335 protein-coding genes, 1 rRNA gene, 7 pseudogenes and 2 riboswitches (1 of these 345 cut by a window edge) are annotated in these 359,040 nt (G+C 73.2%); of the genes and pseudogenes, 172 read left to right on the forward strand and 171 right to left on the reverse strand.

Annotated features, from left to right (window positions below; all coding sequences use genetic code 11):
* Positions 1–909 carry the 5' portion of an L-cysteine desulfhydrase Cds1 gene (cds1, locus tag ACZ64A_RS16610; RefSeq protein WP_469811010.1) on the reverse strand. 216 nt of this gene lie to the left of the window's left edge, so only the first 909 of its 1,125 coding nucleotides appear in the window; its start codon is at positions 907–909; the stop codon falls past the left edge of the window.
* Positions 910–1,680: 771 nt separating this feature from the next.
* Between cds1 and ACZ64A_RS16615 the strand changes: the two genes are divergently transcribed.
* Positions 1,681–2,265, forward strand: a complete 585-nt coding sequence (locus tag ACZ64A_RS16615; protein WP_469811011.1) for an ATP-binding protein — start codon at positions 1,681–1,683, stop codon at positions 2,263–2,265.
* A 371-nt stretch (positions 2,266–2,636) separates the two neighbouring features.
* Here the strand turns inward: ACZ64A_RS16615 and ACZ64A_RS16620 are convergent, their stop codons facing one another.
* From ACZ64A_RS16620 to ACZ64A_RS16635, 4 genes are all read right to left on the reverse strand, one after another.
* Complete coding sequence (locus ACZ64A_RS16620; protein ID WP_469811012.1) at positions 2,637–5,198, reverse strand: ABC transporter permease; 2,562 nt, start codon at positions 5,196–5,198, stop codon at positions 2,637–2,639.
* Positions 5,195–5,944: an ABC transporter ATP-binding protein gene (locus tag ACZ64A_RS16625; RefSeq protein WP_469811013.1), complete on the reverse strand. Its 750-nt coding sequence runs from the start codon at positions 5,942–5,944 to the stop codon at positions 5,195–5,197. The genes ACZ64A_RS16620 and ACZ64A_RS16625 overlap by 4 nt, the downstream gene beginning before the upstream one ends.
* On the reverse strand, positions 5,941–6,222 hold the full coding sequence (locus ACZ64A_RS16630; protein ID WP_469811014.1) for an SHOCT domain-containing protein: 282 nt from the start codon (positions 6,220–6,222) through the stop codon (positions 5,941–5,943). Before ACZ64A_RS16630 ends, ACZ64A_RS16625 begins: the two co-directional genes overlap by 4 nt.
* Before the next feature lie 126 nt (positions 6,223–6,348).
* On the reverse strand, positions 6,349–6,825 hold the full coding sequence (locus ACZ64A_RS16635; RefSeq protein ID WP_469811015.1) for a hypothetical protein: 477 nt from the start codon (positions 6,823–6,825) through the stop codon (positions 6,349–6,351).
* 124 nt (positions 6,826–6,949) lie between these two features.
* On the opposite strand from ACZ64A_RS16635, the gene ACZ64A_RS16640 reads away from it, so the two are divergent.
* The 4 genes from ACZ64A_RS16640 to ACZ64A_RS16655 all read left to right on the forward strand — a co-directional run bounded on the left by ACZ64A_RS16640 (position 6,950) and on the right by ACZ64A_RS16655 (position 9,312).
* Positions 6,950–7,504 carry a TetR/AcrR family transcriptional regulator gene (locus ACZ64A_RS16640; protein WP_469811016.1) on the forward strand — a complete coding sequence of 185 codons (555 nt, stop codon included), beginning with the start codon at positions 6,950–6,952 and terminating at the stop codon, positions 7,502–7,504.
* A gap of 28 nt (positions 7,505–7,532) precedes the next feature.
* Positions 7,533–8,117, forward strand: a complete 585-nt coding sequence (locus tag ACZ64A_RS16645; RefSeq protein ID WP_469811017.1) for a DUF4865 family protein — start codon at positions 7,533–7,535, stop codon at positions 8,115–8,117.
* Positions 8,114–9,022, forward strand: a complete 909-nt coding sequence (locus tag ACZ64A_RS16650) for a phosphotriesterase family protein (RefSeq protein WP_469811018.1) — start codon at positions 8,114–8,116, stop codon at positions 9,020–9,022. Before ACZ64A_RS16645 ends, ACZ64A_RS16650 begins: the two co-directional genes overlap by 4 nt.
* Before the next feature lie 110 nt (positions 9,023–9,132).
* Positions 9,133–9,312 carry a DUF1272 domain-containing protein gene (locus tag ACZ64A_RS16655; protein WP_469811375.1) on the forward strand — a complete coding sequence of 60 codons (180 nt, stop codon included), beginning with the start codon at positions 9,133–9,135 and terminating at the stop codon, positions 9,310–9,312.
* Positions 9,313–9,319: 7 nt separating this feature from the next.
* On the opposite strand, the gene ACZ64A_RS16660 is transcribed toward ACZ64A_RS16655, so the two are convergent.
* A complete protein-coding gene (locus tag ACZ64A_RS16660; RefSeq protein ID WP_469811019.1) occupies positions 9,320–9,739 on the reverse strand; it encodes a PPOX class F420-dependent oxidoreductase in 420 nt (139 codons plus the stop codon).
* A gap of 87 nt (positions 9,740–9,826) precedes the next feature.
* Positions 9,827–10,717, reverse strand: a complete 891-nt coding sequence (locus tag ACZ64A_RS16665) for an NAD(P)-dependent oxidoreductase (RefSeq protein WP_469811020.1) — start codon at positions 10,715–10,717, stop codon at positions 9,827–9,829.
* 206 nt (positions 10,718–10,923) lie between these two features.
* Between ACZ64A_RS16665 and ACZ64A_RS16670 the strand changes: the two genes are divergently transcribed.
* The gene (locus tag ACZ64A_RS16670; protein WP_469811021.1) at positions 10,924–11,508 is read left to right on the forward strand and encodes a TetR/AcrR family transcriptional regulator; all 585 of its coding nucleotides are present in this window, start codon (positions 10,924–10,926) and stop codon (positions 11,506–11,508) included.
* 117 nt (positions 11,509–11,625) lie between these two features.
* A complete protein-coding gene (locus tag ACZ64A_RS16675; RefSeq protein WP_469811022.1) occupies positions 11,626–12,390 on the forward strand; it encodes an SDR family NAD(P)-dependent oxidoreductase in 765 nt (254 codons plus the stop codon).
* 20 nt (positions 12,391–12,410) lie between these two features.
* Here the strand turns inward: ACZ64A_RS16675 and ACZ64A_RS16680 are convergent, their stop codons facing one another.
* Positions 12,411–13,658 (reverse strand): ROK family protein, encoded by a 1,248-nt coding sequence (locus ACZ64A_RS16680; protein ID WP_469811376.1) that lies wholly within the window; start codon positions 13,656–13,658, stop codon positions 12,411–12,413.
* Positions 13,659–13,686: 28 nt separating this feature from the next.
* Entirely contained in the window at positions 13,687–14,352 is a 666-nt protein-coding gene (locus ACZ64A_RS16685; RefSeq protein ID WP_469811023.1) for an alpha-ketoglutarate-dependent dioxygenase AlkB family protein, read from the reverse strand.
* A 67-nt stretch (positions 14,353–14,419) separates the two neighbouring features.
* Between ACZ64A_RS16685 and ACZ64A_RS16690 the strand changes: the two genes are divergently transcribed.
* The gene (locus tag ACZ64A_RS16690; RefSeq protein ID WP_469811377.1) at positions 14,420–15,553 is read left to right on the forward strand and encodes a methyltransferase; all 1,134 of its coding nucleotides are present in this window, start codon (positions 14,420–14,422) and stop codon (positions 15,551–15,553) included.
* 463 nt (positions 15,554–16,016) lie between these two features.
* On the opposite strand, the gene ACZ64A_RS16695 is transcribed toward ACZ64A_RS16690, so the two are convergent.
* Together ACZ64A_RS16695 and ACZ64A_RS16700 are read right to left on the reverse strand one after the other, a co-directional pair.
* The gene (locus ACZ64A_RS16695) at positions 16,017–16,865 is read right to left on the reverse strand and encodes a class II fructose-bisphosphate aldolase (protein WP_469811024.1); all 849 of its coding nucleotides are present in this window, start codon (positions 16,863–16,865) and stop codon (positions 16,017–16,019) included.
* Positions 16,866–16,894: 29 nt separating this feature from the next.
* A complete protein-coding gene (locus tag ACZ64A_RS16700) occupies positions 16,895–17,776 on the reverse strand; it encodes an SIS domain-containing protein (RefSeq protein ID WP_469811025.1) in 882 nt (293 codons plus the stop codon).
* A gap of 132 nt (positions 17,777–17,908) precedes the next feature.
* Between ACZ64A_RS16700 and ACZ64A_RS16705 the strand changes: the two genes are divergently transcribed.
* The 5 genes from ACZ64A_RS16705 to ACZ64A_RS16725 all read left to right on the forward strand — a co-directional run bounded on the left by ACZ64A_RS16705 (position 17,909) and on the right by ACZ64A_RS16725 (position 22,724).
* Positions 17,909–18,688, forward strand: coding sequence for a DeoR/GlpR family DNA-binding transcription regulator (locus tag ACZ64A_RS16705; protein WP_361633171.1), 780 nt, complete (start codon positions 17,909–17,911; stop codon positions 18,686–18,688).
* A 132-nt stretch (positions 18,689–18,820) separates the two neighbouring features.
* Positions 18,821–20,653 (forward strand): glycoside hydrolase family 15 protein, encoded by a 1,833-nt coding sequence (locus ACZ64A_RS16710; protein WP_469811026.1) that lies wholly within the window; start codon positions 18,821–18,823, stop codon positions 20,651–20,653.
* Between the two features lie 17 nt (positions 20,654–20,670).
* Positions 20,671–21,240, forward strand: coding sequence for a class I SAM-dependent methyltransferase (locus tag ACZ64A_RS16715; RefSeq protein WP_469811027.1), 570 nt, complete (start codon positions 20,671–20,673; stop codon positions 21,238–21,240).
* An 89-nt stretch (positions 21,241–21,329) separates the two neighbouring features.
* Complete coding sequence (prcB, locus tag ACZ64A_RS16720) at positions 21,330–22,175, forward strand: proteasome subunit beta (RefSeq protein WP_469811028.1); 846 nt, start codon at positions 21,330–21,332, stop codon at positions 22,173–22,175.
* Positions 22,176–22,265: 90 nt separating this feature from the next.
* On the forward strand, positions 22,266–22,724 hold the full coding sequence (locus ACZ64A_RS16725) for an archease (RefSeq protein ID WP_469811029.1): 459 nt from the start codon (positions 22,266–22,268) through the stop codon (positions 22,722–22,724).
* A 36-nt stretch (positions 22,725–22,760) separates the two neighbouring features.
* Here the strand turns inward: ACZ64A_RS16725 and ACZ64A_RS16730 are convergent, their stop codons facing one another.
* The 4 genes from ACZ64A_RS16730 to polX all read right to left on the reverse strand — a co-directional run bounded on the left by ACZ64A_RS16730 (position 22,761) and on the right by polX (position 26,537).
* On the reverse strand, positions 22,761–23,204 hold the full coding sequence (locus ACZ64A_RS16730; protein WP_469811030.1) for a TIGR03668 family PPOX class F420-dependent oxidoreductase: 444 nt from the start codon (positions 23,202–23,204) through the stop codon (positions 22,761–22,763).
* A gap of 1 nt (position 23,205) precedes the next feature.
* The gene (locus tag ACZ64A_RS16735; RefSeq protein ID WP_469811032.1) at positions 23,206–24,075 is read right to left on the reverse strand and encodes a universal stress protein; all 870 of its coding nucleotides are present in this window, start codon (positions 24,073–24,075) and stop codon (positions 23,206–23,208) included.
* 2 nt (positions 24,076–24,077) lie between these two features.
* Positions 24,078–24,719 (reverse strand): phosphoribosyltransferase, encoded by a 642-nt coding sequence (locus ACZ64A_RS16740; protein WP_469811033.1) that lies wholly within the window; start codon positions 24,717–24,719, stop codon positions 24,078–24,080.
* A gap of 78 nt (positions 24,720–24,797) precedes the next feature.
* Complete coding sequence (polX, locus tag ACZ64A_RS16745; RefSeq protein ID WP_469811034.1) at positions 24,798–26,537, reverse strand: DNA polymerase/3'-5' exonuclease PolX; 1,740 nt, start codon at positions 26,535–26,537, stop codon at positions 24,798–24,800.
* A 90-nt stretch (positions 26,538–26,627) separates the two neighbouring features.
* On the opposite strand from polX, the gene ACZ64A_RS16750 reads away from it, so the two are divergent.
* Positions 26,628–26,927, forward strand: coding sequence for a hypothetical protein (locus tag ACZ64A_RS16750; protein ID WP_469811035.1), 300 nt, complete (start codon positions 26,628–26,630; stop codon positions 26,925–26,927).
* A 192-nt stretch (positions 26,928–27,119) separates the two neighbouring features.
* Here ACZ64A_RS16750 and ACZ64A_RS16755 read toward each other — a convergent pair whose 3' ends face one another.
* The 4 genes from ACZ64A_RS16755 to htpG all read right to left on the reverse strand — a co-directional run bounded on the left by ACZ64A_RS16755 (position 27,120) and on the right by htpG (position 32,505).
* The gene (locus tag ACZ64A_RS16755; RefSeq protein WP_469811036.1) at positions 27,120–28,322 is read right to left on the reverse strand and encodes a cytochrome P450; all 1,203 of its coding nucleotides are present in this window, start codon (positions 28,320–28,322) and stop codon (positions 27,120–27,122) included.
* A complete protein-coding gene (locus ACZ64A_RS16760; RefSeq protein ID WP_469811037.1) occupies positions 28,319–29,065 on the reverse strand; it encodes a cyclodityrosine synthase in 747 nt (248 codons plus the stop codon). The genes ACZ64A_RS16755 and ACZ64A_RS16760 overlap by 4 nt, the downstream gene beginning before the upstream one ends.
* A 414-nt stretch (positions 29,066–29,479) precedes the next feature.
* Positions 29,480–30,463: a S1C family serine protease gene (locus tag ACZ64A_RS16765; RefSeq protein ID WP_469811039.1), complete on the reverse strand. Its 984-nt coding sequence runs from the start codon at positions 30,461–30,463 to the stop codon at positions 29,480–29,482.
* A gap of 140 nt (positions 30,464–30,603) precedes the next feature.
* Positions 30,604–32,505 (reverse strand): molecular chaperone HtpG, encoded by a 1,902-nt coding sequence (gene htpG, locus ACZ64A_RS16770; RefSeq protein WP_469811041.1) that lies wholly within the window; start codon positions 32,503–32,505, stop codon positions 30,604–30,606.
* A 326-nt stretch (positions 32,506–32,831) separates the two neighbouring features.
* Here htpG and ACZ64A_RS16775 point away from each other — a divergent pair, with 326 nt between their 5' ends.
* Together ACZ64A_RS16775 and ACZ64A_RS16780 are read left to right on the forward strand one after the other, a co-directional pair.
* Positions 32,832–34,124, forward strand: coding sequence for a chloride channel protein (locus tag ACZ64A_RS16775; protein ID WP_469811378.1), 1,293 nt, complete (start codon positions 32,832–32,834; stop codon positions 34,122–34,124).
* Positions 34,121–34,672 carry a potassium channel family protein gene (locus tag ACZ64A_RS16780; RefSeq protein ID WP_469811042.1) on the forward strand — a complete coding sequence of 184 codons (552 nt, stop codon included), beginning with the start codon at positions 34,121–34,123 and terminating at the stop codon, positions 34,670–34,672. Before ACZ64A_RS16775 ends, ACZ64A_RS16780 begins: the two co-directional genes overlap by 4 nt.
* 101 nt (positions 34,673–34,773) lie before the next feature.
* Here ACZ64A_RS16780 and ACZ64A_RS16785 read toward each other — a convergent pair whose 3' ends face one another.
* The 3 genes from ACZ64A_RS16785 to ACZ64A_RS16795 all read right to left on the reverse strand — a co-directional run bounded on the left by ACZ64A_RS16785 (position 34,774) and on the right by ACZ64A_RS16795 (position 36,770).
* Entirely contained in the window at positions 34,774–35,415 is a 642-nt protein-coding gene (locus tag ACZ64A_RS16785; RefSeq protein WP_469811044.1) for a carbonic anhydrase, read from the reverse strand.
* Positions 35,416–35,452: 37 nt separating this feature from the next.
* Positions 35,453–36,127: a class F sortase gene (locus tag ACZ64A_RS16790; RefSeq protein WP_469811045.1), complete on the reverse strand. Its 675-nt coding sequence runs from the start codon at positions 36,125–36,127 to the stop codon at positions 35,453–35,455.
* A 124-nt stretch (positions 36,128–36,251) separates the two neighbouring features.
* The gene (locus ACZ64A_RS16795) at positions 36,252–36,770 is read right to left on the reverse strand and encodes a hypothetical protein (protein ID WP_469811046.1); all 519 of its coding nucleotides are present in this window, start codon (positions 36,768–36,770) and stop codon (positions 36,252–36,254) included.
* Between the two features lie 514 nt (positions 36,771–37,284).
* On the opposite strand from ACZ64A_RS16795, the gene ACZ64A_RS16800 reads away from it, so the two are divergent.
* From ACZ64A_RS16800 to ACZ64A_RS16815, 4 genes are all read left to right on the forward strand, one after another.
* The gene (locus ACZ64A_RS16800; RefSeq protein ID WP_469811048.1) at positions 37,285–38,262 is read left to right on the forward strand and encodes an ATP-grasp domain-containing protein; all 978 of its coding nucleotides are present in this window, start codon (positions 37,285–37,287) and stop codon (positions 38,260–38,262) included.
* Positions 38,263–38,393: 131 nt separating this feature from the next.
* Positions 38,394–39,254: a ribonuclease BN gene (locus tag ACZ64A_RS16805; RefSeq protein WP_469811049.1), complete on the forward strand. Its 861-nt coding sequence runs from the start codon at positions 38,394–38,396 to the stop codon at positions 39,252–39,254.
* Positions 39,255–39,390: 136 nt separating this feature from the next.
* On the forward strand, positions 39,391–39,768 hold the full coding sequence (locus tag ACZ64A_RS16810) for a hypothetical protein (RefSeq protein WP_469811050.1): 378 nt from the start codon (positions 39,391–39,393) through the stop codon (positions 39,766–39,768).
* A gap of 74 nt (positions 39,769–39,842) precedes the next feature.
* Positions 39,843–40,832, forward strand: coding sequence for an NAD-dependent epimerase/dehydratase family protein (locus tag ACZ64A_RS16815; protein ID WP_469811051.1), 990 nt, complete (start codon positions 39,843–39,845; stop codon positions 40,830–40,832).
* Between the two features lie 121 nt (positions 40,833–40,953).
* Here the strand turns inward: ACZ64A_RS16815 and ACZ64A_RS16820 are convergent, their stop codons facing one another.
* Positions 40,954–42,066, reverse strand: coding sequence for a sensor histidine kinase (locus ACZ64A_RS16820; RefSeq protein ID WP_469811053.1), 1,113 nt, complete (start codon positions 42,064–42,066; stop codon positions 40,954–40,956).
* A gap of 1 nt (position 42,067) precedes the next feature.
* The gene (locus ACZ64A_RS16825; RefSeq protein ID WP_469811054.1) at positions 42,068–42,811 is read right to left on the reverse strand and encodes a response regulator transcription factor; all 744 of its coding nucleotides are present in this window, start codon (positions 42,809–42,811) and stop codon (positions 42,068–42,070) included.
* A 114-nt stretch (positions 42,812–42,925) separates the two neighbouring features.
* Between ACZ64A_RS16825 and ACZ64A_RS16830 the strand changes: the two genes are divergently transcribed.
* From ACZ64A_RS16830 to ACZ64A_RS16840, 3 genes and pseudogenes are all read left to right on the forward strand, one after another.
* Positions 42,926–43,630, forward strand: a complete 705-nt coding sequence (locus tag ACZ64A_RS16830) for a glycosyltransferase family 2 protein (protein WP_469811055.1) — start codon at positions 42,926–42,928, stop codon at positions 43,628–43,630.
* Entirely contained in the window at positions 43,627–44,244 is a 618-nt protein-coding gene (locus ACZ64A_RS16835; protein ID WP_469811056.1) for a TIGR04282 family arsenosugar biosynthesis glycosyltransferase, read from the forward strand. Before ACZ64A_RS16830 ends, ACZ64A_RS16835 begins: the two co-directional genes overlap by 4 nt.
* A 71-nt stretch (positions 44,245–44,315) precedes the next feature.
* A pseudogene (locus ACZ64A_RS16840) lies at positions 44,316–44,645 on the forward strand (class I SAM-dependent methyltransferase); the annotation flags it as partial.
* Positions 44,646–45,271: 626 nt separating this feature from the next.
* On the opposite strand, the gene ACZ64A_RS16845 reads toward ACZ64A_RS16840, so the two are convergent.
* Entirely contained in the window at positions 45,272–45,730 is a 459-nt protein-coding gene (locus ACZ64A_RS16845; RefSeq protein ID WP_469811057.1) for a hypothetical protein, read from the reverse strand.
* On the reverse strand, positions 45,730–46,974 hold the full coding sequence (locus ACZ64A_RS16850; protein ID WP_469811059.1) for a molybdopterin-dependent oxidoreductase: 1,245 nt from the start codon (positions 46,972–46,974) through the stop codon (positions 45,730–45,732). Before ACZ64A_RS16850 ends, ACZ64A_RS16845 begins: the two co-directional genes overlap by 1 nt.
* 113 nt (positions 46,975–47,087) lie before the next feature.
* On the opposite strand from ACZ64A_RS16850, the gene ACZ64A_RS16855 reads away from it, so the two are divergent.
* Complete coding sequence (locus ACZ64A_RS16855) at positions 47,088–48,467, forward strand: hypothetical protein (RefSeq protein WP_469811060.1); 1,380 nt, start codon at positions 47,088–47,090, stop codon at positions 48,465–48,467.
* 175 nt (positions 48,468–48,642) lie between these two features.
* Complete coding sequence (locus tag ACZ64A_RS16860; protein ID WP_469811061.1) at positions 48,643–50,229, forward strand: adenosine deaminase family protein; 1,587 nt, start codon at positions 48,643–48,645, stop codon at positions 50,227–50,229.
* 120 nt (positions 50,230–50,349) lie between these two features.
* On the opposite strand, the gene ACZ64A_RS16865 is transcribed toward ACZ64A_RS16860, so the two are convergent.
* Positions 50,350–51,405 carry a LacI family DNA-binding transcriptional regulator gene (locus tag ACZ64A_RS16865; protein ID WP_469811062.1) on the reverse strand — a complete coding sequence of 352 codons (1,056 nt, stop codon included), beginning with the start codon at positions 51,403–51,405 and terminating at the stop codon, positions 50,350–50,352.
* A 197-nt stretch (positions 51,406–51,602) separates the two neighbouring features.
* On the opposite strand from ACZ64A_RS16865, the gene ACZ64A_RS16870 reads away from it, so the two are divergent.
* Genes ACZ64A_RS16870 through ACZ64A_RS16880 form a run of 3 tightly spaced genes read left to right on the forward strand, consistent with a single transcriptional unit; the run spans position 51,603 to position 56,409 of the window.
* Entirely contained in the window at positions 51,603–53,396 is a 1,794-nt protein-coding gene (locus tag ACZ64A_RS16870) for a glycoside hydrolase family 35 protein (RefSeq protein WP_469811379.1), read from the forward strand.
* 32 nt (positions 53,397–53,428) lie between these two features.
* Positions 53,429–54,241 carry a class II fructose-bisphosphate aldolase gene (locus ACZ64A_RS16875; protein WP_469811063.1) on the forward strand — a complete coding sequence of 271 codons (813 nt, stop codon included), beginning with the start codon at positions 53,429–53,431 and terminating at the stop codon, positions 54,239–54,241.
* Positions 54,184–56,409: an RICIN domain-containing protein gene (locus ACZ64A_RS16880; protein WP_469811064.1), complete on the forward strand. Its 2,226-nt coding sequence runs from the start codon at positions 54,184–54,186 to the stop codon at positions 56,407–56,409. Before ACZ64A_RS16875 ends, ACZ64A_RS16880 begins: the two co-directional genes overlap by 58 nt.
* A gap of 126 nt (positions 56,410–56,535) precedes the next feature.
* Here the strand turns inward: ACZ64A_RS16880 and nadE are convergent, their stop codons facing one another.
* A complete protein-coding gene (gene nadE / locus ACZ64A_RS16885; RefSeq protein WP_469811065.1) occupies positions 56,536–57,366 on the reverse strand; it encodes an ammonia-dependent NAD(+) synthetase in 831 nt (276 codons plus the stop codon).
* 303 nt (positions 57,367–57,669) lie between these two features.
* Here nadE and ACZ64A_RS16890 point away from each other — a divergent pair, with 303 nt between their 5' ends.
* Positions 57,670–58,872 carry an MFS transporter gene (locus tag ACZ64A_RS16890; RefSeq protein ID WP_469811380.1) on the forward strand — a complete coding sequence of 401 codons (1,203 nt, stop codon included), beginning with the start codon at positions 57,670–57,672 and terminating at the stop codon, positions 58,870–58,872.
* Positions 58,873–59,222: 350 nt separating this feature from the next.
* Here the strand turns inward: ACZ64A_RS16890 and ACZ64A_RS16895 are convergent, their stop codons facing one another.
* Entirely contained in the window at positions 59,223–59,807 is a 585-nt protein-coding gene (locus ACZ64A_RS16895; protein ID WP_469811066.1) for a TetR family transcriptional regulator, read from the reverse strand.
* 137 nt (positions 59,808–59,944) lie between these two features.
* Between ACZ64A_RS16895 and ACZ64A_RS16900 the strand changes: the two genes are divergently transcribed.
* The 5 genes from ACZ64A_RS16900 (at position 59,945) to ACZ64A_RS16920 (ending at position 63,729) form a co-directional block, all read left to right on the forward strand.
* Complete coding sequence (locus tag ACZ64A_RS16900; RefSeq protein WP_469811067.1) at positions 59,945–60,796, forward strand: class I SAM-dependent methyltransferase; 852 nt, start codon at positions 59,945–59,947, stop codon at positions 60,794–60,796.
* Positions 60,797–60,980: 184 nt separating this feature from the next.
* The gene (locus tag ACZ64A_RS16905) at positions 60,981–61,484 is read left to right on the forward strand and encodes a DUF4232 domain-containing protein (protein WP_469811069.1); all 504 of its coding nucleotides are present in this window, start codon (positions 60,981–60,983) and stop codon (positions 61,482–61,484) included.
* A 46-nt stretch (positions 61,485–61,530) separates the two neighbouring features.
* Entirely contained in the window at positions 61,531–62,430 is a 900-nt protein-coding gene (locus ACZ64A_RS16910) for an AraC family transcriptional regulator (protein WP_469811070.1), read from the forward strand.
* 45 nt (positions 62,431–62,475) lie between these two features.
* Entirely contained in the window at positions 62,476–62,931 is a 456-nt protein-coding gene (locus ACZ64A_RS16915) for a VOC family protein (protein ID WP_469811072.1), read from the forward strand.
* Between the two features lie 57 nt (positions 62,932–62,988).
* Positions 62,989–63,729 (forward strand): maleylpyruvate isomerase family mycothiol-dependent enzyme, encoded by a 741-nt coding sequence (locus tag ACZ64A_RS16920; protein WP_469811073.1) that lies wholly within the window; start codon positions 62,989–62,991, stop codon positions 63,727–63,729.
* A 60-nt stretch (positions 63,730–63,789) separates the two neighbouring features.
* On the opposite strand, the gene ACZ64A_RS16925 is transcribed toward ACZ64A_RS16920, so the two are convergent.
* The gene (locus ACZ64A_RS16925; RefSeq protein ID WP_469811075.1) at positions 63,790–64,185 is read right to left on the reverse strand and encodes a MarR family winged helix-turn-helix transcriptional regulator; all 396 of its coding nucleotides are present in this window, start codon (positions 64,183–64,185) and stop codon (positions 63,790–63,792) included.
* A gap of 87 nt (positions 64,186–64,272) precedes the next feature.
* Here ACZ64A_RS16925 and ACZ64A_RS16930 point away from each other — a divergent pair, with 87 nt between their 5' ends.
* Both ACZ64A_RS16930 and ACZ64A_RS16935 read left to right on the forward strand, forming a co-directional pair.
* A complete protein-coding gene (locus tag ACZ64A_RS16930) occupies positions 64,273–65,763 on the forward strand; it encodes an MFS transporter (protein ID WP_469811076.1) in 1,491 nt (496 codons plus the stop codon).
* 69 nt (positions 65,764–65,832) lie between these two features.
* Positions 65,833–66,120, forward strand: coding sequence for a DUF6332 family protein (locus ACZ64A_RS16935; protein ID WP_469811077.1), 288 nt, complete (start codon positions 65,833–65,835; stop codon positions 66,118–66,120).
* Here ACZ64A_RS16935 and ACZ64A_RS16940 read toward each other — a convergent pair.
* Together ACZ64A_RS16940 and ACZ64A_RS16945 are read right to left on the reverse strand one after the other, a co-directional pair.
* Positions 66,081–66,746, reverse strand: a complete 666-nt coding sequence (locus tag ACZ64A_RS16940; RefSeq protein WP_469811079.1) for a response regulator — start codon at positions 66,744–66,746, stop codon at positions 66,081–66,083. The genes ACZ64A_RS16935 and ACZ64A_RS16940 overlap by 40 nt on opposite strands.
* A complete protein-coding gene (locus tag ACZ64A_RS16945; RefSeq protein WP_469811080.1) occupies positions 66,743–67,966 on the reverse strand; it encodes a sensor histidine kinase in 1,224 nt (407 codons plus the stop codon). Before ACZ64A_RS16945 ends, ACZ64A_RS16940 begins: the two co-directional genes overlap by 4 nt.
* Positions 67,967–68,118: 152 nt before the next feature.
* Here ACZ64A_RS16945 and ACZ64A_RS16950 point away from each other — a divergent pair, with 152 nt between their 5' ends.
* Complete coding sequence (locus ACZ64A_RS16950; RefSeq protein ID WP_469811081.1) at positions 68,119–68,577, forward strand: SRPBCC family protein; 459 nt, start codon at positions 68,119–68,121, stop codon at positions 68,575–68,577.
* Positions 68,577–68,906: a TfoX/Sxy family protein gene (locus ACZ64A_RS16955; protein ID WP_469811082.1), complete on the forward strand. Its 330-nt coding sequence runs from the start codon at positions 68,577–68,579 to the stop codon at positions 68,904–68,906. The genes ACZ64A_RS16950 and ACZ64A_RS16955 overlap by 1 nt, the downstream gene beginning before the upstream one ends.
* Before the next feature lie 157 nt (positions 68,907–69,063).
* On the opposite strand, the gene ACZ64A_RS16960 is transcribed toward ACZ64A_RS16955, so the two are convergent.
* Together ACZ64A_RS16960 and ACZ64A_RS16965 are read right to left on the reverse strand one after the other, a co-directional pair.
* Positions 69,064–69,411 (reverse strand): DUF1330 domain-containing protein, encoded by a 348-nt coding sequence (locus ACZ64A_RS16960; protein ID WP_469811084.1) that lies wholly within the window; start codon positions 69,409–69,411, stop codon positions 69,064–69,066.
* A gap of 73 nt (positions 69,412–69,484) precedes the next feature.
* Positions 69,485–70,183, reverse strand: a complete 699-nt coding sequence (locus ACZ64A_RS16965) for a TetR/AcrR family transcriptional regulator (RefSeq protein WP_469811085.1) — start codon at positions 70,181–70,183, stop codon at positions 69,485–69,487.
* A 131-nt stretch (positions 70,184–70,314) separates the two neighbouring features.
* Here ACZ64A_RS16965 and ACZ64A_RS16970 point away from each other — a divergent pair, with 131 nt between their 5' ends.
* On the forward strand, positions 70,315–70,764 hold the full coding sequence (locus tag ACZ64A_RS16970; protein ID WP_469811086.1) for a nitroreductase family deazaflavin-dependent oxidoreductase: 450 nt from the start codon (positions 70,315–70,317) through the stop codon (positions 70,762–70,764).
* Between the two features lie 158 nt (positions 70,765–70,922).
* Here ACZ64A_RS16970 and ACZ64A_RS16975 read toward each other — a convergent pair whose 3' ends face one another.
* Positions 70,923–72,182, reverse strand: a complete 1,260-nt coding sequence (locus tag ACZ64A_RS16975; RefSeq protein ID WP_469811087.1) for a geranylgeranyl reductase family protein — start codon at positions 72,180–72,182, stop codon at positions 70,923–70,925.
* A gap of 134 nt (positions 72,183–72,316) precedes the next feature.
* Here ACZ64A_RS16975 and ACZ64A_RS16980 point away from each other — a divergent pair, with 134 nt between their 5' ends.
* Positions 72,317–73,672 carry a M20/M25/M40 family metallo-hydrolase gene (locus ACZ64A_RS16980; protein ID WP_469811088.1) on the forward strand — a complete coding sequence of 452 codons (1,356 nt, stop codon included), beginning with the start codon at positions 72,317–72,319 and terminating at the stop codon, positions 73,670–73,672.
* 60 nt (positions 73,673–73,732) lie between these two features.
* Positions 73,733–74,437 carry an MBL fold metallo-hydrolase gene (locus tag ACZ64A_RS16985; RefSeq protein WP_469811089.1) on the forward strand — a complete coding sequence of 235 codons (705 nt, stop codon included), beginning with the start codon at positions 73,733–73,735 and terminating at the stop codon, positions 74,435–74,437.
* 10 nt (positions 74,438–74,447) lie between these two features.
* Here the strand turns inward: ACZ64A_RS16985 and ACZ64A_RS16990 are convergent, their stop codons facing one another.
* Both ACZ64A_RS16990 and ACZ64A_RS16995 read right to left on the reverse strand, forming a co-directional pair.
* Positions 74,448–75,491 (reverse strand): NUDIX hydrolase, encoded by a 1,044-nt coding sequence (locus ACZ64A_RS16990; protein WP_469811090.1) that lies wholly within the window; start codon positions 75,489–75,491, stop codon positions 74,448–74,450.
* A gap of 151 nt (positions 75,492–75,642) precedes the next feature.
* Complete coding sequence (locus ACZ64A_RS16995) at positions 75,643–75,837, reverse strand: hypothetical protein (RefSeq protein ID WP_469811091.1); 195 nt, start codon at positions 75,835–75,837, stop codon at positions 75,643–75,645.
* A gap of 223 nt (positions 75,838–76,060) precedes the next feature.
* Here ACZ64A_RS16995 and ACZ64A_RS17000 point away from each other — a divergent pair, with 223 nt between their 5' ends.
* Positions 76,061–78,082: an NPCBM/NEW2 domain-containing protein gene (locus ACZ64A_RS17000; protein WP_469811093.1), complete on the forward strand. Its 2,022-nt coding sequence runs from the start codon at positions 76,061–76,063 to the stop codon at positions 78,080–78,082.
* Positions 78,083–78,161: 79 nt separating this feature from the next.
* Here the strand turns inward: ACZ64A_RS17000 and ACZ64A_RS17005 are convergent, their stop codons facing one another.
* Positions 78,162–79,115, reverse strand: coding sequence for an ROK family protein (locus tag ACZ64A_RS17005; RefSeq protein WP_469811095.1), 954 nt, complete (start codon positions 79,113–79,115; stop codon positions 78,162–78,164).
* A 227-nt stretch (positions 79,116–79,342) separates the two neighbouring features.
* On the opposite strand from ACZ64A_RS17005, the gene ACZ64A_RS17010 reads away from it, so the two are divergent.
* Both ACZ64A_RS17010 and ACZ64A_RS17015 read left to right on the forward strand, forming a co-directional pair.
* Positions 79,343–80,431 (forward strand): LacI family DNA-binding transcriptional regulator, encoded by a 1,089-nt coding sequence (locus tag ACZ64A_RS17010; RefSeq protein WP_469811096.1) that lies wholly within the window; start codon positions 79,343–79,345, stop codon positions 80,429–80,431.
* An 81-nt stretch (positions 80,432–80,512) separates the two neighbouring features.
* A complete protein-coding gene (locus ACZ64A_RS17015; RefSeq protein WP_469811097.1) occupies positions 80,513–81,250 on the forward strand; it encodes a hypothetical protein in 738 nt (245 codons plus the stop codon).
* A gap of 298 nt (positions 81,251–81,548) precedes the next feature.
* Here the strand turns inward: ACZ64A_RS17015 and ACZ64A_RS17020 are convergent, their stop codons facing one another.
* From ACZ64A_RS17020 to ACZ64A_RS17040, 5 genes are all read right to left on the reverse strand, one after another.
* Positions 81,549–82,844: a DUF6986 family protein gene (locus ACZ64A_RS17020; protein ID WP_469811098.1), complete on the reverse strand. Its 1,296-nt coding sequence runs from the start codon at positions 82,842–82,844 to the stop codon at positions 81,549–81,551.
* 170 nt (positions 82,845–83,014) lie between these two features.
* Positions 83,015–83,977 (reverse strand): electron transfer flavoprotein subunit alpha/FixB family protein, encoded by a 963-nt coding sequence (locus ACZ64A_RS17025; RefSeq protein WP_469811100.1) that lies wholly within the window; start codon positions 83,975–83,977, stop codon positions 83,015–83,017.
* Positions 83,978–84,058: 81 nt separating this feature from the next.
* Positions 84,059–84,847, reverse strand: a complete 789-nt coding sequence (locus ACZ64A_RS17030) for an electron transfer flavoprotein subunit beta/FixA family protein (protein ID WP_361625980.1) — start codon at positions 84,845–84,847, stop codon at positions 84,059–84,061.
* A 220-nt stretch (positions 84,848–85,067) separates the two neighbouring features.
* Positions 85,068–85,577, reverse strand: a complete 510-nt coding sequence (locus tag ACZ64A_RS17035; protein ID WP_469811101.1) for a flavin reductase family protein — start codon at positions 85,575–85,577, stop codon at positions 85,068–85,070.
* Between the two features lie 205 nt (positions 85,578–85,782).
* On the reverse strand, positions 85,783–86,196 hold the full coding sequence (locus tag ACZ64A_RS17040) for a TlpA family protein disulfide reductase (RefSeq protein WP_469811381.1): 414 nt from the start codon (positions 86,194–86,196) through the stop codon (positions 85,783–85,785).
* 76 nt (positions 86,197–86,272) lie between these two features.
* On the opposite strand from ACZ64A_RS17040, the gene ACZ64A_RS17045 reads away from it, so the two are divergent.
* Both ACZ64A_RS17045 and ACZ64A_RS17050 read left to right on the forward strand, forming a co-directional pair.
* Complete coding sequence (locus ACZ64A_RS17045; protein WP_469811102.1) at positions 86,273–86,689, forward strand: DUF4395 domain-containing protein; 417 nt, start codon at positions 86,273–86,275, stop codon at positions 86,687–86,689.
* Between the two features lie 206 nt (positions 86,690–86,895).
* Positions 86,896–87,624: a lysophospholipid acyltransferase family protein gene (locus tag ACZ64A_RS17050; protein WP_469811104.1), complete on the forward strand. Its 729-nt coding sequence runs from the start codon at positions 86,896–86,898 to the stop codon at positions 87,622–87,624.
* Between the two features lie 18 nt (positions 87,625–87,642).
* On the opposite strand, the gene ACZ64A_RS17055 is transcribed toward ACZ64A_RS17050, so the two are convergent.
* The 4 genes from ACZ64A_RS17055 to ACZ64A_RS17070 form a co-directional block, all read right to left on the reverse strand.
* Positions 87,643–88,215 carry a transglutaminase-like domain-containing protein gene (locus ACZ64A_RS17055; protein ID WP_469811105.1) on the reverse strand — a complete coding sequence of 191 codons (573 nt, stop codon included), beginning with the start codon at positions 88,213–88,215 and terminating at the stop codon, positions 87,643–87,645.
* A gap of 78 nt (positions 88,216–88,293) precedes the next feature.
* Positions 88,294–89,364 (reverse strand): threonine aldolase family protein, encoded by a 1,071-nt coding sequence (locus ACZ64A_RS17060; protein ID WP_469811106.1) that lies wholly within the window; start codon positions 89,362–89,364, stop codon positions 88,294–88,296.
* Positions 89,361–90,116, reverse strand: a complete 756-nt coding sequence (locus ACZ64A_RS17065; RefSeq protein ID WP_469811382.1) for an SDR family NAD(P)-dependent oxidoreductase — start codon at positions 90,114–90,116, stop codon at positions 89,361–89,363. The genes ACZ64A_RS17060 and ACZ64A_RS17065 overlap by 4 nt, the downstream gene beginning before the upstream one ends.
* Positions 90,117–90,154: 38 nt before the next feature.
* Complete coding sequence (locus ACZ64A_RS17070; RefSeq protein WP_469811108.1) at positions 90,155–91,552, reverse strand: DUF6421 family protein; 1,398 nt, start codon at positions 91,550–91,552, stop codon at positions 90,155–90,157.
* A 197-nt stretch (positions 91,553–91,749) separates the two neighbouring features.
* On the opposite strand from ACZ64A_RS17070, the gene ACZ64A_RS17075 reads away from it, so the two are divergent.
* Positions 91,750–92,433, forward strand: a complete 684-nt coding sequence (locus tag ACZ64A_RS17075; RefSeq protein WP_469811109.1) for a glycerophosphodiester phosphodiesterase — start codon at positions 91,750–91,752, stop codon at positions 92,431–92,433.
* A 16-nt stretch (positions 92,434–92,449) separates the two neighbouring features.
* Here ACZ64A_RS17075 and ACZ64A_RS17080 read toward each other — a convergent pair whose 3' ends face one another.
* On the reverse strand, positions 92,450–92,989 hold the full coding sequence (locus tag ACZ64A_RS17080; protein ID WP_469811110.1) for a GNAT family N-acetyltransferase: 540 nt from the start codon (positions 92,987–92,989) through the stop codon (positions 92,450–92,452).
* An 81-nt stretch (positions 92,990–93,070) separates the two neighbouring features.
* Between ACZ64A_RS17080 and ACZ64A_RS17085 the strand changes: the two genes are divergently transcribed.
* Positions 93,071–93,463 (forward strand): VOC family protein, encoded by a 393-nt coding sequence (locus ACZ64A_RS17085; RefSeq protein ID WP_469811111.1) that lies wholly within the window; start codon positions 93,071–93,073, stop codon positions 93,461–93,463.
* A 57-nt stretch (positions 93,464–93,520) separates the two neighbouring features.
* Here the strand turns inward: ACZ64A_RS17085 and ACZ64A_RS17090 are convergent, their stop codons facing one another.
* The gene (locus ACZ64A_RS17090; protein ID WP_469811112.1) at positions 93,521–93,976 is read right to left on the reverse strand and encodes a MarR family transcriptional regulator; all 456 of its coding nucleotides are present in this window, start codon (positions 93,974–93,976) and stop codon (positions 93,521–93,523) included.
* Positions 93,977–94,114: 138 nt separating this feature from the next.
* Here ACZ64A_RS17090 and ACZ64A_RS17095 point away from each other — a divergent pair, with 138 nt between their 5' ends.
* The gene (locus ACZ64A_RS17095) at positions 94,115–94,879 is read left to right on the forward strand and encodes a VOC family protein (protein WP_469811113.1); all 765 of its coding nucleotides are present in this window, start codon (positions 94,115–94,117) and stop codon (positions 94,877–94,879) included.
* A gap of 173 nt (positions 94,880–95,052) precedes the next feature.
* Positions 95,053–98,145 (forward strand): NPCBM/NEW2 domain-containing protein, encoded by a 3,093-nt coding sequence (locus ACZ64A_RS17100; protein WP_469811114.1) that lies wholly within the window; start codon positions 95,053–95,055, stop codon positions 98,143–98,145.
* Between the two features lie 481 nt (positions 98,146–98,626).
* On the opposite strand, the gene ACZ64A_RS17105 is transcribed toward ACZ64A_RS17100, so the two are convergent.
* The gene (locus ACZ64A_RS17105; RefSeq protein ID WP_469811115.1) at positions 98,627–99,151 is read right to left on the reverse strand and encodes a MarR family winged helix-turn-helix transcriptional regulator; all 525 of its coding nucleotides are present in this window, start codon (positions 99,149–99,151) and stop codon (positions 98,627–98,629) included.
* On the reverse strand, positions 99,148–100,764 hold the full coding sequence (locus ACZ64A_RS17110; protein ID WP_469811116.1) for an FUSC family protein: 1,617 nt from the start codon (positions 100,762–100,764) through the stop codon (positions 99,148–99,150). The genes ACZ64A_RS17105 and ACZ64A_RS17110 overlap by 4 nt, the downstream gene beginning before the upstream one ends.
* 149 nt (positions 100,765–100,913) lie before the next feature.
* Between ACZ64A_RS17110 and ACZ64A_RS17115 the strand changes: the two genes are divergently transcribed.
* The 4 genes from ACZ64A_RS17115 to ACZ64A_RS17130 all read left to right on the forward strand — a co-directional run bounded on the left by ACZ64A_RS17115 (position 100,914) and on the right by ACZ64A_RS17130 (position 103,909).
* Positions 100,914–101,456: a DUF5134 domain-containing protein gene (locus ACZ64A_RS17115; protein WP_469811117.1), complete on the forward strand. Its 543-nt coding sequence runs from the start codon at positions 100,914–100,916 to the stop codon at positions 101,454–101,456.
* A gap of 71 nt (positions 101,457–101,527) precedes the next feature.
* Complete coding sequence (locus tag ACZ64A_RS17120) at positions 101,528–102,466, forward strand: M56 family metallopeptidase (RefSeq protein ID WP_469811118.1); 939 nt, start codon at positions 101,528–101,530, stop codon at positions 102,464–102,466.
* A 49-nt stretch (positions 102,467–102,515) separates the two neighbouring features.
* Positions 102,516–103,223, forward strand: a complete 708-nt coding sequence (locus ACZ64A_RS17125; RefSeq protein WP_469811119.1) for a phosphatase PAP2 family protein — start codon at positions 102,516–102,518, stop codon at positions 103,221–103,223.
* Positions 103,220–103,909, forward strand: coding sequence for an HAD family hydrolase (locus ACZ64A_RS17130; protein ID WP_469811120.1), 690 nt, complete (start codon positions 103,220–103,222; stop codon positions 103,907–103,909). The genes ACZ64A_RS17125 and ACZ64A_RS17130 overlap by 4 nt, the downstream gene beginning before the upstream one ends.
* A 15-nt stretch (positions 103,910–103,924) precedes the next feature.
* On the opposite strand, the gene ACZ64A_RS17135 is transcribed toward ACZ64A_RS17130, so the two are convergent.
* Positions 103,925–104,173: a DUF2630 family protein gene (locus ACZ64A_RS17135; protein WP_469811121.1), complete on the reverse strand. Its 249-nt coding sequence runs from the start codon at positions 104,171–104,173 to the stop codon at positions 103,925–103,927.
* Between the two features lie 250 nt (positions 104,174–104,423).
* On the opposite strand from ACZ64A_RS17135, the gene ACZ64A_RS17140 reads away from it, so the two are divergent.
* Positions 104,424–105,098: a TetR/AcrR family transcriptional regulator gene (locus ACZ64A_RS17140; protein WP_469811122.1), complete on the forward strand. Its 675-nt coding sequence runs from the start codon at positions 104,424–104,426 to the stop codon at positions 105,096–105,098.
* Here the strand turns inward: ACZ64A_RS17140 and ACZ64A_RS17145 are convergent.
* Positions 105,086–106,585, reverse strand: a complete 1,500-nt coding sequence (locus ACZ64A_RS17145; protein WP_469811123.1) for an LVIVD repeat-containing protein — start codon at positions 106,583–106,585, stop codon at positions 105,086–105,088. The two genes, ACZ64A_RS17140 and ACZ64A_RS17145, sit on opposite strands and share 13 nt — an antisense overlap.
* Positions 106,586–106,705: 120 nt before the next feature.
* Here ACZ64A_RS17145 and ACZ64A_RS17150 point away from each other — a divergent pair, with 120 nt between their 5' ends.
* Positions 106,706–107,359 carry a DUF305 domain-containing protein gene (locus ACZ64A_RS17150; protein WP_469811125.1) on the forward strand — a complete coding sequence of 218 codons (654 nt, stop codon included), beginning with the start codon at positions 106,706–106,708 and terminating at the stop codon, positions 107,357–107,359.
* A gap of 101 nt (positions 107,360–107,460) precedes the next feature.
* On the opposite strand, the gene ACZ64A_RS17155 is transcribed toward ACZ64A_RS17150, so the two are convergent.
* Both ACZ64A_RS17155 and ACZ64A_RS17160 read right to left on the reverse strand, forming a co-directional pair.
* Positions 107,461–107,949, reverse strand: a complete 489-nt coding sequence (locus tag ACZ64A_RS17155) for a DUF6214 family protein (RefSeq protein WP_469811126.1) — start codon at positions 107,947–107,949, stop codon at positions 107,461–107,463.
* A gap of 229 nt (positions 107,950–108,178) precedes the next feature.
* On the reverse strand, positions 108,179–108,535 hold the full coding sequence (locus ACZ64A_RS17160; RefSeq protein WP_469811127.1) for an ArsR/SmtB family transcription factor: 357 nt from the start codon (positions 108,533–108,535) through the stop codon (positions 108,179–108,181).
* Between the two features lie 121 nt (positions 108,536–108,656).
* Between ACZ64A_RS17160 and ACZ64A_RS17165 the strand changes: the two genes are divergently transcribed.
* Complete coding sequence (locus ACZ64A_RS17165; RefSeq protein ID WP_469811129.1) at positions 108,657–109,736, forward strand: NADH:flavin oxidoreductase/NADH oxidase; 1,080 nt, start codon at positions 108,657–108,659, stop codon at positions 109,734–109,736.
* Positions 109,737–109,840: 104 nt separating this feature from the next.
* Here the strand turns inward: ACZ64A_RS17165 and ACZ64A_RS17170 are convergent, their stop codons facing one another.
* Together ACZ64A_RS17170 and ACZ64A_RS17175 are read right to left on the reverse strand one after the other, a co-directional pair.
* The gene (locus tag ACZ64A_RS17170; RefSeq protein WP_469811130.1) at positions 109,841–114,142 is read right to left on the reverse strand and encodes an HAD-IC family P-type ATPase; all 4,302 of its coding nucleotides are present in this window, start codon (positions 114,140–114,142) and stop codon (positions 109,841–109,843) included.
* Positions 114,143–114,149: 7 nt separating this feature from the next.
* Positions 114,150–114,959 (reverse strand): hypothetical protein, encoded by an 810-nt coding sequence (locus ACZ64A_RS17175; RefSeq protein ID WP_469811131.1) that lies wholly within the window; start codon positions 114,957–114,959, stop codon positions 114,150–114,152.
* Between the two features lie 152 nt (positions 114,960–115,111).
* Here ACZ64A_RS17175 and ACZ64A_RS17180 point away from each other — a divergent pair.
* Positions 115,112–115,348: pseudogene (locus ACZ64A_RS17180) on the forward strand (pectate lyase); the annotation flags it as partial.
* A gap of 31 nt (positions 115,349–115,379) precedes the next feature.
* Here ACZ64A_RS17180 and ACZ64A_RS17185 read toward each other — a convergent pair.
* Positions 115,380–116,174, reverse strand: a complete 795-nt coding sequence (locus ACZ64A_RS17185; protein WP_469811132.1) for a PaaX family transcriptional regulator C-terminal domain-containing protein — start codon at positions 116,172–116,174, stop codon at positions 115,380–115,382.
* 73 nt (positions 116,175–116,247) lie between these two features.
* Between ACZ64A_RS17185 and ACZ64A_RS17190 the strand changes: the two genes are divergently transcribed.
* The gene (locus ACZ64A_RS17190) at positions 116,248–117,912 is read left to right on the forward strand and encodes an acyl-CoA dehydrogenase family protein (protein WP_469811133.1); all 1,665 of its coding nucleotides are present in this window, start codon (positions 116,248–116,250) and stop codon (positions 117,910–117,912) included.
* Positions 117,913–118,105: 193 nt separating this feature from the next.
* On the opposite strand, the gene ACZ64A_RS17195 is transcribed toward ACZ64A_RS17190, so the two are convergent.
* Together ACZ64A_RS17195 and ACZ64A_RS17200 are read right to left on the reverse strand one after the other, a co-directional pair.
* Positions 118,106–119,578, reverse strand: a complete 1,473-nt coding sequence (locus tag ACZ64A_RS17195) for a TerD family protein (RefSeq protein ID WP_469811134.1) — start codon at positions 119,576–119,578, stop codon at positions 118,106–118,108.
* A gap of 122 nt (positions 119,579–119,700) precedes the next feature.
* The gene (locus ACZ64A_RS17200) at positions 119,701–120,270 is read right to left on the reverse strand and encodes an Rv1733c family protein (RefSeq protein ID WP_469811136.1); all 570 of its coding nucleotides are present in this window, start codon (positions 120,268–120,270) and stop codon (positions 119,701–119,703) included.
* A 269-nt stretch (positions 120,271–120,539) separates the two neighbouring features.
* Between ACZ64A_RS17200 and ACZ64A_RS17205 the strand changes: the two genes are divergently transcribed.
* From ACZ64A_RS17205 to ACZ64A_RS17220, 4 genes are all read left to right on the forward strand, one after another.
* Positions 120,540–121,625 carry a WD40/YVTN/BNR-like repeat-containing protein gene (locus ACZ64A_RS17205; RefSeq protein ID WP_469811137.1) on the forward strand — a complete coding sequence of 362 codons (1,086 nt, stop codon included), beginning with the start codon at positions 120,540–120,542 and terminating at the stop codon, positions 121,623–121,625.
* A 112-nt stretch (positions 121,626–121,737) separates the two neighbouring features.
* A complete protein-coding gene (locus ACZ64A_RS17210) occupies positions 121,738–122,415 on the forward strand; it encodes a uracil-DNA glycosylase (protein WP_469811138.1) in 678 nt (225 codons plus the stop codon).
* 113 nt (positions 122,416–122,528) lie between these two features.
* Entirely contained in the window at positions 122,529–123,494 is a 966-nt protein-coding gene (locus tag ACZ64A_RS17215; protein ID WP_469811383.1) for an N-acetylglucosamine kinase, read from the forward strand.
* Between the two features lie 152 nt (positions 123,495–123,646).
* A complete protein-coding gene (locus tag ACZ64A_RS17220; protein WP_469811139.1) occupies positions 123,647–124,570 on the forward strand; it encodes a sirohydrochlorin chelatase in 924 nt (307 codons plus the stop codon).
* 153 nt (positions 124,571–124,723) lie between these two features.
* Here the strand turns inward: ACZ64A_RS17220 and ACZ64A_RS17225 are convergent, their stop codons facing one another.
* Positions 124,724–125,752 carry a lactonase family protein gene (locus ACZ64A_RS17225; RefSeq protein ID WP_469811141.1) on the reverse strand — a complete coding sequence of 343 codons (1,029 nt, stop codon included), beginning with the start codon at positions 125,750–125,752 and terminating at the stop codon, positions 124,724–124,726.
* A gap of 157 nt (positions 125,753–125,909) precedes the next feature.
* Positions 125,910–127,406 (reverse strand): FUSC family protein, encoded by a 1,497-nt coding sequence (locus tag ACZ64A_RS17230; RefSeq protein ID WP_469811143.1) that lies wholly within the window; start codon positions 127,404–127,406, stop codon positions 125,910–125,912.
* A 263-nt stretch (positions 127,407–127,669) separates the two neighbouring features.
* Here ACZ64A_RS17230 and ACZ64A_RS17235 point away from each other — a divergent pair, with 263 nt between their 5' ends.
* Positions 127,670–128,146 carry an Lrp/AsnC family transcriptional regulator gene (locus tag ACZ64A_RS17235; protein WP_469811144.1) on the forward strand — a complete coding sequence of 159 codons (477 nt, stop codon included), beginning with the start codon at positions 127,670–127,672 and terminating at the stop codon, positions 128,144–128,146.
* A 101-nt stretch (positions 128,147–128,247) separates the two neighbouring features.
* Here the strand turns inward: ACZ64A_RS17235 and ACZ64A_RS17240 are convergent, their stop codons facing one another.
* Positions 128,248–129,036: a LysR family substrate-binding domain-containing protein gene (locus ACZ64A_RS17240; RefSeq protein WP_469811145.1), complete on the reverse strand. Its 789-nt coding sequence runs from the start codon at positions 129,034–129,036 to the stop codon at positions 128,248–128,250.
* Between the two features lie 59 nt (positions 129,037–129,095).
* On the opposite strand from ACZ64A_RS17240, the gene ACZ64A_RS17245 reads away from it, so the two are divergent.
* On the forward strand, positions 129,096–129,482 hold the full coding sequence (locus ACZ64A_RS17245) for a DUF5997 family protein (RefSeq protein ID WP_469811146.1): 387 nt from the start codon (positions 129,096–129,098) through the stop codon (positions 129,480–129,482).
* A 102-nt stretch (positions 129,483–129,584) separates the two neighbouring features.
* Here ACZ64A_RS17245 and ACZ64A_RS17250 read toward each other — a convergent pair whose 3' ends face one another.
* The 9 genes from ACZ64A_RS17250 to ACZ64A_RS17290 form a co-directional block, all read right to left on the reverse strand.
* A complete protein-coding gene (locus tag ACZ64A_RS17250; RefSeq protein WP_469811147.1) occupies positions 129,585–132,959 on the reverse strand; it encodes a pyruvate carboxylase in 3,375 nt (1,124 codons plus the stop codon).
* 159 nt (positions 132,960–133,118) lie between these two features.
* Positions 133,119–134,672, reverse strand: coding sequence for an MFS transporter (locus tag ACZ64A_RS17255; protein ID WP_469811148.1), 1,554 nt, complete (start codon positions 134,670–134,672; stop codon positions 133,119–133,121).
* Positions 134,673–134,753: 81 nt separating this feature from the next.
* Positions 134,754–136,253 (reverse strand): alpha-amylase, encoded by a 1,500-nt coding sequence (locus ACZ64A_RS17260; protein WP_469811150.1) that lies wholly within the window; start codon positions 136,251–136,253, stop codon positions 134,754–134,756.
* Positions 136,250–138,949 carry an MGH1-like glycoside hydrolase domain-containing protein gene (locus ACZ64A_RS17265; RefSeq protein ID WP_469811151.1) on the reverse strand — a complete coding sequence of 900 codons (2,700 nt, stop codon included), beginning with the start codon at positions 138,947–138,949 and terminating at the stop codon, positions 136,250–136,252. The genes ACZ64A_RS17260 and ACZ64A_RS17265 overlap by 4 nt, the downstream gene beginning before the upstream one ends.
* A 139-nt stretch (positions 138,950–139,088) precedes the next feature.
* A complete protein-coding gene (locus ACZ64A_RS17270; protein ID WP_469811152.1) occupies positions 139,089–139,739 on the reverse strand; it encodes a GntR family transcriptional regulator in 651 nt (216 codons plus the stop codon).
* Between the two features lie 116 nt (positions 139,740–139,855).
* On the reverse strand, positions 139,856–140,581 hold the full coding sequence (locus ACZ64A_RS17275) for an aspartate/glutamate racemase family protein (protein ID WP_469811153.1): 726 nt from the start codon (positions 140,579–140,581) through the stop codon (positions 139,856–139,858).
* 44 nt (positions 140,582–140,625) lie between these two features.
* Positions 140,626–142,107: an NCS1 family nucleobase:cation symporter-1 gene (locus tag ACZ64A_RS17280; RefSeq protein WP_469811154.1), complete on the reverse strand. Its 1,482-nt coding sequence runs from the start codon at positions 142,105–142,107 to the stop codon at positions 140,626–140,628.
* Between the two features lie 224 nt (positions 142,108–142,331).
* Complete coding sequence (locus ACZ64A_RS17285; protein ID WP_469811155.1) at positions 142,332–143,612, reverse strand: amidohydrolase family protein; 1,281 nt, start codon at positions 143,610–143,612, stop codon at positions 142,332–142,334.
* A gap of 147 nt (positions 143,613–143,759) precedes the next feature.
* Positions 143,760–144,530, reverse strand: a complete 771-nt coding sequence (locus ACZ64A_RS17290; protein WP_469811156.1) for a GntR family transcriptional regulator — start codon at positions 144,528–144,530, stop codon at positions 143,760–143,762.
* A 316-nt stretch (positions 144,531–144,846) separates the two neighbouring features.
* Between ACZ64A_RS17290 and ACZ64A_RS17295 the strand changes: the two genes are divergently transcribed.
* The 4 genes from ACZ64A_RS17295 (at position 144,847) to ACZ64A_RS17310 (ending at position 149,531) form a co-directional block, all read left to right on the forward strand.
* Complete coding sequence (locus tag ACZ64A_RS17295) at positions 144,847–146,121, forward strand: extracellular solute-binding protein (protein WP_469811157.1); 1,275 nt, start codon at positions 144,847–144,849, stop codon at positions 146,119–146,121.
* Between the two features lie 81 nt (positions 146,122–146,202).
* Positions 146,203–147,204: a carbohydrate ABC transporter permease gene (locus ACZ64A_RS17300; protein ID WP_469811158.1), complete on the forward strand. Its 1,002-nt coding sequence runs from the start codon at positions 146,203–146,205 to the stop codon at positions 147,202–147,204.
* Positions 147,201–148,031, forward strand: coding sequence for a carbohydrate ABC transporter permease (locus ACZ64A_RS17305; protein WP_361626121.1), 831 nt, complete (start codon positions 147,201–147,203; stop codon positions 148,029–148,031). The genes ACZ64A_RS17300 and ACZ64A_RS17305 overlap by 4 nt, the downstream gene beginning before the upstream one ends.
* Before the next feature lie 6 nt (positions 148,032–148,037).
* The gene (locus ACZ64A_RS17310) at positions 148,038–149,531 is read left to right on the forward strand and encodes a glycoside hydrolase family 3 protein (RefSeq protein ID WP_469811159.1); all 1,494 of its coding nucleotides are present in this window, start codon (positions 148,038–148,040) and stop codon (positions 149,529–149,531) included.
* 85 nt (positions 149,532–149,616) lie between these two features.
* On the opposite strand, the gene ACZ64A_RS17315 is transcribed toward ACZ64A_RS17310, so the two are convergent.
* Genes ACZ64A_RS17315 through ACZ64A_RS17330 form a run of 4 tightly spaced genes read right to left on the reverse strand, consistent with a single transcriptional unit; the run spans position 149,617 to position 154,454 of the window.
* Complete coding sequence (locus tag ACZ64A_RS17315; protein ID WP_469811160.1) at positions 149,617–150,789, reverse strand: XdhC family protein; 1,173 nt, start codon at positions 150,787–150,789, stop codon at positions 149,617–149,619.
* Positions 150,782–152,902 (reverse strand): xanthine dehydrogenase family protein molybdopterin-binding subunit, encoded by a 2,121-nt coding sequence (locus ACZ64A_RS17320; RefSeq protein WP_469811161.1) that lies wholly within the window; start codon positions 152,900–152,902, stop codon positions 150,782–150,784. The genes ACZ64A_RS17315 and ACZ64A_RS17320 overlap by 8 nt, the downstream gene beginning before the upstream one ends.
* Entirely contained in the window at positions 152,899–153,891 is a 993-nt protein-coding gene (locus ACZ64A_RS17325; RefSeq protein WP_469811162.1) for an FAD binding domain-containing protein, read from the reverse strand. Before ACZ64A_RS17325 ends, ACZ64A_RS17320 begins: the two co-directional genes overlap by 4 nt.
* A complete protein-coding gene (locus ACZ64A_RS17330) occupies positions 153,888–154,454 on the reverse strand; it encodes a (2Fe-2S)-binding protein (RefSeq protein WP_469811164.1) in 567 nt (188 codons plus the stop codon). Before ACZ64A_RS17330 ends, ACZ64A_RS17325 begins: the two co-directional genes overlap by 4 nt.
* Positions 154,455–154,805: 351 nt before the next feature.
* On the opposite strand from ACZ64A_RS17330, the gene ACZ64A_RS17335 reads away from it, so the two are divergent.
* The 3 genes from ACZ64A_RS17335 (at position 154,806) to ACZ64A_RS17345 (ending at position 156,648) form a co-directional block, all read left to right on the forward strand.
* Positions 154,806–155,405, forward strand: a complete 600-nt coding sequence (locus ACZ64A_RS17335; protein ID WP_469811165.1) for a TetR/AcrR family transcriptional regulator — start codon at positions 154,806–154,808, stop codon at positions 155,403–155,405.
* A 179-nt stretch (positions 155,406–155,584) separates the two neighbouring features.
* Positions 155,585–155,788 carry a cold-shock protein gene (locus ACZ64A_RS17340; protein ID WP_361626142.1) on the forward strand — a complete coding sequence of 68 codons (204 nt, stop codon included), beginning with the start codon at positions 155,585–155,587 and terminating at the stop codon, positions 155,786–155,788.
* A 170-nt stretch (positions 155,789–155,958) separates the two neighbouring features.
* Positions 155,959–156,648, forward strand: coding sequence for an esterase/lipase family protein (locus tag ACZ64A_RS17345; RefSeq protein WP_469811166.1), 690 nt, complete (start codon positions 155,959–155,961; stop codon positions 156,646–156,648).
* A gap of 60 nt (positions 156,649–156,708) precedes the next feature.
* Here the strand turns inward: ACZ64A_RS17345 and ACZ64A_RS17350 are convergent, their stop codons facing one another.
* Positions 156,709–158,034 (reverse strand): glycoside hydrolase family 3 N-terminal domain-containing protein, encoded by a 1,326-nt coding sequence (locus ACZ64A_RS17350; protein ID WP_469811167.1) that lies wholly within the window; start codon positions 158,032–158,034, stop codon positions 156,709–156,711.
* 159 nt (positions 158,035–158,193) lie between these two features.
* Positions 158,194–158,616 carry a secondary thiamine-phosphate synthase enzyme YjbQ gene (locus tag ACZ64A_RS17355; protein ID WP_469811169.1) on the reverse strand — a complete coding sequence of 141 codons (423 nt, stop codon included), beginning with the start codon at positions 158,614–158,616 and terminating at the stop codon, positions 158,194–158,196.
* 317 nt (positions 158,617–158,933) lie between these two features.
* Here ACZ64A_RS17355 and ACZ64A_RS17360 point away from each other — a divergent pair, with 317 nt between their 5' ends.
* The 4 genes from ACZ64A_RS17360 to ACZ64A_RS17375 all read left to right on the forward strand — a co-directional run bounded on the left by ACZ64A_RS17360 (position 158,934) and on the right by ACZ64A_RS17375 (position 162,810).
* The gene (locus tag ACZ64A_RS17360; RefSeq protein WP_469811170.1) at positions 158,934–159,809 is read left to right on the forward strand and encodes an ABC transporter permease; all 876 of its coding nucleotides are present in this window, start codon (positions 158,934–158,936) and stop codon (positions 159,807–159,809) included.
* Complete coding sequence (locus ACZ64A_RS17365) at positions 159,782–160,522, forward strand: ABC transporter ATP-binding protein (RefSeq protein WP_469811171.1); 741 nt, start codon at positions 159,782–159,784, stop codon at positions 160,520–160,522. Before ACZ64A_RS17360 ends, ACZ64A_RS17365 begins: the two co-directional genes overlap by 28 nt.
* 65 nt (positions 160,523–160,587) lie before the next feature.
* The gene (locus ACZ64A_RS17370) at positions 160,588–161,616 is read left to right on the forward strand and encodes an ABC transporter substrate-binding protein (protein WP_469811172.1); all 1,029 of its coding nucleotides are present in this window, start codon (positions 160,588–160,590) and stop codon (positions 161,614–161,616) included.
* A 108-nt stretch (positions 161,617–161,724) separates the two neighbouring features.
* Positions 161,725–162,810 (forward strand): NAD(P)-binding domain-containing protein, encoded by a 1,086-nt coding sequence (locus tag ACZ64A_RS17375; protein WP_469811173.1) that lies wholly within the window; start codon positions 161,725–161,727, stop codon positions 162,808–162,810.
* A 27-nt stretch (positions 162,811–162,837) separates the two neighbouring features.
* On the opposite strand, the gene mltG is transcribed toward ACZ64A_RS17375, so the two are convergent.
* Both mltG and ACZ64A_RS17385 read right to left on the reverse strand, forming a co-directional pair.
* A complete protein-coding gene (gene mltG / locus ACZ64A_RS17380) occupies positions 162,838–163,776 on the reverse strand; it encodes an endolytic transglycosylase MltG (RefSeq protein WP_469811174.1) in 939 nt (312 codons plus the stop codon).
* Positions 163,777–163,828: 52 nt separating this feature from the next.
* Positions 163,829–165,640, reverse strand: a complete 1,812-nt coding sequence (locus ACZ64A_RS17385) for an ABC transporter ATP-binding protein (RefSeq protein ID WP_469811175.1) — start codon at positions 165,638–165,640, stop codon at positions 163,829–163,831.
* Positions 165,641–165,798: 158 nt separating this feature from the next.
* Between ACZ64A_RS17385 and ACZ64A_RS17390 the strand changes: the two genes are divergently transcribed.
* Positions 165,799–166,248, forward strand: coding sequence for a MarR family winged helix-turn-helix transcriptional regulator (locus tag ACZ64A_RS17390; protein ID WP_469811176.1), 450 nt, complete (start codon positions 165,799–165,801; stop codon positions 166,246–166,248).
* 16 nt (positions 166,249–166,264) lie between these two features.
* On the opposite strand, the gene ACZ64A_RS17395 is transcribed toward ACZ64A_RS17390, so the two are convergent.
* Both ACZ64A_RS17395 and ACZ64A_RS17400 read right to left on the reverse strand, forming a co-directional pair.
* Positions 166,265–167,911, reverse strand: a complete 1,647-nt coding sequence (locus tag ACZ64A_RS17395) for a peptide-N4-asparagine amidase (protein ID WP_469811177.1) — start codon at positions 167,909–167,911, stop codon at positions 166,265–166,267.
* 168 nt (positions 167,912–168,079) lie between these two features.
* Positions 168,080–168,820 carry a L,D-transpeptidase family protein gene (locus ACZ64A_RS17400; RefSeq protein ID WP_469811179.1) on the reverse strand — a complete coding sequence of 247 codons (741 nt, stop codon included), beginning with the start codon at positions 168,818–168,820 and terminating at the stop codon, positions 168,080–168,082.
* 204 nt (positions 168,821–169,024) lie between these two features.
* On the opposite strand from ACZ64A_RS17400, the gene ACZ64A_RS17405 reads away from it, so the two are divergent.
* The 4 genes from ACZ64A_RS17405 (at position 169,025) to ACZ64A_RS17420 (ending at position 174,145) form a co-directional block, all read left to right on the forward strand.
* Positions 169,025–170,941: an ABC transporter ATP-binding protein gene (locus ACZ64A_RS17405; protein ID WP_469811180.1), complete on the forward strand. Its 1,917-nt coding sequence runs from the start codon at positions 169,025–169,027 to the stop codon at positions 170,939–170,941.
* Positions 170,938–172,719: an ABC transporter ATP-binding protein gene (locus ACZ64A_RS17410; protein ID WP_469811181.1), complete on the forward strand. Its 1,782-nt coding sequence runs from the start codon at positions 170,938–170,940 to the stop codon at positions 172,717–172,719. The genes ACZ64A_RS17405 and ACZ64A_RS17410 overlap by 4 nt, the downstream gene beginning before the upstream one ends.
* A gap of 623 nt (positions 172,720–173,342) precedes the next feature.
* Positions 173,343–173,813: a DUF5709 domain-containing protein gene (locus ACZ64A_RS17415; RefSeq protein ID WP_469811183.1), complete on the forward strand. Its 471-nt coding sequence runs from the start codon at positions 173,343–173,345 to the stop codon at positions 173,811–173,813.
* 77 nt (positions 173,814–173,890) lie between these two features.
* Positions 173,891–174,145: a type B 50S ribosomal protein L31 gene (locus ACZ64A_RS17420; protein ID WP_469811184.1), complete on the forward strand. Its 255-nt coding sequence runs from the start codon at positions 173,891–173,893 to the stop codon at positions 174,143–174,145.
* Positions 174,146–174,262: 117 nt separating this feature from the next.
* Here ACZ64A_RS17420 and ACZ64A_RS17425 read toward each other — a convergent pair whose 3' ends face one another.
* The gene (locus ACZ64A_RS17425; protein ID WP_469811186.1) at positions 174,263–175,057 is read right to left on the reverse strand and encodes a metal-dependent hydrolase; all 795 of its coding nucleotides are present in this window, start codon (positions 175,055–175,057) and stop codon (positions 174,263–174,265) included.
* A 145-nt stretch (positions 175,058–175,202) separates the two neighbouring features.
* Between ACZ64A_RS17425 and ACZ64A_RS17430 the strand changes: the two genes are divergently transcribed.
* Together ACZ64A_RS17430 and ACZ64A_RS17435 are read left to right on the forward strand one after the other, a co-directional pair.
* Entirely contained in the window at positions 175,203–177,716 is a 2,514-nt protein-coding gene (locus tag ACZ64A_RS17430) for a DEAD/DEAH box helicase (RefSeq protein ID WP_469811188.1), read from the forward strand.
* A gap of 19 nt (positions 177,717–177,735) precedes the next feature.
* On the forward strand, positions 177,736–178,602 hold the full coding sequence (locus ACZ64A_RS17435) for an acyl-CoA thioesterase (RefSeq protein WP_469811189.1): 867 nt from the start codon (positions 177,736–177,738) through the stop codon (positions 178,600–178,602).
* Between the two features lie 298 nt (positions 178,603–178,900).
* Here ACZ64A_RS17435 and ACZ64A_RS17440 read toward each other — a convergent pair.
* A pseudogene (locus ACZ64A_RS17440) lies at positions 178,901–179,767 on the reverse strand (DUF6397 family protein); the annotation flags it as partial.
* Between the two features lie 127 nt (positions 179,768–179,894).
* A complete protein-coding gene (locus tag ACZ64A_RS17445; RefSeq protein ID WP_469811190.1) occupies positions 179,895–180,308 on the reverse strand; it encodes a roadblock/LC7 domain-containing protein in 414 nt (137 codons plus the stop codon).
* Positions 180,309–180,401: 93 nt separating this feature from the next.
* On the opposite strand from ACZ64A_RS17445, the gene ACZ64A_RS17450 reads away from it, so the two are divergent.
* Positions 180,402–180,830, forward strand: coding sequence for a PPOX class F420-dependent oxidoreductase (locus tag ACZ64A_RS17450; protein WP_469811191.1), 429 nt, complete (start codon positions 180,402–180,404; stop codon positions 180,828–180,830).
* A 90-nt stretch (positions 180,831–180,920) separates the two neighbouring features.
* Here ACZ64A_RS17450 and ACZ64A_RS17455 read toward each other — a convergent pair whose 3' ends face one another.
* From ACZ64A_RS17455 to ACZ64A_RS17475, 5 genes are all read right to left on the reverse strand, one after another.
* Positions 180,921–181,520, reverse strand: coding sequence for a GTP-binding protein (locus ACZ64A_RS17455; protein WP_469811192.1), 600 nt, complete (start codon positions 181,518–181,520; stop codon positions 180,921–180,923).
* 61 nt (positions 181,521–181,581) lie between these two features.
* Complete coding sequence (locus ACZ64A_RS17460; protein WP_469811193.1) at positions 181,582–181,992, reverse strand: DUF742 domain-containing protein; 411 nt, start codon at positions 181,990–181,992, stop codon at positions 181,582–181,584.
* 22 nt (positions 181,993–182,014) lie between these two features.
* On the reverse strand, positions 182,015–182,452 hold the full coding sequence (locus ACZ64A_RS17465) for a roadblock/LC7 domain-containing protein (protein ID WP_469811194.1): 438 nt from the start codon (positions 182,450–182,452) through the stop codon (positions 182,015–182,017).
* A complete protein-coding gene (locus ACZ64A_RS17470; protein ID WP_469811195.1) occupies positions 182,449–185,013 on the reverse strand; it encodes a sensor histidine kinase in 2,565 nt (854 codons plus the stop codon). The genes ACZ64A_RS17465 and ACZ64A_RS17470 overlap by 4 nt, the downstream gene beginning before the upstream one ends.
* A 94-nt stretch (positions 185,014–185,107) precedes the next feature.
* The gene (locus ACZ64A_RS17475; protein WP_469811197.1) at positions 185,108–185,881 is read right to left on the reverse strand and encodes an MHYT domain-containing protein; all 774 of its coding nucleotides are present in this window, start codon (positions 185,879–185,881) and stop codon (positions 185,108–185,110) included.
* A gap of 160 nt (positions 185,882–186,041) precedes the next feature.
* On the opposite strand from ACZ64A_RS17475, the gene ACZ64A_RS17480 reads away from it, so the two are divergent.
* Positions 186,042–186,641: a class I SAM-dependent methyltransferase gene (locus ACZ64A_RS17480; protein ID WP_469811198.1), complete on the forward strand. Its 600-nt coding sequence runs from the start codon at positions 186,042–186,044 to the stop codon at positions 186,639–186,641.
* A 4-nt stretch (positions 186,642–186,645) separates the two neighbouring features.
* Here ACZ64A_RS17480 and ACZ64A_RS17485 read toward each other — a convergent pair whose 3' ends face one another.
* A complete protein-coding gene (locus tag ACZ64A_RS17485; RefSeq protein WP_469811200.1) occupies positions 186,646–187,401 on the reverse strand; it encodes an alpha/beta fold hydrolase in 756 nt (251 codons plus the stop codon).
* 135 nt (positions 187,402–187,536) lie between these two features.
* Here ACZ64A_RS17485 and ACZ64A_RS17490 point away from each other — a divergent pair, with 135 nt between their 5' ends.
* Positions 187,537–188,061, forward strand: coding sequence for a PadR family transcriptional regulator (locus tag ACZ64A_RS17490; RefSeq protein ID WP_469811384.1), 525 nt, complete (start codon positions 187,537–187,539; stop codon positions 188,059–188,061).
* 31 nt (positions 188,062–188,092) lie between these two features.
* Here ACZ64A_RS17490 and ACZ64A_RS17495 read toward each other — a convergent pair whose 3' ends face one another.
* Positions 188,093–188,989, reverse strand: a complete 897-nt coding sequence (locus ACZ64A_RS17495) for an oxygenase MpaB family protein (RefSeq protein WP_469811201.1) — start codon at positions 188,987–188,989, stop codon at positions 188,093–188,095.
* 116 nt (positions 188,990–189,105) lie between these two features.
* On the opposite strand from ACZ64A_RS17495, the gene ACZ64A_RS17500 reads away from it, so the two are divergent.
* From ACZ64A_RS17500 to ACZ64A_RS17510, 3 genes are all read left to right on the forward strand, one after another.
* Positions 189,106–189,402, forward strand: coding sequence for a hypothetical protein (locus ACZ64A_RS17500; RefSeq protein WP_469811202.1), 297 nt, complete (start codon positions 189,106–189,108; stop codon positions 189,400–189,402).
* Positions 189,403–189,549: 147 nt separating this feature from the next.
* Positions 189,550–190,488: a hypothetical protein gene (locus tag ACZ64A_RS17505; RefSeq protein ID WP_469811203.1), complete on the forward strand. Its 939-nt coding sequence runs from the start codon at positions 189,550–189,552 to the stop codon at positions 190,486–190,488.
* 194 nt (positions 190,489–190,682) lie between these two features.
* The gene (locus tag ACZ64A_RS17510) at positions 190,683–192,068 is read left to right on the forward strand and encodes a tannase/feruloyl esterase family alpha/beta hydrolase (RefSeq protein ID WP_469811204.1); all 1,386 of its coding nucleotides are present in this window, start codon (positions 190,683–190,685) and stop codon (positions 192,066–192,068) included.
* 4 nt (positions 192,069–192,072) lie between these two features.
* On the opposite strand, the gene ACZ64A_RS17515 is transcribed toward ACZ64A_RS17510, so the two are convergent.
* Positions 192,073–192,255: a hypothetical protein gene (locus tag ACZ64A_RS17515; protein ID WP_469811206.1), complete on the reverse strand. Its 183-nt coding sequence runs from the start codon at positions 192,253–192,255 to the stop codon at positions 192,073–192,075.
* Between the two features lie 236 nt (positions 192,256–192,491).
* On the opposite strand from ACZ64A_RS17515, the gene ACZ64A_RS17520 reads away from it, so the two are divergent.
* Both ACZ64A_RS17520 and ACZ64A_RS17525 read left to right on the forward strand, forming a co-directional pair.
* On the forward strand, positions 192,492–195,482 hold the full coding sequence (locus ACZ64A_RS17520) for a DEAD/DEAH box helicase (RefSeq protein WP_469811207.1): 2,991 nt from the start codon (positions 192,492–192,494) through the stop codon (positions 195,480–195,482).
* Positions 195,479–196,698: pseudogene (locus tag ACZ64A_RS17525) on the forward strand (SWIM zinc finger family protein). The gene ACZ64A_RS17520 and the pseudogene ACZ64A_RS17525 overlap by 4 nt, the downstream one beginning before the upstream one ends.
* Before the next feature lie 130 nt (positions 196,699–196,828).
* Here the strand turns inward: ACZ64A_RS17525 and xylA are convergent.
* Complete coding sequence (gene xylA, locus ACZ64A_RS17530; protein WP_469811208.1) at positions 196,829–197,995, reverse strand: xylose isomerase; 1,167 nt, start codon at positions 197,993–197,995, stop codon at positions 196,829–196,831.
* A 188-nt stretch (positions 197,996–198,183) separates the two neighbouring features.
* On the opposite strand from xylA, the gene xylB reads away from it, so the two are divergent.
* From xylB to ACZ64A_RS17545, 3 genes are all read left to right on the forward strand, one after another.
* Positions 198,184–199,623: a xylulokinase gene (gene xylB / locus ACZ64A_RS17535; RefSeq protein WP_469811209.1), complete on the forward strand. Its 1,440-nt coding sequence runs from the start codon at positions 198,184–198,186 to the stop codon at positions 199,621–199,623.
* 28 nt (positions 199,624–199,651) lie between these two features.
* A complete protein-coding gene (locus ACZ64A_RS17540; RefSeq protein WP_469811211.1) occupies positions 199,652–200,860 on the forward strand; it encodes an ROK family protein in 1,209 nt (402 codons plus the stop codon).
* Between the two features lie 311 nt (positions 200,861–201,171).
* The gene (locus ACZ64A_RS17545) at positions 201,172–201,771 is read left to right on the forward strand and encodes an N-acetylmuramoyl-L-alanine amidase (protein WP_469811212.1); all 600 of its coding nucleotides are present in this window, start codon (positions 201,172–201,174) and stop codon (positions 201,769–201,771) included.
* A 54-nt stretch (positions 201,772–201,825) separates the two neighbouring features.
* Here ACZ64A_RS17545 and ACZ64A_RS17550 read toward each other — a convergent pair whose 3' ends face one another.
* Complete coding sequence (locus ACZ64A_RS17550) at positions 201,826–202,251, reverse strand: MarR family winged helix-turn-helix transcriptional regulator (RefSeq protein ID WP_469811214.1); 426 nt, start codon at positions 202,249–202,251, stop codon at positions 201,826–201,828.
* Positions 202,252–202,320: 69 nt separating this feature from the next.
* Here ACZ64A_RS17550 and ACZ64A_RS17555 point away from each other — a divergent pair, with 69 nt between their 5' ends.
* Together ACZ64A_RS17555 and ACZ64A_RS17560 are read left to right on the forward strand one after the other, a co-directional pair.
* The gene (locus tag ACZ64A_RS17555; protein WP_469811215.1) at positions 202,321–202,743 is read left to right on the forward strand and encodes a PaaI family thioesterase; all 423 of its coding nucleotides are present in this window, start codon (positions 202,321–202,323) and stop codon (positions 202,741–202,743) included.
* Positions 202,744–202,996: 253 nt separating this feature from the next.
* Positions 202,997–204,196 (forward strand): phosphodiester glycosidase family protein, encoded by a 1,200-nt coding sequence (locus ACZ64A_RS17560; RefSeq protein WP_469811216.1) that lies wholly within the window; start codon positions 202,997–202,999, stop codon positions 204,194–204,196.
* A gap of 12 nt (positions 204,197–204,208) precedes the next feature.
* Here the strand turns inward: ACZ64A_RS17560 and ACZ64A_RS17565 are convergent, their stop codons facing one another.
* The 5 genes from ACZ64A_RS17565 to ACZ64A_RS17585 form a co-directional block, all read right to left on the reverse strand.
* Positions 204,209–204,403 carry a hypothetical protein gene (locus ACZ64A_RS17565; protein WP_361626277.1) on the reverse strand — a complete coding sequence of 65 codons (195 nt, stop codon included), beginning with the start codon at positions 204,401–204,403 and terminating at the stop codon, positions 204,209–204,211.
* A gap of 261 nt (positions 204,404–204,664) precedes the next feature.
* Complete coding sequence (locus ACZ64A_RS17570) at positions 204,665–205,747, reverse strand: acyl-CoA dehydrogenase family protein (protein ID WP_469811218.1); 1,083 nt, start codon at positions 205,745–205,747, stop codon at positions 204,665–204,667.
* Positions 205,744–206,925 (reverse strand): acyl-CoA dehydrogenase family protein, encoded by a 1,182-nt coding sequence (locus ACZ64A_RS17575; protein WP_469811219.1) that lies wholly within the window; start codon positions 206,923–206,925, stop codon positions 205,744–205,746. The genes ACZ64A_RS17570 and ACZ64A_RS17575 overlap by 4 nt, the downstream gene beginning before the upstream one ends.
* The gene (locus tag ACZ64A_RS17580) at positions 206,922–207,887 is read right to left on the reverse strand and encodes an NADPH:quinone oxidoreductase family protein (protein WP_469811220.1); all 966 of its coding nucleotides are present in this window, start codon (positions 207,885–207,887) and stop codon (positions 206,922–206,924) included. The genes ACZ64A_RS17575 and ACZ64A_RS17580 overlap by 4 nt, the downstream gene beginning before the upstream one ends.
* 84 nt (positions 207,888–207,971) lie before the next feature.
* Positions 207,972–208,544, reverse strand: a complete 573-nt coding sequence (locus ACZ64A_RS17585; RefSeq protein ID WP_469811221.1) for a helix-turn-helix domain-containing protein — start codon at positions 208,542–208,544, stop codon at positions 207,972–207,974.
* Between the two features lie 85 nt (positions 208,545–208,629).
* Between ACZ64A_RS17585 and ACZ64A_RS17590 the strand changes: the two genes are divergently transcribed.
* The 5 genes from ACZ64A_RS17590 to ACZ64A_RS17610 all read left to right on the forward strand — a co-directional run bounded on the left by ACZ64A_RS17590 (position 208,630) and on the right by ACZ64A_RS17610 (position 213,715).
* The gene (locus ACZ64A_RS17590; RefSeq protein ID WP_469811222.1) at positions 208,630–209,589 is read left to right on the forward strand and encodes an NAD(P)/FAD-dependent oxidoreductase; all 960 of its coding nucleotides are present in this window, start codon (positions 208,630–208,632) and stop codon (positions 209,587–209,589) included.
* 406 nt (positions 209,590–209,995) lie between these two features.
* Complete coding sequence (locus tag ACZ64A_RS17595; RefSeq protein ID WP_469811223.1) at positions 209,996–211,534, forward strand: ATP-dependent DNA ligase; 1,539 nt, start codon at positions 209,996–209,998, stop codon at positions 211,532–211,534.
* On the forward strand, positions 211,531–211,995 hold the full coding sequence (locus ACZ64A_RS17600; RefSeq protein ID WP_469811224.1) for an NUDIX hydrolase: 465 nt from the start codon (positions 211,531–211,533) through the stop codon (positions 211,993–211,995). Before ACZ64A_RS17595 ends, ACZ64A_RS17600 begins: the two co-directional genes overlap by 4 nt.
* A 75-nt stretch (positions 211,996–212,070) precedes the next feature.
* The gene (locus tag ACZ64A_RS17605) at positions 212,071–213,465 is read left to right on the forward strand and encodes an NADP-dependent succinic semialdehyde dehydrogenase (RefSeq protein WP_469811225.1); all 1,395 of its coding nucleotides are present in this window, start codon (positions 212,071–212,073) and stop codon (positions 213,463–213,465) included.
* 16 nt (positions 213,466–213,481) lie between these two features.
* A complete protein-coding gene (locus ACZ64A_RS17610) occupies positions 213,482–213,715 on the forward strand; it encodes a DUF6213 family protein (RefSeq protein WP_361626307.1) in 234 nt (77 codons plus the stop codon).
* Positions 213,716–213,722: 7 nt separating this feature from the next.
* Here ACZ64A_RS17610 and ACZ64A_RS17615 read toward each other — a convergent pair whose 3' ends face one another.
* The 3 genes from ACZ64A_RS17615 to ACZ64A_RS17625 all read right to left on the reverse strand — a co-directional run bounded on the left by ACZ64A_RS17615 (position 213,723) and on the right by ACZ64A_RS17625 (position 216,913).
* Positions 213,723–214,385 carry a thiaminase II/PqqC family protein gene (locus tag ACZ64A_RS17615; protein WP_469811226.1) on the reverse strand — a complete coding sequence of 221 codons (663 nt, stop codon included), beginning with the start codon at positions 214,383–214,385 and terminating at the stop codon, positions 213,723–213,725.
* Positions 214,386–214,420: 35 nt separating this feature from the next.
* Entirely contained in the window at positions 214,421–215,524 is a 1,104-nt protein-coding gene (locus ACZ64A_RS17620; protein ID WP_469811227.1) for a glycoside hydrolase family protein, read from the reverse strand.
* 162 nt (positions 215,525–215,686) lie between these two features.
* Positions 215,687–216,913: an acyl-CoA dehydrogenase family protein gene (locus ACZ64A_RS17625; RefSeq protein ID WP_469811228.1), complete on the reverse strand. Its 1,227-nt coding sequence runs from the start codon at positions 216,911–216,913 to the stop codon at positions 215,687–215,689.
* Between the two features lie 172 nt (positions 216,914–217,085).
* Between ACZ64A_RS17625 and ACZ64A_RS17630 the strand changes: the two genes are divergently transcribed.
* Positions 217,086–217,733 carry a TetR/AcrR family transcriptional regulator gene (locus ACZ64A_RS17630; protein WP_469811229.1) on the forward strand — a complete coding sequence of 216 codons (648 nt, stop codon included), beginning with the start codon at positions 217,086–217,088 and terminating at the stop codon, positions 217,731–217,733.
* A gap of 22 nt (positions 217,734–217,755) precedes the next feature.
* Here the strand turns inward: ACZ64A_RS17630 and def are convergent, their stop codons facing one another.
* Positions 217,756–218,295: a peptide deformylase gene (gene def, locus ACZ64A_RS17635; RefSeq protein WP_469811230.1), complete on the reverse strand. Its 540-nt coding sequence runs from the start codon at positions 218,293–218,295 to the stop codon at positions 217,756–217,758.
* A gap of 162 nt (positions 218,296–218,457) precedes the next feature.
* Here def and ACZ64A_RS17640 point away from each other — a divergent pair, with 162 nt between their 5' ends.
* The 10 genes from ACZ64A_RS17640 (at position 218,458) to ACZ64A_RS17685 (ending at position 229,703) form a co-directional block, all read left to right on the forward strand.
* Positions 218,458–219,696, forward strand: a complete 1,239-nt coding sequence (locus ACZ64A_RS17640) for a MurT ligase domain-containing protein (RefSeq protein ID WP_361626325.1) — start codon at positions 218,458–218,460, stop codon at positions 219,694–219,696.
* Positions 219,697–219,713: 17 nt separating this feature from the next.
* Entirely contained in the window at positions 219,714–220,442 is a 729-nt protein-coding gene (locus ACZ64A_RS17645) for a type 1 glutamine amidotransferase (protein ID WP_469811231.1), read from the forward strand.
* 189 nt (positions 220,443–220,631) lie between these two features.
* Positions 220,632–221,657, forward strand: a complete 1,026-nt coding sequence (locus ACZ64A_RS17650; RefSeq protein ID WP_469811232.1) for a 6-phosphofructokinase — start codon at positions 220,632–220,634, stop codon at positions 221,655–221,657.
* 102 nt (positions 221,658–221,759) lie between these two features.
* Positions 221,760–222,710, forward strand: coding sequence for a cytochrome c oxidase assembly protein (locus ACZ64A_RS17655; protein WP_469811233.1), 951 nt, complete (start codon positions 221,760–221,762; stop codon positions 222,708–222,710).
* A gap of 104 nt (positions 222,711–222,814) precedes the next feature.
* Positions 222,815–222,997, forward strand: a complete 183-nt coding sequence (locus ACZ64A_RS17660) for a hypothetical protein (protein ID WP_361626337.1) — start codon at positions 222,815–222,817, stop codon at positions 222,995–222,997.
* Positions 222,998–223,052: 55 nt separating this feature from the next.
* A complete protein-coding gene (locus ACZ64A_RS17665; RefSeq protein ID WP_361626340.1) occupies positions 223,053–223,556 on the forward strand; it encodes an Lrp/AsnC family transcriptional regulator in 504 nt (167 codons plus the stop codon).
* 123 nt (positions 223,557–223,679) lie between these two features.
* On the forward strand, positions 223,680–224,501 hold the full coding sequence (ddaH, locus tag ACZ64A_RS17670) for a dimethylargininase (RefSeq protein ID WP_469811235.1): 822 nt from the start codon (positions 223,680–223,682) through the stop codon (positions 224,499–224,501).
* A complete protein-coding gene (gene rocD, locus ACZ64A_RS17675; RefSeq protein WP_469811236.1) occupies positions 224,498–225,718 on the forward strand; it encodes an ornithine--oxo-acid transaminase in 1,221 nt (406 codons plus the stop codon). Before ddaH ends, rocD begins: the two co-directional genes overlap by 4 nt.
* 315 nt (positions 225,719–226,033) lie before the next feature.
* Positions 226,034–228,481 (forward strand): SpoIIE family protein phosphatase, encoded by a 2,448-nt coding sequence (locus ACZ64A_RS17680; RefSeq protein WP_469811237.1) that lies wholly within the window; start codon positions 226,034–226,036, stop codon positions 228,479–228,481.
* Positions 228,482–228,503: 22 nt separating this feature from the next.
* Positions 228,504–229,703 carry a PP2C family protein-serine/threonine phosphatase gene (locus tag ACZ64A_RS17685; protein ID WP_469811385.1) on the forward strand — a complete coding sequence of 400 codons (1,200 nt, stop codon included), beginning with the start codon at positions 228,504–228,506 and terminating at the stop codon, positions 229,701–229,703.
* Between the two features lie 48 nt (positions 229,704–229,751).
* On the opposite strand, the pseudogene ACZ64A_RS17690 reads toward ACZ64A_RS17685, so the two are convergent.
* The 3 genes and pseudogenes from ACZ64A_RS17690 to ACZ64A_RS17700 all read right to left on the reverse strand — a co-directional run.
* Positions 229,752–229,883 (reverse strand): annotated as a pseudogene (locus tag ACZ64A_RS17690) (anti-anti-sigma factor); the annotation flags it as partial.
* Positions 229,883–229,978 (reverse strand): annotated as a pseudogene (locus tag ACZ64A_RS17695) (alpha/beta fold hydrolase); the annotation flags it as partial. The pseudogenes ACZ64A_RS17690 and ACZ64A_RS17695, both read right to left, overlap by 1 nt.
* A gap of 124 nt (positions 229,979–230,102) precedes the next feature.
* On the reverse strand, positions 230,103–231,002 hold the full coding sequence (locus ACZ64A_RS17700) for a YihY/virulence factor BrkB family protein (RefSeq protein ID WP_469811239.1): 900 nt from the start codon (positions 231,000–231,002) through the stop codon (positions 230,103–230,105).
* A 316-nt stretch (positions 231,003–231,318) separates the two neighbouring features.
* Here ACZ64A_RS17700 and ACZ64A_RS17705 point away from each other — a divergent pair, with 316 nt between their 5' ends.
* Together ACZ64A_RS17705 and ACZ64A_RS17710 are read left to right on the forward strand one after the other, a co-directional pair.
* Positions 231,319–232,035 (forward strand): lysophospholipid acyltransferase family protein, encoded by a 717-nt coding sequence (locus ACZ64A_RS17705; RefSeq protein WP_469811240.1) that lies wholly within the window; start codon positions 231,319–231,321, stop codon positions 232,033–232,035.
* 58 nt (positions 232,036–232,093) lie between these two features.
* Positions 232,094–233,122 carry an NAD-dependent epimerase/dehydratase family protein gene (locus ACZ64A_RS17710; RefSeq protein ID WP_469811241.1) on the forward strand — a complete coding sequence of 343 codons (1,029 nt, stop codon included), beginning with the start codon at positions 232,094–232,096 and terminating at the stop codon, positions 233,120–233,122.
* A gap of 53 nt (positions 233,123–233,175) precedes the next feature.
* On the opposite strand, the gene ACZ64A_RS17715 is transcribed toward ACZ64A_RS17710, so the two are convergent.
* From ACZ64A_RS17715 to ACZ64A_RS17745, 7 genes are all read right to left on the reverse strand, one after another.
* Complete coding sequence (locus ACZ64A_RS17715) at positions 233,176–234,771, reverse strand: alpha/beta hydrolase (RefSeq protein WP_469811242.1); 1,596 nt, start codon at positions 234,769–234,771, stop codon at positions 233,176–233,178.
* Between the two features lie 130 nt (positions 234,772–234,901).
* A complete protein-coding gene (locus ACZ64A_RS17720) occupies positions 234,902–235,717 on the reverse strand; it encodes an urease accessory protein UreD (RefSeq protein ID WP_469811386.1) in 816 nt (271 codons plus the stop codon).
* A 146-nt stretch (positions 235,718–235,863) separates the two neighbouring features.
* The gene (gene ureG, locus ACZ64A_RS17725; RefSeq protein ID WP_469811243.1) at positions 235,864–236,541 is read right to left on the reverse strand and encodes an urease accessory protein UreG; all 678 of its coding nucleotides are present in this window, start codon (positions 236,539–236,541) and stop codon (positions 235,864–235,866) included.
* Positions 236,542–236,676: 135 nt separating this feature from the next.
* The gene (locus ACZ64A_RS17730; protein ID WP_469811244.1) at positions 236,677–237,351 is read right to left on the reverse strand and encodes an urease accessory protein UreF; all 675 of its coding nucleotides are present in this window, start codon (positions 237,349–237,351) and stop codon (positions 236,677–236,679) included.
* A 10-nt stretch (positions 237,352–237,361) separates the two neighbouring features.
* Complete coding sequence (locus ACZ64A_RS17735; protein ID WP_469811245.1) at positions 237,362–239,083, reverse strand: urease subunit alpha; 1,722 nt, start codon at positions 239,081–239,083, stop codon at positions 237,362–237,364.
* On the reverse strand, positions 239,076–239,387 hold the full coding sequence (locus tag ACZ64A_RS17740) for an urease subunit beta (protein ID WP_469811246.1): 312 nt from the start codon (positions 239,385–239,387) through the stop codon (positions 239,076–239,078). The genes ACZ64A_RS17735 and ACZ64A_RS17740 overlap by 8 nt, the downstream gene beginning before the upstream one ends.
* Before the next feature lie 13 nt (positions 239,388–239,400).
* On the reverse strand, positions 239,401–239,703 hold the full coding sequence (locus ACZ64A_RS17745) for an urease subunit gamma (RefSeq protein ID WP_469811247.1): 303 nt from the start codon (positions 239,701–239,703) through the stop codon (positions 239,401–239,403).
* A 258-nt stretch (positions 239,704–239,961) separates the two neighbouring features.
* On the opposite strand from ACZ64A_RS17745, the gene ACZ64A_RS17750 reads away from it, so the two are divergent.
* Positions 239,962–240,111: a hypothetical protein gene (locus ACZ64A_RS17750; RefSeq protein ID WP_469811248.1), complete on the forward strand. Its 150-nt coding sequence runs from the start codon at positions 239,962–239,964 to the stop codon at positions 240,109–240,111.
* Between the two features lie 586 nt (positions 240,112–240,697).
* Positions 240,698–240,831: riboswitch (cyclic di-AMP (ydaO/yuaA leader) on the forward strand.
* 3 nt (positions 240,832–240,834) lie between these two features.
* Positions 240,835–241,308, forward strand: a complete 474-nt coding sequence (locus ACZ64A_RS17755; RefSeq protein ID WP_469811250.1) for a C40 family peptidase — start codon at positions 240,835–240,837, stop codon at positions 241,306–241,308.
* Positions 241,309–241,638: 330 nt separating this feature from the next.
* Here ACZ64A_RS17755 and ACZ64A_RS17760 read toward each other — a convergent pair whose 3' ends face one another.
* Entirely contained in the window at positions 241,639–242,112 is a 474-nt protein-coding gene (locus tag ACZ64A_RS17760) for an ATP-binding protein (RefSeq protein WP_469811251.1), read from the reverse strand.
* Between the two features lie 212 nt (positions 242,113–242,324).
* Here ACZ64A_RS17760 and ACZ64A_RS17765 point away from each other — a divergent pair, with 212 nt between their 5' ends.
* Positions 242,325–243,182, forward strand: coding sequence for a helix-turn-helix domain-containing protein (locus tag ACZ64A_RS17765; RefSeq protein ID WP_469811252.1), 858 nt, complete (start codon positions 242,325–242,327; stop codon positions 243,180–243,182).
* Between the two features lie 9 nt (positions 243,183–243,191).
* The gene (locus ACZ64A_RS17770) at positions 243,192–243,422 is read left to right on the forward strand and encodes a DUF397 domain-containing protein (RefSeq protein ID WP_469811254.1); all 231 of its coding nucleotides are present in this window, start codon (positions 243,192–243,194) and stop codon (positions 243,420–243,422) included.
* A 42-nt stretch (positions 243,423–243,464) separates the two neighbouring features.
* Here the strand turns inward: ACZ64A_RS17770 and ACZ64A_RS17775 are convergent, their stop codons facing one another.
* A complete protein-coding gene (locus ACZ64A_RS17775) occupies positions 243,465–244,592 on the reverse strand; it encodes an 8-amino-7-oxononanoate synthase (RefSeq protein ID WP_469811256.1) in 1,128 nt (375 codons plus the stop codon).
* Between the two features lie 147 nt (positions 244,593–244,739).
* On the opposite strand from ACZ64A_RS17775, the gene bioB reads away from it, so the two are divergent.
* The 4 genes from bioB to ACZ64A_RS17795 all read left to right on the forward strand — a co-directional run bounded on the left by bioB (position 244,740) and on the right by ACZ64A_RS17795 (position 249,036).
* Positions 244,740–246,002: a biotin synthase BioB gene (bioB, locus tag ACZ64A_RS17780; protein ID WP_469811258.1), complete on the forward strand. Its 1,263-nt coding sequence runs from the start codon at positions 244,740–244,742 to the stop codon at positions 246,000–246,002.
* Positions 245,995–247,275: an adenosylmethionine--8-amino-7-oxononanoate transaminase gene (locus ACZ64A_RS17785; protein WP_469811259.1), complete on the forward strand. Its 1,281-nt coding sequence runs from the start codon at positions 245,995–245,997 to the stop codon at positions 247,273–247,275. Before bioB ends, ACZ64A_RS17785 begins: the two co-directional genes overlap by 8 nt.
* A gap of 1 nt (position 247,276) precedes the next feature.
* The gene (bioD, locus tag ACZ64A_RS17790; RefSeq protein WP_469811260.1) at positions 247,277–247,993 is read left to right on the forward strand and encodes a dethiobiotin synthase; all 717 of its coding nucleotides are present in this window, start codon (positions 247,277–247,279) and stop codon (positions 247,991–247,993) included.
* 362 nt (positions 247,994–248,355) lie between these two features.
* Positions 248,356–249,036 (forward strand): class I SAM-dependent methyltransferase, encoded by a 681-nt coding sequence (locus ACZ64A_RS17795; RefSeq protein WP_469811261.1) that lies wholly within the window; start codon positions 248,356–248,358, stop codon positions 249,034–249,036.
* Between the two features lie 31 nt (positions 249,037–249,067).
* Here ACZ64A_RS17795 and ACZ64A_RS17800 read toward each other — a convergent pair.
* Positions 249,068–249,259, reverse strand: a pseudogene (locus tag ACZ64A_RS17800) (antitoxin); the annotation flags it as partial.
* A 147-nt stretch (positions 249,260–249,406) separates the two neighbouring features.
* On the opposite strand from ACZ64A_RS17800, the gene ACZ64A_RS17805 reads away from it, so the two are divergent.
* The 8 genes from ACZ64A_RS17805 to mug all read left to right on the forward strand — a co-directional run bounded on the left by ACZ64A_RS17805 (position 249,407) and on the right by mug (position 259,109).
* A complete protein-coding gene (locus ACZ64A_RS17805) occupies positions 249,407–250,291 on the forward strand; it encodes an ABC transporter ATP-binding protein (RefSeq protein WP_469811262.1) in 885 nt (294 codons plus the stop codon).
* Positions 250,292–250,294: 3 nt separating this feature from the next.
* A complete protein-coding gene (locus tag ACZ64A_RS17810; protein WP_469811263.1) occupies positions 250,295–252,862 on the forward strand; it encodes an ABC transporter permease in 2,568 nt (855 codons plus the stop codon).
* 86 nt (positions 252,863–252,948) lie between these two features.
* Positions 252,949–253,374: a GNAT family N-acetyltransferase gene (locus ACZ64A_RS17815; RefSeq protein ID WP_469811264.1), complete on the forward strand. Its 426-nt coding sequence runs from the start codon at positions 252,949–252,951 to the stop codon at positions 253,372–253,374.
* 143 nt (positions 253,375–253,517) lie between these two features.
* On the forward strand, positions 253,518–254,861 hold the full coding sequence (locus tag ACZ64A_RS17820) for a hemolysin family protein (protein ID WP_469811265.1): 1,344 nt from the start codon (positions 253,518–253,520) through the stop codon (positions 254,859–254,861).
* A complete protein-coding gene (locus tag ACZ64A_RS17825) occupies positions 254,858–255,871 on the forward strand; it encodes a hemolysin family protein (protein WP_469811266.1) in 1,014 nt (337 codons plus the stop codon). Before ACZ64A_RS17820 ends, ACZ64A_RS17825 begins: the two co-directional genes overlap by 4 nt.
* A 170-nt stretch (positions 255,872–256,041) precedes the next feature.
* The gene (locus tag ACZ64A_RS17830; RefSeq protein ID WP_469811268.1) at positions 256,042–256,824 is read left to right on the forward strand and encodes an SGNH/GDSL hydrolase family protein; all 783 of its coding nucleotides are present in this window, start codon (positions 256,042–256,044) and stop codon (positions 256,822–256,824) included.
* A 283-nt stretch (positions 256,825–257,107) separates the two neighbouring features.
* Complete coding sequence (gene purB, locus ACZ64A_RS17835) at positions 257,108–258,550, forward strand: adenylosuccinate lyase (protein ID WP_469811270.1); 1,443 nt, start codon at positions 257,108–257,110, stop codon at positions 258,548–258,550.
* 13 nt (positions 258,551–258,563) lie between these two features.
* Positions 258,564–259,109: a G/U mismatch-specific DNA glycosylase gene (gene mug / locus ACZ64A_RS17840; protein WP_469811271.1), complete on the forward strand. Its 546-nt coding sequence runs from the start codon at positions 258,564–258,566 to the stop codon at positions 259,107–259,109.
* Positions 259,110–259,289: 180 nt separating this feature from the next.
* On the opposite strand, the gene ACZ64A_RS17845 is transcribed toward mug, so the two are convergent.
* Genes ACZ64A_RS17845 through ACZ64A_RS17855 form a run of 3 tightly spaced genes read right to left on the reverse strand, consistent with a single transcriptional unit; the run spans position 259,290 to position 261,452 of the window.
* Positions 259,290–259,733: a hypothetical protein gene (locus tag ACZ64A_RS17845; RefSeq protein ID WP_469811272.1), complete on the reverse strand. Its 444-nt coding sequence runs from the start codon at positions 259,731–259,733 to the stop codon at positions 259,290–259,292.
* A gap of 58 nt (positions 259,734–259,791) precedes the next feature.
* Entirely contained in the window at positions 259,792–260,514 is a 723-nt protein-coding gene (locus ACZ64A_RS17850; RefSeq protein ID WP_469811273.1) for an ABC-2 transporter permease, read from the reverse strand.
* A 2-nt stretch (positions 260,515–260,516) separates the two neighbouring features.
* Positions 260,517–261,452: an ATP-binding cassette domain-containing protein gene (locus ACZ64A_RS17855; RefSeq protein WP_469811274.1), complete on the reverse strand. Its 936-nt coding sequence runs from the start codon at positions 261,450–261,452 to the stop codon at positions 260,517–260,519.
* A gap of 109 nt (positions 261,453–261,561) precedes the next feature.
* Between ACZ64A_RS17855 and ACZ64A_RS17860 the strand changes: the two genes are divergently transcribed.
* The 4 genes from ACZ64A_RS17860 (at position 261,562) to ACZ64A_RS17875 (ending at position 265,483) form a co-directional block, all read left to right on the forward strand.
* On the forward strand, positions 261,562–262,731 hold the full coding sequence (locus ACZ64A_RS17860) for a sensor histidine kinase (RefSeq protein ID WP_469811275.1): 1,170 nt from the start codon (positions 261,562–261,564) through the stop codon (positions 262,729–262,731).
* A 14-nt stretch (positions 262,732–262,745) separates the two neighbouring features.
* Positions 262,746–263,408: a response regulator transcription factor gene (locus ACZ64A_RS17865; RefSeq protein ID WP_469811276.1), complete on the forward strand. Its 663-nt coding sequence runs from the start codon at positions 262,746–262,748 to the stop codon at positions 263,406–263,408.
* 107 nt (positions 263,409–263,515) lie between these two features.
* Entirely contained in the window at positions 263,516–264,673 is a 1,158-nt protein-coding gene (locus ACZ64A_RS17870; RefSeq protein WP_469811277.1) for an ROK family transcriptional regulator, read from the forward strand.
* Between the two features lie 63 nt (positions 264,674–264,736).
* On the forward strand, positions 264,737–265,483 hold the full coding sequence (locus tag ACZ64A_RS17875) for an endonuclease/exonuclease/phosphatase family protein (RefSeq protein ID WP_469811278.1): 747 nt from the start codon (positions 264,737–264,739) through the stop codon (positions 265,481–265,483).
* A 369-nt stretch (positions 265,484–265,852) separates the two neighbouring features.
* Here ACZ64A_RS17875 and ACZ64A_RS17880 read toward each other — a convergent pair whose 3' ends face one another.
* On the reverse strand, positions 265,853–266,614 hold the full coding sequence (locus ACZ64A_RS17880) for a GntR family transcriptional regulator (RefSeq protein ID WP_469811279.1): 762 nt from the start codon (positions 266,612–266,614) through the stop codon (positions 265,853–265,855).
* Between the two features lie 231 nt (positions 266,615–266,845).
* On the opposite strand from ACZ64A_RS17880, the gene ACZ64A_RS17885 reads away from it, so the two are divergent.
* The 3 genes from ACZ64A_RS17885 (at position 266,846) to ACZ64A_RS17895 (ending at position 271,158) form a co-directional block, all read left to right on the forward strand.
* Complete coding sequence (locus tag ACZ64A_RS17885; protein ID WP_469811280.1) at positions 266,846–267,679, forward strand: alpha/beta fold hydrolase; 834 nt, start codon at positions 266,846–266,848, stop codon at positions 267,677–267,679.
* Between the two features lie 211 nt (positions 267,680–267,890).
* Positions 267,891–269,474 (forward strand): alkaline phosphatase D family protein, encoded by a 1,584-nt coding sequence (locus tag ACZ64A_RS17890; protein WP_469811281.1) that lies wholly within the window; start codon positions 267,891–267,893, stop codon positions 269,472–269,474.
* A 214-nt stretch (positions 269,475–269,688) separates the two neighbouring features.
* Complete coding sequence (locus ACZ64A_RS17895) at positions 269,689–271,158, forward strand: GNAT family N-acetyltransferase (RefSeq protein WP_469811283.1); 1,470 nt, start codon at positions 269,689–269,691, stop codon at positions 271,156–271,158.
* Positions 271,159–271,389: 231 nt separating this feature from the next.
* Here the strand turns inward: ACZ64A_RS17895 and ACZ64A_RS17900 are convergent, their stop codons facing one another.
* Positions 271,390–272,598, reverse strand: a complete 1,209-nt coding sequence (locus ACZ64A_RS17900; RefSeq protein ID WP_469811284.1) for a trans-sulfuration enzyme family protein — start codon at positions 272,596–272,598, stop codon at positions 271,390–271,392.
* 123 nt (positions 272,599–272,721) lie between these two features.
* On the opposite strand from ACZ64A_RS17900, the gene ACZ64A_RS17905 reads away from it, so the two are divergent.
* Positions 272,722–273,210, forward strand: coding sequence for an Lrp/AsnC family transcriptional regulator (locus ACZ64A_RS17905; protein ID WP_361626484.1), 489 nt, complete (start codon positions 272,722–272,724; stop codon positions 273,208–273,210).
* A gap of 116 nt (positions 273,211–273,326) precedes the next feature.
* On the forward strand, positions 273,327–275,015 hold the full coding sequence (locus ACZ64A_RS17910; RefSeq protein WP_469811285.1) for a DUF885 domain-containing protein: 1,689 nt from the start codon (positions 273,327–273,329) through the stop codon (positions 275,013–275,015).
* A 52-nt stretch (positions 275,016–275,067) separates the two neighbouring features.
* On the opposite strand, the gene ACZ64A_RS17915 is transcribed toward ACZ64A_RS17910, so the two are convergent.
* The gene (locus ACZ64A_RS17915; RefSeq protein ID WP_469811286.1) at positions 275,068–275,547 is read right to left on the reverse strand and encodes a rhodanese-like domain-containing protein; all 480 of its coding nucleotides are present in this window, start codon (positions 275,545–275,547) and stop codon (positions 275,068–275,070) included.
* Between the two features lie 205 nt (positions 275,548–275,752).
* Here ACZ64A_RS17915 and ACZ64A_RS17920 point away from each other — a divergent pair, with 205 nt between their 5' ends.
* A complete protein-coding gene (locus tag ACZ64A_RS17920) occupies positions 275,753–276,199 on the forward strand; it encodes an Lrp/AsnC family transcriptional regulator (protein WP_469811287.1) in 447 nt (148 codons plus the stop codon).
* 22 nt (positions 276,200–276,221) lie between these two features.
* On the opposite strand, the gene ACZ64A_RS17925 is transcribed toward ACZ64A_RS17920, so the two are convergent.
* The 5 genes from ACZ64A_RS17925 to ACZ64A_RS17945 form a co-directional block, all read right to left on the reverse strand.
* Positions 276,222–279,203, reverse strand: a complete 2,982-nt coding sequence (locus ACZ64A_RS17925) for an AAA family ATPase (protein WP_469811289.1) — start codon at positions 279,201–279,203, stop codon at positions 276,222–276,224.
* A gap of 145 nt (positions 279,204–279,348) precedes the next feature.
* Positions 279,349–280,515 (reverse strand): exonuclease SbcCD subunit D, encoded by a 1,167-nt coding sequence (locus ACZ64A_RS17930; protein WP_469811290.1) that lies wholly within the window; start codon positions 280,513–280,515, stop codon positions 279,349–279,351.
* A gap of 107 nt (positions 280,516–280,622) precedes the next feature.
* Positions 280,623–281,249, reverse strand: a complete 627-nt coding sequence (locus ACZ64A_RS17935) for a YigZ family protein (RefSeq protein ID WP_469811292.1) — start codon at positions 281,247–281,249, stop codon at positions 280,623–280,625.
* Between the two features lie 40 nt (positions 281,250–281,289).
* The gene (locus ACZ64A_RS17940) at positions 281,290–281,835 is read right to left on the reverse strand and encodes a SixA phosphatase family protein (protein ID WP_469811293.1); all 546 of its coding nucleotides are present in this window, start codon (positions 281,833–281,835) and stop codon (positions 281,290–281,292) included.
* 16 nt (positions 281,836–281,851) lie between these two features.
* Positions 281,852–282,589: a hypothetical protein gene (locus tag ACZ64A_RS17945; RefSeq protein WP_469811294.1), complete on the reverse strand. Its 738-nt coding sequence runs from the start codon at positions 282,587–282,589 to the stop codon at positions 281,852–281,854.
* Between the two features lie 115 nt (positions 282,590–282,704).
* Between ACZ64A_RS17945 and ACZ64A_RS17950 the strand changes: the two genes are divergently transcribed.
* Complete coding sequence (locus ACZ64A_RS17950; RefSeq protein WP_469811295.1) at positions 282,705–283,112, forward strand: CoA-binding protein; 408 nt, start codon at positions 282,705–282,707, stop codon at positions 283,110–283,112.
* A 28-nt stretch (positions 283,113–283,140) separates the two neighbouring features.
* The gene (locus ACZ64A_RS17955; RefSeq protein WP_469811296.1) at positions 283,141–284,349 is read left to right on the forward strand and encodes a 4-hydroxybenzoate 3-monooxygenase; all 1,209 of its coding nucleotides are present in this window, start codon (positions 283,141–283,143) and stop codon (positions 284,347–284,349) included.
* A gap of 9 nt (positions 284,350–284,358) precedes the next feature.
* Here ACZ64A_RS17955 and ACZ64A_RS17960 read toward each other — a convergent pair whose 3' ends face one another.
* Positions 284,359–284,718 (reverse strand): ArsR/SmtB family transcription factor, encoded by a 360-nt coding sequence (locus ACZ64A_RS17960; RefSeq protein WP_469811297.1) that lies wholly within the window; start codon positions 284,716–284,718, stop codon positions 284,359–284,361.
* Positions 284,719–284,779: 61 nt separating this feature from the next.
* On the opposite strand from ACZ64A_RS17960, the gene ACZ64A_RS17965 reads away from it, so the two are divergent.
* On the forward strand, positions 284,780–285,949 hold the full coding sequence (locus ACZ64A_RS17965) for a cation diffusion facilitator family transporter (RefSeq protein ID WP_469811298.1): 1,170 nt from the start codon (positions 284,780–284,782) through the stop codon (positions 285,947–285,949).
* 19 nt (positions 285,950–285,968) lie between these two features.
* Here the strand turns inward: ACZ64A_RS17965 and ACZ64A_RS17970 are convergent, their stop codons facing one another.
* Together ACZ64A_RS17970 and ACZ64A_RS17975 are read right to left on the reverse strand one after the other, a co-directional pair.
* Positions 285,969–286,526, reverse strand: a complete 558-nt coding sequence (locus tag ACZ64A_RS17970; RefSeq protein WP_469811299.1) for a YbaK/EbsC family protein — start codon at positions 286,524–286,526, stop codon at positions 285,969–285,971.
* Positions 286,527–286,570: 44 nt separating this feature from the next.
* Positions 286,571–287,143, reverse strand: a complete 573-nt coding sequence (locus ACZ64A_RS17975) for a helix-turn-helix domain-containing protein (RefSeq protein ID WP_469811301.1) — start codon at positions 287,141–287,143, stop codon at positions 286,571–286,573.
* A 109-nt stretch (positions 287,144–287,252) separates the two neighbouring features.
* On the opposite strand from ACZ64A_RS17975, the gene ACZ64A_RS17980 reads away from it, so the two are divergent.
* Positions 287,253–288,110, forward strand: a complete 858-nt coding sequence (locus ACZ64A_RS17980) for an EamA family transporter (protein WP_469811302.1) — start codon at positions 287,253–287,255, stop codon at positions 288,108–288,110.
* 323 nt (positions 288,111–288,433) lie between these two features.
* Here ACZ64A_RS17980 and ACZ64A_RS17985 read toward each other — a convergent pair whose 3' ends face one another.
* Positions 288,434–289,225: an acyltransferase gene (locus ACZ64A_RS17985; RefSeq protein WP_469811387.1), complete on the reverse strand. Its 792-nt coding sequence runs from the start codon at positions 289,223–289,225 to the stop codon at positions 288,434–288,436.
* A gap of 113 nt (positions 289,226–289,338) precedes the next feature.
* On the opposite strand from ACZ64A_RS17985, the gene ACZ64A_RS17990 reads away from it, so the two are divergent.
* Positions 289,339–289,866 (forward strand): gamma carbonic anhydrase family protein, encoded by a 528-nt coding sequence (locus ACZ64A_RS17990; RefSeq protein WP_469811303.1) that lies wholly within the window; start codon positions 289,339–289,341, stop codon positions 289,864–289,866.
* Between the two features lie 106 nt (positions 289,867–289,972).
* On the opposite strand, the gene ACZ64A_RS17995 is transcribed toward ACZ64A_RS17990, so the two are convergent.
* The 4 genes from ACZ64A_RS17995 to ACZ64A_RS18010 all read right to left on the reverse strand — a co-directional run bounded on the left by ACZ64A_RS17995 (position 289,973) and on the right by ACZ64A_RS18010 (position 296,145).
* On the reverse strand, positions 289,973–290,617 hold the full coding sequence (locus ACZ64A_RS17995; protein ID WP_469811304.1) for a DedA family protein: 645 nt from the start codon (positions 290,615–290,617) through the stop codon (positions 289,973–289,975).
* 115 nt (positions 290,618–290,732) lie between these two features.
* Complete coding sequence (locus ACZ64A_RS18000; RefSeq protein ID WP_469811305.1) at positions 290,733–293,249, reverse strand: beta-glucosidase; 2,517 nt, start codon at positions 293,247–293,249, stop codon at positions 290,733–290,735.
* A 222-nt stretch (positions 293,250–293,471) separates the two neighbouring features.
* On the reverse strand, positions 293,472–295,334 hold the full coding sequence (locus ACZ64A_RS18005) for a ricin-type beta-trefoil lectin domain protein (RefSeq protein ID WP_469811306.1): 1,863 nt from the start codon (positions 295,332–295,334) through the stop codon (positions 293,472–293,474).
* A 358-nt stretch (positions 295,335–295,692) separates the two neighbouring features.
* On the reverse strand, positions 295,693–296,145 hold the full coding sequence (locus ACZ64A_RS18010) for a DUF4442 domain-containing protein (protein ID WP_469811308.1): 453 nt from the start codon (positions 296,143–296,145) through the stop codon (positions 295,693–295,695).
* A 152-nt stretch (positions 296,146–296,297) separates the two neighbouring features.
* On the opposite strand from ACZ64A_RS18010, the gene ACZ64A_RS18015 reads away from it, so the two are divergent.
* A complete protein-coding gene (locus tag ACZ64A_RS18015; RefSeq protein WP_469811309.1) occupies positions 296,298–297,365 on the forward strand; it encodes a DUF8017 domain-containing protein in 1,068 nt (355 codons plus the stop codon).
* 125 nt (positions 297,366–297,490) lie between these two features.
* Positions 297,491–298,786, forward strand: coding sequence for an MFS transporter (locus tag ACZ64A_RS18020; RefSeq protein ID WP_469811310.1), 1,296 nt, complete (start codon positions 297,491–297,493; stop codon positions 298,784–298,786).
* On the opposite strand, the gene ACZ64A_RS18025 is transcribed toward ACZ64A_RS18020, so the two are convergent.
* From ACZ64A_RS18025 to ACZ64A_RS18035, 3 genes are all read right to left on the reverse strand, one after another.
* Complete coding sequence (locus ACZ64A_RS18025) at positions 298,748–299,593, reverse strand: spermidine synthase (RefSeq protein ID WP_469811311.1); 846 nt, start codon at positions 299,591–299,593, stop codon at positions 298,748–298,750. The genes ACZ64A_RS18020 and ACZ64A_RS18025 overlap by 39 nt on opposite strands.
* A 15-nt stretch (positions 299,594–299,608) precedes the next feature.
* Complete coding sequence (gene tuf / locus ACZ64A_RS18030) at positions 299,609–300,778, reverse strand: elongation factor Tu (RefSeq protein WP_469811312.1); 1,170 nt, start codon at positions 300,776–300,778, stop codon at positions 299,609–299,611.
* 280 nt (positions 300,779–301,058) lie between these two features.
* Positions 301,059–301,781 (reverse strand): DNA alkylation repair protein, encoded by a 723-nt coding sequence (locus tag ACZ64A_RS18035; RefSeq protein WP_469811313.1) that lies wholly within the window; start codon positions 301,779–301,781, stop codon positions 301,059–301,061.
* Positions 301,782–301,830: 49 nt separating this feature from the next.
* Between ACZ64A_RS18035 and ACZ64A_RS18040 the strand changes: the two genes are divergently transcribed.
* The 4 genes from ACZ64A_RS18040 (at position 301,831) to ACZ64A_RS18055 (ending at position 304,460) form a co-directional block, all read left to right on the forward strand.
* A complete protein-coding gene (locus tag ACZ64A_RS18040; RefSeq protein WP_469811315.1) occupies positions 301,831–302,610 on the forward strand; it encodes a TVP38/TMEM64 family protein in 780 nt (259 codons plus the stop codon).
* A 139-nt stretch (positions 302,611–302,749) separates the two neighbouring features.
* Positions 302,750–303,625, forward strand: a complete 876-nt coding sequence (locus ACZ64A_RS18045) for an undecaprenyl-diphosphate phosphatase (protein ID WP_469811316.1) — start codon at positions 302,750–302,752, stop codon at positions 303,623–303,625.
* Between the two features lie 34 nt (positions 303,626–303,659).
* A complete protein-coding gene (locus ACZ64A_RS18050; RefSeq protein WP_469811317.1) occupies positions 303,660–304,178 on the forward strand; it encodes a DUF1877 domain-containing protein in 519 nt (172 codons plus the stop codon).
* A 102-nt stretch (positions 304,179–304,280) separates the two neighbouring features.
* A complete protein-coding gene (locus tag ACZ64A_RS18055; protein ID WP_469811318.1) occupies positions 304,281–304,460 on the forward strand; it encodes a hypothetical protein in 180 nt (59 codons plus the stop codon).
* Between the two features lie 39 nt (positions 304,461–304,499).
* Here the strand turns inward: ACZ64A_RS18055 and ACZ64A_RS18060 are convergent, their stop codons facing one another.
* The gene (locus ACZ64A_RS18060; RefSeq protein WP_469811319.1) at positions 304,500–305,234 is read right to left on the reverse strand and encodes an SDR family oxidoreductase; all 735 of its coding nucleotides are present in this window, start codon (positions 305,232–305,234) and stop codon (positions 304,500–304,502) included.
* A 40-nt stretch (positions 305,235–305,274) separates the two neighbouring features.
* A complete protein-coding gene (locus ACZ64A_RS18065) occupies positions 305,275–305,886 on the reverse strand; it encodes a DUF4291 domain-containing protein (RefSeq protein ID WP_469811320.1) in 612 nt (203 codons plus the stop codon).
* A gap of 155 nt (positions 305,887–306,041) precedes the next feature.
* Here ACZ64A_RS18065 and ACZ64A_RS18070 point away from each other — a divergent pair, with 155 nt between their 5' ends.
* Both ACZ64A_RS18070 and lnt read left to right on the forward strand, forming a co-directional pair.
* Entirely contained in the window at positions 306,042–306,503 is a 462-nt protein-coding gene (locus tag ACZ64A_RS18070) for a nuclear transport factor 2 family protein (RefSeq protein WP_469811321.1), read from the forward strand.
* Between the two features lie 71 nt (positions 306,504–306,574).
* Entirely contained in the window at positions 306,575–308,149 is a 1,575-nt protein-coding gene (gene lnt, locus ACZ64A_RS18075) for an apolipoprotein N-acyltransferase (RefSeq protein ID WP_469811322.1), read from the forward strand.
* Here lnt and ACZ64A_RS18080 read toward each other — a convergent pair.
* A complete protein-coding gene (locus tag ACZ64A_RS18080; RefSeq protein WP_469811323.1) occupies positions 308,067–308,978 on the reverse strand; it encodes a Gfo/Idh/MocA family protein in 912 nt (303 codons plus the stop codon). The genes lnt and ACZ64A_RS18080 overlap by 83 nt on opposite strands.
* Positions 308,979–308,989: 11 nt before the next feature.
* Positions 308,990–310,174 carry an FAD-dependent monooxygenase gene (locus ACZ64A_RS18085; RefSeq protein ID WP_469811324.1) on the reverse strand — a complete coding sequence of 395 codons (1,185 nt, stop codon included), beginning with the start codon at positions 310,172–310,174 and terminating at the stop codon, positions 308,990–308,992.
* A 91-nt stretch (positions 310,175–310,265) separates the two neighbouring features.
* On the opposite strand from ACZ64A_RS18085, the gene ACZ64A_RS18090 reads away from it, so the two are divergent.
* From ACZ64A_RS18090 to ACZ64A_RS18100, 3 genes are all read left to right on the forward strand, one after another.
* Positions 310,266–310,850, forward strand: a complete 585-nt coding sequence (locus ACZ64A_RS18090) for a TetR/AcrR family transcriptional regulator (RefSeq protein ID WP_469811325.1) — start codon at positions 310,266–310,268, stop codon at positions 310,848–310,850.
* Positions 310,851–310,935: 85 nt separating this feature from the next.
* A complete protein-coding gene (locus ACZ64A_RS18095; protein WP_469811326.1) occupies positions 310,936–311,451 on the forward strand; it encodes a DinB family protein in 516 nt (171 codons plus the stop codon).
* A 112-nt stretch (positions 311,452–311,563) separates the two neighbouring features.
* Positions 311,564–312,049, forward strand: coding sequence for a hypothetical protein (locus ACZ64A_RS18100; RefSeq protein WP_469811327.1), 486 nt, complete (start codon positions 311,564–311,566; stop codon positions 312,047–312,049).
* A 15-nt stretch (positions 312,050–312,064) separates the two neighbouring features.
* Here ACZ64A_RS18100 and ACZ64A_RS18105 read toward each other — a convergent pair whose 3' ends face one another.
* From ACZ64A_RS18105 to fabG, 5 genes are all read right to left on the reverse strand, one after another.
* The gene (locus tag ACZ64A_RS18105; protein ID WP_469811328.1) at positions 312,065–312,538 is read right to left on the reverse strand and encodes a hypothetical protein; all 474 of its coding nucleotides are present in this window, start codon (positions 312,536–312,538) and stop codon (positions 312,065–312,067) included.
* Between the two features lie 188 nt (positions 312,539–312,726).
* Positions 312,727–313,410: a uracil-DNA glycosylase gene (gene ung / locus ACZ64A_RS18110; protein ID WP_469811329.1), complete on the reverse strand. Its 684-nt coding sequence runs from the start codon at positions 313,408–313,410 to the stop codon at positions 312,727–312,729.
* 81 nt (positions 313,411–313,491) lie between these two features.
* On the reverse strand, positions 313,492–315,075 hold the full coding sequence (locus ACZ64A_RS18115; RefSeq protein ID WP_469811331.1) for an ABC transporter substrate-binding protein: 1,584 nt from the start codon (positions 315,073–315,075) through the stop codon (positions 313,492–313,494).
* Between the two features lie 214 nt (positions 315,076–315,289).
* Positions 315,290–316,048 (reverse strand): SDR family oxidoreductase, encoded by a 759-nt coding sequence (locus ACZ64A_RS18120; RefSeq protein ID WP_469811332.1) that lies wholly within the window; start codon positions 316,046–316,048, stop codon positions 315,290–315,292.
* A gap of 12 nt (positions 316,049–316,060) precedes the next feature.
* The gene (gene fabG / locus ACZ64A_RS18125) at positions 316,061–316,819 is read right to left on the reverse strand and encodes a 3-oxoacyl-ACP reductase FabG (RefSeq protein ID WP_469811333.1); all 759 of its coding nucleotides are present in this window, start codon (positions 316,817–316,819) and stop codon (positions 316,061–316,063) included.
* A 288-nt stretch (positions 316,820–317,107) separates the two neighbouring features.
* Between fabG and ACZ64A_RS18130 the strand changes: the two genes are divergently transcribed.
* Complete coding sequence (locus ACZ64A_RS18130) at positions 317,108–317,542, forward strand: excalibur calcium-binding domain-containing protein (protein WP_469811334.1); 435 nt, start codon at positions 317,108–317,110, stop codon at positions 317,540–317,542.
* A gap of 112 nt (positions 317,543–317,654) precedes the next feature.
* Here ACZ64A_RS18130 and ACZ64A_RS18135 read toward each other — a convergent pair whose 3' ends face one another.
* Both ACZ64A_RS18135 and ACZ64A_RS18140 read right to left on the reverse strand, forming a co-directional pair.
* Positions 317,655–318,104, reverse strand: a complete 450-nt coding sequence (locus ACZ64A_RS18135; protein WP_469811335.1) for a DUF3037 domain-containing protein — start codon at positions 318,102–318,104, stop codon at positions 317,655–317,657.
* A 34-nt stretch (positions 318,105–318,138) separates the two neighbouring features.
* Complete coding sequence (locus ACZ64A_RS18140; protein WP_469811336.1) at positions 318,139–318,921, reverse strand: HipA family kinase; 783 nt, start codon at positions 318,919–318,921, stop codon at positions 318,139–318,141.
* Between the two features lie 95 nt (positions 318,922–319,016).
* Between ACZ64A_RS18140 and ACZ64A_RS18145 the strand changes: the two genes are divergently transcribed.
* Together ACZ64A_RS18145 and ACZ64A_RS18150 are read left to right on the forward strand one after the other, a co-directional pair.
* Entirely contained in the window at positions 319,017–319,442 is a 426-nt protein-coding gene (locus ACZ64A_RS18145) for a Rieske (2Fe-2S) protein (RefSeq protein ID WP_469811337.1), read from the forward strand.
* Positions 319,443–319,531: 89 nt separating this feature from the next.
* On the forward strand, positions 319,532–319,996 hold the full coding sequence (locus ACZ64A_RS18150) for a pyridoxamine 5'-phosphate oxidase family protein (RefSeq protein ID WP_469811338.1): 465 nt from the start codon (positions 319,532–319,534) through the stop codon (positions 319,994–319,996).
* Here the strand turns inward: ACZ64A_RS18150 and ACZ64A_RS18155 are convergent.
* Positions 319,986–320,912: a LysR family transcriptional regulator gene (locus tag ACZ64A_RS18155; RefSeq protein WP_469811339.1), complete on the reverse strand. Its 927-nt coding sequence runs from the start codon at positions 320,910–320,912 to the stop codon at positions 319,986–319,988. The two genes, ACZ64A_RS18150 and ACZ64A_RS18155, sit on opposite strands and share 11 nt — an antisense overlap.
* Before the next feature lie 104 nt (positions 320,913–321,016).
* Between ACZ64A_RS18155 and ACZ64A_RS18160 the strand changes: the two genes are divergently transcribed.
* On the forward strand, positions 321,017–321,955 hold the full coding sequence (locus tag ACZ64A_RS18160; RefSeq protein WP_469811340.1) for a DMT family transporter: 939 nt from the start codon (positions 321,017–321,019) through the stop codon (positions 321,953–321,955).
* A gap of 212 nt (positions 321,956–322,167) precedes the next feature.
* On the opposite strand, the gene ACZ64A_RS18165 is transcribed toward ACZ64A_RS18160, so the two are convergent.
* On the reverse strand, positions 322,168–323,499 hold the full coding sequence (locus ACZ64A_RS18165) for an aminotransferase class I/II-fold pyridoxal phosphate-dependent enzyme (RefSeq protein ID WP_469811341.1): 1,332 nt from the start codon (positions 323,497–323,499) through the stop codon (positions 322,168–322,170).
* 66 nt (positions 323,500–323,565) lie between these two features.
* Here ACZ64A_RS18165 and ACZ64A_RS18170 point away from each other — a divergent pair, with 66 nt between their 5' ends.
* Both ACZ64A_RS18170 and ACZ64A_RS18175 read left to right on the forward strand, forming a co-directional pair.
* The gene (locus ACZ64A_RS18170) at positions 323,566–324,243 is read left to right on the forward strand and encodes a pyridoxamine 5'-phosphate oxidase family protein (RefSeq protein ID WP_469811342.1); all 678 of its coding nucleotides are present in this window, start codon (positions 323,566–323,568) and stop codon (positions 324,241–324,243) included.
* Positions 324,243–324,875 carry an FMN-binding negative transcriptional regulator gene (locus tag ACZ64A_RS18175; protein WP_469811343.1) on the forward strand — a complete coding sequence of 211 codons (633 nt, stop codon included), beginning with the start codon at positions 324,243–324,245 and terminating at the stop codon, positions 324,873–324,875. The genes ACZ64A_RS18170 and ACZ64A_RS18175 overlap by 1 nt, the downstream gene beginning before the upstream one ends.
* Positions 324,876–325,017: 142 nt before the next feature.
* Here the strand turns inward: ACZ64A_RS18175 and ACZ64A_RS18180 are convergent, their stop codons facing one another.
* The 5 genes from ACZ64A_RS18180 to ACZ64A_RS18200 form a co-directional block, all read right to left on the reverse strand.
* Positions 325,018–325,950, reverse strand: coding sequence for a DMT family transporter (locus tag ACZ64A_RS18180; RefSeq protein ID WP_469811344.1), 933 nt, complete (start codon positions 325,948–325,950; stop codon positions 325,018–325,020).
* Positions 325,951–326,131: 181 nt separating this feature from the next.
* A complete protein-coding gene (locus tag ACZ64A_RS18185) occupies positions 326,132–327,130 on the reverse strand; it encodes an EamA family transporter (RefSeq protein ID WP_469811345.1) in 999 nt (332 codons plus the stop codon).
* 52 nt (positions 327,131–327,182) lie between these two features.
* The gene (locus tag ACZ64A_RS18190; RefSeq protein WP_469811346.1) at positions 327,183–327,722 is read right to left on the reverse strand and encodes a hypothetical protein; all 540 of its coding nucleotides are present in this window, start codon (positions 327,720–327,722) and stop codon (positions 327,183–327,185) included.
* Between the two features lie 212 nt (positions 327,723–327,934).
* On the reverse strand, positions 327,935–328,588 hold the full coding sequence (locus tag ACZ64A_RS18195; RefSeq protein ID WP_469811347.1) for a PadR family transcriptional regulator: 654 nt from the start codon (positions 328,586–328,588) through the stop codon (positions 327,935–327,937).
* A gap of 184 nt (positions 328,589–328,772) precedes the next feature.
* Positions 328,773–332,777, reverse strand: a complete 4,005-nt coding sequence (locus ACZ64A_RS18200) for a hypothetical protein (protein WP_469811348.1) — start codon at positions 332,775–332,777, stop codon at positions 328,773–328,775.
* Between the two features lie 190 nt (positions 332,778–332,967).
* Between ACZ64A_RS18200 and ACZ64A_RS18205 the strand changes: the two genes are divergently transcribed.
* Entirely contained in the window at positions 332,968–333,783 is an 816-nt protein-coding gene (locus tag ACZ64A_RS18205) for a PhzF family phenazine biosynthesis protein (protein WP_469811349.1), read from the forward strand.
* A 15-nt stretch (positions 333,784–333,798) separates the two neighbouring features.
* Here ACZ64A_RS18205 and ACZ64A_RS18210 read toward each other — a convergent pair whose 3' ends face one another.
* A complete protein-coding gene (locus tag ACZ64A_RS18210) occupies positions 333,799–334,599 on the reverse strand; it encodes a CPBP family intramembrane glutamic endopeptidase (protein WP_469811388.1) in 801 nt (266 codons plus the stop codon).
* Between the two features lie 290 nt (positions 334,600–334,889).
* Positions 334,890–336,407, reverse strand: coding sequence for a glutamate-cysteine ligase family protein (locus tag ACZ64A_RS18215; protein ID WP_469811350.1), 1,518 nt, complete (start codon positions 336,405–336,407; stop codon positions 334,890–334,892).
* 581 nt (positions 336,408–336,988) lie between these two features.
* Between ACZ64A_RS18215 and ACZ64A_RS18220 the strand changes: the two genes are divergently transcribed.
* The 8 genes from ACZ64A_RS18220 (at position 336,989) to ACZ64A_RS18255 (ending at position 344,568) form a co-directional block, all read left to right on the forward strand.
* Positions 336,989–337,573, forward strand: a complete 585-nt coding sequence (locus ACZ64A_RS18220; protein ID WP_469811351.1) for a hypothetical protein — start codon at positions 336,989–336,991, stop codon at positions 337,571–337,573.
* A gap of 360 nt (positions 337,574–337,933) precedes the next feature.
* Positions 337,934–338,140 carry a DUF5999 family protein gene (locus tag ACZ64A_RS18225; RefSeq protein ID WP_469811389.1) on the forward strand — a complete coding sequence of 69 codons (207 nt, stop codon included), beginning with the start codon at positions 337,934–337,936 and terminating at the stop codon, positions 338,138–338,140.
* A gap of 582 nt (positions 338,141–338,722) precedes the next feature.
* A complete protein-coding gene (locus ACZ64A_RS18230; RefSeq protein ID WP_469811352.1) occupies positions 338,723–340,678 on the forward strand; it encodes an APC family permease in 1,956 nt (651 codons plus the stop codon).
* Positions 340,679–340,733: 55 nt separating this feature from the next.
* A complete protein-coding gene (locus ACZ64A_RS18235) occupies positions 340,734–341,129 on the forward strand; it encodes a TOBE domain-containing protein (protein WP_469811353.1) in 396 nt (131 codons plus the stop codon).
* Between the two features lie 185 nt (positions 341,130–341,314).
* Positions 341,315–342,145 (forward strand): molybdate ABC transporter substrate-binding protein, encoded by an 831-nt coding sequence (modA, locus tag ACZ64A_RS18240; protein ID WP_469811354.1) that lies wholly within the window; start codon positions 341,315–341,317, stop codon positions 342,143–342,145.
* Entirely contained in the window at positions 342,142–342,987 is an 846-nt protein-coding gene (gene modB, locus ACZ64A_RS18245; protein WP_469811355.1) for a molybdate ABC transporter permease subunit, read from the forward strand. The genes modA and modB overlap by 4 nt, the downstream gene beginning before the upstream one ends.
* 47 nt (positions 342,988–343,034) lie before the next feature.
* Positions 343,035–344,120, forward strand: a complete 1,086-nt coding sequence (locus ACZ64A_RS18250) for an ABC transporter ATP-binding protein (RefSeq protein WP_469811356.1) — start codon at positions 343,035–343,037, stop codon at positions 344,118–344,120.
* A 28-nt stretch (positions 344,121–344,148) separates the two neighbouring features.
* Positions 344,149–344,568 (forward strand): TOBE domain-containing protein, encoded by a 420-nt coding sequence (locus tag ACZ64A_RS18255; RefSeq protein WP_469811357.1) that lies wholly within the window; start codon positions 344,149–344,151, stop codon positions 344,566–344,568.
* Between the two features lie 81 nt (positions 344,569–344,649).
* Here the strand turns inward: ACZ64A_RS18255 and gcvP are convergent, their stop codons facing one another.
* The gene (gcvP, locus tag ACZ64A_RS18260; protein ID WP_469811358.1) at positions 344,650–347,535 is read right to left on the reverse strand and encodes an aminomethyl-transferring glycine dehydrogenase; all 2,886 of its coding nucleotides are present in this window, start codon (positions 347,533–347,535) and stop codon (positions 344,650–344,652) included.
* A gap of 176 nt (positions 347,536–347,711) precedes the next feature.
* Positions 347,712–347,807: riboswitch (glycine riboswitch) on the reverse strand.
* Between the two features lie 114 nt (positions 347,808–347,921).
* Here gcvP and ACZ64A_RS18265 point away from each other — a divergent pair.
* Positions 347,922–348,293, forward strand: a complete 372-nt coding sequence (locus tag ACZ64A_RS18265) for a PRC-barrel domain-containing protein (RefSeq protein ID WP_469811359.1) — start codon at positions 347,922–347,924, stop codon at positions 348,291–348,293.
* Positions 348,294–348,414: 121 nt separating this feature from the next.
* Here ACZ64A_RS18265 and ACZ64A_RS18270 read toward each other — a convergent pair whose 3' ends face one another.
* From ACZ64A_RS18270 to rrf, 11 genes are all read right to left on the reverse strand, one after another.
* On the reverse strand, positions 348,415–349,914 hold the full coding sequence (locus tag ACZ64A_RS18270) for a DNA polymerase IV (RefSeq protein ID WP_469811360.1): 1,500 nt from the start codon (positions 349,912–349,914) through the stop codon (positions 348,415–348,417).
* A gap of 137 nt (positions 349,915–350,051) precedes the next feature.
* Positions 350,052–350,735 carry a MerR family transcriptional regulator gene (locus tag ACZ64A_RS18275; RefSeq protein ID WP_469811362.1) on the reverse strand — a complete coding sequence of 228 codons (684 nt, stop codon included), beginning with the start codon at positions 350,733–350,735 and terminating at the stop codon, positions 350,052–350,054.
* Between the two features lie 271 nt (positions 350,736–351,006).
* Positions 351,007–351,480, reverse strand: a complete 474-nt coding sequence (locus ACZ64A_RS18280) for a bifunctional nuclease family protein (protein ID WP_053666762.1) — start codon at positions 351,478–351,480, stop codon at positions 351,007–351,009.
* 85 nt (positions 351,481–351,565) lie between these two features.
* Entirely contained in the window at positions 351,566–352,303 is a 738-nt protein-coding gene (gene ftsR / locus ACZ64A_RS18285; RefSeq protein ID WP_469811363.1) for a transcriptional regulator FtsR, read from the reverse strand.
* Positions 352,304–352,346: 43 nt separating this feature from the next.
* Positions 352,347–353,180, reverse strand: a complete 834-nt coding sequence (locus ACZ64A_RS18290) for an FHA domain-containing protein (protein WP_469811364.1) — start codon at positions 353,178–353,180, stop codon at positions 352,347–352,349.
* A gap of 190 nt (positions 353,181–353,370) precedes the next feature.
* The gene (locus tag ACZ64A_RS18295) at positions 353,371–354,267 is read right to left on the reverse strand and encodes a DUF881 domain-containing protein (RefSeq protein ID WP_469811365.1); all 897 of its coding nucleotides are present in this window, start codon (positions 354,265–354,267) and stop codon (positions 353,371–353,373) included.
* A gap of 5 nt (positions 354,268–354,272) precedes the next feature.
* Positions 354,273–354,605 (reverse strand): small basic family protein, encoded by a 333-nt coding sequence (locus tag ACZ64A_RS18300; protein ID WP_003988855.1) that lies wholly within the window; start codon positions 354,603–354,605, stop codon positions 354,273–354,275.
* On the reverse strand, positions 354,602–355,447 hold the full coding sequence (locus ACZ64A_RS18305; protein ID WP_469811366.1) for a DUF881 domain-containing protein: 846 nt from the start codon (positions 355,445–355,447) through the stop codon (positions 354,602–354,604). Before ACZ64A_RS18305 ends, ACZ64A_RS18300 begins: the two co-directional genes overlap by 4 nt.
* 168 nt (positions 355,448–355,615) lie before the next feature.
* Positions 355,616–358,111, reverse strand: a complete 2,496-nt coding sequence (locus ACZ64A_RS18310; RefSeq protein ID WP_469811367.1) for a sugar phosphate nucleotidyltransferase — start codon at positions 358,109–358,111, stop codon at positions 355,616–355,618.
* Positions 358,112–358,229: 118 nt separating this feature from the next.
* A complete protein-coding gene (locus ACZ64A_RS18315) occupies positions 358,230–358,838 on the reverse strand; it encodes a CDP-alcohol phosphatidyltransferase family protein (protein WP_361626716.1) in 609 nt (202 codons plus the stop codon).
* A 107-nt stretch (positions 358,839–358,945) separates the two neighbouring features.
* Positions 358,946–359,040 (reverse strand): 5S ribosomal RNA (gene rrf / locus ACZ64A_RS18320); the annotation flags it as partial.

Consider the following 359,040-nt stretch of genomic DNA (forward strand, 5'->3'; position numbering starts at 1 on the left):
GCCGCCCGCCTTGCGGCCGATGACCCGCTCCAGGGCGCGGACGGCGGCGACGGAGGCCGCGTCGGGGACCTTCATCATGCGGTCGACGGCGCCCGGCACGAAGCTCGGCTCCATGCGCGGCCGGCCGATGCCCTCGATCCGCGAGCCGCAGTCGCAGGTGACGTCCGGATCGCCGGTGGTCCAGCCCTCGAAGAAGCAGGAGTTCTCCGGGTCGGCGACACAGATCCGGGTGTCGTGCTGCATGTAGTGGACGTAGCGCGCCAGGGTCGCGGACGTGCCGCCCGTGCCGGCGGTGGCGACGATCCACGCCGGCTCCGGGAACCGCTCCAACTCCAGCTGCCGGAAGATGGATTCGGCGATGTTGTTGTTGCCGCGCCAGTCCGTGGCCCGTTCGGCGTAGGTGAACTGGTCCATGTAGTGGCCGCCGGTCTCCGCCGCGAGGCGGGCCGACTCCTCGTACATCGTGCGCGGGTCGTCCACGAAGTGGCAGCGGCCGCCGTGGAATTCGATCAGGCGAATCTTCTCGGCGCTCGTCGTACGCGGCATCACCGCGACGAACGGCACGCCGATGAGCTTGGCGAAGTACGCCTCGGACACGGCGGTGGAACCGCTGGACGCCTCGATCACCGGGCGGTCCGGGCGGATCCAGCCGTTGCACAGGCCGTAGAGGAAGAGGGAGCGGGCGAGGCGGTGCTTCAGGCTGCCGGTGGGGTGCGTCGACTCGTCCTTCAGGTAGAGGTCGATGCCCCAGTGCTCGGGCAGCGGGAAGCGCAGCAGATGGGTGTCGGCCGAGCGGTTGTTGTCGGCCTGGACCTTGCGAACGGCTTCTTTCAGCCAGTCGCGATAGGCGGTGTCGCTGCGGTCGACGTCCAGGGTCGCGCCGGCCGGGGTGTGCTCGATGGTGCTCACGACAGTGCTCCTCACACTTCGCGCCGACGGCGCGTCGCGCGGCCGACACCCCGATGATAAGCACCCCTCGCACCACTTCTCACCTGCATAAACGCCCCTTTGAGCGACTCAAAGCAGCACGGGGGCACGCGTGTGCGAGGCGGCCGGGGCACGGCTGTGCGGGCACGGTGTGACGTGGGGGGCGCATTCGGCCAGTGCGCCGGGACGCGCTGTCGCGCCCTGGTGCTCGGCGCGGCGCGCGGGCAGACTGCCGGACGTGACGAGGCCCACAGTCCCGGGTCGTACGGGACCGGGGCCCCGTGTGCCCGGCGGGGCGCGCCCGGATCACCACACGCGCGAGGGGGGCAGGTCGGCATGGCGGAGCCGGAGTTCACGGCCACGGACGTGCGGATCGGCAGGAGACGGCTTTCGCTCACCGGGGCCCGGTGGGCCCGGATCGGCGACGTCGGGCCGACATCGACCGCCCGTCGGGGCGGGGCGGCCGCCGGTCCCCCGGTGCGCGCGGCCGGGCCCGTGCGCACGGCACGCGTCCCCGTGTCGGCCCTCCCAGCCGTGCGCGGAGGGTGAGCACGTGGCGCAGTCGAACGGTCGCCGCGAGTTGCGGGACCCCACCCCTTGGGTCACGCTGTTCTCACGTCACTTAGGGTTTACCGGCGATAACGCTGCGAACCAGCCCGCCGGCCACGACAGCAGGCGGCAGTGTCACGCAGGCGTCCTGCTGAAGATCCGTACTCCGTGTTCTTCCGGACCTCACGTCGGGGAGTCGCAGCCGTGATCAGTTACCCGAGCAGGCACTGCACGGTGGAGCTCCAGGCCCTGCCGTCGCGGATCGGCCAAGTCCGCAGAATCGTATCTGCGCAGTTGCGCTACTGGCATCTGGACTCACTCATAGACCGGGCGACGCTCGGTGTGACGGAGTTGCTCACCAACGTCCACCAGCACGCCGAGCCCGACAAGACATGCACCGTGGAGATGGAGCTGCTGCTGGACCGGCTCGTCGTCTCCGTCCGCGACCGCGATCCGCGTCTCCCGGTCGTGGACGCCGCCCATTCGGCGGACACGGACGCCACCTGCGGGCGGGGTCTTTCCATGGTCGCCGCCGTCAGCGAGGACTGGGGGGCCCGCCCCGAGGGCGAGGACGGCAAGGTCGTATGGTTCACGCTGCCCGCGCCCGCCCCGGCCCGCAGCCGGCCGGAGCGTACCCCGCAGCCGACGGCCGCGACCGCGCCCCGGTTCGTCGAGGTCGCCGTCGAACCCGTGGGACCCGCGGCTCCCGTGGCGCCGGTCGCGCCCGTGGTCGACGAGCCCGCGCCGACGCACGCGCACGCTCCCGCCCGGTCGGCCGTTGTCGGCTGACCGGGCGGTGAGGGGCGCGGCGCCGCGCGGACCCGGGTTCCGCATGGCGCCTCCGTATCGCTCGACGGCGCCCCCGCGCCACCCGCGGCCACCGCGGCCTCCCCGGCGCCCCTTCCACGCCTCCCACTGAAGCCGCCACGACCTCACGGGCAGCGCTCGCGCGTCGCCCGCTGAAGCCGCCGCCACCTCACGTGCCTGCGCGTTGCCGCTGACGCTGGCACCACCTGACGGACAGCGCTCGCGCGTTGCCGCTGACGCCGCCACCTCACGGGCAGGGCCTGCACGTTCCCGCTGACGGCGCCAACACCTCTCCGGCCGCGCTCGCGCGGCGCCGGGGTGGTGTCGTCACGCCGGTCGCTCGCGCCCGCGGCTCACTCGGTGGCGATCGCGCGCAGGACGTCCAGGCGGGCCGCTCGGCGGGCCGGCCTGAGTCCCGCCAGGGCTCCGGCCGCGAGGCCGACCAGCGCGACCACGGCGAGCCGGGCCGGCGGCAGGGCGAAGGCGAACGCGCTGTCCGACGCGCCGTCGGAGGCCCGGACCAGCACCCAGCCGAGGAAGGCGCCGAGGCCGAGCCCACCGGCCGTGCCGAAGGCGGCGACCAGCACCGACTCCCAGCGCACCATGGCCCGCAGCTGACCGCGGGTCTGGCCGACGGCCCGCAGCAGCCCCAGTTCGCGGGTGCGCTCGTGGATCGCGAGCGTCAGCGTGTTGGCGATGCCGAGCAGGGCGATCAGCACCGCGAGCGCCAGCAGCGCGTAGACCAGGGTCAGCATCATGTCTATGCCACCCGCCGAGGACTGCGCGTACTCGTCGCGGGTCTGGACCTCCGGGTCGCCGTAGTGGGCGGCGACCTGTCGCACGGCGGCCTTGCCGGCGTCCGTGCTCACGCCGTCCCTGAAGGAGACGGCGATGACACGGTCGGAGTCCTGGGTGCGGTGCGGGGCCCAGGCGGCGCGGGTGATGACGTAGTCGCCGGCGAGTTCGGACCGCCCGTAGACCGCGCGGACGGTGAAGGGCTGGGTGCGGCCGTCGGTGAAGGCGAGTTCGGCGGTGTCACCCGGCTTCAGTCCCTGCCGGTCCGCCTCGGCGCGGGTGACGGCGATGCCGTCGCGGCCCAGGTGGCGCAGGTCGCCGCGCACGGTGCCGAGGTCGAAGGTACGGGCGAGGGCGGCCGGGTCGGCCACGGTCAGCGCGCGTCCCTCGCCGTCGACCCGTGCCACTCCCCTGCCGAGCCCGACGGCCGTGTCCACCTCGGGCAGCCGGGCGATCGCGGGTGCCAGCTCCGGGCTCAGCCCACTGCCGCCCGCCCCGAACGACGGGGTGCTCACGGCGACGTCACCGGCGAAGGAGCGGGAGACGGTCTGGTCCATGGTGGCCTTCAGGGAGGCCCCGAAGACGGTGAACAGGGACACCACGGCCACGCCGATCATCAGCGCCCCCGCGGTGGCGGCGGTCCGCTTCGGGCTGCGCAGGGCGTTGCGCCGGGCGAGGGCGCCGGTCACCCCGCGCAGCCGGTCGAGGGGGCTGCCGAGGAGGCGTACGGCGAAGCCGGCGGCGACCGGTCCGAGGACGACGAAGGCGGCCAGGGCCAGTACGGCGCCCACGCCCGCCAGCCATACCGACGGCGCGAGCAGGACGCCGGTGAGCGTCGCGGCGGCCGCGAGGACGATCAGTGCCGTGCCCGCGGCGGCGCGCGTCCGGGAGGCGCCGGAGGTGTCGACGGCCGTCTCCCGCAGGGCGGCCAGCGGCGCGGTGCGCCCCGAACGCAGGGCCGGCAGCAGCGCGGAGCCCAGGCAGACCAGGACGCCGGCCGTCAGCGGCAGCGTCATCGACAGTGCGCCGATCACCAGGCCGCCGTCCGGGAAGGGGAACCCGATGGCCGGGAACAGCGCCTGGAGCCCGGCGGCGATCCCGACACCGCCCGCGAGACCGGCGAGCGAGGCGGTCACGGCGACGGCGCTCGCCTCCGCCAGTGTGCCGGCGGTGACCTGGCGGCGGGACGCCCCGAGCGCCCGCAGCAGGGCGTTCTCGCGGGTGCGCTGGGCGACGACGATCGCGAAGGTGTTGTGGATGGAGAAGGTCGCGACGAGCAGGGCGACACCGGAGAAGACGAGCAGGAAGGTGGTGAACAGGGTCAGGAACTGACTGGAGATCATGTCCGTGTTCTCCTGCGCCGACTCCTGCCCGGTGATGGCCTCCACGCCGTGCGGCAGCACGGGGGCGAGCCGCTCGACGAGCCGGCGCTGGCTCACACCGGACTCGGCGCGCACCTGGATGGTCGCCGCCTCGCCGGGCCGCGCGGTGAGGTACTTCTCCGCGTCGGCCTGCGTCATTCCGGTGAACGTCACCTGCGCCATGCCGTCCGCGCCGCCGAAGGTCGCCAGACCCACGATCCGCACCCGGACGGGGTCAGGGGTGCGCAGCACGGTCGTGTCGCCGAGGCGCAGTCCGCCCTTCTTCGCGGCGCCCCGGTTGAGGACGACCTCGCCGGACTTCCGGGGGACACGGCCCTCGGCGAGCCGGTAGGGGTTGAGCCGCGGGTCGGCGATCCAGTTGCCGGCCAGGGTGGGCGGTCCCTGGCCGCCGACGGGCTTGCCGTCGCTGCCGACGAGCTGGCCGGCGCCCTGGATGTTCGGTGCCGCCGCGGCGACCCCGGGCACGTCCTCGATCGTCTTCACCAGGTCGGTGCGCACGGGCTGCCGTACGCCCTGGCTCTCGCCGGGCGTGGTGATGGCGTCGGCGCTGCGGACCACGGCGTCGGTGCCGGCGGTGGCGCTGCCGAACATGGAGTCGAAGCTCGCGCGCAGCGTGTCGCCCATGATCAGGGTGCCGGCGAGGAAGGCCACACCGAGGAAGACGGCGAGGAAGGTCCCGGCGAAGCGGCGCTTGTGGGTGCGCAACGAGGACACGCTCAGGCGGAGGGCGGCGCTCATGACGGGACCTCGAAGGCTTTCATGCGGTCCAGCACGCGGTCGGCGGTGGGCTCCTGCATCCGGTCGACCAGGCGGCCGTCGGCGAGGAAGACGACCTCGTCGGCGTGGGCGGCGGCGACCGGGTCGTGGGTGACCATCACGACGGTGCGGCCCGTCTCGCGTACCGCCCGGCGCAGCAGGCCGAGCACCTCGCCGCCGGAGCGGGAGTCGAGGTTGCCGGTCGGCTCGTCGGCGAAGACGACGTCGGGCCGGCCGGCGAACGCCCGTGCCACGGCGACGCGTTGCTGCTGGCCGCCGGACAGCTCGGCCGGGCGGTGGTGGAGCCGGTCGCGCAGCCCGACGACGCCGATCAGCGTGTCGATCCACTCCGGGTCGCCGCGGGTGCCGGCGAGGTCCAGCGGCAGGGTGATGTTCTCGGCGACGGTGAGGGTCGGCACCAGGTTGAACGCCTGGAAGACGAACCCGACCCGGTCGCGGCGCAGCCGGGTCAGCCTGCGGTCGTCGAGGCCCGCGAGGTCGGTGTCGCCGATGTGGGCGGAGCCCGAGGTGAGGGTGTCGAGTCCGGCCGCGCAGTGCATCAGGGTGGACTTGCCGGAGCCGGAGGGCCCCATGATCGCGGTGAAGCGTCCGGCCGGGAAGGCCACGCTCACCCCGTCCAGGGCCCTGACGGTGGTGTCGCCGCTGCCGTACACCTTGACGGCGTCGACGACCCGGGCGGCCGTCCGCACGGCGGTGGTGGTGGTCATGCCGCACCGCCCTTGCGGCCGAACTGCTCGTCCAGGACGGACAGCCGGCGCCAGTACTCGTCCTCGTCGATCTCGCCGGCGGCGAAGCGGCGGCCGAGCAGGGTCAGCGGTGAGTTGTCCTCGGCGGCCGGCGGCCGCCAGGGGCCGCGCCGGCCGCCGCGCCAGGCGGCGCGGCGCAGCAGCGCGATGCCGCCGCCGATGACCAGGGCCCAGATCACCGGGAAGAGCAGGATCCACGGGCCGGGCCCGCCGTCGCCGAAGTGCGCCAGGGTCTGCATGGTCGGTCAACTCCTCGGAAGTGCGTGTCCTTGCGGTTCGCTTCCGAGACTCGCCCCGGCAGGGGTCCTGGGTCGTCGTACGGCCAGCGGCACTGCGCGTACCTCTTGGGGAGTACGCGGCGCGGGTCAGCGGGCGGTGATGTCCCCGTGACGGATGACGTAGGAGTACGTCCCGGACCAGCCGATGGACGGGGTGATCAGCAGGCGGACCTTGACCGGGGCCGGTTCGGTGCTCGCGGTGGAGAAGGTCCCCACGGCGTGGCTGCCGGTCAGCGGGTACCAGAACCAGCTGTTCGCCTTGCCCACCTGGACGCGGTCGGACTCCTTCCAGGCGCCGCCCTTGTGCACGAAGACCTGCAGGCGCACGGAGGCGGCGTACGGGTCGGTGCCCGAGCGCAGGGCGGTGAGGGTGACCTTGTAGTCCGAGCCGAGTACGCAGGACGCGATCTCCTGGGTGCGGGACGACTGCGCGGCGTGCCCGGCGGGCGAGGCGGTGGCGGCCGTGGCGGTGGCCAGGACGCCGAGGGTGAGCGCGGCGGCGGACAGGACGGCGGTCCGGCGGCGCGGCGGGCGGGATGCGGTGGGTGCGGTGGGTGCGGTCATGGCGGGCTCCCTTGCCGAGAGAGACACAGCGGCCTCCCTTGCCGAAGGAGACATGCCGGAAGCCCGGTCGGTTGCGGGCCCGTACTCCCTGGATTCTGTAACTACCAGTATGTACAGTGAGCTCATGAGCACGTCGGAGCGACTGATCGAGTCCACCCGCGAGCTGCTGTGGGAGCGCGGCTACGTGGGCACCAGCCCGAAGGCGATCCTGGAGCGCGCGGGCGCCGGCCAGGGCAGCATGTACCACCACTTCAAGGGCAAGCCGGACCTCGCGCTGGCCGCCATCCGGCGCACGGCCGAGGAGATGCGGGCGGCCGCCGGCCGGGTTCTCGACGGCCCGGGCACCCCGTACGAGCGCATCGCCGCGTATCTCACGCGGGAGCGTGACGTGCTGCGCGGCTGCCCCGTGGGCCGGCTGACCATGGACCCGGACGTCGTCGCGAGCCCGGAGCTGCGCGCCCCCGTCGACGAGACGATCGCCTGGCTGCGGGCCCGGCTCGCCGCGCTCGTCGACGAGGGCAAGGAACAGGGCCAGTTCGGGCAGGGCCTCGACAGCGAGGAGATCGCCTCGGCGATCGTCGCGACCGTGCAGGGCGGTTACGTCCTGGCCCGCGCCTCCGGCTCGCCGGCCGCCTTCGACGCCGGGGTGCGGGGGCTGCTCGCCCTGCTCGCGCCCTGATTCCCGTCCGTCCCAGGAAGGACCGCCCATGCATGCCATGCAGTACGCCATGACGCTCCCCGCCGACTACGACATGGACGTCATCCGCACGCGCGTGTCCCGGCTCGGGCACACGCTGGACGCATGGGAGGGGCTCGGCCTCAAGGCCTACCTCATCCGCGAGCGCGGCGTGGACGGCTCGCCGGTGAACCAGTACGCCCCGTTCTACCTGTGGCACTCCATGGGGGGCATGAACCGCTTCCTGTGGGGCGGTCCGTTCCAGGGGCCCGTCGACGACTTCGGCCGGCCGGCCGTGCGCCAGTGGACGGGACTGGCGTACGAGGAAGGCGTGGCCGCCGGCTCCCCTGCGGCGGTCGCCGTGCGCCGCCGGGAGGCCGTACCGGACGGCGTCGCGCTGTCGGAGGTGATGGCGGACGCGGCGGCCGAGGCGGCACGGCTCGCGGGCGAGGACGGGGCCGTGCTCGCGGCGGCCGTGGTCGACTCCAGCCGCTGGGAGGTCGTCCACTTCTCGCTGTGGTCGGGCGGGACGCCGAAGGCCGAGGGCGACGTCTTCCAGGTGCTGCATCTGTCCGCACCGGGTCGCGCGCTGCTGCCGCGGGGCCGGCAGTGGTGAGCACCGTCCGGACGGTCCTCGGGGACGTCGAGCCGGAGCGGCTGGGTGTGTGCGACGCGCACGACCACCTGTTCTTCGCCAGCCCCCGGCTGCCGGGCCAGGAGCTGAACAGTGCGAGCGCCGCCCGGGCGGAGCTGGCGGCGTTCCGGGAGCAGGGCGGCGGCTGTGTGGTGCAGTGGACGCCGTACGGGCTGGGGCGGCGGGCCGCCGATCTGCCGGCGCTGTCCCGGGACACCGGGGTGCACGTGGTCGCCGCGACCGGACTGCACCAGGACGTCCACTACGACGAGCGTCTGCTGAAGGAGGTGCGCGGGCGGCTCGCCGAGGTGTTCGTCGCCGAACTCACCGACGGTATCGGCGCCTCGGGGGTGCGGGCCGGGCTGATCAAGGTGGCGGGCGGCTTCCACGCGCTGGACGGGCACGCCCGCCGGACGATGACCGCGGCGGCCGAGGCGCACCACGCGACCGGCGCGCCGATCGCCGTCCATCTGGAGCTGGGCACGGGCGCGCAGGACGTGCTCGACCTGCTCTGCGCGGAACTGGACGTGCCGCCGCACCGGGTGATCCTCGGTCATCTCAACCGCTTCCCCGACCCGGTGGTGCACCTCCAGGCCGCGCGGTCCGGCTGCTGGCTGGCCTTCGACGGCCCGTCCCGCGCCCACCACGCGACCGACTGGCGCATGCCGGACGCCGTGGCGGCCCTCGTGGAGGCCGGGTTCGGCGACCGGCTGCTGCTCGGCGGCGACACGACGACCGCCGCGGCCCGCTCCGTCGACGGCGGGCCGGGGATGCCGTACCTGCTGCGCCGGGTGCGGCCGCGGCTCGCCGCCGTCCTCGGCGAGGAACCGGTCGCACGGATGCTGACCGAGAACCCCGCACGGGCCTTCGCCGTCGACTGGCGGTGAGCCGCCCTGGCCCGATCATGTCGGAATCCGGCCCGGCCCGGCAGTGCGCTGCGGCCGGCCGACCCCGCACGATGACCTGCGAGGATCCGACGGACGAGAGCGAGACGACGATGGCCCTGGAGATGCGCGACCGGTGCGAACGCTGTGCGACGGCGGTACTGCCGCACGACGCGCCGGCCCGGATCTGCTCCTACGAGTGCACGTTCTGCGTGCCGTGCGCCGAGGACATGCGCGAGGTGTGTCCCAACTGCGGCGGCGAGCTGGTCCCCCGGCCTCGGCGCGCCGTCTGAGGGCCGCTCACCCCGGCTGGTCGGTGTCCTTCATCGCGCCCCAGCCGTGCCAGCGCTCGACCTCGATCCAGGCGCTGAACCGGGACCGCTCCCGGCGCGGGTAGGGGCCGCCCATGTAGTGCGTGGCGAGGCGGTCGATGTCGGTCAGGCCCTTGTCCTCGTACAGCTCCGCGACCCGGCCGATGAGGGTGACGTGGGTGTACCAGTCGTCCGAGGACAGGACGGTCAGGGTGACGCGCGGGTCGCGGCGCAGGTGCTGCAGGCGCACGCGGCCCTCGTCGAGGTTGATCAGGACCCGGCCGTCCTCCCACAGGTACCAGGTGGGGGTGGACACGGGTGTCCCGTCGGAGCGCAGGGTGGCCATCACGCACGGGTTGGGACGGCGCAGCAGTTCGACGGCCTCGGGCGGCAGCGGCGGCTTGGACACGGGACTCCTCCTACGGATGCTCGGCGTTGCGGACGCGGTCGTACCGCTGCCCGGCGTTCAGGACGGTGCCGTACGGATGTTGGGCGTTCAGGACGTGGGCGCTTCGGGGAAGCTGGCGAAGTACGCGGCCACCATGTCGTCGTCGGCGTGGCCCTGCGCGGCAGCCCTGGCCAGCCGCTCGGCGCTCGCGGCGGCCACGTCGAGGCGGACGCCGTGCCGCTCGCCGGCGGACACGATCAGGCGGGCGTCCTTCTCCGCGGTCGCCACCGCGAACTGGGGCGGCGTCAGCTTGTCCTCCAGGATCAGGGCCGACTTGGTGTGCAGATAGCCCATGTCGAGGGGGCCGCCGGCGATGATGTCGAAGAAACCGGCCGGGTCGACGCCGAGCGCCTGGGCGAGGGCCAGCGACTCCCCCGCCGCCGTGGAGGCCGCGATCACCCAGCTGTTGGCGACCAGCTTGAGCCGGGTGGCGGCGGCCTCCGAGCCGTCCTCGCCGGTCCAGACCGTGCGGGCGCCGACGGCGTCGAAGACGGGCGTCACCTTCTCCCTGCCCTCGGTGGGGCCGGCCGCCAGTACGGTCAGCTGCCCGGCCTCGGCGGGCTGCCGGGTGCCGAGCACGGGGGCGTCGTAGAAGACCAGGCCGTGCTCGCGGGCGAAGGCCGCCAGCTCGGGTACGGCGTCGAGGCCGGCGGTGGTGGACTGGACCCACGCCGCGCCCCGGCGCAGGGCGGGAGCGGCCTCGCGCATCGCGTCCCGGGCGGCGGCGCCGTCGTAGAGCATGGTCAGGACCACGTCGGCGTCGCGCACCGCTTCTGCCGGGTCGTCGGCGACCCGCACTCCGTCGGCGGTGAGGGGTTCGGCCTTGGCGCGGGTGCGGTTCCAGGCGTGGACGGTGTGACCGGCGCGGGCGAGGTTGCGGGCCATCGCGGCGCCCATGATGCCGGTGCCGAGGACGCTGACGGTGAGCTGGTCGGTCATGACGCGGGGGTTTCCTCTTCGTGGCGGGCGGTGCGGACCTCAGGCTCCAGCCTTCCCGAAGACGGCTCCGGCAAGCGCGCCGCGCCCCGGCCCGCTCCCCCGCGTTCGGGTGACCGCCGCTCGGGCCACACGGAGACTCAGATGCCGGTGCCCGCCGGGAGCCGAATAGTTGACCGATCGTTCTGGAATGGACTAGCGTCACCGCCATGGCCAGGACCAAGGAATTCGATCCGGACGCCGCTCTGCGGTCCGCCCTCGACCTCTTCTGGCGCAAGGGGTACGAGGCGACGTCGATGGCCGACCTGGTCGAGCACCTCGGGATCGGGCGCGCGAGCATCTACGCCACCTTCGGCAACAAGCACGACCTGTACCTCAAGGCCCTGGACAGTTACGGCGAGGCGCACAACCCGCGGCTCGCCCTTGAGCTGTCCCAGCCGGGGCCGGCGCTGCCCGCCGTACGGGCGGTGGTGCGCCGGTTCGCCGCCGAGGCCGCGGACGACGCCCACCGCGAGCGCGGCTGTCTCGTCACCAACACGGCGGCCGAACTGGCCCCGCACGACGACGATGCCGCCCGCCGGGTGGAGCGCGACTGGGGCCACCTCGAGACCCTGCTGCACTCGGCGCTGCTGCGCGCCCGGGGGCAGGGCGAGCTGCCCGAGGGGCGCGACCCGCGCGCGCTGGCCCGCATGCTGCTGGTGCTGATGCAGGGCTTCCGCGTGGTCGGCAAGGCGTCCACGGATCCGGCCCGGGTGCTCGACGCTGCGGAACAGGCGCTCACCCTGCTGGACTGACGCCCGCCCCCCGTGCACACGTCCGCCGGGGCGGCGCATTGCGCTGCCCACATATTTGACCGAACGGTCCAGAAATTGGGGCCGTCACTCCGTGTGTCCTCTTCGAAGGGAACTCCCATGCCCAGCAACCGTTTCTCCGGACGTACCGCCCTGGTCACCGGCGCCGGTACGGGGATCGGCCGGGCCGTCGCGCTCGCCCTGGCCGCCGAGGGCGCCCGGGTCGTCGTGGCCGGCCGCTCCAGGGCGCCGCTGGACGAGACCGTGGCGCTGGTCGAGGGGGCCGGCGGCACCGCCGTCGCCGAGGTCGCCGACGTCGGCCGGGCCGCCGACGTGGGGGCGCTGGTGCAGGCGGCCGTCGACCGGTTCGGCACGCTCGACGTCGCCGTGAACAACGCGGGCGTCTTCCGTGGCGCGCCGCTCGCCGACCTCCCCGAGGACGACTGGCACACCCTGCTCGACATCAACGTCACCGGTGTCTTCCTCGCCCTGCAGGCGGAGATCCGGCAGATGCGCGCCCAGCCGCGCGGCGGTGTGATCGTCAACGTCGCCTCCAACCTGGGCCGGCACAAGCAGGTGCCGCACGCCGTCGCCTACGCCGCGAGCAAGGCCGCCGTCGCCTCCCTGACCCGCGGCGCCGCGCTGGAGTACATCGCGGTCGGGGTGCGGATCAACGCCGTCAGCCCCGGCGCCTGCGACACGACGATGTCACTGCGGCCCGGGGAGACGGAGGCGGAGCGCGCCCTGCGGATGAAGGACCAGTCGCCGCTCGGCCGGGTGTCCTCCACGGAGGAGGTCGCCGAGGCCGTGCTGTACCTGGCCTCCGACGCGGCCGCGGCGCTGGTCGGCACGGACCTGGTGGTCGACGGGGGCGCCGCGCTGTAGCGGGCCTCCCGACGGGGCTGTCAGCGGCCCGTCAGCGCCCCGAGCGGGTCGTCCAGCACCGGCTGCCAGGCCAACTCGGCCGCGCCGACGAGGCTGTTGTGGTCCAGGGAGCAGGCGAGGATGGGTACGCCGCCGCTGCGGCCCCACAGGCTGCGGTCGGCGACGACCGCGCGCAGCCGCTCGGGGTCGGCGTCCAGCAGCGTGCGGTGCAGCCCGCCGAGGATGATCCGGTCGGGGTTGAGGATGTTCACCAGGCCGGCCAGGCCCAGGCCGAGCCGGTCGACGAGCGCCTCGACGGCACGCCGGACGTCCGGGTCGTCGTACTCGTTCCGGATCAGGTCGTTGGCCTGCTGGAGCAGGGACACCTCGGGGCCGGGGTCGCGGCCCGCGGCGGTGAGCAGGGCGAGCGGGTCCGCCTCGACGTCGAGGCAGCCGCGGCTGCCGCAGTGGCAGGGGCGGCCGCCCTCGGGGTTGACGGTGAGGTGGCCGACCTCGAGGGCGAGGCCCGAACTGCCCGTGTGGAGCCGCCCGTCGAGCACCAGCGCGCCGCCCACGCCGCGGTGCCCGGTCGCCACGCACAGCAGGTCGCGCGAGCCCCGGCCCGCGCCGTGCCGGTGCTCGGCGAGCGCGGCGAGGTTGACGTCGTTGGCGGCGAAGGCCGGCCCGCTGATTCCGGCGTCGCGCACACACGCGGCGAAGATCTCCCGCACCGGCGCGCCCACGGGCCAGGCCAGGTGCAGCGGGTTGAGCGCGAGGCCCTCCGGTTCGGCGACCGCGGAGGGCACGGCGAGCCCGGCGCCGACGCAGCGCCGGCCCGTCTCGTGCAGCAGCCGGGCGCCCGCCTCGACCACGGACCCGAGCACCTTCGCCGGATCGGCGTCGACGGTCTCGCAGCCGGGCGCGGTCGCGACGATCCGTCCGCCGAGTCCGACCAGGGCGGCACGGAAGCCGTCCGCGTGGACCTGCGCGGCCAGCGCGACGGGGCCGTCCTCGGCGAGGTTCAGCCGGTGCGAGGGGCGGCCCTGGGCGCCGGCCGGGGCGCTGGGCCGGGCGTCGACGCGGATCAGGCCGAGCGCCTCCAGCTCGGCGGCCACCGCGCCGGCGGTCGCCCGGGTGACGCCGAGTTCGGCTGTGAGCACGGCCCGGGTCGGCGCCCGCCCGGTGTGCACGAGCTCCAACGCGGGCCCGAGCGCACCGCGCCCCCGGTCCAGCCGCGTCCTCGAGGTGGTCCCTTCCCCCGCCTGCCGGGGGTCCGCCTTGCCGCTCATGAGGGATGAGTCTGTCATGATCCGCTGCTCAGGTGGCGTCCGCCCGCAGACCGCTGACGCGCAGCGTGATGTTCAGCCGCCCGGCCAGGCCGAGCCACGGCGGTGCGCTGCCCGGCAGCACGCGCGGCACCCCGTGGTAGGCGAACCGGGACGGCCCGCCGAAGACGAACAGGTCACCGCTGCGCAGTTCGACGTCCGTGTAGGGCCGGGTGCGGGTCTCGGTGTTGCCGAAGCGGAAGACGCACGTGTCACCGAGGCTGAACGACACCACCGGCGCGTCGGCCTTCTCGTCGGCGTCGCGGTGCATGCCCATGCGGGCGTCGGCGTCGTAGAAGTTGATCAGCGCGATGTCGTACGGCGCCGACGGCTCCGCCCGCGGGCCCAGCGCCGCGGTGACGGCCTGGCGGGCCAGTTCGCCGAGCCAGGGCGGGAAAGGCTTGACGGGGGCGCCGTCGCCGTCGGCGACCGTGCGGGCGTAGGCGTACGGGTACCAGTGCCAGCCGAGGCAGACCTGGCGGGCGGTCATGGTGCCGCCGCCGGGGGTGTGCACGGTGCGCAGGCCCGCCGGGGGCCGGGCCCAGGCGCGGCACGCGTCGAGCAGTGTGCGCTGCTGCTTCGTGTCCAGCCAGTCCGGTATGTGCACCGCGCCGGGTGCCACCTCGGTCCGTTCGCGCGGGAACAGCTCGGCGTCCATGGCACCATCCTGCCCCACCCGGCCTGAGCTGCGGCTCCGCTAGCCTGGACGCACCATGAACGACCGTATGACGACGCCCTGGGGCGAGCTCGCGCTGACCCGTTTCCCCGAGGACCCGCGCGACAGGCTGCGCGCCTGGGACGCCTCCGACGCGTATCTGCTGCGGCACCTGGCCGAGGAACGGGTCGACCTGTCCGGCACGGTCGTGGTCGTCGGTGACCGCTGGGGTGCGCTGGTCACGGCGCTCTCGGCGCACGCCCCGACGCAGATCACCGACTCGTATCTGGCGCAGGAGGCGACCCGGGCGAACCTCGCGCGCAACGGGGTGGGTCCGGGGGTGGTGCCCCTGCTGACCACGCAGGACGCCCCGCCTGAGCGGATCGACGTGCTGCTGGTGCGGGTACCGAAGAGCCTCGCGCTGCTGGAGGACCAGCTGCTGCGGCTGGCTCCCTCGCTGCACGCGGGATCGGTCGTGGTCGGCACGGGCATGGTCAAGGAGATCCACACCTCGACGCTCGCCCTGTTCGAGAGGATCCTCGGCCCGACGCGTACCTCTCTGGCGCAGCAGAAGGCGCGGCTGATCTTCTGCACGCCGGATCCGGCGCTGGAGCGGCCCGTCAATCCGTGGCCGTACACCTACCGGCTGGAGGACGGGATCGGGTCGGTCTCCGGGCGGCCCGTCGTGAACCACGCCGGGGTGTTCTGCGCGGACCGGCTGGACATCGGCACGCGGTTCTTCCTCCGGCACCTGCCGGCGACCCACGGTCCGCGCCGCATCGTCGACCTGGGCTGCGGCAACGGTGTCGTCGGCACGGCGGTGGGGCTGGCGAATCCCGAGGCCGAGGTGCTGTTCGTGGACGAGTCGTTCCAGGCCGTGGCCTCGGCGGAGGCGACGTACAAGGCCAACGGGGTGCCGGGGCACGGGGAGTTCCGGGTGGGGGACGGTCTTGCCGGGGTGGCGTCCGGGAGTGTCGACCTGGTGCTGAACAACCCGCCGTTCCACTCCCACCAGGCCACGACGGACGCGACGGCGCTCCGGATGTTCTCGGGTGCGCGGCGGGTGCTGCGGCCGGGGGGTGAGCTGTGGGTGATCGGCAACCGGCATCTGGGGTATCACGTCAGGTTGCGGCGGGTGTTCGGCGACTGTGCGGTGGTGGCCAGCGATCCGAAGTTCGTGGTGTTGCGGGCGGTGCGGCGGTAAGGGGGTGCCGGGTGCCTGCGGCGCCTGGACGTGATTCGGCTGCGGGTTCGTTGTGGCTGGTCGCGGGGCCTGCGGCGCCTGGACGTGATTCGGCTGCGGGTTTCGTTGTCGCTGGTCGCGGGTGCCTGCGGCGCCTGGTCGTGTTTTCGGCTGCGGGTTCGTTGTGGCTGGTTGCGGGTGCCTGCGGCGCCGGGTGCGTTGTCGGCTGCGGGTGCGTGGGGGCTGGTCGCGCCGTTCCCCGCGCCCCTTTTTTGCCTGCGGCGGCCCGTTGCGGTCTCGTCGTGGCGTGCCTAGCGCCTGCGGCCGGTGGTCAAGGCGGGGCCGCGGTGGGGGGTGTCCGTCCTCGGTCCGGCCGGCCGTTTCCGACGGGGTGCCGTGTCACGGTGCCGGACGCTGCGGGCGGACACCCCCCACCCCGTCCCCTTCCCGCCGTGCGCGGCTGTGCCTTCGTCGGGGCGCGTGCCTAGCCGAGGACGGAGATGATGCGTGTCACCTCCTGGGTCATCGCTTCGCGGCCCACGCTGAGGTACTTGCGGGAGTCGACCGCTTCGGGGTGGGCGGCCAGGAAGTCACGGATCGCTGCGGTCATCGCCTGGTTGAGGGCGGTGCCCACGTTGACCTTGGTGATGCCGCCGGTGACCGCCGTGCGCAGTTCGTCGTCGGGGACTCCGGAGGAGCCGTGCAGGACGAGCGGGAGTTCCAGGGTCTGGGCGAGGCGTTTGAGGAGGTCGTGGTCGAGGACGGCGGTGCGGGTGGTCATGGCGTGCACGCTGCCGATGGCGACGGCGAGCGCGTCGACGCCGGAGTCGGCGACGAAGCCGTGTGCCTCGGTGGGATCGGTGCGGGCGCCGGGGGCGTGCGCGTCCAGCGGGCGGCGGCCGTTCTTGCCGCCGACCTGGCCCAGCTCGGCCTCGATCCAGAGGCCCTGGGCGTGCGCCCAGTCGGCGGCGGCGCGGGTGGCGGCGAGGTTCTCGGCGTACGGCAGCGCGGAGGCGTCGTACATCACCGAGCTGAAACCCGCCGCCGGCGCCTGCCGCAGCAGGGCGTCGCTCTGCACATGGTCCAGGTGCAGGGCGATGGGCACGCTGGCGGCTTCCGCGGCGGCGACCGCGGCGCGGGCGAGCGGCAGGAGGCGGCCGTAGCGGAACTTCACGGCGTTCTCGCTGACCTGGAGGACGACGGGTGCGCCGGCCTGTTCGGCGCCGGCGATGACGGCCTCGACGTGCTCCAGCGTGATGATGTTGAAGGCGGCGACGGCTGAGCGGTCGGCAGCGGCGCGGGTGACGAGTTCGCCGGTGGTCGCGAGGGGCACGGCCTGTCCTTTCCGGGGTGTCGGGCGGTTCAGGGGGCGAGGATCACCGAGCGGGTGAGGTGGCGCGGCCGGTCGGGGTCGAGGCCGCGGGCGGCGGCTACGGCGACCGCGAGGCGCTGGGCGCGGACCAGTTCGGCGAGCGGGTCGAGGCCGCCGTCCACCCAGAGGCCGCCGGTGGCCCGGACCTGGTCGGCGAGTCCCTCGGGGGCGTCGCCGAACATCCAGGTGGCGGTGCCGTCGGTGGTGATGCTGATCGGGCCGTGCCGGTACTCCATCGCCGGATAGGCCTCGGTCCAGGACAGGGACGCCTCGCGCATCTTCAGGCCGGCCTCGTTGGCCAGGCCGACCGTCCAGCCGCGGCCGAGGAACGTGAACTGGCGGCAGGCGACGAGCTGTTCGGGAAGGTCGGCGGCGAGCGCGGTGCGGGCGTCGGCGACCGCGGCATCGGGGTGCAGGCCGAGGTGGGCGCGCAGCAGGGTGAGCGCGGTGGTGGCGAAGCGGGTCTGCACGACGGAACGTTCGTCGGCGTAGGCGAGCACCACGACGTCGTCGGCGGCCGCCATGACCGGGGTGTCGGGGTCCGCGGTGATGGCGGTGGTGCGGGTGCGGCCCTTCAGCCGGGTGAGGAGTTCCAGCACCTCGGTGGTGGTGCCGGAGCGGGTGAGCGCGACGACCCGGTCGTAGGAGCGGCCGTGGGGGAATTCGGAGGCGGCGAAGGCGTCGGTCTCGCCCTGGCCCGCGGTCTCGCGCAGGCCGGCGACCGCCTGGGCCATGAAGTAGGAGGTGCCGCAGCCGACGACCGCGATCCGTTCTCCCGGTGCGGGCAGTGCCGCGGCGTGCGCGTCGGCCTCCGCCGCGGCGCGGGTCCAGCACTCCGGCTGGCTGTTCAGCTCGTCCTCGACATGCGTCATACGGCCGCCCCTCCCAGGGTGTGTTTGTTCATGCAAGATATAGCGAGTTTTCGAGCAACTTCAAGCATTTGACCCCATGGGGGGTGCGCTAGGGTCACCGGGGAGCCGAGACAAGGGACGACGGAGGTGCGGATGTCGCGCGACGCCCGCTGGAAGGCGCTGCTGGAGCTGCTCGTCGAGCGCGGCCGGCTGGACGTCGAGGAGGCCGCCGCCGAGCTGGAGGTGTCGGCCGCGACGATCCGCCGTGACTTCGACCAGCTGGCCGAGCAGCAGATGCTGGTGCGCACCCGGGGCGGCGCGGTCGTGCACGGGGTGTCGTACGAACTGCCGCTGCGCTACAAGACGGCCCGGCGGGCCTCGGAGAAGCAGCGCATCGCCCGGGCGGTGGCCGAGCTGATCGCGCCCGGCGAGGCCGTCGGGCTGACCGGCGGCACGACCACCACCGAGGTGGCCCGCGCGCTCGCCGTGCGCAGCGACCTCGCCTCCGGCTCCCCCGCGCTCACCGTCGTCACCAACGCCCTCAACATCGCCAACGAGCTGGCCGTGCGGCCGCAGTTCAAGATCGTGGTGACGGGCGGGGTGGCCCGGGCGCAGTCGTACGAGCTGATCGGACCGCTCGCGGACGGGGTGCTCGGCCAGATCACCCTCGATGTCGCGGTGCTGGGCGTCGTCTCCTTCGACGTGGTGCACGGGGCCGCCGCGCACGACGAGGCGGAGGCGGCGATCAACCGGCTGCTGTGCGAGCGTGCCGAGCGCGTGATCGTCGCCGCCGACTCCAGCAAGCTGGGCCGCCGTGCCTTCGCCCGCATCTGCGCCGCGGAGACGGTGAACACCCTGGTGACGGACTCGGCGGCGGACCCGCAGGAGGTGCGGCGGCTGGAGGAGGCCGGGATCGACGTGGTGACGGTCTGAGGGGCGGGGACTTCGGCCGGGGCCGTGCCGTTCGGGGTGCTGCGGGCGGGGCCCTTCCGTTCGGGGCGCCGCCCCCGGGTCCGGCCTCTAAGCTGGAAGCCGTCCCGCGGGCACAGGTCCAGGGAGGCTGTGATGGCCCAGGCAGCGGACACGGGAGCGAGCCGGGGCGGCGGCTGTCTGCCCGTCGCCGACCACGGGCTGATCGGTGATCTGCGGACCGTCGCACTGGTGGGCACGGACGGCACCATCGACTGGTACTGCTGTCCCGCGTTCGACGCGCCGAGTGTCTTCGCCGCGATCCTGGACGCCGAGCGCGGCGGCTGCTTCGAGCTCGCGGCGAGCGGGGCGGCCCGGACCAAACAGTTCTACTTCCCCGACACCAACGTCCTGATCACCCGCTTCTTCACCGAGGACGGGGTGGGCGAGGTACAGGACTTCATGCCGCTGGGCGGCAACGGTGCGCAGGGCTCGCGGCACCGGCTGATCCGGCGTGTGCTGTGCGTGCGCGGCACCGTGCCCTTCCGAGCCCGGGTCGCCCCGCGCTTCGACTACGCCTCCCGCGCCCACACCCTGCGCCTGGCCGGTGACACCGCCGTCTTCGCCACCGGCCCGCTGTCCCTGGCCCTGACCTCGACCGTCCCGCTGGCGCCCGACGGGCAGGATGTGCGGGCCGAGTTCAAGCTCGCCGAGGGCGAGTCGGCGGTGTTCGCGCTGGACGAGGTCGACGGTGAGGTGACGCCCCGGCGGTGCGCGGGCCGGGAGGCCGAGGAGCAGTTCGCGGCCACCGTGACGTACTGGCGCCGCTGGCTGTCCGCCTCCCGCTACCGCGGCCGCTGGCGGGAGATGGTGCACCGCTCGGCCCTCACCCTGAAGCTCCTCACCTACGCGCCGACCGGTGCGATCGTCGCCGCGCCGACCACCAGCCTGCCCGAGCAGCTCGGCGGCGAACGCAACTGGGACTACCGGTACGTGTGGGTGCGTGACGCCGCGTTCTGCGTGTACGCGCTGCTGCGGCTCGGCTTCAGCGAGGAGGCCGAGGCGTTCATGGACTTCGTCACCCGGCACATCAGCCCGGGCGACTGCCACGGGGCCGGGCCCCTGCAGATCATGTACGGCATCGACGGCCGCACCGATCTCGCGGAACGCGAACTGCCCGATCTCGCGGGCCACTTCGGCTCGGCTCCGGTACGCGTCGGCAACGCGGCCGCCGACCAGCTCCAGCTCGACATCTACGGCGCGCTCGTCGACTCGATCTACCTCTACGACAAGTGGGCGAAGCCGATCTCCAGCGATCAGTGGGACGACGTGTGCGCGCTGGTCGACTGGGTGTGCGCGCACTGGGACCAGCCCGACGAGGGCATCTGGGAGACGCGGGGCGGCCGCAAGAACTTCCTCTACTCACGGCTGATGTGCTGGGTGGCGATCGAGCGGGCCATCCGCATGGCCAACCGGCGCGGACTGCCCGCCGACCTCGTCCGCTGGCGGACCTGCCGCGACACGATCTACCGCCGGATCATGGACCGCGGCTGGTCGGCCCGGCGCGGGGCGTTCGTGCAGCACGAGGACGGCGACGTGCTGGACGCGGCGGTGCTGATGATGCCGCTGAGCAAGTTCATCGCACCGACCGACCCCAAGTGGCTCTCCACGCTGGACGCCCTCACCCGAGAGCTGGTCTCCGACTCCCTGGTCTACCGTTACGACCCGCTGACCAGCCCCGACGGGGTACGCGGCGAGGAAGGCACCTTCTCGATCTGCTCCTTCTGGTACGTGGAGGCCCTGGTGCACGCCGGCCGGCTGGACGAGGCGCGTCTGGCCTTCGAGAAGATGCTGACCTACGCCAACCACCTGGGCCTGTACGCGGAGGAGATCGGCCACACGGGCGAGCAGCAGGGCAACTTCCCGCAGGCGTTCACCCATCTCGCCCTGATCAGCGCGGCGTTCAACCTCGACCGGGCACTCGGCTAGCGAAGGGGCACCCTCATATGACCGACGGGAGCGGGTCGACGGCGGCGGAGTACTGGGAGCCCGTGTGGCGGTCGGGGCGCCGCTACCGCACCATCGACGACCGGGAGGCCGAGGTGCTGGCGCGGCAGGTCGGCCCGGGCGCGGGACGGACCGCGCTGGACATCGGCTGCGGCCTGGGCGAACTGGCGGCCCGCGTGCACCGGCTGGGCTACCGGGTCACCGCCGTCGACTGCGCGCCGACGGCGGTCGCCGGGGCCCGTCTGCGCCACCCCGAACTGGACGTGCGCCAGGCCGACTTCACCACCGCCGACCTGGACGGCCTGCTGCCGCACCCCGCCTACGCGCTGATCACCTGCCGTCTGGTCTTCCGCTGGATTCCCGACAAGGGCGCCTTCCTGTCCCGGGTCCGCGCCCTCCTCGTCCCGGGCGGCGTCTTCTGGGTCGGCACGTCCCTCCACGACCCGTCGCGCGGCGAGGCCCACCCGTGGGAACTCACTCCCGGCGACGCCGAACTCCTCACCGCCGACTGGTCCCGCGTCGACGCCGAGGATCTGGACGGCTACCACTGTCTCGCGCTGCGCCCCTGAGCGGCGGAGCCGCATGCGCGCGCCGCGCCGCGGGTAGGGTGCGTCGCACACGGGGACGCCCCACGGCGCCCGCGACAGGAAGGAACGCCATGAGCGCCCATCCGAGCACCGACGGTGGTCTGCCGCCCTCCTTCATGGCCGCCGAGACGTCGTCCTTCGTGGACTTCCTCGCCGCGCAGGCGCCCGACCTGCTGCCGGGCCACCGCGAACTGCCCTCCCCCGCGCCGGGGTTCGAGGCCCCGCACGGCACGACGATCGTCGCGGCGACCTACGCCGACGGGGTGCTGGTCGCGGGCGACCGGCGGGTGACGATGGGCAACGTCATCGCCCACCGCGAGTACGACAAGGTGTTCCCGGCGGACGGGCACTCCGCCGTCGCCATCGCCGGCACGGTCGGGATCGCGGTGGAGCTGGTCCGGTTGTTCCAGCTGGAGCTGGAGCACTACGAGAAGATCGAGGGCACCGCGCTCTCCCTGGACGGCAAGGCCAACCGGCTGACCACGATGGTGCGCGGCAACCTCCAGATGGCCATGCAGGGCCTCGCGGTGGTGCCCCTCTTCGCGGGCTACGACCTGGACCGGGGCGAGGGCCGGATCTTCGGCTACGACGTGACCGGCGGCCGTACCGAGGAGCGGGGCTTCACCGCGACCGGCTCGGGGTCGGTGTACGCGCGCGGCGCGCTGAAGAAGCTGTACCGCGAGGGGCTGCCGGAGACGGAGATCGTCACGGCGGCGGTGCAGGCCCTGTACGACGCCGCCGACGACGACTCGGCGACCGGCGGCCCGGACCTGACCCGGCGGCTGTTCCCGCTGGTCGCGCTCGTCACCGAGGACGGCTTCCGGTGGCTGCCGCAGGAGGAGGTCGCCGAGGTCGCGCGGGAGGTCGTCCGGCGCCGCGGCGAGAGCCCCGACGGCCCCCGGGCGCCCGTCCTCTGACGCCTTGCCGGTGGAGGGTCCCGCACCCGGAACCCCGGGCGGGTACCTCCTGCTCCGTGTGCCCCGCGGGCGAGCGGGCACCCGTGGGACATGGTCAACGGTGACTCGGGTGACGACAGTCTGGCGCGCGGACCGGGCGGAAGCGGTCACCGCGCGGTGCCGCACAGCGCCGATGTCCGGATCGACGCGTGGGGAGCGAGCCGGGAGGACTGTCTGGCGGAGGCGGTTCTCGGACTCGTGGAGTGCTTCGCGGATGTGTCCCGGGTGCGGCCGACGGCGGTGGAGCGGCTGCGGGTGGCCGGCACCGGTGACGACGACCTGCTGGCGGCGCTGCTGGAGGAGGTCGTCTTCCGGCTGGAGGTGTGCGGCACGGTGCCGGTGGACGTGGAGGCGGACGCGGAGGACGACGAGCTGGACGTGCGCCTCGCGGTGGCCGACATGGCGGACGTGGAGATCACCGGCGTGCTCCCGCGTGGGGTGTCCTGGCACGAGCTGCACCTGGGGCAGGGCCCGTACGGCTGGTCGTGCTCGCTGACCCTGGACGCCTGACGGGTCGCTGCGGCCGCCCGGTCGCCCGGCGTGGCGTCAGCCCGTGGCGCACCATCCGGTCCAGCGGGTGACGGTGACGACGACGACCGGGCCGTCCGGCGGACGGGTGGCGTACTGGGGGTACTTGTGCCGCAGCAGTGCGATGGCCCCGGCGTGCTGCTCGCGTGCCGTGGGGTCGGCGGTGCCGGGCGGGACGGCGCGGGCGTCGCCGTCGGCCCGGGCCCACCACAGATGGTCCCAGTCCTCGTCGTAGGCGTCGGCGAGCAGGCTCACCGCCGGGTGGGCGGCGATGTTGCCCAGCCGCTTGAGCCGCCGGGTGGTCTTCGGTTTGCGGTCGACGGCCGTGACGATCCGGTCGCCGTCGGCGGCGAACACCACGGGCACCAGGTGCGGCCGGCCGGCGGCGTCGACGGTGGCGAGCCGGGCGACGCGGGCGCCGGTGAACCGCAGGCGGGCCTCCTGCTCGTCCATCGCGGGCACCTCAGGTCTCCTCCGCCGCCCGCGTGGTGGGGACGACGGCGACCGGGCACTCGGCGTGGTGGAGCACCGCGTGCACCACGCTGCCCAGGCGCAGCGCGAACCGGCCGGCGGGCGGGTGCCGGGAGACCACGACCAGGCCGGCCCGCGCGGAGGCGTCCACCAGAGCCGCCGCCGGGGTGCCGATGACGAGGTCGGTGTCGGCCCGGACCTGCGGGAACTCGGCGATCGGCCGGCCCGCGTGGTGCAGCACGCGGGTGTGGATGTGCTGTTCCTCGTCCACCTGGCTCACCTGGGGCACCCGCCCGGGCCGCCCGTGCGGCGTCCACGCGTGCAGCACCCGCACCGCGACCCCGCGCAGCTGCGCCTCGCGGAGCGCGAACCGTACGGCGTCCGCGTCCCGTTCGTCGCGTACGCCGACGACGACGCTGCCGTACGCGGCCTTCTCGGTGTGCCCGCGGGCGACGACGACCGGCCGGTCCGCGTGCGCGGCGGTGCGCAGGCCGACCGAGCCCAGCAGCAGTCCGGAGAAGCCGCCGCGGCCGCGGGTGCCGACGACGATCAGCTCGGCGTCCTGCGCCGCGTCGATGAGGGCCTCGGCGGGCTTCTGGTGGGCGAGCGCGGTGTCCAGGGCCACTCCGGGGTGGCCGGCGGCGATGCGGGCCACGGCGTCGTCGAGGACGGAGGCGGCCGCGTCCAGGACGCGTGCGTCGGCGCCCTCGCCGGCCGGGCTGCCGGGCCCGACGGCGTGCAGGACGCGCAGGGTGGTGCCACGCAGGTCGGCCTCGGTGGCGGCCCAGTCGGCGGCGAGCCAGGCGTCGGAGGTGTCGTCGACGCCGACGAGCACGGCTCGGGGCGCCGGTTCGAACGCCATGCTCATCCTTCCCGCAGCGCGTCGAGCACGTCGGCGTCGCTGAGCTGCTCGAAGTCGTCGTACCAGAGGCCGACGGCGCGGAAGTCGGCCGGCCGGTGCAGGCACACCACCTCGTCGGCCTCGCGGGAGAGCAGGTCGGCGGACTCGGGGGCGGCCACGGGCACGGCCAGGACGACGCGTTCGGGCCCCTGGCGGCGGGCCCAGCGGACGGCGGCGCGCGCGGTGGCCCCGGTGGCGAGCCCGTCGTCGACGAGGATCACGGTGCGTCCGGCGAGGTCCAGCGGCGGGCGGTCGCCGCGGTAGAGGCGTTCACGGCGGTGCAGTTCGTCGCGCTCGCGCTCCACCGTGGCCGCCAGCGCCTCGTGGGTGAGGCCGAGCCGGTTCAGCGCCCACTCGTCGAACAGCGGCGGGTCGTCCCCGGCGAGCGCCCCGACGCCCAGCTCCTCCTGGTGGGGCATGCCGATCTTGCGGGCGACGAGCACGTCGAGGGGGGCGCCGAGGGCATGGGCGACCTCGCGGGCCACGGGCACGCCGCCGCGGGGCAGCGCGAGGACCAGGGGGTGCGGGAGGGCGCCCTTGTCGTGCCGGATGCGCAGCTGCTCGGCCAGTTCCCGACCGGCCTGGGTGCGGTCACGAAACTCCATGCGCCTCGCGTCTCCTTCCGACGCCGGCCGCCGTACTGCCGCGGGCCGGGTACCCGGCGACCGGCCGCCGCACACCCCCTAGGGGGTGGGGCGGCCCTGCCGCAGGAAGCGGCGCAGTCGCGTGAGCGGCCAGGTGTTGATCACGTCGTCCCGGGTGAGCCAGCCGCGCTGGGCGGTGCCGATGCCGTAGCGCATGTTGGCCAGGTGGAGGGTGGAGTGGGCGTCGCTGTTCACGGCGAAGCGCACGCCGTGCCGCTTGGCCCGCAGGATGTCCTCGTCGCGCAGGTCCAGCCGGTCGGGGTGCGCGTTGATCTCCAGCGCGGTGCCGGTGCGGGCGCAGGCGGCGAAGACCGCGTCGAGGTCGGCGTCGATCCCGGGCCGCCTGCCGATGAGGCGGGTGGTGGGGTGGCCGATGATGTCGACGTACGGGTTCTCGCAGGCGCGCACGAGCCGCCGGGTCATCGTGGCGCGGTCCTGGGTGAAGTGGGAGTGCACGGAGGCCACGCACAGGTCGAACCCGGCCAGGAACCGCGCCGGCCAGTCCACGTCCCCGTCGGGGCCGATGTTGAGTTCGGCGCCGTGCAGCAGGCGCATGCCCCGGCCCTTGCCGTACGTGCCGTCGAGGGCGCGGACGCGTTCGCGCTGGGTGAGCATCCGCTCGTCGGTCATGCGCTGCATGGCCATGTCGGGGCCGTGGTCGGTGATCGCGTAGTAGGCGTAGCCGCGTTCGGCGGCCGCGGCGGCCATCTCCTCCAGTGGGGCGAGCCCGTCGGTGAGGTCGGTGTGGGTGTGCAGGTCGCCGCGCAGGTCCGCTTCGGTGACCAGGTCGGGCAGTTCGCCGCGCAGCCCGGCCTCGATCTCGCCGCGGTCCTCGCGCAGGGTGGGCGGGATCCAGGGCAGGCCGAGCCGGGCGTACACGTCCTCCTCGGTGGCGGAGACGATCTTCTCGCCGGTCTCGGCGTCGAACAGGCCGTATTCGGACAGCTTCAGCTTGTGGTGCACGGCGCGTTCACGGGTGCGGATGTTGTGCGCCTTGGAGCCGGTGAAGTACTGCAGGGCCGCCCCCCAGGAGTCGGGCGGCACGACCCGCAGGTCGACGGCGAGTCCCCTGGTGGTGCGCACCGAGGTCTTGGTGGTGCCGTGCGCGATGACCTCGCTGACGTACGGCAGCTCGGTGAACGCCTTCATCAGCGGGCCGGAGTCGTCGGCCGCGGCGAGGACGTCGAGGTCGCCGATGGTCTCCTTCACGCGACGCAGGGAGCCGGCGTAGGCGCAGCGGGAGCAGCCGGTCACGCCGGACAGGGCGGCGACCACGTCGTCGGCGAGACCGAGGGCGACGTCGAGCAGGACGCGGTCGCCGGCGGACCGCAGCAGTTCGATGCCGTGCAGGATGTTCTGCTCGGTCTTCGGGCCGAAGCCCTTCAGGTCGCGCAGCCGTTCGCCGTGGATGGCGTCGGTCAGCTCCTCGACGGAGGAGACGCCGAGCTCCTGGTACAGCACCAGGGCCTTTTTCGGGCCGAGGGTGGGGATGGCGGTCAGCGCGCGGACGCCGGCCGGGATGCGGGCGCGCAGTTCCTCCACGGCCAGGACGGACCCGGTGCGGAAGTACTCGGTGATCTTCTCGGCGATCGACCTGCCGACGTTGGGAATCTCCTGGAGCCCCTTGGCGTCGAGGCCGGCCACGTCGGCGTGGTGGCCGCCGATCGCACGGGCGGCCTTCTCGTAGACACGTGCCCGGAACGCGTCTCCCCCGGTGATCGAAATCAGGTCCGCGTACTCCTGGAACAGGGCGGCGACCTCGTCGTTGGATCGAGCCACCCCTCCAGGGTAGGTGCGGTACGCGGCGACGGCAGGGGGTACCCGCGAGGGCGATACCCCCCTTCCGGGCTCTTCGGGGAGATGACTCGCATGCTGTTGCTCGGATTCCTCCTCCTCGCGGCCACCGTCGCCTTCATCGTCCTCGCGATCGCCGGCAACCTGGGCGGCGGACCCCACTACTCGGTGTCCGTTCTCGGCCATCAGATCGCCACGATGAACGGGCTGGCCCTGTTCTGCTCGGGCCTGGCCCTGGCGCTGATCGCCTGTCTGGGGCTGGCGATGATGCGCGGCGGTGCGCTCCACCATCGTCGTCGCGAGCCGCGCGTCGTCGAGACGGAGGAGAGGACGACGCTGCACGACATGATGCGCAGGCCGCACCGGCACGCCTGATCGGGCGACGGCCTGCCCGGCGCGGGCGGCCTGCGGGGCGCACCGCCCGGGCGGGCCGGCACCCAGCGGCCGGCAGGAGGCCGGGCCTGGCCGGCAGCGGTCGCCGCCGGCCGGGCGGCCGGCGCCGGGCGGCTCCGGGGCGCGGCACCCGGTGACCGGCAGCAGCGGGCACCAGGTGACCGGCAGCCGCACTTACCAGGTGACCGGCAGCCGCTCCGGGATGCGCTTCATGAACCCGGTACGCCACACCAGCTGCTCCACCGGCACGGCGAGCGCGAGCTGCGGCAGGCGTTCGGTGAGTACCTCCAGCGCGACCTCGGCGTGCCGGCGGCCGAGCCCCGTCGCGGGGCAGTAGTGCGAGCCGCCGCCGAAGGAGAGATGGTCGGCGGCGTTGGGACGCTCGATGTCGAAGCGGTGCGGGTCGGGGAAGCGCTCCTCGTCGAAGTTGGCGCCCTCGACCAGCACCAGCACCAGTTCGCCCGCACGCACCCGCACGTCGCCCAGGGTGACGTCCTCCAGCGCGATCCGGGGCAGCGCGTCACCGATGGAGAGGTTGACCCGCAGGAGTTCCTCCACGGCGGCGCCGGTCACCTCGGGCCGCTCCCGCACCAGCTCCCACAGCTCGGGGTGGGTGAGCAGATGGACGAGGGCCATGCTGAGGAAGCCGGACGTGGAGATCACGCCGGCGCCGAACAGGGTGACGCCGACGGTGGCGAGCATCTCGTCCGAGAGGTGGGCGTAGTCCGGGTCGTCGCGCAGGGCGGCCAGCTCGCCCATGAGTCCGCCGGTCGCCGGGTCGTTGAGCAGACCGGTCATCCGGGCGATGTCCCGGTCCCAGTTGATCTTCGCGCCGGTGATCGGGCACGGGGAGTTCATGAAGGCGATGTCGAGGCTGCGCAGGAACGCGGGTGCCTCGCTGGTGGGGATGCCGAGGATGTGGCAGTGCATCCCGGCGGAGTACGGCTCGGCGAACGCGCCGCGCAGATCGGCGGTCGGCCCCTCGGCGACGAGCGTGTCGACCAGGCGGTGCGCCTCGCCCCGTATCCACTCCTCCAGCCCCTCGGCCTTCGGGTTGAGCGCCCTCATCACCGCGCGGCGCAGACCGGCGCCGGTGATGTTGCCCATGTTGTTCACGACCTCGGGCGGGATCGTCAGGGCGTACTGGCGGGGCATGCCGGGGGCGGAGGTGTCCTTGAGCGAGAACCGGCCGTCGGTGAGGACCTGCCGGCACAGCCGGTACGACGACACCAGCCACGCCTCGTCTCCGGCGATGGTCCGCACGCGGGTCACCGGAGCCGCCTCCCGCAGTGCGGCCACCTCGTCGGGCACCCGGGAGCCGTCCCAGGAGAAGGGGAAGTCGAGCAGGGGCGGCACAGGGACGGTGCTGGTGGTCATGCGGCGGCTCCTTGGACAGCGGTGGGGGCGGGGAGGCATCCGGCCGGGTCGGCGTCGGCCGGGGTCACGATGGCGTGGCCCTGGTTGCGGGAGGCGCGCAGTCCGGCGCCACGCGCGTACAGCAGCTCCGCCATGGGCAGCAGCTGGTGGTAGCAGTTGAGCGAGGACGGCACGCCGAGGATGGCCGGGGTGTCGAGGAAGAGCGGGGCCTCCGCGCAGACATACTCCAGGCACACGGCGCGCTGCCGTTCGCTCGCCGGTTCTCCCCGGGCGGTCAGGAAGCGGCTGACGAGCGCCGTGCACACGGCGCGGAAGTCGTCGTCGGTGCCGAGCCGGCGGGTGAGGTGCTGGTGCAGGTCGCGGTAGGCGTCGTTGGTCTGGAAGGCCGACATCGGCTGCCAGCGCAGCCGCGTGCCGTCCGGGTCGGCCGCCATGACCGCGTCCCGTACCTTGGCGCGTACGCCCCTGAGGTTCTTGACGGCCTTGCGGCGGGCGTCGTCGGGGGTGTAGCCGGACGCCTCGTACATCTCGGCGACGTAGAGGTCGGTGTAGACGAAGTCGACGCGTTCGAACCGGTTCAGCCCCCAGCGGGCGAGGTCGTGCAGCCGCCCGGCTGAGAAGTAGCTGTTGCCGGGGGACACACCGATGACGGCGTGTGCGCCCTCGTCGTGGATGACCCGGCAGTGCGAGGTGTAGGGCTGGACCTGGAAGACGTCGGCCATCAGCACGGATGCTGTGGTCAAGGGGTGATCCTCCGCCGCGCGCAAGTCCCGGCAGGGCCCTGTGCCCTGGGTGTAGCGACGCGGCGCCCACACACTATGTGCGTCGGACCGAACACGGGGCGTCACACGTCACTTTGGCCGAAAACACTTGTAGCAAGACCTCAAATCCCAGGCGGGGACGTCGACTTCAAGCCAGACGGTCCATCCCGCAGGCATCTTCACCACTGCGGTCACGGCGCGAAAGCGCCCCTCGGGCGATCCGGTCCGGGCCGGGTCAGGGTGCGGCAACGAGCCGTTTTCCTTGCTCTCGTGCGGTGTTCACTCATTGTTCATTCGATGTCATCGGATCGGCCCGTTCACCGGGGGCGAGAGTGACACCACGGCAGCCCCTCCAGCTGGGCGGTGACCCAGCACCGCGCCGCGCACGAACCAGGCCTACTCCTCCGCCACCAGTTCGCTGGGGGTGGCGATCACGTCGACCAGGGCGTCGCCGCGCAGTGCGGTCAGGGCGAGGGGGCGGCCGATGGCGTCCTCCAGCATGCGCCGTTGCAGGGCCTGGGCGCTGTCGACCGGCTCCCCGTCGGCGGTGAGCAGCAGGTCGCCCGTGCGCAGTCCGGCGCGGGCGGCCGGGGAGGCGGGGACGACCTCGGCGATGCGCAGTCCGGTGCGCCGCCCGGTCCGCTCGCGCACCGGCGGTGGCAGCGGTGCCGGTGTGCCGGCGATGCCCAGGTAGGCGCGGCGCACGCGCCCCACCGACAGCAGGGCGGCGATGATCTGCCGGCTGGTGCCGTTGACCGGCACGGCGAGGCCGAGGCCGACGTCGGCGATCGCGGTGTTGATGCCGACGACCGCTCCGTCCGCCGTGGCCAGCGCGCCGCCGGAGCTGCCGGGATGGAGGGTGGCGTCGGTCTGGACGACGTCGTCGACGACCCGGGTGGCGACGCCCGCGCTGGTCGGCAGGGACCTGCCGAGGCCGCTGACCACGCCCGCGGTGACGCTGCCGGCCAGTCCGAGCGGATTGCCGACGGCGACGACGAGCTGCCCGACCCGCAGGGTGTCCGCCTCGCCGAGCCGCACCGGCGGCGGGGTCGGCCCGTCGGCCCTGACCACGGCGAGGTCGGACAGCGGGTCGGCGCCGATGACGTGGAACGGCACGGTCGTGCCGTCGGCAAAGGAGGCCGTACCGGCGTCGGAGCGGCCCACGACGTGGGCGTTGGTCAGCAGGAACCCGTCGTCGGTGAAGACCACGGCGGAGCCGGTGCCCCGCACGAACCGGCCGCGGGTCCACCGGTGCGCGACGGTCACCGCCGCCACCTTCGGCGTCAGCTCGGCGGCCACCGAGGTGACGATCCGTGAATACGCGTCGAGCGCGGCCTGCTCCTTGCCGGAACGGTCGGGCTCGAAGAGAGTCTCGGCCACGGGGCGCCCCTTCCGCTCGCCCGGCGTTGATTACATGATTACACCGGGCAGCCGGAAGGGGAACAGGGGGAACGCCCCACAGCCGCGGAGCGCTCCACGGCAGGAGAGCGCCTCCGCGGCCGGGGAGCGCCCCACGTTCGCTACAGCGACCGCTCCAGCCGCTCCGCCACCAGCTTCACGAAGCGGGCCGGGTCCTTGGGCTGGCCGCCCTCGGCCAGGACCGCGAGGGTGTGCAGCAGCTCGGTGGTCTCGGTGAGCGGCGTGCGGTCCTCCGGCTCCTCCCGGAAGGCCCGGTTCAGGCCCTGGACCAGCGGGTGCCCGGGGTTGAGTTCCAGGATCCGCTTGGTGCGGGGCACCTCCTGGCCCATCGCCCGGTACATGTTCTCCAGCGCCGGGGTCAGGTCGTCGGCGTCGGAGACCACGCAGGCCGGGGAGACGGTGAGCCGGGACGACAGACGGACGTCCTTGATGTCCTCGGCCAGCTGCTCCGTCATCCAGCCGAGCAGACCGGCGTAGTCCTCGGCCTGCTTCTCCTTCTCCTCACCGGTCCGCTGCTCGTCCTCGCCGTCGAGGTCGATCTCGCCCTTGGCGACCGAGCGCAGCCGCTTGCCCTGGAAGGTGCCCACGGTGTCGGCCCACACCTCGTCCACCGGGTCGGTGAGCAGCAGCACCTCGACACCCTTGGCGCGGAAGGCCTCCATGTGCGGGGAGTTCTCCACGGCCTGCCGGCTCTCGCCGGTGACGTACCAGATGTCCTCCTGGCCGTCCTTCATCCGCTCCACGTACGCCGCGAGGGTGGTCGGCTCCTCGGCGCTGTGCGTGGAGGCGAACGAGGCGACGGCGAGGATCGCGTCGCGGTTCTCGGCGTCGGTGACCAGACCTTCCTTCAGCACGGCACCGAACTCCCGCCAGAAGTCGGCGTAGCGCTCGGCGTTCTTCTCGCGCAGCTCCTTGACGGTGGCGAGGACCTTCTTCGTCAGCCGGTTGCGCATGGCGCGGATGTGCCGGTCCTGCTGGAGGATCTCGCGGGAGACGTTGAGGGAGAGGTCCGCCGCGTCGACGACGCCCTTGACGAAGCGCAGGTAGGGCGGCAGCAGCTCCTCGCAGTCGTCCATGATGAACACGCGCTTGACGTACAGCTGCAGGCCGCGCCGGTGGTTCTGGGTGAACAGGTCGTGCGGCGCGTGGGCGGGGACGAACAGCAGGGCCTGGTACTCGAAGGTGCCCTCGGCCTGGAGCCGGATCGTCTCCAGCGGGTCGCGCCAGTCGTGGCTGATGTGCTTGTACAGCTCGTGGTACTCGTCGTCGGACACCTCCTCGCGTGAACGCGCCCACAGCGCCTTCATCGAGTTCAGCGTCTCGGGCCCGGGCGTGTCGTCGCCCTCTCCCTTCGGCTGGACGAGCTTGACGGGCCAGGTGATGAAGTCCGAGTAACGCTTGACGATCTCCCGGATCTTCCATTCGGACGTGTAGTCGTGGAGCTGGTTCTCGGGGTCGGCGGGCTTCAGGTGCAGCGTGACGGCGGTGCCCTGCGGGGCGTCGTCGACGCGCTCCAGGGTGTACGTGCCCTCGCCGCGGGACGACCAGCGGGTGCCGTGGCTCTCGCCGGCCCGCCGGGTGAGCAGCGTCATCTCGTCCGCCACCATGAAGCCGGAGTAGAAGCCGACGCCGAACTGGCCGATGAGGCCCTCCGCGCCGCCCTCCTCCTCGGCCTCCTTCAGCTCCTTGAGGAACTGGGCGGTGCCGGAGTTGGCGATCGTGCCGATGAGCCGCCCGACCTCGTCGTAGGACATGCCGATGCCGTTGTCGCGCACGGTGAGCGTGCGGGTGTCCTTGTCCACCTCGATCTCGATGTGCGGGTCGGACACGTCCGCGTCGAGCGTGTCGTCCCGCAGCTTGGCGAGGCGCAGCTTGTCCAGCGCGTCGGAGGCGTTGGAGACGAGCTCCCGCAGGAAGACGTCCTTGTTCGAGTAGACCGAGTGGATCATCAGCTGGAGCAGCTGACGGGCCTCGACTTGGAACTCAAACGTTTCGGTCGCCATGGTTCGCGTCTACCTCACTGATGGCTCGGGCTTCGGTCACCTTCGGTGGCCGTGCATGGTTGTTCTCACTTTAAAACACCTGGTCAGGCCGGGAGGGTGACTTTCGGACGCGGCCGGCTCAGCCGCCGCCGTCCCGGGGTGCGCGCGGCCCGGGGCGATCGTCTACTGAAGCCCACCCGACGCGTCGCAGCCCGTCCGTACGACGCGTCGCAGCCGGCCGACCCGACGGAGGCACCCGCGTGCCCACCCGATGGACTCCCCCTGTCCGCCCGCCCGAGGACGGCGCCCGGCCTCCGGCAAAGGACGGCGGCGCGCCGCCGCGTCCCGTGCTGCTCAGCCGTCCCTATCTACGGCTTCTGCTGCTGTCGGTGCTGCTCGGCGTGCCCATCGCGCTCGCCGCGTTCTTCTTCAGCAGCCTGCAGCACTGGCTGCAGCGGCAGGTGTGGGAGGAACTCCCCCGCTCCCTCGGCCATCCGCAGGCTCCCTGGTGGTGGCCGCTGCCCGCCCTCACGCTCGCCGGGCTGATCCTCGCCCCGATCGTGACCCGGCTCCCCGGCGCCGGCGGGCACCACCCCGCACGGGGGGTGAGCGGCTCGCCGACGCACCCGCGCGAACTGCCGGGGGTGGTGCTCGCCGCGCTGCTCACCCTTCCGCTCGGCGTGGTCCTCGGCCCCGAGGCGCCGCTGATGGCGGTGGGTTCCGCGCTCGCCCTGCTCGCCCTGCGCGCCGTACGCCCCAACGCGGACCGGCGGGCGGCGACGGTGGTCGCCACCGCCGGTTCCACGGCGGCCATCTCCACCATCCTCGGCGGGCCGCTCGCCGCCGCCGTGATGGTCGTCGAGGCCGCCGGGCTCACCACGCCCCGGCTCGCCGTCCTGCTGCTGCCCTGCCTCGCCGCGAGCGCCGCAGGCGCCCTGGTGTTCACCGGATTCGGCCAGTGGACGGGCCTGTCCGTCGGCGGGCTGTCGCTGCCCACGGTGCCGCCGGACGTCCGCCCGGACGCCGGGGACTTCCTGTGGGGGCTGCCGGCGGCCGTGCTCGTGGCCGTGGTCGTCGCCTGCGCGCACCGGCTGGGCGAGCGCACCGAGCGGTGGACGCAGGGGCGTGCGACCGCGTGGCGGACGGTGGTGTGCGCTGTCTTGGCGGGCGCCTTCCTCACCGCGTACGCCCTGATCACGGGCCGTTCCCCCGAGGAAGCGGCGCTCTCCGGGGAGGCCACGCTCGCGCATCTCGCCGCCCAGCCGCACGCCTGGTCCGTCGGCGCGCTGGCCGCCCTCGTGCTGTGCAAGGGACTCGCCTACGGTCTCGCCCTCGGCGGCATGCGGGGCGGCCCGATCTTCCCGGCCGTGCTGCTCGGCGCCGCGACGGGCGTGGCCTGCTCGGGGCTGCCGGGTCTCGGTGTGACGCCCGCCCTGTCGCTCGGCGTCGTCGCCGCCACGACCGCCGTGACCGGGCTGCCCCTGACCAGTTCCGTGCTGAGCGTGCTGCTGCTCGGCAAGGACGCCCACGACCAGATGCCGCTCATCGTGATCTGTGCCGTCGTCTCCTTCGTCACCGGCCGGTTCCTCGAGCGGCGCGGGAAGGTCCGCGAGGGTGCGGACGCGGATTCCGGCCGATGAGCGGTGAGCAGCCGGCTCACGAGTCCCCGACGGCGCGCCTGTGGCTCGGCGCCGGGGCCTGTGAGATCGCCATGGTGGTGGGGTACTTCCTGCTGCCGCTGCATCGCCTCGGCCCGGACCGCACCGCCCTTGCCCTGGTGCTGCTGATCGTCGCGCTGGGGGTGCTCGCCCTGCTGCTGCTCCGCCAGATCCACGCCGTGCTGCTGGAGCGGCCCGGCGCCCACCCGGGCGTCGTCATCCCGCTGCTGATCTGTCTGTCGGTGCTGGTCTTCTCGGCGGCCTACTTCGTCCTGGCGCACTACCCGGGCGAGTTCAGCGGTCTGGCCACCCGCGTGGACGCCCTGTACTTCACGATGGTCACCCTCGCCACCGTCGGCTACGGGGACGTCACGCCGATCGGGCAGGCGGCACGGGTGGTGACCATGCTGCAGATCCTCTACAACTTCGTGTTCCTCACGGCGGCGGCGACGGCCCTCACCCGGCGCATCCGCAGCATGATCGGCACGCGTGACCTTCCACGCCCCCGACGCGGCCGCCGGCACCGCTGAGGGGCCGTCCCGGGACGGCTGCCGGGCGACTCACCGGCGACCGGCTCACGCACGAAGGCCGGCCCCGCTCCAGCGGGACCGGCCGGGTCGTACCCCTGCTTTCAGGAGCTGACGGGCTCCGTGACGTCGATGCCGCGCGAGGCGACGATCCGGGCGCTGCCGTCGACCAGCCGGTAGCACAGGCCCACCACGGCGGCCTGGCCCGCCTCGACGCGCTCGGCGAGGTCGCGGGACCGCTCCAGCAGCAGGTCCACCGTGCGCCTTATGTGCTCGTCCAGCGCCGCCTCCACGCTGGTGTCCCCGGCCGCACGGGCGGCGAACACGCTGGGGGTGACACGCTCGACGACGTCCCGGACGAAGCCGCCCGGCGTCTTGCCGTTCTCCAGCGCGGAGCAGGCCGCGGTGACGGCGCCGCAGGAGTCGTGGCCGAGGACGACGACCAGCGGGGCGTCGAGGACGCTCACGCCGAACTCGATGGAGCCCAGCACCTCGGAGCCCACCACGTGGCCCGCCGTGCGGACCACGAACAGGTCTCCCAGTCCCCGGTCGAAGATGATCTCGGCGGCCAGCCGGGAGTCCGAGCAGCCGAAGAGCACGGCGAAGGGCTTCTGGGACGGCGCGATCTCGGCGCGGCGGGCGGCGTCCTGGTTGGGGTGCCGGGGGGCACCGGAGACGAATCGCTGGTTGCCCTCGAGGAGCAGATCGAACGCCTCGCGGGCGGAGAGGGTCGGCGCATCAGTCATGGCCACAGGTTACTGGGTGGTCGTGAGCCACGCCGGGTCAGGCCAGGTGGCCGAAGACGACGAGGTTCTGGGTGTAGTCCTTGGCGGACCGGTCGTAGCTGCCGGCGCAGGTGATGAGGCGGACCTCGGCCTGCGGGGTGTCGGCGTAGACGCGATCGCTCGGGAAGTCGTCCTTGTCGAAGGTCTGCGCGCTGTCCACGACGAAGGCGGCGCGGCGTCCGTCGGCCCGGTCGACGTAGATCAGGTCGCCCTTCTGGAGTTCATACAGACGGGCGAAGACGGCCGCGGAGGTCTTGGTGTCGACGTGCCCGGCGATGACCGACGTGCCCGCCTCACCGGGCGAGGGCCCCTTGGCGTACCACCCGACGAGGTTGGTGTTGTCGGCCGGGGGCGGCTGGAGCCGTCCGCTCGCGTCGATGGCGAGGTCGGTGAAGGGCGCGTCGACGGCGATCGCGGGGATCAGCAGCCGGGTCGGCCGGGAGCGCGGCAGCCGGCGTTCGGTGCCGGCCGGGGCGGACGACGACGTGGCGGCGACGGCCGGCGCGGCGTGCGGCCGGGGCCCGGCGCCGGGGGCGGAGGTGTCGTGGTGGCCGGCGAGACCGACGACGGCGACGAGGGCCACGGCGGCCCAGAAGAGTGTCGCGAGGGTGCGCGGTCCGCGTCTGGGCGACTGCGGATCCGGCTCGGAGGAGGACGGGGAGGTTGCTGCCATCGGTACACCACCTCATTCGGGCACGGCAGCGGCGAGGACCGGGGGATGGAGCGGCGGGGCCGCCGCCGGCTGGATGCGCGTGCGGCGGCCCGTGGGGCTATGTCGGCTATGTCGTCGGGCATGGTCAGGCCACGCTTCCGGCGACCTTCTTGCGGCGCAGCACGTACAGTCCGGTGCCGGCCACCGCGACCGCGGCGAGTCCGCCGGCCGTGACGCCCTGCGTGGCGAGCGCGCCGCCACCGGTGTGCATGCCGCCGTGCGGCTTCTCGTGGTCACCGCCGCTCCAGGAGCCGCCGTCCTGGCCGCCGCCCCAGCTGTCGTTGCCGGGGGTCTTGCCGCCCCAGTCGGAGCCGCCGTTGTCCTTCTTGTACGTCTCCGGGTCCTGCTTGGGGTCGCGGGGGCTGCTGCCCCAGTCGTCGTTGGAGAGCAGGGTCAGCGCTCCGCCACCCGTGTGCATTCCGCCGTGCGGCTTGCCGTGGCTGCTGTCCTTGTCGTGCTCCTTGCCGTAGGAATTGTCGTGCTCCTTGCTGTAGGAGGAGTCGTCGTGGTCCCAGCCACCGGACCCCTCTGCATAGGCGGGTGCGGCGATGGCGAGAGCCGCGGTGGCCGTCGCGGTGGCGAGCAGGATGCGGGCAGAACGCATTCGAGAGTCCTTCCGTCGCGGCCGGGGCAGCCGACGCCTTGTCAGCTGGAGAGACCCGGCCCTGGCGTGATCCACCGTCAGCCAAGACCGGCCCGGGCACCATTCAGGGCGCTCACACGGGTTACGACCCCACTCCTACGGCGGCATCCGGCCCCTCCCGGACGCCCTGCGCGCGCCGGTCCGGGCGCCTGGGCAGGGCGGGGGCGGAGGCGGAGCGGCTGTCAAGGAGAGTGCCGGGCGGACGGCGGCGCGGCCGGTGCGGAAAGGGGCAGCGCTGCCGCCGGGTGTGCGCCCTGGCAGGAGCCGCGACGAGGCCCCTACAGTGTGACGCCCCAGGTCACCGGCTCCCGCCCCGGCCGCCGTCCGCATCCGCCCCGCGCACGGGGGCGGACGGGGCGCGAGGGGCGCCGGCGATCGCCCATGTGAACGGCACACCATCCCGTAGCCCGCCCCGGGCCCCGCCGCCGTACGGGCACGGCCGCCCCGGGCGCGTCGTATGCCGCTGGAGGCCGCTGTGTCCCGACCCTGTGTCGCCCTGATCGCCGATCCCACCTCGCCCGAGGGCTGCCGGGAGTACCTCGCCCGGGCCGTCGAGCTGCTCACCGGCGCTCCCCCGCTGCGCCTGGACTCCCGGTACTTCACGGTCGGCGGCGCCGGCCGCGCCGTACCGCAGGACGGGCGGTTACGGCTGCGGGTGCCGGACGAGGGCGTGGACGTGCTTCCCGACGTGGTCGTGCTGTACGAGATCCCGCCCCAGCGGCGGGGTGAACTGGCCGTGTTCCAGCGCGTGTTGGCGCGATCCGGGGTGGCGCCGCTGGTGGGCACGCCTCAGGCGTGGCGGGCGGCGACGCAGAAGGACCGCACGCTCGCGTGTTTCGCGCGCGACGGGGTGGCCCACATGGAGACCGCGGTGCTCTCCCGGCCGTCCCGCGAGGAGGCCAGGGCCGCCTTCGACAAGCTGGGGCGGGACGCGTGGGCCCGTCCGGTGGTCGGCACGGGCGGCAACGACACCTTCCACGTCACCGACGTCGCGCGGCTGGAGCGGGCGGCGGACTTCTACGCCGAGCGGGGCACGGACTGGCTGCTGTCCCGGGACGCGGGGAACTTCACGGCCGACGGGCGGCGCCATCAGTTCCGGGTCTTCGTGCTGCACGGCCGGGTCGTGCACGCCCGCGAGCATCTCCAGCCGGCGCTCGACAGTCCGTGCAACACCTGCCAGGGCGCGACACCGGTGCCGATCGCGCCGGCGGACCTGGCGCCCCGGCTGGCGGAGCTGGCCGTCGCGGCGACCGCGTCGACGGGGCTGCCGTTCGCCGGGGTGGACCTGGCCGAGGAGCAGGGCGGGGTCGTCTTCGAGGTCAACGTCCAGCCGGCCTTCGTGGACGGGGAGCTGCCGGCGGTGGCGGTGCCGTACGTGCGGGCGCATCTGGAGGCCGTCCTCGGGCCGCGTCAAGGCGGCCGGGAACCGGCGGGGGCGGCGTCCGAGGGGTGAGGCGGGACGCGGACGCGCGGGGCGCGGCGATCATCCGATCGGCCTTTTGCCGGTGACTGGCCCGGGCGGGCAGGGCAAGTACGCTGAGATGAACGCTGTGTGTGCGTCGCGAGCCGACGGAAGAGCACCCCGTGAACAGAAGTCTGCGCGTGCTCCACCAGGGAGTGAGCTGGGTCAAGGACCACCACCTCCTGCGGCGCGGCAGGGAGCTGGAGCTGATGCACCGGGCCATGGGGTTCGCCACCCTGGCCCTCGTGACGCTGGCTCCGTTGCTGATCGTGGTGGCCGCGGCCGATCCGCTGGAGCGTGGCGGCTTCTCCGCGTGGCTCGCCGACGGCATGGGGATGTCGGGCCGCTCGGCGAAGATCCTCACGGACATCAGCAGCCCGCCGAGCAACGTGGTCAACGCGACCAGTGTGTGGGGCGGTGTCGCGCTGGCCGTGTTCGGTGTGTCCTTCGCGGGCAGCGTGCAGAACGGCTACGAGCGGATCTGGAACCTGCCGCCGGGCCCGTGGCACAAGATCTGGCGGCAGGCGGCGTGGCTGGCGGCCCTCACCGTGTACCTCTACCAGGAGGTGCAGACCCGCGCGGCCCTCAGCGGGCCGGAGCGGATCGCCCTGTCGTCGGCGACGGGCATCGTGTTCTTCTGGTGGGGGCAGTACTTCCTGCTCGGCGGTCAGGTGCGCTGGCTGCACCTGCTGCCGGGTTCGGTCGCCACGATGGTGGGCCTGGTCGGCCTGAGAGGCTTCTCCTACCTCGTCTTCACCCCGCTGATCGTCGACAACGCGGTCAGCTACGGCACGGTGGGCATCGTCCTCGTCGTGGAGTCCTGGCTGATCGGCGTGGGCTTCGTCGTCTACGGCGGCTCGATGTTCGGCCACTGGCTGTACGAACACCATCTGTGGGACCGCACGCCGGACACGAGCCGGACGCCCCGTCCCCCGGCCCCTCAGCCGCCGGGGCCGGACCCGGGACCGCCCCGCCGGGGCTGAGGTGCCGCCCGGCCCGGCGGGTGGCACCGTGACCGGCCCCGGCGGGCGGCACCGTGACCGGCTGGGCCGAGGGGCCGTGGCCCAAGAAGGCAGGGGCTGCGGCGGGGTGCCGGGCGGCTTGGATAGAGTCGGGCCCATGTCACACCCTGACAAACTGCTGGTCGACATCGCCACACACGTGGAATCCGGGCACAGCAACCAGATGTCATTGACCGTGGTCGTGGACGGAGCCGTGATCACCGGGCGGCTCGCGCCGGAGACGGTCTGGCGCCAACGGGTCGCCGAAGTGCTGCGGGACTCCGAGCGGCTCAGCCGGTTCGCCGGGATCTTCACCGCGGGCCACGAGGCGCCGGACCCCTCCGATCCCCCCAGGCAGCCCACGCACCTGCACTTCCATCTGGCGCGGATCATCCAGGGCACCGTCGGCATCCCCGAGAGCGGCGGCATGTACCGCGTCGCCATCGGGGACGTGACCGCCTGGACCATCGGGGACGTCCGCTACTCCGACGGCTGAGACTCCTCTTACGAAACCCTGACGTGCGGGGCCGTGCACCCCCGGGCCGCCCGCCGCGGACCTAACCTGCGGCCATGCGTGTACTGGTCACCGGCGGTGCCGGCTTCATCGGGTCCCATGTCGTCGAGGCGCTGGGCGAGCGCGGACACGAAGCGGTGGTGTTCGACGTGCGCGCGGACCCGGCCGCGGACGTGCGCGACGCGGAGGCGGTGGGCCGGGCGCTGGCCGGGGTCGACGCCGTGTGCCATCAGGCCGCGATGGTCGGTCTCGGCACCGGCTTCGCGGACGCCCCTGACTACGCCTCCCACAACGACCTGGGCACCGCCGTCCTGCTCGCGGCGATGGCCCGGGCCGGGGTGCGTCACCTGGTGCTGGCCGGGTCGATGGTGGTCTACGGAGAGGGCCGCTACACCTGTCCCGCGCACGGTGATCTCCGGCCGGGGCCGCGCGCCGAGGCGGACCTGGCGGCGGGACGGTTCGAGCCGCGGTGCCCGCTGTGCGGCGGGGACCTGGAGCCCGGCCTGGTCGGCGAGGACGCGCCGGCCGACCCGCGCAACGTGTACGCGACGACGAAGCTCGCCCAGGAGCACCTGGCAGCCGCCTGGGCACGGTCCACGGGCGGGGTGGCGGTGTCGCTGCGCTACCACAACGTGTACGGGCCGCGGATGCCCCGCGACACCCCGTACGCCGGAGTGGCGTCGTTCTTCCGCTCCGCGCTCGCCCGGGGCGAAGCACCCCGTGTGTTCGAGGACGGGCGCCAGCGGCGGGACTTCGTGCACGTACGGGACGTGGCAGCGGCCAATGTCGCGGCGCTTCGGGCCGGTTCGCCCCCGGGCACGTTGACGGCGTACAACACCGGCAGCGGCGAGCCGCGCACGGTGGGCGACCTGGCCCACGCCCTCGCTGCGGCGCACGGCGGGCCGCGGCCGGTGGTGACCGGCGAGTTCCGGCTGGGCGACGTCCGGCACGTCACGGCGGACTCCTCACGGCTGCGGACCGAACTGGGCTGGCGGCCCAGGGTGGCGTTCGAGGAGGGGATGCGGGAGTTCGCGGCCGGAGGGTGAACGCCGGGCTCCGGCCGGCCGGGGGGCCAGGAGGCTGGAGAACGCAGGTGGGTGGGGCTTCGGCCGCCTGGCGAAGGCGGGAGCCGGGGGGCGTGGTCAGGCTGTCCGCCGGCCGGAGCCGTCAGGCGTCGGCCGTCGGCAGGACCACCTCGAAGCGGCAGCCGCCCATGACGTTGCGGACGGCGGCCCGGCCCTGGTGCGCCTCGACGATGCCGCGGACGATGGCCAGGCCCAGGCCCGCGCCGGCCGGCGGGGTGCGGGCGTCCGAGCCGCGCCAGCCGGTGTCGAACACCCTCGGCAGGTCCTCCTCGGGGATGCCTCCGCACCCGTCGGTCACCGACAGCACCACGCCGTCCGCGGCGCGTTCGGCGGCCACCGCGACCGTGCCGTCGGCCGGGGTACGGCGGATCGCGTTGACGAGCAGGTTGCCCAGCACCCGGCTCATCTCCCTGCCGTCGACCTCGACCGGCACCCGCTCGACGTGATCCCCGACCAGCCGTACGCCGTGCTCGCGGGCCAGTGGACCGGCCCCGGCCAGGGCGTCGCCGACGAGGTCGTACAGGGAGATGCGGGAGCGGGTCAGGGCGAGGGTGCCGGCGTGGATGCGGGACAGCTCGAAGAGGTCGCCCACCATGTCGTTGAGCCGTTCCACCTCGGTGCGGATCTGCCGCAGATAGCGGTCGGGGTCGGCGGCCACCCCGTCCTCCAGCGCCTCCGCCATCGCCCGCAGGCCGGCCAGCGGGGTGCGCAGGTCGTGCGAGATCCACGCGACGAGCTCACGGCGGGAGGACTCCAGGGCGCGCTCGCGCTCCCGGGACTCGGCGAGCCGGGCGCTGGTGGCCGCCAGTTCCCTGCTCAGTTCGTCCAGTTCGGCCGTGGTCGGGCCGTCGGGCGCGGCGAAGGAGCCGGCGTCGCCGAAGGAGCGGGCGGCCAGGGCGAGTTCCCGGCTGCGGGCCACCACCCAGCGGCCCAGCAGCGACGCGGTCGCCAGGGAGACGACGGCCGCCATCGCCACGACGGTGGTGACGACGCTCAGGTCGTGTCCGGACAGGAACATCGCCTGCGCCACCGCCAGGGTGCCGGCCAGCATCGCGCCCACGGCGACCGCCGCGACCACGGTCAGCGAGGCGATCAGCGAACGCCTGCGGATCAGCCGCAGGACTCCCGCGCCGACCAGGCCGGTGGCGGCGGCGCCGCAGAAGGCGTACAGGGCGATCAGCGCGGTGTCGGACACGTCAGCCCTCCTGGTCCGCCGAGGGGTCGAAGCGGTAGCCGACCCCCCACACGGTCTGGATCAGGCGCGGCCGGGCCGGATCGTCCTCGATCTTGGCGCGCAGCCGCCGCACATGGACGGTGACGGTGGACAGGTCGCCGAAGTCCCACCCCCACACCTCACGCATGAGGTCCTCGCGGCTGCAGGCGCGGCCGGGATGCCGGAGGAAGAAGGCGAGCAGGTCGAACTCGCGCAGTGTGAGGGCCAGTTCGGCACCGTCCCGGGTGGCGCGGCGGGCGGCCGGGTCGACGGTGATTCCGGCCGCGGCGAGCGGCGCGGCCGCCGGCTGCGGCCGGGTGCGGCGCAGCACGGACTGCACCCGCAGCACCAGTTCACGGGGGCTGAACGGCTTGGTCACGTAGTCGTCGGCGCCGACCTCCAGGCCGAGCACGCGGTCGTCCTCGTCGCCCCGGGCGGTGAGCATGATTACCGGAACGGGTCCTCGCTCCCGGATCCGGCGGCACACCTCCAGGCCGTCCATTCCGGGCAGCATCAGGTCGAGGACGACCAGGTCGGGGCGGTTGCGGGCGGCCTGCTCCAGCGCGCCGGGACCGTCCGCGGCGCGGTCCACGGCGCAGCCGGCGCGGACCAGATAGCCGGCGACGACCTCGGCGACGGTGGGGTCGTCGTCGACGACCAGGACCCGGGCGCGGAGCGCCGCCGGGCCGTCGGCCGCGGGGTGCGCGAAGGGGTACGGCTGCTGCATGGGTCCAGCCTCGCACCGCGTCCGGCCCGCTGCGGCGCACGGGGGGCCGGGCCCGTCCGACGTCCGTGTTTCGTAAGGAGCGACAGCCCGGAACGACCGTTTTGCGTCCGTAGGGTGAGTGCCGTGACGACCTACCCCGCCCCCTGCGGCGTCGATGTGATCCTGCCCTGCCTCGACGAGGCCGAGGCGCTTCCCTGGGTGCTGGCCCGCATCCCGCGCGGCTGGCGGGCCCTCGTCGTGGACAACGGCTCGGGCGACGGTTCGGCCGAGCTGGCCCGCGACCTCGGCGCCACCGTCGTGAGCGAGCCGCGGCGCGGGTTCGGGGCCGCCTGCCACGCCGGGCTGACGGCGGCGAGCGCCGACATCGTCTGCTTCTGCGACTGCGACGGCTCGCTCGACCCGTCGCTGCTGGAGCCCTTCGTCGACGAGGTCCGCTCCGGCGCGGCCGATCTGGTCCTCGGCCGGCGGCGGCCGCGCGGCCGCGGCGCCTGGCCGGTGCACGCCCGCGCCGGGAACGTGGCCCTGGCCCGCCTGGTACGCCGCCGCACCGGGCTGCGGCTGCGCGATGTCGGCCCGCTGCGGGCCGCCCGCCGCGAGCCGCTGCTCGCCCTCGGTCTGACGGACCGGCGCAGTGGCTATCCGCTGCAGATGGTCGTGCGGGCCGCCGACGCCGGCTGGCGCGTCACCGAGCACGACGTGCCGTACGTGCCGCGCACCGGGGCCTCGAAGGTGACCGGCACCTGGCGCGGCACCTGGCAGGCGGTACGGGACATGAGCCGTGCCCTGGCCGAGCCGGCCGCGGACGGGGGTTCCCGGTGACCACACTGATCGTCATCGCCAAGGAGCCCCGGCCCGGCCGGGTGAAGACACGGCTCACGCCGCCGTACACGCCGAGTCAGGCGGCCGCGCTCGCCGAAGCCGCGCTCACCGACACCCTGACCGCGGTCGCGGCGACACCCGCGGCCCGGCGCGTCCTCGTCCTGGACGGCAGGCCGGGGCCGTGGCTGCCGCCCGGCTTCGACGTCGTACCGCAGTGCGGCGGCGGGCTGGACGAGCGGCTCGCCGGCGCCTTCGCCGGCTGCGACGGACCGGCGCTGCTCATCGGCATGGACACCCCGCAGGTGACACCGCAGCTCCTCGCCGTGGATTTCGGCGACTGCGACGCCTGGTTCGGGCCGGCCGAGGACGGCGGCTTCTGGGCCCTCGGCCTGGCCGCACCCGATCCCCGGCTGGTCCGGGACGTGCCCATGTCGACGCCCTCGACCGGGGCGGTGCAGCGGCGGCGGCTGGTCGCGGCCGGGCTGCGCGTGCGCGACCTGCCCCGGCTGCGCGACGTCGACACGGCTCGCGACGCGGCGGCGGTCGCCGCCCAGGCGCCCCACGGCAGCTTCGCCGCGCAACTGTCCCGCCTCGGTACGGCCGCTGACCGGTGAGCGCCACGCACGAGGTGCCGCCGCCGGCAGCCCGGCACCGACCTGCCACCGGCGAGCGCACCGCGCACGGCGTGCCCGCCTGGTCCGGGGACGAGCCCTACGCCGGAGCGCTGCGGGCGGGCCGCGGGCCGCTGTTCCTGCGGCGGGCCGACGGGTGGCTGCTGCCGCTGGAGGTGGAGCGGTGGTGTGCCGACGCCGACGCGGTGGACCTGGGCGTCCTGGACCGCTGCGAGGGTGCCGTCCTCGACGTCGGGTGCGGACCGGGCCGGCTGGTCGCCGCGCTCGCGGAACGAGGACGGCCGGTGCTGGGCCTCGACGTCAGCGAGGCAGCCGTCGCCCACACCCGGCGACGCCTGCGCCGGGCCCCCCTCGACGACACCGGTACGCCGGTCGGCGGGGAACCCTGCGCGCCGCCGCACACCAGGGCCTGCGCGTCACCGGACGGCTGGGCGTGCGCGTCGCCGCACACCAGTGCGTGCGCGTCGCCGGACAGCCGGGCCTGCGCACTGCCGCCCGGCGAGCCCTGCGCACCACGGCCCGACGCACTCTGCGCACCCCAGCACCCCGGACCCTGCGCATCCCCGCCCGCCGGACGGTGCGGGCAGCCGTACGCCGGGGCTCGCGTCGAGGCTCCCGGCGGCGTCCGGGTCTGTACGTCGCCGTCCTGCGGGTGCAGGGCGGTGTCACCGGCCGTCGAGGCGCGGACGTCACCGCGGGCGGGCGTCTGCGTCCTGTGCCGGTCCGTTTTCGCGCCGCTGCCCGGCGAGGGCCTCTGGGGCACCGCGCTGCTGCTGGACGGCAACATCGGCATCGGCGGGGACCCCTCGGCGCTGCTCGGCCGGCTGGCCCGGGTGCTCGCCCCGGGCGGCCTGGCGCTCGTCGAGACCGCGACGGCCGACGTCGACGAGCGGGTCACGGTCCGTCTCACCGGCGTCGGCGAAGGGGCCGGCAACCCGTTTCCGTGGGCCCGCATCGGAACGCCCGCGCTGCTGCGTCGCGCCCGGCGCGCGGGCTGGCGCACCGCCGGTCAGTGGGCGGCGGGCGGCCGGTGCTTCGTCGCCCTGCGCAGCCGCCACACCAGCGCCACCGCCGAGCCGCCGAAGAGGGCGGCGCTGATCAGCAGCCAGCGGGTCAGGAAGCCGTCCGCCGACAGCCCGGCGACCCGCTCGTAGCGGTCGGCGACCCGTCCGCCGATCAGCGGGAACCACACGAGGAGCAACAGGCCGGACAGCGCGGCGGGCACCCGGACGTAAGGCGCCCACCCGCGGCCGCCGACCGCGCCGCACGTCCGCAGCAGGGCCCGGTCCAAGGCGGCGTACAGCGGCAGCAGCACCAGGTCGTGCAGCAGTGCCGCGCCGACGAACCACAGCGCGACGGCGAACCAGTCCCCTGCGAGCAGCCGCACCCCGGCGTACCCGGCGAGGGCGAACGAGCAAGCGAGGAGCAGCAGTCGCAGCGGGCTGCCGAGGCTGATCCGGTGGCGCATCACAGGGCTCCGAAGGTCAGACGGGCCACCCACTTGGTGTTCAGCACACCGGGTGCCGCGGGGACGATCACCCGGGCCGGATACCCGTGGTCCAGGGTGAGGGGTTCGCCGTTGACGGACAGCGCGAGCAGACTGCGGCCGTCGGCGACCTGGCCGGCGCTGAGCGCGGCCCGGCGGAAGGCGCCGTGCCGCTGGAGCGACTCCACGAGCACGTCGGCCGGGTCGTCGTGGCCGACCAGCGCGGCGAGGTCGCGCAGCCGTACACCGCGCCACCACTGATCGGAGGTCGACCAGCCCTCCACGCACGCGATCGGCAGCGCGGCGCTGTGCTGCCCCAGCCGCAGCAGGTCACCGCGGGTCAGGCGGACGGTGCCGGTACGACCGGTCACGGCCAGCCGCCACGCCTCCTCGCCGGTGTCCACGGCGCGGATACCGGCGTACGCGGCGGTCTTGTTGATCTGGAAGCCGCCCGGCCCGCCCCCCGGATCCGCCCAGCCGTGCGGGGCGAGCAGCGCGGTCCGCCGCAGCGGCCCGTCGAAGCTGCGGCCGGCGCTGGTGGCGAACAGCAGCAGCGAGCCGCCACCGACCAGCCACAGCGCACCGCGGCGGGACACGCTCGGCGGATCGGGGCGCGGTGCGACGAGGTCGGCGCCCGGTGCGTCCAGCGCCCGGTCCGACGCCCGTCCGCGTACGGTGCGCACCGCCGCGGGCGCCCGCAGCGCCGCGTGCACCACGAACGCGGCGAAGAACACCCAGGCCCCGTAGAAGTGCAGGGGGTAGAAGGAGCCGGGGAAGACGTAGTCGAGCTGGACGTTGAGCACACCCGTGGTGAACTCGAACAACGCTCCCCCGACCAGCAGCAGCAGCGAGACGCGTTCCGCGGCGTGCGCCAGGGACCGGGCGGGCGGCAGGGCGAACAGCTTGGGCACCACCGACCACAGCTTGGCCAGCAGCACCGGGATCAGCGTGATGCCGAGTGTGACGTGCACGCCCTGGGTGAGGCGGTACAGCCAGACCGGGTTCGTCGGCCAGGCGAAGAGGTAGAAGCCCAGGACGCCCTTGCCGGGCGTCTTGTCGTTCACCGGGGACAGCCCGGGGTTGTAGGCGGCGTAGGACACCAGTCCGGTCACGAACAGCACGGTGACGCCGACGAGCAGCACCAGTCCGAGCACCGAGGTGAACCACGGTCCGCGCAGCGGGCTGCGCCAGAAGCCGGGTGAGGTGGGAAGCCGTTGAGCGCGCATGTGCCGACCGTAGGCCGCGAGGGGCGCGGCGGCGGGGTCGTGACCCATGACGAAACGCTGACGTCGTGCGGTCGGGGCACCGGCGGGAGCGCCGCTCGCCCTAGCGTGCCGGTGTGAACCGAGCCCTTCTGCGCGATGTGTACGCCGTCGCCGGCGCCGCCCTGCTCGTGGCGACCGCGGTCCTCGTCGGCCGCCGGATCCCGGACTTCCCGCGCAAGCTGTTCGTCGGCTGGCCGCCGCTCGTGGGGACCTGGGGCCCGCACGCCGGCCCCGGCACCCCGGCCGCCCTGGCGGTGGCGGTCCTGGTCGTGGCGTACGGCCCGGTGACGGCGGCCCGGCTGCCCTGGCGGCCCCTGCTCGTCGCCGTCTGGGGCTCGGCGCTGGCCTGGATCTGGTCGCTCGCCCTGGTCGACGGCTGGCGCCGCGGCGTCGTCGGCCGGCTCACCACGCGCTACGAGTACCTCCAGGCCGTCGGCCGTTTCCACGACATCCCGGCCGCCCTGCGGGACTTCACCCACCACATCCTGCTCCACTCCCCCGGCAACTGGCCCGCGCATGTGGCCGGGCATCCGCCGGCCGCGACGCTCACCTTCGTGCTGCTGGACCGGGCCGGTCTGCGCGGCGGCGGCTGGGCCGGAGCCTGGTGCATCACGCTCGGCGCCACGGCCGGCGTGGCGGTGCTGGTGGCGGTGCGCCTGCTGACCGGGGAGGAGCAGGCCCGGCGTGCGGCGCCGTTCGTGGTGCTCGCACCGGCCGCCGTGTGGATGGGCACCTCCCCCGACGCGTACTTCGCCGCCGTCGCCGCCTGGTCGGTGGCGCTGCTCGCGGTGGCCGTGGTCCGGCGGTCCCGGGCGGCGGCCTTCGGGGCGGGACTGCTGTTCGGACTGACCTGCTACCTGTCGTACGGGCTCACCCTGATGGCGCTGGTCGGCGCGGCGGCGGTGCTGATCGCGCGGCCCACGGCCCGCGTGCTGCTGCGCGGGGCTCCCTTCCTGCTCGCCGGCTGCGCGGTGGTGCCGGTGCTGTTCACCGCCGCCGGCTTCGACTGGTGGGAGGCGTACCGGCTGCTGGTCGAGCGCTATTACCAGGGCGCCGGGGGTGTGCGTCCGTACGGCTACTGGGTGTGGGCGAACCTGGCGTGCACCGCCTTGGTGGTCGGCGCGGCGACCGTGGCGGGGCTGCGGCGGGCGGGTGCCGTGGGTGGCGAGGTGCTGCTGCGGCGGGTGCCGGCCGGTGAGCGCGGGACACCGCGTCGCGGGCGCGTCGCCGACTCGCCCCGGCTGCGCCTGACGGTGCTCGTGTACGCGGCCCTGGTCGCCCTCCTCGTCGCCGATCTGTCCGGCATGAGCAAGGCCGAGACCGAGCGCATCTGGCTGCCGTTCGCGGTGTGGCTGTTGCCGGCAGGCGCGCTCCTGACCCGGCCGCGGGCGTGGCTCGGCGCACAGGCACTGCTCGCGCTCCTGCTCAACCACCTGCTGTGGACGGGATGGTGACGGCTCGGCCGACCTCGTCACCACCCGCGTTGCGTCGAACCCGGGCGCCCGGGCGGCGCACGGCCGTCGGATGCTCGCGCGGGCGCGTCAGCGACGGTTGACCCCTGTCGCCCCCGCGAGTGATCGTCCGGTGCGCTGCCGGGGCAACGGGCCCGCATCTGATGATCATGGTGCGGTGACGTACAACTCCCCACTCCCCCGCCGTCGCGGCGTGCTGGTCACCGCCGCGCTGGGCGTACTCGGTCTGCTGCTGCCCGTGCCGGCCGCGCATGCCGCCGCGTCCGCGCCCCGGCCGGCCACGCCCTCCGAGCGCACCACCGACGCCTATCTGCACGCCGTACGCGACGACCCACGACTGCTGCACCGCTTCTTCGCGGCCATGCCCAAGGGCGGCGACCTGCACAACCACCTCTCGGGTGCGGTGACGACCGAGTACCTGATCGAGCTGGCCGCCGAGGACGGCCTGTGCGTCGCCACGGCGACGATGACCGCGGTGGCCCCGCCGTGCGGTCCCGGCACCCGGCCGGCCGCCGACGCGCGCACCGACCGCGCCTTCCACGACGCGCTCGTGCGGGAGTGGTCCATGCAGGACTTCCCACCGGACGGCAACGGCCACGACCACTTCTTCGACACCTTCGGCAAGTTCGGCGAGGTGACCTGGCGGCACCGGGGCAAGCTGCTGTCCGAGGTCGCCGACACCGCCGTACGCAACAACCAGTTCTATCTGGAGACCATGGTCTCGCCCGCGTCCGACGGCGCGAAGAAGCTCGCGGGCCAGGTCGGCTGGGACGCCGATCTCGCCCGGCTGCACGGCAAGTTGACGGCCGGCGGGAAGCTCGACGCCTTGGTGACCGAGGCCCGCAAGGAGGCCGACGACTCCGACGCCGAGTTCCGGGCCACGTCGCACTGCGGCACCCGGCAGGCCCGGCCGGGGTGCGGACTTCAGGTGCGGTGGATCTCGCAGGTGTCGCGGGGCAGCGCACCGGAGCGGGTGTTCACGCAGCTGGCCCTCGGCATGCGGCTGGCGGAGCGGGACCCGCGGTTCGTCGCGGTCAACCTGGTGCAGCCCGAGGACTGGGACAGCTCGCTACGCGACTACAGCCTGCAGATGCGGATGGTGCAGTACCTGCGGGGCGTCTATCCGAAGGCTCATGTCACGCTGCACGCCGGGGAGTTGTGGCCCGGGCTGGTCAAGCCGGCCGACCTGAAGTTCCACATCGCCCAGGCGGTGGACGTCGCGCGGGCCGAGCGGATCGGGCACGGGGTCGACCTGGTCCACGAGGACGACTGGCAGCGTACGGCGCGGACCATGGCGGACCGGGAGATCGCCGTCGAGGTGCCGTTCAGCAGCAACGCGCAGATCCTCGGCGTGCGGGGGGACGAACATCCGTTCGCCACGTACCGGGCGTTCGGCGTGCCGGTGGTGCTGGCCACCGACGATCCCGGGGTGAGCCGGATCGACATCACGCACGAGTACCAGTACGCCGCGGAGACGTACGGGCTGTCGTACCCCGAGGTGAAGGACCTGGCCCGGGCGTCGCTCGAGTACGCGTTCCTGCCCGGGGAGAGCCTGTGGCGGGGCAACCCGACGCGGAGCGGGTATGTGCCGGCGGCCGCCTGCCGTGGGGTCGCCGTCGGGCGGGAGGTGCCGGGAGGTGCGTGCCGTCGGCTGCTCGAGTCGAGCCCGAAGGCTGCCGTGGAGTGGCGGCAGGAGGGCGCGTTCCGGGCGTTCGAGCGGTCGGTGGGCCTGACGGCTCGCTGACCCTTGGCCGAGGAGCCGTCGTGGGGTGCGGTGAGGCTGCTCCCACGGCGGCTCCTTCACGTGCGGTGGAGGGGACGGCACCTTCAGGTGCGGTGCAGGCTCCTTCACGTGCGCTGTGGCTCAGGTCGTGTCTGGGGGCCGCGTCGAGTCGGTGCCGCGGCTGCGGGTCGTGCTGGCGCGGACCATCAGGCGGGGTTCGACCAGGGCCGGTTCCGCGCGTGCCTCGGGGTCCTCGATATGGCGCAGCAGGTGGGCCACCGCCAGCGTGCCCATCTGGGTGAACGGCTGGGCCACCGTGGTCAGGGAGGGCGAGCAGTACTCGGCGAGTTCGATGTCGTCGACGCCGACCACGGAGATGTCCTCGGGCACCCGGCGGCCCAGTTCGTGCAGGGCCCGGATCACGCCGAAGGCCATCTCGTCGCTGGCGACGAAGACCGCCGTGGCGTCGGGGATGCGCCCGAGGATCAGTCCGTTGCGGTAGCCGGACGCGGGCGACCAGTCGCCCTCCAGCGGGGGCGGTACCGGCCGGCCGGCCTCCTCCAGGGTCGCGCGCCAGCCGTCCCGGCGGGCCGCCGCCTCCAGCCACTCCTCGGGGCCGGCGATGTGCCAGACCGTGTCGTGGCCGAGGTCGAGGAGGTGACGGGTGGCGAGGCGGGCGGCGAGGGTCTGGTCGACGGCGACCACCTCGGTGGCGGCGGTGCGGGAGCCGTCGATGGTGATGGTGGGGATCGAACGGGTGAGCTGTTCGATCCGCGGGCTGGTGTGGGTGAGCGGTACGGAGAGGATCACGCCCTCGACGTCCTGGTCGGCCAGGCGGGACAGCGCGTCCTCGATGGCCGCGGTGTCGAGGGAGGCGGTCGTCGCCGTGCTGACCGTGTAGCCGGCCTCGCGGGCGGCGTTCTCGATGCCGGAGGTGACGGCGGCACGGGAGTAGAAGGTGGTCTGGAGGGTCACCACGCCGATCGTGCGACTGCGCCCGGAGGAGAGCGCGCGGGCGGCGCTGTTGCGGCGGTAGCCGAGCTGTTCGACGGCGGCCAGGACCTTGGTGCGGGTCTTCTCCTGGACGTTCGGGTGCCCGGAGAGCACACGGGAGACGGTCTGTGCCGAGACCCCCGCGAGCCGTGCCACATCCGTCATCGCGGGCGGCCGTTCCGCTTCGGCAGTCCGATGCGCCATGTGCCCCTTCCCCGGTTCGGTGGGCTCGATGATATCGCCCACATGGCGGCGGTGGTGCGGCTGCGGACGGGACGCGGTAACGCCTGTTGGCATCGATAACATTCTCTGCCATAGTGGCGGCCGTCGGCGGATGGATGGGGAGACGTATGGAGCGGTCCGGTGCGGGTGAAGGGGCCTCGTCCGGTGACGGGATATCGATAACATGGGGCGGTTCTCCTCTGCTGACGTGGAGCGACGGCACCCTGCTGCGGGCGGGGCGGCCGCACCGTGTGCTCGCGGGCTCTCTGCACTACTTCCGGGTGCACCCCGGGCAGTGGGCCGACCGGCTGGACCGGCTCGCCGCGCTCGGGCTGAACACCGTGGACACCTATGTGCCGTGGAACTTCCACGAGCCCACGCCGGGCGACGTCCGCTTCGACGGCTGGCGGGACGTGGCCCGCTTCCTGCGGCTCGCCCAGGAGCGGGGGCTCGACGCGATCGTGCGGCCCGGGCCGTACATCTGCGCCGAGTGGGACAACGGCGGTCTGCCCGCCTGGCTAACCGGCACGCCCGGCGTGCGGCTGCGGACCTCCGAGGCGTCGTTCCTGGAGGCGGTGGGCCACTGGTTCGATCACGTCGTGCCGCGCGTCGCCGAGGCGCAGGCCGCCCGTGGCGGGCCCGTCGTCGCGGTGCAGATCGAGAACGAGTACGGCAGTTACGGCGACGACGCGGCCTATGTGCGCTGGGTGCGCGACGCCCTCGTGGAGCGGGGGATCACCGAGCTGCTCTACACCGCCGACGGCCCGACCGCGCTGATGCAGGACGGGGGCAGTGTGCCCGGTCAGCTGGCGGCGGCGACGTTCGGTTCGCGGCCCGGGGAGGCGGCGGCGCTGCTGCGGGCTCGTCGGCCCGGCGAGCCGTTCCTGTGCGCGGAGTTCTGGAACGGCTGGTTCGACCACTGGGGCGAGAAGCACCACGTGCGCTCACCCGGCAGCGCCGCCGAGGACGTCGGCGGCATCCTCGACGCGGGCGGCTCGCTCAGCCTGTACATGGCGCACGGCGGCACCAACTTCGGGCTGTGGGCGGGCGCCAACCACGACGGCGAGCGCTTGCAGCCGACCGTCACGAGTTACGACTCGGACGCCCCGATCGCCGAACACGGGGCGCTCACCGAGAAGTTCTTCGCGCTGCGGGAACGGCTGGCCGCCGTGCGCGGTACCGACCTGCCGCCGGTGCCCGCCGATCCGCCGGTGCTGGGGGCCCGCTCGCTCCCGGTGACGCACGGCGCCGCCCTGCTGGACGCGTTGCGCGCGACGGGAGAGCCGGTGCGTGCCCCGGCACCGCTCAGCTTCGAGCAGCTCGGTCAGTCCGCCGGTCTGGTGCTCTACGAGGCCGCACCCCTCCTGCCCGAGGGCCGCCACGAGGTGACGGTGACCGGACTGCACGACCGGGCCCAGGTCTTCGTCGACGGCGCCCCCGTGGCCGTGCTCGACACGGAGACCGCCTCGTTCACGGTGGACGGGGCCGGGAAGCGGGTCCGGCTCGGGCTGCTCGTGGAGAACCAGGGGCGCATCAACTACGGGCCGCTGCTCGGCCAGGGCAAGGGCATCCTGGGCGGGGTGCGGGTGGAGCGCCGGCTGGTGCACGGCTGGACCATGTACCGGCTGCCGCTCGACCGGTGGACGCAGCGGGACCTGGCGGCCGCCACCGCGGCGGCGCCGGCGGACGGCCGGGCCGGCTTCGCCACCGCGACCCTCGACGTCGGCGGGCCCGCCGACACCTTCCTGCGGCTGCCCGGCTTCGGCAAGGGGTTCGTCTGGGTCAACGACACCCTGCTCGGGCGGTACTGGGACGTCGGTCCGCAGACCACCTACTACGTCCCGGGACCGATGCTGCGGCCCGGCGAGAACACCCTGACGGTCCTGGAACTCGAACACCTCGGTGCGCACCTCGCGCTGGAGGACCGGCCGGACCTCGGTCCGACCGAGGAGTACATCGAGACCTTCGACTGAACACCCTCTCGTTCCGCGTCCCGGAGGACCCCATGCCCCTGGCAGCCGCCGGTGCGCTGCTCACCGAAGCCGCCGCCCGGCACCGTGTCGTCGCCGCGTTCCCGGTGCTCACCCTGGACCAGGCGCAGGCCGTCGTGGAGGGGGCCGAGGCCGTCCGCTCACCGGTGATCGTGCAGTTCGGCCCGGACGCCGTACGGCATCACGCGGGCCGGCTGCTGCCGCTGGCCCGGGCGGTCGCCGAACTCGCCGAACTCGCCACCGTGCCGGTGGCGCTCCACCTGGACCGGGTGCGCAGCACCGCGCTGCTCGCCCAGGTCGCGCACGGCCGGTTCAGCTCGGTGCTGTACGACGCGGCGCTGCTGCCCTGGGCGCGGAACGTGGCCACCACCCGCGAGGTCGTCCGCTGGGCGCACGAGCAGGGGCTGTGGGCGGAGGGCGAATGGGCCGGGCCGGCCGATCCCGAGGCGGTCCGGGCCTACGCGTCGGCCACCGGGGTCGACGCCCTCGTCGTCACCGACCCCGTACTCCTCACCACGGCCCTGGACATCCCGTTGGTGCTGCGCGCCTCCCACCGGCCTCCGACCACCGCCGGCCTGACCAAGCTGGTGCTGGGCCCGGACCTCGACGCGGCCCTCACCCGAGCCCTGCACGACCGGCTCGCCCGCGACGCGCACGCGGACCCCCGGACGTATCTCGCCGCAGGCCGGCGTGCGATGGCCGATACCGTCGCCCGCTCCCTCACCGCTCTCGACGCTCAGCTCACTCCCCCACCGAGTAAGGAGCATCTGTGTCCACTCCTCGAAGAAGAGGCATCGGCACGGCCTTCGCCGCGGCCCTCGGCCTGACCTGCGCCGGACTGACCTGCGCCCTGACGACCGGCACCGCCGAGGCGTCGGACGCCTACACGGTGACCGTCGGTGCGAAGGGCTCCTGGACCCACCCGGACGACACCCCGGCAGCGCCGTACCTCGACAAGGACGGCACCTTCTACTTCCAGCAGGCGCACTCCCTGTACAGCGCGACCGACAGCCGGCAGTGGACCTTCTTCACCGGCACCAACCTCGACACCGCCGCCCGGTCGAGCGCCCTGAGCGACGCCGTGACCCCGGCCGACCCGAACGACCGCAACAACGACACCACTTCACGCTGCAACAAAAGCCCCACCGGCAAGGAAGCCACCTACGCCCCGGCCGGGTCGGGCTACGCCCAGCGCAACTACTGCGATCTGGCGGGCGTGTGGGTCGATCCGGACACGGGCGACTGGTACGGCCTGGTGCACAACGAGTTCACCCCGCAGCCCTTCGCCGACGGCGTCCACTACGACGCCATCGACTACGCCGTCTCCACCGACCAGGGCCACACCTGGACCGTCAAGGACCACGTGATCACCTCGCCGTACAGCACGAAGCGCGGTGACACGGCCGCCTTCCCGCAGCAGACGTACCACTACGGCGACGGCGACCCGCGCCTGTACGTCGACACCGCATCGGGTTACTTCTACGTCTTCTACGGCTCCCGGATCGTGGAGAAGGGCGGCGGCTGGAAGGCGTTCCACGCGCACGTGGCCCGTGCACCGATCGCCGGGAAGATGGCGCCGGGCAGCTGGCGCAAGTGGTACGACGGCACCTGGTCCGAGCCCGGCACCGGCGGCCGCGAGAGCAACATGGTCCCGGTCGACGCCGCCCACCCCACCGGCTACACCCCGGCCTCCGGCGAGTACGACCCGGCGCACGGCGGCACGGTGAGCGAGCAGGTCGCCGCGGGGGCGATGCCGCCCACTTCGCCCTTGTTCGTCATGGACATCACCTACGACGCGTATCTGGGTCTCTACCTCGGCGAACCGCAGGCCGTCGACCAGAGCGGCAAGGCGCCGCAGCAGTTCTACGCCACCGACGACCTCGCCTCGCAGAAGTGGCGGCTGATCGGCGACACCGGCAGCCACACCAACGCCTCCTGGTACCGCTGGTTCCTCGATCCGGCGAACCGCACCAGCAGCCAGATCGTCGGCAAGTCCTTCCGCTCCTACTGCTCCTTCGGGTGTTCCGGTGGCGCCTCGGGCGAGTACGTCGACGTCACGATCGGCAGCTCGGCGCCGGCCGCGCCGGTCGACCCGGCGACGGCGTACCGGATCACCGGCGGTGGCGGCCGGGTCCTCGCCCAGGTCTCCGGCAGCTCCGCCACCACCTCGGTGGCCGCCGCGACCGGCTCCGACCTGGAGGCGTGGACCTTCACCCCGAACGGCGACGGTTCGTACCGGATCGCCAACGCGGCCACGGGCCGGCTGCTCGGCGTCGACTCCTCTGTCACGGCCCGGCGGGCCTGGGGGACGCGTCCGACGGTCACCGCCTCCGGCGCGGGCGGCCCGGCCGTCGGGCAGCAGTGGTTCGTCGTCCCGGGCCGCACGGCCGCAGGGACGGCCACCGGGACCTACCGGCTCGTCAACCGCTACAGCGGTCTGGTGATCGGGCTGTCCGGCGTCTCGGGCCGGCTCGCCGAGACCACGCCGGTGCGCTCCTGGACCGACACCGCGGGAGGTGCCGTCGGCGGGGCACGAGCCGCGTCCGAGCAGACCCTGACGCTGACGCCCGTGGGCCCGGCGCCGTCGCTCGACGGCACGCACACGCTCGCCACGGGTGGCAAGGCGCTGGACGACCCCGGGCACAGCACCACCGCAGGCACGCAGCTCATCACCTACGCCGCGAACGGGGGCGCCAACCAGAGCTGGACGTTCACCCGGCTGACGGACGGCTCGTACACGCTGGTCAACGCCGAGTCGGGGCTGTGCGCCGACGTGGAGGGCGGCTCGCTCACCGCGGGCGCCAAGGTGATCCAGTGGCCGTGCACCGGGGGCGCCAACCAGCACTGGACCGTGCGGCGCCTGACGTCCGGGGCGTACACGGTGGCGTCGGTGAAGAGCGGGCTGCTGCTGACGACGGCGTCGACGGCCGACGCCGCACCGGTGACGCAGCAGGCCGACACCGGCTCTCCACTCCAGCAGTGGACGATCGGCTGACGCCGGAGGCCGGCGCGGTCCGGCTCACGCCGCAAGGCGGGCACGAGGTCCCGGGCAGGGGGTGGTCGGCCTCCCTGCCCGGGGCCTGCGCGGACGACGTTCGGACGGCGTCCGGGCCCGGCCGGCTCACGGGGCGATCGGCAGGCGGCGCTTGTGCTCGGTGATCCGGTAGCGGTGGACGATGGCCTCGAAGACTTCCTCGCTGACGGGCTTGCCCTCGAGGAAGTCGTCGATGTCGTCGTAGGTGACGCCGAGGGCCTCCTCGTCGGGGCGGCCCGGGGTCAGCGTTTCCAGGTCCGCCGTCGGCGTCTTCCACACCAGCTCGGCGGGTGCGCCGAGGGCGTCGGCCAGCGCCCGCACGCGCCGCTTGGTGAGACCGGTGAGCGGAACCACGTCGGCCGCGCCGTCGCCGTACTTGGTGAAGAAGCCGGAGACCGCCTCCGCGGCGTGGTCCGTGCCGACGACAAGGCCCTCGTGCGCCCCGGCCACCGCGTACTGGGCGATCATGCGCTGCCGGGCCTTGACGTTGCCGTGCACGAAGTCCTGGTGGTGTTCGTCGCGGAAGACGGTGTCGCCGGCGAGCAGGGCCTGCAGGGCCGCGTCGCTCGCGGGCCGGATGTCGACGGTCAGCACACGGTCGGGGCGGATGAACTCCAGCGCCCGCTGCGCGTCGTGCTCGTCGGCCTGGACGCCGTACGGCAGCCGCATCGCGAAGAACGTCGCGTCGTGCCCGGCGTCGCGGGCCCGCTCCACGGCGAGCTGGCACAGCCGGCCGGCGGTCGAGGAGTCGACGCCGCCGCTGATGCCGAGCACCAGGGCGCGCAGGCCGGTGGAGGTCAGCCGGTCGGCGAGGAACGCCACCCTGCGCTCGATCTCCCGCTGCGCGTCGAAGTCGGCGCTCACCTCCAGCTCACGGGCGATCTCCTGCTGCAGGGCCATGGACGCCGGGTCGGTCACGGTTGCTCCTTCGGTACGGGACTGCAGGGTCTTCAGGGACGGGTACCCGGCAGCGGCGGAGTACCCGTGACGGACATGACCAGGGGGTACAGGGCACCGTCACCTTCGCCGTGCTTCCGGTTGCCGCTCCGACGATACGACACGGCGTGCACCCGGTGACGCGCCGGGCCGCGCCGCTCCACCGCTGGTCAGGAGCAGGTGGCCGCACGGAAAGGCCCCTTCCCACCTCCCCTTGCCCAGGTGCGTACGGCCTTCTAGCCTGACTTTGTGCCGCAAATAAACAAAACCCGTTCGCACAACGCCGTGCCGGGTCACCGGTCCCACCTCACCCGACTCCGTATCGTCCTCACCGCCTTCTTCGCCCTCGACGGCTTCGTCTTCGCCGGCTGGGTCGTGCGCATCCCCGCCATCAAGCACCAGACCGGCGCCTCCGCGAGCGGTCTCGGCCTCGCGTTGCTCGGCGTCTCCGCCGGCGCCGTGATCACGATGACGCTGACGGGCCGGCTGTGCCGCCGTTACGGCAGCCACCGCGTGACGGTCGTCTGCGCCGTTCTGCTCTCCCTCAGCGTGGCGCTGCCTCCGCTCACGCACTCGGCGCTGACGCTGGGCGCGGTGCTCCTCGTCTTCGGCGCGGCGTACGGCGGTATCAACGTCGCCTTCAACAGCGCGGCGGTCGATCTGATCGCCGTGCTGCGCAGGCCGATCATGCCGAGCTTCCATGCGGCCTTCAGCCTGGGCGGCATGCTCGGCGCCGGGCTGGGCGGCCTGGTGGCGGGACACTTCACACCGGCACAGCACCTGCTCGGCCTCACGGTCGTCGGGCTGGCCGTGACGGGGGTGGCGGGCCGGCCGCTGCTGCGGTATGGCGGGCTGGTGCCGCCGGCGGTGAGGGAAGGGGAGGCCGTAGCCCGCCCCGGCGAGAGCGCGGGCGAGGCGGCGGAGAGGCGGCCCGACCGGCGCACGCGGGGGCTGCTGGTCGTCGTGTTCGGGCTGATCGCGCTGTGCACCGCCTACGGCGAGGGTGCCATGGCGGACTGGGGCGCTCTGCATCTCGAGCAGGATCTCGGCGCCTCTGCGGGGCTGGCCGCGGCCGGTTACTCGTGCTTCGCGCTGGCGATGACCCTCGGCCGGCTCACCGGGACGACTCTGCTGGAACGGCTCGGCCGCACCCGGACCGTCGTCGCGGGCGGCACCGTCGCCTCCGCCGGGATGTTCCTCGGCTCGCTCGCGCCGTCCGTCTGGGCGGCCCTGCTGGGCTTCGCCGTGACGGGACTCGGCCTCGCCAACCTCTTCCCGGTCGCGGTCGAACGGGCGGGCGCGCTCACCGGCCCGAGCGGCGTCGCCCTCGCCTCCACCCTCGGCTACGGAGGCATGCTCCTGGGCCCACCCGCCATCGGCTTCATGGCCGACTGGCTCACCCTGCCCACAGCACTGACCAGCGTGGCAGTACTGGCAGCCGTGGCAGCAACGATCGGCCTCACGACACGCGAGACGGCGAACGGCTGAACGGGGAGGGGAGCGACGGGGGAGGCCGCCAGGCCGCAGGCCGCAGGCCGCAGGCCGCAGGCCGCCAGGCCGCCAGGCCGCAGGCCGCAGGCCGCAGGCCGCAGGCCGCAGGCCGCAGGCCGCAGGCCGCAGGCCGCCAGGCCGCAGGCCGCAGGCCGCAGGCCGCAGGCCGCAGGCCGCCAGGCCGCAGGCCGCAGGCCGCAGGCCGCCAGGCCGCAGGCCGCAGGCCGCAGGCCGCAGGCCGCCAGGCCGCAGGCCGCAGGCCGCCAGGCCGCAGGCCGCAGGCCGCAGGCCGCCAGGCCGCAGGCCGCAGGCCGCCGCAGCGGCGCGGCCTCGCCCCGGCCGTCCCTCTAGGCCTCCAGCAAGGCCCTCACCAGGCGTTTCAGGGTGGGGCGGGGGTCCGGGGTGCCTGGCCAGGTGGTCATCAGCAGGTGGTGGGCCGTGCCGACGACGGCGAGGGCCGCCGTGGCCGGGTCGACGGTGGCCGGCACTCGGCCCAGCCGCTGCTCCGCCGCCAGGTAGCCGGTGACGGCCTGCTCGATCGCCGTGAAGCCGGGCGCCCCGCCCTCCAGCGCCTCGCGGATGCGCAGCGCGGCGGCGGGGCGGGTCAGGGCGACGCCGGAGATGGCCGGGCCGCCGGACTCGAACAGGGCGAGGGCGACGGCGGCGACGTTCTCCACCACCGCCCCCTGCCCGACGCGCCCGGACAGGGCCTCCGCCCGCGCCGCCGTACGCGCGAACCGGTCCAGGCACAGCTCGGCCACGAACTCGTCCAGCCCCGCGAAGTGCGTGTGCAGCAGCCCCTTGGCGCAGCCCGCCTCGGTGGTGACGGCCCTGCTGGTGAGCGCGCCCGGCCCCTCCCTCTCCACGACGCGCTCGGCCGCCGCGAACAGCCGCTCGCGCACGTCCGGCGTCGCCACTCCACGCGGTGACATGAACCCCTCTTCCCTCGCGCCGCTGCGCCCGCCGGCCTCGGCAATTCCTCGGATCGTAACCGGCATTGCCAGTTTGGGCGTATGCCCATACTGTTTGGGCGTACGCCCATTCTCCGTCCACGACCCCAGGAGGCACCGTGCCGGACGTCGTCAACACCGAGCAGGCACAGGCGTGGAACGGCCCGGAGGGCGAGCACTGGGCCCGCCACCAGGACCGCTGGAACGCCGTGAACCACGGCTTCGACGAGCCACTCCTCGACGCCGCAGGGATCCGCGGTGACCATCGGGTCCTCGACCTCGGCTGCGGCTCCGGGCAGACCACCCGGCTCGCCGCCCTGCGGGCACCGCGCGGGCACGCGACGGGCCTCGACCTGTCCGGACCGATGCTGGCCGCAGCGCGGGACCGGGCCGAGAAGGAGGGCGTTCGCAACGTCTCCTTCGTCCAGGGCGACACCCAGGTGCACCCCTTCGAGCCGGGCGCGTTCGACGCGGCGATCAGCCGCTACGGAGTCATGTTCTTCGCCGACCCCGCGGCCGCCTTCGGCAACGTCGGCCGTGCGCTGCGCCCCGGCGGGCGGCTGGCGTTCGTCTGTCCGGCCGACGCCTCCCTCAACGACTGGGTGACGGCGGTGGCGTCGCTGCGCGGCCTCCTGCCCGTCGGGGACTTCGGGGCGCCGGGGCTGCCGGGCATGTTCTCGCTGGCCGCCCCGGACCGCATCCGCGCCGTCCTGACCACGGCCGGTTTCACCGACGTCGACGTCCAGCAGGTGCAGGCCCAGGGAGTGTGGGGAACCGGCGCCGAGGACGCGGCGGACTTCCTGCTGGGCACCGGCCCCGGCCGCCACCTGCTGGAGCAGGCCGAGGCGACCGCCCGGGCCCGCGCCCACAGCACCCTGACCGCCCATCTGCGTCGGCACGAGTCGGCGGACGGCACGGTCCTGCTGCGCAGCACGTGCTGGCTGGTCACGGCGGACCGCCCGGCCGGCTGAGCAGGCCCGGCCACAGGGGGCGGGAGCGGTTCGTCGCGGGGTTTCGCAGTCGTGACACGTCCGATGCAACCCTTGCCGGGGGATGAGTGTCTCAAGGAGCAGAGACACGATCTGCGGCTTTCAGGGCGATCCGCCCACATCCTCCACCAGGCCGTCGACACACATCCTTCGGAGGTGTCGTGCCATGTCACTCTCCTTCTCCCTCCCCCGCAAGCTGGTCGCCGCCGGCCTCGCGGTCGCGGCCGTCGCCGGCGGGGCGGCCGCCGGGCTGCTCGCGCAGCCGGCGAGCGCGGCGGTGCCCACCTGCGCCGTGGACAACCTGTACCTCTCCATGGGGCGCCAGGACCACGGCGCCGGTCAGCTGTACTGGCCCATACGGTTCACCAACACCGGCACCGGCTCCTGCGCGCTGCGCGGCTACCCCGGCGCGAGCGTGCTGGACGTCGCCCACCGGCAGCTCGGTCCGGCCGCGACGCGCAGCGGCCAGTCGTTCGCCACGGTGACGCTGCGCCCGGCTCAGACCGCCGACGCGGTGATCCACACGACCAACGGCCCCATCGGCGGCCCCTGCCGGCCCGCCGGCACCTACCTGCGCGTCTATCCGCCCGGTTCGCACCAGGCCCTCCTGGTGCCCGCGTCGCTCCGCGTCTGCTCGAACGTCTTCACCGTCACGCCGGTGACCCGCTGACCGTCGTCCACGGGCCGCCGTTCCGGGACCGCGCGACAATGACCGCATGGCGCCCGAGACGACCGGCCCCGCGGACGTGCCCGTGGACGTCCTCATGGACGACCCCGTGGACGAGGCCCTGCACACGACGCCCGCGGCCCCGCTGCGGGGCCTGGTCGGCTGGTACTCGGGCTACCGTCAGCGCGGCGTCCCGCACGGCCGGCACCTCGGGCTGCCGTCGCCGTGGCTGACCCTGATCCTCACCCTCGACGAGCCGCTCAGCATCGCCGCGCACCCCGACCCGCGGGCGCCCGGCGGCGACTACCCGACGCTGCTGGGCGGACTGCACCTGGCACCCGCACACATCGCCGTACCCGGCCGCCAGTCCGGCGTTCAGGTGGCCCTCAGTCCCCTCGGCGCCCGGCTGCTCCTGGGGCTGCCGGCCGGAGAGCTGGCCGGGACGGACGTGCCCGCCGACGACGTCCTGGGCGCGGAGGTGGCCGAGGTGCACGAGCGGCTGCGTACGGCCGCCGGCTGGCCGGCCCGCTTCGCCGTCGTCGACCACTGGCTGCTGCGCCGCCTGGCCCGGCACACGGACCCGGCGGCCGGGGTGGCGCCCGAGGTCGTCCAGGCGTGGCGGCGGCTGCTGGCGGACGGCGGCCGCGTCCGGATCGACGCGCTGGCCGCCGAGGTCGGCTGGAGCGACCGGCATCTGCGCAGCCGTTTCCGGCAGGAGATCGGCCTGACGCCGAAGGCCGCGGCCCGGGTAGCCCGTTTCGACCGGGCCCGGCGCCGGCTCGCCACCCGCCCGCACCGGCCCGATCTCGCGGGTCTGGCCGCCGACCTCGGGTACGCGGACCAGTCGCACCTGGACCGCGAGTTCACCGCCCTGGCGTCCTGCGCGCCGAGCGTGTGGCTGGCGCGGGAGTTCCGAAACATCCAAGCCGGGCACCTGCCGCCCGGCTGATCCTGACGGTGTCGGCATCCGATTCTCCGAAGGGAACCCACCGCCATGAGCACGGACCCGCAGACCACGACCGTCCCGTCCGGTACCGGCCCGCGCCCGCCCGCGCCGCAGGTGTGGCCCACTCTGCGCGCCCGGGACGCGCGCGCCCTGATCCGCTTCCTGGTGGAGGCCTTCGGCTTCCAGGAGACCGTGGTCTACGACAGCGACGGGGACCCGGACCTGGTGCAGCACGCCGAGCTGGCCTGGCCGGAGGGCGGCGGCGTCATGCTGGGCTCACTCCGCCCGGGCGCGAAGCACGACGCCTGGCGTTTCCAGCCGGGCTCGTTCGGCGCGTACGTCGTCACGGCCGAGCCGGACGCGGTGTACGCGCGCGCCAAGGCCGCCGGCGCCGACATCGTCTCCGAACCGCATGTCACCGACTACGGCTCGCGCGACTTCGCCGCCCGCGACCCGGAGGGCAACCTGTGGAGCTTCGGCACCTATCCGGGCGAGCCGCGCTGACGAATCCGGGGACCCCCGGCTTGCCCTGGAGCATGCTCCATCCGGCACACTCCCGCCATGGACACAGCCGAGTTCCTGGACATCCTGCGCCGCGAGGGCGCCCTGCTGGCCGCGGCCGCCGAGGAGGCGGGGCCGGAGGCGAAGGTGCCGACCTGCCCCGACTGGCAGGTGCGGGACCTGCTGCGGCACACGGGGGCCGTGCACCGCTGGGCGGCCCGGTTCGTCGCCGACGGCATCACCGAGCCGCGGCCCATCGACGCCGAACACGACCTGGACGGCGAGGAGTTGCAGGCCTGGTACCGGGACAGCCACCGGCACCTCGTCGACACCCTGGCGGCGGCCCAGCCCGGGGCGCCGGCCTGGACGTTCCTCCCCGCCCCGGTCTCCTCCCCGCTGGCCTTCTGGACCCGGCGGCAGGCGCACGAGACGACGATCCACCGTTACGACGCCGAGTCCGCCCGCGGCGGCACGCCCACCCCGATCGGCACCCGCTTCGCTGTGGACGGCATCGACGAGCTGCTGCGCGGTTTCCACGCCCGGCCGAAGAGCCGGGTGCGCACCGAGGAGCCCCGGGTCCTGCGCGTGCGCGCGACGGACACGGACGACGCGGTGTGGACCGTACGGCTGTCGGCGGAGCCTCCTGTCACCGTGCGCGGCGGGTCCGGCGAGGCGGAGACCGAACTGGCCGGTCCGGCCGAGCAGTTGTACCTGGCGCTGTGGAACCGTGTCCCGGTGCCGTCGGTGACGGGCGACCCCGCGACGGCGATCCTGTGGCAGGAGAAGTCGGCGATCGTCTGAGCGGTGACCGGCGGGCGTCGGGGATCACGCGGGCCGGCAGCCGGCGGTCAGCCGGTCGCGTCAGCCGCCCGCCAGCATCTTCGTGAGCACCGCGCGCTGCACCGGACGTACCTCGCCGTGCAGCGCGCGGCCCTTGTCGGTGAGGGCGACGCGGACGCCCCGCCGGTCCTCCGAGCACAGCGCCCGGTCCACCAGGCCGCACTTCTCGAGACGCGCGATCAGCCGGGACAGTGCGCTCTGGCTGAGATGGACGCGGTCGGCGATCTCCTGGACGCGCCAGGCGCAGGAGCCGTCCGCGGCTCTGCCCTCCGCCAGGACGTCGAGCACCTCGAAGTCGCTGGCGCACAGACCGTGCCCGACGAGCGCCCGGTCCAGTTCGCACTGGGTGCGGGCGTGCAGCGCGAGGATCTCCCGCCACTGGTCCACGAGCGCCTGTTCGGCCTTCTTCGCCGCCATGAACCGCACCGTAGCAGAGAAGCGATTTCATTGCACCGTAATTAAATGCACTTGCATCGAATGCATGCGCATGGAAGAGTCACGGCCATGACCTCTCCGCTCATCCCCTCGGCGTCCCCGTCCGCGACGGTGCGCTGGACCCCCCGGCTGTGGGGCACCCTGCTGGTGCTCTGCGCCGCGATGTTCCTCGACGCGCTCGACGTGTCGATGGTCGGCGTGGCCCTGCCGTCCATCGGCGCCGACCTGCACCTGTCCACCTCGACCCTGCAGTGGATCGTCAGCGGTTACATCCTCGGCTACGGCGGCCTGCTCCTGCTCGGCGGACGCACCGCCGACCTGCTGGGCCGGCGTCAGGTGTTCCTGGTCGCGCTCGGTGTGTTCGCGCTCGCCTCACTGCTGGGCGGTCTGGTCGACTCCGGTCCGCTGCTGATCGCCAGCCGCTTCATCAAGGGCCTGAGCGCCGCCTTCACCGCGCCCGCCGGCCTGTCGATCATCACGACGACGTTCCCCGAGGGCCCGCTGCGCAACCGCGCCCTGTCCATCTACACCACCTGCGCGGCCACCGGCTTCTCCATGGGCCTGGTGCTGTCCGGCCTGCTCACCGAGGCCAGCTGGCGCCTGACCATGCTGCTGCCCGCGCCCATCGCCCTGATCGCGCTGGTGGCCGGCCTCAAGCTGCTGCCGCGCAGCGCCCGCGAGGAGAACCACAGCGGCTACGACATCCCCGGCGCCGTCCTCGGCACCGCCTCGATGCTGCTGCTGGTCTTCACCGTCGTCCAGGCCCCCGAGGCCGGCTGGGCATCGGCGCGCACCCTGCTGTCGTTCCTCGCCGTGGCCGTGCTGCTCACCGCGTTCGTCCTGGTCGAGCGGCGCTCGGCGGGCCCGCTGGTGCGGCTCGGGGTGCTGCGCTCCGGCAACCAGGTGCGCGCCCAGCTCGGCGCGGTCGCGTTCTTCGGCTCCTACGTCGGCTTCCAGTTCCTGACCACGTTGTACATGCAGTCCCTGCTGGGCTGGTCCGCGCTGCACACCGCGCTGGCCTTCCTGCCGGCCGGCGCGCTGGTGGCGGTGTCCTCCACCAAGGTCGGCTCGATCGTCGACCGGTTCGGCACCCGGCGGCTGATCCCGGCGGGCTTCGCGCTGATGGTCGCCGGCTACGCCCTGTTCCTGAACGTCGACCTGGACCCGGTGTACGCGGCGGCGATCCTGCCGTCGATGCTGCTGATCGGCGCCGCGTGCGCCCTGGTCTTCCCCTCGCTCAACATCCAGGCCACCAACGGGGTCGAGGACCACGAGCAGGGCATGGTCTCGGGCCTGCTGAACACCTCGGTGCAGGTGGGCGGCGCGATCTTCCTCGCCGTGGTGACGGCCGTGGTCACCGCGAACGCCCCGGCCCACGCCACCCCGCAGGCCGTCCTGGACAGCTACCGGCCCGGCTTCGTGGTGGCCACCGCCATCGCCCTCGCCGGACTCCTGATCAGCCTGACCGGCCTGCGCGAACGCCGCCCGCGGCAGTCGGTCGTGGTCGCACGGTCCACCGTGACGGAGGCGAAGACGGACCGCGTCCCGGTCCGCGACTAGGGGGACGCCTCCGAGCCGGTGCCCGGTGGGTTGCTTGCCCGCCGGGCACCCGGCTGTTTGACTCGCCGTATGGAGCACTACGGGGGACGGCGCACCAGGGCCGAGCAGGACGCGGCGACGGTGGAGATCGGGTACGCGCTGTGCAGCGCGGCGTTCGCGGCGGCCGTCGTGTTCGGGGCGGTCGCCGGGCCGGCGCTGCTGTTCGACCTGCCGCGGACGGCCGAGCTGCTGCTGGTCCGGGCAGGCGAGATCGTCGCGCCGGTGCTGTTCTTCGCCCGCGTCGCCAGTGTGCTGCTGCGCTTCCGCCGGCCCGGGGGTCAGCCCAGCCAGCCCGGCCGGACCAGCCCGGACTCATAGGCCAGCACGACGAGTTGGGCCCGGTCACGGGCGCCCAGCTTCACCATCGTGCGGCTGACGTGGGTCTTCGCCGTGAGGGGGCTGACCACGAGGCGCCGGGCGATCTCCTCGTTGGACAGGCCGAGGCCGACCAGGGCGAGCACCTCACGCTCCCGCTCGGTGAGCCGGGACAGCGTCTCGGCGGCCGCGGGTTCCTTGGACCGGGCGGCGAACTCGGCGATCAGCCGCCGCGTCACCCCGGGTGACAGCAGCGCGTCGCCGGCCACCACCGCCCGTACCGCGCGCAGGAGTTCCGCCGGTTCGGTGTCCTTGACCAGGAAACCGGAGGCGCCCGCGCGCAACGCCTCGAAGACGTACTCGTCGAGTTCGAAGGTGGTCAGCATGACCACCCTCACCTCCGCCAGCCGCTCGTCACCGGTGATGCGACGGGTCGCGGCGAGCCCGTCCAGCAGCGGCATACGGATGTCCATCAGCACCACGTCCGGCCGCAGTTCGGCGACCGCGCGCACCGCCTGTTCCCCGTCGGCGGCCTCCCCGGCCACCTCGATGTCGGGCTGCGCGTCGAGCAGCGCCCGGAACCCCGCGCGGACCAGCGACTGGTCGTCGGCGAGCAGTACGCGGATCACCGGTCCTCCTTGATGTGCAGGGGCAGTTCGGCCAGCACCCGCCAGCCGCCGTCGGGGCGCGGCCCCGCCTCGATCGTGCCACCCAGCGCGGCCGCCCGCTCCCGCATTCCGGCCAGCCCGTTGCCACTGCCGCCGGCGTCAGCGCCGGACGCCGGTCCGTCGTCGTCGATCCGCAGCCGCAACGCCCGCCCGCTGGGGTCGAGCCGCACACGCGCATGCCGCGACCGCGAGTGCCGTACGACGTTGGTGAGGGCCTCCTGGACGATTCGGAATGCCGCGAGGTCGGTGCCGGGGGCGAGCGGCGGGGCCGTGCCGTCGACGGTGACGGTGAGGCCGGCGCTCGCGGCCTGCTCCACCAGTTCCGGCAGCCGGTCCAGGCCCGGCGCGGGCGCCCGCGGGGCGGCGCCGGGTGCGCGCAGGGTGCCGAGGACCTGGCGTACCTCGCCGAGCGCCTCCTTGCTCTGGGCCTTGATGGTGGTGAGGGCCTGGCGGGCCTGCTCGGGGTCGGAGTCCAGCAGGGCGAGGCCGACACCGGCCTGCACATTGATCACGGAGATGCTGTGGGCGAGGACGTCGTGCAGTTCACGGGCGATGCGCAGCCGCTCCTCGTCGGCGCGCCGCTTCGCGGCCTGCGCCCGCTCGGCACGCTCGCGCGCCCACTGCTCGCGCCGGGCGCGGGCCAGTTCGGCGACGGCGGCGATCGCCACCACCCAGGCGGCGGCGACGAGTTCCTGCCCCCAGGGGAGCGCCGTGTCCCCGGACGGCGGCAGCCGGCGGAAGAGCCAGTGGGCGATCACCACATGACCGGCCCACAGCATCCCGACGGCCGACCAGGCGGCCCACCGCCGCCCGGCCAGGATCGCGTTGAAGCAGGCCACGGCGACGGTGAGGAACACCGGCCCGTACGGATAGCCGGCGCCCAGGTAGACCAAGGTGGCGGCACAGGTGCCGAAGACGACCGCCACCGGGTACCGCTTGCGCCACAGCAGCAGCCCCGCGGCGACGACGAGCAGCACGCGCGCCAACGAGTCGAGCGGCACGCGTGCCCCGTGCTGCTGGTGCCCGGCGAAGTGCGAGCCGGCCAGCACGACGGCGGTGACGATCAGGGTGGACGGCCAGGGCCAGTGGGCGCGGCGGTCCTCGCCGTCCCGCCGGCCCGCCCACGGCGGACCCTGCCGCCACCGCCGCGGCGGGCCGCCGCGCGCACGCTCTCGCTCCATGTCCGTCACGCTAGACGTCCCGCGCGCCGGGAGGCGTCAGCCGGGCGAGGTGATCACACGTACTCCCCGGGAAGTACGCCACGGGCAGCGGACGGGACGCGGTGCGGCCATGCTGGGAGCGGGGGCGGCGACGCGGTGAGGCGGGTGCCAGGATGACGATCGACGTGACGGTGCGGCGCACGATCCCGGTGCCGGTCGAGCGGGTGGCCGCCTATGCCATGGACTGGCGCAACGACAGCCGTTGGACCCAGGGCATCCGCCGGGCCGAACTGACCCGGCCGGCCGCGACGGGCGGCTTCGGGACGGGCGCCGAGGTGACCCGCACGGCGTACTTCCTGGGGCGGCGCATCGACTACGTGCTGCGCGTGGCCGCTCACGAGCCGCCGCGGACGCTGGACATGGTGTCCGTGGCCGGCCCCATGCCGATGCACGTCACGTACTCCTTCGCGCCCGACCCGGCCGGCACGCTGGCCGCCATCCGGGTGCGCGGTGGCCCGGGCGGACTGTTCCGGCTCGCCGCGCCCCTGCTGGCCCGGCAGGTCCGCTCCTCCCTCGGCAAGGACCTGCGCGACCTCGAACGCCGGCTCACCGAGCGGGACGGAGACCTGTGATGGCGTACGACGAAGGGCTGGCCGAGCGGGTCCGGGCGATGCTGGGCGATGCGCCGGGGCTCGCCGAGAAGCGCATGTTCGGCGGGCTCGCGTTCCTGCTGGGCGGCAACATGGCGGTCGCGGTGACCGGCGACGACCTGCTGGTGCGGGTCGGACCGGACGGCACCGACGCCGCCCTGGCCCGGCCGGGGACGCGGCCCTTCGCCATGTCCGGCCGTCCGATGCGCGGCTGGGTGGTGGTGGCCGGCCCGTCCGTTACCGAGGACGACGCACTCGCCGGCTGGATCACCGAGGGCAGCACCTTCGCGGCGGGCCTGCCACCCAAGTGAGGCCCGACAGAGAGCGGGGCTGGTCCGCTCGGCGGACGGTCGCCGGGAGACGGGGAGGAGGCGGGTCCGCCCGGGTTCGCGGGCGCCGGGCGACATGCACCTGCGGCGGGCGCCGGGGTTCGCCTGGCGGCTGCCGCCGGGTGAGCCGCCCCCGGCCCTACCGCGTCGCCATCCCCTCCCGCATCGCGCGTGCCGTCGCCGTGGGGTCGTAGTTCTCGGGGACGCCCGGGACGAGGATGATGTCGCCCTCGATGTGGCGGGAGCGCAGCGGGGCGATCTCCTGATAGGCGGGCGAGTCCCACCAGGCCCGGGCCTCGGCCATGCCGGGGAAGCCGATCACCACCACGTGCCCGGGCCAGCCGCCCTCCTTCACCTCGTGCTGCGCCGCGTGCACCAGGAAACGCCCGCCGTACGGCGCGAACGTGGCGCCGATGCGCTCGATGTACTCGGCGATCTCCGGGTGCGGCGCGGCCTCCTGCAGGTGGCCGATCACGTAGGCGGTCATGGCGTCCTCCGGTCCTTTCGGGCTGCTGACATCCACGATCCTGGCAGGGGGCCGCCCGGGGGTCGATGACCTCTCAGGTAAGGGTCAGGCCCACGCCCTCCGCCAGCCGGAGCGCCGCGTGCCGGAAGAACTCCTCGCGGTCCTCCACCACCCGGTTGAACTGGCCGAACAGCTCGAAGTTCACCAGTCCGAACAGCTGCGCCCAGGCCGCCACCAGGGCGGTCACGGTCTCCGGGGGGAGGTCGGGGGCGAGGTCGGCGGCCATGCGGGCGGCCTCGTCGCGCAGCGCGGCCGGCAGGGGCGGTTCGGCGAGCGAGCCCGCGCGGTGGGCGTCGCCGGCGATCGTGAGGAACAGGCGGCCGACGCGCGCGGCGGGCGGCACGGTCGTCATCGGCGCGCTGTACCCGGGTACGGGCGAGCCGTAGATCAGGGCGTACTCGTGCGGGTGCGCCAGCGCCCACCGGCGTACGGCCTCGCAGACCGCCGTCCAGCGCCGGGCGGGCGGGGCGTCGCCGACCGACGCGGCGGCGGACTCCGCGGCCTCGCCGAGGGAGTCGTAGGCGTCGATGATGAGCGCGGTCAGCAGGTCGTCGCGACTGGGGAAGTAGCGGTAGAGGGCGGAGGAGACCATGCCGAGTGCGCGGGCGACCGCCCGCAGCGAGAGCTTCGCGGCGCCGTCGGCGGCCAGCTGTCTGCGCGCCTCGTCCTTGATGGCGGTGGTGATCTCGATCCTGGCCCGGGCCCGGGCGCCGCGTGCGATGTCCCTGCTCATGGCAGCCAGTCTGCCACGAAGAGAGAGCGGCGCACACAAGTGTGAGCACTGCTCTTGCTTTGGGTTGCCGATCGCGCAAGACTGAGGGCAGAGCGAGAGCACCGCTCACGGTTTTGTCTCAGGAGGCTGCCATGTCCGCACACGTCCGCAAGCCCGGCTGGTTCACCGTCAATGTCTTCAACCGTGCGGTCGCCTGGCTGACCGGCCGCGGCATCAGCGTCTGGGGCTCCCGGGTGCTCGCCGTCCGGGGCCGCAAGAGCGGCCAGTGGCGCACCACCCCGGTGAATCTACTCACGGTGGACGGCGCGCAGTACCTCGTCGCCCCGCGCGGCCACGTCCAGTGGACGCACAACATGCGCGCGGCGGGCGGTGGTGAGCTGCGGCTCGGCAAGCAGGTGGACCGGTTCACGGCGACGGAGGTCTCCGACGACGACAAGGCGCCGATCCTGCGCGCCTACCTCAAGCGCTGGAAGGCCGAAGTCGGCGTCTTCTTCAACGGGGTGGGCCCCGACTCCCCCGAGTCCGAGCTGCGCCGGATCGCCCCGGACCACCCCGTCTTCCGCGTCACGATCGCCGGCTGACCGGCCGGCCCCGCCACCGTCATGATCGCCCACCGACCGGCCGGCCCCGCCCGGGTCGCGCGCATCCGGCGACCGAGGGCCGGCCGACCGCCCTCGCTCCTGGTCTCTGCGTCACCCCGCGAGCCGAGCGATCGCCCCGCCCCCGGGCTCGCGTCGCCTCAGGAGTCGGCCTCGGTCGTGGCCGGGGAAGCGGTCTCGGCCGTCGCCGCCTGGCGGCGGTCCAGGGCGCTCAGCGCGCGGTGGGCGATCGGGCGGGTGCGGACGATGTCGGCCAGGTTCGTGGAGCCGCGGGTGATGTCCGTGAACGCCCGCCAGGCCGGCCGCAGACCGGTCAGGGCGGCGTGGAAGAGACCGGGGCGCCGCTCGAAGGCGGACAGCAGCCGCTTGCCGACGGCCATTTCGACGCCGAGCCCGGCCTTCACGGCGAACGCGTAGTTCAGGGCCTGACGCCGGGTGTCCACCGCGTCGTGCGCCTCGGCGATCCGTACCGCCCACTCCCCCGCGAGCCGGCCCGAGCGCAGGGCGAAGGAGATGCCCTCCCGGGTCCACGGCTCCAGCAGTCCGGCGGCGTCCCCGCACACCAGCACCCGTCCGCGCGAGAGCGGTGAGTCGTCGGCGCGGCAGCGGGTCAGATGGCCGGAGGAGATCCTCGGCTCGAACCCGGCGAGGCCGAGCCGGCCGATGAAGTCCTCGAGGTAGCGCTTGGTCGCCGCGCCCTCGCCGCGCGCCGAGATCACACCGACCGTCAGCGTGTCCCCCTTCGGGAACACCCAGCCGTAACTGCCGGGCAGCGGGCCCCAGTCGATCAGCACCCGCCCCTTCCAGTCCTCTGCGACGGTGTCCGGCACCGGGATCTCCGCCTCCAGACCGAGGTCGACCTGGTCGACCTTGACGCCGACGTGCGCCCCTATCCGGCTGGCGCTGCCGTCGGCACCGACCACCGCGCGGGCCAGCAGGGTCTCGCCGCCCTGCAGGACGACGGCGACCGTGCGCCGGTCCGGGACGGCCGGGCCGTGCTGCTCGACCCGCTGCACGGTGGCGCCGGTACGCAGCTCGGTGCCCGCCTTCTGCGCGTACTCGACGAGCTGCTGGTCGAACTCGGGACGGTTGATCAGCCCGAACAGCATCTGCCGGGAGCGCCGGGTGCGGGTGAAGCGGCCGTCCAGGGAGAACGTCACCGCGTGCACGCGATCCTTCAGCGGCAGCTCGAAACCGGGCGGGAGTGCGTCGCGCGAGGGACCGATGATGCCGCCGCCGCACGTCTTGTACCGCGGCAGCTCCGCCTTCTCCAGCAGGAGGACGCGCCGTCCGGCGACCGCGGCCGCGTAGGCGGCCGAGGCCCCCGCGGGTCCCGCGCCCACCACGACGACGTCCCACACCTGCCGCCCGTCGTCCGCCGAAGAGTTCTCGCTGCTCACGATGGTCTACCGCTCCCGATCACGCCGCTGCCGCTGCTGCCACAGGCATCCTACGGCGGAGATCGTCACGGCCCGCTGTGGGAGGATCGGCAGCACTCACCTGAACAACGTCGCACCCACGAGGAGCGTGCCCCATGTCGTCGCATCCGGTCGCCGAGACCGTCGCCGCGCTGATGCCCCGGGCCAAGGCGGAACTCGCCGAGCTGGTGGCCTTCAAGTCGGTGGCGGACTTCACGCAGTTCCCGAAGAGCGAGAGCGAGCAGGCCGCCCGCTGGGTCGCCGACGCGCTCACGGCCGAGGGCTTCGAGGACGTGGCGCTGCTGGACACCCCGGACGGCACGCAGTCGGTGTACGGCTACCTGCCCGGCCCCGAGGGCGCGAAGACCGTGCTGCTGTACGCGCACTACGACGTGCAGCCCCCGCTTGACGAGGCCGGCTGGGCGACCCCGCCGTTCGAGCTGACCGAGCGCGACGGCCGCTGGTACGGCCGCGGCGCCGCGGACTGCAAGGGCGGCGTCATCATGCATCTGCTGGCGCTGCGCGCGCTGAAGGCGAACGGCGGCATACCCGTCCACGTCAAGGTCATCGCCGAGGGCTCCGAGGAGCAGGGCACGGGCGGCCTGGAGCGCTACGCCGAAGAACACCCCGAGCTGCTGCGGGCGGACACGATCGTCATCGGCGACGCGGGCAACTTCCGGGTCGGGCTGCCGACCGTGACCACCACCCTGCGCGGTATGACCCTGGTCCGTGTGCAGGTGGACACGCTGGCGGGCAATCTGCACTCCGGACAGTTCGGCGGGGCCGCCCCGGACGCGCTGGCCGCGCTGATCCGGGTGCTGGATTCGCTGCGCGCCGAGGACGGCTCCACCACGGTCGACGGGCTGGCCGGTGACGCCGCCTGGGAGGGCCTGCAGTACGACGAGGAGCAGTTCCGCAAGGACGCCAAGGTGATCGACGGCGTCGAGCTGATCGGCTCCGGCACCGTCGCCGACCGCATCTGGGCCCGCCCGGCCGTCACCGTGCTCGGCATCGACTGCCCGCCGGTCGTCGGCGCCACGCCGTCCGTGCAGGCGAGCGCCCGCGCCCTGGTCAGCCTGCGCGTGCCGCCGGGCGTGGACGCCGCGGAGGCCACCAAGCTGCTCCAGGCCCATGTCGAGGCGCACACCCCGTGGGGAGCCCGGGTCGCCGTCGAACAGGTCGGCCAGGGCCAGGCCTTCAGCGCCGACGCCGCCAGCCCCGCCTACCAGGCGATGGCCGACGCGATGGCGGTGGCCTACCCGGGCCAGGAAATGCAGTACGCGGGGCAGGGCGGCTCCATCCCGCTGTGCAACACCCTCGCCGCGCTCTACCCGCAGGCGGAGATCCTGCTGATCGGACTGAGCGAGCCCGAGGCGCAGATCCACGCCGTGAACGAGAGCGTGTCGCCGCAGGAGCTGGAGCGGCTGTCCGTCGCCGAAGCGCTGTTCCTGCGCAACTACGCGGCCGGCTGACCGGCTCTGCTCTCAGCCAAGGGCCCCGCGCGCGCCGCCCGGGGCCCTTACGTTCGCCCCATGGACGTCATCGAACTGCTCCCCCGCCTCCATCTGCTGCGCTTCCCCGTCGGCCAGGCCTACCTGTGGCGGGACGGCGACGACGATCTGACGCTGATCGACGCCGGGCCGGTGGGCTCCGGGGGCGCCGTGGCGGAGGCGATCACGTCGCTCGGGCTCGCCCCCGGTGCCGTACGGCGGATCGTGCTGACGCATTTCCACGAGGATCACGCGGGCGGGGCGGGCGAGTGGGGTGACGTGCCCGTGCTCGCGCACCGGCTGGACGCGCCGTACGTCCGCCAGGAGCGGCCGGGGCCTGCGCCGGTGCTCCAGGACTGGGAGCGGGCGCTGCACGCCGAGGTCACCCGGGGTCTGCCGCCGCTGAGCGAGGCGACCCCGCCGCCGGTGGTCCACGCGGTGTCCGGCGGCGACGTCCTGGACTTCGGTGCGGGCGCCCGTGTGGTGCACGTCCCCGGGCACACGGACGGCAGCATCGCGCTGCATCTGCCCGCGCACGGGGTGCTGTTCACCGGGGACACGATCGCCGCGTCCCCGGTGGACGGCGCGGTGATGCCGGGCGTGTTCAATCTGGACCGGGAGCGGGCACTGGCGTCGCTGCGGCAACTGGCCGGTCTGGAGACGGAGGTGGCCTGCTTCGGCCATGGGGACGCGGTGACCTCGGGGGCGGGTGAGGTGCTACGGGCGGTGGCGGACCAGCACGCCTGACCCGGCCGGCTCACCCCACGGGGCGGCCCGCCTCCAGATACAGCGCGGCGCCGCGTTCTCGGGCGCGCAGGGCCCAGCGCAGTCGCTCGTAGCGCACGGGTGGGAGCAGCCCGGCCGCCTCGTGTTCGGTGACGAAGCGCCAGCCGCGCAGTTCGGGCCCCGGGAGCAGCACCTGGCGGGCCGCGGCGGAGTCGAGGCGGCCGCCGTCGAAGAGCAGGCGCAGACCGCCGTAGCCGGGGGGCGCGGGCCGTTCCCAGTCCACGACGAGGAGCCGGGGCACCTCGTCCAGCCGTATCCCGGTCTCCTCCGCGACCTCGCGCATGCCCGCGCGGGCCGGCGCCTCGCCGGGTTCGACGACACCGCCGGGGAACTCCCAGCCGGGCTTGTAGGTGGGGTCGACGAGCAGCACCCGGTCCTGTTCGTCGAAGAGGAGCACACCGGCGGCCACGGTCTCGCCGGTGGGTTCGGGCGTCTGCACGATGTCGCAGACGGACGCGGCGCCGCTGCCGACCGCCTGCGCGATCCGCACGGCGGTCTCCTGCGGCGTGAGGGCGCCCGTGTCGATGAGGTGCGCGTCGGCGGTGAGCCAGGAGGCGAGGGCCGCGCGGTAGGGCTCGATGTGGTCGTAGGCCCACTGCCGGACGCGTATCTCGCCGTCCGGGAGGTCCGGCGGGACGGGGCGGGTGGCTATCCGCTCGCGCAGGATCGTTTCAGCCGGGGCGAGGAGAAGGTGCCGGACCTCGATCCGGCGGGCGGCGAGGCCGCCGAAGATCTCGTCCCGGTACTCCTGACGCAGCAGGGTCATGGGGACCACGAGGGTGCCGCCCAGCTCGGCGAGCAGCGCGGCGGCGGTGTCGATGACGAGACGGCGCCAGATCGGCAGGTCCTGGAAGTCGCCGACGTCGGCGAGGCGTTTGGGCGGCAGCAGGTGCTGGAGCGCTCCGCCGATGAGCTCGGGGTCGAAGAGCGTGCTGTTCGGGATCACGTCGATCAGTTCGCGCGCGGTGGTGGACTTCCCCGCTCCGAACGCACCGTTGATCCAGACGACGGTCACGGTTCCCCCTCTTCTGTTGGCCCCCTGTGGCTTGCCCGCTCCACCCTGCCACGGAAACCAGCGCCAGTTGAGGGCGCATGACGCGGCGGTGCCGCCCCTCACGCACCCGGGCGCGGAAGGGGCGGCACCGCCGTGGCCGGCCCGCTCCTCGTCACTCGCCTCCGCCGAGCGCGCCCTCGTCGACCTGGAAACTGTCCTGGGCGACGGTGTGGTCCAGGGTGCTGAGGGTGTCTCCCACGTTCAGGTTCGTCAGATCGTCGGCGTCCAGACCGTGCGAGGGGGTGATCGCCGCGACGACGAAGCCGGTGGCGAGGGAGGCGATGGCGAGCATGCTGCGCTTCTTCATGCCCGGCTCAACTGCGCGATCGGGCGGAGGTCACGCCCCGGCTGATTTCACCTCCCGTTCACGAGCGGCCCCTCGCGTTCCGCACCGCGACGACCACCGTCCGCAGCGCGAAGTTCTCACGACCCGCCATCTTCCAACACAGTCCCACACGTTCTACCGTGAACGCGCATCGATGACGAGTGCATGACGTCATCCCCTTCTCGTTGGTCGGAGGCATGTCACCATGCGTCACACCGGCACATCGCGTCACAGAATCCTCGGAGCGCTCACGGCAGGGCTCCTGTGTACGGCCGGGCTCACCGCCCCGGCCGTCGCCGTGTCCGGCGCCCCCGCCGCGCCGGACACGGCCACCCTCGCCGACGGGCTCGCGCTCACCCCGCCGATGGGCTTCAACAACTGGAACTCCACGCACTGCCGGGCGGAGTTCAATGAGGCGATGGTCAAGGGCATCGCCGACCTCTTCGTCGCCAAGGGCCTCAAGGCCGCGGGGTACCAGTACGTCAACCTCGACGACTGCTGGGCGCTCCCGCAGCGCGACGCCGCGGGCAAGCTCGTGCCCGACCCGGCCCGCTTCCCGGGCGGTATCAAGGCGGTCGCCGACTACGTCCACGCCAAGGGCCTGAAACTCGGCATCTACACCAGCGCCGGAACGAAGACCTGCAGCGACATCGGCTTCCCCGGCGGCCTGGGCCACGAGTACAGCGACGCCCGGCAGTTCGCCGACTGGGGCGTCGACTACCTCAAGTACGACAACTGCAACAACCAGGGCGTCGACGCCAAGCAGCGCTACACCACCATGCGCGACGCGCTGAAGGCGACCGGGCGGCCCATCGTCTTCAGCATCTGCGAATGGGGCCAGAACAAGCCCTGGGAGTGGGCCGCCGACGTCGGTCACCTGTGGCGCACCACGGGCGACATCTCCGACAGCTGGGGCTCGATGCTGGCCATCGCCAAGCAGAACCTGCCGCTCGCCCCGTACGCCGGTCCCGGCCACTGGAACGACCCGGACATGCTGGAGGTCGGCAACGGCGGCATGACGGACACCGAGTACCGCTCGCACTTCTCCCTCTGGTCGGTCATGGCCGCGCCCCTGCTCATCGGCACCGACCTGCGCAAGGCCACGGACGCGACGTACGAGATCCTGGCCAACAAGGAGGTCATCGCCGTCGACCAGGACCCGCTGGGCAAGCAGGGCACCGTCGTCTCCTCGGCCGGAGGCCGCTGGGTGATCGCCAAGCAGCTGCGGGACGGCAGCCGCGCGGTCGCCCTGTTCAACGAGTCGTCCACGGCGCAGCGCATCGCCACCACCGCACAGGCCGTCGGGCTCCCGGCCGCCGACGGCTACACCCTGCGCGACCTGTGGCGGCACACGTCGTACAACACCGCGGGAACCATCGCGGCCACGGTCCCCGCGCACGGCACGGTGCTGGTCCGCGTCGCCGCCGACGGCGGCTGGGCCGCGCAGCCGCCGGCCGTCGAGGCCGGCCTGGACGGCGGCGCGTACGTCGAGGCGGGCAGGCCGGTCGCGGTGACGTCCACGGCCACCGACCTCGGCCGGACCCCCGCCCGTGCCGTCTCCGTCGCCCTGACCGGCCCCGCCGGCTGGACGGTGCAGGCCGCCTCGCCCACCACGACGGCGTCGCTGCCCACCGGCCGTTCCCTGAGCACCGCCTGGACGGTCACCGCTCCTCCCGGGACACCGACCGGGTCGTACGGCCTGACGCTGACGACGAGTTACCGCTCGCCGACCGGTGTGCGGGCGGCGAACACCCTGACTGTGACGGCGTCCGTGGTCGTGCCGCCGCCCGCCGGAGTGTCGTACCTCGGCGATCTGCCGTGGCTGTCGGCCGACAGCGGCTGGGGACCGGTGGAACGCAACACCAGCAACGGCGAGAGCGCGGCCGGTGACGGTCGTCCGCTCACCATCGGCGGCGTGGTGTACGGCAAGGGGCTCGGCGTGCACGCGCCCAGCACCGTCGCCTACTACACCGGCCGCTCCTGCAAGACGGTCAGCGCGTCCGTCGGCGTCGACGACGAGAAGGACACGAAGGGCACGGTCGCCTTCGAGGTGCGCGCCGACGGCCACACGGTCGCCTCGACCGGGGTGCTGACCAACGCCATGCCCGCGCAGCCCCTCACCGCGGACGTGTCCGGTGCGCAGGTGGTGGAGCTGGTCGTCACCGACGGCGGCGACGGAGTCGACTCCGACCACGCCGACTGGGCGGACGCCCGGCTGACCTGCTGACCGCACACCGCGACGCCCGCCCCGGGCCGGGGCGGGCGTCGGGCGGCACTCCGTCGGCGATCCCGGGCGGCGCCTCGGCTCAGACGCCCGCCGCGGCGACCCCCGCCACTCCCGTGAGCGCGGCCGCCGCCGCTCCCACCAGGCCCGCGTCGGTGCCCATCTGGGCCGGGGCCACCGTCAGCCGGCGGACGAAGGACAGCGTCGCGTAGTCGGCCAGCGAGCGGCGCAGCGGGGCGAAGAGCACCTCGCCGGCATTGCCCACACCTCCGCCGATCACCGCGACGTCGATCTCCACCAGGGTAGCGGTGGCCGCGATGCCGGCGGCCAGCGCCTGGGCGGCCCGCTCGAAGGAGGCGACGGCCACCGGGTCGCCGGCGCGGGCGGCGGCGGCCACCGCGGCCGCGGAGGTGTCACCGTCGGGGCCGGGCCGCCAGCCGTCGTCCAGGGCGCGGCGGGCGATGTTCGGACCGCTGGCGATGCGCTCGACGCAGCCGCGCGAGCCGCACGGACACAGATCGCCGTCGAGGTCCACGCTGATGTGCCCGATGTGACCGGCGTTGCCGGTGGGGCCGGGATGGAGCCGGCCGTTCAGCACCAGGCCGCCGCCGACCCCCGTGGACACCACCATGCACAGGGCGTTGGCGTGTCCGCGGGCCGCGCCCTGCCAGTGCTCGGCGGCGGTGATCGCCACGCCGTCACCGATCAGTTCCACCGGCAGACCGCCGGTCACCGCACGGGCCCGCCCCACCAACGGGAAACCGCGCCAGCCGGGGATGTTCACCGGGCTCACGGTGCCCGCGGAGGCGTCCACCGGGCCCGCGCTGCCGATGCCCAGCGCCCGCGCGCGCCCCCACAGCGGCGAGACCGCCAGCTCGCCGAGCACCTCCTCGACGGCCCGCATCACGGTGTCGCCGTCCTCCCGGGCGGGCGTCGGGCGCTGGGCGCGCACCAGGATCGTGCCGCGGTCGTCGACCAGCGCGCCGGCGATCTTGGTGCCGCCTATGTCGAGCGCGGCCACGAGGTCGGTGGTCATCAGTGTCGGATCTCCCCGTTCGGCGATGGGAACCAAGCGAAACCTGAAAAGGTGCGGAACGCCGCGGGCCGGCGGTGGGGGCGCGGGCCGGAGTGTGCGAGGGACAGTCTCCCCTGCCTGTGACAACGTTGTCCAGGCTCTATGCTCGACGCCACATCCTCATACAAGCCCATGGACCTCCGCATCCTCTCGGCGGTTGGATGGGGCCGACGGAGCCCCCGCTCCCCGTGGACCACAGGACAGGACAGCGCACCGTGCCCGAGACCGCCCGCAGCACCGCCCGCCTCACCGACCGCCTGCCCGGCAGCCGGTACGGCAACCGTCCCACCATGAAGGACGTGGCGGCCCGCGCCGGAGTCGGCCTGAAGACCGTCTCCCGGGTGGTCAACGGCGAGCCCGGCGTCACCCCGGACACCGAACGGCGCGTGCAGGAGGCCATCGAGGCGCTGGGCTTCCGCCGCAACGACAGCGCCCGTGTGCTGCGCAAGGGCCGCACCGCGAGCATCGGGCTGGTCCTGGAGGACCTCGCGGACCCGTTCTACGGCCCGCTCAGCCGCGCGGTGGAGGAGGTGGCCCGGGCACACGGGGCGCTGCTGATCAACGGCTCCAGCGCCGAGGACCCGGACCGCGAGCAGGAGCTGGCCCTGGCGCTGTGCGCGCGGCGGGTGGACGGCCTGGTGGTGATCCCCGCCGGAGACGACCACCGCTATCTGGAGCCGGAGATCCGGGCGGGGGTGGCGACCGTGTTCGTGGACCGCCCGGCGGGCCGCATCGACGCGGACTGCGTGCTGTCGGACAACTACGGCGGAGCCCGCGACGGCGTGGCCCATCTGATCGCGCACGGGCACCGCCGGATCGGCTTCATCGGGGACATGCCCCGGATCCACACGGCCGCCGAGCGGCTGCGCGGCTACCGGGCCGCGATGGAGGACGCGGGCATACCCGTGGCGGACGCCTGGATGTCGCTGGGCGCCACCGACCCCGAGCGGGTGCGCCGGGCCGCCGAGGACATGCTGTCCGCGCCCGAGCCGGTCACCGCGATCTTCACCGGCAACAACCGGGTCTCGGTGACGGTGATCCGCGTCCTCGCGGCCCACGACCGCCCGGTCGCGCTCGTCGGCTTCGACGACGTCGAGCTAGCCGACCTGCTCCAGCCGGGCCTCACGGTGGTCGCCCAGGACGCGGCGGCCCTCGGCCGTACGGCCGCCGAGCGGCTCTTCCGCCAGCTGGACGGCGACCTCGTCGCCCCCGAACGCGTCGAACTGCCCACCCGGCTGATCGCCCGCGGCTCCGGCGAGCTGCCGCCGGGGCGGTGACCCGACCGCCGGGTGGCTGGTGCTGCGACCGGAAAGGTTCACCGGCTCACCTTTCCGGTCGCAGCACTAGTCTGGGTCCCGATGGTGCATTCCAGCCTGGCAGCGCTCGGCCTGGCCCAGGTGCCGCGGGAGGACCCGCTGCTGTACCCCGGTGCCTGGCCGCGGGACTCGGGGCTGCTCGACGGGGACCGGCTGCTGCCGCTCCACCGTCTGGTGTACGACGACCGCGCCCCCGTGCTGACGGTCGGCTCCAACGCCTGCCCCGGCCAGCTGCGCCACAAGCTGGACGAGTTCGCGGTCACCTCGCCCGTGCCGATGGTCAGGGCCCGGGTGACCGGTGTGGACGTCGGGGTCTCGGCGCACGTCAGCCGCATGGGCTATGTCTCGGCCTCCCCCGTCCGCTCCTCCGCCCGCGTCCGGGAGCTGTTCGTGATCTGGCTGGACCCGGAGCAGCTCGCCGTGATCGACGCGAGCGAGGGCGTGCCACTGCCGCACGGCAACTTCCAGCGGGCATGGCTACCCGCACCGGACGTACAGGTCACCCTCGCCGACGGCAGCCTGCTTCCGGGCGTGTACTGCTACGTCAACCGGCACGGCGTACTGCGCGGCCACACCCGGGCACCGCGCGACCACCCCGGCCAGCGCGCACTGCTGAACGAACTCGTACGAGCCTCGCCACGCCTGCGCGAGCTGTTCGGAGCGACCCCGGAGGAATTCTGCACCCGAGCCCGCGCAGACGCGGGCCTGTGCGCCCGGGGCACGCACCTGTTCGCCGAAGAGAACCTCGTCACCACATCCGGCCTGGAGCGGTATGCATAGCCGCGACGACCGCCAGGCGCCCACGGCGGGAAGGGGACGGGGTGGGGGGTGTCCGCCCGCAGCGCCCGGCACCGTGACACGGCACGCCCGTCGAAGACGGCCGGCCGGACCGAGGACGGACACCCCCCACCGCGGCCCCGCCTTGACCACCAACCGCAGGCGCGACACCAGCCCCCACCGGACGGCAACGGGCCGCCGCAGGCAAAAAAGGGGCGCGGGGAACGGCGCGACCAGCCACAACGAACCCGCAGACAACAACGCACCGAGCGCCGCAGGCACAACGCACCCCGGCCGCAGGCTACTGCGCGGAAGCCGTCAGATCCCCCCGCCGAGGAGCGGAGAAGCCCTCCAGGTCGCCCCGCGTGAGCCCCGTCGCCTCGGCCACCTCGGTGACATCGAGCGCACCGCAGTCCAGCCCCCGCAGCAGGTACCCGCTGAGCGCCTTCGCCGTGGCCGGCTCGTCCATGACGTCGCCGTCGACATGCCCGGCGTAGCGGGCGAGGCGGGCGGCGGCCTGCTCGAAGCCCTCGCGGTAGAAGGCGAACACGGCGGCGTAGCGGGTGGGGATGTGCCCCGGGTGCATGTCCCAGCCCTGGTAGTAGGCGCGGGAGAGCGCCCGGCGGGTCAGGCCGTAGTGCAGCCGCCAGGCGTCGTGGACCTTCTCGGTGGGCCCGACCGGCAGGACGTTGGTGGAGCCGTCGGAGACGCGTACGCCGGTGCCGGCGGCCGCGACCTGCATGATCGCCTTGGCGTGGTCGGCGGCCGGGTGGTCGCTGGCCTGATAGGCGGCGGAGACGCCGAGGCAGGCGCTGTAGTCGAAGGTGCCGTAGTGCAGTCCGGTGGCGCGGCCCTCGGCGGCCTGGATCATCCGGGCGACCGTGGCGGTGCCGTCGGTGGCGAGGATCGACTGGCTGGTCTCGATCTGGATCTCGAAGCCGATGCGGCCGGGCTCCAGACCGCGGGCCTTCTCGAACGCCTCCAGGAGGCGGACCATGGCGGTGACCTGCTCGGGGTAGGTCACCTTGGGCAGGGTGAGGGTGAGCCCGTCCGGCAGCCCGCCGTGCTCCAGCAGCCCGCTGAGGAAGACGTCCAGGGTCCGGATGCCCCGGTCGCGGACGGCGGCCTCCATGCACTTCATGCGGATGCCCATGTAGGGGGCGGCCGTGCCCTCGGCGTACGCGGAGGCGATGAGACGCGCGGCGCGGGCGGCGTCCTCGTCCTCGTCCTCGCCGTGGTAGCCGTCCTCGAAGTCGACGCGCAGGTCTTCGATGGGCTCGCGCTCCAGCTTGGCGCGCACGCGGGTGTAGACGGGCTCGGCGAGGTCGTCGGAGAGCCCGAGGACGCGGGCGAAGGAGGCGGCGTCCGGGGCGTGCTCGTCCAGCGCGGCGAGGGCCTGGTCGCCCCAGGAGCGGATGGTGCCGGCGGCGAAGACGTCACCGGGGACGTAGACGGTGTGCACGGGCTGGCGGGTGCCGGGGTCGCCCGGGTAGCGGCGCTCCAGTTCGGCGTCGACCGGCGCGAGGGAGGCACTGATCTCCTCGCTGACGGCGCCCGCGAGGCTCGTCGCCACCTTCTCCTGCTGGCCCTGACCCATCCCGCACCCTCCTGTTTTCCGCTCTATGGAATCAATAATCCGTAGAGCGAAGTTATCTGTGGATCTTCCTCCTGGTCAACACCCTGTCCACAGCATGAACCCCTGGCCGTGACACGGCGAGGCCCCCGCGACCGCGCAGGTCACGGGGGCCTCGGCGAGCCGGGCGGGGATCAGCCCTTGCGGGACTTGACCTCGTCGGTCAGCTGCGGGACGACGTCGAAGAGGTCGCCGACGATGCCGTAGTCGACCAGCTCGAAGATCGGGGCCTCGGGGTCCTTGTTGATGGCCACGATGGTCTTCGAGGTCTGCATACCGGCGCGGTGCTGGATGGCACCGGAGATGCCGCAGGCCACGTACAGCTGCGGCGAGACCGACTTGCCGGTCTGGCCGACCTGGTTGGTGTGCGGGTACCAGCCCGCGTCCACGGCGGCACGCGAGGCGCCGACGGCCGCACCGAGCTGGTCGGCGAGGCCCTCGATGAGGGAGAAGTTCTCCGCGCCGTTCACACCGCGGCCACCGGAGACCACGATCGCGGCCTCGGTCAGCTCCGGACGGCCCGTCGACTCACGCGGCGTACGGCCGGTGACCTTGGTGCCGGTCGCCTTGTCGGAGAACGTCACGGACAGGGCCTCGACGCTGCCCGCGGCCGGGGCGGCCTCCACGGCGGCCGAGTTCGGCTTGACCGTGATGACCGGGGTGCCCTTGACGACACGGGACTTGGTGGTGAAGGACGCGGCGAACACCGACTGGGTGGCCACCGGGCCCTCGTCGCCGGCCTCCAGGTCGACGGCGTCGGTGATGATGCCGGAGCCGATGCGCAGCGCCAGACGCGCGGCGATCTCCTTGCCCTCGGCGGAGGACGGCACCAGGACGGCGGCCGGGGAGACGGCCTCGACGGCGGCCTGCAGGGCGTCCACCTTCGGCACGACCAGGTACTCGGCGTACTCGGAGGCGTCGTGGGTGAGGACCTTCACCGCGCCGTGCTCGGCGAGCGCGGCGGCGGTGTCGCCGGCGCCGTTGCCGAGCGCGACGGCGACCGGCTCGCCGATCCGGCGGGCCAGCGTCAGCAGCTCCAGAGTGGGCTTGCGGACGGCACCGTCCACGTGGTCGACGTAGACGAGAACTTCAGCCATGGGAATGCATCTCCTGCGGGGATTGCGAAGTCTGAGGGGCGGTCAGGGAAGCGGTCCCTGCTCCAGGGACGAACGGGTCCCTTAGATGAACTTCTGGCTCGCGAGGTACTCAGCGAGCTGCTTGCCGCCCTCGCCCTCGTCCTTGACGATCTGGCCCGCGGTGCGCGCGGGGCGCTCGTTCGCGGCCTCGACCTTGGTGAACGCGCCCTCCAGGCCGACCTCTTCGGCCTCGATGTCGAGGTCGGACAGGTCCCAGGACTCCACCGGCTTCTTCTTGGCCGCCATGATGCCCTTGAAGGACGGGTAACGGGCCTCGCCGGACTGGTCGGTGACCGACACGACGGCCGGCAGCGAGGCCTCGAGGGTCTCCGAGGCGGCGTCGCCGTCGCGGCGGCCCTTGACCGTGCCGTCCTCGACCGAGACCTCGGACAGCAGCGTGACCTGCGGGACGCCCAGACGCTCGGCGACCAGCGCCGGGACGACGCCCATGGTGCCGTCGGTGGAGGCCATGCCGGAGATGACCAGGTCGTAACCGGCCTTCTCGATCGCCTTGGCCAGCACCAGGGAGGTGCCGATGGCGTCCGTGCCGTGCAGGTCGTCGTCCTCGACGTGGACGGCCTTGTCGGCGCCCATGGACAGCGCCTTGCGCAGCGCGTCCTTGGCGTCCTCGGGGCCGATGGTCAGGACGGTGACCTCGACGTCGTCGTCGGAGTTCTCGGCGATCTGCAGCGCCTGCTCGACGGCGTACTCGTCCAGCTCGGAGAGCAGACCGTCCACGTCGTCCCGGTCGACGGTCAGGTCATCGGCGAAGTGCCGGTCGCCAGTGGCGTCGGGCACGTACTTCACAGTGACAACGATCCTCAAGCTCACGCCGGCTCTCCTACTGCCTCGTCATTTCTCGGCTGCCTACTTGAGAGGCAGCATAGGCGCCCCAAGCGGCCGATTCCGGTACGGGGCGGTCCCCGCTCCGACCGAAATATTACTCGTCAGTACATCCAGTTCCTGCCCGCTAAGCAAGCGCTTTGAACTGTGACCTTTGCAACGCAGCGTAACCGGAACCGGACCGCTCCGCAGGGGAGCCGGAGCGTGACTAATCGCGCAGAGCAGTGAAGCGGCCCTGGTGGTAAAGGAGCGGGCGGCCGGGCCCGGCGGGGTCCCCCACGACGACCTCGGCGAGGACGATGCGGTGGTCACCGGCCGGAACCCGGGCGACCACCCGGCACACCAGCCAGGCCAGGACGTCGTCCAGCACGGGCACGCCCTGCGGGCCCTCGCGCCAGGCCGTGGGGGCGCCGAAGCGGTCGGCGCCGCTGCGGGCGAAGGTGGCGGCCAGCTCCTGCTGGTGCTCACCGAGGATGTGCACGCCGACGTGGCCGGCCTCGGATATCGCCGGCCAGCTGGAGGCGCCGGTGCCGATCCCGAAGGACAGCAGCGGGGGCTCGGCGGAGACGGAGGTGAGGGAGGTCGCGGTGAAACCGACCGGCCCCGACGCACCGCGTGCGGTGATCACGGCGACCCCGGCCGCGTGCCGCCGGAAGACGGAGCGGAGGAGGTCGGGCGAGGCGAGCCGGGGGGTGCGCAGGTCGGGCGAGGCCGTCATGGAGTTGTCCTTCAGCGGGGAGAGGCGAGGGGGCGCGGGGCGGCTGGGCCCGGACAGCGCGCGCTCGCGGTGCGGACGAGGTCGACGTGCACCCGTCCATGAAGGAGAAGTTCCGAAGGCATGCGGTCAGGCTGACGATAGGTGGCGAGCACAGTCAAGTACGTCCCGTGGAGTGGGAGACAGCTCACCGTGACCGAACGGGGCGTCACACCGCCTCGCCGAGGGCCGCGATGACGTCGGCCTTGCGCGGCTGACCGGTGGCCCGTCGCACGACGCGGCCGTCGGCGTCGAGGACCAGCACTGTCGGGGTCTTCAGGATGTCGAGCGCGCGCACCAGCTCCAGGCGGGCCTCCGCGTCGATCTCCAGGTGCGTGACGCCCGGAACCAGGCCGGCGACCTCGCCGAGCACCCTCCGGGTGGCCCGGCAGGGCGCGCAGAAGGCGCTGGAGAACTGCACCAGCGTGGCCCGCTCCCCCAGTTCGCCGCCGAGGTCGGCCGCCGTGAGCCGCTTGCCCTGATCGCGCACGCGCACCCGTACTCTCCCGCTCCGCCGTCGCTGCACCAGGCCGTAGGCGCTCGCCAGCGCGAGCACCACGACACACACCACCAGTCCGGTCATCATCCGCATCAGCATTCATCAGACTGCAAAGATTCCCCGCTCCCAGAAGTCCATCCGTTGCGGAATGCTTGCCTCCATGGACATCGACGTGAGGGGGCCGCGGTTCGGTGCGGCCGTGACGACCGTAGTGCTGGCCGTCGTGCTGATCACGGGCAACCCCTGGCTGCTGGCCTGGCAGACGCTGGCGTTCGCGCTGGGCGCGGCGGGCGGGGTGCAGCGCTCGCCGTACGGCTGGGCGTTCCGCACGGCGGTACGGCCGCGGCTCGGCCCGCCGAGGGCGTTCGAGGCGCCCGAGCCGCCGCGGTTCGCGCAGGCGGTGGGGCTGGTGTTCGCCGGTGTCGGCCTGGCCGGCTACACGCTGGGGCCGCAGTGGCTGGGGATGGCGGCGACCGGGGCGGCCCTGGCGGCGGCCTTCCTGAACGCGGCGTTCGCGTACTGCCTGGGGTGCGAGATGTACCTGCTGGTGCGACGTACGGCGGTTCGCGCAGAGTAAAGGGAACATAAAGGCGCAGGTCGATGATGGGTGGACGTGACGAGGATCTCGCGGCGGACGGGCACCAGGACTGGCTCCCGCCCGTTGTTTCGGGCACGATCTGCGACAAGCCGTGAACCTACGGCTGCGTAACTTGACTTCCGCCGGGAACAACCCTTCTTGGCATTCCCTGGCAGCGGATGAAGAAGGAAGGGTCCGTCCCGCCCATGGCAGAACTCGTCTACCGCCCCGTCATCGGTCTCGCCAAAACCCTGTTCAAGGCATGGGACCTCAAGATCGACTGCCGGGGGTCGGAGAACATTCCGCGGACGGGCGGTGCTGTGCTGGTGAGCAACCACATCAGCTACCTCGACTTCATCTTCAACGGCCTCGCGGCGCTCCCGCAGAAGCGGCTGGTGCGCTTCATGGCGAAGGAGTCGGTGTTCCGGCACCGGATCTCCGGGCCGCTGATGCGCGGCATGAAGCACATCCCGGTGGACCGCGAGCAGGGCGAGGCCGCCTACGCGCACGCACTGGACGCTCTGCGCTCCGGCGAGGTGATCGGGGTGTTCCCGGAGGCCACCATCTCGCCCTCGTTCACCCTGAAGAGCTTCAAGTCGGGCGCCGCCCGCCTCGCCCAGGAAGCAGGGGTCCCGCTGATCCCGATGGCGGTGTGGGGCACGCAGCGGCTGTGGACCAAGGGCCACCCCCGCAACTTCAAGCGCAGCCACACCCCGATCACCATCCGGGTGGGCGAGCCCGTCGAGGCGCCGCGCGACCAGTACGCCGGCGCGATCACCCGTCGTCTGCGCGAGCGCGTGCAGGAGCTGCTGGAGGCCGCCCAGCGCGCCTACCCGGTCCGCCCGAAGGACGCGGGCGACACCTGGTGGATGCCGGCCCACCTGGGCGGTACGGCGCCGACGCCGGAGCAGGTCCGGGCGGCCGAGGCGCACTGACGACCCGCCGGCCCGTTCTCACAGCGCGGTCGGATAGCTCCCCCACAGCGACGGGACGTCCGGTGCGGCCCGCAGCGACGCGAGGATCGCCGGGTGCGGGGCGGCGTACAGCTCCGGGTAGTCCCGCTCACCCGCCTCGGCGTCGGGCACGAAGGGCAGTCGCTCCCCGTCCAGGCTGAACGCCGCTTTCTCGCCGGGCGGGCCGCCGCGCGGGTCCTGGCGGTGCCAGGCGCCGTTGAAGCGGACCGCGACCAGACCGTGCACCGCCTCGAACTTCTGGTAGCACAGCGCCGTGGGGATGTCCTCGGCGCGCAGCAGCGCGGCCAGGGCATGGGACTTGGCGCAGCAGATGCCGGTGCGCCGCTCGATCACGTCGGAGGCGCGCCAGGTCAGGCGCGGGTCGCCGCTGTCCAGCGAGTGCGGGATCTCGTCACGCACGAACTCGAAGGCCGCACGCGCATAGTCATACGAGTCGGTGGCGCCGTCGGCCAGTCTCGCAGCCGTCTGCCGCACCATCGGGTGGTGATGGTCGATGACCTCATCGGCCGCCAAGTAGGCGGAAAGGTCGGGGTTGTTCTGGATCGGCTCCATGGCCGCAGAGCATAGGAAAGCGATCACCCGAGCGTCAATGACTTTTCGGGTGATCGCATACCTATGCAGAATCGAGGGCTACCGCGCCATCTCTTCCTTCAGTGCGGCGAGGAACGCGTCCACGTCGTCCTCGGTGGTGTCGAAGGAGCACATCCAGCGCACCACACCGTCGGCCTCGTCCCAGAAGTAGAAGCGGAAGCGCTTCTGCAGCCGCTCGCTCACGTCGTGCGGCAGCCGGGCGAAGACGCCGTTGGCCTGGACGGGGTAGAGGATCTCCACGCCGTGCACGGACCGCACGCCCTCGGCCAGACGCTGGGCCATCTCGTTGGCGTGCCGGGCGTTGCGCAGCCAGAGATCCTTGGCGAACAGCGCCTCCAGCTGGACCGAGACGAAACGCATCTTGGAGGCCAGCTGCATCGACATCTTCCGCAAATGCTTCATCTGCCGCACCGCGTCCTGGTTGAGGACGACGACCGCCTCGCCGAACAGCGCGCCGTTCTTCGTCCCGCCCAGGGAGAGGATGTCCACGCCGACCGCGTTGGTGAAGGTGCGCAGGGGCACGTTCAGCGACGCGGCCGCGTTCGATATCCGGGAGCCGTCCAGGTGCACCCGCATGCCGTGGGCGTGGGCGTGCTCGCAGATCGCGCGGATCTCGTCGGGCGTGTAGAGGGTGCCCAGCTCGGTGGACTGGGTGATCGAGACGACCTGCGGCATCGCACGGTGCTCGTCCTCGAAGCCCCACGCCTGCCGGTCGATCAGCTCGGGTGTGAGCTTGCCGTCCGGGGTGGAGACGGTGAGCAGCTTCAGGCCGCCCATCCGCTCCGGCGCGCCGCCCTCGTCGACGTTGATGTGCGCACTGTCCGCGCAGATCACCGCACCCCAGCGGTCGGTGACCGCCTGGAGCGCCACGACGTTGGCGCCGGTGCCGTTGAACACCGGGAACGCCTCGGCCGTGGCGCCGAAGTGGCTGCGCACGATCCGCTGGAGGTTCTCCGTGTAGTCGTCCTCGCCGTAGGCCACCTGGTGCCCGCCGTTGGCCAGCGCGAGGGCGGCGAGCACCTCGGGGTGGGCGCCGGCGTAGTTGTCGCTGGCGAAACCGCGGACCTCGGGGTCGTGATGGCGACGCGCGTCGGTCTTGGGGGGGTTCACGGCTTCTCGGTCAGCCACAGACGGTTTCCGTTCACTTCCGCGGCGGGCTTGTCCCAGACGCGCACGATCTCCTCGGCGAGGTCCTTGACGTCCGTGAAGCCCGCGAACTTCGCATTGGGGCGGTCGGCGCGCATCTGGTCGTGCAGCAGTGCCTTCACCACCAGGATGACAGCCGCCGAGGTGGGCCCGTCGGCGCCCTCACCGATGCCGGCCTTGCGGAAGTAGTCCGCCATGGCCAGCGTCCACGCTTCGGAGGCGGCCTTCGCGGCGGCGTACGCGGCGTTGCCGGCGGTCGGCTTGGTGGCACCGGAGGCGCTGATCAGGACGTAGCGGCCGCGGTCGCTGCGCTGCAGCGCCTCCGAGAAGGCCAGGGAGGTGTGCTGGACGGTGCGGATGAGCAGCAGCTCCAGAAAGTCCCAGTCGTCGAGGCTGGTCTTGATGAAGGTCTCGCTGCCGCGCCAGCCGCCGACCAGGTGCACCAGGCCGTCGATCCGGCCGAACTCCTTCTCGGTGCGGTTGGCCCAGTCCCGGGTGGCCTCCAGGTTGAGCAGGTCGACGGTCTCGCCGGTCACGGTCGCGCCGCCCTGGGCGTAGCGGGCCGCGTCGACGGCCTCGGACAGCCGCTCCGGGTCGTTGTCGGCGCCGACGACCGTCGCACCGGCCTCGGCGAGCCGCAGCAGCGCCGCCCGTCCCGCCGGTCCGCCCGCGCCGGCGACCGCGATCACCGCACCGCTGAGAGCCCCGTTCGCCATCTTCTTCGCCTCCGTAGCAGTGTTCTGGACGCGGTCGCTCACGCGGCGATCCGCTCGGCACCGTCCGCCGTGATGCCCTTGGTCGAGGCAATCACGTTCTTGAGTTTCTTGGACAGCGCCTCATAGAACATGCTCAGCGGAAACTCGTCGGGAAGCACGTCATCGACGAGCTTGCGCGGCGGCTGGCTCAGGTCCAGGGCGTCGGGGCCCTTGGCCCACGTGGAGCCGGGGTGCGGGGCGAGATAGGTGGAGACCAGTTCGTAGCCGGCGAACCAGTGCACCAGCTTCGGGCGGTCGATGCCGTCGCGGTACAGCTTCTCGATCTCGGCGCACAGCTGGTTGGTGACCTGCGGGGCGCGCTCCCAGTCGATGGAGAGCTTGTTGTCCGTCCACCGCACGACGTCGTGCTTGTGCAGGTAGGCGAAGAGGAGCTGGCCGCCGAGGCCGTCGTAGTTGCGGTTGCGGTCGCCGGTGACCGGGAAGCGGAACATCCGGTCGAAGAGCACGGCGTACTGCACGTCACGGGCCTGCGGGACACCGTCCGCCTGGAGCTTCACGGCCTCCTTGAAGGCGGTGAGGTCGCAGCGCAGCTCCTCCAGGCCGTACATCCAGAACGGCTGGCGCTGCTTGATCATGAACGGGTCGAAGGGCAGGTCGCCGTGGCTGTGGGTGCGGTCGTGGACCATGTCCCACAGGACGAAGGCGTCCTCGCAGCGCTTCTGGTCGTGGACCATCGCGGCGATGTCCTCGGGCAGCTCCATGCCGAGCAGCTCGACGGCCGCCTCGGTCACCCGGCGGAAGCGGGCGGCCTCGCGGTCGCAGAAGATGCCACCCCAGGAGAATCGTTCCGGCGCCTCGCGCACGGCGATGGTCTCCGGGAAGAGCACCGCGGAGTTGGTGTCGTAGCCCGCGGTGAAGTCCTCGAAGGTGATGCCGCAGAACAGCGGGTTGTCGTAGCGCGTGCGCTCCAGCTCGGCCAGCCAGTCGGGCCAGACCATGCGCAGCACGACCGCCTCGAGGTTGCGGTCGAGGTTGCCGTTCTGGGTGTACATCGGGAAGACGACCAGGTGCTGCAGACCGTCCCTGCGGTCGGCCGCGGGCTGGAAGGCCAGCAGCGCGTCCAGGAAGTCCGGCACCTCGAAGCCGCCCTCGGCCCAGCGCTGGAGGTCCTTGACCAGCGCCTCGTGGTACGCGGTGTCGTGCGGCAGCAGCGGGGACAGCTCGCGCACGGCCTCGATCACCTGCTGGACCGTGTCCTCGGCCTCGGCGCGCTGCGGGGCGCCCTCGGCCGTGAAGTCTATGGAGCCGTCCTTGGACTGCCAGGGCCTGATGCGCTCCACGGCATCCTTGAGCCGGGGCCAGGCCGGGTGCTCCACCACCCTGCTCGCCGGAGGAACCGTCTCCTCCGTACCCGCCTGCACAAGAATTTCCGTCATGTCCCATCCTCCACTGGAAGACCTCGCGTAAGAAGACCGTATACATACATGGTTTCTCTCAGCAAGGGGCGGCTCCGGAAATTATCCTGCGCGACCCCCATGGTCACCGAAGTTTTTCCCGTCCGGTCGCGATGGAGGGGTTTCTTCCCCGGTGGCGGGGTACGGATGGCTCCGTCGGCGACGGAAGTGAGCGGACCTTGAACTTCATCACCATTGGACACCGTGGCGTGATGGGCGTCGAGCCGGAGAACACACTGCGCTCCTTCACGACTGCGGAGCGTGCCGGTCTCGACGCGATCGAGCTCGACCTTCATCTGAGCAAGGACGGCGCGCTCGTCGTCATGCACGACGAGCGGGTGGACCGGACGACCGACGGCAGCGGCCGGATCGCCGACCTGACGCTGGAGGAGCTGCGTGCCCTGGACGCCGGTCTCGGCGAGCGGGTGCCGGTCTTCGAAGAGGTCCTGGACGCGGTGAAGGCACCGCTGCAGGCGGAGATCAAGGACGTGCGCGCCGCACGGGTGCTGGCGGAGGTGCTGCGGGCGCGGGACCTGCTGGAGCGGGTCGAGGTGATCTCGTTCCACGACGAGGCGGTCCAGGAGGTGGCCCGGCTGGTCCCGGGGGTGCGGACCGCGCTCGTCGCCGAGCACTACGGCCCCGAGGTCGTCGACCGCGCGGTCGCGGCCGGCACCGCCACGCTCTGCCTGGACATCCAGCGGCTCACCCTGGAGGTCGTCGAGCGGGCCCGCACGGCCGGGCTCAGGGTCTTCAGCTGGGTGGTCAACACCCCGCAGCACCTGCGACTGGCCCGCGCACTGGAACTCGACGGCGTGACCACCGACCACCCGCAGATCAAACGCGCGGGCCGCTTCACGGCGTAGGGCCGCCGCGCGTCGGTCAGGTCAGGGGCTTGACCAGCAGTTCGAACTGGAGGTCGTCGCGCTGCGGGAGGCCGAAGCGGTCGTCGCCGTACGGGAAGGGGGTCATCCGGCCCGTGCGGTGGTAGCCGCGCCGCTCGTACCAGGCGATCAGGTCCTCGCGGACGGAGATCACGGTCATGTGCATCTCCGTCACGCCCCAGACCGCGCGGGCCCGGCGCTCCGCCTCGGCGATGACGGCCTTGCCGACGCCCGCGCCCTGGAGGCTCGGCCGGACCGCGAACATGCCGAAGTAGGCGTGGTCACCGCGGTGTTCGAGCTGGCAGCAGGCGACGATCACGCCGTCCTGTTCGACCGTGAGCAGCCGGCTGTCGGGCGACTTGATGACCTCCAGGACGCCCTCGGGGTCGGTGCGCTGCCCTTCGAGGATGTCCGCCTCCGTGGTCCACCCGGCCCGGCTGGCGTCCCCGCGGTAGGCCGACTCGATCAGCGCGACCAGGTCGTCGACATCGGCATCGGTGGCTTCACGGAACGTCAGGGTGGTGGCGGGGGACTTCATGGGACGTTTCTCCCTCTGTCTCGCTGTCTCGGGGCGGGTCGGCCCGGCTCGAGGGTAACCCTGCCACTAGGCTCCGGATGTATGGTGCACGTTCTCAGCAGCCGGACGCTTCTGCGCCCCACCGACCCCGAGCGCTCCCGCGCGTTCTACGGCGAACATCTGGGCCTCGCCGTCTACCGCGAGTTCGGCACGGGCCCCGAGCGCGGCACGGTCTACTTCCTCGGCGGCGGGTTCCTGGAACTGTCGGGCCGCTCCGACACCCCGCCCTCCCCCGCCGTACGCCTCTGGCTCCAGGTCCCCGACGCGGCGGCGGCGCACGAGGAACTGCGGGGCAAGGGGGTGCCGGTCACGCGGCCTCCGGTGCGCGAGCCGTGGGGGCTGGTGGAGATGTGGATCGAGGACCCCGACGGCGTCCCCATCGTGCTGGTCGAGGTCCCGGCGGACCATCCGCTGCGCTACCGGCCCGGGATCTGAGCTGCCGGGCGCGGCGGCGATCCGAGGTGGCGGGCGCGGCGGCGGGCGGGCGGCGGCTCAGTCCGGCAGGTTGCCGTCGCCGCCCAGGTTGCTGACGACGCGGCGCAGGACGTCGATCGCGGTGGCGAAGTCGGTCTCCGTGACGCCCTCGTGCATCCGCCGGTGCACGGTGAGGTTGCGCTCCCTCGCCCGCAGCCGTCCCGCCTCCCCCGCCTCGGTCAGCCGCATGCCGCCGTCCTCGGTGAGCCAGCCCCGGTCCACGAGGTCGTCGTAGACGTCGTGGAAGTCGATGCCGAGGTCCTCGTAGCGGGCCAGCCGCGCGGTCAGGGCCGGACGGGTCCACGTCCCGGGTTCACCGGCGACATGGTTGAGGGTCCACCAGTGCGGCTGGGTGAGGTTCTCGACGGCGAGCTGGGCACGCAGGGCGCCGACGACCCTCCGGTACGCCTCGCCGGTCCACGCCCCGATCGGCTGGGCCGCGAGCTCTTCGACCGAGTACTCCTTCAGCGCCACGGCGCCTCCTTCCCCTTGATCACCAGGTCACCGGCCACCGTAGAACCTCAAGCGTGCTTGAGCTCAAGCGCGCGGTGGCCGCCGTATCCGGGCCGGACTAGCGTGCTGACGCAGGGGGCTCTCACTGGGAGGAACGCCATGAAGCTCGACCGACCGGTGACCGGCGGGCCCTGCTGGACGGAGCTCGGAACCCCTGACCTCGAGGCGGCGAAACGCTTCTACGCGGCCGTCTTCAACTGGCGGCCCGAGACGGATCCGCGCTCGGAGGCCGGCGGCTACACGGTCGCGCACCTCGGTGACGCGGCCGTGGCCGCGCTCTCGCCGCTGTACCAGGAGTCGCAGCCGGTGGCCTGGAACGTGTCGTTCGCGGTGGAGGACGCCGACGATGCCGCGCAGCAGGTGCGGGCGGCCGGCGGCTTGGTGCTGCTCGGCCCGATGGACGTGTTCGACGTCGGCCGGTTCACGGTGGCCACCGATCCGACGGGCGCGCTCTTCCAGCTCTGGCAGGCCCGTTCCTTTCCCGGCGCCGGGCTGTTCAACGCGCCCGGGTCGCTCGGCTGGGTGGAGCTGATGACCCGTGAGCCGAAGCAGGCCGAGGCCTTCTACACGCGGGTGTTCGGCTGGACGGTGAATGCCTCGGAGCGCTACACCCAGTGGGGCATCGCCGGGGACGACTTCGGCGGCATGACGGTGATGGACGACAAGTTCCCGCCGGAGGTGCCGCCGCACTGGCTGCCCTACTTCGCGGTGACCGACGTCGACATCACGGCGGCCGACGCGGCCGGGGCCGGCGGCACCGTCCTGATGGAACCCACTTCCGTGCCCGACGGCCCGCGCATCGCGGTGCTGCGCGATCCCCAAGGCGCCATGTTCGGCGTGCATCAGGCCGGCCAGGAGGGCTGACACCGCCCGGACCCGACGGTTCCCTCACCACCGCACGCCCTCTGTTCAAGGGGGCGTGCGGTGCGCTATACCTGCTGCGCTTGATTGATTCTGCTCGATGCGGCCCGTTATCAAGCAGGTTCCGTCATCGTTCGCTGTCGATGCCGGGTCGCGCAGGATGTGAAGGGACCGATATGACCGCTCCATCCAGCAGATCCCGCGCGCGGCACCGCAAGCGCGGCGCGGCCGGTCTGGCCGCGGCGGCCCTGTGCGCGGCGCTCGCCGTCACCGGCGCCCCGGCCCCGCCCGCGGCGGCCTCCGTCCCGGCCGCGGAGGCCGCCGCGTCCGGCGCCCTCGGGGACGTCACCGGCTTCTCGGCGTCGGGGGCCGTGTACACGTTCACCGCGGGGGCCGCCAAGGCCCGGGTGAGCTTCGTGTCCGCCGACACCTTCCGCATCGAGGCCGCGCCCGACGGCACGTTCACCGATCCGGTGGGGTCCGACATCGTGCTGCCGCAAGGAGCCGCGCCGGCCACCCGGTGGGCCGACCGCGGAGACCGCTACGAACTCTCCACCGACCAGGTCACGTTGCGGGCGTACAAGGCGCCGTTGCGCTTCGCCCTGTACCGCGCCGACGGCACCCGGCTGTGGGAGGAGAGCCGCGGCATCAGCTGGGACGGCACCTCCACCACGCAGACGCTGACGCGCGGCGCCGGCGAGCAGTTCTACGGCGCCGGCGAGCAGAACGGCAGCGGGAACACCTCGCAGCGCGGCAAGACTCTGAAGGTCGGTGTCGACTACAACTGGAACGAGGGCGGCCACCCCAACTCGGTGCCGTTCTACCTGTCGTCGGCGGGCTACGGCGTCTACCGCAACACCTACGCGCCGGGGACCTACGCCTTCACCGATCCGGTGACCACCACCGAGCAGGAGAAACGGTTCGACGCCTATTACGTCGCCGGGTCGAGCGCCAAGGACGTCATCGGGAAGTACACCCAACTCACCGGGCGTCCCATGCTCCCGCCGATCTACGGCCTGGAGATCGGCGACTCCGACTGCTATCTGCACAACGCCAACCGCGGCGAACGGCACACCCTCGACGCGCTGAAGGTCGCCGACGACTACGTCAAGAACGACATGCCGCTGGGCTGGATGCTGGTCAACGACGGCTACGGCTGCGGGTACGAGAACCTCGCCGAGACGGCCAAGGGCCTGGGCGACCGCGACATGCAGATGGGACTGTGGACCGAGGACGGCCTGGACAAGCTCGCCGACCAGGTCAAGGCCGGGCAGCGGGTCGCCAAACTGGACGTCGCCTGGGTCGGCGACGGCTACAAGTTCGCGCTGGACGGCTGCAAGGCCGCGTACCGCGGGATCGAGGACAACAGCGACGCCCGCGGGTTCACCTGGGCGCCGGAGAGCTGGTCCGGTGCGCAGCGGTGCGGAGTGCAGTGGAGCGGGGACCAGTCCGGGAGCTGGGACTACATCCGCTGGCAGATCCCGACGTACGCGGGCGCCACGATGTCCGGGCTCGCGTACACCACGGGTGACGTGGACGGGATCTTCGGCGGCAGTGCGAAGACCTACGCGCGCGATCTGCAGTGGAAGGCGTTCCTGCCGGCCGTGATGACGATGGACGGGTGGGCGTCGTCGGACAAGCAGCCGTACCGGTACGGGGAGCCGTACACGAGCATCAACCGGAAGTACCTGAAGCTGAAGGAGTCGCTGCTGCCGTACATGTACACCTACGCGGCGCAGGCGAACCGGACCGGGGTCGGGGCGGTGCGGCCGCTGGCCCTGGAGTACCCGGACGACCCGGTGGCCGCGTCGGACGCGGCGAAGTACGAGTTCCTCAGCGGTGAGGACTTCCTCGTCGCGCCCGTGTACCGGGACGAGAGCGTGCGCGACGGGATCTACCTGCCGAAGGGCAGGTGGGTCGACTACTGGTCGGGGCGGGTGTACCAGGGGCCGACGACCGTGAACGGGTACCAGGCGCCGCTCGACACCCTGCCGCTGTTCGTGAAGGCGGGGGCCACGGTGCCGATGTGGCCCGGGATCAGGTCCTACCGGGACCGCACGGCCTCTTCGCCGCTGGCCTGGGACGTGTATCCGCAGGGCCGGTCCTCGTTCACCCTGTACGAGGACGACGGGGTGACCCGGCAGCACCGGACGGGGCGGTACGCCGAGCAGAAGGTCGTCGTGAGCGCGCCCGACAGCGGGGCGGGGGCCGTGCGCATCGACGTCGGCGCGAGCGCGGGCTCGTTCGCCGGCAAGCAGAGCGCGCGGCCGTACCGGTTCACGGTGCACACCGGGTCCGCGCCGGCACAGGTGCGGCTGGACGGGCGTGCGCTGCCCCGGCAGGCGTCCAGGGCCGAGTTCGAGGCGGCCGCGGAGGGATGGTGGTACGACGCCGGGGACCGGGCCGGGGTGGTGCAGGTGAAGACCCGGGCGGTCAGTACGGCGCGGGCGTTCCGGGTGGACCTGGACGCGGCGAGCGCGGTCGGCGGGCGGGTGCCCGGTGCCGTGGGCACGCTGGACGTGACGGCCGACGCGGAGATGAGCGCGGGTGTGCCCGGGAAGGTCACGGTGGACTTCACCGCCGGGCGGGCGGGTGCCGAGGGGGCGACGGTGTCCCTCGCCGCGCCTCAGGGGTGGACCGTGTCGCCCGCGCGGGCGCTGGGAAGCGTGGACGCCGGTGAACGGGCGCGCGCCGAGTTCACGGTGACGCCGCCGGGGGACGCTGCGGTCGGCGAGACGGTGGTCACGGCCACCGCGCGGTACCGGGCCGCCGGAGAGCAGAGGGTGACCGGGGAGCGGGCCGCCGTGCGCACCATGCCCCGGCCGCCGGCCGGGGACGCGTGGGCCAGCGATCTGCCGTGGCTCAGCGCCTCCAACGGGTGGGGGCCGGCGGAACGGGACCGGAGCAACGGGGAGTCGGCAGCCGGTGACGGTCGTACGCTCACGCTGAACGGGACCACGTTCGCCAAGGGCATCGGCGCGCATGCCAACTCCGACATCGAGTTCTGGCTGGGCGGGGCGTGCTCCTCGTTCACGGCGACCGTGGGTGTGGACGACGAGATCAACGGCTACGGCGGGGTGTCGTTCTCCGTGGTCGCGGACGGCAGGACGCTGTGGTCGTCGCCGACCGTGTCGGGGAAGTCGGATCCGGTGCAGGTGAACGTGCCGGTGGGTGGGGCACGGCATGTGCATCTGGTGGTGACGGATTCGGATGGGTCGAAGTCCGGGGATCATGGGGATTGGGGGGGTGCGGCGTTTCACTGCGCGTGAGGGGTGAGGCGTGACGGTTGGGGGCGGTTGTCGTTCGGCTGCGGGTGCGTTGTGGTTGCTCGCGCAGTTCCCCGCGCCCCTTATAGGCCTGCGGCGGCCCGTCATCGTCCGGTGGGGGCTGATGTAGCGCGTCGTGCCGGTGGGTGAGTCGGGGCCGGGGTGGGGGGTGTCCGTCCTCGGTCCGGCCACCCGTTCCCGACGAGCGCTCAGTGTCCCGGTGCCGGACGCTGCGGGCGGACACCCCCCACCCCGTCCCCTCCCCGCCGTGGGCGGGTGCCGGCCGACCCAGCTGCGGGCAGTCGTGCCTCCCCCAAGCTCTTCGAGCAGGGGGGACCCCCAGGGCGGCACGGGTGGGCTGGGGGTACCCCCTGCACGTAGTGCTTGGGGGAGGCACCCCGCCAGCGCCGGCGAGCGTCCCCACACCCGGCCAGCCCAGACTCCGGTGCCGTGGAACGCCGGGTGCGTAGCACGGCCCGTGGGGTCAGGTTCGCACGGCGTGGCCCTCCAGGCGGGAGAGGAGGTTCGACAGGAGGGTTGACAGGGCGTTCTGGTCGGGGGTGTTCAGGGCGGACAGTACCGCCGTTTCGTAGGCGAGTTGGTCCGGCAGGATCGCGTCGACCAGGTCGCGGCCGGCGGCCGTGAGGCGGACGTGGGAGACGCGGCGGTCGCGGGTGTCGGCGCGGCGTTCGACCAGGCCGCGCTCGGTGAGTTGCTTGAGCCGCTTGGTGACGGCCGCGCCGGAGGAGAAGGTCTCGCGGGCCACCTCGCCGGGCGTCAGCTCGTGCCCGGTGCGGCGCAACGCGCCGAGCAGGTCGAACTCGGCGCGGCTCAGCCCCGCGCGGCGCAGCGGCGCGTCCTCCGCCTGCTGGAGGAGGGCGGCGCAGCGGTTGACCCGGCCGATGATCTCCATGGGGCCGGTGTCGAGGTCCGGGTGGACCGCCCGCCACTGCCGGACGACGGCGGCGACGGTGTCACCCCTCCCGCCGCTTGGCTCGGTCGCCGTCATGGCCGTACGTCCTCCGCTTTCGTTCCCCGGTCCAGGGTCAGCCCCTGGCGTCGTACCGTCGCCGCGAGCGTACGGTGTCCCGCCTGCTCGGCGAGCACCACCCGGTCGTGCGGCAGGGCCCGCTGCCACCACTCGCCGGACGCGGCCTCGGCGGTGGCGCGCAGGTCGACGAGCGCTCCGGCGAGCGCGCGGCGGGCCGCTTCCAGGGTGGCGGCCGGGGTGTGGGGCTCGGTGAGGAGGCGGGCGGCGCGTTCGCGGGCCCGCTCGGCGGTGGTGAGGGCGTGTTCCAGGCGGTCGCCCGAGCGGCGGTTGGTGACGGCGACGGCGGCCACGAACCCGACCAGGGCGCCGACCAGCGTGTCGACGGTGCGCTCGGTGATCAGTTCGGCGGAGTCCTGGAAGCGGACGAACTCGGTGATCAGCAGCGCCATCGGGGTCACGCAGATCGTGCCGAGCCAGTAGTTGCGGCCGATCAGCGCCTCCGCGCCGAAGTTGAAGGCCAGGCAGAGCAGGACGAGCGCCGCCTGGTGGAGGTGGGCCAGCGGGACGACCGCCGCGAAGACGAGGACGCCGAGGACGTTGCCGACGACGCGCTGCACGGCCCGGCTCCAGGTGAGCGTGAGGTTGGCCTGGTAGAGGCTCGCCGCGGTGACCAGCGCCCAGTAGGGACGGCCGACGCCGAGCGCGAGGGAGGCGTAACCGGCGAGCGCGCAGCCGACGAAGGTGCGGACGGCGACGGGGGTCAGGTGGTGGCGGGGGGCGGGGGTGGTCCTCTCCGCTTCGACGCCCAGGAGTTCGTCCGCCTCGCCGGGCAGGTCGTCCACGCGGGGAAGGGGACCGTTGCCGCGCAGGTCGCGGGCCCAGGCGCGCAGCCGGGCGGGGTCGCTGTCGGCGGGTGCGGCCAGGGCGACCTCGGCGCGGACGAGGAGGCGCTCCAGTCCTCGCCGGGTGCGGTCGGAGCGCAGACCCGCGGTGAGCAGGGTCTGCCAGGCGGCCTGGACGGCGGCGGCCGCCGCGCCGCGGGTGTGGGCGTCACCGGTGGCGGCGTGGGCGGCGGCCGCGGTCAGCGCCTGCGCGGTCGCGCGCCGCTCGGGCCCGTGCGGCCGGACCAGCCCCGGCGCCATGCCGACCAGCCATGCCCAGGCGCCCGCCGCGAGGGCCAGCCCGAGGTGAGCGGGGATCTGGGCGAGGGTCTGGGGGACGAAGAGGGACGCGGAGCTGATGAAGGTGAGGACGACGTTGCCGGGCGGGCCGACCCGGGTGGCGTCGCACACCGCCTTCTGTACGGCGGCCAGCAGCGCGCCCACGGTGACCAGGACAGCCGCACGGGTGGTCAGCGACGCCGCGGTCAGCGCGACGGCGAGGCCGCCGGTCATGCCGAGGACCACCCAGGCCAGCGTCCGGGCCCGGGCGGCGTAGGGGCGGTTGTGGGCGTAGAGGGCGCACAGGGATCCGGCCATCGTGTACATCGCCAGGTCGAGACGGCCGAGCGCCAGCAGGATCAGGTTCGGCGGTGCCACCGAGACGACGGCGCTCAGCGCGGGCTTGAACCAGATCGGAGAGGGGCGGCCGAGCCTCAGGGCTCCGGCGAGGGGGAGAGGACGGATGTGCATGGCATTTAGTTTAGCAGGTGTTTTACTCGTGAAATATTTGCTGTGCGCGCTCCGGCTTGCGCGCCCCGTGTACACCTCTGCGCTTGCGTGCGCTCCGGCCGGTCCGGGCATCGCTCCTTCTGGACCGACCGTCGAACGGGGAGGCGCGCGTGCACGGACCGGCTTCGTCCGGCTGGCTCCTGGTCGCGCTGTGCGCGGTGACCGGCGCCTACTGCCTGCTGCGCATGCGCAGCGGGACACGGGAGCAGCGCCGGGTCGCGGGCAGTGAGGCGCTGATGGGTTTCGGGATGGCCGCGATGGCGGTGCCTGCGGCGGTGTTCACACCGCCCGGCTGGGCCTGGCCGGGCTATGCGGTGGTCTTCGGGCTCGCCGCCGTACGTGCCCTGTGGGCGGCGCGGCGCGGCGCCCACCATCTGCACCACCTGGTGGGGGCCACCGCCATGGTCTACATGGCCGTGGTGATGGCGGGGGCGCCGGACCACCATCACACGGGAGGTGGCGTCCCGCTGGTGACAGGGGCGCTGCTGCTCTACTTCGCGGGGTACGTCCTGCTGTCCGGGGCGCGCCTGATGCCGGTCGCGGCGGTGGCCGGCGCTCCGCCCGTGGCCGGCTGGGGCGACCGGCCGGAGCTGGCGCGGGCCTGCCGGCTGTCCATGGGCATCGCGATGGTGGCGATGCTGCTGGCGCTGTGACGCGTGGGGTGTGTCACTTTGCCCGCACTGTACGTACCGCTCAGTAGCCTGCGCCTCATAGGCTGCTGCCCATGTTCGTGCCCGCGACTTTGCTGCTGCTCGGCGCCCTGATCGCGGTCGTCGCGCCGCGGTTGCTCGCCCGGGCCGACTGGCCGGACCGTGAGCCGGTGGTCGCCCTGTGGGTGTGGCAGTGCGTGGTGGCGTCCGTACTGATGTGCTGCGCCCTGTCGATGACGCTCAGCGCGGCGGCGGCCTGGCAGGCGGTGCGCGGCCATGTGTTCGCGTCGGCGCCGCGGGCCGTGGTGGAGGCCTACGAGCTGGGGGTGGGCGCTCCCTGGGCGGCGACCACCGCCGTGACACTGGCGCTCGGCGGGGTGTGGACCGTGGCGATGCTGGTCCGCGAGGTCGCCCGGGCGCGGGCACGGCGCCGGCTGCGCCGGGCCGAACTCCTGCTGCGCGCACCGCGGTTGCCGGGCGAGGGCGCGGACCGCCGGCGGCTGGTCATCCTGGAGGGAGAGCGGCCGGACGCCTGGTGGCTGCCGGGCGCACCGCCCCGGCTGGTCGTCACGACGGCCGCGCTGCGCCGGCTCGAAGGGCGCCGGCTGGACGCCGTTCTCGCGCACGAGCAGGGGCACGCGCGCGCCCGGCACGACTGGCTGCTGCACTGCTCCTCGGCGCTGGCCGACGGCTTCCCGCAGGTGCCGGTGTTCGCCGCGTTCCGCGACGAGATGCACCGGCTGGTCGAACTGGCCGCCGACGACACGGCCTCGCGCCGCTTCGGCCGGCTCACCACCGCCCTCGCGCTCGTCGAACTCAACGAGAGCCGTGGCGTGTTCGGGCCCTGTCCAGTCGGGCACGGGCAACAGGTGCCGCAGCGGGTGCACCGGCTGCTCACCGCCCCGGCCCGGCTCACCGCGGCCCGCAGACTGCGGCTGACGGCCACGGCCGCGCTGGTGCCGGTGATCCCGGTGCTGGTGGCGTTCGGCCCGGGGCTGCGGGCGCTGGGCTGAACAGGGCCGGAGTTGGCCCCGGGCACCGCGCGTTGGAGACGATCGCACCATGCACCCTCCGTCCGCCGAAGCGCCGCTCCGCTCCCCCGCCGCTCGCTCCGCGCTGCGCTGCGCCGTCGTACTCGCGCTGTGCTCGGCAGCGCTGACCGCGCTGGTCGCGCTCCGCTGGCGTCCGCTCTTGGGCGCCGACGGCGCCATCGCGCGGACCACCCACCGCTGGGCGGTCGGCGACCCCGGTGTCACGCACGTCTTCCGCGTCCTGACGGACTGGGTGTGGGACCCCACGACGATGCGCGCCCTGTGCGCGGCCGTCGCCGTGTGGTTGCTGTGGCGGCGCGCCGCGTGGTGGACGGCGGTGTGGCTGGTGACGGCGACGGCGCTGGCCACGGTGGTGCAACAGACGCTGAAGGCCGCCGTCGCCCGGCCCCGCCCCGTGTGGCCCGACCCGGTCGACTCCGCGCACTACGCGGCCTTCCCGTCCGGGCACGCCATGACCGCCACGGTGGTGTGCGGCCTGCTGGTGTGGCTGGTGCACGCCTACGGCGCCGGGCCCGCGCTGCGCCGCACGGTTCTCGGCGTCGCCGTGGTCAGTGTCGCCGGGGTCGGTGTGACGCGGGTGTGGCTCGGTGTGCACTGGGCCTCGGACGTGCTGGGCGGCTGGCTGCTGGGCGCGGCACTGGTGGCGGGCGCGGTGGCGGCGCATGCGCGCCTGCGGCCCGAACCGGCCGGAGGGCGGTCAGTAGGATCATCGGCATGACCGCCGTTCTCTTCGACTTCTCCGGCACGCTCTTTCGGATCGAGTCCGTCGGCGCATGGCTGGGCGCCGTCCTCACGGAAGCGGGGATCACGCTCCCCGCGGGCGAACTGGCCGCCACCGTCAGCGCGTTGGAAGCGGCGGGCGCGCTGCCCGGCGGCGCGGACCCGCAGCAGATCCCCGCCCATCTCGCCGAGTTGTGGGAGGCCCGCGACGAGAGCGGCGACGGGCACCGGGCCGCCTACACGGGTCTGGCCCGTCAGGTGCCGCTGCCCGATCCGGCGTTGTACGACGCCTTGTACGACCGGCATCGCACACCGGCCGCCTGGACGCCGTACCCGGACGCGGCCGACGTACTGCGTGAGCTGCGGGAGCGTGACGTGCGGATCGGCGTGGTCAGCAACATCGGCTGGGATCTGCGCCCCGTCTTCCGCGCCCACGGCCTGGACGCGTTCGTCGACACCTATATGCTGTCGTACGAGCACGGCATCCGCAAGCCGGACCCGAGGCTGTTCGCCCTCGCCTGCGCCGCGCTCGACGTCGAACCGGCGCGGACGCTCATGGTCGGCGACAGCCGGCACGCGGACGGCGGCGCGGCGGCCCTGGGCTGCCGGGTGCACTTCGTGGACCATCTGCCGGCCGACGAGCGGCCCGACGCGCTGCGCCCGGTGCCGGCCCTGGTCGGCTGACCCCCGGGCCCCGTGTCACTCCAGATAGCCCTCGACCTGCGAGGACGAACGGGCCGCGGCCTCGTCCGGGTTCTCCCCGAACTCCGTCTTGGCGCGGCGCCGGCGCAGCAGGTCCCAGCACCGGTCCAGCTCGTGCTCCAGTTCGGTGAGGCGTTGCCGCTCGGTGACGCCGTCGATCCGCCCGGACGCCAGGTCCGCGCGCAACCGGTGCTCGCGCTCGACCATCTCCGTGATCCTGGCCAGGATCTTCTCGTCCTGTTCCATCAGCCCACGCCTCCTCGGCCGGCCCTCTCCGCTTCACTGTAGGGAGCCCGGGGCGCGCCTGCGACCGAGACCGCTCGGGCGACCCCGTCCGATTGCCTCAGGCGACCATCCGGGAGGAAAACGGTCCGCTCTGGACGATCCCCCGCGTCGTCCAGAGCGGACGGCAACGCCGACCGGGCCCGCGCAACGGGCTGGTCGGACACGCGTTGAGTATAGTTGGCTGGCAGCCAGTCAACGCAGGAGTTACAGCATGTCCCCGCGCAGCCCCTCGGTCAATGAGGAATTGCGGCGGCGCTCCCGGGAGCGGCTGCTGCAGGCGGCACTCCAGCTGGTCAGGGAGCGCGGCTACGAGGCGACGACGCTCGGCGACATCGCCGATCGCGCGGGCTCGGCCCGCGGACTGGTGTCGTACTACTTCCCCGGCAAGCGCCGGCTGGTGCAGTCCGCGGTGCACCGGCTGATGCACCGCACGCTGGAGGAGGCCCTGGAGCGCGAGCCGCGCACCGACGACGGCCGCGAGCGCATGGCCCGGGCGATCGACGCGATCCTGGGGCTGGCCAGGGACGAACCGGTGCTGATGCGCCAGCACATGGCGGGCCTGCTGCAGGCGGAGGGCTTCGTGCAGTGCCCGGAGCAGCAGCGGCTCGCGGAACTGCTGCGCTCGGTGGTCGCCGGGTACGGCTCGCCCGACATCGACCGTGACTACCCGGTATTGCGCTCGGTGCTGATGGGCGCGGTGTACGCGATGGTGCTGCCGAACGTGGCGATGCCGATCACGGCGATGCGTGCCGAGCTGTTCCGGCGCTACGGGCTGGCGTGGGGCGCGGGGAACCCGCCGGACGCCGAGGCGCCCGGCGGGGGTTGCGAGCAGGATGTGTCCCGCTTCTTCGCGACCGGCGCGCGGCCGGAGGATCAGTCGAAGTAGTCGGGCTGGGTCTGGACGTTGAGCTCCCGCAGGTGGACCCGGCGGGCCTGGTCGGTGCGGCGGTCGCTGAGCTTCAGGACGTCGAAGCCCTTGGCGATGTCGTTGGAGTAGATGTAGCCGTTGTAGTAGTACGCCGACCACGCGCCGCCGACCGTGAGCGTGTCGGTGGTCAGCGGGCCGCGCTCGAAGTAGGCGATCTCCTTCGGGTGCGCGGAGTCGGTGAACTCCCAGACGGAGACACCGCCCTGGTACCAGGCCTGGACCATGATGTCGCGGCCCTTGACCGGGATGAGCGAGCCGTTGTGGGCCACGCAGTTCTCGGTGTCGGCCTGGTGGCGCGGGATCTTGTAGTAGCCGCGGAAGACGAGCTTGCGCTTGTCCCCCTTGCCGACGATGTCGTAGATGCCGTCGGCGCCGCGGTTCGGGCCGGTCGCCGCGTTGCAGGTGGCCGCACCGCCGCCGCCGAGCTCGTCGGTGAAGACGACCTTGTCCGCCTTCTGGTTGAAGGTCGCCGAGTGCCAGAAGGCGAAGTTGACGTTGTCCTGGACCTGGTCGATGACCTTGGGGTGTTCCGGGTCCTTGATGGAGAACAGGATGCCGTCACCCATGCAGGCGCCGGCCGCGAGGTCCTCGGAGGGCAGCACGGTGAGGTCGTGACAGCCGGTGGTCTTGGACACGCCGGGGTTGGTGGGGGCGCCGGGGTTGCCGCCGCCGTCCGGGCCGTCGCCGGGGAAGAGCACCGGGAAGTTCACCACGGCCGCCTTCTCCGGGGCGTCGCGCGGCACCTTGATGACCGAGATGCCGTCGTGCGGCGGCTGGCAGTCCGGGTAACTCGCGCTCGGCGAGTAGGAGGAGACGTAGATGTAGACGTTGTCCCGCTTCGGCACCAGCGTGTGGGTGTGCGAGCCGCATGCGGTCTCGACGGCGGCCACGTACTTCGGATTGCGCTTGTCGCTGATGTCGAAGACCTTCATGCCCTCCCAGGAGGACTTCTCGGTCGCCGGCTGCGTGGTGCTGTGGCAACTGCTGTCGCTGCGCGAGGAGTCGGTGGACAGGAAGAGCAGATTGCCGGAGACGGAGATGTCGTTCTGCGAGCCGGGGCAGAGCACCTGCGCCACGGTCTTCGGCGACGCGGGGTCGCCGATGTCGAAGATGCGGAAGCCGTCGTAGTTGCCGGCGAAGGCGTACCGGCCCTGGAAGGCGAGGTCCGAATTGGTGCCGGGCAGTGCGTCCTTGGGGATGTTGGTGAGGTGCTGGATGTTGGCGGAGTGGACGATCTGGTCCTGGCCGGGTATCTCGCCGGCCGCGATCGCCTCGGCCGCCTGGGCCTGGGCGCTGCGGGAGACGCCCTTCGGTGCGGCCGGGTGGTCGCCCGGGTCGGGGGTGGCACCGGCGGGCGCGGCGGTGAGCAGCGCGGCCAGCAGCCCGGCCGCGGCGGCGGCAACGCCCAGGCGTCTGCGTCGTGTTCGGGGATCGTGCAGGGTCACTGTGTCCTCCCTCGGCACCGTTCCGGTCGGAACGGTTCACGCTTCCCCGCAGTATCGTCTTCATCATGCCCAGATCAACAGATGGCAATGGGATCGTCATGAAGAACCCGGGAGGTCGCCTTGCTCCTGCGCCGTGGATCGCGTCCGGTCCTCGCCACGGTCTCACTGACCGCCCTCGTCCTGCTCACCCTCGGGGGCTGTGACTCCGGCGCGGACGCCGAGCCGCCGGTCTCCAGTGGCCCTTCGGTGCTGGTGCCGGGCAAGCCGGGCGAGGCCAACCGCACGCTCTCGGCCGAGGAGGCGGCACGGCAGCGGGCGGACGACGACACGCCCAACGCGGCGGACGTGTCGTATGCGCGCATGATGATCGCCCATCACGAGCAGGCGCTGCGGATGACCGGACTCGCGCCGGACCACGCCCGGTCGGAGGACGTCAAGCGCCTCGCGGCCCGGATCGCCGCCGCGCAGGGGCCGGAGATCGCGACCATGCGGGCCTGGCTCAAGGAGTACGGCAAGGAGGAGGCCGGGGGCGGGCACGTGCACGGCGGTATGCCGGGGATGGCGACGCAGGCGCAGCTGAAGCAGCTGGGGGCGGCGCGCGGCACGGCGTTCGACGCGCTCTTCCTGACTCTGATGATCACCCATCATCAGGGCGCGATCACCATGGCGACGGACGTGAAGGCGCAGGGCAACAACGTCCGCATCGAGGAGATGGCCGACGACGTGGTGGCGCAGCAGACGAGCGAGATCACCCGGATGCGGCAGATGCGGTGACGGGACCGCCCGGGGGTGCGGGCCGTTTCGCCTGGCGGTGGACGTGAGCCGAGGAGGCGGGCCAGCTGGCCTTGCGGTGGGCGTGACGCCCGCGGGGCGGGTCAGTCCGTCTTGCGGCGGGCGTGACGTGGGGTCAGGAAACCGGCGTCGCGGGCCTGGGCGATCAGGCGCAGCGACTTGCGGCGGCTGTGGCCGGTCGCGCACATGACCGCGAGGACCGGGTCGGCGCCCTCCTCCTGGGCCGCGCGGTACTCCTGGGCGACCTGCCATCGCCCCTCGATGCCGCGCGGCCAGGCGGGACGGGCCCGGCGCCCGCCGGACCGCTCGCCCTCGCCGGCGTCCTCGCCGTCCTCGTCGGTGTCGTCGGCGTCCACCCCGCACGCCTCGAACAGCGGGCCCTCGATCCAGTCGGCGAGTACCGACAGGTCGTCCAGGGACAGCGCGGGTTCGGCCCGGACGTCCTCGATGGACACGCACCCCTCGCACATCACGGCGAGCGCCTCGACGCCGGCGCCGTCGGGGAACGCCAGCCGGACGTGGAACCACCTCGTCGCGCCGGCGTCCTCCTGCACTTCCCACGCGGGCGACACGGTGACCGCGCCGTCCGCCTCCGATCGATCGGAAAGATTAAGAAAGGATGCTTCAAGCACACACGCAACGTAACCGCATGATCACATTCCATACGAACGGACACGCATCCGTCCGTCCGCACAGCACCCTGTCAGCGCAGCCGCGCGACGCCGGGGCGGGGCCGGGGCCGGGTCCGGGTAGTCCGGTGCCGGAAAGCCCGGGGCCGGCCGGCCCGGAGGGCGGCGCGGTTCAGGCGAGCCGGGCGGACTGGCGGGCCGCGGCGTCCAGGAGGGCGTCGAGCAGACCGGGGAAGAGAGCCTCCAGGTCCGCGCGGCGCAGGCCGTTCATCTTGGCGGTGCCCTGATAGGTCTGCTGGATCACGCCGGCCTCGCGCAGCACCCGGAAGTGGTGCGTGGTGGTCGACTTGGTGACCGGAAGATCGAAGTGCGAACAGGACAACTCATCGGTGGCAACGGCGAGTTCACGCACGATTCGCAGACGCATGGAGTCGGACAGGGCGTGCAGCACGGTCTCCAGCCGGATCTCCTCCCGCGCCGGATGCGGGAGCTCACGGCTGCTGACGGCGGGGGTGGCGGCGGGGGTCACGGCGGGCTCCAGTTCGTCGGATGCCCCCCATTGTACGAAGGCTCTCGTAGTTTGACATCCACCGTACTACGATGGCTATCGTACGAGTCGACCACCGGTCCCGTGATGAATGGAGTCCGCCGTGAGTGCGCTCTTCGAGCCCTACACCCTGCGCGAAGTGACCATCCCCAACCGTGTGTGGATGCCGCCGATGTGCCAGTACTCGGCCGCGCCCGAGGGGCCGGAGGCCGGGGTGCCGCACGACTGGCACTTCGCGCACTACGCCGCCCGCGCGGCCGGCGGCACCGGCCTGATCATCGTCGAGGCCACCGCCGTCTCACCGGAGGGTCGCATCTCCCCGTACGACCTCGGTCTGTGGAACGACACTCAGGTCGAGGCCTTCCGCCGCATCACCCGCTTCCTCGCCGGCCAGGGCACGGTGCCCGCGATCCAGCTCGGGCACGGCGGGCGCAAGGCCTCCACCGACCAGCCGTGGAAGGGCGGCGCCCCGGTCGGGCCCGAAGCGCACGGCTGGCAGCCGCTGGCGCCGAGCGCCGTCGCCTTCGACGAGCGGCACCCGGTGCCCACCGAGCTGTCGGCCGACCAGATCCAGGAGATCGTCGGCCAGTTCGCGGACGCCGCCCGGCGCGCGCTGGACGCGGGCTTCGAGATCGTCGAGATCCACGGCGCCCACGGCTATCTGATCAGCGAGTTCCTCTCCCCGCACGCCAACCGCCGCACCGACGCCTACGGCGGCTCGTTCGAGAACCGGACCCGTTTCCCGCTCGAGGTCGTCGACGCCGTACGGGCGGTGTGGCCGGACGACAAGCCGCTGTTCTTCCGCATCTCCGCGACCGACTGGCTGGAGGAAGGCGGCTGGACCGCCGACGACACCGTGCGCTTCGCGCGGGAGCTGCACGCCCACGGCGTCGATCTGCTCGACGTCTCCACCGGCGGCAACGCCTCCGGTGTGCGCATCCCGACCGAGCCCGGCTACCAGGTGCCGTTCGCCGCGCGGGTCAAGGCGGAGACGCCGCTGCCGGTGGCCGCCGTCGGTCTGATCACCGAGCCGGAGCAGGCGGCGAAGATCCTCGCCAACGGTGAGGCGGACGCCGTCCTCCTCGGCCGCGAACTGCTGCGCAACCCGTCCTGGGCCCGGCACGCGGCACGCCTGCTGGGCGGCGAGGTCCACGTGCCGGACCAGTACCACCGGTCGGTGTGACCACGGACCGTCGCACCGGCCGGTCGCCCCGGCGGCCGGTGTGACCGGGGGCGACGGGGGGTGGCACGGGGCCGGCACCACATCCCCGCCCGGCGCCCCCGCGCTCACCGCGTCAGCCTCAATACCGTCTGCTCCAGGCGAGGCAGTGCTCGCTGGCCCGCGAGGGCCAGGGCGATCGCCGCCGCCACGCCCGCCCAGGCGAGGGGGCCGAGCGGGGTGCAGCCGAAGACCTGGCTGGCGCCCGGCGTCTGGACCAGCAGGACCAGGGCGGCGGCCGAGCCGAGTACGGTGCCCCGCACCAGCGGGCTGCCCCGGCGGTCGGCCAGCGTCTGCGCGAGCTGTGTGCCGACCACCGCGCACAGCGCCATGGTCGTGGACCGGCGGGTGGTCCCCGGGGTGAACCGGCCGAACAGCCAGGCCACCACCGCGCCCAGACACGTCGTCAGGGCCCGGTGCCGGATCTGCTCGATCAGCGGCTCGCCCAGCATCGACGAGCCCAGTGGCCCGCTCGCCTCCTCGGTCGGGTCCTTCTCCGGGGTGACCGCGACGGCCATTGCCGGGAACAGGTCGGTGAAGAGGTTCACCAGCAGCATCTGCCGCGTGGACAGCGGTGCCCGGCCTCCCAGCAGGGTGCCGACGATGCCGAAGCCGACCTCGCCCGCGTTGCCGCCGATCAGGATGGCGATGGCGTCGGCGACGCTGTGCCACAGGGCGCGGCCCTCGCCGACCGCCTCGACCAGCACCCCGAGGTCGTCGTCGGTCAGTACCAGGTCGGCGGCGTTGCGGGCGGCCGCCGATCCGCGCGCGTTGATGCCGACCCCGATGTCGGCGGCGCGGATCGCTGCGGCGTCGTTGGCGCCGTCGCCGACCATCCCGACCACCCGGCCCGCGTCCCGCAGTGCCTCCACGACCTGGAGTTTCTGTTCCGGCGCGACCCGGGCCACGACACCGCAGTCGCCCAGGATGCGGGCTCGTTCGGCCCGGTCGGCGGCGGCCAGTTCGTCGCCGGTGACCACGCCGGTGTCCTCCGGCCAGCCCAGCTCGATGGCGATCGCCCGCGCGGTCTGCGGGTGGTCGCCGGTCAGCATGACGGGTCGTACGCCCGCCTCGCGCAGCCCGTGCACGAGTGCGTTGGACGTGTCGCGCGCCACGTCGGCCAGTGCGACCAGTCCGATGAACTCCAGCTCGCGCAGCGCCTCTTCGAGGGCTTCGACGCCCGACTCGGCGTCGTCCAGGCGGCGTTCGGCGACGGCCAGCACGCGCAGCCCGTCGGCGGCCAGCGCGTGCGCGGTGTCGGACGCCTCGCCGGCCCGGTCGCCGCAGGCGGGCAGGACGTTCTCCGGGGCGCCCTTGACGACCAGGACACGTCCGCCGTCCGGGGTGTGTCCCACCGCGGCGGCGTACCCGCGGGCGGCCTCGAAGGGCAGCGCTTCCTCCTGCGTCCACTGCGGGTCGTCGGCGGCCGCCTCCAGTACCGCCTCGTCGGTGGCGTGCACCGGCCGGTCGGAGCCGCCGTTCAGCTGCGGGCAGGCGCGCGCCGCCTGGATCAGGGTGCGGCTGTCCGGGGCCTCGTCGCGCTTGCGGACGGTGCCGTCGGTGTCGGTGACCCGCACCAGGCGCAGCCTGTTCTCGGTGAGGGTGCCGGTCTTGTCGAAGCAGATGGTGTCCATCCGGCCGAGGGCCTCCAGCGTGCGCGGCGCCCGCACGAGCACCCCGCGCCGGCTGAGCCGGCGGGCCGCCGCGAGCTGCGCCACCGTCGCCACCAGCGGCAGTCCTTCGGGTACGGCGGCCACGGCGACCGCCACTCCCCCGCTGACCGCCTCACGGATCGGCGTGCCGCGCAGCAGCGACAGACCGGTCACGGCGGCACCGCCGGCCAGGGTCAGGGGCAGCGCCTTGCGGGTGAGTTCCTGAAGCCGGGCCTGGACGCCCGCGGAGGGCGGCTTCCGGGCGGCCAGATGGACCGCGCGGGACGCCTCGGTGCGCTCACCGGTCTCGACGACGACCGCGCGGGCGCTCCCGGCCACCACGGTCGTTCCCTCGAAGACCATGCAGCGCCGCTCGGCCACCGCGGCGGCCGGGCACGCGTCCGTGGTCTTGTCCACCGGCAGCGACTCGCCGGTCAGCGCGGACTCGTCCACTTCCAGCCCGTCCGCCCACAGCAGCCGGGCGTCGGCGGGGACGACGTCGTCCGCCTTGAGGTCGATGACGTCGCCGGGGTGCAGCTTGGCCGCGTCGACCGTGCGCGGTTCGCGCCACTCGTCGGAGGTGAGACGGGCCTTGCGCTTGTGCTCGGCGAGCAGCCCGGACAGCGCCCGCTCGGCGCGCAGCCGCTGGACGCCGCCGACCAGCGCGTTCAGGTCGAGCGCGCCGACCACCAGAAGCGCGTCCGCGGCCGAGCCGAGGATCGCCTCGGCGGCCGAGCCGACCGTGAGGACGGGGGTGAGCGGGTCCTGGAGTTCGCCGCGCACCGCGCGGGCCAGCTGAAGGGTCCAGCGCGCCGGGGCGAGCGCGGGGACCTTCTCGGCGCGCTTGGCCCACTCGTGCATGCGGCCCGACGTCTGGTCCCTGAGGGACGGCCGGTCCTCATGGTGGCGCGCCAGCCGCTCCCGTACGGCGTCGACGTCCAGGGCGTGCCAGGCGACGCGTGCGCGGGGGTGCGGGGAGCGGGCCACGGCCACGCCGAGCGCCGCCCGGGCACCGCTGAGCAGCGCGGCGGTCGCGCTCAGGTCCACCGGGGCGTGCCGCAGTCCGGGGATCATCGGGGAGCGCCGGCTCCGGCGTGCCTCGCCGATCGCCACCAGCAGACCCGAAAGGGCGGCACCGGACCGGGCCAGCGTCTGCGACCTGCGCCCCACGTTCCGCGCCACGGGCACGGAACGCAGCAACCGCCACACGTCGCGCAGGCCACCGGGGGCCACCACGTCCGCGCCCCACACCACGGTGGCGTCGCCGTCCGCGAGCGCCACCGCCACATCGCCGGCAAGCAGTCCGGTCAGCACGTCGTCGTCCTCGGCAGCGGCCGCGCGGGCGACGGTGAGCACCGCGCCGCGTTCCCGCAGCCGGTCCACGGTCTCCCCGAGCGGGCGGTCGGCCGGCACGAGGTGGTCGGCGAGTCCGGTGAAGTCCGCGAGTGCGGGATCGTCCACCATCACCACGCGCAGTCCGGCGGCGCGGGCCGCGTCCAGTACGGCCTCGGCCCACGGGTCGGCTCCCGCGCCGGGGGTGCGCAGGGCACTCGGGTGCAGCAGCACCGACTCGACCGTCTCGATCTGCCGCAGCCGTTCGCTGTCCCGTACGAGGACGCCGGTGCGGGCGAGGGCCATGCCCAGGAAGGCGTTGAAGGCGGCGGGGCCGTAGCGGGCGGCCTTCGGGGAGCCGGCGAGGACCGCCTCGGCCGCCTCGTTCACATCGTGCTTGACGAGCAGGGCCGCCACGGCGCCCAGCATGCTGCCGGTGCCCGCGTGTGCGGCGTACTCCTGGGCCGGGGTGCTGCGCAGCGGCGGACGCGGCCGGGCGCTCGGGTGCACACCGGTGCGGTCGGGGGTGCACAGCCGGTCGTGGACCGCGTCGAACGCCGCCGAGCGCGCCACCGTCTCCGCCAGCTGGCAGGCGCGCAGGGTGCCGTCGAGCACCAGCGCGGTCGGGGTCTGCCCGGCGCCGTGCGCGGCCGCGTTGGCGGCGGCCAGCAGCAGGTCCATCCGGGAGCGGCCGAAGCGTCCGCGCAGCCAGGCCCGGACGCGGGGGTTCTCGCGCAGCAGCGTCACACAGGCCGTCACCAGCCGCGGCGAGGGCGGAAGGCGCAGCGCGTACGCGGTCAGCGCGGCCCCGGTGCCGGCCACGTCGGTCAGCAGCGCCGCCGTCGCGGTGCGCACACCGGCCGGGTCGCCCGGGTGCGGGAACTCCTCGATGTCGACGTCGGAGGCGTCCGCCGTACCGAGGCCGTGGCGTTCGGCCAGGGCGGTGGCGTGCTCGACGACCCGGTCGGTCAGGGCGTCCTCGGTCGCCGACACCACCAGCCGGGCCAGCCCGCCGTCCCAGTACGCGAAGGCGACGTCGGGCCGTTCGGCCAGGATGCGCGCCACCCGCCGCGCGCTCTCCTCCAGCCCGCCCGCCCGCCGTACGTGTTCCTCGGCGGCCGGGCGCAGCACGAGATGCGCCCGCCGGCCGGACCGCCAGTGGCTGTCCGCGCCCGGCAGCGCGCCCCGGGTGACACGGCCGACCCGGACGGCGGCGTCCGCGCCGCGCACTCCGGCCCGGGCCGCCCCGGCGACCGCGCCCGCGGCCAGGCCGACCGCACCGGCGGCCAGGTCGGTGGCGGGCGTGACACCGCGCGCCAGCAGCCGGGGCCCGGCCGGCAGGACGGCGGCGGCCGCCGCGGGGAGCTTCAACAGGCCCAACGCCATGGAATCCTCACTTCTCGCCGTGTCGCGGCCGGACGTCCGGGGTGGACCCTTCCACCCTGGTCCTCGTGGGGGACGCCGTGGTCCTTCGTGCCCGGGTGCCGGAGTGGAGCGCGCTCGACCCCCTGGACGCGCTGAGCGCCGCGTTCTTCGCCACCTGTTTGGCGGCGCTCTTCGCCACCGCGCCTTCGTGCCGCGAGGCGGCGGAACGCGGACCGGAAGCGCCGGCGCCTGCGGGAGCGGAGGGGGCTGCGGGCGCGGGTCCGGCTGTGGTGGGGGCGTCTTCGTGCGGGGGAGCGCCGGTGGCGTATGCGGACCCACCGCCCGCCGCGTCCCCCGGAGGGCCGCCCGCGCCCGTGGTGCCCGTGGTGGGGGCGGGGGAACCGCCCGCCGCGTGCTCCGGGCCGCCCGTGGCGTGGCCCGGAACACCGCCCCCGGTGTGCGTGGACACAGCACTGGTGGCGTGTCCCGTCGTCTCGTCCGTCGTCGCGTCGGCCCGGGCCGACGGCTCGGACGCCGGTGCCCCGGCGGTCGCGGCGGCGCCGGTTCCTTCCCGTTCTCCCGAGCGTGGCTGAGTCAGCCAGGCCACCGCCGCGCCGGTGAGGGCGACGGGCCACTCCACCACCCCGGTGACGCCGAGCACCCCGGCGCCGGTGTACACCGCCAGCCGTCGGCCACGCGGCGACACGGCCCCGATTCTGTCCAGCGCCCCGCCGGCCGCCCGGCCCACCAGCCCCGCTCCGGGCACCCGCCGCAGCGCCGAGGCGGCGGTGCGCAGCGGCTGCGGGAGCGTCGCCGTGGGCGACTGCTGCGTTGCCATGACTGTCCTCACCTCGCGTGCCGTCCCTTTCCGGAGGGCCGGGTTCCCGCAAAGCGCCTCGTCATCACGCGTCCCTGGGTGCGAGTCACGACGTGGCGTCCATGGCTGACAACAGCCCTCGCCAGACGTGGGCCAGAAAGCGCTTTCCCTCTCGCCTGCACGGCACCGGGGACCTCGGCTCCGGCAGTCAGGACGAGGACCGCTGACCGATCCTGGAACTCGCCGCCGGAACCGTCCTGGAGAACGTCGTCGTCGGCTCCCCCGCCGCGGACGGCATCCACTGCCTGGGCCGCTGCACGCTGCAGAACGTCTGGTGGGAGGACGGCTCCGGCCCCGACGGCACCTCCTGCAAGTACTCCGCGTCCGCCGTCACGTACAAGTGGCCTGGGCGGATCGAACGGTGGCCGTACGAGGGGGCGTTCACGCCTCGTCGTGCGGCCGCCGGCGTGTTCGCTCCGTAGCGCCGCCGCTCACGGACGCGGCCAGCTCGTCCTGGTACGCGGCGTACGCCGTGCGCAGGGCCGGGGCCGGCCAGTCGGCGGGGAGCAGCTCGGAGGGGAGGACCGGGTCGGCAAGCAGGTGCCGTACGAGTGCGGCGAACGCGGTGAGCCGGTCGGCCGGGCGGTCTGTCTCGTCCGCGTGCGCGAGCAGGGCCCGTGCGCTGGTGGACCAGGCGTCCAACGGCCAGAGCTCCGCGGCCAGTTCGTGTGCGGGGCGGTCCGGGCGGGCGGTGTAGGACTGGGCGACCTCGGCGAGTGCGGCGGGCAGCGGCCGGTCGAGATTGGCCGGGCGCAGCCAGACGCCCTCGCGCAGTTCGGCCAGACGCAGGGCGGACAACCGGCCCCGAAGGTCGGCGCGTTCGGCGGGGCCACGGCCGGTCGCGGTGATCACGACCATCTCCCAGTCGCCGTCCCACGCGCGCGTGCGGGGCCGCACCGCCTCGTCCTGGCGGCGCTGGCGCTCCAGGAGGCGGTCGCCGATGCGGTAGCCGGTGCCGGTGCGCCGCAGATCGCCGGCGGCCGTCATCCGGCTGAGCGCGGCCCGCAGCGTGGACCCGCCGACGCCGAACGGCTCCACCGCCCGGGTCAGCTCCCTGACCGGCAGCTCCGGCGGGTGCGCGCCCAGCAGCAGGCTCAGGACGACCGAACGCGCGGACAGCGGACGCAGGGCCAGGCCGCCGCCGGGCGGGTCTTCCAAGACGTGCGTGCTGCGCATGGGGACGTACTGTAACCGCGACAGCTGTTGTTGCACTATTGCTACGGTCGCAGACAGAGTGCAACATGGCGCCATGACTTCGCTACCGGGCTCCGCGTGGCCGCAGCCGTACCGCACGCACGACGTCACCAACCAGCCGCCGCCGCTCGCGCCGTACGACGCCTCCGACGACGTGGCGCTGCTCGAGGGTCTGCGCCGGGAGGGCGCCGGCTGGGCCGAGGCCGACGTCCGGCGGCTCGGCGAGCTGGCGGGTGGCGTGCAGGCCCAGGAGTGGGGCGAACTGGCCAACCGGCACGAGCCCGAGCTGCGCACCCACGACCGCTACGGCGACCGGATCGACGAGGTCGAGTTCCATCCGGCGTGGCACGAACTGATGCGGGTGGCGGTCGCCGAGGGTCTCGCCGGGGCACCGTGGGCGGACGGACGGCCCGGCGCGCACGTCGCCCGGACGGCGGGCGGACTGGTGTGGGGGCACAGCGAGGCGGGGCACGGCTGCCCGACGTCGATGACCTACGCCGCCGTACCCGCGCTGCGCCGCGAACCGGAACTGGCCAAGGTGTACGAACCGCTGCTGACCAGCCGCGAGTACGACCCCGGGCTGCGGGTGCCGACCGGGAAGCGCGGGCTCCTCGCGGGCATGGGGATGACGGAGAAGCAGGGCGGCTCCGACGTCCGGACGAACACGACGACGGCCGCGCCGACCACCGAGCCGGGCGTGTACACGCTGCGCGGGCACAAGTGGTTCACATCGGCGCCGATGTGCGACGTGTTCCTGGTGCTCGCCCAGGCTCCGGAGGGCTTGTCGTGCTTCCTGGTCCCTCGCGTCCTGCCGGACGGCAGCCGCAACGCGTTCCGGGTGCAGCGGCTGAAGGACAAGCTCGGGAACCGGTCCAACGCCTCCTCGGAGCCGGAGTTCGACGGGACCGTGGCCTGGCTGGTCGGGCCGGAGGGCCAGGGTGTGAAGACGATCATCGAGATGGTCAACTGCACGCGGCTCGACTGTGTGATGGCCTCCGCGACGCTGATGCGCAAGACGCTGGTGGAGGCCGGTCACCACGTACGCCACCGCAGCGCCTTCGGGGCGCGGCTGCTGGACCAGCCGCTGATGCGCAACGTGCTGGCCGACCTGGCGCTTGAGTCCGAGGCGGCGACGACGCTGACGCTGCGGCTGGCCGGGGCGGCCGACCGGGCGGTGCGCGGCGACGAGGGCGAGCGGGCGTTCCGCCGGATCGCCACGGCCGTCGGCAAATACTGGGTGACCAAGCGGGGCCCGGCCTTCACCGCGGAGGCGCTGGAGTGCCTCGGCGGCAACGGCTACGTCGAGGACTCGGGCATGCCGCGGCACTACCGTGAGGCGCCGCTGCTGTCGATCTGGGAGGGGTCCGGGAACGTCAACGCGCTCGACGTGCTGCGCGCGCTGGTCCGCGAGCCGGTGACCGCGGAGGCGCTGTTCGCCGAGTTCGCCCTGGCCCAGGGTGCGGACGCACGCCTGGACGCGGCCGTGACGCGGCTGCGGGACGACCTGCGGGAGGCGTCACCGGTCGGCGCCCGCCGCCTGGTGGAGCGGATGGCACTCACCCTCCAGGCGTCGCTTCTGGTCCGTCACGCCCCGCCCGCGGTGGCCGACGCCTTCTGCGCGACGCGCCTCGGCGGCGACTGGGGCCACGCCTTCGGCACCCTGCCGGCCACGACGGACCTCGACGCGATCCTGCGACGCGGCCTGCCCGCCGGGATGTGACGGCGGGGCGAGCGCGCCCGCGTCGGCCGGGGGCCGACGCGTGGGGATGGCGGCGGGGGCGGCGCCGAGCGCGGGGCGTGACCGCGAGGGGCGGGGCGCCGTGCAGGGCGGCGCGGCGCGCAGGGCAGCGCGGCGCGCAGGGCAGCGCGGCGAGCGTCAGGCTCGACGGCAGCTCAGCGAGCGCGTGCCGTGGTCACCATCTGTTCCGCCGCAGCCAGCTCTGCACCTTGCGGACCCCGCTGGGCGCTTCCTTCCTGGCCGGGCCGCCGTCCGCCCAGGAGACCAGCGCGGGCTCCAGCGGCCCGGTGGAGGGCTCCAGGTCCTTCAGCCGGGCCCGCCACGGACCGTCCGCCATCTCCACTTCCACGACGAGCGGGCCCTCGGGCAGCGGCACGGTCTCCCGCCGCCGGCCGATCTCGTTGACGACGTTGCGCTTCTTGGGGAGGGCGGTGGGCTCGTCGTGGCCGGCCAGTTCGTAGAGGTGGACGATGAGGTTGTCGTCGCCCCGGTAGTGGATCGACAGGTCCGCCGTACCGCCCGTGTGCAGCAGCACCTCGGGGCCCCCGCCGTCCATCCACTCCTCCGTCAGCGACCGGGCCTGGGCGAGCGGCAGCACCCGCACCTGCCAGGGCCCCTCCGCCTGCAACCGCAGGCGCAGGCGCCCGTTGCCGGCGACCTGGGTGAGCAGCCGTCCGCGGAAGTCGTCCTCGGTGCTGTTGACGAGGTTGTCCTTGTCCTTGTTGCGTCCGTCGAGGACCCACAGTCCGGTGTATCCGTCGCCGGCGACGGCGAGTTCCACCACGACCGGCCCGGGCGGCAGCCCGTCGACGCCGATCACGTCGTTGTCCCGGCCGGTCCGCGCGTACGGCTCGAAGACGGGGCCGAAGGTCCAGGCCGGCGGATGCACGGCGACCGGGGCGGGCACAGGCGCGGGGGCGGGGGCCTGGGCGGCGAGGGTGACGGTGGGCGCCGTCGGCACGGACAACGGTTCCGGTGCGGACGGCGCGGTCCGCGGGGCGTCCGCCGGCGGTGTCGGCTCGCGATCGCCCCCCGGAGCCGGGCCGGCGTCGGCCATGCCCCCCACGCCCAGGCCGGGTTCCGCGGGGCCGGTGTCGGCCGCGCCGTCTTCCGCCCGGCCGCCCTCGGTCACCGCCGGGCCGCCCTCGGTCACCGCCGGGCCGCCCTCGGCCACCGCCAGGCCGTGGGCCGACGCCAGGGCCGCGAGGCCGTCCAGGTAGCCCTGGCCCACCGCGCGGAACTTCCAGCCGCCCGCCCGCCGGTACAGTTCCGCGAGCACCATGGCCGTCTCCGCGCCGGCGTCGGTCACGTCGTACCGGGCGACGGACGTGCCGTCGGGTGCGAACGCCTCCACCGACAGGCCCGCCACGTCGCGCATCGCGCCGCTCTCCGTCGCCGCGACCACGAGGACCCGGGCGATCCCGTCCTCCAGCGACGTCAGGCCCACCTCGAGCCGGGCCGTGCCGTCCTCGTGCGCCGCGAGCCGCACCGCACCCGACGGATGCTCCGGGGCGCCGTGGAAGACGACGTCCAGGTCCCCCCGGACCGTGCCGTCCTCCGTCAGCAGCAGGGCCGCGGCGTCCACCGCGCCGCGCACGGCGATCCGCAGCGGCACGGACGGCACGAAGGCATTGGCTCCCTTGATCATCTGACCCCCCTGATCAGCCCCCGGGGCAGTCGCCGCACGGGGGGACTGACAGCGGATCATGCCATACGGCACCGACAGCGGGCCGGTCCCGAGGGGCGGGCGTGAGCAGGTCCGACCGGACGTCAGCCCGTCCTGCCCCTCCCCCACAGCGGGCCGAAGCGGGCCCACTCCGCCTCCCACTGGTCCAGTCGGCGCTGCTCGAGCCGGCTGCGCAGGGCGCGGCCCGCGACGAAGGGGACGACCGCCGTGCTCACGCCGGCCAGCGCACCGAGCAGGGCGGACCGCAGGTGGGCCTGCCCGGCGGTGGCGGGCCGGGAGACGAGGCGGCCTCGCGGGTCGGTCCACACCGTCACCTGGCCACCTGACGCGCTGCCCGGCCGTACCCGGACCAGACCGGTGTGCGCGGAGCCGTCCGCCGCCCGCCAGGACACGTCCGCCCACACGTGATCTCCGCCGGTGCCGGACGTGGGCGCGCGCTGGGTGAGGCGGGCGACGACGGGACGCCATTCGGCACGCTCGCGGGCCAGTCCCTGCTCGACCGACCGGGAGGCGCCGAGCCCGGCGAGCACTCCGGCCACGACGGTGCACGTCCACACCGCGAGCACCACCCAGGCCTCCACCTTGTCGGCGCGGCGCCTGAGCGGATTGCGCCGCCAGCGCCACAGCCGGACCTCGGGACCACGGACCGCCATCGACGGCACCCTCCTCATCAGCGCGAGCATCCCCGGCGCCCTCCAGTACGGCGGACGGCCGCCCGGTGCTCAGGACGAGCCCTGCGCTTCGACGGTCCCACGGTCGTCCACGACCCGCACGCGTTGTCGGGAAAACGCCCCCACGCACCGCCCACGTCTGCCACAATCGCCGCCCTGACCTGCGGCGACACCGTCCGGAGAGGCCGCTGTCAGTGGTGGGGTGCACACTGGCCGATGTCTGGGACAAAGACGTCGCGGAGGTGTTCGGCATGACCGAGGTGCTACTGGCCGTGGGGACCCGCAAAGGCCTGTTCATCGGGCGCGGGCGGGACGGCGGCTGGGAATTCGACGAGAGTCCGTACTTCAACGCACAGGCCGTGTACTCGGTCGCGATCGACACGCGCGGCGGCACTCCGCGGCTGCTGGCCGGCGGCGACAGCGCGCACTGGGGGCCGTCGGTGTTCCACTCCGACGACCTGGGCCGCACCTGGAAGGAGCCGTCCACGCCGGCGGTCAAGTTCCCCAAGGACACGGGCGCTTCGCTGGAGCGCGTGTGGCAGCTGCACCCGGCGGCGGCCGAGGACGACGTGGTGTACGCGGGGACGGAGCCGGCGGCGCTGTACCGCTCGGAGGACCGCGGGGAGACCTTCGAGCTGGTCCGCCCGCTGTGGGAGCACCCCACGCGGTCGAAGTGGGTGCCGGGCGGCGGCGGTGAGGGGCTGCACACGGTGCTCACCGACCGGCGGGACGCACGCGCCGTGACGGTGGCCGTGTCCACGGCCGGCGTGTTCCGCACCACCGACGGCGGCGCCAGCTGGTCCCCGTCCAACTCCGGTGTCTCCGCGGTGTTCCTGCCGGACCCCAACCCGGAGTTCGGCCAGTGCGTGCACAAGGTGACGCGGGACGCGGGCAATCCGGACCGGCTGTACCTGCAGAACCACTGGGGGGTGTACCGCAGCGACGACGCGGGCGCCCACTGGGCGGACATCGGCGAGGGGTTGCCGTCGACGTTCGGGTTCGCCGTGGCCGCGCATCCGCACCGCGGAGACACGGCGTACGTGTTCCCGATCAACGCCGACGCCGACCGGGTGCCGGCCGGCCGGCGCTGCCGTGTCTACCGCACGGCGGACGCGGGCAAGAGCTGGGAGCCGCTCACGGCGGGCCTGCCGCAGGAGGACCACTACGGCACGGTGCTGCGGGACGCGCTGTGCACCGACGACGCCGACCCGGCGGGTGTCTACTTCGGCAACCGCAACGGCGAGGTGTTCGCCTCGGCCGACGACGGCGACAGCTGGCGGCAGTTGGCTTCGCATCTGCCGGACGTGCTGTGTGTGCGGGCGGCCGTGATCGGATGAGGTCCATGGGGGGAACGGGGGACCGAGGGGGGAACACAGTGAACACGGTGTGGCAGGCGGGTGTTGGCCACCGGTTGATCGTCACCTTGTGTACGGCAGTAGGGTGACGCCCGTGGCACCACGACCGTTGCATGAAATCGTCGAAGCAGGCTGGGCGAAGGCCCTGGAACCCGTGGCCGGGCGGATCGCCGCGATGGGGGACTTCCTCCGCGCGGAGATCGCCGCGGGGCGCACCTATCTCCCGGCGGGCGCCAACGTCCTACGGGCGTTCCAGCAGCCGTTCGACGAGGTCCGCGTCCTGATCGTCGGGCAGGATCCCTATCCGACGCCGGGACATGCGGTGGGCCTGTCGTTCTCGGTCGCGCCGGACGTACGGCCGCTGCCCGGCAGCCTCATCAACATCTACCGCGAGCTGCAGGCCGACCTGGGGCTGCCGGCCCCGTCCAACGGTGATCTGACCCCGTGGACTCAGCAGGGGGTGCTGCTGCTGAACAGGGCGCTGACCACGGCCCCGCGCAAGCCCGCGGCGCACCGCGGCAAGGGCTGGGAGGAGGTGACCGAGCAGGCGATCCGGGCGCTGGCCGCCCGGGGCAAGCCGCTGGTGTCGATCCTGTGGGGTCGCGACGCGCGCAATCTGCGTCCCTTGCTCGGTGACCTGCCGAGCGTCGAGTCGGCGCACCCCTCCCCGATGTCCGCCGACCGCGGCTTCTTCGGCTCCCGTCCGTTCAGCCGGGCCAACGACCTGCTGATCCGCCAGGGCGGCCAGCCGGTGGACTGGCGCCTGCCGTGACCCCGGCCGACGCCTCGCCCCCCGCTTCCTCCGCAGCCGGGTACGCAGTCGCCGACGGGGTGGGACGCGAGCGCCTGGACCACGCCGCGCCGCTCGCCGGCGGGGCCGATCCGGTGGTGCTCGCCGTCGACTCCGGAGGTTCCGGGCTGCGCGTGGCCGTCGGGACTCTCGCGCGGGGCGTGCTGGGGCAGCGGGCCTCACGGGAGCCGGTGCGCACCGGTGAGCGGGGTATCGACGCGGATCATCTGCTGGCGCAAGTGCTGCCGCTGACCCGGGCGTTGCTCACCGAGACCGGGCTGCCGGCGCCGGTCGCGGCGACCGTCGGGGCGGCGGGGCTGGCCACCCTCGGTGAGGCGTTGCGCGCCGAACTGCCCGGGGCGCTGCGGCGGGAGCTGGGGGTCCGGCGGCTGGCGCTGGCCGCGGACGCCGTCACGGCGTACACCGGCGCTCTGGGTGCGCGCCCCGGCGCGGTGATCGCGGCCGGTACGGGTCTGATCGCCGTCGGCACGGATCTGACCGGCTGGCGGCGGGCCGACGGCTGGGGCCATCTGCTCGGCGACTGCGGTTCCGGCGCGTGGATCGGGCGGGCCGGCCTGGAGGCCGCGCTGCGCGCCCACGACGGCCGGCCCGGCGGCTCGTCGGCGCTGCTGGCCTGCGCCGAGAAGACGTTCGGCCCGGTCACCGGGTTGCCCGGCGCGCTGTATCCGCGCCCCGACCGCCCCGCCGTCCTGGCCTCGTTCGCGCCGCAGGTGGCGGCGTGCGCGGCCGATGGCGACCCGGTGGCCGTGGCCGTCCTGCGCGAGGCGGCCCGGCACATCGCGGACTCGGCGGCCGCCGTGTGCCCCCCGTCGGGGGAACCCTGCGTGGCTCTCACGGGTGGCCTGTTCAGAACGGGCGAGCCGCTGCTCGTCCCCCTGGAGGAGGAACTGGCCGCACGGCTGCCGCACGCGCGCCGGGTGCCCGCCGAGGGCGACCCCCTGCACGGCGCGGTCCGGGTCGCCACCGCTCTCGCCACGGACGCCCTGACCCTGCCCGCCGACGGCACGATGCTGCACGTGGTGGAGACGGCGGGGACATGACCCGGCAATCCGCCCGCACAGGACAAGTCGCCCGGAACAGACGCCGATCGCTTCCAAAGCGTACGTAACTCATCAGACAAATCCGGACGGATACCGCTCACCTGCACCCTCCCCGAACAGGGGAGCCCAGGAAACCAGTAACATGCGGCGCCATGAGCTCCCCCACTGGGCCCGCGTCCGGCCTGCCTGTACGAATGCCGCGCCCCCGCCAGCCCGGGCGGCACCGCCGACCCGAGCCCCTGGCGGCTCCCGAGGGCGCGCCCGCGCTCGTCCTCGCGGTTCCGGGCACGACCGGCACCGCCACGCGCAGCCTCGCCGAGGAGGTCGTGAGCATCGCGCGCTCCGAGCTGCCCGGCCTGGACGCGCGGATCGGGTTCGTGGACGGGGACGACACGGAGTTCCCGACGCTGCAGTCGGTGCTCGTGCACGCCGCGGAGGAGCGCACCGCCCGCTACGAGCAGGCCCTTGCCGCGGGTCTCGAGGTCAAGGAGCCCGAGGGCCCGGTCGCGGTCGTCGTGCCGCTGCTGGCCGGTCCGGACAACGCGCTGCTGCGCCGGATCCGCCAGGCCCTGATGGACAGCCGGGTCGCCGCCGAGCTGACCGACGTCCTCGGCCCGCACCCGCTGCTCGCGGAGGCGCTGCACGTGCGCCTGTCGGAGGCCGGTCTGGCCCGCGCGGACCGCGCCCGCCTGTTCACCGTGGCCACGGCCGCGGACGGCATCATCCTCGCGGCCGTGGGCGGCGAGGAGGCCGTGCAGGCGGCCGGGATCACGGGCATGCTGCTCGCCGCGCGCCTCGCCGTGCCGGTGATGGCGGCCGCCCTCGACCAGGAGGGTTCCATCGCGAACGTCGCCGAGCAGCTGCGGTCCTCCGGCTCCCAGCAGCTGGCCCTCGCGCCGTACCTGATCGGCCCGGAGATCGACGCCTCGCTGGTCGAGGGCGCGGCCGCGGAGGCGGGCTGCCCGGCGGCCGAGGCGCTCGGCCCGTACCCGGCGATCGGCAAGCTGGCGCTGGCCAAGTACACGACGGCACTGGGCATCGCCCCGCAGCAGGCTCAGGGCGCCCCGGTCCTCTGACCCGTACGGCACCACCCCGCGCAGACACCACCCCGGACGGACACCACCCCGGAAGACACCCGGACACAGGCCGAAGGGCCCGCTCCCCACGAGGCAGCGGGCCCTTCGGCATACGGCCCGGCGAGCAGACGGCCCGGTGAGCAGACGGCGCGGTCAGGCGAGGACCACGCAGGACGCCGCCGGGACCGCGATGGAGCCGCCGCGCCGGGGCAGCCCGGTGGACGGCTGCACCGCGAACCAGGTCACGTCGCCGGAGCGCTCGTTGGCGACGTACAGGACACCGTCGGCCTCGGTGAGCGCCCGCGGCCAGTGACCGCCGCACGGCACGGTCCCGACGAGCCGCAGCGCCTCGCCGCCGCCCTCCACGGCGAAGACGGACAGCACGTCCTCGCCACGGGTGGCGATCCACAGGAAGCGGCCGTCGGGCGAGGCGACGATCCCGGAGGGGTAGGCGTCACCGGCCGGGGCGTGTGCCAGCACGGGCGTCTCGGCGAGCGGGGTGAGGGCACCGCCGGCGGCGTCCCAGCGGCAGACGGTGACGGTGGGCGTCAGTTCGTTGACGACGTAGGCGTATCCGCCGGACGGGTGGAACGCCAGGTGGCGCGGGCCGGAGCCGGGCCGCAGCGCGAACTCCCGGTGCACGGCCGGGCTGCCGTCCACCAGGGTGCACACCCGCACCGAGTCCGTGCCGAGGTCGACACTGACCGCCCAGCGGCCGCTCGGGTCGGGCTGTACCTGGTGGGCGTGGGGGCCCTGCTGGCGCTTGCTGTGCGGCCCGGAGCCGGTGTGCCGCAGCACACCGGAGGCGGCGGGCGCGAGGGCCCCGTCGGCGCGCACGGGGACGGCGGTGACGCTGCCGGAGCCGTAGTCGGCGGTCAGGACGTGGCCGTCGTACAGGCCGAGGTGCGTGGGGCCGCCGCCGACCGCGACACGGGGGCCGGCCGGCTCGGGTTTGTCGCCGTCCACGCGGAACGCGGCGACACCGCCCTCGGAGGTCTCGCTGACCGCGTACAGCGTGCGGCGGTCGGGCGACAGGGCCAGGTAGGAGGGGTCGGACAGACCGTCGACGGCGCTCAGGACCGTGAGCGCGCCGCTGTCGGGCGCGACGGCCGCCGTGAGGATGCCGGGGCCGCCGGCCGCCGTGAACGACCCGATGAACGCCCGCCGCCCGCTGTTCGCCACCGCTGTCCCCTCTCGTCAGCCGCTACCGGGTGCGACGCTAGCAGGAGACAGGCCCGGTCTAGACCAAACACGGCCAGATCCCGGGAGAGGAGCGGCGGAGGGCGTCGGGGGCCGGGCAGGCGGCACCCGGTTCCCGGGGCTCCGGTCTGGTGAGCCCTCAGGCCCCCACCAGGGGTGAGCCCGACGGGGCCCGCAGCGGGGTGGCCAGTTCGGCCAGGGCGCGTTCCAGGCCGTGCAGGTGGGCGAGGGCGGCCGGTTCGGTGGCCGGCGGGTGGGCCGAGACCGCGAGTTCGCGGGTCTCGCCCTCGGTCAGTGCCTCCACCGCGGCCTGCACCCGCCAGCACGCGGCGGCCAGGCGGGCGTCGTGGGAGGCCTCGGGGTCGGCGGCGACGGCGACCAGGCCGCGGATCTCACGGGCGCAGTCGTCGAGCAGGGCGAGGACGGTCCGGGCGCGCCGCTTGCGGCCGCGCATCGGGTTCAGCGGGTGCACCAGCGGTGCGATGGCGAGCCGGACCCGGCCGAGCAGCTGCTCCAGCTCGGCCACCCGCGGCGCCGGGTCGGCGCCGGACGTGCCGGCGAGGCGCGCCGCGGCCTCGGCGGTGCACGCGTGCACGCAGCGCAGGGCGCGCTGGATCCACGCGTCGGTGACGGCGTGCGTGGTGACCGGCAGCACGAAGACCACGGCGAGCACGGCACCGAGCGCCCCCACGGCGGTCTCCGTCAGCCGCAACGCCAGCAGCCCGGGGGTGAGGACGCCGAGGAGGCCGTAGAGGAGCTCGGCCAGCAGCGTCACGCAGAGCATCATCCAGGTGTACGAGACGGCCGCCGAGTAGAAGATGCCGAAGACGCACACGGCGACGAGGACGGCCGTGGGGACGGGCGCGCCGTGCACGGGCACGGCGACGAGCAGGCCGAGCCCGATGCCGATGACGGTGCCGAGCACCCGGCGGAAACCGCGCACCAGGGTCTCGCCGCGCGAGGTGGTGTTGACGAAGACCCACCAGGTGGCGCCGACGGCCCAGTACCAGCGCTGTCCGCTGACCAGCTGGCCGACCACCAGGGCGAAGCCGGCGCCGGTGAACGCCTGGACTGCCTGCCGGGTGGTCACCCGGGCCAGTCCGCCACCGCCGGGCGGAGCGGGCGCGGCGACCGGGGGCAGCCGGCGTTCGTAGCACCACAGCCCGAAGCGCACCGCGGCCGCGGACGCCACGGACAGCAGCAGCGCCACGAACAGTTCGGGGAGCCGGCCGGGGCCGGCGTGCAGGAACTGCGCGATGAAGAACATCATGAACGCGAACACGCCGAGGCTGTGCCCGCGCGGCCCCCACCGGCGCGCGTACACGCCCGCGCCGACGACGGCGAGGAAGACGACGTCGCGCAGGACGGGCAGGTCGTGCAGCAGGGCCGCGGCCGCGAGCACCGGCAGCCCGGCGACCGGCAGCAGGGCCGTGGTGACGGCCTGGCCGCGCACGGTGGCGTCGGAGACGGTGAAGAGGGCGAGCAGCGCGGCGAGGCCGCCGGTGACGGCGCCGGGGAGGGAGTGTCCGGCCAGAGCGCACACGACGACGGCCAGCCCGATCCCGAGCACGGCCCGCGCCGCGAAGCGCAGCCGTACCCGTCCCGGGTCAGGAGCCACGAACACCCGCTTCAGCACTGCTTACCGCCCCCTTGGCACACTCGCACGAAAAAGGCGCCGCGGAGGTCCGCAGCGCCATCGACCTCCCTATGAGAGCATCAACGCCGCTGCTGGCTCAAGTCATCCCCGGAACACTGTGCCATCGGTCCAGCTTTTGTGGTCTCGCTTCGGCCGGGGCCGGGCCAACGGACCAGCCTTGCCGGTCCGCCCGCCGACCACTCGGCTGAGCCATTGGTACAGTCGGCGGTGATCAACGCACGACCTGGAAGACCGGTGGGACCATGACCGTGGACGAGCTCGACACCCGCATCCTGCGGTTGCTGCTCGAGCAGCCGCGCACGAGCGTGCGCGAGTACGCCCGCATCCTCGGCGTGGCCCGCGGCACGCTCCAGGCGCGGCTGGACCGGCTGGAGCGGGACGGCGTCATCACCGGCACCGGCCCGACCCTCTCCCCCGCCGCGCTGGGCCACCCGGTGCTGGCGTTCGTGCACATCGAGGTCACGCAGGGCCACCTCGACGACGTGGGCGACGCCCTGGCGGCCGTACCGGAGATCGTGGAGGCGTTCTCGATCACCGGCGGCGGGGACATGCTGACCCGGGTCGTGGCACGCGACAACGCGCACCTGGAGGACGTGATCCAGAAGGTGATCAGCCTGCCCGGCGTGGTGCGCACCCGCACGGAGGTCGCCCTGCGGGAACGCGTCCCGCACCGCCTGCTGCCCCTGGTGGAGTCGATCGGACGCCAGAGCACGTCCTGAGCGCCGGCGCGAAGCTGCTCCGACGGGCCGGCGGGCCGACGGCGAGGCGATGCTGCGAACGGCCCGGTCGGCGACGTATGTGCGGTGCCGGCCGGCTGTCGCTACGAGCGGCGGCGGGGCTTGCCTCCGCCGCCGCGCCGGCCGGTGCTCCTGGCGGCCCCGCCTCGGGAGCCGGCCGTGCGCGAGCCGCCGCTGCGGGCGGCACCCCCGCTCTTGCGCTCACCGCCCCCGGCAGCCTTGCCCCGCTCCCCCTTGGCGGGCGTCTGCTGGGTGCGGCCGCGCCCCCGGGTGCTGTTCACCGTGCGGCCGCGGACGATGCCGATGAACTCCTCGACCAGGTCGGTGGTGGCCTCCTCCGGCCAGGACAGGACGACGCTCGACTGCGGCGCGTCGGTGACCGGCCGGTAGGTGAGGTCCCTGCGGTGGTACAGCCGGGCCAGCGACTGCGGTACGAACAGCACCCCGATGCCGGCCGCGACCAGCTCGATCGCGTCCTCGGTGGTCTCCGGGCGCTGGAAGGCGGGCTCCCCCGGCGGCGCCCCGTCCCAGCCGAGGACGTCGTCGAGGGGGTGCAGCACGACCTCGTCGGCGAGATCACCGAGGGTGACCTCGTCGGCCGCGGTGGCCACGTGGTCCTTGGGGATCACGACGACCGTCGTCTCCGTGTAGAGGGGGATCGCGCTGAAGAACGTCCGGTCCACCGGCAGCCGCAGCAGGCCGATGTCGGCGCGCTGCTCGCGCAGCACCACCGGCGCCTCGGCGGCCGTGACCTGCAGCAGGGTGAGGGGCACGTCGGGCAGGCGCTCGTTCCAGACCCGCACCCACTTCGCGGGCGTCACCCCCGGGACGTAGGCGAGGCGGAACGCTGGGGAGTCTTCGGAGCCTGTCACGCCCGCAAGGCTACCGGCTGTGGTCGGAGGCCTCGGCGCGGGCGGATAGTCTGGACTGCATGAAGTCGCAAGCGAACACCCAGACGATGAAGCCGGCCACCGCGGCGAAGAAGCTGGGTGTGTACCTCCCCGCCACCCCCAAGGAGTTCCAGGAGGGTGTCGTCTCGCGCGCCGAGCTCGACGAGCTCCAGGCCAACCCGCCGGAGTGGCTGCGCGAGCTGCGACGCACCGGCCCGCACCCGCGTCCCGTGGTCGCGGCGAAGCTCGGCGTGTCCAACGCGGGTCTCGTCCGCGCCGGAGTCACCGACGCCCTCACCACCGAGCAGATCGAGGCGCTCCGGCAGGAGATGCCCGAGTGGCTGGTGAAGGAGCGCGCCACCCAGGCCGAGGTGCGCAAGGAGGCGGCCCGCCTGAAGCAGCGGGACGCGGAGCGCGAGCAGCGGTAGCCGCACGACCCGGCGCGGCGGTCCGGGGCGACGGTCTCCTCCGTCCTCGACGTCGGCCCCCCGGCACTTCGCGGTGCCGGGGGGCCGTTGTCGTCGCGGGACTCAGCCGATCACGACGAGCAGGTCGCCGCCCTCCACCTGCTGGACCCGGTTGATCGCCAGCCGGGACACGGTGCCCGTCTTCGCGGCGGTGATCGAGGCCTCCATCTTCATCGCCTCGATGGTGGCGACCGTGGCGCCCGCCTCCACCTGGTCGCCCTCGGCGACGGCGAGGGTGACCACGCCCGCGAAGGGCGCCGCGACCTGGCCCGGGTCGGCACGGTCTGCCTTCTCCGTGACCGGGATGTCGGCCGAGGCGGCCACGTCGCGGACCTGGATCGGCCGCAGCTGGCCGTTCAGCGTGGACATCACGGTGCGCAGGCCGCGTTCGTCGGCCTCGCCGATCGCCTCCAGGCCGATGAGCAGCCGCACGCCGGGCTCCAGATCGACGGCGTACTCCTTGCCCGGGCGCAGGCCGTAGAAGAAGGCCTTGCTGTCGAGGATGCTGGTGTCGCCGTAGGAGTGGCGGTGCGTCTCGAACTCGCGGGTCGGGGCGGGGAACAGCAGCCGGTTGAGGGTGGCGCGGCGGTCCTTGTCCAGTCCGTCGCGGTCCTCGGCGCTCAGCTCCGGCACCGGCTTGGCCTCCGCGCGGCCCTTCAGGGCCTTGGTGCGGAACGGCTCCGGCCAGCCACCGGGCGGGGTGCCCAGCTCGCCGCGCAGGAAGCCGATCACCGAGTCCGGGATGTCGAAGCGGTCCGGGCTCTCCTCGAAGTCCTTCGGGTTCACCCCGGCGCCGACCAGGTGCAGGGCGAGGTCGCCGACCACCTTGGAGGACGGGGTGACCTTGACCAGGCGGCCCAGGATGCGGTCGGCGGCGGCGTACATCGCCTCGATGTCCTCGAAGCGGTCGCCGAGGCCGAGGGCGACGGCCTGGGTGCGCAGGTTGGACAGCTGGCCGCCGGGGATCTCGTGGTCGTAGACGCGCCCGGTCGGGGAGGCGAGGCCCGCCTCGAAGGGCGCGTAGATCTTGCGGACGCTCTCCCAGTACGGCTCCAGGTCGCCGACCGCCTTCAGGTCGAGCCCGGTGGGCCGCTCGGAGTGGTCGGTGGCGGCGACGATCGCCGACAGCGACGGCTGCGAGGTGGTGCCCGCCATGGAGGCCACCGCCCCGTCGACCGCGTCCGCGCCGGCCTGGATCGCGGCGAGGTAGGTGGCGAGCTGTCCGCCCGCGGTGTCATGGGTGTGCAGATGGACCGGGAGGTCGAACTCGCGGCGCAGTGCGGTGACGAGCTTCGCCGCGGCCGGGGCACGCAGCAGGCCCGCCATGTCCTTGACGGCGAGGACGTGCGCGCCGGCGTCGACGATCTGCTCGGCGAGCCGCAGGTAGTAGTCGAGGGTGTAGAGCTGCTCGGCGGGGTTGCCGAGGTCGCCGGTGTAACACAGGGCGACCTCGGCGACCGCGGTGCCGGTCTCGCGGACGGCCTCGATGGCGGGGCGCATCTGGCCGACGTCGTTGAGGGCGTCGAAGATGCGGAAGATGTCGATACCGGTGGCCGCGGCCTCCTGCACGAACGCGTCGGTGACCTCCGTCGGGTACGGGGTGTAGCCGACGGTGTTGCGGCCGCGCAGCAGCATCTGCAGGCAGATGTTGGGCACGGCCTCGCGCAGGGCGGCGAGGCGCTCCCACGGGTCCTCGGCGAGGAAGCGCAGCGCGACGTCGTAGGTGGCGCCGCCCCAGCACTCCAGCGACAGCAGCCCGGGCAGGGTGCGGGCGACGACGGGGGCGACGGCGAGGAGGTCCTTGGTGCGCACGCGGGTCGCGAGCAGGGACTGGTGGGCGTCGCGGAAGGTGGTGTCGGTGACGCCGATGGTCGGCGACTCGCGCAGCCGGCGGGCGAAGCCCTCGGGGCCCAGCTCGGTGAGCTGCTGCTTGGAGCCGGCGGGCGGCTCGGCGGCGGGCAGCGCGGGCAGTTTGGTCACCGGGTCGATCAGCTCGGGGCGCTCGCCGTGCGGCTTGTTCACGGTGACGTCGGCGAGGTAGGTGAGCAGCTTGGTGCCGCGGTCGGCGGAGTGGCGGGCGGTGAGCAGGTGCGGGCGCTGCTCGATGAACGACGTGGTGACGTTGCCGTTCTGGAAGTCCGGATCGTCGAGGACGGCCTGCAGGAAGGGGATGTTGGTGGCGACACCGCGGATGCGGAACTCGGCGACCGCGCGCCGGGCCCGGTTGACGGCGGTGGTGAAGTCGCGGCCCCGGCAGGTCAGCTTGACCAGCATGGAGTCGAAGTGGGCGCTGATCTCCGTGCCGGCGTGGGTGGTGCCGCCGTCGAGGCGGATGCCGGAGCCGCCGGGCGAGCGGTAGGCGCTGATCCGGCCGGTGTCGGGACGGAAGCCGTTGGCGGGGTCCTCGGTGGTGATACGGCACTGCAGGGCGGCCCCGCGCAGGGTGACCGTGTCCTGGGACAGGCCGAGGTCGGCGAGGGTCTGGCCGGCGGCGATGCGCAGCTGGGACTGGACGAGGTCGACGTCGGTGACCTCCTCGGTGACCGTGTGCTCGACCTGGATGCGCGGGTTCATCTCGATGAAGACGTGCCGGCCCTGGCGGTCGAGGAGGAACTCCACGGTGCCGGCGTTGCGGTAGCCGATGTGCCGGGCGAACTTCACGGCGTCGTCGCAGATCCGCTCGCGCAGCGCCGGGTCCAGGTTGGGCGCGGGCGCCAGCTCGATGACCTTCTGGTGGCGGCGCTGCACCGAGCAGTCGCGTTCGAAGAGGTGGATGACGTTGCCCTCGCCGTCGGCGAGGATCTGGACCTCGATGTGTCGTGGCTCGACGACCGCCTGCTCCAGGAAGACCGTCGGGTCGCCGAACGCGGACGCGGCCTCACGGGAGGCGGCCTCGATGGCCTCGCGCAGCTGGGCGGGGTCCTCGACGCGGCGCATGCCGCGCCCGCCGCCGCCGGCGACGGCCTTGACGAAGATGGGGAAGCCGATGTCCTCGGCGGCGCGCACCAGCTCGTCGACGTCGTCGGAGGGCTGTGAGGAGCCGAGCACGGGCACGCCGGCCTCGCGGGCGGCGGCCACGGCGCGGGCCTTGTTGCCGGTCAGTTCGAGGATCCGGGCGCTGGGGCCGACGAAGGTGATGCCCGCTTCCTCGCAGGCGCGGGCCAGCTCGGGGTTCTCGGACAGGAAGCCGTATCCGGGGTAGACGGCGTCGGCGCCGGCCAGCCGGGCGGCGCGGATGATCTCGTCGACGGAGAGGTAGGCCCGCACCGGATGCCCGGGTTCCCCGATCTCATAGGCTTCGTCGGCCTTGAGCCGGTGCAGGGAGTTGCGGTCCTCGTGCGGGAAGACGGCCACGGTGCGCGCGCCGAGCTCGTATCCGGCACGGAAGGCGCGAATCGCGATCTCGCCACGGTTGGCGACCAGTACCTTGCGGAGCATCCCCGATCCCTTCGGCCTGCGGGTGATTCCCCCCATGGTCGCGGTAACCGTGCCGGCTGGCCATGAGACGCAGGTCACCATTCAGGCGACGGTCCCAGGATGCGGGATCCCGCGCAAAGGCGAGACACCCCGGCGGCACGCCCGTTCGTCCCGCAGCGGCTACCCCGGCGGCATGCCCGTCTGGCCCTGCAGCCGTTCCAGGTCGGAGGCGCGGACCTGGATGGCGAAGACGGCGATGAGCGCGGCCAGCGCGGTGAAGATCGCGGCGACGACGAAGGCGGCGGACACGCCCGAGGTGAGGACCTCGTCGGAGAAGGGCTTGGGCAGGAACCCGGTGCGCTGGAAGCGCAGCCGCTCCAGCGGGGTGGCCTGGGCGAGGAAGCGCGGTATCTGTTTCTGCGCCTCGTTGGTGCTGGCCGTGCCGAAGGTGGTGACCAGGATGGACAGGCCGAGGGAGCCGCCCACCTGCTGGGTGGCGTTCAGCAGCCCGGAGGCGGCGCCCGTCTCCCGGGGCGACACGTTGGACAGGGCCATCAGGGTCAGCGACACGAACTCCATGCCCATGCCCAGGCTGAAGACGAGCATCGGGCCGAGGATGCTGCCCGCGTAGGTGGAGTGCACGTCGGTGAGCGTCAGCCAGGCCAGGCCCGCCGCGGCGAGGACCGCGCCGGTCACCATGAACGGCTTGGGTCCGAAGCGGGGCAGGAACCGCGAGGCCAGCCCGGCGCCGATCGCGATGACCGCGCTGACCGGCAGGAAGGCGAGCCCGGCCCGCAGCGGGCTGAAGCCCAGCACGTCCTGCACGAACAGGGTGAGGAAGAAGAACATCCCGAAGATCGCCGCGGCCAGGCAGAGCATGATGCCGTAGGTGCCGGCCCGGTTGCGGTCGGCGAACATGTGCAGCGGGGTGATGGGCTGCTTGGAGCGCCGCTCGATCAGCACGAACAGCGCCAGGACGACGACCGCGGCGGCGAACGAGGCCAGCGTCAGCGCGTCCCGCCAGCCCTCCTGCGCGGCCCGGATGAAGCCGTACACCAGGAGCACCATGCCCGCGGTGGAGGTCAGCGCCCCGGCGATGTCGAAGTTGCCGGGGTGGCGTTCGGATTCCCGGATGAAGCGGGGCGTGGCGAGGACGATGAGCACGCCGATGGGCACGTTCACGAACAGCACCCAGCGCCAGTTCAGCCACTCCACCAGGATGCCGCCCATGAGCAGTCCGATCGCGCCGCCGCCCGCGGAGACCGCGGCGAACACGCCGAAGGCCCGGTTGCGTTCGGGTCCCTCCTTGAAGGTGGTGCTGACCAGGGACAGAGCGGTCGGGGAGGCGATCGCCCCGCCGACGCCCTGCAGCGCGCGGGCGGCGAGCAGTTCACCGGGGTTCTGGGCGAGGCCGCCGAGCAGGGAGGCGACGGCGAAGAGGGCGACGCCGAACATGAAGACGCGCCGTCTGCCGAGGATGTCGCCGGTGCGGCCGCCGAGCAGCAGCAGACCGCCGAAGGTGAGGGTGTAGGCGTTGACCACCCAGGCGAGGCTGGTGGTGGAGAAGTTCAGCGCGCTCTGGATGTGCGGCAGGGCGATGTTCACGATGGTGATGTCGAGGACCACCATCAGCTGGCAGGAGGCGATGACCAGCAGGGCCATCGCGTTCCCGCCGCCGCCCCGCCGGTCGGTGGCGGGCTGCGTCGCGGAGATGGGTTGCGGACTGGTGCTCATAGGGCTGCCCCAAGGGTGCCGGGTCCGACGTCGACGCTACGCCCGCCGGTGCGGGGTCACCACTCGATCAGGCGCGGCGCGTCAGGTGGTGACGCCGGCGGTACGCAGGGTGTTCCCGGGCGGCGGTCCGGGCAACGGCACGGCGAGCACGTGCGCCTGCCGGGCGGGCAGGTCGACGTACAGGCCGGCGTCGGCCAGTTCGTCGCCGTCGCGGTCGTAGGACTGTCCGGTGAGCAGGTCCGTCAGCCGGTGGCCGGTGCCCCGCAGGTCGTCCCAGGGGAGGCGGACGCGTCCCTGGGCGGGGTGGTCGGAGTGGTTGACGACGACCAGGTGGCGTGCGTCCTGTGCGGTCCAGCTCCAGGCGAGCAGGGCGTGGTGGCTGTCGTTGCCGGGCAGGGCGATGGTCTCCAGCAGGCGCCAGTCGCCCCGGCGTACCGTGGCCGCGACCGGGAGGAGACGGTCGTGGAAGGCGCGCAGGTCCTCGTCGGGCGGCTCGGCGGGGCGGCGGGCGAGGAAGACGGGCAGCTGCGTGCGGCGGCCCTCGAACTGGCCCTCGTGCCACAGCGTCGCCCCGGGCAGGGTGGCGACCGCGACGGCCGCCGCGCGTTCCCGCTCGCCGGGCAGGGCCGTGGCGGCGCGGGGCTCGTCGTGGTTCTCCAGGAAGCGCAGGAGGCCGCGCTGATAGGCGAGACCGGCCCGCAGGTGGGCGCGGACGGCGCCGGCGTCCTCGTGGACGAGGCGGTCGTAGAGCCGCTTGTCGTAGGCAAGGTCGAAGCCCTGCTGCTGGAGGAGGTACTCCATGTCCCAGTAGGCCTCGGCGACGAACAGCATCTCGGGGTGCCGGGCGCGTACCCGCGGGATCACATACGGCCAGAAGTCCTCGGCCGGGACGGCTCCGGCCCGCTCGCCCCAGGTGCGGGCGAACACCTCGTTGGTCATGAGCATCGCCATGTCGCAGCGCACGCCGTCCGCCTGGTCGCCGATCGCGATCAGCGTGTCGACGGCCGCGTCCCGCAGCTCGGCGCTGAACGCGTTCAGCTGGACGACGTCCGGCCAGGGAGGGAAGTAGGGGTCGCGGCCGCGGGCGTAGACGCGTCCGGCGGCCTGGAGGAAGGCGTCGGGGGCGTCGGCCAGGTCGTCGGGGGTGCCCTGGATCAGGCAGCCGCGGCGGTCGGCCGTGAAGGGGTGGTCGGGGGCGACGTGGTTGGGGACGTGGTCGAGGAGCAGCTTCAGCCCGCGCGCGGCGAGCTGAGCGCGGGCCTCGGCCAGAGCGGCCGGGCCGCCGAGGCGGGCGTCCACGGTGTAGTCGCGTACGCAGTAGGGGGAGCCGGCGATGTCCTCCTCGGTGAGGCCGGGCAGGGCCGCGCGGAAGGCGCGGCGCAGGCCGCCGTCGCGCAGGGCGAGGCCGAGTCCGGCCGGGCTGCGCTGCCACACGCCCATCAGCCACACCGTGTCGACGCCGGGCCGGGCGACGGCGTCCCATGCCTCGCCGGGCACGTCGCCCAGGGTGACGGGCCGGCCGTACCGCTCGCTCACCTCGCCCAGCCACACAAGGGTGTTGATCTCGTACACGACCGTCATGCGAGCGGCTCCTCGGGCGCCAGCGAGTCCCGGCCGCCGCGGTGCCAGGCGTCCGCGTCGATGGTGCGGAACAGGGTCGCGGTGGCCGCGACCAGTCCGGTCCAGCCGGTCTGGTGGGAGGCGCCGAGGCCGGCGCCGGTGTCGCCGTGCAGGTACTCGTAGAAGAGGACGAGGTTCTTGAAGTGCGGGTCCTTGGCGTAGACCGCCTGGGTGCCGTGGACCGGGCGGTGGCCGTCGGCGTCGGGCAGGAAGCCGGCGGTGAGCCGGTCGGAGATCTCCCGGGCGACCTCGTACAGGTTCAGCCGTCTGCCGGAGCCGGTCGGGCACTCCACGGTGAAGTCGGGTCCGTGGTAGGCGTGCAGGTTCAGCAGCGCCCGGATGAGCAGGACGTTGACCGGCAGCCACACCGGGCCGCGCCAGTTGGAGTTGCCGCCGAACATGCCCGAGTCGGACTCGGCGGGCAGATAGCCGACGCCGTACCGCACGCCGTGCACCTCGAAGGTGTAGGGGTGTTCGGCGTGGTACCGGGACAACGAGCGGATGCCGTACGGGCCGAGGAACTCGTCCTCGTCGAGCATGCGGGCCAGGATGCGGCGCAGCCTGTCCTCGCCGAAGAGGGCGAACAGGTAGCGGCCGTCGGCGTTGGGTTCGGCGGTGACATGCCGGTCGACAAAGGCTTCGACGGCAGGGTGCCGCTCGATGAACTCCCTGGCTCCCTGGACGAGTTCGGGGAAGCGGCGGTCGGCACGGCCGCCGATGACACTGGTCGCGGCGAGCGGGATCAGGCCGACCAGGGAACGCACCTTCAGCGGGGTCGCGCGGCCGTCGGGCATGCGCAGCACGTCGTAGAAGAAGCCGTCCTCCTCGTCCCAGAGACTGGCGTTGTCGCGGCCCATGCGGTTCATGGCGACGGCGATCCACGCGAAGTGTTCGAAGAGCATCTGCGCCTGCTCGACGTAGACGGGGTTGTCGACGGCGAGTTCGATGGCGATCTCCAGCAGGTTCTGGCAGTACAGCGCCATCCACGCGGTGCCGTCGGCCTGGTCCAGGTGGCCCCCGGTCGGCAGCGGCGCGCTGCGGTCGAAGACACCGATGTTGTCGAGGCCCAGGAAGCCGCCCTGGAAGACGTTGTTGCCGTCGGCGTCCTTGCGGTTGAGCCACCAGGTGAAGTTCTTCATCAGCTTCTGGAAGGCGTTCTCCAGGAAGGCACGATCACCGCGGCCGGTGCGGTGCTTGTCGAGTTCGTAGACGAAGAGGACGGCCCAGGCGTGCACGGGCGGGTTGACGTCGCCGAAGTTCCACTCGTACGCCGGGATCTGGCCGTTGGGGTGCAGATACAGGCGGCGCAGCAGCAACTCCAGCTGGTCCTTGGCGAAGTGGGTGTCGACCATGGCCAGGGCGAGGGTGTGGAAGGCGAGGTCCCAGGCGGCGAACCAGGGGTACTCCCAGGTGTCCGGCATCGACATGACCGCGTCGTTGACCATGTGGTACCAACCGCTGTTGCGGACGCGTGGGTCCACGGCGAGCGGGTCGACACCGTGCTCGGCGAGCCAGCGTTCCACGTCGAGGTAGTAGTACTGCTTGCTCCACAGCATCCCGGCGAGCGCCTGGCGCACGACGCGCCGCTCCTCCTCCCCCATGCCGCCGGGGGTGAGGGCGGCGTAGAAGGCGTCGGCCTCGGTGCGACGGGCGTCCATGACCTCGGTGAAGTCCCGCCAGGGATCGGAGAGTTCGGCGTCGGTCAGACGGAGTCTCACGGTGGCGCCGGCGCCTGCGGGGACCGTCAGGACGTGGTGGACGGCGGCCTTGGTGCCGGTCCCCCGCGGATCGACGGCCTCGCTCTCGCCGTGGACGAGGTACCGGTCGATGCCGTCCTTGACGTAGGGGGTGGTGTCGGGGCTGCCGAAGACGCGCCGGTTGTTCGTCTCGTTGCCGGTGAAGAGGGTCTCGGCGGTGGCGTCGTGGTGGAGCAGCCGGGTGCCGAGTTCGTCGTGGTCGGCGCGGATCGCGTGCCCGGTCCGCCGCAGGACCGGTACGGCCGTGCCGCCCGCCCAGGACCAGGTGTGGCGGAACCACAGCGTCGGAAGCAGGTGCACGGTGGCCTCGTCGGGGCCCCGGTTGTACGCGGTGATCTCCACGAGGAGGTCCTCGGGGCCGGCCTTGGCGTACTCCACGACGACGTCGAAGTAGCGGTTCTCGTCGAAGACGCCGGTGTCGAGCAGTTCGTACTCGGGTTCGTCGCGGCCGCGGGCGCGGTTCACCTCGACGAGCTCGCTGTAGGGGAACGCGCCCTGCGGGTACTTGTAGAGGTACTTCATGTAGGAGTGCGTGGGCGTGTTGTCGAGGTGGTAGTAGCACTCCTTGACGTCCTCGCCGTGGTTGCCCTCGGCGTTGGTCAGGCCGAACAGGCGCTCCTTGAGGATGGGGTCGCGGCCGTTCCACAGGGCGAGCGCGAAGCACAGCCGCTGTTTGTCGTCGCTGATGCCGGCGATGCCGTCCTCGCCCCACCGGTAGGCGCGCGAGCGGGCCTGATCGTGGGTGAAGTACGACCAGGCGTCGCCGTCGGCGCTGTAGTCCTCGCGGACGGTACCCCACTGCCGTTCACTCAGGTACGGCCCCCACCGCCGCCAGGGCACCTGGCCGGCGTCGGCCTCGGCGAGCCGCCGGCGTTCGGGGTCCGGCACATCGGTGGTCATGGCATCGTCCTCCCGCGAGCCCGGCGCACTCCCCCAGACTCGGGCATCCCGGACGGCCCCGCAATCACTGCGGAGCGGACCGGTCACGCTGCGGGACCACGGGGCGCGGGCGAGGACGGCGGCACGGCGGCGCCGGGCGTCAGCCGGAGTCGCCCGTGCGGTGTCCCTGCACCGCCGCGCGGCTCGTGGCCAGGTGGTTCAGGACCAGGGACTCGACCCGGCTGACGTCGCGGTCGGCGATGGCCCGGTAGAGGGTCTCGTGTTCCTCCGCGATGCCGAGGAGGTCGTCGTGCTGGCCGAGCAGCCAGCGCACGCGGCTGCGCATGACGCGCTCCAGCTCGCTCAGCAGCTCGTTGGCGGCCAGCCAGATCACCGTCTGGTGGAAGTCGGCGGCGGCACGGCGCGCCCCCACGGCGTCCCCGGCCCGGGCCGCCCGCAGTTCACGGTCGAGGTCGGCACGCAGCCGCTGGAGTCCCTCGCGGGTGTGGCGCTGCGCGGCCAGCCGGAAGGCCAGCGTCTCCAGCGCGCCGCGCACCTCGTCCAGGTCGGCCAGATCGGACGAGGTGAACTCGCGGACCACCGCCCAGCTGCGCGGCCGTGGCGTGACCAGGCCCTCGGCGACGAGCGTCTTGAGGGCGTCGCGGACGGGCAGCCTGCTCACTCCCAGGGATTCGGCGAGCTCACGCTCGACCAGCCGGCTGCCCGGCTTGCGCACCCCGTCGAGGATCTCGTCCCGCAGCTGCCCGGTCACGCGCTCCGACTCGGGCGTGAACCCCTCTGACCCCGTCATGGCCGTCCTTCTCTCGTCACGTCCCCGGCGGCCCGCCGGCGCTGTGCGGGTGCCGGCGGGGCGTGGGACCAAGCCACTGTGACCTTAGCCGGTGACGAGGAAGGGGCGAGCGGGGGTCAGCAGGCCCGGGGCGGCCAGTTGGCGATCAGCTTGGGCCGCGGGCGGGCGTAGGTGCGCACCTTCGACGTGCTCAGCCCGAGACGGACCAGTGACTCGGCGACGGTGACGGCCGCCGCCACCCCGTCGACCACGGGGACCCCGGTGCGTTCGACGACGCGCTCGGCGAGGCCGGCCATGCCGCCGCAGCCGAGGCAGATCACCTCCGCCCGGTCGTGCGCGACGGCGTACGCGGCCTGCTCGACGATGGCGTCGACGGCCGCCTTCTCGTCCTCCTCCAGGTCCAGCACGGCGAGCCCGCTGGCCCGCACGGAGGCGCAGCGCGCGCTCAGCCCGGCCGCGTGCAGGCGCTCCTCGATCAGCGGGACCGTGCGGTCGAGGGTGGTGACGACGGAGTAGCTGCGCCCGAGGAACTGGGCGGTGCTCGCGGCCGCCTCCGTGATGTCGACGACGGGTACGTCGAGCAGTTCCTGCAGCCCCTCGCGGCCGTGCTCGCCGTATCCCGCCTGGATGACGGCGTCGTAGGGCCCCTGGTAGGCGCGCACGGTCTCCATCACGGCGATGGCGGCGAGGTAGCTCTCGTAGTTGCCCTCGACGGACTCCGCGCCGAACGCCGGGGTCAGCGGGACGATCTCGGTGCCTGGTGAGGCCGCGGCGGCCGCCGTCCGGCCGATGGCGTCGGTGAGGGACTGGGTGGTGTTGACGTTGACGACGAGGATGCGCATGGGTCGGCTTTCTCGGTGGCGTGGCTGACTCGGCCGGGCCGGGCTCACTCGGCGGCGACGGCGATGGCCTCGCCGTCGACGTCCCGGACGAGGGCGGACCGGTCGGAGAGGACGGCGTACACGGTGGCGGCGAGGAGCGCGCCGATGAACCACGAGAATCCGGCCGCGGCGTGGAAGAAGGGCACCAGGGCCACGGTGACGGCGATCGCGGCGCTCGGCACGAACGCGGCGACGGCGCGCGGGTTGTAGCCGCGCCGGTAGTGGTAGTCGCCGCCGGTGTGCTCGGTGTACAGGTCGGGCACGTTCACCCGTGAGCGGCGCAGCAGCCAGTAGTCGGCCATGACGACGCCGAAGAGGGGGCCGAGGAGTGCGCCGAGTCCGCCGAGGAAGTAGTTGACGACGATCGGGCTGTTGTAGAGGTTCCAGGGCGTGATGACCAGGCCGAGGACGGCGCTGACCAGGCCGGCCTTGCGGAAGTTCAGGCTGCGCGGGAAGAGGTTGACCAGGGCGTAGATCGGTGCGACGAAGTTGGCCAGCAGGTTGACCGCCACGGTCAGGGCGATCAGCGCGAGGGAGGCGACGGCCAGCAGGGCCATGGTGGGGATGGTCCGCACGATGTCCGTGGGGCTGCTGACGACGTGTCCGTCGAGCTTGAACTGGGCGCCGCTGAGGACGGAGACGATCACGGCGAAGAAGAGCATGTTCACCGGGATGCCGACGACGTTGCCGCGCACGATGGCGCCGCGGCTGCGGGCGGAGCGGGTGAAGTCGCAGAAGTTCAGCACGAAGGTGCCGTAGATGACCACCCACAGTGCGGCGGCCTGCAGCACCTGGAGCCACATCGCGCCGCCGGTGAGCGGGTCGCCGTCGGAGAGGGAGATCGATCCGCCGGCGCGGAAGAACATCCAGGCGGCGAGGGCGCACATGGTGATCAGGGTGGTGGGGGCGGCGAACGCCATGTAGCGGCGGATCATCTGCATGCCGTAGCTGACGATGAGGACCTGCAGGCCCCACAGCGCCAGGAAGGTGATCCAGCCGAGGGTGGACTGGCCGAGCAGGGAGTCGCGGTCCAGCCGGCCGAGGCCGGGGAACATCGCGACGAGCAGGGTGCTCAGTACGGATGAGGCGAGGTAGGTCTGGATGCCGAACCAGGCGATGGCGACCAGGCCGCGCACGCCGGCCGGGATCTTCGCGCCGTGGATGCCGAAGGCGATGCGGCTCATGACCGGGAAGGGCACGCCGGTCTTGTGCCCCATGAAGCCGGACAGGGTGAGCAGCAGGAACAGCAGCAGGGAGGCGAGCGCGAAGGCGGCCAGGATGCCCCACACGTTCAGGCCGAGCGCGAACAGCCCGAGGGCGAAGGCGTAGTTGCCGAGGCTGTGCACGTCGTTGGCCCACAGGGTGAAGACGTTGTAGGCGCCCCAGCGGCGCCCTTCCTTCTTCGTGGGGGCGAGATCGTACGTGTAGAGACCAGGACTGGGAGTGCTGCTGGTCTTGACGGACGACCGGTTGTCCAGCGCGGTCATACGGGACTCCGGGAGGGGGAGGGTGGGAACTGTCAGAGGTTTCCACAAAGTGGAAGGTAACTTCCGCGCAAATGAACGTAGTTTTCGCCGAAGACCACCGTCAAGGGGTGGGACAGAACTGACCTAACTGGTTTTCAGTGGGCCAAAAAGGGCAGCGCGAACCATCCCGCACGGAAGACCGGCACAGGATGATTCGCGCTGCGGTGAGGTGTCTTGACGTGCCGTCAGACGATCCGGCCCGCGCGGACGACGCGTGCCGGGCGGGTGAGCAGCGTCAGGTCGGCCAGCGGGTCGCCGGCCAGCAGGACGGCGTCGCCCGCGAAGCCGGGCGCCAGCCGGCCGACGGCGCCCTCGAGACCCAGCAGCCGGGCCGCGTTCGTCGTCGCGGTGCGGATGGCGTCCAGAGGGGTCAGACCCGCGCCGTGCATCAGCACGACCTCGCCGCCGACGGGGTCGACCACACCGCCGGAGGAGTCGGTGCCGGCGGCCAGCGGCACCCCGAGCGCGTGCGCGGTCCGCACGGCCTCCTTCAGCACGGGCAGGAACGCCCGGCCCCGCCCGTCGAGCACCGGGTTCGGATCGCCGACCATGCCCGCGATGGCGGTGAGGGTGGGTGTGAAGTACGTCCCGCGGCGCGCCATGTCGTGCAGCGTGCGCTCGGCGACGAACACCCCGTGCTCCAGCGAGCGGATGCCGGCGCGGACCGCGTCGTCGCAGCCCTGGGCGCTGTAGCTGTGGCACAGCACTCCCCTGCCGCCGCGCCGCGCGGCCGCGACGACCTCGGCGAGCTGCTCGTAGGAGTAGACCTGGGTGAGCGGGTCCTGGTCGGGCAGCCCGGCGCGCTCGTTGACCCGGGTCTTGATCACGTCGGCGCCGCGGGCGAGGTTCACGTCGACGACGCGCCGCAGCGCCTCGGCGGACCGCACGCCGTCCTTGAGCGCGGTCAGGGGCGCGAGTTCGGCGTCGGCGAGCACCGACTCGCCGAGGTCGGGGGTGACGAAGACGCCCGCGGCGGTGAGCCGCGGTGCCCGGGTGGGCAGCCGGCGGGCGAGTTCGCGCACGGCGATGTCCTGGAAGAAGGTGGTGGAGCCGCTGCGGGCGCTGGTGGCGCCGTGCGCGAGGGCGGCGCGCGCCTCGGTGACGGTCTGCAGATGGATATGGGCGTCGACCAGGCCGGGCAGCACCCAGTGGCCGTGCGCGTCGAGCCGCGGGAGGCCGGCGGGCACGGACCCCGTGCCGCGTCGCCCGGCCCACCGCACCCTGCCGCCGCGGATCACGACGACGGCGTCCTCGGTGACCTCGCCGGTGGCCGGGTCCAGCAGTGTGCCGCCCTCGATCACCAGGTCACCGGCGGTGTCGGGCTCCGGCCGGTCCGCGGGGCGGGCGGCGGACGCGGGGGCCGCACCGGCGAGGACGGTGGCCGTCCCGGCGAGTGCCGCGGCACCCGCGAGGACACCGCGCCGGGTGAGCCGACTGGGCGGCGGGGGGATGGACTCCAGACACATGGCGCGCTCCTGAGACCTGGGCGGGCGTTCAACAGGTCTCCGTTTTGTATACCAAAATTCGACCGCACCACAAGGGTTTCCACCGGGCAGGACAGGAGCGGCCGAGGTTTGGTATCCAATTTTCTCTGTCGTGACGAGTACCTCCGCTCAGTGCGCCGGGCGCGTCAGTGTGGCCGTGAACTTGTAGCGGGAGCCGCGGTAGACCGAGCGGACCCACTCCACCGGCCTGCCGTCCGCGTCACGGGAGTGGCGGGACAGCAGCAGCATCGGCAGGCCGACGTCCGTGCCGAGCAGCCCGGCCTCGCGCGGGGTGGCGAGGGCGGTCTCGATCGTCTCGTCGGCCTCCGCGAGCAGTACGCCGTAGCTCTCGGCGAGGGCGGTGTAGAGGGAGGTGTACTTCGCCAGGTTGCGGCGCAGACCGGGGAAGCGTCGGTCCGGCAGATGGGTCGCCTCGATGGCCATCGGCTCACCGCTCGCCAGCCGTAGCCGCTCCACCCGCAGGACGCGCTCACCGGTCGCGACGTCGAGCAGTCGGGCCAGCGTGGCGTCGGCGCTGACATAGCCGATGTCCAGCACCCGGGAGGCCGGGCGCATGCCCTGGGCTTCCATGTCCTCGGTGTAGGAGGTCAGGTCCAGCGTCCGGGACACCTTGGGGCGGGCGACGAACGTGCCCTTGCCCTGGACCCGGTCCAGCCTGCCCTCGCCGACCAGTTCCTGCAGGGCCTTGCGGACGGTGGTGCGGGAGGTGCGGAAGTCAACGGCGAGCAGCCGCTCCGCCGGCATGGGCGCGCCGGGCGGCCGCGCCTCGGTCATCTCCAGCAGCCGTTTCTTGATCCGGTAGTACTTGGGCACCCGTGCGACGCGTCCGGGACCATCCCGACGCTCCTCCCCCTGGGCACTGCTGACGTCGGTACTCATGACCCGCCTTCCCGGCTCAAGTGCCCGATACGGCCGACGGCAGCGGGCCGCCCGGCGGTTCTCCGTTATAGCGACGGATCCGGACTTGGTCTAGTCCAACCCCCGGGCGACGCCCGGCGATGCGGCCGGTGACGTTCCGGTCACGACGGACATCACCTCCTCGAACACCCCTTGACAGCCCCATAGGTCTAGGCCAAGCTCGCGTTGCTGGTCTACACCATTGGGGCCAGGTTCCCCAGCCCACCGTGCAGGAGCGCCGTTTTCCGCAGGTCACCGCCGAGGGCGTGGGTGAGAGGTATTCCTTAGGAGGGGTGGCGTGAAGCGCAAGCTGGTTGCCGCGATCGGTATCGCGGGCATGATGATGTCGATCGCGGCGTGCGGGGGCGACAGCGACAACGGCAAGGATGCCGGGCAGGACAGTCCCAAGGGCCAGACGCTGGTCGTGTGGACGATGGACGGCTCGGCCCCGGCCCAGTGGACCAAGGACGTGCAGGCGGCGTTCGAGGCGAAGACCGGCGCAAAGGTCAAGTTCGAGACCCAGAAGTGGGACGGGATCCAGCAGAAGATCACCACCGCCCTGTCGGAGTCCAACCCGCCGGACGTCATCGAGGTCGGCAACACCCAGACCCCGGCCTACGCCGCCACCGGCGGTCTCGCCGAACTCGGCGACCTGAAGCAGCAGATCGGCACCGACTGGACGCCGGCCGTCTCGGCCTCCTCCGTCTACGAGGGCAAGCAGTACGCCGCCCCCTGGTACTTCGCCAACCGCGTCGTCATCTACAACAAGAAGATCTGGGCGCAGGCCGGCATCAAGGACACGCCCAAGACGCGGGACGAGTTCTTCAAGGACCTGGAGACCATCGGCAAGAAGACCGACGCCGAGCCGATCTACATGCCCGGTCAGAACTGGTACTTCCTCGACGGCCTGATCATCGGTCAGGGCGGCGACCTGGTGAAGAAGGACGGCGACAAGTACGTCTCCAACCTCGGCGACCCGAAGGTCTCCGCGGCCATGGAGATCTACAAGAAGTACGCCTCCTACTCCAAGGCCCCCAAGGACAAGGACGAGGCCACCCCGCAGCAGGCGGAGGTGTTCGCCAAGGGCAAGACCGGCGCGTTCATCGGCATGGGCTGGGAGGCCGGCACCGCGGTCACGGCCAACAAGGCCATCGAGAAGGACCTCGGCTACTTCACCATCCCCGGCGCCACCGCGGACAAGCCCGAGAGCGTCTTCCTCGGCGGCTCCAACCTCGCCGTCGCGGCGGGCAGCAAGAAGCAGTCGCTGGCCAAGGAGTTCCTGAAGATCGCCCTGTCCGACAAGTACGAGGGCGAGCTGGCCAAGCTCAACGGCATCGTGCCGAACAAGCAGTCCCTGCAGAGCAACCTGCAGGGCAACGCCGTCGCCGAGGCCGCCGCGCCGGCCGCCGCGGTCGGCGGCACCACGCCGCTGATCCCGGAGTGGGCCGCGGTGGAGAACACCCCGAACCCGATCAAGAGCTACATGACGGCGGTCCTGAACGGCAAGGCGCCCGCGGACGCGGCCAAGGACGTCGAGTCCGAGATCAACAAGCGCCTGGCGCAGAAGAACTGACGGATGGTGCCGGGGGCGGCCACCGCGCCGCCCCCTGCACCACTTGTGTTGCTCGTACGGCCACGGAAGAGACGGCAAGCCATGCCAGTGCAGACCGAAGGCACGGACACGGCCGGGGGGCCCGGTGTCCGCAAGGTCCAGGCTCCCTCGCCCCCGCGTGACGGGACACGCACCACCACCGCACCCGCACGCGGCCGGCGCAAGGCCGCCCCCTACCTGCTCCTGCTGCCCGCGCTGCTCGCCACGCTGATCCTGCTCGGCGTGCCCCTGGTGAAGAACGGCATGCTGTCGTTCCAGAACCTCAACCCGCGCCAGCTGATCCTCCACCTGACCGAGTGGAACGGCGTCGACAACTACCGCGATGTCCTCACCGGTTCGGACTTCTGGCGGGTCGTCAAACGGTCCGTGCTGTTCACGCTCGCCAACGTCGCGCTGATCATGCTGCTCGGCACCCTGACCGGCCTGCTGCTCGCCCGGCTCGGCAGGAAGATGCGGCTGCTGCTCCTGCTCGGCCTGGTGCTCGCCTGGGCGATGCCCGTCATCGCCGCGACCACCGTCTACCAGTGGCTGTTCGCCCAGCGCTTCGGCGTCGTCAACTGGGTCCTGGACAAGCTCGGCTGGCACACGATGGCCGACTACAACTGGCTCGGCACGCAGTTCTCGACGTTCTCCGTGATCACTCTGCTGATCGTGTGGCAGTCCATCCCGTTCGTGGCGATCAACCTCTACGCCGCCACGACCACCATCCCGCGCGAGCTGTACGAGGCGGCCTCCCTGGACGGCGCCGGCTCCTGGAAGAGCTTCACCTCGGTGACGTTCCCGTTCCTGCGGCCGTTCCTCTACTCCACGACCTTCCTCGAGGTCATCTGGGTCTTCAAGGCGTTCCCGCAGGTCTTCGCGATGAACGAGGGCGGCCCGGACCGGCTCACCGAGACGCTGCCGGTGTACGCGTTCGTCGAGGGTGTCGGCAACCAGCACTTCGGCATGGGCGCGGCCATCTCGTTCCTGACCGTCCTGGTCCTGCTCGCCCTCACCTCGTACTACCTGCGCATGGTGCTCAAGCAAGAGGAGGACGAGCTGTGAAGCGCTCGATCTTCGGCCGGATCTGGCCCAACGCGACCGCCGTCATCCTCTTCGTGGCCTTCGCGTTCCCCGTCTACTGGATGTTCGCCACGGCCCTGAAGCCGACCGGCGACATCATCGCCGAGGACCCGGTGTGGTTCCCGACGGACATCACCTTCGCCCATTTCGACAAGGCGGTGCACGCCGACCACTTCTGGACGCTGGTGCGCAACTCCGTCACCGTGACCGTGCTCGCGGTGCTGATGTCGCTGGTGATCGCGCTGTTCGCCTCCTTCGCCCTCGCCCGGATGCGGTTCAAGGGGCGCGGAGTGTTCGTCGTGACCTTCATGCTGGCGCAGATGGCGCCCTGGGAGGTCATGATCATCGCCAACTACATGCTGGTCCGCGACAGCGACATGCTCGACAGCCTCGTGCCGCTGACCGTCTTCTACATGATGATGGTGCTGCCGTTCACGATCCTGACGCTGCGCGGCTATGTGGCCGCGGTGCCCAAGGAGCTGGAGGAGTCCGCGATGGTCGACGGCTGCACCCGCGCCCAGGCCTTCGTCAAGGTGATCTTCCCTCTCCTGGCGCCCGGTCTGATGGCCACCTCGCTGTTCGGCTTCATCACCGCCTGGAACGAGTTCCCGCTGGTCCTGATCCTCAACAAGAGCATCGAGAAGCAGACGCTCCCGCTGTGGATCTCCCAGTTCCGTACCGCCTTCGGTGACGACTGGGGCGCCACGATGGCCGCCTCGACGCTGTTCGCCCTGCCGATCCTGGTCCTCTTCGTCTTCCTGCAGCGCAAGGCCGTCAGCGGCCTCACCGACGGCGCCGTGAAGGGATAACGCCCGATGACGACATTCACCAGCGCCACCGACACCGTCACCCGTGACGCGCTCGCCGTGCTGCAGCCGGGCTTCGCCGGCACGACCGCGCCGGACTGGGTGCGCCGCCGGCTCGGCGAAGGGCTGGTCTCCGTCGGCCTGTTCGGCCGTAACGTCACCACCGCCGAGCAGGTCGCGGAGCTGACCGCGCAACTGCGGGCGGAGCGGGACGACGTGCTGGTCGCGATCGACGAGGAGAGCGGCGACGTCACCCGGCTGGAGGTGCACACCGGTTCCTCCTTCCCCGGAAACAACGCCCTCGGCGCCGTCGACGACACCGGGCTGACCCGGAGCGTGGCCCGCGAGCTGGGCCGCCGGCTCGCGGCGTGCGGCGTCACGCTCAACTGGGCGCCGTCCGCCGACGTCAACGCCAACCCCGACAACCCGGTGATCGGTGTGCGCTCCTTCGGCGCCGACCCCGGTCTGGTCGCCCGGCACACCGCCGCCTACGTCGAGGGCCTGCAGTCGGTCGGCATCGCCGCCTGCACCAAGCACTTCCCCGGCCACGGCGACACCGGCGTCGACTCCCACCTCGCCCTGCCGCGCATCGACGTGGACACGGCCACGCTGCACGCCCGCGAACTGGCGCCGTTCCGGGCGGCGATCGCGGCCGGCACGCGCGCGGTGATGAGCGCGCACATCCTGGTGCCCGCCCTCGACCCGGAGCACCCGGCCACCCTGTCCCGCCCCGTCCTGACCGACCTGCTGCGCGGCGAACTCGGCTACCAGGGCCTGATCGTCACGGACGGCATGGAGATGCGCGCCATCTCCGGCACCTACGGCATCGAGCGCGGCACCGTGCTGGCCCTCGCGGCGGGCGCGGACGCGATCTGCGTCGGCGGCGGGCTGTGCGACGAGGACATCGTGCTGCGGCTGCGGGACGCGCTGGTCGCCGCCGTCCGCTCCGGCGAACTGCCTGAGGAGCGGCTGGCCGACGCGGCCGCCCGGGTGCGGGAGCTGGCCCGGTGGACCACGAAGGCGGCCCGCGAGGCGGACCCGGGTGAGGCAGCCGACGCGGAGATCGGTCTCACCGCCGCCCGCCGCGCGCTGACCGTGACCCGTGGTGCGGCCGACGCGGGCCCGGTGACCGAGCCGGTGTACGTGGCGACGTTCAGCCCGACGCCGAACATCGCCGTCGGCGACGAGACACCGTGGGGCGTGGGCGCCGAGCTGGTGCGTCTGCTGCCGGGCACCACGACCGGGGTGTTCAGCGGTGACGGCGCGGGCGAGGCGGCGCTCGCCGCGGCACAGGGCCGGCGGCCGGTCGCCGTGGTGCGCGACGAGCACCGGCACGCGTGGATGGGGTCCGCCCTGGACACCCTGCTCACCGCCCGCCCCGACACGATCGTGGTGGAGATGGGCGTCGCCCAGGCCGCCCCGCGCGGCGCCCTGCACCTCGCCACCCACGGCGCGGCCCGGGTGTGCGCGATCGCGGCGGCGGAACGCATCACCGGGGCCTGACCGCCGGGCCGGGAACACCGGCCCCGCACGCACCGGTCGGCGGCCGGAGCGGCCCCCACAGCACGGCTGTACGGCGGCGGGGCGCTCAGGCCGCCGCCGTACGGCCGTCCGGTGCGCTCGCGCCGACCGGTCGGCCGTCCGCCCCGTTCGGGCGGTGGATCGGCGCGTCGGTCGTCGTCAGGGGCGCCCCCGTGCCGCCACGGCGCTCGGCGACGATCTCCGCGGCGATGGACAGCGCGGTCTCCTCGGGCGTACGGGCGCCGAGGTCGAGGCCGATCGGGGAGCGCAGCCGGGCCAGCTCCCGCTCGCCCAGTCCCGCCTCCCGCAGTCGCTCCGTCCGGTCCTCATGGGTGCGGCGCGAACCCATCGCCCCGACGAAGGCGACCGGCATCCGCAGCGCCGCCGTCAGCAGCGGTACGTCGAACCGGGCGTCGTGGGTGAGCACGCACAGCACGGTGCGCGGATCGGTGCGGGTGGACTGGAGATAGCGGTGCGGCCAGTCCACGACGACCTCGTCGGCGTCGGGGAACCGGGCCGCGGTGGCGAAGACCGGGCGGGCGTCGCACACGGTGACGTGGTAGCCGAGGAACTTCCCGACGCGCACCAGGGCGGCGGCGAAGTCGACCGCGCCGAACACGATCATCCGGGGCGCCGGCCCGGTCGTCTCGACCAGCAGCGTGAGCCCGCCCGGGCAGTGCGTACCGTCCTCGGCGAGCTCGACGGTGCCGGTCCGCCCGGCCTCCAGCAGGGCGTGGGCCTGGGCGGCCGCCGTACGGTCCAGTTCCGGGTGACCGCCGAGGGTGCCGCGGGCCGTGCCGTCGCCGTGAACCAGCAGGGCGTGGCCGAGCAGTTCGGCCGGCCCTCGGGCGACCCGGGCCAGGGCGACGCTCTCGCCGCGTCCGGCGGCGCCGAGCGCCGGGCCCAGCACCGCTCGGTCCGCGTCGTGCGCCCGGACCGGCGTCACCAGTACGTCGATCACTCCGCCGCAGGTCAGCCCGACGGCGAAGGCGTCCTCGTCGTCGTAGCCGAACCGCTCCAGGACGCTTCGGCCGTCCGTGAGCGCCTGCACGCACAGCTCGTACACGGCGCCCTCGACGCAGCCGCCCGAGACCGACCCGATCACGGTGCCGTCGGCGTCGACGGCCAGCGCGGCGCCGGGGCCGCGCGGGGCGCTGCCGCCGACGGCGACGACCGTGGCGACGGCGAAGTCGCGGCCCTCCTCGGCCCAGCGGTGCAGTTCGGGTGCGATGTCAAGCACGCGGCCGCACTCCCTGGACGACGCGGTCGGGCCGGATCGGCAGATGGCGCTGGCGCACCCCGGTCGCGTGCCAGACGGCGTTGGCGACCGCCGCCGCGGCTCCGACGACGCCGATCTCGCCGATGCCCCGGATGCCGATGGGGTCGTCCGGGTCGACGTCGTCGATCCAGTCGGCCTCGACCCGGGGAACGTCGGCGTGGGTGGCGATGTGGTAGCCGGCGAGGTCCGCGCCGACGACTCCGCCGGAGGCCCGGTCGCGGGCAGCCTCTTCGTGCAGCGCCATGGACAGGCCCCAGATCATGCCGCCGACGAGCTGGTTGCGTGCGGTGAGCGGGTTGACGATCCGGCCCGCGGAGAAGATCCCGAGCATGCGCCGCACGCGCACCTCGCCGGTGGCGACGTCCACGGCCACCTCCGCGAACTGGGCGCCGAAGGAGTGCCGTTCGCCCGGCGGAAGGGCGCCGACGGCGTCGGTGGTGTCGGAGCGCACGGTGATGCCCTCCGGCGGGACGCCGGTGCCGAGTGCGAGCCGTTCGCGCAGTTCGGCGGCGGCCGCGGTGACCGCCCAGGACCAGGAGCGGGTGCCCATGGACCCGCCGGCGATCCACGCCCGGCCGAAGTCGCTGTCGGCGATGAGCACCCGGACGCGTTCCGGCGCCACCTGGAGCGCGTCGGCGGCGACGAGGGTCAGCGCGGTACGGGCTCCTGTGCCGATGTCGGCGGCGTTGACCCGCACGGTGAAGGTGCCGTCGGCCTCGGCGGTCACGGCCGCCGTGGAGGGGGCGGACCCGGCGGGGAAGGAGGCGGCGGCTGTGCCGGTGCCGAGCAGCCAGCGCCCTTCGCGGCGCAGGCCGGGGCGCGGGTCGCGGCCGGCCCAGCCGAACCGGCGGGCGCCCTCGCGGAAGCAGTCGACCAGATGGCGGCTCGCGAACGGCAGCCCGGAGACGGGTCCGGCCTGCGGTTCGTTGCGCACCCGCAACTCCACGGGATCGAGGCCCAGTTGCTCGGCCAGCTCGTCGAACGCCGACTCCAGCGCGAACGACCCGGGCGCCTCGCCGGGCGCGCGCATCCAGGTCGGGGTCGGCACGTCGAGCCGTACGATCCGGTTGGCCGTGCGGTGGGCGTCGGCGTCGTACATCACCCGGGACGGTCCGGCGCCCGGCTCGGCGAACTCGTGCACCGTCGAGGAGACGCTGAGACAGCTGTGCTCCAGGGCGCGCAGCCGACCGTCGGCGTCGGCGCCGAGCCGGATCCGCTGCCGGGTCGGACTGCGGTAGCCGGCCAGCGAGAACATCTGACGCCTGGTCAGGACGACGCGGACCGGACGGTGGAGCGCGGTGGCGGCGAGCGCAGCGGCCACCTGGTGGGCGCGTACGCCCTTGCTGCCGAAGCCGCCGCCGACGTGTTCGGAGCGGACGTGCACCGAGGCGGGGTCGAGGGAGAAGAGCAGCGCGAGTTCGTGCGCGACCCACATGGTGCCCTGGTTGGAGTCGACGATCTCCAGCCGGCCGTCGTCCCAGTGCGCGGTGGCCGCGTGCGGCTCCATCATGGCGTGGTGCTCTTCGGGGGTGGAGTACTCGGCGTCCACGACCGCGTGGGAAGCGGCGAGTTCGGCCGCGAGGTCGCCCTTCTCGGTGGGCTCGTGCCGTTCCGGGCCGTAGGCGCTGTCGCCCGCCTGCGCGAAGTCGACGTCGTGCGGCTGCTGTTCGTACCTCACGACGAGGGCTTCCGCGGCCTCTCTGGCCTGCTCGGAGGTCTCGGCGACGACGAGCGCGACCGGCCAGCCCAGATGGGGCACACGGTCGTGCTGGAAGAGCGCCGAGGTCCGGTCCGGGGTGCCGAGCAGGCCGGTGTACTCGGTGTCCAGGCGCGGCGCGTTGCCGTGGTGCAGGACGGTGAGCACGCCGGGCATCGCGAGGACGGGGCCGGTGTCGATCGCGGTGATGCGGCCCCGTGCGACGGCCGACGTGACCAGCCAGCCGTGGGCGAGGTCGGCGAAGGGGATCTCGCCTGCGTAGCGGGCGGCGCCGGTGACCTTGGCGCGGCCCTCGACGCGGGTGTGGGCGGTGCCGACGGAGCGCGGCGTGGTGGCGGCGGGGGTGGTCGTGGTCATCGGGCGGCCTCCTCGGCGAGTTCGGCGAGCACCGCCACGACGAGGTTGTGCATGAGGGTCACCTTGTATCCGTTGTCGGGCAGCGGGGTGGCCGCGGCCAGTTCGGCCTCGGCGGCCGCGGCGAAGGCTTCGGGGCCGGCGGGTGCGCCGGTCAGCGCGCGTTCGGCGGTGCGCGCCCGCCAGGGCCGGGAGGCGACGGCGCCGAGGGCGATCCGTACGTCGTGCACGACGCCGTCGCGGACGTCGAGCGCGGCGGCGACCGAGCCGATCGCGAAGGCGTACGAGGCCCGCTCGCGCACCTTGCGGTAGCGGGAATGGGCGGCGACCGGCGCGGGCGGCAGAGTGACGGCGGTGATCAGGGCGCCGGGCGGGAGCGCGGTCTCGCGGTGCGGGGTGTCGCCGACGGGCGGATAGAGGTCGGCGAGCGGTATCCCGCCCGGCCCGTCGGCGGTCTCGTAGGAGACGACGGCGTCGAAGGCGGCCAGGGCCACGGCCATGTCCGAGGGGTGGACGGCGACGCAGTGCTCGGAGGCGCCCAGGACGGCGTGGTTGCGGTGCTCGCCGGTGCGGGCGGGACAGCCGCTGCCGGGCAGACGCTTGTTGCAGGGCTGGGTGACGTCGGTGAAGTAGGCGCAGCGGGTGCGCTGAAGGAGGTTGCCGCCGACCGTCGCCATGTTGCGCAGCTGCCCGGAGGCGCCGGCCAGTACGGCCTGGGCGAGGGCCGCGTAGCGGCGGCGTACGTCGGGGTGGGCGGCCAGGTCGCTGTTGGTGACGGTGGCGCCGATGCGCAGGCCGCCGTCGGCCGTGGACTCGATGCCGTCGAGGGGAAGTTCGCGGATGTCGACGAGGCGGCCGGGCCGTTCGACGCCGGTCTTCATCAGGTCGACGAGGTTGGTGCCGCCGCCGAGGTAGCGGGCGTCGGGGTCCTCGCCGAGCAGGGCGAGGGCGCCGGCGACGTCCGTGGCGCGCTGGTAGCCGAACTCCTTCATGCCGCCGCCTCCTTGTCACCGGCCGGCCGCTCCTGCGCGGCGCGGGTGATCGCCTCGACGATCGAGACGTAGGCGGCGCAGCGGCACAGGTTGCCGCTCATCCGCTCGCGGATCTCCTCGGGCGTGAGCGGCGGCGGCCCCGCTTCGGGCCGTACGTCGTCGGTGGCGGCGCTGGGCCAGCCGCGGGCGTGCTCGTCGATCATCGCGACGGCGGAGCAGATCTGGCCGGGGGTGCAGTAGCCGCACTGGTAGCCGTCGAGGTCGAGGAACGCCTGCTGGACGGGGTGCAGGTGCTCGCCGTCGGCCAGCCCCTCGATCGTGGTGATCTCCCGGTCCTGGGCCGCCACCGCGAGTTGCAGGCAGGCCACGGTGCGCCGCCCGTCGACGAGAACGGTGCAGGCGCCGCACTGGCCCTGGTCGCAGCCCTTCTTCGTGCCGGTCAGATCGAGGCGCTCGCGCAGGGCGTCGAGCAGGGTGGTGCGGTGGTCGACGGTCAGCGTGTGCTTCTCGCCGTTGATGTGCAGGGTCACGTCGCTGTGGGTGGGCGACGGGGCTGTGGCCATGGTCAGCCTTCTTTCGCGAAGAACAGGCGGCGGCTTCACCGGGAAGGGGGCGTGTCCTTGCCGGGGAAGCGGTTTCCGTCGGGGCAGGCAGAGAACGTCGGGGCAGGCGAAGAACGTCGGGGCAGGCGAATGACGTCGGAGCGGGTCGCGAGCGGCGGCGGGGGCGATCGACGGGAGCGGGCTTGAGGAGACGTCGGTGCAGGCAGGCGCTATGGTGACGGTGGCGCTAACCGGACAGCTGTCCAGTAGACCACCTGAACCTAACGGACAGCTGTCCGCTCAGCAAGGCCGGGTTCGCGCCCCGGACCCGTCAAGGGCGGGTTCGCGCCCCCGAACCCGTGAGGAGGACCAGTGCAGCCGAAGAAGGAGGCGCCCGGCGCGCCCCGCCGCTCCGACGCCCAGCGCAACCGCGAGCGCATCCTGGAGGTCGCCCTGGCCGAGCTCACCCGCGACGCCGACGCCCCGCTGAGCCGGATCGCCAAGAAGGCGGGCGTCGGACAGGGCACCTTCTACCGCAACTTCCCGAGCCGGGAGGCGCTCGTCCTGGAGGTCTACCGGCACGAGATGCAGCAGGTCGCCGACAGCGCCGACGAGCTGCTGCGCGACCACGCCCCGGAGCGGGCGCTGCGCGCCTGGATGGATCATCTGGCCGGGTTCGCGATGACCAAGGCGGGTCTCGCGGACGCGCTGCGCCAGGCCACCAGCGCGCCGGGCGCCCCGCAGAAGCCGGCCCCCACCGCCGTGGCCGAGGCGGCCGAGCGCCTGCTGCGCGCCAACGAGCGGGCCGGCACCATCCGCCCCGGCATCGGCGCGGACGACTTCCTCCTCGCCATCGCCGGGCTGTGGCAGGTGGGCCCGCACGAGGACGGCCGGGCCCGCGCGTCCCGCCTGCTGGACCTCGTCATGGACGGACTGCGCTCCGGGGCGCCCGGGGCACCTGTGCTAGGCTGAACGCGTTGCAGTTTTGGTACCCATGACTTTGTGCGCGCCTGACGGTCTGTGACCTTCAGGCGCGTTGTGTTGCCGGGGTTTCTCCGGTGTCCGGATCTCTCCGGATGGGGTCATTGCGGCGACCGGGTTCTCCGCACGGTGCGGAGTGCCCGTCACTACCCCATGCAGAGGAGAAAAACATGGCCAGCGGCACCGTGAAGTGGTTCAACTCGGAAAAGGGCTTCGGCTTCATCCAGCAGGACGGCGGCGGCCCGGACGTGTTCGCGCACTACTCGAACATCGCCACCCAGGGCTTCCGTGAGCTCCAGGAAGGCCAGCGCGTGACCTTCGAGGTCACGCAGGGCCAGAAGGGCCCGCAGGCGGAGAACATCCTCCCCGCCTGACGCCCACGCCTTTGAAGGGCCCGCACCCGTTCCGGGTGCGGGCCCTTCGGCGTACCGGGACGAAACCTGGTGCACGGCTCTTGACCCGGAGCGGTTACCGGCCAGTAGTCTCACGCCGCCACCCCCTCACACCGGTGTCCCTCCCCATACCGCTCCTGTGAGGCCCCCCAGTGAACAGACCGTTCGTGACCGCTGCCCTCGCCGCCGTCGTCGCCCTGCTCGCCGTGACGACAGCCGTCCCCGCCCAGGCGTCGAGCACCTCCACCTTCACCTCCGCCAGCAACCCCGTTCTCTTCGTGCACGGCTACAGCGGCGACGGCAGCAACTGGAGCACCATGGCCGGCCGCTTCCGCGCCGACGGCTGGCCGTCCTCCTACCTCGACCAGTGGACCTACGACTGGCACCAGTCGAACACCACGACCGCCCAGCAGCTGTCCGCCGAGGTCGACCGGCTGCTCGCGGCCACCGGCGCCACCAAGGTGGACATCGTCAGCCACTCCATGGGCGGGCTGTCCTCCCGCTCCTATCTGAAGAACCTCGGCGGGACGGCCAAGGTCGACGCCTGGGTCTCCCTGGGCGGCCCCAACCACGGCACCGACACCGCGAACAGCTGCCTCGACCCGTCCTGCACCGAGATGCGCATCGGTTCCGACTTCCTCACGGCCCTGAACTCCGGCGACGAGACACCGGGCTCCCCCCGGTACGCGACCTGGTGGTCGCCCTGCGACGCCGTGATCAACCCCGACAGCTCCGTCGCCCTCACCGGAGCGGCCAACACCAGGACGGCCTGCCTGAGCCACACCGGCCTGCTCTCGGACGCCACGGTCTACGCCCAGACCCGGGACATGATCAACTCCTGACGGCGGCCGGGGCGGAGGGTGCCCTCGGACACCTTCCGCCCCGCGGACACCTCGCGCCCCTCAGCGGCAGTCGAGCAGGCCCGCCTTGCGCTTGGCGTCGAGCACCCGGCGCACCGCGGCGTCCACCTTGGCCCGGAACGACGCGTCCTTGTGCATCCGGGCCTGCAGCGCCTGTGCCATCGGGGGCACGGTGCTCGGCCGCACGGTGAGGACCATGTCTCCCCCGGCCGCGACGAAGTTCACGGCCCGCTGAGCCGGGGTGAAGGAGTGGACCGCGACCGCGTTGCCGAGGTCGTCCGAGATGACCACGCCCTTGAAGCCCAGCTGGCCGCGCAGCAGGTGCTCGATGACCGTCGGCGAGAAGGCCGCCAGGTGGTTGCGGTCGATCCTGGTGTAGATGGCCGACGAGATCATCACGAACGGCGCCCCGGCGCGGATCCCGGCACGGAAGGGCGTGAGGCTGGAACTGTTGGCGGTCGTCACGGAGTCCACCACGTTCGCCGTGGTGTCGGTGTTGCCGATCACGTGGCCCAGCCCGGGGAAGTGCTTGAACGTCGTCATGACGCCCGACTGCGCGAAGCCGGCGGCGAAAGCGGCCGTGTGCGTGGTGACCGTGTCCGCGGTGTGGCCGTACTCCCGCTGGAAGGATCCGATGGGGATGTTACGGGTGCCCAGGGAAGCCGGGACCACGTCGGCGACCGGCGCCAGATTCAGGTTCACACCGGCGGCCTTGAGCTCCTTGGCCCACGCGGCGGCCTGGCTGCGCAGCGTCGCGGTCGACCAGCCGCCCTGCGTCAGGCCACTGGGCATCGCCGAGAAGCCGGGGCCCTTGAGGACCTGGACGCGGCCGCCCTCCTGGTCGGTCGAGACCAGAAGGCCGACCTGCCGGCCGGCGACCCGGTCCGCCTGGCCCCGGAAACCGTCGACGAGCTTTCTGGTGGCCGCCGTACCGGCGGTGCTCCGGCCGGTCAGCATGACGGACCCCACGTGGTTGGCCCGCAGAGTGGCCAGTTGGGCCGGGTCGGGGCCGGAGGCGGAGACGCCCCCCATGAGGAGTTGCCCGGCCCGCTGGGCCGCGGTCATCCCGGCCAGGTAACGGTCGGTGCAGGTGGGGGCGGAAGCGGACGGCGCCGCCCGGGCCGTGGCCGCGGGTGTGGCACTGCGGGTGCCGGCACCGGTACTGCTCCGGCCGGGCGCCGGACTGACGCCGGTCGGGGCTTGGGTGCCCTGGCCGGAGCTGACGGGCCGGGGGGAGTCGGCCTGTGCCCCTGACGTGGACGACGCACCACAGCCCGTGACGGCGAGTGCCAGGGTGACCAGCGAAACTCCGGTGCGCAGGGCTGTGCCGCGGCGGCCCGTGGGCCGCTGCCGGACGCGTAGTGTCATGTTTCGTCTCCCGGGATGGGCGGGCCCGGGCCGCCTCCGGCCGCGTGCCGCCGCCGCCTCCGGCCGGGGCCGCGCAGCCGCTTCCGTCACGGCGAGCCCGGCTTGCTGCCTCCGTCACACCGTACGCTGCGGGGGATGCGTTCGCCCCCCGGCGGACGGCTAGCCGAGGAAGGACAACCGCACCTGCCGGTGCGGGTTGTCCTTGTTGGTGTCGACCAGGCACACCGACTGCCAGGTGCCCAGCTCCAGCCGGCCGTCGATGACCGGAAGCGTGGCGTGGGGCGGGACGAGGGCCGGCAGGACGTGGTCGCGGCCGTGGCCGGGGCTGCCGTGACGGTGCTGCCAGCGGTCGTCGGCGGGCAGGAGCGTGTGCAGCGCGGCGAGGAGGTCGTCGTCGCTGCCGGAGCCCGTCTCGAGCACGGCGATCCCGGCCGTCGCGTGCGGCACGAAGACATTGAGCAGACCGTCGCGCCCGGCGGCCGCCTCGCGCAGGAAGGCCTCGCAGTCGCCGGTGAGGTCGACGACGGCCTCCCGGGAGCCGGAGGACACGTTCAGCACTCGGGTGGTGAAGGCATCGGACATGGAGTCATCCTCACCCATCGGTCCGCTTTCATGCCGAATGAACCGCCCGACTGGTGAAACCGCCGTCCAGTCGGCGAGACGCCCGTTGACCTCGGCATGCCTGCTGGCTACCTTCGTGCGCATGTTGCGTACAGCCCTGCTCACCACGCGCGGTCACATCGACCTGCTGCGGGTGGCCTCCGCCGCGTGTCACCGCGGCTGCTGACGCCTTCTCACCTCCTCACCCCCGCCTGACGCTCCGCTGAAGCGGATCGCCGAGTCAGGCGCATCCGCGCACACCTCTCTGCGGTCTCACCGCTGCCTGCCCTGGAGCATCCATGAGCATCAGCCATGCCCCACCGGACTCTCCACAGACGGATATTTCCGGTATATCCGTCAGCAACGCCTCGCTCGACCTCGTCCCCCTCGTCCCGTCCTCCTCCCGGCGCACCCGTGTCCCCCGCTGGCTGCGTCGCACCGCCGGACCGCTCCTGCTGCTGGCGCTCTGGCAACTCCTCAGCTCCACCGGCGCACTGCCCGCCGATGTGCTCGCCTCTCCGGGGCGCATCGCGCAGGTCGGCCGGGATCTGATCGCCGACGGATCGCTGCCCTCGGCCATGGGCACGTCCCTGCAGCGCGTGGCCGCCGGACTGCTGCTCGGGGCGGTCGTCGGCACCGGACTCGCCCTGGTCTCCGGGCTGTTCCGGATCGGCGAGGACCTGGTGGACGCGCCGGTGCAGATGCTGCGGACCGTGCCGTTCGTCGGCCTCATCCCGCTGTTCATCATCTGGTTCGGCATCGGCGAGGCACCGAAGATCGCCATCATCACGCTCGGCGTGACCTTCCCGCTGTACCTCAACGTGTACGCCGGAATCCGCGGTGTGGACGCCCAGTTGATCGAGGCCGGCGAGTCGCTGGGCCTGTCGCGGCGGGGCCTCGTGCGGCACGTGGTACTGCCGGGCGCGCTGCCCGGGGCCATGACCGGACTGCGCTACTCCCTGGGCATCGCCTGGCTCGCGCTGGTCTTCGCCGAACAGGTCAACGCCGACTCCGGCATCGGGTTCCTGATGGTGCAGGCGCGCGACTTCCTGCGCACCGACGTGATCGTGGTCTGCCTCATCGTCTACGCCTTCCTCGGCCTGCTCGCCGACTTCGTCGTCCGTTCCCTCGAAAGGCTGCTGCTGCAATGGCGACCGACGTTCACGGGCCGCTGACCGCGCGCTCGGCGATCCGCGTCGAGGGGCTCACCCGCTCCTTCGACGGCCGCAAGGTCATCGACGATCTGCGTCTCGACGTGGCGCCCGGCGAGTTCGTCGCCCTGCTCGGCCGCAGCGGCTGCGGCAAGTCCACCCTGCTGCGCATCCTCGCCGGCCTCGACCGCGACATCGAGGGCACCGTACTGGTCCCGCGCCGCAAGGCCGTCGCCTTCCAGGCGCCCCGGCTGATGCCCTGGAAGAAGGTGTGGCGCAACGTCCTGCTCGGACTGCCGGGCAAGCCCGAACGAGCCGTGGCACAGCGGGCGTTGGAGGAGGTCGGTCTCGGGCACCGCTCGGACGCCTGGCCCAAGACGCTCTCCGGAGGCGAGGCCCAGCGCGCCTCACTCGCCCGCGCCCTGGTGCGCGAGCCCGATCTGCTGCTGCTGGACGAGCCGTTCGGCGCACTCGACGCGCTCACCCGGATCACGGCACAGCGCCTGGTGGGCGAGTTGTGGCAGCGGCGCGGCTGCGCGGTGCTGCTCGTCACGCACGACGTCGAGGAGGCCGTCCTGCTGGCCGACCGCGTCCTGGTCATGGACGACGGTGTCATCGCGCACGAGCACCGCATCGGCCTCGACCGTCCGCGTGACATCACCGACCCGCGCTTCGCCGAACTGCGCGCCGCGCTCCTGGAACGCCTCGGCGTCGACACCGCAGCCGAAGCCGCCTGACCCATCCCCTTCGAAGGCGCGCAGACCTGCCCGCGCCTTCATGAACAGACAAGAACGGAACCCTGATGCGACGACGTCTCGTCCCCGCCGCGCTGCTCCTGCCCCTCGCACTCCTGCTCTCCGCCTGCGGCGGCACCTCCGCCGCGCAGGCGGGCGGTGGCGGCACCGACGGCAAGGGCTCCCTCACGCTGAACGTCGGCGACCAGAAGGGCGGTTCCGAGGCCGTCCTGCGCGCCGCCGGAGAGCTCAAGGACCTCGACTACAAGATCAAGTGGTCCACCTTCACCTCCGGCCCGCCGCTGCTGGAGGCCGTGAACGCCCGGGCCGTGGACATCGGGGGCGTCGGCAACACCCCGCCGGTCTTCGCGGCCGGTGCGGGCTCGAAGATCACGGTGGTGGCCGCCTGGCACGGCACGTCCAAGGGCGACACCATCCTCGTACCGAACGACTCGAAGCTGAGCAGCCCGCGGCAGCTGAAGGGGCGCTCGGTGGCCGTGGCGCAGGGCTCCTCCGCGCACTACCAACTGGTCGCGTCCCTGAAGAAGGCCGGACTCACTCTCGGCGACGTGAAGGTCAAGTACCTCCAGCCCGCCGACGCGCTGGCCGCCTTCACCTCCGGCAAGGTCGACGCATGGGCGGTGTGGGACCCGTACTCCTCGCAGGTGCTGCAGGGCAAGCGAGGGCGGGTGCTGACCACCGGGGACGGCATCACCAACGGGCTGACCTTCCAGGTGGCCGCGCCGGACGCCCTGAAGGACCCGAAGAAGGCGGCGGCGATCAAGGACTTCCTCGAGCGGCTGCGGCGCGCCCAGGACTGGGTGTACGCGCACCCCGAGGAGTGGGCGAAGGAGTGGGCGAAGGACACCGGGCTGCCCTACGAGGTGGCGCTGGCAGCCGTGAAGCGCACCTACGGCACCCGGGTGCCGGTCGCCGTCGACAAGCCGCTGATCGCCTCCGAGCAGCAGATCGTGGACACCTTCGCCGGCCTGAAGCTGATCCCGCACGCGGTGAACTTCGGCGACTTCACCGACACCCGGTTCAACGGCACCCTGCCGCCGTCGACGTCGGCGCCCCGGCCCTCGAAGGAGTCCTGAGACGACGGCCTGCCGGCGCCGACGGGTGGGTACCTGCCCGTGGGGTGGCCGGCGGCACGGGGGCTGCCGCAGGGGAAGATCCACGACCGCGCGAACGTTAGTAGAAACGTGAACGAACTGCGCGAGGTCGAGGTCGTCGTCGTGGGCGCCGGGCAGGCGGGCCTGTCCGGCGCCTACCACCTGCGCCGCACCGGCTTTTCACCGGAGCGGGACTTCGTGGTGCTGGACCACTCCCCCGCCCCGGGCGGCGCGTGGCAGTTCCGCTGGCCGTCGCTGACGTACGGCAAGGTGCACGGGATGCACGCGCTGCCGGGCATGGAACTGACCGGCGCGGATCCCGCGCGGCCGTCGTCGCAGGTGATCGGCGAGTACTTCACGGCGTACGAGCGCGCCTTCGATCTGCGGGTGCGGCGCCCGGTCGATGTGACGGCCGTACGGGAGGGGACGGACGGGCGGCTGCTCGTCGAGACCTCCGGCGGCATGTGGGCGACGCGTGCGCTGATCAACGCCACCGGCACCTGGGACCGGCCGTTCTGGCCGCGCTACCCCGGCCAGGAGACCTTCCTCGGGCAGCAGCTCCACACGGCGCGGTATCCGGGGCCCGAGTGGTTCGCGGGGCGGCGCGTCGTGGTGGTCGGCGGGGGCGCCTCCGGCACCCAGCACCTGCTGGAGCTGGCCCCCTACGCGGCGGCCACCACCTGGGTCACCCGGCGGCCGCCGGTCTTCCGCGACGGCCCCTTCGACCAGGAGGCGGGCCGCGCGGCGGTCGCGCTGGTGGAGGAGCGGGTGCGGCAGGGGCTGCCGCCGCGCAGCGTCGTGTCGGTCACCGGCCTGCCACTGAACGACGCGATACGGCAGGGCATCGCCGACGGCGTCCTGAACCGTCAGCCGATGTTCGACCGGATCACTCCGCAGGGTGTGGAGTGGCAGGACGGACGGCGGGTGGAGGCAGACGTCATTCTGTGGGCGACCGGGTTCCGGCCGGCGATCGACCACCTCACGCCGCTGCGGCTGCGCGAGCCGGGCGGCGGCCTCCGCGTCGAGGGCACGCGCGCCGTCGCCGATCCCCGGGTCCATCTCGTCGGCTACGGCCCGTCGGCCAGCACGATCGGCGCGAACCGGGCCGGACGCGCGGCCGTACGGGACATCCGACGGCTGCTGGCCGAGCGGGACGCGCAGCCGGTGGCGGCCTGACGCGCCGGAGGGCCCTGCCCCGCTCGCTCAGTGTCCGCCGGCCCGCTGTGCGCGGTTGAACTCGGCCACGTTGCGCTGGTGTTCGGCGTAGTCGGCGGTGAAGCGGGTGTCCCCGGGCTTGACCGTGACGAAGTACAGCCAGTCGCCCGCCGGGGGGTTGATCGCCGCCCGCATGGCGTCCGCGCCGGGGTTGTCGATCGGCGTGGGCGGCAGACCCATGCGCTGGTAGGAGTTGTAGGGGCTGTCCAGCCGGGTGTCGGCGGTCGTCGTGCGCAGGGTGGAGCGGCCCAGTGCGTAGTTGAGGGTGGAGTCCATCTGCAGCGGCATGCCCCGCTCCAGCCGGTTGAGGACGACCCGGGCCACCTTGCCCATGTCCTCCTTGGTCGCGGCCTCGGCCTGCACGATGCTGGCGATGGTGACCGCCTGGTAGGCGTTCATCGCGTTGCGCTGCGCGCCCGCGGCGACGGGGGCGCCGTTGAACTTCCGGTTCGCGGTGTCGACCATCGTCGCGAGCACCTGCTCCGGCGTCGTCGTCCCCTTGTCCCCCAGCGGGTACGTCGCCGGGTAGAGGTAGCCCTCCGGGTTGCCGCCGGCATCGCTCGGCAGCTTCAGCCGGGCCTTGGCCAGGGATTTGCGCGTGCTGCCCGGCGGCAGGGCGAGGGCCTTGTCGACGGCGTCGTAGACCTGGGCGGCGCGCCAGCCCTCGGGGACGACCAGGGTGGCGGTCGGGCCCGTGCCGCCGCTCAGGATCAGCAGCGGTACCGCCACGACCGTGGCGGCGACGACGGCTCCGGCGGCGATGAGGACGAGACGGCCGCGACGGGTCAGCCGGATCGCTCCGCCGGTGTGCCCCCTGCCCGTCCGTGCCGCGCCCGTCCGCGCCGCACCCGTCCTGCCCCCGGCGCTCCCCGAGCCGCTCGCCGCCGTCGCGCTCCCCGTCCTGCGTCGCCGAGTGTTCATCTGCATGCGGGCACGGTAACCCGCATATCACCGCAAACCCGGCAAAACCTCCCGGAGGTCAGCTCGTCGGCTCCAGACGGGCGTCCCGGCGGACCAGGGCCGCGTACCGGCCCTCCAGTTCCAGCAGTTCGTCGTGCGTGCCGCGCTCGGCCACACGGCCCGAGTCGAGGACGACGATCTGGTCGGCGCCGCGGATCGTGGAGAGCCGGTGGGCGATGGTGAGCGTGGTGCGGTCGGCGGACAGGGCGTCGATGGCCTGCTGCACGGCGGCCTCGGTGCGGGTGTCCAGGGCGCTGGTGGCCTCGTCGAGGATGAGCACCGGAGGATCGCGCAGGATGGTGCGGGCGATGGCCAGGCGCTGCTTCTCGCCGCCCGAGAAGCGGTGGCCGCGCTCACCGACGACCGTGTCGTAGCCGTCGGGCAGGGACATGATGTGGTCGTGGATCTGGGCCGCGCGGGCGGCGGCGTGCAGTTCGTCGTCGGTGGCGTCCGGCTTGGCGAAGCGCAGGTTGTCGGCGACGGAGGCGTGGAAGAGGTACGTCTCCTGCGAGACGACGCCGACCGCCCGGGCGAGGGTGTCGAAGTCGAGGTCGCGCACGTCGACACCGTCGAGGGTGACCCGGCCGCCGGTCACGTCGTACAGCCGGGGCACCAGGTAGCCGAGGGTGGACTTGCCGGCGCCGGTCGGTCCGACGACGGCGAGGCTGCCGCCGGCCGGGACGGTGAGGTCGACGCCGTCGAGGACCGGACGGGTCTGGTCGTCCTGGGGGTCGTAGCGGAAGGTGACGTCCTCGAAGCGGACCTCGCCCTTGACCTGGTCGAGGTGGACCGGGTCGGCGCGCTCGGTGATGTCGACGGGCAGGTCCAGGTATTCGAAGATGCGCTGGAAGAGCGCGAGGGAGGTCTGGATCTGCACGCCCGTCGACAGCAGGCTGACGGTCGGCCGGAACAGCCCCTGCTGGAGGGAGACGAAGGCGACGATCGTGCCGATGGAGACGTCGGGACCGCCCGCCCGGAGGGCGAGACCGGCGGTCCAGTAGATGACGGCGGGCATGGCCGCCATGACGATCGTGATGACGGCCATGCGCCAGCGGCCGGCCATGTTGGACCGCACCTCCAGGCCGACCAGAGCCTCGGACTCCTCGGCGAAGGACGCGGTCAGCGAGTCGGAGCGGCCCATGGTGCGGCCGAGCAGGATGCCGCTGACCGACAGGGACTCGGTGACCGTGGCGGCCATGGCGGCCATCTGCTTCTGGCGCTGGGTGGTGATCTTCCGGCGCTCCTTGCCGACGCGGCGGCTGATCCACACGAACACCGGCAGCAGGAGCAGCGAGACGACGGTGAGCCGCCAGTCGAGCGCGATCATCGCGACGACGGTGGCGACGACGCTGGTGAAGTTGGAGACCAGGGAGGTGGCGGTGGAGGTCACGGTCGCCTGCATGCCGCCGATGTCGTTGGCGATGCGGGACTGCACCTCGCCGGTGCGGGTGCGGGTGAAGAACGCGAGCGACATGCGCTGCAGGCGGCCGTAGACGGCGGTGCGCAGGTCGTGCATGACGCGCTGGCCGACGGTGGTGGAGATCAGGGTCTGCAGCACGCCGAAGACGCTGGTGAGGACGGCGCTGACGATCATGCCGAGGGCGAGCAGGCTGAGCAGCCCGGTGCGTCCCTGGGGGATCGCGACGTCCAGGGTCTCCTTCAGCAGGAACGGCGTGGCGACCGAGACGAGCGAGGAGGCGCCGACGAGGAGGCCGACGACCGCGAGCCGCCCGCGGTACGGGCGGAAGAGGCGCAGGATCCGGCGGACCTGCCGGGGCTGCGACGCCGCGTCGGCGGGTGGGGTCCAGGAGGGGGCGTGATCGGGGTGCATGGGCTCCTACGGAGGGTGGGACGGGTGGGCCGGCGGGGTGGACGAGGCTGCCGGGCGGGCGGGTGCCCTGCGGCGCGGCGCACGGAACCCGGCCGGACGGACCATAGCTCATTGTTACCTAGACTCACAATGAACTACGTCCTGATATTGTTCCCGGCATGACCTCGCCCGACCCCGACGGCCTGCTCGCCGAGCAGTTGCTGCGGCTCACCCGCCGGGTGCACCGCATCCAGAAGCGCCATCTGCACGCGCGCGACCTGGGCATCACCCCGGCCCAGTCCCGCCTGCTGCGCACCCTCGCGCACTACAGCACGCCGCCGCGCATGGCCGACCTCGCCGAACGTCTCGAGGTCGTGCCGCGCGCGGTCACGACGCTGGTGGACGCCCTGGAGACGAGCGGCCGGGTGCGCCGGGCCCCGGATCCGGCCAATCGCCGCGTGACCCGCATCGAACTGACGGATGCGGGCCGCGCGACGCTCCGCGAACTCCACACGGCCCGCCGCTCGGCGGCCGAGGAGATCCTGGCCCCGCTGACCAAGGAGCAGCGGGAGGTGTTCGGGGAGCTGCTGGACGCGTTGATCGACGGGGGCCCGGCGGAGCGCTGCTGACGAGCGGCCCCGCGGCTCAGCAGCCGTCGCGGTCCTCCACGAGCACCCCCTGACGGGTCATGAGGGTCTTGTCGTAGCAGCCGTCCGAGCCGTACAGCCGGTAGCGTTCGCGGCTCGTCCCGACCGCGTGACGCTGGTCGCGCGGCACGTTCATCGTGTACGCGGCGTCCCCGGTCCAGGTGTCGTCGAACCGGGACCACGCCGTGTGCCGTCCGCCGCGGGTCTCGTCGGCGGCGGCACGGTCGCCCATCGTGAGCACGGTGCGCAGCCGGTCGTCCGCGCCGATGGTGATGGTGCCGTCCATCGTGTACGTCCGGCGGGTGTGCGTGGTGCGGGCAGGACCGCGCCCGTCCGCGGTCACCGTCTCGTCGTCCGTCCAGGTCGCGTCCAGGCCGTCGACGGTCTCGCCGTCGTTCCAGCGGTGCGCGGAGGTGTTCGCGAGGACGCGGTCGACGGTGGTCGTCACCCGGCCGTGCGAGGTGTCCAGGTAACCGGTGACGGTGAGGCGGTGCCCGCCGCGGGTGTCCACCCGGTGCTCCGAACCGGGCGTGTACACCGAGGAATCGGCGAGATCACCCGCGCGGTGCACGGTGAGTCCCCCGCTGAGCTGCGCCTTCCCGGCGTCCTGCCAGACAAGGACGTTGACCGGCGTGCTCCAGCCGGCCTGCCCCGCGGGCACCCCGGCGACGGAGACCTCCACGCGGTGCGGACGCCCGTCGTCGAGCAGACCGGCGAACGGGGTCAGGTCGTACGTGATCGGCTTGACGTCGAAGGCACGCGGGCCGGGGACGACGTACCAGAGGAACGGGTTGGACCAGCCGCCGGTCCACACCGTCGGGAACGGGGCGGCGATGCCGGCCAGTTGTCCGTCGACGGAGATCTGGACCTCGCGGTACGGCCCCTCGCCCGCCTTGCACGAGTAGGGCGCCGCGTCCGGGACCGTCAGATACCAGAACTCCTCGCAGCCGCCGCCCGATCCGGTGGCGTACACCTCGGCGAGGACGCGCTCGCTGTTGCGCGGGGTGGTGAGTGTGGCGCCGTCCGTGAGGGTCAGGACGCGGTCGGGGGCGCGCTCGGCGGGGACACCGGTGGAGAAGGTGAGGGTGACCTTGACGTCGATGACGCCGGTGTAGGTGTCGTCGACGACGTTGCCGATGAGCATCTCGACGTCCTGTGCGCTGCGGAAGGTGTCGCTGTAGCGCGTGACGTCCTTCTCGACCGACCAGGTGATGCCGTCGGGCGACGGCTCCGGCGTCGAGGTGCGCAGGACCTCCACGCCGCCGACGTGCAGATACCCCAGCCGGTCGAACTGCCGGCCCTTCACCTTGCCGTCGAGCTTCAGCACGACCTTGCTCCAGCGCTGTCCGCACCCGGCGGGCGGGGTGTACCGGCCCCGGTAGGGCGTGAAGTCGCGGAACTGCGTCTCGGCGAGGGTGACCTGGCAGGACCGGGAGTGCGGCCGGGTGACGGGCGGGGCGGCGGTGACCGGGTCGTGCCAGTCGGTGCCGAACTCGGCGGGCACGTCTGCGCCCGGCACCGCGGCGGCGCTCCGCGCGGGACGCACGGTGGGTTGCGCCGCGTCCGCCGGGGTGGCCGCCGAGAGGAGGGTGCTCGCCAGGAGGGTCGCTCCGGTGAGCATGGACATGATGATCCGACGTCTCATGGCCGGTCTTTCTACGGGGTCCGCGCCCACCCCGCAATGGGGCGTCGGCGCCCCGGCGGGCCGGCGAGACGCCGCCCGGGACCTCGGCGGGCCGGCGAGACGCCGCCCGGGGCCCCGGCGGGCCGGGGAGACGCCGACTGGGGCCCCGGCGGGCCCTGCAGACGCCGCCTAGGCGAGCAGGTCCTCCTTGTCCCCCATCACCACCACCGGATGACGCGCCGGGTCGATGGTGCGCAGCAGGTACTCCATGGCCTCCTGGGACAGCGTGACGCACGCCGACGTACCGCTGCCGTGGTCCATGTGCAGCCAGATGCTGCCGCCCTTGTTCTCCCCCTGCGGCCGGGTCGGGTCGTTCGGCGAGGTGCCCTTGACGCGGTTGTAGTCGATGGCGATGACGTAGTCGAAGTCGTGCCAGGCGCTCTTGCCCCAGGTGTGCGGCGCGGCGAACGAGGCGGAGCGGCTGTACGGCAGCTTGGCCCCGGGGTCGGGCAGCACCCCGCCCGCGTCGCTCAGCGTGAACACACCCACCGGGGTGCGGTTGTCGCCCTCGTGGTGGTCGAGGGTCCAGCCCCTCTTGCCGTTGTGCGCCGGCCAGCTGCGCACCCGCTCCCAGACGGAACCACGCCGGTCGTAGAGGACCACCGTGGCGCCGGGCGCGTCCTTGCCGTCGCCGTAGACCGCGACCACCTGGCGGGATTCGGCCGGGATGCGGCGCCGCAGCCGGTCACCGACCCCGGGGATGCGGGTCGGGTCCGCGCTGGGCCCGGCGGCCGATGGGCCTGACTCCCCGTCAGGACCGCCGCCTGCTCCCGAACCGCCGCACGCGGTCAGCGTTCCCAGGGTCAGGGCGCACATCGCGGCGGTCGCCGCCGTCGTCCGCCGTATCACTCCATTGGCGCTGTCTCGCATCGGTCCATGATGGCACCGCCGTTGCGCGGGCCCAGTGGCCGGGGGTGTCCGGCCGCGTGGAAAACCGTTTGATTCCGACCACGCTGCGGCGTCAACCTGTCACGGTTTGCTGCGCCGTCCGCCGGCCGCCGCTCGGCCTGCCGCGCAGCCGGTCACCGTCCATCCCGCGACCATCCGCCCCCTGACACGAGCCACTGGGACGTCATGCAGATTCACGACCTTCCGTATTCCGACCCGGGCGTGCCCGACGCACGCTCGGGGCCCCGATTCCTGTGGTGGCTCGGCCGGAACCAGCTGGGCGGTCAGCTGAAGGCGCTGGCCTGGGGGCTGGTGCACTTCGTGGCCGTCTCCGCGCTGCCCTTCTGCGTCGGGTTCGCCGTCCAGGCCGTCGTGGACCGCTCCGGTGCCCGGCTGGCGCTGGCCGGCGGGGTGCTCGCCCTGTGCGGCGCGGCCACCGCGCTCGGCGACACCTTCCTGCACCGGGCCGCGGTCACCAACTGGATCACGGCCGCCGCCCGCGTCCAGCAACTGCTGGCCCGCAAGGCCGCCGAGCTCGGCGCGGCCCTGACCCGGCGGGTCGCCGCCGGTGAGATCGTCACCGTGTCCACCGCGGACGTGGAGAAGATCGGCTGGTTCGTGGAGGCCGTGTCCCGGTTCACCGCGGCGGCGCTGACCGTCGTGGCGGTCTGCGTCGGCCTGGCCGTCTACCAGCCCGCCCTCGGTGTGGCCGTCGCGGTCGGCCTGCCGGTGCTCACGCTGGCCGTGCTCCCCCTGCTGCCCGCGGCCACCCGGCGCGCGGACGAGCAACGCGAGAAGGCCGGGCGCGCCACCGAACTGGCCTCGGACACCGTGGCCGGACTGCGGGTGCTGCGCGGCATCGGCGGCGAGGAGCTGTTCCTGCGCCGCTACCGCCGCGCCTCGCAGGAGGTCCGCCGCGCCGCCGTGCGCAGCGCCCGCATGTGGTCGCTGATCGCGGCCCTTCAGGTGCTGCTGCCCGGCCTGCTCCTCATCGGCGTCGTCGCCTACGGCGTCCACCTCGCCCGGCAGGGCCGGATCACCGTCGGCGAACTCGTCACCGTCTACAGCTCGGTCATGGTCCTCGCGTATCCGCTGCGGCACTTCGAGGAGATCGCCATGGCGTACTCCTTCTCCAAGCCGTCGGCGAAGCGCGCCGCCCGCGTGCTGTCCCTGGAACGGGCCGTGGCCGCGGACGGGTCGCGCACGCCCCGACCACCCACCGGTGGTCCGCACGACGCGGCGGCCGGCCATGTGCCCGGCCCGGCCACCGGTGATCGGCACGCCCGGTCCACCGGTGATCTGCGCGCCCAGTCCACCGGTGATCTGCACGACCCGGCGACCGGGTTGACCGCGCCCGGCGGACGGCTCACGGCTGTCGTGTGCGGCGACCCGGACGCGGCGGGCCGGCTCGCCGAACGGCTCGGCGGCCACGCCACCGAGGAGGGCCCGTCGGTACGGCTGGGGGGCGTCCCCCTCGACGAACTGCCGCTCGCCGCCGCCCGTACGGCCGTCCTCGTGCAGGACAAGGACCCGGTACTGCTGTCCGGGACCCTGCGCGAGCTGCTGGACGTGCCGTCCTCCGGTGCCGTCTCTGCGCGGGCCGCGCTGACGGCCGCCCAGTGCGACGACGTGCTGCAGGCGCTGGTGCAGGGGTCGCTCGACGCGGCGGACCCGATGGACGCTCGTATCACCGAGCGCGGCCGGTCCCTGTCCGGCGGCCAGCGCCAGCGCCTCGCCCTCGCCCGCTCCCTGGTCACCGATCCGGACGTGCTCGTCCTGGACGAGCCGACCTCGGCCGTCGACTCGCACACCGAGGCGCGGATCGCCGAGGGCGTGGGCCGGCTGCGCGCCGGCCGCACCACGGTGGTGTTCACCTCCTCTCCCCTGCTGCTGGACCGTGCCGACCAGGTCGTCCTGGTGCACGAGGGCCGGGTCGCGGCGGTCGGGGCGCACCGGGAGCTGGTGCACAGCGAACCGCGGTACCGGGCGGTGGTGACGCGGGAGACCGGCGAGGAGACCGAGGCGCTCGGTGCCCTCGGTACGACGCTCGAGCGTGACCTGGGCGTACTGGAAGAACTGCGAGAGATCGAGGAGACCGCATGATCGGCGTGGCGCCACCGGCGTACGACCCGGCGGCCCCGACGACGGCGACCACCTTGCCCGTCGGCGCCCCCGCCACCGTCCGCGCCTACGTGGCCGAACTGTTCCGCCGGCACCGCCGCGCCTTCCTGCTGCTCATCGGGGTCAACACGGTCGCGGTCGTCGCCTCCATGGTGGGCCCGTGGCTGCTGGGCGACCTCGTCGAGCGCGTCTCGCGGAAGGCGGCGGACCTCCCTCTCACCCGCGTGGCGGTCCTGTTCGTCCTGGCCCTCGCCGTGCAGGCCGTCTTCGTCCGGCAGGTACGGCTGCGCGGCGCGATGCTCGGCGAGCGGATGCTGGCGGACCTGCGTGAGGACTTCCTCGTCCGTTCGGTCGCCCTGCCGCCCGGCGTGCTCGAACGCGCCGGCACCGGCGACCTGCTCTCCCGGATCACCACGGACATCGACCGGCTGGCCAACGCCATGCGCGAGGCCGTGCCCCAGCTGGCGATCGGCGTGATGTGGACGCTGCTGCTGCTCGGCGGGCTCGTCGTCACGGCGCCGCCGCTCGCGCCGGCCGTGCTGCTGGCCCTGCCGCTGCTGATCGCCGGCTGCCGCTGGTACTTCCGCCGCGCACCGTCCGCCTACCGCTCGGAGGCCGCCGGGTACGCCGCCGTCGCCGCCGCCCTGGCGGAGACGGTGGACGCCGGGCACACCGTCGAGGCGCACCGGCTGGGCCGGCGCCGCACCGCGCTGTCGGAGCGGCGGATCAAGGAGTGGACGGCCTGGGAGCGGTACACGCTCTGGCTGCGCTCGATCCTCTTCCCGGTGATCAACGGCGTGCACGTCACCGTGCTGGGCTCGGTCCTGATGGTCGGCGGCCTCTTCGTGCTGCGGGGCTGGATCGGCGTGGGGCAGCTGACCACCGCAGCGCTGCTCGCCCAGATGCTCGTCGACCCGGTCAACCTGATCCTGCGCTGGTACGACGAGCTGCAGGTCGCCCAGGTGTCGCTGGCCCGGCTGGTCGGCGTCCGCGACATCGAGCCGGACGCCGGTGACCCGTCGCTGACCCCGGACGGCCGTGACGTGCTCGCCGACCGGGTGCACTTCGGCTATCTGGAGGGCGTGGACGTGCTGCGCGAGGTGTCGCTGCGGGTGGCGCCCGGCACCCGGCTGGCCCTCGTCGGCCCCTCGGGCGCGGGCAAGTCCACCCTGGGCCGGCTGCTGGCCGGCATCTACGGGCCCCGCACCGGCCGGGTCACCCTCGGCGACGCGGAACTGTCCCGTATGCCCGCCGAGCAGATCCGCTCCCACGTGGCCCTGGTCAACCAGGAGCACCATGTGTTCGTCGGCTCGCTGCGCGACAACCTGCTGCTGGCCCGCACCGACGCCGAGGACGCCGAGCTGTGGGCGGCGCTCGCCGCGGTCGACGCCGACGACTGGGCACGCGCCCTGGACGACGGCCTGGACACCGAGGTCGGCTCCGGTGGACTCGCGCTCACCCCGGCGCAGGCCCAGCAGATCGCGCTCGCCCGGCTGGTCCTGGCCGACCCGCACACGCTGGTCCTGGACGAGGCGACCTCCCTGCTCGACCCGCGTGCGGCCCGCCACCTCGAGCGGTCCCTGGCCCGGGTACTGGACGGGCGCACGGTCGTCGCCATCGCACACCGGCTGCACACGGCGCACGACGCCGACGTCATCGCCGTCGTCGAGAACGGCCGGATCAGCGAGCTGGGCAGCCACGAAGCCCTCGTCGCCGCCGACGGCGCCTACGCGGCACTCTGGCGATCGTGGCACGGCTGACCGGAACGGGGGCGGGGCCGCCGGGGGCACTGGGGGCTTGACGGGGGCGCCGGGGCACTGGGGGCTTGACAGGGGGCTGTCCGGGGCTGCCCCGCGTCGCCGGGAGCTGCCCCGCCGCCTGGGGGCACGGCCGCCGGAACCGGACGGCCGACCCGCGGGTGGCCCTGCTGGGCGAGAACACCCCAGGGCGGGGCGGGCCCGGGTCCGCCCCGGACAGCCGCCCCCGCGGGTAGCCCTGCCGCTCGGCGGTGCCACGGCCCGAGGAAGGGCTCGGTCCGCCGCGGGCGGTCGACCCGCACGAGGTCTGCCGGTCTGCGGTGTCACTGGCCGGGGTGGGCCCGGCCGCGCCCTGGACGGCCCATCCGCGGGGACCCTGTCGCTCGGGGCGTCGCAGGCCGGGCGGCCTCGGGTTCGTGCCCTGCCGGGGTCGGCCACGCGGCCCGGCGGGAAGGCGTCTGCCGTTGCGCGGTGGCAAGCCGGGGTGGAACGCTGGAAGCGGCACCGGCTCGGGAAAGGCCCGGGGACCGTCCGGCTCGTGCCGTACGCGGCCAGTGTCCCGCACCCCGGCGGGTCACGACCGGCCGCCGTGACAGCGGGCCCGTCCCCACCCCCAGGAGGTACCCGTGAACAGCGCCGATGGATGGGGAGACGACGTCTACCAGCCCGACGCGTCCGACCAGCGGGAGGACACGGGCGTGCTCGACTCCGAGGACACCCTGGAGTACGACGGCGTCGACGATCCGCTGGACCGCGGCTGGTCCCCTCCGGAGCGGCCCTGGGCGGTGGAGCACAACGGCGTGACAGCCGCGGAGCGCCGTGCCGGCGAGACCCTGGACCAGCGCCTGGCCGAGGAGCTGCCGGATCCGCCGGTGCCCGACGGCGACGGCATCGGCGACGCCGACGGTACCGACGGTGAGCCGCTGGACAACGAGGTCGGCGCCGTCCGCTCCGGCCGGCTCGTCGCCCCGGACGAGGGTGCGCACGAGGACGAGGAGGCCGCCCTGGTCGCCTCGGACGTCGGGATCGACGGCGCCGCCGCGTCCGCCGAGGAGGCCGCGATGCACATCGTCGACGAGGACGCCCTCTCCGGCTGACCCCGCAGCGCGCCCGGGTCCCGCGCCGCCGCGCCCTGCCTTCCCCGACCTTCGTACGCCCACCCCGAGGAGCCGCCATGCAGCAGGACAAGCACCCCGACTACCACCCGGTCGTCTTCCGCGACCGTGCCGCCGGCTACGCCTTCCTGACCCGGTCCACCGCGACCAGCGACGAGACCATCGACTGGGACGACGGCCAGAGCTACCCGGTGGTGGACGTCGAGATCTCCTCCGAGAGTCACCCCTTCTACACCGGCAAGGCCCGCACCGTGGACACCGAGGGCCGCATCGCCCGCTTCGAACGGCGCTACAGCGGCGGCGAGGGCTCGTAGGGCCTGCCGTTCGGATCACCCCGGCGTCGCGGCGCAGATCCTGGGGGCGCCCCGCCGGGCCTGCTCGTGGACCAGCGGCACGGGGTGGAAGGCGTGGGCCCGATCGGCCCGGGCGGCTCAGATGAAGTTGAGGGCCGCCGCCCCGCCCACTCCCCCGAGCAGCATGAACGCCGGCATGAGCACCTTCAGCTCGACCCAGCTGCCCGCCCGGAACCGCATCATCTTGGGCGGCCCGATCGGATACCAGCGCTTGCGGCCCACCGGGATCGGCCACAGCACCGGGCACCCGGAGACGGTCAGCGCGTCCCCGATGTCGTGCACCAGCGCCCCGAGCACGATCGGCAGCCCCAGCCACAGGTACTGCTGGCCCGGGGCCGTGAACAGCCAGTCGGAGCCGTTGCCCGGCTTGTCCAGCCACCCGGCGATGATCCAGGCACTGGCGGCGGCCAGCAGCCACACCAGCACGTCGCTGCTGGACCCGCGGGCCGCCCGCCACAGCAGCCCCTCGATCGCCAGCACCATGTGGACGAAGAGGATCGCCAGCACCGCCCACCGGCCGCCCGTGATCGCCAGCGCCGAGGTGCCCGCACCGATCAGGACCGCCCACAGCCAGGTGTGGGTCAGCGTGCGGTGGCCGCCCGAGCGGCGCGCGTCCCCCTGCTTGCGGGTCGCCTTGTAGACCGCGTACGACAGCTTGTCGACGATCTCGCACAGCCCGCGCGAGATCGGACCGAAGGCCCGGGAGATCGTGGCCGCCTTGTGGTCCAGATCCGGTGCGAGCGCGGCACCGGCGCAGATCAGCGCACCCGAGAGCACCACCGGCCAGGGCATCGGATGCCCGGCCGCGGCGGCCGCCGCACCGACGCCGAGCCAGGCCGCGGCGCCCGACAGTGAGTGTGCTGGTCCCATCATGGCCGTTGCCCGCCCCATTCCTCTTCTCGCGCCGTCCAGTTGAGCGGGCGCGATGACGTTCCGTCGGCGACACAGCGTAGCGGTCGTGATCTTGGGTGGGACATCCGATTCCCGCATCCGGTGCGAGGCCAGGCAAGATGGGGGCGTGACCCTCATCGATCAGCTGCCGAAGACCGCCGACCCCGACGCCCTGTACGACGCCTTCGAGTCCTGGGCCCAGGAGCGCGGTCTCACGCTCTATCCGCACCAGGAGGAAGCGCTGATCGAGGCGGTCTCCGGCGCGAACGTGATCGTGTCGACGCCCACCGGCTCCGGCAAGAGCATGATCGCCGCCGGCGCGCACTTCGCGGCGCTGGCCCGCGACGAGGTCACCTTCTACACCGCTCCGATCAAGGCGCTCGTCTCGGAGAAGTTCTTCGAGCTGTGCAAGCTCTTCGGCACCGAGAACGTCGGCATGCTGACCGGCGACGCCTCGGTCAACGCCGACGCCCCCGTCATCTGCTGCACGGCCGAGGTGCTCGCCTCCATCGCGCTGCGCGACGGCAAGGACGCCGACATCGGCCAGGTCGTCATGGACGAGTTCCACTTCTACGCGGAAGGGGACCGCGGCTGGGCCTGGCAGATCCCTCTGCTGGAGCTGCCACAGGCGCAGTTCATCCTGATGTCGGCCACGCTGGGCGATGTGTCCTTCTTCGAGAAGGACCTGACGCGCCGCACCGGCCGCCCCACGGCGGTGGTCCGCTCGGCGACCCGTCCCGTGCCGCTCTCCTACGAGTACTGCTACACCCCGCTGACGGAGACACTGACCGACCTGCTGGAGACCAAGCAGGCGCCGGTGTACATCGTGCACTTCACGCAGGCCCAGGCGGTGGAGCGGGCGCAGGCGCTGATGAGCATCAACATGTGCTCGCGCGAGGAGAAGGACAAGATCGCCGAGCTGATCGGCAACTTCCGCTTCACCACCAAGTTCGGCCGCAACCTCTCGCGCTACGTGCGGCACGGCATCGGCGTGCACCACGCCGGCATGCTGCCCAAGTACCGGCGCCTGGTGGAGAAACTCGCCCAGGCGGGCCTGCTGAAGGTCATCTGCGGCACCGACACCCTCGGCGTCGGCGTCAACGTGCCCATCCGCACGGTGCTGTTCACCGCCCTGACCAAGTACGACGGCAACCGGGTGCGCACACTGCGCGCGCGTGAGTTCCACCAGATCGCCGGCCGGGCGGGACGGGCCGGTTTCGACACGGCGGGCTTCGTCGTCGCCCAGGCGCCGGAACACGTCATCGAGAACGAGAAGGCGCTCGCCAAGGCGGGCGACGACCCGAAGAAGCGCCGCAAGGTCGTCCGCAAGAAGGCGCCCGAGGGCTTCGTCGGCTGGACGGAGAACACCTTCGAGAAGCTCATCGCCTCCGAGCCCGAGCCGCTGACGTCCCGCTTCCGGGTCACGCACACCATGCTGCTGTCGGTGATCGCCCGGCCCGGCAACGCCTTCGAGGCGATGCGCCGGCTGCTGGAGGACAACCACGAGCCCCGCAAGCAGCAGCTGCGGCACATCCGCCGGGCGATCGCGATCTACCGCTCGCTGCTGGACGGCGGCATCGTCGAGAAGCTCGACACGCCGGACGCCGAGGGCAGGATCGTCCGCCTCACCGTGGACCTCCAGCAGGACTTCGCGCTCAACCAGCCGCTGTCCACCTTCGCCCTGGCCGCCTTCGAACTCCTCGACCCGGAGTCGCCGTCGTACGCGCTGGACATGGTGTCGGTCGTGGAGTCCACGCTGGACGATCCCCGCCAGATCCTCGCCGCCCAGCAGAACAAGGTGCGCGGCGAGGCCGTGGCCGCCATGAAGGCGGACGGCGTCGAGTACGAGGAGCGCATGGAGCGCCTCCAGGACATCAGCTACCCCAAGCCGCTGGAGGAGCTGCTCTTCCACGCCTACAACACCTACCGCAAGAGCCACCCCTGGGTCGGCGACCACCCGCTGTCGCCGAAGTCCGTCGTGCGCGACATGTACGAACGGGCGATGTCCTTCACCGAACTGGTCTCCTACTACGAGCTGGCCCGCACCGAGGGCATCGTGCTGCGCTACCTCGCCAGCGCCTACAAGGCTCTCGACCACAACATCCCGGACGACCTGAAGTCCGAGGACCTCGAGGACCTGATCGAGTGGCTCGGCGAGATGGTGCGCCAGGTCGACTCCAGCCTGCTGGACGAGTGGGAGCAGCTCGCCAACCCGGCGGAGATGACCGCCGAGGAGGCCCAGGAGAAGGCCGACGAGGTCAAGCCGGTCACCACCAACGCGCGTGCCTTCCGCGTGCTCGTGCGCAACGCCATGTTCCGCCGGGTCGAGCTGGCGGCCCTGGACCAGGTGGAGGAGCTCGGTGAGATGGACGCCGAGTCCGGCTGGGACGCCGACGCCTGGGGCGAGGCGATGGACAAGTACTGGGACGAGTACGACGACCTCGGCACCGGACCCGACGCCCGCGGACCCAAGCTCCTCGTCATCAAGGAGGAGCCGGAGAACGGGCTGTGGCGCGTCCGGCAGATCTTCGACGACCCGAACGACGACCACGACTGGGGCATCAGCGCGGAGGTCGACCTGACCGCCTCCGACGCCGAGGGCCGTGCCGTCGTCCGCGTGACCGACGTCGGCCAGCTGTGACCACAGGAGACTCCCACTGATGACGAACCCGGCCGAAAGACTGGTCGACCTGCTCGACCTGGAGCAGATCGAGGTCAACATCTTCCGTGGCCGCAGCCCGCAGGAGTCCCTGCAGCGGGTCTTCGGCGGCCAGGTGGCGGGCCAGGCGCTGGTCGCCGCGGGCCGCACCACGGACGGCGACCGGCCCGTGCACTCGCTGCACGCGTACTTCCTGCGCCCGGGCCGGCCGGGCGTGCCGATCGTGTACCAGGTCGAGCGGGTCCGGGACGGGCGGTCCTTCACGACCCGCCGGGTCACCGCCGTGCAGCAGGGCCGCACGATCTTCAATCTCACCGCCTCCTTTCACAAGCCTGAGGAAGGGCCCTTCGAGCACCAGCTGCCGCCCGCCCGTGAGGTGCCCGCTCCCGAGTCCCTGCCGACCGTGGCGCAGGAGATCCGGGACCATCTGGGCGAGCTGCCCGAGCAGTGGGAGCGCTTCGCGCGACGGCAGCCCTTCGACATCCGGTACGTGGACCGCCTGCGCTGGACGGATCAGGAGGTCAAGGACGCCGAGCCGCGCAGTGCGGTGTGGATGCGCGCGGTGGGCCCGCTGGGCGACGACCCGCTGGTGCACACCTGCGCGCTGACCTACGCCAGCGACATGACGCTCCTGGACGCCGTGCGTCTGCCGGTCGAACCGCTGTGGGGAGAGCGGAACTTCGACATGGCCTCACTGGACCACGCGATGTGGTTCCACCGGCCGTTCCGGGCGGACGAGTGGTTCCTGTACGACCAGGAGTCGCCGATCGCGACGGGCGGGCGGGGTCTCGCCCGGGGACGGATCTACGACGTGCGGGGCCGTCTGCTGGTGTCGGTCGTGCAGGAAGGTCTGTTCCGCGCGCTGTGACCTACCGCCCTCTGCGGAGCAGCCGGCCCAGCAGGCCGTGCTCCCGGGGCGGTCGGGGCGCTGGGGCCACCTCGCGGCCGCGCCGCCGCACGCACGGCGACTGTGTCTCCCCCGCCACCACGCGCCGCCGGTCCGCGTTCCGTGACGCCGCGGGCGGTCGGGGCGCGGCACGTGAAGGCGTGTGTCGTGGGGCCGTGGCACGTGGGGCCGCGGTACGTGACACCGCATCTCCCGGCATCGCGGACCTTGGCACCGAGTCCTCGGGCGTCGCCGCCCCCGCTGCCGACTCCCCCGGCAACGCGGCCCGTGGAGCCGAGTCCCCCGGCGTCGCGGCCCGTTGCGCCGGAGCGGGTGGCTCCGGGGCGGGCGGTGCCGTGGTGGGGCGGGGGGCCGGGTGAAGGTCGCGGGCCTCGGCCATCGCCACGGTGAGGTCGTACCGCAGCCAGCCGATCTCGTGGGGATCGTCAGCGGTCATCAGGCGCTCCGCCAGCACCACGGCGGGGGAACCCGGCGCTCCGTGCACGGGCGGCCCCGGGCGGAAGCGGTACAGGTGGGCGCGCTCCTGGGGGTCCGGGACGATCTCCGCGATCTGCACCGGATCGAGCAGGGCGGCCACCGCGCCGGCCCGCTCCCAGGAGCCGTCGCCGGCTTGACGCCGCAGGAAACCCCCGTACCGGCCGCGCCAGTTGCGGGCGCGCAGGTCGACGCCCTCCCTGAGCCGGGCGAGCAGGTCCGGCGGAAGCGTGCGCCCCTCCCACAGGGGGGCGTTCCCCTGCTCCGCGGCGAACTGCCGTACTTCGTCGGCGAGGTAGTGCCAGACGACGGCCCGGTAGCGGTTGAGGTAGAAACGTACGGGCACGAGCAGACCGGCCCGCGCCAGGCGCGTGAACCGGGTGGCCGCGATGCCCATGAGGGCCGCGCCCTCCATGGTGCCCACCGTCCGCACGGCCGCGGTGAGTGCCTCGGGAAAGCCCTCCTGGCCGCGTACCCGCTCGATCTCCTCGGCCGATACCCGTCGGCCTCCGCCTCCTTCGTCGGGCACGGTCCGGATGCGGCCGAGGTGTACCGCCAGGTCGAACTCGCTGCGTTTGAGTCCCAGTTCTCGTGTGGCCCGGCCGATGGTCAGGTTCTGCCGGTCCGCTGTGGTCAGGGTGGTGCCGGTCATGGTCGTCTCCCCCGTGGAGCCGGTGGCTCACGCCCGGTGCGCTCGCCGTGGGAAAAACCGTAGCCGCCGGGACCGACACTCCGCCGAGCCTGTGGACAACTCCCTCGGCCTCAGGCAAACCCGCAGGTCATAGCTCTGTCGCGGGCTTGCGTTCGGGTTGCCTGGCGTCGACGTCGAGATGTTCGCCGACCCGGTTGACGAGCAGGGTCATCTCGTAGGCGATCTGACCGAAGTCGGCCTCGGCGCCGCTGAGGACGCACAGACAACTGCCGCTGCCCGCGGCGGTGACGAACAGCACCGCGTCATCGAACTCGATCATCGTCTGACGTACCCCGCCCGCGCCGAAGTGGCGTCCCGAGCCCTTGGCGAGGCTGTGCAGCGCCGATGAGACGGCGGCCAGATGCTCCGCGTCCTCCCGCCGCAGCCCCGTGCTCGCCCCCGTCACCAGGCCGTCGTTGGACAGCACCAGCGCGTGGCGCACGTCGCCCACCCGCTCGGTCAGGTCGTCCAGCAGCCAGCCCAGTCCCTGGTTCTGCGCCATGTTCACTTCTCCCCGTGTGATGTCTCCCCCTGGCTGGGGGATCTGCCCGCCAGCCTTCCCCAGGACCGGCCGCCCGGCAAGCAGGATGGGGCCATGGCACAGAAGATGACCGACGAGGAGTGGCGGGCGTTCGTCTCCCACGGCACGCGCACCGGAAAACTGTCCACCGTCCGGGCCGACGGCAGCCCGCACGTGACGCCGATCTGGTTCCTGCTGGACGGCGACGAGGTGGTGTTCAACACGCACCGGGAGAGCGTGAAGGGACGCAATCTGGCCAGGGACGGCCGGGTCGCGCTGTGTGTCGACGACGATCGTCCCCCGTACGACTTCGTGGTGCTGCAGGGCCGGGCCCGGCTGTCGGAGGACCTCGCCGAGGTGCGCGCGTGGGCGACCCGGCTCGCGGCCCGGTACATGGGCGAGGACCGTGCCGAGGAGTTCGGGGAGCGCAACGGCGTGCCGGGGGAACTCCTCGTGCGGGTCAGCGTCGACAAGGTGCTGGCGCAGAAGGCCGTGGCGGGGTGAGGAAGGCACAGGAGGCCGTGGCCGGCTGAGCGAGGCACCGGTGCGCGAGGCCGTGGCCGGCTGAGCCGAGCCGCCTCCCAGCGGTGCGGCTCAGCCCACGGAATCGAGCAGCCGGGCGGTGTGCATCCGCCCGGCGTACTCGACCAGCCGGATCAGCACCTCCTTGCCGGAGTCCCGCTCCCGGGCGTCGCAGAGCACCACGGGAACCCCCCGGTCCAGGTCGAGGGCGCGCGAGACGTCGTCGGAGCCGTAGCTGCGCGCGCCGGTGAAGCAGTTGACGGCCACCACGAACGGGATCCCGCGGTGCTCGAAGTAGTCCACGGCCGGGAAGCAGTCCTCGAGTCGCCGGGTGTCCGCGAGGACCACCGCGCCGAGCGCGCCCTGTGACAGTTCGTCCCACAGGAACCAGAACCGGTTCTGGCCCGGGGTACCGAAGAGGTACAGCGACAGTCCCGAGCGGATGGTGATGCGGCCGAAGTCCATCGCGACGGTCGTGGTCACCTTGTGGTCCACTCCGTCGGTGTCGTCGACCGACTGTCCCGCTTCGCTGAGCAGTTCCTCCGTGCGCAGCGGCCTGATCTCGCTGACCGCGCCGACCAGGGTGGTCTTGCCCACGCCGAATCCGCCGGCGACCAGGATCTTCAGCGCCAGAGCGGAATCGTCGGCGAGGTCGGGGTGTTCGGTGACCATCGATCACTTCTCTCGGGAGAACCGGAAACGGTCGGCGTTCGGGGTGGATGGTGCGGGACGGCTACAGCGCGCGCAGCCCTGCGATGACCTCGCGCAGAATCCGTTCGTCGGGCAGCTGCGCGGGCGGCACGGGGCGGTGCACGGTGACGCAGCCGAGTTCCAGCAGGTCGCCGAGGAGCACCCGGACCACGCCGACGGGCAGGTCGGCACCGGCGGCGAGTTCGGCGACGGACTGGGTCTCGACGCGGCACAGGTCGATCAGGGCACGGTGCTCGGGGCCGAGCGGGGCGTCCTCGGCACCCGGGCCCGCGGGGTCCAGGGTGACGAGGGCGATCAGGTCGAAGCGGACCCCGCTGGGGCCGGGCCGGGTGCGGCCGCCGGTCATCGCGTACGGCCGTACGAGGGGTCCGGCCTCGTTGTCGTACCAGTGGCTGCCCGGTTCTTCCGGGGCGCCGTGCCTTTCCTCGCTCATGGGCGGCGGTCGCTTTCCGGTCTCATCTGGCGGCCGGCGGGCGTGCGGCGACGCGCGGCGCCGTGTAGAGGTGCTCGCCGACGCGTTTGACCAGCCGCGCCATCTCGTAGGCGATCAGACCGATGTCGGCGGTCACGGCGGTGAGGACGGCCAAGCAGGAGCCGTCGCCCGCGGCGGCGACGAACAGGAAGCCGTCGTCCATCTCCACCATCGTCTGCCGCACGCCGCCGGCGCCGAAGTGCCGCCCCGCGCCCTTGGCAAGGCTGTGGAAGCCGGACGACACGGCGGCCAGGTGCTCGGCGTCCTCCCGGCAGAGGCCACTGGAGGCGCCGACGGCCAGACCGTCGTTGGACAGCACCACGGCGTGCCGTACGTCGCCGGCGCGCATCACGAGGTCGTCCAGCAGCCAGTCGAGTTCGCCGGAGTGCCGGCCGCTCGCCGTGGTCGGGTCCTGGATCATGCGCGGTCTCCTTCGTTGCTGTCGGTGCCCGGCGTGCGGCCGGCCGGGCGGCCGGATGGTCTTCCACCGCCGCGCGCCCATCCGGCGCGGTAGGCGGCCATGCGGTCCCGGACGAGTTCGGGAGTGCGCCGCTCGTCCTGGGGCGGCTCCTCTCCCGGCGGGTCCTGGCGCGGTCGTTCGCGCAGCTGGGGCGCGAGGCTCGCCTGCCGTACCCGGCGCGGGAGGTCGTCGCTCGCGCCGGACTGCTCGGAGGTGTCCCGTGGGCGGTGCAGGCGCAAGGTGGTCACTCCCAGCGGAGGGGTGTCGCCGGCGGTCTCGGTGGCGAGCGGTTCGGGCACGGCGGCGAGCGGTTCGGGCACGGTCAGAGCGGGCCGGCCGGGCGGGGCGACCGCCTCGTGGTGCGCGGGCGGGGCGGTGTCGCTCACGCGCGCGTAGTCACGTGCGGCGGGCTGCTCGGTGTACGTGCCCTGTTCGGGGAAGCGTTCCGCCGTGCCCTCGTGCAGGAGCGGCTTCGGCAGCAGGACCACGGCGGTGGTGCCGCCGTAGGGAGAGGTCCGCAGGTGCACCTTGATGTCGTGCCGGGCGGAGAGGCGGCTGACGACGAACAGGCCGAGCCGGTCGCTGTCGAACAGGTCGAGGGCCTCGGACTGCGCGATGCGCCGGTTGGCGTCGGCGAGCGTCTCCTTGCCCATGCCCAGGCCGCGGTCCTCCACCTCGACGGCGTATCCGTTGCCGACGGGTTCGCCGGTGACCCGCACGCGCGTGTGGGGCGGTGAGAACTGGGTGGCGTTCTCGATGAGTTCGGCGAGCAGGTGGGTGAGGTCGGCGACGGCAGCCCCGGCGACGGACGCCTCGGGGAGGCGGCGTACCTCCACGCGTGCGTAGTCCTCCACTTCGGAGACGGCCGCCCGCACCACGTTGGTCAGCGAGACGGGCATCCGCCAGGCCCGGCCCGGTGCGGCGCCGGAGAGGATGATCAGGCTCTCCGCGTGGCGTCGCATCCGGGTGGTGAGGTGGTCGAGGCGGAACAGGTCGCCCAGTTCGGTGGGGTCATCGGCGCGCCGCTCCATGCTGTCGAGGAGTGCCAGCTGGCGGTGGACCAGGATCTGGCTGCGGCGGGCGAGGTTGACGAAGACGCCCGAGATACCGCTGGCGAGTTCGGCGCGTTCCACGGCGGCCCGCAGGGCGGCGCGGTGCACCGTACCGAGCGCTTCGGCGACCTGCCCGACCTCGTCCTCGGCCGGAGGTCCGGGCGGGGCCTCGGCGCGGACGTCGATCTCCTCGCCGGCCCGCAGCCGGCGCATGGCTTCGGGGAGTTCGCGCCGGGCGATGCGCAACGCGCCGTTGCGGAGGCTGACGAGTTCGACGACGAGCCCGCGGCCGATGCGCACCGAGATGACCAGGGAGGCGATCACGGCGAGCAGCCCCAGCAGCACGGCGGCACCGGCCGGGGTGAGCAGCCCCCGGGTGAACGGGTCGGCCCGGTCGGCGACCTCGCGGCCCGCCCGGACCTCGAGGGCCTGCATGCCGTCCTGCACGCGCGTGTGCGCGCTGTCCCAGGCGGCGGCCGGCGGCAGGCTCGCGGCCCGGGCACCGGGTTTCGCCGTGAGGATCCTCTCCTCGGTGGCGTGAAGGGCGGTGTAGGCGCTTCCTCCGGCGAGGGCGCGCCAGGCGGTGGCCTCGGAGCCGCGCAGGTCGTTCGCCGCGGACTCGGTGAGGGTACGGCGGGTGGCGGCGGCGCCGGTGAAGAGCCGCAGCCGTTCCGCGTCGAGACGGCCCGTGGTCCGCACGCCGGCGAGGACGGCGTCCTCCTGGGCCAGTGCCTCGCCCGCGCGGGCGAACTCGAGCAGCACGCGCGCGTCGGAGCCGAGATCGGCGTCCTGGAAACCGGTGAGGGCGCCGCCGACACCGAAGGCCGTGGTGATGGTGTCGGTGTACCGCTGGAAGGCGTCGGTCCAGCCGGCCCGTCCGTCGAGCACCTCGGTGCGCAGTGAGCGCAGCCCTTCGGCGGCGCGGACGAAGGCGTCGAGGCGGCGGGGGACACCCGCGGGGAGTTCCTGGCCGTCCGCGATGGTGTGGTGGTCGCCGAGCCTGAGCTGCGCCACGGCCAGATCGGTGCGGGCGGCGAGGTCCTTGAGGGCGGCGGCGTCACCGGCGGCGGGGTCGGTCGCGTAGCGCACGGCCTCGGTGCGCTCGGCCTGCAGAGCGGTGACGGCCGCCGTGACGGGCGCGCGGACCTGGGCATCGACGCGTTGCAGCTGGCGGAGCCGGGAGACGTCCTGGGCGGTGCTGACGGTGGCGTAGGCCCACAGGGCGAGCAGGGACACCACCGGCACCATCAGCAGGCAGACGATCTTGGCGCGCACGGTGCGCGGCCGCAGCAGCCGACGCCCGCCCCGCGTGGGTGCCTCCACCGTCGTGGCGGCCGCCGGCGCGTCGGGCGTCGTGGTGCCCGCGGGCGCGGGGCGTTCGTCGGCGGGTGGCCCGGCGTGCGCGCGGCGGCCGCGCGCCCGGGGCGGCGCGTCGGCGCCGGCCGTGAGGGTCCTACGGGATGTACGCATGGCCTCCTCGTTCGGGAGTGGGTCGGGGCTGCGGAGGTGTCTTGTCGGTCGGGCCGGATCAGGTCGCGAGCCCGGCGTGACCGGCGGGACACCTCTAGGGGGCGACGCTCTCGACCGGCCGCTGGGCGGAGGCGGATGCCTCGCGCTCCCCCGCTGTCGGGGACAGCGCGACGAAGGCGGAGGTGATGAAGAGGTAGGACCCGAGGCCGACGGCGAGGGGGAAGATGAACTGCATCGCCGTGGCCCCGGGCAGCGCGGCGTCGGAGGGCGTGACGTGCACGCTGACCGCGAACATCGCGGTGTAGTGCATGCTCGTGACGGCCGCGCCCATGACGAGGGAGGCGACGGAGACCGCGAGGGGTGACTTGATGTTGAGCCCCGCCCACAGGGCCGCGGTCGCCGCGACGACGGCGATCAGTACGGACAGGGCGACGCGCAGCGGGTCGTAGTGCACCTCGCCGTGCAGCCGGACGGCGGCCATGCCCAGGTAGTGCATGCTCGCGACGCCGAGTCCGGTGGTGAGCCCGCCGAGCAGCAGGGCGCGGGTGCGGTCGCGGCTGTAGCCGACGGCGAACACGCCGCCGCACACGACGAGCATGGCGACGAGCAGGCTGAGCACGGTCAGCGGCACGTCGTAGCGGATGTCGGTGCCGCTGACGGCGAAGCCCAGCATGGCCACGAAGTGCATGGTCCAGATGCCGGTGCCGATGGCCGAGGCGGCGGTGACGAGCCAGTTGCGCCGGGCGCGCCCGGTGGCGCCGAGCGCGCGGACGGTGCAGCGCAGCCCCAGGGCCGCGCCCAGGCAGGCCATGACGTACGACAGCACGGGGGTAAGCCAGCCGAAGGCGGCGTGGTCCAGGTGTCCCATGGCCCCGGGACGCTAGGGGGACACGGGCGCACAAAGGGGGCGCATTTCGAAAGCTGCTGGAATATGACGCAGAAGAGTGCCGGAACGATCGCATCAGGCTCGAACATGCGCACAGCTGCGTCATCCGTGTCGGTGAGGGCGATGAGGAATCATGCGGTGCATGAGCGATGACCACACGCGTGTTCAGGAGTTCTTCACCGCACGGGCGGCCGACTGGGACAGCCGTTTCCCCGACGACGGTCCGGCGTACGCCGCAGCGGTCGCCGATCTCGGGCTGCGGCCGGGTGACCGGGTGCTGGACGCGGGGTGCGGCACCGGGCGTGCGCTGGCCCCGCTGCGGGCCGCCGTGGGCCCCACGGGCGTCGTCGTCGGCGCCGATCTCACGCCGGCCATGCTGCGGGCCGCGGCGCAGGCGGGGCGGGACCGGGACGGACTGCTGGTGCTCGCCGACGTGTCCGCGCTGCCGCTGCGCTCGGCGTCGCTCGACGCGGTGTTCGCCGCGGGACTCATCGCCCACCTGCCGCGACCGGCCGACAATCTGCGGGAGCTGGCCCGCGTGGTGCGGCCCGGCGGGGTGCTGGCGTTGTTCCATCCCATCGGCCGGGCGGCGCTGGCGGCCCGGCACGGGCGGCAGATCACCCCGGACGACCTGCGCGCCGAGCCCAACCTGCGTGCGCTCCTGGCTGGTTCGGGCTGGCGGATGACGTCCTACGTCGACCGGGACGACCGTTTCCTCGCCGTGGCGGTCAAGGAGGGCTGAGCGGTCACAGCCGCCCGGCGACCGCGGCGGCGAAGGCGTCGGGATTGTCGAACATGACGTTGTGGCCGGCGCCGGGCACGGTCACCACGCGGACGCCCGCGGCCTCCAGCCCGGCGGCGTCCGCCAGCTCTCCGCTGCACTCGCCCTGGAGGTAGACCCGCTCCATCGGCAGCTTCTCCAGGAGCGTACGCATCACCGGGTCGGAGCCCCGTCGCAGGCCGACGGCGCTGCGGTGCAGCGCACGCGGATCGGCCAGCCGCATCGTCGCGGCCCACACGGGCCCCACCCGCTCCAGCACGCGCGCGTGGCCGCCTTCGGCGAACGCGTCCTCCTCGTAAGAGGCGATGCCGCTGCTGCCCGCGGTGGACGGCGGGTCGCGGTCGAGGTTGGCCTCGGTGAGGACCAGCCGGGAGACCAGATCCGGGCGGCGGTGGGCGAGCACCAGGGCGACCGAGCCACCCATGCTGTGCCCGATCAGCTCCGCGCCGGTGACGTCCGCCGCGTCCAGGGCGGCGGCGAGCGCGCTCGCGTGCTCTTCGAGGGTGTACCCGAAGTGCTCAGGCCGATCACTGATGCCGTGCCCGGGCAGGTCGACGAACAGGCTGCGGCGCCCCGCCAGTTCGGGCCGGGCCGCGATGTGCGCGTGATAGACGGACGACGCCGCACCCAGCCCGTGCACATACACACGCGCCGGCTCCGCACCCGGTGTCTCCGTCCAGCGGATGCAACTGCCCCTGCCGTCGAACTCGGCCTGCTTCATCAAGTCCTCCCTCGTTCACCGGTGCTCGGCACGTCTGCGAGAATACATCGCAGCCGAGGTATAGAGAAGAGGAGGTATGAAGAGAGCGAGGTATGAAGAGGGCGAGGTACCGCGGGCATGGGAGAGAATGCGGGCATGCTGGAGCTCGCCATCCTCGGTTTCCTCTACGACGCCCCGCTGCACGGCTATGAACTGCGCAAACGCATCACAGCGCTGACCGGGCACGTCCGTCCCGTGGCCGAGGGCACCCTGTATCCGGCGATCAAGCGCCTGGAGAGGGCGGGACTGCTGGCGCGCACCACGCAACCGGGGTCGGTCGCCGCGCCCCGCCACGTGCTGACCCTGACGGAAGAGGGCAGGCGGGAACTGCGCCACCGCCTGGCCGAGCCGGGGCCGCAGGACATCACCGACGAGAACCGCTGGTTCACGGTGCTCGCCTTCCTGCGGCACCTCGACGACCCCACCGCCCAGGCGGCGGTGCTGCGCCGCAGACTGACATTCCTTCAGCAGCCGGCGAGCTTCTTCTACGACGGTGACCGGCCGGTCAGCGCCGAGGAACTGCCGGACGCGTTCCGGCGGGGTGTGCTCACCATCGCGCGCGCCACCTCGGAGGCCGAACTCACCTGGCTGCGCAAGACGCTGGCGTCACTGGAAGGCTGAACCACCCGTCACTGGAGGGCTGAGCCGCCCGTCACTGGGTGGCTGAGCCGCCCGTGCTCCGTACCGGGCAGCCGCGCAGACCGGGAACCGGCTGGGTGCCCAGATCGTTCAACCGGTAGCCGTCGGGGTAGCTCTTGATCTCCCAGTTCTGGCGCGCGAAGTGCGGGGCGCGTCGCGGCGGCAGCAGTCGGACCAGGCGTCCCCGGGTCCGCACCGCGCGGCGCACCAGCGTCTGGGCGGCGGGGCCGGGCGGCGTGTAGCGGAAGGCGTGCAGCAGGGGCTCGTCGAGCAGGGCGAGCGTGGCGGTGCGCAGGAGGGGGGCCAGCGGACGTGGATACCAGGAGGCCATCAGGTCGAGCGTGGCGTCGGACACCCGGCGCGCGGCCTCGTCCCAGCCGAAGTGGGCCTCTTCGTAGGCGTCGAGGCAGGCTTCGAACTCCTCGAAGTCGGCGGGGATGTCCTTGATGCCCATGTGCCGGCCGAGCGTGCGGAAGTGTTCGCTGAAGGCGACGGTCTCGTGCCTGGACAGCTTGCGCCAGCCGTAGGCGTCGATCCAGCGGCGGGGCATCACGACGAAGGTGCACAACACATAGCGCATGTCGTCGTTGCTGATGTCGTAGCTGCGGTGCATCTGGTTGATGCGGCGGATCGCCGTGCGGCCCGGCGTGCTCCCGAAGCCGTGCTCGACGATCGCGTCGAGCAGGAGTGAGGTGTCGTCGTAGCGCTTTTGCGTGCGGTCCGTCAGTTCGGCCGTTTCCGCGAGGAGCCGCCCGATGCTCGGCACCGCGTAGGTGCGGTAGAGGGCCAGCTCCAAGGAGCGGGTGTAGTCCCAGGGGAACTCGTAGGCCGCCACCAGGCGGAGGATCTCCGTCGCGTCCCGGTACGGGTCCATGCGCCGGATCTGCCGAAGTCGTTCGTACCGCTTCACCGCACCGTTCCCCTTCTGCCGCAGAGGCTCCAACTCTACGTTCAACAGCAGGAGATGAAGGGCATCAGTGGAACGGCCGGTCGGTCGGGAAGCCCTCCCAGGGAAGGACGGTCACCATGTTCGGCAGGGTGCGCAAGGCCAGTGCCACACTCCTCGGTTCGGTGCGGACGCGGACGCACACCGGGCGCGATACCCGCCCGCACAACCTGTTCGAGGCGGCCGCGGTGTACGTCTCGGCCAGGGCGGAGGACGATCAGGAGCGGGTGGACGAGGCGGCCGGCTGGGTCTCGCCGGAAGCGCTGTCGTTCGGGGTGAGCGAGCTGGCGTACCGCGCGGTCGTCACGCTGGCCCGGGAGCGCGGCGAGTCGCCGCGGGAGGTGGCGCGGGCGCTGCTGGGGCTGCCGGCGTCCTGACGGGCCCCCGGACGCTCGTCCAAGGCGGCCGATTCGCCCCCCTCCAGGCGGAAAACTGCAGCTCCGGGCGGTGTGCGGAGTGGTGACAAGCGCCTTCGGGGCGCACTAGGGTGCGCGCCGTTGGACGAAACCGATGGGGAGGCTGTGATGGCCGGGACGGACGAGGACGCCGTCGCCGCCGCGGACGATGCGCTCTATGTGCTCACGGCGGTGCTGCTGACGCCGGCGCAGTTCCCGAGTGTGCTCGGCGACGACTATCCGGAGGCCTGCGCCGCGCTCGGCCTCGCGCCCCTCGCCGACGGCTACGGCCTGGTGCTCGGCCAGGACGGCGCGGGTGCGCGCTGGACCGTCGTGACGGACGACGTGTCGCTGGTCGCCGTCGCCATCGCCTCGTGGGACTGCGGCATGGAGTACGACCTGTCGCCGGACGAGCGGTCGGTCGTCACCGCGCTCCCCGGCTGGCCGCTGTACGTCGCCGTCACCGCGCCCGGCCTCCCCGAGCCGCACGATCCCGAGCACGAGGAGGGCGACGGGCCGGTGCTCGCGCCGCCGGACACGTCGATCTGGGGTCCGGCGCAGCGCCGGCTCGGTGCGGACGAGGTCGCCCTGCAGTGGTCGGCCTGGCGGGACCGGGTCGACGACGGCAGCTTCGCACGGCCCGAGGACGACCGGGTCGAGGACGGCGGCGAGGACAGCGCGGCGCCGGACAGCGCGGACGAGCAGGCTCCGACGGACACGGGCTCGGTCGCTGCCGAAGGCGATGGAGAAGGCCGGCCGGACACGCGGCCCGCCAAGGAGGTGCCCGGGGAGCGGTCCTCGCCGAGTGATGTCCGCCGTGTGCTGGACGAGGTCCGGGCCTACGTGGACACGCCGCCGCCGTTGGGCAGGGTGCGGTCGTCCTTCGCCCCGGGTGACGCGCGGACCCTGCGCGCCGACGGGCCGGGATGGTCGATGGTGGCCCGGACGGACGACATCGCGTTCGTGCTGTTCGACGAACGGCCGGGCGAGGTCGTACCGGTGGGCCGCGGGCCGGAACTGCCGGGTCTGCTGGAGGCCCTCGACAAGGTGGCCGTGCGTCCTTCCTGACAGCCTTCGCGCGGCAGGGCGACACCGCCCGCAGCCCAAGCATGGTGGGCCGCACCATGATGCGGAGGCTTTCCCTGGGGTGCCGCACCATGGCCTGTGGCCTACGGCGCCACGACGATGGGGCAGCCGCGGGCCGGCTCGACAGCCACTCCCGCCCGCCGTGTCCCCGCTGTCCCGCTGCCCCGGAGGCCGTGATGCGTCTGTCCCGAGGAATCCCACTCGCCGCCGCCCTGCTGGCGGCCACCGTCACCGGCCCCGTGCCCGCCGCCCACGCCCGGACGCCCGGGCACTGCGGAGGCCTGGAGACGGTCCGGGTGCCGGGCGCCGAACTCCAGCGCAGCGCCTGTCTGCCCGATCTCACCACCACGGGGCTGGCCGGTACGCCCTACACCGACACCGCCGATCAGGCCGGGCTCACGGCCGCGGCCACCCGGACGCCGTCCGGGGTGCCGGGGGCTCAGATCGACGGCTATTTCCCGGACTCCTCCCACTTCAACACCACGCACGGCTGGCGCCACGACGCGCAGTTCGTGATCCGGCTGCCCGACCACTGGAACGGCGGTCTCGTGGTCACGGGCGCCCCGGGCACCCGCAAGCAGTACGCGACCGACAAGGCGATCTCCGATCAGGTCCTCGCTCTCGGCTACGCCTACGCCGCCACCGACAAGGGCAACAACGGCGCCGACTTCTACCGTGACGGCACCCGGCCCGGCGACGCCGTCGCCGAGTGGAACACGCGCACCACGCAGCTCACCCGCGCCGCCCGCCGGGTGGTCGCGCAGCGGTACGGCCACGCGCCCCGGCGCACCTACGTCACGGGCATCTCCAACGGCGGCTATCTGACCCGCTGGCAGCTCGAGAACCATCCCGAGCTGTACGACGGCGGCGTGGACTGGGAGGGCGCACTGTGGACCACCCGCGGCCCCAGTCTCCTCACCTCCCTGCCGGCGGCCGTGGCGCGGACGCTCGGCCGGGCACGGGACGAGGATCTGTACGCGGCGGGCTTCGCGCGGGGCTCGGAGTTCCTGTGGCCGTACCACGAGAAGGCGTACTGGGGTGTCACGCAGAAGATCTACCGGGCGGAGTTCGACCCCGCCTATGACCCCGGTTGCCCCGGTCCCTCGGCCGGGACCACCGCGGAGCAGATCCTCGCCCCGTGCGCCTCGGACGCCACGTACGACTACGCCTCGCGTCCCGCCGCCGTGCATCGCGCGGTGGCCCGCGTGGCGCTGACCGGCAGGATCGGCAGGCCGCTGATCACGCTGCACGGCGACCTGGACGCGCTGCTGCCCAAGGCGGCCGACTCGGACGTCTACGCACGGATGGTCGACGGGAGCGGACACGGCGCGCTGCACCGGTACTACACGATCGCGGGCGGTACGCACGTCGACGGGCTCTACGACAGCTATCCGGACCGTCTGCGGCCGATCCTGCCCTGCTACCGGTCGGCCTTCGACGCGCTCGTCTCCTGGGTGGAGCGGGGGGCCGCACCCCCCGCCGACCACACGGTGGCGCGGCCCGCGAGCGGTGGCGTGGTCGACGCGTGTGCGCTGGGCGGTGCGGACACCGCGGCCCGATAGAGCCTCAGCGGCCCAGCTCCTTGCGCGTGACCCGGCGCAGCCTGCGCCGCTGGGAGGGGTCCAGGGTCAGATAGGCGGCGGTCGGGACGCCGAGGACTATCAGCAGCGCTGCCCACCAGGGCAGCCAGATCAGCAAAAGAATCCCGACCGCCACACCCCCTGCGGCGATCTTCGCGTTCTTCGACATGTGCGTCGCCTCCTTCGCGGCCGCTGCCGCTGTCTGTGGTGGAAACGGCCCCGCGTCTCCCGCAGTTCCGGCCGCCGACCCTGACAAAGCCCTGAGGCCCATCCCCTACGGGTCGGGTCCGACCACCGCACTCATGGTGACCCAGGTCATACCCGGGAGGCATCGGTGGAGCACGACGTTGCTGTACCCTCGGCGACTCCGTCTCAGTAGTCAAATTTGAGGAGTACGCTTCCGTCGTGCCGCTTCTTCCCTCGGCCGCCCCGCCGGCGCCCTCACCCGACCCGTTCGAACCGGCCCGGTGCAGCGCCCTGTTCGTGCCCGGCGATCCGCCTCGAACCGGTGCCGTCGCCTTCTGGCGGCCGGACGGTGCAGCGCTCCCCGCCTCGCCGTCGGGCTCGGTCACGGACCTGACCGTCGCACTGCCCGGCGGAGACGGAGTGGAACCGGTGACCGTGCCCGCGCTGCTGCTGCCGGTGCGCGCCGCGCTGCCTGTCCTCGCCCACGCGCGTGCCGTCGGGGACGGACATCGCACGGCTGCCTTCTGGGGTTCGGCCGCCGTTCTGGCCCTGCACTTCGCAGCGCGCGGACTGTTGCTGCCGGGCCTGTCCGCCACCGACCACGACGCCTGGCGCTCGGGTCCGCACACCGCCCAGGACCTCGAGGACATCCGCCGGCTCGCCGCCTCGATGCCCCCGGAGGCCCACGCCGTCCCTCTCGGCTCCGCTCGGCCGCTGCGACTGCACAACCCCGAAGCGCTCCTGCGGGACTTCCTCGACGCGGTCGCCGACACGCTGCCCCGCTCGCCGGCCGCCGCCGCGGTGACCGACGGGCCGGCCTACGCCGTGCACGAGCCGCAGCACCTGCCCGAACTGCGCACCTGGGCTGCCGACATCGCCGCCGGTCACGACGCGGGACTACGGCTGTCCCTGCGCGTCGAGGTGCCGGGGCTCACCGAAGCGACGACCGGATCGACACAGGACACCCCCGAGGCAGCGCGCCCGGCCGCGCCGGGGCAGGCCGAGGCGGGCCAGGACGACGGAGCCCGTGACCGCGCGGCACAGGGCGACCCGTCCCAGGACGGGAAGGGGCTGCGCTTCCGGGCCGTGCCGCAGCTGCACAGCGTGCGCGATCCCGCGCGCGTGGTCGACGCCGCCGACCTGTGGGCGGCTCCGGAGGCCGCCTGCGAGGCGTTCGGCCCACGCGCCCGCATGGACGCCCTGGTCGCGCTGCGCCGCGCGACTCGGGCCTGGCCACCGCTCGCTCCACTGCTGTCGACGGCCGTACCGGATGTGGTGGAGCTGGCCGACGAGGAGGTGACCGACCTGCTCGGCGCGGGTGCGCGTGCCCTCGCCCAGGCCGGGGTGGAGGTGCACTGGCCCCGGTCCCTCGCCCGCACGCTGACCACCCGGGCCGTCGTCGGACCGACCGACGCCCCGGAGGGACCCGGACACAGCTCCACGCGCGTGCCGTCGCTCCTCACCGGCGGCGCGGAGCTGTCGTTCTCCTGGTGGTTCGGTCTGGGCGAACAGCAGCTCACGCGCGACGAGCTGGACCGGCTCGCCGAGGCCGGCCGCCCTCTGGTGCGGCTGCGCGGCCAGTGGGTGCTGATCGACCCTCAGGAGGTGCGGCGGGCCCGCGCGCGGCAAAAGCGCGCCGTCACCCCGATCGACGCGCTCGGGGCCGCCCTGACCGGCGCGACGGAGGTCGACGGCCACCGCGTCGAGGTACGGGCCACCGGCTGGCTCGCCGCTCTGCGCGACCGGCTCACCGATCCGGACGCCGCACAGGACATCGGCCAGCCCGCCGCGCTGACCGCCACGTTGCGCGGCTACCAGCGGCGCGGGCTGACCTGGCTGGCCCGGACCACCGCGCTGGGCCTCGGTTGCTGTCTGGCCGACGACATGGGGCTCGGCAAGACGATCACCCTGATCGCGCTGCACCTGCACCGGCAGACCGACCCGGCGAGCGCCGGCCCCACCCTGGTGGTGTGCCCGACGTCCCTGATGGGCAACTGGCAGCGTGAGATCGAGCGCTTCGCACCGGGCACGGCGGTACGCCGCTTCCACGGTCCGCGACGCGATCTGGAAGCCGTGGGGGACGGCGAGTTCGTGCTCACCACGTACGGCACGCTGCGGCAGGACGCCGGGCGGCTGGCCGAGGTGGCCTGGGGCCTGGTCGTCGCGGACGAGGCCCAGCATGTGAAGAACCCGCACTCCGCCACCGCGCGCGCCCTTCGCACCCTGGGCGGGCACGCACGCGTGGCGCTCACCGGCACCCCCGTGGAGAACAACCTGTCGGAGCTGTGGGCGATCCTCGACTGGACCACCCCCGGTCTGCTCGGCCGCCTCGGCACCTTCCGTACTCGCTACGCGCAGGTCGTCGAAGGCGGTCACGACCCCGCCGCCGCCCAGCGGCTGGCCCGGCTGGTGGGGCCGTTTCTGCTGCGCCGGCGCAAGTCGGACCCGGGGATCGCCCCCGAGCTGCCGCCCAAGACGGAGACCGACCGCGCGGTCGCCCTCACGCCGGAACAGGCGGGCCTGTACGAGGCCGTGGTGCGCGAGACCCTCGCGCGGATCTCCGAGGCCGACGACATGGCCCGCCGGGGGCTCATCGTGAAGCTGATGACGGCGCTCAAGCAGATCTGCAACCACCCGGCGCAGTACCTCAAGGAGCAGGACCCGAGAATCGCCGGGCGGTCGGGAAAGCTGGAACTTCTGGACGAGCTGCTCGACACCATCCTGGCGGAAGGGGCGAGCGTCCTGGTCTTCACGCAGTACGTGGGCATGGCGCGGCTCGTCGAACGCCACCTGGCCGACCGCGGCGTGGCGACGCTGTTCCTGCACGGCGGGACCCCGGTCGCCGAGCGCGAGGCGATGGTGCGGCGCTTCCAGGACGGCGAGGTTCCGGTGTTCCTGCTGTCGTTGAAGGCGGCCGGCACGGGACTGAACCTGACCCGGGCCGAGCATGTCGTGCACGTCGACCGTTGGTGGAACCCGGCGGTCGAGGCGCAGGCCACCGACCGGGCGCACCGCATCGGTCAGACCCGCCCGGTGCAGGTGCACCGGCTGATCGCCGAGGGGACCATCGAGGACCGCATCGCGCAGCTGCTGGACCGCAAGCGGGAGCTGGCCGAGGCGGTCCTCGGCGGCAGCGAGGCGACGGCCCTGACCGAACTGACGGACGCGGAACTGGCCGAACTGGTCGAACTGCGGGAAGGAGAGCGATGAACCGCCGAGCGACCGAGCGCGTCTTCACAGCCCTGCCGCCGGTGCACGGACGGGGGTTCGCCCGGACCTGGTGGGGGCTGGCCTGGCTGAAGGCACTGGAGGACACCGCCCTGGACACCGGGCAGGTGAAGACGGGGCGCAGGCTGGCGCGGGCGGGCGCCGTCGGCGCGGTGTCGGTACGTCCTGGCCGGCTCACCGCCGTCGTACGGGACCGGGACGGTGTCGGCTATCGGGCCGATGTGCTGCTGGCGCAGTTGTCCGAGGACGCGTGGGACCGGCTGCTCGGCATGGCGGTCGAGCGCGCGGGGCACGTGGCGGCGTTACTGGAGCGGGAGATGCCGCCGCATCTAGTCGAGGACGCGGCGCACGCGGGTGTCGATCTGCTGCCGGGGATCGGTGACCTGGAACCGCAGTGCGAGTGCGGAGCCTGGGACCACTGCGGGCACACGGCGGCCCTGTGCCATCAGGTGGCCCGGCTGCTCGACGAGGATCCGTTCGTGCTGCTGCTGATGCGCGGCCGTACCGAAACCGCCGTACTGGAGGCGCTGCAGTCCCGTGACGCGGCCCCCGCGGAGGAGCCGGAGGGTGTGGACGCGGCGGAGGCGTTCGCCGCCGGTGCCGTTCTGCCGCCGTTGCCTGCCCCGCCGGGGCTCCCCGATGAGCCGGGGCAGCCGCTCTCCCTGGCCGGCGAGACACCGGGCCCCGACCCGGCCGCGCTGGAGTTCCTGGCGGCCCGGGCCGCCGACGCCGCCCTTCGGCTGCTGGCACAGGCACTGAGCTCTCCGCCAACGCCTCCGGCGTCCGACCTCACGGCCGCCGAGGACGCCGTACGGCTGGCGGCGGGCGACCCGACGCCGGAGGTGGTCCGGCGCCTGGCGGCGGCCTCGGGCAGGTCACCGCAAGCACTCGACCGCGCCGCGCGGGCATGGCGCCTGGGCGGGCCGGCCGGACTGTCCGCCCTGGAGGAGAAGTGGACGCCCCAGGGCGAGGCACTCGCACGCGCGCGTGCAGCCCTGGACACCTCGTGGGAGGACGACGAGCGGCCCCACTGAAGGCCGAGGGCAACCGCTGGACGGTCGCCGACGCGCAGGTACGCCTGGACCGCGACGGCCGATGGTGGCCGTTCCGGCGGACCCAAGGCCACTGGGTGCCGGCAGGCCCACCCGCCACGGACCCCTCCACAGCCCTCACGGCGGCACAATCGGACGGGACGTAGGCAGACGTCGCCCCCACGGCGGCGCTCCGGTCGCCGACGGCGGCAAGGGGCCGGGGCGGGGGCAACCGCAGCCTCGGGCACCGCACCACCGGCGGTCAGCCGCGCCCCCGCCGCACACCCGTCCCGCCGGTCAGCCGCGTGCCCCCAGCAGGTGGTCCATGGCGAGCTGGTCGAGGTGCTCGAAGGCCATGCCGCGGGCGGCCGCCGCCTCGACGTCGAAGTCCTCGAACGCGGTGCGGTCGGCGAGCAGGGCCGCAAGGCCGTCGCCGGCGGTGGGCTGGGCGAGCTGGTCCAGACGGGCGTCGCGCAGCGCCTGGCGCACCTCCGGGTCGGCGCGGAAGGCGGCGGCGCGCTCCTTGAGGATGAGGTAGTTGCGCATGCAGCCCGCGGCGGAGGCCCACACTCCGTCGAGGTCCTCGGTGCGCGGCGGCTTGAAGTCGAAGTGGCGCGGACCGGCGTAACCGGCGCTCTCCAGCAGGTCGACCAGCCAGAACGCCGCGCGCAGGTCGCCGGCGCCGAAGCGCAGGTCCTGGTCGTACTTGATGCCGGACTGGCCGTTGAGGTCGATATGGAACAGCTTGCCCGCCCACAGCGCCTGCGCGATGCCGTGCGGGAAGTTCAGGCCGGCCATCTGCTCGTGCCCGACCTCGGGGTTCACGCCGTACAGCTCGGGGCGCTCCAGGCGCTCGATGAACGCGAGCGCGTGCCCGACGGTGGGCAGCAGGATGTCGCCGCGGGGCTCGTTGGGCTTGGGCTCGATGGCGAAGCGCAGGTCGTAGCCCTGCTCGGTGACGTACTCGCCGAGGAGGTCGAAGGCCTCCTTCATCCGTTCGAGGGCCACCCGTACGTCCTTGGCCGCGCCGGACTCGGCGCCCTCGCGCCCGCCCCAGGCGACGTAGACCTCGGCGCCCAACTCGACGGCGAGGTCGATGTTGCGGATGGTCTTGCGCAGCGCGTAGCGGCGCACATCGCGGTCGTTGGCGGTGAACGCGCCGTCCTTGAACACCGGGTGGGTGAAGAGGTTCGTGGTCGCCATCGGCACCTTCATGCCGGTCGCGTCCAGCGCCTGCCGGAAGCGCTTGACGACCGCCTCGCGCTCGGTGTCGGTGGAGCCGAAGGGGATCAGGTCGTCGTCGTGGAAGGTCACCCCGTAGGCGCCGAGCTCGGCGAGGCGCTGCACCGTCTCGACCGGGTCCAGGGCGGCACGGGTGGCGTCGCCGAAGGGGTCCCTGCCCTGCCAGCCGACGGTCCACAGACCGAACGTGAACCTGTCCTCGGGGGTGGGCTGGTAGCTCATGCCACGGCTCCTTGCTGTTGCTGTCGTCGCCTGCGTGTCGTTGCGTGCTCTTGTCGCGCGCTGCCGTCGCGCGCTCTCTCGTGCTCGCGACTATTTCGTCATGGCGCTTTACAAATTAGTATGCCCACGCACCAGGGGGAAAAGACAAGGGGCACGCCGTCCCCAGCCGCACCGAGAGGGAGAGCACGATGTCAGCAGCCGAGGGTCCGCTCGTCGTCGGCGTGGACACGTCCACGCAGTCCACCAAGGCGCTGGTCGTCGACGCGTCCACCGGCCAGGTCGTCGCGAGCGGCCAGGCGCCGCACACGGTCTCCTCCGGCGCGGGCCGCGAGAGCGACCCCCGGCAGTGGTGGGACGCCCTGTGCGAGGCGCTGCGCCAGTGCGGCGAGCCCGCGCACGAGGCCGCCGCGGTTTCGATCGGCGGACAGCAGCACGGCCTGGTCACCCTGGACGAACACGGGGAGCCGGTCCGCCCGGCCCTGCTGTGGAACGACGTCCGCTCGGCGCCACAGGCACGCCGGCTCACCGAGGAGCTGGGCGGGGCGAAGTTCTGGGCCGAGCGCACCGGGAGCGTGCCCACCGCGTCGTTCACGGTGACGAAGTGGGCCTGGCTCGCCGAGCACGAGCCGGAGGCGGCGCGCGCGACCAGGGCGGTACGCCTGCCGCACGACTACCTCACCGAGCGGCTCACCGGCCAGGGCACCACCGACCGCGGCGACGTCTCCGGTACCGGCTGGTGGGCGTCCACGAGCGAGGCGTACGACGAGGAGATCCTCGCGCGCGTGGGCCTGGACCCGGCGCTGCTGCCCCGCGTGGTGCACCCCGGGGAGGTCGCCGGCACGGTCCGCGAGCACCACGATCTGCCGTTCTCCAAGGGCACCCTGGTCGCGGCGGGCACCGGGGACAACGCGGCCGCCGCGCTCGGCCTCGGCCTGCGCCCCGGTACGCCGGTGATGAGCCTCGGCACCTCCGGCACGGTGTACGCGGTGTCCCGGCGCCGTCCCGCCGACCCGACCGGCACCGTCGCGGGCTTCGCCGACGCCCGCGGCGACTGGCTGCCGCTCGCCTGCACCCTGAACTGCACGCTCGCCGTCGACCGGGTCGCCGCCCTGCTGGGCCTGGACCGCGAGGCCGTCGAGCCCGCCGCCGGCGTGACCCTGCTGCCCTACCTGGACGGCGAGCGCACGCCGAACCTCCCGGACGCCTCGGGCCTGCTGCTGGGCCTGCGCCACGACACGACCGGCGGCCAGCTGCTGCAGGCCGCCTACGACGGCGCCGTGCACGCCCTGCTCGGCGCGCTCGACCTCGTACTGGAGGAGGACGCGGACCCGTCGGCTCCGCTGCTGCTGATCGGCGGCGGCGCCCGCGGCACCGCCTGGCAGCAGACGGTACGACGGCTGTCGGGCCGCCCGGTGCAGGTGCCCGACGCCCGGGAACTGGTCGCGCTCGGCGCGGCGGCGCAGGCGGCCGGCCTGCTCACCGGCGAGGACCCGGCCGCGGTCGCCCGTCGCTGGGGCACCGCCGACGGGCCGGTGCTGGAGGCCGTGGAGCGGGACGAGGAGACGCTGAGCCGCATCTCCGGGGTACTCTCCGACGCGTCCCCGCTGCTCGGGCGGGGGGCCAGCTGACCACATCGACCGAGGACCGGCTTCCGGCATGACCGCACCGCTGCACGAGACCCACCCGGCGTCCCCGGGGCGCGCGCTGCCCGACACCCAGCAGGGCATGCGCCGCCGCAACCTGGCCCGGGTGATGCACACGGTCAGCGCCCAGGGCCCCCTCTCCCGTGCCGCGGTCGCCTCCCGCATCGGCCTGACCCGGGCGGCCGTGTCCACCCTCGTCGACGAGCTGATACGCACCGGGCTGCTGCAGGAGCTGGGCCCCGAACGGCCGGGGCGGGTCGGCCGGCCGGGGTCGGCGCTCGCCGTCAGCGACCGCGGTCCCGCCGGGATCGGCGCGGAGGTCGGCGTCGACCATCTGGCGGTCTGCGCGGTGGACCTGCGCGGCCAGGTGCGGGCCCGGGCCGAACGGCACGGCACGAACCGGGACCGCTCCCCCGAACCCGTCCTGGCCGAACTGGCCGAGCTGGTGCGGCAGGTCGTCGCCGAGGCCGAGGGCGAGGGCCTGTGGCCCGCGGGACTCGCCGTGGCGGTGCCCGGCCTCGTCGCCCCGGACGGGCGCACCGTCGTCCGGGCCCCGAACCTCGGCTGGCGCGACACCGACCTCGGGCCCCTGCTGCCAGGCGACGTCCCGCTGGTCGTGGACAACGAGGCCAACTTCGGCGGTCTCGCCGAACTCTGGCTCGGCGAGAGCGCACCGCGGGACTTCCTGCACGTCTCGGCCGAGATCGGCATCGGTGCGGCGGTGGTCGTGGACGGGCGCCTGCTGCGCGGGGCGCGCGGCTTCGCGGGCGAGCTGGGGCATGTGCCGGTTCACCCCGACGGACCGGCCTGCGGGTGCGGCGGCCGCGGGTGCCTGGAGCAGTACGCGGGCGAGGAGGCGGTGCTGCGGGCGGCCGGCATCGAGGCGGGCGAGGACCGGGTGGGGCTGCTCGCCGAGCGGGCCGCGGGCGGCGACGAGGCGGTGCGGCGGGCCCTGCGGGAGGCCGGCGTGGCGCTCGGCATCGCCCTGACGGGTGCGGTCAACCTGCTCGACCCGGAGGCCGTCGTACTGGGCGGCGCGCTGGCCGGTCTCGCCCCCTGGCTGCTGCCCGCGCTGCGGGAGGAACTCGACGGGCGCACGGCGGGACGTGCCTGCCCGGTCTCGGTCTCCCGACTGGGCCCCCAGGGGCCGCTGCTGGGCGCGGCCCACTCGGTGGTGCGCGCGGTACTGGACGACCCGGCCCGCGTCGCGGAACGCGCCTGACCCAGGGCGCCCCGGCGCCCCGCCTCAGCAGGCGCCCCCAACGCCTCTCCCCCCGACGGCAGTTCGCCCGAACGGGTGATCAGGTTGTCCCCATTGCGCGCACCGTCCACCGACCCGGCGCCGTCCTCTTCTGCCCACCCCACGACGGTCGTACGGTGAAGTCGGTCCTCGCCCCGCCTTTCGCGGTGAACTCCCCTCCCCTGCCGTGTGCATGACGGAGCGTGACCTGATGAACGATCCAGGAACCTGAGCGCCGCCCCGGTCTGCCCCACGGCGGCCGGGCACCCTCCACCGTCGAAAGGCATCCGCTCATGGAACGGTCACGACCGCTTCCCAGCAGGCGACGGCTCCTCACCGGCGCCGCCCTCGCCGCCGCCTCCGCCGCCCTGCTCCCACCCGCGCGGGCCGGCGCCCAGGCGCAGGCCGTCGACTACCCGCCCGCCGAGTGGCAGCCGGCGAGCAGTTCCAACTGCACCGCGTCCAGCCGTCCGACTTCCTATCCCCTCGACTACGTGATCATCCACGTCACCCAGGAGACGTACGCCACGACCCTGTCCATCTTCGGCAATCCCCTGAAGAAGGTGTCCGCGCACTACGTCGTGCGCTCCGTGGACGGGCACGTGGCCCAGTGCGTCCGGGAGAAGGACATCGCCTGGCACGCGGGGAACTGGGACTACAACACGCGCAGCATCGGTATCGAGCACGAGGGGTGGGTCGACAAACCGGCCTACTTCACCAACGCCCTGTACGAGCAGTCGGCGAGACTCACGGCGGCGGTCTGCGACCGCTACGGCATCCCGAAGGACCGTGCGCACATCCTCGGCCACTACGAGGTGCCGGGCACCGACCACACGGACCCGGGACCGAACTGGGACTGGGTGCGTTACATCCGCCTGGTCAACTTCGCCTGACGGGACCTCACGGGTTCGGCGGCACGCTCCGGGACCGGCCCCGCGGGCCGCGGCTCACCGCCCCCATTCCCTCAGCCGCGCCAGCGCCGCAGCGGTCCCGGCGAAGCCCTCCTCGCCGAGCAGTTCCCGCAGCTCGGCGTTGGTGCGATCGATCTCCGGCCGGGCGGCCCGCAGCGCCTCGCGTCCGGCATCCGTCAGCTCCAGCACCACGGCGCGGTGTTCGCCGGGATGCGCCCGGCGGTCGACGAGTCCGGCCGTGGTCAGCCGTCCCACCAGGCCGGTCACGGCGGACTCGCGCAGTCCGAGGGTGCCGGCGAGCTCCCGCTGGGTGAGGCCCGGCCGGTCGTGGACGGCGAAGAGGGCACCGAGCTGGGCGGTCGTGATACCGGCGGCCTCCAGCAGGCGCCGGTCGGCGCTGGTGCGCAGTTGGTGGGCCGCCCGCTGGAGCAGGAAGAACAGACGCAGGTCGGGCTCGGGCATGGGCTGATCTTGACAGAGGGACGGGCCCACCGCCAGGCTCACTTCACTACAGAAGTGAGGAGCCTCGACGTGCATGATCTGTCCGGTCTGGACGAGGCGCGGAAGGTGCTGGCGGAGCAGCCTTTCAGCGCGCTGCTCGGCGCCCGGCTGGTCGCCTTCGGCGACGGCGAGGCGACGCTGGAACTGGACATCCGCGAGGAACTGCGCCAGCAGTACGGCTTCGTGCACGGGGGCGTGCTGAGCTACGCCGCGGACAACGCCCTGACCTTCGCCGCCGGCAGCGCGGTGGGCACCGGGGTGATCACCGCCGGGTTCACCATCGACTATCTGCGCCCGGCCCAGGGCGTGGTGCTGAGGGCGCACGCCCGGGTGGTGCGGGCCGGGCGGACCCGGGTGGTGTGCCGGTGCGACCTCACCACGACCGGCGAGGACGGCACGGAGACGCTGTGCGCGGTGGCCCAGGGCACGATCTCGGTGACCGGCGGATCGTGACACCGAAACCGCGGCCTCGCCGCTGAGCGGCCGCGCCACCTCTCACCGGACCGAACGCACGACCCGCTGAGCGGCCGCCTCGGACAGGCCCTGTTTTCTCACCCGATCTCGTGCAGTCGCCCCGTGTATGCCGCGCGGACCGGCGCCGTCTGGTGCACTGCCCTGGTGTCCTGGGACAGTTGACGCGACTTCAGGGGGCCTGGTGACGACACGCCAGACGACACGTCAGAAACGCTGTGCTCGGGGCAGATCGGTGCTGACCCTCCTCGCGGCGCTCGGCACGCTGACGGGAGCGGTTCTGGCGGGCGCGGCGCCGGCCGGTGCCGCCGAGCGCGGCACGACCGTCGCGCCCGGGGTGGTGTACGAGGAGTTCGACATCCGGGGCGTCAAGGGCCCCGCGCACGCCCACGTGCTGAGCGTGGACCTGCGCAACGCCAAGGTGCACCTGGGGCTGCTGTACCCGGGCGCGGTGGCCGCGCGGGCGCCCGTCTCGCAGCTGGCGGACACCGAGGGGGCCGTCGCGGGGGTCAACGGCGACTTCTTCGACATCACCGAGACCCAGCACCCGGGCGTGGACGCGACCGGGGCGAGCGTGGGCCCGGCGATCGCGGCCGGGCACGTGCTGAAGGCGGCGGTACCCGACGGGCAGCGGTTCGGGCCCGCCCTGCCGCCCGGCACCACCACCGAGGAGGTCCTCGGCATGGGGACCGACCGGCGGGCGCGAATGGGGCGGCTGAGCCTGCGCGGCGCGGTCCGCACCCCCCACGGCACCCTGCCGCTCGGCGGGCTGAACCAGTACGCACTGCCGGTGGGTTCCGTCGGCGCCTTCACCGCCGAGTGGGGCGGCGCCTCACGAAAGCGCGCCACCTGCGGCACGGACACCGAGCGGTCCGCACCGTGCAGTACCGACACCTACGAGGTGACCGTCCGTCAGGGGCGGGTCGTGGCCGCGTCCGACACACCGGGCGCCGGGCCCGTCGCCCGCGGGACGACCGTACTGGTCGGCCGGGAGGCCGGTGCGCAGTGGCTGCGGAAGCTGGCCGAGGGCGAGCGGGTGAGCGTGACGCACCGGCTGGTCGCCGCCGGGAGCGGAGTGCCGTACCACTTCGCGCTCGGCGGCTATCCGCTGCTCACCGGCGGGCGGCCGCTGCCGGGGCTGGACGGCACCACGGCCGCCGTACGCACGGCCGTGGGCCTTGCCGACGACGGGCGGCGGGTGCTGCTGTTCGCCCTGGACGGTGCCGCCGAGTACCGCACGGGGCTGACCGTCGCCGAGGTGGCCGAGGCGCTGCGCGGGCTGGGGGCGCGCGACGGGTTCAGCCTGGACGGCGGCGGGTCCACCACGCTGGTGGCCCGGGCGCCGGGTGAGACGGCCGTGTCCGTGCGCAACCACCCCACCGGCGGCGCCGAACGGCCCGTTCCGAACGGCATCGGTGTGTTCGTCGGCCGGTGAGGACCGGCGTGCTCACGGCCGCAGGCTGCCCACGATGTCGGCGGTGGCGGTGAGCCCGCTCTGGATGGTCGGGGCCATGCTGGTGCTGGCGAGGTAGAAGCCCAGCAGCAGGCAGACCAGCGCGTGGGTGATCTTCAGTCCGCCGTTGCGGATGAAGATCACCGCCAGGACCAGGAGCAGCAGCACCACTGAGATGGAAATCGCCATCGTCGGCCTCCTCCGCCACGACGCCGCACGACGCGACGCCACGCCACGCACGTGCACGCCCGTCCGTTTCACGGCGTTCGGCGGCAAGTGTGGCGTAGGCGAGGGTTGACCCGGGTGGCTGACGTGTCCCCCGAACGGGTGGTGTCACCGAGTCCACGGCGAGGACCCTCGCGCGCACGGAACACGGGCACGGGACGCGCACACGAAACGCGCACGAAAGAGCCCGCCCCGGGGCGGGGCGGGCTTCGCTCGGGTGGTGCGTCAGGGGGCCCGGAGGTCGACGAGCTCGGCCAGCGCCTCGCGATGCGCCCCGGCCGTGCCGTAGGCGATCGCGTCGGCCTTCGCCCGCTTGAGGTACAGGTGGACGGGGTGTTCCCAGGTCATGCCGATGCCGCCGTGCAGCTGCAGCGCCTCCTCGGCGGCGTGCACGGCGACCGGCGCCGCGTACGCCTGCGCGACGGCGACCGCCACGTCGGTGTCCGCGCCCGTCGCGAGGGCGTCGGCGGCACCGCGGGCGGCCGCCCGGAGGTTGACCACTTCCAGCCACAGCTGGGCGAGCCGGTGCTTGAGCGCCTGGAAGCCGCCGACGGGCCGGTTGAACTGCTTGCGCTCCTTCAGGTAGCGCACGGTCTCGGTCAGCGTCCAGTCGGCGACGCCCAGTTGCTCGGAGGCGAGCAGTCCGGCCGCGGCACGCAGGGCCCGTCGCACGGCGGGTTCGGCGTCGCCGATACGGCGGCCGGGGGCGCCGTCCAGCCGTACCGTCGCCACCGGGCGGGTCAGGTCGAGCGACACCTGGGCGGTGACCGTGGCGGCGTCCGCGTCCACGGCGTACAGCCCGCCGTCCTCGCCCGGCACGAGCAGGACGTCCGCGGCCGAGGCGTCGGCGATGCCCGTCAGCTCCCCGTGCAGCCGGCCGTCTTCCACACGCGCGGCGGGGAAGGCGGCGCCGGGCGCGAGGTGCAGAGCGACGGCGAGGGCGCCGACGGTGCGGCCGGAGGCCAGGGCGGCGAGCAGCTCGGTGTCGCCGCAGGCCAGCAGCGCCTCGGTGGCGACCACGGCACTGCTCAGATACGGCACCGGCGCGACCGCGCGGCCCAGCTCCTCCAGGACGACGGCGGCTTCGCGGTGCGAGGCTCCCTGGCCGCCGTGCTCCTCGGGAACCAGCAGCCCGGCCAGGCCCATGGACTCGGCGAGGGACTTCCACAGGGCGCGGTCGTGCGGGGCGCCGGTCTCCACGCGGGCGATGACGTCGGCCGGGGCGCAGTGGTCGGTGAGCAGGTCCCGGACGGCGGCCCGCAGCGCCTCTTCCTCGTCCGAGTACAGCAGATCGGGCTGTGTGCTCATCGGGACAGGTCCTTCCAGGCGACGTCCTTGTCGGTGCGCGGCTCGGAGGGCAGCCCGAGGACGCGCTCGGCGACGATGTTGAGCAGGACCTCGCTGGTCCCGCCCTCGATGCTGTTGCCCTTGGAGCGCAGATAGCGGTACCCGGCGTCGCGGCCGGTGAAGTCGACCATCTCGGGGCGGCGCAGGGTCCAGTCGTCGTACAGCAGGCCTTCCGGACCGCGCAGTTCGACCTCCAGGCCGCTGATCTCCTGGTTGAGGCGGGCGAAGGCGAGCTTCATGCCGGCGCCCTCGGGGCCGGGCTGTCCGGCGACGAGCTGCTGGCGCAGGCGTTCGGCGGTGAGCCGGGAGACCTCGGCCTCGACCCACAGTGTCAGCAGCCGCTGGTGCAGGTCGTGGGTGCGCAGCTCGGGGCGTTCGCGCCAGGTGGTCGCGGCCTTGCCGATCATGCCTCCCTCGCGGGGCAGGGCCATGCCGCCGATGGCCACGCGCTCGTTGTTGAGGGTGGTCTGCGCGACCCGCCAGCCGTCGCCGACCTCGCCGAGGCGGTGGGCGTCGGGGATGCGGACATCGGTGAGGAAGACCTCGTTGAACTCGGCCTCGCCGGTGATCTGGCGCAGCGGCCGGACGTCGACGCCGGGGTCGGTCATGTCGCAGGCGAAGTAGGTGATGCCGGCGTGCTTGGGGACGTTCGGATCGGTGCGGGCGATGAGGATGGCCCAGCGGGCGTTGTGCGCGCCGGACGTCCACACCTTCTGCCCGTTGACGACCCACTCGTCGCCCTCGCGGACGGCGCGGGTGCCGAGCGCGGCCAGGTCGGAGCCGGCACCGGGCTCGCTGAACAGCTGGCACCAGACCTCCTCCCCGGTCCACAGGGGCCTCAGGAAGCGCCGCTTCTGCTCGTCGGTGCCGTACTTGAGGATCGTCGGTGCGGCCATGCCGAGGCCGATGCCGTTGCGGCGCGGCTCGTTGTCGGGGGCGCCGGCGGCGGCCAGTTCGGCGTCCACCACGCCCTGCAGGGAGCGCGGGGCGCCGAGGCCACCGAGGCCCTCGGGGTAGTGGACCCAGGCGAGACCGGCGTCGAAGCGGGCGCGCAGGAAGTCCAGGCGGCCGGTGGTCGCGGGCGGGTGCGCGGCCAGCAATTCCCTTGTGCGGCGGCGCAGTTCCTCGGCGTCGGTCATGCCGCTCCCTCCATCACGACGGCGATCCGGCCGGTGCTTCGGCCGTCGGCCACCTTCTGCACCCCGGCCGCGGCCTCGGCGAGCGGCACCCGCTCGCTCACCAGCGGCTTGATCGCGCCCCGGGCGGCCAGCTCGGTGAGCTGCTCGTGGCATTGCTGCACCAGCTTGGGATTCTTGGTGTTGTACAGGCCCCAGTGCAGGCCGAGGATGGAGTAGTTCTTGACCAGGGCGTGGTTGAGGCCAGGGCTGGGGATCGTGCCGCTCGCGAAGCCGACGACGACGATCCGGCCCTCGAAGGCGACGACCTTGGTGGACTGGGTGTACGCCTCCCCGCCGACCGGGTCGTAGATCACGTCGGCGCCGCGGCCGCCGGTGGCCTCCTTGACGGCGGCGACGACGTCCTCGGCCCGGCGGTCGATCACCGTGTCGCAGCCCAGTTCCCGGGCGACGGCGGCCTTGTCGGCGCCGCCCACGACACCGATGACGGTGGCACCGGCGGCCTTGCCGAGCTGCACGGCCGCGCTGCCCACCCCTCCCGCGGCGGCATGGACGAGCAGGGTCTCGCCGGCCTGGATTCCGGCCCGGCGGTGCAGGCCGAACCAGCCGGTCTGGTAGCCGATGTGCAGGGCGGCCGCCTCGGCGTCGTCCAGCGCGCCGGGCGCGGGCAGCAGGGCGGCGGCGTCCGCGACGGCGTACTCGGCGAAACCGCCGTACGGCAGGGCCGGGTTGGCGATGACGCGGCGGCCGTCCTCGGTCTCGCCGCAGATCTCCACGCCCGGCGTGAACGGCAGCGGGGGCCGGATCTGGTACTGGCCCCGGCACAGCAGGGCGTCGGGGAAGTTGATGTTCGCGGCGCGCACCCTGAGCAGGACCTGGCCGTCGCCGGGCGTGGGGCGCTCGACGTCCTCAAGGCGCATCACCTCGCTCGGCTCACCGTTCTCGTGCACCTGCCATGCCTGCATGCGGGGCCTCCACAAGACTGCGTCGTCCGTCGGTTCCCTCGCATACTAAGCGGTCGCTTGCCCATCAGGGAACAGTCTCGTGCGTCACCCGCGCTTCGGCCGCGCCCGGACGTGCATGCGCTCGCCCTGCGGGCCGAAGAGACTGAGGAACTCCACCGGCCCCTCGCCGGTCGAACCGAACCAGTGCGGCACCCGGGTGTCGAACTCGGCGGCCTCCCCCGGCGTGAGTACGACGTCGTGCTCGCCCAGCACCAGGCGCAGCTTCCCGGAGAGCACGAACAGCCACTCGTAGCCCTCGTGCGTGCGCGGATCGGGCCGCTCCGTGCGCTGCGGCTCGACCATCTTGTAGGCCTGGAGGCCGCCCGGCTGCCGGCTCAGCGGATACAGCGTCCGGCCGCCGCGGGTGATCGGCTTCGCGCGCACCCGGGGATCGCCGACCGGGGGCGCGCCGACCAGTTCGTCCAGCGGGACCTGGTGCGCCTGCGCGATCGGCAGCAGCAGCTCCAGGCTGGGCCTGCGCAGGCCCGACTCCAGCCGGGAGAGCGTGGAGACGGAGATGCCGGTCGCCTCCGAGAGCGCCGCCAGCGTCACCTCCCGCTCCTTGCGGATCCTGCGCAGTCTCGGGCCGACGCCCGCGAGAACCTCGTCCGTCGTCATGCCTCCATTGTGACTTGCCGAACCGGCAAAGGCGTTTGTCGTTTCCGGACGGTCCGGGTCACCGTCGGGGGCGGAGGTGGTCACCATGACCGAGACGGTCTCCATGACCGGGACGTACGACGTGGTCGTCGTCGGGGGCGGCGCGGCCGGGCTGTCCGCCGCGCTGGTACTGGGCCGGGCCCGGCGCCGCACGCTCGTCGTCGACGCGGGCGAGCCGCGCAACGCGCCCGCCGCGCACATGCAGGGCTTCCTGTCCCGCGACGGGATGCCGCCCGCTCAGTTCCTCGCCATCGGCCGCGAGGAGATCACCCGGTACGGCGTCGAACTGGTCCGGGGCCGGGCGGTGGACGCCGCGCGCGAGGACGGCGGGTTCGTGGTACGGCTGGCCGGTGGACGCGGCGTGCGCGCCCGGCACCTGGTGGTGGCCACGGGTCTGCGCGACGAGCTGCCGGACGTTCCCGGTGTCGCCGAGCGCTGGGGGCGGGACGTGCTGCACTGCCCGTACTGCCACGGCTGGGAGGTGCGCGACCAGCCGTTCGGCGTGCTGGCGACGAGCGCGCTGAGTGCGCACCAGGCGTTGATGGTGTCCCAGTGGTCCAAGGACGTGACGTTCTTCCTGCACCGGGTGGCCGAGGAGGAACTGTCCGGCGAGGACGTGCGCCGGCTGGCGGCGGCAGGGGTGAGGGTGGTGCCGGGCGAGGTCGCGGGCCTGGTGGTCGAGGAGGACCGGCTGACCGGGGTACGGCTCGTGGACGGCGCGGTGCACGACCGGTCCGTGGTCTTCGTGGCCCCGCGCGCGGTGCCGCGCACGGATCTGCTGCGGCGGCTGGGGGCCGAGCTGCGGGAGACGCCGTTCGGATCCTATCCGGTGATCGACGAGCGCGGTCTGACGACGGTTGCGGGTCTGTGGGCGGCCGGGAACGCGTCCGGCTTCGCCGAGCAGGTGATCAACGCGGCGAGCCGTGGGTATCGGGCGGGTGCGGCGATCAACGGGGAGATCCTTTTCGCGGACCTGGATGCGGGGGCGGTGCCGGTTCGGGGGTGAGGTGGGGGCCTGCGCCTGCGGGTGCCTGCGGCGCTGGGTCGTTGTTCGTCTGCGGGTGCGTTGTGGCTGGTCGCGGGTGTCTGCGGCGCCTGGTCGTGTTTCGGCTGCGGGGTTCGTTGTGGCTGGTCGCGCCGTTCCCCGCGCCCCTTTTTTGCCTGCGGCGGCCCGTTGCGGTCCGTCGTGGCGTGCGTCGCCGCCTACGGGCGGTGGTCAAGGCGGGGCCGCGGTGGGGGGTGTCCGTCCTCGGTCCGGCCGGCCGTGTCCGACACGGGTGCCGCGTCACGGTGCCGGACGCTGCGGGCGGACACCCCCCACCCCGTCCCCTCACCGCCGTACGCGAGTATCGGGTGTCGTTCGTTTCCGCTGTCCAGGTGTCACGGCTGGCGTCGCGGTGCACCATGACTGCATGTTGTTGCAGCGGCTTGCCCGGGTGTCTCAGGAGGTTGCCGCCACGTCCGCGCGGTCGCGGAAGACCGCGCTGCTGGCCGGGTTGTTCCGGGACGCGGAGGCGGAGGACGTGCCGATCGTCATCCCGTATCTCGCCGGGCGGTTGCCGCAGGGGCGGCTCGGGATCGGCTGGAAGGTGCTGAGCCGGGCCGTCGAGCCGGCCGCGGAGCCGACGCTGACCGTGCGCGAGGTCGACGCTCGGCTCGGCGAGCTGGGCAAGGTTGCCGGAGCCGGGTCGCAGGCCGAGCGGGCGCGGCTGGTCGGGGAGCTGATGGGTGCGGCCACCGAGGAGGAGCAGCGGTTCCTGGTCGGGCTGCTCACCGGTGAGGTCCGCCAGGGTGCCCTGGACGCGCTCGCCGTGGAGGGGCTGGCGGAGGCGACGGGGGCGCCGGCGGCGGACGTGCGGCGGGCCGTGATGCTCGCCGGGTCGTTGCAGGCGGTCGCCGAGGCGCTGCTGGCGGACGGGCCGCAGGCGCTGGAGCGGTTCCGGCTGACCGTCGGCCGGCCGGTGCTGCCGATGCTCGCGCACAGCGCCTCCTCGGTCGCCGAGGCCGTGGGCAAGCTGGGCGCCTGCGCGGTCGAGGAGAAGCTGGACGGCATCCGGGTGCAGCTGCACCGCGACGGCGACGAGGTACGGCTGTACACGCGCACGCTCGACGACATCACCGACCGGCTGCCGGAGCTGACGCGGGCGGCGCGGGAGCTGCGCGGCGAGCGGTTCGTGCTCGACGGGGAGGTCATCGCCTTCGACGAGGACGGCCGTCCGCGTTCCTTCCAGGAGACCGCCGGGCGCGTCGGCTCGCGGGTGGACGTGGCGACGGCCGCCCGTGAGGTGCCCGTCTCCCCCGTCTTCTTCGACGTGCTGGCGGTCGACGGCCGCGACCTGCTCGACCTGCCGTTCGCCGAACGGCACGCGGAGCTGGCGCGGCTGGTGCCCGAGCCGATGCGCGTGCGGCGGACCCTGGCGCAGGGGGACGCGGACGTCCCGGAAGCGGAAGCCTTCCTCGCCGAGACGCTGGAGCGCGGCCACGAGGGCGTCGTCGTCAAGGCCCTCGACGCGCCGTACAGTGCGGGGCGGCGCGGCGCCTCCTGGCTGAAGGTCAAGCCCGTGCACACCCTGGACCTGGTGGTACTGGCCGCCGAGTGGGGTCATGGCCGCCGCACCGGCAAGCTGTCCAACCTGCATCTCGGCGCCCGCACCGCCGACGGCGGTTTCGCGATGCTCGGCAAGACCTTCAAGGGCATGACCGACGCGATGCTCGCCTGGCAGACCGGGCGGCTGACGGAGCTGGCCGTGGAGCACAAGGGCTGGGGCGTGACCGTACGCCCCGAACTCGTCGTCGAGATCGCCTACGACGGCCTGCAGCGCTCCACGCGCTACCCGGCCGGTGTCACCCTCCGCTTCGCCCGCGTGATCCGCTACCGCGAGGACAAGCGGCCCGAGGACGCCGACACCGTGGAGACCCTGCTCGCCGCGCATCCGCAGGTGCGCCCGTGACGGGGAAGCGGAGTGCGGGCCTGCTGCTGTTCCGGCGTACGCCCGAAGGGCTTCAGGTGCTGCTCGGGCACATGGGCGGCCCGTTCTTCGCGAAGAAGGACGCCGGCGCGTGGAGCGTCGTCAAGGGCGAGTACGACCCCGACGAGCCCGCCTGGGAGGCCGCGCGCCGCGAGTTCCGGGAGGAGCTGGGCGTCGCCCCGCCCGACGGGGAGGCCGTACCGCTCGGGGAGGTGCGGCAGAGCGGCGGGAAGGTGGTCACGGCGTGGGCCGTCGAGGGGGACCTCGATCCGGCCGCCGTCACGCCCGGCACGTTCGTCATGGAGTGGCCGCCGCGCTCGGGGCGGATGCGGGAGTTCCCGGAGCTGGACCGGGTGGCCTGGTTCACCGTGGAGGCGGCGCGAGCGGTGATCGTGCGGGCCCAGGCGGCGTTTCTCGACCGCTTGGCGGAGCACTCGCCCTGAGCAGATGCGTACGCGTTGCGGTCGCCCCGGCCGCGCGCGAAGGTCGAAGCACACCCGCTCCGAGGGAGGTCGGTCATGCCCATCGCAACGGTGAACCCTGCGAACGGTGAGACGCTCAAGACGTACGAGGCCATGGACGAGGAGGAGATCGAGCGCCGGCTCCAGCTCGCCGAGGCCACCTTCCGCACCTATCGCACCACCTCTTTCGCCGACCGCGCCCGTCTGCTGACCAAGGCCGCCGATCTGCTGGACGACGATCAGCAGGACGTCGGCCGCATGCTGACCACGGAGATGGGCAAGCCGATCAAGCAGGCCCGGGCGGAGGCCGCCAAGTGCGCCAAGGCGATGCGCTGGTACGCCGAGCACGCGGAGGCCCTCCTCGCCGATGAGGAGCCCGGGGAGACGGATGTGAAGGACTCCGGGGCGACGCGGGTGCGGGTGCGTTACCGGCCGCTCGGACCGGTGCTGGCGGTGATGCCGTGGAACTTCCCGCTGTGGCAGGTGGTGCGGTTCGCCGCCCCGGCGCTGATGGCGGGCAACGTCGGGCTGCTCAAGCACTCCTCCAACGTGCCGCAGACGGCGCTGTACCTGGAGGACCTGTTCCACCGGGCGGGCTTCCCCGAGGGCTGCTTCCAGACGCTGCTGATCGGTTCCGCGCAGGTCGACGACGTCCTGCGGGACGAGCGGGTCAGGGCGGCGACGCTGACCGGGAGTGAGCCGGCGGGCCGGGCTGTCGCCTCCACCGCCGGGGAGATGATCAAGAAGACGGTGCTGGAGCTGGGCGGCAGCGACCCGTACGTCGTGATGCCGTCCGCCGATCTGGACCGGGCGGCCGAGGTCGCCGTCACCGCGCGCGTGCAGAACAACGGCCAGTCCTGCATCGCCGCGAAACGGTTCATCGTGCACACGGACGTCTACGACGCGTTCGCGGAGAAGTTCGTCGCCGGGATGCAGGCGCTGAAGGTCGGCGACCCGATGGAGGAGGACACCGACGTCGGGCCGCTGGCCAGCGAGCAGGGCCGCACCGACCTGGAGGAACTGGTCGACGACGCCACCCGCAGCGGGGCGACCGCGCTGTGCGGCGGCCACCGGCTGCGCCGGCCGGAACTGCCCGGCTGGTACTACCCGCCGACCGTGCTCGCCGGGGTGACGCGGGAGATGCGCATCCATCGCGAGGAGGCGTTCGGGCCGGTCGCCACCCTGTACCGGGTGAGCGATCTGGACGAGGCCGTGCTGATCGCCAACGACTCTCCGTTCGGGCTGAGTTCGAACGTGTGGACGCGCGACGAGTCCGAGGTCGACCGGTTCGTCCGGGACCTGGAGGCGGGCAGCGTGTTCGTCAACGGCATGACGGCCTCGCACCCGGCGTTCCCGTTCGGCGGGATCAAACGATCGGGGTACGGGCGTGAGCTGTCCGGGCACGGAATCCGCGAGTTCTGCAACATCACCACGGTGTGGCAGGGGGCGTGAGGCTACGATCCCGGATGTGAACCGCGAAGTGACTCTGCCTCTGATCGTCGACGACCGCGGGAACCTCCAGGTGACCGCCGCCGACGTGAGCAAACTGCTCCGCACGGTCGGCACGCGGTGGGTGCGGCTCGTGGAGGCCGGGGAGAGCGGGCTCGACGAGGACACGGTGGCCGCGCTGACGATCGAGCTGGCGAAACTCGCCGATCGCATCGACGTGGCGTGCATCGCGCACAGCAGCGGCGCGCCGTAGGGCTTCTTCAGGCCGGCTGTCCGAGCGCCGTCCAGAACATCGCCTCGTACGCCTGGAGCAGCCTGCCGTGGCGGTGCGCCCGGTCCGGGTCCAGACGGCCCGCCGCCAGCCCGGCCCGTACGGCGGCCTCCGCCTGCCGGTCCAGGTCGGGGGCCGGCGCCGCGAAGAAGTCGAAGAAGCCGCACGCCTCGTCCCCGAGGCCGTAGTGGCGCCGCAGGGCGCCGGCGATGGCCGCGCAGTAGCCGCCCCACGCCGAGAAGTTGGCGCTCAGCGCCAGCACCGCGTCGGCCGGTTCGGCGTTGAGCGCGAGCCAGGCGACGTAGGCGGGATAGGCCTGGCAGCCGGGCCGCGGCCGGTACGTGGCCGACCGGGCCGCGTCCACGCCGCATGCCTCGGCGAACGCCGCGAGCCGCTCCTCGGCCAGGGCCTCGCCGTCGGCGAGCAGCCGGAAGAACGCGGCGGACTCGGGATCATCCGCGGCGCGTTCGGCCAGGTGGCCGAAGGCGCGGCGGTCGGCGGGGATCACCAGGTGCTGCTCGAGGGCGAGGGCGGCGAGGGTGTCACGGCTCGCCTCGCCGCGGGCGATCAGCGGCACCAGCGGGTTGGCCGCCGGGTCGGGGGCGAGCGCGCGCGTGGTCGATTCCAGCAGGTCCCGCGCGGTGCCGGTCATGACGTCCTTCCCCGAGGGCTTCCGAGGGGAGCCGCTCAGCTGCACGAGTAGGCGACGGGCGGGATCCAGCGCTTGCCGTCGCCGGGTGTGCCCTGGGTGGGGTGGTAGGAGAGGGGGGCCAGCAGCGTTCCGGCCTGGGCCTCGTTGCGGGTGCCGCGCCACAGGTCGACGATCTGCCAGGGCTGCCCGTCGAGGACCGTGACGGTACGGGGCTGGCCGCCGCAGGACGTGCCGTTGATGACGCGCCGGCCGTAGACGGGGGCGCCCCAGCCGACGTTGCCGGGCGCGGTCCATCCGGAGTACAGGGTGGGCGCGGTGGCGTAACTGGTAGGGGTGCCGGCGCAGTAGCCGCAGCCCTGGTCGGAGTAGGTGAGCACGTACGTGCGGTGCCGGGCGCTCCAGAAGCCGCCGGGGCCCTCGATGTGGGTGAGGCCGGCGACGCCCTGGACGCCGACGCCGGTGCCGCCGTCGCCGCGGGTGTTGAGTTCCTCGATGTTGAGGGCGGTTTCGCCCGGCATGGTGCACACGATCGCCGGGCGGGTGCCGGAGCGTTCGATGATGCCGAAGTCCCCGTTGCCCGCGCAGACGTCGAGCACCGGCTTGGTGTAGGTGCCGTTCGCGGCGCTCGGTCCGCAGGGGCCGGCCGGGCCGGCGCAGGTCATGACGTTGTAGGCGTTGACCTTGTACTGGGTGTGGTGACGCGGCGCGTTGAACCACAGCAGGAAGGCGCCGTCGTTCAGGCCCCAGCCGGTGCGCTGGATCATGCGCGGGTTGAAGCAGCCCTGCCCGGTCCCGCCGCACGTCGCCTGCCAGCTCCGCTTGGCGTACGGGTCCTCGGAGTCGGGGGCGAACAGCGGTTCGGGCGTGCTCCACGGGCCCTGCGGGCGGCTCGCCGTGGAGACGCCGAAACCGCACCAGGGCGTGTTGTTCACGTACCACTCGAAGCCGCAGGCGTACATCGAGCCGTACATGTAGTACCGGTTGCCGAAGCGTTTGACGGTGGCGTCGTGCAGGTCGAGGCCCTCGATCACGAAGGGGCGGGGGGCCGCTGCACCGGCGAGCGCCGGGGAGCCGGCGCCGAGGAGCGCGGCGGCGGCGAGGATGACCGTGGCCAGGATGGCGCGGACACGAGCGGGCACGCCTGACCTCCTTTCGGGAGGCCCGACCCTACCGGCGGAGATCGCTGACTGATCGTCATGAACCGGCAACTGCACCCGTTCCAGCGATGCGACGGTGCGCAGGCGCGGCGAAAGCCCCCCGGCGATGCCGGGGGGCTTCGGAGGGGGTGCGCCGACGGGCGGTCAGCGGATGGGCATCCCGGCGAGGGTGCGGGCGATGACCAGGCGCTGGATCTCGCTCGTGCCCTCGAAGATCGTGTAGATCGCGCTGTCGCGGTGCATGCGCTCCACCGGGTACTCGCGGGTGTAGCCGTTGCCGCCGAGGATCTGGATGGCCTGGGCGGTGACCTTCTTGGCGGTCTCGCTGGCGAACAGCTTGGACATGGAGCCCTCGGCGGCGGTGAACTGCTTGCCGTTGACCGCCATCCAGGAGGCGCGCCACACCAGCAGGCGGGCGGCGTCGATCTGGGTGCGCATGTCGGCGAGCTGGAAGGCGACGCCCTGGTTGTCGATGATCGGCCGGCCGAACTGCTCGCGGGTCTTGGCGTAGTCGAGGGCGACCTCGTACGCGGCACGCGCGGTGCCGACCGCCATGGCGCCGACGGCGGGGCGGGACGCCTCGAAGGTGGCCATCGCCGCGTTCTTCACGCGCTCCCCGCCCGCCTTGGCCTTCTCACGGGCGCGGGCCAGGCGCTCGTCCAGCTTCTCCTTGCCGCCGAGCAGGCAGGAGCCGGGCACCCGCACGTTGTCGAGGATGACCTCGGCGGTGTGCGAGGCGCGGATGCCGTGCTTCTTGAACTTCTGGCCCTGGGCGAGGCCCGGGGTGCCCGGCGGGACGATGAAGGAGGCGTGGCCCTTGGAGCCGAGCTCCGGGTCGACGACGGCGACGACGACGTGGACGTTGGCGATGCCGCCGTTGGTCGCCCAGGTCTTCGTGCCGTTGATCACCCACTCGTCCTTGGCCTCGTCGTAGACGGCCCGGGTGCGCAGGGAGGCGACGTCGGAGCCGGCGTCGGGCTCGGAGGAGCAGAACGCGGCGACCTTGACGTCGCTCGCGTCGCCGTACATCTGCGGGATCCAGGTGCCGATCTGCTCCTCGGTGCCGTTGGCGAGGACGCCCACGGCGGCGAGGCCGGTGCCGACGATCGACAGGGCGATGCCCGCGTCGCCCCAGAACAGCTCCTCCATGGCCATGGGGATGCCGAGGCCGGTGGGGTCGAAGTACTGCTGGGCGTAGAAGTCGAGGGAGTAGATGCCGACCTTGGCGGCCTCCTGGATGACCGGCCAGGGGGTCTCCTCGCGCTCGTCCCATTCCGCGGCCGCGGGGCGGATCACGTCGGCGGCGAAGCCATGGAGCCAGTCCCGGACCTCTTTCTGTTCGTCGTTGAGCTCCATGGTGAACTCGGCCATGTCCCCTCCAGCGGCGGCGCACGTGCGTGTTACTTGCGGTAACCGCAGTCTGTTACCGGCGGGTAGGAAAAGTCAACTCCCGATGACCCCTCGGCAGCCCGTTCGAGGGGAAGGGCGCGGACAGTGTTAGTTTGCGCTGGCGTCACCGATTCAGGACGGGTGGGGAGAGCTCATGGACACCACGCAGCGGACCGAGCAGCAGCGGTCCGCGGACCGCCGGCGGCGGGAGCTGCTGGAGGCAGCCGACCGGGTGGTGCTGCGCGACGGCCCCCAGGCCTCGATGAACGCCATCGCCGCCGAGGCCGGGATCACCAAGCCCATCCTCTACCGGCACTTCGGCGACAAGGGCGGGCTGTACGCGGCACTGGCCAAGCGGCACACGGACGCACTCCTCGACTCGCTGCGCGCGGCGCTGGACGCCCCGGCCGAGCGCCGGGAGCGCGTGGAGTCCACCCTCGACACCTATCTGGCGGCGATCGAGGCACGCCCGCAGGTGTACCGGTTCCTGATGCATCCGGCCGAGGGCGGCGGCGCCCAGGGCGACCAGGGCTTCGACGTCGGCAAGCACTCGGCGCCGCTGCTGCGCCGGATGGGCGAGGAGCTCGCCCAGGTCATCGAGGAGCGCGTCGACCTCGGTCCCGACAGCCGGCAGCTCGCCCGGGTCTGGGGCCACGGCATCGTCGGCATGATGCACGCGGCCGGCGACTGGTGGCTCGGCGAACGCCCCTGCGACCGGCGGCAGTTGGTCCGCTCCCTGGCCGACCTGCTGTGGGGCCGCCTGGCCGCGGCCGGGGACAAGGTGGGCGGACCGGGGTTCTGACGGCGGCCGGGGGAAACGCCCTTCAGCGGTGCCAGGGGGCTCGGGCCACCTGGCGCATGAGCCTGCGCTTGCGCCACCCTGTCACATGGTCGGCGTACAGCGTCCCCTCCAGGTGGTCCACCTCGTGCTGCAGACACCGGGCGAAGAACCCCGTCCCGTGCACGGTGACCGGCTCACCGGTCACCGTGAACCCCTCGACCACCGCGTGGTCGTACCGCTCCACCCCCGCCTCGAGACCCGGCAGCGACAGACACCCCTCCGGCCCGCGCAGCGAGATCCCGTCGGCCTCGGCCAGCCGCGGGTTCACCACATGACCGAGATGCCGGACATCGTCGTCGTCCGGGCAGTCGTAGACGAAGACCCTCAGATCCACCCCGATCTGGTTCGCGGCCAGCCCCACCCCCCGCGCCGCGTACATCGTGGCGAACAAGTCCTCCACCAGGGCGGCCAGTTCCGGGCCGAAGTCGGTTGCCTCCCGGCTCGGCTCCCGCAGGACCGGGTCGCCGAGCAGGGTGAGGGGCCGGACGCGCCCGCGGGCGCCCGGGATCGAGCCGTGTCGCATGGCGGAAAGGGTACGGTCACCGGTAGCCCCCGCCCGCCGCGCAGGTGTGGGCCGTGGTTCGGGAGTGCGAATGGATCTCGATAGGCTGATGCCCACACCACGTGGCCGTCAGGCTTCAAAGGCTTCGAGGCGCGGCGCGTACGCAAGGAGGATCGAGAACTGATGGCAGGCAACTCGGACCCGCTCACGCCGCGGGCCAAGCTGGCCGTGACCGCGGGCAAGGCGGTCGCGGCGGCATCGCGCGCAGCGGGGCGCGGCAGCGGTTCGGTGATCGGCGGCCGGGTCGCTCTCAGGCTCGACCCCGACCTGCTCGCCAAGCTCGCCCAGAACCTGGACGTGATCCTTGTCTCGGCGACCAACGGCAAGACCACGACCACCCGGCTGATCGCGGAGGCGCTGCGCGCGGCGGGCCCGGTCGTCTCCAACGCGCTCGGCGCGAACATGCCGGCCGGCATCACCTCCGCCCTGGCGGGCGGTTCGGACGCCCGGTACGCCGTGATCGAGGTCGACGAGAAGTACCTCGCGGGCGTCGCCCGGGACACCGAGCCCAAGTGCATCGCGCTGCTCAACCTCTCCCGCGACCAGCTGGACCGCGCGGCCGAGACCCGGATGCTCGCGGAGAACTGGCGCGAGGGGCTGGCCGGCACCAAGGCCGTCGTCGTCGCGAACTGCGACGACCCGCTGGTGGTGTGGGCCGCGTCCTCCTCCCCCAATGTGATCTGGGTCGCGGCCGGGCAGATGTGGAAGGACGACGCCTGGTCCTGCCCGTCCTGCGGCGGTGTGATGCAGCGCCCCGGCGACGACTGGTTCTGCGGCGAGTGCGGTTTCCGCCGCCCCGCGCCCAGCTGGGCCCTGCACGGCGAGCACGTACTCGACCCGCACGGCTCCGCCTGGCCGATCCACCTTCAGCTGCCGGGCCGCGCCAACAAGGCCAACGCCGCGTCCTCCGCGGCCGTCGCCGCCGTCTTCGGGGTGCCGCCGCAGGTGGCGCTGGAGCGCATGTACCAGGTGCAGGCGGTCGCAGGGCGCTACGACGTCGTCCAGTTCGAAGGGCGTGACCTGCGGCTGCTGCTGGCGAAGAACCCGGCCGGCTGGCTGGAGACGTTCTCGCTGATCGACCCGCCGCCGACCCCGGTGATCCTGTCGGTGAACGCCCGCGGCGCCGACGGCACCGACACCTCCTGGCTGTGGGACGTCGACTACACACGGCTGACGGGCCACCCGATCGTCGTGATCGGTGACCGGCGTCTGGACCTCGCGGTGCGCCTGGAGGTGGCCAACCAGCAGTTCCAGGTCTGCGACAACCTCGACCAGGCCGTGCAGCTGTGCCCGCCGGGCCGGATCGAGGTCATCGCCAACTACACCGCCTTCCAGGACCTGCGCCGCCGCGTCGGCAACTGACACTTCAGGGGACTTTTGTGAGCGACAACAGCCTGCGGGTCGTGTGGGTCTACCCCGACCTGCTCTCCACCTACGGCGACCAGGGCAACGTTCTCGTCGTGGAGCGCCGGGCGCGTCAGCGCGGCCTGGACGTGGCCCGGCTCGACGTGCGCAGCGACCAGCCGATCCCGACGTCCGGCGACATCTACCTGGTCGGCGGTGGCGAGGACCGCCCGCAGCGGCTCGCGGCCGAGCGGCTGCGCCGCGACGGCGGGCTGACCCGGGCGGTGGACAACGGCGCGATCGTGTTCTCGGTCTGCGCCGGCTACCAGATCCTCGGCCACGAGTTCATCAACGACCTCGGCCAGCGCGAGCCCGGCCTCGGCCTGCTCGACGTGGTCTCGGTGCGCGGCGAGGGCGCGCGGTGCGTCGGCGACGTGCTCGGGGACATCGACCCGCAACTCGGCCTGCCGCAGCTGACGGGCTTCGAGAACCACCAGGGCGTCACCCACCTCGGCCCCACGGCCCGCGCCCTGGCGAAGGTGCGCTTCGGCAACGGCAACGGCACGGGCGACGGCACGGAGGGCGCGTACAACGGCACGGTCTTCGGTACGTACATGCACGGCCCCGTGCTGGCCCGCAACCCGCTGATCGCGGACCTGCTGCTGAAGCTGGCGCTGGACGTCAACGCGCTGCCGCCGGTCGACGACCGCTGGTACGAGGCGCTGCGCGGGGAGCGCATCGCGGCGGCGCAGCAGCCCGCGTAGGTCTGCCCGACACCCCGGTTTCGGCCGGGGTTCACCAGCCCGTCTGACGCCTCGTCCGCACAGGTGAGCGGGGCGTTCCAGCAGGCGGACGCGGTGTGCTCCCCCGCCCCCCTGAGCCGCTAGGGTGGCGGGGATCGAGCCGGACAGCGCGGTCCGGTCCAGCCCTGGTGGAGAAGGTTGTTTCGGGCTATGCGCATTGGTGTCCTCACGTCCGGCGGTGACTGCCCCGGTCTGAACGCCGTCATCCGGTCCGTCGTACACCGCGCCGTCGCCGACCACGGCGACGAGGTCATCGGCTTCCGGGACGGCTGGAAGGGCCTCCTGGAGTGCGACTACCTCAAGCTGGATCTTGACGCGGTGGGCGGCATCCTCGCCCGCGGCGGCACCATCCTCGGCTCCTCCCGGGTCCAGCCCTCGCATCTGCGCGACGGTGTGGAGCGGGCGAAGGGGCATGTCGCCGAGCTGGGCCTCGACGCGATCATCCCGATCGGCGGCGAGGGCACGCTCAAGGCGGCGCGGCTGATGTCCGACAGCGGACTGCCCATCGTCGGCGTGCCGAAGACCATCGACAACGACATCGCTGTCACGGACGTCACGTTCGGCTTCGACACGGCGGTCGGCGTGGCGACGGAGGCCCTGGACCGGCTGAAGACCACCGCCGAGTCCCACCAGCGGGTGCTGGTCGTGGAGGTCATGGGCCGTCACACGGGGTGGATCGCCCTGCACTCCGGCATGGCGGCCGGTGCGCACGCGATCGTCGTCCCGGAGCGGCCCTTCGACATCGAGGAATTGACGGCGCGGGTCGGCGAGCGGTTCGACGCGGGCAAGCGGTTCGCGATCGTCGTCGCGGCGGAGGGGGCCAAGCCCAAGGCCGGCTCCATGGACTTCGACGAGGGCGGCAAGGACATCTACGGGCACGAGCGGTTCGCCGGCATCGCCCGTCAGCTGTCGGTCGAGCTGGAGCGGCGGCTCGGCAAGGAGGCGCGGCCGGTGATCCTCGGGCACGTGCAGCGCGGCGGGACGCCGACGGCGTACGACCGGGTGTTGGCGACGCGCTTCGGGTGGCATGCGGTGGAGGCGGTGCACGCGGGCCGCTTCGGGCAGATGACGGCGCTGCGTGGCACCGACATCGTGATGGTGCCGCTGGCCGAGGCCGTGGAGACGCTGAAGACGGTGCCGGAGGGCCGGTACGCCGAGGCGGAGTGCGTTCTGTAGGACAGCGGCTTTCCCGACCCCGGTCACGGGCGTGGCCGGGGTCCGCCGTACCCTGAGAGCCGACTCAAAGCGCACAACCCCCCACGAAACAGGAGCCGGCGGATGGAGCACAGCGGGCACGGCATGGTCATGGATCTGCCGCCGTTCACGCTGGGACGTGGTCTTCAGTGGTCGGCGGACCCCTTCTTCCTCGTGGCCTGCCTGCTCGGGCTGGCGCTGTACGGCTGGGGGGTCCTGCGGCTGAGGCGGCGCGGCGACGCCTGGCCCATGGCCCGCACCGTGTCCTACGTGGTCGGTGTGCTCACGGTCGCCCTGATGATGTGCACCAAGCTGAACGACTACGGCATGGTCATGTTCTCGGTGCACATGGTGCAGCACATGGTGATCAGCATGCTGTCGCCGATCCTCATCCTGCTCGGCGCCCCGATCACCCTGGCCCTGCGGGCGCTGCCGACGGCCGGCCGGGGCCGCAAGGGACCCCGTGAGCTGCTGCTGATGCTGCTGCACAGCCGGTACATGCGGATCATCACGCACCCGGCGTTCACGATCCCGCTGTTCATCGCCAGCCTGTACGCGCTGTACTTCTCGCCCCTGTTCGACTTCCTGATGGGCTCCAGGACCGGGCACGTCGCGATGATGGTGCACTTCCTCGCGGTCGGCGTGGTGTTCTTCTGGCCGATCATCGGCGTGGACCCCGGCCCGCACCGGCCGGGCCACCTGATGCGGATGCTGGAGCTGTTCGCGGGCATGCCGTTCCACGCGTTCTTCGGCATCGCGCTGATGATGGCGTCGGAGCCGATGGTGGAGACCTTCAAGAACCCGCCGGCCTCGCTCGGCATCGAGGCGCTGTCCGACCAGAACGCGGCCGGAGGCATCGCCTGGGCGTTCAGCGAGATCCCCTCCGTGCTGGTGCTGATCGCGCTGCTGTTCCAGTGGTACGGCTCCGAGCAGCGCCAGGCCCGCCGCACGGACCGCGCCGCCGACCGCGACGGGGACAAGGAGCTGGAGGCGTACAACGCCTATCTGGCGTCGCTCAACACGCGCACCGACTGACGCGGGCCGAGCCCGCCCGCACCGAATGACCGGTGCAGCACCGGGCACCGTTGCGCCGATCGGGGGCACCATGGAGGGGAGCCGACCTCGAGGAGGGTGTCGCGATGCCCGGTTCCGTTCCCGGTTCCACGCCCGGTTCCACCAAGGCCATGGGGGCCGTCACCCTCGGCGGGCTGGTCGTCGTGACCGCGTACACGGTGGCCCTCGGGAGCAACGGCTGGCTGTGGTTCGGCTGGGTCGTGCTGGGCTTGATCACCCTGGGCATGGCCGCCACCCGCACCACCTGACCGCGCCCGGCGGCGAGCGCCCGGCGACCCCTCACCCGCTGAGTACAGTGCGGACATGAACAGCAGGCCCACCCCGTTCGACGACCTCGACCGGAAGATCATCACCGCGCTGATGGACAACGCGCGCACGAGCTTCGCCGAGATCGGCGCTGCCGTCGGGTTGTCGGCGACGGCGGTGAAACGGCGCGTGGACCGGCTGCGCGAGACCGGGGTGATCACCGGGTTCACGGCGACGGTGAAGCCGTCCGCGCTGGGCTGGCGCACAGAGGCGTACGTCGAGGTGTACTGCGAGGGCGCGGCCCCGCCGCGGCGGCTGGCGGAGGTGGTGCGCAACCACCCGGAGATCACGGCGGCCATGACGGTGACGGGCGGTGCGGACGCGCTGCTGCACGTGCGGGCGCGGGACGTGGAGCACTTCGAGGAGGTGCTGGAGCGCATCCGTACGGAGCCGTTCATCCGCAAGACGATCAGCGTGATGGTGCTGTCCCATCTCATCCCGGAGTCTCCCGAAGCGGGCGCCAGCCAGGTCGCCCCGGACGGCGCAGCAGACGTGCGTTGAGCGGCTTCACAACGCAGTGATCCTGCGCGAACACGCAGCTGTCGTTGCTTGTCGGCCGTCCGCGTCAGTTTCTACCTTGGTGTCAACCCTCAGTAGACACCCAGGAAGCGGAGGGACCCCTCTGTGACCGACAGCCGTGTGCCGCGCCGGCGGCGCTTTCTCGTCTGCGAACCCAGACACTTCGCCGTGCAGTACGCGATCAACCCCTGGATGCATCCCGACACACCCGTCGACGTCGACCTCGCCCAGCGGCAGTGGCAGGACCTGATCGGCGCCTACCTCGCCCACGGGCACAGCGTGGAGGCGGTCGCTCCCGTCCCGGGCCTGCCCGACATGGTCTTCGCCGCGAACTCCGCGGTCGTCGTCGGCGGCCGCGTCTTCGGCTCGCTCTTCCACGCGGCCGAGCGCCGCCCGGAGTCCACCCACTACGACACCTGGTTCAAGACGGCCGGCTACGACGTCTACCGGCCCGAGAACGTCTGCGAGGGCGAGGGCGACCTCGTCTGGACCGGCCGCTACGTGCTGGCCGGCACCGGGTTCCGTACGACCCGGGAGGCGCACCGCGAGGTGCAGGAGTTCTTCGGGCACCCGGTGATCAGCCTGACGCTCGTGGACCCGCGCTTCTACCACCTGGACACGGCGTTGTTCGTGCTGGACGACGGCCCCGAGGACAACATCGCCTACTACCCGGAGGCGTTCTCGCCGGGCAGCCGTGAGGTGCTGCAGCGGCTGTACCCGGACGCGGTGCTCGCCACCGAGCAGGACGCCCTCGCCTTCGGTCTGAACTCCGTGTCCGACGGCCGTCACGTCTTCATCGCCCCACAGGCCGAGACGCTCGCCGCCCGTCTGAACGAGCACGGCTACGTCCCCGTTCCCGTCGACCTGTCGGAGTTCCGCAAGGCAGGCGGCGGCATCAAGTGCTGCACCCAGGAGATCCGCTCATGAGCGCACCCGCCCGCGTCCGTACCTCCGCCGAGCTGATCGGCGCCGAGGAGCCCGTCCTCGCGCACAACTACCACCCGCTGCCCGTGGTCGTCGCCCGCGCCGAGGGCGCCTGGGTGGAGGACGTCGAGGGGCGCCGCTATCTGGACATGCTGGCCGGTTACTCGGCGCTCAACTTCGGCCACCGCCACCCGGCGCTGGTCGAGGCGGCGCACCGGCAGCTGGACCGGCTGACACTGACCTCCCGGGCGTTCCACAACGATCAGCTGGCGGAGTTCGCCGAGCGGCTCACCGCGCTGACGGGCCTGGACATGGTGCTGCCGATGAACACCGGCGCCGAGGCCGTGGAGAGCGGCATCAAGGTGGCCCGCAAGTGGGCGTACGACGTCAAGGGCGTGCCGGCGGACCGGGCGACGATCGTGGTCGCGGCGGAGAACTTCCACGGGCGGACGACGACGATCGTCGGGTTCTCCACGGACGAGACCGCCCGTGACGGTTTCGGCCCCTTCGCGCCGGGCTTCCGGATCGTGCCGTACAACGACCTCGCCGCGATCGAGGCCGCCGTCGACGAGACGACGGCGGCGGTGCTGATCGAGCCGATCCAGGGCGAGGCCGGGGTGATCATCCCGGACGACGGCTACCTGACGGGCGTGCGGGAGCTGACCCGGCGTAGGAACACCCTGTTCGTCGCGGACGAGATCCAGTCGGGGCTGGGCCGCACGGGCCGCACGCTCGCCGTGGAGCACGAGGACGTCATGCCCGACGTGCTGCTGCTCGGCAAGGCCCTCGGCGGCGGGATCGTCCCGGTGTCGGCGGTGGTGGCGACCCGTGACGTGCTCGGGGTGCTGCACCCGGGTGAGCACGGTTCGACCTTCGGCGGCAACCCGCTCGCTGCGGCGGTCGGCACGGCCGTGATCGGGCTGCTGGAGTCCGGCGAGTTCCAGCGCCGGGCCGCCGAGCTGGGCGAGGTGCTGCGCGCGGGCCTGTCCGCGCTGGTCGGGCGCGGCGTGGTCGGCTTCCGCGCACGCGGACTGTGGGCCGGGGTCGACGTGGACCCGGCGATCGGCACCGGGCGCGAGATCAGCGAGCGGCTGATGCGGGAAGGGTTCCTGGTCAAGGACACCCACGGCTCCACGATCCGGCTGGCGCCGCCGCTGACGATCACCCGCGAGGAGCTGGACTCGGCGCTCGGCGCGCTGGAGAAGGTCCTCGCGCAGTGAGCTGACGCGGCACGGGCGGTGATCCGCCTCCGCCCGCCGCGGGATGCCCGGGTCAGCCCGGTCCGCCCGGGTCCACCGACTCCACCGGGTCCGCCGGGTCCACCGGGTCCACCGGGTCCACCGGGTCCGCCCGGTCCGCCCGGTCCGCCCGGTCACCGGAGGGTCGCTCGCTGCGGGCGGCCCTCCTGTGATGCGGCCCGCGGCGGGCGGCCTCCCCGTCCCTCCCGCGGTGGCCCCCGCACCCCCTTTCAGGCAGGGTGAAGGGGAACGGGGGCGTGAGGCGGTGGAGCACTGTCAGCGACGGAGAGGTCGCCCGTGGGTGCTGACGAGGAGCCGGACGTGGCCGGCCGGCGGTTCGACGTGGCGGATGCCGCGCCCGTGCTGCTCGACGCCCAGGGCCTCGTGACCGGGTGGACCCGCGCCGCCGAGCGCCTGCTCGGCTACCCCGCCCCGGAGGTGGTCGGCAAGCAGCTCGCCGACCTGCTGACCGGCGCGGACGCCGAGCGCGCACCCGAGGTGCTGGAGCACTGCCGGGTGGACGGCGGCTGGGCCGGGCTGCTCACCGCCCGCCGCAAGGGCGGCCCCACGGCCCGGCTCATGGTGCGCGTCACCGCCGCCGAGGAGTCCCGCGGCCCCTCCCGCTGGCTGGCCCTGCTGTCCGAGGTGTCCGGCGGCCCCGGCTGGGACATGAGCCGCACGGTGCTGGAGCAGATGGTCAAGGGCTCCCCCATCGGCATCGCCATCGTGGACACCGACCTGCGGTTCGTGTGGTCGAACGAGGCGCTGGCCCGGTACGGCGGCCTGCCCGCCGAACAGCGCCTCGGGCTGCGCCTGGGCGATGCGCAGCCGGGCCTGGACGCGGCGGCGATCGAGGAGCAGATGCGACGCGTGCTGGCCACGGGCGAACCGGTGACCGGTTACGAGCACGTCGGCCGGGTCCGCGCCACCCCGCTGCGCGAGACCGCGCACATGATGTCGTTCACCCGGCTGGAGGACGAGCAGGGCCGTGCGATGGGCGTGTACTACACGGTCGTCGACATCAGTGAGCGGCGCCGCGCCCAGCAGCGGCTCGCGCTGCTGGACCGGGCGGGCGAGCAGATCGGCCGCAGCCTGGACCTCATGCGCACCGCGCAGGAACTCGCCGACGTGGCGGTGCCGGCGCTGGCCGACTTCGTCGCCGTGGACCTGCTGGAGGACGTGCTGCACGGCGGTGAGCCCGCGGGCGCGCCGGAGCCCGGTCAGGAATCGGTGCCGCTGCGCCGGGCCGCGCACCGCTCGGTCACCCCCGACACCCCCGAAGCGGTCGTGGAGATCGGACACGTCGCCGCCTACCGGCCCGGTTCCGCGCCCGTGCGGTGTCTCGCCACGGGCCGCTCGTGGCGGGAGGCGCGGCTCGACCCGGCCGGCCGCCCGTGGGCCGCGGAGGCGCCCGGCGGCCGGGAGACCACCTTCGGCGAGCTGGGCCTGCACAGCGGGATGGTGGTGCCGCTGCGCGCCCGGGGCGTCACCCTCGGCATCACGACCTTCTACCGGCGTCACCGCCCCGAGTCCTTCGACACCGACGACCTCAGTCTCGCGGAGGACTTCGTCTCCCGGGCCGCGGTGTGCCTCGACAACGCCCGCCGCTACACCCGCGAACGCCAGGCGGCACTCGTCCTCCAGCGCAGCCTGCTCCCGCACCGGCTGCCCGAGCAGGACGCGGTGGACGTGTCCGCCTGCTACCGTCCGGCGGACGAGCTGACGGGGCTCGGCGGCGACTGGTACGACCTGATCCCGCTGTCCGGCGCCCGAGTGGCCCTGGTGGTGGGTGAGGTCCCCGGCCACGGCATCGACGCGGCCGCCGCGATGGGCCGGCTGCGTACCGCCGTACGGACCCTGGCCGCGCTCGACCTGCCGCCCGAGGAGGTGCTGGCCCATCTGGACGACCTGGTGGCGCCGCGCCCGGCCCGCGAGAACGGCAGCGAGAGCGGGGACGGCAGGCAGTGGGTGGGCTCCGGCTGCGTCTATGTGGTGTACGACCCGGTGGACGGGCGGTGCGTGATGGCCGCCGCGGGGCACCCCGCGCCGGCCGTGGTGCTGCCCGACGGCACCGTGTACTTCGTCGATCTGCCGCAGGGGCCGCCGCTGGGCGCGGGCGGTCCGCCGTTCGAGTCGCTGGAGATGGTGCTCCCCGAGGGCAGCACCCTGGCGCTGCACACGGACGGCCTGCTGGCCGACGGCCGGCAAGGTGGCCAGGCCGACCGCACCCGGCTGCGGCACGCCCTGCGCGCGGCGGCCCCCTCGCTCGACGTGCGCTGCCGGGCCCTCGTCGACGCGCTGGTGCCGGCCCGCCCGCACGACGACGTGGCGCTGCTGCTCGCCCGCACCAAACGGCTGAGCGGACGGCAGGTCGCCGGCTGGGACCTGCCCCGCGATCCGGCGGCGGTCGCCGACGCGCGCCGCACGGCGTGCCGGCAGCTGTCGGACTGGGGCCTGGACGAGCTGGCGTTCACCACGGAACTGGTCGTCAGCGAGCTGGTCACCAACGCCATCCGGTACGCCGGGGGTCCGATCCGGCTGCGGCTGATCCGGGAGCGGGCGCTGGTCTGCGAGGTCTTCGACGGGGGTGCCACGGCGCCGCATCTGCGCCATCCGCGCACCACGGACGAGGGCGGCCGGGGGCTGCTCCTGGTCTCGCAGCTCGCGCAGCGCTGGGGGACCCGGTTCGTGCCCAACGGAAAGATCATCTGGGCGGAGCAGCCCCTGGCGGGAGCGGAGGCGTGAGGTGCCGGACGCGATCGACTACATGGCGGTCTTCCAGTCCCTGCCGGGCGCGGTCTCGATCCTGACGCCCGAGCTGGTGTTCGCCGACGCCAACCGCCAGTATCTGCGCGGGGCCGGCCGCACCCGCGAAGAGGTCGTCGGACGGCACCTGTTCGAGGTCTTCCCGGACAACCCCGGCGACCCGTCGGCGACCGGGCAGCGCAATCTGGCCGCCTCGCTGCAGCGGGTGCTCACCACCGGGGAGCGCGACGCGATGGCGCTTCAGCGCTACGACGTGCAAGGCCCCGACGGCGAGTGGGAGGAGCGCTACTGGAGCCCGGTCAATGTGCCGGTGTTCGGCCCGGACGGGCAGGTGTCGATGATCGTGCACCGGGTGGAGGAGGTCACCGAGCTGATCCGGGCGCGCGGCAGGAACTCGGGCAGCCGGGCCCAGGTGCTGGAGGCGGAGCTGTACGGCCGCGCCCGGGAACTGCAGGCGCTCAACGAGCGGTTGCGGGACGCACACGCCAGGGAGCGTGAGGTGGCGCTCGCGCTCCAGAAGGCGATGCTCCCGGCGCCGCGTCAGATCCGCCACCAGGGCACGGCGGTGCGCTACCGGCCGGCGGTCGGCGCGCTGAACGTGTGCGGGGACTGGTACGACCTCGTGGATCTGGTCGGCGGTCATCGCCTGGGCGTCTCGGTGGGCGACGTGGTCGGCCACGGGCTGGAGGCGGCCGGGGTGATGGGCCAGCTGCGCAGCGCGCTGAGCGCCGCCTCCCGGGTCGCCGCTGGGCCGGCGCAGGCGCTGGACGTGCTGGGCCGGTACGCGGGGGTCGTGGACGGGGCGGAGTCGGCGACGGCGGTCGCGACGTTCGTCGACTTCGCCGCCCGCACCATCACCTACAGCAGCGCCGGCCATCCCCCGCCGGTCCTGGTGCACGCCGACGGGCGGGTGGAGTTCCTGGACCGGGCCACCGATCCGCCGCTGGACGCCCGGCCCGACCCGCTGCCGCGCGTGCAGGCGGCCACGGCGTACACGCCCGGCGCCACGCTCGTCCTGTACACCGACGGGCTGATCGAGCGCCGCGGGGAGGACATCGACAGGGGCCTGGGCCGCCTCGCCGACTCCCTGTGCCGCCATCGCACGGACGACCCCGAGAAGCTCGCCGACTCCGTCCTGCTGGAACTCCTGCCCCCGGGCGGCGCCACCGACGACACGGCCCTGGTCATCGTGCGGCTGTGAGGGCCCGTCCCGGTGCGGTGCCGCCCGGCGTGTGGGCGGCGGGCGGCGTCAGGCGCCCACGGCGGTCGCCCGGTCGGGATGGATGGGGAAGATCTGGTCGAGACCGACGATCTTGAGCACGCGCAGCGTGTGCGCGGGTACGGCGGCGAGGGCGACGTCCGCCCGCGCGGCCTGGGCGTGATGTCCTGATCGCAGCCGAAGCCGTGCGCCAGCACCACCGCGGGTCCCTGCGGGTTGCCGGTGACGGTCACGTGGTTCCTGCGGGCGATGTCCATTCCCCACAGTCTCTCGGCCCGGAAGGGGGTGCTCCGGCGCCTCTTCCGGGCGGCAGGGCCGTTGACCAGGACCGGGCCCCTGACGCAGCTGAGGCCACGGGTCCCGCCCGGCCGGTGGCGGCGGTCAGGCGGGAGGTTGTGCGGTCGTGGGTGCGGAGGCCGTGTGGGCTGTGGACCGGCGTGTGACGGGTTTCGCCAGCTCCACGTTGAACTGGGCGCCGAACAGCAGGGCCAGGTTGGACAGCCACAGCCAGATGAGGAAGACGACCACGCCCGCCAGCGAGCCGTACAGGCGGTAGTAGGTGCTCACGTGCGAGGCGTAGACGGTGAACCCCAGGGAGACGGTCAGCAGGAGGACGATGGCGAGACCGCCGCCCGGTGCCATTCTCCGCAGGGGTCGTGAGGAGGCGGGACCCGAGCGGTAGAGCACGAGGACCAGGGCGACCGCCATCGCGGCCAGAACGGGCCAGCGCAGCGTGTCCCAGGCGGTCTGGGGCACGGTACCCAGGTCGAGCACCCGGCCCAGGCGTCTGGCCAGGCCGCCGCTCAGCAGCAAGGTCAGCGTCGTGGTGACCAGCAGGCTGATCAGCACGAGCGCGGTGACGAGGATGCGGGGGGCGGTGCGCCACACCGGCCGGTGCGCGCTCGCCCGGTGCATCGCGTGCAGGGCCCGGCGGAAGACGCTCAGGTAGCTGCACCCCGACCACAACGCCCCGACGACACCGACGGAGAGCAGCAGCCACGCAGCGGACGACTGCGCTGCCATCTGCTGCAGAGCGCTGTGCAACAGTTCACGAGAAGCGGCCGGGACGACTCCCGTCACCCGGTCGATCACCTCCGGGGTCGACGTGGGCATGGTCAGCCCGAGCACCGAGAGGATCACCAGCAGCACGGGGAACAGGGCGAGGACCGCGTAGTAGGTCAGAGCGGCGGCCCAGTCCGTGACGTCGTCGTTCCAGATGGCCACCGGGGTGCGGCGAAGCGCCGCCCACCACCCGTGCCTGAGGTCTTCGGCGTCACCCACGACCACGCGCTCCCCCCATGAACCGGCCGGGCTTCCTTTTCCGGCCGGTTCACCTCTACCCCCGCCGCGCCAGGTGATGTCCGGCGGCCGCCCGGACCACCCGCGCGGCCTCACCGGCGAGGCTCCGGCGGGTCGGCCCGGTGACCGCGTGGGGGTGCTGACGATGGATCAGCTCGGCCGGCGAAGGGTCGGCATGAGTCCTGCCGGACATGGTTACAGATGACAACATGTGCGCACCGGTCGGTCGCCGTGAGCCCGGCGCCGATCGGCCGAAATCCCGTTCAGCAGCGGAGCCGCCGGCGTTAAGGAGCACGACGTGTTCTACTTCCTGCTCAAGTACGTGCTGCTGGGTCCGTTGCTGAGGATGCTGTTCCGGCCGCGTATCGAGGGGCTGGAGCATGTCCCGGACTCCGGTGCGGCGATCGTCGCCGGCAACCATCTGTCGTTCTCGGACCATTTCCTGATGCCGGCGGTGCTCAAGCGCCGCATCACGTTCCTCGCGAAGGCCGAGTACTTCACCGGCTCGGGGCTCAAGGGGCGGCTCACCGCGGGCTTCTTCCGCAGCGCCGGGCAGATCCCGGTCGACCGCTCCGGCAAGGAGGCCGGGCAGGCCGCCATCCGGGAGGGGCTCGGCGTGCTGAGCAAGGGCGAGCTGCTCGGCATCTACCCGGAGGGCACCCGCTCGCACGACGGCCGGCTGTACAAGGGCAAGGTGGGCGTGGCGGTGATGGCGCTGCGGGCCGGGGTGCCGGTCGTGCCGTGCGCGATGATCGGCACGTTCGAGGCGCAGCCGCCCGGCCGGAAGGTGCCGCGGCTGCACCCGGTGGTGATCCGCTTCGGCGAGCCGCTGGACTTCTCCCGGTACGCCGGCATGGAGAACGAGAAGGCGATCCTGCGGGCCGTGACCGACGAGATCATGTACGCGATCCTGTCGCTGTCGGAGCAGGAGTACGTCGACGAGTACGCGGCCGTGGTGAAGGCGCGGCAGGCCGAGGGCGGCGAGCGCCGCTTCCCGTGGATGCCGCTGAGCTGAGCTCTGCCGTGGGCAGAACACGGGTGCCGGGGCGGGCCCGGGCCCGTACGGTCGGATCATGAAACGTGCGCTGGTGATCGGAGCGACGGGCCAGATCGGACGGCCCACGGCAAGGGTGTTGGCCGAGGACGGCTGGGAGGTGCTGGCCGCCTCGCGCGGCGGCGGCCGGGACGCCGGGTGGCCCGAGGGGGTGCGGCCGCTGCGGCTGGACAGGGAGGACGACGCGGCACTGGCGTCGGCGGTCGGCGACGGCTGCGAGCTGGTGGTCGACCTGGTGGCCTACGGGGCGCGGCACGCACGGCAGTTGACCGCGCTGACCGGCCGGGTCGGCTCGGCGGTGGTGGTCTCCAGCGTCGCGGTGTACGAGGACGGCCGGGGCCGCTCGTTCGACACGCAGGACAGCCCGGACGGCTTCCCGCGCTTCCCGGTGCCGCTGACCGAGGACCAGCCGACGGTGGCCCCGGGCGAGGCCTCCTACAGCACCGGGAAGGTGGCACTGGAACGCGAACTGCTGGGCGCCGGCGAGAAGTTGCCGACGACCGTGCTGCGCCCGGCCGCGGTGCACGGGCCGTACAGTCCGCTCCCGCGCGAGCTGTACTTCGTGAAGCGGAACCTGGACGGGCGGCGTCGCCGGGTGCTGGCCCACCGCGGCGAGAGCCGGTTCCATCCGTCGGGCGCGGGCACGATCGCCGAGCTGGTGCGGCTCGCGGCGGCCCGGCCGGGCTCTCGGGTGCTCAACGCCTGCGATCCCGGGGCGCCCACCGTCGCCGAGATCGGTGCGGCGGTGGACGCGGCGATGGGGGCGGAGACCGAGACGGTGCTCCTCGACGGTCCGCCGCCGTCGCCGTCCGTGGGCCGCACCCCGTGGTCGACCGAGTGGCCGGTGGTGTGCGACATGTCCGCGGCCGCACGGGAGTTGGGGTACGGCGGCGGCGTCCCGTACGCCGAGAGCGTGCGCGCGTCGGTGGACTGGCTGGTGGAGCGGCTGACGGGTGGGGACTGGCGGGAGGAGTTCCCGCTGCTCGCCCAGGCCTACCCCGAGCTGTTCGACTACGCGGCGGAGGACGCCTGGTTCGAGCAGGCATGACGAAGGGGCGGCTCCTCCGCGAGAGGCCGCCCCTGTGCCGTGTGCGAAGACGGTTACGGCTTGGGCGTGGCGTGCGGGCCGCACGTCACGTCGGCCGCGTCCAGCTTGCCCTCGAGGAGGTAGGCGTCGACCCGGGTGTTGATGCAGGAGTTGACCAGGCCGGTCACACCGTGCGAGCCGGCGTCCTTCTCGGTGATCAGGCGGGAGCCCTGGAACCGCTTGTGCAGCTCGACGGCGCCGGCGTACGGGGTGGCGGCGTCATTGGTGGACTGCACGATCATCACCTGCGGCAGATCCTTGCCGGTCTTGACGTTCACCGGGGTCTGCTGCTTGGTGTGCCAGGTGGCGCACGGCAGGTTCATCCAGGCGTTCGCCCAGGTCATGAACGGGTAGTCCTTGTTGAGCCGCGTGTTGTCGCGGTCCCACTTGCGCCAGCTGGTGGGCCACTTGGCGTCGGCGCACTCGACGGCCGTGTAGACGGCGTTGCCGTTCTCCGCGGAGATGTTGCCCGCGGTGTCCGACATGTCGGGGGCGGCGGCGTCGACCAGGGCCTGGGTGTCACCCGCGACGTACTTGCTGAACACCGTGGCGACCGGCACCCACGACGAGTCGTAGTACGGGGCGCTCTGGAAGAAGGAGATCAGTTCGGCCGGGCCGACGACCCCGCCGATGGGGCTCTTCTTCGCGGTGGCGCGCAGCTGAAGGTACTTGGCCTGCACGGCGTCGCGGGTGGTGCCGAGGTGGAAGGTGGCGTCGTTCTTGGCGACCCAGTCCTCCCAGTCCTTCCAGCGGCCTTCGAAGGCGACGTCCTGGTCCAGGTTGGCCTGGTACCAGATGTTCTGGCGCGCGGGGTTGACCACGCTGTCCACGACCATCCGGCGCAGGTGGCCCGGGAAGAGGGTGCCGTAGACGGCGCCGATGTAGGTGCCGTAGGAGACGCCCAGGTAGTTGAGCTTCTTCTCACCGAGCGCGGCACGGATGACGTCCAGGTCACGCACGGTGTTCGGCGTGGTCATGTACGGCAGCATCTCGCCGCTGCGCTCGTAGCAGCCGTCGGCGTACTCGCGGGCCAGCTTGCGCTGGGCGAGCTTGTCGGCCTCCGAGTCGGGCACCGGGTCCATCTTGGGTGCCTTGACGAACTCCTGCGGGTCGACGCAGGAGATGGGCGCGGAGTGGCCGACGCCGCGCGGGTCGAAGCCCACGAAGTCGTACGCCTTGGCCACGTTGGCCCAGATCGCGTTCTTGGTGACGACGCGGCGCGGGAACTTCAGGCCCGAGCCGCCGGGGCCGCCGGGGTTGTAGACGAGAGCGCCCTGGCGCTCCTGCTTGGTCCCGGTGTTGCCGATGCGGTCGACGGCGAGCTTGATCTGCTTGCCGAAGGGGTGCGCGTAGTCGAGCGGCACGCTGACCCAGCCGCACTGGATCGGCTTCTCCAGGCCCCAGTCGGCCGGACAGTCCTGCCAGTCGATGCCGGCCTGTGCGGCCCGCGCGGCGGCGATCGCTGCGCCCCGGGCCTCGCGGTCCTGTCCGTGCCCGGCGCTGGCGTTCGCCGTGGGCGCGGCGACCGCGCCTGCTATCAGGGTGGCTGCGGCGACGACGCTCGCCGAACCTATTGCGGTGGTCCGCTTCTTCGGTCTGATGTCCCTCAAGTGGGCTCTCCCCGTACCTTGTGAGTACCTCGTGACGACAGGTACGGGGATCCTTGCTGCTGTGAGGCCCCTGAGAACAGGGTTGGTTGACCTTCTTTGCCAATCCGATAACCGGAAAATCGTGTACCGCTCAGCGGACCGAGGGTGTGGGCCGTTCGACGCGTGCCAGTGCCGCGTCCAGGGCGCGGCGCAGCAGCAGCCCGTCGGGGGCGACCGCCGTGACGAGTGCGGCCGGTCCCGGCAGCGGGACGATCGCGCACCCCTCCCCCGTGGTCGTCGCGGGGACCGGGGTGTCGGCGAACTCCGGGCGCACCACCAGGAGCTGCCCGACGGCCCGCTGCCCGGCCAGTACGGCCGGCCCGTCCCAGCCGCCGGGGGCGCCGGGGCCGCAGGCCAGTTCCTGGTCGAGGACGGTCCGCCCGCCGATCCGCAGGGTGAGACGGCTGGAGAGCCGCCCGGGTTGCTCGGCGGTCCGGCCGAGGATCTGTTCCTCCCGGAAGACCAGCCGGGCGTCAGGGGCGAGGTCGAGGCGGGTGGTGAGCGCCAGTTCGCTGCCGGCGGCCGAGATCAGCGGCTCCGGCAGCCACACCAGCTCGCCGCCGTCGGCCACGCGCAGCCGCACGTCGTAGCGGGCTTCGCCGCCGGCGGCGCCGGGCAGCGCGATGGTGGCGGCGGCCGAGCCGACGCTCAGCCGGGCCCCGGCGGCCACGTCGGCGGCGACGGTGAGGTGGTCGCCGCCGAGCGGGGCGCTCATCGCGCCGACCAGCAGGACGCGCGCCTCGTCGGCGGCGCCGCGGATGCGGCGCAGGGCCAGCGGGCCCTCGCCCTCCAGCACGGGCAGCGCGGTACCGCCCCGTCCGTCGGGCCGGGCGTGCACCCGGGCGACGGCCCGGACCCGGTAGGCGCTGCCGTGGCCGGCGCCGGCGGCGGTACCCGCGCCGGGCAGCGCCGCGCCCTTTGGACCTGATCCGGGCACGGTGAGGCCGTCGGGCCGGGCTGCCCCGCCGGACACGGGCGCGGTGGCGCCGTCCGGGCCGGTGGTCGCGCCGGGCGCGTCCGGCACGCGCGTGGCCACCGCGGCCCGCGTGGTCGTCACGCCGTCCACGCGGTGAGCCGGCCGCGCACCCAGGCGGCGACGTCACCGACGCCCTTCTCGCCGCGCAGGGACTGGAAGACCACGGGCAGGTCACCGCGCTGCGCCTTGGCGTCGGCCGCCATCCGGGCGAGGTCGGAGCCCACGTACGGCGCCAGGTCGGTCTTGTTGACGATGAGCAGGTCGGCGGTGGTGACGCCGGGGCCGCCCTTGCGCGGGATGTCGTCGCCGCCGGCCACGTCGATGACGAAGATCTGCGCGTCGACCAGGCCCTTGGAGAAGGTCGCGGTCAGGTTGTCGCCGCCGGACTCCACGAGGATCAGGTCCAGCGGGCCGACCTCGTCCTCGAGGTCCTCGACGGCCTCCAGGTTCGCGGAGATGTCGTCGCGGATCGCGGTGTGGGGGCAGGCGCCGGTCTCGACGGCGGCGATCCGCTCCGGCGGCAGGACGGCCTCGCGCAGCAGGAACTCGGCGTCCTCCCGCGTGTAGATGTCGTTGGTGACGACGGCCAGGGACAGCTCCTCGCGCAGGGCGCGGCACAGCGCGGCGACGGTGGCGGTCTTGCCGGAGCCGACGGGGCCGCCGAGTCCGACGCGCAGCGCGCGGCGGCTGCCGTCGGGGCGGCGGGCGTCGGCGCTGACGGCGGCCGGGCCGTCGTGGGAGTGGTCGAGGTGCATGTACGACTCCTGTGGTTCGGGGTGCGCCGGGACGGTGGGGGTGGCCCGGCGCGCAGTGCTGTGGTGCGCGGCGTCAGAAGGTGTCTCGCCGTTCACGCCGGGTCGTGACGCCTGGCGCGGCCGGCGGGACACCGCCTAGGACGCGAACAGGCGGACCGGCCGGCCGGCGTGGGCCTCGGCGCCGATCTCCAGCAGCGGGGCGGAGGCCGCCGGGAGGGCGTCGACGCCCTCTTCGGCGACCCGGTGGGCGGCGCGGACGGCCCGCTCGACCACTTGGTCCAGTTCCGGCGCCAGCCGTGCGAGCACGGCCGACGCGTCGAAGGGGTCCAGGCTGAGCAGCCGCACGGTCGCCGTCGCCGGTCCGCCGACGCTCTCGTAGGCCGCGCAGTACGCGGCGTCCTCCGGTCCGCAGCCGGCCGTGCGCGCCGCCAGGCCGAGCACGACCGGCTGGTGCGCGCCCTTGGGGAAGCGCGCCGCGAGGGCGTCGAGGTCGGCGGACGGCCAGGTCGCCCGCGCGGCCCGCATGAGCTGCCGGCCGAGCTTGCGCGCGGCCGTGCGCAGCGCCGGTGACGGGGTGCGCGCGTCGGCGGCCGCGTCCAGTGCCGCGGGGTCGGCGCCGAGGGCGGCCGCCGCGGCGAGCGCGGCGGACACCAGGCCCGTGGTGTGCAGCCGGCCGCGGCAGAACCGCTCCAGGCCGGCCGCGTCGGTGATGCGCCCCGCGCGGACGGCTTCCTCGGCCCCGCCGGAGTGCGCGTGCCCTCCGGCGGGAAACCGGCCGTCGGCCAGGACGAGTAGTGCTGCTCGTGTCATCGCCCGGCCCTCAGAAGAGGAAGTACCGCTGGGCCATGGGCAGTTCGGTGGCGGGCGTGGACTCCACCAGCTCGCCGTCGACGCGTACGGCGAAGCTGTCGGGGTCGATGTCCACGCGCGGGCGGGCGTCGTTGTTGCGCATGTCCGCCTTGGTCACGCCGCGGGTCGACTCGATGGCGGTGAACCGCTTGCCGACCCCGAGCCGCTCCGGCAGCCCGTCCTCGAGGGCGAGCGGGGCGACGAAGTTGACCGAGTTCGCCGCGGGCGCCCGGCCGATCGCCCCGTACATCGGGCGGGGCAGGATGGGCTGCGGGGTGGGGATGGAGGCGTTGGCGTCGCCCATCTGCGCGTAGGCGATCTGGCCGCCCTTGATGACGAGCAGCGGCTTGACGCCGAAGAACGCCGGCTCCCACAGCACCAGGTCGGCGAGCTTGCCGGTCTCCACGGACCCGATCTCGTGGGCCATGCCCTGGGCGAGCGCCGGGTTGATCGTGTACTTGGCGACATAGCGGCGGACCCGCTGGTTGTCGGCGCGGCCGTCGCCGGGCAGGGCGCCGCGGCGGCGCTTCATCACGTGCGCGGTCTGCCAGGTGCGCATGATCACCTCGCCGACCCGGCCCATGGCCTGCGAGTCGGAGGAGATGATCGAGATCGCGCCCAGGTCGTGCAGGACGTCCTCGGCACCGATGGTGGAGGGCCGGATGCGGGACTCGGCGAACGCCAGGTCCTCCGGGACGGCCGGGTTGAGGTGGTGACAGACCATCAGCATGTCGAGGTGCTCCTCGACGGTGTTGACGGTGAACGGCCGGGTGGGGTTGGTCGAGCTGGGCAGCACGTGCGGCTCGGCGACGACCGTCATGATGTCCGGCGCGTGCCCGCCGCCCGCACCCTCGGTGTGGTACGAGTGGATGCCGCGCCCGGCGATCGCGGCGAGCGTGTCGCCGACGAAACCGGCCTCGTTCAGGGTGTCGGTGTGGATGGCGACCTGCACGCCGGTCATGTCGGCCACGGTCAGCGCGGCGTCGATGGCGGCCGGGGTCGCGCCCCAGTCCTCGTGGATCTTCAGGCCGGCGGCGCCGCCGCGGATCTGGGACAGCATCGCCTCGTGCGAGACGGTGTTGCCCTTGCCGAGGAAGCCGACGTTGACCGGGTAGGCCTCCATCGCCTCGAACATGCGGGCGAGGTGCCAGGGTCCGGGCGTCACGGTGGTCGCCTTGGAGCCCTCGGCGGGGCCGGTGCCGCCGCCGACGAGGGTGGTGATGCCGGAGGCGAGGGCCTCGTCGGCGACCTGTGGGCAGATGAAGTGCACGTGCGCGTCGATGGCGCCGGCGGTCAGGATGCGCCCGTTGCCGGCGATGACCTCGGTCTCGGGGCCGAGCACGAGGTCGGGGTGGACACCGTCCATGGTCTCGGGGTTGCCGGCCTTGCCGATGCCGGTGATACGGCCGTCGCGGATGCCGACGTCGGCCTTGACCACGCCCCAGTGGTCGACGATGACGACGCCGGTGATGACCGTGTCGGGGGTGCCGTCCGCGCGGGTCGCCCGGGACTGGCCCATGGACTCGCGGATGACCTTGCCGCCACCGAAGACGGCCTCGTCGCCGGAGCGTCCGGGGCCGCCGGAGCGGTCCTCCTCGATCTCGATCAGCAGGTCGGTGTCGGCGAGCCGGATGCGGTCGCCGGCGGTCGGGCCGAACAGGTCGGCGTAGGCGCCGCGGGAGATCTCAGGCATCGAGGGCACCTCCGACCTGGCCGCGCAGGCCGGACACCACACGGGTGCCGGCGAGGGGGACGAGTTCGACGTCGACCGGCAGCCCCGGCTCGAAGCGTACGGCGGTGCCGGCGGCGACGTTCAGCCGCTTGCCGTGGGCGGCGGCGCGGTCGAAGTCCAGGCCCGGGTTGGCCTCGGCGAAGTGGTAGTGGGAGCCGACCTGCACGGGGCGGTCGGCGGCGTTGAGGACGGTCAGCCGGGTGACCTCGAGCCCTTCGTTGCACACGACGGGGTCCTCGGCGAAGAGGATCTCTCCGGGAATCATGGCGTACCCCCCGTCAGATGATCGGCTCGTGGACGGTGACGAGCTTGGTGCCGTCCGGGAAGGTGGCCTCGACCTGCACGTCGTGGATCATCTCGGCGACGCCGTCCATGACGTCGGCCCGGGTGAGCAGCTTGCGTCCGGTGGCCATCAGTTCGGCGACGGTGCGGCCGTCGCGCGCGCCCTCGAGGATGTGCGAGGTGATGAGGGCGACCGCCTCGGGGTGGTTGAGCTTGAGTCCGCGCGCGCGACGCTTCTCGGCCACATCGGCCGCGACATGGATGAGCAGTCTCTCTTGCTCGTGCGGGGTCAGTTGCACGTGCCACCTCACAGTCCTTGCTCCGGACCGTGCGGGGTCCGGCTGCCGCAGCCACCGCGACGGGGACAGGTGTAACACACAGACAATTTTCCCGACCGCGCTCAATTGCGGGCAGAAAAGCCCCTGGTGGCGTGGGTCGGGAGGGTAGCCCGCCGGAGTTTCAAGGACGTTAACCAGCCTTTGATCATCACATGACCGGTGGCTGACCTCCCCCATACCCGTTCGAGGACCGCCTGGTCAGGGCGTGTCCGGCCGCCGGTGCTCCGCCGCGACGCCGAGGCGCTGCCGTTCGCGCGGAGCGCCCCTTCGGACATCGAGCGCCGTCACGTCCTCGTCGCCGCCGGAGCGCCGGCGTACGGGACGGTGGACGAGATCGTCACCGCCCGCGTGCAGCCGGGCGGGAGGTGAGCCGTCCGACTGCCGGACCTTCCGCCGCTGCGTGCACTCACCCGGACCGACAGTGAGTTGATGGCCCGTTGTCTGGAGGTCGTGGGTTTGCCCGTCCGGATCAACCGGGCCGCCCCGGCGACACCTGCCGGCTGCTGCGGGCCGCGCGGACTCCGGTGACCAAGGCGGTGGCGCTGCGCGTCACCCGGCCGCCGCGCGCCGGGAGTTGAGGGAAGGGCCGAACGCGTTCAAACGGACCGAACGGCGGACCCTCCATCGGCCTATCCCGACGCCCTTTTTTCGGGGGGTCCGAGTTGCGCGACCAGGGGGACGAACGGACGGAACGACGTGTTCCGTCGCTGGTCCGGGGCTCGCCGGATCGGTGAACACCCCATCGAACACAGGGCTGTCCACCCGAACGGGTGAGTGGTGAGGAACCCCACAAATACCCGTTTCCGTTGGGATTTTCGGACAGTTGTGGGCCAAGATCCCTGACTGACGACAAGCCCCCGCCACAGCGGCGGGGCGATCCGGGCGGACGCCGAGTCCTGCCGCCGCCCGGATGACCGGTCGACAGGAGTGGATCGGCAGGAGTGGAGGACCCAAGCACGACGGGTCGCCGGAACGGTCATGCCACGACCGGGCCGAGCAGCCCTTGGGGTGAAGCCGCGTCAGCGGCCGGGCTACTTCGCCAGCCCGAATCCGACAGGTCATCCTTCACAGGCGGCTGACGAAGGGTTGCGCATGACTGCGCTCAATCGTGTCCCGTCGCTCATGGCCCGGGCCGGTACGGCTTCCGCCCTGACCATCGCCGCGGTGGGCGGCTCGATCGTGGTCCCGGGCCTCGCCTCGGAGGCCGCCGCCGCGACGCCGGCGACCAAGGCGCTGCAGATCGCCGCGTCCAAGAAGGGCGCGCCCTACCAGTGGGGCGCCACCGGGCCGCGCCGGTTCGACTGCTCGGGACTCACGCTGTACTCGTTCAAGAAGGCGGGCAAGAAGCTGCCGCGTACGGCAGCCCAGCAGTACAACAAGACGCGCCACATCCCGGCCGGCAGCCGTAAGGCCGGTGACCTGGTGTTCTTCCACTCGGGGTCGAACGTGTACCACGTCGGGATCTACGCCGGGAAGAACAAGATCTGGCACGCCCCGAAGACGGGTGACGTGGTGCGCCTGCAGAAGATCTGGACCAAGAGCGTCTGGTACGGCCGGGTGAGCTGACCAGTCGGCCCTCCTCGGCGCACGGCCCCTCAGCGGACCGTGCGCCGACCGGTACCGGCCCTCGGCGGCCCCTCCGGGGCGAGGAGGGCGGTCAACGGGCCCCTGGCCCGCCCCGGGGGCCCAGCGCCCCGTTCCGGCCGAGGAGAGCCCCGTCGGCGGGCTCCAGCGGCCGCCGCCGGGGAGCGGGACCGGGTGGCGCGAGCCGACGGCTCCACCGTACGGGTGAACGGGCCCCGCACGGGGGTGACGACCGCCCGAGGACGATCACGCTGCCCCCGCCGGCCCTGGCCGGCATGACGAATGATCAGGAGCGGGCGCCGGCCGAGCCGTTCAGCAGGGCTGCGCTTTCGGTTCCGGCTGTTGCGTCGAGGGGACCGGCTCGGGCGGGAGCGCCCAGGGCAGTTCGATGGCGACCGTCTTGCCTCCCTCGCGGGTGGGGCGGACGCGGAGCCTGCCGCCGCACTCGGCGGCCAGCCAGCGGATGATGACCATGCCGCGACCGTTGTCCTGCTGGACGGCCGCGGGCAGCCGCTTGGGAAAGCGCGGGTGGCTGTCCGTGACGCCGATGCGCAGCAGCTCGTCGCGGTCCAGGGAGACGTCCACCCGGAACGTCGGGGACTGCCCGAACGTGTGCTGCACGGAGTTGGTGGCCAGTTCGGAGACGATCAACCGGATGCTGTCCGCCAGCTCCGCGTCCGACGGCAGACCCCATTCCGTCAGGGTGCCGGCCACGAAGCCGCGGGCCGCGGACACCGAGGCTGGATCGCTCGGCAGAGTGACGGATGCTTCCAGGTGGTCTGCCATGGCGACGTCGTCCCTTTCCCACGGGACCGCAGTCCGGCACGGAGCCGGTGGTTCGAGTACGGTCCCGGACTGGTGCTTCGCCGCCAGACTGCCATCACCACGCCGGTCACGGAGGCGATCCACCAAGATATGCATATATCTGTCGCTCGAAGCGGTGAACTCTGCCACGGCAGACCGTATCCGCGCGGCTCGGACGGAGTAAGGAGGGGCGCATGCAGCACGGTCCCGCGGTGCGCCGCCGGAAGCTGGGCGCCGAATTGCGCGCACTGCGCGCCCGGGCGGGACTCACCAGCGGGGAGGCCGCCCGGCTGGTGGGCTGGCATCAGTCGAAAGTCAGCCGGATCGAGACCGGCTCGAGTGGCGCGAAACCGTCCGATGTGCGGTTACTGCTGAACGCGTACGGCGTCGAGGACGACGAACTGCGTGACCTGCTGCTGGTGTTGGCCGGCTCCCAGGTCGGCGGCAGGGAGCACTGGTGGCACGCCTACCGCGGGGTGCTGCCGCCCACGTACCGCGACTTCATCAGCCTGGAGTCGCAGGCGAGCGCGATGCGCACGCTGGAGACCTCGGTCGTGCCGGGGCTGCTGCAGACGCCCGCCTACGCCCGCGCGGTGACCCGGGCGGCCGTCGGCACGGTGGACGAGGAACGGCTGGACGCGCTGGTGGAGGTGCGTCTGGCCCGCCAGGACGTGCTGCACGCGCCGCACCCGCTGAAGCTGAGCGCGGTACTGGACGAGGCGGTGCTGCGCCGGGAGGTGGGCGGTCCCGAGGTGATGGCACAGCAGCTGCGGCGGCTGCTCCAGGCGGCGCGGCTGCCCCAGGTGCGGTTGCAGGTGCTGCCGTTCTCCGCGGGGGCGCATGTCGGCATCACCGGGCCTTTCGTTATTTTCTCATTTCCGAGCACTTCTGATCTGGACGTGGTTGTTCTCGACCACATGACGAGTAGCCTCTACCTCGAACGGAAAGAAGACCTCCGGGCCTACGCGGAGGCCTTCAACTCCCTTCGGATCCACGCCCTTTCCCCCGAGGACTCGTTGGATTTCATCGCCTCACTAGGTGACGGCGCGTAAGGAGGCACCATGACCGCACTGCCTCGGACCATCCCTTTCAGTACGGAACTGCGCGGCGTGCGCTGGCTGCGCAGCAGCTACAGCACCGGAGCGAACAACTGCGTCGAGACGGCCCGCCCGGCCCGCGGGCCATGGGCCGGGCTGCTCGCCGTACGCGACTCCAAGGCCCCGGACGGGCCCGCGCTGCTCTTCTCCCCCGGGAGCTGGGCGGCGTTCACGGCCGCCGTGCGCCGCGACTGAGCACGGCACCCACCCGGTGAGGGCACGGCCGTGCACGCCGACTCATGGCCGCGTCTCGCCGATCACCCGTACAGCGCGTTCGATCTGGTCCCCGGTCAGGTCGGCACGGGCGGTCAGCCTGAGCCGTGAGATGCCGTCGGGCACGGAAGGAGGCCGGAAGCAGCCCACGGCCAGGCCGGCCGTCCGGCAGTCGGCCGCCCAGCGCACCGCCTGCTCCGGGGACGGAGCACGCACCGAGACCACTGCGGCGTCCGGTCGTACCGCCTGATGACCCGCGGCGGTCAGCCGGGCGTGCAGCTCGGCGGCCACCGCACGCGCCCGCGCCGCCCGCTGCGGCTCACGGCGCAGCAGGCGCAGGGCCGCGAGGGCGGCGCCCGCCGCGGCCGGGGCGAGTCCGGTGTCGAAGATGAAGGTCCGGGCCGCGTTGACCAGGTGGTCGATCACCCGCGCGGGACCGAGCACCGCGCCGCCCTGGCTGCCGAGCGACTTCGACAAAGTCACGGTCACGACCACGTCGTCCGCGCCGGCGAGCCCCGCCGCGTACGGCGCGCCGCGTCCGCCGTCCCCCAGGACGCCCAGCCCATGGGCGTCATCGACCACCAGGCCCGCGCCGGACTCCCGGCAGGCGGTGGCGAGTTCGGCCAGGGGGGCGGCGTCACCGTCCACCGAGAACACGGTGTCGGACACGGCGATCGCGGTGCCCTCGTGGGTGCCGAGCGCCTTGCGCACGGCGTCCGGTTCGGCGTGCTCGACGACCTGCGTGGTACCCCGGGCCAGCCGGCAGCCGTCGATGAGGGAGGCGTGGTTGCCCGCGTCGGAGACGATCAGCGAGCCGTGCGGGGCGAGCGCGGTGACGGCGGCGAGGTTGGCGGCGTAGCCGGAGGAGAAGACGAGGGCGGCCTCGAAGCCGCAGAAGGCGGCGAGCTCGCGTTCCAGCTCGGTGTGCAGCTCGGTCGTACCGGTGACCAGGCGGGACCCCGTCGCGCCGCCGCCCCAGGTCCGCGCGGCCCGTGCCGCGCCCTCGGTGACCTCCGGATGGCGGGCCAGACCCAGGTAGTCGTTGCTCGCCAGGTCCAGCAGCGGCGTGTCGGCGGGGCGGGGACGCAGCGTGCGCACGAGTCCCGCGCGGCGGCGTGCGTCCGCCTGTTCGTCGATCCAGCCGAACGCCATGGGTCCTCCGGGGATTTTGTAGGCAGTGCACAGACACTAGCGGGACACGCCGCAGCTCAGGATGTGGCAATACCCACACCTCGAACGGCCTTGTTTGTACGAAGTCTCCTTGGCCTGGCCTGCCCCCGTAGGACAGGATCAGCTCCCATGGACCTGCTGAACACGCTGGTGGACAAGGGACTGCGGCGCGAGCTGCCGACCCGCGAGGAAGCCCTGGCCGTCCTCGCCACGACCGACGACGAACTGCTCGATGTGGTGGCCGCGGCCGGCAAGGTGCGCCGGCACTGGTTCGGCCGACGGGTGAAACTCAACTACCTGGTCAACCTCAAGTCCGGCCTGTGCCCCGAGGACTGCTCGTACTGTTCGCAGCGCCTGGGGTCCAAGGCCGACATCCTGAAGTACACCTGGCTCAAGCCCGACGAGGCCTCCCAGGCGGCCGCCGCGGGCCTGGCCGGCGGCGCCAAGCGGGTCTGCCTGGTGGCCAGCGGGCGCGGCCCGACCGACCGGGACGTGGACCGGGTCTCCGAGACGATCAAGACGATCAAGGAGCAGAACGAGGGCGTCGAGGTGTGCGCCTGCCTCGGACTGCTCTCCGACGGCCAGGCCGAGCGGCTGCGCGAGGCCGGCGCGGACGCCTACAACCACAACCTGAACACGTCCGAGGGCACGTACGCGGACATCACGACCACGCACACCTACGCCGACCGGGTCGACACGGTGACGAAGGCGCACGCGGCCGGCCTGTCGGCGTGCTCCGGTCTGATCGCCGGCATGGGCGAGAGCGACGAGGACCTGATCGACGTGGTCTTCTCGCTGCGCGAGCTCGACCCGGACTCCGTTCCGGTGAACTTCCTGATCCCCTTCGAGGGCACCCCGCTGGCCAAGGAGTGGAACCTCACCCCGCAGCGCTGCCTGCGCATCCTGGCGATGGTCCGTTTCGTCTGCCCGGACGTCGAGGTCCGTATCGCCGGCGGCCGCGAGGTCCACCTGCGCACCATGCAGCCCCTCGCCCTGCACCTGGCCAACTCGATCTTCCTCGGCGACTATCTGACCAGCGAGGGCCAGGCCGGCAGGGCCGACCTGGAGATGATCGCCGACGCCGGGTTCAAGGTCGAGGGCGCCGGCGAGGTGACCCTGCCGGAGCACCGGGCGGGCGCGGCGGGCGGCTGCGGCTCGCACGGGGCGGCCGGTGGGTGCGGCTCGCAGGAGTCCGCGGGCGGCTGCGGCGGCCACGAGAGCGCGGAGGGCTGTGGCGGGCACGCCTCGGCCGGCGGCTGCGGTTCGCACGAGGGCGCCGGGATCTGCGGTACGGCCGCCCCCGCGCCGGCGCCCGCGGCGGGCGAGCCGCGTACCGATCTGGTCGCCGTGCGCCGGCGCGGCGCGGGAACGGACCTCGCGCCCAATGCCTGACCTGAGCGTGCCCGAGCTGCTGGACCTGGACCGGCGGCATGTGTGGCACCCGTACGGCCCGATGCCCGGGCAGGCCGAACCGCTCGTCGTGGAAGCGGCGAGCGGGGTGCGGCTGAAGCTCGCGGACGGCTCGGGCGAACTGGTCGACGGCATGTCGTCGTGGTGGTCGGCCATCCACGGCTACAACCACCCGGTGCTCAACGATGCCGCGACCGAACAGCTGGGCCGGATGAGCCATGTGATGTTCGGCGGGCTCACGCACGAGCCCGCCGTGCGGCTGGCGAAGCTCCTTGTCGACATGTCGCCCGACGGCCTGGAGCACGTCTTTCTCGCCGACTCCGGTTCGGTGTCGGTCGAGGTCGCCGCCAAGATGTGCCTGCAGTACTGGCGGTCGCTCGGCCGCCCGGAGAAGCAGCGGCTCATGACCTGGCGGGGCGGCTACCACGGCGACACCTGGACGCCGATGTCGGTGTGCGACCCAGAGGGCGGCATGCACGAGCTGTGGACCGGGGTGCTCCCGCACCAGGTCTTCGCCGACGCGCCGCCCGCCGGCTACGACGAGGCCTACGCCGAGCACCTGCGCGCGACGGTGGAGCGCCACGCCCGTGAACTCGCCGCCGTCATCGTCGAGCCGGTGGTGCAGGGCGCGGGCGGGATGCGGTTCCACTCCCCCGCTTATCTGCGGGTGCTGCGCGAGGCGTGCGACGCGCACGACGTCCTGCTCGTGTTCGACGAGATCGCGACCGGGTTCGGCCGCACGGGCGCGCTGTTCGCCGCCGACCACGCGGCGGTGTCGCCGGACGTGATGTGCGTGGGCAAGGCGCTGACCGGCGGCTATCTGACCATGGCGGCGACGCTGTGCACCGCGCGCGTGGCCGACGGCATCTCGCGGGGCGAGGTGCCGGTGCTGGCGCACGGCCCGACGTTCATGGGCAACCCGCTCGCCGCGTCCGTGGCCTGCGCCTCGATCGAGCTGCTGCTCGGGCAGGACTGGCTCGCCGAGGTCAAGCGGATCGAGTCGGGACTGCGCGAGGGGCTCGCGCCTGCCTCGGACCTGCCCGGCGTGCGGGACGTACGGGTCCTCGGCGCGATCGGCGTCGTCCAGCTGGACCACCCGGTGGACATGGCCGCGGCGACCCGCGCCGCCGTGCGGGAAGGCGTGTGGCTGCGGCCGTTCCGCGACCTGATCTACACCATGCCGCCGTACGTCACGTCGGACGCGGACGTGGCACGCATCTGTCGTGCGGTGCGCACGGCGGCCGAGGAGGGATGACATGCCGGTACTGATGATCTCGGGCACGAACACCGACGTCGGCAAGACGGTCGTGACCGCCGCGGTGGCGACCGCGGCGCTCGCGGCCGGCCGCTCGGTGGCGGTGCTGAAGGCGGCGCAGACCGGGGTGGGCCCCGACGAGCGCGGTGACGCCGACGAGGTGGCGCGCCTCGCGGGCGCGGTGACGGTGGCCGAAGTCGCCCGCTACCCGGAGCCGCTGGCGCCGGCCACCGCCGCGCGGCGGGCCGGGCGGCCGCCGGTGCATCCGCAGGAGATCGCCGAGGCGGCCGCCAAGCTGGCCACCGACCACGATCTCGTGCTCGTGGAGGGCGCGGGCGGGCTGCTCGTGCGGTTCGACGCCGCGGGCGGCACGCTCGCGGACGCGGCGGCGCTGCTGCGCGCGCCGGTGCTGCTCGTGGCCTCGCCGGCGCTCGGCACGCTGAACATCACCGAGCTGAGCGCGCGGGAACTGCGGCGACGGGACGTGGAGCTGCTCGGTGTGGTGATCGGCAGCTGGCCGCGCACCCCCGACCTGGCCATGCGCTGCAACCTGGAGGACTTGCCGGTCGTGGCCGGCGCCCCCCTCCTGGGCGCCCTGCCGGACGGCGCGGGCGGCCTGTCCCCGGCCGACTTCCGCACGACGTCCCCCGCCTGGCTGGCCCCACGCCTGGACGGCACATGGGACGCGGAGGCCTTCCGCGTACGCGAGGCGCCCTGAGGGGTCGTACGGGGCGGCTCGGGGCCCGGTGGGCCTGGGGCGCGGGGGCCCGGCGCGGACACGGACGCGCGCCGCGCCCGCTGCCCTGAACCGGGGCGGCCTCGCGGCGCCGGGACGGCTCGGGGCACACCGGCCCCCGGACGGCCGACGCCGCGGCCTCATGCTGCCGGCCCCCGTGTCGGCGTGTCGGCGTCCGTCTCGGCGCCGGGGCCGCGCGCACGGGGGATTCCCGCCGACGGCGCGGGGCCCCCGGGTACGCCGCATCCCGGCGCGCCGCCGGTGCCGTAGGGGCGCGGGAGGGGTGGGGGCGCGCCGGGCGGGGGAGAATCGGCGTGAGGCCCGTCCCGCCGAGGAGGTTGCCCATGCCGTTGCGAGCCGCCGGCTCCGGCAAGGTGCCACCGGACGCCGTCCACCATCCGCTGTTCGCCCGCTACTACGCCCGGGTGAGCGTCGCCATGGAGTCCCGGGCCGGCATGGCCGGTGTCCGCGGGCGGCTGCTGGCCGGGCTGTCCGGGCGGGTGATCGAGGTCGGCGCGGGCAACGGGCTGAACTTCGCCCACTACCCCTCGGCCGTCGCTGAGGTCGTCGCCATCGAACCGGAGCGCAGGCTGCGGCAGTTGGCGCGGCAGGCGGCGCTGCGCGCCGAGGTGCCGGTCGACGTGGCGCCGGGCGCGGCGGAGGCGCTGCCGGTCAAGAGCGAGGCCTTCGACGCGGCGGTGGTCTCGCTGGTGCTGTGCAGCGTGCGGGACGTGCCGCGCGCGCTGGCCGAGGTGCGGCGGGTGCTGCGCCCGGGCGGGGTGGTGCGCTTCTTCGAGCACGGCGCGGGCGGCGGTACGGCGATGCGGTTCACCCAGCGGGCCCTGGACCGCACGGTGTGGCCGCGGCTCAACGGCGGCTGTCATCTCGCCCGCGACCCGGTGGCCGCCCTGCGCGCGGCCGGGTTCGAACTCGGGCCGTACCGGCGGACGCTGATGCCGCAGGACGGCCCGCGGCTGCCCATGTCCTACTGCGTGCTGGGCACCGCGTGGCGGCCGGTGGAGTGACTGTCGTACGGGCTGTCGTAGACGGGTACGTCGCGGACACCGACTCGTAGCTCATCTTGAAGTCGGCGGCGGCCTCCACGAACGTGCGCACCGCCTCACCGGCGTCCTGTCGGACCGGTTCCTCGGTGGAGCGGTTGACGCTCATCCCGTGGGCCGGCGCGCGCTCCCGGACGGCGGGGGCGGTGTCCTCGTCCACCCGCACGTTCAGCTGGGTCTTCGCCATGCCTCGACGCCGGCGCGGATGCGCCGGCAGCGGCGAGGGCGCGCGGAAGGCCGCACGTGTACCGCGTGTGCGCACGGTCACATTACGCTCGGCCGGGGACGACCCCCCCGGCCGTACCGCCGCTCCGGGCCGCCATGAGGAGGCAGCGTGTCCAGTACTGCTGCGGAGCATCCGCCCGGCTCCGCCCCGGCCGCCGTCGCGGCCCGTGCCCGCGGGCTCACCAAGGCGTACGGCCAGGGCGAGGCGGCCGTGCTCGCGCTGGACGGGGTGGACGTGGACATCGCCCGGGGCCGCTTCACCGCGGTGATGGGCCCCTCGGGTTCCGGCAAGTCCACGCTGATGCACTGCCTGGCGGGGCTCGACACCGTCTCGGCCGGTCAGGTGTGGCTCGGCGACACCGAGATCACGGGCCTGCGGGAGCGGGAGCTGACCCGGCTGCGGCGGGACCGGATCGGTTTCATGTTCCAGTCGTTCAACCTGATCCCGACCCTGAACGCGCTGGAGAACATCACCCTGCCGATGGACATCGCGGGCCGCCGGCCGGACCCGCAGTGGCTGGACCGGGTCGTGGACACCCTCGGCCTGCGCGACCGGCTGGGCCACCGTCCGGCGCAGCTCTCCGGTGGCCAGCAGCAGCGCGTCGCATGCGCGCGGGCACTGGTCTCGCGGCCGGAGCTGATCTTCGCGGACGAGCCGACCGGGAATCTCGACTCACGGGCGGGCCTGGAGGTGCTGGGGTTCCTGCGCGAGGCCGTCGACTCCCTCGGCCAGACGGTCGTCATGGTCACCCACGACCCGGGCGCCGCCGCCCACTCCGACGCGGTGCTCTTCCTCGCCGACGGACGGATCGTGGACCGGATGGAGCATCCGACGGCGGAGGCGGTGCTCGAACGCATGAAGCGGTTCGACGTGCTGCGTGCCCAGACCGGCACCGCGCCGGGCGCGCCTCCTGCCGCCCCGGACGCACCCCGTCCGGCCGAAGGCACTCTGCGTCCCGCCGAGGGCGCCCCCCTTCCGGTCGAGGAGGGCTGACGCGTGCTCCGCGCGACCCTGCGCAGCTTCCTCGCCCACAAGGGCCGTCTGCTGCTGTCGGCGCTGGCGGTCGTGCTGTCCGTCGCGTTCGTGGCGGGCAGCCTGATCTTCTCCGACACGGTCACCCGCACCTTCGACCGGCTCTTCGCCTCCACCGCCGCCGATGTCACCGTGGCGCCGAAGGAGGACCTGCGCAGTTCGGGGCCGAGCGGCGCCGTGCAGACTCTGCCGGCCTCGCTCGCCGCCCGCGCGGCGAAGGCGCCCGGTGCCGCTTCGGCGCACGCGGACGTGAGCGTGCAGAACATCACCGTCGTCGACAGCCGGCATGAGTCCGTGAGCCCGACCACCGGCGCGCCCACCCTCGCGCGGGACTGGCACCTGACCGACCGCAGCCCGGTGGAGCTCACCTCGGGGCACGCCCCGCACGGAGTGCACGAGGCGCTGCTGGACGCCGACACCGCCCGCAAGAAGCACGTGCGGATCGGCGACACGCTGACCGTGCTGGCCCAGCCGGGCACCTTCACGGTCCGCGTGGTCGGGATCGCCACGTTCACCACGACCAACCCGGGCTCGGCCCTGCTGTACCTCGACCCGGCCCACGCGGCCCGGCTGCTGCTGGGGTCCGCCGACCGCGCCACCGCCATCTCCGTCACGGCGGCCCCGGGCGTGCGGGACGCCACGCTCAAGCGGCAGGTCACGGCGGCGCTCGGGCCGGGGCCGTACACCCTGAAGACGGCCGGTGAGCAGGCGAAGTCGGCGGCGCAGCAGCTCGGCACCTTCCTGAAGGTCATCAAGTACGTCATGGTGGGCTTCGCCGGGATCGCCGTGCTGGTCGGCGTGTTCCTGATCGTCAACACCTTCTCGATGCTGATCGCCCAGCGCACCCGGGAACTGGGGCTGCTGCGCGCGCTGGGCGCCGACCGGCGGCAGGTGCGCCGTTCCGTGCTCACCGAGGCCGTGCTGCTCGGCCTGATCGGCTCCACCCTGGGACTGGCGGCCGGGATCGGGCTCGCGTCGGGGCTGATCCACCTCATGGCCACGTTCGGGATGAACCTGACGACGGCCGAGATGGCCATCGGCTGGGTGACCCCGGTGACGGCTTACGCCGTCGGGGTCGGCGTCACCTTCGTCGCCGCGTATCTCCCGGCGCGGCGGGCCTCCGCCGTCTCCCCGATGGCGGCGCTGCAGGACGCCGAGGTCGCCGGGGTGGGCCGCCCGCTGAAGGCGCGGGCCATCGCCGGGGCGGTGGTGGGCGCGCTGGGCGCGGCGGCGCTCGCGGGCTGTGCGGCGTCGTCCCGGACGGCTACGTCGGCCTCGCTGCTCGGGCTCGGTGTGGTCCTCACCCTGATCGCGACCGTCGTCGCGGGACCGCTGCTGGTGCGCCCGGTGATCCGGGTGCTGGGCGCTGCCTTCCCGGCCGTGTTCGGTTCGGTCGGCCGGATGAGCCAGCGCAACGCCCTGCGCAACCCGCGCCGGACGGGGGCGACCGCGGCCGCCCTGATGGTCGGTCTCGCCCTCGTCGGCGGGCTGTCGGTGGCGAGCGCCTCGATCTCCCGCTCGTTCGACCAGCGGATCGACAAGACGCTCGGCGCCGACTTCGTGGTGCAGAGCGGGCGGTACACGGCGTTCTCCAAGGACGTCACCGCCCAGGTGCGCGCCACGAAGGGCGTCGGCCTGGTGGTGCGTCAGCGGCTCACGCCGGTCGCCGTGCGGCTGCCGGACGGGCGGCGCGTCGTGTCGACCGCGTCGGGCTACGGCCCACGGCTCGACGACGTGGCGCACCTGAGTTACGCCGCGGGTGGTACGCCGGGCGCGCTGGCCCCGGGCGGCATCGGCATGGACGCGGGGTTCGCCCGCGACCACGGCGTCCGGCTGGGCAGTGTGCTGCCGGTGGAGTTCCCGGGCGGGCGGCGCACGCAGCTGCGGGTGGGCGCGCTCACCGAACAGGAGGCCGCCGAGGGCTTCGGCATGAACGGCGGGCTGTTCCTCGGCCTCGGCACCGTGGAGCGGTACGTGCCCGGCGGACAGGACGCCGCGCTGTACGTCAACGCCGCCCCCGGCACGAGCGCCGACGTGCTGCGCTCCCGGCTGGAGCGGGCGCTGACGCCGTATCCGCAGGTGCAGGTGCGCAACCAGGCCGACTACAAGAAGCTGGTGCACGACCAGATCGCGGTGCTGCTGTACCTGGTCTACGCGCTGCTCGGGCTGGCGATCGTCATCGCGGTGCTCGGTGTGGTCAACACGCTGGCGCTGTCGGTGGTCGAGCGCACCCGGGAGATCGGGCTGCTGCGGGCGATCGGACTGAGCCGGCGTCAGCTGCGGCGGATGATCCGGTTGGAGTCGGTGGTCATCGCGGTGTTCGGCGCGGTGCTGGGGCTGGGGCTCGGGCTGGTGTGGGGGCTGTGCATGCAGCGGGTGCTGGCCCTGCAGGGCATGAAGGCGCTTGCGGTGCCGTGGTCCACGATCGTCGCGGTGGTGATCGGATCGGCGGTCGTCGGGGTCGTCGCGGCGCTGCTCCCGGCGTTGCGCGCCTCCCGTATGAACGTGCTGGCGGCGATCGCGCACGAGTGAGGGGGCAAGACGTCGCGCGGGCGGCGGCTGCTGTCCGGATCGTGGAATTCCGGGTCGGCGGGCGGCCCGTCTGATGTGATCGTCGTATGTCTGATCTTCGGATACGGGCCGCGGCGCCCGGCGACCTGGACACCGTGCTGGCCTTCTGGAAGACCGCCGCCGAGGGCACGAGCATCAGCGACGACCGGGACGGCGTGGAGCGGCTCGTCGCCCGCGACCCCGAGGCGCTGATCCTGGCCGAGCAGGACGGCGAGCTGGTCGGCACGGTCATCGCGGGCTTCGACGGCTGGCGCTGCCATCTGTACCGGCTCGCGGTCCACCCGGAGCGGCGGCGCCGGGGCATCGGCTCGGCGCTGCTGGCGGCGGCCGAGGAACGGTTCGCGGCGCTCGGCGGGCGGCGCGCGGACGCGATGGTCCTGGTGCGCAACGAGACCGCCCATGTGGCGTGGGGCGCGGCCGGTTACGGGCCGCAGGAACAGTGGCGGCGCTGGGTCAAGCCGCTCCCCTCCTGAGCATTTTTGCCCATCCTTTACTATTGGTGGACCACTCGGTCCTCCATGAAAGGTTGTGAGCGTCCGCCCATGGGCGAGCCCCCCAGTAGCCGACATCGCGCGATCCTTCCTGCCCTGTCCGACCATGGGACGGAGGTGACCCGATGATCGAAGTGCTTCTGCTGCTCGTCGCCGTGCTGCTGTCGCTCGCCTGCGGTGCCTTCGTCGCGGCCGAGTTCTCGCTGACCACGGTCGAACGCAGCGAACTGGAGCGGGCCGTGGAGCGCGGCGAGCGGGGTGCCGCGGGCGCGCTGAAGGCCGTACGGAACCTCACCTTCCAGCTGTCCGGCGCGCAGCTCGGCATCACGGTCACGAACCTGGTCGTCGGCATGCTCGCCGAGCCCTCGATCGCCAAGCTGCTGGCCGGTCCGATGCAGGCGCTCGGCCTGTCCCGGACGGCGGCGAGCTCGTTCGCCCTCGTGCTGGGCACGGCCCTGTCCACGGTGTTCCTGATGATCGTCGGCGAGCTGGTCCCCAAGAACTGGGCGATCTCGGCGCCGCTGGCCGTGGCCCGGCGGGTGGGGACCCCGCAGCGCCTGTTCAGCGCCGCGTTCCGCCCCTTCATCACCCACCTGAACAACACCGCCAACCGCGTGGTGCGCCGCTTCGGCATCGAGCCGGCCGAGGAACTGGCCTCCGCGCGCGGCCCGCAGGAGCTGGCCGCGCTGGCCCGGCACTCCGCCAAGGCGGGCGCCCTGGAGCCGGACACCGCCGAGTTGTTCGTCCGCACACTCAACCTCGCCGACCTCACCGCGGAGAACGTGATGACCCCGCGCGTGCAGGTCATCGCCCTGGACGCGCAGGCGACCTGCCAGGACGTGGCGAACGCGACCCGGGCGACGGGCCTGTCCCGCTTCCCGGTCTACCGCGGCAGCCTCGACACGGTCGTCGGCACCGCCCACGTCAAGGACGTGCTCGCCGTGCCGGCCGACCGGCGCCACCGGGTGCCCGTGTCGGAGCTGATGCGCGAGCCGCTGCTCGTCCCCGAGTCCCTCACCGTGGACCGCCTGCTGGACCGGTTGTCCGGCAAGCGGACGATGGCCGTGGTCATCGACGAGTACGGCGGTACGGCGGGTGTGGCGACGCTGGAGGACATCGTCGAGGAGGTCGTCGGCGAGGTCCGCGACGAGCACGACCCGCACGAGACGCCCGACCTGGCCCCGGCCGGCACCGACGAGGACGGCCGCGCGGTGTTCTCCGCCGACGGCGCCGCCCGCATCGACCAGCTGGCGCGGGTGGGCCTGAGGGCGCCGGACGGGCCGTACGAGACCCTGGCCGGGCTCGTCGCCGCCGAGCTGGGCCGCATACCGGCCGTCGGTGACGTCCTGCAGGTCGCCGGGTGGCGGATGGACGTGGTGGACGCCTCCGGGCGCCGGGCGGCGCGGGTGCTGCTGCACGCGCCGCTGGACGACGAGAAGCCGCACGGCGAGAAGGAGGTGCCGCGGTGACCGCGGTGCAGTTGCTGATCGGTCTGGCGACGCTGGTCGTCAACGCCTTCTTCGTCGGCGCCGAGTTCGCCCTGATCTCGGTGCGGCGCTCGCAGGTCGAACCGCACGCGGAGGCCGGCGACCGGCGGGCGCGCAGCGTGCTGTGGGGGCTGCAGCACGTGTCGGCGCTGATGGCCGCCGCGCAGCTCGGCATCACGCTGTGCACGCTGGTGCTCGGTGTGGTCGCCGAGCCGGCGATCGCGCATCTGCTGGAGCCGGTGTTCCACGCGGTGGGCGTACCCGAGAGCGCCGGGCACGCGGTGTCCTTCGTGATCGCGCTGGCCCTCGCGACGTATCTGCACATGCTGCTCGGTGAGATGGTGCCGAAGAACATCGCGCTCGCCGAGCCGGTGCGCAGCGCGCTGGTGCTCGGGCCGCCGCTGGTCACGCTCGCGCGGGCGCTGAAGCCGGTGATCTTCGCGATCAACGCCTTCGCGAACGCGCTGCTGAAGCTGATGCGGATCGAGACCAAGGACGAGGTGACGGCGACCTTCTCGGACGCCGAGCTGGCGCAGATCGTCAAGGACGCCGGTGAGGCCGGTCTGCTCGACGACCGCGCCACGGAACGGCTGCACGACGCGCTGGAACTGGGCAGCCGCCCGGTGCGCGACGTGGTGATGCCGCTGGAGCGGGTCGTCTACGCGCGCGTGGGCGTCACGCCGGAGCAGCTGGAGGGACTGTCGGCCGAGTCCGGGTTCTCCCGCTTCCCGGTGGTGGACGAGGGGCGGCGGATCGTCGGCTATCTGCATGTGAAGGACGCGCTGGACGCCTCGCCGCGGGACCTGCCGTTCCGGCTGCGGGACATGCGGCCGATCGCTCGGGTACGGGAGACGACGCCGCTGGACGACGTGCTCACCGCGATGCGCGGCAGCCGGACCCACCTGGCGGCGGTCCTGGGCGCGGACGGCCGGCTGGCAGGACTGGTGACGATGGAGGACGTCCTGCGGGAACTGTTCGGCCAGCGGGCGTGAGGGCGGGGGCGCGGGGAGGGAGGCCCGCCTGCGCGTGTGGAACGCGGGAAGAGAGGTGGGCCGACTGCGCCTCGGACGCGGGGAGGGAGGCAGGCCGACCGCGTGTCGGACGCGGGGAGGGAGGCCGACCGACCGCTGGGTATGCCGGGCGGGTTACCATCGCTGACGCCATGGACACGAACCCCGCCCACACCAGCCTGGTCGCCGTCGGCGACTCCTTCACCGAGGGCATGTCGGACCTGCTGCCGGACGGTACCTACCGCGGCTGGGCCGACCTCCTCGCGGCCCGGATGGCCGCCCGCACGCCCGGCTTCCGGTACGCCAACCTGGCCGTGCGCGGCAAGCTCATCGGGCAGATCGTCGAGGAGCAGGTGCCCGTGGCGGCCGCGATGGACGCCGATGTGATCACCCTGGTCGGCGGCCTCAACGACACGCTGCGGCCCAAGTGCGACATGGGACGGGTCAAAGGGCTGCTGACGGAGGCGGTGGAGCGCCTGGCGCCGTCCTGCAAGCAGCTCGTGCTCATGCGCAGCCCCGGCCGCCAGGGTCCGGTGCTGGAACGTTTCCGGCCGCGCATGGAGGAGCTCTTCGCCTGCGTCGACGACCTGGCCGCACGGCACGGGGCGCTGGTGGTCGACCTGTACGGGGCGCCCGGGCTGGCCGACCCGCGGATGTGGGACGTCGACCGTCTGCACCTCACCGCCGAGGGGCACCGGCGGGTGGCGGAGGCGGTGTGGCAGAGCCTCGGTCACGCGGCGGAGGACCCCGACTGGCACGCCGCGCTGCCCGCGGCGCTCCCCCCGAACTGGATCGCCCGCCGCGTCGCCGATGCCCGCTTCACCCGGCAGCATCTGCTTCCGTGGATAGGCCGCCGCCTGACCGGCCGCTCCTCGGGCGACGGCCGCCCGCCGAAGCGTCCGGAGCTGCTGCCCTACGACGCGTCGGGGACGTGAGGCTCCGCCGGGCCGGTGCTGCGGTGCTGCGCTGCTGCCGCGGGGGGTGCCTTTCGGGTGCCGGCCGGTGGGGGCTGGTCGCGCAGTTCCCCGCGCCCCTTGCGGGGTCGGTCACCGAGCCCGGCGTCCGTCGCGTTGCTCCCTGCGGCCCTGTTCAGGGTGGGTGATCGCGCCCGGTGCCGGAGAGAGCGGCGTGCTCCGAGGACGTGACCGAGGTCTCGTAGGTTCCGCCCAGCGGGGCCGCGGCGCTGGCCTGCAGGAATCGCCAGTAGAATCTGGACACGTGACTTCTGCGCCCGCCAAGCCCCGCATCCCCAACGTCCTCGCCGGACGCTACGCCTCCGCCGAGCTCGCCACGCTCTGGTCGCCCGAGCAGAAGGTGAAGCTGGAGCGTCAGCTCTGGCTCGCCGTGCTGCGTGCCCAGAAGGACCTCGGGATCGAGGTTCCGGACGAGGCGATCGCCGACTACGAGCGCGTCCTCGACACCGTCGACCTGGCCTCCATCGCCGAGCGCGAGAAGGTCACGCGGCACGACGTGAAGGCCCGTATCGAGGAGTTCAACGACCTCGCCGGGCACGAGCACGTGCACAAGGGCATGACCTCCCGCGACCTCACCGAGAACGTCGAGCAGCTGCAGATCCGGCTCTCGCTGGAGCTGATGCGCGACCGCACGGTGGCGGTGCTGGCGCGCCTCGGCAAGCTCGCGGGCGAGTACGGCGAGCTGGTCATGGCCGGCCGCTCCCACAACGTCGCCGCCCAGGCCACCACCCTCGGCAAGCGCTTCGCGACCGCCGCCGACGAGCTGCTCGTCGCCTACGGCCGCCTCGAGGAGCTGCTCGGCCGCTACCCGCTGCGCGGCATCAAGGGCCCGGTCGGCACCGCGCAGGACATGCTGGACCTGCTCGGCGGTGACGCCGCCAAGCTGGCCGACCTGGAGAACCGGATCGCGGGCCACCTGGGCTTCGCGCAGGCCTTCACCTCCGTCGGCCAGGTCTACCCGCGCTCGCTGGACTACGAGGTCGTCACCGCGCTGGTGCAGCTGGCGGCCGCGCCCTCGTCGCTGGCCAAGACGATCCGCCTGATGGCCGGGCACGAGCTGGTCACCGAGGGCTTCAAGCCGGGCCAGGTCGGCTCCTCCGCGATGCCGCACAAGATGAACACCCGCTCCTGCGAGCGCGTCAACGGCCTCATGGTCATCCTGCGCGGCTATGCCTCGATGACCGGCGAGCTGGCCGGCGACCAGTGGAACGAGGGCGACGTGTCCTGCTCCGTGGTCCGCCGCGTCGCGCTGCCGGACGCGTTCTTCGCGCTGGACGGCCTGCTGGAGACGTTCCTGACCGTCCTCGACGAGTTCGGCGCCTTCCCGGCGGTCGTGGCCCGCGAGCTGGACCGCTACCTGCCGTTCCTGGCCACCACCAAGGTGCTCATGGGCGCGGTGCGCGGGGGCGTCGGCCGTGAGGTCGCGCACGAGGCGATCAAGGAGAACGCCGTCGCCACCGCCCTGGCGATGCGCGAGCAGGGCGCCGAGCGCAACGACCTGCTGGACAAGCTCGCCGCCGACGAGCGCCTGCCGCTCGACCGCGAGCAGCTCGCGGCGCTGATGGCCGACAAGCTGTCCTTCACGGGCGCCGCCGCCGACCAGGTCGCCACGGTGGTCGGCCGCGTCGAGGAGATCGTCAAGCAGCACCCCGAGGCCGCGGGCTACACGCCCGGCGCGATCCTCTGACCTGCCCCGCACGATGCCCCGTTTCACCCAGGCGGAGCTGGAGGCCGCCCGCGAGCGTCCCGTACCGGACGTGGTCGCGGACGGCCTCCGCGTGCTGTTCTGCGGCATCAACCCCGGGTTGATGAGCGCCGCGACGGGCCATCACTTCGCCCGCCCCGGCAACCGCTTCTGGCCGGTCCTGCACCTGTCCGGCTTCACACCCCGTCTGCTGACCCCCGCCGAGCAGCACGAACTGCCGGCGTACGGGCTCGGCATCACCAACGTCGTCGCCCGGCCGACGGCCCGCGCCGACGAACTGAGCGCCGAGGAGTACCGGGAGGGCGGCCGGCTGCTGACCGCCAAGGTCGAGCGGCTGCGGCCGCGCTGGCTCGCCGTCGTCGGCATCACCGCCTACCGGGCCGCCTTCGCGGACCGCACAGCGCAGGTCGGGCCGCAGGAGCGCACGATCGGGGACACCCGTGTGTGGGTGCTGCCCAATCCGAGCGGGCTGAACGCGCACTGGACCGTCACGACCATGGCCGAGGAGTTCGCTCGGCTGCGGCGGGCAGCCGAGGACTGAGCGACGCGAGGCTGCGGCGGGCCGCCGAGGACTGAGCGGCGCGAGGCTGCGGCGGGCGGTCGAGCACCAAGCCGCCCCGGCTGCGGCCTGCCGCCCGGGGTACGGCAGGTCGCCCGGGTGTGGCGGGCCGCCGAGGATCAGGCCGCGTGGCCGCGGTCGGGTCGCCGAGACCAGGGCCGGTCAGGGCGGGTCTATCTCCGTGACGGCGGCGACCAGTTGTATCTCGTCGGCCGGGTCCCGGTCCGCGACGCCGAGCGCGACCCAGCGGCCGTCGTGGCCCGTCCGCCACACATTCAACTCGTCAGTACGCAGGCTGAGGCCGGCCCAGGGCTCGGGGATCTCCTCGCCCCTCGCCCAGCGTTCCCGCACGGTCAGCTGGCCCCACGGGGGCTGCTCGCCCCAGCGCTCGTCCAGGCGCCGGGCGAGCCCGTCCCGGCCGGCGTGGAAGTCCCTCGTCGTCCGCTCCCGCACCTGGGCGTCCGCCGCGCGCATCCCGTGGCTCGTCTCCAGACCCGCCGTGTAGTAACCGGGTCCGCCCGTGCCGAGGTCCCACCGGCATTCCTCCTCGGGGAACTCCCGGTCGCACAGCCGGTCGATCACGGCCAGGTACGTCGCGATGTCCATGTGATCCAGTAAAGCGGCCCCCACTGACAATTGGCGGGGCGTCAACCCCCGCTCCGGCTCAGGCGTCCCTGCGCCGCACGCTCCACATCCCTGCCCCCAGGGCGGCCGCCGTCCACAGCGCGGTCACCGCGAGCCCCGTCCAGGGTCCGAGCGCGCCCTGCGGGTGCTGGTGCATCACGGCCTGGCCGGCCCGGTCGGGCAGCAGGTCGGCGACACCGGCGGACACGTCACCGATGACGAAGGACACGATGAGCAGCAAGGGGATGAGCACGCTCAGGGTCGCGACGCCGCTGCGCAGCACGGCCGTGAGTCCGACCGCGAACAGGGCCATGAGCATCAGGTAGATGCCGCAGCCCGCGGCTCCCCGCAGTTCCTCGCCCGCCGACAGTCCCGCAGCCTTCTCCCCGAGCACCGCCCGGCCGATCGCCAGGGTGACGACGCCCGTGACCAGGCCGGCGGCCAGGGCTGGCAGGGCCACCGCCGTCGCCTTCGCGGCGAACCAGCGGCCCCGGTGGGGTACGGCGGCCAGGGAGACGCGCAGCGCGCCGCCCTGGAACTCCGCCGCCATGGCCGTCGTACCGAAGGCGATGGCGGCGATCTGGCCGAAGCTGACGCCGAAGAAGGCCGAGAAGAGGGGGTCGAAGTCGGTGCCGCCGGTGTCCAGGGCTGCGAGCGCGGAGAAGGCGGCGGTGGCGGCCAGGACCACGCCGAGGCTCATGAGCTGCGAGCGCAGTGTCCTGATCTTGATCCACTCGGCGTGCAGGGCGGGGGTGAATCCCATGGTCAGGCCTCCTGACGGGCTGCGGTGGACTCGGCTGCGGTGAACTCGGCTTCCGCCGCGGTGAGATCGAGATAGGCCTGCTCCAGCGTGCCCTCCTCGGCGGCCAGTTCGAGGAGGGGTACGCCGGCCGCGGACGCGATCCGGCCGATGTCCTCCACGCGCGCGTGGGGCACGCTCCATGCCCCGTCGTCCGCCTCGGTGGCGTCGTGGCCGTGCCGGGCGAGCGCCTCCTTCAGTGCGACGCCGTCCGTGGTGCGCACCCGGACGCGAGGCTGTACGCGTGCGTCGATGAAGGCGCGCATCGGCATGTCGGCGAGCAGCCGCCCTCGGCCGAGCACCAGGAGGTGGTCGGCGAAGGACGCCGTCTCGTTCATCAGGTGGCTGGAGACCAGGACTGTGCGGCCCTCGTCGGCGAGCCGGCGCAGCAGATGACGGATCCAGACGATCCCTTCGGGGTCGAGGCCGTTGGCGGGCTCGTCGAGCATCACCACCCGCGGGTCGCCGAGCAGGGCGGCGGCGATGCCGAGGCGCTGGCGCATGCCCAGGGAGTACGTCTTCACCCTGCGGTGCGCGGCAGGGGCGAGCCCGGTCTCCTCCAGCACCTGCTCGACCCGGCGCGGCGCGATGCGGTTGCTCGCGGCGAGGGCGAGCAGATGGGCGCGGGCGGTGCGGGAGCCGTGCGCGGACTGCGCGTCCAGCAGGGCGCCGACCTCGCGGAGCGGTTCGCCCAGGGTGGCGTAGGGACGGCCGCCGACGGTCGCGGTGCCGGCGGTCGGCCGGTCCAGGCCGAGGACGAGCCGCATGGTGGTGGACTTCCCGGCGCCGTTGGGGCCGAGGAAGCCGGTCACGCGGCCGGGTTCGACGCGGAAGGTGAGGTGGTCGACGGCGCGCCGGGAGCCGTACTCCTTGGTGAGGTCGTGGACGTCGATGCGGGTCATGGCCCTCACCCTGACGGGCCGTCGGGGTCCGGCTCCTCCCCCGCCGGTGGAGATCGTCTCCCCCGTGCGAGGGAGGTCCGTTGTCAGTGGCGGCTGGCACGATGACGTCATGATCCGCTGGTTGCGCCCGTTCGCTCGGGCCGTCACGTACACACGGTGGCTGCATCTGTTCGTGGCCGTCGTGTGGCCGGCGATGTGGCTGTTCATCGACGAGGCCTGGTGGGCGCCGGCCACCGCGGCCGTGGTGCTCGGCCTGTCCGGTCTGATCCCGGCGATGCGGACCGTGGAGGGCTTCCAGGCCCGGCTGTTGCTTCTCGGCCGCCGCCGGGACGGCCAGGCGCCGCTGATCGTCACCGACCCGGCGAAGACGTGGGGCGACCGCGGGCGGCTCGTGCTCTGGCTGGAGGTCCGGCTGCTGCTGGGCGCCCTGGTCTCCCAGCTGACCTTCCAACTGCCCCTGATGACAGCTGATCTGGTCCGGGCGGCGGTGGGCGGCCGGGGGGACAGCGGCGGAGGGCTGCGCCTGCCCGGCCATCACTGGGGATACGCGGTCCTCGCGCCGCTGCCGCTGCTCCTGCTGCCGGTCGTCGTCCTGGCCGGCGGCGAGCTGATCACCCGTGTCGCCCTGCGTCTGCTCGGGCCCTCACCGGCGGAGCGGCTCGCCGCGCTGGAGGAGCGCACCGAACAACTGCTGGAACGCAACCGCATCGCCCGCGAGCTGCACGACTCCATCGGGCACGCGCTGACGGTGGCGGTCGTCCAGGCGGGCGCGGCCCGCGCGGCGGGCGATCCGGAGTTCACGGACCGGGCGCTGGCGGCCATCGAGGACACGGGCCGGGCGGCGCTGGAGGACCTGGAGCGGGTGCTGGGCGTCCTGCGGGAGGCGGAGCGGCCGGTGAGCAGCCGGCCGACGCTCGCGGAGGCCGGGCGGCTGCTGGAGTCCGCGCGGGCGTCGGGCGCCGAGGTCGACGCCGAGCTGAGCGGCCCGCTGGAGACGGTGCCGGGGCCGGTCTCCCGTGAGGGGTACCGCATGTTGCAGGAGTCCCTGACCAACGTGCTGCGCCACGCGGGCTCGGTGCCGGTGCGGGTGCGGGTCGCCGCGGACGAGGCCCGGCTCCTGCTGGAGGTGCGCAATCCGCTGCCCGGCGAGATACCAGGGCCCGGCCGGGGCAGCGGGCTGCGCGGTATCCGCGAGCGGGCGGCCCTGCTCGGCGGCCGGGCGCACACGGGCCCCGACGGGACCGACTGGCAGGTGCACGTCGAGCTGCCGGTGGGGTGATCTAGGCTGGCCGGATGCCGGTCAGCGTTCTCCTCGTCGACGACGAACCCCTGGTCCGCGCGGGTCTGCGGGCCGTGCTGGAGGCCCAGTCCGACATCGAGGTCGTCGGGGAGGCGGCCGACGGGGCCGCGGTGATCCCGCTGGTGCGGCAGTTGCGGCCCGACGTGGTCGCCATGGACGTACGGATGCCTCTGCTGGACGGCATCGAGGCCACGCGCGCGGTGCTGCGCACCGTGCCCGATCCGCCGAAGATCCTCGTGGTGACGACGTTCGAGAACGACGAGTACGTGTACGGGGCGCTGCGCGCGGGCGCGGACGGGTTTCTGCTGAAGCGGGCCCGCCCGGCGGAGATCGTGCATGCCGTCCGGCTCGTGGCGGAGGGCGAGTCACTGCTCTTCCCGGCCTCGGTACGGCGCATGGCCGCCGAGTACGGGGACAGCGGCGGCAATCGAGCGGCCCGTGACCTGCTGGAGCGGGCGCGGCTGACCGAGCGGGAGGGCGAGGTGCTCCGGTTGATGGCCCGCGGGCTGTCGAACGCGGAGATCGCCGCACGGCTCGTCGTCGGCACGGAGACGGTGAAGTCGCATGTGAGCGGTGTCCTCGCGAAGCTGGGGGCACGGGACCGCACGCAGGCGGTGATCGTCGCCTACGAGTCGGGCTTCGTCACCCCGGGCTGAGCCGGCCGCGGCACGCCGGGGCCGGTCCGGTACGGCCCGCGTCTCGCCGGTGCCCGGCGTGCCGAGTACGATCCCGCCAACACGCGCACGAGCTGGGAGGACGGACGGTGGGGCGGCTGACCGGCGGGGATCCCTCGCTGCTGCGAAGGATCAATTCCGCGGTGGTGCTGCACGCGCTGCGGGCCACGGACTGCGCGACGCTGACGGAGGTCACCCGGGTCACCGGGCTGTCCCGGCCGACCGTCGAGGGCGTCGTGGACGATCTCATCCAGGCCGGCCTGGTGGTCGAGAAGGCGGCCGAGGAGGGCACGGCACGACGTCAGGGCCGCCCGGCGCGGAGGTTCCGGTTCCGCGCGGAGGCGGGGCATCTGCTGGGCGTGGAGATCGGCGCGCACCGGGTGGCCGCGCTGCTCGCGGACCTCGACGGGCGGGTGGTGGGCGCGCAGGCCAAGGACGTCGAGGAGGCGGCCGGGGCGGACGAGCGGCTGGAGCGGGTGCGGACCGCGGTGGCGGAGCTGCTGCGCCGCGCCGGGGTGCCGCGCAGCTCGCTGCGCGCGGTCGGCGTGGCCACGCCGGGGATCGTGGAGGCCGACGGGACGGTACGGCTGGGCACCGCGCTGCCCGGCTGGACGGGACTGCGGCTGGGCGAGCGGCTGAGCCGTTCCTTCAAGTGCCCGGTGCTGGTGGAGAACGACGCCAACGCGGCGGCCGTGGCGGAGCACTGGAAGGGCGCCGCCACCGAGTCCGACGACGTCGTGTTCGTCCTGGCGGGGCTGAGCCCGGGCGCGGGGGCGCTGATCGGCGGGCGCCTGCACCGGGGCTACGGCGGCGCGGCCGGCGAGATCGGCGCACTGCACCTGCTGGGGCGCGAGGCGACACCGGAGACCCTGCTGTCGACGACCGACGAGCCGCTGCACCCGCTGGACGAACAGGCCGTGGCCGCGGTGTTCACCCAGGCCCGCGAGGGCGACCTGCGGGCCCGTGCGGCGGTGGACCGTTTCATCCAGCGCCTCGTGCACGACGTGGCCGCGCTGGTGCTGGCGCTGGACCCGGAGCTGGTCGTGATCGGCGGCTGGGCGGCCGGTCTGGACGGGGTGCTCGCCCCGCTGAGCAAGGAGCTGTCCCGCTACTGTCTGCGGCCGCCGAAGGTGACCCTGTCGCTGCTGGGCGAGGCGGCGGTGGCGACGGGCGCCCTGCGGTTGGCACTGGACCATGTGGAGGAGCAGCTGTTCGCCGTGGACGGCACGGTGACCGCCCGCCGATGATCCCTTGGGGAAGGCGACGCGTCATGGCCGAGGACGTCGGGGTACGAGGCGAAAGGGAAAGCCGTGCGGGATCTGCCCGAGTCGGCGACGGAGCCGGACGGCTCCGTGGTCGTGCGTGTGCTCAGTTACAACGTCCGTTCCATGCGCGACGACGTCACGGCCCTCGCCCGGGTGATCCGGGCCTGCCGGCCCGACGTGGTCTGCGTGCAGGAGGCACCGCGGTTCTTCCGCTGGCGCAAGGCCGCGGCCCGCCTCGCCCACTCCTCCGGGCTGGTGTACGTCTCGGGCGGTGCCACCGCCTCCGGCCCCATGATCCTCTCCTCGCTCCGCGCCCATGTGGAGCACACCGAGGACGTCCTGCTGCCCCGCACCCCCGGCCTGCACCAGCGCGGCTTCGCGACCGCCGTCCTGCGGTTCGGCCGGTCCCGGCTGGGCGTGCTCAGCTGTCACCTGAGCATCCAGGACGAGGAGCGCTACGAGCAGGGCCGGCTGCTCCTGGAGCGGCTGTCCGCCTTGGGCGTGCCGCACGCCGTCGCCGCGGGAGACATCAACGACCGGCCCGACGGGCGCACCTTCGGGCTGCTCGCGGACGCCCTGCAGGACTGCTGGGCGACGAAGCCGTGGGGACGCGAGCACACCACGCGGCTGGGCGACCCGCTCCAGCGGATCGACGCGGTCTTCGCGACGGCGGGGATCCGGGTGCTGGGCTGCGGGGTGCCGATGGGGCTTCCCGGGATCGCGGAGCGGGACCTGAGGGCGGCCACGGATCACCTGCCGGTGCTGGCCGCGTTGCACGTGCCCGCCGCGTGACGCGGGACACCGGGAACGCCTCGTCCGGTGCCCTGAGCGGCCTGTGCGGGCCTGCGGCCGGTCCGGGCCGTGACAGACAGCGCGCCTTCGAAGCCGGCCTCGCGCCATTGGCCCGTACCCCTCCCGGGTCGGTCCCGCGACCGGCCGTACCCCTCTCCGGCCGGTCCGTCGCACCTGGCCGGCCCACGGGCGCGGCTGAGGTGACGAGGGGTCAGGACGGCCGCTGCTCCGGATCGGGGCAGGACGCGCGGCGCTCCGACTCGGAGGCGGGTCAGGACGGCTGGCGCCCCGGCTCGGGCGCGGTCAGGACGCGCCGCGCTCCGAGTTGGGGACAGGTCAGGACACCCGGCGCTCCGAGTTGGGGACAGCTCAGGACGCGCGGCGCTCCGGGTCGTGGTGGATCTCCACGCCGCCGGAGTCGCCGAAGGTGAGCCGGCAGGTGTCGGCGCGATAGGTGGCGACGGACAGTGCGGCGGTGTGGCCACCGGCGAAGTAGCGGGTGGTGACGACGAGGACGGGCGCCCCGGGGAGCCGGTCCAGCGCCTTGGCGTCGTCGGCCCCGGCCGAGCCCAGCTCGACGGCGCGGTCCTGGCCTGCCGCCTCCCGGCGCTGCAGTTCGCGCAGCACGGCGCGGGCGCGGGCCGGACCGGAGGGTGCGTCGATGCCGGTCAGCTCGGGCACGGAGGCCCGCGGGATGTAGAGCAGCTCCGCGGCGACCGTCTGGCCGTTGTTGACGCGGGTGCGGCGCACGATGTGCACCGCCTCGTCGCGGCCGGTCTCCAGGGCGTCGGCGACCGCGGCGGGCGGCACGGCCAGGTCGCAGTCGACCGGCTGCCAGGCGTCGCCGCCTGCGCTCGGCCAGGTGTGTTCCTCGGTGCCGACGGCCACGCCCATGCGGGGCGGCGCGACGGTGGTGCCCACGCCGCGGCGGCGCTGCAGGCGGCCTTCCAGCTCGAGCTGTTCCAGGGCCTGTCGGAGGGTGGCGCGGGCGACGCCGAAGCGGGCGGCCAGCTCACGCTCGTTGGGCAGGATCTCACCGACCGCGAACTCGGAGTCGAGCGCCTCGGTGAGAACGGTCTTGAGGTGCCAGTACTTGGGTTCCGGCACCGTCTCCAGCTGCGTGGTCCCCACCCTGTCCTCCGCGATGCCTGATCCGGCGGCGTTTAGCGCCCTTGTTTATTAAAGGTTGTTGCACTTGTCTGTGACCATAAGACGGCCCACACCCTTGGTCAAGACCAATCCTCGGTCTCCCGTCGGGTTCACCGGCGCGCGGCCGAGCCGCGCTTGGGGGCTACCCGCCAGTAGCAATTACTGACAAGCTGTCTACTCGGCGTCCGTCCGTGAGTCCCCGAGGAGCCCCGCATGTCCGCCACGCTCTCCTTCAAGGTCCCCTCCCCGCACGGTCCGCAGCCGGTGACCGTCTCCTACGCGCGCGCGGGCCGCGGCGCCCCGCTGCTCCTGCTGCACGGCATCGGCCATCACCGGCAGGCCTGGGACCCCGTGGTGGACATCCTCGCCGCCGACCGTGACGTGATCGCCGTGGACCTGCCGGGATTCGGCGCCTCCCCCGCGCTGCCGCAGGCACTGGCGTACGACCTGCCCACGACGACCGCCGTGTTCGGTGCGCTGTGCGAGGCACTGGAACTCGACCGCCCGCATGTGGCGGGCAATTCCCTGGGCGGGCTGATCGCCCTGGAACTCGGCCGCGAGCGGCTGGTGCGGTCGGTCACCGCCCTGTCCCCGGCCGGCTTCTGGTCCGAGGCCGAACGGCGGTACGCGTTCGGCGTCCTGCTGGCCATGCGCGGCATCTCCCGCCGGCTGCCCCTGCCGCTGGTCGAGCAGCTGTCCCGCTCGACGGCCGGCCGCACGGTGCTGACCAGCACCATCTACGCCCGTCCCGGGCGCCGCGCCCCGCAGGCCGTGGTCGCCGAGACCCGGGCGCTGGCCGAGGCGACGGGGTTCGCGGCGACGCTCGCGGCCGGCGCCGCCGTCCGGTTCGACGACGACCTTCCCGGCATCCCGGTCACCGTGGCCTGGGGCAGCCGGGACCGCCTGCTGGTGCCCCGTCAGGGCGTGCGCGCCAAGCAGGTCATGCCGCGGGCCCGGCTGGTGCGGCTGCCCGGCTGCGGGCACTGCCCGATGAACGACGACCCGGCCCTGGTCGCGCGGGTCATCCTGGACGGCAGCCGAGACTGACGTCACACTCGCACCGGCAAAGGGCTGACGCTTCGTCAGCCCCTTTGCCGTACACCGGGACAGGTCGGCATCAGGGTGATCGGCCGGGGCTCGGCGCCGCCTGCGGCGGCCGGAACACAGGCAGTTGTTCACTTGTGGTTTCCGTGTGCGCCGGGGAGCGCCAGTAGGTGTGGGATGCACATCGGCTGATTCCCGCCCCTGGAGGCCCTTCATGTCGCACCGTCCGCATCCCGGCCGCCGCAGCGTGCTGCGCGGCTCGCTGGCCGCGTCGGCGGCCCTGTCCCTGCCGGCCGGGCTCGGCGCCGCACCGGCGTTCGCGCTCTTCGGGCGCCCCGAGGCGGGCTGGGGCGTGCAGGCGGGGGACGTGACCTCGGAGTCCGGTCTGATCTGGGTGCGGTCGGACCGCGCCGCCCGCATGATCGTCGAGACGTCGGCGACCGAGTCGTTCCGCAACCCGCACCGCCGGCTGGGCCCTCTGCTCGGCCCGGACACCGACTTCACCGGGACGACCCGGCTGCACGGCCTGCCGCCCGGCGAGCAGATCCACTACCGGGTACGGCTCGCCGACCCCGACGACCCGCGCCGTACCGGCGAAGCCGTGACCGGAACCTTCCGCACGGCGCCCGTACGGCGCCGGCAGGGCGTGCGGTTCGTGTGGTCCGGCGATCTGGCCGGCCAGGGCTGGGGCATCAACGAGTCCATCGGCGGCTACCGCATCTTCGACGCGATGGCGAAGCTGGACCCGGACTTCTTCCTGTGCAGCGGCGACACCGTCTACGCCGACGGCCCCGTCGCGGCCACGGCCGCGCTGCCGGACGGCTCGGTGTACCGGTCGGTGACCAGCGAGGAGAAGTCGCACGTCGCCGTGACGCTGGCCGACTACCGCGGCAACTTCCGCTACAACCTGCTCGATGCGGCGCTGCGCCGGTTCAACGCGCAGGTGCCGAACATCGTCCAGTGGGACGACCACGAGGTCCGCAACAACTGGTACCCGGGCGAGGTCATCGCCTCCGGCACCCCCTACCCGGCCGGCACCCGGCTGGACGACCTGGCGGCGCGCGCCCGGCGTGCCTTCGCCGAGTACTTCCCCGTCTCCAGCCTGGGCGCGCGCGGTGACGGCCGCATCTACCGCGTCGTCCACCACGGCCCGTTGCTGGACGTCTTCGTGCTCGACATGCGGACCTACCGCAACGCCAACTCCCCCGACGACCAGACCACCGACCCGCAGGGCATCCTCAGCCGTGAGCAGCTGGAGTGGCTCAAGCGGGAGCTGGCCCGCTCGCGCGCGGTGTGGAAGGTGATCGCCGCGGACATGCCGCTCGGACTGGTGGTGCCGGACGGGGTGGAGGGCAGAGCGAACTTCGAGGCGGTGGCGCAGGGCGATCCGGGCGTCCCGCTCGGCCGTGAGCTGCAGATCGCCGAGCTGCTGCGGTTCGTCAAGCACCGGCGGATCACGGGCACGGTGTGGCTGACCGCCGACGTGCACCACACCTCGGCCCAGCACTACGACCCCTCGCGGGCCGCGTTCAAGGACTTCGAGCCGTTCTGGGAGTTCGTCTCCGGACCGCTCAACGCGGGCGCCTTCCCGGCCAGCGCGCTCGACGGCACCTTCGGCCCCGACCGGGTGTTCGTGAAGGCGCCGGCCAGGGGGAACGTCTCGCCGGCCGAGGGCTACCAGTTCTTCGGCGAGGTCGACATCGACGGGGACAGCGGTGAGCTGACGGTCCGGCTGCGCGAGCAGGACGGCACGGTGCTGTTCACGCAGGTGCTCCAGCCGGGCCGCGTCGGCCAGTGAGAGGGGTGTGAGGGTTCGCGTACCCTCGGTGTCCGTGCCGCGCCCCGGCGTCATCCCCCGGAGCGCGGCGCGGGTCAACTCCCCGCCGGTGCGCGGCCGTCGACTCCCTCGCAACGCGACTGTGACGTAACGGGCAAAAACTCTGGAAGCACGCTTTACCCATCGGTCACAAGACGTTCGTGATCACGCAACACCGTTCCTCCACAGTGGGTGCATGAGGAGAGAGATTCCCGATGTGAAGCGTGCCCGGCACGGTCGGCCCGTCCACCACTGGCGGCGCGACGTGGTGGAGCTGGCCGCGATGTTCACGGCCGTGGCGGTCGCCGACGGCGTGGCCAACCTGATCGGGCACGGCCCCGACGGACCGGTGCTGCTGGTGGCGTCGGCGGTGGTGCTGACGGCCACGGCCGGCTTCCACACATGGTGGTCACGCAGGCACGGACACGCCCCGCCGACCGGTGATACCGGCGCCCGGCCGGGCTCCGCCGAGCCGCCGGCCGGGCAGGACGCCCCGGCGCCGCGGTCCGCGGACGCGGTGGGCGGCGAGAGCACCCTGTGGCGGATGCGTACGACCGTGCGGGACCAGCCAGGCTCGCTGGCCGCGCTGTGCACGGCCCTGGCCGACCACCAGGTCGACATCCTGAGCCTGCAGGCGCATCCGCTGGGCGACACCGCCGTGGACGAGTTCCTGCTGCGCTCCCCCGGCACCCTGACGGCCGCCGAGCTCATGCGGGTGGTGGCCCTGGCCGGCGGCACCGGCACCTGGACCGAGCGCGCCGACGCCCACGATCTGGTGGACGCCCCGACCCGGGTCCTGGGCCTGGCCACCCGTACCGCCCTGGACACCGCGGAGCTGCCGCTGGCGCTGCGCCAGCTGCTCGGCCGCTGCACCATCCGGTCGCTGCCCGCGTCCTCCTCCGGCGGCGCCGACGACGTCCCGGAGGAGGGTGTGCTGGAGGACACCGTGCTGCGGCTGCGGGCGCCCGAGGGCGGCGTCCTCACCGTGGAGCGGCCGTATCTGCCGTTCACGCCGACCGAGTTCGCGCGGGCCCGTGCGCTGGTGGAGCTGGACGCACGCCTCGGGCCGCGGGTCCCGGTCGGCGCGGACGTGCTGACACTGCCGGAGGGCAACCCGATCTCCGTGCGGCGGGCCGACACCGGGGACCTCGAGGCCGCGAAGGCGATGCACGAGCGGTGCTCGGCGCGCACGCTGTCCCTGCGTTACCACGGCCCGGTCAGGGACGCGGACCGCTATCTGAACCACCTGCTCAGCCCGCGCTTCGGACGCACCCTCGCCGTGCGGACCGCCTCCGGCCGCATCGTCGGCCTCGGCCATCTGCTCTGGGACGGCGACGAGACCGAGGTCGCCCTGCTCGTCGAGGACGAGTGGCAGCGGCGCGGTATCGGCGGCGAACTGCTCGGCCGGCTGGTCGCGATGGCGGTCGAGGCGGGCTGCGAGAGCGTGTACGCGGTCACGCAGGCCTCCAACACCGGGATGGTCGCCGCGATGCGCGGCCTCGGGCTGCCCCTCGACTACCAGATCGAGGAGGGCACGCTGGTCATCACCGCCCGCCTGGACGCGACCCCGGTCGGCTCCCGGCTCCCGTACGACCGGCAGCGTCCGGGTGCGGAGCGGTACGACGGCAGTGCGGCGCAGTACGACAGCAGCGTGCCGCGGGACTGAGGCGCCCCGGGGGGGCGGCCCGACGGTGTTCCGCCGGGCCGCCTCCCCCGTCGCCCTTGGCGCTGCTCCGCCGGACAGCCTCCCCGCCGGCCTTCGCGGCGATCCCCGGGACGCCCCCCGCCGGCCTTCGCGGCGATCCCCGGGACACCCCCCGTCGGCCTTCGCGGCGATCCGCCGAAGGCTCCCCCGGCCGTGGCGGTCAGGGCGGCGTGATCATGCTCTGCCCCTGGGTCAGCGCGCGGCGGCCGCGCTCGTCGTGGTCCTGTCCGCCGCCCCGGCGAGCGCCCCGTCCAGGTCGGCCCACAGGTCGTCCACGTCCTCCAGGCCCACCGACATCCGCAGCAGCCGGTCGCTCACGCCGGCCCCGCGGCGGTCGTCGGCGTCCACGATGCGGTGGCTGATGGACGCCGGGTGCTGGATCAGCGTGTCGACGCTGCCGAGGCTGACCGCCGGGGTGATCAGCCGTACCCCCGCGATGACCTCGTGCGGGTCGCCGTTCACCTCGAAGGCGACCATCGCGCCGCCGATGCGCGGGTAGTGGACGCGGGCCACACGCGGGTCGGCGGCGAGCCGGCGGGCGAGTTCGGCGGCGTTCGCGGAGGCGGCGCCCACCCGGACCGGCAGGGTGGACAGGCCGCGCAGCAGCAGATAGCCGGCCAGCGGGTGCAGGACGCCGCCGGTGGCGAACCGCACCTGGCGCAGCCGCCCGGCGAACTCCTCGTCGCAGGCCACCACGCCCGCCATCACATCGCCGTGGCCGCCGAGGTACTTGGTGGCGCTGTGCAGTACGAGGCGCGCGCCCCGCTCGGCGGGCCGCTGGAGCACCGGCGTGGCGAAGGTGTTGTCGGCGAGCAGCGGCACCGAGCCGCAGGAGTGGGCGACGGCCCGCAGGTCGATCTCCGCGAGGGTGGGGTTCGCCGGGGTCTCGACCATGACCAGGCCGGTGTCCGGGCGCAGCGCGTCGGCTATGCCGGCCGGGTCGGTCCAGGTCACCTCGGTGCCGAGCAGTCCGGCCGTGAGCAGGTGGTCGCTGCAGCCGTACAGCGGCCGTACGGCGACGACGTGCCGCAGGCCCAGCGAGGCGCGCACCAGCAGGACGGCGCTCAGCGCGGCCATGCCGCTGGCGAACGCGACCGCGGACTCGGTGCCCTCCAGCTTCGCCAGCGCGGTCTCGAAACGGGCGACGGTCGGGTTGCCGAGCCGGGCGTAGACGGGCGGGCCGTCCAGGTCGGCGCCGGTCGTCGCGAAGGCGTCGATCCGGGCGGCCTCACCGCGGCTGTCGTACGACGGGTACGTGGTCGACAGGTCGATGGGCGGGGCGTGCAGGCCCTGGCGGGCGAGGTCGTCGCGGCCGGCGTGCACGGCCTCCGTGGCCAGTGCTCTGCGGGTCGTACGGGCGGTGTCCACGGGCGCCTCCACAGGGGTCTCCTCGGGGTCCACGCGGGCACCCCTGGCCGTTCCAGGGGTCCCCCGGGCGGGGCGGCTGGAGATCAGCTCGACCCTGACCGGAAGGGTGAACACCGGCCGGGATGTTGTGGCCGAAACCCGTGCTACGTTCGGCGTATGGCCGAATCCGTCGTACTGGATCCGGTCGATCTGCATCTGCTACGGCTGCTGCAGAACGACGCCCGGACCACCTATCGGGACCTCGCCGCGCAGGTCGGGGTCGCCCCGTCGACCTGTCTGGACCGGGTGACGCGGCTGCGCCGCTCCGGCGTGATCCTCGGCCACCAGCTGCGGCTGAACCCGGCCAAGCTGGGGCGCGGCCTGGAGGCGCTGCTGTCCGTGCAGGTCAGACCGCACCGGCGGGAGCTGGTGGGACCGTTCGTCGAGCGCATCCGGGCGCTGCCGGAGTCCCGGACCGTCTTCCATCTCACCGGCCCCGACGACTACCTCGTGCACGTCGCGGTCGCGGACATGGCGGATCTGCAGCGCCTGGTCCTGGACGACTTCACCGCCCACCGTGAGGTGGCCCGCGTGGAGACCCGGCTGATCTTCCAGCAGTGGGACTGCGGGCCCCTGTTGCCGCCGGAGCGCCCGGGGACGCCGTGACGTGACGCCGGGGAGGCGCCGGTTCCGGTGTGCCGTCGGGCGGAATCCGGCCGCCTCGGGCAGCCGTAGGGGAAACCCGGCAGACGCGGTGGCGGCGCGCGTACGAGGATGTCCGCATGTCAGAGACCAAGAGCCCGCTGCCCCGCGAGGTCGCCGACGCCTACGTCGACGACCTCATCGCCCTCGACCCGATCACCGGCACCTACCTCGGCGTACCGGAGAGCTCACGCCGGATGCCCGACACGTCCCCGGCGGGCGCCGACGCGCTGGCCGCTCTGGCGCGGGCCACCCTGGCGAAGCTGGACGAGGCCGAGCGCCGGCCCGGCGCGGACAGCGACATCGAGCGGCGCTGCGCGCGGCTGCTGCGCGAGCGGCTCACCGCCGAACTCGCCGTGCACGAGGCCGACGAGCACCTGCGTGCCGTGGGCAACCTGCACACCATGCCGCACCAGGTGCGCGAGGTGTTCACGGTGACCCCGCAGGAGACCGAGGAGGACTGGGCGGCGATCGCCGAGCGGCTGCGCGCGGTGCCGCGGGCCCTGGCCGGGTACCGCGAGTCCCTGACGCTCGGCCTGGAGCGCAAGCTGTACGCCGCGCCCCGCCCGACCGCCACCTTCGTGGGGCAGCTCACCGAGTGGGCGGACACCGGGCAGGGCCGGGGCTGGTTCGAGGACTTCGCGGCCGCCGGCCCGGACGCGCTGCGCGCGGAGCTGGACGGCGCGGCGCGCGCGGCGACCGCCGCCGTCGCCGAACTGCGCGACTGGATGCGCGACGTGTACGCCCCCGCCGTCGAGGGCGCCCCGAACACGGTGGGCCGCGAGCGCTACGCCGTCCTGTCCCGCTTCTTCAACGGCACCGACATCGATCTGGACGAGGCGTACGCCTACGGCTGGGCCGAGTACCACCGGCTGCTCGGCGAGATGCGGCAGGAGGCGGAGAAGATCCTGCCCGGCGCCGCGACCCCGTGGGTGGCGCTCGCGCACCTCGACGAGAACGGCCGGCACATCGAGGGCGTCGAGGAGGTCCGTGCCTGGCTGCAGGGCCTGATGGACGAGGCCATCGACGCGCTGGACGGCACCCACTTCGAACTCGCCGAGCGGGTGCGGCGGGTGGAGTCCCGCATCGCGCCGCCCGGCGGCGCGGCGGCGCCCTACTACACGTCCCCGTCGGAGGACTTCTCCCGCCCCGGGCGCACCTGGCTGCCCACGATGGGCCAGACCCGCTTCCCGGTGTACGACCTGGTGTCGACCTGGTACCACGAGGGCGTGCCCGGCCACCATCTGCAGCTCGCCCAGTGGACGCACGTGGCCGGAGACCTGTCCCGCTACCAGTCCTCGGTGGGCATGGTCAGCGCCAACGCCGAGGGCTGGGCCCTGTACGCGGAGCGCCTGATGGACGAGCTGGGCTTCCTCAAGGACGCCGAGGAGCGCATCGGCTACCTGGACGCCCAGATGATGCGCGCCCTGCGGGTCATCGTGGACATCGGCATGCACCTGGAGCTGGACATCCCGGCGGACTCGCCGTTCCACCCGGGTGAGCGCTGGACGCCGGAGCTGGCGCAGGAGTTCTTCGGTTCGCACAGCAGCCGGCCCGCGGACTTCGTGGAGAGCGAGCTGACCCGCTATCTGACGATGCCGGGCCAGGCCATCGGTTACAAGCTGGGCGAGCGTGCCTGGCTCACCGGCCGGGAGAACGCCCGTGCACGGCACGGCGACGCCTTCGACCTGAAGGCGTGGCACATGGCCGCGCTCTCCCAGGGCTCGCTGGGCCTGGACGACCTGGTGGAGGAGCTGTCCCGGCTGTGACCGGGGGCGGGGGTGGCGGTCCGTACCGTCACCCCCGCTTTCCGTTTCCGGGTCAGCAGCCGCAGTCCTCGGCGTCCACCGGTGCGGTGAGCGGGTCGGCGGCGCGCTGCTCGTCGCCCTGCCAGGTCTCGTACGCGAACCCCTCGCGCACCCAGTACTCGAAGCCGCCGAGCATCTCCTTGACCTGGTAGCCGAGTTCGGCGAGGGCGAGCGCGGCGCGGGTCGCGCCGTTGCAGCCGGGACCCCAGCAGTACGTCACGACCGGGGTGTTCCTGTCGAGGAGCTGCTCGGCCTGCTCGGGGATCAGCGCCGTGGGCAGGTGGACCGCGCCGGGGACGTGGCCCTGGTCCCAGGAGGCGGTGGAGCGGGAGTCCAGGACGACGAAGCCGGGGTCGCCGCCCGCCGCGAGGGCGGCGGCGACGTCGGAGACGTCGGCGTGGAAGGTGAGCGAGGCGCGGAAGTAGGCGGCCGCCTCGGCGGGGGCGGCGGGCGCGACGCGCAGGACGGGGTTGGCGGTCGTCGTGGTGGTCATGGGCCGGCCTTTCAGTGGTGTCCGATGCGACGAGCGCGGTCGTCGAGGCGACGCAGGCTGTCGTCGAGGCGACGCGGGCTGTCGTCGAGGTGACGGAGGCTGTCGTCGATGTCCTGAAATCTACGGCCCGTTGATCATCTTCCTGAAGGGGTGTTCCCCGGCGTGAACCTTGTGCGGCCGTCGATTCCCCTGCTATCCCTCGGGGATGACCGCGTTTTCCCCGGACGCCACCGACTGGCGCATCCTCGACGTCCTCCAGCGCGACGGACGCGCCAGCTTCGCCGAGCTGGCCCGAGCCGTCTCCATGTCCGCGAGCGCGGTCACCGAACGGGTGCGCCGGCTGGAGGAGGCCGGGGTGATCAAGGGGTACGCCGCGGTCGTGGACCCCGAGCGGCTGGGGCTCGGGATCCTGGCGTTCGTGCGCCTGCGCTACCCCAACGGCAACTACAAGCCGTTCCACGACCTGGTCGCCGCCACGCCGGAGATCCTGGAGGCGCATCACGTGACGGGCGACGACTGTTTCGTCATCAAGGTCGCCGCCCGGTCCATGCGGCACCTGGAGGAGGTGTCGGGCCGGATCGGCGCGCTCGGCTCGGTGACGACGAGCGTGGTCTACTCGTCGCCGCTCGCCCGCCGGGCGCTCGGTCAGTAGACGCGCCCCGCCGCTCGCCGGGTCAGTGACCGCGCCGCCGCAGCACCGACCCGGATCTGCCCTTGACCACCTCGAGCTGGGCGTGGATGCGGCGGCGCAGGTCGGGGACATGACTGACGATGCCGACGCTGCGGTCCCGCTCGCGCAGTGAGTCGAGCACGTCCAGGACCTCGTCGAGGGTCTGGTCGTCGAGACTGCCGAAGCCCTCGTCGATGAAGAGCGTGTCCAGCCGCACCCCGCCGGCCTCGTCGGTGACGACGTCGGCGAGGCCGAGCGCGAGCGCGAGGGAGGCGAAGAAGGTCTCGCCCCCGGACAGGGTCGCGGTGTCGCGTTCACGGCCGGTCCAGGCGTCGACCACGTGCAGGCCGAGACCGCTGCGGCCGCGCCCGGTGCGGTCGTCGGAGTGGACCAGGGTGTAGCGGCCGGACGACATGCGCCGCAGCCGGGCGGTCGCCGCGGCGGCGACCTGTTCCAGCCGGGCCGCCAGCACGTAGGACTCCAGGCGCATCCGGCGCTCGTTGTCGGCGGACGTGCCGGCCGCGAGGGCGGCGAGCCGGGCCACCCGGTCGTACTCCTCGCGCAGCGGGGCGAGCCGGCGCACGCCCTGCTCGGCACGCGCGGAGAGACCGTCCAGTTCGGTGCAGCGGCGGGCGGCGGCGTCGCACGCGGAGGCGGCGGCGCGCAGCCGGTCGGCGGCCGCGGCGGCGGCCCGCTCGGCGGCGCCGAGGTCGGCGGGCGGCTGCCGGTCGGCGGCCGCGGCGTCGGTCTCGGCGAGCGTCGCGCGGACGGCGGCCTCCTCGGTCTGCCAGGCGTCCAGTCGCCGTTGCAGCTCGCGGTGCTCGACGTCGGTGAGCAGCGCCTCGGCGGCTGCCTGCGGGGTGTCGAACCCGGCGCGGAACGCGGCGTCCGCGAGTCGCGCGTCGGCGTCCTTGAGCCGCTGGGCGGCGTCCTCGGCGGCGCGCACGGCCTCGGCGGCGTCGGTGAGCAGGGCGGCCCGGCGCTCCAGCTGCGCGGCGCGCGCGGCCACACTGCCGGCGGCGCCGCGGGCCTGCGCCAGTTCCTCCTCCAGCAGCGCCCGTTCACGCTCCAGGCGCTCGCGGTGGCCGACGCGGGCGGCGGCGCGCACGGCCGCTTCCTGGCGTTCGGCGCCGCGCCGCTCGCGTTCCTGTTCCGCCCGGCGCAGGTCCTCCTGGGCGGCGTGCAGCGCGGAGGCGTCCCGCCGGGCCGCGGCGAAGAGGCGCTCCACCTCGTCCGCCTCCCGGGCGAGCCGGTCGGCCGGGTCGTCGCCGGCCTCGGCGGTGGCGGCGGCCAGCGCCTCGCGTACGGCGGCAAGGCGCCGCTCGGCGTCGCTCTGCCGCTGCTGTGCCTGCTGGTAGGCGGCCAGCGCCGCGTCCTCGGCCTCGCGGTCGATGTGCCCGGCGTCCTTGCGGGCGGGCGCGGGGTGCTCGGTGGCGCCGCACACCGCGCAGGGTTCGCCGTCGGCGAGGCGGGCGGCGAGTTCGGCGGCGATGCCGTCGAGCCGCTGTTCCTTGACGTCCAGCCAGTGCTCCCTGGCCGCCGACACGGCCTCGCCGGCCCGGCGGGCGAGGTCGGCGGCCGCCGCCGTCTCCTCGGTGAGCCGGTCGCGCTCGCGGGCGGCGCGCAGCCGGCGCTGGGCGGGCTCGCGCCGCTCGGCGAGCTGCTCGGCCCGGGTCGCGGCCTCCTGGGCGGTGTCGATACGGCTCTGCAGGCCGGCGCGGGTCTCCTGCCACCCGGCGAGCCATTGCTCGGCGTCGGCGAGGACGTCGTCGTCGGCACGTTCCTGGCGGTCCAGGCCGGCGCGTTCGGCGAGGAGGGCGGCGAGGCGCTGTTCGGCGCGGCGGGCGGATTCCAGGCCGCCCAGCTCCTCGGCGGCCCGGCGCGCGGCGGCGGCGAGCCCGGCCGCCCCGGCCTCCGCGTACGTGTCGGGCAGCAGGGCACGCGTGCGTGTTTCCTGCCGGGCGGCGCGCTCGTGTTCGGCCTCGGCGTCGTCCCGCAGCCGCAGCGCGGGCGCCACGGCCTCCGCCTTGCGGGAGCGCTGCATGCGCGCCTGTGCCGCCTGGTACGCCTCGGAGCGCTCCTCCAGCGCCCGGGCCCGCTCCCGGGCCTGCGCGAAGCGGGCCTGGAGCCGGGCCAGTTCCCGGGTGTCCTCCAGCGCGCGGTCCGCGGCGGCCTGCGCGGACTCGGCGGCCGCGAGACGGCAGCGGGCCACGGCGAGCTGCTCGCGGGCGGTGGAGCGGGCGACCGCGGCGGCGCCCAGCACGGCGTCGGCCAGGCCCGGCTCGCCCGGTGTCAGCTCGGGCAGCTCCATGGCGTCACCGGCGGCCTGCTGCATGCGGTGGGCGTCGGCGAGCAGCGCCGCGTCGCCGTCGCGCACCCGCGTCTCGGTCGTACGGCGGCGCTCGGCGAGCCGTTTCTCGACGTCGGCGAAGCGCTGGGTGTCGAAGAGCCGGCCGAGCAGACGGCCGCGGGCCTCGGCGTCGGCGCGCAGAAAGCGGGCGAAGTCGCCCTGGGGCAACAGGACGACCTGGCAGAACTGCTCGCGGCTCATGCCGAGCAGCTGGGTGATCTCCTCGCCGATCTCCTGGTGGGAGCGGCTGAGGTCCTTCCAGGCGCCGGCCACCGGGTCGTATGCGCGCAGCCAGGTCTGGGCCTTGTCGACCGTGCTGCCCTTGCCCCGCAGCTTCGGGCGCTCCCACGCCGGCTGCCGGGTGATCTCCAGCCGCCGGCCCGCGACGGTCAGATCGAGGGTGACCTGGGTGCGGGTGCGCGGGTCGGCGTGGTCGCTGCGCAGGGTCATGCCCTGGCGGGCGCCCGGCACGGAGCCGTACAGGGCGTAGCAGACGGCGTCGAGCACCGATGTCTTGCCGGCGCCCGTCGGCCCGTGCAGCAGGAAGAGACCGGCCGCGGAGAGGGCGTCGAAGTCGACGCTCTGCTCGCCGCCGAACGGCCCGAAGGCCGTGATGTCCAGCCGGTGCAGCCTCACCGGGCCCCCTCCCCCACGATCGCCACGCCCGAGCCCACCGTCGCCGTGCCCGAGCCCACTGCCGCCGCATGCGAAGTCGCCCTGGCCGCACGCGAGCCAGCCCGCGCCACAAACGAGCCCGCCCCCACCACACGCGAACCGGCCCTCACCGTGCGACCTCCCGCGCCGTCACGTCGGCGCGCATGGCGTCGAACGCCTCGCGCAGGACGGCCTGTTCGTCGGCGTCCGGCCCCGCGCCGCCGCGCACATGGGCGACGAAGTCCTCGGCGATCTGCTGGTCGCTGCGCCCGGCGAGCCGGCGGGCGTAGGTCACCTCGGGGTCCTCGGACGCCCGCTCGGGTGCGAAGACGAGGCTGAGGGTGTGCGGGAAGCGCTCGGTGAGCCGGGCCATGGGGTCGGCGGGGCGGACGGCGTCGGTCAGGGTGGCCTCGACCCATGCCTCCTCGTGCCGGTCGAGACCGGGGTCGGCGAGCAGCTCCTCCAGGGTGCCGCGCAGCCGGGCGAGCGGACGCGGCACCGGGCAGTCGATCCGCTCGGCGGTGAGCGCGCCGCCCTCGCCCAGGTCGATCAGCCACATGCTCTTGCGGTGGCCGGCCTCGGAGAAGGAGTACGCCAGCGGTGAGCCGGAGTAGCGCACGCGCTCGGTGATGGTCTGGCAGCCGTGCAGATGACCGAGGGCCGCGTAGTCCACCCCGTCGAAGACGGCGGCGGGCACCGCGGCCACGCCGCCGACGGTGATGTCCCGCTCGCTGTCGCTGGCCTGCCCGCCGGTGACGAAGGCGTGCGCGAGGACGACGGAGCGGGTGCCGGGCGGGCGGCCGGCGAGGTCGGCGCGGACGCGGTCCATCGCGGCGGCGAGCACCGCCTCGTGGCCCGGCTTCTCGACGCCGAACTCGTCCTTGACCAGGGCCGGTTCGAGGTAGGGCAGCCCGTAGAAGGCGACGTCGCCGAACGCGTCCCGCAGCACCACCGGGGTGGCACAGCTCGCGGGATCGGTGCGCAGGTGTATGCCGGCGCGGTCGATGAGGCCGGCGCCCACCCCGAGGCGGCGGGCGGAGTCGTGGTTGCCCGAGATCATCACCGTGGGCACGCCGAGGGCGGCCAGGCGGTGCAGGGCGTCGTCGAACAGCTCGACCGCGGCGAGCGGCGGCACCGCGCGGTCGTACACGTCTCCCGACACGACGACCGCGTCGACGCCGCGCTCGCGCACGGTGGCGACGAGGTGACCGACGAAGGCGGCCTGGGCGTCGAGCATGTTCGCCCGGTGGAACGCCCGGCCGAGATGCCAGTCGGAAGTGTGGAGCAGCCTCATGATCCCCGAGACTAACGGCCGGGTCTGACATCACGGGCGGTTACTCCCGTAACGGCCCGCCATGCCCGTTCCCCAGCAGGCCAGTTACATCCTTTTTGCCCGAATTGTCAGGCGTCTCCGTAGGCTTCTCCGCCCAGTTCGAATCCGGCTCTGCCCGCCGTCACGTCCGCCAGCCAGGCGCGGAAGGTGTCCACGTCCGCGTCCGGCAGCCCGATCTCGATCGTGACCTCCTCGCCGTAGCGCACGTCCCGCACCTCGCGGCCGGTGGCCCGCAGGTCGTTCTGCACCTTGCCGGCCCGCTGGTGGTCGACGGTCACGGTGGCCAGGCGGAACCGCCGGCGGGTGATCGTCCCCAGCGCGTCCAGGGCCTCGCCGACCGCGCCGCCGTAGGCGCGGATCAGTCCGCCGGCGCCCAGCTTGACGCCGCCGTAGTACCGGGTGACGACGGCGACGACATAGCGCATGTCACGGCGCAGCAGCATCTGGAGCATCGGCACGCCCGCGGTGCCGCCGGGCTCCCCGTCGTCGCTCGCCTTCTGGGTCGAGGCGTCGGCGCCGATGACGTACGCCCAGCAGTTGTGGGTGGCGTCGGCGTGCTCCTTGCGGACCGCGGCGATGAAGGCCTGCGCCTCCTGCTCGGTGGCCGCCGGGGCCAGCGCGCACAGGAAGCGGGAGCGGTTGACCTCGGTCTCGTGCACCCCGGCGCGGCCGATCGTGCGGTACTCGTCCTGCATCCGGCCAGCCTATGCGCACCGCGGGACGCGTCCGGCCGGGCTACTTCCCGTCGCCCCGGGGGACGGTGAGCGAGGTCAGCAGGGCGGCGCACGGGGCGAGGGCGGACCACTGGCGGCCGTACCAGGTCAGGACCGCGATCGCCGACGTGGGGAACTTCACCCGGACCCGCTCCAGGGTGTCGCCGATGCCGTCACCGGCCAGCGTCAGGACGAGGTCCTCCAGGCCCGGGTTGTGCCCGACGAGCAGCAGCGTCCCCACCTCGGGCGGGGTCTCACGGGCGACCGTCAGCAGGTCGCCCGCGCCGGCCGCGTACAGGCGCCCCTCGAAGCGCACCGGCGGCGGGGTGCCCCACTGCGCGGCCGCCAGCTCCCAGGTCTGCCGGGCGCGCAGCGCGGTGGAGCACACGGCGAGGTCGGGCAGCAGGTCCGCCTCGGCGAGCGCGCGTCCGGCGGCCGGGGCGTCGCGGCGGCCGCGCTTGCCGAGGGGACGGGCGTGATCGGGGACGTCCTCGGGCCACGCCGACTTGGCGTGCCGCAGGACGACCAGCCGGCGCAGTGGCCCGGCACCGGATCGCGCGGCCGTCACCCCGGCCACCTCGCTCTCACGCCGCCCCCAGGTCACGGGCGAGGTCGAGGCCGAGCAGCCGGTCGGCGTAGGCGTACGTCTCGAAGCGTGCGCCCTCCGCCAGCTCGGGCCCGGCCGCCTCGACCCGGCGCAGCACGTCCAGCACGGCGGGCATGTCCAGGTCGTCCTCCCAGGCGCTGCGCAGGTCGCCGCGCACGTCCTCGGGGATGGGCCGCGAGGGGTGGCGCGCCCAGTCGGCGACGGCGCGGCGCCACCGGGCGAGGGTGCCGCGGGCGGCGGCCAGGGTGTCCGGGTCCAGCAGGGCCGGAGCGGTGCGAGGCTCGGACAGCAGCGCGAGGCGTACGGCGGCGGGGTCGGCGTCGGCCCGCAGCCAGTCCGCGGGGAGGCCGTCCGCCGGGGTCACGGGCCCGACGGCGAGCCGGACGCCGTCGGGAGTGTCACCGCCGTCGGCCACGACATGGATGACCTGGGCCTCGCCCAGGCCGGCCCCCACGTCGTGGCTGTCCTCCAGCGGACGGATGCCGAGGGCCGCCGCGCTCGCACGCAGCTCCGCCTGCCCGCTGCGGCCGGCCAGCAGCGCCCACACGGGCGTGCCGCCCAGTTCCAGGGCGCGCACGAGCAGGTCGGTGACGAGCAGGACCCGCAGGGACACGGAGTCGGGCGCGGGCGCGTGCGCCTCGATGCGGGTCAGGCCGCGGCGCACGGGCGCGGCCTCGAGGGACTTGCCGGTTCGGGCGTCGGTGATGCGCAGCACGCAGCGAGCCTAGGCCCGTCGCCGCCCGCGCGCAGGTGGAATCCCGGCCGCCCCTCGTCGGTTGTGGTTCGCAGAACCGTTTCACTTCCACTTCCGAGGCCGAGGGAGGCCGCCGGTGTACGGCGACGAGGCAACCATCCGCAAGATCCTCACCGAGCTGGGCGACACCTGGGCCGTGGTCGGCCTGTCCGCGAACCGCGACCGCGCCGCGTACGGCGTGGCGCAGGTGCTGCAGCGGTTCGGCAAGCGGATCGTGCCCGTGCACCCGAAGGCGGAGACGGTGCACGGCGAGCAGGGGTACGCCACCCTCGCGGACATCCCCTTCGACGTGGACGTCGTCGACGTCTTCGTCAACAGCCACCTGGCCGGGGCCGTCGCGGACGAGGCCGTCGCCAAGGGCGCCCGGGCGGTCTGGTTCCAGCTGGGGGTGATCGACGAGGCCGCCTGCGCGCGCGTGCGCGACGCCGGCCTGGAGATGGTGATGGACCGCTGCCCCGCCATCGAGATCCCCAGGCTGCGCTGAGCGGCGGGGCCGCCGCCATAATGACGGCGTGATCCCCAACTCCCCCCACATACAGCATGTTCCGGTCGTCGTCGTGGGCGCCGGACCCGCCGGCCTGACGGTCGCCAACCTCCTCTCCGCCGCCGGTGTGCGCTGCGTGGTGCTGGAGACCGAGACCCGGCAGTTCGTCGAACAGCGGCCCAGAGCGGGGGTGCTGGAGGAGTGGGCCGTCCACGAGCTGGAGAAGCGGGGCCTCGCCGGGAGGCTGCTGGCCGGGGCCCAGCGGCACACCGCGTGCGAGTTCCGCTTCGACGGCGGCCGCTACCGCTTCGCCTACGGCGAGCTGACCGGAAGTCACCACTGGGTGTATCCACAGCCCTTGCTGGTGAGCGACCTGCTGCGCGCCTACGCCGACGAGCGCGGCGGGGACGTCCGGTTCGCGGTGCGGGACGTGGCCGTCCACGACGTGGACTCCGACCGGCCGTCGGTGTCGTACACCTGTCCCGGCACGGGGGAACGGCGGGTGCTGCGCTGTGACTTCGTCGCCGGGTGCGACGGGGCGCGGGGGGTGACGCGGGCGGCCCTGGCCGGCGGCCGGGCGCGCATCGCCCGGCACGACTACGGCATCGGCTGGCTGGCACTGCTCGCCGAGGCGCCGCCCTCCACGGACTGCGTGCTGTTCGGCGTCCATCCGCACGGGTTCGCCGGGCAGATGCCGCGCAGCCCCGAGATGACCCGCTACTACCTGCAGTGCCCGCCGGGCGACGACCCGGAGAACTGGTCGCACGCGCGCGTGTGGAACGCGCTGCGGGTGCGGCTCGCGGCCGAGGGGGCGCCGGAGCCGGTCGAGGGGCCGCTGATCGAGAAGCGCGTGCTGGACATGCACGACTATGTCGTGGAGCCGATGGCGTCCGGCCGGCTGTTCCTGGCCGGGGACTCCGCGCATCTCGTCGCGCCGATCGCCGCGAAGGGCATGAACCTCGCGCTGCACGACGCGTTCCTGCTCGGCGACGCGCTGGTCGCGCGGCTGACGAGGGGCGACGACAGCGGACTCGCGGGCTACTCCGAGGCGTGTCTGCGCCGGGTGTGGGACTACCAGGAGTTCTCGCACTGGCTGTCGGAGGTGTACCACGGGCCGGCGGCGGACGACGCGTTCCGTGCGGGCACCTCGCTGGCCCGGCTGCGGCGGCTGTTCAGCTCGCCGGTGGCGGCCGCCGCGTTCGCCGAGCAGTACCTGGGCAGCGCGGAGCGCCACTGACTCAAGGGGTCAGTCGTGCGGAGGCCGGTCGGTGAGCCGGTGGTCGGCGACGCTGAGCGCCTCGTCGACCAGACGGCGCACATGGCCGTCGCGCAGGGCGTAGATCACCCGGCGCCCCTCCTTGCGGGTGGTCACGAGTCCGGCCAGGCGCAGCCGGGCCAGGTGCTGGCTGACCGCCGGGCGGGCCGCCCCGCACGCCTCGGTGAGCGTGGTGACGTCGGCCTCCTCGGCGGCCAGCGCGTGCAGCAGCGCCAGCCGGGTCCGGTCCCCGAGCAGCGCGAGCAGCTCGGCCGCGAGCGCGAACTGTTCCTCGCCCGGGGTGCGCGGGTGCGCATCGTCCGCAGATGAGAGGTGCATGCGTGCGCTCATACGCACATAATGGCGCCGTGGGCGGGGTACGTCCACCTCCGGACACCGGAAGGGGACGGGCGTGAGCGACCGGCACCACCACGAACACCGGCACGAGCGGCACGGCGAGCACCCGCACCACGACCACGGCCACGATTACGATCACGGTCACGGCCACGGCCACGGCCACGGCCACGGCCACGGCCACGGTGAGCACGCCAGCCGCCCGCAGGAGGGGCACGCCCCCCACCGGCACCCGCACTCCCGCTTCCGCCACCGCCTCGCCCACCTCCTCACACCCCACTCGCACGAAAGCGCCGACAAGGTGGACGCCGCCTTGGAGTCCTCCGCCCGCGGCATGCGCGCGCTGTGGGTCTCGCTGGCGGTGCTCGGCGTGACGGCGCTCGTACAGGCACTGGTGGTGGCGGTGTCCGGGTCGGTGGCGCTGCTCGGCGACACGGTGCACAACGCGGCGGACGCGCTGACGGCCGTACCGCTCGGGATCGCGTTCGTGCTCGGCCGCCGCGCGGCCACCCGGCGCTTCACCTACGGCTTCGGGCGCGCCGAGGACCTGGCCGGACTGGTGATCGTGCTGACGATCGCGGCGTCGGCGGCGTTCGCCGGGTGGACGGCGCTCGAGCGGCTGCTCGATCCGCGGCCGGTGGAACACGTCGGCGCCGTCGCGGTGGCCGCGCTCGCCGGGTTCGCGGGCAACGAGTGGGTGGCCCGGTACCGGATCCGGGTCGGCCGGGAGATCGGCTCGGCCGCGCTGGTCGCCGACGGCCTGCACGCCCGCACCGACGGCTTCACGTCGCTGGCGGTACTCGCGGGCGCGGGCGGCTCGGCACTGGGCTGGGACCTGGCCGACCCGCTGGTGGGACTGGCGATCACGGCGGCGATCGCGCTGGTACTGCGCGACGCCGGCCGTGAGGTGTTCCGGCGGGTGATGGACGCCGTCGACCCGGCCCTGGTGGACCGGGCGGAGGCGGCGCTGCGCACGGTGCCCGGTGTGTGCGGGGTGGGTGAGCTGCGGCTGCGCTGGATCGGGCACCGGTTGCGGGCCGAGGTCGCGGTGGTGGTGGACGGTGAGGTGTCGGTGCGCCGGGCGCACGCGATCGCCGTGGACGCCGAACACGCGCTGCTGCACGCGGTGCCCCGGCTGACGGCGGCCCTGGTGCACGCGGATCCGGCGCCGGTGCCGGGCGAGGCGGACCCGCACCTGGCGCTGGCCCACCACCCGCGGGCCGCCTGACACCGGCTCTACGGCCGGCTCAGGCGACGCCCAGCCCCTCCAGCACCACCGCGCCCGGCAGCTCGGCGAACGCCTTGCCCGGCACCAGCAGCTTGCCGCGCCGCCGTCCGCTGCCGACCAGCACGTACGGCAGGTCGACGACGGCCGCGTCCACCAGCAGCGGCCAGCTCTCGGGCAGACCGATGGGGGTGACGCCGCCGTACTCCATGCCGGTCTCCCCTGTCGCCGTCTCCATCGGTGCGAAGGACGCCTTACGCGCGCCCAGGTGGCGGCGTACCACGCCGTTGACGTCGACCCGGGTGGTCGACAGGACGAGACAGGCGGCGAGCGTGGTCTCGCCGCCGCGCTTGCCGGCCACGACGACACAGTTCGCGCTCTGCTCCAGCAGTTCACGGCCGTAGTGCTCGACGAAGACGGCGGTGTCGGCCCACTGTGGGTCGGTGTCGACGTAGACGATCTGCTCGGCGGGGACGCTGCCGCGCCAGTGCCGTACGGCGTCGGCGACGGGGCGGGTCAGTTCGTCGAGGCAGTCGGGGGCGGGGGCGGCCTGGTCGAAGTGTCCGATGGGTGCCTGCATGCTCCGCACGCTAGCAAGTGCGGCGGGCGGGACGCGGGGGCGTCTCAGCGCACGGGCGGCACCGAGACGGCCATGATCATCTCCATTGGCTGCTCGCCCTCGTTGCCGTAGGTGTGCGGGGTGTTGGCCTCGAAGGAGGCGCTGGCGCCGGCCGGGATGCGGTGGGCCACACCGTCCACGGTGAGAGTCAGCTCGCCGGCGGTGACGTGCACCAGCTCGACCGTGCCGGCCGGGTGCGGATCGGACGGGCTGGACTCGCCCGGCATCAGCCGCCAGTCCCACATCTCCAGCGGGCCGGGGGCCTCGGCGCCCGCGAGGAGGCGGTTGTAGCTGCCCGCGTCGGTGTGCCACAGCCGTACGGCCTGGGCCTCGGGGACGATACGCACCTTCGGGCCCTGCTCGTAGTCGAGCAGGGTGGTGATGCTGATGCCCAGCGCGTCGCCGATCTTGACGACCGTGCCGATGCTCGGGTTGGTGCGGGCCTGCTCGATCTGGATGAGCATGCCGCGGCTGACGCCGGCCCGTGCGGCGAGCGCGTCGAGGGTGAATCCGCGCTCGGTGCGCCAGCGCTTGACGTTGCGCGCCAGGGACTGGGTCAGCAGGTCGAGGTCTGACACATTCCGTCCAATATCCGGGAAGTCAAATATTCTGGATGACAGAGTTCATTGCACTGAACTACGGTGAGCTGTACTCGATCGTCCACCGAACTGTACTGCGAGGCGAACCGTGACAGCATTCTTCGCCCTGGCCACCAGCCTGCTGTGGGGCCTGGCCGACTTCGGCGGCGGGGTGCTGACGCGACGCGCACCCGCCCTGACCGTCGTGGTGATCTCGCAGACCGTCGCGACAGCCGTTCTCGGCGCGATCGTGGTGGCCACGGGCGGCTGGAGCGAGGCGGGACCGCGACTGTGGTTCGCCTTCGCGGCCGGGCTGGTGGGCCCGGTGGCGATGATCTGCTTCTACCGGGCGCTCGCCCGCGGCCCGATGGGGGTCGTCTCCCCGCTCGCGTCGCTGAGTGTCGCCGTGCCGATCGGCGTCGGGCTGGCCCTCGGCGAGCGGCCCGGCCTGATGCAGGCCGGGGGTGCCGCCGTCGCCGTCGCCGGTGTCGTCCTGGCGGGCGGGCCGCAGCGCAAGGGCGCGCCGGTGCAGCGGCAGACCATCGTGCTCACGCTGGTCGCGGCGCTCGGCTTCGGCGCGGTGTTCGCGCTGATCGCGGAGGCGTCGACCACCGTCACCGGCCTGTTCCTCGCGCTGTTCGTCCAGCGGCTGACCAATGTGGCCGCGGGCGGCGCCGCCCTCTACGTCTCGGTCAAGCGGGGCGCGCCCGCGCTGCCCGGGGGCCGCTTCCCGTGGGGCGCGCTGCCGGCGCTGGCCTTCGTCGGACTGGCGGACGTCTCCGCCAACGGCACGTACGGGGTCGCCGCCCACCATGGACCGGTCACCGTGGCCGCGGTGCTCGCCTCGCTCTACCCGGTGGTGACCGCGCTCGCCGCCCGCGGCTTCCTGCGTGAACGTCTGCGGGGCGTACAGGCGGCGGGAGCGGGACTCGCCGTGCTGGGCAGCCTGCTGCTGGCCACGGGCTGAGCCGGGCTCCTCCCCGGCATCAGCCCTCCGCCGCGAGGCGGGCCGACGCCGCCCGGCGCCAACCCTCGGGCTTGAGACGGGCCGGCCTCACCCCGCGCCACGCCTCCGCCTTGAGGCGGCAGGCTTCACCCGGCGTCAGGCTTCCTTGCGGCGGGCCGACGCCGCCCGGCGCCAAGCCTCAGCCTCGTGGCGGGCCGGCCTCACCCCGCGCCACGCCTCCGCGTTGAGGCGGCAGGCTTCACCCGGCGTCAGGCTTCCTTGCGGCGGGCCGGCGCCGCCCGGCGGCAGACGTCCGCCGCCATGCGGGCCCGCCCCGCCCGGCCTCAGGCTTCCGTCTCCAGGCGGGCCAGCCCCGCCTCCTGTTCCTCGTCCAGCTCGGCGAGGCGTGCCGCCGTCTCCTCGTCCAGCCCGGCCAGTGCCAGCAGCTGCTCCGGGGTGACACCGTCCGGGATCGGCACCGGCGCCGGGGTGCGCAGCGGGGGCTGCCAGCCGTCCTCGGGCGTCCAGCGCCGTACGACCCGGGCGGGCGCGCCCGCCACCACCGCGTGGTCGGGCACCGTGCCGCGCACCACGGCGCCGGCCGCGACCACGACGTTGCGGCCGATCCGCGCACCCGGGAGGATCACCGCGCCTGTGCCGATCCAGCAGCCCGGCCCGATCTCCACCGGCTCCATCCGCGGCCACTGCCGCCCGATGGGCTCGTGGGGGTCGTCGTAGGAGTGGTTCGTGGACGTGACGTAGACGTACGGCCCGAAGTAGCAGTCGCTGCCGATCGTGACCGTGGTGTCGGCGATGACATGGCTGCCGCGGCCCAGCACCACGCCGTCCCCGAGGCGCAGGATCGGCTCGGGGCCGAGGTCGAGGTCGGGCATCAGACCGGCGGTGAGGGTGACCTGCTCACCGACGATGCAGTGGGAGCCCAGGTGGATCCAGGGCTCGCCGAAGACCGTGCCGAGCGGGAAGGCGAGCCTGGTACCTGTTCCCATCGCGCCGAAGCGGAAGCGCCCCGGGTGCTCCGCCGTCACCGAGCCGCTGCGCTGCACCCAGGCCCAGCCGGCATGGACGGCGCGCTGCGCGAGGCGGCGCCGCCAGGACGAGAACGTGTTCTTGCGCATAAGCACCCGCTCACCGTAATCCTCGTCCGCGGCACCCCTCACGCCCGAACCCTGTGATCTTCACCCCACCGGGTGGCGTACGGTGCTCCCGAACGACGATCGAGGAGGCACCCATGACGCACAAGGCGCTGATCACCGGCATCGGAGGCAAGGAACCGAAGATCGACGACGAGGCGTTCGTGGCGCCGACGGCGTCGGTGATCGGCGATGTGACGCTGCGGGCGGGCGCGAGCGTCTGGTACGGCGCGGTGCTGCGCGGCGACGTCGAACGGATCAGCGTCGGCGCGCAGAGCAACATCCAGGACAACTGCACCCTGCACGCCGACCCCGGTTTCCCGGTGACGGTCGGGGAGCGCGTCTCGGTGGGGCACAACGCCGTCGTGCACGGCGCGACCGTCGAGGACGACTGCCTGATCGGCATGGGCGCGACGGTCCTGAACGGCGCGGTGATCGGCGCGGGCTCGCTGGTCGCGGCGCAGGCCCTCGTACCGCAGGGGATGGTCGTACCGCCGGGTTCCCTGGTGGCGGGCGTCCCGGCGAAGGTGCGGCGGGAGCTGAGCGAGGAAGAGCGGCAGGGCGTGACGCTCAACGGCACGATGTACGCCGAGCTGGCAAGGGCGCACGGGGAAGTGCACGGCTAGCTCAGGACACCTGGGGGCGCGGGGAACTGCGCGACCAGCCACGGGCGGCCCGCACCCGGCATCAGCCGACCCTGCATCAGCAGACCGCGCATCAGTCGACCGCGCATCAGTCGACCGTGACCACGGCCTTCTCCGCCTCGGCGTCCCGCGCAGTGACCCGCGCCTTGCGCTTGAGGATCAGCATCGAGCCCAGGCCGATCAGGACCGCCAGGACCAGGCCCAGCCAGGAGAACTTCTTCAGCCAGGACTCGGCGACGACACCGACGTAGTAGATGACGGCGGTGGTGCCGCCCGCCCAGACCACACCGCCGAGGAAGTTCGCCGTGAGGAACTTCCAGTACGGCATGTGCAGCACACCCGCGAGGGGCCCGGCGAAGATGCGCAGCAGGGCGACGAAGCGGCCGAAGAAGACCGCCCACATGCCCCACTTCTCGAAGGACCGCTCGGCGGTCGCGATGTGCCCCTCGCTGAAGTGCTTGGGGAATTTCCCGCCGAGCCAGGCCAGCAGCGGCCGTCCGCCCTTGCGGCCGATCGCGTAGCCGATGGAGTCGCCGATCACGGCGCCGGCGCTGGCGCACGCGCCGAGCACGACGGGGTTGATGCCGCCGCTCTGCGAGGACAGCAACGCCGCCGAGACCAGGACGATCTCGCCGGGCAGCGGGATGCCCAGACTCTCGAGGCCGATGACGAGGGCGACCATCGCGTAGACGGCGCCGGCCGGTACCGTGTCGAGCCATTCCTGGACGTGCACTGCCGGTCCCTCCCGTTTTCTGCCCTGCCTGTCCCCGTGCGCGCCGCGAAGGCGCACTTCGGGAAGCCTACCGGGTCGGCGCATCACGGCACTGTGCGCGAGATCGCCCCCCGGTTCAGGAACGGCCGAGACCCGCCTCGCGTTCCCGGCCGCCCACCTCGGCCGCGGTCCTCAGCCGCAGATCGCGCGAGGACGCGCCGATCCACACGGTGCGGCGACCGGTGCCGAGCACCCAGTCGTGGCGGCCGGTGTCCCAGCAGGACAGGGTCCGCGGGGCGACACGCACGGTGACCCGGCGCCGCTCCCCCGGCGCCAGGGTGAGCCGCCGGTAGCCGCCGAGCAGCCGCACCGGCTGGTCGAGCGGCAGGTCCGGGGAGGGTCCGACGTAGACCTGCGGCACGTCGACGCCGGAGCGCCGGCCGGTGTTGCGGACGGTGAAGTCCACCTGCAGCCCGTCCTCGGTCCAGCGCGCGGACGGATCGCCGTAGGCGAAGGTCGTGTAGGACAGCCCGTGGCCGAACGGGAAGAGCGGGCGCACGTCCTCGGCGTCGTACCAGCGGTAGCCGACGTGAACGCCCTCGGAGTACTCCTCGACGCCGCCCGTGCCCGGGTAGCGGCGCGGGTCGCCGGCGACGGGGTGGTGATCGTCGTCGACCGGGAAGGACTGGGTGAGCCGGCCGCCGGGGTCGCAGTCGCCGAAGAGGACGGCGGTGGTGGCGGCCGCGCCCTCCTGACCCGGGTAGTACATCTGGAGCACCGCGCCGGTGCGCTCCAGCCAGGGCATCGCGGTGGCGCAGGAGGTGTTGAGGACGACGGTGGTGCGCGGGTTGGCGGCGGTCACCGCCTCGATCAGCCGGTTCTGCCGGCCCGGCAGGGAGATGCCGGTCCGGTCCTGGCCCTCGGTGGCGTCCTCGTAGGCGAACAGGACGACCTGGTGGGCGGCGCGTGCGGCGCGTACCGCCTCGGCGACGTCCGCGGCGCGGGTGGCGCCGGTGCTGCGCCGCAGCCGGAACCGCAGGCCGGCCGTTCCGCCCTGCGCGGTGATGTGCAGCCGGTGGGTGCCGGCGGTGAGGCGGACGGTCGCGCGGCGGACGGCGAGGCCGTCCGGGGCGGTGCCGAGCAGGCCGCCCACGAAGGCCTCGCCCCAGCCGGACGCGATCGGGAACAGCTCGGCGCCGTCGAGCTGCACCTTCGGCCGGCCGGTGGGGGCACCGGTGAAGTGGAGCACGAACGTCCACTCGTCGGCCTCGGCGACGGTGAGAGTCCCGTCGTACGTCCAGGCCGTCCCGGCGTCGACCGTCGTGCCCTCGCCGGCGAAGCCGGGGGTGAGCGCGTCCGCCGGGATCGGCTTGCCGAACACGTCCTCGCCGAGGGCGTAGGTGACCTCGCCGTCGGCCCGGGAGCGCAGGGCGGCCAGCGGGCTCTCGGCGTGGTCCGGGGAGACGTGGGCGCTGCCGCCTCCGCTGACGAAGGGCAGGGCGCCGGTCGGACCGATCACCGCGATGCTGCCGACGGTGAGCGGGAGGACGCCGTGCGGGTTGTGCAGCAGCGTGGCCCCGGCCTTGGCGACCTCCAGGGCGAGCGCGGCGCCGGCCGGCGCGTCGCGCTCGGGGCGGGGCGGCGCGCTGCCGTCGAGCAGCCCGAAGCGGTCCATGACGGTCAGGACGCGGCGTACGGCGCGGTCGACGTACGCCTCGGCGACACGGCCGTCGCGTACCGCTGTGCGCAGCGCCGCACCGAAGTACGCGCCGTTCGGCATCTCCATGTCGAGCCCCGCGGTGAGGGCCTTCTCCGTGCTGTGCGCGGCGTACCAGTCGGTCATCACCCAGCCGTCGAAGCCCCACCTCTCGCGCAGGATGTCGGTGAGCAGGGCCTTGTTCTCGCAGGCGTAGGTCCCGGCGACCTTGTTGTAGGCGCCCATCACGGCTCCGGCGCCCGCCCGTACGGCGGCTTCGAAGCCGCGCAGCTCGACCTCGTGCAGGGTGCGTTCGTCGACGCGTACGTCGACGGACATGCGGTCCTTCTCCTGGTTGTTCAGCGCGAGGTGCTTGACCGTGGCGATGAGCCCCTCGCGCTGGATGCCCTCGATCTCGGCGGCGACCAGGTCGGAGGAGAGCAGCGGGTCCTCGCTGAACGTCTCGAAGTTGCGCCCGGCGTACGGGGTGCGGATGAGGTTGACCATCGGGGAGAGCAGGACGTCCTGGCCGAGGGCGCGGCCCTCCCGGCCGATGACCTGGCCGTAGCGGCGGGCCAGCTCGGGGTCGAACGCGGAGGCGAGGAGGACGGGGGCGGGCAGCGCGGTGGCGTGCCGGGTGACCCGGACGCCTGCCGGGCCGTCGGCCAGGCGCAGCGGCGGGATGCCGAGGCGGGGGACACCGGGGACGTAACCGGCCTCGCCCAGCGTGTCCGGGTCGGTGGCGCCGTGCAGCAGGCTGACCTTCTCGTCGAGGGTGAGCGCACCGAGGAGGTGGTCGACGCGGCGGCCGGCCGGGCTGCCCTGGCCGCGGACGCCGGATCTGCTTCGTGCGGAGGCGCGGGGGGCGAGGGACAGGGATCCCGCGGCGGCCGCGACGACCGCGATCGTGCCGCTCAGCAGGGTCAGGGCGGATCGCCGGGGGACCGTGTCGGACATGGGCCGTCGCTCCTTCGGTGCACGGGCACGACGAGGGCGTCCGGAGCGGTATTGACGAACCGTCAGAAACGCCGTGCGCGTCGGCAACGTACGACTCGGGGCAGAGCGAGTCAACGAGGCGAGGCGGGAAGGCGCCGGATGCGGGCGGTGGTGTGGGCGGTGGGGCGGGCGAAAGGAGGCGCGGGGGCCGCCGGACGGGTGGCCCCCGCGGGGGTGGTCAGGTCAGGGTGCCGGGGTGAGAGGGAGCGGGGCGAGGGGCGCGGCAGTCGGCGCGACGTGGGGCGCAGTGAGGGATACGGCGGTGGTCGCACCGGAGAGGACGGAGGCCACCGCGACGACGGGCGGCCGTCCTGGCGCGGCCGGCGGCACGGGTGCTGAGCGCTCGGCCGCAGGGGGCTGAGTCTCGGAGTGCTGGGTCGCGGAGGGATGGCTCGCGGAGAGTTGGCTTACGGACGGCTGGGGCGGTGAAGGCTCGGCCGGTGACGGCTCGGCGCGGCGGCCGACCGGGGCGAATCGCGGCGCGGCGGGCTGCTCGACGGGGGCGTGGGACGGACGGGGTCGCCCGCTCGGCGGGCCGGGTGGGACGGCGGCGGGGCCCGATCGCGGCTGAGGCGGGTCACCGCCCTGCGCGGTCCCGGTGTCGAACACCCACCGCCCGCGCGCCGACGCGTCCCGCGGGGCGACGGTGACCGTGGTGGCGGAACCCCGCGGGGACGCGAGACCGAGCCCGGTCCCTCCGTGCAGCAGCAACTCGCCGCGGCCCGTGAGGTCGTAAGCGGTCGCCTCCGCGCAGCCGGTGAGTGTGACGCGGCGGTCGAGCGGGTCGGCGCGCAGGCAGAGGGCGGGGTCGGCGGTGCTGCGCAACCGGCCGTCGGTGCCGTACGTCCAGCGCTGGGAGGCGGCAGGCGAGCAGTCGGCGAGCTCGACGGTGGCTTCGGGGCGTACCCGGCCGGCGTGGGCGTCGAGGCAGCGGCCGGTGGCGGCGCTGCGCAGCCGCCCCTTCAGGAGCGGGGCCGGGTCCGGCCCCGTGGCGGAGGTGCCGGAGGTCGAGCCGGGTGACGGCGGGGTGGCGACGGGGCCGAGCGAGCGGCTGGAGGTCCCGGTCGCGGCGACGGGCGGGCCCCAGGTGCGCGCGGACCGGCGGCCGGGTCCGGAACCGGGGACAGCGTTGTCGGCGGAGCGGCTCTGGGTGGCGAGCACCGTGACGAGCAGGGCCAGAGCGGCCAGTCCGACGCCGGCGAGGACCGCCTTGGTGTGCCGCGCGGGGGCGGTGGGGCGGCCCGGCGGAGGTGTCCCGCGGTGGCGCCCGCCGGGACGGGTGGGCGCGACGCCGGAGCTCGCGCTACGCCCTGGCCGGGTCTCGAGGTAACGCCGGGCGCCCCAGCCGAGCACGGTCTCGGCGAGCAGGACGTCGAGGGCGCCGTCGAAGTGGCTGAGCTGTTCGGCGGCATGACGGCAGTAGCGGCACTCCGCGAGGTGCCGGCGGACGTCGGGGAGCAGATGTCCGCCGCGGCGCAGGGGGACGTCGAGGAGGCGGGTGTGGAAGCGGCACTCGTCGGTGGGGGCGAGTTCGCGGTGGGCGCGGACGCAACCGGCGCGGAATTGTTCGCGGGCCTGTTGCAGAGCGGTGGCTGCGGTGCCGGGATGGATGGCCAGCAGACCAGCGGGTATGGATATCGGGTCGGCTTCCACCTCGGCGTGCCACAAGAGGCATTGGGCGGCGCCGGGAAGGGCACGGAATGCGCGTTCGGCGAGTTGTCGCTTTTCCGGGGTTCGGCCTCCGGTCGCGCGCAGTCCGCGGCCGCCGGTGGTTTTGCTCAATTCCGGCAGGAGTACGGAAATACCGCGGTCGGCGGCCCAGCTGCGCACGGTGTCGCGCACGGTGACGAGGATCTGTGGCCGCAGGGCGCCACCGGCCCGGCCGGCGGCGAGCCGGTCGAGCACCTGGTGGACCGCCGCGGTGGCCACGAGCTGGGCGGTTTCGCCGGGCGAGGCGAGGCAGACGGCGGCGTAGTCGCGGGCGGCGGACCAGTGCCGGGCGAGCAGCAGGGCGACGGCGCGGCCGTGCCCGTCCGGGGTGGCCAAGCGGGCGACGAGGTCGCGGTCCGACTCTCCGGGCGTCCCTCCCGGGCGGGGCGGATATGGGGGGCGTGGGGGGTGTGGGGACTGCACGGAACCATTTCCTTCCGAGCTGAAGGGTGGCACTGCGTTCCCGCGGGGGGCTCACTTTCGCACATGCGGCTCTCAGGAAACAAGGCGTCAGAGTGACGTCCTCTCAGCAGCCCCACATTTCCCCCCTGTTACCGCCGGTATCACTTTCCGAATTCGCCTGCAATGGGTGAAGGACGGCTCGAAAGGCGTTCCCCCAGTGCCTGTTGGGCACGACAAAGGCCGAGGCCCCGCACGCACGCGGGGCCTCGGCCACACTCGGGGGAACGCCCGCTCAGCCGTTGGGCCGCAGGGTCCACACCACCGTCATCTCCCCGGTGACGGCTCCGTCCTCACGCCGGATCTCGATGGCGACCGGGAACTCGGGCCGCTGCCCGGCGTCCAGTTCCGCGACGACCTCGGCGGCCGGCCGGCCCAGCGTCGCGGTCGCGGTGACGGCCCCCATGGCCAGCTTCCTGTAGGCGATCTCGGCCCGCACGGCCAGCGGCACGGCCCGCGCGAGCTGATCCCCGAACGCGGCGAGCACGATCGCCCCGCTGGCCGACTCCCCGAGCGTGAACATCGCACCGGCGTGCGGCCCGCCCACGTGGTTGTGGAACTCCCCCTGATCCGGCAGGGCCACCACAGCCCGCTCCGGCGTGGCCTCGACGAAGTCGAGCTTCAAGGTCCGGGCCATCGGCACGGTAGCGGCGAGCATCTCGCCGATCGACATCTGATCTGCGCTCATGGGGGCATGTTACCCACGAGTAGCCTGGAGGGCCAGGGCAACCGGCCCCGGAACCGGTCTCCCCCGGTCGTCCCGCGACAACGGTTTTCGGTACGTCCCTGACAAGGCCCGGTGACCGATTCGTGTCCGGGGCGGCACTAGGGTGGGGCGCCATGTGGCCAGGACAGCAGCAGCCGCCCGGGGGCGAGCCGAACCCGAACGCGCAGAACAACCCGTACCAGCAGCCGAGTCAGCCGGGGTACCAGCAGCCGAATCCGTATCAGCAGACCGGTTACCAGCAGCCCAACCCCTATGCGCAGCAGCAGTGGGGGACGCCCACGCCGGCCGGTGTTCCACAGCCGGTGACGCCGCCGCCCGGGAACCTCGGCAGCGGCAACGGGGGTGGCGGGAACCGGACCAAGCTCGTGGCGATCATCGCGGCCGGCGCCGTGGTGCTGACGGCCGCCGTCACCGGGTTCCTGGTGCTCGGCGGTGACGAGGAGGACACGGCGAAGGGCGGCTCGGACAAGCCGACCACCGCGCAGTCGGTGTCCTCGTCGCCGACGCCGTCGACGCAGCCGACGGCGTCCGGCGGGGGCGACAACCCGCGCGGCGGCGAGGCGGAGAAGGCGACCGTCCCGGGCTGGAAGGTCGTCGTGAACCCCAAGTACGGCACGGCCTTCGACGTCCCCGCGGACTGGCATGTGGAGGACCCCGGCACCTTCATGGGCTTCGAGGACACGCAGAAGGGCGACGGCTCCCCGTACATCGGGTTCTCCGCGCCCGCCGTCCTCAAGCCGGACTGGTGTGTGTCCGACGACGACAAGGACGGCCGCAAGGATTCGACGAAGCTGGCGGCCGCCGGCACCAAGGGCGAGAACGGCGCCAAGGACACCGCGAGCACCGCCCGCGGTGACGCGGCCGCGTTCGCGTTCGGCGGCTACACCGACCAGAACGAGAAGACCTCCCGCAAGTACCTGAAGATCGGCCAGGCCAAGCCCTACAAGACGAAGTCCGGCGTGCAGGGCAGCGTGGCCGTCTCCTACACGCAGGGCGTGCCCAAGCACGGCACCTGCGACAGCGACGGCAAGGCGATCACGTTCGCGTTCAAGAACTCCCTCGGCAACTTCGTCTCCTGGAGCATGTACGGCGCCAAGGGCGTCAAGGGCGAGGTGCCCGACGCCACCATCCAGCAGATCCTCAGCACCGTGCGCCTGCACGGCGACCCGATCGCGAGCTGATCCGGTCGCGAGCCGTCCCGCGCGCGAGTCGACCAGTCGCGAGCCGACCCTCGCGCGAGTCGACTGGCGCGAGGGCGGCCGGGATCGGATTGGCGTGTGTGGAGGCGGTCGGTCATAGTCAGCCGGTGACCACCGCCTCCGACAGCCCCCGTCCTGCGCGCCGGCCCGTCTGGGCCGGGCGGAACTACCGGCTGCTGACCGCTGCCGCCTTCCTCACCAACGGCGGCAGTCAGGCCGCTCTCATCGCCTCCGCGTTCGCCGTGCTCGGCGCGGGCGGGGACGGGGGCGACGTGGGCCTGGTGGCGGCCGCGCGGACCGTGCCGCTGGTGGCGTTCCTGCTGATCGGCGGCGCGGTGGCGGACCGGCTGCCGCGGCACCGGGTGATGGTCGCCGCCAACGCCGTCAACTGCCTGTCCCAGGGCGCCTTCGCCGTCCTGGTGCTGACCGGCGAGCCCCGGCTGTGGCAGATGATGCTGCTGACCGCGCTCGGCGGTGCCGGGCAGGCGTTCTTCAGTCCCGCCGCCGAGGGCATGCTGCTGTCGTCCGTACAGGGCGAGCACGCGGGGCGGGCGTTCGCCGTGTTCCGGATGGCGATGCAGGGCGCGGCCCTGGGCGGCGCGGCGGCGGGCGGCGCGCTGGTCGCCGCCGTCGGCCCCGGCTGGGTCCTCGCCGCGGACGCGGCCGCCTTCGCGCTCGCCGGTGCCCTGCGCTCCTTCCTCGACGTACGGCACATCCCGCCGCGCGCCGCCGGCGGCGGACTCCTCGCCGATCTGAAGGACGGCTGGCGGGAGTTCACCGGCCGCCCCTGGCTGTGGGGCGTCGTCGCGCAGTTCTCCGTCGCCAACGCCGTCGTCGGCGCCGCCGACGCCGTCTACGGCCCCCTCGTCGCCCGCGACCACCTCGGGGGGCCGGGCCCCTGGGGCCTGGCGCTCGGCTTCTTCGGCGCGGGCACGGTCGCCGGCGCCCTGCTGATGACCCGCTGGAAACCCCGCCGGCTGCTGCTCGCCGGCACCTTGTGCGTCTTCCCGCTGGCCCTGCCGTCGGCCGCCCTCGCCGTTCCGGTGCCGCTGGGCGTTCTGTGCGCGGTGATGTTCACCACCGGGGTCACGCTCGAGGTGTTCGGCGTGTCCTGGATGACGGCGCTGCACCAGGAGATCCCGGAGGAGAAGCTGTCGCGGGTGTCGGCCTACGACTGGTTCGGATCCGTCGCGCTGGTCCCGCTCGCCATGGCGATGGCGGGCCCCGCGGAGGGCGCCTTCGGGCGGACCGCGTCCCTGTGGGGGTGCGCGGCCCTGGTCGTGGCGGTCACCGCGGCCGTGCTGTGCGTCAAGGACGTACGCACCCTGCGCCGCCGTACCAGGCCCGTGGCGCTGGGCGCCGCCTCAGCCGATGCCGAAAGCCCCGTCGGGCGGCACGGGTGAGGGCACCGCGTCCTCGTCCGTGACCGGGCGGGCGTTCCCGGTGAAGTCGCGCAGCGCCGGCCCGTGCTCCACCCGCGCCGGGAAGGCGTCCGCTGCGGCCCGCCGGGCCAGCGCGGCGGTGTCGACGGGGTGGTGGGCGGCGACGAGGATCGCGTTGCCGAAGCGCCGCCCGCGCAGCACGCCCGGCTCGGCGATCAGCGCCAGCTCCTCGAAGAGCGCGCCGAAAGTGGCCAGTTGGGAGCGCAGGAAGGGGAACGGCGCCGCGTCGGCCAGGTTGGCGACGTAGACGCCGTCGGCACGCAGCACGCGGTCGGCCTCGCGGGCGTAGGCGAGGGTCGTCAGGTGCGCGGGGATGCGCGAGCCGCCGAAGACGTCGGCGACGAGCACGTCGGCGCTGTCCGCCGGCGCCGCCTCCAGCCACGCCCGGGCGTCCGCCGTGTGCAGCGCGACGCCGCAGCCGGCGGGCAGCGGTAGGTGCTCCACGACCAACTCCAGCAGCCCCCGGTCGGCCTCGACGACGTCCTGCCGGGAACCGGGGCGGGTCGCGGCCACGTACCGCGGCAGGGTGAGCGCGCCCCCGCCGAGGTGCAGCACGTCCAGCGGGCGCCCCGGCTCCGCGACGGTGTCCAGCACGTGCCCGAGCCGCCGCGCGTACTCGAACTCCAGGTACGCCGGGTCGTCGAGGTCGACGTACGACTGGGGCGCGCCGTCGACCGTGAGCAGCCAGGCACGCTCACGGTCGACGTCGGGCATCAGCTTGGCGGTTCCGTGGTCGGTGGTCCGGGTGACGGGTATGGCATCGCTCACGCCACCATTGTCACCTCAGCCGACCGAGGTGACCGTCCCCGCGCCCACCGTCCGCCCGCCCTCGCGGACGGCGAACCCGAGCCCCGGCTCCAGCGGCACCTCGCGCCCCAGGTCGACGGTCACCTCGACCGTCTCCCCGGGCCGCGCGAGGGCCGCCTCACCGAAGTCGAGGCAGCCGACGACGTCGGCGGTACGGACGTAGAACTGCGGCCGGTAGCCGGTGGCGACCGGTGTCGTACGGCCGCCCTCGCGCGCCGACAGGACGTACAGCCGGGCCGTGAACCGCCGGCTCGGCGCGACGCTGCCCGGCGCGGCGACCACGTGCCCCCGCCGCACGGCGTCCCGGGGCACCCCGCGCAGCAGCAGTGCGACGTTGTCCCCGGCCTGCGCCTCCTCCATCGGCTTGCCGAAGGTCTCCAGCCCGGTCACGACCGTCTCGACGCCCGCGCCGAGGACCTCGACCCGGTCGCCGATCCGCACCGTGCCGCGCTCGACGGCACCGGTGACGACGGTCCCGCGGCCGCTGATGGTGAGCACGTTCTCCACCGGCAGCAGGAACGGCGCGTCCAGGTACCGCTCCGGCATGGGCACATAGGTGTCCACCGCGTCGAGCAGTGCTTCGATGGACGCCGTCCAGCGCGGGTCGCCCTGCAGCGCCTTCAGCCCGGAGACCCGTACGACGGGCGCGGCGTCGCCGCCGTAGCCGTGCGCGGTGAGCAGGTCGCGGACCTCCAGCTCGACCAGGTCGGTCAGCTCCTCGTCGCCGGCGTCGGCCTTGTTCAGCGCGACGACGATGTGGTCGACGCCGACCTGACGGGCCAGCAGGACGTGTTCGGCGGTCTGCGGCATGATCCCGTCGAGCGCGGAGACGACGAGGATCGCCCCGTCGAGCTGGGCGGCGCCGGTGACCATGTTCTTGACGTAGTCGGCGTGGCCCGGCATGTCCACGTGGGCGTAGTGCCGGGTGTCCGTCTCGTACTCGACGTGCGCGATGTTGATGGTGATGCCGCGGGCGGCCTCCTCCGGGGCGCGGTCGATGCGGTCGAACGGCACGAAGGTGCCGGTGCCGCGCTCGGCCAGCACCTTGGTGATGGCGGCGGTCAGCGTCGTCTTGCCGTGGTCGACATGACCCATGGTGCCGATGTTGAGATGCGGTTTGGTGCGTGTGTACGCCGTCTTGGGCATGGCTGTACCTCGAAGCCTCGTGGGAGAGGAGAAAAGGGGGACCCCAAGGAACCGCCGACCCTCCCCCTGCGGGGTCCGCGGACGATCCGGGGAGGGTCAGCTTCGGGCGCCGTCGACAGCGGCCAGGATGACGGGAACGGCAGCCTTCGGCGCATCCGCGACCGCGGATGCTGCGAGGAGGAAGGCGTACCGGAACATGACGTCGATCATCGCCGAGCCGCGTCCCGCCGTCGAACGATTTATCGCTGTACGACCGGTGACGTGCGCCCCTTACGTCGTGTCAGGCGCCGATGTTCTTCAGCGCCTCGCGCACGGTCAGCGCCGCGAACCGGCCCCGCTCGCGGGCGAGGAAGCCGCGCACGGCGTCCGGGTCGGTCTTGGCGTACTCGCGCAGGGCCCAGCCGATGGCCTTGCGGATGAAGAAGTCGGGGTGTCCGCTGCGCCGGAGGCAGTAGCCGAACAGCCGCTCGGTGTCGGTGTCCTGCTTGAACCGCAGCTGGTGCAGCAGGGCGGCGCGGGCCACCCACGGATCGTCGTCGGCGATCCAGGCGTCCATGGTGGCCGCGAGGGCCGGGTCGGCCGCGACGAGCGGGCCGACGACATGGACGGCGAGCAGGTCGACGGTGTCCCACCAGGGGACCGTGGTGATCAGACGCCGGACCACCGGCAGGAACGCGGAGGAGCAGCGGCCGACGTGGCGGCGCAGGTAGTCGACGGCGAAGTAGTGGTACTCGCGCTCGGGCAGCGCCCAGCAGCGCAGGGCGATCGCCGCGCAGTCGTCCTCGCCGGGGCGTGCGGTGCCCGCGAGGACGCTGCGTGACAGGGCGCGCCGCTCGGGGGTGGGGATGCCGAGGAAGGGGGCGACGTCCTTCATGTACGCCCGCATGGATGCGGCCCGTCCGGCATCGGCCGCGCCGCCGTACACCTCGGTCAGCCGTGGCAGCACGGCATCGGCGAGCGCGCTGCGGGGCACGGCGGCCGGGCCCGTACGTGTGACGGTCATGAGACAGACCATACGGCGATCAGACACCCGCGTCGGTTACTGTCGCCGGATGCCCGTTGCACCCAACCGCTCTGGGGGCACCGCAGTGGCCTCTCCCCCGGCCCCCGCCATGGAGCTCGCGATCCCCGCGCCGCCCGTGCCCGGCACGCTCGGCGCGCTCGGCGCGCGCTGCGCCCGTGTCCTGCGCTCACCCTGGTCCCGCTTCTCCCTGCTGATCGCGCTGCTCGCGGCGGCCGGCTGCTCGGTGCTGCTGTTCGAGCCGCAGCGGCTGCTGGCGCACGGCTGGCCACCCCAGCTGGGCGGTGCGGCGGCGGCCGTGGTGTTCACGCTGGCGTACGGGCTGTGCACGGTGGCGTTCGTGCCGCGGCCGCTGCTGAACCTGGCGGCCGGCGCGGTGTTCGGCACCTCCATTGGGCTCGCCACCTCGCTGGCCGGCACCGTGCTGGGCGCCGGGATCGCCTTCGGCCTGGGCCGGGCCCTCGGCCAGGACGCGCTGCGCCCGCTGCTGCGGGGCCGGTTGCTGAAGGCGGCGGACGGCCAGCTCAGCCGGCACGGTTTCCGGTCGATGCTGATGGCCCGCCTCTTCCCCGGGGTGCCGTTCTGGGCCGCGAACTACTGCGCCGCCGTCTCCCGGATGCGCTGTCTGCCGTTCCTGCTCGCGACCGGGATCGGCTCGGTCCCGAACACCGCCGCCTACGCCCTCGCCGGCGCCCGTGCCGGCTCCCCGACCTCTCCCGCCTTCCTGGTCGCGATGGCCGGCATCACGCTGCCGGCCGTGGCGGGGGCGGTGATGGCCTGGCGCAAACGGCACCATCTGCGCCGCGGTTGACGGATCCGGGCCCGCAGCCCCCGCCAAGAGAAGGTCATCCAGGGACGCTACGCTGCCCTCGACACACGTGATCATCGCGTACGGCGGCCCAGTGCCCCGTCGCCCCTTCCACGACCGGCACTTGGACTGACGTAACTTCATGTCTTGGTTTGAATCGCTCGTCCTCGGACTCGTCCAGGGGCTGACCGAGTTCCTTCCCGTCTCCTCCAGCGCGCATCTGCGGCTGACCGCGGCCTTCTCCGGCTGGCACGACCCGGGCGCGGCCTTCACGGCGATCACCCAGATCGGCACGGAGGCGGCGGTGCTGATCTACTTCCGCAAGGACATCGCGGTCATCCTGTCCGCGTGGTTCCGCTCGCTGTTCGACAAGGGCATGCGGCGCGACCACGACGCCCAGATGGGCTGGCTGGTCATCGTCGGCTCGATCCCGATCGGTGTGCTGGGTGTGACGCTCAAGGACCAGATCGAGGGGCCGTTCCGCGATCTGCGGATCACCGCGACGATGCTCGTCGTCGTCGGTGTCGTCATCGGCATAGCCGACCGGCTGGCGGCCCGCGACGAGACGGGCGGCCGGCACCGGGCCCCGAAGCAGCGCAAGACGCTGAAGGACCTGGGCGTGAAGGACGGCCTGATCTTCGGCCTGTGCCAGGCGTGCGCACTCGTCCCGGGTGTCTCCCGCTCCGGCGCGACCATCAGCGGCGGCCTGTTCATGGGATACAGGCGCGAGGCCGCCGCCCGCTACTCCTTCCTCCTCGCCGTCCCCGCGGTGCTCGCCTCCGGGCTGTTCGAGCTGAAGGACGCGGTGGGGAGCGATCACGTCTCGTGGGGGCCGACGATCTTCGCGACGCTGATCGCGTTCGGGTCCGGTTATGCCGTGATCGCCTGGTTCATGAAGTACATCTCCAGCAAGTCCTTCATGCCGTTCGTCTGGTACCGCGTGATCCTCGGCATCGTCATCATCGCCCTGGTCACGGCGGGCGTTCTCAGCCCGCACGCGGCGGAGTCGGCCGGCTGAATCGCCAACCGGCACAGCGGGGAGGAATGAGTCCATGGCTCTCACCCAGCAGTTCGCCCGTGTGACCCCCGAATATCTGGAACGCTGCCGTCAGTCCGCGCTCGACTCCCCGGGCGCCGCGCCCGGCTGGGACCCGCCCGCGTCGGACCGGCTGGACACCGGCTGGGCGAGCTGGGGGCTCGCCGCGTACTGCCGTTCCACCGGCGCCGATCCGTCCCTGGCCGATCTGCTCGACCGCGCGGTTTCGGCCACCTTCGGGCAGACCGCCGGCTATCTGGACCACGACGAGGTGTACGACGGCTTCACCGACCCGCCCCGCGTGCTCGACCCCGCCGAGGTGGAGAAGATCGCCCGGGAACTGCGGGAGGCCGACGTGGACGCGGTGCTCACCGGAGTGCCGGGCGACGCCGCCGAGGCCGCGGCGCTGTGCGGTCATCTGGAGAGCTTCAGCGGGGACGTACGCGCTCATCTCGGCGAACAGTTCGTCGCGCTGCGGGAGTTCTACGACGGTGCCGCGCGCCGGGCGCTGTGCCTCGTGGTCTGGATCGACTGACCCGGGGGTGCGTCCGTTGCGGACCGGTCCTTGACCGACTCCCCAGGGGATGCGTAGCCAATCGGTAGCGCAGTGTCAGTTCCTGCCCCTAGGCTGAGGCCCATGTCCCCCGATTCCATGCTCTCTGGTTCCGCGCGCTCCGCCGCCGAGGTGAACGAGGAGATCCGCGCGCTGTGGCTGCGCGCGGGCGGCTCGCTGTCGGCGCAGGAGCGCGAGGAGTACGAGCTGCTGGTGGTGCAGTGGGCCGCTGCGGTACGGGGCGAGGTCGTCGAGGCGGCGTGAGGACCACCGCCGCCTGATCGAGAGCCGAGGCCGTCCGCATCACCGCCCGCCCGACACCCGCAGTACCGCGCCCGTCGTGTACGCGGCGTCCGAGGACAGCAGCCAGGCGACGGCCGCGGCGACCTCCTCCGCGCGGCCTGGGCGGCGCAGCGGGATCGCCGCCGCCGCGCGTTGCGCCCGTCCCGGGTCGCCCATCGCGGCGTGCATCTCCGTGTCGATCATGCCGGGCGCGACCGCGTTGACCCGGACGCCGTCCGGGCCCAGCTCCTTGGCCAGGCCCAGGGTGAGGGCGTCCACGGCTGCCTTGGTGGCGGCGTAGTGGACGTAGTCGCCGGGGCTGCCGAGCGTCGCGGCGGCCGACGACACGTTCACGATCGCCCCGCTGCCCCGCTCCGTCATCAGCTGGGCCGCGCGCCGCGCGCACAGCAGCACGCCCAGCAGGTTCACCTCGACGACCCTCCGCAGATCGGCGGTGCCGATGTCGGCGAGCCGGCCGAGCGGCCCGGTGACCCCGGCGTTGTTCACCAGCCCGGTCACCTGTCCCAACTCCTCCTCCACGACGGCGAAGAGCCGGTCGACGTCCGCCTCCGCGGACGTGTCGGCCCGCACCGCGACGGCGCGCCGCCCGAGGGCCCGGACGGCCTGCACGACCCGCTCGGCGGCATCGGCGTCCCTGAGGTACCCCACCGCCACGTCGTGGCCGTCCGAGGCGAGCCTCAGACAGGTCGCGGCGCCGATACCGCGGCTGCCGCCGGTGACGACGGTGAGCGCCATGAGTACCTCCGGAAGTGCGCTTGATCGATCATCGATCACCTTAGGCGCAGAGATGCGCCAGCACATCCCCGTCGACCGGATACGGCCGCTCGGCCGGCAGCTTCGCGGACGCGGCGTCGAGGTCGCCCGCCCGCACGTGGGCGTGGATCTCGGCGGCCAGCGGCGTCACGTCCTCGATACCGACGATCCACTCGTCGGCGTACCGGGCCGCGGCCTGTCCGCCGAGGCCCAGTTGCAGCGAGCGGTGCGGCAGCGCGGCGAGGTGCAGATCGCGCTCCGGGTCCCACTGCACGCGCGTCGGCGCCTGCTTCAACTGCCGTTGCCAGTCGCCCCGGTCGCCGTGCAGGCCGGGTACATGGTGCGACAGGCACGCGTGGCGCAGCGCCCATTCGAACCCCTCGCGGGTGATCTCCACGGCGAGGACGGTCTCCTGGCCCTCTTTCGTCGCCCAGCCGCAGCGGTACATCATCCACAGGAACGACGGCTTGATCCAGGTCATGCGCTCCCGCTTCCAACTGGACGGAAAACGCCCGGTACGGGCCGCGGGGAGGCCGATCTGCGGCCGGTACGCCTGGTAGACGGTGACGGTGGTGTCCGTGTACCGGGCGCGGATACGGAAACGGGGTTCGGGAGCGGCGGTCTGATCGTTCACGCACGCAAGGCTGCCCCGGCCCGGGGCGGGACGGCCACCGAAATATCCGCGCCGGGGACGGACCCGTCCGCGTCGGCGACCGAAATGATCCGCGCCGTCCGCCCCGAGTGCCGCGCCCCCTTGGCTGTGCCCGCGCCATGCCCAACACTGAGGCGATGACGCAGCGTGTGGAATTCGCCACGGTAAGAGACCGCCTCGCAGTCGACGCCCTGATCACGGACTACGCGGCGGCGGTCGACGACGGTGACTGGGCGGCGTACCGCGCGCTGTTCGCACCGGACGGTCGCGCCGACTACCGCTCGGCCGGCGGTGTCGAGGGGGGCGTGGACGAGGTCGCCGCGTGGCTCGCCGACAGCATGCGAGCGGTCGTGATGCGGCAACTCCTCATCGTCAACCGGCGGCTGCGCTTCGGTGTCCTGGACCAGGCTGCGGGCGACACGGCCGAGATGCGGGCGGACTACGTCAGCCCGATGTGCCTGACCGGCACCGAGGGTGCGCCCACGGCACCGGACCTCGTGTGCGGCGGCCGGTACGCCTTCGGCGTGCTCCGCACGGACGACGGCTGGCGGCTGCACCGGGTGGCCGTGCAGGAGAAATGGCGGCGCGCCGGCCGCTGAGCCGTGATCCACTGTCCGCGGATCGCCCGGGGCGCGCACACTGGAGCCCCCACCGGGTAGGAGGGCGGCATATGAAGACGTTCAGCGGTTGGCTCTCCTCCCCCTGGCGGCGCGCGGCCCTCGGTGCGCTGGCCGGTGCCCTGCCCGTGCTCGCGTTCCCGGCGCCCGCCGCCTGGTGGTTCGCGTATGTCGCCCTCGTGCCGTGGATCCTGCTCGCGCGCGGCGCCCCGACCCAGCGGCGGGCCGCGTACGACGGCTGGTGCGGCGGGTTCGGGTTCATGCTGGGCATGCACCACTGGCTGCTGCCGGATCTGCATGTGTTCACGCTCGTACTGGCCGCCCTGCTGGGGGCGCTGTGGGCTCCCTGGGCGTGGCTGGTGCACCGGTTCCTGACCGGTGTGCCCTCGCGGGGACGGGTCGTGGCGGCGCTGCTGGTGCTGCCGTCGGCCTGGCTGATGGTCGAGCTGGTGCGCTCGTGGCAGGGGCTGGGCGGGCCGTGGGGCATGCTCGGCGCGAGTCAGTGGCAGGTGGGTCCCGCGCTGCGGCTCGCTTCGGTGGGCGGGGTGTGGCTGCTCAGCTTCCTGGTGGTGGCCGTCAACGTGGCGGCGGCGGTCCTGCTGGCGGTGCGGGAGTCGAGGGTGCCGGCCGTGGCGGGGCTGGTCGCCACGGCGGCGGCGACGTCGGCGGCCTGGGTGTGGTCGCCGCGCCCGCACGTGGACGGCCGGGCACGGATCGCCGTCGTCCAGCCCGGGGTCGTGGACGGCCTCGACAGCGGCGACCGGCGGTTCGCCGTAGAGGAGCGGCTGACCAGGCAACTGGCCGGACAGGGCGTCGACCTGGTCGTCTGGGGCGAGAGCAGCGTCGGCGTCGACCTGGGCGCGCGGCCCGACCTGGCCCGGCGCATCGCGGCGCTGTCGCGGGAGACGGGCGCCGACATCCTGGTCAACGTGGACGCGCGGCGCTCGGACCGGCCCGGGATCTACAAGAGTTCGGTGCTGGTGGGACGGGACGGTCTCACCGGGGACCGCTACGACAAGATGCGCCTCGTGCCGTTCGGCGAGTACATCCCGGCGCGTTCGCTGCTCGGCTGGGCGACCTCCGTCGGCAAGGCGGCCGGCGAGGACCGCAGGCGCGGCACCGAGCAGGTGGTGATGAACGCCGGGCACGGGCTGCGTGTGGGCCCGCTGGTGTGCTTCGAGACGGCGTTCCCCGACATGAGCCGGCGGCTCACCCAGGACGGCGTGGACGTCCTGGTCGGCCAGTCGTCGACGTCGTCGTTCCAGCACAGCTGGGCGCCGGAGCAGCACGCCTCGCTCGCCGCGCTGCGCTCCGCGGAGACGGGCCGGCCGATGGTGCACGCCACGCTCACCGGGGTGTCGGCGGTGTACGGCCCGAGCGGTGAGCGCGTCGGCTCCTGGCTGGGCACGAGCGCGAGCCGGGCCGCGGTGTACGAGGTGCCGCTCGCCGACGGGGTCACCCCCTACGTCCGCTACGGCGACTGGCCGGTGGACGTGGCGGTGCTGGCGCTGGTGGCGCTGGCTCTGACGGAGGGCGTGCGCTCGGTCAGGCTGCGCCGGAGCTCTCCTGCACCGCTCGTACCACCCGCTCGCACAGCTCGTGAGTCTCCAGTGCGTCACGGGCGCTGAGCAGGCGGCCCGCGCGCACGGCGTCCAGGAAGGCGAGCACGGCCTGTTCGATGCCGCGCTGCCGGGCCACCGGCACCCAGTCGCCGCGCCGGCGCACGGTCGGCTGGCCCTTGTGGTCGATGGTCTCGGCGAGGTTGACGACCTGGCGCTTGGTGTCCTGCCCGGACACCTCCAGGATCTCCTCGCTGGATCCGCTGAGCCGGTTCATCACGCCGAGCGCGGTGAAGCCGTCGCCGGCGAGCTGGAGCACGACGTGGTGCAGCAGTCCGCCTTCGACACGGGCCCGCACGGTGACGTCGTCGACCTGCCCGGGCACCAGGAAGCGCAGGGTGTCCACGACGTGGATGAAGTCGTCCAGGACCATGCTGCGCGGCTCCTCCGGCAGCCCGATCCGGTTCTTCTGCATGAGGATCAGCTCACGGGGGTGCTCCAGGCACTGCGCGTACCCGGGCGCGTAACGCCGGTTGAAGCCGACGGCCAGCGACACGCCGCGCTGCTCGGCCAGCTCCACCAGCCGTGTGGAGTCGGCGAGTTCGTAGGCGAGGGGCTTGTCGACGTACGTCGGGACGCCCGCCTGGAGCAGCCGGGTGACGATCTCGGGGTGCGCGGAGGTGGGCGCGTGCACGAACGCGGCGTCCAGCCCCTCGGCGAGCAGGGCGTCCAGGTCGCGGTGCCGTTGCCCGGCGGGCAGGTGCAGGCTGCCGGCGACCCGGTCCAGCGTGGCCGGGGTGCGGGTCTGCAGGTGCAGCTCCACACCGGGCTGGAAGGCGAGCACCGGCAGGTACGCCTTCTGCGCGATGTCGCCGAGTCCGATGACGCCGACCTTCACTCCGGGCTCCCTCACTGCGTGTCCGCTGCTGACGTGACGGCAGCATACGGGTCCTGAGGGGGCCGCCAGTCGGCGATCCCGTCGAAACTCCGCAGGAACAGCGCGGGTCCGGCCTTGGAAAGGGAGGCGATCACGGCATTCCTGACGGCGATCAGCGGCCTGTTGGCGGTGAGGTTGAGGCCCGCGACCTTCACCGCCCGGCGCGCGATCGCCGTCGTACGCGGCAGCCGGGCGGCGGTGTAGGCGGCGAGGTCGTCGCAGTGGTGGGCGAGGACGATCGCGTCCTCCACGGCCTGGTTGCCGCCCTGGCCGAGGCTGGGCGGCATGGCGTGCGCGGCGTCGCCGAGGAGGGCGACGCGGCCGCGGTGACAGGCGGGCAGCGGCTCGGCGATGTGGTGGACGTCGTGACGCAGCACGTCCTCGGGGCGGGTGGCGTCGAGGACGGCGGGGATCGGGTCGTGCCAGTCGCCGAAGAGGCGCAGCAGTTCGGACCGTTCGTCGTCGGCGGCGCGCGAGCCGGCGGGGGCCGTGGCCGCGCCGTAGGCATAGACATGGCCGTCGCCCAGCGGGTGGGTGCCCCAGATGCGGCCCCGGCCCCAGGTCTCGTGCGAGGCGAAGGCGACGCCGGGCAGGGGGATGACGACCCGCCAGGTGGTGAACCCCGAGTAGACGGTTCCCGGGTGGCAGGGGAAGAGGGCACGGCGTACGGCGGAGTGGATGCCGTCGGCGGCCACCACCAGGTCGGCCTCCAGTTCACCGTCGGCGGTGCGCACGACGGCCGGGCGGCGCGCGTCACCGGGGTCGGCGAGAGCCGCCCGGGCGTCGGTGCGGACGGCGCCGGGCGGGAGCTGCGCGGCGAGGAGGCCGACAAGGCTCGCGCGGTGCAGCAGGACCAGCGGGCCGCCGAAGCGTGCCGCGGCGGCGTCCGCGTCGGAGCGCGACAGCCAGCGGCCGCTCGGGGTGCGCAGCCCGCCGTCGCCCTGCCAGGCGGCGAGGCCGCGGATCTCGTCGCCGAGGCCGATGACGTCCAGCGCGCGCAGGGAGTTGGGGGCGAGCGAGATCGCGGCGCCGACCGGTGCGAGGGAGCGGGCCCGCTCCAGGACGGTGACGTGCAGGCCGCGGCGGTGCAGGGCGGCGGCCGCGGTCAGCCCGCCGATACCGCCGCCGATGACGAGGGCGCGCTGTGCCTGGCTCATGGCTCCTCCTGAGTCACTACATCTGTAGTATGCGCTCGACTGTACTACAGGCGTAGTGACCCGGGTAGCCGCGCCCGGTACCGTGATCTCCATGTCCGTGAGCACCACCGGCGCCCCCCGCGCCGACCTCGTCGCCGACGCCGCCCTCGCCCTGCTCGCCGAGCGCGGGATGCGCGGGCTGACCCACCGGGCGGTGGACGAGACGGCCGGGCTGCCGCAGGGCTCGACGTCCAACGTGGCGCGGACCCGGCAGGCGCTGCTGGAACTGGCCGTGCGACGCCTCGCCGAGCGCGAGGCCCGGGTGCTGGCACTGCACGAGATGCCCGATGCGAGCGGGGGCACCGACGCGGTCGTCGACGCCCTCGCCCTGGCCCTGCACCGCAGCGTGACCCGCCACCGCGAGCTCACCCTCGCCCGCTACGAGCTGGCACTGGAGGCCACCCGCCGCCCCGAGCTGCGCACGTCCTACGACACCACCGGCGCCCGCTTCCGCGACCAGCTGACCGCCCTGGTCACCGCCCTGGGCTCACCGGACCCTCACCGCCACGCGCTGTCGCTGGCGGCCTGGGGGGACGGCCTGATGTTCTCCTGCGTGGCGGGCTCCTACGCCCCGCCCGCCCTCGAAGCGGTGCGGCAGGGACTGCGGGAGCTGCTGACGGGCATGCTGGGCAGCTGACGGGCAGACCGGGCAGTCGGCGGGCATGCCGGGCATCTGAAAATCCGCTGGTCCGCCTCCGCCCGCCTGCACGAGGATGCTGGGCATGACGACGCAGCGCCGCATCCCCGCAGCCGACACCGACGAACGCACCATGCTGGAGGGCTGGCTGGAGTACCACCGCCAGACGCTCGCCGTGAAGTGCGAGGACCTGACGGACGCCCAGCTGAGGACCGCGGCCGTGGAACCCTCCGAACTGTCCCTGATGGGGCTGGTGCGGCACATGGCGGAGGTGGAGCGGATCTGGTTCCGCAAGGTGCTCGCCGACGACGGCGCCGGGCCGATCTGGTTCAGCGACGAGGACCCCGACGGAGAGTTCCATCTCACCGACGCCGACACCTGGCAGGAGGCGTACACCACCTGGCAGTCGGAGATCGACGCCGCCCGGCGTCACGCGGCCGGCTTCGGCCTGTCCGACCTGTCCAAGGGCGTCAGCGGACTGGGCGACAAAGGGCCCGTGAGCCTGCGCTGGATCTACACCCACATGATCGAGGAGTACGCCCGCCACAACGGCCACGCCGACCTGCTGCGCGAGCGGATCGACGGGGCCACCGGCCACTGACGTCAGCCGGGACGCGCGCGGGACCTCCGTACGGGGCGGGAGATCACCCGTGCGGGGCATCCTGCGCCTGTCCGCTGCCCGCCCGGGGCGCGCAGCCAGCAGAGTGACGCGGGTGCATCGAACGACGACCACCGCAACGCTCCTGGTCACCGTGGCCGTGTCGGTCCTCTCCGGCTGTGTGACGGTCCAGCGTCCACCCGCGTCGGGACCGCCGGTCCCGCCCGTCCGCTCCGCGTCACCGTCCGTCCCACGGCCCGACGGCGTCCCTGAGCAGCGGGTCGTGCAGGCGCCGGCCCGTGAGGCGCTGGAGATGGTCGGACCGTCCCGCCGCCCGGAGCCGGTGGAGCCACCGCAACCCCACCGCCCCGTCCACGCCGAACCCCCGGCACCGGCGCGGCCGCAGCACCGGCACCAGCAGCCTCAGCACCACGCTTCCCCGCCCGGACACCGCCGGCCGCAGGCCCGCCGCGGGAAGGTCCCCGCCCTCCCGGACGTCGCACACCGGAACGCCGACGTGTGCGCTCTGGGCGAGCGATACGGCGGCTGGCGCCCGGACAGCCCGGAGGCACGGATCTGCAAGCAGACGTACGGCCGCTGAGCCGCAGGGTCCGCCTCATTCCCCCAGCCGCAGCTCCATCCGCCGGATCGCCGCCCGGACCCCGTCGCCGTAGCCGTCGTCGGCGAGGGCGTCGGAGGCGTGGCGGGCGCGGGCGAGGTGGGTGCGGGCGGCGTCGGGGTGGCCGAGGCGGACGTAGTCGGCCGCGAGGTTCAGATGGAGCGAGGGGTACAGCGCCCGGGCCGCGGGCGCCCCCTCGTGCCGGTCGAGCCGGTCGCCGGTGAGTTCCTCGGCGGCCGTCAACGCCCTCAGGTCCCAGGCGAGTTCGTCGGCCGGGTCGTCCTGGGTGTCGGCCAGGTAGTGGGCGAGGGTGCAGCGGTGCAACGGGTCGCCGTCCTCACCGATCTCCGCCCACAGGTCGAGGAAGCGGTGCCGGGCCTCCTCGCGGTCCCCGCCGTGGAGCAGCATCACCACCTGCCCGATCCGCGTCAGCACGGCGTCCGACGCCGTCTGCTCCTGTCGCTCCGCCACCGCGTCGCCCTCCTCGGCCGTCCTGCTCCTTTGCCCCGACGCTAACCGCAGGCACGGACAATCCCGCTCAGGCGGCACCGCAACGATCCCGCTCACGCGCCACGCGACACCACCACCGGGACGGCGCCGAACGACGTCCGCACGCACGGCACGGGGGCCGGCGTCGGGGACGCCGGCCAGCGACGGCCTCAGACCAGGTTCGGCACGGTCCAGTCGATCGGCGCGTGGCCCTGGCGGGCCACCGCCTCGTTGATCTGCGTGAACGGGCGCGAGCCGAAGAACTTCTTCGCCGACAGCGGGGAGGGGTGCGCGCCCTTGACCACCGCGTGCCGGCTCTCGTCGATCAGCGGGAGCTTCTTCTGCGCGTAGTTGCCCCACAGGACGAACACCGCCGGGTCCGGGCGGTCGGCCACCGCGCGGATCACCGCGTCGGTGAACTTCTCCCAGCCGCGGCCCTTGTGGGAGTTGGCCTCGCCGCCGCGCACGGTCAGCACCGCGTTGAGCAGCAGCACGCCCTGCTGCGCCCACGGCATCAGATAGCCGTTGTCCGGGACGGGCGTGCCCAGCTCGGCGTTCATCTCCTTGTAGATGTTGCGCAGCGACGGCGGGATCTTCACCCCCGGCCGCACGGAGAAGCACAGGCCGTGGCCCTGCCCCTCGCCGTGGTACGGGTCCTGACCGAGGATCAGGACCTTCACCTGGTCGTACGGCGTGGCCTCCAGCGCGGCGAAGACCTGCTCGCGCGGCGGGTACACGGGACCGTTCGCCCGCTCCTCCTCGACGAACTCCATCAGCTCCTTGAAGTAGGGCTGCTGCAGTTCCTCGCCCAGAACCCCGCGCCAGGATTCGGGCAGCATGGCGGTGTCGGTCACGTCAACGTCCTCAAGACTCGTGCGGTCGCTTCCTGACTTCAGAACCTACCGGCACCCACTGACAACGCCGCCCGCGCGGTCCTACCAGCTGGTCTTGCGGGACAGCTCCCACATCATCATGATCGTCGAGGGGTCCAGCGCGCGCTCCGGGCCGGCGATGTCCTCGCTGGCGGCCACGTACTGCTTGCCCTGCCACAGCGGCAGCAGCCGGGCGTCCTCGACCATGATCTTCTGGGCTTCCTCGAAGTCCTTCACCACGTTGGCGCGGTCGCTCTCCCGGCGGGAGCGGGGCAGCAGGATGCCGGTGATCTCGGGCTGCGGGTAGGGCGTGCCGAGGGCGTTCTGGTCGCCGACGAACGGGGCGATGAAGTTCTCCGGGTCCGGGAAGTCGGGGAACCAGCCGCGCCCGAAGACCGGGTACTCGCCCTTCTGGTAGCCCTCGACGTAGGTCTTCCAGGGCCGGCTCTTCAGCGTGATCGTGAACAGCCCGGAGTCGTCGAGCTGCCGCTTGATCTCCTGGAACTCCAGGGCGGTCTCGGAGCCGTAGCGGTCACTGGTGTACCACAGGGTGAGCGGGACGGGCGTGGAGATGTTCGCCTGGGACAGGATCTTGCGGGCCTTGGCGGTGTCCGGCTCGCCGAAGTCGTCGAAGAAGCCGGTGGTGTGACCGGTGAGGCCCTTGGGGACCATGGAGTACAGCGGGTCGACGGTGTCCTTGTAGATCTTGTGCGCGATGGCCCCGCGGTCGACGACCTGGGCGACGGCCCGGCGCACCGCGGACTTGCCGGCCCACTTGTCCTTGGGGTTGAACACCAGGTAGTTGATGTCCGCTCCGGTGCTCTCGACCAGCTGCAGACCCGGCGCGCTCTCCTTGCGCTGGAGGGCCACGATGTCGTCGGCGGCGAGACCGCGGTAGGTGACGTCGATCTGCTTGTCGCGCAGCGCCTTGACCATGACGGCGGAGTCCTGGAAGTAGCGGATCGTCACCGCGTTGTTCTTGCGCTGGGCGTACCCCTGGTAGTTGTCGTTGCGTTCGAGGCGCGCTTCCTTGCCCTCGTCGTAGGAGGCGAGGGTGTAGGGGCCGGAGCCGAAGACCTTGCCGTCGTCCCGGAGCTTGTCGGCCGGGTAGTCGTCCGGGTCGACGATCGACATGGCCGGGGTGGCCAGCACGAACGGGAAGGTGGCGTCGGACTTGTTGAGGTGGAAGACCACCTCGTCCGCGCCGGTGGCCTCGACGCTCTGCAGGCTGCCGAGGAGTCCCGCGGGGCCGCCGGGGACGTTGATCCGCCGGATGCGCTCGATGGAGTAGGCGACCGCCTTGGCGTCGAGGGCGTCGCCGTCGGCGAACTTCATCCCGGACCGCAGCCGGCAGCGGTAGGTCCGGTTGGAGCTGTCCGTGAACGAGCACTCCTGCGCGGCGTCCGGCTGGGGCGTGGTCGCACCGTTCGGGTAGGCCAGCAGCGTCTGGTAGATGTTCCGGAACAGCTCCCACGAACCGTCCCAGGAAGCCGCCGGGTCGAGGGTGCTGGGGGCGCTCGTCGTGCCCACGACGATGGGTCCCGCGTCCTTGGAATCGTCCCCGGACAGCAGGCCGCAGCCGGACATCAGGGACGTTATGGAAGCGATCGCCGCCACTTGCCGCAGGCATCGGTTCCGGTTGAACACGCGCACGCTCCTCGATCTGCCATGCCAAGGTCGGCAGACCATACCGCAGTGCGACGGTTGTTGAACCTGGTTCGTTCGCCCTGTGAACACTCTGTTGATGACGACGTTGTCATCGGCCCGGAACAGGCCCGTTTGGGTATGCGGGCGCCGTTTCCGTCAAGAGTGGGACGGTAACGGCGCCCGAATCGTCATACGGCGTCGGCGGCGCCGGGCGTCAGGCGACGCCGGCGTTCAGGAACAGTCCGCCGTCGACGACGAGGGTCTGGCCGGTGATCCAGTCGGACTGCGCGGAGGTGAGGAACTCGGCCGCGCCGCCGATGTCGGAGGGCACGCCGAGCCGCTTCAGCGGGTAGACCGCGGCGGCCTCCTCCTCGCGGCCCTCGTACAGGGCCTGGGCGAACTTGGTCTTCACCACGGCCGGGGCGATCGCGTTGACCCGCACCCTCGGCGCGAACTCGTGCGCGAGCTGGATGGTCAGGTTGACCATCGCGGCCTTGCTGATGCCGTACGCGCCGATGAACGGCGAGGGGGCGAGGCCCGCGACGGAAGCGATGTTGACGATCGCGCCGCCGTTGTCCTTCTGCCAGGCGTGCCAGGTGCGCTGGGCGAAACCGAGCGCCGAGACCACGTTGGTCTCGAACACCTTGCGGGCCACGTTCAGGTCGAGGTCGGCGATCGGCCCGAAGACCGGGTTGGTGCCGGCGTTGTTGACCAGGTGGTCGACGCGGCCGAAGGCCTCCATCGTGCGCTCGACGGCCTCGGCCTGGTGGGCCTCGTCGTGCGCCTTGCCGGCGACGCCGATGACGCGGTCGGCGCCGAGGCGCTCGACGGCCTCCTTCAGGGCGTCCTCGTTGCGGCCGGTGATGCAGACCCGGTCACCGCGGGCGACGAGCGCCTCGGCGATGCCGTAGCCGATGCCGCGGCTGGCGCCGGTGACGAGGGCGACCTTGCCCGAGAGTTCCACGGAAGTCATGTGCAATGTCCCTTAGTTGAGCGGTCCGCCGGCGACGTACAGGACCTGGCCGGAGACGAAGCCGGCCGCGTCGCCCGTGAAGAAGGCGACGGCGTTGGCGATGTCCTCGGGCTCGCCGACGCGCGCCACCGGGATCTGGGTGGCGGCCGCCGCCTTGAAGTCCTCGAAGCCCATGCCGACACGGTCGGCGGTGGCCTTGGTCATCTCGGTGGCGATGAAACCGGGGGCGACGGCGTTGGCGGTGATGCCGAACTTGCCGAGCTCCTTGGCCAGGGTCTTGGTGAAGCCCTGCAGGCCCGCCTTGGCGGCGGAGTAGTTGACCTGGCCGCGGTTGCCGAGAGCGGAGGACGAGGACAGGTTCACGATCCGGCCGAAGCCCGCGTCGACCATGTGCTTCTGCACCGCGCGGGACATCAGGAAGGAGCCGCGCAGGTGCACGTTCATGACGGTGTCCCAGTCGGCGACGCTCATCTTGAACAGCAGGTTGTCGCGCAGCACGCCCGCGTTGTTGACCAGGATCGTCGGCGCGCCGAGCTCCTCGACGACGCGCGCGATCGCCGCCTCGACCTGGGCCTCGTCCGAGACGTCCGCGCCGACGGCGATGGCCTTGCCGCCCGCCGCGGTGATCTTCTCGACGGTGTCCTTGCAGGCGGCCTCGTCGAGGTCGATCACCGCGACCGCACGGCCTTCGGCGGCCAGTCGTACGGCGGTGGCGGCGCCGATGCCGCGCGCGGCACCGGTGACTACGGCAACCCGCTGGGTGGTGGACATTGATGTTTCTCCTCGCCCTCGAGAAAGCTCTTGAACGCCTGCCGGCTCGGTGTGGCTGTCACAGTACGCCCGTCAGGTGAGCGACCGCTTAGTACCTTCACCACGGCTGACGCTAGAAGCGTTGGCACCCGGTGTCAACGGCACACCGGCGCGGTGTGATCCATTACCTGGTCCCGCGCCGCTGCCGACGCGCCGGAACACCCGATCGGCCGACGGCCGCGCGCCACCGGCGCACCACGCCTCTAGCGTCGAAGCGCGAGCCAACCGTGCCCGGAAAGGAGGCGCTTCATGCGCCGCAGCACCGGAGCCGTCGGCACCCTGATCGCGATAGCCGCGCTCATGCCGCTGGCCGACCCCGCTCATGCGCAGGACCTGGACTGCCGCGACTTCCGTTTCCAGGAGGACGCCCAGGCCGTCCTGGACGCCGGCCGCAGTGATCCCAACCGGCTCGACGAGGACAACGACGGCATCGCCTGCGAGGACCTGCCACGGCGGTCCGAGGGCCTGACGTCCTCGACCTCCAGACCGCTCACCCCCGCACCCGTCACACCGGCACCCGTCACCCCCGCTCCGGTCGTCCCGACCCGGGGCGTGCAGGGCGGCCTGGGCGGCGGGTCCACCGCCGGGCCCACGGACTGGGACATCGCGATCGGCCTGACCTTCGTCACCGGCGCGGTCCTGGCCACCGGTTATGTGGTGAGGCGGCGTCGCCACCGGGCCTGACGCCCGGGTCCCTGCCCGGAGGCGCCCCGCCGGGCCTGACGCCGGCTCCCGTGCCCGGAGGCGCCCCGCCGGGCCTGACGCCGGCTCCCGTGCCCGGAGGCGCCCCGCCGGGTCAGCGCACCAGCAGGGCCAGCAGGCGTTCCGTCTCCGCCGCCGGGTCCGTGGTGAGGCCGGTGTGGACCGGGCCCGGCTGGACGACCGTGGAGCGCGGCGCGATCAGCCAGCGGAAGCGGCGTCCGGCGTCGTCACCGGCGGCCTGGCCCGCGCCGGTCCCGCCGCCGCAGACCGCCTCCACGGCCCGCAGCGCCGCCTGCACGCCGGCCACGTCCGCGTCGGGGTCCAGGGCGAGCAGCCGCGCCTCGTCGAGGTGCGTACGGGCACCGACGTACGCCTGGGCACGGCAGTAGACGAGCACGCCGGCGTTGATGCACTCGCCGCGCTCGACCCGCGGCACGACCCGCAGCAGGGCGTACTCGTAGACGTCCCGGCCGCCGCCCTGCCCGGCCCGGATGATGTGGCGCTCGGCGAGCCCGCCGGCCATGTGGATGTGCTGCTCGCTCACCTGTCCGCCTCGCTTCCCCTCGCGTGCCGCTCGCTCACTTCTCCCCCTCGATACCCTCGATGCCCTCGAGGCCTGTGACGCGTTCGTGGATGGTGGCCGCCCGGGCCAGCAGCGGGCGGGCGTAGGCGCGGCGCAGCTCGTCGGGGTGGTCGAAGCCGGGCTCGCCGGTCAGCCACGCGTCGGGCACCTCGGCGGTGACCTCGGCGAGCAGATCCTCGGTGACGAGCGGTGCCAGCTCGGCGGCGGCGCCCGCGAGGTCGGGGGCGAAGCCGCGCAGCGCGTGGTCGGCGGCGTCGTACGGACGCGCCGCTGAGGTCTCGGCGCCGGGCCAGTTGTGGTGCCAGATCATGGTGGCGCCGTGGTCGATGAGCCACAGCTCGCCCCGCCACACGAGCAGGTTGGGGTTGCGCCAGGAACGGTCGACGTTGTTGATCAGCGCGTCGAACCAGATGATCCGCCCCGCCTCCTCGGGCGTGACCGCGAAGGCGAGCGGGTCGAAGCCGAGCGCGCCGGAGAGGAAGTCCATGCCCAGGTTGGTGCCGCCGCTGGCCCGCAGCAGCCCCTGGACCTCGGCGTCCGGCTCGCCGAGCCCGAGGACCGGGTCGAGGTCGAGGGCGACCAGGCGCGGCACGCGGAAGCCCAGCCGGCGGGCGAGTTCCCCGCACACGACCTCGGCGACCAGCGTCTTGCGGCCCTGCCCGGCCCCGGTGAACTTCATGACGTAGGTCCCGAAGTCGTCGGCCTCGACGAGTCCCGGCAGCGAGCCGCCCTCCCGCAGCGGGGTGATGTAGCGGGTCGCGGTGACTTCCTTGAGCATCGCCCCAGGTTACTTGGGGCCGTGCGGTGAACCGCCGGTCCCCCGGCGCCGTACTGGGTGGCAGATCTCCAGGCAGTCAGCGAAGGGATGTCGGCATGACCAGCGAATCGCCCCAGGCCACCTCGGGCCCCACCCGCCGTACGGTCGTCGCCGTGGTGGGCGCGGCCGGCGCGACGGTCGCGCTCGGCGCGTGCGGCTCGGGCGGCGGTGGCGGGACCGCGGCCGCGAAGCCGGGGACCGTACTGGCGAAGACCTCGGACATTCCCGAGGGCGGCGGGAAGATCTTCCCCGAGCATCAGGTGGTGGTCACCCAGCCGACGGCGGGCTCGTTCAAGGCGTTCTCGTCCAAGTGCACCCACCAGGGCTGCGCGGTGAGCGGAGTGCGGGACGGCGTCATCAGCTGCCCCTGCCACCACAGCGAGTTCTCCGTCGCCGACGGCAGCGTGAAGAGGTCCCCGGCGACGCGGCCGCTGCCGGAGGTGCGGATCGCCGTGTCGGGGAACGACATCACCCTCGCATGACGCCCGGCCGCCGAGCGGAGCCGCCGTTGCGCGGTCCGGGGGAACGACCCATGATTCCCGACGTCACGTCAGGCGAGCGGAGGGGCCGGATGACCGCGACACAGCGCCGGGGCCGGAAGATCATGATGACGCCCGGCGAGCTGGACGCGTTCCTCGCCGAACAGCGCACCTGCCGGGTGGCCACGGTGTCGGCCGACGGCGCCCCGCACGTGAGCGCCCTGTGGTTCCTGTGGGACGGCACGGCGCTGTGGCTGTACTCGGTGGTGCGCAGCAGGCGGTGGACCGACCTGCGCCGCGATCCGCGGGTGGCGGTCGCGGTCGACACCGGCGAGGAGTACGGCGAGCTGCGCGGGGCCGAGCTGTCCGGCGCCGTGCGGAGGGTGGGCGAGGTGCCGCGCACCGGGGAGCTGTGCGCGGAACTCGACGCGGTGGAGACGCGGTTCGCACGCAAGTACTTCGACCTGGACGAACTGCCGCACGACGGCCGACACGCCTGGCTGAAACTCGTCCCGGAGAAGGTCGTCTCCTGGGACTTCCGCAAGCTCACCCCGTAGCGGCCGTGGGCTCACCCCCCACGTGCTCGGCCGCCGCCCGCAGTGCCGCGACCGCCGCCCGGATCGAGGGACGGCGGTCGGCGTCGGCGCGCCAGACGACGTACACATGGCGGCGTACGCGCTGCTTGAGCGGCACCGTCACGACGCCCTCGGGCACCGGACGGCGTCCGAGCAGCGGCGCGATGCAGACGCCGAGACCGGCGGCGACCAGGCCGAGCTGGGTGTGCGTCTCGCCGGCGCGGTGGCCGACGATCGGCTCGACGCCGCGCGAGCGCAGCGTGTACATCAGCCACTCGTGGCAGAACTCGCCCTCGCCCCAGGTGATCCACTCGTCCTCGGCGAACTCCCCGAGGTCGACCTCGGCGCGGTCGGCGAGCGGATGTCCGGCGGGCATGGCCACGTCGGCGGGGTCGTCGAGGATGGACGCCTTGACCAGCCCGTCGGGCAGCGGCATCGGCTTGTTGTACCAGTCGAGGACGACGGCGAGATCGAGGTCGCCGCGCACGACGGCCCGGATGCCGGCCTCGGGTTCCAGCTCGCAGGAGCGGACCCGAAGGGCCGGATGCCGCGTGCGCAGCGCGGCGAGTGCGGCGGGGAAGAGGCCGCGCGCGGCCGTCGGGAACGCCGACAGCCGCAGCCCGCCGACCACCTGACCGCGCTGCGCCTCCAGGTCGGACTGGGCCAGCTGCACCTGGGAGAGGATGCGCGCGGCGTGCTCCGCGAGCAGCCGCCCGGCATCGGTGAGCCGGACACCGCGCCCGTGCTTGGCGAGCAGTTGCTGACCGCACTCGCGCTCCAGCTTGGCCAGTTGCTGGGACACGGCGGAGGTGGTGATGTGCAGCCCGTCGGCGGCGCCGCTGACCGAACCGTGCCGCGCGACGGCGTCGAGGGTGCGCAGGCGCTCGAGGTTCAGCACGGCGGGGCTCCTTCGGCGAGGGACAACGCGTTAGCAATGCTACGAGATACCGGGTGCGAATTCTCGATTGTGCTACGAGATCGTCGTCCCGCATGGTTGCCTGCATGAGCACCGCCTCCGTCACCCGCCCCCGCTCGCGCACCGGCGGCGCCCCCGCGCCCCGCACTCCCCGCTTCGGCTGGCGGCTGCGCTTCGCCGCACTGTCGCTGATCTGGGGCTTCAGCTTCCTGCTCATCAAGGTCGGCACGCACGGCTACGCCCCCTTCCAGGTCACCCTGGGCCGGCTGGCGTTCGGCACGGCGGTGCTGGCCGCCGCGATGGCGGTGAAGCGGGAGCGCCTCCCGCGCGGAGCGCGCACCTGGGCGCATCTGGCGGTCGCCGCGTTCCTGCTGAACGCGCTGCCCTTCTCGCTCTTCGCCTACGCGGAGCTGACCGTGCCGTCCACGCTGGCCGGCATCTGCAACGCCACGTCACCGCTGTGGGGCATGGCGCTGTCCCTGGTCGCGCTGTCCGAGGACCGTCCGACGCGGCTGCGCGTGGCGGGGCTCGGCATCGGCTTCCTCGGCGTGCTGACCGTCCTCGGCGCCTGGCAGGGCTTCAGCGGCCTGGACGCCAAGGGCACGGCGCTGGCCCTGCTGGCCTCCTTCAGCTACCCGGTCGGCTGGATCTACGTCCGCCGCACGCTGGCCGGTACCAGCCACTCGAACCTCTCGCTGACCGGCGCCCAGCTGCTGCTGGCCACGCTGCAACTGGCCGTCGTCACCCCGCTGTTCACCACCCTGCCGACCCATGTCTCCGCCCTCCCGCTGCTCGCGATCGCCGCGCTGGGAGCCCTCGGCACGGGCCTGGCGGTCCTGATCCAGTACGGCCTGGTCGCCGAGGTCGGACCGACGACGGCCCAGATGGTCACGTACTTCATCCCGGTCATCGCCACGGCGGCGGGCGTCGCCCTGCTGCACGAGTCCCTGCACTGGTCCACCCCGGTGGGCGCGGTCATCGTCCTGGCGGGAGCGGCGCTGACGCAGGCACGACCGAAGCGCTGAGCGGGACGCCGGCCCATCGCACGGGGCCGGCCGAAGCGCCGAGCCGGACGCGAGCAGCCACGCGGGCACGGGCGAAGGGCCGAGCCGGACGCGAGCCCGTCCCGCAAGCACGCCACGCGAGCACGCCACCGCTGGCAGGACGGGACTCGGGCACGGCGGGACCCGCGGCCGCACCTGCCGCCCGATTCCGCCCCGATTCCGCCCGCCCCCGCCTACACCGGCCGCCCCACTCCCCCCGACCCCAGGGCCGTGGCGATCGCGGCCGCCAGTGCGGGGGCCTCCGCCTCCGGCAGGGTGGAGACCGTGACCCGGATGCCCGGCGCAGCGCCCATCCGGAACCGTGCGCCGGGCGCGACCGCCCAGCCGGCCTGGAGGAGACGGGCGACGGCTCCGGTCTCGTCGGGGACGGGGATCCACACGTTCAGCCCGCTGCGCCCGTGCGCGCGCACGCCCCGCTCGGCGAGCGCGCCGATGAGCGCGTCCCGGCGGCGGCCGTACGCGCCCGCCACGGCCGGCACGTCCACCGCGCCCTCGGCCCACAGCCGGGCCACCGCCCGCTGCGTGATCCGGCTGACCCAGCCGGGTCCGAGCCGCTGCCGCCCGCGTACCCGGTCGAGGGTGACGTCGTCTCCGGTGAGCACGGCGAGCCGCAGGTCGGGACCGTAGGCCTTGGCGGCCGAGCGGACGAAGGCCCAGTGCCGGGTGACCCCGGCGAGGGGATGCAGGGGCAGGTCGACGATCGCGTGCCCGTGGTCGTCCTCGATCAGCAGCGTCTCGGGGTGCTCGCGCAGGACCGCCCGCAGGGCACGCGCGCGTGCGGCGCTCACCGCGGCGCCGGTGGGGTTCTGTGCGCGGTCGGTGACGATCACCGCGCGGGCGCCGGCCGCCAGTACGCCGCGCACGTCTTCCGGCAGTGGCCCCTCGTCGTCGACGCGGACCGGCGCGGTGCGCAGCCCCAGCGCGGGGACGAGGTCGAGGAGGCTGCCCCAGCCGGGGTCCTCGACGGCGACCGTGTCCCCCGGCTTCAGATGCGCCGCCAGCACCCGCTCGATGGCGTCCAGCGAGCCGGAGCAGACGGCCGGCGGCCCGTCCGGCACGCCGTCGGCCCGCAGCGCGTCGAGCGCCGCCGACTCCAGCTCGGGCTCGACGGGATCGGCGCCGTAGAGCACCGGCTCCCGGTCGCCCTGCGCGGCGGCCGCGGCGAAGGCGGGACCGAGCGACGGCAGCAGCGCCGGGTCGGGGTTGCCGTTGGTCAGGTCGCGCACACCCTCGGGGATCTCCACACCGATGTACTCGCGGCCCGTCGTGGCCGGCCGGGGCCGCACCCGGCTGCCGCGGCGGCCGGCGGTCTCGATGACCCCGCGCTCGCGCAGGGTGCGGTACGCGGCCGCGACCGTGTTCGGGTTCACGCCGAGTCGTACCGCCAACTCCCGCATGGGGGGCAGGAGTTCGCCCGGCGTCAGCGCACCGGCGGCCACCGCGCGCTCGACATCGGCGGCAATCTCTGCTGCGCGCCGCCCGCTGATCGGATATTCTCCTAGCACAAACCACATTGTGCACTAGTGCAATAAAAATCGCCAGTACGACGACGCCACCCGAGGGAGAGCGCCATGCAGGGGACCACGACCACAGCGGCCACCGCCTACGCCCCGACCGACCGCACCGTCCCCACCCGCTCCGCCGAGCGCGCCCGCTACGACGCGGAACTGGTGCACGCGATACTCGACGAGGGCTACGTCTGCCACCTCGGGTTCGTCCGCGACGGCGCACCCGTGGTGCTGCCGACGCTGTACGCCCGGGTCGACGACCGCCTGTATGTGCACGGTTCGACCGGCTCGCGCCCGCTGCGGATGGCCGGCCAGGCCGACCCGGGGCTCGCGGTGTGCCTGACCGTCACGCATGTCGACGGTCTGGTGCTGGCCCGGTCGGCCTTCCACCACTCGATCAACTACCGCTCCGTCGTGGTGCACGGCGTCGCCCACGACGTGACCGACCCCGAGGAGAAGCGCCTCGCGCTCGACGCGCTGGTGGACCACGTCGTCCCGGGCCGTGCCGCCGACTCCCGCCCGGCCAACAAGAAGGAACTGGCCGCCACCGCCGTGATCCGCCTCGACCTGCACGAGGTCTCCGCGAAGCTGCGCACCGGCGGCGTCAACGACGAGCCGGAGGACCTCGCCCTCCCCCACTGGGCCGGCGTGGTCCCGGTGCGCAAGGTCTACGACGCCCCGGTCGCCGACCCCGAGCTCACCCCCGGCACGCAGCTCCCGGACTACCTGTCGGCGCTGTGATGCTGATCCATCCCTGGGACGCACCGCGGAGCGACGCCGAGTGGCAGACCTGGCTCGCCGCCCACGACTTCGGCCAGCTCGCCGTCAACGGCCCGCCCGGCGAACCCCCGTTCGTCCAGCCCCTGCATTTCGCCTATGACGCCGACCGCGGTGAGGCGGTCACCCACCTGGCCCGCCCCAACCCGCTGTGGGAGGCCCTGGAGGCGGACCCGGAGGTCGTACTGAGCGTCGTGGACGACTACGTGTTCGTCCCCGGCCCCTGGCAGGCGCCGGCCGGCACCCCGCCCGAGCACGGCACGCCGACCAGCTTCTACGCGGGCGTGCAGCTGCGCTGCCGCGCCCATGTCGTGGACGACCCGGCCCAGAAGGCGGAGCTGCTCAACCGGCAGGTCGGCCACTTCCAGCCGGAGGGCGGCTCCGCCCCGGCGGCGGTGGGCGAGGCGCCCTACGGGCGCCTGTTGTCCGGGATCCGCGGCATCCGGCTGGAGGTGACCGGCGTCCGCGCGAAGTTCAAGTACGCCGGTCACCGCCCGGCCGACACCCAGGAGCGGATCGCGGCCGGACTCGCCGGCCGGCAGGGCCCGCGCGACGCGGCGGCCCGCGAGCACCTGCTGCGCCGGCGCACCGGCTGAGCGGCGGGACGCGTCGACCGGCCCCACAGGGCCCATCCGGACCGGTCCCCGCGCGGCCCATCCGGGCCGATCCCCGCACGGCTCGGTCGACCGGTCCCCGCCCTGCTCGGTCAGCCGGTTCCCGTACGGCCCGGGCAGCCGGTCAGGCCGGCGCCGGCGTTCGGGCCTCGGCGAGCGCCAGCCCGGTGACCGAGGCCAGCATCAGGACCGTACCGGCGCAGGTCGCTGCCGTGAGCCGTTCACCGAGGAGGGCCACGGCGAGCACGGCCGCGCTCACCGGCTCCAGCAGCATGATCACGGACACCGTCGCCGACCGGACCACCGCGGCGCCCGCGAAGTACAGGGCGTAGGCCAGGGCGGTCGGCACGGCGGCGATGTACACCAGCAGCCACACCGTCCGCACGGGGTCGGCGGTGTGCGGGACAAGCCCCTCGGCCAGGGCGAACGGCAGCAGACACAGGCTGGTGACCGTGAACGCCCCGACGGACGTACCGGCGGCGTCCGCGCCGCCGTCGCGCCCCCACCGGCGGGTCAGCAGCGTCATCGCGCTGTAGCCCGCGGCGGACAGCAGCGCCAGGCCGACGCCGTACGGCCGGACCGTCGCCGCTCCCCCGCCGAGGACCAGGACCCCGAGCCCGGCGAGCGCGCCCGCCACCGCGGCCAGGCCGCCGCCGCCGAGCCGCTCGCCCAGGGTCAGCCGGGCGCCGAGCGCGATCAGGACGGGGCCGGCGCCGAGCGTCACGACGGTCGCCACGGCGAGGCCGGTCGCGGACACGGCGGCGAAGTACGCCGTCTGGAACACCGCGAGCCCGACGCCCATGGCACCGGCCCGCAGCAGCCTGCGGCGCAGCGGTCCGGACGCCGGGGCCGCCGCAGGGCGGGGGCCGAAGCGGCGGGCGGCCAGCAGCAGGACGAGTCCGGCGGCGCAGCGCCAGAAGGACAGGGTGACGGCGTTCATGTCACTGGTCCGGTAGACCAGGGAGGCGGCCGCGCCGGCGGTGCCCCAGGCGGCGCCGGCGACGATCAGATAGAGCAGGCCTCGCCCGACGGGCAGGCCGGAAGCTGGAGTGGACACGCGTTCTCTCCGCAGAAGGCAGAAGGTCGTGGATGGATCCCGTCCGTGCGGGATCCGCTGACGTCTTCTGCGGGCAGCACCGTTCGGCCCGGCGACGCGCGCCGGGCGTACTTCACCGGGTGGCCCGCCTCAGGCGGCCGGGGGCGGAAGAACGAGTGCGTCCGAAGGCATGAGCGGCACCTTATGCGGCCGTTCCGCGGGCCGACAACTCCCTTTCCGCGCCTTCGGCCGCCACCGGCTCCCCCGCGCTCGTCGCGGGTGTGGCGGACTGGGCGATGAACGCGCCGACCAGGACCACGGCGCCGCCGGCGATCTGGGGTGCGGACAGGTGCTCGCCGAGCAGCACCCAGGCCAGTACGGTCGCGACGACCGCCTCCAGGCAGGCCACCACCCCGGCCACCTGCGGGGAGAGCCGGCGCACCGAGACCACGCCGGTGACGTAGGCGACGACCGTGGCGAGCAGGACGATCCAGGCGAGCAGCAGCCAGGCCGCGACGGGCGTGCCGTCCATCCGGGCGCTGTGTCCGAGCACGGACCAGTCCATGCCCCACGGGCGGGCCACGACGGTGAGCACGGCGGCGCCGACGAGCAGGCCGTAGGCGATGACACCGAGCGGGTCGGGGGCGTCGGCGCCGGAGTCGCTGCCCTGGTCGGACAGGATGAAGTAGCCGACCTGGCAGGCGGCGGCGCCGAGCGCGAGCAGCAGGCCGAGGGCGTCGAAGCTGAGCCCGGACCACACCTCGACGACACAGGCGAGGCCGCCGACGGCGAGGACCACGCCGAGCGCGGCGGCCCGCGTCACCGGCCGCCGCTGCACGAACCGCACCCAGCCGAGCACCAGGGCCGGGGCGAGGTACTCGACGAGCAGCGCCACGCCGACCGGGATCCGGGACAGCGCGGCGAAGTAGAACGCCTGGACGCCGGCGACGGCGAGCAGTCCGAACCCGGCGAGCAGCACCGGGCGGCGGCGCAGCAGCGCGCGATGACGTACGGCGAGCGGCAGCATCACCAGGGCCGCGCCGGTCACCCGCAGCCACACCACGTCCAGCGGGTCGAGCCCCGCCTCGATCAGCGGTTTGGCCGCGACGCCGGAACCGCCGAAGGCGAGGGCCGACACCAGCGCGAGGGACAGCCCGACGCCCTTGCCGCGGCTGCCCTGAATGCTTCCAGACGTATGCACAACCCCATGATGACAGGGCACGACAGGAGCGTCACTCTCTATGGCTACTGTCTCACCGGCTGGACGACGCACCGTCCCCGGACGGTTCCCGAGCGAGGCGCGATGACAGCTCCGGGACGTCGATCCCGGCATGGTCGAGCACCTGGACGGCGCGCGCCTCGGGGTCCACGACGAGCGCGGCGAGCAGGTCGACGCCCCGGGCCGGGCGCCCGTGCCGCGCGGCGCGCTCCTCGGTCCGCGTGACGGCGAGTGCGGCCAGCGGGGAGTAGCCCTCGGCCGGGCCCGCCGCGGGCAGCGCGCCGGAGTCCTCCACGGCGGTCTGCCAGCGCAGCCCGTAGCCGATGCTGCGCTGGACGAGATAGCCGAGCAGCCGGGCGACCTGCGCCGCCTCGAACACCGCGCGCACCCCGGGGTCGGACTCCAGCAGGGAGTGCAGCAGGTGGGCGGTGTCGATGTGCCGGTCCCCGTCCCGTACCGCCCGGCGCCGGGCACCGGAGACCACCGCGGCCAGCTCGGCGCCGAGCGGGACATCGTTGTCGTCACGGCGGACGCCCTGGTCACGGCCTGCTTGCTGGGGTATACGCGGGTGCACGCCTCCTACCCCATCAGCCCCTGCGGGCCCGCGCATCCGCGGCGCGAACCATTTCCGCGTCCCACGAGAAGTGCACCGAGCCGGCTCCAATCTCCTCCTCGGGGAGGAGATCAGGCCGCTTTCGCCCTGAGAGGCGCGCCCCGCGCGTCACCGCGCAGGGCGCGCCTCTCCGCCGTATCACTCACTCCCCGTATCACTCACCGCCGTATCGCTCAGTCCTCGTCGGCGAGGATCAGATACAGCTTCTTGCGGGCGTCGTTCAGGACGGACAGCGCCTTGTCGCGCTGCTCCTTCGTGCCGGTCTTCCAGACCTGGCCGAAGGCCTCCATCAGGCCGAAGCCCGCCTGGCGGATCTCGCCCAGCGCCTCGAAGTCGATCCCGCGGGAGGCCTCCTCCCAGGGGGCGTCCGCGCCCGACTCGGCCGCCGCCCGGCCCTCCTCGGTGAGCGAGAAGAGCTTCTTGCCGCCCTCGGACTCACTGCTGATCAGCCCCTCGTCCTCCAGCAGCTGGAGGGTGGGGTACACCGAGCCGGGGCTCGGCTTCCAGGCGCCGCCGCTGCGTTCGGCGATCTCCTGGATCATCTCGTAGCCGTGCATCGGCCGGTCCTTCAGCAGGGCCAGGATCGAGGCCCGTACGTCACCGCGCCGTGCCCTTCCGCGCGGTCCGCCGCGCCCTCGCCCGCCCCAGGGGCCGTGTCCGCCGAAGCCGGGACCGCCGGGGCCGAAGCCGGGGCCACCCGGCCCGAAGGGACCGAAGGCCGCACGCCGGCCGTCGCCGCCGAAGCCCCCGAAACCGCCGAAGCCGCGCTCCGGGCCACGCCCGGGGCCGCCGTGCCGATGTCCGTGCTCGAAACCGTGGGTACGCATCGCGATCACTCTCCATTCCATCATCATTCGATCGTTTGATCGTCGACCCTTCGCGATGCTTCAACGATATATCGGAAGAGGGCCTACGACAAGACCTCGTACGCCAAGACCCTTCAGCGGGAAACGCGGAAGGGCCGGACCGCCTGCAGGCGGTCCGGCCCCCGGACGAGCGGCGATCGGGCGGTCAGCCGCCGAACCAGCCGTTCAGGTCGGCGATGACCTGCACGCCGCCCGTGTGGTTGACGAAGGTGATCCTGCCGTCGACGACCGGGACGACCACCAGGTTGGAGATCGTCTTCCCGGCCGTGTAGTTGAGGTTCGACACCCCGGGCAGCGGACGGCCGTGCGGGTGGACGGTCAGGAAGCTGCCCGCGGTCGGCGCTGCGGCCGTCACGTTCAGGACGACGGCCGTGACGCCCTCGCCGGGAACGCCCGCGACACCGCCGACCTGCAGGCTCACCACACCACCGGGGCCGACCGCCCCCGCGCGTGCGCCGAGACCGCTGCGGGTGTCGAGCAGCCGTACCGGATCGGCGGCGGTGAAGTCGGCGCCCGTGGCGGAGTAGTAACCCGTGACGTCGGCGAGCAGATCGACCGCGCCCGCGCTGTTGCGCAGCACCACCGAGCCGTTCACCACCGGTACGACCACCAGGTTCGGGAGGGTCTCCCCGGCCGTGTAGTTGATGTTCGACGCGGTCGGGACGGCCTGGCCGTCCGGGTAGACGGTGACGAAGCCGTTCGAGGCCGGCGTGACGGCCGTGACGTTCATGACCACGGCGGTCACCCCCGTCGAGGGCACCCCGTGCGCCCCGGCGACCCTCAGCTTCACCGTGCCGCCCGCACCGACGCGAGCCTTGGGCGCGCCGGTGCCGGACCGGGTGTCCAGGAAGCGCGTCGGGTCGATGGGCGTCAGCTGGGAACCCGTCCCCTGCGCGGCCGTGTAGTAGCCGGCCACGTCGGCGACGACGTCGACCGTGCCCGCGCTGTTGCGCAGGTCCACCGAGCCGTTGCTCACGGCCACGGTCACCAGGTTGGAAAGGGCCTTCCCCGCCGTGTAGTTGAGGCTGGAAGCCGACGGCACGGGGCGGCCGTCGGGGTAAACGGTGAGGAAGCCGTTGGCGGTCGGGGCGACGGCCGTGACGTTCATGACGACCGCGGTCACCCCGCCGGCGGGGATACCGCCCGCGCCCGCGACCTTCAGCTTCACCGTGCCGCCCGCACCGACCCGGGCCTTGGGGGCCCCGGTGCCGGACCGGGTGTCCAGGAACCGCTTCGGCGTGATCGGGACGAACCGGCCGGGCGTCGTGGCCGCGGTCTCCGTCACGGTGTAGGCGTCCGGCAGGTAGCCGGGAGAGCGGGTGCCGCTGGTGTAACCAGGGCTGTCGGCCACCAGGTCGTAGTGGCCCGGCGGCAGGTCACGCGTGCCGAGCAGCACGGTCAGCGAGGTGCCGCCCGGCCCGACGGAGACCGGCGGGTTCATCCGGTACCCGCTCCCGGTCTCGCTGTTGCGCAGTTCGATCTCGGTGCCGAGCGTCAGGCCCGAGCCGTACAGCACGACCGGGTGCGCGGTTCCGGTGGGTCCGCTCGTGCTGCTCAGCCGGGACACGTCGGCCCGGGGTGCGGAGCCCTCGCAGCCCGTCCTGCACACGCCCTGCATCGTGTACTCGTAGGGCGCCGCGGCGTTCCCGGCGCTCAGGACGAGTACATACCGACCGGTGGGCGCGTAGTTGTCGGTCAGGCAGTGGAACCGGAACTCCCCGTAGCTGCCGGAGCACTGGTACGAGTCGTCCGGGGCCCCGGCGAACGCGGTCGGCGCCAGCAGGCTCATCGACGGCATGTCCGTGCCGAGCGAGCTGTCCGCGCCGTACACGTCGAAGGACAGGTTCGGCTTCATGTCGAGCACGGCGCAGTAGGCCGTGGCTGACTCGCTCAGCACCCCGCTGCGCGGCGCGAAGCCCGCCGGGGAGAGGGTGTTCGCCGTGCACTGCGGTGCCCAGCCGGCCGCGGTGCCGATCCGCCAGGTGTCCAGGTAGGCGGTGATCGGGGTGGTGTCGTATCCGTTCGCCAGGGCGAAGACGAGGTAGGACGTGGAACCGCTGACCCGGCAGGTGCCGGCGGTGCCCGGTGTGCGGCACAGGACCGTCCCCGAGCCGTCGACGACGCCGAGGGAGGCTCCCGTGCGGTAGGCCGCGTCCGGGGTGCGCACGGACAGCCACAGCTTGTCCGTGGCCGCCGCCGACACCCGCAGGCAGGTGCTGTCGAGATCGCCGCGGAAGGTGTACGCGGTGGACGGCCCGCCGACGACCGTCGACTTCGGCGCCGCGCAGCGGGCGGTGGCGGAGATGTCCCGACGGACCAGCTTGTAGGTGTCGGTGGTGTAGCCGTTGTTGGTCAGCAGGACGGTGTACGCGGCGCCGTCGGTGAAGCGGCAGGTCGCCGTGGAAGAGGCGACGGTGGCGCACACCTGGTTGCCGGCGCTGTCGTGGACGCGCAGCGCGGCGTTGACCCGGTTGCTGTCGTTCGTGTAGTCGAGCAGTTCGGCGGTGGAGTGCGCGCCGGCCGCCAGGGAGAGGCACGCGGTCTGCCGGGGTTCGAGAGTGGCCTGGGCGCCGAAGTGGTCGCCGTAGGCGGACTGTGCCCACGCCGTGCAGCCCGTCGCCTGGCCGGTGCGCTGGACGGCCAGCCGGTACGTGCCGGCCGCCGGCGCGGACAGCACCGCGTGGAACGGCGCGGCGCCGGTCAGCTTGCAGACCGTCGGCGCGCCCTCGTTGGCGCACTGCGCGGCGCCCTCGGCGTCGAAGACCCGCACGACCGGGTGGACGTCGGCGGCGGTGCCTTGGTCGACGAGGTAGACACCCCGGCCGGTGCCGGTGGGGAGCCCCAGGCACAGCGTCTGTCCGGCTCCGGTGAAGGTGCCGGTAGCCGGGCCGGACGCGAAGCCGTCGTCGCGTACCGTCGCACAGCCCTGGGCCTGGGAGGTCGGGTAGAACCAGACCCCGTACGCGTCGGTCCCGGTGCTGCTGCGGCCGTCCCGGGCCCAGGTGTAGTCGCCGGCCGTCAGCGGGCACGGCGTGGTGGGCTCCGGGGCGCAGACCGGTGTGCCGTCCACGCGGTGCAGCCGGCCGGCGGCGCCGGTCTCCGTGTCACCGTCGGCCCTGAGCGCGCCGAACAGGTAGGGCCCGGGGGTGCTCACCCGCAGGATGCGGCAGCGGGTGGCCGAGCCGGTGTCCGGGACCGTGCCGTACGCCTGCGGCTGAACGGCCTGGCAGCCCGCCGGGTGGGAGAGCCGGGCCAGGACGACCGTGTTGCTGTCGTCGGCGGCACCGGACCGGTCGTTCACCAGGACGCGGAACGGTGCCTCGCCCTTCAGCGCGCAGTCGAGGTCCGTGGTGGCGCCGGTGCGGGTGTCGCAGACCTGCGTGCCGGCGCCGTCGTACACCGTGGCGTGTGCGGTCCAGTGGGCCACGTGCAGGCGCAGCGTCTCGCCGGCCGCCGTCGGCAGGCCGTAGCACTCTCCCGCGGAACCCGCGGCAAGGCCGCCCGCCAGCACGGCCGGCGTGCCGAGCGCCGTGTCGGCCTCCGTCACCGCGGTGCAGGAGGCGTCCGACAACAGTGCCTTGTACGCCACCGAGAAACCGCCGCCGCTGCTCCAGGAGCTGGTGACGCGCAGCGTATGGACGCCGGCCTGCTTCGTCGGGCAGCGCCGTATCCCGTAGGAGTCGTCGGGCTGGTCGCAGGCGACGGCACTGCCGTCGGGCGCGGTCAGCGCGACGTCCGTGGGATAGCCCTGCGCGTCGACGACCTGGACGGCCACCAGATCGCCGGCGCGGGTCAGGTCGAGCGTGTAGCTGGCGCCGCCCGCGGGGAAGGCGGAGCAGGTGTGGACGATGCCGGGCGCGATGGCCCCGGAACAGGCGTCCGAAGAGCCGCCCTCGGCGATGTCTGCGCGGATCTGCCGGGCGGCGAGGAGATGCGAGTCGGTGGCCGGGGCCGGCTTGGGTGCCGACTGGGATGTCCGGGCCGGCTCCGATGCCGACTTGGACGCCCGGGCCGGCTCCGGTGTCGGTGCGGCGGCCGCCGAGGCGGTGCCGACCGGTCCGAGAACCGTGGCGACGACGACGGCGATCAACGCGAAGACCGCGCCGGTGCGCGGTCCTCTCCCCTGTTTCCGCATGTGCTCGAAGGTCAAGTGGTCCCCCCCTTGGGACAGCTGAGTCGAAAAGCAGTCGGAGTCTACGATGATCCGATCAGGTGTTCGCGTCGGATTCCCGGCGTCCGCCGGGCCGTCGACGAGATGACTGCTGCGCGGGACGCCGACCGGTCCAGCGGCGTGCGATTGGCCTTGGTCGGCGCCTTCCGGGGGCCGTTACCGTCGGGCCATGCGCATTCGAATCGTCGACGCCTTCACCGACCGCCCCTTCGCCGGCAACCCGGCCGGTGTGCTCCTGCTCGACTCCTTCCCGCCCGACGCATGGCTGCAGAACGTGGCGCTGGAGGTCAACCACGCCGAGACCGCGTTCGCCCACCGTCTGCCCGAGGGCGGCGACGCCGACTGGGCGCTGCGCTGGTTCACCCCGGCCACCGAGGTCGCGATGTGCGGCCACGCGACCCTCGCCACCGCCCACGTCCTGCACACCACCGGCGCCCACGAGGGCCCGGTACGGTTCGCCACCCGCAGCGGCGTGCTCATCGCCACGCCCCGGGAGGACGGCTCGATCACCCTGGACTTCCCCACCGCCCCGCTCACCCCCGTCGAGGTCCCGGCCGGGGTCGCCGAGGCCCTCGGCGCCGAGCCACGCGTCGCCTTCGACACCGGCCCGAACATCGGCGACCTGCTGCTGGAACTCGCCGACGAGAAGACCGTGCTCGGCCTCACCCCCGACCACAGGACGCTCGCCGCCTTCTCGGAGCGGGGCATCATCGCCACCGCCCGCGCCGAGGACCCGTCCCGCGGCTACGACTTCGTCTCGCGCTGCTTCTTCCCCAACGTCGGCATCGACGAGGACCCGGTCACGGGCAGCGCCCACACCGCGCTGGCACCGTTCTGGGCCGAGCGCCTCGGCCGCGCGGAACTCACCGGGCTGCAGGCGTCGCCGCGCTCCGGCCGCGTGCGTACCGAGGTGCGCGGTGAGCGCACGCTGCTGAGCGGCCGGGCGGTCACGGTGATCGAGGGGGACCTGCTCACCCGGCCGTGACGGGGTGCCGGCGGTTCACACCGTCGGCAGCCAGCCCACCTTGCCGGCCAGCAGCGCGTAGCCCACGAACGCGCCGATGTCGAGCAGCGAGTGCGCCACCACCAGAGGGCCGACCCGGCCCCAACGGCGGTACAGCCAGACGAAGACGACGCCCATCACCATGTTCCCGATGAAGCCGCCGATGCCCTGGTAGAGGTGGTAGGAGCCGCGCAGCACGGAGCTGGCGACCAGCGCCGTGCCGGGCGTCCAGCCCAACTGCCGCAGCCGGCGCAGCAGATAGCCGACGACGATGACCTCTTCCAGGATCGCGTTCTGCATCGCCGACAGGATCAGTACGGGGTACTTCCACCACACGTCGGGCAGCGCCTCGGGCACCACGGTGAGGTTGAAGCCGAGGCCCCGGGCGGCCAGGTAGAAGGCGATACCGGTGCTGCCGATCACGGCGGCGATCGCGGCGCCCCTGCCCAGGTCGGGCCAGGGACGGGTGCGGTCGAAGCCGAGGGTGCGCAGGCTCCCGCCCTCCCTCAGCAGCAGGTGGGCGACGAGCGCCACCGGCACCAGCGCGGTGGCGATGCCGAACAGCTGCCAGGCGAGGTCCAGCCAGGGCCGGCCCGGCGCGGCGGAGGCGTTGAGCGTGGCCGCCTGCTCCTTGAGGCCGCCCGGTTTGGTCACCGAGCCGACAAAGCTGATCAGCGCGGACACTCCGCTCGCGCCGAGCGAGAGCCCCAGGACGAGCAGGGTCTCGTCACGGAAGATCCGTCGCGAGAGCCGCTGTTCGGGAAAAGTCTCGGTCACCTGGTCCGCCTCCGCCTGCACACCGTGGGAGCTCACAGCATGCCCGATCACAGCGGGACGGAGCCCGTCGGCCCCGGCGGGGGCGCGTCCAGGGACGGAGACCGCCGGCCCCCGGCGGGGCGCCCCCGGGGGCCGAGTCCGTCGGCGCGCGCCGGCGAGGGCGACGGAGGACGGAGTCCGGCGGCCCCGCACGAAGGGCGTCCGGAGGCGGGCCGGTCAGCCCCGACACAAAACGCGTCCGGAGGCGGAGTTGCCCCCGAGGCGCGTCCAAGGGCGCGACCCCCTCAGCCCCCGCCGAGCCGCCGTTCAGCTCAGCCCAGCGGCACCGGTTCCGGCAGGCCCACCGGCCAGCTGTGGACCGGGTCGCCCTTGCGCATCAGCTCGCAGTAGCGCCGGGTCGTCGCCGCCAGGGCCGCCTCGCGGGACAGTCCCTTCTCCAGCGCGCGGTGGAAGGTGGCCGCCTGCCAGGTCGCCCCGTTCGCGCGCCGCCGGCACCGCTCGTCGATCACCCCGAGGTACAGGTCGCGGTCGGCCGGCTCGATGCCCCACGCGTCCAGACCCGCCTCCGCGAGCGGCAGCAGCTCGTCCCGGACGAGGCTGACCGCGTCGACGGTCGCCGTGCCGCCGAGCCGGCCGCGGCGCGGCCACTCCAGGCGGGCGTCGATGCCGTAGCGGCAGGCGGCGTCGAAGTTGGCTGCGGCCGCCTCGAACGGCAGCCGGGTCCACACCGGCCGCGCGTCCTCGGCGAGGGCGCGGACGACGCCGTAGTAGAAGGCCGCGTTCGCGACCACGTCGGTGACGGTCGGCCCGGCCGGCAGCACGCGGTTCTCCACCCGCAGGTGCGGGACGCCGTCGGCGACGTCGTAGACGGGCCGGTTCCAGCGGTAGACCGTGCCGTTGTGCAGGACCAGCTCGGCGAGCTTGGGCGTGCCGCCGGCGTCGACGACCGCCAGCGGGTCCTCCTCGTCGCAGATCGGCAGCAGCGCCGGGAAGTAGCGCAGGTTCTCCTCGAACAGGTCGTACGCCGAGGTGATCCACCGCTCGCCGAACCAGGTGCGCGGCCGCACGCCCTGGGCCTTCAGCTCGGGCGGCCGGGTGTCGGTGGACTGCTGGAACAGCGGCGGCCGCGACTCGCGCCACAGCTCACGGCCGAAGAGGAACGGCGAGTTGGCACCGAGGGCCACCTGTACGGCGGCGACGGCCTGCGCGGCGTTCCACACGTCGGCGAAGCGGCCCGGGGTCACCTGGAGGTGCAGTTGCACGGATGTGCAGGCCGCCTCCGGAGTGATCGACCGGGAGGTGCAGCGCAGATGTTCCACGCCTTCGATGTCGAGGGTGAAATCCTCACCACGGGCGGCGACGATCTGGTCGTTGAGCAGGGTGTAACGGTCCACGTCGGAAAGGTTGGACGAGACCAGATCGTCCCGGTCCAGCGTCGGCAGAATGCCGATCATCGCGATTCCGGCGTCGACCTCGGAAGCCTTGCGGTCCGCGTAGGCCAGCGCGATCCGAAGTTCCTCGGCGAGCCGGTCGAATACCCGGTCGCCGAGGCGGTGGGGGGCTATGTTCACTTCCAGGTTGAACATGGCGAGCTCTGTTTGGAAGTCACGGCTCGCGATCCGCTCCAGTACTTCCGCGTTGAGCATTTTCGGCAGGCCGTCGGCCCCCACCAGATTCAGCTCGATCTCCAGCCCCATCAGGTTCTTCGGACGGTCGAACCGCTGCTGGGCCAGAAGCCGCTCCAGCCCCGTCAGGCACTGTTGCAGCTTGTCGCGATAGCGCTGGCGATCGGACAGGTCGAACGAGCCTGCCACGACCTTCTCGCCCATCGAAGCGTCCCTTCCTCAGGTGGGGCGGGGCCCGGTTCCATCGGGCCTCCGGTGTCCGGTGCACGGGGGATGATGCCCAGCCGAAGCGATCCATAACGCATGCGCGCACGAGCGTCAGCGGCTAGGCTTGCCGGGTTGTCCGGCGGGTTGTCCAGTGGCACATTCGCAGGGCATGCGGCACCTGGCATTTTCCCCGGGAATGGATCTCGTAAAAAACGCCGACGACAATTGGCCGACCCCTGGACCTGCACTTCCCGAGGTCACCGCCGTTCAGCCCTCGCGGAATCGGGATGATTCCCGCGAATCGCCGACCGAATAGTCTCTTGTCGAGTGCTCCGGAAGCGGCTAGACGAAACACAGGCTGAACACGTGTCGTATAAACTCGCGGGACAGGGCAGCAGGTTGGCGCCCGCGGTCGAAGGCTTGTCGTCGGGGTGACGGACGACGGGCCACAGCGCACCTCTTTTCCACTCCGGCCCCGGACCCTGCCTTGCCGACCCCTGATCCCGAGAGCTGACAGCGTCGTCCGCCCACGCCCCGCCCTCACGCCACCGTGCCTGCCGAATGAGAGGCGACCCACCATGCCGCTGCATGTACCCCCGGCTCCCGCGCCCGCACTTCGCTCCGTCCTCACGGCACTCGGTTCCCCGACCGCGGTCCGTCAAGCACCCACTCCCTCCCTCCGTAAGGCCGAGGGGCCCGCGACGCCCGATCTGCCTCTGCCCGTGCATGTGCTGGAAGCCATCACCCCGGAGGGGGTGCGGGCCACGCGGCTGGTCGGCTGGCGTTTCCTGATCCGCAGCGGGGAGCGCGCGGTGGCGGCGGCCGAGACCCGGCTGACACCCGACGGCTGGGCCTTCTCGCACTTCTTCGAGGGGCCCTATGTCGCGTCCACCGAGCGGGCGCTGCGCCAGGCCGAGTCGGTGGCGCAGCCCTACCAGGCGCGCCTGCTGTCCGTGCCCGGGCTGTACATGCTCACTCTGTGGCTGCACGGGGACTGTGCGGCGGACGGGGCGACGGGGCATCCGCAGGCCAGTGATCTGCTGGTGCCGCTGGCGCCGGCGCCGCCGGGGATCGCCGCCCATCGCCCGCACCGGGTCTCCGAACTGCTGCCGGTCCTCACCCTGCGGGCCACCCCGAGCCCGCTGCTGGGCCAGCCGGTCTGACCCGCGCGGCACCGGGCTTCGCCCGGCCTTCGGCACACCGGGCCCCGCTCCCCCACCGGAAGCGGGGCCCTCGCATGCGGCAATCCGTTGCCCATTCGCTCGTACGAGCAGTTCATCGCTCGGACGAGTCTCGAATGGCCGCCCCACCCGACCGGACTAGTCACCCACGGCCATCACAAACCACCCGAACGTGCAGGTCAGTTGGGCTGAACCAGCCGCCCGGGTGATGCGTACTCATTCTGTGTAGGAGCGGTGCTGCGAAATCCCTGCGGATTGACGCCCGTGGGGCAACACTGGATTCCGACCGACTTTCCAACGGGGGCGGACATGACCACAACAGAGCGAGAGATCCCACCCACCATGTGCCAGCACCAGCCGCCGTGCCCTTCAGCCGACTCAGCCGACCGGGAATCCGCCCGTCTCCTGGCGCACCACCCGGAGCAGGGCTGGAGCCTGCTGTGCAACGGCGTACTCCTCTTCGAGGACACCGGCGAACTCCTGCCCAACGGCAAGATCATCGCGCCGCACCGCCCGCTGGACACCGGCCGGGTGATGACCGCAGCCTGATCCACCCACCTCGGGGCCGGCCGCAGTCACCACTGCGCACCGGCCCCCCTCTTGTGTCCGGCGGCGCCGACTGCCATCCGGCCACGTCAGAACCCCGTAAGAGAAGCTCCCCGGGGGCTTGTCGGCACCCCTGCGGCCCGCTTGCATGAGCGGCGGGCACAGCGCCCGGCACCTCGGCCGACCGACATCGCAGGTCCGGCCCGGCCGCGGCGCTCGCGGGTACTCCGGCCTCCCCGCCGACGCGCGTTCCGTGCCCGAGGGGCGCCGCGGACCCGTCCCGGCGCCCCTCCCCGCACCGCGCGGACACCTCCCGGCCCTTGTCCCCGCAGTCCGCAGGACCCCCAGTCCCCCTCCGGGCCGGCCACCGCCCTCCCCGCCCGGCGCAACCGTCCACCCCGTCCGGCGCAATCGCCGTCCGCCGCCTCGATCCCCTCCACCCCCACCCGCACCTCCAGTCTTAACGCAAGATTGACGCTCCCCGGCCCTTGATCCGAAGGCCCGGACGTCACGCTCCGCATACGCTGGTGCCGCCGACCGCGTGATGGCCGAATCCTCACGCCGAGCCGCTTCAGGAGCACCTCCATGGCCACCACCGAGCACGCCCCGCCCAGTCGTCTGCGCACGTGGATGCTGGAGGGGCTGTCCGACATGGGCAAGGGCGGCGGGCACACCGGACCGCACGCCGCGCCGGAGCCCCCGCACAAGGGACAGCGCTGGTGGCGTGTGATGTGCCTGACCGGTGTCGACTACTTCTCCACCCTCGGTTACCAGCCGGGCATCGCCGCGCTCGCGGCCGGCCTGCTCTCGCCGGTGGCGACCCTCGTGCTGGTCATCGTCACCCTCGCCGGCGCCCTGCCCGTCTACCGCCGCGTGGCGGAGGAGAGCCCGCACGGCGAGGGGTCGATCGCGATGCTGGAGCGGCTGCTGTCGTTCTGGCAGGGCAAACTGTTCGTGCTCACCCTGCTCGGCTTCGCCGCCACCGACTTCCTGATCACCATCACCCTGTCGGCCGCCGACGCCTCCACCCACCTCGTGGAGAACCCGCACCTGACCAGCGCCCTGCACGACAAGCAGATGCTGATCACACTGCTGCTGGTGGCGCTGCTCGGCGCGGTGTTCCTCAAGGGCTTCCTTGAGGCGATCGGCGTCGCCGTGGCCCTGGTCGGCACGTATCTCCTGCTCAACGTGGTCGTCGTGATCGTCGGCTTCGCCCACGTGGTCACCGCCGGACACCTGGTCACGGACTGGACCAGCGCACTGACCGCCGAGCACGGAAACGTTTTTGCGATGGTCGGCGTGGCCCTGCTCGTCTTCCCCAAGCTGGCGCTCGGCCTCTCCGGCTTCGAGACCGGCGTCGCGGTGATGCCCCACGTCCAGGGCGACGCGGGCGACACGGAGGACAAACCGGCGGGCCGTATCCGGGGCACCAAGAAGCTGCTGACCACGGCCGCCCTGATCATGAGCTGCTTCCTGATCGCGACCAGCTTCATCACCACGCTGCTCATCCCGGAGCGGGAGTTCAAGCCGGGCGGGGCAGCCAACGGCCGCGCGCTGGCCTACCTCGCGCACCACTACCTCGGCGGCGCCTTCGGCACGGTCTACGACGTCTCCACCATCGCCATCCTGTGGTTCGCCGGAGCCTCCGCGATGGCCGGGCTGCTCAACCTGATGCCGCGCTACCTCCCGCGCTACGGCATGGCCCCGCACTGGGCCCGCGCGGTCCGTCCGATGGTCCTCGTCTTCACCCTGGTCGCCTTCCTGGTCACCTGGATCTTCGACGCCAACGTCGACAAGCAGGGCAGCGCCTACGCCACCGGCGTGCTCGTGCTGATCAGCTCCGCCGCGATCGCCGTGACCATCGCCGCCCGCAAGGCCGGCCAGCGCGGCTGGACCATCGGCTTCGCGGTGATCTCGGCGGTCTTCCTCTACACCACGGTCGTCAACGTCATCGAACGCCCGGACGGCGTGAAGATCGGTGCCTGCTTCATCGCCGGCATCATCCTGATCTCCCTGCTGTCGCGTCTGCTGCGCGCCTTCGAGCTGCGGGTGACCAGCGTGACGCTCGATCCGATGGCGGAGCGGTTCATACGGGACATGGCGAGCCGGAAGATGCGCTTCATCGCCAACGAGCCCGACCGGCGCGACAGGGCGGAGTACCGCGACAAGATCGAGCAGATCCGCGAGGACAACGACATGCCGGAGCAGGACGACTTCGTCTTCGCCGAGGTGACCGTCACCGACCCCTCCGAGTTCGAGGGCGGCCTCACCGTGCGCGGCGAGATCCTGCACGGCCGCTACCGCGTCCTCACCCTGCAGTCCCCGTCCGTGCCCAACGCCCTCGCGGCGCTGCTGCTGCACGTCCGTGACAGCACCGGCTGCACTCCGCACATCTACTTCGAGTGGACCGAGGGCAACCCCTTCCGCAACTTCCTGCGCTTCTTCCTCTTCGGCTCCGGCGAGGTCGCCCCGGTGACCCGCGAGGTGCTGCGCGAGGCCGAACCGGACCGCGAGCGGCGCCCCCGCGTCCACACGGGCTGACACACCGCCCGCCCCGGATCGAGCGCGTGCCTCAGGCGCCCTTATCGTGACCGGCATGCAGTCCTACACAATCGGCCAGGCAGCACGGCTCCTCGGCGTCAGCCCCGACACCGCGCGCCGCTGGGCGGACGCCGGCCGCGTGACCACCCACCGCGACGACAGCGGACGGCGGCTGATCGACGGACGGGATCTGGCGGCGTTCTCCGTGGAACTCGCCAAGGCGGGCACCGACGAGGAGGAGACGCCGTACACCTCCGCCCGCAACGCCTTCCCCGGCATCGTCACCGCCATCAAGCTCGGCGACGTGGCCGCCCAGGTGGAGATCCAGGCCGGGCCGCACCGGCTGGTCTCCCTGCTCACCCGGGAGGCCGTCGAGGAACTGGGCCTGGAGGTCGGCATGGAGGCCACCGCCCGCGTGAAGTCGACGAACGTCCACATCGACCGCGCCTGAGTCCGCGCCGCCGACGCATGCCACACCGGCACCGTACGAACGCACATGCCACCCCTGACCTCCACGGTCATAGCTCATGCGATGTGACAGCAGACTTCCCCCTCGCAGATGCGTCAGTATGATCGGCAGCTGGGAGGGGTCCGCTGGGCTGCCTCCGTCATGAGCACCAAGGGAGTCAACCCGTGATGACCCGTTCCGCCCACCGGACCCTGTGGATCGCCGGTGCGTCGGCCGCCGCGCTGCTGGCGCTGAGCGCCTGCTCGTCGTCCTCCGACACGGCCGGTTCGGCCGGCTCCTCCGGCGCGCCGGCCACGTCGAGCACCTCGTCGTCGCCGAAGCTGACCGGCACGGTCACCGTCTTCGCGGCCGCCTCCCTCAAGGAGAGCTTCACCGCCCTCGGCCAGCAGTTCGAGAAGGACCACCCGGGCACGCAGGTGAGCTTCAACTTCGGCGGCAGCGACTCCCTCGCCGCGAGCATCACCGGCGGCGCCCCCGCCGATGTGTTCGCCGCCGCCAGCCCGAAGACGATGAAGATAGTCTCGGACGCCAGGGACACCGCTGGGGCGCCGAGCACGTTCGTGCGCAACCAGCTGGAGATCGCCACCCTGCCGGGCAACCCCGACAAGGTCGCCTCCCTGAAGGACCTCACCAAGCCCGGCCTGAAGGTCGTGCTGTGCGACAAGAAGGTGCCGTGCGGCGCCGCCGCCCAGAAGGCCCTCACGGCGAGCGATCTGACGCTCACCCCGGTCTCCTACGAGCAGGACGTCAAGAGCGCCCTGACGAAGGTCGAGCTGAAGGAGGCCGACGCCGCCGTCGTGTACAAGACGGACGTGAAGGCGGCCGGTGACAAGGTGCAGGGCGTGGAGTTCCCCGAGTCGGCCAAGGCCGTCAACGACTACCCGATCGCCCTGCTGAAGGACGCGCCCAACGCCCAGGCCGCCCAGGCCTTCATCGACCTGGTGAAGTCCGCCGAGGGCCAGAAGGTGCTGACCGAGGCCGGGTTCCTCAAGCCGTGACCCCTCTGGGCAGGACCGGCGCCGCGGACACCCTGCAGGGCGGTCCGCGGCGCCGCCGTGCCCGCACGGGCGTCCCCCTCCCCCTGCTGCTGCCCGCGTTGCTCGGCCTGGCCTTCCTGGTTCTGCCCCTGGTCGCCCTGCTGATCCGGGCCCCCTGGAGCACCCTGCCCGACCAGCTGACCAGCACCGAGGTGTGGCAGGCGCTCCAGCTGTCCCTGATCTGCGCCACCGCAGCGACCGCGCTGAGCCTCGTCGTCGGCGTACCCCTGGCCTGGCTGCTGGCCCGTACGGAGTTCCCCGGACGCGGTCTCGTGCGCGCCCTGGTGACCCTGCCGCTCGTCCTGCCGCCGGTGGTCGGCGGCGTCGCCCTGCTGCTCGCCCTCGGCCGCAACGGCGTGATCGGGCAGTGGCTGGACTCCTGGTTCGGCGTCACCCTGCCGTTCACCACGACCGGCGTCGTCCTCGCCGAGACCTTCGTGGCGATGCCGTTCCTGGTCATCAGCGTCGAGGGCACCCTGCGCGCCGCCGACCGCCGCTACGAGGAGGCCGCGCAGACCCTCGGCGCCTCCCGGTTCACCGCCTTCCGCCGGGTCACCCTGCCGCTGATCGCGCCCGGCGTCGCGGCGGGCGCGGTGCTCGCCTGGGCGCGGGCGCTCGGCGAGTTCGGCGCCACGATCACCTTCGCCGGCAACTTCCCCGGCCGGACCCAGACCATGCCCCTCGCGGTCTACCTCGCGCTGCAGAACGACCCGGCGGCGGCCATCGCCCTCAGCCTGGTGCTGCTCGCGGTGTCCGTGGCCGTGCTGGCGGGTCTGCGGGACCGCTGGATGAGCGCCTCATGACCGCCCCCGGGAAGGCGCCCGGGAACCGACACCGGGAAGAGCGCTCCGTGACCGACACCGAGAACCCTGCGACCGCCACCCCCGTGCGGGGCGCCGAGGGCCTGGACGCCCGTCTCGTCGTCGACCGCGGCTCCTTCCGGCTCGACGTCACTCTGACCGCCGCGCCCGGCGACGTCGTCGCCCTGCTCGGTCCGAACGGCGCCGGAAAGACCACCGCCCTGCGCGCCCTGGCGGGCCTCACTCCGCTGACCGAAGGCCGGCTGTGCCTCGACGGCGCCGGTCTGGACCGCACCCCGCCCGAGTCCCGCCCGGTGGGCGTCGTCTTCCAGGACTACCTGCTCTTCCCGCATCTGACGGCTCTGGATAACGTCGCGTTCGGGCCGCGCTGCCGGGGCGCGAGCAAGGCCGAGGCCCGCGCCGAGGCGGCCGCATGGCTGGAGCGCATGGGTCTCGCCGAGCACGCCGGCGCCAAACCGCGCCGTCTGTCCGGCGGCCAGGCCCAGCGCGTCGCGCTCGCCCGCGCGCTCGCCACCCGGCCCCGGCTGCTGCTGCTCGACGAGCCGCTCGCCGCCCTGGACGCCCGGACCCGCCTGGAGGTCCGCGCCCAGCTGCGCCGCCATCTCGCCGAGTTCGAGGCCGTCGCCGTCCTGGTCACGCACGACCCGCTGGACGCCATGGTCCTCGCCGACCGCCTGGTGGTGATCGAGCACGGCCGGGTCGTCCAGGAGGGCACCCCCGCCGACATCGCCCGCCGCCCGCGCACCGACTACATCGCGCAGCTGGTCGGCCTGAACCTCTACCGCGGCCGGGCCGACGGCCACACCGTCACCCTGGAGGCGGGCCCCGAGATCACCACCACCGAGCACCTCACCGGCGATGCCTTCGTCGCGTTCCCGCCGAGCGCCGTCACCCTGCACCGCGAGCGCCCCACCGGCTCCAGCGCCCGCAACTTGTGGCGCTGCGAGGTGGCCGGCCTGGAGACCCACGGCGACCAGATCCGGGCGGGTCTCACCGGTGAGCTGCCGCTGGCCGCCGATCTCACCACGGTCGCCGCGGCCGAGCTGGACCTGCACCCGGGTGCGCCGGTCTGGGCGACGGTCAAGGCGACGCAGACCCATGCATACCCGGCCTGACCGGACATCGGCGCTACGGTGGGGCGCCATGACCCTGAGCATCCGCAACCAGCTCTCCGGCACCGTCACCGCCGTCCGGTCCGGCGAGGCCATGGCCACCGTCCGGATCCAGCTGAAGGGCGGCCGGGAACTCACCGCCGCCGTCACCCTCGACGCCGCCGAGGACCTCGGCCTCGCCCCGGGCTCCGCCGTCCACGCCCTGGTCAAGTCCACGGAGGTCTCTCTCGCCACAGGCCCCGTCGAGGGCCTGTCGATCCGCAACCAGCTGCCCGGCACGGTCACGGCCGTCACCAGCGGCGGCGCGATGGCCACGGTCAGGATCGCCGTCGAGGGCACCGAACTGACCGCCGCCATCACCAACGACGCCGCCACCGACCTCGCGCTGTCTCCGGGCTCCTCGGTCGTCGCCCTGATCAAGGCCACCGAGGTGGCCCTGGCGACCGCCTGAAACGGCCACCGCCTGACGGCCACCGCCTGAAACGGAACGAGGGCCCCCGAATCCGGGGGCCCTCACTCACCTCAGGGTGTCTCAGTCCTCGTACGCGTCCAGCGGCGGGCACGAGCAGACCAGGTTGCGGTCACCGAAGGCCTGGTCGATACGGCGCACCGGCGGCCAGTACTTGTCCGCGGCCGACACGCCCGCCGGGAAGACGGCCTCGTCGCGGCTGTAGGCGTGCTCCCACTCCCCACCGAGCGCGCCGGCGGTGTGCGGAGCGTTGCGCAGCGGGTTGTCCTCCGCGGGCCACTCGCCGGAGCCGACCTTCTCGATCTCCGCACGGATGGCGATCATCGCGTCGCAGAACCGGTCCAGCTCGGCCAGGTCCTCGGACTCGGTCGGCTCGATCATCAGCGTGCCGGCCACCGGGAAGGACATCGTCGGCGCGTGGAAGCCGTAGTCGATGAGCCGCTTGGCGACGTCGTCCACGCTCACGCCGGTCGCCTTGGTCAGCGGTCGCAGGTCGATGATGCACTCGTGCGCGACCAGGCCGCCGGGGCCGGTGTAGAGCACCGGGTAGTGCGGCTCCAGGCGCTTGGCGATGTAGTTCGCGGACAGCACGGCCACCTGGGTGGCCTGCTTGAGGCCCTCACCGCCCATGAGGCGGACGTAGGCCCAGGAGATGGGCAGGATGCCCGCGGAGCCCCAGGGCGCGGCCGAGACCGGGCCGACGCCCGTCTCCGGGCCGGCGGTGGGCTGCAGCGGGTGGTTCGGCAGGTACGGCGCGAGGTGCTCGCGGACCGCGACCGGGCCGACGCCGGGACCGCCGCCGCCGTGCGGGATGCAGAACGTCTTGTGCAGGTTCAGGTGGGAGACGTCACCGCCGAAGTGACCCGGCTTGGCGAGGCCGACCAGCGCGTTCAGGTTGGCGCCGTCGACGTACACCTGGCCGCCGGCCTCGTGCACCTGGGCGCAGATGTCGGCGACGTGCTCCTCGAACACACCGTGCGTCGACGGGTAGGTGATCATCAGGACCGCGAGCTGGTCACGGTACTGCTCGATCTTCGCCCGCAGGTCCTCGACGTCGATCTCGCCGTCCTCGGCGGTCTTGACGACGACGACCTTCATCCCGGCCATCACGGCGCTGGCGGCGTTGGTGCCGTGCGCGGAGGACGGGATCAGGCAGACGGTGCGCTGCTCGTCGCCGTTGGCGCGGTGGTAGCCGCGCACGGCCAGCAGACCGGCCAGCTCGCCCTGCGAACCGGCGTTCGGCTGCAGCGAGACCTTGTCGTAGCCGGTGACCTCGGCGAGACGGTCCTCCAGCTCGTGGATCAGGGTGAGGTAGCCCTCGGCCTGCCCGGCGGGCGCGAAGGGGTGCAGCTGGCCGAACTCGGGCCAGGTGACCGGCTCCATCTCCGTGGTCGCGTTGAGCTTCATCGTGCAGGAGCCCAGCGGGATCATGCCGCGGTCGAGCGCGTAGTCGCGGTCGGACAGCTTGCGCAGGTAGCGCAGCATCGCGGTCTCGGAGCGGTGCTGGTGGAAGACCGGGTGGGTCAGGTAGGCGTCCGAGCGCAGCAGGTCCTGCGGCAGCGCCTCACCGGCGGCGGCGTCCAGCGCCTCGATGTCGCCCGCGACGCCGAAGGCGCCGAACACGGCGGCCAGCTGGTCGCGGGTCGTGGTCTCGTCGCAGGCGAGGGAGACGTGGTCGGCGTCGACCGGGTACAGGTTGACCCCGCCCTCCCGCGCGGCGGCGACGACGTCGGCGGCCCGGCCGGGCACCCGCGCGGTGACGGTGTCGAAGTAGGCGCCGTGGACGATCTCCACGCCGCCGGCCTTCAGCCCCTCGGCGAGGATCGTGGCGTACCGGTGCGTGCGCCGCGCGATGCCCTTGAGGCCGTCCGGACCGTGGTAGACGGCGTACATGCCGGCCATCACCGCGAGCAGGACCTGCGCGGTACAGATGTTGCTGGTGGCCTTCTCCCGGCGGATGTGCTGCTCACGCGTCTGCAGCGCCAGCCGGTACGCCTTGTTCCCGTCCGCGTCCACGGACACGCCCACGAGCCGCCCGGGCAGGCTGCGGGCGAACTTCTCGCGTACGGCCATGTAGCCGGCGTGCGGACCACCGAAGCCCATCGGCACGCCGAAGCGCTGCGTGGTGCCGACCGCGATGTCCGCGCCCAGCTCGCCCGGCGACTTCAGCAGCGTCAGCGCCAGCAGGTCGGCGGCGACGGTGACCAGCGCGCCCAGCTCGTGCGCCTGGTCGATGACAGGCTTGAGGTCGCGTACGGCACCGGAGGCGCCCGGGTACTGGAGCAGCACGCCGTTGATCTCGCGGGCGGCGAGGTCGGCCGGGATGCCGTCGGCGAGGTCGGCGACGACGACCTCGACGCCGGTCGGCTCGGCGCGGGTCTGGATGACGGCGATGGTCTGCGGCAGCGCGTCCGCGTCGACCAGGAAGAGGCCCTTCTTGTTCTTGCCCATGCGCAGGGACAGCGCCATCGCCTCGGCGGCGGCCGTGCCCTCGTCGAGCAGGGAGGCGCCGGAGGTGGGCAGACCGGTCAGGTCGGCGACCGTGGTCTGGAAGTTCAGCAGCGCCTCGAGCCGGCCCTGGGAGATCTCCGGCTGGTAGGGCGTGTACGCCGTGTACCAGGCCGGGTTCTCCATGACGTTGCGCAGGATGACCGGCGGGGTGAACGTGCCGTAGTAGCCGAGGCCGATCATCGAGCCGAGCACCTGGTTGCGGTCGGCCAGGGAGCGCAGCTCGGCGAGCACCTCGGCCTCGCTGCGGGCGCCCGGCAGGTCCAGGGCGTCGGCGTTCTTGATCACATCCGGCACCGCGGCGGCGGTGAGCTCGTCCAGCGAGCCGTACCCGACCTGGGCGAGCATCTTGGCCCGTGCCTCGTGGTCGGGACCGATGTGACGCTGCTCGAAGGGAATCCCCTTCTCGAGCTCGGAGAGCGGAATGCGATGGGCGGTCATTGCGGAGGCCTCCTGGTCTGACGCGACCTTCGAGGGGCACCACGGCACGGGTACCCGAACGGCCTCCCCCTCTGTCATCTCGACCTGAGAGCTTCACCGGAGCGCCCGAGGGCACCCGGCTTTCACCGTCGGTGAGAGCGGAAGCCGTCGGCACCCGCCCTGCTTTCCAGAGTGACCTCGTCCGTGCGGTACGTGAGCCTGAGAGATTCCGGGGAGGATTTGCTCCTTCGGCGCCTCCGATGAAGTCTGGAGGACTCTCCCGCACGGGGTCAGCAGCCGTTGTCAGCCTACCAAGCGAGGTCAACGCCGGGGCCCCCGAGTGGCCGCCATCACGATTGTGCTCTTTCGTAGTGCTTACAGCAGTCTTGCGAGCGAGTGGAGGGCCCGTGCAGACCGAGATCGATCCGCGCAACCTGATCGGCCGCAAGGCGTTCGACCGCAGCGGCGTCAAGATCGGCACCGTCGACGAGGTCTACCTCGACGACGCGACGGGCGTGCCGGAGTGGGCCGCCATACGGACGGGTCTGTTCAGCAGGGACGCCTTCGTCCCTCTGGAGCCGAGCGAACTGATCGAGGGCGCCCTGCACGTCCCCTTCGAACGCGCCCTGATCAAGGACGCCCCTGACTTCGGCGTGGGCCGCCACCTCTCCCCGGAACAGGAACTCCAGCTCTACCACCACTACGGCCTCGACATCACCGCCCCTCCCCCGCTCCAGGACCACGACTTCGGCAAGGTGGCCGGCACGGAGGAGCCCTGACGGGCAGTTCCGGACCCATCCCCTTCCCGCCGGCGCCCGCCCCCATACGGCCCGCCCACATGCGACAGGTCGGGACCGGCGCGTCCGTGCGGACCGGACCGCGCACCCCCTCCCCTGCACTTCAGCTCGGGGAGGGCGGTCCCCTCCACCCGCTGGCCGCCGGGTGGCCGGCCTCGGCGCCGCCGTCGACCGCCGGCCCCTCCGCCGCGGACCCGGCCCCCGGTCCGACCGCCCCCGAAGCCGCTCCGTCGAGGTACGCGGCCGGGGCGTCCGGTCTTCGCCGCACCAGCGGCAGCGGTTCCGCCGGCTCCAGCGCGGGATCGTCCGTCCGGAACGTCCGGACCCGGCCCGGCGCCGAGTCGGGTGTCTCGAAGCGGACCGTGACCCGGCCCAGGCCGCTGCCCTGGACCCAACCGTGCCCGTACTCCGTGTGCCGCACGTCGTGCCCCGGCAGCCAGAGCCGCTGCTCCGGCTCAGGTCCCTCGGAGACGGGCTGCGGCGCCTGCGCGGCGTCCTCCTCCTGCGGCCCCTCAGCCCGCGCCAGCTCCCCGGCCGCCTGCGCGAACAGGTCCTCCTGGGTGTAGTCGGCGAGCCCGGTGACGCCGACTCCGAGCAGCCGCACCCCGCCCGTCGTGTCCACCGCGTCCAGCAGCCTCAGCGCCGCCTCCCGGACCACCGCGGGATCGTCCGTCGGCCCGCGCAGCGTCTCCGACCGGGTCAACGTCGAGAAGTCGTAGCGCCGCACCTTCAGCACGATGGTCCGCCCGGACAGCCCGGCGGAGCGCAGCCGCCGCACACAGCGCTCGGCCAGCCGCTGCACCTCCAGCCCGATCCGCAGCCGGTCGTGGATGTCCACGTCGTAGGTGTCCTCGACGGAGACCGACTTCGCCTCCCGCTCCGCCACCACGGGACGCTCGTCGTGCGCCAGCGCCATGGCGTACAGACCGTGGCCATGGGCCTTGCCGAGCAGCCGGACCAGCTCGTCCTCACCGGCCTCCACGATCTCGTCGACCGTGCTGATCCCGGCCCGCCGCAGATGGTCGCCGGTCGCCGGCCCCACTCCCGGCAGGGTCCGCACCGACAGCGGCCCGAGCAGAGCCCGCTCGGTGCCCGGCTCGATCAGCTCCAGCCCGTCCGGCTTGGCCCGCTCGGAGGCGATCTTCGCGATCATCTTGGACGCGGCGAGTCCCACCGAACCGGTCAGCCCGGTGACCGCCAGGATGTCCGCGCGCAGCTTCAGCCCCGCCCGCTCGGCCGACTCGCTGTCCCAGGCGACTCCCCCGGCCTCCAGGTCCACGAACGCCTCGTCCAGACTGAGCGGCTCCACCAGCGGCGAGAGCGCCCGCAGCAGCCCTATCACCTGCTCGCTGATCGCCCGGTAGAAGGTGAAGCGGGGCGTGAGGTACGCGGCGTTCGGCGCCAGCCGGCGCGCCTGGGCCGTGGGCATCGCCGAATGGACCCCGAAGACCCGCGCCTCGTACGACGCGGTGGCCACCACGCCGCGCGGCCCGAGCCCGCCGACGACGACGGCCTTCCCGCGCAGGCTGGGCTTGGACGCCTGCTCCGCCGACGCGAAGAAGGCATCCATGTCCAGATGCAGAATCGTGGGCGCGGTCCTCACATGTCCGATCCTGCACCACACCACTGACAACGCCGCCCCGACGGTCCGGAGACCGGCACAGGCCCGGCGGTCCCGGCCGGCACAGCCCCGCGACGGCGGAGCGGCACCGCGTCACGCCGCGGCAGCCGAGAGCCGGGCTAGACCGCCCGGTTGCGCCGGCGCGCCAGCTCGTCACCCGGGTTGTGCCCGACGAGGGTCTCGCCCGTGTCGACCCGCTCGCCGTGCAGCTGCGACAGCGCGTGCTCCACGTCCCGCCACACCACGCCGACGGCGATGCCGAAAATGCCCTGTCCGCCCTGCAGCAGGGCGTGCACCTCGTCGGGCGAGGTGCACTCGTACACGGTCGCGCCGTCGCTGAGCAGGGTCATGCGCTCCAGGTCGCTGAACCCTCGCTCACGAAGGTGCTGGACGGCGGTGCGGATGTTCTGCAGGGACACCCCGGTGTCGAGGAACCGCTTGACGATCTTCAGGACGACGACGTCCCGGAAGCTGTACAGGCGCTGCGTACCGGAACCGTGGGCGGGCCGCACACTGGGCTCGACGAGTCCGGTGCGGGCCCAGTAGTCGAGTTGCCGGTAGGTGATCCCGGCGGCCGCGCACGCCGTGGGCCCCCGGTAGCCGATCTCCTCGGACGCCATGGACGTCGCCTCTCCGCCGCTCGGCACGGCCGTCGGTCGCTGCGGAGCGTGATCGGCCGCGCTGCCGGGATGGGCATACCCGCTGCTCGAGCGCAGCCGAGAGCCAGGGGAAGGAAGGGGACCGCTCCCGCCGAAACCGCGTTCGGGGGCACCCCCAGCCCAACCGCCGCCGCTGCTTCCCACGCCGACCTCCGTCCTCGACCTGCCTTCTCGAAGGTAGGCAGCCACCAGGGGTGCGTCAACGACCGCCACACTCGGCACGCCGAGTGATAATCACCCTAAGAGTGGTTTCCCGTACCCCACCGCGGGGAAAGGCTAGCCGAATGCGCTCGAGGCAGAGCGTAGGACGCTCTCACGCGCCATCGGCACATGCCGACATTCTCAGCCGCAGCGCCGCATGCCGCGACCTGCGCGGACCGGACCTCCCGGCCCGCGCCGGCCCCGTTTTCCGCGGCTACTGGCTGCTGGTGCCGAAGTCCTCCGGCGAGATCTGGTCGAGGAACTCGCGGAACTTCTCCACCTCGTCCTCCTGCTCGTCCGGAATGGCGATGCCCGCGTCGTCGAGCACCGCGTCACTGCCGTAGATCGGCGTGCCGGTGCGCAACGCCAGCGCTATGGCATCAGACGGACGGGCGCTCACCTCGACGCCGCTGGCGAACACCAGCTCGGCGTAGAAGACGCCCTCACGCAGGTCCGTGATGCGTACTTCGGTGAGTTCCTGACCGACGGCCTCCAGCACGTCCTTGAACAGGTCGTGGGTCAGCGGCCGTGCGGGGGCCATGCCCTGCTGGGCGAAAGCGATCGCCGTCGCCTCCCCCGGCCCGATCCAGATGGGGAGGTAACGGTCGCCTCCCACTTCGCGCAGGAGCACGATCGGTTGGTTGGAGGGCATTTCGACCCGGACACCTACGACATCGAGCTCGTTCACACAGCAACCCTAGGCCGTGCCCGGGATGTTTGGGTAGTCGGGCCGGGAACGCATGGATGATCATCACATCCGGCGCCCGCCCGGCTCAGGGCAGCCGCACCCCGAGAGCTGTCTGCACCAGTGCCGCGTGCAGCTTGACGGCGAGGTCCGCCAGTTCCCTGGTCCGGTCCTCGGCGTGAGCCCGGGTCTGCGGATTGCGGTGACGCTTGAGCGGGGCCACCACCTGCTCCACCAGCCCGGCCTCGCGGTCGGCGGCGGCCTTCATCACCCGCAGATGGCGCGGCTCGATCCCGAACCGGCCCAGCTGAGCGATCAGCGAGGCCACGGTGACCGTCTCCGCGTCGTACACACCGTCCTCCAGCGGAGCGATCAGGCCGTACGACTCCCACTCCTGGAGGTCCTGCTCCCCGATCTCCGCGGCCGCCAGCAGCTCGAAGCGGCCGATACGGGCGACGGTGGGCTGCTCCGGCAGCTCGCGCAGCATCTCGCCGTCCCGCTGCCGGCCGAGCGTCGGCAGGCGGACGCTCTCGCCACGCTCCAGGGCGTCCAGGTGCTCGCGGATCACCTTCAGCGGCAGATAGTGGTCCCGCTGCATCCGCAGCACCCGGCCGAGGCGCTCGACGTCCTGGGCGCTGAACTTGCGATACCCCGACGGGGTCCGCTGCGGCTCGATCAACCCCTCCGACTCCAGGAAGCGGATCTTGGAGATGGTGACCTCGGGGAACTCCTCGCGCAGCATGGTCAGCACCGTGCCGATGCTCATCAAGCCACTGTCCGCCGCGGCGGTGCCGTGGCCGGCACCGCCGCCCGGTGTTCGAAGCATGGACCTTCCCTGGGGGTGCCCCCGGACTCAGTCCGAGGGAGGGTCAGTAGCCCCGCTGGCTCGCGTAGAAGACCAGCCGGTACTTGCCGATCTGCACCTCGTCGCCGTTGTGCAGGGCGACCTGGTCGATGCGCTCGCGGTTGACGTAGGTGCCGTTGAGGCTGCCCACGTCGGCGACCGTGAACGTGCCGTCCGGGCTGCGCCGGAACTCCACATGGCGGCGGGAGACCGTGACGTCGTCCAGGAAGATGTCGCTCTGCGGGTGGCGGCCGGCCGTGGTCAGCTCACCGTCCAGCAGGAAGCGGCTGCCCTGGTTCGGACCGCGGCGCACGACCAGGAGCGCGGAACCCAGCGGCAGCGCGTCCACGGCCGCCTGCGCCTCCGGGGACAGCGCCGGGAGCTGCGTCTGACCGGTGACCTCGGCGTCGTAGGCCTCGATGCCGGAGATGGAGATCGTGGACGTCGTCTCGGAGGCGCGCTCCGGCACCGCCCCGGCGCGCAGCGGCGCACCGCAGTTGTTGCAGAAGCGGCTGTTCTCCGCGTTGCGGTGACCGCACCTCGTGCAGACCAGGGCCGACATGGACGGATCCTCCTGCCGCGGCTGCCCCGCCGGGGCATGGGACGCGTACGGGTCGGCGGGGAACCCTCCACCCGTACCTGAGGTTGACGGTTGGCCGAAACCTATGCCGCCGGCCTGGGCAGGGTCAACAGACGGCGCGCCCTGACCTCCGGAAATGCCACCGCCCGGACCAGCCACCTGGTCCCGGAACAGCGGACGCTGCGCCTCTTCCTCCGGCTGGGCGCGATGGCGAGCGGTCGCGTTGCTGTCGCTGCCCTCTCGCGCGCTCTTGCCGAACAACCTCGCAAACAACTTCACGGGCGATTCCCCTTGACCGAAACAGACCCGCCCGTGGGGCAGGACGAACCCTGACTGAACACACCGGTCGACCCGGACATCCTCACAACGTCCGTATCCACCAAACAGTTTCCACCACGCACCACCCCTTCGGTGCGCCGACCCCCCGCAAGCTCATGCCCTCGTGCGACGCGCCCCATGCACCCCCGGTTCACTGGGAGGACGACCGAGCGTAGTCAGGCTGCTTCGCCGCTCGCAAGGCGTCCACGACGATCTTGCTCGATCGCTCGACAGTCACGGTGGCCTGCTCCTTCTCCAGGGTCTGCACCACGCCTCCAGGGATGTTGAGCGCCGGTTCCAGGTCCTGCGGCTTGCCGATGACCTTGAAACGATAGGGCGCGGTGATCTTGTTCCCGTCGACGCTCACGCTCTTGCCGGAGTCGGTCAGATAGGTGCCTGCGACCACCCGCACACCGTTGACCTGAATGGCCTCGGCGCCCGCCGCGCGCAGCTCCTGGATCGCGTCCAGCAGCATGTCCGCCTGGACCGTCCCCTTCGTGTCGTCGATGGTCATCGTGATGCCCGGACCCTGCGCCGCCACCGTGCCCGCCAGAATGCCGAGTTGCCGTTCCTTCTCCACCGTCTGCTTGCGGGCCTCCTCGGCCTGGTCCGAGCTGTTCTCCAGCTCCTGGCGCTGCTTGTCGAGCCCCTGCTTCTCGTCCTCAAGACGCTGTGTGCGGTCGTCGAGTTCATCGAGGATCCGCACAAGATCCTCCTGCCGGGCACCGCGCAGCGCGCTGTCACTGTCGCTGTTGGAGGCGACCTGGACGGCGAGCCCGAAGCCCAGACCGAAGAGCAGCACGGCCACGATCAGTTGGGCTCGCGTGACACGCGGCGGCCACAGGCCCTTCACCAGTCGCTGCCGACCGGTGACCCCACCGGTCACGGCACCGGGCGGCACGGCCCCCGGAGCGGCCCCGGCTTCCGGAGCGGCCCCGGCCCCGGGTGCCTGCGCCGGCACCTCCTCGGGCAACTCCCGGCGCAGCTTGTGCTCGGAGCTCTCGGGCCGGTCGCTCTGGTTCTCGGGCGTCTCGTCGTCGTCGCTCATCGCCCTCACGCCCGGAACACGTGCCGTCGGATCGCCGCGGCGTTGGAGAAGATCCGGATGCCGAGCACGACCACGACACCCGTCGACAGCTGCGCACCCACGCCCAGCTTGTCCCCGAGGAACACGATCAGCGCGGCCACCACCACGTTGGACAGGAACGACACCACGAAGACCTTGTCGTCGAAGATGCCGTCGAGCATGGCCCGCAGACCACCGAAGACGGCGTCCAGTGCCGCCACGACGGCGATCGGCAGATACGGCTCGACGACCGCCGGAACCTCCGGCCGGACCAACAGGCCGGCCACGACTCCCACGACGAGGCCCAGTACGGCGATCACGATGTGCCCTTCTCAGTCTTTGCCGTGTCCGGCTGTGCTGTACGTACGATCACGCTCGGTGCGGCCGGCAGCTGAAGGTCGCTCTGCACGGAGATGTTGGTACGGATTCCGTAGTTCTCCTGCAGGGCGTTCAGATACAGCCCGTCCGCGCTGTCCTGGAACCGCGTGCTCAGCTTTTCCCCGTCCCCCACCGCGAGCACCGTGTACGGCGGCACGAGCGGCTTGTTGTCGACCAGTATCGCGTCCCCGGCGGCCCTGATCGCGGACAGCGCCGTCAGCCGCTGCCCGTTGATCGCCACGGCCTCCGCGCCGGACGCCCACAGGCCGTTGACCACCCGCTGCATGTCCCGGTCGCGCACCCGGCCCGTGTCGGAGAAGCCACTTGTCTCCCGCGGGTTACCGGCCTGGCCGGAGCTGGCTTCCTTGGCGTCGTCGACGACCAGCTTCACCCCCGGCCCGTGCACCGCGGTCGCCCCGGACAGGATGCCCACCAGCTCCGCCTGCCCGCCGCCTCCGCTCGTCCTGAGCGCCTCGCGCTGCCGCGCGCCCACCTCGTCACGCAGCTTGTCGACGCTGCCCTCGAGGCCGTCGGCCGTCTTCGTCTCCCGGTCGATACGGTCGAGCAGCTCCTGGCGCTCCTTGGCGACGACCGGGGCGGCCACCCGCGCCTGTGCGGCACCGACGGTGACCACGAGCGCCGCGAGCACCAGCCCGGCGGCGAGCCCCAGCTTGGCCCTCAGCGTCTTCGGCAGACCTCCCGAACCGGCCGCCCGCTTGCGGGCAGCGGCCTCCGCATAGCCGTCGTCGAGGCTGTGGTCCATGACGTTGGTGAGCAGCGACATGGACGCGTCCGGCCGCGACGGTGGCGTACGAGTGCTCCGAACGGGGGGCTGCTGCGGCATGCCGCACATCGTCGCACGTCGCGACGGATTCCTCCGAATGGCCCCACCGGCGTGCCGGACAGGCCCCCCTCGGGGGGCTTTGTCCGGCACGCACGCGTGCGGTGGTGCCTAGCGTCCCGCGCTGTCCACGACGGCCGACCAGTCGTCCAGCAGGGCCTGAGCGGAGGCGTCGTCGGGGCCCTCCGCCCACAGATGGGTGACCGCCTCGGCCGGGTCCGGCAGCACCATCACCCAGCGCCCGTCGGACTCCACCACCCGCACACCGTCGGTGGTGTCCACATGGCGGTCTCCCGCCGCCTCGACGACCCGCCGCATCACGAGCCCCTTGACCGCCCACGGGGTCGCCAGATCGCGCTTGAGCACGTGCGCCCGCGGAATCCGCGCGTCGATCTGGCTGAGCGTGAGCTGCGTCCGCGCGACCAGCCCGATCAGCCGTACGAAGGCGGCCGTACCGTCGTAGACGCTGCTGAACTCGGGGACGATGAAGCCGCCCTTGCCGTCACCACCGAAGATGGTGGCCTCCTCACCGCCGACCCGCGTCAGGTCGTCCGGCGAGGTGGTCGTCCACTCCACCTGGGTGCCGTGGTACGCGGCCACCTGCTCGGCGATCCGCGTGGTCGTCACCGGAAGCGCCACCCGGCCGCTGCGCCGCTCGGCGGCGATCAGGTCGAGCATCACCAGCAGGGCCCGGTCGTCCTCGATGATCCGGCCCTTCTCGTCCACGAGCGACAACCGCTCGCCGACCGGGTCGAACCGCACACCGAACGCGGCACCCGAGGACGCCACGATCTCACCGAGCCGCACCAGCCCCGCCCGGCGCATCTCGGTCGTCTCCGTCGGCCGGGACTCGTCGAGACCGGGGTTGATCGTCAGCGAGTCCACACCGAGCTTGCCGAGCAGGCTCGGCAGCACCAGACCGGCGCTTCCGTTGGAGGCGTCCACGACGACCTTCAGACCCGACTCGGCGATGCCGGTCGTGTCCACGTTGCGCAACAGCGACCCTGTGTAGGAGTCGAAGACGCTGGCCGGGAAGTGCAGGTCCCCGATCTCGCCGGGGAACGCGCGCCGGTACTCCTGCCGCGCGAAGACCCGGTCGAGCTTGCGCTGGCCGCCCTGCGAGAGGTCGGCGCCCTGCGAGTCGAAGAACATGATGTCGACCGAGTCCGGCACGCCGGGCGTGGTCCGGATCATGATCCCGCCGGCGCTTCCCCGGGCGGTCTGCTGCCGCGCCACCGGCAGCGGCACGTTCTCCAGGTCACGTACGTCGATGGCACTGGCCTGCAGTGCGGAGATCACCGCCCGCTTCAGCGCACGGGCACCACGGGAGTGGTCGCGGGCCGTGGTGACCGTGGAACCCTTCTTGAGGGTCGTGGCGTAGGCGCCGGCCAGCCGCACGGCCAGCTCCGGCGTGATCTCCACGTTGAGGATGCCGGACACCCCTCGGGCGCCGAACAGATGGGCCTGCCCGCGGGACTCCCAGATGACCGACTGGTTGACGAAGGCACCGGCCTCGATCGTCTTGAACGGGTAGACCCGCACATTGCCCTGCACGATCGATTCCTCGCCGATCAGGCACTCGTCACCGATGACGGCACCGTCCTCGATGCGAGCGGCCCGCATGATGTCGGTGTTCTTGCCGACGACGCATCCGCGCAGATTGCTGTGCTGCCCGACATAGACGTTGTCGTGCACGACGGCCTTGTGCAGGAAGGCGCCGCTCTTGACGACGACATTGGAGCCCACCACGGTGTGCTCACGAATCTCGGCGCCGGCTTCCACCTTGGCGTAGTCGCCGATGTACAGCGGCCCGCGCAGCACGGCGTCCGGATGGACCTCCGCGCCCTCCGCGACCCACACGCCCGGCGAGATCTCGAAGCCGTCGATGTCGACGTCGACCTTGCCCTCCAGGACGTCGGCCTGCGCCTTCACATAGCTCTCGTGCGTGCCGACGTCCTCCCAGTAGCCCTCGGCGACAAAGCCGTAGATCGGCTTGCCCTCCTTCATGAGCTGCGGGAAGACATCACCGGACCAGTCGACGGGCACATCGGGCTCGACGTAGTTGAACACCTCGGGCTCCATGACATAGATGCCCGTGTTCACGGTGTCCGAGAAGACCTGGCCCCAGGTCGGCTTCTCGAGGAAGCGCTCGACCTTGCCCTCCTCGTCGACGATGGTGATGCCGAATTCCAGCGGATTGGGCACACGGGTCAGGCAGACCGTGACCATCGCGCCCTTTTCCTTGTGGAAATTGACCAGCTCAGTGAGGTCGAAGTCGGTCAGGGCGTCACCGGAGATGACGAGGAAGGCATCGTCCTTCAATGCCTCTTCGGCGTTCTTGACACTTCCGGCGGTACCGAGTGGCTTCTCCTCATTGGCATAGGTGAGCTCCATGCCGAGCTCTTCACCGTCACCGAAGTAGTTCTTGACCAGCGACGCCAGGAACTGCACTGTTACGACGGTCTCGTTGAGCCCATGCCTTTTCAGCAGCCGCAGCACATGCTCCATGATCGGTCGGTTGGCGACCGGCAGGAGCGGCTTGGGCATGCTCGAGGTCATGGGACGAAGGCGAGTGCCTTCGCCTCCGGCCATCACGACGGCCTTCATGTCGGAAGCGTCCTCCTCTAAAGACGACGGTCTAGCCGACTACTCCCGTTCAGATTCTCCCGTACTTTCCCGGAGCGGGCCATCGGGGACCGCCGTCACCATCGACGGGCGGGAGGAGTCAGTCGGCCGTGGCATCCGCTCGGACCAGGCGGCGGACTTGTACCACGTAGAGGACTCCTGCCCACCAGTACAGCGTTGTACCCCATCCGGCGAACGCCCATCCGAAAATAGCAGCGAGTGACGGCAGCCAGCCAGACCCGTCACTGAGCAGCAGCAACGGGAACGCGTACATCAGGTTGAAGGTCGCGGCCTTGCCGAGGAAGTTGACCTGCGGCGGAGGATAGCCGTGCCGGCGCAGGATGCCCACCATCACCAGCAGGACCAGCTCCCGCGCAAGCAGTACAGCGGTCAACCACAGGGGCAGGATCTCGCGCCAGGTGAGACCCACGAGAGTGGAGAGGATGTAGAGCCGGTCGGCCGCCGGGTCGAGCAGCCGGCCGAGGCTGCTGATCTGGTTCCAGCGCCGGGCGAGCTTCCCGTCCAGATAGTCACTGACACCACTCAGGGCCAGCACGAGAAGTGCCCAGCCGTCGCTCTTCGGGCCGCCGAACTCGGGGCGCAGGATGAGCCACAGGAACAGGGGCACGCCGACGAGCCGCGCCATGCTGAGGATGTTGGGGATGGTGAGGACCCGGTCTGTCTGAACACGAGTCTCCTGGACCTCCACCCGGGGGCCTCCAGTAGAAAATGAGCCAACGATGCCCCCTGACCCTACCTCAACGCAAAAAAGCTCTGGCTCTTGGGCTGTGCCCAAGAGCCAGAGCTCTAAAAGGAGTTCGGCGGTGTCCTACTCTCCCACAGGGTCCCCCCTGCAGTACCATCGGCGCTGTAAGGCTTAGCTTCCGGGTTCGGAATGTAACCGGGCGTTT

This window comes from Streptomyces sp. NPDC104814 (genome assembly GCF_055583185.1).

What these genes read in the sequence shown, in the direction of transcription:
- ACZ64A_RS16620 (WP_469811012.1), bottom strand. Translation starts at nt 5,198, where the DNA reads ATGAGCGCCGCCCTCCGCCTGAGCGTGTCCTCGTTGCGCACCCACAAG.
- ACZ64A_RS16625 (WP_469811013.1), bottom strand. Translation starts at nt 5,944, where the DNA reads ATGACCACCACCACCGCCGTGCGGACGGCCGCCCGGGTCGTCGACGCC.
- ACZ64A_RS16630 (WP_469811014.1), bottom strand. Translation starts at nt 6,222, where the DNA reads ATGCAGACCCTGGCGCACTTCGGCGACGGCGGGCCCGGCCCGTGGATC.
- ACZ64A_RS16635 (WP_469811015.1), bottom strand. Translation starts at nt 6,825, where the DNA reads ATGACCGCACCCACCGCACCCACCGCATCCCGCCCGCCGCGCCGCCGG.
- ACZ64A_RS16640 (WP_469811016.1), top strand. Translation starts at nt 6,950, where the DNA reads ATGAGCACGTCGGAGCGACTGATCGAGTCCACCCGCGAGCTGCTGTGG.
- ACZ64A_RS16645 (WP_469811017.1), top strand. Translation starts at nt 7,533, where the DNA reads ATGCATGCCATGCAGTACGCCATGACGCTCCCCGCCGACTACGACATG.
- ACZ64A_RS16655 (WP_469811375.1), top strand. Translation starts at nt 9,133, where the DNA reads ATGGCCCTGGAGATGCGCGACCGGTGCGAACGCTGTGCGACGGCGGTA.
- ACZ64A_RS16665 (WP_469811020.1), bottom strand. Translation starts at nt 10,717, where the DNA reads ATGACCGACCAGCTCACCGTCAGCGTCCTCGGCACCGGCATCATGGGC.
- ACZ64A_RS16670 (WP_469811021.1), top strand. Translation starts at nt 10,924, where the DNA reads ATGGCCAGGACCAAGGAATTCGATCCGGACGCCGCTCTGCGGTCCGCC.
- ACZ64A_RS16675 (WP_469811022.1), top strand. Translation starts at nt 11,626, where the DNA reads ATGCCCAGCAACCGTTTCTCCGGACGTACCGCCCTGGTCACCGGCGCC.
- ACZ64A_RS16680 (WP_469811376.1), bottom strand. Translation starts at nt 13,658, where the DNA reads ATGAGCGGCAAGGCGGACCCCCGGCAGGCGGGGGAAGGGACCACCTCG.
- ACZ64A_RS16685 (WP_469811023.1), bottom strand. Translation starts at nt 14,352, where the DNA reads ATGGACGCCGAGCTGTTCCCGCGCGAACGGACCGAGGTGGCACCCGGC.
- ACZ64A_RS16690 (WP_469811377.1), top strand. Translation starts at nt 14,420, where the DNA reads ATGACGACGCCCTGGGGCGAGCTCGCGCTGACCCGTTTCCCCGAGGAC.
- ACZ64A_RS16700 (WP_469811025.1), bottom strand. Translation starts at nt 17,776, where the DNA reads ATGACGCATGTCGAGGACGAGCTGAACAGCCAGCCGGAGTGCTGGACC.
- ACZ64A_RS16705 (WP_361633171.1), top strand. Translation starts at nt 17,909, where the DNA reads ATGTCGCGCGACGCCCGCTGGAAGGCGCTGCTGGAGCTGCTCGTCGAG.
- ACZ64A_RS16710 (WP_469811026.1), top strand. Translation starts at nt 18,821, where the DNA reads ATGGCCCAGGCAGCGGACACGGGAGCGAGCCGGGGCGGCGGCTGTCTG.
- ACZ64A_RS16715 (WP_469811027.1), top strand. Translation starts at nt 20,671, where the DNA reads ATGACCGACGGGAGCGGGTCGACGGCGGCGGAGTACTGGGAGCCCGTG.
- prcB (WP_469811028.1), top strand. Translation starts at nt 21,330, where the DNA reads ATGAGCGCCCATCCGAGCACCGACGGTGGTCTGCCGCCCTCCTTCATG.
- ACZ64A_RS16725 (WP_469811029.1), top strand. Translation starts at nt 22,266, where the DNA reads ATGGTCAACGGTGACTCGGGTGACGACAGTCTGGCGCGCGGACCGGGC.
- ACZ64A_RS16735 (WP_469811032.1), bottom strand. Translation starts at nt 24,075, where the DNA reads ATGGCGTTCGAACCGGCGCCCCGAGCCGTGCTCGTCGGCGTCGACGAC.
- ACZ64A_RS16740 (WP_469811033.1), bottom strand. Translation starts at nt 24,719, where the DNA reads ATGGAGTTTCGTGACCGCACCCAGGCCGGTCGGGAACTGGCCGAGCAG.
- ACZ64A_RS16750 (WP_469811035.1), top strand. Translation starts at nt 26,628, where the DNA reads ATGCTGTTGCTCGGATTCCTCCTCCTCGCGGCCACCGTCGCCTTCATC.
- ACZ64A_RS16755 (WP_469811036.1), bottom strand. Translation starts at nt 28,322, where the DNA reads ATGACCACCAGCACCGTCCCTGTGCCGCCCCTGCTCGACTTCCCCTTC.
- htpG (WP_469811041.1), bottom strand. Translation starts at nt 32,505, where the DNA reads ATGGCGACCGAAACGTTTGAGTTCCAAGTCGAGGCCCGTCAGCTGCTC.
- ACZ64A_RS16780 (WP_469811042.1), top strand. Translation starts at nt 34,121, where the DNA reads ATGAGCGGTGAGCAGCCGGCTCACGAGTCCCCGACGGCGCGCCTGTGG.
- ACZ64A_RS16785 (WP_469811044.1), bottom strand. Translation starts at nt 35,415, where the DNA reads ATGACTGATGCGCCGACCCTCTCCGCCCGCGAGGCGTTCGATCTGCTC.
- ACZ64A_RS16790 (WP_469811045.1), bottom strand. Translation starts at nt 36,127, where the DNA reads ATGGCAGCAACCTCCCCGTCCTCCTCCGAGCCGGATCCGCAGTCGCCC.
- ACZ64A_RS16795 (WP_469811046.1), bottom strand. Translation starts at nt 36,770, where the DNA reads ATGCGTTCTGCCCGCATCCTGCTCGCCACCGCGACGGCCACCGCGGCT.
- ACZ64A_RS16810 (WP_469811050.1), top strand. Translation starts at nt 39,391, where the DNA reads ATGTCACACCCTGACAAACTGCTGGTCGACATCGCCACACACGTGGAA.
- ACZ64A_RS16815 (WP_469811051.1), top strand. Translation starts at nt 39,843, where the DNA reads ATGCGTGTACTGGTCACCGGCGGTGCCGGCTTCATCGGGTCCCATGTC.
- ACZ64A_RS16825 (WP_469811054.1), bottom strand. Translation starts at nt 42,811, where the DNA reads ATGCAGCAGCCGTACCCCTTCGCGCACCCCGCGGCCGACGGCCCGGCG.
- ACZ64A_RS16845 (WP_469811057.1), bottom strand. Translation starts at nt 45,730, where the DNA reads ATGCGCCACCGGATCAGCCTCGGCAGCCCGCTGCGACTGCTGCTCCTC.
- ACZ64A_RS16850 (WP_469811059.1), bottom strand. Translation starts at nt 46,974, where the DNA reads ATGCGCGCTCAACGGCTTCCCACCTCACCCGGCTTCTGGCGCAGCCCG.
- ACZ64A_RS16865 (WP_469811062.1), bottom strand. Translation starts at nt 51,405, where the DNA reads ATGGCGCATCGGACTGCCGAAGCGGAACGGCCGCCCGCGATGACGGAT.
- ACZ64A_RS16875 (WP_469811063.1), top strand. Translation starts at nt 53,429, where the DNA reads ATGCCCCTGGCAGCCGCCGGTGCGCTGCTCACCGAAGCCGCCGCCCGG.
- ACZ64A_RS16895 (WP_469811066.1), bottom strand. Translation starts at nt 59,807, where the DNA reads ATGTCACCGCGTGGAGTGGCGACGCCGGACGTGCGCGAGCGGCTGTTC.
- ACZ64A_RS16905 (WP_469811069.1), top strand. Translation starts at nt 60,981, where the DNA reads ATGTCACTCTCCTTCTCCCTCCCCCGCAAGCTGGTCGCCGCCGGCCTC.
- ACZ64A_RS16910 (WP_469811070.1), top strand. Translation starts at nt 61,531, where the DNA reads ATGGCGCCCGAGACGACCGGCCCCGCGGACGTGCCCGTGGACGTCCTC.
- ACZ64A_RS16915 (WP_469811072.1), top strand. Translation starts at nt 62,476, where the DNA reads ATGAGCACGGACCCGCAGACCACGACCGTCCCGTCCGGTACCGGCCCG.
- ACZ64A_RS16920 (WP_469811073.1), top strand. Translation starts at nt 62,989, where the DNA reads ATGGACACAGCCGAGTTCCTGGACATCCTGCGCCGCGAGGGCGCCCTG.
- ACZ64A_RS16925 (WP_469811075.1), bottom strand. Translation starts at nt 64,185, where the DNA reads ATGGCGGCGAAGAAGGCCGAACAGGCGCTCGTGGACCAGTGGCGGGAG.
- ACZ64A_RS16930 (WP_469811076.1), top strand. Translation starts at nt 64,273, where the DNA reads ATGACCTCTCCGCTCATCCCCTCGGCGTCCCCGTCCGCGACGGTGCGC.
- ACZ64A_RS16935 (WP_469811077.1), top strand. Translation starts at nt 65,833, where the DNA reads ATGGAGCACTACGGGGGACGGCGCACCAGGGCCGAGCAGGACGCGGCG.
- ACZ64A_RS16945 (WP_469811080.1), bottom strand. Translation starts at nt 67,966, where the DNA reads ATGGAGCGAGAGCGTGCGCGCGGCGGCCCGCCGCGGCGGTGGCGGCAG.
- ACZ64A_RS16950 (WP_469811081.1), top strand. Translation starts at nt 68,119, where the DNA reads ATGACGATCGACGTGACGGTGCGGCGCACGATCCCGGTGCCGGTCGAG.
- ACZ64A_RS16955 (WP_469811082.1), top strand. Translation starts at nt 68,577, where the DNA reads ATGGCGTACGACGAAGGGCTGGCCGAGCGGGTCCGGGCGATGCTGGGC.
- ACZ64A_RS16960 (WP_469811084.1), bottom strand. Translation starts at nt 69,411, where the DNA reads ATGACCGCCTACGTGATCGGCCACCTGCAGGAGGCCGCGCCGCACCCG.
- ACZ64A_RS16965 (WP_469811085.1), bottom strand. Translation starts at nt 70,183, where the DNA reads ATGAGCAGGGACATCGCACGCGGCGCCCGGGCCCGGGCCAGGATCGAG.
- ACZ64A_RS16970 (WP_469811086.1), top strand. Translation starts at nt 70,315, where the DNA reads ATGTCCGCACACGTCCGCAAGCCCGGCTGGTTCACCGTCAATGTCTTC.
- ACZ64A_RS16980 (WP_469811088.1), top strand. Translation starts at nt 72,317, where the DNA reads ATGTCGTCGCATCCGGTCGCCGAGACCGTCGCCGCGCTGATGCCCCGG.
- ACZ64A_RS16985 (WP_469811089.1), top strand. Translation starts at nt 73,733, where the DNA reads ATGGACGTCATCGAACTGCTCCCCCGCCTCCATCTGCTGCGCTTCCCC.
- ACZ64A_RS16995 (WP_469811091.1), bottom strand. Translation starts at nt 75,837, where the DNA reads ATGAAGAAGCGCAGCATGCTCGCCATCGCCTCCCTCGCCACCGGCTTC.
- ACZ64A_RS17000 (WP_469811093.1), top strand. Translation starts at nt 76,061, where the DNA reads ATGCGTCACACCGGCACATCGCGTCACAGAATCCTCGGAGCGCTCACG.
- ACZ64A_RS17005 (WP_469811095.1), bottom strand. Translation starts at nt 79,115, where the DNA reads ATGACCACCGACCTCGTGGCCGCGCTCGACATAGGCGGCACCAAGATC.
- ACZ64A_RS17015 (WP_469811097.1), top strand. Translation starts at nt 80,513, where the DNA reads ATGGTGCATTCCAGCCTGGCAGCGCTCGGCCTGGCCCAGGTGCCGCGG.
- ACZ64A_RS17020 (WP_469811098.1), bottom strand. Translation starts at nt 82,844, where the DNA reads ATGGGTCAGGGCCAGCAGGAGAAGGTGGCGACGAGCCTCGCGGGCGCC.
- ACZ64A_RS17025 (WP_469811100.1), bottom strand. Translation starts at nt 83,977, where the DNA reads ATGGCTGAAGTTCTCGTCTACGTCGACCACGTGGACGGTGCCGTCCGC.
- ACZ64A_RS17035 (WP_469811101.1), bottom strand. Translation starts at nt 85,577, where the DNA reads ATGACGGCCTCGCCCGACCTGCGCACCCCCCGGCTCGCCTCGCCCGAC.
- ACZ64A_RS17040 (WP_469811381.1), bottom strand. Translation starts at nt 86,196, where the DNA reads ATGACCGGACTGGTGGTGTGTGTCGTGGTGCTCGCGCTGGCGAGCGCC.
- ACZ64A_RS17045 (WP_469811102.1), top strand. Translation starts at nt 86,273, where the DNA reads ATGGACATCGACGTGAGGGGGCCGCGGTTCGGTGCGGCCGTGACGACC.
- ACZ64A_RS17050 (WP_469811104.1), top strand. Translation starts at nt 86,896, where the DNA reads ATGGCAGAACTCGTCTACCGCCCCGTCATCGGTCTCGCCAAAACCCTG.
- ACZ64A_RS17055 (WP_469811105.1), bottom strand. Translation starts at nt 88,215, where the DNA reads ATGGAGCCGATCCAGAACAACCCCGACCTTTCCGCCTACTTGGCGGCC.
- ACZ64A_RS17065 (WP_469811382.1), bottom strand. Translation starts at nt 90,116, where the DNA reads ATGGCGAACGGGGCTCTCAGCGGTGCGGTGATCGCGGTCGCCGGCGCG.
- ACZ64A_RS17070 (WP_469811108.1), bottom strand. Translation starts at nt 91,552, where the DNA reads ATGACGGAAATTCTTGTGCAGGCGGGTACGGAGGAGACGGTTCCTCCG.
- ACZ64A_RS17080 (WP_469811110.1), bottom strand. Translation starts at nt 92,989, where the DNA reads ATGAAGTCCCCCGCCACCACCCTGACGTTCCGTGAAGCCACCGATGCC.
- ACZ64A_RS17085 (WP_469811111.1), top strand. Translation starts at nt 93,071, where the DNA reads ATGGTGCACGTTCTCAGCAGCCGGACGCTTCTGCGCCCCACCGACCCC.
- ACZ64A_RS17095 (WP_469811113.1), top strand. Translation starts at nt 94,115, where the DNA reads ATGAAGCTCGACCGACCGGTGACCGGCGGGCCCTGCTGGACGGAGCTC.
- ACZ64A_RS17100 (WP_469811114.1), top strand. Translation starts at nt 95,053, where the DNA reads ATGACCGCTCCATCCAGCAGATCCCGCGCGCGGCACCGCAAGCGCGGC.
- ACZ64A_RS17105 (WP_469811115.1), bottom strand. Translation starts at nt 99,151, where the DNA reads ATGACGGCGACCGAGCCAAGCGGCGGGAGGGGTGACACCGTCGCCGCC.
- ACZ64A_RS17110 (WP_469811116.1), bottom strand. Translation starts at nt 100,764, where the DNA reads ATGCACATCCGTCCTCTCCCCCTCGCCGGAGCCCTGAGGCTCGGCCGC.
- ACZ64A_RS17120 (WP_469811118.1), top strand. Translation starts at nt 101,528, where the DNA reads ATGTTCGTGCCCGCGACTTTGCTGCTGCTCGGCGCCCTGATCGCGGTC.
- ACZ64A_RS17125 (WP_469811119.1), top strand. Translation starts at nt 102,516, where the DNA reads ATGCACCCTCCGTCCGCCGAAGCGCCGCTCCGCTCCCCCGCCGCTCGC.
- ACZ64A_RS17130 (WP_469811120.1), top strand. Translation starts at nt 103,220, where the DNA reads ATGACCGCCGTTCTCTTCGACTTCTCCGGCACGCTCTTTCGGATCGAG.
- ACZ64A_RS17135 (WP_469811121.1), bottom strand. Translation starts at nt 104,173, where the DNA reads ATGGAACAGGACGAGAAGATCCTGGCCAGGATCACGGAGATGGTCGAG.
- ACZ64A_RS17140 (WP_469811122.1), top strand. Translation starts at nt 104,424, where the DNA reads ATGTCCCCGCGCAGCCCCTCGGTCAATGAGGAATTGCGGCGGCGCTCC.
- ACZ64A_RS17170 (WP_469811130.1), bottom strand. Translation starts at nt 114,142, where the DNA reads ATGGCGTTGGGCCTGTTGAAGCTCCCCGCGGCGGCCGCCGCCGTCCTG.
- ACZ64A_RS17175 (WP_469811131.1), bottom strand. Translation starts at nt 114,959, where the DNA reads ATGGCAACGCAGCAGTCGCCCACGGCGACGCTCCCGCAGCCGCTGCGC.
- ACZ64A_RS17185 (WP_469811132.1), bottom strand. Translation starts at nt 116,174, where the DNA reads ATGCGCAGCACGCACGTCTTGGAAGACCCGCCCGGCGGCGGCCTGGCC.
- ACZ64A_RS17190 (WP_469811133.1), top strand. Translation starts at nt 116,248, where the DNA reads ATGACTTCGCTACCGGGCTCCGCGTGGCCGCAGCCGTACCGCACGCAC.
- ACZ64A_RS17195 (WP_469811134.1), bottom strand. Translation starts at nt 119,578, where the DNA reads ATGATCAAGGGAGCCAATGCCTTCGTGCCGTCCGTGCCGCTGCGGATC.
- ACZ64A_RS17200 (WP_469811136.1), bottom strand. Translation starts at nt 120,270, where the DNA reads ATGGCGGTCCGTGGTCCCGAGGTCCGGCTGTGGCGCTGGCGGCGCAAT.
- ACZ64A_RS17205 (WP_469811137.1), top strand. Translation starts at nt 120,540, where the DNA reads ATGACCGAGGTGCTACTGGCCGTGGGGACCCGCAAAGGCCTGTTCATC.
- ACZ64A_RS17220 (WP_469811139.1), top strand. Translation starts at nt 123,647, where the DNA reads ATGAGCTCCCCCACTGGGCCCGCGTCCGGCCTGCCTGTACGAATGCCG.
- ACZ64A_RS17235 (WP_469811144.1), top strand. Translation starts at nt 127,670, where the DNA reads ATGACCGTGGACGAGCTCGACACCCGCATCCTGCGGTTGCTGCTCGAG.
- ACZ64A_RS17245 (WP_469811146.1), top strand. Translation starts at nt 129,096, where the DNA reads ATGAAGTCGCAAGCGAACACCCAGACGATGAAGCCGGCCACCGCGGCG.
- ACZ64A_RS17250 (WP_469811147.1), bottom strand. Translation starts at nt 132,959, where the DNA reads ATGCTCCGCAAGGTACTGGTCGCCAACCGTGGCGAGATCGCGATTCGC.
- ACZ64A_RS17255 (WP_469811148.1), bottom strand. Translation starts at nt 134,672, where the DNA reads ATGAGCACCAGTCCGCAACCCATCTCCGCGACGCAGCCCGCCACCGAC.
- ACZ64A_RS17260 (WP_469811150.1), bottom strand. Translation starts at nt 136,253, where the DNA reads ATGACGGTCGTGTACGAGATCAACACCCTTGTGTGGCTGGGCGAGGTG.
- ACZ64A_RS17265 (WP_469811151.1), bottom strand. Translation starts at nt 138,949, where the DNA reads ATGACCACCGATGTGCCGGACCCCGAACGCCGGCGGCTCGCCGAGGCC.
- ACZ64A_RS17270 (WP_469811152.1), bottom strand. Translation starts at nt 139,739, where the DNA reads ATGACGGGGTCAGAGGGGTTCACGCCCGAGTCGGAGCGCGTGACCGGG.
- ACZ64A_RS17275 (WP_469811153.1), bottom strand. Translation starts at nt 140,581, where the DNA reads ATGCGCATCCTCGTCGTCAACGTCAACACCACCCAGTCCCTCACCGAC.
- ACZ64A_RS17280 (WP_469811154.1), bottom strand. Translation starts at nt 142,107, where the DNA reads ATGACCGCGCTGGACAACCGGTCGTCCGTCAAGACCAGCAGCACTCCC.
- ACZ64A_RS17285 (WP_469811155.1), bottom strand. Translation starts at nt 143,612, where the DNA reads ATGTGTCTGGAGTCCATCCCCCCGCCGCCCAGTCGGCTCACCCGGCGC.
- ACZ64A_RS17290 (WP_469811156.1), bottom strand. Translation starts at nt 144,530, where the DNA reads ATGAGTACCGACGTCAGCAGTGCCCAGGGGGAGGAGCGTCGGGATGGT.
- ACZ64A_RS17300 (WP_469811158.1), top strand. Translation starts at nt 146,203, where the DNA reads ATGCCAGTGCAGACCGAAGGCACGGACACGGCCGGGGGGCCCGGTGTC.
- ACZ64A_RS17310 (WP_469811159.1), top strand. Translation starts at nt 148,038, where the DNA reads ATGACGACATTCACCAGCGCCACCGACACCGTCACCCGTGACGCGCTC.
- ACZ64A_RS17320 (WP_469811161.1), bottom strand. Translation starts at nt 152,902, where the DNA reads ATGACCACGACCACCCCCGCCGCCACCACGCCGCGCTCCGTCGGCACC.
- ACZ64A_RS17325 (WP_469811162.1), bottom strand. Translation starts at nt 153,891, where the DNA reads ATGAAGGAGTTCGGCTACCAGCGCGCCACGGACGTCGCCGGCGCCCTC.
- ACZ64A_RS17330 (WP_469811164.1), bottom strand. Translation starts at nt 154,454, where the DNA reads ATGGCCACAGCCCCGTCGCCCACCCACAGCGACGTGACCCTGCACATC.
- ACZ64A_RS17340 (WP_361626142.1), top strand. Translation starts at nt 155,585, where the DNA reads ATGGCCAGCGGCACCGTGAAGTGGTTCAACTCGGAAAAGGGCTTCGGC.
- ACZ64A_RS17350 (WP_469811167.1), bottom strand. Translation starts at nt 158,034, where the DNA reads ATGACACTACGCGTCCGGCAGCGGCCCACGGGCCGCCGCGGCACAGCC.
- ACZ64A_RS17355 (WP_469811169.1), bottom strand. Translation starts at nt 158,616, where the DNA reads ATGTCCGATGCCTTCACCACCCGAGTGCTGAACGTGTCCTCCGGCTCC.
- ACZ64A_RS17360 (WP_469811170.1), top strand. Translation starts at nt 158,934, where the DNA reads ATGAGCATCAGCCATGCCCCACCGGACTCTCCACAGACGGATATTTCC.
- ACZ64A_RS17365 (WP_469811171.1), top strand. Translation starts at nt 159,782, where the DNA reads ATGGCGACCGACGTTCACGGGCCGCTGACCGCGCGCTCGGCGATCCGC.
- ACZ64A_RS17370 (WP_469811172.1), top strand. Translation starts at nt 160,588, where the DNA reads ATGCGACGACGTCTCGTCCCCGCCGCGCTGCTCCTGCCCCTCGCACTC.
- mltG (WP_469811174.1), bottom strand. Translation starts at nt 163,776, where the DNA reads ATGCAGATGAACACTCGGCGACGCAGGACGGGGAGCGCGACGGCGGCG.
- ACZ64A_RS17385 (WP_469811175.1), bottom strand. Translation starts at nt 165,640, where the DNA reads ATGCACCCCGATCACGCCCCCTCCTGGACCCCACCCGCCGACGCGGCG.
- ACZ64A_RS17390 (WP_469811176.1), top strand. Translation starts at nt 165,799, where the DNA reads ATGACCTCGCCCGACCCCGACGGCCTGCTCGCCGAGCAGTTGCTGCGG.
- ACZ64A_RS17395 (WP_469811177.1), bottom strand. Translation starts at nt 167,911, where the DNA reads ATGAGACGTCGGATCATCATGTCCATGCTCACCGGAGCGACCCTCCTG.
- ACZ64A_RS17400 (WP_469811179.1), bottom strand. Translation starts at nt 168,820, where the DNA reads ATGCGAGACAGCGCCAATGGAGTGATACGGCGGACGACGGCGGCGACC.
- ACZ64A_RS17405 (WP_469811180.1), top strand. Translation starts at nt 169,025, where the DNA reads ATGCAGATTCACGACCTTCCGTATTCCGACCCGGGCGTGCCCGACGCA.
- ACZ64A_RS17410 (WP_469811181.1), top strand. Translation starts at nt 170,938, where the DNA reads ATGATCGGCGTGGCGCCACCGGCGTACGACCCGGCGGCCCCGACGACG.
- ACZ64A_RS17420 (WP_469811184.1), top strand. Translation starts at nt 173,891, where the DNA reads ATGCAGCAGGACAAGCACCCCGACTACCACCCGGTCGTCTTCCGCGAC.
- ACZ64A_RS17425 (WP_469811186.1), bottom strand. Translation starts at nt 175,057, where the DNA reads ATGATGGGACCAGCACACTCACTGTCGGGCGCCGCGGCCTGGCTCGGC.
- ACZ64A_RS17435 (WP_469811189.1), top strand. Translation starts at nt 177,736, where the DNA reads ATGACGAACCCGGCCGAAAGACTGGTCGACCTGCTCGACCTGGAGCAG.
- ACZ64A_RS17445 (WP_469811190.1), bottom strand. Translation starts at nt 180,308, where the DNA reads ATGGCGCAGAACCAGGGACTGGGCTGGCTGCTGGACGACCTGACCGAG.
- ACZ64A_RS17450 (WP_469811191.1), top strand. Translation starts at nt 180,402, where the DNA reads ATGGCACAGAAGATGACCGACGAGGAGTGGCGGGCGTTCGTCTCCCAC.
- ACZ64A_RS17455 (WP_469811192.1), bottom strand. Translation starts at nt 181,520, where the DNA reads ATGGTCACCGAACACCCCGACCTCGCCGACGATTCCGCTCTGGCGCTG.
- ACZ64A_RS17460 (WP_469811193.1), bottom strand. Translation starts at nt 181,992, where the DNA reads ATGAGCGAGGAAAGGCACGGCGCCCCGGAAGAACCGGGCAGCCACTGG.
- ACZ64A_RS17465 (WP_469811194.1), bottom strand. Translation starts at nt 182,452, where the DNA reads ATGATCCAGGACCCGACCACGGCGAGCGGCCGGCACTCCGGCGAACTC.
- ACZ64A_RS17470 (WP_469811195.1), bottom strand. Translation starts at nt 185,013, where the DNA reads ATGCGTACATCCCGTAGGACCCTCACGGCCGGCGCCGACGCGCCGCCC.
- ACZ64A_RS17475 (WP_469811197.1), bottom strand. Translation starts at nt 185,881, where the DNA reads ATGGGACACCTGGACCACGCCGCCTTCGGCTGGCTTACCCCCGTGCTG.
- ACZ64A_RS17480 (WP_469811198.1), top strand. Translation starts at nt 186,042, where the DNA reads ATGAGCGATGACCACACGCGTGTTCAGGAGTTCTTCACCGCACGGGCG.
- ACZ64A_RS17485 (WP_469811200.1), bottom strand. Translation starts at nt 187,401, where the DNA reads ATGAAGCAGGCCGAGTTCGACGGCAGGGGCAGTTGCATCCGCTGGACG.
- ACZ64A_RS17490 (WP_469811384.1), top strand. Translation starts at nt 187,537, where the DNA reads ATGCTGGAGCTCGCCATCCTCGGTTTCCTCTACGACGCCCCGCTGCAC.
- ACZ64A_RS17500 (WP_469811202.1), top strand. Translation starts at nt 189,106, where the DNA reads ATGTTCGGCAGGGTGCGCAAGGCCAGTGCCACACTCCTCGGTTCGGTG.
- ACZ64A_RS17505 (WP_469811203.1), top strand. Translation starts at nt 189,550, where the DNA reads ATGGCCGGGACGGACGAGGACGCCGTCGCCGCCGCGGACGATGCGCTC.
- ACZ64A_RS17510 (WP_469811204.1), top strand. Translation starts at nt 190,683, where the DNA reads ATGCGTCTGTCCCGAGGAATCCCACTCGCCGCCGCCCTGCTGGCGGCC.
- ACZ64A_RS17515 (WP_469811206.1), bottom strand. Translation starts at nt 192,255, where the DNA reads ATGTCGAAGAACGCGAAGATCGCCGCAGGGGGTGTGGCGGTCGGGATT.
- xylA (WP_469811208.1), bottom strand. Translation starts at nt 197,995, where the DNA reads ATGAGCTACCAGCCCACCCCCGAGGACAGGTTCACGTTCGGTCTGTGG.
- xylB (WP_469811209.1), top strand. Translation starts at nt 198,184, where the DNA reads ATGTCAGCAGCCGAGGGTCCGCTCGTCGTCGGCGTGGACACGTCCACG.
- ACZ64A_RS17540 (WP_469811211.1), top strand. Translation starts at nt 199,652, where the DNA reads ATGACCGCACCGCTGCACGAGACCCACCCGGCGTCCCCGGGGCGCGCG.
- ACZ64A_RS17545 (WP_469811212.1), top strand. Translation starts at nt 201,172, where the DNA reads ATGGAACGGTCACGACCGCTTCCCAGCAGGCGACGGCTCCTCACCGGC.
- ACZ64A_RS17550 (WP_469811214.1), bottom strand. Translation starts at nt 202,251, where the DNA reads ATGCCCGAGCCCGACCTGCGTCTGTTCTTCCTGCTCCAGCGGGCGGCC.
- ACZ64A_RS17565 (WP_361626277.1), bottom strand. Translation starts at nt 204,403, where the DNA reads ATGGCGATTTCCATCTCAGTGGTGCTGCTGCTCCTGGTCCTGGCGGTG.
- ACZ64A_RS17570 (WP_469811218.1), bottom strand. Translation starts at nt 205,747, where the DNA reads ATGAGCACACAGCCCGATCTGCTGTACTCGGACGAGGAAGAGGCGCTG.
- ACZ64A_RS17575 (WP_469811219.1), bottom strand. Translation starts at nt 206,925, where the DNA reads ATGACCGACGCCGAGGAACTGCGCCGCCGCACAAGGGAATTGCTGGCC.
- ACZ64A_RS17580 (WP_469811220.1), bottom strand. Translation starts at nt 207,887, where the DNA reads ATGCAGGCATGGCAGGTGCACGAGAACGGTGAGCCGAGCGAGGTGATG.
- ACZ64A_RS17585 (WP_469811221.1), bottom strand. Translation starts at nt 208,544, where the DNA reads ATGACGACGGACGAGGTTCTCGCGGGCGTCGGCCCGAGACTGCGCAGG.
- ACZ64A_RS17590 (WP_469811222.1), top strand. Translation starts at nt 208,630, where the DNA reads ATGACCGAGACGGTCTCCATGACCGGGACGTACGACGTGGTCGTCGTC.
- ACZ64A_RS17595 (WP_469811223.1), top strand. Translation starts at nt 209,996, where the DNA reads ATGTTGTTGCAGCGGCTTGCCCGGGTGTCTCAGGAGGTTGCCGCCACG.
- ACZ64A_RS17605 (WP_469811225.1), top strand. Translation starts at nt 212,071, where the DNA reads ATGCCCATCGCAACGGTGAACCCTGCGAACGGTGAGACGCTCAAGACG.
- ACZ64A_RS17615 (WP_469811226.1), bottom strand. Translation starts at nt 214,385, where the DNA reads ATGACCGGCACCGCGCGGGACCTGCTGGAATCGACCACGCGCGCGCTC.
- ACZ64A_RS17625 (WP_469811228.1), bottom strand. Translation starts at nt 216,913, where the DNA reads ATGGCCGAGTTCACCATGGAGCTCAACGACGAACAGAAAGAGGTCCGG.
- ACZ64A_RS17630 (WP_469811229.1), top strand. Translation starts at nt 217,086, where the DNA reads ATGGACACCACGCAGCGGACCGAGCAGCAGCGGTCCGCGGACCGCCGG.
- def (WP_469811230.1), bottom strand. Translation starts at nt 218,295, where the DNA reads ATGCGACACGGCTCGATCCCGGGCGCCCGCGGGCGCGTCCGGCCCCTC.
- ACZ64A_RS17640 (WP_361626325.1), top strand. Translation starts at nt 218,458, where the DNA reads ATGGCAGGCAACTCGGACCCGCTCACGCCGCGGGCCAAGCTGGCCGTG.
- ACZ64A_RS17650 (WP_469811232.1), top strand. Translation starts at nt 220,632, where the DNA reads ATGCGCATTGGTGTCCTCACGTCCGGCGGTGACTGCCCCGGTCTGAAC.
- ACZ64A_RS17655 (WP_469811233.1), top strand. Translation starts at nt 221,760, where the DNA reads ATGGAGCACAGCGGGCACGGCATGGTCATGGATCTGCCGCCGTTCACG.
- ACZ64A_RS17660 (WP_361626337.1), top strand. Translation starts at nt 222,815, where the DNA reads ATGCCCGGTTCCGTTCCCGGTTCCACGCCCGGTTCCACCAAGGCCATG.
- ACZ64A_RS17665 (WP_361626340.1), top strand. Translation starts at nt 223,053, where the DNA reads ATGAACAGCAGGCCCACCCCGTTCGACGACCTCGACCGGAAGATCATC.
- rocD (WP_469811236.1), top strand. Translation starts at nt 224,498, where the DNA reads ATGAGCGCACCCGCCCGCGTCCGTACCTCCGCCGAGCTGATCGGCGCC.
- ACZ64A_RS17685 (WP_469811385.1), top strand. Translation starts at nt 228,504, where the DNA reads ATGGCGGTCTTCCAGTCCCTGCCGGGCGCGGTCTCGATCCTGACGCCC.
- ACZ64A_RS17710 (WP_469811241.1), top strand. Translation starts at nt 232,094, where the DNA reads ATGAAACGTGCGCTGGTGATCGGAGCGACGGGCCAGATCGGACGGCCC.
- ureG (WP_469811243.1), bottom strand. Translation starts at nt 236,541, where the DNA reads ATGCACCTCGACCACTCCCACGACGGCCCGGCCGCCGTCAGCGCCGAC.
- ACZ64A_RS17730 (WP_469811244.1), bottom strand. Translation starts at nt 237,351, where the DNA reads ATGACACGAGCAGCACTACTCGTCCTGGCCGACGGCCGGTTTCCCGCC.
- ACZ64A_RS17735 (WP_469811245.1), bottom strand. Translation starts at nt 239,083, where the DNA reads ATGCCTGAGATCTCCCGCGGCGCCTACGCCGACCTGTTCGGCCCGACC.
- ACZ64A_RS17740 (WP_469811246.1), bottom strand. Translation starts at nt 239,387, where the DNA reads ATGATTCCCGGAGAGATCCTCTTCGCCGAGGACCCCGTCGTGTGCAAC.
- ACZ64A_RS17755 (WP_469811250.1), top strand. Translation starts at nt 240,835, where the DNA reads ATGACTGCGCTCAATCGTGTCCCGTCGCTCATGGCCCGGGCCGGTACG.
- ACZ64A_RS17760 (WP_469811251.1), bottom strand. Translation starts at nt 242,112, where the DNA reads ATGGCAGACCACCTGGAAGCATCCGTCACTCTGCCGAGCGATCCAGCC.
- ACZ64A_RS17765 (WP_469811252.1), top strand. Translation starts at nt 242,325, where the DNA reads ATGCAGCACGGTCCCGCGGTGCGCCGCCGGAAGCTGGGCGCCGAATTG.
- ACZ64A_RS17770 (WP_469811254.1), top strand. Translation starts at nt 243,192, where the DNA reads ATGACCGCACTGCCTCGGACCATCCCTTTCAGTACGGAACTGCGCGGC.
- ACZ64A_RS17775 (WP_469811256.1), bottom strand. Translation starts at nt 244,592, where the DNA reads ATGGCGTTCGGCTGGATCGACGAACAGGCGGACGCACGCCGCCGCGCG.
- bioB (WP_469811258.1), top strand. Translation starts at nt 244,740, where the DNA reads ATGGACCTGCTGAACACGCTGGTGGACAAGGGACTGCGGCGCGAGCTG.
- ACZ64A_RS17785 (WP_469811259.1), top strand. Translation starts at nt 245,995, where the DNA reads ATGCCTGACCTGAGCGTGCCCGAGCTGCTGGACCTGGACCGGCGGCAT.
- bioD (WP_469811260.1), top strand. Translation starts at nt 247,277, where the DNA reads ATGCCGGTACTGATGATCTCGGGCACGAACACCGACGTCGGCAAGACG.
- ACZ64A_RS17795 (WP_469811261.1), top strand. Translation starts at nt 248,356, where the DNA reads ATGCCGTTGCGAGCCGCCGGCTCCGGCAAGGTGCCACCGGACGCCGTC.
- ACZ64A_RS17815 (WP_469811264.1), top strand. Translation starts at nt 252,949, where the DNA reads ATGTCTGATCTTCGGATACGGGCCGCGGCGCCCGGCGACCTGGACACC.
- ACZ64A_RS17820 (WP_469811265.1), top strand. Translation starts at nt 253,518, where the DNA reads ATGATCGAAGTGCTTCTGCTGCTCGTCGCCGTGCTGCTGTCGCTCGCC.
- ACZ64A_RS17830 (WP_469811268.1), top strand. Translation starts at nt 256,042, where the DNA reads ATGGACACGAACCCCGCCCACACCAGCCTGGTCGCCGTCGGCGACTCC.
- mug (WP_469811271.1), top strand. Translation starts at nt 258,564, where the DNA reads ATGCCCCGTTTCACCCAGGCGGAGCTGGAGGCCGCCCGCGAGCGTCCC.
- ACZ64A_RS17845 (WP_469811272.1), bottom strand. Translation starts at nt 259,733, where the DNA reads ATGGACATCGCGACGTACCTGGCCGTGATCGACCGGCTGTGCGACCGG.
- ACZ64A_RS17850 (WP_469811273.1), bottom strand. Translation starts at nt 260,514, where the DNA reads ATGGGATTCACCCCCGCCCTGCACGCCGAGTGGATCAAGATCAGGACA.
- ACZ64A_RS17855 (WP_469811274.1), bottom strand. Translation starts at nt 261,452, where the DNA reads ATGACCCGCATCGACGTCCACGACCTCACCAAGGAGTACGGCTCCCGG.
- ACZ64A_RS17860 (WP_469811275.1), top strand. Translation starts at nt 261,562, where the DNA reads ATGATCCGCTGGTTGCGCCCGTTCGCTCGGGCCGTCACGTACACACGG.
- ACZ64A_RS17865 (WP_469811276.1), top strand. Translation starts at nt 262,746, where the DNA reads ATGCCGGTCAGCGTTCTCCTCGTCGACGACGAACCCCTGGTCCGCGCG.
- ACZ64A_RS17885 (WP_469811280.1), top strand. Translation starts at nt 266,846, where the DNA reads ATGTCCGCCACGCTCTCCTTCAAGGTCCCCTCCCCGCACGGTCCGCAG.
- ACZ64A_RS17890 (WP_469811281.1), top strand. Translation starts at nt 267,891, where the DNA reads ATGTCGCACCGTCCGCATCCCGGCCGCCGCAGCGTGCTGCGCGGCTCG.
- ACZ64A_RS17895 (WP_469811283.1), top strand. Translation starts at nt 269,689, where the DNA reads ATGAGGAGAGAGATTCCCGATGTGAAGCGTGCCCGGCACGGTCGGCCC.
- ACZ64A_RS17905 (WP_361626484.1), top strand. Translation starts at nt 272,722, where the DNA reads ATGGCCGAATCCGTCGTACTGGATCCGGTCGATCTGCATCTGCTACGG.
- ACZ64A_RS17910 (WP_469811285.1), top strand. Translation starts at nt 273,327, where the DNA reads ATGTCAGAGACCAAGAGCCCGCTGCCCCGCGAGGTCGCCGACGCCTAC.
- ACZ64A_RS17915 (WP_469811286.1), bottom strand. Translation starts at nt 275,547, where the DNA reads ATGACCACCACGACGACCGCCAACCCCGTCCTGCGCGTCGCGCCCGCC.
- ACZ64A_RS17920 (WP_469811287.1), top strand. Translation starts at nt 275,753, where the DNA reads ATGACCGCGTTTTCCCCGGACGCCACCGACTGGCGCATCCTCGACGTC.
- ACZ64A_RS17930 (WP_469811290.1), bottom strand. Translation starts at nt 280,515, where the DNA reads ATGAGGCTGCTCCACACTTCCGACTGGCATCTCGGCCGGGCGTTCCAC.
- ACZ64A_RS17935 (WP_469811292.1), bottom strand. Translation starts at nt 281,249, where the DNA reads ATGCAGGACGAGTACCGCACGATCGGCCGCGCCGGGGTGCACGAGACC.
- ACZ64A_RS17960 (WP_469811297.1), bottom strand. Translation starts at nt 284,718, where the DNA reads ATGAGCGCACGCATGCACCTCTCATCTGCGGACGATGCGCACCCGCGC.
- ACZ64A_RS17970 (WP_469811299.1), bottom strand. Translation starts at nt 286,526, where the DNA reads ATGCAGGCACCCATCGGACACTTCGACCAGGCCGCCCCCGCCCCCGAC.
- ACZ64A_RS17985 (WP_469811387.1), bottom strand. Translation starts at nt 289,225, where the DNA reads ATGCGCAAGAACACGTTCTCGTCCTGGCGGCGCCGCCTCGCGCAGCGC.
- ACZ64A_RS17990 (WP_469811303.1), top strand. Translation starts at nt 289,339, where the DNA reads ATGACGCACAAGGCGCTGATCACCGGCATCGGAGGCAAGGAACCGAAG.
- ACZ64A_RS18000 (WP_469811305.1), bottom strand. Translation starts at nt 293,249, where the DNA reads ATGTCCGACACGGTCCCCCGGCGATCCGCCCTGACCCTGCTGAGCGGC.
- ACZ64A_RS18010 (WP_469811308.1), bottom strand. Translation starts at nt 296,145, where the DNA reads ATGAGCGCAGATCAGATGTCGATCGGCGAGATGCTCGCCGCTACCGTG.
- ACZ64A_RS18015 (WP_469811309.1), top strand. Translation starts at nt 296,298, where the DNA reads ATGTGGCCAGGACAGCAGCAGCCGCCCGGGGGCGAGCCGAACCCGAAC.
- tuf (WP_469811312.1), bottom strand. Translation starts at nt 300,778, where the DNA reads ATGCCCAAGACGGCGTACACACGCACCAAACCGCATCTCAACATCGGC.
- ACZ64A_RS18035 (WP_469811313.1), bottom strand. Translation starts at nt 301,781, where the DNA reads ATGACCGTCACACGTACGGGCCCGGCCGCCGTGCCCCGCAGCGCGCTC.
- ACZ64A_RS18040 (WP_469811315.1), top strand. Translation starts at nt 301,831, where the DNA reads ATGCCCGTTGCACCCAACCGCTCTGGGGGCACCGCAGTGGCCTCTCCC.
- ACZ64A_RS18045 (WP_469811316.1), top strand. Translation starts at nt 302,750, where the DNA reads ATGTCTTGGTTTGAATCGCTCGTCCTCGGACTCGTCCAGGGGCTGACC.
- ACZ64A_RS18050 (WP_469811317.1), top strand. Translation starts at nt 303,660, where the DNA reads ATGGCTCTCACCCAGCAGTTCGCCCGTGTGACCCCCGAATATCTGGAA.
- ACZ64A_RS18055 (WP_469811318.1), top strand. Translation starts at nt 304,281, where the DNA reads ATGTCCCCCGATTCCATGCTCTCTGGTTCCGCGCGCTCCGCCGCCGAG.
- ACZ64A_RS18060 (WP_469811319.1), bottom strand. Translation starts at nt 305,234, where the DNA reads ATGGCGCTCACCGTCGTCACCGGCGGCAGCCGCGGTATCGGCGCCGCG.
- ACZ64A_RS18070 (WP_469811321.1), top strand. Translation starts at nt 306,042, where the DNA reads ATGACGCAGCGTGTGGAATTCGCCACGGTAAGAGACCGCCTCGCAGTC.
- lnt (WP_469811322.1), top strand. Translation starts at nt 306,575, where the DNA reads ATGAAGACGTTCAGCGGTTGGCTCTCCTCCCCCTGGCGGCGCGCGGCC.
- ACZ64A_RS18085 (WP_469811324.1), bottom strand. Translation starts at nt 310,174, where the DNA reads ATGAGCCAGGCACAGCGCGCCCTCGTCATCGGCGGCGGTATCGGCGGG.
- ACZ64A_RS18090 (WP_469811325.1), top strand. Translation starts at nt 310,266, where the DNA reads ATGTCCGTGAGCACCACCGGCGCCCCCCGCGCCGACCTCGTCGCCGAC.
- ACZ64A_RS18095 (WP_469811326.1), top strand. Translation starts at nt 310,936, where the DNA reads ATGACGACGCAGCGCCGCATCCCCGCAGCCGACACCGACGAACGCACC.
- ACZ64A_RS18120 (WP_469811332.1), bottom strand. Translation starts at nt 316,048, where the DNA reads ATGACTTCCGTGGAACTCTCGGGCAAGGTCGCCCTCGTCACCGGCGCC.
- fabG (WP_469811333.1), bottom strand. Translation starts at nt 316,819, where the DNA reads ATGTCCACCACCCAGCGGGTTGCCGTAGTCACCGGTGCCGCGCGCGGC.
- ACZ64A_RS18130 (WP_469811334.1), top strand. Translation starts at nt 317,108, where the DNA reads ATGCGCCGCAGCACCGGAGCCGTCGGCACCCTGATCGCGATAGCCGCG.
- ACZ64A_RS18140 (WP_469811336.1), bottom strand. Translation starts at nt 318,921, where the DNA reads ATGCTCAAGGAAGTCACCGCGACCCGCTACATCACCCCGCTGCGGGAG.
- ACZ64A_RS18145 (WP_469811337.1), top strand. Translation starts at nt 319,017, where the DNA reads ATGACCAGCGAATCGCCCCAGGCCACCTCGGGCCCCACCCGCCGTACG.
- ACZ64A_RS18150 (WP_469811338.1), top strand. Translation starts at nt 319,532, where the DNA reads ATGACCGCGACACAGCGCCGGGGCCGGAAGATCATGATGACGCCCGGC.
- ACZ64A_RS18160 (WP_469811340.1), top strand. Translation starts at nt 321,017, where the DNA reads ATGAGCACCGCCTCCGTCACCCGCCCCCGCTCGCGCACCGGCGGCGCC.
- ACZ64A_RS18170 (WP_469811342.1), top strand. Translation starts at nt 323,566, where the DNA reads ATGCAGGGGACCACGACCACAGCGGCCACCGCCTACGCCCCGACCGAC.
- ACZ64A_RS18175 (WP_469811343.1), top strand. Translation starts at nt 324,243, where the DNA reads ATGCTGATCCATCCCTGGGACGCACCGCGGAGCGACGCCGAGTGGCAG.
- ACZ64A_RS18195 (WP_469811347.1), bottom strand. Translation starts at nt 328,588, where the DNA reads ATGCGTACCCACGGTTTCGAGCACGGACATCGGCACGGCGGCCCCGGG.
- ACZ64A_RS18205 (WP_469811349.1), top strand. Translation starts at nt 332,968, where the DNA reads ATGCGCATTCGAATCGTCGACGCCTTCACCGACCGCCCCTTCGCCGGC.
- ACZ64A_RS18215 (WP_469811350.1), bottom strand. Translation starts at nt 336,407, where the DNA reads ATGGGCGAGAAGGTCGTGGCAGGCTCGTTCGACCTGTCCGATCGCCAG.
- ACZ64A_RS18220 (WP_469811351.1), top strand. Translation starts at nt 336,989, where the DNA reads ATGCCGCTGCATGTACCCCCGGCTCCCGCGCCCGCACTTCGCTCCGTC.
- ACZ64A_RS18225 (WP_469811389.1), top strand. Translation starts at nt 337,934, where the DNA reads ATGTGCCAGCACCAGCCGCCGTGCCCTTCAGCCGACTCAGCCGACCGG.
- ACZ64A_RS18230 (WP_469811352.1), top strand. Translation starts at nt 338,723, where the DNA reads ATGGCCACCACCGAGCACGCCCCGCCCAGTCGTCTGCGCACGTGGATG.
- ACZ64A_RS18235 (WP_469811353.1), top strand. Translation starts at nt 340,734, where the DNA reads ATGCAGTCCTACACAATCGGCCAGGCAGCACGGCTCCTCGGCGTCAGC.
- modA (WP_469811354.1), top strand. Translation starts at nt 341,315, where the DNA reads ATGACCCGTTCCGCCCACCGGACCCTGTGGATCGCCGGTGCGTCGGCC.
- ACZ64A_RS18255 (WP_469811357.1), top strand. Translation starts at nt 344,149, where the DNA reads ATGACCCTGAGCATCCGCAACCAGCTCTCCGGCACCGTCACCGCCGTC.
- gcvP (WP_469811358.1), bottom strand. Translation starts at nt 347,535, where the DNA reads ATGACCGCCCATCGCATTCCGCTCTCCGAGCTCGAGAAGGGGATTCCC.
- ftsR (WP_469811363.1), bottom strand. Translation starts at nt 352,303, where the DNA reads ATGCTTCGAACACCGGGCGGCGGTGCCGGCCACGGCACCGCCGCGGCG.
- ACZ64A_RS18295 (WP_469811365.1), bottom strand. Translation starts at nt 354,267, where the DNA reads ATGAGCGACGACGACGAGACGCCCGAGAACCAGAGCGACCGGCCCGAG.
- ACZ64A_RS18305 (WP_469811366.1), bottom strand. Translation starts at nt 355,447, where the DNA reads ATGTCGCTGCTCACCAACGTCATGGACCACAGCCTCGACGACGGCTAT.
- ACZ64A_RS18310 (WP_469811367.1), bottom strand. Translation starts at nt 358,111, where the DNA reads ATGAAGGCCGTCGTGATGGCCGGAGGCGAAGGCACTCGCCTTCGTCCC.